This is a genomic window from Priestia sp. P5 (genome assembly GCF_029522155.1).
Taxonomy (GTDB): domain Bacteria; phylum Bacillota; class Bacilli; order Bacillales; family Bacillaceae_H; genus Priestia; species Priestia megaterium_E.
The window spans coordinates 173,014-634,386 of record NZ_JAKWFJ010000001.1 but is presented as its reverse complement, the minus strand read 5'-3'; the positions used below and the strand labels follow the sequence as shown (position 1 = coordinate 634,386).

The 461,373-nt window shown below is 38.9% G+C and carries 478 protein-coding genes, 6 tRNA genes, 1 other RNA gene, 3 pseudogenes, 3 riboswitches and 5 other annotated features (2 of these 496 cut by a window edge); of the genes and pseudogenes, 55 read left to right on the top strand and 433 right to left on the bottom strand.

All coding sequences use genetic code 11. The annotated features are described in order from the left end of the window. Window positions 1–8: the beginning of a cation-translocating P-type ATPase gene (locus MMB69_RS03285; protein WP_221784476.1), read on the bottom strand. The gene continues 2,671 nt to the left of window position 1, outside the view; the window shows 8 of its 2,679 coding nt (coding positions 1–8); it begins with the start codon at window positions 6–8; its stop codon lies off the left edge, out of view. A 141-nt stretch (window positions 9–149) separates the two neighbouring features. Here MMB69_RS03285 and MMB69_RS03280 point away from each other — a divergent pair, with 141 nt between their 5' ends. Next, on the top strand, window positions 150–1,862 hold the full coding sequence (locus MMB69_RS03280; RefSeq protein ID WP_206532530.1) for an Rqc2 family fibronectin-binding protein: 1,713 nt from the start codon (window positions 150–152) through the stop codon (window positions 1,860–1,862). A 49-nt stretch (window positions 1,863–1,911) separates the two neighbouring features. On the opposite strand, the gene pyrE is transcribed toward MMB69_RS03280, so the two are convergent. The 42 genes from pyrE to MMB69_RS03070 all read right to left on the bottom strand — a co-directional run bounded on the left by pyrE (window position 1,912) and on the right by MMB69_RS03070 (window position 48,702). Beyond that, window positions 1,912–2,550, bottom strand: coding sequence for an orotate phosphoribosyltransferase (gene pyrE, locus MMB69_RS03275; protein WP_013084835.1), 639 nt, complete (start codon window positions 2,548–2,550; stop codon window positions 1,912–1,914). Then, on the bottom strand, window positions 2,547–3,269 hold the full coding sequence (gene pyrF, locus MMB69_RS03270; RefSeq protein ID WP_221784477.1) for an orotidine-5'-phosphate decarboxylase: 723 nt from the start codon (window positions 3,267–3,269) through the stop codon (window positions 2,547–2,549). The genes pyrE and pyrF overlap by 4 nt, the downstream gene beginning before the upstream one ends. Further along, window positions 3,241–4,182 (bottom strand): dihydroorotate dehydrogenase, encoded by a 942-nt coding sequence (locus MMB69_RS03265; protein WP_013058933.1) that lies wholly within the window; start codon window positions 4,180–4,182, stop codon window positions 3,241–3,243. The genes pyrF and MMB69_RS03265 overlap by 29 nt, the downstream gene beginning before the upstream one ends. Beyond that, window positions 4,179–4,952 (bottom strand): dihydroorotate dehydrogenase electron transfer subunit, encoded by a 774-nt coding sequence (locus MMB69_RS03260; RefSeq protein WP_221784478.1) that lies wholly within the window; start codon window positions 4,950–4,952, stop codon window positions 4,179–4,181. The genes MMB69_RS03265 and MMB69_RS03260 overlap by 4 nt, the downstream gene beginning before the upstream one ends. Then, a complete protein-coding gene (gene carB / locus MMB69_RS03255; RefSeq protein ID WP_277447147.1) occupies window positions 4,949–8,161 on the bottom strand; it encodes a carbamoyl-phosphate synthase large subunit in 3,213 nt (1,070 codons plus the stop codon). The genes MMB69_RS03260 and carB overlap by 4 nt, the downstream gene beginning before the upstream one ends. After that, window positions 8,161–9,246, bottom strand: coding sequence for a carbamoyl phosphate synthase small subunit (locus MMB69_RS03250; RefSeq protein WP_277447146.1), 1,086 nt, complete (start codon window positions 9,244–9,246; stop codon window positions 8,161–8,163). The genes carB and MMB69_RS03250 overlap by 1 nt, the downstream gene beginning before the upstream one ends. Then, window positions 9,231–10,520 (bottom strand): dihydroorotase, encoded by a 1,290-nt coding sequence (locus MMB69_RS03245; RefSeq protein WP_277447145.1) that lies wholly within the window; start codon window positions 10,518–10,520, stop codon window positions 9,231–9,233. Before MMB69_RS03245 ends, MMB69_RS03250 begins: the two co-directional genes overlap by 16 nt. Then, complete coding sequence (locus MMB69_RS03240) at window positions 10,483–11,421, bottom strand: aspartate carbamoyltransferase catalytic subunit (RefSeq protein ID WP_013058938.1); 939 nt, start codon at window positions 11,419–11,421, stop codon at window positions 10,483–10,485. The genes MMB69_RS03245 and MMB69_RS03240 overlap by 38 nt, the downstream gene beginning before the upstream one ends. Window positions 11,422–11,569: 148 nt before the next feature. Further along, a complete protein-coding gene (locus tag MMB69_RS03235) occupies window positions 11,570–12,877 on the bottom strand; it encodes a uracil-xanthine permease family protein (RefSeq protein WP_014458388.1) in 1,308 nt (435 codons plus the stop codon). A gap of 156 nt (window positions 12,878–13,033) precedes the next feature. Then, window positions 13,034–13,576 (bottom strand): bifunctional pyr operon transcriptional regulator/uracil phosphoribosyltransferase PyrR, encoded by a 543-nt coding sequence (gene pyrR, locus MMB69_RS03230; RefSeq protein ID WP_013058940.1) that lies wholly within the window; start codon window positions 13,574–13,576, stop codon window positions 13,034–13,036. Window positions 13,577–13,767: 191 nt separating this feature from the next. Further along, entirely contained in the window at window positions 13,768–14,682 is a 915-nt protein-coding gene (locus MMB69_RS03225) for an RluA family pseudouridine synthase (RefSeq protein WP_014458386.1), read from the bottom strand. Next, entirely contained in the window at window positions 14,679–15,146 is a 468-nt protein-coding gene (gene lspA / locus MMB69_RS03220) for a signal peptidase II (protein WP_221784481.1), read from the bottom strand. Before lspA ends, MMB69_RS03225 begins: the two co-directional genes overlap by 4 nt. An 80-nt stretch (window positions 15,147–15,226) precedes the next feature. Continuing rightward, window positions 15,227–15,514 (bottom strand): conjugal transfer protein TraR, encoded by a 288-nt coding sequence (locus MMB69_RS03215; protein WP_013058943.1) that lies wholly within the window; start codon window positions 15,512–15,514, stop codon window positions 15,227–15,229. Window positions 15,515–15,684: 170 nt separating this feature from the next. Continuing rightward, window positions 15,685–18,450: an isoleucine--tRNA ligase gene (gene ileS / locus MMB69_RS03210; RefSeq protein WP_115654854.1), complete on the bottom strand. Its 2,766-nt coding sequence runs from the start codon at window positions 18,448–18,450 to the stop codon at window positions 15,685–15,687. Window positions 18,451–18,521: 71 nt separating this feature from the next. Beyond that, window positions 18,522–18,742: a binding site (T-box leader), on the bottom strand. Between the two features lie 69 nt (window positions 18,743–18,811). Beyond that, complete coding sequence (locus MMB69_RS03205; RefSeq protein WP_013058945.1) at window positions 18,812–19,306, bottom strand: DivIVA domain-containing protein; 495 nt, start codon at window positions 19,304–19,306, stop codon at window positions 18,812–18,814. Between the two features lie 84 nt (window positions 19,307–19,390). Then, complete coding sequence (locus MMB69_RS03200) at window positions 19,391–20,164, bottom strand: YlmH family RNA-binding protein (RefSeq protein ID WP_221784483.1); 774 nt, start codon at window positions 20,162–20,164, stop codon at window positions 19,391–19,393. Window positions 20,165–20,214: 50 nt separating this feature from the next. Next, window positions 20,215–20,484, bottom strand: a complete 270-nt coding sequence (locus MMB69_RS03195; protein WP_014458382.1) for a YggT family protein — start codon at window positions 20,482–20,484, stop codon at window positions 20,215–20,217. Window positions 20,485–20,487: 3 nt separating this feature from the next. Next, window positions 20,488–20,955 carry a cell division protein SepF gene (locus MMB69_RS03190; protein ID WP_014458381.1) on the bottom strand — a complete coding sequence of 156 codons (468 nt, stop codon included), beginning with the start codon at window positions 20,953–20,955 and terminating at the stop codon, window positions 20,488–20,490. 16 nt (window positions 20,956–20,971) lie between these two features. Then, window positions 20,972–21,655 carry a YggS family pyridoxal phosphate-dependent enzyme gene (locus MMB69_RS03185; protein WP_028411471.1) on the bottom strand — a complete coding sequence of 228 codons (684 nt, stop codon included), beginning with the start codon at window positions 21,653–21,655 and terminating at the stop codon, window positions 20,972–20,974. 7 nt (window positions 21,656–21,662) lie between these two features. Continuing rightward, window positions 21,663–22,484, bottom strand: coding sequence for a peptidoglycan editing factor PgeF (gene pgeF / locus MMB69_RS03180; protein ID WP_048019826.1), 822 nt, complete (start codon window positions 22,482–22,484; stop codon window positions 21,663–21,665). Between the two features lie 74 nt (window positions 22,485–22,558). After that, window positions 22,559–22,813, bottom strand: a complete 255-nt coding sequence (locus MMB69_RS03175) for a YlmC/YmxH family sporulation protein (RefSeq protein ID WP_013058951.1) — start codon at window positions 22,811–22,813, stop codon at window positions 22,559–22,561. Between the two features lie 345 nt (window positions 22,814–23,158). Beyond that, window positions 23,159–23,938, bottom strand: a complete 780-nt coding sequence (gene sigG, locus MMB69_RS03170) for an RNA polymerase sporulation sigma factor SigG (RefSeq protein WP_013058952.1) — start codon at window positions 23,936–23,938, stop codon at window positions 23,159–23,161. Between the two features lie 148 nt (window positions 23,939–24,086). Then, window positions 24,087–24,806, bottom strand: a complete 720-nt coding sequence (gene sigE / locus MMB69_RS03165; protein ID WP_013058953.1) for an RNA polymerase sporulation sigma factor SigE — start codon at window positions 24,804–24,806, stop codon at window positions 24,087–24,089. Between the two features lie 30 nt (window positions 24,807–24,836). After that, window positions 24,837–25,760 carry a sigma-E processing peptidase SpoIIGA gene (gene spoIIGA / locus MMB69_RS03160; RefSeq protein ID WP_221812629.1) on the bottom strand — a complete coding sequence of 308 codons (924 nt, stop codon included), beginning with the start codon at window positions 25,758–25,760 and terminating at the stop codon, window positions 24,837–24,839. Window positions 25,761–26,036: 276 nt separating this feature from the next. Continuing rightward, a complete protein-coding gene (gene ftsZ / locus MMB69_RS03155) occupies window positions 26,037–27,194 on the bottom strand; it encodes a cell division protein FtsZ (protein ID WP_013058955.1) in 1,158 nt (385 codons plus the stop codon). A gap of 41 nt (window positions 27,195–27,235) precedes the next feature. Continuing rightward, entirely contained in the window at window positions 27,236–28,531 is a 1,296-nt protein-coding gene (ftsA, locus tag MMB69_RS03150) for a cell division protein FtsA (RefSeq protein WP_013058956.1), read from the bottom strand. A 425-nt stretch (window positions 28,532–28,956) separates the two neighbouring features. Beyond that, complete coding sequence (locus tag MMB69_RS03145; protein ID WP_016765445.1) at window positions 28,957–29,715, bottom strand: cell division protein FtsQ/DivIB; 759 nt, start codon at window positions 29,713–29,715, stop codon at window positions 28,957–28,959. 153 nt (window positions 29,716–29,868) lie between these two features. After that, window positions 29,869–30,774, bottom strand: coding sequence for a UDP-N-acetylmuramate dehydrogenase (gene murB, locus MMB69_RS03140; protein WP_013058958.1), 906 nt, complete (start codon window positions 30,772–30,774; stop codon window positions 29,869–29,871). A 540-nt stretch (window positions 30,775–31,314) separates the two neighbouring features. Beyond that, window positions 31,315–32,415, bottom strand: coding sequence for a stage V sporulation protein E (gene spoVE / locus MMB69_RS03135; protein ID WP_013058959.1), 1,101 nt, complete (start codon window positions 32,413–32,415; stop codon window positions 31,315–31,317). Between the two features lie 61 nt (window positions 32,416–32,476). Further along, window positions 32,477–33,826 (bottom strand): UDP-N-acetylmuramoyl-L-alanine--D-glutamate ligase, encoded by a 1,350-nt coding sequence (gene murD / locus MMB69_RS03130; protein WP_221812630.1) that lies wholly within the window; start codon window positions 33,824–33,826, stop codon window positions 32,477–32,479. Next, complete coding sequence (gene mraY, locus MMB69_RS03125; protein ID WP_013058961.1) at window positions 33,827–34,801, bottom strand: phospho-N-acetylmuramoyl-pentapeptide-transferase; 975 nt, start codon at window positions 34,799–34,801, stop codon at window positions 33,827–33,829. Window positions 34,802–34,862: 61 nt separating this feature from the next. Beyond that, window positions 34,863–36,326: a UDP-N-acetylmuramoyl-L-alanyl-D-glutamate--2,6-diaminopimelate ligase gene (locus MMB69_RS03120; protein WP_221812631.1), complete on the bottom strand. Its 1,464-nt coding sequence runs from the start codon at window positions 36,324–36,326 to the stop codon at window positions 34,863–34,865. A 211-nt stretch (window positions 36,327–36,537) separates the two neighbouring features. Continuing rightward, the gene (locus MMB69_RS03115) at window positions 36,538–38,454 is read right to left on the bottom strand and encodes a stage V sporulation protein D (RefSeq protein WP_013084856.1); all 1,917 of its coding nucleotides are present in this window, start codon (window positions 38,452–38,454) and stop codon (window positions 36,538–36,540) included. Window positions 38,455–38,523: 69 nt separating this feature from the next. Next, entirely contained in the window at window positions 38,524–40,770 is a 2,247-nt protein-coding gene (locus MMB69_RS03110; protein WP_221784485.1) for a penicillin-binding protein, read from the bottom strand. A gap of 5 nt (window positions 40,771–40,775) precedes the next feature. Further along, window positions 40,776–41,135 (bottom strand): cell division protein FtsL, encoded by a 360-nt coding sequence (gene ftsL, locus MMB69_RS03105; RefSeq protein WP_013058965.1) that lies wholly within the window; start codon window positions 41,133–41,135, stop codon window positions 40,776–40,778. Between the two features lie 33 nt (window positions 41,136–41,168). Then, window positions 41,169–42,104 (bottom strand): 16S rRNA (cytosine(1402)-N(4))-methyltransferase RsmH, encoded by a 936-nt coding sequence (gene rsmH / locus MMB69_RS03100; RefSeq protein ID WP_013058966.1) that lies wholly within the window; start codon window positions 42,102–42,104, stop codon window positions 41,169–41,171. A 334-nt stretch (window positions 42,105–42,438) separates the two neighbouring features. After that, on the bottom strand, window positions 42,439–44,064 hold the full coding sequence (bshC, locus tag MMB69_RS03095; RefSeq protein WP_116372382.1) for a bacillithiol biosynthesis cysteine-adding enzyme BshC: 1,626 nt from the start codon (window positions 44,062–44,064) through the stop codon (window positions 42,439–42,441). A 90-nt stretch (window positions 44,065–44,154) separates the two neighbouring features. Next, on the bottom strand, window positions 44,155–44,538 hold the full coding sequence (locus MMB69_RS03090) for a DUF3397 domain-containing protein (protein ID WP_221784486.1): 384 nt from the start codon (window positions 44,536–44,538) through the stop codon (window positions 44,155–44,157). Window position 44,539: 1 nt separating this feature from the next. Next, on the bottom strand, window positions 44,540–45,421 hold the full coding sequence (locus tag MMB69_RS03085; RefSeq protein ID WP_221812632.1) for a 2-dehydropantoate 2-reductase: 882 nt from the start codon (window positions 45,419–45,421) through the stop codon (window positions 44,540–44,542). 158 nt (window positions 45,422–45,579) lie between these two features. Continuing rightward, entirely contained in the window at window positions 45,580–47,121 is a 1,542-nt protein-coding gene (locus tag MMB69_RS03080) for an acyl-CoA carboxylase subunit beta (protein ID WP_013084862.1), read from the bottom strand. 19 nt (window positions 47,122–47,140) lie between these two features. After that, window positions 47,141–47,353, bottom strand: coding sequence for a biotin/lipoyl-containing protein (locus MMB69_RS03075; protein WP_013058971.1), 213 nt, complete (start codon window positions 47,351–47,353; stop codon window positions 47,141–47,143). Next, a complete protein-coding gene (locus tag MMB69_RS03070) occupies window positions 47,350–48,702 on the bottom strand; it encodes an acetyl-CoA carboxylase biotin carboxylase subunit (RefSeq protein ID WP_221784487.1) in 1,353 nt (450 codons plus the stop codon). The genes MMB69_RS03075 and MMB69_RS03070 overlap by 4 nt, the downstream gene beginning before the upstream one ends. A 313-nt stretch (window positions 48,703–49,015) precedes the next feature. Here MMB69_RS03070 and MMB69_RS03065 point away from each other — a divergent pair, with 313 nt between their 5' ends. Beyond that, complete coding sequence (locus MMB69_RS03065; RefSeq protein ID WP_013058973.1) at window positions 49,016–49,486, top strand: N-acetyltransferase; 471 nt, start codon at window positions 49,016–49,018, stop codon at window positions 49,484–49,486. 80 nt (window positions 49,487–49,566) lie between these two features. On the opposite strand, the gene MMB69_RS03060 is transcribed toward MMB69_RS03065, so the two are convergent. The 4 genes from MMB69_RS03060 to MMB69_RS03045 form a co-directional block, all read right to left on the bottom strand. Continuing rightward, on the bottom strand, window positions 49,567–50,169 hold the full coding sequence (locus MMB69_RS03060) for an RsfA family transcriptional regulator (RefSeq protein ID WP_013058974.1): 603 nt from the start codon (window positions 50,167–50,169) through the stop codon (window positions 49,567–49,569). A 178-nt stretch (window positions 50,170–50,347) separates the two neighbouring features. Beyond that, window positions 50,348–51,115: an enoyl-CoA hydratase/isomerase family protein gene (locus MMB69_RS03055; RefSeq protein WP_221784488.1), complete on the bottom strand. Its 768-nt coding sequence runs from the start codon at window positions 51,113–51,115 to the stop codon at window positions 50,348–50,350. A gap of 169 nt (window positions 51,116–51,284) precedes the next feature. Continuing rightward, window positions 51,285–51,458, bottom strand: a complete 174-nt coding sequence (gene rpmF, locus MMB69_RS03050) for a 50S ribosomal protein L32 (protein WP_013058976.1) — start codon at window positions 51,456–51,458, stop codon at window positions 51,285–51,287. A 65-nt stretch (window positions 51,459–51,523) separates the two neighbouring features. After that, complete coding sequence (locus MMB69_RS03045; protein ID WP_014458367.1) at window positions 51,524–52,042, bottom strand: YceD family protein; 519 nt, start codon at window positions 52,040–52,042, stop codon at window positions 51,524–51,526. Window positions 52,043–52,221: 179 nt separating this feature from the next. Here MMB69_RS03045 and MMB69_RS03040 point away from each other — a divergent pair, with 179 nt between their 5' ends. Next, complete coding sequence (locus MMB69_RS03040; protein WP_221812633.1) at window positions 52,222–53,421, top strand: nucleotidyltransferase; 1,200 nt, start codon at window positions 52,222–52,224, stop codon at window positions 53,419–53,421. Window positions 53,422–53,448: 27 nt separating this feature from the next. Here the strand turns inward: MMB69_RS03040 and MMB69_RS03035 are convergent, their stop codons facing one another. Together MMB69_RS03035 and MMB69_RS03030 are read right to left on the bottom strand one after the other, a co-directional pair. Further along, window positions 53,449–54,465: a SepM family pheromone-processing serine protease gene (locus tag MMB69_RS03035; protein WP_277447140.1), complete on the bottom strand. Its 1,017-nt coding sequence runs from the start codon at window positions 54,463–54,465 to the stop codon at window positions 53,449–53,451. Further along, window positions 54,455–55,252 carry a patatin-like phospholipase family protein gene (locus MMB69_RS03030; protein ID WP_221784491.1) on the bottom strand — a complete coding sequence of 266 codons (798 nt, stop codon included), beginning with the start codon at window positions 55,250–55,252 and terminating at the stop codon, window positions 54,455–54,457. The genes MMB69_RS03035 and MMB69_RS03030 overlap by 11 nt, the downstream gene beginning before the upstream one ends. Window positions 55,253–55,718: 466 nt before the next feature. Between MMB69_RS03030 and ylbJ the strand changes: the two genes are divergently transcribed. Beyond that, window positions 55,719–56,927, top strand: coding sequence for a sporulation integral membrane protein YlbJ (ylbJ, locus tag MMB69_RS03025; protein ID WP_221784492.1), 1,209 nt, complete (start codon window positions 55,719–55,721; stop codon window positions 56,925–56,927). A 58-nt stretch (window positions 56,928–56,985) separates the two neighbouring features. Here the strand turns inward: ylbJ and coaD are convergent, their stop codons facing one another. Both coaD and rsmD read right to left on the bottom strand, forming a co-directional pair. Next, window positions 56,986–57,480: a pantetheine-phosphate adenylyltransferase gene (gene coaD, locus MMB69_RS03020; RefSeq protein WP_013058982.1), complete on the bottom strand. Its 495-nt coding sequence runs from the start codon at window positions 57,478–57,480 to the stop codon at window positions 56,986–56,988. Window positions 57,481–57,515: 35 nt separating this feature from the next. Then, entirely contained in the window at window positions 57,516–58,085 is a 570-nt protein-coding gene (gene rsmD, locus MMB69_RS03015) for a 16S rRNA (guanine(966)-N(2))-methyltransferase RsmD (RefSeq protein ID WP_013084870.1), read from the bottom strand. 612 nt (window positions 58,086–58,697) lie between these two features. Here rsmD and MMB69_RS03010 point away from each other — a divergent pair. After that, window positions 58,698–59,084: a DUF7147 family protein gene (locus MMB69_RS03010; RefSeq protein ID WP_221812634.1), complete on the top strand. Its 387-nt coding sequence runs from the start codon at window positions 58,698–58,700 to the stop codon at window positions 59,082–59,084. 74 nt (window positions 59,085–59,158) lie between these two features. Here the strand turns inward: MMB69_RS03010 and MMB69_RS03005 are convergent, their stop codons facing one another. The 37 genes from MMB69_RS03005 to MMB69_RS02825 form a co-directional block, all read right to left on the bottom strand. Beyond that, window positions 59,159–59,434 (bottom strand): YlbG family protein, encoded by a 276-nt coding sequence (locus MMB69_RS03005; RefSeq protein ID WP_013058985.1) that lies wholly within the window; start codon window positions 59,432–59,434, stop codon window positions 59,159–59,161. A gap of 397 nt (window positions 59,435–59,831) precedes the next feature. Further along, window positions 59,832–60,278 carry a YlbF/YmcA family competence regulator gene (locus MMB69_RS03000; protein WP_028410752.1) on the bottom strand — a complete coding sequence of 149 codons (447 nt, stop codon included), beginning with the start codon at window positions 60,276–60,278 and terminating at the stop codon, window positions 59,832–59,834. A 100-nt stretch (window positions 60,279–60,378) separates the two neighbouring features. Next, window positions 60,379–60,765, bottom strand: coding sequence for a carbohydrate-binding protein (locus tag MMB69_RS02995; protein WP_057243130.1), 387 nt, complete (start codon window positions 60,763–60,765; stop codon window positions 60,379–60,381). Window positions 60,766–60,864: 99 nt separating this feature from the next. Continuing rightward, a complete protein-coding gene (locus MMB69_RS02990; protein WP_013058988.1) occupies window positions 60,865–61,101 on the bottom strand; it encodes a YlbE-like family protein in 237 nt (78 codons plus the stop codon). 5 nt (window positions 61,102–61,106) lie between these two features. Further along, entirely contained in the window at window positions 61,107–61,517 is a 411-nt protein-coding gene (gene ylbD, locus MMB69_RS02985) for a YlbD family protein (RefSeq protein WP_098249251.1), read from the bottom strand. A gap of 82 nt (window positions 61,518–61,599) precedes the next feature. Then, window positions 61,600–62,187: a lipoprotein heptaprenylglyceryl N-acetyltransferase LhaT gene (lhaT, locus tag MMB69_RS02980; RefSeq protein WP_221812635.1), complete on the bottom strand. Its 588-nt coding sequence runs from the start codon at window positions 62,185–62,187 to the stop codon at window positions 61,600–61,602. A 135-nt stretch (window positions 62,188–62,322) separates the two neighbouring features. Continuing rightward, entirely contained in the window at window positions 62,323–63,090 is a 768-nt protein-coding gene (locus MMB69_RS02975) for a menaquinol-cytochrome c reductase cytochrome b/c subunit (RefSeq protein ID WP_013058991.1), read from the bottom strand. Between the two features lie 110 nt (window positions 63,091–63,200). Beyond that, entirely contained in the window at window positions 63,201–63,875 is a 675-nt protein-coding gene (qcrB, locus tag MMB69_RS02970) for a menaquinol-cytochrome c reductase cytochrome b subunit (protein ID WP_013058992.1), read from the bottom strand. Window positions 63,876–63,878: 3 nt separating this feature from the next. Beyond that, on the bottom strand, window positions 63,879–64,379 hold the full coding sequence (locus tag MMB69_RS02965; protein ID WP_013058993.1) for a QcrA and Rieske domain-containing protein: 501 nt from the start codon (window positions 64,377–64,379) through the stop codon (window positions 63,879–63,881). A 204-nt stretch (window positions 64,380–64,583) separates the two neighbouring features. After that, window positions 64,584–65,042, bottom strand: coding sequence for a YpiF family protein (locus MMB69_RS02960; protein ID WP_025750392.1), 459 nt, complete (start codon window positions 65,040–65,042; stop codon window positions 64,584–64,586). A gap of 117 nt (window positions 65,043–65,159) precedes the next feature. Further along, complete coding sequence (locus MMB69_RS02955) at window positions 65,160–65,705, bottom strand: ReoY family proteolytic degradation factor (protein WP_013058996.1); 546 nt, start codon at window positions 65,703–65,705, stop codon at window positions 65,160–65,162. A 97-nt stretch (window positions 65,706–65,802) separates the two neighbouring features. Beyond that, a complete protein-coding gene (locus MMB69_RS02950; protein ID WP_260506726.1) occupies window positions 65,803–67,065 on the bottom strand; it encodes a tetratricopeptide repeat protein in 1,263 nt (420 codons plus the stop codon). A 252-nt stretch (window positions 67,066–67,317) separates the two neighbouring features. Then, window positions 67,318–68,607, bottom strand: coding sequence for a 3-phosphoshikimate 1-carboxyvinyltransferase (gene aroA / locus MMB69_RS02945; RefSeq protein ID WP_221784496.1), 1,290 nt, complete (start codon window positions 68,605–68,607; stop codon window positions 67,318–67,320). A 21-nt stretch (window positions 68,608–68,628) separates the two neighbouring features. Beyond that, window positions 68,629–69,729 (bottom strand): prephenate dehydrogenase, encoded by a 1,101-nt coding sequence (locus MMB69_RS02940; RefSeq protein WP_221784497.1) that lies wholly within the window; start codon window positions 69,727–69,729, stop codon window positions 68,629–68,631. Between the two features lie 72 nt (window positions 69,730–69,801). Continuing rightward, window positions 69,802–70,905: a histidinol-phosphate transaminase gene (gene hisC / locus MMB69_RS02935; protein WP_221784498.1), complete on the bottom strand. Its 1,104-nt coding sequence runs from the start codon at window positions 70,903–70,905 to the stop codon at window positions 69,802–69,804. 4 nt (window positions 70,906–70,909) lie between these two features. Continuing rightward, entirely contained in the window at window positions 70,910–71,725 is an 816-nt protein-coding gene (gene trpA / locus MMB69_RS02930) for a tryptophan synthase subunit alpha (RefSeq protein ID WP_013059001.1), read from the bottom strand. After that, the gene (trpB, locus tag MMB69_RS02925) at window positions 71,712–72,926 is read right to left on the bottom strand and encodes a tryptophan synthase subunit beta (protein ID WP_221812636.1); all 1,215 of its coding nucleotides are present in this window, start codon (window positions 72,924–72,926) and stop codon (window positions 71,712–71,714) included. Before trpB ends, trpA begins: the two co-directional genes overlap by 14 nt. Next, window positions 72,923–73,549 (bottom strand): phosphoribosylanthranilate isomerase, encoded by a 627-nt coding sequence (locus tag MMB69_RS02920; RefSeq protein WP_221812637.1) that lies wholly within the window; start codon window positions 73,547–73,549, stop codon window positions 72,923–72,925. Before MMB69_RS02920 ends, trpB begins: the two co-directional genes overlap by 4 nt. Beyond that, window positions 73,539–74,306: an indole-3-glycerol phosphate synthase TrpC gene (gene trpC / locus MMB69_RS02915; protein WP_221812638.1), complete on the bottom strand. Its 768-nt coding sequence runs from the start codon at window positions 74,304–74,306 to the stop codon at window positions 73,539–73,541. Before trpC ends, MMB69_RS02920 begins: the two co-directional genes overlap by 11 nt. Beyond that, entirely contained in the window at window positions 74,296–75,321 is a 1,026-nt protein-coding gene (gene trpD, locus MMB69_RS02910; protein WP_221784501.1) for an anthranilate phosphoribosyltransferase, read from the bottom strand. Before trpD ends, trpC begins: the two co-directional genes overlap by 11 nt. Further along, window positions 75,314–76,828, bottom strand: a complete 1,515-nt coding sequence (trpE, locus tag MMB69_RS02905) for an anthranilate synthase component I (protein ID WP_221784502.1) — start codon at window positions 76,826–76,828, stop codon at window positions 75,314–75,316. Before trpE ends, trpD begins: the two co-directional genes overlap by 8 nt. 283 nt (window positions 76,829–77,111) lie before the next feature. Further along, on the bottom strand, window positions 77,112–78,194 hold the full coding sequence (gene aroB, locus MMB69_RS02900; protein ID WP_221812639.1) for a 3-dehydroquinate synthase: 1,083 nt from the start codon (window positions 78,192–78,194) through the stop codon (window positions 77,112–77,114). Continuing rightward, entirely contained in the window at window positions 78,194–79,366 is a 1,173-nt protein-coding gene (gene aroC, locus MMB69_RS02895) for a chorismate synthase (protein ID WP_221784504.1), read from the bottom strand. Before aroC ends, aroB begins: the two co-directional genes overlap by 1 nt. A gap of 134 nt (window positions 79,367–79,500) precedes the next feature. Continuing rightward, entirely contained in the window at window positions 79,501–80,283 is a 783-nt protein-coding gene (locus MMB69_RS02890; RefSeq protein WP_221784505.1) for a CheR family methyltransferase, read from the bottom strand. A gap of 211 nt (window positions 80,284–80,494) precedes the next feature. Further along, window positions 80,495–80,944 (bottom strand): nucleoside-diphosphate kinase, encoded by a 450-nt coding sequence (gene ndk / locus MMB69_RS02885; protein ID WP_013059010.1) that lies wholly within the window; start codon window positions 80,942–80,944, stop codon window positions 80,495–80,497. Window positions 80,945–81,059: 115 nt separating this feature from the next. Continuing rightward, entirely contained in the window at window positions 81,060–82,025 is a 966-nt protein-coding gene (gene hepT / locus MMB69_RS02880) for a heptaprenyl diphosphate synthase component II (protein ID WP_221812641.1), read from the bottom strand. Window positions 82,026–82,106: 81 nt separating this feature from the next. Beyond that, the gene (locus MMB69_RS02875; RefSeq protein ID WP_013059012.1) at window positions 82,107–82,811 is read right to left on the bottom strand and encodes a demethylmenaquinone methyltransferase; all 705 of its coding nucleotides are present in this window, start codon (window positions 82,809–82,811) and stop codon (window positions 82,107–82,109) included. Window positions 82,812–82,815: 4 nt separating this feature from the next. Continuing rightward, window positions 82,816–83,610, bottom strand: a complete 795-nt coding sequence (locus tag MMB69_RS02870) for a heptaprenyl diphosphate synthase component 1 (protein ID WP_221784507.1) — start codon at window positions 83,608–83,610, stop codon at window positions 82,816–82,818. Window positions 83,611–83,888: 278 nt separating this feature from the next. Beyond that, window positions 83,889–84,119 (bottom strand): trp RNA-binding attenuation protein MtrB, encoded by a 231-nt coding sequence (gene mtrB / locus MMB69_RS02865; protein ID WP_013059014.1) that lies wholly within the window; start codon window positions 84,117–84,119, stop codon window positions 83,889–83,891. 25 nt (window positions 84,120–84,144) lie between these two features. Next, on the bottom strand, window positions 84,145–84,711 hold the full coding sequence (gene folE / locus MMB69_RS02860) for a GTP cyclohydrolase I FolE (RefSeq protein WP_013059015.1): 567 nt from the start codon (window positions 84,709–84,711) through the stop codon (window positions 84,145–84,147). Window positions 84,712–84,859: 148 nt separating this feature from the next. Next, on the bottom strand, window positions 84,860–85,132 hold the full coding sequence (locus tag MMB69_RS02855; RefSeq protein ID WP_013059016.1) for an HU family DNA-binding protein: 273 nt from the start codon (window positions 85,130–85,132) through the stop codon (window positions 84,860–84,862). A 373-nt stretch (window positions 85,133–85,505) separates the two neighbouring features. After that, window positions 85,506–86,984, bottom strand: coding sequence for a stage IV sporulation protein A (spoIVA, locus tag MMB69_RS02850; RefSeq protein WP_013059017.1), 1,479 nt, complete (start codon window positions 86,982–86,984; stop codon window positions 85,506–85,508). A gap of 229 nt (window positions 86,985–87,213) precedes the next feature. Next, complete coding sequence (locus tag MMB69_RS02845) at window positions 87,214–87,936, bottom strand: hypothetical protein (protein WP_221812642.1); 723 nt, start codon at window positions 87,934–87,936, stop codon at window positions 87,214–87,216. Window positions 87,937–87,960: 24 nt separating this feature from the next. Then, window positions 87,961–88,164, bottom strand: a complete 204-nt coding sequence (locus MMB69_RS02840) for a DUF2768 domain-containing protein (protein ID WP_013059020.1) — start codon at window positions 88,162–88,164, stop codon at window positions 87,961–87,963. A gap of 314 nt (window positions 88,165–88,478) precedes the next feature. Beyond that, the gene (locus MMB69_RS02835; protein WP_050689707.1) at window positions 88,479–89,510 is read right to left on the bottom strand and encodes an NAD(P)H-dependent glycerol-3-phosphate dehydrogenase; all 1,032 of its coding nucleotides are present in this window, start codon (window positions 89,508–89,510) and stop codon (window positions 88,479–88,481) included. 17 nt (window positions 89,511–89,527) lie between these two features. Then, on the bottom strand, window positions 89,528–90,838 hold the full coding sequence (gene der, locus MMB69_RS02830) for a ribosome biogenesis GTPase Der (RefSeq protein WP_014458340.1): 1,311 nt from the start codon (window positions 90,836–90,838) through the stop codon (window positions 89,528–89,530). Between the two features lie 297 nt (window positions 90,839–91,135). Further along, window positions 91,136–91,741: a YphA family membrane protein gene (locus tag MMB69_RS02825; RefSeq protein ID WP_277447126.1), complete on the bottom strand. Its 606-nt coding sequence runs from the start codon at window positions 91,739–91,741 to the stop codon at window positions 91,136–91,138. A gap of 120 nt (window positions 91,742–91,861) precedes the next feature. Here MMB69_RS02825 and MMB69_RS02820 point away from each other — a divergent pair, with 120 nt between their 5' ends. Next, window positions 91,862–91,999, top strand: coding sequence for a YpzI family protein (locus MMB69_RS02820; RefSeq protein WP_016765475.1), 138 nt, complete (start codon window positions 91,862–91,864; stop codon window positions 91,997–91,999). A 30-nt stretch (window positions 92,000–92,029) separates the two neighbouring features. Here the strand turns inward: MMB69_RS02820 and MMB69_RS02815 are convergent, their stop codons facing one another. The 10 genes from MMB69_RS02815 to prsW form a co-directional block, all read right to left on the bottom strand. Further along, window positions 92,030–93,244: an MFS transporter gene (locus tag MMB69_RS02815; protein WP_221812643.1), complete on the bottom strand. Its 1,215-nt coding sequence runs from the start codon at window positions 93,242–93,244 to the stop codon at window positions 92,030–92,032. 176 nt (window positions 93,245–93,420) lie between these two features. Next, window positions 93,421–94,473 carry a type 2 isopentenyl-diphosphate Delta-isomerase gene (fni, locus tag MMB69_RS02810; protein WP_277447124.1) on the bottom strand — a complete coding sequence of 351 codons (1,053 nt, stop codon included), beginning with the start codon at window positions 94,471–94,473 and terminating at the stop codon, window positions 93,421–93,423. Window positions 94,474–94,489: 16 nt separating this feature from the next. Continuing rightward, window positions 94,490–95,626 carry a 30S ribosomal protein S1 gene (rpsA, locus tag MMB69_RS02805; RefSeq protein ID WP_028410732.1) on the bottom strand — a complete coding sequence of 379 codons (1,137 nt, stop codon included), beginning with the start codon at window positions 95,624–95,626 and terminating at the stop codon, window positions 94,490–94,492. Window positions 95,627–95,788: 162 nt separating this feature from the next. Further along, entirely contained in the window at window positions 95,789–96,376 is a 588-nt protein-coding gene (locus tag MMB69_RS02800; RefSeq protein WP_034276893.1) for a lysophospholipid acyltransferase family protein, read from the bottom strand. Further along, window positions 96,373–97,047, bottom strand: a complete 675-nt coding sequence (gene cmk / locus MMB69_RS02795; RefSeq protein ID WP_277447122.1) for a (d)CMP kinase — start codon at window positions 97,045–97,047, stop codon at window positions 96,373–96,375. The genes MMB69_RS02800 and cmk overlap by 4 nt, the downstream gene beginning before the upstream one ends. 162 nt (window positions 97,048–97,209) lie before the next feature. After that, the gene (locus MMB69_RS02790) at window positions 97,210–97,386 is read right to left on the bottom strand and encodes a YpfB family protein (RefSeq protein WP_013059030.1); all 177 of its coding nucleotides are present in this window, start codon (window positions 97,384–97,386) and stop codon (window positions 97,210–97,212) included. Between the two features lie 68 nt (window positions 97,387–97,454). Next, window positions 97,455–98,120 carry a flagellar brake protein gene (locus MMB69_RS02785; protein ID WP_277447121.1) on the bottom strand — a complete coding sequence of 222 codons (666 nt, stop codon included), beginning with the start codon at window positions 98,118–98,120 and terminating at the stop codon, window positions 97,455–97,457. A 154-nt stretch (window positions 98,121–98,274) separates the two neighbouring features. Then, window positions 98,275–99,624 (bottom strand): germination protein YpeB, encoded by a 1,350-nt coding sequence (ypeB, locus tag MMB69_RS02780; RefSeq protein WP_014458333.1) that lies wholly within the window; start codon window positions 99,622–99,624, stop codon window positions 98,275–98,277. A 17-nt stretch (window positions 99,625–99,641) separates the two neighbouring features. Then, complete coding sequence (sleB, locus tag MMB69_RS02775; RefSeq protein ID WP_277447120.1) at window positions 99,642–100,574, bottom strand: spore cortex-lytic enzyme; 933 nt, start codon at window positions 100,572–100,574, stop codon at window positions 99,642–99,644. 146 nt (window positions 100,575–100,720) lie between these two features. Beyond that, window positions 100,721–101,371, bottom strand: a complete 651-nt coding sequence (gene prsW, locus MMB69_RS02770) for a glutamic-type intramembrane protease PrsW (RefSeq protein WP_116073497.1) — start codon at window positions 101,369–101,371, stop codon at window positions 100,721–100,723. A gap of 197 nt (window positions 101,372–101,568) precedes the next feature. Here prsW and MMB69_RS02765 point away from each other — a divergent pair, with 197 nt between their 5' ends. Beyond that, window positions 101,569–102,540: an asparaginase gene (locus MMB69_RS02765; RefSeq protein WP_028410726.1), complete on the top strand. Its 972-nt coding sequence runs from the start codon at window positions 101,569–101,571 to the stop codon at window positions 102,538–102,540. Window positions 102,541–102,559: 19 nt separating this feature from the next. Here MMB69_RS02765 and MMB69_RS02760 read toward each other — a convergent pair whose 3' ends face one another. The 10 genes from MMB69_RS02760 to MMB69_RS02715 form a co-directional block, all read right to left on the bottom strand. Then, window positions 102,560–103,531: a YpdA family putative bacillithiol disulfide reductase gene (locus MMB69_RS02760; RefSeq protein WP_221784516.1), complete on the bottom strand. Its 972-nt coding sequence runs from the start codon at window positions 103,529–103,531 to the stop codon at window positions 102,560–102,562. A gap of 124 nt (window positions 103,532–103,655) precedes the next feature. Beyond that, on the bottom strand, window positions 103,656–104,921 hold the full coding sequence (locus MMB69_RS02755; protein WP_370506064.1) for a Glu/Leu/Phe/Val family dehydrogenase: 1,266 nt from the start codon (window positions 104,919–104,921) through the stop codon (window positions 103,656–103,658). 357 nt (window positions 104,922–105,278) lie between these two features. Next, window positions 105,279–105,881: a genetic competence negative regulator gene (locus MMB69_RS02750; RefSeq protein WP_221784517.1), complete on the bottom strand. Its 603-nt coding sequence runs from the start codon at window positions 105,879–105,881 to the stop codon at window positions 105,279–105,281. Between the two features lie 127 nt (window positions 105,882–106,008). Next, entirely contained in the window at window positions 106,009–106,920 is a 912-nt protein-coding gene (locus MMB69_RS02745; protein ID WP_277447116.1) for a MerR family transcriptional regulator, read from the bottom strand. 107 nt (window positions 106,921–107,027) lie between these two features. Beyond that, window positions 107,028–107,795, bottom strand: coding sequence for a metallophosphoesterase (locus MMB69_RS02740; RefSeq protein ID WP_277447115.1), 768 nt, complete (start codon window positions 107,793–107,795; stop codon window positions 107,028–107,030). A 20-nt stretch (window positions 107,796–107,815) separates the two neighbouring features. Beyond that, window positions 107,816–108,190, bottom strand: a complete 375-nt coding sequence (locus tag MMB69_RS02735) for a hypothetical protein (RefSeq protein WP_277447114.1) — start codon at window positions 108,188–108,190, stop codon at window positions 107,816–107,818. 54 nt (window positions 108,191–108,244) lie between these two features. After that, window positions 108,245–108,697 carry a DUF2663 family protein gene (locus tag MMB69_RS02730; protein ID WP_277447113.1) on the bottom strand — a complete coding sequence of 151 codons (453 nt, stop codon included), beginning with the start codon at window positions 108,695–108,697 and terminating at the stop codon, window positions 108,245–108,247. A gap of 91 nt (window positions 108,698–108,788) precedes the next feature. Beyond that, on the bottom strand, window positions 108,789–109,394 hold the full coding sequence (locus MMB69_RS02725; protein ID WP_277447112.1) for a CPBP family intramembrane glutamic endopeptidase: 606 nt from the start codon (window positions 109,392–109,394) through the stop codon (window positions 108,789–108,791). Next, window positions 109,394–110,911 carry a RecQ family ATP-dependent DNA helicase gene (locus MMB69_RS02720; RefSeq protein WP_277447111.1) on the bottom strand — a complete coding sequence of 506 codons (1,518 nt, stop codon included), beginning with the start codon at window positions 110,909–110,911 and terminating at the stop codon, window positions 109,394–109,396. The genes MMB69_RS02725 and MMB69_RS02720 overlap by 1 nt, the downstream gene beginning before the upstream one ends. A 23-nt stretch (window positions 110,912–110,934) precedes the next feature. Then, complete coding sequence (locus tag MMB69_RS02715; RefSeq protein WP_277447110.1) at window positions 110,935–111,984, bottom strand: YpbB family protein; 1,050 nt, start codon at window positions 111,982–111,984, stop codon at window positions 110,935–110,937. Window positions 111,985–112,241: 257 nt separating this feature from the next. On the opposite strand from MMB69_RS02715, the gene MMB69_RS02710 reads away from it, so the two are divergent. Next, a complete protein-coding gene (locus MMB69_RS02710) occupies window positions 112,242–112,490 on the top strand; it encodes a ferredoxin (RefSeq protein WP_013059046.1) in 249 nt (82 codons plus the stop codon). Between the two features lie 78 nt (window positions 112,491–112,568). On the opposite strand, the gene MMB69_RS02705 is transcribed toward MMB69_RS02710, so the two are convergent. After that, entirely contained in the window at window positions 112,569–113,144 is a 576-nt protein-coding gene (locus tag MMB69_RS02705) for an ECF transporter S component (protein WP_013059047.1), read from the bottom strand. 154 nt (window positions 113,145–113,298) lie between these two features. Beyond that, window positions 113,299–113,441: riboswitch (FMN riboswitch) on the bottom strand. Between the two features lie 298 nt (window positions 113,442–113,739). On the opposite strand from MMB69_RS02705, the gene serA reads away from it, so the two are divergent. Then, complete coding sequence (gene serA, locus MMB69_RS02700) at window positions 113,740–115,314, top strand: phosphoglycerate dehydrogenase (protein WP_277447109.1); 1,575 nt, start codon at window positions 113,740–113,742, stop codon at window positions 115,312–115,314. Window positions 115,315–115,345: 31 nt separating this feature from the next. On the opposite strand, the gene MMB69_RS02695 is transcribed toward serA, so the two are convergent. The 12 genes from MMB69_RS02695 to MMB69_RS02640 form a co-directional block, all read right to left on the bottom strand. Beyond that, entirely contained in the window at window positions 115,346–116,035 is a 690-nt protein-coding gene (locus MMB69_RS02695) for a peptidoglycan DD-metalloendopeptidase family protein (RefSeq protein ID WP_269870391.1), read from the bottom strand. Window positions 116,036–116,206: 171 nt separating this feature from the next. Then, window positions 116,207–117,979: an ATP-binding protein gene (locus tag MMB69_RS02690; RefSeq protein ID WP_028410715.1), complete on the bottom strand. Its 1,773-nt coding sequence runs from the start codon at window positions 117,977–117,979 to the stop codon at window positions 116,207–116,209. Continuing rightward, window positions 117,979–118,695, bottom strand: coding sequence for a response regulator transcription factor (locus MMB69_RS02685; protein ID WP_013059051.1), 717 nt, complete (start codon window positions 118,693–118,695; stop codon window positions 117,979–117,981). Before MMB69_RS02685 ends, MMB69_RS02690 begins: the two co-directional genes overlap by 1 nt. 324 nt (window positions 118,696–119,019) lie before the next feature. Beyond that, window positions 119,020–120,198: a c-type cytochrome biogenesis protein CcsB gene (gene ccsB, locus MMB69_RS02680; protein ID WP_269870392.1), complete on the bottom strand. Its 1,179-nt coding sequence runs from the start codon at window positions 120,196–120,198 to the stop codon at window positions 119,020–119,022. Window positions 120,199–120,209: 11 nt separating this feature from the next. Next, window positions 120,210–121,832, bottom strand: coding sequence for a cytochrome c biogenesis protein ResB (gene resB / locus MMB69_RS02675; protein ID WP_277447107.1), 1,623 nt, complete (start codon window positions 121,830–121,832; stop codon window positions 120,210–120,212). A gap of 12 nt (window positions 121,833–121,844) precedes the next feature. Next, window positions 121,845–122,366 carry a thiol-disulfide oxidoreductase ResA gene (gene resA, locus MMB69_RS02670; protein WP_014458314.1) on the bottom strand — a complete coding sequence of 174 codons (522 nt, stop codon included), beginning with the start codon at window positions 122,364–122,366 and terminating at the stop codon, window positions 121,845–121,847. 205 nt (window positions 122,367–122,571) lie between these two features. Further along, a complete protein-coding gene (locus MMB69_RS02665; protein ID WP_013059055.1) occupies window positions 122,572–123,297 on the bottom strand; it encodes a pseudouridine synthase in 726 nt (241 codons plus the stop codon). A gap of 86 nt (window positions 123,298–123,383) precedes the next feature. Beyond that, a complete protein-coding gene (locus MMB69_RS02660; protein WP_013084923.1) occupies window positions 123,384–123,917 on the bottom strand; it encodes a spore maturation protein in 534 nt (177 codons plus the stop codon). After that, on the bottom strand, window positions 123,914–124,513 hold the full coding sequence (locus MMB69_RS02655) for a nucleoside recognition domain-containing protein (protein ID WP_013059057.1): 600 nt from the start codon (window positions 124,511–124,513) through the stop codon (window positions 123,914–123,916). Before MMB69_RS02655 ends, MMB69_RS02660 begins: the two co-directional genes overlap by 4 nt. Continuing rightward, the gene (locus MMB69_RS02650; RefSeq protein ID WP_221784530.1) at window positions 124,506–125,654 is read right to left on the bottom strand and encodes a D-alanyl-D-alanine carboxypeptidase family protein; all 1,149 of its coding nucleotides are present in this window, start codon (window positions 125,652–125,654) and stop codon (window positions 124,506–124,508) included. The genes MMB69_RS02655 and MMB69_RS02650 overlap by 8 nt, the downstream gene beginning before the upstream one ends. A 118-nt stretch (window positions 125,655–125,772) precedes the next feature. After that, window positions 125,773–126,345, bottom strand: a complete 573-nt coding sequence (gene scpB, locus MMB69_RS02645; RefSeq protein ID WP_195695936.1) for an SMC-Scp complex subunit ScpB — start codon at window positions 126,343–126,345, stop codon at window positions 125,773–125,775. After that, on the bottom strand, window positions 126,342–127,097 hold the full coding sequence (locus tag MMB69_RS02640) for a segregation/condensation protein A (protein ID WP_221812652.1): 756 nt from the start codon (window positions 127,095–127,097) through the stop codon (window positions 126,342–126,344). The genes scpB and MMB69_RS02640 overlap by 4 nt, the downstream gene beginning before the upstream one ends. Window positions 127,098–127,295: 198 nt before the next feature. On the opposite strand from MMB69_RS02640, the gene MMB69_RS02635 reads away from it, so the two are divergent. Both MMB69_RS02635 and MMB69_RS02630 read left to right on the top strand, forming a co-directional pair. Next, window positions 127,296–127,394 (top strand): YjcZ family sporulation protein, encoded by a 99-nt coding sequence (locus MMB69_RS02635; RefSeq protein WP_170836726.1) that lies wholly within the window; start codon window positions 127,296–127,298, stop codon window positions 127,392–127,394. Between the two features lie 132 nt (window positions 127,395–127,526). Beyond that, complete coding sequence (locus MMB69_RS02630; protein WP_277447105.1) at window positions 127,527–128,048, top strand: DUF309 domain-containing protein; 522 nt, start codon at window positions 127,527–127,529, stop codon at window positions 128,046–128,048. Window positions 128,049–128,123: 75 nt separating this feature from the next. Here MMB69_RS02630 and MMB69_RS02625 read toward each other — a convergent pair whose 3' ends face one another. Next, the gene (locus MMB69_RS02625) at window positions 128,124–128,477 is read right to left on the bottom strand and encodes a GNAT family N-acetyltransferase (RefSeq protein ID WP_013059063.1); all 354 of its coding nucleotides are present in this window, start codon (window positions 128,475–128,477) and stop codon (window positions 128,124–128,126) included. Between the two features lie 244 nt (window positions 128,478–128,721). Then, on the bottom strand, window positions 128,722–129,156 hold the full coding sequence (locus MMB69_RS02620; protein WP_013059064.1) for a peptidylprolyl isomerase: 435 nt from the start codon (window positions 129,154–129,156) through the stop codon (window positions 128,722–128,724). A gap of 389 nt (window positions 129,157–129,545) precedes the next feature. Here MMB69_RS02620 and MMB69_RS02615 point away from each other — a divergent pair, with 389 nt between their 5' ends. Further along, the gene (locus MMB69_RS02615) at window positions 129,546–130,421 is read left to right on the top strand and encodes a DUF1002 domain-containing protein (protein WP_057273997.1); all 876 of its coding nucleotides are present in this window, start codon (window positions 129,546–129,548) and stop codon (window positions 130,419–130,421) included. Window positions 130,422–130,470: 49 nt separating this feature from the next. Here the strand turns inward: MMB69_RS02615 and lysA are convergent, their stop codons facing one another. The 19 genes from lysA to MMB69_RS02520 all read right to left on the bottom strand — a co-directional run bounded on the left by lysA (window position 130,471) and on the right by MMB69_RS02520 (window position 145,621). Next, window positions 130,471–131,790 (bottom strand): diaminopimelate decarboxylase, encoded by a 1,320-nt coding sequence (gene lysA, locus MMB69_RS02610; RefSeq protein ID WP_221812653.1) that lies wholly within the window; start codon window positions 131,788–131,790, stop codon window positions 130,471–130,473. A gap of 138 nt (window positions 131,791–131,928) precedes the next feature. After that, window positions 131,929–133,410: a spore germination protein gene (locus tag MMB69_RS02605; protein WP_221779360.1), complete on the bottom strand. Its 1,482-nt coding sequence runs from the start codon at window positions 133,408–133,410 to the stop codon at window positions 131,929–131,931. Beyond that, complete coding sequence (gene spoVAEA / locus MMB69_RS02600) at window positions 133,403–133,969, bottom strand: stage V sporulation protein SpoVABEA (RefSeq protein ID WP_071270796.1); 567 nt, start codon at window positions 133,967–133,969, stop codon at window positions 133,403–133,405. Before spoVAEA ends, MMB69_RS02605 begins: the two co-directional genes overlap by 8 nt. 6 nt (window positions 133,970–133,975) lie before the next feature. Continuing rightward, window positions 133,976–134,326: a stage V sporulation protein AE gene (gene spoVAE / locus MMB69_RS02595; RefSeq protein WP_025750441.1), complete on the bottom strand. Its 351-nt coding sequence runs from the start codon at window positions 134,324–134,326 to the stop codon at window positions 133,976–133,978. After that, a complete protein-coding gene (spoVAD, locus tag MMB69_RS02590; protein ID WP_013084932.1) occupies window positions 134,314–135,345 on the bottom strand; it encodes a stage V sporulation protein AD in 1,032 nt (343 codons plus the stop codon). The genes spoVAE and spoVAD overlap by 13 nt, the downstream gene beginning before the upstream one ends. A gap of 13 nt (window positions 135,346–135,358) precedes the next feature. Next, on the bottom strand, window positions 135,359–135,820 hold the full coding sequence (spoVAC, locus tag MMB69_RS02585) for a stage V sporulation protein AC (RefSeq protein WP_221784535.1): 462 nt from the start codon (window positions 135,818–135,820) through the stop codon (window positions 135,359–135,361). Window positions 135,821–135,838: 18 nt separating this feature from the next. Continuing rightward, window positions 135,839–136,261, bottom strand: a complete 423-nt coding sequence (locus MMB69_RS02580) for a stage V sporulation protein AB (protein WP_014458301.1) — start codon at window positions 136,259–136,261, stop codon at window positions 135,839–135,841. After that, window positions 136,251–136,871, bottom strand: a complete 621-nt coding sequence (locus MMB69_RS02575; protein ID WP_043976321.1) for a stage V sporulation protein AA — start codon at window positions 136,869–136,871, stop codon at window positions 136,251–136,253. Before MMB69_RS02575 ends, MMB69_RS02580 begins: the two co-directional genes overlap by 11 nt. A gap of 161 nt (window positions 136,872–137,032) precedes the next feature. Continuing rightward, window positions 137,033–137,794, bottom strand: coding sequence for an RNA polymerase sporulation sigma factor SigF (gene sigF, locus MMB69_RS02570; protein WP_013059074.1), 762 nt, complete (start codon window positions 137,792–137,794; stop codon window positions 137,033–137,035). A 12-nt stretch (window positions 137,795–137,806) separates the two neighbouring features. Further along, the gene (spoIIAB, locus tag MMB69_RS02565) at window positions 137,807–138,250 is read right to left on the bottom strand and encodes an anti-sigma F factor (RefSeq protein ID WP_013084935.1); all 444 of its coding nucleotides are present in this window, start codon (window positions 138,248–138,250) and stop codon (window positions 137,807–137,809) included. Then, complete coding sequence (spoIIAA, locus tag MMB69_RS02560; protein ID WP_013084936.1) at window positions 138,250–138,600, bottom strand: anti-sigma F factor antagonist; 351 nt, start codon at window positions 138,598–138,600, stop codon at window positions 138,250–138,252. Before spoIIAA ends, spoIIAB begins: the two co-directional genes overlap by 1 nt. 102 nt (window positions 138,601–138,702) lie before the next feature. After that, window positions 138,703–139,869, bottom strand: coding sequence for a D-alanyl-D-alanine carboxypeptidase family protein (locus MMB69_RS02555; RefSeq protein ID WP_025750447.1), 1,167 nt, complete (start codon window positions 139,867–139,869; stop codon window positions 138,703–138,705). A 116-nt stretch (window positions 139,870–139,985) separates the two neighbouring features. Further along, a complete protein-coding gene (locus tag MMB69_RS02550; RefSeq protein ID WP_221812654.1) occupies window positions 139,986–140,816 on the bottom strand; it encodes a purine-nucleoside phosphorylase in 831 nt (276 codons plus the stop codon). Window positions 140,817–140,832: 16 nt separating this feature from the next. Further along, on the bottom strand, window positions 140,833–142,014 hold the full coding sequence (gene deoB, locus MMB69_RS02545) for a phosphopentomutase (RefSeq protein ID WP_025750449.1): 1,182 nt from the start codon (window positions 142,012–142,014) through the stop codon (window positions 140,833–140,835). A gap of 197 nt (window positions 142,015–142,211) precedes the next feature. Then, on the bottom strand, window positions 142,212–143,105 hold the full coding sequence (gene xerD / locus MMB69_RS02540; protein WP_014458295.1) for a site-specific tyrosine recombinase XerD: 894 nt from the start codon (window positions 143,103–143,105) through the stop codon (window positions 142,212–142,214). Window positions 143,106–143,111: 6 nt separating this feature from the next. Then, a complete protein-coding gene (locus MMB69_RS02535) occupies window positions 143,112–143,339 on the bottom strand; it encodes a YqzK family protein (protein WP_013059081.1) in 228 nt (75 codons plus the stop codon). Between the two features lie 194 nt (window positions 143,340–143,533). Beyond that, a complete protein-coding gene (gene fur / locus MMB69_RS02530) occupies window positions 143,534–143,986 on the bottom strand; it encodes a ferric iron uptake transcriptional regulator (protein WP_013059082.1) in 453 nt (150 codons plus the stop codon). Between the two features lie 112 nt (window positions 143,987–144,098). Beyond that, window positions 144,099–144,743 carry a stage II sporulation protein M gene (gene spoIIM, locus MMB69_RS02525; protein ID WP_025750451.1) on the bottom strand — a complete coding sequence of 215 codons (645 nt, stop codon included), beginning with the start codon at window positions 144,741–144,743 and terminating at the stop codon, window positions 144,099–144,101. A 326-nt stretch (window positions 144,744–145,069) separates the two neighbouring features. After that, window positions 145,070–145,621, bottom strand: coding sequence for an NUDIX hydrolase (locus MMB69_RS02520; RefSeq protein ID WP_013059084.1), 552 nt, complete (start codon window positions 145,619–145,621; stop codon window positions 145,070–145,072). Between the two features lie 71 nt (window positions 145,622–145,692). Between MMB69_RS02520 and mciZ the strand changes: the two genes are divergently transcribed. Continuing rightward, window positions 145,693–145,857, top strand: coding sequence for a Z-ring formation inhibitor MciZ (gene mciZ, locus MMB69_RS02515; protein WP_013059085.1), 165 nt, complete (start codon window positions 145,693–145,695; stop codon window positions 145,855–145,857). Between the two features lie 93 nt (window positions 145,858–145,950). Then, entirely contained in the window at window positions 145,951–146,868 is a 918-nt protein-coding gene (locus MMB69_RS02510; RefSeq protein ID WP_221812655.1) for an aldo/keto reductase, read from the top strand. Between the two features lie 27 nt (window positions 146,869–146,895). Here MMB69_RS02510 and MMB69_RS02505 read toward each other — a convergent pair whose 3' ends face one another. From MMB69_RS02505 to MMB69_RS02490, 4 genes are all read right to left on the bottom strand, one after another. Then, on the bottom strand, window positions 146,896–147,144 hold the full coding sequence (locus tag MMB69_RS02505) for a YqkE family protein (protein WP_221812656.1): 249 nt from the start codon (window positions 147,142–147,144) through the stop codon (window positions 146,896–146,898). A 64-nt stretch (window positions 147,145–147,208) separates the two neighbouring features. Continuing rightward, the gene (locus MMB69_RS02500) at window positions 147,209–147,877 is read right to left on the bottom strand and encodes a 3-oxoacid CoA-transferase subunit B (protein ID WP_221812657.1); all 669 of its coding nucleotides are present in this window, start codon (window positions 147,875–147,877) and stop codon (window positions 147,209–147,211) included. 20 nt (window positions 147,878–147,897) lie between these two features. Continuing rightward, complete coding sequence (locus tag MMB69_RS02495; protein ID WP_221784540.1) at window positions 147,898–148,587, bottom strand: CoA transferase subunit A; 690 nt, start codon at window positions 148,585–148,587, stop codon at window positions 147,898–147,900. Between the two features lie 235 nt (window positions 148,588–148,822). After that, window positions 148,823–150,010, bottom strand: coding sequence for an acetyl-CoA C-acetyltransferase (locus MMB69_RS02490; RefSeq protein ID WP_013059090.1), 1,188 nt, complete (start codon window positions 150,008–150,010; stop codon window positions 148,823–148,825). A gap of 177 nt (window positions 150,011–150,187) precedes the next feature. On the opposite strand from MMB69_RS02490, the gene MMB69_RS02485 reads away from it, so the two are divergent. Then, a complete protein-coding gene (locus MMB69_RS02485) occupies window positions 150,188–151,084 on the top strand; it encodes a hydroxymethylglutaryl-CoA lyase (protein ID WP_221784541.1) in 897 nt (298 codons plus the stop codon). A gap of 68 nt (window positions 151,085–151,152) precedes the next feature. Further along, a complete protein-coding gene (locus MMB69_RS02480; RefSeq protein WP_221784542.1) occupies window positions 151,153–152,064 on the top strand; it encodes an alpha/beta hydrolase in 912 nt (303 codons plus the stop codon). Here the strand turns inward: MMB69_RS02480 and MMB69_RS02475 are convergent. Then, complete coding sequence (locus MMB69_RS02475; RefSeq protein ID WP_028410692.1) at window positions 152,061–152,399, bottom strand: iron-sulfur cluster biosynthesis family protein; 339 nt, start codon at window positions 152,397–152,399, stop codon at window positions 152,061–152,063. The two genes, MMB69_RS02480 and MMB69_RS02475, sit on opposite strands and share 4 nt — an antisense overlap. Window positions 152,400–152,529: 130 nt before the next feature. Here MMB69_RS02475 and MMB69_RS02470 point away from each other — a divergent pair, with 130 nt between their 5' ends. After that, a complete protein-coding gene (locus MMB69_RS02470; protein WP_013059094.1) occupies window positions 152,530–152,745 on the top strand; it encodes a CDGSH iron-sulfur domain-containing protein in 216 nt (71 codons plus the stop codon). 73 nt (window positions 152,746–152,818) lie between these two features. Here MMB69_RS02470 and MMB69_RS02465 read toward each other — a convergent pair whose 3' ends face one another. After that, window positions 152,819–153,613 carry an SDR family NAD(P)-dependent oxidoreductase gene (locus MMB69_RS02465; RefSeq protein WP_221784543.1) on the bottom strand — a complete coding sequence of 265 codons (795 nt, stop codon included), beginning with the start codon at window positions 153,611–153,613 and terminating at the stop codon, window positions 152,819–152,821. A 23-nt stretch (window positions 153,614–153,636) separates the two neighbouring features. Then, complete coding sequence (locus MMB69_RS02460; RefSeq protein ID WP_221784544.1) at window positions 153,637–154,593, bottom strand: MBL fold metallo-hydrolase; 957 nt, start codon at window positions 154,591–154,593, stop codon at window positions 153,637–153,639. 268 nt (window positions 154,594–154,861) lie between these two features. Between MMB69_RS02460 and proI the strand changes: the two genes are divergently transcribed. Then, window positions 154,862–155,710 (top strand): pyrroline-5-carboxylate reductase ProI, encoded by an 849-nt coding sequence (gene proI / locus MMB69_RS02455; protein WP_221784545.1) that lies wholly within the window; start codon window positions 154,862–154,864, stop codon window positions 155,708–155,710. 137 nt (window positions 155,711–155,847) lie between these two features. After that, the gene (namA, locus tag MMB69_RS02450) at window positions 155,848–156,864 is read left to right on the top strand and encodes an NADPH dehydrogenase NamA (RefSeq protein ID WP_221784546.1); all 1,017 of its coding nucleotides are present in this window, start codon (window positions 155,848–155,850) and stop codon (window positions 156,862–156,864) included. 28 nt (window positions 156,865–156,892) lie between these two features. Here namA and rnz read toward each other — a convergent pair whose 3' ends face one another. The 12 genes from rnz to mce all read right to left on the bottom strand — a co-directional run bounded on the left by rnz (window position 156,893) and on the right by mce (window position 171,063). Next, entirely contained in the window at window positions 156,893–157,822 is a 930-nt protein-coding gene (rnz, locus tag MMB69_RS02445; RefSeq protein WP_221784547.1) for a ribonuclease Z, read from the bottom strand. A gap of 68 nt (window positions 157,823–157,890) precedes the next feature. Further along, on the bottom strand, window positions 157,891–159,249 hold the full coding sequence (locus MMB69_RS02440; RefSeq protein ID WP_221784548.1) for an aspartate aminotransferase family protein: 1,359 nt from the start codon (window positions 159,247–159,249) through the stop codon (window positions 157,891–157,893). A 93-nt stretch (window positions 159,250–159,342) separates the two neighbouring features. Then, window positions 159,343–160,812: a CoA-acylating methylmalonate-semialdehyde dehydrogenase gene (locus MMB69_RS02435; protein WP_221784549.1), complete on the bottom strand. Its 1,470-nt coding sequence runs from the start codon at window positions 160,810–160,812 to the stop codon at window positions 159,343–159,345. Window positions 160,813–161,019: 207 nt separating this feature from the next. Continuing rightward, the gene (locus MMB69_RS02430) at window positions 161,020–162,651 is read right to left on the bottom strand and encodes a PucR family transcriptional regulator (RefSeq protein ID WP_013059102.1); all 1,632 of its coding nucleotides are present in this window, start codon (window positions 162,649–162,651) and stop codon (window positions 161,020–161,022) included. Between the two features lie 139 nt (window positions 162,652–162,790). Further along, window positions 162,791–162,982 (bottom strand): hypothetical protein, encoded by a 192-nt coding sequence (locus MMB69_RS02425; RefSeq protein WP_098249282.1) that lies wholly within the window; start codon window positions 162,980–162,982, stop codon window positions 162,791–162,793. Between the two features lie 395 nt (window positions 162,983–163,377). Next, entirely contained in the window at window positions 163,378–163,590 is a 213-nt protein-coding gene (locus tag MMB69_RS02420) for a hypothetical protein (protein WP_028410682.1), read from the bottom strand. A 33-nt stretch (window positions 163,591–163,623) separates the two neighbouring features. Continuing rightward, window positions 163,624–165,042 (bottom strand): dihydropyrimidinase, encoded by a 1,419-nt coding sequence (gene hydA, locus MMB69_RS02415; protein WP_221784550.1) that lies wholly within the window; start codon window positions 165,040–165,042, stop codon window positions 163,624–163,626. A gap of 19 nt (window positions 165,043–165,061) precedes the next feature. Next, window positions 165,062–166,342, bottom strand: a complete 1,281-nt coding sequence (preA, locus tag MMB69_RS02410; RefSeq protein WP_013084960.1) for an NAD-dependent dihydropyrimidine dehydrogenase subunit PreA — start codon at window positions 166,340–166,342, stop codon at window positions 165,062–165,064. 21 nt (window positions 166,343–166,363) lie between these two features. Then, the gene (locus tag MMB69_RS02405; RefSeq protein ID WP_221784551.1) at window positions 166,364–167,725 is read right to left on the bottom strand and encodes an NAD(P)-dependent oxidoreductase; all 1,362 of its coding nucleotides are present in this window, start codon (window positions 167,723–167,725) and stop codon (window positions 166,364–166,366) included. 225 nt (window positions 167,726–167,950) lie between these two features. Continuing rightward, window positions 167,951–169,069, bottom strand: a complete 1,119-nt coding sequence (locus tag MMB69_RS02400; RefSeq protein WP_013084962.1) for a tripeptidase T — start codon at window positions 169,067–169,069, stop codon at window positions 167,951–167,953. Between the two features lie 25 nt (window positions 169,070–169,094). After that, complete coding sequence (locus MMB69_RS02395) at window positions 169,095–170,645, bottom strand: acyl-CoA carboxylase subunit beta (protein WP_043976280.1); 1,551 nt, start codon at window positions 170,643–170,645, stop codon at window positions 169,095–169,097. After that, a complete protein-coding gene (gene mce, locus MMB69_RS02390; protein WP_028410677.1) occupies window positions 170,638–171,063 on the bottom strand; it encodes a methylmalonyl-CoA epimerase in 426 nt (141 codons plus the stop codon). The genes MMB69_RS02395 and mce overlap by 8 nt, the downstream gene beginning before the upstream one ends. 148 nt (window positions 171,064–171,211) lie before the next feature. On the opposite strand from mce, the gene prli42 reads away from it, so the two are divergent. Continuing rightward, window positions 171,212–171,307, top strand: coding sequence for a stressosome-associated protein Prli42 (prli42, locus tag MMB69_RS02385; protein ID WP_149917156.1), 96 nt, complete (start codon window positions 171,212–171,214; stop codon window positions 171,305–171,307). A gap of 75 nt (window positions 171,308–171,382) precedes the next feature. Here the strand turns inward: prli42 and MMB69_RS02380 are convergent, their stop codons facing one another. From MMB69_RS02380 to MMB69_RS02300, 17 genes are all read right to left on the bottom strand, one after another. Continuing rightward, window positions 171,383–171,901 (bottom strand): L,D-transpeptidase, encoded by a 519-nt coding sequence (locus MMB69_RS02380; protein WP_277448039.1) that lies wholly within the window; start codon window positions 171,899–171,901, stop codon window positions 171,383–171,385. Window positions 171,902–172,005: 104 nt separating this feature from the next. Beyond that, complete coding sequence (locus tag MMB69_RS02375; protein WP_277447097.1) at window positions 172,006–172,956, bottom strand: aromatic acid exporter family protein; 951 nt, start codon at window positions 172,954–172,956, stop codon at window positions 172,006–172,008. Between the two features lie 159 nt (window positions 172,957–173,115). Beyond that, window positions 173,116–173,838 carry an amino acid ABC transporter ATP-binding protein gene (locus MMB69_RS02370; RefSeq protein ID WP_221784552.1) on the bottom strand — a complete coding sequence of 241 codons (723 nt, stop codon included), beginning with the start codon at window positions 173,836–173,838 and terminating at the stop codon, window positions 173,116–173,118. Next, window positions 173,831–174,490, bottom strand: coding sequence for an amino acid ABC transporter permease (locus tag MMB69_RS02365; RefSeq protein WP_013059114.1), 660 nt, complete (start codon window positions 174,488–174,490; stop codon window positions 173,831–173,833). The genes MMB69_RS02370 and MMB69_RS02365 overlap by 8 nt, the downstream gene beginning before the upstream one ends. Before the next feature lie 31 nt (window positions 174,491–174,521). Then, window positions 174,522–175,325 carry a transporter substrate-binding domain-containing protein gene (locus MMB69_RS02360; RefSeq protein ID WP_026106695.1) on the bottom strand — a complete coding sequence of 268 codons (804 nt, stop codon included), beginning with the start codon at window positions 175,323–175,325 and terminating at the stop codon, window positions 174,522–174,524. Between the two features lie 281 nt (window positions 175,326–175,606). Continuing rightward, on the bottom strand, window positions 175,607–176,044 hold the full coding sequence (locus MMB69_RS02355) for a BrxA/BrxB family bacilliredoxin (RefSeq protein ID WP_013059116.1): 438 nt from the start codon (window positions 176,042–176,044) through the stop codon (window positions 175,607–175,609). Between the two features lie 193 nt (window positions 176,045–176,237). Beyond that, window positions 176,238–177,233: a methylmalonyl Co-A mutase-associated GTPase MeaB gene (gene meaB, locus MMB69_RS02350; RefSeq protein WP_277448038.1), complete on the bottom strand. Its 996-nt coding sequence runs from the start codon at window positions 177,231–177,233 to the stop codon at window positions 176,238–176,240. 16 nt (window positions 177,234–177,249) lie between these two features. Further along, a complete protein-coding gene (scpA, locus tag MMB69_RS02345) occupies window positions 177,250–179,400 on the bottom strand; it encodes a methylmalonyl-CoA mutase (protein WP_277447094.1) in 2,151 nt (716 codons plus the stop codon). Then, window positions 179,393–181,429 (bottom strand): acyl-CoA mutase large subunit family protein, encoded by a 2,037-nt coding sequence (locus MMB69_RS02340; protein WP_277447093.1) that lies wholly within the window; start codon window positions 181,427–181,429, stop codon window positions 179,393–179,395. The genes scpA and MMB69_RS02340 overlap by 8 nt, the downstream gene beginning before the upstream one ends. Window positions 181,430–181,688: 259 nt before the next feature. Further along, window positions 181,689–182,951, bottom strand: a complete 1,263-nt coding sequence (locus MMB69_RS02335; protein WP_277447092.1) for a dihydrolipoamide acetyltransferase family protein — start codon at window positions 182,949–182,951, stop codon at window positions 181,689–181,691. 15 nt (window positions 182,952–182,966) lie between these two features. Continuing rightward, on the bottom strand, window positions 182,967–183,950 hold the full coding sequence (locus MMB69_RS02330; protein WP_013084975.1) for an alpha-ketoacid dehydrogenase subunit beta: 984 nt from the start codon (window positions 183,948–183,950) through the stop codon (window positions 182,967–182,969). Between the two features lie 12 nt (window positions 183,951–183,962). Beyond that, a complete protein-coding gene (locus tag MMB69_RS02325; RefSeq protein WP_013084976.1) occupies window positions 183,963–184,955 on the bottom strand; it encodes a thiamine pyrophosphate-dependent dehydrogenase E1 component subunit alpha in 993 nt (330 codons plus the stop codon). Window positions 184,956–184,975: 20 nt separating this feature from the next. Continuing rightward, the gene (lpdA, locus tag MMB69_RS02320; protein WP_028411580.1) at window positions 184,976–186,397 is read right to left on the bottom strand and encodes a dihydrolipoyl dehydrogenase; all 1,422 of its coding nucleotides are present in this window, start codon (window positions 186,395–186,397) and stop codon (window positions 184,976–184,978) included. Window positions 186,398–186,425: 28 nt separating this feature from the next. After that, on the bottom strand, window positions 186,426–187,505 hold the full coding sequence (gene buk, locus MMB69_RS02315) for a butyrate kinase (protein WP_481861878.1): 1,080 nt from the start codon (window positions 187,503–187,505) through the stop codon (window positions 186,426–186,428). Between the two features lie 96 nt (window positions 187,506–187,601). Next, complete coding sequence (bcd, locus tag MMB69_RS02310) at window positions 187,602–188,705, bottom strand: branched-chain amino acid dehydrogenase (RefSeq protein ID WP_013059125.1); 1,104 nt, start codon at window positions 188,703–188,705, stop codon at window positions 187,602–187,604. A 12-nt stretch (window positions 188,706–188,717) separates the two neighbouring features. After that, a complete protein-coding gene (yqiS, locus tag MMB69_RS02305) occupies window positions 188,718–189,629 on the bottom strand; it encodes a phosphate butyryltransferase (RefSeq protein WP_028410667.1) in 912 nt (303 codons plus the stop codon). Window positions 189,630–189,867: 238 nt separating this feature from the next. After that, complete coding sequence (locus MMB69_RS02300) at window positions 189,868–191,937, bottom strand: sigma-54 interaction domain-containing protein (RefSeq protein ID WP_221784557.1); 2,070 nt, start codon at window positions 191,935–191,937, stop codon at window positions 189,868–189,870. Between the two features lie 175 nt (window positions 191,938–192,112). Between MMB69_RS02300 and MMB69_RS02295 the strand changes: the two genes are divergently transcribed. Further along, complete coding sequence (locus tag MMB69_RS02295) at window positions 192,113–192,364, top strand: DUF2627 domain-containing protein (RefSeq protein ID WP_013059128.1); 252 nt, start codon at window positions 192,113–192,115, stop codon at window positions 192,362–192,364. A gap of 12 nt (window positions 192,365–192,376) precedes the next feature. On the opposite strand, the gene MMB69_RS02290 is transcribed toward MMB69_RS02295, so the two are convergent. Beyond that, window positions 192,377–193,105, bottom strand: coding sequence for a glycerophosphodiester phosphodiesterase (locus tag MMB69_RS02290; RefSeq protein WP_116514846.1), 729 nt, complete (start codon window positions 193,103–193,105; stop codon window positions 192,377–192,379). A 124-nt stretch (window positions 193,106–193,229) separates the two neighbouring features. Between MMB69_RS02290 and MMB69_RS02285 the strand changes: the two genes are divergently transcribed. After that, entirely contained in the window at window positions 193,230–193,382 is a 153-nt protein-coding gene (locus MMB69_RS02285; RefSeq protein WP_064504589.1) for a YycC family protein, read from the top strand. 313 nt (window positions 193,383–193,695) lie between these two features. Next, window positions 193,696–195,027, top strand: coding sequence for a peptide MFS transporter (locus MMB69_RS02280; RefSeq protein ID WP_221784558.1), 1,332 nt, complete (start codon window positions 193,696–193,698; stop codon window positions 195,025–195,027). A 391-nt stretch (window positions 195,028–195,418) separates the two neighbouring features. Here MMB69_RS02280 and spo0A read toward each other — a convergent pair whose 3' ends face one another. The 26 genes from spo0A to MMB69_RS02150 all read right to left on the bottom strand — a co-directional run bounded on the left by spo0A (window position 195,419) and on the right by MMB69_RS02150 (window position 217,593). Further along, window positions 195,419–196,207, bottom strand: a complete 789-nt coding sequence (gene spo0A / locus MMB69_RS02275) for a sporulation transcription factor Spo0A (RefSeq protein WP_013084985.1) — start codon at window positions 196,205–196,207, stop codon at window positions 195,419–195,421. 227 nt (window positions 196,208–196,434) lie between these two features. Beyond that, window positions 196,435–197,715 (bottom strand): SpoIVB peptidase, encoded by a 1,281-nt coding sequence (spoIVB, locus tag MMB69_RS02270; RefSeq protein WP_028411587.1) that lies wholly within the window; start codon window positions 197,713–197,715, stop codon window positions 196,435–196,437. A 182-nt stretch (window positions 197,716–197,897) separates the two neighbouring features. After that, window positions 197,898–199,625: a DNA repair protein RecN gene (gene recN, locus MMB69_RS02265; RefSeq protein WP_221784559.1), complete on the bottom strand. Its 1,728-nt coding sequence runs from the start codon at window positions 199,623–199,625 to the stop codon at window positions 197,898–197,900. Window positions 199,626–199,641: 16 nt separating this feature from the next. Then, window positions 199,642–200,091 (bottom strand): transcriptional regulator AhrC/ArgR, encoded by a 450-nt coding sequence (gene ahrC / locus MMB69_RS02260; RefSeq protein WP_013059136.1) that lies wholly within the window; start codon window positions 200,089–200,091, stop codon window positions 199,642–199,644. A gap of 162 nt (window positions 200,092–200,253) precedes the next feature. Continuing rightward, the gene (locus tag MMB69_RS02255) at window positions 200,254–201,081 is read right to left on the bottom strand and encodes a TlyA family RNA methyltransferase (RefSeq protein ID WP_057233494.1); all 828 of its coding nucleotides are present in this window, start codon (window positions 201,079–201,081) and stop codon (window positions 200,254–200,256) included. Then, window positions 201,078–202,979 carry a 1-deoxy-D-xylulose-5-phosphate synthase gene (dxs, locus tag MMB69_RS02250; protein ID WP_221784560.1) on the bottom strand — a complete coding sequence of 634 codons (1,902 nt, stop codon included), beginning with the start codon at window positions 202,977–202,979 and terminating at the stop codon, window positions 201,078–201,080. Before dxs ends, MMB69_RS02255 begins: the two co-directional genes overlap by 4 nt. A gap of 320 nt (window positions 202,980–203,299) precedes the next feature. Continuing rightward, complete coding sequence (locus MMB69_RS02245; protein WP_221784561.1) at window positions 203,300–204,196, bottom strand: polyprenyl synthetase family protein; 897 nt, start codon at window positions 204,194–204,196, stop codon at window positions 203,300–203,302. Then, a complete protein-coding gene (locus MMB69_RS02240) occupies window positions 204,196–204,429 on the bottom strand; it encodes an exodeoxyribonuclease VII small subunit (protein WP_013059140.1) in 234 nt (77 codons plus the stop codon). The genes MMB69_RS02245 and MMB69_RS02240 overlap by 1 nt, the downstream gene beginning before the upstream one ends. Before the next feature lie 3 nt (window positions 204,430–204,432). Then, window positions 204,433–205,773, bottom strand: a complete 1,341-nt coding sequence (gene xseA / locus MMB69_RS02235) for an exodeoxyribonuclease VII large subunit (protein ID WP_050688160.1) — start codon at window positions 205,771–205,773, stop codon at window positions 204,433–204,435. 84 nt (window positions 205,774–205,857) lie between these two features. Then, window positions 205,858–206,250, bottom strand: a complete 393-nt coding sequence (nusB, locus tag MMB69_RS02230) for a transcription antitermination factor NusB (RefSeq protein WP_013059142.1) — start codon at window positions 206,248–206,250, stop codon at window positions 205,858–205,860. A gap of 221 nt (window positions 206,251–206,471) precedes the next feature. Next, entirely contained in the window at window positions 206,472–206,873 is a 402-nt protein-coding gene (locus MMB69_RS02225; protein WP_013059143.1) for an Asp23/Gls24 family envelope stress response protein, read from the bottom strand. A 29-nt stretch (window positions 206,874–206,902) separates the two neighbouring features. Continuing rightward, window positions 206,903–208,255 (bottom strand): acetyl-CoA carboxylase biotin carboxylase subunit, encoded by a 1,353-nt coding sequence (gene accC, locus MMB69_RS02220; protein ID WP_013084993.1) that lies wholly within the window; start codon window positions 208,253–208,255, stop codon window positions 206,903–206,905. A gap of 12 nt (window positions 208,256–208,267) precedes the next feature. After that, window positions 208,268–208,774 carry an acetyl-CoA carboxylase biotin carboxyl carrier protein gene (accB, locus tag MMB69_RS02215; protein ID WP_221784562.1) on the bottom strand — a complete coding sequence of 169 codons (507 nt, stop codon included), beginning with the start codon at window positions 208,772–208,774 and terminating at the stop codon, window positions 208,268–208,270. Window positions 208,775–209,126: 352 nt separating this feature from the next. After that, window positions 209,127–209,777 carry a SpoIIIAH-like family protein gene (locus MMB69_RS02210; RefSeq protein WP_225049505.1) on the bottom strand — a complete coding sequence of 217 codons (651 nt, stop codon included), beginning with the start codon at window positions 209,775–209,777 and terminating at the stop codon, window positions 209,127–209,129. 7 nt (window positions 209,778–209,784) lie between these two features. Continuing rightward, window positions 209,785–210,447 carry a stage III sporulation protein AG gene (spoIIIAG, locus tag MMB69_RS02205; protein WP_057243217.1) on the bottom strand — a complete coding sequence of 221 codons (663 nt, stop codon included), beginning with the start codon at window positions 210,445–210,447 and terminating at the stop codon, window positions 209,785–209,787. Beyond that, window positions 210,444–211,073 (bottom strand): stage III sporulation protein AF, encoded by a 630-nt coding sequence (gene spoIIIAF / locus MMB69_RS02200; RefSeq protein ID WP_277447088.1) that lies wholly within the window; start codon window positions 211,071–211,073, stop codon window positions 210,444–210,446. The genes spoIIIAG and spoIIIAF overlap by 4 nt, the downstream gene beginning before the upstream one ends. Then, a complete protein-coding gene (spoIIIAE, locus tag MMB69_RS02195) occupies window positions 211,070–212,254 on the bottom strand; it encodes a stage III sporulation protein AE (RefSeq protein WP_013059149.1) in 1,185 nt (394 codons plus the stop codon). Before spoIIIAE ends, spoIIIAF begins: the two co-directional genes overlap by 4 nt. Window positions 212,255–212,278: 24 nt before the next feature. After that, on the bottom strand, window positions 212,279–212,662 hold the full coding sequence (gene spoIIIAD, locus MMB69_RS02190) for a stage III sporulation protein AD (protein ID WP_013059150.1): 384 nt from the start codon (window positions 212,660–212,662) through the stop codon (window positions 212,279–212,281). 20 nt (window positions 212,663–212,682) lie between these two features. Beyond that, a complete protein-coding gene (spoIIIAC, locus tag MMB69_RS02185; protein ID WP_013059151.1) occupies window positions 212,683–212,889 on the bottom strand; it encodes a stage III sporulation protein AC in 207 nt (68 codons plus the stop codon). Window positions 212,890–212,908: 19 nt separating this feature from the next. After that, complete coding sequence (gene spoIIIAB / locus MMB69_RS02180) at window positions 212,909–213,421, bottom strand: stage III sporulation protein SpoIIIAB (protein ID WP_013059152.1); 513 nt, start codon at window positions 213,419–213,421, stop codon at window positions 212,909–212,911. Between the two features lie 6 nt (window positions 213,422–213,427). Then, entirely contained in the window at window positions 213,428–214,375 is a 948-nt protein-coding gene (gene spoIIIAA / locus MMB69_RS02175; RefSeq protein ID WP_013059153.1) for a stage III sporulation protein AA, read from the bottom strand. Between the two features lie 65 nt (window positions 214,376–214,440). After that, a complete protein-coding gene (locus MMB69_RS02170; protein WP_013059154.1) occupies window positions 214,441–214,722 on the bottom strand; it encodes a YqhV family protein in 282 nt (93 codons plus the stop codon). Between the two features lie 138 nt (window positions 214,723–214,860). Next, window positions 214,861–215,418, bottom strand: a complete 558-nt coding sequence (efp, locus tag MMB69_RS02165; protein WP_013059155.1) for an elongation factor P — start codon at window positions 215,416–215,418, stop codon at window positions 214,861–214,863. A gap of 19 nt (window positions 215,419–215,437) precedes the next feature. Then, window positions 215,438–216,496, bottom strand: a complete 1,059-nt coding sequence (locus MMB69_RS02160) for a M24 family metallopeptidase (RefSeq protein WP_028410654.1) — start codon at window positions 216,494–216,496, stop codon at window positions 215,438–215,440. A gap of 1 nt (window position 216,497) precedes the next feature. Continuing rightward, the gene (aroQ, locus tag MMB69_RS02155; RefSeq protein ID WP_013059157.1) at window positions 216,498–216,935 is read right to left on the bottom strand and encodes a type II 3-dehydroquinate dehydratase; all 438 of its coding nucleotides are present in this window, start codon (window positions 216,933–216,935) and stop codon (window positions 216,498–216,500) included. A gap of 121 nt (window positions 216,936–217,056) precedes the next feature. Continuing rightward, window positions 217,057–217,593, bottom strand: coding sequence for a YqhR family membrane protein (locus tag MMB69_RS02150; protein ID WP_028410653.1), 537 nt, complete (start codon window positions 217,591–217,593; stop codon window positions 217,057–217,059). A 298-nt stretch (window positions 217,594–217,891) separates the two neighbouring features. On the opposite strand from MMB69_RS02150, the gene MMB69_RS02145 reads away from it, so the two are divergent. Together MMB69_RS02145 and MMB69_RS02140 are read left to right on the top strand one after the other, a co-directional pair. After that, window positions 217,892–218,848 (top strand): DUF1385 domain-containing protein, encoded by a 957-nt coding sequence (locus MMB69_RS02145; RefSeq protein WP_014458240.1) that lies wholly within the window; start codon window positions 217,892–217,894, stop codon window positions 218,846–218,848. 48 nt (window positions 218,849–218,896) lie between these two features. Further along, a complete protein-coding gene (locus tag MMB69_RS02140) occupies window positions 218,897–219,295 on the top strand; it encodes an SA1362 family protein (protein WP_013059160.1) in 399 nt (132 codons plus the stop codon). 30 nt (window positions 219,296–219,325) lie between these two features. Here the strand turns inward: MMB69_RS02140 and MMB69_RS02135 are convergent, their stop codons facing one another. The 5 genes and pseudogenes from MMB69_RS02135 to MMB69_RS02115 form a co-directional block, all read right to left on the bottom strand. After that, complete coding sequence (locus MMB69_RS02135) at window positions 219,326–220,207, bottom strand: patatin-like phospholipase family protein (protein ID WP_269870412.1); 882 nt, start codon at window positions 220,205–220,207, stop codon at window positions 219,326–219,328. A 102-nt stretch (window positions 220,208–220,309) separates the two neighbouring features. After that, a complete protein-coding gene (mntR, locus tag MMB69_RS02130) occupies window positions 220,310–220,741 on the bottom strand; it encodes a transcriptional regulator MntR (RefSeq protein WP_013085004.1) in 432 nt (143 codons plus the stop codon). Window positions 220,742–221,026: 285 nt separating this feature from the next. Continuing rightward, a pseudogene (locus tag MMB69_RS02125) lies at window positions 221,027–222,148 on the bottom strand (hypothetical protein); the annotation flags it as partial. A 285-nt stretch (window positions 222,149–222,433) separates the two neighbouring features. After that, window positions 222,434–223,870: pseudogene (locus tag MMB69_RS02120) on the bottom strand (vitamin B12-dependent ribonucleotide reductase); the annotation flags it as partial. Window positions 223,871–224,182: 312 nt separating this feature from the next. Further along, window positions 224,183–225,016, bottom strand: coding sequence for a lipoate--protein ligase family protein (locus MMB69_RS02115; RefSeq protein WP_013085005.1), 834 nt, complete (start codon window positions 225,014–225,016; stop codon window positions 224,183–224,185). 230 nt (window positions 225,017–225,246) lie between these two features. On the opposite strand from MMB69_RS02115, the gene MMB69_RS02110 reads away from it, so the two are divergent. Next, complete coding sequence (locus tag MMB69_RS02110; protein ID WP_013085006.1) at window positions 225,247–225,630, top strand: rhodanese-like domain-containing protein; 384 nt, start codon at window positions 225,247–225,249, stop codon at window positions 225,628–225,630. A gap of 44 nt (window positions 225,631–225,674) precedes the next feature. Here the strand turns inward: MMB69_RS02110 and gcvPB are convergent, their stop codons facing one another. Genes gcvPB through gcvT form a run of 3 tightly spaced genes read right to left on the bottom strand, consistent with a single transcriptional unit; the run spans window position 225,675 to window position 229,613 of the window. Continuing rightward, a complete protein-coding gene (gcvPB, locus tag MMB69_RS02105; protein ID WP_269870413.1) occupies window positions 225,675–227,153 on the bottom strand; it encodes an aminomethyl-transferring glycine dehydrogenase subunit GcvPB in 1,479 nt (492 codons plus the stop codon). Next, entirely contained in the window at window positions 227,146–228,492 is a 1,347-nt protein-coding gene (gene gcvPA / locus MMB69_RS02100; RefSeq protein ID WP_277447083.1) for an aminomethyl-transferring glycine dehydrogenase subunit GcvPA, read from the bottom strand. Before gcvPA ends, gcvPB begins: the two co-directional genes overlap by 8 nt. 20 nt (window positions 228,493–228,512) lie before the next feature. Next, entirely contained in the window at window positions 228,513–229,613 is a 1,101-nt protein-coding gene (gene gcvT, locus MMB69_RS02095) for a glycine cleavage system aminomethyltransferase GcvT (RefSeq protein ID WP_277447082.1), read from the bottom strand. A gap of 212 nt (window positions 229,614–229,825) precedes the next feature. Then, a riboswitch (glycine riboswitch) is annotated at window positions 229,826–229,918 on the bottom strand. Between the two features lie 180 nt (window positions 229,919–230,098). On the opposite strand from gcvT, the gene MMB69_RS02090 reads away from it, so the two are divergent. Together MMB69_RS02090 and MMB69_RS02085 are read left to right on the top strand one after the other, a co-directional pair. Continuing rightward, entirely contained in the window at window positions 230,099–231,772 is a 1,674-nt protein-coding gene (locus MMB69_RS02090) for a DEAD/DEAH box helicase (RefSeq protein ID WP_014458233.1), read from the top strand. Beyond that, on the top strand, window positions 231,759–232,583 hold the full coding sequence (locus MMB69_RS02085) for a YqhG family protein (RefSeq protein ID WP_269870417.1): 825 nt from the start codon (window positions 231,759–231,761) through the stop codon (window positions 232,581–232,583). Before MMB69_RS02090 ends, MMB69_RS02085 begins: the two co-directional genes overlap by 14 nt. Window positions 232,584–232,606: 23 nt before the next feature. Here MMB69_RS02085 and MMB69_RS02080 read toward each other — a convergent pair whose 3' ends face one another. The 9 genes from MMB69_RS02080 to MMB69_RS02040 form a co-directional block, all read right to left on the bottom strand. Next, window positions 232,607–232,792, bottom strand: a complete 186-nt coding sequence (locus tag MMB69_RS02080; RefSeq protein ID WP_013059170.1) for a YqzE family protein — start codon at window positions 232,790–232,792, stop codon at window positions 232,607–232,609. A 43-nt stretch (window positions 232,793–232,835) separates the two neighbouring features. Beyond that, window positions 232,836–233,210: a competence type IV pilus minor pilin ComGG gene (gene comGG / locus MMB69_RS02075; RefSeq protein WP_221784568.1), complete on the bottom strand. Its 375-nt coding sequence runs from the start codon at window positions 233,208–233,210 to the stop codon at window positions 232,836–232,838. Continuing rightward, window positions 233,200–233,637 (bottom strand): competence type IV pilus minor pilin ComGF, encoded by a 438-nt coding sequence (comGF, locus tag MMB69_RS02070; RefSeq protein ID WP_269870418.1) that lies wholly within the window; start codon window positions 233,635–233,637, stop codon window positions 233,200–233,202. The genes comGG and comGF overlap by 11 nt, the downstream gene beginning before the upstream one ends. After that, window positions 233,634–233,972 carry a type II secretion system protein gene (locus MMB69_RS02065; protein ID WP_277447081.1) on the bottom strand — a complete coding sequence of 113 codons (339 nt, stop codon included), beginning with the start codon at window positions 233,970–233,972 and terminating at the stop codon, window positions 233,634–233,636. The genes comGF and MMB69_RS02065 overlap by 4 nt, the downstream gene beginning before the upstream one ends. Further along, window positions 233,956–234,438, bottom strand: a complete 483-nt coding sequence (gene comGD / locus MMB69_RS02060) for a competence type IV pilus minor pilin ComGD (protein WP_223260330.1) — start codon at window positions 234,436–234,438, stop codon at window positions 233,956–233,958. Before comGD ends, MMB69_RS02065 begins: the two co-directional genes overlap by 17 nt. Then, window positions 234,380–234,691, bottom strand: a complete 312-nt coding sequence (comGC, locus tag MMB69_RS02055; protein ID WP_013059175.1) for a competence type IV pilus major pilin ComGC — start codon at window positions 234,689–234,691, stop codon at window positions 234,380–234,382. The genes comGD and comGC overlap by 59 nt, the downstream gene beginning before the upstream one ends. Window positions 234,692–234,705: 14 nt before the next feature. Next, a complete protein-coding gene (gene comGB / locus MMB69_RS02050; RefSeq protein WP_269870419.1) occupies window positions 234,706–235,752 on the bottom strand; it encodes a competence type IV pilus assembly protein ComGB in 1,047 nt (348 codons plus the stop codon). Beyond that, window positions 235,743–236,795, bottom strand: coding sequence for a competence type IV pilus ATPase ComGA (gene comGA, locus MMB69_RS02045; protein ID WP_277447080.1), 1,053 nt, complete (start codon window positions 236,793–236,795; stop codon window positions 235,743–235,745). The genes comGB and comGA overlap by 10 nt, the downstream gene beginning before the upstream one ends. Window positions 236,796–237,064: 269 nt before the next feature. Next, window positions 237,065–237,448: a Spx/MgsR family RNA polymerase-binding regulatory protein gene (locus MMB69_RS02040; protein ID WP_013059178.1), complete on the bottom strand. Its 384-nt coding sequence runs from the start codon at window positions 237,446–237,448 to the stop codon at window positions 237,065–237,067. A gap of 261 nt (window positions 237,449–237,709) precedes the next feature. On the opposite strand from MMB69_RS02040, the gene MMB69_RS02035 reads away from it, so the two are divergent. Further along, window positions 237,710–237,946 (top strand): DUF2626 domain-containing protein, encoded by a 237-nt coding sequence (locus MMB69_RS02035; RefSeq protein ID WP_013059179.1) that lies wholly within the window; start codon window positions 237,710–237,712, stop codon window positions 237,944–237,946. Between the two features lie 37 nt (window positions 237,947–237,983). Here MMB69_RS02035 and MMB69_RS02030 read toward each other — a convergent pair whose 3' ends face one another. Beyond that, window positions 237,984–238,616, bottom strand: a complete 633-nt coding sequence (locus MMB69_RS02030) for an MBL fold metallo-hydrolase (protein ID WP_028411613.1) — start codon at window positions 238,614–238,616, stop codon at window positions 237,984–237,986. A gap of 209 nt (window positions 238,617–238,825) precedes the next feature. Here MMB69_RS02030 and MMB69_RS02025 point away from each other — a divergent pair, with 209 nt between their 5' ends. Then, window positions 238,826–239,002 (top strand): DUF2759 domain-containing protein, encoded by a 177-nt coding sequence (locus MMB69_RS02025; RefSeq protein ID WP_028411614.1) that lies wholly within the window; start codon window positions 238,826–238,828, stop codon window positions 239,000–239,002. A gap of 35 nt (window positions 239,003–239,037) precedes the next feature. Here the strand turns inward: MMB69_RS02025 and MMB69_RS02020 are convergent, their stop codons facing one another. The 23 genes from MMB69_RS02020 to MMB69_RS01910 form a co-directional block, all read right to left on the bottom strand. After that, window positions 239,038–239,940 carry a M14 family metallopeptidase gene (locus tag MMB69_RS02020; protein ID WP_277447079.1) on the bottom strand — a complete coding sequence of 301 codons (903 nt, stop codon included), beginning with the start codon at window positions 239,938–239,940 and terminating at the stop codon, window positions 239,038–239,040. A gap of 111 nt (window positions 239,941–240,051) precedes the next feature. Continuing rightward, window positions 240,052–241,020, bottom strand: coding sequence for an ROK family glucokinase (locus MMB69_RS02015; RefSeq protein ID WP_013059183.1), 969 nt, complete (start codon window positions 241,018–241,020; stop codon window positions 240,052–240,054). A gap of 2 nt (window positions 241,021–241,022) precedes the next feature. Next, a complete protein-coding gene (locus MMB69_RS02010) occupies window positions 241,023–241,229 on the bottom strand; it encodes a YqgQ family protein (RefSeq protein ID WP_013059184.1) in 207 nt (68 codons plus the stop codon). A gap of 181 nt (window positions 241,230–241,410) precedes the next feature. Next, the gene (locus tag MMB69_RS02005; RefSeq protein ID WP_221784574.1) at window positions 241,411–242,931 is read right to left on the bottom strand and encodes a rhomboid family protein; all 1,521 of its coding nucleotides are present in this window, start codon (window positions 242,929–242,931) and stop codon (window positions 241,411–241,413) included. Between the two features lie 134 nt (window positions 242,932–243,065). Next, window positions 243,066–243,242 (bottom strand): hypothetical protein, encoded by a 177-nt coding sequence (locus MMB69_RS02000; protein ID WP_013059186.1) that lies wholly within the window; start codon window positions 243,240–243,242, stop codon window positions 243,066–243,068. A 51-nt stretch (window positions 243,243–243,293) separates the two neighbouring features. Beyond that, a complete protein-coding gene (locus MMB69_RS01995; RefSeq protein ID WP_277447078.1) occupies window positions 243,294–244,091 on the bottom strand; it encodes a DUF92 domain-containing protein in 798 nt (265 codons plus the stop codon). Then, on the bottom strand, window positions 244,078–244,644 hold the full coding sequence (locus MMB69_RS01990) for a 5-formyltetrahydrofolate cyclo-ligase (protein WP_221784575.1): 567 nt from the start codon (window positions 244,642–244,644) through the stop codon (window positions 244,078–244,080). Before MMB69_RS01990 ends, MMB69_RS01995 begins: the two co-directional genes overlap by 14 nt. Before the next feature lie 47 nt (window positions 244,645–244,691). Next, window positions 244,692–244,841 carry a 50S ribosomal protein L33 gene (gene rpmG, locus MMB69_RS01985; RefSeq protein WP_013059189.1) on the bottom strand — a complete coding sequence of 50 codons (150 nt, stop codon included), beginning with the start codon at window positions 244,839–244,841 and terminating at the stop codon, window positions 244,692–244,694. Between the two features lie 242 nt (window positions 244,842–245,083). Then, window positions 245,084–247,363 carry a sugar phosphate nucleotidyltransferase gene (locus MMB69_RS01980; RefSeq protein WP_277447075.1) on the bottom strand — a complete coding sequence of 760 codons (2,280 nt, stop codon included), beginning with the start codon at window positions 247,361–247,363 and terminating at the stop codon, window positions 245,084–245,086. Then, window positions 247,360–249,678 carry a glycosyltransferase gene (locus tag MMB69_RS01975; protein WP_277447073.1) on the bottom strand — a complete coding sequence of 773 codons (2,319 nt, stop codon included), beginning with the start codon at window positions 249,676–249,678 and terminating at the stop codon, window positions 247,360–247,362. The genes MMB69_RS01980 and MMB69_RS01975 overlap by 4 nt, the downstream gene beginning before the upstream one ends. Next, window positions 249,671–250,165, bottom strand: a complete 495-nt coding sequence (locus MMB69_RS01970) for a DUF4912 domain-containing protein (RefSeq protein WP_221784578.1) — start codon at window positions 250,163–250,165, stop codon at window positions 249,671–249,673. The genes MMB69_RS01975 and MMB69_RS01970 overlap by 8 nt, the downstream gene beginning before the upstream one ends. 193 nt (window positions 250,166–250,358) lie before the next feature. Continuing rightward, entirely contained in the window at window positions 250,359–251,018 is a 660-nt protein-coding gene (gene phoU / locus MMB69_RS01965; protein WP_013059193.1) for a phosphate signaling complex protein PhoU, read from the bottom strand. Between the two features lie 22 nt (window positions 251,019–251,040). Next, window positions 251,041–251,838, bottom strand: a complete 798-nt coding sequence (gene pstB / locus MMB69_RS01960) for a phosphate ABC transporter ATP-binding protein PstB (protein WP_370506071.1) — start codon at window positions 251,836–251,838, stop codon at window positions 251,041–251,043. Window positions 251,839–252,473: 635 nt separating this feature from the next. After that, complete coding sequence (locus MMB69_RS01955; protein ID WP_264408569.1) at window positions 252,474–254,651, bottom strand: peptidoglycan D,D-transpeptidase FtsI family protein; 2,178 nt, start codon at window positions 254,649–254,651, stop codon at window positions 252,474–252,476. Window positions 254,652–254,812: 161 nt separating this feature from the next. Beyond that, window positions 254,813–256,090 (bottom strand): MFS transporter, encoded by a 1,278-nt coding sequence (locus MMB69_RS01950; protein WP_013059197.1) that lies wholly within the window; start codon window positions 256,088–256,090, stop codon window positions 254,813–254,815. A gap of 129 nt (window positions 256,091–256,219) precedes the next feature. Continuing rightward, window positions 256,220–256,828 (bottom strand): superoxide dismutase SodA, encoded by a 609-nt coding sequence (sodA, locus tag MMB69_RS01945; protein ID WP_013059198.1) that lies wholly within the window; start codon window positions 256,826–256,828, stop codon window positions 256,220–256,222. Between the two features lie 197 nt (window positions 256,829–257,025). Continuing rightward, window positions 257,026–257,118 (bottom strand) — tRNA-Ser (locus MMB69_RS01940). Between the two features lie 11 nt (window positions 257,119–257,129). After that, window positions 257,130–257,206: transfer RNA gene (locus MMB69_RS01935), tRNA-Ile, on the bottom strand. Between the two features lie 3 nt (window positions 257,207–257,209). Then, window positions 257,210–257,284: transfer RNA gene (locus tag MMB69_RS01930), tRNA-Asn, on the bottom strand. A gap of 40 nt (window positions 257,285–257,324) precedes the next feature. Next, window positions 257,325–257,398, bottom strand: a tRNA-Met gene (locus tag MMB69_RS01925). Between the two features lies 1 nt (window position 257,399). Beyond that, window positions 257,400–257,474 (bottom strand) — tRNA-Asn (locus MMB69_RS01920). 62 nt (window positions 257,475–257,536) lie between these two features. Next, window positions 257,537–258,022, bottom strand: coding sequence for a DUF456 domain-containing protein (locus tag MMB69_RS01915; protein WP_013059199.1), 486 nt, complete (start codon window positions 258,020–258,022; stop codon window positions 257,537–257,539). A gap of 50 nt (window positions 258,023–258,072) precedes the next feature. Next, window positions 258,073–258,255 carry a hypothetical protein gene (locus MMB69_RS01910; protein WP_221784579.1) on the bottom strand — a complete coding sequence of 61 codons (183 nt, stop codon included), beginning with the start codon at window positions 258,253–258,255 and terminating at the stop codon, window positions 258,073–258,075. Window positions 258,256–258,369: 114 nt separating this feature from the next. Between MMB69_RS01910 and MMB69_RS01905 the strand changes: the two genes are divergently transcribed. Further along, window positions 258,370–259,152, top strand: coding sequence for a DUF1189 domain-containing protein (locus tag MMB69_RS01905; RefSeq protein ID WP_221784580.1), 783 nt, complete (start codon window positions 258,370–258,372; stop codon window positions 259,150–259,152). Between the two features lie 151 nt (window positions 259,153–259,303). Here MMB69_RS01905 and MMB69_RS01900 read toward each other — a convergent pair whose 3' ends face one another. Then, entirely contained in the window at window positions 259,304–260,515 is a 1,212-nt protein-coding gene (locus tag MMB69_RS01900) for an MFS transporter (protein ID WP_269871074.1), read from the bottom strand. 76 nt (window positions 260,516–260,591) lie between these two features. Between MMB69_RS01900 and MMB69_RS01895 the strand changes: the two genes are divergently transcribed. Then, window positions 260,592–260,924, top strand: a complete 333-nt coding sequence (locus MMB69_RS01895) for a hypothetical protein (RefSeq protein ID WP_221784583.1) — start codon at window positions 260,592–260,594, stop codon at window positions 260,922–260,924. Between the two features lie 151 nt (window positions 260,925–261,075). Beyond that, on the top strand, window positions 261,076–262,179 hold the full coding sequence (gene ispG / locus MMB69_RS01890; RefSeq protein WP_269871131.1) for a flavodoxin-dependent (E)-4-hydroxy-3-methylbut-2-enyl-diphosphate synthase: 1,104 nt from the start codon (window positions 261,076–261,078) through the stop codon (window positions 262,177–262,179). A gap of 38 nt (window positions 262,180–262,217) precedes the next feature. On the opposite strand, the gene MMB69_RS01885 is transcribed toward ispG, so the two are convergent. Continuing rightward, complete coding sequence (locus tag MMB69_RS01885; RefSeq protein ID WP_269871075.1) at window positions 262,218–262,583, bottom strand: G protein-coupled receptor family protein; 366 nt, start codon at window positions 262,581–262,583, stop codon at window positions 262,218–262,220. Between the two features lie 259 nt (window positions 262,584–262,842). Here MMB69_RS01885 and MMB69_RS01880 point away from each other — a divergent pair, with 259 nt between their 5' ends. After that, on the top strand, window positions 262,843–263,418 hold the full coding sequence (locus MMB69_RS01880) for a 5' nucleotidase, NT5C type (protein WP_013085038.1): 576 nt from the start codon (window positions 262,843–262,845) through the stop codon (window positions 263,416–263,418). Window positions 263,419–263,448: 30 nt separating this feature from the next. Here MMB69_RS01880 and MMB69_RS01875 read toward each other — a convergent pair whose 3' ends face one another. The 3 genes from MMB69_RS01875 to MMB69_RS01865 are packed head-to-tail and all read right to left on the bottom strand — an operon-like array spanning window position 263,449 to window position 265,477. Further along, the gene (locus MMB69_RS01875) at window positions 263,449–263,862 is read right to left on the bottom strand and encodes a Fur family transcriptional regulator (RefSeq protein ID WP_013059207.1); all 414 of its coding nucleotides are present in this window, start codon (window positions 263,860–263,862) and stop codon (window positions 263,449–263,451) included. Continuing rightward, the gene (locus tag MMB69_RS01870; RefSeq protein ID WP_013059208.1) at window positions 263,859–264,701 is read right to left on the bottom strand and encodes a metal ABC transporter permease; all 843 of its coding nucleotides are present in this window, start codon (window positions 264,699–264,701) and stop codon (window positions 263,859–263,861) included. Before MMB69_RS01870 ends, MMB69_RS01875 begins: the two co-directional genes overlap by 4 nt. Further along, complete coding sequence (locus MMB69_RS01865; protein WP_013059209.1) at window positions 264,698–265,477, bottom strand: metal ABC transporter ATP-binding protein; 780 nt, start codon at window positions 265,475–265,477, stop codon at window positions 264,698–264,700. The genes MMB69_RS01870 and MMB69_RS01865 overlap by 4 nt, the downstream gene beginning before the upstream one ends. Before the next feature lie 273 nt (window positions 265,478–265,750). Between MMB69_RS01865 and MMB69_RS01860 the strand changes: the two genes are divergently transcribed. After that, entirely contained in the window at window positions 265,751–266,002 is a 252-nt protein-coding gene (locus tag MMB69_RS01860) for a DUF2624 domain-containing protein (protein ID WP_013059210.1), read from the top strand. A gap of 49 nt (window positions 266,003–266,051) precedes the next feature. Here the strand turns inward: MMB69_RS01860 and MMB69_RS01855 are convergent, their stop codons facing one another. Further along, window positions 266,052–266,939, bottom strand: a complete 888-nt coding sequence (locus tag MMB69_RS01855) for a deoxyribonuclease IV (RefSeq protein WP_264408570.1) — start codon at window positions 266,937–266,939, stop codon at window positions 266,052–266,054. A 28-nt stretch (window positions 266,940–266,967) separates the two neighbouring features. Continuing rightward, window positions 266,968–268,287, bottom strand: coding sequence for a DEAD/DEAH box helicase (locus MMB69_RS01850; RefSeq protein WP_221784585.1), 1,320 nt, complete (start codon window positions 268,285–268,287; stop codon window positions 266,968–266,970). Window positions 268,288–268,472: 185 nt separating this feature from the next. On the opposite strand from MMB69_RS01850, the gene MMB69_RS01845 reads away from it, so the two are divergent. Then, window positions 268,473–269,177, top strand: coding sequence for a YqfQ family protein (locus tag MMB69_RS01845; RefSeq protein WP_277447069.1), 705 nt, complete (start codon window positions 268,473–268,475; stop codon window positions 269,175–269,177). Between the two features lie 128 nt (window positions 269,178–269,305). Then, window positions 269,306–270,256: a 4-hydroxy-3-methylbut-2-enyl diphosphate reductase gene (locus MMB69_RS01840; protein WP_013059214.1), complete on the top strand. Its 951-nt coding sequence runs from the start codon at window positions 269,306–269,308 to the stop codon at window positions 270,254–270,256. Between the two features lie 43 nt (window positions 270,257–270,299). Here MMB69_RS01840 and MMB69_RS01835 read toward each other — a convergent pair whose 3' ends face one another. From MMB69_RS01835 to gpr, 35 genes are all read right to left on the bottom strand, one after another. Continuing rightward, on the bottom strand, window positions 270,300–271,421 hold the full coding sequence (locus MMB69_RS01835) for a Nif3-like dinuclear metal center hexameric protein (protein WP_221784586.1): 1,122 nt from the start codon (window positions 271,419–271,421) through the stop codon (window positions 270,300–270,302). Next, the gene (locus tag MMB69_RS01830) at window positions 271,418–272,122 is read right to left on the bottom strand and encodes a tRNA (adenine(22)-N(1))-methyltransferase (RefSeq protein ID WP_221784587.1); all 705 of its coding nucleotides are present in this window, start codon (window positions 272,120–272,122) and stop codon (window positions 271,418–271,420) included. Before MMB69_RS01830 ends, MMB69_RS01835 begins: the two co-directional genes overlap by 4 nt. 169 nt (window positions 272,123–272,291) lie before the next feature. Next, on the bottom strand, window positions 272,292–272,651 hold the full coding sequence (gene cccA / locus MMB69_RS01825) for a cytochrome c550 (protein WP_013085044.1): 360 nt from the start codon (window positions 272,649–272,651) through the stop codon (window positions 272,292–272,294). A 131-nt stretch (window positions 272,652–272,782) separates the two neighbouring features. Continuing rightward, on the bottom strand, window positions 272,783–273,922 hold the full coding sequence (locus tag MMB69_RS01820; RefSeq protein WP_016765585.1) for an acyl-CoA dehydrogenase family protein: 1,140 nt from the start codon (window positions 273,920–273,922) through the stop codon (window positions 272,783–272,785). Window positions 273,923–274,307: 385 nt separating this feature from the next. Then, window positions 274,308–275,441 carry an RNA polymerase sigma factor RpoD gene (rpoD, locus tag MMB69_RS01815; protein WP_014458197.1) on the bottom strand — a complete coding sequence of 378 codons (1,134 nt, stop codon included), beginning with the start codon at window positions 275,439–275,441 and terminating at the stop codon, window positions 274,308–274,310. 65 nt (window positions 275,442–275,506) lie between these two features. Then, window positions 275,507–277,315 (bottom strand): DNA primase, encoded by a 1,809-nt coding sequence (gene dnaG, locus MMB69_RS01810; protein ID WP_221784588.1) that lies wholly within the window; start codon window positions 277,313–277,315, stop codon window positions 275,507–275,509. Between the two features lie 41 nt (window positions 277,316–277,356). After that, window positions 277,357–277,827 carry a YaiI/YqxD family protein gene (locus MMB69_RS01805; protein ID WP_080564741.1) on the bottom strand — a complete coding sequence of 157 codons (471 nt, stop codon included), beginning with the start codon at window positions 277,825–277,827 and terminating at the stop codon, window positions 277,357–277,359. Window positions 277,828–278,138: 311 nt separating this feature from the next. Then, the gene (locus MMB69_RS01800; protein WP_014458195.1) at window positions 278,139–278,942 is read right to left on the bottom strand and encodes a pyruvate, water dikinase regulatory protein; all 804 of its coding nucleotides are present in this window, start codon (window positions 278,940–278,942) and stop codon (window positions 278,139–278,141) included. Window positions 278,943–278,975: 33 nt separating this feature from the next. Beyond that, window positions 278,976–279,614, bottom strand: a complete 639-nt coding sequence (gene ccpN, locus MMB69_RS01795) for a transcriptional regulator CcpN (RefSeq protein WP_025750542.1) — start codon at window positions 279,612–279,614, stop codon at window positions 278,976–278,978. 258 nt (window positions 279,615–279,872) lie between these two features. After that, the gene (gene recO, locus MMB69_RS01790; RefSeq protein WP_013059224.1) at window positions 279,873–280,637 is read right to left on the bottom strand and encodes a DNA repair protein RecO; all 765 of its coding nucleotides are present in this window, start codon (window positions 280,635–280,637) and stop codon (window positions 279,873–279,875) included. A 27-nt stretch (window positions 280,638–280,664) separates the two neighbouring features. Next, window positions 280,665–280,808, bottom strand: a complete 144-nt coding sequence (locus tag MMB69_RS01785; protein WP_014458193.1) for a YqzL family protein — start codon at window positions 280,806–280,808, stop codon at window positions 280,665–280,667. 155 nt (window positions 280,809–280,963) lie between these two features. Next, entirely contained in the window at window positions 280,964–281,869 is a 906-nt protein-coding gene (gene era, locus MMB69_RS01780; protein WP_221784589.1) for a GTPase Era, read from the bottom strand. Then, entirely contained in the window at window positions 281,862–282,260 is a 399-nt protein-coding gene (locus tag MMB69_RS01775; protein WP_013059226.1) for a cytidine deaminase, read from the bottom strand. Before MMB69_RS01775 ends, era begins: the two co-directional genes overlap by 8 nt. A gap of 91 nt (window positions 282,261–282,351) precedes the next feature. Continuing rightward, entirely contained in the window at window positions 282,352–282,723 is a 372-nt protein-coding gene (locus MMB69_RS01770; RefSeq protein WP_277447063.1) for a diacylglycerol kinase family protein, read from the bottom strand. Further along, on the bottom strand, window positions 282,707–283,177 hold the full coding sequence (gene ybeY, locus MMB69_RS01765) for an rRNA maturation RNase YbeY (RefSeq protein ID WP_014458190.1): 471 nt from the start codon (window positions 283,175–283,177) through the stop codon (window positions 282,707–282,709). Before ybeY ends, MMB69_RS01770 begins: the two co-directional genes overlap by 17 nt. Beyond that, window positions 283,174–285,282 (bottom strand): HD family phosphohydrolase, encoded by a 2,109-nt coding sequence (locus tag MMB69_RS01760; RefSeq protein ID WP_035335158.1) that lies wholly within the window; start codon window positions 285,280–285,282, stop codon window positions 283,174–283,176. The genes ybeY and MMB69_RS01760 overlap by 4 nt, the downstream gene beginning before the upstream one ends. Window positions 285,283–285,345: 63 nt before the next feature. Continuing rightward, window positions 285,346–286,320: a PhoH family protein gene (locus MMB69_RS01755; protein ID WP_014458188.1), complete on the bottom strand. Its 975-nt coding sequence runs from the start codon at window positions 286,318–286,320 to the stop codon at window positions 285,346–285,348. Window positions 286,321–286,323: 3 nt separating this feature from the next. After that, window positions 286,324–287,511, bottom strand: a complete 1,188-nt coding sequence (gene yqfD / locus MMB69_RS01750; RefSeq protein WP_028411649.1) for a sporulation protein YqfD — start codon at window positions 287,509–287,511, stop codon at window positions 286,324–286,326. Between the two features lie 16 nt (window positions 287,512–287,527). Then, on the bottom strand, window positions 287,528–287,812 hold the full coding sequence (gene yqfC / locus MMB69_RS01745) for a sporulation protein YqfC (protein WP_013059232.1): 285 nt from the start codon (window positions 287,810–287,812) through the stop codon (window positions 287,528–287,530). Window positions 287,813–287,871: 59 nt separating this feature from the next. Continuing rightward, entirely contained in the window at window positions 287,872–288,333 is a 462-nt protein-coding gene (locus tag MMB69_RS01740; protein WP_264408574.1) for a hypothetical protein, read from the bottom strand. Between the two features lie 31 nt (window positions 288,334–288,364). Beyond that, window positions 288,365–289,348, bottom strand: a complete 984-nt coding sequence (gene floA, locus MMB69_RS01735; protein ID WP_013059234.1) for a flotillin-like protein FloA — start codon at window positions 289,346–289,348, stop codon at window positions 288,365–288,367. Further along, window positions 289,348–290,679 carry an NfeD family protein gene (locus MMB69_RS01730; protein WP_264408575.1) on the bottom strand — a complete coding sequence of 444 codons (1,332 nt, stop codon included), beginning with the start codon at window positions 290,677–290,679 and terminating at the stop codon, window positions 289,348–289,350. Before MMB69_RS01730 ends, floA begins: the two co-directional genes overlap by 1 nt. A gap of 178 nt (window positions 290,680–290,857) precedes the next feature. Continuing rightward, complete coding sequence (locus MMB69_RS01725) at window positions 290,858–291,301, bottom strand: GatB/YqeY domain-containing protein (RefSeq protein ID WP_013059236.1); 444 nt, start codon at window positions 291,299–291,301, stop codon at window positions 290,858–290,860. A gap of 15 nt (window positions 291,302–291,316) precedes the next feature. Continuing rightward, window positions 291,317–291,490: a 30S ribosomal protein S21 gene (gene rpsU, locus MMB69_RS01720; RefSeq protein WP_013059237.1), complete on the bottom strand. Its 174-nt coding sequence runs from the start codon at window positions 291,488–291,490 to the stop codon at window positions 291,317–291,319. 226 nt (window positions 291,491–291,716) lie between these two features. Further along, the gene (mtaB, locus tag MMB69_RS01715; protein WP_025750549.1) at window positions 291,717–293,075 is read right to left on the bottom strand and encodes a tRNA (N(6)-L-threonylcarbamoyladenosine(37)-C(2))-methylthiotransferase MtaB; all 1,359 of its coding nucleotides are present in this window, start codon (window positions 293,073–293,075) and stop codon (window positions 291,717–291,719) included. 5 nt (window positions 293,076–293,080) lie between these two features. Beyond that, entirely contained in the window at window positions 293,081–293,833 is a 753-nt protein-coding gene (locus MMB69_RS01710) for a 16S rRNA (uracil(1498)-N(3))-methyltransferase (RefSeq protein ID WP_277447062.1), read from the bottom strand. A gap of 19 nt (window positions 293,834–293,852) precedes the next feature. Next, window positions 293,853–294,794 carry a 50S ribosomal protein L11 methyltransferase gene (prmA, locus tag MMB69_RS01705; RefSeq protein ID WP_013085059.1) on the bottom strand — a complete coding sequence of 314 codons (942 nt, stop codon included), beginning with the start codon at window positions 294,792–294,794 and terminating at the stop codon, window positions 293,853–293,855. 117 nt (window positions 294,795–294,911) lie between these two features. Next, window positions 294,912–296,042 (bottom strand): molecular chaperone DnaJ, encoded by a 1,131-nt coding sequence (dnaJ, locus tag MMB69_RS01700; protein ID WP_013059241.1) that lies wholly within the window; start codon window positions 296,040–296,042, stop codon window positions 294,912–294,914. Window positions 296,043–296,277: 235 nt separating this feature from the next. Continuing rightward, a complete protein-coding gene (dnaK, locus tag MMB69_RS01695; RefSeq protein ID WP_013059242.1) occupies window positions 296,278–298,095 on the bottom strand; it encodes a molecular chaperone DnaK in 1,818 nt (605 codons plus the stop codon). A gap of 30 nt (window positions 298,096–298,125) precedes the next feature. Further along, window positions 298,126–298,686, bottom strand: coding sequence for a nucleotide exchange factor GrpE (gene grpE, locus MMB69_RS01690; protein WP_277447060.1), 561 nt, complete (start codon window positions 298,684–298,686; stop codon window positions 298,126–298,128). Window positions 298,687–298,791: 105 nt separating this feature from the next. Then, window positions 298,792–299,820, bottom strand: a complete 1,029-nt coding sequence (gene hrcA / locus MMB69_RS01685; RefSeq protein ID WP_013059244.1) for a heat-inducible transcriptional repressor HrcA — start codon at window positions 299,818–299,820, stop codon at window positions 298,792–298,794. A gap of 91 nt (window positions 299,821–299,911) precedes the next feature. After that, window positions 299,912–301,051, bottom strand: coding sequence for a radical SAM family heme chaperone HemW (hemW, locus tag MMB69_RS01680; protein WP_221784594.1), 1,140 nt, complete (start codon window positions 301,049–301,051; stop codon window positions 299,912–299,914). A gap of 175 nt (window positions 301,052–301,226) precedes the next feature. Continuing rightward, entirely contained in the window at window positions 301,227–303,050 is a 1,824-nt protein-coding gene (gene lepA / locus MMB69_RS01675; protein WP_013059246.1) for a translation elongation factor 4, read from the bottom strand. A gap of 128 nt (window positions 303,051–303,178) precedes the next feature. Beyond that, a complete protein-coding gene (locus MMB69_RS01670; protein WP_221784595.1) occupies window positions 303,179–303,514 on the bottom strand; it encodes a DUF3679 domain-containing protein in 336 nt (111 codons plus the stop codon). 85 nt (window positions 303,515–303,599) lie between these two features. Next, complete coding sequence (gene gpr / locus MMB69_RS01665) at window positions 303,600–304,712, bottom strand: GPR endopeptidase (protein ID WP_013059248.1); 1,113 nt, start codon at window positions 304,710–304,712, stop codon at window positions 303,600–303,602. Window positions 304,713–304,968: 256 nt separating this feature from the next. On the opposite strand from gpr, the gene rpsT reads away from it, so the two are divergent. Continuing rightward, window positions 304,969–305,235 carry a 30S ribosomal protein S20 gene (rpsT, locus tag MMB69_RS01660; RefSeq protein ID WP_013059249.1) on the top strand — a complete coding sequence of 89 codons (267 nt, stop codon included), beginning with the start codon at window positions 304,969–304,971 and terminating at the stop codon, window positions 305,233–305,235. 34 nt (window positions 305,236–305,269) lie between these two features. Here rpsT and holA read toward each other — a convergent pair whose 3' ends face one another. Next, window positions 305,270–306,286, bottom strand: a complete 1,017-nt coding sequence (holA, locus tag MMB69_RS01655; protein WP_221784596.1) for a DNA polymerase III subunit delta — start codon at window positions 306,284–306,286, stop codon at window positions 305,270–305,272. A gap of 326 nt (window positions 306,287–306,612) precedes the next feature. Here holA and MMB69_RS01650 point away from each other — a divergent pair, with 326 nt between their 5' ends. Further along, the gene (locus tag MMB69_RS01650) at window positions 306,613–306,747 is read left to right on the top strand and encodes a YqzM family protein (RefSeq protein ID WP_013059251.1); all 135 of its coding nucleotides are present in this window, start codon (window positions 306,613–306,615) and stop codon (window positions 306,745–306,747) included. A gap of 57 nt (window positions 306,748–306,804) precedes the next feature. Here the strand turns inward: MMB69_RS01650 and MMB69_RS01645 are convergent, their stop codons facing one another. The 3 genes from MMB69_RS01645 to MMB69_RS01635 form a co-directional block, all read right to left on the bottom strand. Continuing rightward, window positions 306,805–309,096, bottom strand: a complete 2,292-nt coding sequence (locus MMB69_RS01645) for a DNA internalization-related competence protein ComEC/Rec2 (RefSeq protein WP_221784597.1) — start codon at window positions 309,094–309,096, stop codon at window positions 306,805–306,807. Between the two features lie 68 nt (window positions 309,097–309,164). Further along, window positions 309,165–309,731: a ComE operon protein 2 gene (locus MMB69_RS01640; RefSeq protein WP_221784598.1), complete on the bottom strand. Its 567-nt coding sequence runs from the start codon at window positions 309,729–309,731 to the stop codon at window positions 309,165–309,167. 96 nt (window positions 309,732–309,827) lie between these two features. After that, complete coding sequence (locus tag MMB69_RS01635; protein ID WP_221784599.1) at window positions 309,828–310,463, bottom strand: helix-hairpin-helix domain-containing protein; 636 nt, start codon at window positions 310,461–310,463, stop codon at window positions 309,828–309,830. Window positions 310,464–310,559: 96 nt separating this feature from the next. Between MMB69_RS01635 and comER the strand changes: the two genes are divergently transcribed. Further along, entirely contained in the window at window positions 310,560–311,390 is an 831-nt protein-coding gene (gene comER / locus MMB69_RS01630) for a late competence protein ComER (RefSeq protein WP_221784600.1), read from the top strand. Window positions 311,391–311,430: 40 nt separating this feature from the next. On the opposite strand, the gene MMB69_RS01625 is transcribed toward comER, so the two are convergent. Genes MMB69_RS01625 through MMB69_RS01590 form a run of 8 tightly spaced genes read right to left on the bottom strand, consistent with a single transcriptional unit; the run spans window position 311,431 to window position 316,523 of the window. Beyond that, window positions 311,431–312,189, bottom strand: coding sequence for a class I SAM-dependent DNA methyltransferase (locus MMB69_RS01625; RefSeq protein WP_221784601.1), 759 nt, complete (start codon window positions 312,187–312,189; stop codon window positions 311,431–311,433). Beyond that, complete coding sequence (gene rsfS, locus MMB69_RS01620; RefSeq protein WP_013085071.1) at window positions 312,186–312,539, bottom strand: ribosome silencing factor; 354 nt, start codon at window positions 312,537–312,539, stop codon at window positions 312,186–312,188. The genes MMB69_RS01625 and rsfS overlap by 4 nt, the downstream gene beginning before the upstream one ends. After that, complete coding sequence (yqeK, locus tag MMB69_RS01615) at window positions 312,532–313,104, bottom strand: bis(5'-nucleosyl)-tetraphosphatase (symmetrical) YqeK (protein WP_221784602.1); 573 nt, start codon at window positions 313,102–313,104, stop codon at window positions 312,532–312,534. Before yqeK ends, rsfS begins: the two co-directional genes overlap by 8 nt. After that, complete coding sequence (locus tag MMB69_RS01610) at window positions 313,091–313,663, bottom strand: nicotinate-nucleotide adenylyltransferase (RefSeq protein ID WP_116073727.1); 573 nt, start codon at window positions 313,661–313,663, stop codon at window positions 313,091–313,093. The genes yqeK and MMB69_RS01610 overlap by 14 nt, the downstream gene beginning before the upstream one ends. A gap of 60 nt (window positions 313,664–313,723) precedes the next feature. Further along, entirely contained in the window at window positions 313,724–314,023 is a 300-nt protein-coding gene (yhbY, locus tag MMB69_RS01605; RefSeq protein WP_013059260.1) for a ribosome assembly RNA-binding protein YhbY, read from the bottom strand. A gap of 18 nt (window positions 314,024–314,041) precedes the next feature. Continuing rightward, the gene (gene aroE, locus MMB69_RS01600; protein WP_264408579.1) at window positions 314,042–314,881 is read right to left on the bottom strand and encodes a shikimate dehydrogenase; all 840 of its coding nucleotides are present in this window, start codon (window positions 314,879–314,881) and stop codon (window positions 314,042–314,044) included. Window positions 314,882–314,900: 19 nt separating this feature from the next. Next, window positions 314,901–316,007: a ribosome biogenesis GTPase YqeH gene (gene yqeH / locus MMB69_RS01595; RefSeq protein WP_269871084.1), complete on the bottom strand. Its 1,107-nt coding sequence runs from the start codon at window positions 316,005–316,007 to the stop codon at window positions 314,901–314,903. Window positions 316,008–316,010: 3 nt separating this feature from the next. After that, the gene (locus MMB69_RS01590; protein WP_013059263.1) at window positions 316,011–316,523 is read right to left on the bottom strand and encodes a YqeG family HAD IIIA-type phosphatase; all 513 of its coding nucleotides are present in this window, start codon (window positions 316,521–316,523) and stop codon (window positions 316,011–316,013) included. 549 nt (window positions 316,524–317,072) lie between these two features. Here MMB69_RS01590 and MMB69_RS01585 point away from each other — a divergent pair. After that, window positions 317,073–317,213: a sporulation histidine kinase inhibitor Sda gene (locus MMB69_RS01585; protein ID WP_028410607.1), complete on the top strand. Its 141-nt coding sequence runs from the start codon at window positions 317,073–317,075 to the stop codon at window positions 317,211–317,213. 73 nt (window positions 317,214–317,286) lie between these two features. Here MMB69_RS01585 and MMB69_RS01580 read toward each other — a convergent pair whose 3' ends face one another. Then, window positions 317,287–318,069 (bottom strand): phosphatidylserine decarboxylase, encoded by a 783-nt coding sequence (locus MMB69_RS01580; protein WP_221784604.1) that lies wholly within the window; start codon window positions 318,067–318,069, stop codon window positions 317,287–317,289. 114 nt (window positions 318,070–318,183) lie between these two features. On the opposite strand from MMB69_RS01580, the gene pssA reads away from it, so the two are divergent. Then, window positions 318,184–318,723 (top strand): CDP-diacylglycerol--serine O-phosphatidyltransferase, encoded by a 540-nt coding sequence (gene pssA, locus MMB69_RS01575; RefSeq protein ID WP_013059266.1) that lies wholly within the window; start codon window positions 318,184–318,186, stop codon window positions 318,721–318,723. Between the two features lie 175 nt (window positions 318,724–318,898). Here the strand turns inward: pssA and MMB69_RS01570 are convergent, their stop codons facing one another. Then, window positions 318,899–319,048: a hypothetical protein gene (locus MMB69_RS01570; protein ID WP_014458166.1), complete on the bottom strand. Its 150-nt coding sequence runs from the start codon at window positions 319,046–319,048 to the stop codon at window positions 318,899–318,901. 216 nt (window positions 319,049–319,264) lie between these two features. Between MMB69_RS01570 and sigK the strand changes: the two genes are divergently transcribed. Then, window positions 319,265–319,993, top strand: coding sequence for an RNA polymerase sporulation sigma factor SigK (sigK, locus tag MMB69_RS01565; protein WP_013059268.1), 729 nt, complete (start codon window positions 319,265–319,267; stop codon window positions 319,991–319,993). 170 nt (window positions 319,994–320,163) lie between these two features. Here the strand turns inward: sigK and MMB69_RS01560 are convergent, their stop codons facing one another. The 6 genes from MMB69_RS01560 to MMB69_RS01535 form a co-directional block, all read right to left on the bottom strand. Then, window positions 320,164–320,304, bottom strand: a complete 141-nt coding sequence (locus tag MMB69_RS01560) for a YrzI family small protein (RefSeq protein ID WP_013059269.1) — start codon at window positions 320,302–320,304, stop codon at window positions 320,164–320,166. Between the two features lie 391 nt (window positions 320,305–320,695). Next, a complete protein-coding gene (locus MMB69_RS01555; protein ID WP_013059270.1) occupies window positions 320,696–320,926 on the bottom strand; it encodes a YrhC family protein in 231 nt (76 codons plus the stop codon). 81 nt (window positions 320,927–321,007) lie between these two features. Next, the gene (locus MMB69_RS01550) at window positions 321,008–322,141 is read right to left on the bottom strand and encodes a bifunctional cystathionine gamma-lyase/homocysteine desulfhydrase (RefSeq protein WP_264408580.1); all 1,134 of its coding nucleotides are present in this window, start codon (window positions 322,139–322,141) and stop codon (window positions 321,008–321,010) included. Window position 322,142: 1 nt separating this feature from the next. Then, window positions 322,143–323,066 (bottom strand): PLP-dependent cysteine synthase family protein, encoded by a 924-nt coding sequence (locus MMB69_RS01545; protein WP_277447058.1) that lies wholly within the window; start codon window positions 323,064–323,066, stop codon window positions 322,143–322,145. 143 nt (window positions 323,067–323,209) lie between these two features. Further along, the gene (mtnN, locus tag MMB69_RS01540; RefSeq protein WP_028411671.1) at window positions 323,210–323,905 is read right to left on the bottom strand and encodes a 5'-methylthioadenosine/S-adenosylhomocysteine nucleosidase; all 696 of its coding nucleotides are present in this window, start codon (window positions 323,903–323,905) and stop codon (window positions 323,210–323,212) included. Between the two features lie 17 nt (window positions 323,906–323,922). Continuing rightward, on the bottom strand, window positions 323,923–324,564 hold the full coding sequence (locus MMB69_RS01535; protein WP_115654934.1) for a class I SAM-dependent methyltransferase: 642 nt from the start codon (window positions 324,562–324,564) through the stop codon (window positions 323,923–323,925). A 137-nt stretch (window positions 324,565–324,701) separates the two neighbouring features. On the opposite strand from MMB69_RS01535, the gene MMB69_RS01530 reads away from it, so the two are divergent. Further along, the gene (locus MMB69_RS01530) at window positions 324,702–324,917 is read left to right on the top strand and encodes a DUF2536 family protein (protein ID WP_013085082.1); all 216 of its coding nucleotides are present in this window, start codon (window positions 324,702–324,704) and stop codon (window positions 324,915–324,917) included. 13 nt (window positions 324,918–324,930) lie between these two features. Here MMB69_RS01530 and MMB69_RS01525 read toward each other — a convergent pair whose 3' ends face one another. The 21 genes from MMB69_RS01525 to cymR form a co-directional block, all read right to left on the bottom strand. After that, entirely contained in the window at window positions 324,931–325,596 is a 666-nt protein-coding gene (locus MMB69_RS01525; protein ID WP_013059276.1) for a YrrS family protein, read from the bottom strand. 117 nt (window positions 325,597–325,713) lie between these two features. Further along, the gene (locus MMB69_RS01520) at window positions 325,714–327,480 is read right to left on the bottom strand and encodes a peptidoglycan D,D-transpeptidase FtsI family protein (RefSeq protein WP_277447051.1); all 1,767 of its coding nucleotides are present in this window, start codon (window positions 327,478–327,480) and stop codon (window positions 325,714–325,716) included. A 122-nt stretch (window positions 327,481–327,602) separates the two neighbouring features. Next, window positions 327,603–328,160, bottom strand: a complete 558-nt coding sequence (locus MMB69_RS01515) for an isochorismatase family protein (RefSeq protein ID WP_372452255.1) — start codon at window positions 328,158–328,160, stop codon at window positions 327,603–327,605. 119 nt (window positions 328,161–328,279) lie between these two features. Next, on the bottom strand, window positions 328,280–328,756 hold the full coding sequence (greA, locus tag MMB69_RS01510) for a transcription elongation factor GreA (RefSeq protein ID WP_013059279.1): 477 nt from the start codon (window positions 328,754–328,756) through the stop codon (window positions 328,280–328,282). A 218-nt stretch (window positions 328,757–328,974) separates the two neighbouring features. Further along, complete coding sequence (gene udk / locus MMB69_RS01505; RefSeq protein WP_013059280.1) at window positions 328,975–329,610, bottom strand: uridine kinase; 636 nt, start codon at window positions 329,608–329,610, stop codon at window positions 328,975–328,977. Between the two features lie 7 nt (window positions 329,611–329,617). Then, window positions 329,618–330,880, bottom strand: a complete 1,263-nt coding sequence (locus MMB69_RS01500) for a peptidase U32 family protein (protein WP_013059281.1) — start codon at window positions 330,878–330,880, stop codon at window positions 329,618–329,620. A 39-nt stretch (window positions 330,881–330,919) separates the two neighbouring features. After that, window positions 330,920–331,849: a peptidase U32 family protein gene (locus MMB69_RS01495; RefSeq protein WP_277447050.1), complete on the bottom strand. Its 930-nt coding sequence runs from the start codon at window positions 331,847–331,849 to the stop codon at window positions 330,920–330,922. Continuing rightward, window positions 331,846–332,502: an O-methyltransferase gene (locus MMB69_RS01490; RefSeq protein ID WP_013059283.1), complete on the bottom strand. Its 657-nt coding sequence runs from the start codon at window positions 332,500–332,502 to the stop codon at window positions 331,846–331,848. Before MMB69_RS01490 ends, MMB69_RS01495 begins: the two co-directional genes overlap by 4 nt. Window positions 332,503–332,683: 181 nt before the next feature. Continuing rightward, window positions 332,684–333,787: an endolytic transglycosylase MltG gene (gene mltG, locus MMB69_RS01485; RefSeq protein WP_277447049.1), complete on the bottom strand. Its 1,104-nt coding sequence runs from the start codon at window positions 333,785–333,787 to the stop codon at window positions 332,684–332,686. A gap of 412 nt (window positions 333,788–334,199) precedes the next feature. Next, window positions 334,200–334,484 (bottom strand): DUF1292 domain-containing protein, encoded by a 285-nt coding sequence (locus MMB69_RS01480; RefSeq protein ID WP_013059285.1) that lies wholly within the window; start codon window positions 334,482–334,484, stop codon window positions 334,200–334,202. A gap of 154 nt (window positions 334,485–334,638) precedes the next feature. Continuing rightward, window positions 334,639–335,055 (bottom strand): Holliday junction resolvase RuvX, encoded by a 417-nt coding sequence (ruvX, locus tag MMB69_RS01475; protein ID WP_013059286.1) that lies wholly within the window; start codon window positions 335,053–335,055, stop codon window positions 334,639–334,641. Next, complete coding sequence (locus MMB69_RS01470; RefSeq protein ID WP_013059287.1) at window positions 335,056–335,325, bottom strand: IreB family regulatory phosphoprotein; 270 nt, start codon at window positions 335,323–335,325, stop codon at window positions 335,056–335,058. Between the two features lie 84 nt (window positions 335,326–335,409). Then, a complete protein-coding gene (alaS, locus tag MMB69_RS01465; protein WP_264408582.1) occupies window positions 335,410–338,043 on the bottom strand; it encodes an alanine--tRNA ligase in 2,634 nt (877 codons plus the stop codon). 388 nt (window positions 338,044–338,431) lie between these two features. Next, window positions 338,432–339,493 (bottom strand): AI-2E family transporter, encoded by a 1,062-nt coding sequence (locus tag MMB69_RS01460; protein WP_013059290.1) that lies wholly within the window; start codon window positions 339,491–339,493, stop codon window positions 338,432–338,434. Window positions 339,494–339,607: 114 nt separating this feature from the next. Next, window positions 339,608–339,742, bottom strand: coding sequence for a YrzQ family protein (locus MMB69_RS01455; protein WP_013059291.1), 135 nt, complete (start codon window positions 339,740–339,742; stop codon window positions 339,608–339,610). 25 nt (window positions 339,743–339,767) lie between these two features. Beyond that, window positions 339,768–339,959 carry a hypothetical protein gene (locus MMB69_RS01450; RefSeq protein ID WP_013059292.1) on the bottom strand — a complete coding sequence of 64 codons (192 nt, stop codon included), beginning with the start codon at window positions 339,957–339,959 and terminating at the stop codon, window positions 339,768–339,770. A gap of 141 nt (window positions 339,960–340,100) precedes the next feature. After that, on the bottom strand, window positions 340,101–342,458 hold the full coding sequence (gene recD2 / locus MMB69_RS01445; protein WP_277447048.1) for an SF1B family DNA helicase RecD2: 2,358 nt from the start codon (window positions 342,456–342,458) through the stop codon (window positions 340,101–340,103). Between the two features lie 24 nt (window positions 342,459–342,482). Next, window positions 342,483–343,142, bottom strand: a complete 660-nt coding sequence (locus MMB69_RS01440; RefSeq protein ID WP_277447047.1) for a tetratricopeptide repeat protein — start codon at window positions 343,140–343,142, stop codon at window positions 342,483–342,485. A 157-nt stretch (window positions 343,143–343,299) separates the two neighbouring features. Further along, window positions 343,300–344,412, bottom strand: a complete 1,113-nt coding sequence (gene mnmA / locus MMB69_RS01435; protein ID WP_028410593.1) for a tRNA 2-thiouridine(34) synthase MnmA — start codon at window positions 344,410–344,412, stop codon at window positions 343,300–343,302. Between the two features lie 106 nt (window positions 344,413–344,518). Further along, complete coding sequence (locus MMB69_RS01430) at window positions 344,519–345,661, bottom strand: cysteine desulfurase family protein (RefSeq protein ID WP_277447046.1); 1,143 nt, start codon at window positions 345,659–345,661, stop codon at window positions 344,519–344,521. Window positions 345,662–345,684: 23 nt separating this feature from the next. Beyond that, window positions 345,685–346,101 (bottom strand): cysteine metabolism transcriptional regulator CymR, encoded by a 417-nt coding sequence (gene cymR, locus MMB69_RS01425; RefSeq protein WP_013059297.1) that lies wholly within the window; start codon window positions 346,099–346,101, stop codon window positions 345,685–345,687. Window positions 346,102–346,327: 226 nt separating this feature from the next. Between cymR and MMB69_RS01420 the strand changes: the two genes are divergently transcribed. After that, window positions 346,328–347,605, top strand: coding sequence for a replication-associated recombination protein A (locus tag MMB69_RS01420; protein WP_264408585.1), 1,278 nt, complete (start codon window positions 346,328–346,330; stop codon window positions 347,603–347,605). A gap of 46 nt (window positions 347,606–347,651) precedes the next feature. On the opposite strand, the gene pstA is transcribed toward MMB69_RS01420, so the two are convergent. The 8 genes from pstA to MMB69_RS01380 all read right to left on the bottom strand — a co-directional run bounded on the left by pstA (window position 347,652) and on the right by MMB69_RS01380 (window position 355,748). Then, the gene (pstA, locus tag MMB69_RS01415; protein WP_028410590.1) at window positions 347,652–348,581 is read right to left on the bottom strand and encodes a phosphate ABC transporter permease PstA; all 930 of its coding nucleotides are present in this window, start codon (window positions 348,579–348,581) and stop codon (window positions 347,652–347,654) included. After that, window positions 348,581–349,465: a phosphate ABC transporter permease subunit PstC gene (pstC, locus tag MMB69_RS01410; RefSeq protein WP_047933695.1), complete on the bottom strand. Its 885-nt coding sequence runs from the start codon at window positions 349,463–349,465 to the stop codon at window positions 348,581–348,583. Before pstC ends, pstA begins: the two co-directional genes overlap by 1 nt. Window positions 349,466–349,589: 124 nt before the next feature. Next, entirely contained in the window at window positions 349,590–350,474 is an 885-nt protein-coding gene (locus tag MMB69_RS01405) for a phosphate ABC transporter substrate-binding protein PstS family protein (RefSeq protein ID WP_260506747.1), read from the bottom strand. 422 nt (window positions 350,475–350,896) lie between these two features. Continuing rightward, on the bottom strand, window positions 350,897–351,661 hold the full coding sequence (locus MMB69_RS01400) for a tRNA threonylcarbamoyladenosine dehydratase (RefSeq protein WP_013059302.1): 765 nt from the start codon (window positions 351,659–351,661) through the stop codon (window positions 350,897–350,899). 162 nt (window positions 351,662–351,823) lie between these two features. Next, window positions 351,824–352,005, bottom strand: a non-coding RNA gene (gene ssrS, locus MMB69_RS01395) — 6S RNA. 118 nt (window positions 352,006–352,123) lie between these two features. Beyond that, the gene (gene aspS / locus MMB69_RS01390) at window positions 352,124–353,902 is read right to left on the bottom strand and encodes an aspartate--tRNA ligase (RefSeq protein ID WP_269871088.1); all 1,779 of its coding nucleotides are present in this window, start codon (window positions 353,900–353,902) and stop codon (window positions 352,124–352,126) included. 12 nt (window positions 353,903–353,914) lie between these two features. Continuing rightward, window positions 353,915–355,183: a histidine--tRNA ligase gene (gene hisS, locus MMB69_RS01385; protein ID WP_269871089.1), complete on the bottom strand. Its 1,269-nt coding sequence runs from the start codon at window positions 355,181–355,183 to the stop codon at window positions 353,915–353,917. Between the two features lie 68 nt (window positions 355,184–355,251). Next, window positions 355,252–355,484 (bottom strand) — a binding site (T-box leader). Between the two features lie 87 nt (window positions 355,485–355,571). Further along, window positions 355,572–355,748: a hypothetical protein gene (locus MMB69_RS01380; RefSeq protein ID WP_013059305.1), complete on the bottom strand. Its 177-nt coding sequence runs from the start codon at window positions 355,746–355,748 to the stop codon at window positions 355,572–355,574. A 166-nt stretch (window positions 355,749–355,914) separates the two neighbouring features. On the opposite strand from MMB69_RS01380, the gene MMB69_RS01375 reads away from it, so the two are divergent. Continuing rightward, window positions 355,915–356,799 carry an N-acetylmuramoyl-L-alanine amidase family protein gene (locus tag MMB69_RS01375; RefSeq protein WP_260506748.1) on the top strand — a complete coding sequence of 295 codons (885 nt, stop codon included), beginning with the start codon at window positions 355,915–355,917 and terminating at the stop codon, window positions 356,797–356,799. Here the strand turns inward: MMB69_RS01375 and dtd are convergent. The 6 genes from dtd to MMB69_RS01345 form a co-directional block, all read right to left on the bottom strand. Then, window positions 356,790–357,251 (bottom strand): D-aminoacyl-tRNA deacylase, encoded by a 462-nt coding sequence (dtd, locus tag MMB69_RS01370; protein ID WP_075419661.1) that lies wholly within the window; start codon window positions 357,249–357,251, stop codon window positions 356,790–356,792. The genes MMB69_RS01375 and dtd overlap by 10 nt on opposite strands. Before the next feature lie 15 nt (window positions 357,252–357,266). After that, window positions 357,267–359,465: a RelA/SpoT family protein gene (locus MMB69_RS01365; RefSeq protein WP_014458138.1), complete on the bottom strand. Its 2,199-nt coding sequence runs from the start codon at window positions 359,463–359,465 to the stop codon at window positions 357,267–357,269. A 185-nt stretch (window positions 359,466–359,650) separates the two neighbouring features. Further along, a complete protein-coding gene (locus MMB69_RS01360; RefSeq protein WP_013059309.1) occupies window positions 359,651–360,163 on the bottom strand; it encodes an adenine phosphoribosyltransferase in 513 nt (170 codons plus the stop codon). A gap of 15 nt (window positions 360,164–360,178) precedes the next feature. Then, window positions 360,179–362,521 carry a single-stranded-DNA-specific exonuclease RecJ gene (gene recJ / locus MMB69_RS01355; RefSeq protein WP_277447045.1) on the bottom strand — a complete coding sequence of 781 codons (2,343 nt, stop codon included), beginning with the start codon at window positions 362,519–362,521 and terminating at the stop codon, window positions 360,179–360,181. Window positions 362,522–362,662: 141 nt separating this feature from the next. Next, window positions 362,663–364,900: a protein translocase subunit SecDF gene (gene secDF, locus MMB69_RS01350; RefSeq protein ID WP_257041500.1), complete on the bottom strand. Its 2,238-nt coding sequence runs from the start codon at window positions 364,898–364,900 to the stop codon at window positions 362,663–362,665. Window positions 364,901–365,037: 137 nt separating this feature from the next. Further along, entirely contained in the window at window positions 365,038–365,331 is a 294-nt protein-coding gene (locus MMB69_RS01345; RefSeq protein ID WP_025750585.1) for a post-transcriptional regulator, read from the bottom strand. Window positions 365,332–365,395: 64 nt separating this feature from the next. Here MMB69_RS01345 and spoVB point away from each other — a divergent pair, with 64 nt between their 5' ends. Next, a complete protein-coding gene (gene spoVB, locus MMB69_RS01340) occupies window positions 365,396–367,006 on the top strand; it encodes a stage V sporulation protein B (RefSeq protein ID WP_264408587.1) in 1,611 nt (536 codons plus the stop codon). A gap of 20 nt (window positions 367,007–367,026) precedes the next feature. Here the strand turns inward: spoVB and MMB69_RS01335 are convergent, their stop codons facing one another. Continuing rightward, the gene (locus MMB69_RS01335) at window positions 367,027–367,680 is read right to left on the bottom strand and encodes a DUF421 domain-containing protein (protein ID WP_481861851.1); all 654 of its coding nucleotides are present in this window, start codon (window positions 367,678–367,680) and stop codon (window positions 367,027–367,029) included. Between the two features lie 146 nt (window positions 367,681–367,826). Between MMB69_RS01335 and MMB69_RS01330 the strand changes: the two genes are divergently transcribed. Beyond that, window positions 367,827–368,210, top strand: a complete 384-nt coding sequence (locus MMB69_RS01330) for a TIGR04086 family membrane protein (protein ID WP_013085105.1) — start codon at window positions 367,827–367,829, stop codon at window positions 368,208–368,210. 35 nt (window positions 368,211–368,245) lie between these two features. Here MMB69_RS01330 and yajC read toward each other — a convergent pair whose 3' ends face one another. From yajC to MMB69_RS01295, 7 genes are all read right to left on the bottom strand, one after another. Next, window positions 368,246–368,509: a preprotein translocase subunit YajC gene (yajC, locus tag MMB69_RS01325; RefSeq protein ID WP_013059316.1), complete on the bottom strand. Its 264-nt coding sequence runs from the start codon at window positions 368,507–368,509 to the stop codon at window positions 368,246–368,248. A gap of 72 nt (window positions 368,510–368,581) precedes the next feature. Further along, complete coding sequence (gene tgt / locus MMB69_RS01320; RefSeq protein WP_013059317.1) at window positions 368,582–369,721, bottom strand: tRNA guanosine(34) transglycosylase Tgt; 1,140 nt, start codon at window positions 369,719–369,721, stop codon at window positions 368,582–368,584. 23 nt (window positions 369,722–369,744) lie between these two features. Then, window positions 369,745–370,773, bottom strand: coding sequence for a tRNA preQ1(34) S-adenosylmethionine ribosyltransferase-isomerase QueA (gene queA / locus MMB69_RS01315; RefSeq protein ID WP_025750588.1), 1,029 nt, complete (start codon window positions 370,771–370,773; stop codon window positions 369,745–369,747). Between the two features lie 23 nt (window positions 370,774–370,796). After that, a complete protein-coding gene (locus tag MMB69_RS01310; RefSeq protein ID WP_013059319.1) occupies window positions 370,797–370,997 on the bottom strand; it encodes a DUF2905 domain-containing protein in 201 nt (66 codons plus the stop codon). Then, window positions 370,994–371,995 carry a Holliday junction branch migration DNA helicase RuvB gene (ruvB, locus tag MMB69_RS01305; RefSeq protein ID WP_221784620.1) on the bottom strand — a complete coding sequence of 334 codons (1,002 nt, stop codon included), beginning with the start codon at window positions 371,993–371,995 and terminating at the stop codon, window positions 370,994–370,996. Before ruvB ends, MMB69_RS01310 begins: the two co-directional genes overlap by 4 nt. A 16-nt stretch (window positions 371,996–372,011) precedes the next feature. Beyond that, window positions 372,012–372,623: a Holliday junction branch migration protein RuvA gene (gene ruvA / locus MMB69_RS01300; protein ID WP_013059321.1), complete on the bottom strand. Its 612-nt coding sequence runs from the start codon at window positions 372,621–372,623 to the stop codon at window positions 372,012–372,014. 296 nt (window positions 372,624–372,919) lie between these two features. After that, complete coding sequence (locus MMB69_RS01295; protein ID WP_221784621.1) at window positions 372,920–373,456, bottom strand: BofC C-terminal domain-containing protein; 537 nt, start codon at window positions 373,454–373,456, stop codon at window positions 372,920–372,922. 291 nt (window positions 373,457–373,747) lie between these two features. On the opposite strand from MMB69_RS01295, the gene MMB69_RS01290 reads away from it, so the two are divergent. Then, window positions 373,748–374,827: a YsnF/AvaK domain-containing protein gene (locus tag MMB69_RS01290; RefSeq protein ID WP_264408589.1), complete on the top strand. Its 1,080-nt coding sequence runs from the start codon at window positions 373,748–373,750 to the stop codon at window positions 374,825–374,827. A 103-nt stretch (window positions 374,828–374,930) separates the two neighbouring features. Here the strand turns inward: MMB69_RS01290 and MMB69_RS01285 are convergent, their stop codons facing one another. The 6 genes from MMB69_RS01285 to nadB all read right to left on the bottom strand — a co-directional run bounded on the left by MMB69_RS01285 (window position 374,931) and on the right by nadB (window position 381,666). Further along, a complete protein-coding gene (locus MMB69_RS01285) occupies window positions 374,931–375,590 on the bottom strand; it encodes a YhcN/YlaJ family sporulation lipoprotein (protein ID WP_013059324.1) in 660 nt (219 codons plus the stop codon). A 94-nt stretch (window positions 375,591–375,684) separates the two neighbouring features. After that, complete coding sequence (locus tag MMB69_RS01280) at window positions 375,685–376,650, bottom strand: phosphotransferase (protein ID WP_277447041.1); 966 nt, start codon at window positions 376,648–376,650, stop codon at window positions 375,685–375,687. After that, window positions 376,640–377,920, bottom strand: a complete 1,281-nt coding sequence (gene safA / locus MMB69_RS01275; protein WP_221784623.1) for a SafA/ExsA family spore coat assembly protein — start codon at window positions 377,918–377,920, stop codon at window positions 376,640–376,642. Before safA ends, MMB69_RS01280 begins: the two co-directional genes overlap by 11 nt. 214 nt (window positions 377,921–378,134) lie before the next feature. After that, window positions 378,135–379,235 (bottom strand): quinolinate synthase NadA, encoded by a 1,101-nt coding sequence (nadA, locus tag MMB69_RS01270; protein ID WP_277447040.1) that lies wholly within the window; start codon window positions 379,233–379,235, stop codon window positions 378,135–378,137. Next, complete coding sequence (gene nadC, locus MMB69_RS01265) at window positions 379,192–380,085, bottom strand: carboxylating nicotinate-nucleotide diphosphorylase (protein ID WP_277447039.1); 894 nt, start codon at window positions 380,083–380,085, stop codon at window positions 379,192–379,194. Before nadC ends, nadA begins: the two co-directional genes overlap by 44 nt. Window positions 380,086–380,121: 36 nt before the next feature. After that, complete coding sequence (gene nadB / locus MMB69_RS01260; protein ID WP_277447038.1) at window positions 380,122–381,666, bottom strand: L-aspartate oxidase; 1,545 nt, start codon at window positions 381,664–381,666, stop codon at window positions 380,122–380,124. A gap of 89 nt (window positions 381,667–381,755) precedes the next feature. Between nadB and MMB69_RS01255 the strand changes: the two genes are divergently transcribed. Continuing rightward, window positions 381,756–382,892 (top strand): IscS subfamily cysteine desulfurase, encoded by a 1,137-nt coding sequence (locus MMB69_RS01255; protein ID WP_277447037.1) that lies wholly within the window; start codon window positions 381,756–381,758, stop codon window positions 382,890–382,892. A 15-nt stretch (window positions 382,893–382,907) separates the two neighbouring features. Further along, a complete protein-coding gene (locus MMB69_RS01250) occupies window positions 382,908–383,453 on the top strand; it encodes a transcription repressor NadR (protein WP_047932161.1) in 546 nt (181 codons plus the stop codon). A gap of 28 nt (window positions 383,454–383,481) precedes the next feature. Here the strand turns inward: MMB69_RS01250 and pheA are convergent, their stop codons facing one another. The 24 genes and pseudogenes from pheA to MMB69_RS01130 all read right to left on the bottom strand — a co-directional run bounded on the left by pheA (window position 383,482) and on the right by MMB69_RS01130 (window position 404,086). Continuing rightward, window positions 383,482–384,354 carry a prephenate dehydratase gene (gene pheA, locus MMB69_RS01245; protein WP_277447036.1) on the bottom strand — a complete coding sequence of 291 codons (873 nt, stop codon included), beginning with the start codon at window positions 384,352–384,354 and terminating at the stop codon, window positions 383,482–383,484. A gap of 28 nt (window positions 384,355–384,382) precedes the next feature. Further along, window positions 384,383–384,832, bottom strand: a complete 450-nt coding sequence (locus tag MMB69_RS01240; protein ID WP_013059332.1) for an ACT domain-containing protein — start codon at window positions 384,830–384,832, stop codon at window positions 384,383–384,385. Between the two features lie 33 nt (window positions 384,833–384,865). Continuing rightward, complete coding sequence (gene obgE, locus MMB69_RS01235; RefSeq protein ID WP_045292154.1) at window positions 384,866–386,152, bottom strand: GTPase ObgE; 1,287 nt, start codon at window positions 386,150–386,152, stop codon at window positions 384,866–384,868. A gap of 51 nt (window positions 386,153–386,203) precedes the next feature. Further along, complete coding sequence (locus tag MMB69_RS01230) at window positions 386,204–386,740, bottom strand: Spo0B C-terminal domain-containing protein (protein ID WP_013085118.1); 537 nt, start codon at window positions 386,738–386,740, stop codon at window positions 386,204–386,206. A 171-nt stretch (window positions 386,741–386,911) separates the two neighbouring features. Continuing rightward, a complete protein-coding gene (gene rpmA / locus MMB69_RS01225) occupies window positions 386,912–387,205 on the bottom strand; it encodes a 50S ribosomal protein L27 (RefSeq protein WP_013059335.1) in 294 nt (97 codons plus the stop codon). A 16-nt stretch (window positions 387,206–387,221) separates the two neighbouring features. Then, window positions 387,222–387,554, bottom strand: coding sequence for a ribosomal-processing cysteine protease Prp (locus tag MMB69_RS01220; RefSeq protein WP_013059336.1), 333 nt, complete (start codon window positions 387,552–387,554; stop codon window positions 387,222–387,224). 9 nt (window positions 387,555–387,563) lie between these two features. Next, window positions 387,564–387,872, bottom strand: a complete 309-nt coding sequence (rplU, locus tag MMB69_RS01215; RefSeq protein ID WP_013059337.1) for a 50S ribosomal protein L21 — start codon at window positions 387,870–387,872, stop codon at window positions 387,564–387,566. Between the two features lie 14 nt (window positions 387,873–387,886). Further along, window positions 387,887–387,958: a sequence feature (ribosomal protein L21 leader region), on the bottom strand. A 78-nt stretch (window positions 387,959–388,036) separates the two neighbouring features. Further along, on the bottom strand, window positions 388,037–389,506 hold the full coding sequence (locus tag MMB69_RS01210; RefSeq protein WP_221784630.1) for an Rne/Rng family ribonuclease: 1,470 nt from the start codon (window positions 389,504–389,506) through the stop codon (window positions 388,037–388,039). Between the two features lie 83 nt (window positions 389,507–389,589). Beyond that, a complete protein-coding gene (locus tag MMB69_RS01205) occupies window positions 389,590–390,456 on the bottom strand; it encodes a M50 family metallopeptidase (RefSeq protein WP_153254637.1) in 867 nt (288 codons plus the stop codon). Next, on the bottom strand, window positions 390,449–391,231 hold the full coding sequence (locus tag MMB69_RS01200; RefSeq protein ID WP_277447035.1) for a M23 family metallopeptidase: 783 nt from the start codon (window positions 391,229–391,231) through the stop codon (window positions 390,449–390,451). The genes MMB69_RS01205 and MMB69_RS01200 overlap by 8 nt, the downstream gene beginning before the upstream one ends. 120 nt (window positions 391,232–391,351) lie before the next feature. Continuing rightward, entirely contained in the window at window positions 391,352–392,152 is an 801-nt protein-coding gene (minD, locus tag MMB69_RS01195) for a septum site-determining protein MinD (RefSeq protein ID WP_013059341.1), read from the bottom strand. 2 nt (window positions 392,153–392,154) lie between these two features. Beyond that, window positions 392,155–392,838 (bottom strand): septum site-determining protein MinC, encoded by a 684-nt coding sequence (minC, locus tag MMB69_RS01190; RefSeq protein WP_013059342.1) that lies wholly within the window; start codon window positions 392,836–392,838, stop codon window positions 392,155–392,157. A gap of 116 nt (window positions 392,839–392,954) precedes the next feature. Continuing rightward, entirely contained in the window at window positions 392,955–393,473 is a 519-nt protein-coding gene (gene mreD / locus MMB69_RS01185) for a rod shape-determining protein MreD (RefSeq protein WP_013059343.1), read from the bottom strand. Then, window positions 393,473–394,354, bottom strand: a complete 882-nt coding sequence (gene mreC, locus MMB69_RS01180; RefSeq protein WP_013059344.1) for a rod shape-determining protein MreC — start codon at window positions 394,352–394,354, stop codon at window positions 393,473–393,475. The genes mreD and mreC overlap by 1 nt, the downstream gene beginning before the upstream one ends. 19 nt (window positions 394,355–394,373) lie before the next feature. After that, window positions 394,374–395,399 carry a rod shape-determining protein gene (locus MMB69_RS01175; RefSeq protein WP_013059345.1) on the bottom strand — a complete coding sequence of 342 codons (1,026 nt, stop codon included), beginning with the start codon at window positions 395,397–395,399 and terminating at the stop codon, window positions 394,374–394,376. Between the two features lie 229 nt (window positions 395,400–395,628). Further along, the gene (radC, locus tag MMB69_RS01170; RefSeq protein WP_028411718.1) at window positions 395,629–396,315 is read right to left on the bottom strand and encodes a RadC family protein; all 687 of its coding nucleotides are present in this window, start codon (window positions 396,313–396,315) and stop codon (window positions 395,629–395,631) included. Window positions 396,316–396,330: 15 nt separating this feature from the next. Further along, on the bottom strand, window positions 396,331–396,900 hold the full coding sequence (locus MMB69_RS01165) for a Maf family protein (RefSeq protein ID WP_013059347.1): 570 nt from the start codon (window positions 396,898–396,900) through the stop codon (window positions 396,331–396,333). Between the two features lie 110 nt (window positions 396,901–397,010). After that, window positions 397,011–398,084: an SPOR domain-containing protein gene (locus MMB69_RS01160; RefSeq protein WP_264408593.1), complete on the bottom strand. Its 1,074-nt coding sequence runs from the start codon at window positions 398,082–398,084 to the stop codon at window positions 397,011–397,013. Window positions 398,085–398,202: 118 nt separating this feature from the next. After that, window positions 398,203–398,676 carry a prepilin peptidase gene (locus MMB69_RS01155; RefSeq protein ID WP_260506774.1) on the bottom strand — a complete coding sequence of 158 codons (474 nt, stop codon included), beginning with the start codon at window positions 398,674–398,676 and terminating at the stop codon, window positions 398,203–398,205. Window positions 398,677–398,742: 66 nt separating this feature from the next. Beyond that, window positions 398,743–398,958 (bottom strand): annotated as a pseudogene (locus MMB69_RS01150) (prepilin peptidase); the annotation flags it as partial. Beyond that, window positions 398,955–399,149, bottom strand: coding sequence for a hypothetical protein (locus MMB69_RS01145; RefSeq protein WP_221784634.1), 195 nt, complete (start codon window positions 399,147–399,149; stop codon window positions 398,955–398,957). The pseudogene MMB69_RS01150 and the gene MMB69_RS01145, both read right to left, overlap by 4 nt. A 185-nt stretch (window positions 399,150–399,334) precedes the next feature. Next, window positions 399,335–399,892, bottom strand: coding sequence for a DUF420 domain-containing protein (locus tag MMB69_RS01140; protein ID WP_013059351.1), 558 nt, complete (start codon window positions 399,890–399,892; stop codon window positions 399,335–399,337). A gap of 156 nt (window positions 399,893–400,048) precedes the next feature. Then, the gene (locus MMB69_RS01135; protein WP_221784635.1) at window positions 400,049–401,347 is read right to left on the bottom strand and encodes a bifunctional folylpolyglutamate synthase/dihydrofolate synthase; all 1,299 of its coding nucleotides are present in this window, start codon (window positions 401,345–401,347) and stop codon (window positions 400,049–400,051) included. 96 nt (window positions 401,348–401,443) lie between these two features. Further along, on the bottom strand, window positions 401,444–404,086 hold the full coding sequence (locus MMB69_RS01130) for a valine--tRNA ligase (RefSeq protein ID WP_221812659.1): 2,643 nt from the start codon (window positions 404,084–404,086) through the stop codon (window positions 401,444–401,446). A gap of 82 nt (window positions 404,087–404,168) precedes the next feature. After that, window positions 404,169–404,413, bottom strand: a binding site (T-box leader). A 230-nt stretch (window positions 404,414–404,643) separates the two neighbouring features. On the opposite strand from MMB69_RS01130, the gene MMB69_RS01125 reads away from it, so the two are divergent. Further along, the gene (locus MMB69_RS01125; protein ID WP_013059354.1) at window positions 404,644–404,841 is read left to right on the top strand and encodes a hypothetical protein; all 198 of its coding nucleotides are present in this window, start codon (window positions 404,644–404,646) and stop codon (window positions 404,839–404,841) included. Between the two features lie 11 nt (window positions 404,842–404,852). Here the strand turns inward: MMB69_RS01125 and ysxE are convergent, their stop codons facing one another. From ysxE to hemA, 8 genes are all read right to left on the bottom strand, one after another. After that, window positions 404,853–405,902: a spore coat protein YsxE gene (ysxE, locus tag MMB69_RS01120; RefSeq protein WP_013085128.1), complete on the bottom strand. Its 1,050-nt coding sequence runs from the start codon at window positions 405,900–405,902 to the stop codon at window positions 404,853–404,855. Window positions 405,903–405,979: 77 nt separating this feature from the next. Further along, window positions 405,980–407,128, bottom strand: a complete 1,149-nt coding sequence (gene spoVID, locus MMB69_RS01115) for a stage VI sporulation protein D (RefSeq protein WP_221784637.1) — start codon at window positions 407,126–407,128, stop codon at window positions 405,980–405,982. Between the two features lie 147 nt (window positions 407,129–407,275). After that, on the bottom strand, window positions 407,276–408,565 hold the full coding sequence (gene hemL, locus MMB69_RS01110; protein ID WP_013059357.1) for a glutamate-1-semialdehyde 2,1-aminomutase: 1,290 nt from the start codon (window positions 408,563–408,565) through the stop codon (window positions 407,276–407,278). Between the two features lie 16 nt (window positions 408,566–408,581). Then, window positions 408,582–409,562 (bottom strand): porphobilinogen synthase, encoded by a 981-nt coding sequence (hemB, locus tag MMB69_RS01105; RefSeq protein ID WP_014458109.1) that lies wholly within the window; start codon window positions 409,560–409,562, stop codon window positions 408,582–408,584. Window positions 409,563–409,579: 17 nt separating this feature from the next. Further along, window positions 409,580–410,353 carry a uroporphyrinogen-III synthase gene (locus MMB69_RS01100; protein ID WP_277447033.1) on the bottom strand — a complete coding sequence of 258 codons (774 nt, stop codon included), beginning with the start codon at window positions 410,351–410,353 and terminating at the stop codon, window positions 409,580–409,582. Then, entirely contained in the window at window positions 410,353–411,285 is a 933-nt protein-coding gene (gene hemC, locus MMB69_RS01095; protein WP_269871095.1) for a hydroxymethylbilane synthase, read from the bottom strand. Before hemC ends, MMB69_RS01100 begins: the two co-directional genes overlap by 1 nt. Window positions 411,286–411,298: 13 nt before the next feature. Next, complete coding sequence (locus MMB69_RS01090; RefSeq protein ID WP_025750612.1) at window positions 411,299–412,132, bottom strand: cytochrome C assembly family protein; 834 nt, start codon at window positions 412,130–412,132, stop codon at window positions 411,299–411,301. Window positions 412,133–412,146: 14 nt separating this feature from the next. After that, a complete protein-coding gene (gene hemA / locus MMB69_RS01085; protein WP_057245030.1) occupies window positions 412,147–413,487 on the bottom strand; it encodes a glutamyl-tRNA reductase in 1,341 nt (446 codons plus the stop codon). 329 nt (window positions 413,488–413,816) lie between these two features. Here hemA and MMB69_RS01080 point away from each other — a divergent pair, with 329 nt between their 5' ends. Next, window positions 413,817–414,302, top strand: coding sequence for a LiaF transmembrane domain-containing protein (locus MMB69_RS01080; protein WP_013059363.1), 486 nt, complete (start codon window positions 413,817–413,819; stop codon window positions 414,300–414,302). 93 nt (window positions 414,303–414,395) lie between these two features. On the opposite strand, the gene yihA is transcribed toward MMB69_RS01080, so the two are convergent. The 24 genes from yihA to MMB69_RS00960 all read right to left on the bottom strand — a co-directional run bounded on the left by yihA (window position 414,396) and on the right by MMB69_RS00960 (window position 442,028). Further along, window positions 414,396–414,983: a ribosome biogenesis GTP-binding protein YihA/YsxC gene (yihA, locus tag MMB69_RS01075; protein ID WP_013059364.1), complete on the bottom strand. Its 588-nt coding sequence runs from the start codon at window positions 414,981–414,983 to the stop codon at window positions 414,396–414,398. Further along, a complete protein-coding gene (gene lon / locus MMB69_RS01070; RefSeq protein ID WP_277447031.1) occupies window positions 414,980–417,304 on the bottom strand; it encodes an endopeptidase La in 2,325 nt (774 codons plus the stop codon). The genes yihA and lon overlap by 4 nt, the downstream gene beginning before the upstream one ends. A 259-nt stretch (window positions 417,305–417,563) precedes the next feature. Then, window positions 417,564–419,231 (bottom strand): ATP-dependent protease LonB, encoded by a 1,668-nt coding sequence (gene lonB / locus MMB69_RS01065; protein WP_153254651.1) that lies wholly within the window; start codon window positions 419,229–419,231, stop codon window positions 417,564–417,566. Window positions 419,232–419,383: 152 nt separating this feature from the next. Continuing rightward, window positions 419,384–420,649 (bottom strand): ATP-dependent protease ATP-binding subunit ClpX, encoded by a 1,266-nt coding sequence (gene clpX, locus MMB69_RS01060; protein WP_013059367.1) that lies wholly within the window; start codon window positions 420,647–420,649, stop codon window positions 419,384–419,386. Between the two features lie 384 nt (window positions 420,650–421,033). Then, a complete protein-coding gene (tig, locus tag MMB69_RS01055; protein ID WP_016765666.1) occupies window positions 421,034–422,320 on the bottom strand; it encodes a trigger factor in 1,287 nt (428 codons plus the stop codon). Window positions 422,321–422,541: 221 nt separating this feature from the next. After that, window positions 422,542–423,543: a tetratricopeptide repeat protein gene (locus MMB69_RS01050; protein ID WP_264408599.1), complete on the bottom strand. Its 1,002-nt coding sequence runs from the start codon at window positions 423,541–423,543 to the stop codon at window positions 422,542–422,544. 101 nt (window positions 423,544–423,644) lie between these two features. After that, window positions 423,645–424,235, bottom strand: coding sequence for a 3-isopropylmalate dehydratase small subunit (leuD, locus tag MMB69_RS01045; RefSeq protein ID WP_013059370.1), 591 nt, complete (start codon window positions 424,233–424,235; stop codon window positions 423,645–423,647). Between the two features lie 14 nt (window positions 424,236–424,249). Further along, window positions 424,250–425,665 carry a 3-isopropylmalate dehydratase large subunit gene (leuC, locus tag MMB69_RS01040; protein WP_277447030.1) on the bottom strand — a complete coding sequence of 472 codons (1,416 nt, stop codon included), beginning with the start codon at window positions 425,663–425,665 and terminating at the stop codon, window positions 424,250–424,252. Window positions 425,666–425,723: 58 nt separating this feature from the next. Then, window positions 425,724–426,833 carry a 3-isopropylmalate dehydrogenase gene (gene leuB, locus MMB69_RS01035; RefSeq protein WP_013059372.1) on the bottom strand — a complete coding sequence of 370 codons (1,110 nt, stop codon included), beginning with the start codon at window positions 426,831–426,833 and terminating at the stop codon, window positions 425,724–425,726. Window positions 426,834–426,852: 19 nt separating this feature from the next. Beyond that, on the bottom strand, window positions 426,853–428,388 hold the full coding sequence (locus tag MMB69_RS01030; protein ID WP_277447029.1) for a 2-isopropylmalate synthase: 1,536 nt from the start codon (window positions 428,386–428,388) through the stop codon (window positions 426,853–426,855). Then, a complete protein-coding gene (gene ilvC / locus MMB69_RS01025) occupies window positions 428,375–429,400 on the bottom strand; it encodes a ketol-acid reductoisomerase (protein WP_221784645.1) in 1,026 nt (341 codons plus the stop codon). Before ilvC ends, MMB69_RS01030 begins: the two co-directional genes overlap by 14 nt. A 64-nt stretch (window positions 429,401–429,464) precedes the next feature. Further along, window positions 429,465–429,977 (bottom strand): acetolactate synthase small subunit, encoded by a 513-nt coding sequence (gene ilvN, locus MMB69_RS01020; protein ID WP_013059375.1) that lies wholly within the window; start codon window positions 429,975–429,977, stop codon window positions 429,465–429,467. After that, window positions 429,974–431,701 (bottom strand): acetolactate synthase large subunit, encoded by a 1,728-nt coding sequence (gene ilvB, locus MMB69_RS01015; protein WP_155660677.1) that lies wholly within the window; start codon window positions 431,699–431,701, stop codon window positions 429,974–429,976. Before ilvB ends, ilvN begins: the two co-directional genes overlap by 4 nt. 68 nt (window positions 431,702–431,769) lie before the next feature. Then, window positions 431,770–432,023 (bottom strand) — a binding site (T-box leader). A 324-nt stretch (window positions 432,024–432,347) separates the two neighbouring features. Continuing rightward, window positions 432,348–432,421: transfer RNA gene (locus tag MMB69_RS01010), tRNA-Arg, on the bottom strand. A 125-nt stretch (window positions 432,422–432,546) separates the two neighbouring features. Beyond that, complete coding sequence (locus MMB69_RS01005; RefSeq protein ID WP_013059377.1) at window positions 432,547–433,059, bottom strand: metallophosphoesterase; 513 nt, start codon at window positions 433,057–433,059, stop codon at window positions 432,547–432,549. A gap of 15 nt (window positions 433,060–433,074) precedes the next feature. After that, complete coding sequence (locus MMB69_RS01000) at window positions 433,075–433,668, bottom strand: XTP/dITP diphosphatase (RefSeq protein WP_025601437.1); 594 nt, start codon at window positions 433,666–433,668, stop codon at window positions 433,075–433,077. A gap of 9 nt (window positions 433,669–433,677) precedes the next feature. Next, the gene (gene rph / locus MMB69_RS00995; RefSeq protein ID WP_277447028.1) at window positions 433,678–434,424 is read right to left on the bottom strand and encodes a ribonuclease PH; all 747 of its coding nucleotides are present in this window, start codon (window positions 434,422–434,424) and stop codon (window positions 433,678–433,680) included. A 134-nt stretch (window positions 434,425–434,558) separates the two neighbouring features. Continuing rightward, window positions 434,559–435,644: a GerMN domain-containing protein gene (locus MMB69_RS00990; RefSeq protein WP_025601439.1), complete on the bottom strand. Its 1,086-nt coding sequence runs from the start codon at window positions 435,642–435,644 to the stop codon at window positions 434,559–434,561. Window positions 435,645–435,757: 113 nt separating this feature from the next. Beyond that, window positions 435,758–436,552, bottom strand: coding sequence for a glutamate racemase (gene racE / locus MMB69_RS00985; protein ID WP_269871100.1), 795 nt, complete (start codon window positions 436,550–436,552; stop codon window positions 435,758–435,760). Between the two features lie 10 nt (window positions 436,553–436,562). Then, window positions 436,563–437,006 (bottom strand): MarR family winged helix-turn-helix transcriptional regulator, encoded by a 444-nt coding sequence (locus MMB69_RS00980; RefSeq protein ID WP_013059382.1) that lies wholly within the window; start codon window positions 437,004–437,006, stop codon window positions 436,563–436,565. Between the two features lie 186 nt (window positions 437,007–437,192). Further along, the gene (locus MMB69_RS00975; RefSeq protein WP_013059383.1) at window positions 437,193–437,807 is read right to left on the bottom strand and encodes a PH domain-containing protein; all 615 of its coding nucleotides are present in this window, start codon (window positions 437,805–437,807) and stop codon (window positions 437,193–437,195) included. A gap of 113 nt (window positions 437,808–437,920) precedes the next feature. Next, on the bottom strand, window positions 437,921–438,919 hold the full coding sequence (locus MMB69_RS00970) for an inorganic phosphate transporter (RefSeq protein WP_028411744.1): 999 nt from the start codon (window positions 438,917–438,919) through the stop codon (window positions 437,921–437,923). A gap of 15 nt (window positions 438,920–438,934) precedes the next feature. Then, window positions 438,935–439,567, bottom strand: a complete 633-nt coding sequence (locus tag MMB69_RS00965; RefSeq protein WP_029711160.1) for a DUF47 domain-containing protein — start codon at window positions 439,565–439,567, stop codon at window positions 438,935–438,937. A 442-nt stretch (window positions 439,568–440,009) separates the two neighbouring features. After that, window positions 440,010–442,028 carry a penicillin-binding transpeptidase domain-containing protein gene (locus MMB69_RS00960; RefSeq protein WP_277447027.1) on the bottom strand — a complete coding sequence of 673 codons (2,019 nt, stop codon included), beginning with the start codon at window positions 442,026–442,028 and terminating at the stop codon, window positions 440,010–440,012. A 240-nt stretch (window positions 442,029–442,268) separates the two neighbouring features. Between MMB69_RS00960 and MMB69_RS00955 the strand changes: the two genes are divergently transcribed. After that, window positions 442,269–442,475 carry a hypothetical protein gene (locus MMB69_RS00955; protein ID WP_013059387.1) on the top strand — a complete coding sequence of 69 codons (207 nt, stop codon included), beginning with the start codon at window positions 442,269–442,271 and terminating at the stop codon, window positions 442,473–442,475. A 66-nt stretch (window positions 442,476–442,541) separates the two neighbouring features. Here the strand turns inward: MMB69_RS00955 and ssuD are convergent, their stop codons facing one another. The 13 genes from ssuD to MMB69_RS00890 form a co-directional block, all read right to left on the bottom strand. Then, window positions 442,542–443,666 (bottom strand): FMNH2-dependent alkanesulfonate monooxygenase, encoded by a 1,125-nt coding sequence (ssuD, locus tag MMB69_RS00950; protein WP_221784647.1) that lies wholly within the window; start codon window positions 443,664–443,666, stop codon window positions 442,542–442,544. Continuing rightward, complete coding sequence (gene ssuE, locus MMB69_RS00945; RefSeq protein ID WP_221784648.1) at window positions 443,663–444,217, bottom strand: NADPH-dependent FMN reductase; 555 nt, start codon at window positions 444,215–444,217, stop codon at window positions 443,663–443,665. Before ssuE ends, ssuD begins: the two co-directional genes overlap by 4 nt. Before the next feature lie 69 nt (window positions 444,218–444,286). After that, window positions 444,287–445,141, bottom strand: a complete 855-nt coding sequence (locus MMB69_RS00940; protein WP_221784649.1) for an ABC transporter permease — start codon at window positions 445,139–445,141, stop codon at window positions 444,287–444,289. 10 nt (window positions 445,142–445,151) lie between these two features. Further along, the gene (locus MMB69_RS00935) at window positions 445,152–446,138 is read right to left on the bottom strand and encodes an aliphatic sulfonate ABC transporter substrate-binding protein (protein ID WP_221784650.1); all 987 of its coding nucleotides are present in this window, start codon (window positions 446,136–446,138) and stop codon (window positions 445,152–445,154) included. Window positions 446,139–446,171: 33 nt separating this feature from the next. Continuing rightward, complete coding sequence (locus MMB69_RS00930; RefSeq protein WP_221784749.1) at window positions 446,172–446,915, bottom strand: ABC transporter ATP-binding protein; 744 nt, start codon at window positions 446,913–446,915, stop codon at window positions 446,172–446,174. A gap of 190 nt (window positions 446,916–447,105) precedes the next feature. Further along, window positions 447,106–448,317 (bottom strand): cation:proton antiporter, encoded by a 1,212-nt coding sequence (locus tag MMB69_RS00925; RefSeq protein WP_221784651.1) that lies wholly within the window; start codon window positions 448,315–448,317, stop codon window positions 447,106–447,108. Continuing rightward, entirely contained in the window at window positions 448,318–448,818 is a 501-nt protein-coding gene (locus MMB69_RS00920) for a cation:proton antiporter regulatory subunit (protein ID WP_050688587.1), read from the bottom strand. A 149-nt stretch (window positions 448,819–448,967) separates the two neighbouring features. Next, window positions 448,968–449,294, bottom strand: coding sequence for a hypothetical protein (locus MMB69_RS00915; RefSeq protein WP_221784750.1), 327 nt, complete (start codon window positions 449,292–449,294; stop codon window positions 448,968–448,970). 203 nt (window positions 449,295–449,497) lie between these two features. Continuing rightward, a complete protein-coding gene (gene gerE / locus MMB69_RS00910) occupies window positions 449,498–449,722 on the bottom strand; it encodes a spore germination transcription factor GerE (RefSeq protein ID WP_013059396.1) in 225 nt (74 codons plus the stop codon). Window positions 449,723–449,895: 173 nt separating this feature from the next. Continuing rightward, the gene (locus tag MMB69_RS00905) at window positions 449,896–450,345 is read right to left on the bottom strand and encodes an acyl-CoA thioesterase (RefSeq protein ID WP_221784652.1); all 450 of its coding nucleotides are present in this window, start codon (window positions 450,343–450,345) and stop codon (window positions 449,896–449,898) included. A gap of 63 nt (window positions 450,346–450,408) precedes the next feature. Then, the gene (gene sdhB / locus MMB69_RS00900; RefSeq protein ID WP_013059398.1) at window positions 450,409–451,182 is read right to left on the bottom strand and encodes a succinate dehydrogenase iron-sulfur subunit; all 774 of its coding nucleotides are present in this window, start codon (window positions 451,180–451,182) and stop codon (window positions 450,409–450,411) included. Window positions 451,183–451,185: 3 nt separating this feature from the next. Continuing rightward, window positions 451,186–452,973: a succinate dehydrogenase flavoprotein subunit gene (gene sdhA / locus MMB69_RS00895; protein WP_013059399.1), complete on the bottom strand. Its 1,788-nt coding sequence runs from the start codon at window positions 452,971–452,973 to the stop codon at window positions 451,186–451,188. A 29-nt stretch (window positions 452,974–453,002) separates the two neighbouring features. Then, window positions 453,003–453,611 carry a succinate dehydrogenase cytochrome b558 subunit gene (locus MMB69_RS00890; protein ID WP_013059400.1) on the bottom strand — a complete coding sequence of 203 codons (609 nt, stop codon included), beginning with the start codon at window positions 453,609–453,611 and terminating at the stop codon, window positions 453,003–453,005. Window positions 453,612–454,100: 489 nt separating this feature from the next. On the opposite strand from MMB69_RS00890, the gene MMB69_RS00885 reads away from it, so the two are divergent. Continuing rightward, the gene (locus MMB69_RS00885) at window positions 454,101–454,628 is read left to right on the top strand and encodes a YslB family protein (protein WP_074677719.1); all 528 of its coding nucleotides are present in this window, start codon (window positions 454,101–454,103) and stop codon (window positions 454,626–454,628) included. 50 nt (window positions 454,629–454,678) lie between these two features. Here MMB69_RS00885 and MMB69_RS00880 read toward each other — a convergent pair whose 3' ends face one another. From MMB69_RS00880 to MMB69_RS00850, 7 genes are all read right to left on the bottom strand, one after another. Further along, complete coding sequence (locus MMB69_RS00880; protein ID WP_277447025.1) at window positions 454,679–455,911, bottom strand: aspartate kinase; 1,233 nt, start codon at window positions 455,909–455,911, stop codon at window positions 454,679–454,681. Window positions 455,912–456,052: 141 nt separating this feature from the next. Next, a riboswitch (Lysine riboswitch) is annotated at window positions 456,053–456,230 on the bottom strand. Between the two features lie 65 nt (window positions 456,231–456,295). Further along, window positions 456,296–458,062 carry an excinuclease ABC subunit UvrC gene (gene uvrC / locus MMB69_RS00875; protein WP_269871107.1) on the bottom strand — a complete coding sequence of 589 codons (1,767 nt, stop codon included), beginning with the start codon at window positions 458,060–458,062 and terminating at the stop codon, window positions 456,296–456,298. A 224-nt stretch (window positions 458,063–458,286) separates the two neighbouring features. Then, entirely contained in the window at window positions 458,287–458,601 is a 315-nt protein-coding gene (gene trxA, locus MMB69_RS00870; RefSeq protein WP_013059404.1) for a thioredoxin, read from the bottom strand. Window positions 458,602–458,799: 198 nt separating this feature from the next. Next, window positions 458,800–458,979, bottom strand: a complete 180-nt coding sequence (locus MMB69_RS00865; RefSeq protein ID WP_221784655.1) for a hypothetical protein — start codon at window positions 458,977–458,979, stop codon at window positions 458,800–458,802. A gap of 96 nt (window positions 458,980–459,075) precedes the next feature. Then, window positions 459,076–460,056, bottom strand: coding sequence for an electron transfer flavoprotein subunit alpha/FixB family protein (locus MMB69_RS00860; protein ID WP_028410542.1), 981 nt, complete (start codon window positions 460,054–460,056; stop codon window positions 459,076–459,078). Window positions 460,057–460,089: 33 nt separating this feature from the next. Next, on the bottom strand, window positions 460,090–460,863 hold the full coding sequence (locus MMB69_RS00855; protein WP_097824658.1) for an electron transfer flavoprotein subunit beta/FixA family protein: 774 nt from the start codon (window positions 460,861–460,863) through the stop codon (window positions 460,090–460,092). Between the two features lie 18 nt (window positions 460,864–460,881). After that, window positions 460,882–461,373, bottom strand: partial view of an enoyl-CoA hydratase gene (locus MMB69_RS00850; RefSeq protein ID WP_013059407.1) — the 3' portion only. Its footprint extends 282 nt past the window's final position; the window shows 492 of its 774 coding nt (coding positions 283–774); its start codon lies beyond the right edge, outside the window; it ends in the stop codon at window positions 460,882–460,884.

Below are 461,373 nucleotides of genomic sequence, written 5' to 3'. Positions count from 1 at the left end.
CATTTCATTGCATCTTTTCACACCCTTTTATTTGTAAATGCACCTATTAGATTGTTACAATCTTATATCGTATGCTTATTCAGACTCGTCCTAAAAAATGCTATACTTTTCTATAGGACAATTTTCAATTACTTAAGGATGTGAGCACTATGTCATTTGATGGTATTTTTACATATGGCATTTTACAAGAATTATCTGAGACCTTGGTTTCAGGACGAATTTCAAAAATATATCAGCCGTTTCCAAACGAGTTGATTTTACAAGTACGCGCTAAAGGTGAAAACCGCAAACTTTTAATCTCAGCTCACCCTAACTATTCACGCGTTCATTTTACAAATGAGCCCTATGAAAATCCATCTGAGCCTCCTATGTTTTGTATGCTTCTTCGCAAACATTTAGAAGGAAGCATTATTGAACAAGTGTATCAGCTTGGATTAGACCGCATTTTAGTCATTGAAACAAAAGGACGAAATGAAATTGGCGACGTAACGTACAAGCAGCTTATTATTGAAATCATGGGAAGACATAGTAATGTTGTGCTTGTAGATAAAGAAAAACAAACGATTATCGACAGCATTAAACACGTTCCAATGGCCTTGAACAGGCACCGTACGCTTCTACCCGGAGCACCTTACGTACTGCCTCCTAGCCAAGATAAGCTTCATCCATTTGAAGCCGACGAGGAAACCGTGGTTAAAAAAATTGATTTTAATAGCGGAAAGTTAGCGACTCAGCTAGTGCAAACCTTCTCGGGGCTTTCTCCTTTAATTGCAAATGAAGTGGTGTTTCGCTCTGGCTTAGCGAATCGTTCTACCCTTCCAAAATCATTCGTCGAAACGATGACGCTGATCAAAGAAGGTCAGTTTACACCGACTCTGACAACCGTTAATCAAAAAGACTACTTTTATTTACTGGAATTAACGCATTTAGAGGGTACGAAAAAAACGTATGCAACCATCAGTGAGCTTCTTGACCGCTATTACTACGGGAAAGCAGAGCGAGATCGTGTAAAGCAGCAAGCGCATGATTTAGTACAGTTTATCTCTACCGAAAAAAAGAAAAATGAGAAAAAAATAAAAAAACTTGAGCAAACGCTGCAAAATGCAGAAAAAGCATCTGATTATCAGCTAGCCGGTGAACTTCTTACCGCAAATTTACACCTTGTCAAAAAAGGAGATGCGAAAGTGGATGTTATTAATTATTATGATGAAAATAGCGGTACACTTACGATTTCATTAGATCCGCAAAAATCACCGTCTCAAAATGCTCAAAGCTTTTTCACAAAGTATCAAAAAGCGAAAAATTCCGTTTCGATTGTAATCGAACAAATTGAAAAAGCAAACGAAGAAGTACAGTATTTTGAATCACTTATTCAGCAAATGGATACTGCTACTCACAAAGACATTGCAGAGATTCGTGAAGAGCTTGTGGAAGAAGGATATTTGCGCAACCGTCAGCAAAAACAAGCAAAAAAACAAAAAAACACCACGCCTACACTTGAACAATACGTTTCAAGCGACGGCACGACGATTTTAGTTGGAAAAAACAATAAGCAAAATGAGTATTTAACAAATCGCCTTGCTGCTCGTGATGACATTTGGTTTCATACAAAAGATATACCGGGTTCTCACGTTGTTATCCGCAGCCAAGAGCCTTCAGAAGAAACAATTTTAGAAGCGGCTCACCTTGCTGCTTACTTTAGTAAAGCTAAAAATTCAAGTTCAGTACCTGTGGACTATACAAAAATTCGCCACGTCAAGAAACCAAGCGGTGCTAAACCTGGTTTTGTGACGTACGATAATCAGCAAACAGTGTACGTAACGCCTAGCGAAGAACTTGTACTGAAACTGCGTCAGTCATAATAAAACCCCCTTTCTATATAGAAAGGGGGTTTTATTATATAGATCTAGTTTAGTTCATCCATGAAGGGTCTGAAGGATTTTCACGCCATTTAAATAGCTTGTCCATCGCTTCTTCTTCAATGTATCCCGCTTCGTTTGCCGCTTCTACTAGCGTAGAGTAGTCTGTTAGCGAATAAACCTGAAGTTCTTTTTCTTTAAACAGCTGACGCGCTTTTTCCAGCTCATATGTAAAGATAGACACAACTCCCAGTACTTCACACCCCTGCGCTTTTAATGCATCGACTGCGGTAAACACACTTCCGCCAGTTGAAATCAAATCTTCAATCACAACAACTTTTTGGCCTTTTGTTACTTTTCCTTCGATTTGATTTCCTTGGCCATGTTCTTTTGCTTTGCTTCGCACATAACACATTGGAAGCTCTAACGCTTCACTTACCCATGCTGCATGAGGAATACCAGCTGTAGCTGTACCAGCAATCACTTCTGCATTAGCAAAATACGTTTTAATTAAATGCTGCAGACCTTTTGCAATTTCTTTTCGCACTTTTGGGTAGCTAAGCGTTAGACGGTTGTCACAATAAATAGGCGACTTAATTCCAGAGGCCCACGTAAACGGATCGTTCGGTTGAAGGCTTACTGCCTCAATATCAATTAATTGTTTTGCAATTTCTTTTCGTAGTTTTGTCATCGCGTAATACGCTCCCCTTTCCACTGCTGTAACATCTCATAATATGCGTTAAGCGGGTCTTTTGCTTTAGTAATAGAACGTCCAACGACAATGGCGCTTGAGCCATATTCTCTCGCTAGCTGAGGCGTCGCTACGCGGACTTGGTCATCTACCGAATCTGTGCCCATACGAATACCAGGCGTTACGGTCAAGAAGTCCTCTCCTGCTGCTTTTCGAATCGAAGGCACTTCATGAGTAGAACATACAACGCCGTCTAGTCCGCTTTTTTTAGCAAGCGCTGCATAATGCGTAACCACTTCTTGCATCGAGTGCGTAATAAGCTGCTGCTCTTTTAACATTTCATCAGACGTACTCGTTAGCTGAGTAACCGCAATACAATCCGGGCGCTTTTTGCCGGCAGCTGTTCCTAAGTCAAGTCCTTCAACGGCTGCTTGCATCATGTTCGTTCCGCCGGCAGCGTGAACGTTAACCAAATCTACTTCAAGAGAAGCTAAAGACTTCATCCCTTGCTTTACCGTATTGGGAATATCATGAAGCTTTAAGTCTAAAAAGATTTGATGGTTTTGTTCTTTTAATGCAGAAATAATAGATAGCCCTTCTTTATAAAACAGTTCCATGCCTACTTTCACAAATAATGACTCTTGTTGAAAAGGCATTAAAAACTGCTGTACATCGTTAATTGATGAAAAGTCAAGAGCAATGATTAACGGTTGCTTCACGCTTTTTCCAGCTCCTTCCGATACATTCTGAAACATGCTCGTATCCTAATGATGTTAATAGCCTTGGCAGTTCGTCAATGATGGTTGGACACACATACGGATCAACAAAGTTTGCTGTACCAACCGCTACTGCACTTGCACCTGCATATAGGAACTCGAGTGCATCTTCAGCAGTCGTTACTCCGCCCATACCGATAATCGGAATGTTCACTTTTTGGCTCACTTCATATACCATTCGAATCGCTACCGGTTTAATGGATGGGCCTGACAGTCCACCTGTGCCGTTCGCTAAAACCGGCTGAGCTGTTTTCAAATCCAGACGCATCCCGAGAAGCGTATTGATCATCGTTAAGCCATCCGCGCCAGCTTCTTCAACAGCCATCGCCATGTCTACAATATTGGATACGTTTGGTGATAGTTTAACATAAACTGGAACATTTGAAACATCTTTTACTGCTTTCGTTAAACGAGCAGCAATGACAGGATCTACGCCAAACGCAATTCCGCCTTCTTTTACGTTAGGGCATGAAATATTTAATTCAAGTGCTTTTACATTTGATACGGTTGAAATTTCTTTTGCCACGTGCACATATTCTTCAATTGAAGCACCGGCTACGTTCGCGATAATCGGCACATCATATTGCTGAAGCCAAACAAGCTCTTCGTTCATTACTTTTTCTAACCCTGGATTTTGCAATCCGATCGCATTTAACATTCCTGCAGATGTTTCCGCTACGCGGGGAGTTGGATTGCCAAAACGAGTTTCAGCAGTAGTCGCTTTGATCATAATGGCTCCAAGTGCATCAAGTGAATAAAATTGAGCATACTCACGCCCAAATCCAAAACAGCCGGATGCTGGCATAATTGGATTTTTCAAATCTAAGCCTGGCAATGTCGTTTTTAGCATACTCATAAAAGCACCTCCCCTGCTTGAAAGACGGGACCGTCGCTGCAGATTTTTTTATACGCCGTAGAATCTTCACTTTGCTTGCATACACATGCAAAGCAAGCTCCGATTCCACAGCCCATTCTTTCTTCTAAAGAAATATAAAGCGGCTTGTTTGTATAATTATTTTCTAGTGCTTTTAACATCGGAGTTGGACCGCATGAAAACATAACGTCATATGAAAGCTGATGCTCATCAATCACCGTTGTGACAAAACCTTTTGTTCCGTAAGAGCCATCTACCGTTGCAATATATGTTTCTCCTAAAGCTAAAAACTCTCGTTCATAAAATACGTCTGCTTTTGATTGAAAGCCTAGGACATGAATAACTTGCACGCCTTTTTCACGAAGTCTTTTTGAAAGCTCATAGAGCGGAGGCACTCCAATGCCTCCCCCTACTAATAAAGCCGTTTGACCTGACTCTATCGCCTCTAATGGAAAACCATGCCCAAGCGGACCTAACACGTCAATCGACTGTCCGGCTTGTTTTTCAGCCAGAAGCGATGTTCCCGCTCCTTCTGCACGGTAAATCATCGTAAATTGTTCGTGGGTTTGGTCAATTTCTGCAATACTGATTGGTCTGCGAAGCAGTGGCAAATAATCGTTATTAACGCGGATATGCACAAACTGCCCCGGCTCATTCATGAAACGAACAAGCTCGCCTTGAAGGGTTAATTCATATACATTGTGTGTTAACGGTCGCTGACTGACGACTTGCATCATTTCATGTTTGATCATACGGTTGTCACCTCTTTAGTTGGACGAACTTTTTTCATTGGCGTTGTATGGAAGCTGATCGTTTCAAGCACTCGTAAAATCGCTTCTGCTGTATCAAGTGATGTTAAGCAAGGTACACCATTTTCAACTGCTTCACGGCGAATTTTAAATCCGTCACGCGCAGGCTGTTTTCCTTTTGTTAGCGTGTTGATGACAAGCTGCGCTTCACCTTTTCGTATCACATCTAAAAGATTGTGATCTTCATGATGAATTTTATTTACTACTTTTACGCGAATGTCTTCTTTTGTAAACGTTGAAGCTGTTCCTTCTGTTGCAATCACCTGGTAGCCAATGTTAGCAAAACGCTTCGCTAGCGCTGTTGCCTCTTCTTTATCTTTATCCGCTACTGTCATAAGTACTGAACCGTACGGCTTAATGGACATACCTGACGCAATTAGTCCTTTATATAATGCTTTTTCGTACGTTGAATCTTGCCCCATTACTTCTCCAGTAGATTTCATTTCAGGTCCAAGCGTAATATCTACGCGGCGCAGCTTTGCAAATGAGAAGACCGGCACTTTTACGTAGACACCTTCTTCTTCAGGGTGCATGCCTGATTCATAGCCAAGCTCTCGCAAACTTGTTCCTAAAATAACTTTTGTTGCCACATTCGCCATCGGAATACGCGTAATTTTACTTAAGAACGGCACCGTACGGCTTGAACGAGGATTTACTTCAAGAACAAACACTTCTCCTTTTGATAAGACGAACTGAATGTTGAGCAGTCCAATAATGTTTAAGCCTTTTGCAATACGTGTTGTGTAATCAATGATTGTATCTTTTACATCCTGTGACAGAGTTTGCGGTGGATATACAGCAATGGAGTCACCTGAGTGTACACCCGCGCGCTCTACATGTTCCATAATCCCTGGAATAACCACTGTTTCACCGTCTGAAATGGCATCGACTTCAATTTCTTTTCCCGTTAAGTAGCGGTCGATTAATACAGGGTGATCAGCGTGTACTTTTACCGCGTGTTTCATATAGTGAAGCAGTTCTTCTTCTTTATACACAATTTCCATTGCGCGTCCGCCTAGTACATATGAAGGACGTACAAGCACCGGATAACCAATTTGTTTTGCCACAACCACTGCTTCTTCTACGGACGTAACCGTCTTTCCAAGCGGCTGAGGTACTTCTAAACGTGCTAGCGTCGCTTCGAATTTTTTACGGTCTTCCGCTGCATCTAAGCTTTCAAGCGACGTTCCTAAAATCTTGACCCCTCTTGCTTCTAGCTCATCCGCTAAGTTGATTGCTGTTTGACCACCGAACTGTACAACCACACCTTCTGGTTTTTCTAAATCGATGATATGCATCACATCTTCAATCGTCAGCGGCTCGAAGTATAATTTATCTGAAATACTGAAGTCAGTTGATACTGTTTCTGGATTGTTATTGACAATAATCGCTTCGTAGCCAGCTTCTTTAATTGCCCACACCGAGTGAACCGTTGCATAGTCAAACTCAATTCCTTGCCCGATGCGGATCGGACCTGACCCTAACACTACAACGCTTTTACGATCTGTAACAATCGATTCATTTTCATCTTCAAACGTGCCGTAGAAATATGGTGTTGTAGATTCAAATTCTGCTGCACATGTATCTACCGTTTTGTATACTGGCATCACGCCATTTTGTTTGCGGAAGTCATATACTTCACGCTCTGTTTGATTCCATAGCTTAGCAATCGTGCAGTCTGCAAATCCCATTTCTTTTGCTTCCTGTAAAACTTCTACGTTATGAATCTCTTCTTTTAACACATTTTCAAAAGCAATCACTTTTTCAAGTTTTACTAAGAAGAAAAGATCGATTTTGCTCCACTCGTGAATTTGCTGAATCGTTACGCCGCGGCGAATTGCTTCTGCGACGTAGAATAATCGCTCATCGCCAGCCTTGCGAATACGTTTTTCAATAATGGCATCATCAAATTCATGGGCATCTTTCAGCTCTAAGTGATGAACGTTTGACTCAAGTGAGCGTACGGCTTTTAAAATTGACTCTTCGAACGTGCGGCCAATTGCCATTACTTCACCTGTTGCTTTCATCTGTGTACCTAGTTTACGGTTAGCTGATTCAAATTTATCAAACGGCCAGCGTGGAATTTTAGATACGATGTAATCTAGTGCCGGTTCGAAACATGCGTATGTCTTCCCAGTTACCGGGTTCATCATTTCATCTAATGTTAAGCCTACCGCAATTTTTGCTGCTAATTTTGCAATTGGATACCCTGTTGCTTTTGATGCTAAAGCCGATGAGCGGCTTACACGAGGATTTACTTCAATTACGTAATACTGGAAGCTTTCTGGGTCTAGTGCTAGCTGAACGTTACATCCGCCTTCGATTTTAAGCGCTCGGATAATTGTTAGTGACGCATTTCTAAGCAGCTGATACTCACGGTCGCTTAGCGTTTGGCTTGGTGCTACAACAATTGAATCTCCTGTATGAATACCGACCGGATCAAAGTTTTCCATATTACATACTACGATCGCATTATCGTTTGCATCGCGCATTACTTCATATTCAATTTCTTTAAAGCCTGCAATGCTTTTCTCAAGTAAGCATTGTGTTACAGGACTGTGTTTTAATCCACTTGTTACAATTTCAATCAACTCTTGCTCGTTGTTACAAATTCCGCCGCCCGTACCGCCAAGTGTATAAGCAGGACGCACGATTACCGGATAGTTTACTTGTTCAACAAACGCATATGCTTCGTCTAGTGAATGAATGATTTCACTTGCTGGGACAGGCTGATTTAGTTCATTCATTAGTGAACGGAACTGCTCACGGTCTTCAGCTTGTTCAATCGCCGATAATTTTGTCCCGAGAATTTCTACATTAAATTCTTCTAAAATGCCCGTTTCGTGTAATTCTACCGCTAGGTTCAGTCCCGTTTGACCGCCAAGCGTTGGAAGCAGTGCATCCGGGCGTTCTTTACGAATAATTGAGCTTACAAATTCAACCGTTAGAGGTTCAATATATACTTTATCTGCCATTTCTGAGTCTGTCATGATTGTTGCAGGATTGGAGTTCACAAGAATAACTCTGTATCCTTCTTCTTTTAACGCAATACACGCTTGCGCTCCTGCATAGTCAAACTCTGCCGCCTGTCCGATGACGATTGGTCCTGATCCGATTACGAGAATTGTGTTAATATCTTGACGTTTTGGCATTAGCAATTACCTACTTTCTGATTGTTTTTCATAAGATTCATAAATTCGTTGAACAATCCGTTTGCATCTTCAGGTCCCGGTGATGCTTCAGGGTGATATTGAACCGTAAATGCCGGATATTCTTTATGCTTTACTCCTTCAACCGTTCCATCGTTAAGCGCAACGTGCGTCACTTCTAATGGCGTGTTGACAAGAGATGGCTCACATACTGTATAGCCGTGGTTTTGAGATGTAAGAGCTACTTTATTGGTTTTTAGATCCTTTACAGGATGGTTGGATCCACGATGACCAAATTTCATTTTTTCTGTATCTGCTCCGCATGCTAGCGCAAACAGCTGATGTCCTAAACAAATTCCGAAAAGAGGAACCTTTCCTAAAACCCCTTGAATCATCTCGATTGCTTCAGGTACGTCTTTTGGGTCTCCAGGTCCGTTGCTCAACATGATGCCATCTGGATTTAATTGAAGAATTTCTTGCGCAGTTACGTTATAAGGAACCACAATCACGTCGCATTGACGAGCCGTTAATTCGCGTAAAATTCCGTGTTTCATTCCAAAGTCAACGAGTACCACTTTTTTACCTCTGCCTGGGCTTGGGTAAGGCTTCACTGTTGATACTTTTTTAACGGAATCAGTGGGAAGTTCATGATTTTGAAGCTGTGATACTACTTCTTCTACATTGACTTCCATGTTGCATACGCGTCCGCGAAGCGCACCGTGCTGACGAATTTTTCGCGTTAATTTTCTCGTGTCGATTCCAGCTAATCCTGGAATATCTTTTTGTTTTAAAAATTCATCTACTGATAGTTCGCTTCTGAAGTTTGAAGGAGCATCACAAATTTCTTTTACAATCAAACCGTGTACAGCTGGTTCAATCGACTCAAAGTCATCGCGGTTAATACCGTAGTTTCCGATTAAAGGATATGTTAATGTCACAATTTGTGCACAGTATGATGGATCAGATAGAATTTCTTGATATCCTGTCATTCCCGTGTTGAAAACAACTTCTCCTGTCATTTCTTTGTCGCTGCCGAATCCTTTTCCGATAAATACTGTTCCATCTTCTAAAATTAGTTGACGTTGCATGCTTTAACATCCTCCCATACTCGTTTACCTTCTACTAATGTCATTACCGGCCAACCTTTGCATACCCAGTTAGCAAACGGCGTGTTTTTACCTTTTGATAAAAATTCTTCTGGATTAATTGCTTTTTCTGTTTCAAGATCAATGATAGTTAAATCTGCTGGTTTCCCTACTTCGATGGTGCCATAAGGAAGATTGAACGTGTCAGCAGGCTTGTTTGTTAAATATGATACTAGCTGCTCTAGCGTCATTACTTCTTTTAATACCAAGTTTGTATAAAGAAGCGGGAAAGCTGTTTCAAGTCCCACAATCCCAAACGGCGCAAGCTCCATGCCTTCTGCTTTTTCTTCCGCTGTGTGCGGTGCATGATCAGTGGCGATAAAATCAAGCGTTCCGTCTAATAAAGCTTCAATTAATGCCTGTTGATCATCTTTTCCTCGAAGCGGCGGATTCATTTTAAAATTCGAATCAAGTCCCGGGATATCTTCTTCATTTAGTAACAGATGATGTGGCGTTACTTCTGCGGTTACGCGAATGCCTGCTTTTTTCGCATCACGAATGGCGCGAATGGATTCTTTTGTACTTACGTGACACACATGGTAGTGACAGTTTGCTGCTTCAGCAAGCAGTACATCTCGTGCAATTTGAACGGCTTCGCAGATAGAAGGGATACCGTTTAGTCCATGTTCTTTTGCAAATTTTCCGTCGTGTACGCAGCCTTTGTTGATTAAATCATTATCTTCACAGTGTGCAACGATTGCTTTGTTTAATGAAGCGGCTTTTTTCATCGCTTCCAGCATCATTCCTGTTGACTGAACGCCTACTCCATCATCTGTAAAAGCAAATGCGCCCGCTTCTTTTAAGCCTTCAAAGTCCGTTAATTCTTTTCCTAATTGACGAGTGGTAATCGATGCGTATGGTAATACGCGAACATGTGCTGTTTCTTCAATACGCTTGTTTACCCACTCCATTTGTTCAACAGTATCCGGAACTGGACGCGTGTTTGGCATTGCAGCAATTGCTGTAAAACCGCCCTTTGCCGCTGCTAGAGTACCCGTTTCAATCGTTTCTTTCTTTTCTCCCCCTGGCTCGCGCAAGTGAACGTGGACATCGATTAAACCCGGTGATAAGAAGTTCCCGCCTGCATCAATGACTTCTTCATTCTGTACGTCGATGTGTGAAGCTATTTCAGCAATTACACCATTTTCAATTTTCAGTTCGACTTTTTCAATTTTCCCTTCATTTAACCATGTAGCATTTTTGATAATTGTTGTCATTATTAAGTCCCCTTTCAATTGGTTGTAGCGCTCTTGCTAATACTGCCATGCGAATGTACACGCCATTTTGCATTTGTTTAAAAATTCTTGATCGTTCACATTCAACGAGCTCATCCGCAATTTCGACTCCTCTGTTTACAGGAGCTGGATGAAGGATAATGCTATGTGATTTCATTTTCCGCTCTCGTTCAACGGTTAATCCAAAGCGGCTGTGGTAGTTCTGTGCAAGTTCTGAAGTGTTCTCTTCATGCCTTTCAAATTGAATACGCAGCAGCATCACAACATCGACCGTTTCGATTGCTTCATCGATATCAAGATATGTACCGTGTCTGTTCTCTTCATCTTTCCATTCTTCAGGTCCCGCAAAATATACGGTCGCCCCTAGTTTTGTCAGCATTTCAGCATTCGATCTCGCTACGCGGCTATGTCGCAAATCTCCGACTATTGCGACTTTTAATCCTTTAAACGAGCCGAACTCTTGGCGAATTGTCAGTAGATCAAGCAGACACTGAGTTGGATGCTGACCGCATCCGTCTCCTGCATTAATGATGGGAATCGATACTTTTTCCTGCAGTGCTTCATAATAACGATCTTGCGGGTGGCGAATAACAACTGACTGAACGCCGATTGAAGCTAATGTTTCAATCGTGTCATAAAGCGTTTCTCCTTTTTGGACGCTTGAAGTTGTTACTTCAAACGGAATTGTTGTTAATCCTAGCTGCTGTTCTGCCATTTCAAAGCTACATCGAGTACGCGTGCTCGCTTCAAAAAATAAGTTGGCAACAAACATTTTCTCTTCCGGTTTCCATCCTTGTTTATTCGTTCGATAGTTTTCAGCGCTGTCTAAAATCTCTAGAATTTCATTTGTTTCTAGTGTTGAGACTGTCACTAAATGTTTCATATCGATTCCCTCCATTTTTGCTTTCCTCGCATTTCTTTATAAAAAACACCCTTTCTAACTTAGAAAGGGTGTAAGAAAACAAGCTTCGTCTATAACGCGCTTTTCACACACCCTTAGAAACCTCTCTGGATTTCAATTAAAAGGCGTTCTATGAAATTTTTCGTGCTGACGTTTGTTGAACGTTTTCTACTTCTTTTATCTTCTCTTTCGGCAGAACTAGATTCAGCAGAACTCCCATGATAGCAGACAGTGCCATGCTATCAATCTTTACATGTTCTGAGATATCTAAGTGTGCTCCTCCGATTCCTAACACTAAGATAATCGAAGCAATCATTAAGTTTCGTTTTGATCCAAGGTCTACCTTTGCATCCACCATCATGCGCAAGCCTGATGAAGCAATGATTCCGAATAAGAGAATTGAAATCCCGCCCATGACCGGCGTTGGTATACTTGAAATAAGAGCGTTGATTTTGCCGACAAACCCGAACAAAATCGCGAAGACTGCTGCTCCTGCTATCACAAATACGCTAAGCACCTTTGTGATGGCTAACACTCCGATGTTCTCACCGTATGTTGTATTTGGCGGTCCGCCGATCAGCGCAGCAAGCATAGTTGCTACTCCGTCTCCTAAAATCGATCTGTGCAGCCCGGGCTTTTCAATATAGTTTCGATCCACAATCTTATTTAAGACAAGAATGTGTCCGATATGTTCTGAAAGTGTGACGACTGCTACAGGTACCATGATAAGCACAATCCCCAGTGAAATGGACGGCGTGTATGTGACAAACGGCACGTAGAAGTGAGGTACTTCAATCCACTCTGCTTTCACTACCTTTGAAAAGTCTACTAATCCTTGTGTATAAGCGAAGATGTATCCCCCGATAATTCCCATCAGTACCGGAATCAGGCTGATAATGTTTTTAAAGAAGATTGAGCAAGCAACTGTTATCGCTAGTGTCACAAGCGCAACCATCAGGTAAGTTAAGCTGTAATTTCCTTTTGCATCGTTCATAGCCATGCCTACTGCTGTATTAGCTAGTCCTAAGCCTATAACCATAATAACTGGTCCTACTACAACCGGAGGAAGCAGCTTCATAATCCAATTGATTCCTGTTCCTTTTATAATCAAAGCAACGATTCCATAAACAAGTCCGGCTAAGAAACAGCCAACCATCGTTTCTTCAGGTCCAAACGAAGCTTTTGCAAAAATGATTGGCGTGATGAACGCGAACGATGAACCAAGATAAGAAGGAATTTGACCTCTTGTAATGAGCAGGAAAGCAAGCGTTCCTACCCCGCTTGAAATCAAAGCAATTGCCGGGCTGAACCCGACTAGGAACGGCACTAACACCGTCGACCCAAACATTGCAAACAAATGCTGCAGACTCAATGTTAACCAATTTACTGCTTTTGGTTTATCATGTATATCAAGTACAAAATCTCGTTGTTGACTCATATGCTTTTCCTCCTATCACTATTAAAAAACCTCTTTACGCAGAGGCAAAGAGGTTTTCAGCATACAGGGAAGACGCTATACCGCAGTATAGTTTTCCTTGTATAGTGACCCCCCTTTTGCAGCCTCACGGGACTACCATTTAAAAGGGTATATAATTTATTTTTCGTAAATAGACACGTGGTCTTTTTCATCTACTTCCATTAAATGCACCGCAATTTTTTCACTTTTAGCTGTCGGTACGTTTTTGCCAACATAGTCTGCTCGAATCGGCAGCTCGCGGTGCCCTCTATCCACTAAAACAGCCAGCTGAATGAGTTCAGGTCGGCCGATATCAATTAGTGCATCAAGTGCTGCTCGAACCGTACGGCCCGTATATAACACATCATCTACTAAGATGACGTTCTTATTTGCAATATCTGTCGGAATATCTGATCCTTTTACGAGAGGCTCATCATTGCTTGTCACTTTTGATAAATCATCTCGGTAAAGCGTGATGTCGAGTTCTCCGACTGGCAGTGTATTTCCTTCAATTTGTGCAATTCGTTCTGCTAAACGTTTTGCGATATAAATACCTCGCGTTTTAATCCCCACTAGCACACAATTTTCGATTCCTTTATTCTTTTCAATAATCTCATGTGCAATTCGAGTTAAAGCGCGGCGAATAGCCTGCTCGTCAAGTACGGTAGCTTTTACGTTCACTGTTTTTCACCTCAAGTTGTTGACATAAAAAAATCCTCTTGCCTTGAGGCAAGAGGATTTGGTTTTAGACATATTTCTTCAAAAAGGCTATAAGTATGCCTTTTCTGCACCGTTTCCTTCTCAGCCTCTCTGGACTGTTCTTAAAGGTTCTTATTAAGTTAATACAAGTATGCCATCACTTATGGCAGTTGTCAACTTCTTTTTTCAATAAGCTCTAGCATCTCATTAAACTCTTTTGGAGCCGGCGCTTCAAATTCCATATATTCATTTGTACGAGGGTGAATAAAACCTAATACACCAGCATGAAGCGCTTGTCCGTCAATCGGAAGCGTTTTTTTCGGTCCGTACTTCGGATCCCCGGCAAGCGGAAAGCCAATATACTTCATATGAACGCGAATTTGGTGTGTTCGCCCCGTTTCTAGCTTACATTCGACCAGTGAAAAATCTTTAAAACGCTGCAATACAGTAAAGTGCGTCACTGCATCACGGCTGTTTTCATCAGTGACCGTCATGCTTTGACGGTCTTGCTTATCTCGGCCGATTGGCGCATCAATTGTACCGTGATCGTGCGCAATTACTCCGTGAACGATAGCTTTATAGCGACGCGTCACTGTTTTAGCTACAAGCTGACTAACTAGTGATTCATGAGCTAAATCATTTTTTGCAACCATAAGTAAACCAGATGTATCTTTATCAATTCGATGAACGATACCAGGGCGCATAACGCCGTTAATACCGGATAAATCTTTACAGTGAGCCATTAGGCCGTTTACAAGCGTGCCGCTATGATGACCAGGAGCTGGATGTACAACCATGCCGCGAGGTTTATTTACAACAAGCACATCTTGATCTTCATAATAAATATCTAAATCCATTTCTTCCGCTACCACATCTAGCTCTTCTAGTTCCGGCACTTCAATAATAACAGCGTCTCCTGTTTTACATTTATAGTTTCCTTTAACGGTTTTATCGTTCACTTTTGCGTGACCTTCTTTAATCCACTGCTGCACTTGTGAACGTGACCATTCTGCATTTACAGTCGAAAGTACTTTATCAATACGTTCTCCCGCTTGTTCTTCATTTATAACTGTTTCAATTACATTCATTCTTTGTGCTCCTTCTTCATTTTCCCTTCAAACAGCGTCATAATAAACATGATGATTACTCCGACGACAAGTGCCGAATCAGCTACGTTAAAAATCGGAAAATCATACGTAAAGATGTATGTATTTACGAAATCAACTACTTCTTTACGGACCACTCGATCAATAAAGTTTCCAATGGCGCCGCCTAACATTAATGCTAGCGCAAAACCGAACCATTTATCTTGTTTTTTGAGCTTTTGAATATAAATTATTAAACCGACTACCACAACCACCGTAATGAGATAAAAGAACCACATCTGTCCTTGTAAAATCCCCCACGCGGCTCCTCTGTTACGATGAGAGGTAATGTAAAGAAAGTTTTCAATCACGGTGATGCTTTGTCCATAATACATTTCTTTTACAATCATCCATTTTGTTACTTGATCAATAAGTATAACAGCTAAAGCGATAAGATAATAAAACACAAACGTTTTCCTCCCGCAATAAAATCAAACGAATCCATACTAAAGCATTTTAGCACATAATTCATTTTTTTTCTCGCTTCTCACCATAAAACAAATAAATCTTCGTTTGTGCGGGCCGTCGGCATTACTTTTAATTTATGAATAGACATCACTTCGCCAGTTAGTTCATCAATTCCGAACGCACCAACGTCAAGCTTTGCTAACGCGTGTTCTACATCTTTTAAATCGGCTTTAATCATTTCTATTACGTAACGTTCCTTTTCATCTATATAACCAGATTGTTCTGTAGCATATCTCACTAGGCGATCTTGTAATTCTTCTTTAATAAGAGCTAATTCCTGTCCAATGGAAAGATAATTTTCATACATGCAAACGCCTCCTGTGCTGATAAGATGAAGTATTAATGATGTTAGGTTTACCGAGTTTTCCATCGAATCTACAACACAAGTTTTTCCTAAGGCTTTAAATGCTTTATACCATTGTATTTGGGAATTTCGTACAGCAAAAAACACGCCCAAAAAGGACGTGTTTTTGTTCATTACTGCTGAACGTAGTGATTTTTCACAACATCCGCACAGCGTGTACATAAAGTCGGGTGATCTTGATCTTCGCCAACTGTTGGTGATACAACCCAGCAGCGCTCACACTTCTCACCTTCTGCTTTACTTACAACAATTGAAGCATAGCTGAATTTTTGTGCTTCAGCAGGTGCTTCACCTTCTGCTACTTCAAGATCTGAAACGATGAAGAGTTGACCTACATTTTCAGAAATAGATGCTAACAGCTCTTTTGTATCTGCTGTTGGATACAGCGTTAATTTCGCTTCTAAAGACTTACCGATTACTTTTTCATTACGAGCCTGTTCTAGCGCTTTTAATACTTCATCACGAAGCTCCATGAACGCATCCCATTTCTCTACTAATTGATCTGCTCCTTCAATTTCTTGAACCTCTGGCATATCAACTAGCTGCACGCTTTCTTCCTTTACATTTGGAATGTGAACCCATACTTCGTCTGCTGTATGAGAAAGAATTGGAGACACTAATTTCGTTAACGATAATAACGTTTCATAAAGGACCGTTTGAATGCTGCGACGCTCTACATTATTTTCTGCTTCGATGTACAATACATCTTTTGCGAAGTCTAAGTAGAATGAACTCATATCAATTGTACAGAAATTATGCACTGCGTGATAAATGCTTGAGAATTCATATGAATCATAAGATTTTTGCACTTTATCAATTAATTTGTTCAGCTTCACAAGCATGTAGCGGTCTACTTCACGAAGGTCTTCAACGGCTACAGCGTCAGTTGTTGGATTAAAGTCCGCTAAGTTTCCTAGTAAGAAACGGAACGTGTTGCGGATTTTACGATATACTTCTGCTACTTGTTTTAAAATGTTATCAGATACACGAACATCAGCTTGGTAATCTACAGAAGCTACCCATAAACGTAAAATATCTGCACCTAGTTGTTTCATTACTTTTTCTGGAATTACAACGTTTCCTAATGACTTACTCATTTTGCGACCTTCACCGTCTAAAGCAAATCCGTGGCTAAGTACCCCTTTATAAGGTGCTTCACCCGTTACAGCTACACTTGTAGAAAGACTTGAATTAAACCAGCCTCGGTATTGGTCAGAACCTTCTAAATACAAATCAGCCGGACGCTGTAAGTCTTCACGCTCTTCAAGAACAGCTTGATGTGAAGAACCAGAGTCAAACCATACGTCCATGATGTCTGTTTCTTTTGTGAAGCGGCCATTTGGGCTTCCTTCATGAGTAAAGCCTTCTGGAAGCAAGTCTTTTGCTTCACGCTCAAACCATACGTTTGATCCATGTTCTCTAAATAGATTTGATACGTGTTCAATTGTTTCGTCCGTAATGATTGGCTCATCATTTTCAGCATAAAATACCGGAATCGGCACGCCCCATGCACGTTGGCGAGAAATACACCAGTCTCCGCGGTCACGCACCATGTTATAAAGTCGCGTTTCACCCCAAGTAGGCACCCATTTTGTTTTTTCTACTGCTTTTAATAAATCTTCACGGAAATCTTTAATAGACGCAAACCACTGTGCCGTTGCACGGAAAATTGTTGGTTTCTTTGTACGCCAGTCATGTGGGTATGAGTGGGTAATGAAACTTAATTTTAACAGCGCGCCTTCTTCTTCTAGTTTGTCTGTAATCGGCTTATTCGCTTTATCATAGAATAACCCTTCAAATCCTGGTGCTTCATTCGTCATATGACCCTTACTGTCGACTGGGCAAAGAACTTCCAAACCGTATTTTTGACCAACGATAAAGTCGTCTTCCCCGTGTCCCGGTGCTGTATGAACACATCCAGTACCAGCATCCGTTGTTACGTGATCGCCAAGAACAACTAAAGAATCGCGCTTGTAGATTGGATGTTCAGCTACCACGCGTTCAAGTTCTGAACCTTTTACTGTACGAAGTGTCTTATATTCAGCCCATTCAATTTCTTTAGCAACTGTTTCAATCAGTTCAGTTGCCACTACATATTTTGCTCCGTCTGCTTCAACTACGCTGTACTGAAGCTCAGGATTGACAGCAATCCCTTGGTTAGCTGGCATTGTCCATGGTGTTGTCGTCCAAATGATGAATTTTTCATCTTGTTCAAGCACACCTTTACCATCTTTCACATTAAACGCTACGTAAATAGAAGCTGAACGCTTGTCATAGTATTCAATTTCCGCTTCTGCTAAAGCAGATTCACTTGAAGGGGACCAGTACACAGGTTTTAACCCTTTGTAGATGTAGCCTTTTTTCGCCATGTCACCAAACACTTTGATTTGCTGCGCTTCGTACTGCGGCTGAAGCGTTACATATGGATTATCCCAATCTCCGCGTACGCCTAAACGCTTGAACTGCTCACGCTGGCCGTTTACTTGTTCCCAAGCATACTGTTCGCAAAGCTTACGGAACTCAGCTACCGTCATTTCTTTGCGGTTTACTTTTTTATTTTTTGTTAAAGCTGTTTCAATTGGCAAGCCGTGTGTATCCCAGCCTGGTACATAAGGTGCGCAGAAGCCTGACATCGACTTATAGCGAACAATAAAATCTTTTAAAATTTTATTTAAGGCATGTCCCATGTGAATATCGCCATTGGCATATGGAGGTCCATCATGCAGGACGAATAGCGGACGGCCTTCCGTACGTTTTTGTACTTTTTCATAAATGTTCATTTCAGCCCACTGTTCTTGCATTTTAGGCTCGCGGTTCGGTAAATTTCCACGCATCGGAAATTCAGTTTTTGGCATCAATAATGTATCTTTATATTCCATGTTTTACCCTCCAAAAAAAAACGTAAATTTCATATCTTTTTGTACCATAACAAAAAGACCTCCTCATCCCAAAAAGGGACGAGAAGGTCTCCCGCGGTACCACCCTAGTAGATTTGCTGCACGCAAATCCTCTTTGCATTCGTAACGTGAATAAACCGCCACTGCTTACTATCATCATTTCAGCAATGGTACTCTAGGGTGATTTTCACTTTTTTGTTTGTTATCGAGCTCACACCATCCTCGATTCGCTTTGACAAACTAAAAAAGCTACTCTCCCTGTCTCCGTACTGTTTGATATGAAATTTCATCTGTTACCAAATTATATGACAACAAAACGTGAGAAGTCAAGATGATGTCTTGACTAGTCAATTTTTTCTTCTAGCGCTGGCATCTCATAATCCATCAACTGATCCCAGTCATCGCTGTTTAACATTTCAAGCTGTGCTTCGATTAACATTTTGAAACGAGTTCTAAATACTTTAGACTGCTTTTTCGTCTCCTCAATGTCCATCGCAATTTTACGAGACTTAGACAGTGCTTCATTAATAATACGGTCCGCATTTTTTTCTGCTTCTTTTATAATGAGCTTCGCTTCTTTTTCAGCGTTTCGCTTCACATCTTCCGCTGCTTCTTGAGCAATTAAAATTGATTTATTTAACGTTTCTTCGATGTTAGTAAAATGTCCAAGACGATCTGTTAATTCAGATACTCTTCCTTCTAACTCCTTTTTATCACGCATTACCAGCTCATAGTCTTTAATTACTTGGTCAAGAAACTCATTTACTTCATCTTCATCATATCCGCGAAACCCGCGATTAAACTCTTTGTTATGAATATCCAAAGGGGTTAAAGGCATCTAGGCCACCTCCGTGTTGTCTCATTACATCATTAGTAATGGTTTATTCGACATATTTTTAAAATTTCCTGCTAGTAGATTTCTTTATTTCTGCTTTCCTACAACAATTCGCCATTTTTCTTTTTTGGTTTTGCCTTCAAGTGAAACGATACGACTTCTGCCGTGGCCACGAAGCGACAAAATATCACCTTCATGACATTCAAAAGACGGCTGTTCAATGACTTTAAAATTTACTTTTACCGCTCCATTTGCAATAAACGGCTGGACTTTTTGTCTTGATAAATTGTGAATAGTCGACAGCAAAACATCAAGCCTCATTGAAGAAACTGTATAAACGTGTTCAATCAGCTCTTCTTTTACCACATGCAGCTGCTCTCTTTGAATAGAAGAAAGTGAAACTTTGGCTTTTCCAATTGATGTTAAATTCATCTCAATATAGGAAGAAATTTCCTCTGCAGCTACAAGCTGAATATCGTCTCCCGCGACCAAAATATCTCCAAATTTTGAACGGCGCAGTCCTAAAGACATCGCCGAACCAAGAACTTGAGGATGTTCAATTGTCACAAACTTTTTAGGATAATTGAGCTCGTACATACACAACTGAAAATCTTCGCTTTGAGGTACATAGTAATCCGGATATAGCAGCGCACGCTTGCGTTCAGCAAACGGTTGTCCACCATCAAATGAAACTTGAACCTCTCCTTCAGTCCCGACAATAGCCGTCACAATCTGCTGTTCTCTTGGATCTAAAAAGTCCGTTAATTTTGGGCTGTATTGATGTAGGACATCTTCTTTCCACTGAAGAACCTGGTCAATAAATCCATGTTCTTCTTGCCTAAAATGTTCATAAATAGACATATTATTACTCCTACTATTGGTATGTAAAAAAGGAATCCAGCGATTCCTTTTTAAATAAATCCAACCATACTGTGAAGTGAACGTACCCCTGCTTGCGCAAATCGTAGTAAAAAGATTGCAACAAGAGGTGAAATATCAATCATGCCAATCGGCGGAATGATTTTACGAAAAGGCTCTAAGTAAGGCTCACAAATACTGCCAAGCAGCTGACCAAACTTAGATGCCCTTACATCGGGTACCCAAGACATCAAAATGTAAATAATTAGTGCCCATGAGTAAAGACCAATCAATTGCCCAAGAATCCCAAAAACGATGTCCAAAAACTACCACCTCTTTACGTTTGTTGTATCGTGTTCTCCCATCATATCTGAAATGCTTCCGCTTACGTCTACATTATCAGGTGTACATAAAAAGATGTCGGTTCCAATTTTTTGAATGTCCCCGCCTAAAGCATAAACTGTACCACTTAAAAAGTCGACAATTCTCACTGCTTGATCTCGTTGAATGCGCTGTAAATTAACAACTACGACTTTACGATTTTTTAAATGATCCGTAATTTCTTGTGCTTCGGCATAGACGCGCGGTTCGCAAAGCATCATTTTTGATGATTTTTGAACGCTTTGCAAGCTAATCACATTTTGCTGCTGATTCGGCTGCTGACTAGCTTTCACTGCTGGTCTCGACTGCTGTACAGGCTCTTCTACCGACTCTTCTTGTTCGTAATGTTCTTCTACATATTCAGTATCGTCATCAAGAGCAAAGAAACTTCTAAAGCGATTTTTCATACTCATCTTGAATTACACCTCCTTAACGTTCATTCCCAACTAACGTGGTTCCTAGTCGAATGAATGTTGCTCCTTCTTCAATTGCAATTGCATAATCGTTTGACATTCCCATTGATAGCTCCGTACAAGGTGCATACGGGAGGTTTAGTTCTTGTATACGATCCTGCAATTTCTTTAGACCTTGAAAACAGCTGCGAAGCAAGGACTCGTCATCTGTGTGAGGAGCCATGGTCATTAATCCAACTACTTGGATATTTGTAAATGTTTCAAGAGATTGAATAAATGGAATTACCTCTTCTACAGCAAGGCCATGCTTCGATTGTTCTTCGGCAACATTAACTTGTACAAAACATTTTATACGATGTCCTGCACGTTTATCAATTTCTTTTGCTAAAGATAATCGGTCTAGTGAATGAATATAGTCAACTTTATCAATCACATTTTTTACTTTTCTTGTTTGTAAGCTTCCGATAAAATGCCAGGTCGCTTTCTCACCGATTGATTCATACTTTTCTAGAAGACCTTCATCCCTGTTTTCTCCGAGATGTAAAATGCCTGCATCCACTGCTTCTGCTGCTCGTTTTGTGGAAACGTATTTTGTTACAGCAATCAGCTCTACATCTTCTCGATTTCGATTAACTTTTTTACATGCTTCAGCAATTGTTTGTTGAACTGCTTCTAGATTTTCACTTACGCTAGCTGTCACTATGTAATTACTCCTCCTTAAAGCCTATGAAGTTAAACATGCGTCCTGTTTTCCCTTGGTCGCGGCGATGTGAGAAGAACAGGTCATCTTCACAGCTTGTACAATACGACGATGTTAAAATTCGTTCCGGCAATACGCCTGCGTTTTGAATCAGCAGCTTATTGACTTTTTTTAAATTAAGCGCGTATTGTCCAGGGCTTACTTCTTGATATCCATTTTGGCCAACTACTTCGTTTACTTGTGTAATGACGCGGTTATCGACAACATAACAGCAATCTTCAATCGAAGGGCCAATCGCCACGTAAATATCTTCAACCGGAACATTTTCTTGCTCTACCCACCGCCGAATCATATTTCCTGCAATATCTTTTACTGTTCCCTTCCACCCAGCATGAGCAAGACCAACTAAATGGTGATCAGGCGCATAGAAGTACAGCGGAACACAATCTGCATAACATAAAGCTAACAAAATATCAGATTCATTTGTATAAATGCCATCCGCTGCTTTTATGCCCTCTTCATACTTGTAGAGTCCTTTTGTACAGTCGGCTTTTGTTACTTTTTGAACAGTTGCTTCATGTACTTGTTCAGCACATACAAAGCTTTCAAAAGACATGTCTAGTTCGGCTGCTAAAATTTTTCTATTTGTAATAACATCTTCTACGTTATCGTTTACGTGAAGCCCTAGGTTAAAAGAAGCAAATGGAGGTTTACTCACGCCACCATTTTTTGTGGTGAAACCAACAACAAGCATATCATTCTTTTCTACCCAAGGGCTCAGCCACATAAACGACTCGTGATGGCTTTTTTTTAATGGCTCAGGATTCATGTATGTGACACATCCCTTGTTTCATTTGTTCTCACATATTGTACCACAGATTGCTAGGTGCTGTTGACAAAAAACTAATTCTCTTCAGGCTGAAATGCGTCTTTATAACGTACTAAAATGACATCAGAACCAATTTTCACAATATTTTTCCACGGAATCACAATTTCATCATCTTTTCCAAAGAAGCCCAATACACGAGAGCCTCCGATAATGACGGCCTGTATTTTTCCCGTTGTTAAGTCAATATCAATATCCCCTACATTTCCAAGTTTTTTGCCATCAGCTACATTCACTACGTCTTTCAGCTGAAACTCTGAAATCTTTAACATGCTCTCTCCTCCTATAGCCAACTTTATTCCTTAGCCTATATATATTTTCAAATTTTCATTTCATGAAGGAAAAGCTTATTTTTTCTCTGCCATTCTCTTTCTATAAGCATTTTGTTCACTAATTACACAGTTTTTCATCAAGAGACATTCTCAACAAGCAGCGAGAAGTCCTTATAGCAATAGGAAATCTAACATGAATATCTTTTGGTCATGTATTCATTGATACATACAAAATAAGCACCGCGTCTGTTTTTATAGACACGATGCTTATTAAGTTGAACATCAAATAAAGTGAATGGTATTAATTATATGAACGCGAGCAGCTGCCAGTTTAGATAGCTTTTGTTAACTTTGAATATTTTTATTCATCTGTTTAATAGCAGCTTTTTCTAAACGAGAAACCTGCGCTTGAGAAATACCAATTTCTTCAGCCACTTCCATCTGTGTTTTACCTTGAAAGAAGCGCTTTCGTAAAATTAGTTTTTCTCGCTCGTTCAATCTTCTCATACCTTCTTGCAAAGCAATTTCTTCAATCCAAGTTGAATCACGGTTGCGTTCATCGCTTAGCTGATCCATGACATAGATTGGGTCTCCACCATCATTGTAAATAGGTTCAAATAGAGAAACCGGATCTTGGATAGCATCTAAAGCAAACACAATTTCTTCATGCGGCACTTCTAGGACTTTTGAAATTTCCTCAGCTGTAGGTTCCTTGGATGTTTCACTCATAAGCCTTTCACGAACTTGAAGAGCTTTATAAGCAATATCACGAAGGGAACGAGAAACACGGATTGGATTATTGTCACGTAAATAGCGGCGAATTTCCCCTATAATCATTGGGACAGCATATGTAGAAAACTTCACGTTTTGACTTAAATCAAAATTGTCAATGGATTTCATTAATCCAATACACCCAACCTGAAATAAGTCATCAACAAATTCTCCACGATTGTTAAAACGTTGAATCACGCTGAGTACGAGACGTAAATTTCCGCTTACTAGCTTTTCTCTTGCTGTTCCATCTCCAGCCTGCATTTGTTTAAACAACTTTCGCATTTCTTCATTTTTTAATACGGGAAGTTTCGAAGTATCTACTCCACAAATTTCTACTTTATTTCTTGTCAACTCTTTCCCTCCTAACAGGAGATGATGTTCTGAATTCAGTATCTCCTCAGAAGGAAAAAATATGCACTTTTACAATTCTGACAATTCCACGCTAAAAAAGCTGATTGTATAAGATGCTTCTCAGCCCTTATACAATCAGCTTTTTTACTTAAACCATTTTATTAAATTCTTTTCGCAGCCGTTTAATAATTCGTTTTTCGAGCCTTGAAATATAAGACTGAGAAATGCCTAGCATATCAGCTACATCTTTTTGCGTTTTTTCTTCTCCGCCGGCTAGCCCAAAGCGCAGCTCCATAATTTGCTTTTCCCGATCATTTAATTGGTGCAGTGCTTTCAGCAAAAGTTTTCGATCTACATTCGCTTCTAGGTCTTTTGTGATGATATCTTCTTCGGTTCCCATCACGTCAGATAATAACAGTTCGTTTCCATCCCAATCAATATTTAACGGCTCATCAAATGAAACTTCAGATCGAATTTTATTGTTGCGGCGCAAATACATTAAAATTTCATTTTCAATACAGCGAGAGGCGTACGTCGCTAGCTTAATTTTCTTTTCAGGATTAAACGTGTTTACTGCTTTAATTAAACCGATGGTACCAATGCTAATTAAATCCTCAATATTGATTCCCGTATTTTCAAACTTGCGGGCAATATAAACAACAAGTCGCAAATTACGCTCAATCAACAGTGAACGTGCTGCTTCATCTCCTGATGGAAGTTTTTTCAAGAGCACTTCTTCTTCATCTTTTGTTAAAGGTGGTGGAAGAGCTTCACTTCCTCCTATATAGTACACTTCATCTGTTTTTAGCTTAAGTTTAATTAATAATTTGTACCACCATAATTGAAATCGAATTCGATATGTAGCCATTCTGTATCCTCCTTTATTTGTTCACACCTTTTACGATGCGGAACTTACTTCTCCAATAACGATAAGCTTCGGATGAACAATACATTCATATTGCTTCTCCACTGAAAGCGTTGTATGACTAATACCTACTAATACTTTAGTGACTTCAATCGTGTTGGACTGATGTACCAGCCTTACCATATCTGGCTTTAGAGCAAGCAGCAGCTGATTGGCTTGGCCTACGCTTCGATAAGGGACAAAGCGGACTTTTGAATACCACTCTTGATCAATATCTTCGCTGTGTGAAAAGGATTGAACATTTTTGCTTAATTCCATTAAGCCTTCAGGCAATATTTCTTTTAAAGAATCTGCTGTAACAATCATAACCGGGGTTTTCGTCAGCGGATCTACAAGCTGATTCCCACTATCAATAAGTCCTTTCATCAACAGCGTCTGTTCGTTTAAAATAACTTCTACATCTACCAGCTGATCAAATGTAATATTTTTCATTCGCAAATCATCAACTCGTGCTTTTGAAAAATAAGATAATAGCGGAAAACCAATAAGAACAAATATCCAGCTAATAGGATCACCAAACTGTGGAGATTTCGTATCAACCATTTGATTAAGAACAAGGAACTGATCTTGAAATAAAAAGTGAACGCCCATTAACCCTCCACCAACAACAAAGGTTGCAAAATAAAACGTTAATAAATTCTCAAAGAAAAAGCGCAGTCGTTTATAACCAAACGCCATCAATACCATAAAAAACGAGAATAAAATTTTAATAGCAGGATGAACCATAAGATGAGAAAAAGGTGTAAACATAAGAAGGACAATCAATGAACCGATAAAGCCGCCAAGCAAAAGCCGCCACCACTTGTAATTCCGTTTAAGTACAACAGCACATAACATTAGTAAGATCGTATCTAACCCAAAATTCAGCATCCATATTAAATCTAAATAGATTGGCAATGTTTATAACCTCTCCATTCTTTCTGAATTTTTCTGTTAAAAATTAGTATATAGTACATCCTATTAGAAAGTCTGTCAGTTCATGCCGAGAAACAAGCAGTATTTTTGAGGAAATCATTCGATATTTGTCACACCATTTTTAGAAAGAAAACACAAACCCTTTGAAGGCGTCATATTGACCATGTCGAATGTTTTTTATACTCTTTTTGAGTTTTCTAGATTCATTGCATAAAAAAAGACCTCTGTATAAAACAGAGGTCTTGGCTTTTTATTTTCTTAGCGTCTACGATTACGGTTTCGTAAGAATGTTGGAATATCTAGCGCATCTTCAGACTGTGGCTGAGATGGACGCGTATATTCTTGCTGTACAGGTTCTTCACGCTTTACTTCACGCTTTGGCTGTGGAGCCGGTTGCTGTGTCGATTGCTGCATGCGATTCGCCGATAACGAAGGGCGACCTGGTTTTGGCTGTGATAAATCTTGGTCACTAAAGCCAGTTGCAATAACTGTAACAACAATCTCGTCTTTTAGGTTTTCGTTAATAACAGATCCAAAGATCATGTTCACTTCTTGGTCAGAAGCCGAAGCAACGATATCTGCAGCTTCTTGTACTTCGTAAAGACTTAGGTTTGTACCGCCTGTGATATTCATTAACACACCTTGAGCTCCATCGATAGATGTTTCAAGAAGTGGACTTGAAATAGCTTTTTTAGCTGCTTCAGCAGCGCGGTTTTCACCAGTCGCAATACCGATACCCATAAGTGCAGATCCTTTATTAGACATAATTGTTTTCACGTCAGCGAAGTCTAAGTTAATTAATCCAGGAACTGCGATTAAATCTGAAATACCTTGCACACCTTGTCGTAATACGTTATCCGCTTCACGGAACGCTTCTAGCATTGGCGTGTTTTTATCAACGATTTCTAATAAGCGATCATTTGGAATAACAATCAGCGTATCCACTGCTTCTTTCATTGACGCAATACCGCCTGCTGCTTGAGTAGAACGCTTACGGCCTTCAAACGTAAACGGACGAGTAACAACACCTACCGTTAGTGCTCCTAGCTCACGAGCAATTTGGGCAATGACTGGAGCTGCACCAGTTCCAGTTCCTCCACCCATACCAGCTGTTACGAAAACCATGTCTGCACCTTTTAGTGCTTCTTGGATTTGTTCCTTACTTTCTTCAGCTGCTTTTTTACCAACTTCTGGATTAGCACCTGCACCTAATCCTCTTGTTAATTTAGCGCCGATTTGCATTTTTGTTTCAGCTTTTGATAAATTTAATGCTTGTGCATCTGTATTAACTGCAATAAATTCTACACCTTGGACGCCATGTTCAATCATTCGGTTAACCGCGTTGTTACCGCCGCCTCCGACACCGATTACTTTAATCGTCGCTAATTGGTCTACACTTGTATCAAACTCCAACATGATAGTTCCTCCTAATTCTTCGAAATTACCAATCCGTAACGTTAATCAAAGAAGTATCCAAAAAACTTCTTCATTAAATTTTGGTCATTTTTCTTTTTCGGCTGCTCAGCTGATTGTTGCGGCTGCTGTGGTTTCGGGCTAGGTTTGATCATTTCTTGCTCAATCGGCTCTTCTTCCACAACTGGCGCTCCAATTTCTCGGCCTTGTATTTTAGCATTTTTGTATGCAAATTTTATTAATCCTACGCCTGTTGTATAATGCGGCTCACGTACTCCAATATAATCAGGCACTGCTATGCGCACGTTATTCTTTAAAATCACTTGAGCTAGCTCAAGGATACCAGGCATCGCTACTACTCCGCCTGTTAAAACAAACCCTCCTGGAATATCTTTGTATCCTAGGCGATTTACCTCTTGCGTAATCATATCTAAAATCTCTTCTAGTCTAGCTTCAATAATATCAGAGATTTCAAGCTGATTAAACTGCTGATGCTGATCGCTTCCAATGATCGGTACACTAAATACTTCTTCTTCAGAAGCATGATCGTAGAAAGCATGTCCATGCTTTATCTTAATGTTTTCCGCATCTTCAGTCGATGTGCGAAGGCCAATCGATAAATCCTTGGTAATGTGCTCTCCGCCAACAGCTAGTACATTTGTTACTTTCAAATGTCCTTGGTCAAAGATCGCAACCGTTGTTGAACCTCCACCGATATCTACCAGTGCGACACCTAAGTTTTTTTCATCACGAGATAATGCAATTGAACCAGCGGCTAGAGGCTGTAAACAAATATCACTGATTTCTAAACCAGCTCTTTCTACACAGCGTAATAAGTTATGTAAAACCGTTCTAGATCCCGTTATGATTGTGCCTTCCATTTCTAAACGTACCCCAATCATACCTCTAGGATCATTAATACCTTCTAAGCCATCTACAATAAATTGCTTTGGAATAACATCAATGATTTCACGATCTGGCGGGATAGACATGACTTGAGCAGCATCAATTACTCGATGAATATCTTCGTTTGTAATTTCACGATTTTCGCTTGACACGGCTACTACTCCGTGACAATCCTGTAAAAATACATGATTTCCGCTTATGCCCACTACAACCTTTTTAATTGTAATGCCTACCATTCGTTCAGCTTGTTCTACTGCTTTTCTAATAGATTGAACTGTTGCATCTATATCAACGATAGAACCTTTTTTTAGTCCGTGTGATTTAACATTCCCTACACCAATGATATTCAATGAATCGTTACTCATCTCTCCGATGATTACTTTCACACTGGATGTACCGATGTCTAAACTAACGTATATTTCATTGCTGTTCATTCTTTGGCACCTCCTTTTTCTTTCTGCACATGTCATCTTAATAAATTAAGAAGAACAACAATATTAATTTTTTATTATATGAAAATATTCAACAAATACATCTGTTTCCCTTTTGTAAAATCAATTTTTTTCAAGTTTTTCACAGACTTTATCTCTTTCAAAGAACAAAACGTTCTGGTTTTGACTTTTTTTTAGATTTAAGCCTAAAATTCACTGAAAAAAGCTATTTAACTACAAGTCTACACTAAGATGTACACTGAGAAAAGCGAAACTTACCTAGAACAAATATTACATTTCCATTTCACAGCAACGGAGAAGAAAATCATATGTATGCAGAATACTTGCATGTGATTATACAATGTACGAGGGCTAGTTTGCCAGTCTCAACTCATCTATTTCCTTTAATTAACACTTATAAAAAATAATTACTGCTTGCTCTTTTTATAAGGTTTAAATGCATATCCTTCTTCTAAATCAATAATACCTTTTTGATCATCACTCAATTTACTTGCAATAGCTGGGTAATGAACAATTTTATCAGAGAAGTTGCTAATTTTCCCGCTTACTTCACGCGTATCATTCATAAACACCTCGATGTGAAGAGGTTCTGATTTTGTCGGCGCATAGTAAATCTCAGAAATAGCCCCTTTTATGCTCTTAGGCGTTTTAGCTAATTCTTGAACCATGCTTTGTATAGCGTCTCCGTCTTTCCAGTCAATTAGCAGCGGAGCGTCGGATGACACTTTCTTAGCACTTACTTCTTTTAAAACTTTTCCATTTTCATTCACAGGGAAATATTTATTCCCCGAGGTTACATATGCAATTCTTGCGTACTCTTTTACGTCGATTACGACCTTATTAGGAAATGTTTTGTGAATGACAGCTTCCTTTACCTCAGGGTTTTTTTCGACTTTTTCTTGAATTTGATCAGCATCAGCTTTCCAGTAGCTGGTTTTTTTGGACAGACCACTCGCTTTGACAATATCCTTATCACTTACATGTTTATTCCCTTGTACTTCAATGTTAGAAACATTACTCAGAGAAGATTGAGAATATACAATAAATAAAATAAGGATGAAAAAGAGTGATAAATACAAAATCAGCCGTCTATTTGCTTTTTGCTTTCGCTGTTCTTGCAGCTTCGGTACCCGATCTTCTAAAACAATTAACTTACCTTTTTCCATTTTTTTCACCCTTATCCATTTGAGAAAATAAACGAAGAATTACCATCTATTTATTTCCAATCTTTGCTTCATGAGAATATCCCCATTATAGCATAGAATAAACACATAAAAGCTACCTTTTCACGCATAACCATACAGCGACAGGCTGAGTAATTAGCGGCCGATAATCTCAACTTCTGTATGAATATCAATATCAAATTTCTCTTTAATTGTTTTCTTAACATGAGCAATTAAATTCAGCACGTCTGAAGCCGTTGCATCTCCTGTATTGACAATGAAGTTCGCATGCTGCTCACTAATTTGCGCACCGCCTACTGAGAAACCTTTTAAGTTGGACTTTTCGATTAAGTCTCCTGCATAATTTGGAAGCGGATTTCTAAAAATACTTCCCGCACAAGGGAAATTCCAAGGCTGTGTTTCGCGGCGATAGTCTTTATTTTTCTGCATGACCGCCACAATATCATCTTTCGTTCCCTTTTTCAAACGCAGCACGGCTTCTACACATACTCCTGGACGGTCTTTTTGTAGAATTGAATGACGATACGAAAATTGAAGCTCTTCATTTGTCAGCCACTCAAGAGTGCCATCTTCAAATAAAATCAGCGCTTTTTCGACTACATGAGACATATCAGAACCATGGGCACCTGCATTCATATAAACAGCGCCTCCCACAGATCCAGGAATTCCACTTGAAAACTCCAGTCCAGACAGACCTTGTTTTGTAATAACTGTTGCAAGCTTGATGCTAGGGTATCCCCCACCTACAGTAACCGTCTCTCCATCTACTGTTAAATCATCTAATCCGGCTCCGAGCTTAATGACCACACCTTCAATTCCCTTATCAGAGACAAGCAGATTAGATCCTCGACCAATCGCTCTCCATTTCACGCCGTGTTTTTTAATAATATCCATTGTAACTTTTAAGTGATCAACAGAATCAGGTTCTACAAGCACATCTGCTGGACCACCAATTTTCATTGTTGTATGTTTTGCTAGCGGTTCATTTTCACGAACCTTTCCAATATTCGCTTCGACTAACTCTTTTACTAACGCTTCCATAAGAACCTCCTAAAACCCTCTTTGCTGTTATAAAACTTTCATGTCAATGCGCCCTTACTTCTAATGCATAAGAATAATAAGAACAGATTCATAACTAAGCAGCAGCACCTTGTAAGATACATTTTTTCTACAAAGGCACTCTATTCTGTTGTCAATTTCATCATTTTTATTTATCGTATGACATTCACCCATAGAATGTACGTTCATCTGCTATATAAAGTAATTTTGATTGTTTTTTTATCGTTTTTCATTTAGAAGTTAAACACATGCTGACAGTCATAAAAAAACGCTACGCTCATAAGTGCACATACGTTCACCTACTCACTAAGATAAAACATTTAACCTTACACATCATACCATAGTTGGACTCAAAATTGGTTATCACAACATTACATTTTAAAAACATTTCATACAAAAATATCATCTACCTGTAAAAAATCGAAAATAAACCGCCAACAAAATCCGGCTTGCACTTGGATTTAAGATGACGGTTTACTTCAGTAGACCATTGCCTACTTGACATTATACATTTTTTTTCAATTAATAGCGAGAATATCTACTAACATTTAACAAAACTCCAACTGCTGCCAGCATGAGCGTCAGCGATGATCCGCCGTAACTTAAAAATGGAAGCGTAATTCCCGTAACAGGCATAAGACCTGTTACCACGCCTATATTAATCATGACTTGAATCGCAACCATTGAAATAATTCCTAAGGCTAAAAACGTTCCGTAAAGATCAGGTGCTCCGAGCGCTACTTTAATTCCTCTCCAAAGCAATAAGCTAAACAAAAGCAGCACGAGTGTTCCACCGATGAAACCGAGCTCTTCTGCCAGAATAGCAAAAATAAAATCAGTTTGAGGCTCCGGCAAATAAAAGAACTTTTGTCTACTTTGCCCTAACCCTAATCCAAGCAATCCCCCCGGCCCAATTGCATAAAGAGATTGAATGATTTGAAACCCGCTCCCAAGTGGATCTTCCCAAGGATTTAAAAATGAGGTGATGCGTTTAATCCGATAAGGAGCCGATAAAACAAGCCCTACAAAACCGGCAACGCCAAGCAACCCAAGACCTGCAAAGTGACTTACTTTTGCTCCTGAAACAAAAATCATGACTAAACAAGTTCCAACAAGCACCGTTCCCGTTCCTAAATCCGGCTGCATCATAATAATGCCAAACGGCAAGAAAACCAGTAATAATGCCGGTAACATTCCTTTTCTAAAGGATGTAATTTTCTTCTGGTTTTCTGATAAATATTTCGCTAAAAATATAATCATAGCAAACTTCATAAATTCTGAAGGCTGAATCGAAAACGCTCCAACTCCTATCCAACTTTGCGACCCATTCCGTACTAGCCCTACTCCCGGAATCAATACAAGTACCAGCATAACAAAGCAAATGATTACAATTGGCTTCGCCCACGTACGCCACATCCAATAATCAATATTCATGATGACAAACATCGCGCATACTCCAAGCCCTGCAAATAAGAGCTGGCGTTTAGCAAAGAAAAAAGAATCATTAAACTTGTATGTAGCCCATACCGCACTTGCGCTGTATACCATGATAAGGCCGATGGTTAGCAAGGAAAGCGTAACGATTATGAGAAAAAAATCTGGGGTAGACCTTTTTGTCGACACTGTCACACACCTCTAAAAATAGATTAGGGCTAGTGTATTTTCTAGGTGTTTAGACAAGCCCTTATTTCAGTTTATGCACAGATTCAATAAAGATGTCACCACGTTCTTCAAAAGTTTTAAATTGATCCCAGCTTGCACAAGCAGGAGATAATAAAATAACATCTTCTTCATCTGAACAAGCATATGCTTCTGAAACTGCTTGTTTAACATTATCGACACGTTTTACAATTTGTATTCCCGCCTCTTTTGCTACGCGTTCAATTTTAGGAGCTGTTTCACCAAACGTAATCACAGCTTTCACATTTTTAAACTCTTCTTTTAAATCATCAAACTCATTGCCGCGATCGAGTCCACCTGCAAGTAGAATCGTCGGCTGCGAAAAAGCGGAAAGAGCTACTTTTGTAGCAAGCATATTCGTAGCTTTAGAATCATTATAAAACTTACGTTTGTTGATTGTCGTGACATATTGAACGCGGTGTTTAACACCAGCAAACGTTGTGAGCACGCGGTAGATAGCTTCATTTGAACAGCCGTACAGCTTCACAACGGATACAGCTGCTAAAATGTTTTCTTGATTATGTTTGCCTGGCAGCACCACATCTTTTAAGGACATCACTTCTTCATCTTTAAAGAAAATGGTTTCGTTTTTAATATACGCTCCTTCTGTCGTTTGAGCTGTAACAGAAAAAGGTACTTTTGCCGCTTTAACATCTGCACTAGCTTTCATCACTAGCTCATCATCCGCATTAATAACGGCAAAGTCTTCACTTGTTTGATTGTTAAAGAGATTTGCTTTCGCTTTGATATATTCCTCTTTTGTGCCATGATAGTCTAAGTGAGCATCAAACAAATTCAATAATAAAGAGATTTTCGGACGGAATTTTTCAATTCCCATCAGCTGAAAAGAAGAAAGCTCCGTTACAATTACATTGTCCTTTGTTGCTTTTTGCGCCACTTCACAAGCTACTGTTCCAATATTTCCAGCAATCAACGGCTGCTTTTGATCTTCTTCTAACATTTTATAAATTAGCGTTGTTGTGGTTGTTTTCCCATTGCTTCCCGTAATTCCGATAAAAGGCGCTTCGCTAATTTCATAAGCCAATTCTACCTCTGTTAAAATCGGAATATTTCGCTTTAATGCTTCTTGCAATAGAACATTTGAATACGGAATCCCAGGGTTTTTTACAATAACATCCGCTTTGTCTAAAAGCTCAAGCGGATGATGTCCACACACCACTTCAATGCCCGTTTTTTCTAATTCCTGTGCTGCTACGTTCTCTTCGTACGGTTTTTGATCATTAACGACTACTTTAGCACCAAGCTGTTTAACTAGCTGAGCGGCTGCTAAACCGCTCTTGGCTAATCCTAAAATAAGTACTTGTTTACCTTGATACGTATTAACTGATTTCATTTAAATCCACACCTCGATATAAATTCCAAGCATTGCAAATAATAGTCCTACAGCCCAAAAAGTCATAACTACGCGCCATTCCGACCAGCCGCTTAGCTCGTAATGGTGATGAAGCGGGCTCATTTTAAACACACGTTTTCCTGTTGTTTTGAAAGATGCGACTTGAATAATAACAGATAGTGTTTCAATAACAAACACACCACCGATAATAACAAGCAAGAATTCCATTTTCATTAAGACAGCCACCGTAGCGATAGCTCCTCCTAGCGCTAAAGAACCCGTATCTCCCATAAATACTTTTGCAGGATGGGCATTAAAAACTAAAAATCCTAACACAGCTCCTACTACAGCAACTGAGAAAATAGATAGTTCAAACTGCTCTGCATTCCAGGCAAGAACTGCAAATGCACCAAAAGCAATCGCACTTGTACCAGATACAAGTCCGTCTAATCCATCCGTTAAGTTAACCGCATTTGAAAAACCAACAAGCCAGATGATAAGGAAAACAACATAAAACCAACCTAAATCGATTGGGTCTTTAATTCCTGGAATCGTCACTTCAGTTGAAAACTCAAACTGTCTTGCAATAAAGTAAAAAATAATTGAAATGACAACCTGACCTAAAAACTTTTGTTTAGATGTTAATCCAAGGTTACGCTTTAACACTACTTTTATAAAATCATCTAAAAATCCTAATAAACCAAATCCGATTGTGACAAATAATAATAGAAACGTCTTATATGTAAGTTCTGCATACTGATTGACCATAATAAGAGTTGCCACAATAATAGATAATAAAATCATGATACCGCCCATTGTAGGTGTACCTGATTTTTTCTGGTGAGATTTCGGGCCTTCATCACGAATACTTTGACCAAACTTTAATCTTCTTAAGAAGGGAATAAAAATCGGCGACAATACAACCGTAATCAAAAAGGCTACGCCGATTGTCAATAAAATTGATTGTTCTAGCACGATGTTCCCTCCTTAACTTCCAACTCATTCCGACTCATTTTGTTCTCTACCCATTTCATTACTACTTTCGCTCCTCAATCATTTTGCGTGCTACTTCTCGATCGTCAAAATCAAATACTTTTTTACCAATAATTTGATAGGTCTCGTGCCCTTTTCCAGCAATGACAATAACATCATCTGCATGCGCTGCTTCCACTGCATAGCGAATAGCTTCTGCACGATCAGCAATCGTCACATAGTTATCTGTATCCAAACCCTCTTCCATATCTTTTAAAATAGCCAATGGATCTTCACTTCGTGGATTATCAGATGTCAAAATAGCTTGTGTACTGTATTCAGCTGCAATTCGAGCCATGATTGGTCGTTTTGTACGATCTCGATCTCCGCCACAACCAACAATAACATATATATTGCGTTTTGCGAATTCTTTTACAGTTTTTAACACGTTCTCTAAGCTGTCCGGCGTATGGGCATAATCAACGATAACCGTAAAATCTTGCTCCGCATCAACCACTTCAAAACGCCCAGACACGCCTTCTAACACTTTTATTTCCTCGACAATAACTGACAGAGGAATACCTGACACTAAACATGAAGCCGTAGCCGCTAATACGTTGTAGACGCTGAATTTCCCAATAAGCTTCATTTCTACACGAACCGTTTCTGTCGGTGTTGTCAAGTCAAACGTTGTGCCGCTGTTTGTAATTTGAATATTTGTTGCACGAATATCACTGTCACGGTCAATGCCATAGGTAATCACTGTAGCAGCCGTGTTTTTAATATATTCCTCGGTTGCCGCATCATCAGCATTAAGAACAGCAAACTTAGGACGATTATGGTTATAAGCGTTTCCTAACTGTGCAAATAGCAACCCTTTCGCACGACGATAATCTTCCATTGTATGATGATAATCCAGATGATCTTGCGTTAAGTTACTAAATACCGCCACGTCAAAGTCGCACCCGTGTACGCGTCCTAAGTCAAGCGCGTGAGATGATACTTCCATCATCGCTACTTCTACATTCTCCTCCACCATTTGGTGAAATGTTTTTTGGAGCGTCAGCGATTCAGGCGTTGTGTTTTTCACATCATAAGACGTATCACCAATACGAATTTCGATCGTTCCAATTAGACCCGTCTTTTTATGTTGTGATTTAAAGATATGCTCAATTAAATGTGTAATCGTTGTTTTTCCATTTGTGCCTGTTACACCAATTAAATGCATTTTTTGTGTGGGCTGATTGTAGAAAGCATCCGCTAGCACCGCCATTGCTCGTTTTGTACTCTTCACGCGTACAACAGGCACTTCTACATCCACAGGCTTTTCTGCTAAGATTGCTACTGCTCCTTTTTCCACAGCCAGCTGTGCAAAGCTATGACCATCAACTGTATAGCCGTCTATACAAATGAACAATGCTCCGGGCTTAACTTCTCTTGAATCCATTTCAATTGACGTAATATCAATATTCTGTTCAGGAAGCTGAACAAAATCATGTAAATGTGTTAGTAGTTCTCGTAAATCCATTCCTACCATGTCCTCTCTATTTGTAAAGTGAAACGTTTGTTATAAGACGCTATGGCAACTATTCTTCTTTTTCTAGCACCTAACCTATTACATTTTACAGAAAAAGAAGCCCGGAGGGAACACCCCCAAGGCTTATTTGTTGATTTCATGTTCACACGCAGAGTAACCTGCTGATTATCATGCAAGGAAGAATAGTGGTTTATAGAGATTTTTATTTTCCCATATAAATTCTAACCGTTTCGCCTTCTTTAACTTTCGTTCCGGCTGCAGGAGACTGCTTGACCACTTTATCTCCTTCGCCACTCACATCTAATTTTAAATTAAGTAGCTGTTCTTGTAACTCTTTTTTTGACATTCCTACAACATTTGGTACTTTTATCATTGGTGTGTCCAGCCACGTTAACTCTTTTTCAATTTGTCCTTTACGCGGTTTAACGTCCATCACACGCAAACTGTCTTCAATCATTTTACCTACAATCGGAGCTGCTACAACTCCACCAAACTGAATGGTGCCTTTTGGGTTATCAACTGCAACATACACGACAATTTCAGGGTTATCTGCTGGTGCAACACCGATAAAAGAAACGATGTGATTATTTTTTAAATACTTTCCATTTTGAGCTTTCTGCGCAGTACCCGTCTTTCCTCCAACGCGGTACCCTTCCACAAAAGCTCCTTTTCCGCTTCCTTGTGCTACTACACTTTCAAGAGCAAAACGCACTTGCTTAGACGTTTCCTCGGAAATAACTTTTCGCTTAGCAACCGGCTTATGACTGCTTACAACTTTTCCGGTAGTTGGATCTACCCACTCTTTGGCAATATAAGGTTCATAAAGCGTTCCACCGTTTACGGCTGCTGAAACAGCAGCTACTTGTTGAATAGGCGTAACAGCAACCCCTTGCCCAAAAGCTGTTGTAGCTTGTTCAACCGGCCCTACGCGCTCAAGCGGGAACAAAATTCCTTTTGCTTCCCCTTGTAAATCAATACCTGTTTTTTGACCAAAGCCAAATTCTTTAATGTATTTGAACAATTTCTCTTTTCCTAAGCGTTCCCCAAGCTCCACAAAACCAGGGTTACATGAGTTCTGTACAACTTCTAAAAAAGACTGCTGTCCATGTCCGCCTTTTTTCCAGCAGCGAAGTCTCGCTCCGCCAACTTCCGCGGCTCCATCATCGTAAAATTGATCTTTTAGTAAATCCACTTTCTTTTCTTCAAGAGCAGCTGCCAGTGTAATAATCTTAAACGTTGATCCGGGCTCATATACGCTCCAGATTGGAAGATTGCGATTATACACCTCAGGCTTCACATTTTTAAAATCCGTAGGATCAAAGCCCGGACGACTTGACATACCTAAAATTTCACCGTTTTTAGGATTCATGGCAATGGCAATCATACCATCTGGATTATAAGCTGTCTGAGCATTATCCAACTCACGCTCCATGATCGTTTGCACACGTGAATCAATGGTCAATCTCAAATCCAGCCCGTCCACAGGTGCTGTGTAGTCATCGGCTATATTGGGCATCTTTTTACCTTTAGCATCAGAATACAATTTAACTGAACCTTTTTGTCCTTTTAGCTCTTTATCATAATATAATTCAAGGCCTGTTAACCCTTGATTATCTACTCCCGCAAAGCCTAATACATGCGACAAATAACTTCCAAACGGATAGTACCGCTTCGAATCCTCAGCTATATATACGCCTTTTAAATTTAAATTTCGCACTTCATTTGCTTTCGCATGTGAAATTTTTCTTCCTTCAGGACGCAAATATACGCTAGAAGAAGCTTTTGTTATTTGTTCATATACTTTTTCTTTTGATGCTCCCAGCACTTTTGCTAACTTTTCAGCCGTAACAGCTGGATTTTCAACTTGTCTTGGCATAACTAAAACGGTCGGTGCACTTTTATTTGTAGCAAGTGCCACATCATTGCGATCTAGTATCTTTCCTCTTTCAGGTTCAAAAGGAATATTCCGACTCCATAAGTCTTTGGCTTTTTCAGTTAGCGTATCCCCAGTCAGCAACTGTACATATCCAAGCCTTGTATCAATAATCAAAAATACAATAAAACCGACAAACAAAACAATGGCTAGCCTTTTACGAACTGTGACTCCTGATACCCGCATATATTAGAACCTCCTCTGAATCGGCTCGTTCCAATATATGCTTGTACAGGATTCACTAGAACTTAATTTCTAGTCAAGTTGCTTATCGTCTTTTTTACTATCAGATTCACTTTTTTCCGTTTCTTTTAACTTATTTAACGTGCTTGAAAATTCTTTAGGCGTTTCAAGTTCCACTTTCAGATACGTTCCTGCTTTTAGCGGATCGCCTGCTTTAATACTTTGACTTACAACATAACCATTTTCAAGTGCGCTAGGTCGAACGTTGACAAATTCACTAAAGCGAATAACATCACGATGTGAAAAACCTGTTAAATCAGGCATTGTGGCTTTTCCATTTGTCTTAATAAACACGCGTTGACCAGTGACAATGGTATCAGAAGTAGGTGACTGGCTTTCTACCGTATCTCCTTTACCTATTACAACAGGAACAAGTCCTTTTTGTTTTAAGTCTTTCACAGCACTGTCAACTGATTCGTTAACGTAAGATTTAAGCGTAATTTCTGAATCTACCTTTTTCTCTTCTGTTTTCTTTCCGTCTTCGTCTGTTTTTTCAGGCTCTACCCCTAAGTACTGCAGGCTGTTTTTCATCACCGGATTAAATACGGCTGTAAGCGGTGCAGTACCCGTCTCTTGAGGCGTGAGAGTTGGATTTTTAACAGCTACATAGACAAGCAGCTTTGGATCTTTAGCAGGTGCAAAGCCCATAAAGGAAATGAAATTTTTCCCGTGTCCATGCAAGTAGCCTCCGTTAGGACCAGGAATTTGAGCTGTTCCCGTCTTTCCAGCGACATCGTATCCTTCAATCGCGTAAGGTTTCCCTGTTCCGTCATCAGAAGAAACAACGGTTTCTAAAATATCTAGCGTTTCGTTCGCTGCTTTTTTAGAAATAGGTTGTCCTACTACGGTAGGTTTTGTTTTCTTAATCGTTTTCTTATTTGTTTCATCGACTACTTGTTTAATCACGTAAGGCTTCATCATTTTCCCGTCATTTGCAATCGCAGTAGCCGCTTGAATTTCTTGAATAGGCGTAAAAGCAGACGCCTGTCCAAACGCAGTGGTTACGCGGTCTCTCGGGTACTTCGTCACTAACTTGCTAGAAGCTTCGTTTGGCAAGTCAATTCCCGTCTTATCCATAAAGCCAAACTTGTCCAAGTATTTATACAAACGGTCGGTACCTAATTTTTCGTTGGCTAAAATGGCAACCGCTACATTTGAAGACCTTTGAATTCCTTCATTAAATGTAATAGCTCCCCAGCCGACTCCGCCGTTGTGATCGTTAATCGGAACGCTGTTTTTCGTTACTTTATAAGATCCCGACTGATAGCGGTCTTCGCCGTTATAGACGCCTGCATCAATCGCGGCTGCTAGCGTAAAGATTTTCATTGTTGAACCAAGTTCATAGCTGTTTTCAACAAACGGATTACGATAAGAAGTGATATCACGAATATTTGGGTCAAATGAAGGGCGGTTTGACATCGCCAAAATTTCACCGGTTTTCGGATTCACTACCGTTGCCATTAGCTCTTCTGGTTTATATTCTTTAGCAGCAGCTGTCATCGCATCCTCTAAAAACGTTTGAATTTTTTCATCAATCGTAAGCGTGACGCTGTCTCCATTTTTCGGAGCTACAATTGACTCTTTTGGATCCGGAAGCTTAATTCCATTTTTAGCAGCTTCGTATTTTACATATCCATCTTCTTCAGAAAGCTGCTTATCAAATACTTTTTCAATTCCCATTTTCCCTACAATTTTACCCGTATCATCTTTTTGTGCGTATCCTAAAATACTTGAGGCGAATACACCGTTTGGATAGAAGCGCTTCGAATCGCGTAAAAACGTGATGCCTGGGAGATTTAGTTTTTCAATTTTTTGTTTTAGCACGTTATCGATGTCACGTCCGCCTGGGCCAAGTTCGACTTGGAAGACGTCTTTAGACATCATTTTTTCAAGTTTAGACTCATCCATCTTCAACAATGGGGCTAATTTTTCAGCCGTCTTTTCAGGGTCTACTACGTGCTGCGGGTGATCTTTGTCTTTTGTTTGTTTTTTATCTAAAATCGCCACAACCGTATAAGCACCCGTGTCTTGGGCGATTGCTTCTCCGTTTCGATCGTAAATCGTACCGCGCTGTCCTTCAATTTTAGACGTTCGCGTATGCTGTTTTTGTGCAATTTCGGCTAAAGCTTCTCCGTCTGCTTTGCCCGTCGCTTGGATGTAAAAGAACCTGATGGCTAATACAAAAAAGAGCAATGCAAATATTAAAATTAATATTGCTGCTCCTGTACTAATATTGCTATTTTTTCTTGGCGTAGTCATCGCAATTAATCGTTAACGACTTTTACGTTATTTTCATTCAATTTTAGTCCAAGTTCTTTTGCTTTTGTCCAAATACGATCGTATGCACTTAACTCTGTTACCTGTAATTTTAACTCATTGTTTTTTGCTTCTTGCTTGTCAATCTTTCCATCGAGTGATTGCACTTCTTCACTGATGCTATAAAGCGAAGATTGATTTGAAATGATTTGCACAGACCCAAACAGCATGAGTGCGACAAATCCAGAATACACAATTTTTTCACCAACCGTGATTTTTCTTTTTGTCTTCCGAACAACTTGACGTACCGTCTTTTGCTGCTTCTGCTGCTGATCTTGCTCTCTTACTTTGTATGCTACATTGTTCATTCTCGTCCCCTCCTCTTTGATTAAACCCTTTAATTACACTAATTTCTCAACAATTCGAAGCTTTGCCGAGCGCGCGCGCTTATTTTCTTCTATCTCTTCTTCTGAAGGTAAAATAGGTTTTCTTGTAATAACTTTCATTTTAGGTTTAAATTCTTCTGGAATAATCGGCAGTCCATGCGGAAGCTGCGGAACCGTACTTGCATTTTTAAACGCAACTTTACAAATTCGGTCTTCAAGTGAGTGGAAGGTAATAACACTTACACGTCCACCTTTTTTGATTACATCCATAGCCTGTTCAATTGCATCTTCAAATACTTGAAGCTCGTCATTTACAGCAATTCGAATAGCCTGGAAAATTCGTTTTGCCGGATGTCCACCCGTTCGTCTAGCTGGCGCTGGAATACCATCTTTAATAAGATCAACCAGCTCTAGCGTTGTTTCAATTGGTTTAGACTCTCGATATGCTTCAATTTTGCGGGCAATTTGTTTCGAAAACTTTTCTTCTCCGTATTGGAAAAAGATTTTCACAAGTTTTTCATAAGGCCATTCATTTACTACGTTGTACGCAGAAAACATTGAGTTTTGATCCATGCGCATATCAAGCGGGGCATCATGATGAAAGCTGAACCCCCGCTCTGGTGTATCCAACTGAGGAGACGAGACTCCGAGGTCAAACAATACTCCATCTACTTCTTCAATTCCATGTTTCATTAGCTGCTCTTTTAAATAGCGAAAATTACTTTTGATTAGAATAACTCTGTCTAGATACGGGGCCAATTTCTCTTTTGCATTTGCCAGAGCGACATCGTCTTGATCAAACGCAATTAATTTCCCTTTTTCTGATAGCTGTTTTACGATATATTCACTATGACCTGCTCCGCCAAGCGTGCAGTCGACATATACTCCATCCGGCTTAATATTTAAGCCTTCCGCTGCTTCTTTAAGCAAAACAGTTGTGTGATTAAACATTATGACACCTACTTCTTTCTAAACTACTTAGTTATGTATACAAAAAGCAAAAAACGGTGTTTTTCTTTGATATATATACACGTTTATATTATATATCAAAGTTCAACATTATTTCAGCTATTTATATAAGAATTAAGTAGAATTTTGTCTTTTTGTCACAAATAGTGTCATTTTGTTAAAAGTAGGACATATTCGTAGAATAAAATGTAAGGAATATAAGGTTTTTTTGCACAATTAGAAATAAATACCTTATGAGGATTCAATTGGTTGCCATTCACCTTGTAGACTTTTTCTCTTTTCCAAAATAAAAATCCTGCTTTTCAGCAGGATTTTATTAGACATAACAGACTTTTAACTGGTGATTTAATTCGACTTCAGCACTTAGTAAATCTGACACAAATTGCATACCATAACCATTTAAATAATACATAATATTCCACATACGTTCTTGTGGAGCGTTGTAGGGACGAAGAGCAAGTTCAACTTGAGCATATTTTGAATGCTTCACATCGTGCTTAATTAGCTGTTTGGATTCGACAATCTTTTGAATGGTTTCAAACTGCTTTTGAATAATCCCTCGATTTTTAAGCATGACTTCATCAAATGTTTTGTCTTCTTTTTGAATATTTTCACGAAGAGTTTTATGAATTTTTTCAAAATCTTCTTTCGCTTTTTCAAAATACATTTCGTATGGGTTGTGAACTTCTGTCTTAAGCCAGTGCTCCCTCTCTGCATCTACGCCTTCGTTCACTACGTTCGAAAGGTCTAACTGAAGTTCATCCATATACTTCTCGATATGTCTTTCTACGATTGCATAGGATAACCTAGGGACCACGGGAGGCATTTTAAAGCTAAATAAAGAAAATGCTTTTTCAAGCTCTGCCCAATACGCTACTTCCCCCGGACCTGCAATAAACGCAAGGGTAGGAAGTAAGTACTCCTGCATAAGGGGTCGAGTCACAACGTTGTTACTAAGAAGCTCAGGCGTTTGTTTAGCAATTTGAACCAGCTCTTCTTTAGACAGCACGAGTTCATTTTGCTTTCCAACAAACTGCTTTTGTTCTGCATCTCTTTCTAAAAGTACTCTATTTTCGTTGTGTGAATAAAAGAGATGAGCCGTTTCTTCTCCCACTTCAATCATTCGTCCGTATTGTTTTTGAATCTCTGTTTGCTGTTCCATAACGGCTGACGATAATTTGTCATTTTGTTCAATTAACGTCACAAAGAAAGAAGATTCAATGCTGCGTACTTCTTTAGAAGCTGCATCCATTAAAATAAGACCTGACTCTGCGAACATTGTGGTAACCAAATGAGCAAAGAAATCGACATAGGTACGTGATTTATCTAACGCCTCTAAAACAAAGTGTAATACCTGGTTTGTATGCGCCGTTTCGTTAAACGTTTGAAATACATCACGAACCCAGCTTCTACAGGCTTCATGGTCTAGTTCGATTTGAGAAACCATTTGCTTTTTCTTTAAAGAATGCTTTAACGTTTTCTTTAAAAGCTGGTTTTTATGCTCTGTGTATACATGGTTGATCTCAGCAAAATCATGATCTTCTCCAGCAATCCAAAATACCGGAAGCACGGGCACGTTTAAAGCTTCCTCTTGTTGTTTAGCTAGGAGCACAATTGAAATCACTTTATGAATGGTGTACAAAGGACCCGTAAGCAGCCCCGCTTGCTGACCTCCAACGACCACTACGCTGTTAGGATCTTTTAGCTTTTCAATATTTTCAATCGTCTTAGAAGATGCTCCGTAGCGCTTATTAAAATCAAGCAGATACTCAGCAAGCTGTTCTCTTGGATAAGACTGCTTTTGAACATCCGCTAAACGTTTTTCATATACGTCTTTTTCGTGTATATTATAATGAAAAAAGGAAAGGGCTTGCTTTTCACCTTTTATGTAATCGTTCGTTAGTTTGTTTCCCGCCTTTAAAGAGACGTCTGTAATCTCCATGAAAGAACTTCCTTTCTTTTCCTAATACTTATATTCTCTACATATAGCTTCATTATCCATAATGTAACTGCTCACGTCTAGTAACATGCTTTACAGAGAGGAAATACGAAAAGCGATTCCACCTATATTTAATACAATATGTGCAATAAAAAACAAAACAAAATTCATCCGAAAGAACCCTTTCGCAACAAGCTTCATTTCTAAGTCATGTTTGACTTTCCAATGTACAAACATCATAATCATTGCTACAACTAAAAGGACTAACGCAATCAACCACAAAAAAGAGTGCCCGAAAATTTCGACAGCTGCATAATGCACGGACAAAATAAGAAAAACCGTAGTAATGTACGTTGCTATGTGGACAGATTTCCTTTTATTTTTCGTCAGTTTGCGTAAAAGCATGTATAGAATAAAAAAACCAACGAGCGGCAGAGTAACAAACGTCGCAAAAACCCCAGCAATAAAACTTCCCATGTTAATCACCCTTTTCTTCTTCGATTCCTTTTATTGACCCATATAAAAAGTCAACAATAGGCGTCGACGTTCTTTTTTCAGCAGCTTGTGTTTGAATATAGCCTAAAATAGCATCAATTTCTGTTTGCCGCCCCTCTTGTATATCTTTTAGCATAGAAGATTGATTTGTACTCGTGCGCGAACAAACCCCCAGCGCATTTTCCCAATAATTAAAAGCTGAATCCAGTTTTAACACAGCGGCAATTTCTTCAAACAATAGACGCATCGTTTTATAAAAGTAGCTGTTATGAATCAGCTGCCCATTTTTTACCCGATACAGCGCCGTAAGAGGATTAATGAGCGCATTTACAACTAATTTCTTCACCAGCATCGCATACCAATCTGCTTCAATCACCCAAGGAAAATTCACAATTGGAAAGATAGACTCTATTTCTCCCCTGTACGAAGCAATACGGGTTGTTCCTATTCCTGTATGATGGACGCTATCCATATTTGTACGCATTGCCCCGTGTTCAACTGTACCCAAATAGAGAGTGCGCTGCGGGAGATTTTTGAGAATTTCAATATGGCTCATACCGTTTTGGATAAACAAAAGGGGAGTATGTATAGTAAGGGTTTTAATAAAAGGAATAATCTCTTTTAAATGATACTGTTTTACAGTAATAATGATTAAATCTGCTTCTTTTATGTTTTTTTCCAGAGGGATAGCACTGACTTTTTTAGTGTAATGTTCCCCTTGTCTATGTAAGGTAATTCCATTTTCGTTAATACACTTTGCTTGAGTTTTTGTTTTCGTGTACAAGGTTACATCATAACAATCTGATAAATACGCGCTAAACAACAGACCTAATGATCCGCCTCCAATAATACCTATAGTTTTCATCGTATTTTTTGTTCCTCTTTCTATTATTGAGTTTCATTTTAGCAAAAAAATGCTTTGAATTAAATGCATTCTTAAAATTTTACCTATTCATATAGCCCGTGTGATTAAAAATCACCGGGCTTGTTGTAAATTATTTAGAGTGATCCCGTTTTTTTCTATTATACGGGATACACCGGATGTTTACGACGGCTAAAGGTCACATTCTTTGTTTCATATAATCGAAAGCGGTCAATTAAAGTTCGACGCAGTTCGTTGGCAGGAACGATGTCGTCAATAATAAGTTCAGAAGCCAGCGTATAGATATCGATGTGTTCTTTATACTCCTGCTGTTTCTGTTTAACAAACATAAACCGCTCTTTCGGATCTTCAATTTCATTAATTTTATTAGAATAGACGGCATTTACTGCCGCTTCAGGACCCATTACGGCAATTTGAGCAGTAGGCAATGCAAGGCAGCAATCCGGTTCAAAAGCTGGACCAGCCATAGCGTAAAGCCCTGCGCCATAAGCTTTGCGCATGACTACGGAAATTTTAGGAACTGTAGCTGAACTCATCGCTGCAATCAATTTTGCACCATGTCTAATGATGCCTGCTCTTTCTACTTTGGTTCCAATCATAAATCCAGGTACATCCGCTAAAAATAGCAAAGGGATATGGAAGGCATCGCACAGTTGAATAAATTTTGCGCCTTTATCTGCTGAATCTACAAACAGCACTCCTCCTTTGACCTTCGGCTGATTGGCAATAATCCCTACTACTTTTCCATCTATTCGTGCAAGCCCTGTTACCAATTCGGCGGCAAACAGTTTTTTCACTTCAAAGAAGCTCCCTTCGTCAATAAGGGTATCAATTGCTTCATAGATATCAAATGGAACATTTTGATTCTCCGGAATTAGTTCTACTAAATCCTTTGTCTGCTTAGGCTCTTTAGCTTTTTGTACTTTAGGCTTCTCTTGATAGTTTTGTGGAAAGTAGGTTAAATAAGATTTGGCATATGAAATAGCCTCTTCTTCAGAATAAGCTAACACATCTCCACATCCGCTAACGCTGCAGTGCATATGTGCTCCTCCCATTTCCTCTAGCGTAACCTTTTCTCCAATAACAGCTTCGGCCATACGCGGCGAACCTAAGTACATAGAAGCGTTTCCATCTACCATCACAACAATATCACAAAATGCAGGGATATAAGCCCCTCCAGCTGCTGACGGACCGAAGAGCAAACAAATTTGAGGAATGACGCCGGAAAGTTTTACTTGATTGTGAAAGATCCGTCCAGCTCCTCGGCGGTTTGGAAACATATCTAATTGATCCGTAATACGCGCTCCTGCAGAATCCACTAGGTACAGCAAAGGCACATGCAGTTTTTCTGCTACTTCTTGAATCCGAATAATTTTCTCTACTGTTCTGGCCCCCCAAGACCCTGCTTTTACAGTAGAGTCATTAGCCATTACACAAACCGTTTCACCGTTTACTTTTCCAATTGCAGTTACAACACCGTCTGCCGGCAACCCTTCGGCTTTATTATTTGCAAACATGCCGTCTTCTTCATATTTCCCATCATCAAATAAAAGGGCTAAACGATCTCTTACAAAAAGCTTCTGTTGTTTTGCAAGTTTCTCTTTGTACTTCTCCGCGTTGCCACGCTCTACTTTTTGACGATTTTCATCATATTTTTTCTGAGATTCACCTGTATGTATCATGATATCTCTCCTTTATGAGTTATGAAATAGTCACCAAAACGTCGCCTTCGTTCACAAAATCCCCCACGGCTATATGGACGGTCTCTGCAATACCAGCTTGATCGCTTTCAATAGGAATTTCCATTTTCATAGATTCTAATACAACAACAACTTCCCCTTTAGCTACACTTGCACCTTGCTGAACAAACACATTAAATACCATGCCTGCCATTGTCGCTTTAATTTCACTCATTTTGGTGCTCCTCCTTTATTTAATACTGTTGATAATAACGATGTGTTATAGGTGCCTTTTTCATATAACTCTTCATTTAGCAGCTGCTTAAATAGAGGAATATTCGTTTTGATTCCCTCTATGACAGCTTCTGTAAAATATGATTTAGCTAGTTCAATTGCATTTGAACGCGTACGACCAGTAATGATAACTTTTGCAATCATTGGATCATAAAAAGGTGTAACCGCATTCATATCACTGTAGCCGCTGTCTACGCGCGCATAGGTTCGCTCCGGCAAGTGATAACCCGTAATTTTTCCCGGAGCCGGTAAAAAAGTAAACGGATCTTCTGCATAAATTCGAAATTCAATGGCATAGTTATTTGCTGCTATTTCCTCTTGCACACGTGGAAGCTTTTCTCCGCGCGCAGCTAAGATCTGCCACTTAACTAAATCGACCCCTGCAATTTGCTCGGTGATCGGATGCTCAACTTGCAGCCGCGTGTTCATTTCAAGAAAATAAAAATTTTCGTCTTCATCCACAATAAACTCCACCGTACCTGCATTATAATATCCGATTGCTTTAGCCGCTTGAACGGCTTGGTTTTGCATGGCTTGTCGCGTACTTTCTTTTAAAGAAAGCGCAGGGGCTTCTTCAATCACTTTCTGATTTCTTCTTTGTACAGAACAATCGCGTTCAAAAAGATGAACGACATTACCATGCTGATCTCCAAACACCTGTACTTCGATATGTTTTGCGTTTGTGATAAGCTTTTCAATAAACATTCCTTCTTGACCAAAATATGCTTTGGCTCTTGCTTTTGTTGAGGCATACACTTGTTTTACTGCTTCTTCGTTATCGCAGCGCACCATCCCAATTCCTCCGCCGCCTCCGCTTGCTTTTAACATAACGGGATATCCAATTAGACTCGCTACTTTACAAGCCTCTTCAACTGACGTCACATCGCCTTCACTGCCGGGGACAACAGGTACACCCGCTTCTTTCATCGCGGCACGAGCAGCAATTTTGTCGCCCATCATTGAAATGATTTCGGGAGAAGGACCGATAAAACAAAAACCTTCATCAATCGCTCTTTTAGCAAATGCACTATTTTCCGATAAAAATCCATATCCAGGATGAATGGCATCTACTTTTTCTTCATGACTAATTCGCAGCAATTCTTCTACATTCAAATATGACTTTTGCACAGGAGGCTCTCCAATTCGACGTGCTTTTGTAGCTGCTTGAACATAAGGAAGCTCTGCATCTGCATCGGAATAGACAGCCACCGTTTCAATGCCCATTTGTTTGCATGTATGAATAATACGAAGAGCAATTTCTCCTCGATTTGCAATCAGTATTTTTTTCACCTTTCTCTCCCCTTTCCTCAAATTTCTACTTTCCCCCATATAATTCTACAATAATTTTAAAACTCCTCTACAATTTTTGAAAACGCTTTCTATTCCAATCTCACTTTCCTTTTGCTTCCTTTCTAAAAAGCGATGCTTATAGTAATGTATTCTTCGTATTTAACTGAAAGAATTCATTTTTCCTTATGCGCATTGAATATTCGTTCACCAATCATGAAAACAGAATATTTTGTATTTTTGTTATATAATATTAGATGAACGAACCAAGCCAGTTCGTTCGTCTAGCAAGGAGACATAACAAGGGGGATATGGGATGAATTACGAAGTGAAGCATTTAAAAATTAATTTTAAAACGCTAGAAGAGTTCAAGAAATTCAAAGAATATGGCATTCAAGAACTTTCAATGCTAGAAGAATTACATGCGAAGATTTCCGATAATGAAATAAATTCTCCGTTTTACGGTATTTATTTTGGAAATAGCTTAGTGGCTCGGATGAGTCTCTATAAGCGAAACAAGCAGTACGATCAATATTTCGAGCCGCCTCAAACGTATATTGAAGTGTGGAAGCTCGAAGTGCTCAGCGATTTTCAGCGCAAAGGATTGGGTCAAACGCTCGTTGAATACGCCAAATCCTTTCAATTACCTATCAAAACAAGCCCACGAGTAAAATCGAGTGATTTTTGGTCAAAAATGGGGTTCGTACCTGTAACATATGATATCGATCGTGATTTGGGAGAAAACCCTCTTATTTGGCTACCAAACGGTGTAAGCGAACAAAAATAAACAGCTGATTTCCAGCTGTTTATTTTATATCTATGTGGTATATATGATCAACATGAAGTAGGGAGCATTCAACTGTCGTTTTACTTTTGAACTTTTTCTAAATTTAGATTTTTATCCACTTGAAATTTCACTTTTCTACTTTTTTCATCCTCTTTTAAGACAACCATTTTACGAGCCCTCTCCATAATTTCAATAAGAGCTTTATAGTCATCTTCCACAATTAACAAGTTGTTTTGCAAAGCTTTTTTTTCTTTTTCCAAAATCGTTACTTTCTCTTGTAAACGTTCAATCTTTTGCTGCAGTTCTTCATTAGCTTCGAGAAGCTCTGACGAGTGTCTTTGCCCTTGATCTACATTTTCTAAATACTTAATTACCTCATTAAGCGAAATATGTTTCTCTGCTTCCATATATGATAAGCGTGCAGGCTGCTCGTCATCTTTTGAAACAGTTCTTGCTTTTAATTCTTTTCTCTGTTTTTTCGCAAGATCAATACCAGTCTTGTATTGTTTGCGCACAAAAGAATTCCAGCGGAAGCCACAAGCTGCTGATGTTCGTGTAAGTTTCTTCCCCACTTCTTCAAATGCAGCTAGCTGAGTGCCACCTTCACGTATATGACGCAGTACAATTTCTGCGAGTAATAAATCTTCATCATGAGTCCATGCATCTTGACGAGAAGAAGTCATTTTTCTATCCCTCCTTATCCGTACTTATTAAATGAATATGCACCTACTAGATAAGATAGACTATTGTTCCTCTTCTCAATCAAGAAAATCTTTCATATACTTTGAAGCAAAATGGGGAACCCGTGATTCTTTCATCTTTCGCTTATTAACTATATTGCTATGGAAATGCAGTTCATAACTATGTTTTTTTAACGATGACCTTTTGAACCGCTTCTTCATGCTCAGGTGACTCCCACAATATCGAGCAGCGATGAATTTCTTGTTCCATCCGATTCCAAACCCGGCTTTGCTCCCATTTCTCAATAGCGATTTCTTTGTAAGCTTGCAATACCTGGGTCGGTTTATGAGTGATAGGGGCTAACCACTCTTCACACCTCATAGTTAGCTCTTTAAACGATGTGACATAGGAAAGAAATCCAATTTGCTTTGCTCGTTCTACTCCATACAGCTGAGCACTGTAGATCATTTCCATCGCTTCTTGATAACGCAGCTTTTCAAGAAGAATGGTTCCTCCTCCCCAGCCTGTTGTAATCCCTAAATTCCCTTGAATAAAGCCCATTTGGCTATGGGTTGCACTTATACGGAAGTCACATGCAATCGCAAGCTCACATCCTCCTCCAACCGATGTTCCATTCAAAAGGGCAACTGTGGGTTTTGGGAGCGTTAAAATCTCATAAAGAATTTTCCCCATTTTCGTTAACATTTGAGACGCCTCTTTCGAAGTCTTTAGCTCATGAAATACGCTTAAATCTCCTCCACTGCAAAATGCATCTGAACCAGCACCTGTAATTACGAAAGCTTTTACTAACTGATCATGTTTCACATAATCTACAGCTTGCTGCAGTTCATTCATAACATCATAATCAATAGCATTACGCTTTTCAGGACGATTAATCACAAATGTAGCAATGCCTTGGCTTGTAGTAAACAACTCGCTTTTTTTCATGCTTTTTCCTCCTTATAGACAAGGTATGAATCCTTTTACAACAGTAATTGTTTATTTAAAAAGAGTTCTTGTTCTATAAGAAAAATCCTTCTCTTCCAAAGGGCAGAGAAGGAAAAAAGGCAAAAAAAATAAAAGACCCTTTAAGAGGGTCTTTTATTTAAATAAGCAATTATTTGCTTACTACGTCATTTCCTTTGTAAGTACCACAAGCTTTACATACGCGGTGTGATAGTTTCATTTCACCACAATTTGGGCACTCTACCATACCAGGAACTTGTAATTTAAAGTGCGTACGACGCGTTCTTTTCTTCATTTTAGATGTTCTTCTAAAAGGTACAGCCATTATTCCCACCTCCTTAAAAGAATTTTAAAATCATATGAAGGCCCGAAAGCCGGATCTTCGCATTTTTATTTCTTTTTGTCTTTAAAGAAATTTTCGAGTACGGCTAAGCGGGGATCTACTTTTTCCTGCTGTTCTTCTTCGGTAACAACTTCCCAGTCTTTTCCTGACTGTGGAGCTGCTCCTGCCGCTTGCTGATTTTCACTAAATACCTGCAGAGGAATTTCAACAATAATTAGCTCTTGAATCAAAGGTTGTAAATCAACCGTTTCTCCCTCTACAATGCGTACTTCAGCATCTTCTTCATAATCAGCATTCACATTCAATAAAAACGTTTCAGTTGCGTTAATTTCAAACGGATACGGAACGTCAACTAATGTACGAGCACAAGGCAACGTCATTTCTCCTGAGATTTTAAGGTGAAACGTTACTTTCGAAGAGCTAATGTCGGCTCTTCCTTTCACATTTACATCTGACATTCTACGAATTTGAGGATCAGCATTCATAAACTCTTTGCCGTCAATCACTTCGTCAAATGTTAGACCTTTATTTTGCAACTGATACAATTGATGTATTGTCCATTTCATTGTTAATCACCTCAAGGCAACAAAGGTTATTATAGCTTTCACAAGATTATTTGTCAATATTTTTTCTTTACACTATAATGTACTTAAATATGCTTTTTTGTAAAAATTTCTTACTTTCATAAAAAAATGTTTTTAAAACAAAGAGCTAGACTAAAAATAATAAATTAAAAGGAGACATTATGCAAGCAGTTGGAATAATTGTCGAATATAATCCTTTTCATAACGGACACGCTTATCATTTGCAGCAAGCGAAACAACAAACCGGAGCAGATTGTGTGATTGCTGTGATGAGCGGACACTTTTTGCAGCGCGGAGAGCCTGCTCTTGTATCGAAATGGTCCCGCACAAGAATGGCTTTAGCCGCTGGTGCAGACTTAGTCGTTGAATTACCCTATGCTTTTTCTACTCAAAAAGCTGATACATTCGCAAGCGGCGCTATTTCTATTTTAGAATCCCTTCACGCTGACTTTGTATGCTTTGGCAGCGAAAATGGCAATATTGACTCATTTACCCGCACCGCTGATTTGCTCGAAGCTCATGAATCAGAGCTATCCGCTTTAATTCAAAAAGAGATGAAAAAAGGGAACAGTTATCCAAAAGCAGCTTCCAATGCTTTCTTACAGCTTTTCACGGAGGCTCCTATTGATCTATCTCAGCCAAATAATGTGCTTGGAATGAGCTATGTAGCTGCCATTAAAAAACAGCATGCATCTATTAAACCATATACAATCACTCGAATTCAATCACATTATCACGATGATTCCCTGTCTTCCTCTTTTATTTCAAGCGCTACAAGCATACGTAAAGCTATTTTTGACAGCAGCAGCCATGGGGATCTGAGCAAGCACATGCCAGTTAGTACAGCAAATGAATTAGCAGCTTACAAGCAAGCACACGGGCAGTTTCAAAAATGGGAACATTATTTCCCATTTTTGAAATACAAATTACTAACTACTCCACTTTATGACTTACAGCGTATTTATGAAATAGAAGAAGGCATTGAACATCGGCTGCTATCTTATATTTCTTCAGCTACTTCATTTGAAGATTTTTTAACAAAGGTTAAAACGAAGCGATATACGAGAACCCGTTTACAGCGCATGTGCGTTCACCTTTTAACCAACACAACAAAAAGCGAGATGCAACAAGCTGACCCTTATATTCGCTTATTAGGGATGTCAAAAACGGGACAAGGCTATTTAAAAACAATTAAGAAAAAGCTTTCCCTTCCTATTGTATCCACTGTATCGCAATGTAAACTAAAAGAAATTGATACCGATATTAAAGCGACACATGTTTATAGTATGCCATTTGTGGAACCTCTGCGCTCTCAGTTTATGAAACAAGAATATACGCAGCCCCCTATCATTTGGCCATAAAAAAATCGTCTGCAAGAGACGATTTTTTTATGGTTTCAGCTTTTCTAAATACGTTACGGCATCTGAAAATGAATCCACGGGTACAATTTTCATATCACTGTTTATTTTTTTAGCTGTCTTCACTGCTTCTCGGTAGTTAGAGCCCGCAGCCCCTTTTTCATTTGGTGCAAAGAAAATCTCTGCTCCTTCTTTATCTGCCGCTACAATTTTTTGCGAAATACCTCCAATTGGTCCTACCTCTCCTTTATCATTGATAGTCCCTGTACCTGCAACTCGGTGGCCTTTTGTCATGTCCTCTTTAACAAGCTGATTATAAATTTCAAGCGAGAACATCAGCCCTGCTGAAGGCCCTCCTATTTTTTCAGTATCAATATGTATATCGGGCTTAACTTTTAATTCTTGGTTTGTTTCTAAGGCAATTCCTAGGCCTACTCGTTTCGGCTCGTCAGGAAATGCTTTAACTTTTAGAGTATGTTTGCTTTCTTTGCCAGCTCTTTTTACATAAATTGATACTGAATCTCCTGCTTTTTTAGTCGATACGTAGTTGATTAAGTCCTCAGCAGTTTGAATTTTTTTCTCATCTACTTTTGTCACTACATCTCCAACATGAAGTTTTCCATGTGCAGGCATATTTTCTACAACATATGTAACATATACGCCTTTATTGTGATAGGAAACGCTCTTTCCAGCTGCTTCATATGCTACTGAAATAGCGGCATTTTTTGACGTATCCATCATATGTAATTGCCTTGTCGAGTAATCTTCATCGCTTTCACCTTGCTGCAAAATTTGCTTGGTAGGGAAAATTTCATGAAAGTCCTGTATTTTCGCAAGACCATATGAAAGAGGAGTTGCTCTGCCCATTCTTACAGTTGTAAGCATAAACGTCCCTTTTTCATGGTATCCATCTTCTACCTTAATAATAGGCGCAAGTTCTTCTGCCATTCCAGGCTTTGTAATGTAGTACGGCAAAGGATAAAAACAAAGCATTGCCACCACTGCAATAACAGCCAAATATACCAAAATTCTAATTCTAGATTTCACTTTTTTTGTTCTCCTTCCAGTGATCAATTGCTTGTAGAATAGAAGGCAACTGCTCATGTGCTGCTTGTTCACCAATTGAAATCATTTCTTGAATGTTTGTAAACGCTCTGGAACTAAAAGTATCGAGATTAGGACGAATCATAACGTCTGAAGCAATAGTTCGGTGAGCTACTAGCTCATCTTGCAAAATATCTAAACTTTGCATAATGACATCAAAAATGGAGCTGATTTCTGCATTCACTTTCGCTTTTGATACATCGACTCCAATGACAATATCAGATCCCATTTCTTTTACAACCGATACAGGAATACGGTCCACTACCCCGCCGTCTACAAGCAATCGTCCATCAATTACTTCGGGAGCAAAGATTCCTGGAATTGAAATACTTGCTCTCACCGCTTCAGCGATAGGTCCTTGTTTAAACACCACTTTCTCTCCTGTTTTCAAATCTGTCGCTACAATGGCAAACGGTATAGATAGCTGTTCAATGGTTCTATTTTGCGTAAAGGTGCGAACCAGCGATTTTACTCTGTTACCTGTAATAAATCCCATTTTAGGCACGGTAAAATCCAAATAATACTTTCGTTTGAACGTTAGCGCCATTTTATAAAGAGTTTCCAGTTCAATACCTGACGCATATAGTGCACCAACTAAAGCTCCCATGCTGCTGCCAGCTAGAAAATCAATAGGAATGTTATTTTCTGTTAGCGTTTTGATTACTCCTAAATGGGCAAAACCTCTAGCTCCACCTGAGCCTAAAGCAACTCCTATTTTTGGGCTTTCCACTTTACCTGCCCCCTCGTTTTACCTTATAGACTTCTAAAAATGTAAAAACATTTGATGAGCTTCTCTATCATTGTTGCCCTGTCTTCGGTAGGACTATTCTTCATTTTCTATTTGTTCATTTAGTATGAAGCTAAAGATATGTTTTGCTCAATACACCGTGGTTATTAAGCATTATACTATACTGAAGGTTGTTTTAAGAAATTCTTACTCTTCGCTAGCTGCGTCTACGTTTTTTTACTTCTTGACCATCCTAAAAGTGCATTGATTTATGTATATGAATTGTATTTCCAAATGTGACAAGACGCCTTTTTATTCATCATGAATTTATTTTCTCCTTACTCATAGGCATAAAGTCGATGCCTAGCTTCGTATATTGATATATAGAAGAACTTGTACATTTGCCTAAAACTCCTCATTTCATTCATATCAAAATGACGTGAGCTTAGAAAAGGAGATGAATCGTTCGTTGAATAAATCGATGGTGAAAACACTTCTGCTCGGGACGAGCGTAACGCTTCTCGCTATTGCGCTTATTGTATATCCAAAAGAAGCGCTAGAAGGTTCAGTAAGAGGTCTCAACACATGGTGGAAGGTCGTCTTTCCTTCTCTGCTGCCCTTTTTTATTGTTTCAGAAATGCTTATTGGGTTTGGCGTAGTGAAGTTCATTGGGATCTTATTAGAGCCGTTTATGAGGCCTTTATTCCGAGTACCTGGAGTAGGGGGTTTTGCTTTAGCAATGGGCATGGCTTCTGGTTTTCCTTCAGGTGCAAAAATCACTTCCCGGCTGCGTCAAGAAAAGCAGCTAACAGCTATCGAAGCTGAAAGACTCGTATCATTTACTAACTCATCTAACCCTATTTTTATTTTTGGAGCTGTGGCAGTTGGCTTTTTTCACAATCCAGCTGTCGGTATCATATTGGCTCTCTCTCATTACATAGGGAATATTTGTGTAGGACTGGTGATGCGTTTTTATGGATCAGCAAAACCGAAAGGACAAGTAACTCAAAAACCTTCTTTATCGTTAGCTTTTCATGAAATGCATAAAACGCGTTTAAAAGATAAGCGTCCTATCGGGAAGCTTCTAGGAGATGCAGTTACTTCTGCTGTTCAATCTCTCTTAATGATTGGCGGTTTTATCATTTTATTTTCTGTATTAAACAAACTTTTATATGTTACTCATATCACGGCCGTTTTAAGCAGCGGTCTAGCTTATTTGTTTTCCCTGTGTCATATAGGAACTGAACTGAGCCTTCCCTTTATTTCAGGGATTTTTGAAATCACGCTAGGAAGCCGTCTAGCAAGTGAAGCACCAGACACGCTGCTGTTTCATCAAATTATCATCGTTAGCTTTGTATTAGGCTTCAGCGGTTTCTCCGTTCAAGCACAAGTAGCTAGTATACTCGCCGAAACAGATATTCGATTTTTCCCGTTTTTTATTGCACGGATTTTTCACGGCTGTTTTGCGGTAGTATTCACTATCTTTCTATGGGGTCCTCTTCGAGAATCCATTACTACTTTTCAAGCATCTGAAGGAGCACTGCCGGTTTTTTCTCACTTGGAGTCCGTTACGATTCTATCGCAGTGGCTAAACGTGTACGGACCGCTCTTAACGATTTTTACGCTGTGCTGCTATATTTATCTTTATTCAAAAAGAACATTTCTTCATCGTTCCTAGTAAAAAAAGAACGTGACGTTTTCTTATCGGCAAAGAAAACGTCACGTTCTTTTTTATCTTATTTTTGAGACAGCTGTTCAAATTTTTCTGCAAGCGCTTCTCTAACAGGGGGAGGAACTAATTCAGAAATATTCCCGCCGTATTTAGCTACCTCTTTTACAATACTAGAACTTAAAAACGAGTATTGATTATTTGTCATCATAAATAACGTTTCGATTTCTTTATCTAATACGCGATTTACAGATGTGATTTGCATTTCGTACTCAAAATCCGATACTGCACGCAAACCTCTTAAAATGGTCTTTGCCTGCTTTTCTTTTGCATACTCCATTAATAATCCGCTGTACGACTCTACTACCACATTAGGAAGTGATTTTGTTACTTCTTTCAGCAAAGCTACTCGCTCTTCCCCTGTAAATAGAGGACTTTTTGAGGAGTTATTTAAAACAACCACATAAATCGTATCAAATACATTTGCGCCTCGTTTAATAATATCAAAATGTCCATTTGTAACTGGATCAAAGCTTCCTGGACAAACAGCTATACTGCCCATACGTATCCCCTTTCTACATCTAACAGCTCATTGATTTATTCAACTGATTCTTCTTTTTTGTATGTATAAATAGAAACACCAATGATACCGTACGTTTCGCTTTTTATTTTTTCAAATAAACCAATCTCATTATCTAAATGTACATCATGAGAATGCTCCGCTACAATAATTCCTGTTTTTGCTAGAAGATTTTCTTCACTTACCGTTTCGATAAGCGCTTTCAACTTTTGTGCTTTATACGGTGGATCAAGCAAAAGTAAATCGACAGTCAGCTCCCTTTTCTTTATCGCTTTCAGTGCACGCTCTGCATCATTTCGATACACTTCAGCGCGGTCTTCTAACCGGCAGGATGCTAAGTTTGCTTTAATCGTCTGAATCGCTTTGCCATCCCGATCCACAAAAATGACTTTATCTATTCCTCGACTTAGAGCTTCAATTCCCAAGCCACCGCTTCCACCGAACAAATCAAGAGCTGTTCCACCTTCAAAAAACGGTCCAATCATATTAAAAATAGCTTCTTTCACCTTATCTGTTGTAGGGCGGGTTGAGTATCCTGGAACCGCCTTTAACGCATGGCCTTTATATAAACCTGCTACTACTCTCATCCTTATCACTACCTTACTTTTACTTCCTTATTCTTCATTATCCTAACATATTTTGAATTACAAAGACTAGCAAAAATCCTCAATTTATTCAATGCTGTATGCATTCTGTGCAATAACCGAGCAGCTTGCTTTTATGATGGACTTTTACGACTGTGTCCTTAGATACACTGATTCTTTTCTAGAAGATACACCTATGAAGATCATTCGGCATTTCGTTCATAGAAGGTTTCCTTTACTTTAATATGTCATAATAAACGTAAATTTACCCTTTTTCTCTGTCATGTTATCAATCTTTTATGTATTAAAAAGTGAATTTCACAAGACAGGTATATGAACGTTTAAAACGGACATACTGACTAGTAACAACATCATCTAACCGATGTTGTTGCCAACCGCGGAGAAGACTTACGTTTCCCCATAAGTTCTTCCTCCGGTTTCTCCTCTCCCTTTGCCTTCATCAAGGTGCTTGTAATCGCAGAGGTGATTACACCCCTTTATTGAAGGGCCCTACAATGAGTAGTTGTAGGGATTTTTTTATTTACTCTTAAAATATTCAATGATACATTAAACTACGTGAGTTTGCTTTTTTAATACATAAAGGGGGAAATACATATGATTCAGCGTTTTATTGAGCTCGGAGAAGGGTATTCAGATATTTATGAGCTGTTAGAGATTGTTAAAACCAACAAACATCGTCTTGCTCATCTTATTATGCTGCGAACAGTAAAAGAAGATCGACAAGTAGCTTCTTTTGTCGCTGTCTTGCACCCAACAGCTGAAGGGAATTTCCAACCGCTTTACGTTTGCAGAGAAGGAATTGTTTTAAAACAAAACGACAGCAAGCGCGTTGAGTTATTTAAACAAGCTGCTGAGGAAGCGGGAAAAGAAATTGTGGCACTCGATGTCAAACCATCTACTACATTTCCAGAAACAGCACTATACTATCAGCACCTTATTGGCATTTTGCGAATGAACCGCTTTATTCCGCCAATGCAATAATCTCATCCTTGCCTATTCGTTTGCTAAAGGCAAGTAAAATAAAAAAAGGAATGTACATCACATTCCTTTTTTGTTTAAATTCCTATCTTATAGTCATATTCCTTCGCCTTATCCGGCTTTGAATTTTCGAATTCTGTTTTTAAAAACGGCCGATAAGAAGGATCTACTTTCTTCACAAAAGGTAGAGACTGAAGTTTATGGATTGTTTTTTCAATGCCATCTTGGTTGCAATATAAGACAACATACTTTAATTCTTTAGATACGTAATGTACATTTCCGTACTTTCGCAATGCTTTTGCTTGCTTAACAGAATGCACATACGCCACAATTCCTTGACGTTCAACAAACATATTTAGTTCCCCTTTTGCATACGTTATATTGGTTTTCTTTATCATAAATTCTTTTATATGAAGTAGGTGCTTTATGTATGAATTTAGATGATATCTGGATGCTCTTTCTTAATCATTTTAACGAGCACAGAACTATTGAACAAGTCATTTTCAAAAAAATCACAAATATACCCTTTTTGTATATAAACACATCAATTAAGCGTAGAAAAATAGATGAGCTTCTAGAAGCTTCATCTATTTTTGCTACATCCAATACAAATGCTACGTGGCGCTCGACTTTTGTCAGAAGTCAGCATCTTACTTATGTCTATCAGCACAGGTTTTACGTTCCACAGCGTAAAATGGCCTGCTGTGGAAATTCCTGTGCTGATTGCGTTCGGTTTATACAGTAAACGGCTTATGCGCTGCACCCACAGCTTCCACCAGATCCGCAGCCACCGCCGCAGCTGCTTCCCGTATCAAAAAACGGATTTCCCGTCGGTACTTTAACGTGCTCTGAAACAGCTTGACCAAGGATAACGCTAATTTCATCAAGCAGCTTTTGTAATTCATTTTCTGCTTTTTTGAACGCAGCGATTGTCGCGTGTAAATCAACTTGACGCTTTACATCACGTACTTGTCTCGTAATGGTTTTATAATCAGGATGATATTTTCCAAATCGTTGAACATCCTCATACTGTTCCTTTATTTTCACAAATTCAGCAATTAATGCCTGTGCATGTGAATCTTTATTTAATCTATATAAACATTGACGATAGTTCTCGGCTACGTCTGATTGTAACACCATGTTCGCTACGTGATCAGACTCATCGAGTAATTCAACAGTTCTCATTGTTGTCAGCATGGCTGTGCACCTCCGTTTTTATCTTATCACGTTTTGGATCTAAAGAAAAAGAACTTGCTAAAACAGCTTACACTGATTTACTACAAGTTCTACTTTTTAACTATATAATTTCAACCGTAAAGGTATTCCTCACTTGATAACTTTCTTCTTTAGATTTCATCAGTTCAATCGTAACAGTATGAGATCCTTTTGGAAGATCACTTAAAACAAAGGCTGCTTGCTTCATTTCTTTAAATGGTTTTCCATCTACTTTGATTTGAAGGAATCCACTCTCTGTTGAAAATGAAAACCCGCTTAGAATACATTCGACGTATACGTTTTGTCCTTTCACATGCTGGTGTACCATCAGTGAAGGTTTTGTATTCATTGCACCAAACGTTTCAGCTGCCCGCGGTTGAGAGGAAATTTCAGTTTCAGGTTTTGGTTTATCATGGTTGCATCCTAGCAGAGAAACTACACATAAGGCCGTCGTTAATAGTAAGCGCATAATACCATTCCTTTATCATTCGTTTCTCCATAGTGTTTACAAACTCTTTGTTTTTACTCATGACGTGCAAAAATCTCTGCATCGCTATGTATGCAGAGATCATTGATTTTTCATGGACTGAAACATATGAAACATCATGTTTGCCATTTGAATCGAATTCGAAAACTTTTCGACTTTATGAGGAATCGTTTGTTTGTAGTAGTGCTTGGATTCTAATTCAAATTTCTCCAGTTCTTCAGGATTTCTAGATAAACGCCGGTACCACATTGGCTGTTCACGAACGAAGTCGTTGAGCTTAGGGCGAGACTGCATATACTCGTATATATCTTTTCTCATTGCGTTTAATCTTTCCTAAAGCCAAATGGATTCCCTGGCCCGGAAGCTGCTCCTCCACCGGATGGCTTAGATGGCTGAAATTGCTGCAGTACTTGTTGAATATTCGAAATAGCTGAATTTACATTTGTGATATGATTTTGCATTTGATTCAAGTCCATGTTTTTCAGCGAGGATACAATTGTACCCATAATATCTTTTTTCTCCTCTGTTGCAGCAGCTGGTTCAGTCTTTGCACTTTCTTCTGAACGATATGCCTCCCACATTGGATCTTCTGCACCGAATAAATACCAATCTTCATAAAGCTCTTTCCACGTTTTTTGCTGCTTTCGAACCTGTTCTACTAATTTGGGATGTGATTTTACAAATTGTTTAAATTCCACAACGGACGGATGAAGCTCTCGTTTGGTTTCCTTCACAGTCACTCACCTCATACTTAAATATAGCCTACTATATCTTAGAAAAAGAGAGCTCGTTTCGTGCGCCTATTTCAAAAATTTTTTATAGCTGTTTTTTTGAAGAAGCACGAACTGTGAACCAGTATGTAATGAAAATAGATAAAATGCTTAGCCAAAATGTAAAATAACCAATTTCAGACATATACGCATTGAGCATGCTGTATCTTGGCATCATAGAAAAAACGTAATCAATGATATCATTATGTACAGCCCATACAGCGGCAACAGCTATATGCCATAATTTAATCCGGTAAAACGGTACGTATAAAAGCCCTTGAAAAGCCATTGCTGCATGAGAAGCCATTAACATAAGCATCATCCAATCAATGTATCCTGTTAACACATAGACCAATACATTCATTACGACGGCCCAAATCCCGTATTTAAACAGCGTGATCATTGCTAAAGCTTCAAACAGTGAAAAATGCTTTCCAAGTAAAAAACCGATAAGTACAATAACAAAAAACAAGCTTGCCGTTGGACTATCAGGCACAAATAATAAAAACTTCTTAGGCGTTTCCGCTAATTGACTTCCATACCAAATATATCCGTAGATTGTTCCTAGTATATTCACAATCAGCAAAAGCGTTAAAAAACGCTTATCTTTTAAGGTATACCATAACCAAGCCATTTAGAAAGTCTCCTTTACATTTAATCTCTTCTTTATTATGTACAGTTTTTGAACAATAGCAAGCACCTATCTCATTGATGTAAAACACAGCATTAAATAAATTCAAAAAAAAACCAGCCCTTTGGCTGATTTTCACTATTCTTTCCCTAAGTTGCCGACAAATTCCGAGAGCGTTTTCAATTCTTTATCTGAACCTTTGAAAACACCTTTTGGCATATTGCCTTTACCATTTTTTGCGATATTGGCGATTTCTTCAGGAGATAAATCAATTCCTGTTAAAGCCGGAGCCGCAGGGCCTCCCTGTAAGTTATCACCATGACAGGTCAAGCACGTTTGTTCTTGCATAATTTTGTAGCCTTCTGAATTCTTGTCAATCGCTACTTCTTCTCTAATTTTCCCTTGCTCTTCACGCGCTTTCCAATCCACCTGCGTCGCTGACTGCCACGTTAGGAAAAAGACTGCTGCTATAGCCAAAAGCATGAATCCTGTTGCAAACGGCCTCTTAGCGGGTCTTCTTTCTGGTCCTCGATCAATGAACGGAGCAAGCATTAATGCGCCAAATGCAATCCCTGGAATAATAAATGCACCTATAATATTATATGGACCAGAAGCAAATGAATATTTAAGCAATTGATATAGGAACAAAAAATACCAGTCAGGAAGAGGCAAGTACCCCGTATCAGTTGGATCGGCAATACGTTCAAGAGGAGATGGATGAGCGATGGTTAAACATAGATAACCGATTAAAAAAACTGCCCCTACCATCCATTCTTTTAGTAAAAAGTTTGGCCAGAATGCTTCTGTTTTCCCTGGAAATTCAGAGTAATCTTTTGGAATATTGGGTTTTCGTTCTGCAGGAACACGTGAATCTCCAACAAACTTCATCCCTTTACCACGATGCATGTTCTCCCTCCTTTTTCTCACTGTTCTAGTGAAAGTACTAACAACGGAGTATGTGCTTGATGCATATGATGACTAGTGTGATTGAATACTTGAATAAAGCGTATAAAATTTTATAGTGGTCCTGAAATTCCTTGTTTACGAATCATTAAGAAGTGGGCACCCATTAAGCCAAGTAGGGCTCCGGGTAAAAAGAATACGTGAATGGCGAAAAAGCGAGTTAGTGTTTGAGCACCAACGATGTCTGGATGTCCTGAGAGTAATGTCTTCACTTGCTGGCCTATAATTGGTGTGGATTCAGCAATTTGCAAACCTACTTTCGTTGCAAAGAGCGCTTTCATATCCCACGGCAACAAATAACCTGTAAAACCTAAACCTAACATAACAAAGAAAATTAACACACCCACAATCCAGTTTAACTCGCGGGGTTTTTTGTATGCTCCTTGGAAGAAAACACGAAGTGTATGTAAAAACATCATGACGATAACCAAACTTGCTCCCCAGTGATGCATACCTCGAACAATTTGTCCGAAAGCGACTTCATTTTGCAAATAATAAACGGATTCCCATGCATTTTTTATATCTGGTACATAATACATGGTTAAAAACATACCTGATAAAATTTGAATAACGGTAACAAAAAACGTTAATCCACCAAAACAATACACAAATGCTGAAAAGTGATGTGCAGGATTTACGTGCTCTGGCACTTCATGATCGGCCACATCTCGCCATAAAGGAGTAATATCCAGCCGTTCATCCACCCAGTCATAGATTTTATTCAACATTTTCTATGCCCCTCCTTGTGGTTTGGCTTTTCCTAGATATAACGTACCGCCTTTTACCTTTTGAACGTATACATCTAACGGTCCCATCGGTGGTGTCCCCGGTACATTTTTACCGCTTTTTTCATACATTCCCCCATGACAAGGGCAGTAGAAACGATGTGGATAGTTTTTGTCACCAGCCCAGTTAACCGTACAGCCTAAATGCTTACAAATTGGTGACAGCGCGACGATTTCACCTTTATCAGTTTTGTACACCCAAGCCGATCTTGGTTCTTCTGATTTATGCCACGCATCCACTTGCTTGATTTTAAAATCGACACGTTTCGGCTCTTTTGTAATGTCTTTAACCTGCGCTACAGCTACTAAATCCTGACCCGCTTCTTTTTCCAAAATTGGGTCTACTGCAAAGCGCACCATTGGCATTAACATTCCAGCAGCCATAAATCCTCCTACACCAGTGAGCGTATAGTTTAAAAACTGTCGTCTTGATACCCGATCACCCATGCTTTTCCCCCCTTTAAAAAAGTTCAGTCCAGAGAATTTTGGACACATGATGGACCATTCTATTAAACTAGGACATAATCATGATATATTAATATTTCTGGAAGGTCAATACAATAAAAACCTAAAACATGGAAATAATCTTTATTTTTCTAAATTTTTTGTCATTATTTTGTTTGCGCTTCCATTGCTTATTCTACAGTCTTTTTAAACACTCCATTTCTCTACAAAAATCGGTAAGAGCTGTTGAACTTGTTCATGTATGAGCGTATACTTATGCGACTCATCTATATGCTCAAGCGGTAAAGCAGGTATCCAAATGCAGTACGCCCCTATTTCTTTTTCAAACTGCAGCCAGTCTCGGTCGCTAGTAAGCACAAAAAGATGTTTGACTTCATTGTCATTTATATGCTCATTCCAACGAAGTAATGTTTCATAAACAGCAGCTACTCCATCTTTTTTTAAGTATGTAAAACTAGGTGTTAAAATCACTCTTCCTTTAAATTGTCTCTCTAACTCTTCAGTAAGAGCAGTCGTATATTCACTCATAGATGCAGTAAGCTTTAAATCTTCTCCGAAATCAATTGGAATGAGTGGAACTAATACGGTATCAACATAACTTTTGGATTGTAGATACACATCCATTTCCTTGGCCTGAAGCTTCAACTTCCTTCTCCTCTCAGCAAGCTCGCTAAAGCTTGTCTTATTTATTTTTCAAAATGAATAAGAAGATAAAAAAAGAGATTGACCTTTTTCTAAGAAGCTAGCCAATCCCTCATTTATCTACTGTACATAATGGTTATTTAAATATTCGCTTAAGCGCTGAAATTCCTCTTTATCGTTTTCATCTAACGCTTTATCAATTAGTTCCATGATTTTTGATCGTTGAAACTTCTGAATAGATTCTTCCAATATTTGCTCAGCTAATACTCTGTCTTTTTCATTTGTTTGATTAGCTTTTGGCATATACGGATTGTCTTCCAGTACAGCCACATATTGAGGCGATGAATACAACGATCGGAAGTTTAATTGAATATAAATGTCTTCTTCTCGATTCAAACGAATATCATGAAATGATTTTTCTGCATCGGTTGTCATGATATTTTCTTTATAAAAACGAAATGGAGGGTCTTCCACACAGTGCGTAGACATCACCATCCCGCGAGGACAAAACTGTGCTTGCTCAACGAAGTGAACTCGTTTCATCAATTGATCATGGCTCATCAAATAATTTAAAATCCATACACATTCTCTGCGCTTCAGCTGATAATTCGTTAAAAACCAGCGAACAAATTCTTTTTTCTCGTTGACAGTAACAGGGGTCGTCATATTCTCACTTCCCTCCTCTGTGTTTAAACTCTCAGTTAAAACACCTTTTACAGTTATTTATTCCACACGGCAGCAATAAAATCCTCTGAACTATTATTTATTCTTCTAATTGAAATAATATGTCTTGAATTTCATCTACTGTTGGATCCATTGCTAATAAAGCTTGGAAAATCCCCTTCGCTTTCGAACGCTGTCCTTCTTCTAATAAGAAGTAACCATACTCTTCTAAAAACGCATACTCTTCTTTAAAAACAGTGTATGCAGATTCGTAGTATTTTAGCGCTTCTTCATAATTTTCTAATTCCTGATGAGCTTTTGCTAAATCCCATTCAAAATGAGGGTCATGCTCATTATATTCTTTGGCGTGCTCGATATTCTCTACTACATCTTCATATCTCTCTTGACTCATATAAAGTTTAGAGAGAGTTAAAATGGCTTCAATATATCCTGGATCTAGTGCAATCGCTTGTTGAAATGCCGATTCAGCCTCTTCTTCTAGACCGCTCTTTAATGCTATTTTACCTTTAAAAAAGTAAAGTTCTTTTTGAAATTCATCCTGCGCAATACCTTCGTTGACAGCCACCGCAGCCTCTTCTAGCATCTCTTCATGTTCATATGATTTTGCTAAATATAAATAAAGAGAATGGTACTCACGGTCTAACTCTTTTAGTTCTGTGAACTTTTCAATAGCGGTCTGATAATGACCTGCTTGATACGCTGAAATCGCATATTCAAATAGTGTGTTAATCTCAAGCTTATCTTTTAGCGCTTGATCAAAGTAAGGAAGCGCTTCTTCGAACTGGCCGATGCCTGCTAAACTTTCAGCTAATCGCTGACGAAGATCCGTGCCGTTAAATTCTTTTTCTGTTTTTAGCAGCGTTTGATAAAAAGGAATCGCCTTTTGATAAATTCCTTGACTGCTGTAAAATTCACCGAGCCCAAAATCGATAACGGGTTCATTTGGAAGCATTTTTTTCGCTTCCATTAACTTTTGCTCACTTACTTCACTAAGGCCTTGCATTTGATATAAATCAGCTACAAGAAGCAGAGCTGGTACGTAGTTATCATCTTCGCTGCTAATTTGATTTAAAATATGAATTGCTTCTTCTTCTTCTTCTAAATCAATAAGCATTTCAGCTTTTAATAAATACAGCTCGCCTTCTTCTGGGTATTTAGCGATGAGGTCATCTATTAAAGGCAGCGCATCATTCACTAGTCCCCACTCCTGAAGCTGTTCAGCCATTAAAAATTTTTCTTCGTCTGTAGCTTTATCTTTCAATTCATGAATAAGGGCAAGACCTTTTTCAATTTCATTGGATTCTACGTAACCTATCGCGCGGTCTAATTCTTTCACACACAATTCTCCTTTATTATTACATTCACTTTTTATATACAAATAAAACGAATTAATTTTCTATTTTTCCAAACCGAAGCAAGAACACATGCTTCTATACACCATGATAAAATAGTTTGAGCGTTTGTTCAACAAATCAATTTGAATACGCTTACATTTTTCGAATAAAAATCCGAACGAGTTTGATTCTCTATCAAGAATATCAATTCATCGTTCGGATTTTTCTTCAACCACAATGCGTTTGTTCCAGTCTTTTTCTTATTCGCTTAGTTTATCAAGATCTTCAAAGAAAGTAGGATACGAGACGTGAATAGCTTCACTTCTCATTAGCGTTACCTCTCCCGTTGCAATGGTTGCTGCGACCGCAAGCATCATTCCAATTCGATGATCTCCATAGCTGTCTACTTCACCGCTTTGCAGGGCCGTCTTGCCTTCAATAATGAGGCCATCAGCTGTTGGAGTAACAGAGGCACCGAGCTTGCTTAACTCCGTTGCAACCGTATCGATACGGTTCGTTTCTTTTACTTTTAATTCTTCGGCATCTTTAATAACTGTTTTCCCATTCGCCTGAGTCGCCAAAAGAGCGATCACTGGAATTTCATCAATTAAACGAGGAATTAAATCCTCCCCAATTTCAATCCCTTTCAACTGAGACGTTTCAATTGTCAAATCGCCAATAGGCTCTCCATTTTGAATACGTTCATTAGAAATTGTAAGGCGTGCACCCATTTGCTGAAGCACATCAATAATACCTGTTCTTGTAGGATTGAGTCCGACGTTTCTCAAAACGATTCGGCTGTTTGGAACAATGGCTCCTGCAACAAGAAAGAACGCGGCTGAAGAAATGTCACCAGGTACGTATACATCCGTTCCGCGCAGAGATTGTCCTCCTTTAATGCTTACAGTCGTTCCATCTACCTCTACGTCTACTCCAAAAGCGCGAAGCATACGCTCTGTATGGTCACGTGATGTAAAAGGCTCGGTTACTTTTGTTGTGCCTTCCGCATGAAGTCCCGCTAGTAAAATCGCTGATTTTACTTGTGCACTTGCTACAGGAGAATGGTAATGAATTGCTTTTAAAGCTCCTCCCCGAGTGGATAAAGGCGTATATTGGCCGTGCTCACGCCCATCAATCTTTGCACCCATAGAGCGCAGGGGCACCGTAACGCGGCTCATAGGACGCTTGGCAATCGACTCATCTCCAATTAGAGACGTATGAAACGGCACACCTGCAAGAATCCCAAGCATTAAACGAGTAGTCGTTCCTGAATTTCCTACATCTAGGATGGAAGTGGGTTCACTTAACCCTTCGATACCTTTACCTTCCACTTCGACATACTCGCCTTCTCTTTTAATCGATACGCCCATCTTTTCAAAACACGAAATCGTACTTAAGCAATCTTCCCCTGCTAAAAAATGATTAATCGTTGTTTTACCTTCTGCCATCGCTCCAAACATCACAGCTCTGTGAGAAATCGATTTATCTCCAGGAATAGAAATTTCTCCTTGGAGAGATGAAAGATTCGTTTTTAATTGTTTTCCACTCATTTCATTCACACCTTTCGTACATTAAGAAATAAACGTCTGATATTGATGCTGATGGAGACACGCTCTTGCCCGCTTTCTATCTTCCTCTGTTTGAAAGCTTAAACGTAATACTCCGTATATGTCTTCTCGTGTTTCTAAAATTCGAATGTTTGTAATACTGATTTCATCTTCTGCTAAATAACCCGTTACTTCTGAAATAATCCCCGGATAGTCAGGAACATCCACATAGAGATCATAAAAGGATGGAATCGCTCCTTTGGTTCGTACAGGAAGCTGATCTCTAAACTGTTTTGCTTGTGAAAAATATGTATAGATATCGTTCGCGTCTTTTCGTTCGATCATATTTCGCACGTCGTTCATTTCTTCAAGCCAGTGGTCAAACATTGAAAGAAGCGCATCCTGGTTATGAAGCAAAATATCTCTCCACATCGCTGGACTGCTTGAAGCAATACGTGTAATATCACGAAACCCTCCAGCTGCAAGCTGCGAAACTAGCTGGTTGTCTTGTTGGTAATATTCTGCTTGATGAACAAGGCTTGCAGCAATAATATGAGGAAAATGGCTGATGACACCCGCTAATTTATCATGTTCTTTTGGTGACATCACAATAATTTTAGCTTTTGTACCACTTAGCAATTCCTTTAAGCTGTTTAAAGCCTCCGAAGAAGTAGAAGATGAAGGTGTTAATACATACATTGCATTTTCAAATAAATGAGCTTTAGAAGCAGCTACTCCGCTTTTATGAGACCCCGCCATTGGATGACCGCCGATAAACTCAATGCCTTTAGAAATAAGAACCTCGGCTGTCTTCACTACCTCTTCTTTTGTACTTCCTACGTCTGTTACGATGACAGACTGTTTGAGCGTAAAATGTTCTAACTGTTTTAGCACTTCCGCTGCTTGAGTGACCGGAATGGCAATAACAATATAATCCGCTTGCTCCGCGCCTTGTTGTAAAGAAGAAGCCGCTTGGTCAATTACACCTAGGGTTTTGGCTAGCTCCAGCTGCTCTTGATTAATGTCAAATCCTATTACATCAAGATGATGATGCGTCTTTTTTATATTAAGCGCCAGCGATCCTCCAATTAACCCCAGGCCTATAACAAAAACATTTTCTGTCACTTTCCTTCACCTCATTGTACATATGAAGATGAGAGTGTGAAATCACACTCTCATCTTTTACTATATTGGGTATTAAGCTTTCGCCGCTTCTTGACTAACAAACTGCTGAAGCAATTCAATGATTTGTTCATTTTGTTCTTTTGTTCCCACCGTAATACGAACGGAAGTTGGGAAGCCTAATGCATTCCCTGAACGGACGATAAATCCGCGCTGCAATAAAAATTGAAACACTTCATCGCCTTGACGGCCAAAATCAATTAGAACAAAGTTAGTGAAAGAAGGATAATAGTTTAAGCCGTTCTTATCACAGAAAGCATAATATTGCTGCAAGCCTTCTTCATTTTTCTTTTTACACTCTTCAATGAACGCTTGGTCTTCAAGAGCAACGATTGCTGCTTTTTGAGCCATGCGGCTTGTATTAAAAGGTTCACGAGCCGGCTCAATTTTTTGTAGCAATGATTCGTTTGCAATACCGTAACCAATGCGCAAAGAAGCTAAGCCGTATGCTTTTGAAAATGTACGAAGTACAATTAAGTTTTCATATTCATTCAAAAACTCTACCGTATTCGGGTAGTCGGCTTGGTCGGCTGCATACTCAAAATAGGCTTCATCCATTACGATTAACGTATGCTTAGGAACTTGTTTCATAAAAGAAATTAACTCATCGCCCTTCACGTACGTTCCCGTTGGATTATTCGGACTGCATACCCACACAATTGTCGTATTTTCATCAATTGCACGAAGCATAGCATCTAAATCATGATCTCCCCCGCGCAGCGGTACTTCGCGAATTTCTGCACCTTCAATTACGGCATTGTGCTTATATTGAGGAAATGACGGCGTCGGCATGACAGTATTTGTATCAGCCGATAGCAAAGCTCGGCAAATAATTTGAATGACTTCATCAGACCCGTTTCCAAAAATCAGCTGATCTTGCTCTACGCCTACGTGCTTTGCTACTGCTGCACGCAGTTCAGCTGCATAGCCGTCTGGATAAAGCGCCATATTTTCGATTTCTGCAGCAATCGCTTCTTTTACTAAAGCAGAACTGCCGTAAGGATTTTCATTAGACGCTAATTTTACAACGCGGTCTAAATTAAATTCACGCTTTACTTCTTCAATTGGCTTACCTGGTTTATATGGAGATAAAGTTAGTAATTGTTCTTTTACCTTCAACGTGTTACACCTCGCATTTTTGTATAGGCGAAACGATGGATGCAACATACTCCTCAATTTGATTTAATCCGTCTCGGCGTGTATCCTTATTTAAAAGAACTTGTTCAAGCTGGCCAATTTTATTAACAATTGCACTTCCAATTACAATGCCGTCGCTATGTTCTTTTAACACCTCTACTTGTTCACTTGTTGAAATCCCAAAACCGACGGCAACCGGTATAGAAGCTGCTGCTTTCACATCTTCTAAAAAGGTTCCAATATCAGCTGGCAACGTAGAGCGAACCCCTGTAACGCCTAAAGACGACACGCAGTATAAGAAGCCCGTTGCATCTGCAGCGATTTTTTGAATACGCTCTTTAGATGTAGGAGCAACCATTGAAATGTACGCAACTTCATTTTCAGCGGCAAGCTCTCGGATACGGCCACTCTCTTCGTACGGTAAATCCGGAATTAGCACTCCATCTATTTCATTTTCTCGCATTAACGCGAAAAAGGATTCTAAACCTAATTGTAACACAGGATTAAAATAGGTAAAGAGAATTACCGGTATTTTCACACCTTTTTTTCTCATCACCGATACAAGCTTAATGGCTTTTGAAATAGACATACCGCCAGATAAAGCTCTTTTGGACGCCTCTTGAATAATTGGACCATCTGCTAAAGGGTCGGAATATGGTACGCCCAGCTCTAAAATAGAAGCACCTTGCTTTTGCAAAGACAAAGCAATATCCACCGTTGCATCTTCATGAGGATCTCCTGCTGTAATAAATGGAATAAACAATGTTTCGTGTTTAGGTAGTCTCGCTTCAAACGTATTCATGTTCTTCTTCCTTCCCTTCTAGCAAGTTTACTAATGTATGAACGTCCTTATCTCCTCGACCTGACAAGCAAATTAAAATTGTTTCTTCTTTCGTCATGCTTTTAGCCAGTTCAAATGCTTTTGCCAGCGCATGGGCGGACTCAATAGCCGGGATGATTCCCTCTGTTTTCGCCAGCAGCTGAAGAGCTTCGATTGACTCATCATCCGTTACACTTTCATATTCTACTCGTCCAATAGATGAAAGGTGAGAATGCTCTGGACCGATACCTGGATAATCCAAACCTGCTGAAATAGAATAAGGCTCTGTAATTTGACCATTTTCATCTTGAAGTAAATACGTGAGCGTTCCGTGAATAACACCTTTTGTACCTTTAGCCATTTTAGCAGCATGAAGGGCTGTATTTAGTCCTTTCCCTCCTGCTTCTACGCCGATCAAGCGTACATTTTCTTCTTTAATAAAATGATAAAACATGCCGATTGCATTACTGCCGCCTCCGACGCATGCCACCACAGCATTCGGAAGTTTGCCTTCTACCGCTGTAAACTGTTCTTTTGCTTCTTCTCCAATAATTTTTTGGAAATCTCGAACCATTTTAGGATAAGGATGCGGTCCAATGGCCGAACCAATTAAGTAAAAATGATCTTCACAATGTTGAACCCAGTAGCGAATTGCTTCATTTGTTGCATCTTTTAGCGTTTTTGTTCCAGAAGTTGCAGGAATGACTTCCGCTCCTAGAAGTTTCATGCGAAAAACGTTCAACGCCTGGCGTTCAATATCTTCTTCTCCCATGAATACTTTGCATTCCATTCCGAACTTTGCAGCTACTGTAGCTGTGGCTACCCCGTGCTGACCTGCTCCTGTTTCAGCAATAATTTTTGTTTTGCCCATACGTTTAGCAAGTAAAATCTGTCCAATGGCATTATTGATTTTGTGAGCACCCGTATGATTTAAGTCTTCACGTTTTAAATAAATTTTTGCCCCGCCGAGTGTTTCGGTAATATTATCAGCATATGTTAAAGCTGTTGGTCGCCCTGAGTAATTGACGAGTAAGGATAGATACTCATCTTTAAATGCCGGATCTTTCATTGCTTGATTCAAAGCTGCTTCTACTTCTTCAAGCGGTTTCATTAATGTTTCAGGTACGTATTTTCCGCCAAATTCACCAAAGCGGCCAAATTCATCAGGATGATTGTATGTCATAGTATGATCTTCCTTTCAATCTCTATAATTTTTGTATAGTCCTTCGTTCCATTTGTTTCAATACCGCCAGAAATATCAATCGCCCCAGGCTTGTAGGGTAACAAGTTCTCAATGTTAAAAGCATTGATTCCTCCAGCAATAAAGCATTTTTTACCTAACTTTCGTGCAGCTGATTCATACTGAGGAACGAAGCTCCAATCAAAAGCGACGCCCGTTCCTCCGAATTGTTCTTTAACCTTGCTGTCAATTACATAACCGTCAGCTTCTTCATATACATGCATTTGCTGCAGCGTATCTTTATTGTGCGGGAGCGCTTTCCATACTTCATATCCACGCTGCTTTAACTCACGTACTTCAGCAGCTGTTTCTTGCCCGTGGCACTGAATCACATCTAAATTTGTCACGGAGGCAATTTTAAGTATGTGATCCACCGGTGTATTAACAAATACCCCTACTAGCGAGACTTGTTTTTTTATTTCATCCGTTACAAACTCATTTACTCGTTCAGGCTTTACATATCGTTTACTTTTAGGGTAGAAAATAAAGCCAATGTGAGTAGCAGCCGACTTTTCGATTAAAGCTATATCTTGTTTTGATCGAATCCCGCAGTACTTAATAAGCATATTCACTTTCCCCAAACAGCTTTTCAATCGCTTTGGTTTGATTATCCTGTCTCATAAGCGATTCTCCTACTAAAATAGCTTTTGCTCCGGCTTCTTTTACGTAGGAAACATCATCGTATAAGTAAATGCCGCTTTCACTTACTAAAAGCTGATCTTTCGGCACGTGCTTAGCGATTTCTTTTGTCTGCTGCACGCTGGTTTCAAACGTGTGAAGATTTCGATTATTAATTCCGATAATCTTCGGTGTAAATACAGCTAACAGCTGTTCAAGCGTTTCTAAAGAATGCACTTCTACTAAACAATCTAACTCTTTTTCAGCAGCTTGAAGATAAAGCTCTTGCAATTTTAATGGTTCAAGTGCTTCTCCAATGAGTAAAATAGCATCGGCACCGATTCTTGCACTTTCTTCCACTTGAATGGAATCAATGATGAAATCCTTGCGAAGCACAGGAATAGAGACATGCTGTTTAATATCACTTAAAAACGTTTGATGTCCTTGAAAATAGTGCTGATCCGTTAACACAGACAAAGCATCTGCTTTTCCTTCCTCGTAGGCTTTAGCAATTTCCACAGGCTGAAAATTCTCTTTTATTAATCCTTTGGAAGGAGAGGCTTTTTTTACTTCTGCAATAAGAGCCAGCTCTCGATTCGGATTTGATAAAGCTTCTAAAAATGATCGTTTTGTAACATTTTGCTGTTCGGGTAACTGTAGGTTTTGAATTTCTTCTTTTTTTGTTTCAATAATTTTATTGAGCATGTTCAACCACCTTTTTCGATTTCAATCGTTGTAATTGCGTGTATGCAGCACCTGATTCAATTGTTTCTAAAGCTACAGCTACTCCTTCTTCAAAAGTAGAAACGTTTCCGCTAACGTAAATAGCTGCAGCAGAGTTCAACACGACTGCATTTTTAGCAGTTACATTACTTTTATTTAAAAATAGCGATTCAATGAGCTCTGCACTCGATTTCGCGTCTTCTACCACCAAGTCTCCAAGCTTCCCTCTCTGTAAGTGTACATCCTCTGGTGCAAGCGTATATTCTGTAATAACATTGTCTTGCACTTCTACAATATCCGTTACATCCGTGGCACTAATTTCATCTAAACCATCTCTGCCCGCAACAAGCAGGACGTGGTTAGCTCCCAGTACAACAAGCGCTTCTGCTAATTTCCGTGCAAGCTCAATAGAATAAACGCCAATTACTTGCTTTGTGCAGTTAGTAGGGTTTGCTAACGGACCTAATGCATTAAAAACGGTTCTAAACCCTAATTCCTTTCGAGTAGCAGCAACGTGCTTCATAGCAGGGTGATAAAGCGGCGCAAATAAAAAGGACATGTTGAGGTCAGACACCGCATTTTTCACTTCTTTTTCATTTCCTTGAATCCATATATCTAGATGTTCTAACACGTCTGCACTTCCGCTTTTAGAAGACACCGCGCGATTCCCATGTTTCGCAACCTTTACTCCAGCAGCAGATGCCACAATCGCACTAGCCGTCGAAATATTAAACGTAGAGGCGCCGTCTCCTCCCGTACCGCACGTATCTACTACGTTTAATTCTTCTAGAGAAATAGCATTCATATTGTTTTTCATACCCCGGACAAAACCAACAATTTCATCGACGGTTTCTCCTCGGTACGTTAAAATGGTTAGCACGCTAGCAATTTGAGCTGCCGGGACTTTACCGTTCATAATATCATTCATAATTTTTTCTGCTTCTTCCGCTGAAAGTGACTCGCCGCGCAAACACTTTTTTAACAATTCTTTAAACATATACATCCTCCTTTTTATCGTAGATGTCTTGAGCTAATTGAATTGTTTTAATTAAAGCGCTAGCTTTATTGCGGGTTTCTTTCCACTCAAGCTCCGGTTTTGAGTCAGCAACCACTCCTGCTCCAGCCTGTATATAAGCGGTTTGGTCTTTCAAAAGAATGGTACGAATCGCAATGCACGAATCAATGTTTCCATCAAATCCGAGATATGCTACGGTTCCTGCATATACATTTCGCGCAACTGGTTCAATTTCATTTAAGATTTGCATCGCTCGCACTTTTGGAGCGCCAGATACGGTACCCGCTGGAAATGCAGAAAGCAGCGCATCAATGGGATGTACTTGTTCATCAAGGCGTCCTGTCACTTTAGAAATCAAGTGCATGACGTGCGAAAAGTTAACCTGCTGCATTAATACTGGTGTTTGGACACTTCCATACTGTGCAACTCGGCCGATGTCATTTCTTGCTAAGTCCACGAGCATATAGTGTTCTGCCCGCTCTTTTTCATCGTTAATTAAGTCTTCGTATAAGCGCGCATCTTCTTCTGCATCCTTGCCGCGTCTTCTCGTTCCTGCAATCGGATGAATTTCTAAATGGCCGTTTTCAATTTGAATCAATCGCTCAGGGGAACTTCCGATCAACTCCACTCCCTTTACTTTCACGTAAAATAAATAAGGAGATGGATTAACTAATCGCAATACTCTGTAAATATCAAATCCAGCTACGGTCGTATCAATTTGAAATCTCTGCGACAATACAGCTTGAAAAACATCTCCGCTTTTAATATATTCCTTAATTTTTTCCACATCTTGCACAAATTTATCTTTTTGGTAGGACGATGTCACGCCTTCAAAGCTAACTTCGCGCTGCTCACTTTCAAACATCATTGGCTTTTCTTTCACCGTCTGCGCTATTCTTTCAACATATCTATTGATCTCTGCTAGAGCTTCATCATGTTTTTCTTTTTTTTGCTGTTCTTTATCTTGCTCATCAAGCTGAATGTAATGAATCACCATAAGCTCTTTTGTTTGATGATTATAAGCAAGCATCGTTTGACAATAGATAAAGTGAAAAGTAGGCATGTTCAAATCGTTTTGGGCATGTACGTTTACTTTTTCAATTTGCGATACTGCGTCGTAGCTGATAAACCCTACTGCTCCTCCTTTAAAAGGAAGTGCAAGGTCTGGTACTTTCACTTTCAGCTCTTGCTGAATTTTACAAAACACCTCTTTAAAGCTGTCTCCTTGCAGCACAGGCTGAAGCTGCTTGTTTTTTGCTAGATAGGTTCCGTTTTCTTCCTCAACATACAAAAATGGGTTTAAGCCAATAAAAGAATAATTGGACCATGGTGATGATTCATCATTACTTTCAAGCAAATATACGGCTTCATCTTTTACTTGTTGAAAAAGATCAACAGGTGTCATGCTATCGATAAATATTTTTTTTATGATTGGAATGGTTAAATACTTTGTAGAGTCTTCTAAAAAAGAAGTATACGTGTTCGTCATATCTTTCAATCCTCCATTTCATGGAGAATGAGAATAGATGAGGTTATATAAAAGAGGATATAATAAATAAACCCAAAGACACATCAAAAATGGGCCTTTGGGTATACGAATGGTAAAATTCACTCAACTAAACTCTGCTCAACTGTCTCATTCTCGTCTACCCTAATCTCAACTAAACTGTCTATTGTTTTCTCATAACTAAAATCTCTAAACTAACTTGTTACCAATTGTAGTACGTTTCAAATTCATTTGTCAACTACTATCTACTTGGCTTTAGACGAAACTAAGCTTGAAGCTCTTCATTCAGCAGTTTAAGAATCACTTCATCTTCTACTTGTTGAACAAAAGGCCTGCCTATGCCTTCAAGCAGTACCATGTGAACATTGCTTGATTTAGACTTCTTGTCCGCTTTCATTCTTACGAGCAGTTTTTCAGCTGAAAGATGGTTTGGGACAGAAGTCTTGTAGCCAAATTTTTCAAACCATTTTGCAATGTCGTCCACAGGGAACTGACTTTTCCCAAGAACATTGCTGACTTTCATAGCAAACAGCATACCAATCGCAACGCCTTCTCCGTGGCTGATTTGTCCATAGCCGCACTCTGCTTCGATCGCATGACCTAGCGTATGTCCAAAGTTCAGATGGGCGCGAACGCCAGCTTCTGTCTCATCTTCTTTTACAACAGATGCTTTGACTAAAATACCGCTTTGAATAGCATAAATTAATTTTTCATCTTGTAAATCAGTCAGCGATTGTATATTTTGCTGAAGCCATTCGTAAAAAGCTTCGTCGTGAATAAAAGCGTGTTTAATCACTTCTGCAAAACCGGAACGCCATTCTCTTTCAGGAAGCGTTTTAAGAAGATCAATATCATAAACAACCGCTTCAGGCTGATAAAAAGCGCCAATCATATTTTTTCCAAGCTCATGATTAATGGCTACTTTACCGCCTACAGCACTGTCGTGAGCAAGAAGCGTCGTTGGCACTTGAATAAAAGAAACACCTCTCATGTATGTAGCGGCTACAAATCCAGCTAAATCGCCAACTACCCCTCCGCCGAAAGCAATAACGAGCGCATTGCGGTCAAGCTGCTGCTCGAGTGCAAATGTCTGACAATCGTAGTAATGTTGAAATGACTTTGCATGTTCACCGCTTGGCACTACGTATTTAGCCACTTTAAACTGCGTCTCAATCGCTTTTACAACCGCTTCTCCATAATATGAATCTACGGCTGAATCGGTGATGATTAACACGGAAGACAGATTAGGTTTTACACTCTCGACAATAGAAGGCAGCTTTTCAATTAATCCATTTCCTAAATAAAGAGGATATGTTTTGGATAAAGTTTGAATATCAATTTGCAACATTAAAACTCCCTCGCATGCGCACGCATTTTCTCAATATTTTCAGCAATTAAATCAATTCGGTCTTGTCCAAACTGTTCGATTAGCGCATTAGCCAATTCCCAAGCTACAACGGCTTCTGCGACAACGCTTGCCGCCGGCACAGCGCAGCTGTCTGAACGTTCGATGCTTGCCTCGAAGGCTTCTTTTGTTTCAATATCAACACTTTTTAACGGCTTGTAAAGCGTTGGAATAGGTTTCATTACACCGCGTACTACAATTGGCATACCTGTTGTCATGCCGCCTTCAAAGCCGCCTAAGTTGTTTGTTTTACGGGTATATCCATTCTTTTCATCCCATAGAATTTCGTCATGAACTTCGCTTCCTGGTCTGCGAGCCGCTTCAAATCCAATCCCAAACTCAACGCCTTTAAATGCATTGATACTCATAACAGCTGCAGCAATCTTCGCATCTAATTTACGATCGTAATGAACATAGCTGCCTACTCCTGCTGGCACGCCTTCAATAATAACTTCTACTACGCCTCCGATAGAATCGCCGTTTTTCTTAGCATCATCGATTGCTTGCATCATGTCTTTCTCAACAGCTGAGTCAAAACATCTTACTGGAGAAGCTTCAGTGACTTCTTGAAGTTCCTCTAAGCTTTTGTATTGAGGCGGATTTGCCTGTACCCCGCCAATTTCTAATACATGTCCAGCTACAGAAATCCCGAACTGAGCAAGGATTTGACGAGCCACAGCACCTGCTGCTACCCTTACAGTTGTTTCACGAGCTGAAGAACGTTCTAATACATTTCTCATATCGCGATGGCCATATTTGATAGCGCCGTTTAAATCGGCATGCCCTGGTCTTGGTCTTGAGATTTTACGCTTTACTTCTTCTGATTCTTCTTCAGAAATTGGCTCGATGCCCATAATTTTTGTCCAGTGTTTCCAGTCGTTATTTTCTACCGCTAACGTAATAGGAGACCCTAACGTATAGCCGTGGCGGACACCGCTTAAAATTTCCGCTTGATCTTTTTCAATTTGCATACGTCTTCCGCGACCATGACCTTTTTGTCTTCGCGCTAAATCTGTATTGATGTCTTCGGCTGTTAAAGGAAGCCCTGCCGGCACACCCTCTAAAATAGTAGTCAACTGTGGACCATGTGATTCTCCTGCTGTTAAATATCGCATAATCGTACCTCCGCTTAATATGTATTATTCGTCAGAATTTTTCCATTTTTAAATATGACTATACCATACTATAACATAAGAATGTACAAAAAGTTTCACCCTACCTTTTAAGAAACCGCTTTAGGTTGTCTCGATTAAATGGTCTTTACTTTTCTGTAAAAAAACGTATCAGCCGTTTCAAATCCATACTTTTGCGGAGTAAAAACCTGTTCTGTGCTACCTACAAATAAGATGCCGCCAGGTGCTAAAGCTCTGCTGAATTTTTCATATAAAGCATGCTTAGCTTCATCTGTAAAATAAATAAGAACATTGCGACAAACAATCAAGTCAACGTTTTTTGGAAAAGAGTCTGACAGTAAGTTATGTTTTTGAAAAACAACTGTTTTTTTGATTTTTTCATCTAATAAGTACCCGGTTCCTCTTTGTTGAAAGTACTTATTTTTCATCAAAACAGGCATTTCCTGAAGTGAACGTTCATCATAAAAGCCTGTTTTTGCTTTTTCTATCACTTTTTCATCCAAATCGGTCGCCAATATAGAAATACGCGAAAGCGGAAAAAATGTTGATAAAACCATCGCTAGTGTATATGGCTCTTCCCCTGTTGAACAGGCAGCGCTCCACACTTTCAGGTCTGTTTTTCCTTTTACAAGAGTCGGTAGAATTTTCTTCTCCAATATATCCCACCGCTGATAGTTGCGATAAAACTCTGACACGTTAATCGTCATCCGATCTAAAAACTCCTCAAGCAGTTCGTTGTTACTGTTCATTGCTTGATAATATTCAAAAAAACTAGAAAAACCTTTTTTTTCATATAGGGAGGTAAGGCGGCGTTGCATTTGAGACTGCTTATATAGTGATAAATCAATGCCTGTTTTTGTTTTTATTTTCTCCACAAACGCGTCGTATTCATCTATCATTTTTGACTCTCCTTTCTTATTTCTATACGTTGATGCTAGACGTATAAAGAAATAAAACCTTTATATACGCTTATCTTCTTATTAATATATCGGAATACATTATGAAAATGTTTATGTAGGGAAATCTTTGCACTTAATAGCCTAGAAGCCTATTTATAAACACAATAAAAAAGACGAATGAAAATTCATTCGTCTCTTTGCGCTATCTAAATTAGTAAATCCAAGCGTCTGCGTCTTTTTTATAGAAAGTCAGCTCTTCACTTTCAAAGAATAAGCTGATTTCACGCTCCGCACTCTCTGGTGAATCTGAGCCGTGAATAATATTCTTATCGACAATCAGTCCATAATCACCTCGAATAGTTCCAGGAAGCGCTTCTTGAGGGTTAGTTTTTCCCACCATTTGACGTGATACTGAAATCACGTTTTCACCTTCCCATACCATAGCAAAAACTGGACCTGATGTGATAAATTTCACTAACTCACCGAAGAAAGGTTTCTCTTTATGTTCACCGTAGTGTGTTTCAGCTAATTCCTGCGAAATATGCATAAGCTTAGCTCCAACTAATTGAAAACCTTTTTTCTCAAAGCGAGAAATAACCTCACCAATAATGCTTCTTTGTACCCCGTCTGGTTTGACCATTAAAAACGTTTTTTGTATCATTTTACTCTCCACCCCTGAAGTTCATGATATGTAAACAAGTTTTGAAAGCGCAATCACACCTCATGAAGATATTAACATTGTTTCGAGCAGTTTACAACTTATGAAAGTAAATAAATCAAAATTTCCGTTTTCCAATGTACTTCGCAATTTGATGCAGCGTTTTTTTCGCCTTGTTTGGCGGCAGTTCTTCTAAAATGCTCATCGCTTTTTGCAGATAACGATCGCTCATCTCAAATGAACGTTCAATGGCGTTAGAAGATTTAATATCAGAAATAATTTCATTGATCAGCTCTTGCTCATATTCCCTCTCGAAAAGCTGTTCTACTTTATCTCGAAACTCAGCATTTTCAATGGCATACAAAACTGGCAGCGTAATATTTCCTTGCAGTAAGTCGCTGCCAACTGGTTTCCCAAGCTGTTCTTCTGATGAAATAAAATCTAAAATGTCATCGGTAATTTGAAATGACATTCCCACGTAATATCCAAACCAAAATAAACGTTTATGTATATCTTCAGGAGCTCCCGCTGCAATTGCACCTAACTGACAGCTTGCAGCAATTAGCAGTGCCGTTTTACGTTTAATTCTACGCAGATACACGCGTAAGTTTTGGTTTAGGTTGTATTTGTCCTTAATCTGTTCAATTTCACCCAGTGTTAATTCCACCATCGTATTAGATAAAATTTTATGTGCTTCCACATCTTTAACCTCACTCATAACTTCAAGCGCACGAGCAAAGATGTAATCCCCTGTATACATAGCAATACGATTGTCCCATTTTGCCTTAATTGTTGGTTTTCCGCGTCGCTTATCAGCGTCATCAATAACATCATCATGGACAAGAGACGCCATATGAATCAGCTCAAGCGCTACTGCCACATGTTTGATTCGGTCGATGTTGTAATGCCCAAATTTAGCTGCCAACAAAACAAATACAGGGCGAATTCGTTTCCCCCCTGCTTGTAAAAGGTGAAGAGAAGCATCTGTGATAAGTGTTTCATCGGTATGAACAGTTTGTTCAAGTTCTTTTTCAATAAGGGTAATATCCGTATTCAAAAAAGCGTACATCATTTTTAGTTTCATTGGACTCACCTTGCATTATATATTCATTCTTTACTCCTTATCCTACAGGCTGTTGCACCTGTAGGACAAGCTTTTTCTCTTTTATCGTTTGTACCCTAGATGCATCGCTGCTACTCCACCTGTGTAAGATTTCACTTCAACATCTGTCAAACCGGCTTCACGGAACATATCAGCCAATTGCTTTTGACCTGGAAAGTCCCTAGCTGACTCTTGAAGCCATGAATATTCGTCATAGCTTTTAGCGACCATCTTTCCAAGCGCAGGCATAATATACTTAAAATAAAGCAAGTACATTTGTCGGTAGCCAATCATCGTGGGCTGAGAAGTTTCAAGGCAAACCACTTTTCCGCCAGGTTTCACGACGCGCTGCATTTCCTTTAACACTTGAAGGTAATCGGGCACGTTGCGCAGTCCGAATCCAATCGTTACATAGTCAAATGAATTATCTTCAAAAGGAAGCTCCATTGCATTGCCATGTAGTAAGGTAATGTTTGAAAAAGGTGAGTTTTTTACTTTCTCTTCACCAATCTTTAGCATATTCTGACTGAAATCCAGGCCAACTGCCTCTCCTGTTTCTCCAACTGCTTCAGCCATAGCTAGCGTCCAATCCGCAGTTCCGCAACAAACATCTAAAGCTTTTGTTCCTTTTTGAACATTCATTCGCTTCATCGTATCTTTGCGCCATGCCTTATGACGCTGAAAACTAATAACAGAATTCATTTGATCATAATTTTTGTATATTTTTTCAAATACGCCATGGACACGCTGTTCTTTTGATTGCTGCATATCTCTATCCTTCTCCTACGACATTTTTCAGCACTTCTAAGCTAGATGTAAGTTCATCTAAGTGCTCTCTTAAAAACTCATTCATCACAAATTCACTTCGTAAGTATCCTCTAACAATATTTACAGACTGTTGAGTATACGAATAAAGGTATTCTTTTATTTGTTCTTGATTCATGCCAATTTGTTTGCAATAGTTTAGCAAGAGAGTAGGCTCTTTATGCTGTAATGACTTTAATTGCTTTAATATCCCGTTCAAATACGCTGCATGTTTTAAAAGTTCTTTCCACTCTTCACGTTCAAAATAGTCACATAAGCATCTTACAAACGATGATTCTGCTGTTAAAAAACTATTCATAACGTCGTGTGGATTAGTAGAGCGATTGTTATAAATGTGTATCTTAGCGATATTAATTTCTTTAATAGCAGATGCTATAACTTTCATTAAATTCAGCTGGTTGCTTTGAGCTAAATAGTAATAGTACAGGCCGCTGTAATAATCTCCGGCCAAAACTACCAGCTGCCGCTCATGCAGCTTTCCTTCGTTTCCGCTAACATTTTGAGTGGAGACTAGATCGTGGGTATCAAGTGCGGTTTGAACGAGCATCACAGATAGCACAGAGCTGTTCTTTTTTTCTTCTTCCATTGAAAGAGTATCTAAGAACGAACACATGTACAGTAATCTATTTTCATCAATACGCGGATGATGAATATATTTTTTTACATATGGATGACTTAATTCAACATGAAGCTGTTCTTTCATGTTGGCCACAATATCATAGATGGTTTTTACGCTCATCATCCTTGTCTCCCTTTCCATCACTATTTGTTTAAAGTTCTTTTAACTCCAAATCGATAGTGTCAATTATAACATAATTACATTATAAAATATCCTTTAAATTCTTTTGAAGCTTTTTCACGGTTTAAATCATTTAGCTGCTCATCCGCTTGAACACCGTTCGTCTACATGCCATCTGGATTTATTAGACAGTAATTTAAGATATTGCTTTTAGTTTCACCATGTTTTTCCTGTTCTTATTCATTTATTTTAAATATAAATAAAAGCAGGAAAATCCCTGCTTATTTTTTCGTATCGGATTCAATTTCTCCGTGAACAGTCTGAATGACGGCTTTGCCACGAATTTTAATTGCGGATGTATGCTCAGTAAACTGCGCAATCATTACTTCGCCTTTATCTAGTTTTTCTGAATGATGAAATCGCGTATCTGCTCCTCGCGTTAATCCAATTACGTTAACTCCATCTTCGACAGCTTTAATGACAATATACTCCGGCGTTCCTTTTTGTGTCATATTCTCTTCTCCTTCATCGTCCACATTATGATTTAATCAGTGATAAAACTTCAGCTCTAGAACTTGCATCGTGTTCTAACACTCCACGTACAGCAGAAGTGATTGTCATAGCTCCAGGCTTTTTAATGCCTCGCATGGTCATACACATGTGCTCTGCTTCCACTACTACCATTACCCCGTGCGGCTCTAATGTTTCTACAATAGAATCCGCCACTGTAGATGTAATTCTCTCCTGAAGCTGAGGACGTTTCGCAACAGCTTCTACCGCTCTTGCTAGCTTACTTAAACCGGTCACTCGTCCGCCTTTTGGAATATACGCAACATGAGCTTTTCCGTAAAAAGGCACTAAGTGGTGTTCACACATAGAGTAAAAAGGAATATCTTTTACAAGCACTAGCTCTTCATGATCTTCTCCAAAAACTGTTTTAAAATGCTCTTTTGGATCTTCATTTAACCCGGAAAAGACTTCCTCATACATTTTAGCTACTCGCTTTGGTGTATCTAATAATCCTTCACGGTTTGGATCTTCACCAATTGCTTCTAAAATTAGTCTCACAGCTTGTTCGATCTGTGGTTTATTTACAGATGACATGTTGTTGCCCTCCAATTCGTTGCATTACGACTTTATGAAAAAAATTCTAGCATATGTATATACCAAAGGCAAAAAAGAAAGGTCGCAAATGTGCGACCTTTCAAAGCTCTTCATCAACGGCTGTAAATAAAGCCATTTTATGTAGATATTATTTTACAGCATCTTTAAGAGCTTTACCTGGTTTGAATGCAGGAACTTTGCTAGCAGGAATTTCGATTTCTTCGCCAGTTTGTGGATTGCGTCCTTTACGAGCAGCACGTTCACGTACTTCGAAGTTACCAAAACCGATAAGTTGAACTTTGTCCTCAGCTTTTAAAGCTTCTAAAATTGTATCGAAAACAGCATCAACTGCTTTTGTAGCATCCTTTTTTGAAAGCTCACTTGCTTCTGCAACAGCATTAATTAATTCTGTCTTGTTCATGCCATTCACCTCCTCCCAAAATCGGATCATATAATAACTAAAAACCTTGTTAGAAAAGGAATCTAGTAATTCGTTATATCTCATTCTTTAACAAAACAAATGGATATTATACATAACCTATGTATCGACAAGCCTAATCATAAACGATTGAACTAAATAATTCAATGTTTTTCATTCGTCTGCCGTATGTATGTAGTGAAAACAGTATGATCGATCGATTTCTGTTAAAAGATTAACATATTGAACAAGGCATAGCAAGCAGAAAATAACGCAGGAATAGGATAACCATGCGATCCATCACAATATATGTAAAGTTTTGTATGATCTATCCAAAAAGAAGAGGCTCCTTTATGAGGAGCCTAACGTTATATTCTTATAAAATAATCGCGATTAAACCTCCAGATCCTTCGTTAATAATCCGTTCTAGCGTTTCTTTTAACTTATATCGCGCATTTTCAGGCATCAGCGACAGCTTTCCTTGAATCCCTTCTCTTACGATTGAACTTAGAGAGCGGCCAAATATATCTGAATTCCAAATTGAAAGCGGATCATCTTCAAAGTCTTGCATCAAATAACGAACTAATTCTTCGCTTTGCTTCTCCGTTCCGATAATCGGCGCAAATTCTGATTCTACATCCACTTTAATCATGTGTATAGAAGGTGCCACTGCTTTTAAACGAACTCCAAAACGCGATCCTTGGCGAATAATTTCAGGTTCATCAAGGCTCATATCTGAAAGCGAAGGTGCAGCTACACCATAACCCGTTTGCTTAACCATGCGAAGTGCATCAGAGACTTGATCATACTCGGTTTTTGCATGCACAAAGTCTTGCATTAACTGCAGCAAATGATCTCTTCCGCGAATTTCTACTCCCACGATTTCTTTCAAAATCTGATCATATAAGTCATCTGGAGCGTATAAGTCAATTTCGGCAATCCCCTGCCCCATCTCAATTCCGGCTAATCGAGCCTGATCGATAAACTCAAACTGGCTAAATTGCTCTACTACCCGTTCAACGTCTCTCAGCCTCTTAATATCTTTTACCGTTTCTTTAACGGCTTCTTGATAGCTTTCACGCAGCCAATGTTTATCTTTTAAAACCATTACCCAGCTTGGTAGATTAACGTTGACTTCTAATACAGGAAACTCGTAGAGTGCTTCTCTTAATACGTTCATCACATCAGTATCGCGCATGCTTTCCACACTCATCGCTAATACTGGAATATCATATTTTTCATTAAGCTTTGCACGAAGCTTTTCTGTATCAGGATGATATGGCTGTACGGTATTAATAACCATGATAAATGGTTTGCCTACTTCTTTTAGCTCATTAATGACGCGCTCTTCTGCTTCGACGTAATCTTGACGAGGTATATCTCCAATTGAGCCATCTGTTGTAATGACGACACCAATCGTTGAGTGTTCTTGAATTACCTTTCTCGTTCCAATTTCAGCCGCTTCGTGAAATGGAATTGGTTCTTCATACCAAGGTGTATTGATCATTCGAGGTCCGTTTTCATCTTCGTACCCTTTAGCACCAGGCACCGTATATCCTACACAATCTACTAACCGTATGTTAACTTCTAGCCCGTCATCTACCAAAACATTAACTGCTTGATTCGGTACGAATTTCGGCTCAGTTGTCATAATCGTTTTTCCAGCTGCACTTTGTGGTAGTTCATCTTGTGTGCGAGCTCTTTCTGCCTCGTTCTCGATGTGAGGCAGGACCACCAGCTCCATAAATTTTTTAATAAATGTAGATTTTCCTGTTCGAACTGCTCCCACCACACCTAAATATATATCGCCTCCTGTACGTTCAGCGATATCTTTAAATACATCCACCTTTTCCAAAAGATCCCCTCCGATCTATGAGTTCATGGAATATGACATCCATTGCGAGAGTAAATTAGGACACTATATAGTTATGACGTTGTCCTATTAAAATATGACTTTTGATAGAAAAATTTATGATTTTTTTCATGCACATGCTGACTTAGTCATTCTGATTATCATTATTGGTGTACAAGAAAGAGAAAACCCCTTCTCTCTGAATATTATTCAAGGAGAAGGGGTTCATGACTTATTTTTTAAAAAATATTGGTTCATTCTTATCGTTGACTGTATAAGGAAGAGAGTAAGCAGGTACAAAATCACTGTTTTCCACAAGGAGCTTTCGTATATCTTCACCAGGTTTATAGGAGCTTTTATGCTTTTGAATGGCGTCATACAAATCAGGACGATAATCTACAAATACATCTCCCTGTCCATTAACAATTAAAGAAAGACTATTCCCTGTATATGGGCTAGTAACGACAGGAGGCTCTTTCATATTCAATTTTTTATAATTAATAGAGAATACGCCGGGAGCGATGACGTCTTTAAACGGTACGTACCCTTTATGGTTTTGACGGTATATATTCAAATGTACGTTAACATCTTGAATCGTATCCGCCATCCGTAAGTCTAATAATTTAACCGTGGGCTTTGTTTCTGCATCCACAATTACGTACGCAAATATCCCTCCGCTTTCATACGAATTCCCAGGTGCGTCTTGCATGTATCTAGGAACAATTTTCGTAAAGTCAATCGGATATTTTTGATAAATTGGCGTGTCCATATCTTTCGTTTTTATTGGCAATAAGCCTCCGCTTTCTTGTTTAAATTGATCAACCGCCGTTTGCACGGAAGCAACTTGATCTTTATAAGGAACTTGATTTTGAGACATTCTTTCCGCCGGGTACAAACAACCGGATAATACAAAAATGGTTAACCCAACAATAGACGTTAGCATGAATTTTTTCATTTCCCTCACCCTACCATATGTACATTAAGCATCTGTCGGCCCGCTGAATACAACAATTACCATAATAAGACCTGCTACAATCATAAGCGAATAGGCAATGAAAGCGAGTACAATTTTACCAATGCGGTTCGTAATTTTATAACGACTAAAGTAAATAGAAAATACCGAAATAAACATAAATACAATGGAACCCAATGAAATCCACATCTTTAACAAACCTGGCGACAAATTGCATCCACTCCTTTTTTCACCGTTATTATAACATAAGGACTTATAGTTAAGATGGATATTGATAGAACTTTCTAAATTCACTATTTATTTACCTTCCAGTAATTCAAGCTCTATAGTAATTACTTTCCTATTAAATTGACAAATTCCTGCTTTTTCACATAAAAAAATCGAAGCGAAGGGGGCTCTTCGCTTCGATCATAACTAAATATTCCCATACTAACAGTTCTACTCATCTTTATTTACACGTTATTTTATGCAAGTAAATGATTTTGGGTATCACCAATTGCCTATTTTTTCATATTTCTTTGCACTTAATTTAGTTTTTCTCCTAAAACATTCGCTAAATCTTCCATTTCATGTGTTTTAGTACGAGACATAAGCGCGTCTACTGCATCTTTTGCCTTCACATCATTAAACAGTACATTATATAAAGCATCAGCAATCGGCATTTTTACGTCATATTTTTGAGATAGCTGGTAAGCTGCTTTCGTCGTGCGTACACCTTCTACAACCATTCCCATATTTTCTAATACTTCGTCTAAATTTTTGCCTTTTCCAAGAAGATTACCAGCGCGCCAATTTCGAGAATGAACGCTTGTACACGTTACAATCAAGTCTCCAATCCCGGTTAAACCTGAGAACGTCAGAGGATTGGCACCAAGCACAGTACCTAAACGAGCGATTTCAGCTAAGCCACGAGTCATAAGAGCGGCCTTCGCATTGTCACCATATCCAAGTCCATCCGTGATACCAGCAGCAAGAGCAATAATATTTTTTAACGCTCCCCCAATTTCCACACCAATCACATCAGGATTCGTATAAACACGGAAGTACTGTTGATTATTAAATAAATCCTGCACTTTTTCTGCTGCTTGTATATTTGTTGAAGCTGATGTCACGGTTGTCGGCTGCCTTCTACTTACTTCTTCAGCATGACTCGGACCTGATAAGACAACGATGTCTTTTGTATCAATTTCTTCTTGAATCATTTGAGATATACGTAAAAGAGAATCTGGTTCAATCCCTTTACTTACATGAACAATTGTAAACAGTTCATCGGTAAGGGATTTTAGCTGCTGCAACACTTCACGAATGGCCTTCGTTGGAACAGCTAAAATAAGGGTTTCAACACCCTCTATTGCCTTTTCTAATGACGTAAAACCTTTAATCTGATGAGGAAGCTCTACACCAGGCAAATATTTTTCATTCTGATGCGTCTCGTTAATTTGATCAATGACTTGTTGTCTATGTCCCCAAATGCGAACATCGTGTCCATTTTCCGCCAATACGAAAGCTAATGCAGTTCCCCAGCTCCCTGCTCCTAGTACAGCTATTCTTTCCACGCCGATCACATCCTCTGTTATTTTCTTGGTCTTGCAATAATTTTAATTGGAGTTCCTTCGAATCCAAAAGCTTCACGAAGCTTATTTTCTAAGAAACGCTTATATGAAAAATGCATTAGCTCAGGATCATTTACAAACACAACAAAAGTTGGCGGCTTGATCGCTACTTGAGTTGTGTAATAGATTTTTAAGCGGTTGCCGTTGTGAGTAGGCGTAGGGTTCATTGCTACTGCATCCATAATCACATCATTTAAGATGCTTGTTTCTACACGCACCGCATGGCTTTCGCTTGCAAGATCAATCATTGGCAATAGCGTGTGCGTACGTTTTTTCGTTTTAGCTGAAAGGAATACAATTGGAGCATATGTTAAGAACTGAAAATGCTCACGTATATTTTCTTCAAATTTTTTCATTGTTTTTTCATCTTTTTCTACTGTATCCCATTTGTTCACAACGATGACAACAGCTTTTCCAGCTTCTTGTGCATAACCAGCAATTTTCTTATCTTGTTCAATAATACCTTCTTCAGCATTTAATACAATTAAGACAACATCTGAGCGTTCAATTGCCTTTAATGCGCGCAGTACGCTGTATTTTTCAGTACTCTCGTACACTTTTCCACGTTTTCTCATTCCAGCTGTATCAATAACAACATATTCTTGATCTTCTTTTGTAAACTTTGTATCAATGGCATCGCGTGTCGTGCCGGCAAGATCACTGACAATAACACGGTCTTCACCTAGAAGAGCATTAACTAATGAAGATTTTCCTACGTTAGGACGACCAATCAATGAAAATTTAATGACTTCTTCTCCGTAATCTTCGTCTTTTTCTTTTGGAAAGTGCTTAGCTGCCTCGTCTAGCAGGTCACCTAAACCTAAACCATGCGTTCCTGAGATTGGGAACGGTTCTCCATATCCTAGTGCGTAGAAATCATAGATTAATTCTCTCATTTCAGGATTATCTACTTTATTAACAGCTAGGACAACGGGCTTTTTGGATTTGTATAAAATTTTCGCCACTTCTTCATCAGCTGCAGTAATTCCATCGCGTCCATTCACTAGAAAAATGATTACGTCCGCTTCATCAATTGCAATTTCTGCCTGCTGTTTGATCTGTTCTAAAAATGGCTCATCTCCAATATCAATACCGCCAGTATCAATAATGTTAAAATCCAAATTCAGCCACTCACCTGAACTATAGATACGATCACGAGTTACACCCGGAATATCTTCTACAATAGATACTCGCTCTCCTACAATTCGGTTGAAAATTGTTGATTTTCCTACGTTGGGACGACCAACAATCGCAATAATTGGTTTTGGCATACGATTCTTCCCTTTCCTTGATCTTTTTTATGTATCGGCAACCAGTCTTTAATCGACTAAAGGTATTTATCTACATGTACAAATAAATAAGATCATTCGTTTTTCAAAAATTGAGGCCATGCAGCGTGGCATGACCTCTACTAATCGATCATAAGCGATAAAGCAGGCTTTTTATCAGCTCTATTTTACACCAAGCTGATTAACTGCCTATCCGCTGAATAAGCATTACTCTTTCAATCAAACAATTTTATCAAAAATCACCGGTAACAACAATATAATTTTACGAAATCTCTTCTTCTATTTGTAAGTACTTTGCTTTTGCCTGTGAGACTTCAGCACGTACAAATCTAAATAAGCAGAGAAATAAACCAGCATCTCCCAAATAAAAATAGCTCCTACTGCTGTTGCTAAAACGTCGAGTGTCCGAAGAGACCCTACTTCATAAGATGCAATATCTCGAATGACAACTGCGTATAAAAAATCTCCTCCAACTACACCTAAAATGATCGCTGCGAATCTTTTTTCAGCATCTTTAATCACCATAAAGCAAATATATAAGATAAGTCCAGTCAAAATCCACTTACGATCAATAAAAATCCACACAGGATCATAGAGCTCAAGTAAACAAAAACCAGCATAGGCAATTATTATAATGCCGCATACAATAACATAATATAACTGCTGAAACCTGCTGTAGCCTGAAGCATAAATACACGCTACCCCCACTAAAAACAAAGCGGTGTAGCTACATGAAAACTGAGCCATATGCATGTTCATTCCGCTTAAGAGTATACTGATTAATATAATGGCTGCTACCTTCCAACGCCTAGGTGTTTTGGGCATAAGAAAAGTCGCAACAATCCATCCCATCCACGAAAGCCAATAAAAGAAAATTCCGTCCACTGAATATGGCACCTCCTCTACCTGTCATCAGTATGTATCAATTTTGGAAAACTTAATCGGAGTTTTAGAATAGAACTCCTTATTTTGGACAACCTATCAGAAAAAAGGAGGGAATATAAAATGGGAAAAGATCGTCAAGAGAAAAAATTAAAGGAATCAAAACGAGTTGAATCTGACCGTGATCAAGGACTTCACTATCCGGGAGCGACCAGCTTGCAAAGTCCTGAAGAAGCGCGCGAGTTAAATGATCATAAATAAAAAAATGCGCTGACTAAGTCAGCGCATTTTTTATTTTAAAACTGGATGTGAAACAGGATAGGAACGTTCTTTCTTTCCTGTAAACAAAAAGAGAACTCCTCCCACTAACAATAGTGCTCCTGACAAATAAAATCCAAATTCCATACTTCCAAGTTTATCTGCAAAATATCCCGTAATGTAAGGTGCAAAGATCGATGACAGCATGCCGCTGAAGTTGAAAAAACCGTACACTTTAGAGTACATGGACGATGGAGTAATATCCGCCATATACGAAATCAAAATCGGATCTAATGCTAATTTCCCTATCAGACCGTACACAATTAAGCCGATTAATAGCCAAGAATAACTCTCTGTATAGGGAATAAAAAATTGACATAAAGCGCCCGCTACTGACAAACTCACAATTAATGCTTTTTTATTTGCAATTCGATCAGATATATATCCAAAGAAGATTGCTCCTGGAATAGACGCCCACGGTACTAAAGATGCTATGATGCCTGTTTGAGACCCTTCTAAGCCGCGCGAGTGCTGCAAATAATAAGGAAGCCACGTCAGCATCCCAAAAAATCCGTAAAGAGAGCAGAAGATTAAAATGTATACGAAAATATGATTTTTTGTAAATAATACTTTTAGCGACTGCTTGGTTTCTTTATTTGGCGAATTTTTTTCTTGATCTCTTTGCTTATCTTTTACAAAGAAAGCTATTAAAATAGCTATTACTATAGTCGGAATAGCAAATAAGTAAAAAGTAAACTGCCAGTTTTTTTCTAACGTATATGTAATGTATGTAGAACCGATAAAACCAAGCGATATACCAAAAGCCATTCCACTATTGATGAGCGCAGACACTAGACCTCGGTATCGTTCGGACGTGATGCTTGAAGAAATTCCGTATTGTGAACCATAATACGTTCCTTCTCCAAGTCCTGTCAGCGCCCGCATGAGTAAGAACATACCGAAAGTAGTTGTAAGTCCTGTAAAAAATGTGGCAACTCCAAACAAGATGTATCCAGCCACTAAGATTTTAACGCGACCAAATCGATCTGCCAAAAAACCCGTTGGAATTTGCATAGCTGCATACGCTGCAAAAAATACGGTAGACATTAGCCCAAGTTCAGCTTTATTAAGGTCCCACTGCGCACCGATATCTCCCATAACTGGAGATAAAATATTACGATCTGCATACATGAAAACCCACCCTAAAAAGAAAAGAAAAATTGTAAATATAGGATGTCCTTTTTTCATTACGCCACCTCTTTTTTCTGATTTTTCTGTTTATTTAACTTATTATAAGTGGCTAACGTTTGGGATTTCATGCTTTTTGTCACTTCTTCTGCCAACATTTTTTGTTTTTTTAAATAAAAACGCGAGCATTCATCTTCTAAAGAAATAAAAAAGCATGCAGTTAACTGCATGCTTTTTTATGATCTGTTATTAAATGTTTCTATAGATACATTTCGCTGAGTCAGCCAGCTATGGGTATCCCCTGTAATAACTAGAGGCATTTGCTGAAGCTTAGCAATAGAAGTTGCTCCTAACGCAGCCATGATAAACGTTAACTCCTCATGCAGCTCGGCTATCTCTTCTACAACTGCTTCTAAACCAGACTTCATTAAAATGGATAAAAAATATCCTGCCATTCCCGTTGCAGAAGCTCCTAACGCAATAGACTTAGCAATATCCATAGAGGTTTGAATACCTCCTGAACCAATAATGGACATACCTTCTACGTGCTGAGATACTTCCGCTAAAGAAGCTGCTGTGGAAATTCCCCAATCATTAAAGAAGTGAAAATGTTTTGCTCGTCTTTCATTTTCGATTTTCGAAAAATTGGTACCGCCGTACCCACCAATATCAACGATTTTAACACCAACATCTTTAAGTTTTTGCACTGCTTGAGCGCTCATCCCAAAACCTACTTCTTTGACAATTACAGGAACGGTTACTTCCCGGACAATGCGTTCAATACGACGTAATGCATCGGTAAAATCACGGTCTCCCTCTGGCATGACCAGTTCTTGTATAACATTTAAATGAATTTGAAGTCCATTTGCTTCAAGCATATCAACCGCTTTTTTAGCTTGTTCCACTGTAGCTTCACTGCCTAAGTTGGCAAAAATAATTCCGTTAGGGTTTTCTTGACGCACTACTCTGTATGATTGTTCTTCCTCTTCATCTTTAATCGCAGCCATCTGCGATCCAACGGCCATTGCTAATTGACCATGATGAGCAATTTGCGCAAACGAACGGTTAATCCGTTCCGTTTCTTGTCCGCCTCCACCCGTCATAGCATTTATAAAAATTGGCGAACTTAACAAAAGTTCGCCAATTTTTGTATCAATATGAACATCGTGCACGCCTGTATTTGGTAAGCTATTATGAACGAAGCGAATATCATCTAGCCCGTGCAGCCGGTGCTGTCCCGTTTGAATCGCATGATGAATGTGATCAATTTTACGTTTTGCTCTGCTCACAAATCATCACCATTACTTATCTTAATTTTTTTAATTGATCCCCAATCATATCACCTAATTGGAAACCTTTTGACTCTTCTTGTAATTCATAGTCACCATAATCTTCTTGTTCTTCTTCCTCAAGATCACGAATGCTTAACGAAACGCGTCGTTCTTGTTCATTCACATCAAGTACTTTTACCGTCACTTTTTCACCTTCAGAAAGTACTTCATGCGGTGTCCCGATATGCTTATGTGAAATTTGAGAAATGTGTACAAGTCCTTCTACTCCAGGTAGAACTTCCACAAAAGCTCCAAAAGATACAAGTCTTTTAACAGTTCCATCTACTACATCACCTTGGCGAAGCTTCGTAGAAATGTTGGACCATGGACCTTCTAACGTATCTTTAATAGATAATGAAACACGACCCGTTGATTTGTCAACAGATAATACTTTGACTTTCACAGTATCTCCCTCAGCTACTACGTCTGAAGGCTTTTCTACACGCGTATGTGAAAGCTGAGAGATATGCACTAGCCCATCTACTCCGCCTACATCTACAAACGCACCAAAGTCTGTTAAGCGCTGAACGGTTCCTTCTAAAACCTGACCTTCTTTTAATGACTCAAGAACATTTTCTTTTTGTTGTACAAGCTCTTCTTCTACAACTGCACGATGCGAAAGGATCACGCGATTTTTTTCTTTATCTAATTCCACTACTTTGACTGTAAGAGTTTGATCTTGATATTCTGCGAAATCATCAACGAAATGAGTTTCAACAAGAGAAGCTGGAATGAACCCTCTTACACCAATATCTACTACTAATCCGCCTTTGACAATTTCTTTGACTACCGCTTCAAACACTTCACCTGAAGAAAGTTTTGCTTCTAAACCGTCCCATGCTTTTTCAGCATCTACAGCCCGTTTAGATAACACAAGCACATCGTCTTCCACTTTAATTACTTTCGCTTCGACTTCGGCACCTTCTTGGATTACATCGCCTGCTTTTTCAATATGTAAGCTCGCTAATTCACTAATCGGAATAATACCGTCTAGTTTGCTGTTAGGCACATCTACATACACTTGCTTTTCTTCTACTTTTGTAATAGTACCTTTTACTGTTTCCCCTACTTCTAATGACGTTACCTCTACTTGATTCATATCTTCTGTCATCGTCTTTTCCTCCTCCAATATCCATCTACAATATGTATTCCCTTGTAAGAGTTCTTCACTCTTTTAGCTCATCATTATTGTATATAGCTCTGTATAGAAAAAACTCTCTTTGTTACTAACTTCTAATAAATAGAATCTTTTGTCAAGTCATAAGGTTACAAACTATTGATATTTTTCAATTAATTCACCAATGCTTTTCATAATAACTTCGGTTACTTCCTCGGCTGATGCCTTTCGTTCACGAAGTTCATCCATCTGAATTGGCGGTCCGTACACTACTTTTAACCTTGCAAAACGCTTATATGGACCAATAACAGCGCAAGGCACAACAGCTGCTTTTGAACGCAAAGCAAAAAAGCCTACTCCAGCCATCCCTTTTCCTAATTTCCCATCTTTACTTCTTGTTCCTTCGGGAAATAATCCAAGCACTTTTCCTTCTTTTAAAATCTTTAACCCTTGGCGCAAAGCTTCACGATCTGCCATCCCGCGCTTTACAGGGAATGTTTCTAACTTTGGCAGAACCGTCTTTAGAAAAGGTGCTTTAAACAGCTCTGCTTTTGCCATAAACGAAATAGGCCTTGGACATGTCACACCTACAGTAGGCGGATCTAAGTTGTCAATATGATTTGAACAAAGCAAAACTCCGCCTTCTGAAGGGATATTTTCTGCACCGATTACCTCATAACGATAAACTGGTGTTAAAATGCCTTTTACAATGGCACGTGCAAACATATAAAAGCTCAAAATCATCCAATCCTTTCTTTTGTAATAGAAAGTATTTTTTCTACAACTCCTTCAATCGATAAGGAAGTTGTATCGATTTCAATTGCATCTTCAGCTTGTTTAAGAGGTGCTACTTCGCGCTCAGAATCCAGCTTGTCTCTGCGGGCAATTTCTTCTTTTAAACGCTCTAAATTTGATTCAAAACCTTTTTTTATGTTTTCATCATGGCGTCGCTGTGCTCTTTCATCCACAGACGCTAATAAAAAGATTTTAACTTCTGCCTGAGGAAGCACGTGTGTACCGATATCACGTCCATCCATTACAACGCCTCCATCTTTAGCAAGGCCCTGCTGTCTCGCTACCATCTCTTCGCGAACTGCACGATGTTTCGCGACGATGGATACAGAGTTAGTTACTTCTGCGGAACGAATTTCACTTGTAACATTCTGTCCATTTAAGATGACTACCTGCCCAGATTCAGACGGTTTTAAATCGATTACTGTTTCATTAAGCAAATGCAATAGCTCTTCTTCATTTTGCAAATCCACCTGGTTTTTCTGCGCTTGATACGTTAGAGCACGATACATCGCTCCTGTATCAACATAAATATATGATAAGGTTTCTGCTATAATCTTTGCCACTGTACTTTTCCCAGCAGCTGCAGGACCGTCAATCGCGATTGAAATTTGTTTTTCCATAAGTGCCTCCCTTAATTTCAAAACAGGAACAAACCACTTTCATCTTTTATACAATGAGCCATTTTATATGAAACGTTTATAAACGAAAAAAAGAGCAGGGGGTCTTCTCCTGCCTGGTGTTCACTGCATGTTTCTTTCCTAGTTATTCTACCATACGTCCGACTACTGGTCGAATGTTTCAATAATTTTATTAAAATTATTTTTGCTAACTCCCTCATACTGAATGACCTTTGAGAAATATGTACTGTGACTGCTAGATAGTAAAATACATTGGGCAATTATTAAAAACACAAATTGAATAACCACTAATTTAATTAAAATTCGTTCTATTCGATTCATCTTTTTCTCCTTTTGTAAGAAGTAATACCTTTGCTTACAGTTTAGGAAAGAGAAGTTTTTTTTATACGCTAAAGAAGACCTTTTCTCCTTAGGTCGAGCTGACGCTTTAAGGTATAACGAATCATCATTTCTTTCGTTTGTTTTTCCATGTCCATAAATTTAATAGATAGCTGACCTACTTTACAGGAAGTCGGGGCGGTAATTCGTACAACTTCCCCTTTTAATTCAAGATGCTGCAAAGTTCCCTCACGATTAGGAAGACCTAATCGTACAACAACGGAATCTTTCTCATTAAAAAGCAGCGAATGATGGAAGGAGCCGGCTACTCCACCTGCACTGATGTTTTTAGTCATGATTTCCATTACGGCCTGCTGTTCTTGTTCACTTTCTATCACCGCTTTCACTGTAAGCGGCACACGGAAAAAATTTCTTCTTTGGATGGATTTTAACTTTTTATCGCCCGGGTAAAAGAGTTTTACAACAGGCATGCCTTTTATTTCGCGTCCTGTTACTTCAGTTGGAAAGGTATATACATTTTGATTATATCCAATAAACGTAGCCAGCAATTTTGTACCTTTTAGTAAAAAAGCACTTCGCTGCGTTTCTTCATTTAGCGGATAGCTAATATAAATCACGTCTTCCGTAAACTCAACTACCTTACATCGATACGTTTGTTGTAAGGTAGACTCTCTGTGCCCGCTCTCTAACGTCAACCTCATTCCCGCTTTTATCATCTTCTCTCTCCTTCAGTTCCACTATGTACACTTTTTCCCTTTATTTAAACATAGTCAAATATATTTATTTTGTAAATAAAAATTAGTCATTTAGACTCAAAAAAACTTATACAATACAAAAAAACCGGTGTCTATAGACACCGGTTTCTCAGCTTTATACTTCATTATATAAAGGTTCTGAGTTTTGCAGTTTTTCGACTTTCTCTTCAAAACCCGTATCGGCATTGATAAAAATACGATACGTATCATTTTTAATTGTCCCTAAAAACTCATAGCATAGCACTTCTTCGTTTAAATCATTTGTAATAATTGCCAAGCGGTCTTCCATCACTTTTACATTCGAGTTTAGCTTGGTTTTTGCCTGTTCTTTCGAAATTTTAGGTTTTGGAATATCTCTTGTACGATGTTTTAATAAGAAGTCTTTAGCTGAGAAGCCAATCACAGATCCATCTTCTAAAGACATTTTCATTTTAACTGAATCCGGATAAATCCGAACTCCACTTTCCGTTTGCTCTACGAATGTAAAGACTCCCATGTTATCGTATTGAGCGCTTTCAGCCATCACTAGGCTTTCAAAACGATGATCTTTTAAAAACTTAGTCGCTTTGTTCATAGCATCGTTTAAACTAATATTTTGTTTTTTAATATCTCGATCTTCGAGCACCCAAAGCGGGTATCCACCTTTTTGGGTAATATCCATATACGTCTCTTGTTTAGTCTTTGGATCTGTAATGGTTAAGCTGTACACCTCATAATCGGCATCTTTTCCGCTCTTTACAATATGAATTTGTTCATTTCCTTTTAAATTCAAAAACGAACGCGCCACTTGTTTGGCAACATCTTCACTAACTTCTCTACCTTTTAATTGATGAAAAGCGTTTTTTTCCTGTTCATTCGTTGCATTCATAACGCCTAAATCTGTTTCGGCAAAAGAATCCATACTTTTTTCAACGGTTTTTAATCCGTCGATAATCGTATTGTCCCCTTGCTTTTCTTTTGTCGCTAAGGCTAACTCAACATCCATCCAGCGCAAGTTATTATCAATGACTAGATGCTGTACTTGGCGCATTTCATTTTGAATTTCTCCTGACTGATCATAAAGCGAATTTAACGTTTTATACTCTTTATCTGTTAAGGGGGATTTGCTTAAATCCCTTACCGCCACTTTGTACGTAAAGTCCCCAACATCTGAAAGAAACTCTTCTGTTTTATTGAACGGTAAAAGCGATAAAGGTAGCTGTCCTACATTGTTATGAGCTTCAGAAGTTAAACGCCATACTTCTGCAAGCGCGGGCGAAAGCTGATCTCTCGAGCTCATAGCGAGCGTGCCACCGATTTTATCATTTAATAAATCTAGCTGATATGACAAATCATGAAATGCTCGTTGATACGTATTCTCCGCTTGAAGCAGCACAGCATCTTTTTCTTGATGTTCGCTGTACCCCCAATATCCTACACCTACAACACCAATAGCTAATAATACAATTAAAATTGTTCGAATCATGTTTCCTTCACCTCTCTTTATCGACAGAAAATGTGTTTCCCAATTTGCTTAATTTGAGGACGTGACCAAATCCATGCGCTTGTTGCTGTATCCGGATTAAAGTAATAAATAGCATTCCCAGTAGGATCCCATCCGTTAATCGCATCCATAACCGCTTTTTTAGATGTTGGATTGGGTTCAAGCCAAATTTGCCCATCTGCTACGGCAGTAAATGCACGCGGTTCAAAAATAACTCCAGCGACTGTATTTGGAAATGACGGACTGTTGACTCGGTTCAAAATAACGGCCGCTACGGCTACTTGACCATTATATGGTTCACCCCGTGCTTCACCATGCACGGCATTTGCCATGAGCTGAATATCATTTTGTGAAAAACCGCTCGGTACATTCACCGCTGTTGGCTTTTGTGCTTTTTCTTTCTGTTGTTCAGAATTTCCTTTAGGCGTATTACGCTGCGGCTGACTGGCAGGTTTTTTTGCTTGAGAAGATCCGCTTTGTGCTTTTTGCTGGCCATTGTTCCCGCTGCTTTTTCCACTGCTGCTTCTTCCTTTAGACTGCTGATCAAGAGGCTGACCGCCATAGTGCGTAAACTTATTTCCTTTTCTAATTTGATTTTTCACATAGTTTTCGTGATATTTTGTTGCGTTGGCTAACTTAATCTTGGTTTGCCAGCCTGCTAAACCGTCAATCTTTTTAATGCCAAATTCATATTGAAAATTGCGCAGTGCCCAGTATGTGCTCCATCCAAATACACCGTCAATTTTCCCGTTATAATAACCTAAATACTGAAGTCTCGACTGCAGCTCAATAACGTCGTCTCCAACTGCTCCGTGTTGAATGACTTGATTTGAAAACGCGTGAGCGGCCTTTGGACTCACCACGGACGCTGCAATAAATGAACATATGCATATGAGACATGCATACTTTTTAAAACATCGAAATGATAACATGACAAAACCTCCTACATCGTATGTAACTGATAAGATGATAGGAGTATTTTTTGTAAAGGTTGTTTTTTTATACAAGATGCGTAAAATTTACCGAAATGAAAAAAACTCAGCTCGTAAATCTCTCAAAAAAGATTTACAAGCTGAGCCTAGACAATCGATGGCTGTTTGGCCTTTTTTACTTTTCTTAATGCCAGCCACCATAAATAAATCATAAATGGAATAATAATAAATACCCAATGATCCATTGTTTTTAAAATATAATCATATGTTCCATGTAAAATGAGCGGCGCAAATACGGAGTACAGCGTCCACTTCGTTTTTTCCTTTCCTTCAGAAAACTTTGCTTTCCCTAAATAATACCCCATAATGACGCCGAATAAAGCATGACTAGATACGGGTAAAAAGGCTCTTCCTAGCGCTGATTCTAAACCATTTGCAAATAAATATAAAATATTTTCAACGGTAGCAAAACCTAATGAAACAGCTGCTCCGTAAACAATTCCATCATAATGCTCATCAAATTCCACATGCTGATAAATCGTGAAATATAAAATGAACCATTTGAAAAATTCTTCTAAAAAGCTTGTCGTAAAAAATGCTTCAAGAAAAGGTGATTGAAAAACGTGTTCTTCACCAAATACATATTGAATAAACATAATTGGCAAAACAAGCATTGCTCCAAAAATAAATGTTTTTAATACCATTGAAATAGGCTCAGTTTCATATTCATCTTTCAAATAAAAAAAACTTAACAATGCCAATCCTGGCGCAATGCCTGCAGATACAATCGCCAACATAAATAGCGCCTCATCTCCTCTATTTTTTTAATAGTAACATGTTATCTTTAGGATGAAAATCTCCATATATAATGTCCTTATCTTTATATGTAAATGCTCACATAACTTGCTGTCGATTTACAAAGCCTAACAAAGACCTTAAACAAGTATACCAAAAAATGTATCATACTTATATGAAAAATTGAAAGGAGCTCTCTATGAAAACTGTTTATATTCTTCACACCGGCGGCACAATCTCTATGAAAGAAGACATGGCAACTGGATCAGTAACACCAGATATTCAAAACCCGCTTCACCGCTCAACATCATCTGTTTCAGGTATGGCCAATGTAATCGTAGAAGAAGCATTTCATCTGCCTTCTCCTCACATTACTCCTAAGGAAATGCTTATACTTTCAAAAAAAATACGCGATAAAATTAATGAAGGCAAAATTGATGCAGTCGTGTTAACTCACGGTACGGACACGCTGGAAGAAACCGCTTATTTTTTAGATTTAACAGTGCATACAGATATTCCAATTGTCTTAACTGGAGCCATGAGATCAAGCAATGAAATTGGTTCAGACGGTCCTTATAATTTTATATCTGCGGTTCGGGTGGCTATTAGTGACGGGGCAAAAGGAAAAGGTGTCTTAGTTGTGATGAACGATGAAATTCATACCGCTGAAAATGTGACCAAGACCCACACGAGCAACGTGGCGACATTTCAAAGTCCTCAGTACGGGCCAATAGGATTAATCACAAAACGCGGCGTATCTTTTCACCACATGCCTACAGAACATGAATTTTATCCTGTTAATCAGATAGATAAACAAATCACTTTATTAAAAGCTTATGCAGGAATGGACGACCATTTATTTCAAGCAGTGGCTTCAATGAATGTTGATGGACTTGTAATTGAAGCCCTCGGTCAAGGAAATCTACCTCCTCTCACAATTCCAGGAATTCAATTGCTTTTGAAGCGAAAGATACCCATCGTGCTCGTTTCTCGCTGTTTTAATGGAATTGCTCAAGATGTATATGGATATGAAGGTGGTGGCAAGCAGTTGAAAGAGATGGGCGTTATTTTTTCAAATGGCTTAAATGGTCCTAAAGCACGCATTAAACTGTTAGTTGCTCTCCAAGTAACAACGAATCATGATGAGCTGCAGCAGCTATTTAATCATTAGTAAAACAACGCATAGAAGCCTATGCGTTGTTTTTGTTGATAATATGAGAAGCAATAGATTTTCCATGAAAACGTCCATTTTCGATAAAAATCTCATTAGCATTGTTTCCTGCAGCAATCACACCAGCGATATAAATTCCTTCCACGTTTGTTTCCATCGTCTCTTCGTTAAAAGAAGGGCGGCCTGTTTCAGTATCTAATTCCACACCCATTTTTGTTAAGAACGAATGATCAGGATGATAGCCAGTCATCGCAAAAACGAAATCGTTACTAATCGTAGATTCTTTCCCTTCCTGCTCATACGTTACCGTTTCATCCGTTATTTTCGTTACATGAGCATTAAAATGCATCCCAATTGTTCCATTTCGAACCAGCGCCTCAAATTCAGGCAATATCCAAGGTTTTACGCTAGGGGAGTAATCTGAGCCACGATAAATAACCGTCACCCTTGCATCACACTTCACCAATTCCAGAGCTGCATCGACGCTAGAGTTTTTTCCGCCTATAACGACTACATCTTTATCAAAGTACGGATGCGCTTCTTTGAAATAATGAAATACCTTTGATAAATCTTCACCAGGAACATTCATATAATTAGGATGATCGTAATAGCCCGTAGCTATAATGACATTCTCCGCTTCATACGTCTCTTTAGATGTTGTGACAATAAATTGGTTTTCCGCTTGTTTGTCTACTTGCAAGACACGTTCAAACGGCTGAATTCGAACTTGCTTGCGCTTCACCACTTCTCGGTAGTAAGCAAGAGCTTGGTTGCGCACAGGCTTACGATTTTCCGTAATAAAAGGGACATCCCCGATTTCCAGTTTTTCACTCGAACTAAAAAACGTTTGGTGGGTCGGATAGTTATAAATTGCATTCACGATATTTCCTTTTTCAATTACAAGGGCATCAATACCTGTATGTTGAAGCTCAATAGCTGCTGAAAGGCCGCATGGTCCTCCGCCAACAATAATTACTTTTTCTTTCTTCATGCCTGTCACTCCTTCAGTTGTAAACGCACCTTTTTTTTATTTTAACGCAGTGTAAAACAAAAAAATCTCCTCATTAATGATAGGAGATTTTTTCTATTTACGCAATTGTTCTGCTGTTCTGTTTTTAAATCCAGCCTCTGAAACGAGAGCCTTCCGCCATTTTTCTTACGCCTATCATATAAGCAGCTAGACGCATGTCGACTTTTCGAGTTGTAGAGGTTTCGTAGATGTTATTAAATGATTTAACCATTACTTTTTCAAGCTTTTCTTCTACTTCTTCTTCCGTCCAATAATAACCTTGGTTATTTTGCACCCATTCAAAATAAGAGACTGTTACACCGCCGGCACTTGCCAAAACGTCTGGAACTAATAAAATTCCTCTCTCTGACAAGATGCGCGTTGCTTCAAGAGTTGTTGGTCCATTTGCTGCTTCTACTACAATACTCGCTTGAATGTTATGGGCATTTTCTTCTGTAATTTGATTTTCAATCGCAGCTGGAACTAGGATGTCGCAGTCAAGTTCAAGCAGCTCTTTATTGCTGATTGTATTATTGAATAATTTCGTTACTGTACCAAAGCTATCGCGTCGATCTAATAAATAATCAATGTCTAAACCGTTAGGATCATGCAGCGCTCCGTACGCATCGGATATCCCTACAATTTTAGCGCCAGCGTCGTGCATGAACTTAGCTAAAAAGCTTCCTGCATTTCCAAACCCTTGTACTACTACCCGTGCACCTTGTAATTCAATGCCTCGTTTTTTCGCTGCTTCACGAATACAAATAGTTACTCCTTTTGCAGTCGCTGTTTCACGGCCGTGTGAACCACCTAAGACAAGGGGCTTTCCAGTAATAAAGCCCGGTGAGTTAAATTCATCAATCCGGCTGTATTCATCCATCATCCAAGCCATAATTTGTGAATTTGTAAACACATCCGGCGCTGGAATATCCTTTGTTGGTCCAACAATTTGGCTAATCGCACGAACATATCCGCGGCTTAAACGCTCTAATTCTCCAAAAGACATATTTCGAGGATCACAAACAATTCCACCTTTTCCTCCACCGTAAGGAAGGTCAACGATTCCACATTTTAAACTCATCCATATAGATAGAGCTTTTACTTCTTTTTCAGTTACGTTTGGGTGAAAACGAATTCCGCCTTTCGTAGGACCAACTGCATCGTTATGCTGCGCTCGGTGACCTGTAAAAATCTTAACTGATCCGTCATCCATACGAACAGGAATTTTTACTGTCATCATTCGTAATGGCTCTTTTAATAGTTCATACACTTCATCAGGATAGCCTAGTTTTTCTAACGCTTTATGTATCACTGTTTGTGTAGATTTTAAAACATCATGCTTCTCTTCTTGACTATTTTTACTGTCTTGCATCTTGTCGGCTACCATCTGTAAACCTCCTAAAATGTATCGAAAATTATTCGTTTTTAATTGAATGGTGCTTCTTTCATGACATAGTATACACCCTTAGTTTTACATTGCAAAGGAAAATATCGAACTTTTAGTATTTTTTGTGTTCTTCTAAGAAAACGCTTCCAATAACTTTACAAGGTATGCTACAATGTTTTAAGTCTGCCTCTTTTCTAGTATGCTTTAATCGTCTAAAAAAAATAAAAAACACCCGGTGATAAAGAGCACTTTCAACAACTTTGTACAAGCTGAAAGTGCAGCCACTCTTATTTTAATAAAAGTGCTTTATCCTTCACGGGTGTAATTATTTCAATTAAACAGTTAAGAAAAGACAGAGTTGATATACTCCAAAGCTCTCTTTTCTACTAACATTTTTCCATATTCATTTACGCGGTGCTTTGTAATTGTAGAGGGATTTCCATACTCCGCCAAAACCGCAATCATATTCCCAACTTCAGCCGGTGACAGCATGTGATAATCCAACAGCACGTAAAAACGTTTTTCAAATGAAAAGAGCACGCTATCCGTATCGTAAAAGTTTGACATGCGTTTGGTCAGCTGAATGACATCTTCAAATGAATCAAACTCAAAAAACATGTCTTCGCTTTCATCTAGCATGACCTGCATTTCAATGAAGTCCTCGAACTCGTCTTCATCGAACTCACCGTAGCTGGTTTCTTCTTCATACTGCTTCGTCACAAATACAACCATTCCCTGTGCTTGAAGTGAAAAAACTTCTACCGAAAGAGAATTTGTAGGTTCAAAGTTCAGTTCTTGAGAAGCTTGCTCTATCATCTCACGAAAAAGCTGTTTTACTTTGAATGTATCTGTCCATAGATCGTCTTTTGTTAACCCTCTTTCTTTTAAATCATCGTAGGTCAAAAAAACTTTTAGCTTATTATAGTTTAATCGTTCAAGCCTCATTAGCGTCCCTCCCCGCTTGCACTCATAACCACATGGTTCGATAATGCAGTATATGTATTTTTTGGAAAACGGTTCGTGATGTTTACTTACGAGTTTACAGGTTTATGATAGGAAAGACAAGCTATTCTCAATCAATTTCTGCTAATTTTTTTGTTAGCCAGCTGTTCCACTCTTCTTTTGTATTTCCTAAAATAAACGGCTGAGCCTCGCCTTTTCTTTTGCTATCTAAACCATCAAACACATAACCGCCTAATCCTACTTTGAGATGCGGGAACTTCTTTATCATTTGGTTCGTCAAATTTAGTGTTTTCTCGGCATTTTCCATCATTGTGCATGACATAAATAAAAACGTTGGGTCTACTTCTTTAATAATTAACTCAACATCTTTATCTTCAATGCTGCTTCCTAAATAAATAACCTCAAACCCTTTACGGCGTAAAAATAGCGTAAAGACTAGGAGTCCCACTTCATGTGTCTCATTAGGCCCGCACACAGCAATCGCTTTAGGCAATAAGCCATTTGAAGGCAGCGAATAAAAAATCATGCTGATACGCGTTTTTAATACTTGAGTCGTATAATGCTCATGAGCACTTGTAATTTGCCCTTTTTCCCACATATCTCCAACCGTCACGAGTAGAGAACCCAAAATATCAATAACCACTTTTTCTACCGAATACAGGCTAAAAGCATGATTAATTAAATCCTGTGCTTTTCCTTCTTCAAAAGATAAAAGCATCGTTAACAGCTCATCCCTAATTTTTTGAGGGGAATCTACTTCTCCTTCTTCTTCAAACGTTCCTACTGTACTGCTTTCCGTTTCTAATAATGAAACCGCTTGACTTATAGTAAAACCTCCGCTCACTTTTTCCGTGAGCCATTTTAATTTCCGCAAGTCTTCCTCTGTATATAACCGATGCCCGGATTCATTACGGACAGGATTTAAAATTTGATAGCGTCGTTCCCATGCACGCAAAGTTCCCGGCTGGATTCCGACCATATTTGAGATGGCTTTAATATTATACTTCCCTTCGTGAGCCATACGTAACCTCCAACTACTCTTCGTGAACTGTATCTATTAATTGAATTATAGGATAAGTTATCCTGTGTGTAAAATTTGTATATGCTATGTAAAGAGTTTGTTCAAGGCTATTCTTTCCTTTTTAAAGTGATATAATGCGTTTGAGCTCTAGCTTGTAAACGGAGAGGCAAAGAGGTTGTACCATATCCGTTACTGACAAAAAGAGGAATTTTTCTTTTTTCTTTCAGCCCTCCTAATTCATACATACCAAAATTAAATAAGCGTATCTGTCCTCCGTGTGTATGTCCACTCAAAATTAAATCTACTTTTGATTCTTCATCTACATAATAGATAACATCAGGATTGTGGCTTAGAAGAATAGTAAGCTGTTCAGGTTCAATGGAAGAAACAGCTCTCTTTAGATTCATCTGACCTTCTGATAAATCATCTACCCCCGCAAAATGGCATGTAGTACCATCTTTAGAAACGGCAAAGACATGCTCGTTTTTAAGGGCAATAACTCCTTCATCTTTAAGCATCTGCTTCAATTGCATTTGACTTATTTCGTAATCATTATTTCCCCACACAAAATAGACAGGTCCTAGCGTTTTAAGTTTTTGAATATTTTGACGAGCCCGCAATAAAGGGACTCCTCCTTCTAGTAAATCACCGCCTATGATCACAAAATCTACTTCGCCCGGTATTTTTTCCAACAGCTTCGACGAAACTGTTCGCTTATGTATATCCGATATAAAAAACAGGCGCAAAGGCTGCTGATTTTCAGGAAATGCTGATAAATGAATCGTTCTTTCTTCGACATATGTACGATGGGCTTCTGAAAACATAAAAATCAGCAAGCCTATGCCTAACGCTAAAATCATTAAAAGAATAATCATATATTCTCCTTCTTTTCATTTTATACCCGATGTGTTTCCGTTAAAGAAGAAAGGGCATAAATTATCGCAATTGTTAACAAACCTACTACTTGATAAAGCGCAACTGCACTTAACGATAAAATTCCTATCACACATAGACATGAAACAAGGTATTCATGCCATTTTACCTTATAGCCTTTTAGAAACAACCGACTTTGCAGAAACACTTTACGAACTGCTGCCGACAGACAAAAAAGAGCGGTGAAAAATAAGATTATAACACTAAACACATCTAACGGATGTAAAATCATTTGAATAAGTAAATATGTTAACGAAGCTTTTGAACCTACAGCCGTTAAACTGCTGATATAATAACTGCACAACCACGCAGTGAGCAAGTTAAACCAATCCCTCACAAAAAAACCCCCTTCACTAAACTTCTATGTAAAAAGAGGCTTTTTCATGCGATTCTATTTGTTTTCATGATATAAATTAATTCCATAGGTTGACTGCATCCAACGGAACGTTTCTTTTCGGTGCTCCCATGTTTCAGGCGTCGCCCATAGCTCTTTGCTTCTTTTAATAATCTCACAGCGCAAATCTTGAAAAGTCTTTTCTGCTTTCTCACTTTTTTTCTGCAGCTGTACAGTATAAAAATAAAGCGAGACGGTAAGCAATAGAAACATCAAATGCCCCATGTTGCCTAACAAAAATGAAAAAAATTCGCTAAACGTCGTAAAAAAACCGCTTTGAAATATGAAAAAAAAGTAGCTAATAACAGCCGTTACACTGGCTAAAAACAAAAGCTTCCATTTTTTCTCTTTAGCTTTCAGCTTATTAACTGTCTCTTTTCTTTTAATAACGCTCGCTAATATATATTGAAGTGTTTCATCGCTTTCAAAGTCTGTCACCTTGTTTTCCATCATTCCACCCCCTCGTATGCTAGTACAACATATGAGGGAATATAAAAGATTATGTGGGTAGCACTGAAAATAATGGCTGTCTCCTTAACCTTTACTGCATTAGTTCTTCTCGCTGTGCAGATTTCCCTTTTGATTTTCTTATCTGCAGACCTAATAAAAAATCAATGAGAAAATGAGTAAAAATCGTGACGTACAAATTTTCAGTCCACCAAAAAAGTAACCCTATTAAAAAGCTTAAAAACACAACCGAAATAAAAAGAAACCACTTTTTTAAATATCGAATGTGAACGAGTGCAAATACGATACTCGCCCAAAACAGGCCAAACTGAACTTGTATAACCCCTCGAAATAATATTTCTTCTGAACATGCAACAATTAGGCAAATAAGGGCTAGATGAGGAACAGAACGATTAGCAAATAAACGTTCATTAATCCCTCCGTCATCGTATAAATGCTCAGGTACGCATTTCATTAGAAGTATATCTCCTCCTACTACCAAGAGAGCTGTGCCTCCCCCGTACAATACAATAGAAGACCCATCCATCTGAAAAAACTGCAAAAAGGAATTCCATGAATCGAATGTAAAAAAACCGATGCCTAAAGCAATGAAGCAGATAAGCAGCTGTGTTACATATAAATTTTTAACTAGCTCTGCATCTGTCATGGATGAAATAAGCTCTTGCTGTGATTTTGCCATTATATCTCTCCTTGACGAAGCAAACGGGCTAATTCTAATTCCCAGCCTTGAAAGGTCCATTGCTCTTGCTCACCATTTGTTTTTTTATAGTTTTCTAAATTCAAGCCGCAGCAATCGCAACAATTCTCAAGCTCTGATTTTCCCCGCTCATTGAAATAGCCAAGCAGCACGTGACGACGGCATTCTTTTGTCTCAATAAACCCCTTCATTGCACGATACTTGTCATGTTTGTTTCGAAGACGTTTATTTACAGCTGCAACAATCGTTTCATGCAGCGATTCAGGAATTCCCCTGGGTTCAACATGTTCATTTTTCACTACATTTTCTCTGTACAAATAATAACGAATAAATCGCCAATGTGTTTCTTGAATACCCACTGTATAAAGAAAGTGAGACTCTACTTGTTTTAAAGGAATGGCCTGATCATGGTTTCGTAAATACGACAAGCAGTATAAGATGATATCTGAAGAAGGAAGCTCAATTTCAAGTAAAGAATGAGCAAAATCATCGTCTCCTTCAGCATAAAGCAAGATCGCAATACTGTTTCGCTGATCGCGTCCACTTCTTCCAATTTCCTGTACATATGCTTCTAGCTGCGTAGGTGTATGAAAATGAATAACAAAGCGAACATTCGATTTGTTAACCCCCATTCCAAATGCACTCGTGCAGCAAATGATATCAAGCTGATTTTCTAAAAATTGCTGTTGAACAAGCATTCTTTCATTCGGTTCCATTCCCCCGTGGTAATACTGCACTCGCTGTATCCCATTTTCCTTTAGAAGCTGTGTTAATGCTTCTGTCCAAGATCGGCTGGAACAATAGATAATCCCTGGACTTTGCAGTTCACTAACGTACATCAGTAACTTCTCTTTTTTCTCTTCAATACTTGCAACAAAATCAACTTTCATCGCAATATTACTTCGATTCATGGAATAGATGTGCTCGTTGACAGCAGGCAGCGATAAGTAGCGCTTAATATCTTCCACTACTTCCCTAGTCGCAGTTCCCGTTAGTGCCAGACATATCGGACTGCCAAGTTCCTTCCATATATCCCCTAGCTGTAGATAATCCAAACGAAAATCATGTCCCCACTGAGAAATACAGTGCGCCTCGTCCACAACGAAAAGGCCTACCTTTGCCTGCTTTAATGCTTCTACTACAACAGCATTTTGCAAAATTTCAGGAGATGCATAAATAAAACGATAAAAAGCTAAATCTTTTAGCGCCCGTCGTTTTTCTTCTTGTTGTAGGAAACTGTTTAAAGCAATAACCCGTTTTTCTCCACTTGCCTTTAGTTGTTGAACTTGATCTTCCATCAGTGAAATTAAAGGAGATACAATCAGCACCGGTCGGTTCAACAAATAAGCTGGGAGCTGATAACACAATGATTTTCCTGTTCCTGTAGGAAGAACCGCTAACACATTATGACCTGTTAAAATATCTTGAATAATCTCTTTTTGTCCTAGGCGAAATTGGCTATAGCCAAATTGTTTCTGTAGGAGTTGTTCTATTTTCACATCAAACACCACTTTTTTTAGTATCAGGTAAAATGTTTTGCTAATACGAGACGAATCTGAAAATAGGTAACGTCGTCTTTTACTTCTTCTTTTATCACCTTTAATTTATTTGTACGCAAACCTTCAAAAGCTGAGATAATTTCTTCCTGCTGCTTAGGCGATACGTATGCATCGATTGAAAAAGATGGAACAAACAGAGCTAATTCTGCAATATGATCTTCAATTGTACTTTCTTTTAAACGCCTTATATAAGCAATCTCTTCAAGCGTCTTGCCTTTTTGAAGCCAGCTATACGTTTTTACCGTCGAGCTCGTCAAAGGCAATTCTAAATATAGATCACGTAAAAAAGAAGAAAGTACATGAAAGCTTTCATTATTTTTACTCACTTTTTCAATGATATGGTGAATAACCCCTAAAAGTTGAATATGAACATAATGCTCATCGAGTTCATATTGATATGCTAACTGATTTTTTGTAAAGCCTACTCTTTGGTATCCAGTCAGTTGCAAAACAAAAAGAGACGCGTCCCGTTCCGTACAATCTTTCAAGCACGTTCGGAGCTCTTTGAATAGCTCGGCGGCTAACTCTTGACGCGTTTGCTTTTGAGACATAATATACGTTTTGACCCATTGAATAACCTCAGGATTTTTGGAAATGGGTAAAAACCCTTTTTGAAAATACTGTAGGTTTGATAAGGTCTGAATGAACAAAGTGATTCTTGCTAAAAATAATTGAGTACTGCTTGCGAATTTCCATCCGTCTAAAGCTGGATGAAAGGGCCGAGCCGTCAGTTCATCTTCAAGGCTTGCTTGTCCCTTATCTGTCATCACATACTTTTGATTTTCAGTTTCTTCAATATACTGCTGTTCTTTTAAATATGCAACGCAGGCTTCAAAAGAACGTTTATCTAAGTAAACAAATGACTGAAAAAGAAACGAAATTCCGAAAATTTTTCCGTCTTGAATCGTTTGAGCTGACTTTTTACCTGTTAATAAATGATAAATACCATAGGCGGTTCGCTCACCTTTTAACTGTTTTATACAAAATAAAATGCTAACTTGAATATAATTCAAAGGTGTCAACTTCCTTTCTCATTCATTGTACCAAAAGTGACCAATAGCATGTGAGATAAAGGCTTTTTAGCTCTTTACTTTATGTATCAAAACGTTTGGGTAAGTGAAGAAACCTTGATTTGATAAGCATTCTCAGTGACTTTTCTATTGAAAAGTTTTATAAATCATTTTACAATGAATAAGGAGAAATTTCACTCTTGATTCGCGAAGAGATTATATAATGAGAAATTTTCGAACACTTTACAGGAGGTCTTGTTATGCCAAAATATACAATTGTTGATAAAGATACTTGCATCGCATGCGGCGCTTGCGGAGCAGCAGCACCAGACATTTATGATTATGATGATGAAGGTATTGCATTCGTAACATTAGATGATAACCAAGGTGTAGTAGAAATTCCAGAAGATCTAGAAGATGATATGATGGATGCAATGGAAGGCTGCCCTACGGATTCAATTCGCGTAGCGGATGAAAAATTCGAAGGCGATGCTAATAAATTCGAATAAGTATTGAGCAAACCTGTAGTGTACATGCTGCAGGTTTTTTTATATATAAAAATCGCTCTCCCCGGGAGAGCGATTGAATTAAACAGCAATGCGACGCGTGATCCATTGCTTCATTTTTGAAAACAATAAGACAAAGATAACTCCTGTTGCTGCTCCTTTTATTAAGTTAAACGGCAAAATACCTGCAACGATATATTGACGTGCTTGTTCACTAGACATTTCTGGCGATTGTAAGAAGATTGTATACGCTGGTAAGAAGACATAATAATTTAAGACAGCCATGAGTACCGTCATTACCACCGTACCCGTAACCAAACCTATCGTTACGCCTTTAGCTGTTTTAAATCGGTTGAACATGTATGATACAGGAAGAACGAACAGTAAACCAGCCACAAAGTTCGCCACTTGACCAACTGGAACCCCTGTAGCACTTCCTTGAATTAAATAATTCAATAAATTCTTTATTCCTTCTACTATAACAGCAGCCATCGGTCCAAATACAAGTGCTGCTACGAGTGCAGGAATTTCGCTAAAATCAATTGTTAAAAACGGAGGTAATCCAGGAATCGGAAAATTAATCATCATTAAAATATAAGCAATACTACTTAACATTCCTAGTACAACCAGCTTTTGAGTTTTCTTACTTTGTTGCATCTTGCCTCTCTCCTTCTTTGTGATCCACTCTTCAAAGAAGAAAGGTTCAACTTTATATCCCCACGCAAAAACCTCCCAACAAATGATTCGTTGAGAGGAGACATGGCAGGCATATTTAATAAACGTTCATCACATTAGGTTTTGAACGCTGAACCTCCACCTTCTCCCATCCAGACTGTACTGTCGGCTTTGGAATTTCACCAAATCTGCTCGTATGTATTACATATAAGCTCGCGGGCTCAAAACAATTTGTTTTTTACCGCCGGTCGGGAATTTCACCCTGCCCCGAAGATAGACCAATATTTAATTATGAATTTATTATATGTTATCTCGAATTAAAAGTAAATAAAGAAGTTTTTTAATTCCTATTAAATTGATGTATTTTATAAACTTCATTACTGTTTTATATGTAAAATAAGGAAATAAGTGCATAACCAACAGCATTATGACATATTTATAGTTTCAATTTTACATTTATAATTGTGTATTTGATAACTAATCGTAAAGTTTAAAAAATGTAATTGACAGAATTTTTTTAACATGGTAAATTATCAAATATTTGATGATAGTAAAATCCAAGGGAGATGTTCACGTCATGTATAATGTATTAGTAGCTGATTCAATTAGCAATGAAGGTCTTGCTCCACTACTTGAAGCTCCTCATGTGAATCTTACGCGAAAAAAAGTTGAAGAAGTTGAGAATGATTTGCATACGTACGATGCGCTTTTAGTACGGAGTGCTACGACGGTTACAGAGGATTTGCTGGCAAAAATGCCGAATTTAAAAATTGTTGCCCGCGCTGGAGTAGGTGTCGATAATATTGATATTGAAGCCTCAACCAAACGAGGGGTTGTCGTTATTAACGCGCCGAACGGAAATACCATTTCAACAGCCGAACATACATTCGCTATGATGGCTAGCTTGTTTCGGCATATCCCCCAAGGAAATGCTTCAGTTAAAGCGCGCGAATGGAACCGCTCAGCATTTGTTGGAACAGAGCTTAATCGCAAACACCTGGGCATTATCGGATTTGGACGAATTGGCTCAGAGCTTGCCAAACGCGCAAAAGCCTTCAATATGAGCGTTCACGTTTACGATCCTTTTTTAACATCTTCCCGAGCTGAAAAGCTAGGCGTAGAACTATTATCCCTGGATGAATTACTAGCAGCAGCGGATGTTATTACCGTGCACACTCCGCTTACGAAAGAAACAAAGGGGTTGCTTAATCATGACACGTTAGCCAAAACAAAGAAGGGCGTGTTTTTATTAAACTGCGCACGCGGCGGGATCATTGACGAAAAAGCCTTAGTTCATTATTTAGAAATTGGCCATGTTCAAGGTGCAGCTATTGACGTATTTGAAGTTGAGCCGCCGATTGATAACCCTTTGTTACATTTTGATCAAGTTATCACAACTCCCCATTTAGGAGCTTCTACAAAAGAAGCTCAGCTTAACGTTGCTGAAGACGTGGCACATGACGTTTTGCGTTTTCTAGAAGGTAATCCTGTAAGCTCATCCATTAATTTACCGACGCTTTCTAAAGAAGTTTTTGAAAAAATTCAGCCGTTTACTAGCCTTACTAAACAAATGGGAGCTATTTTATCTCAATGCATGCGAGAACCTGTTCAGCATATCTCTATCTCCTACGGAGGTACAGTGACGGATTTGGAAACCACTTATATTACACGGAGCTTATTATCAGGCTTTTTAACTCATCGTATCGACTCACCTGTTAACGAAGTCAATGCTTCTATGATTGCCAAAGAACGAGGAATTACATTTGGTGAAAAAACATCGGAAGATACGCAAGGATATTCCAATATGATTGACGTTACAGTAACAGGCGAACAGCGTACATTTGCCATTACGGGCACCTATATAGCAGGCTATGGACCTCGAATTGTTAATATTGATTCGTTTGATATTGATTTTTATCCGGAAGGACATCTTCTTTATATCCGTCACAGCGATCAGCCCGGAGTTATTGGAAATGTGGGGAAAGTACTTGGAGATTTACGTATTAACATTGCTACCATGCAAGTGGGCCGTAAGCAAAAAGGCGGAGAAGCCATTATGATGCTTACTTTTGATAAGCTTTTAGATGATTCTGTCATCTCCTCGTTAAAACAAACAAGCGAAATTGTGACCATACAGCGTATTGAATTGTGACATTGAAAAAAGAGCCTTAGCGGCTCTTTTTTTATGGACTTATTTTTAACATTTGTCCTGCATTTAACATCGTATTTTCTAAATGATTCCACTTTCTTAGCTGATCCATACCTACTTCATATTTGACTGCGAGCTCAGATAATGTATCTCCTTGATGGATAAGAATACAGTTATCAGAAGTCTGATGTAACTGCTGAAAAACCGTGGCAGCTAAATCGCTTTTTACGTATGCCGATAGTTTTTGCTTGTCCAATTTGGCAAGTGGGTTTACTGCATTGGTTTTATCCGGATTCCAACTTCCTTGATGAACTTCAAAATGCAAATGTGCACCTGAAGATCGCCCTGTATTGCCAACTCGTCCAATTTTTTGACCTGCGGCTACAGAATTTCCTTCTGCAACAAAACGTTCCTCTAGATGAGCATAGACCGTTTCGTATCCATTCGTTTGTTTGATAAAAACAACCTGTCCGTATGTATTTGAATAGTAAGAGCGGCTCACCACTCCTTTTGCAACAGCATACACCTGTGTACCTACAGGTGCTGCTATGTCAATTCCAAAGTGTTTGGCGTGACGAGAACCAAATATATCAGTTAAGACTCCTTGAACCGGCCACTCCCACTGCCTCTCTTCTGCTTTTACCATTTGCCCGCCAAAAAATAAAAGACCTATACACAATCCCATTACTAATACAACCAATATTCTCCTTAACACGTCAATCATGAAGAAAGAACCTCCTATGTAGATCATTGCACACAAAACATACTATATGCCAATTCCTTCTCTTTTAGACTTGTTTATAGAAAAAATAAAGAGATGTGATTCTCCAATGAATCACATCTCTTTGCCATTCTTATTATTTCAGCCGAAGAAAAACTGTTAGTTGGCATGTGTTTACTTTGGCAGTTTGATAAAGAAAGTTGTTCCTTCATTTAATTCACTTTCAACCGCAATGATCCCTTGATGTGCCTCCACGATATTTTTGGCGATTGCAAGCCCAAGACCAGTTCCTGACTTCCCTCTCGTTCTGGCTTTATCCGCTTTATAAAATCGTTCAAATACAAATGGAAGATCTTCTTTCGGAATGCCTGCTCCTGTATCTTGAACAGAAAGATGGATTTCGGATTGACTTTTATCAAGATGCAGCTTTACTTCTCCGTAGTCATCCGTATGACGGATGGCATTATCAATTAAGTTTGTCAGCACTTGTTCCATACGGTCTGAATCAATCATCGCTTCAAATTCATCTTCTATTTTTCCATTAAGAGACAGTTTAATATGTTTTTCTTTAGCTAACCCTTGAAACTTACGCAAAACACGTTCTGTAAATTCAACCATTGCTACAGATTCTAAGTGAAGCTGCACATGTCCCGCTTCCATTCGCGCCAAATCTAAAAGTTCATTTACAAGCCGGCCCATACGGAGTGATTCATCATAAATCACCTGTGCAATTTCTTTCTTTTCTTCATCCGTACTTGCAATATCGTCAATAATAGCTTCACTATAACCTTGAAGCATAGAAATAGGTGTACGTAATTCATGAGACACGTTTGCAATAAAATCTTTTCTCGATTTATCAAGTTTACGCTCTTCAGACATATCCCGTAGTACAGCTACAGCACCGCGGATTTTCGTTTGATTATAGAGCGGTGACATTAAAATGACCCACGTTTTCCCTTGAATTTTCAATTCTGCACTTCGCTCTGTTTCAGTCTCTACTACCGTTTGAAACAAATGGACGACGTTTGCTGGAAGTTCAGGTACCTGCTGATTGTTGACATCCTGTTCGTAATACCAAGTCTGAAGAAAATGCTCCGCTGGGGGGTTGGTAATTAAAATCGATCCGTCTCTACTAAACGTAATAACACCATCTGCCATACTGCTTAAAATACTTGAAAGCTGCTCTTTTTCCTGATTGAGCGCATTGAGGTTAAACTTTAACTGCCTGCCCATTTGATTAAAAGCAATCGCTAACTCTCCAATTTCATCGTGAGTTAAAATAGGTACTTTTGTATCAAAGTTGCCTTTTGTTACTTCAAATGCCGCCTGCCTCATTTTTCTAAGAGGCGCTGTAATTCGAGTGGATAAGAAAAAAGCAAAGATAGTAGTTAAAATAATAGCAATGCCTGCAGCCAATAAAATGAACTTAGTCGTATATTGAGCGGGTTCTTCAATTTCAGAAAGAGATTGATACAAATAAACGCCGCCTGTTGGTTTGTTATCTTTCATTAAAGGTACACCGACAACAAACATTAAAGGCTCATCACTCGTATCTTTCTTTGTAGTCATGTACATTTTTTCCCGTATTACTTTACCTTTTTCAACCACTTGATTTAGCTGATCATTTTGTTTAACAATGGCCGAAATAGCTTTCTTATTTTCTTTATCAGGATGTGTGGAATGCCAATAAAAATCTTTGTCTTGAACAATAACTACACTTGCTTGGTCTGCAAGTTCACGAGCAATCGATAGTCCTAGTTTTTCATCGTCCGTTTCCTGCACAATGGTAGAGATTTTAGCAGCCGTTTTAGTTAAACGGTTTTCTGCATCTACAACATGATAATTTTCAAAAAACTGAAGCAGTAAAATGGTCAAAATAAATAAAACAAGCGTGACGAGCAATAGGATAGTAAACCATAGTTTACCAACTACACTTCTCCAAAACATCAGTTATTTTCAACCTCAAATTTATACCCTACTCCCCAAACGGTTACAATCATTTTCGCCGCTTGTGACGATACACGATTTAACTTTTCACGCAAACGCTTGACGTGCGTATCTACCGTACGAAGATCTCCAAAGAAATCATAATGCCATACTTCACGTAGCAGCTGCTCTCTGTCATATACTTTATCTGGCGTTTTTGCAAGGTAGCATAATAATTCATATTCTTTTGGAGTTAAGTTAACTTCTTTTCCGTCTGCTGTAACGCGATGTGCATCATTATCAATCGTTAAGTGATCAAAGACAATAAGATTTTTCACGCTCGTTTCTGGTTGAATAAACGTTGCTTGAGAAGAACGTCGAAGCAGTGCTTTTACGCGAAGAACCACTTCTCTTGGGCTAAACGGCTTAACGATATAATCATCTGTACCTACTTCAAACCCTTGGACTCTGTTTACTTCTTCCCCTTTAGCTGTAAGCATGATAATAGGAGTTGCTTTTTTCTCCCGAATTTGTTTACAAACCTCAATACCGTCTATGCCAGGCATCATTAAATCCAATACAATCAAATCATAATCTATGTGTAACGCTTTTTCGATTGCTTCATGCCCATCGGCTGCTTCTTCAATGATGTATCCTTCTTTTTCTAAGTACATTTTTAACAATCGTCTAATGCGATCTTCATCGTCTACTAGCAGTAATCTTTGTTCGTTTTGCATGTATTTTCAACCTCCTAGTCTTAGTGTACAAAAAAAAACCGGCGAGTTCTACTTATGATACCCAAACAATGTGACAATTCGTGAACACCTTTACGAAAAACAGCTTTTTTTACCAAAAAGAGGCTGAGACGCAACGAAATCCATTCAATCTAAAGACGAACAAATAAAATACAGGAGCTAGAAGCACCTACATATATGAAGCCTCCGTTCACCATACCAATGAAAAAATCCGAACGAATGAGATTCTCCATCAAGAATCTCATTCGTTCGGATCTTCCTTCAACTAAAATATCTTTGTTTCAGCCTCTATTCTATTTTTAAAGGTTACGCATATGAATGTAAACCTGCAATAATTAGGTTCACAGCCACTAAGTTGAACATAATGATGGCAAACCCGCCAACTGCCAGCCAAGCTGATTTTTCACCGTGCCATCCTTTAGACAGCCGAAGATGAAGAAAAGCGGCGTAAAATAAAAAGGTGATCAGCGCCCACACCTCTTTAGGGTCCCACCCCCAAAAGCGCGTCCAGGCCATCTGAGCCCAAATCATAGCGAAAATAAGTGCTCCTAGTGTGAAAATAGGAAATCCAATCGCCACTGCTCTGTAGCTTACTTCATCAAGCAAGTCGCTGTTTACCTGCTTCACAAGAGGCTGCAGCGCAGCTCCAATTCGCTTCCGTAAAATAAGGCGAATCAGCCAATATAATACAAAGCCACCGCCTAACGACCAAATAACCGTATTTAATTTTTTAGCATTGATAATAGCTGGCATATCAACAAGCGGCTGTATGTCGTTCCCGTCTGTCCACTCACTTTGATGAGGCCCCACTAGCGGAACCATATGATATACGACTTGCTCTTGTTCTCCACTTTTATTAACCCAATTAAATGATGACTCGTAGTGAGCCGCATTAAAAGCCAGCGTCACCGCTACAAACCCAAGCGTACTAATAAGCGTATACAGGATGAATTCCAGCCAAAATGCTTTTTTATTTCGCTTGGATTGGTCAATCGTTTTGATTAAATAAATCAATCCTGCAACAAAGCTAATGGAAAGCACGGCTTCACCCGTAGCAGCAGTTGTAACGTGAATATGCAGCCAATTCGTTTGGAGAGCCGGTATCAGCGGCGTAATTTCAGTTGGAAACATGCTTGCATAAGCAATGATCAAAAGAGCCACCGGCAATGCAAACAGTCCAAGCATGCTAAGACGATAAATAAAGTAAATAACAATAAATGCGCCAACAAGCATCATGCCAAAAAACGTCGTAAATTCAAATAAATTACTAACAGGAGCGTGACCTGATGCAATCCACCTTGTAATGAAGTAGCCAATCTGTGCAATAAAGCCGATGATGGTAACCGCAATTCCAAACGTTGCCCACTTTGTTTTCTTTTGAGCTGCTCGCTTATCTCGAATAGCTCCTCCGAAAAAAAAGGTTGCAACTAAATAAGCAATAAACGCCACATACAGTAAATTACTACTTATACTCGCGTAATCCATGCTTTTTCCTCCTATTTTGTTTCTTTATCATTTTGGTCCTTCAGCTGTGTAAGAGATGTTGATTCTAATAAACCATTTAGTTCTTTTTTAAGCCCATACCAGTTTTTATTTGTATGTGCGGCCAACCATATCTCATTATTGACTTTTTGAACCCACATGCGGCGATGATTCCAATACATCCCTTGAATTACACCAATCATAAAGATGGCTCCGCCAACTCCTAAAAACCAAAGCGTATAGTCTCTGCGAACGGTTAATCCCGTTACATTTTTCGTTTCCACACCAGCAAAGGTCATTTTATAATCGTTATTTCCTAGCGGCTCCAAGTTCTCTCTAATTCCAACAAAAGCAACTTCACCTTTTTTATGCTGAGGCGTAATCATTTTAAATACAAAAGCCGGATTGTTAGGCACTCTGGTCTTTGTGTTTGGATTTCCTTCATCATCAAAGAAAAAGTCTGGAAAGTAACTCATGAGCTTGACTTTATATCCGTTTTTTAAATCATATGTTTCTTTTGGATTATGTAAATCTACTGTAAGTGAACCAACGTTTCTATTTGCATTTTTATCTGTTAAATGGAAAGACATAGAGCTAAATTCATTTAACTTGAAATCCACTTGGTACATGGCATATCCTTCAAACTTAAGCGGCTGATTCACACGAATCTCTGAATCTTTTATTTTCTTTAACTTTGGATCTGCTCCCGGTATAAGCTTTCCTTCGCGCTTATACAGACTAACATCCGCTTCATATTTTTTGGCTACTTTATTATTCCCTGCACGATCAATTGCTTCTTGAAACACAGCGTTTTCGCTATCTTTATCATACATTTCAACAGTAAAACGATGGTTTTTCAAAAAATACTCTCCGTTCGTCCCAGGAATAACTTTTGTTTCACCTTCGCGGATCCAAAGAACTTCATCTATATACATACCTGGTACAAATCTAAGCATAGCACCTAGTAAAAAGATAATGAGACCGATATGATTAACGTATGGACCCCATCTTGAGAAGCGTCCTTTTTCAGCCAGCAGATTTCCGTTTTCTTCACGAATAGAGTATCTTCTTTTTTTAAGCATGCTTTTTACATGTTCATATTCTTGATCGGTCCACGATGATGAAATGCTGTATAAACGCTGTCTTTTTAAGAAGTTTGGATGTTTTGTTACACTCTGCTTTTTTAGAGCTCGGTACAAAGGCACTACTCGATCTAAACTGCAAATGACTAACGACATTCCTAAAGCAGCAATTAAAAGCAAGTACCACCACGATTCGTAGAGATGATGAAAACCTAACTTATAATAAAGCTCTCCTGTCCATCCATATTCCTTTTGGTAATACTCGTCTGCTGTCACATTAGGAGGTATGTAAGCTTCTTGAGGATAAATGGTTCCGACTGCAGACGCAACAAGCGTTACAATAATGATCCAAATACCTACTTTTACAGAAGAGAAAAAATTCCATATTTTATCGATAACTGTTTTATTGTACGTTTGCGATCGCCTTGCGCTTCCTTCATAACGCATATCCACTAATTTATCAGTTGTTTCTTCTGCAATCGGCTTACCACAGGCTTCACACAAAATCGTACCATGCGGGTTAACGTGTCCACATTCACATTTTACGTGTTTCATTGTCAACACTCCCTATGGTTTAATTTCTTCCATATATTCTTTTATTTTAGACTCTTCCAATCCCCCAATAAAACTGTCTACAATCTTTCCGTTTTTATCAATTAAAAATGTAGTCGGCAGAGGATCTATTCCGTATGCACCCAAAACTTGTGAATCTTTATCCATCAAAATTGGAAAAGATAGCCCATACTGTTTAGCAAACTGCTCTACTGCTATATTCGTTTCCGCAACGTTAACAGCTAGAATTTCAACACCTTGCTTTTTATATGAGGCATACTGCTTTTCCATCGCCGGCATCTCTTGTTTACAGGGCTTGCACCACGTTCCCCAAAAATTCAAAAAAACTCCTTTGCCTTTGTAATCTGATAGCTGATGAGTTTCTCCATTAACATCTCTTAATATAAAGTCAGGTGCCTTATCTCCTACTGATACCTTTTGTTTATCAGCAAAAAATTGAGCATAAAGGGTATATCCAACCGCGCACAGCAAAACTGCCAATATAACTGTTCGAATAATCAAGCGCTTTTTTTTCATGGCACGAACTCCTTTTAACCGCTTTCAATACGCTTTTTTCTACCATTATATCATTTTTGTGGTAGTGGCTTTCCAATAATATTTCGACGTTTCTGTGAAGTCTTCCTCTCATTCTACAAGTTCGACATTTTTTCAAAAAACCTTGCTTGTTTTTCTAATTCACGACATTTTTCATAAAAAAAAAAAAAAAACAGGTAAGTGAAAATTACTTACCTGTTTGAGACATTGAATATAATTGTTTGACTTCATGCGCTGTAAGCTCACGAGCTTCTCCTGCATTTAATCCGCGTAAATCTAAAGGTCCGTAGCGCTCACGTTTTAATTTTAATACAGAATGTCCGATTGCATCGAACATACGACGTACTTGACGATTTTTCCCTTCGTGAATCGTCAATTCCACAATTGCCGTCTGCTTGCTTTTATCAATAGAAAGAACTTTTGCACGAGCTGGTGCTGTTTTTCCGTCCTCAAGCATCACACCGCGCTGCAGCTGTCTGATTTTTTCACGACTTGGAATTCCTTTAATTTTAGCCACATACACTTTGTCCACTTCAAATTTAGGGTGCATTAGCTGATTAGCAAATTCACCGTCGTTTGTTAAAAGAAGTAAACCCGACGTATCATAGTCCAGACGTCCAATGGGATAAATTCTTTCTTCTACATGTGGAAAGAAGTCAACGACTGTTTTTCTTCCCTTATCGTCGTTAGCAGCTGAAATGACGCCTCTTGGTTTGTATAACATAAAATAAACGGGCGCTTCGCTTTCTACCGGCACTTCGTCTACTTCAATTTTATCGTTAGGACCTACTTTCGTGCCCAATTCTCTTACAACTTTTCCATTTACTTTCACTCGGCCTTGGCCGATTAATTCTTCAGCTTTACGTCTTGATGCTACACCTGCGTGAGCAATTACTTTTTGTAATCGTTCCATTAACACTTCACCTCTTGTAACATCTTACTTGTTTACGAAGTAATACACAAGTGTATTTGCCACTCAGAGGTAGAATTTTCGATTTCTTACCGGCCAAACACAAGGATTACAATGACAACTGAGGCAATAATTCCTACCAAATCTGCCAGTAAACCAACCTTCAGCGCATCTCCCATTTTTTTAATGCCAACCGCTCCAAAATAAACCGTTAAAATATAAAATGTGGTATCTGTACTTCCCTGCATGGTCGATGCCAAACGACCGATAAAAGAATCAGGTCCGTATGTAGAAATTAGATCCGTCGTGATACCAAGAGCAGCCGTTCCAGATATCGGTTTGATAAGAGCTAAAGGTACAATTTCAGCCGGAACGCCGACTGCTTGCAGCATAGGTTTTAAAACAGATAAGAAAAAATCAAGGGCTCCTGAAGCTCGAAAAATAGAGATGCTCACTAACATGCCGACTAAGTAAGGAATGATGGAAAAAGCAATTTGTAACCCGTCTTTCCCTCCCTCTACAAACTTTTCATACGTAGGAATTTTTTTATAGGTCCCATAAAGTAAAATACATCCTACAATAAGAGGAATAAACATCAATGATACTTGATTAAGCATAGTCATTTTCGTTTTCCCCCTTTTCGTGTACGTCTATAATAAAAGAAGCGATCAATGATGATAGCTCCTATCGTAGCTACAACAGTTGCTAAAAGCGTAGTACCCACAATTTCAGTAGGATTAGCCGAGTTATACGTAATTCGAATTGCAATAACTGTGGTTGGTATAAGTGTTAAACTGGTTGTGTTAAGTGCTAAAAGTGTAATCATAGAACGGCTTGCTTCGTCTCTATCGCCGTTTAGCTTTTTAAGCTGCTCCATCGCTTTAATGCCGAGAGGAGTTGCCGCATTCCCGAGTCCAAACATATTCGCCATCATATTGGACAATATGTACCCCAAGGCCGGATGATCTTTTGGAACATCAGGGAAAAGTCTTGTAATAATGGGTCGAAACAATTTCGCTAACTTGTCGAGAAGCCCTGCACTTTGAGCAATATTCATCATCCCTAACCAAAAGACCAGCACGCTGATCAACCCTATGCTGATGGTCACTGCTTCGCCTGCTCCTTGAAAAATTGCTTTGTTTACATCACCAATTTTCCCATTTATAATCGCAAAAACAATTCCAATAATGGTCAGGAGCATCCAAATAATATTAACCATCTGTTTTGGCTCCAGACTGAATAAACATTAATCGCTTCACTCTATCAAAGAAACCTTTTTGCTGCTCGGCCTGCTTTTCGAAATAAATAGGAACACTGTCAATCGTTTCTCCACTTCTATAAATATCGAGCTTCCCTACAACATTGGGAACTTTCCCTGTTTCTTTCCACTGCTTTTTAGGCTGAATTAACGTTGTTTTCACTTCTACAGAGCTCTGTTCTTTCTTTGTAAGAGGATAGACGACATTTCGTTTAATATACAACTGATCTTTATAGAAAGAATCTTTTATATCTGCCAATTCGCCTTTTGCAGCTAAACTGGTCATATCATATTTATCAAATGCATTTTCATACATGGAAATGTGATCGTTCCAATCATCTGGCGCATTAATCGTTACGGCGATTAAATCCATTCCATCTTTTGTAGCAGTTGTCACAAGCGTTCGTTTTGCTAATTTCGTATATCCTGTTTTTCCGCCAGTACAATATGCATATAGTGTTGTCAGCAGTTTATTTTTGTTTTTCCACACTCGATCCCATTTCTCTTCAGGGTGCTTCATTCGATAGACTTTTGTTCCTGAAATCTCTTTGAAAATTTTATTATTCATTGCATAGCGCATAAGCAGAGCCATATCGTGCGCTGTTGAGCGATGATTTTCATGATCGTCTAATCCATGCGGATTTTGAAATGTTGTATTTGTCATGCCAATTTCTTCTGCTTTTTTATTCATCAAATAAACAAATCCATCTTCGCTTCCTCCAACGGCTTCTGCGATAGCTACAGCAGCATCATTACCTGAACGAAGCATCAAGCCATACACTAAGTCTTTTAATTTTATTTTTTCACCTTCAACTAAATACACAGAAGAACCTTCAACGCCAACTGCGTTGTGGCTAACGGTAACTTTTTTATTTATTTTGCCAGATTCAATCGCCAGTATTGCTGTCATAATTTTTGTGATGCTAGCAATTCGGCTAACTTGATCTGCATTTTTAGCATATAAAACTCTTCCTGACTTCTGTTCCATCAAAATAGCACTATGAGCACTTACACTCCCTGCTGCAGATGATACGGAAGGCCAACCGCTGAGACATAGCAATACAATAAATAGATAGATGATACTTTTTTTGCTTCTTTTCATGTCATCCCCGTCCCTCTACCTGTTTGTACAAGTTTATGCTCGTCTTTTTTGGTTATGAATGAAAAGATTTGTCCATACAAAAAAGAACATAGAAAAAACTCTATGTTCTTTTACATTTTCACTTCATTTCTTGAAACGATTGGAAAAACAAATCTGCTTCTTGATCGGTTCCTTCTTGTAATAAATCTTCTGGAAGCGGCGGCAGCTCTTCGATACTTTTAAGACCAAAATAGCCTAAAAATTCTTTTGTCGTTCCGTATAAGATGGCCCGGCCTGCGCCTTCCGCTCGTCCCACTTCTTTTAATAAAACCTTTCCAATTAAAGTTTGAAGAGGTCTTTCCGTTTTCACTCCGCGAATCTCTTCGATTTCAGCTCTTGTAATTGGCTGCTTATACGCTACAATAGCTAACGTTTCAAGCGCTGCTTGTGATAGTGATTGATTAGCGGGAGCTTCTACGAGCTTCTCAATATATGGCGCATACTCTTTTTTTGTGACAAGCTGATAGGCCCCTCCTATTTCAACAAGTGTAACTCCTCTTAACTTACACTCTTGCTCTAAGCTCTCCAAAGCACCTTGAATGTCTTCATGAGGCTTTTCTATAATCTCAGCTAACCGGCTAATGGATAGACCTTCATCACCAGAAACAAAAAGTAGGCTCTCAATAATAGCCTGTAGATTATTTGTTGTCATTCCTCTTCATTCCTTTCTCGATACGATACATAAAGCTCGTCTAGATTGTGCTGCTGTTCCACAACGATTTCATTTTCTTTCATTAATTCCAGCACAGCTAAAAACGTTACAACAATATGATCACGCTCTTGATAAGGAAACAGCTGATAAAAACTTTTTTTCCCTTTAAAGGCTTTTAATTCGTTCACAATTTCACTCATGCGCTTGTCAATTGGAATGTCTTGCCTTGCTATCTTCGTCTGCATAGGCTTTTTGTTTTGCTTCCGTTTCATCAACTTTTGAAAAGCACTTAGCATATCATACAGTGATATATCCAACCCTTCGTCCTGAGGCAGCGTACGTTCTTCTGCATTTATCTGCACATTACTTGGAGGTTTTGTATACACATGACTTTGGTCTTCTTCCAGTTTTTGAAGCTCTACCGCCGCTTCTTTAAACTTTCGATATTCAATTAAGCGCTGCATCAATTCTTCACGCGGATCTTCTTCATCGACCATTTCAATTTCATCCATATCTTCTTCATACGTAGGCAGAAGCATTTTACTTTTAATTTGAAGCAAAGTTGCTGCCATGACTAGATACTCACTGGCAACGTCTAGCTGAAGCTCATTCATTGTATGTATAAACATCATATATTGCTCAGTAATTGTCGCTACTGGGATATCGTAAATATCAATTTCAAATCGGTTAATCAAATGCAGAAGAAGATCTAGAGGTCCTTCAAACGCATCTACTTTTACACTATACTCCACTTTTATCTCACCAACACTTTTCAATTGCTTATCATTTCTGCTGCTTTATATAACGTTACTATCATTAGTATAGAGGATTATAGACACATGTCCAATACAAATTAACGTAAAAATAGGTCATTTGCCCATACAAAAAGTTTAAATATACATATGATGTCAAGGTAATAAGATTTTGAAATGGCTGAAGGAGGAACTCGCATGGGTGAAAAATCTTGTGGATACGGTAGCGGTTTCGCTTTAATTGTTGTACTGTTTATTTTATTAATTATTGTTGGTTGTTCTTGCTTACGCTTCTAACCACACATATTGAATAAAAACAAACGTGTTCGCCATACCTTGAGCACGTTTGTCTCTTTAAAGGCACCGCGCTGATGAATAGCTAATTTTTGTGATACACTACATATAGAGTCTTACCAGGAGGGAACAAGATTGTATTCACAAGCCTATATTGATTATTTAGTTCATTTTCATGGCGACCGGGATTACTTTGAATGTCATGAACTGCTAGAAGAACACTGGAAAAAAGACGAAAGAGGACACCGCAATATTATTTGGGTTGGCCTTATTCAAATTGCTGTTTCACTCTATCATCATCGACGCCAAAATTTCGCCGGAGCCAAAAGAACGATGCAAAAGGCGCTGGCAATTTTAACGAAGGAAGAAGAAAATATTGCACAGCTTGGACTTAATTATCCTTCACTGCTTAAACTTCTTCGCAAACAATTAGCTTTAATCGATACCTATCAGCCATATAAAAGTATTAACTTGCCCATTGAAGATCCAGCATTATTACGAGCTTGCAAACAAAGAAGCACTGATAAACAGCTTGTCTGGTTATCAGCTTCTAATCTGCAAAATGATGCGATTATTCATCGTCACACCACGCGAGATCGGTCAGATGTGATTGCGGAAAGACAAGCGAACTTATTGGCAAAACAAAACAACAGGTAGCTTCTAGCTACCTGTTGTTTTATGATGACTAAGATGTGAAAGAAGCTTTCGCACCTCACCTAATCATGCTTTTCTTTATTCATCCGCCTGACACTTTTCATAAAACGGAGCGATGATTTCACTCGGCTTAATTTGTGCAGTCGTATACATTTCTTTAAGAGCTTTAATCATTTTTTTGCCAATGCCCTGTTGGCGGTGTGAAGGGTTTACACTGACGTGTTGAACCTCAATCAAACTTTTATCGAGCATGGAAATGCCAACAATCCCAATAATATCTTCTTCTTGCTTCCAAAGATACAGCTGCCAATGTTCGTTTTGCTCATATTCTTTCATCGTTTGTTGAAGTTTTTTTAAATCTTTTTCCGTAGGTACAAACGATAGAAGACCCATGGCAATTTTTTCATAGTTTCGTTTATAGCGAATAAGCATACGATTCTCCCTCGTCCTCAAACTTTCCTACAAATTAATGCGCTGCGTTTTTTACTGCTTTTATCATACAAAATTTATAAGTAAATAGCAATATTACACAAAAGCCTGTCATATGTCATGCGTGTATGAGAAACCTAATCTATTACGCTTTTTGAGCTGTTGCGCGAAGAAAAAACGCCGTAACCCCCTTTTAAAGGTTGTTATGACGTTTTATTAGCTGATATCCATTTATAGCAGTATGCTCTTATTCTTCCCAGACTTTTACTTCTTTCATTACGTCGCCATTTTTCATTTTTAACACTGTATCAAGTCCTTCTGTTACTTTTCCAAATACAGTGTGAACACCGTTCAAATGAGGCTGTGGCTCATGAACAAGAAAGAACTGACTGCCGCCTGTGTCTTTACCAGCATGTGCCATTGATAGAGAACCCGCTTCGTGTTTGTGAGGGTTTCCTTCTGTTTCACATTTAATTGAATAGCCAGGGCCGCCAGCACCTGTACCAGTTGGGTCTCCTCCTTGAGAAACAAATCCAGGGATAACGCGGTGGAACGTTACGCCGTTGTAGAATCCTTCATTTGCTAACTTTTCAAAGTTTTCTACTGTTCCTGGTGCTTCGTTCGGAAATAAATCGATTAGAATTTTTTCGCCATTTTCCATTAAAATACTTGCCTTTTTCATATAAATGACCTCCAATATATGTATTAGTACCGCTATAGGCTCTATTTTCCCCGTCAAAGCGGCAACATGTAAAAGTTGTAAATGCCACCTAGAGGTAGAACCTTTACAACTATAAACTCACTCTATTCTACTACAAACAAGCCCATGAATTCAACGAATGCACTTATCCACTTTCTTTTCATGTAGCTCTAAATAAAAAATAGTGGTTGTGAGATGAAACTTTTTATAGTATTATCCGTCTAATACAGTGGTAGAGATACATAGAGTTCTTTTCATTTAGAAATCTACGTCTCTAGACTGATTTATGGGAAAATGATGAATTGACTCTGTTACTTCAGACCTGCCCGTATTATAATAGGGCAAGTATGGGATTAAAGGAGGAAAAAGGTTTGAAATTAACGATAAAAGCAATGATGGTGACATTAGGTCTTCTTCTATTCCTAACCGCACCCTTAAAAAGTTTTGCAGATGCTGCTCCGGGCGATGTTATTATTACATTAGGTGAGGACTTAACCAGCTCTCAGAAGCAACAGGTATTAAATGACCTTGATGCGCCAAGCAATGCTCAAACAGTAACCGTGACAAACCAAGAAGAGCATGAATATTTAGGTGACTTTATTCCAAAGGCTACTATTGGATCTCGTGCTATTTCATCTTCTAGTATTACCCTTGGTTCAAAAGATTCAGGTTTAAGCGTATCAACTCAAAATATTAATGGTATTACAGACGACATGTATATTAATGCTTTGATGACCGCCGGCGTTAAAGATGCAAAAATCCAGATTACCGCTCCATTTGAAGTATCTGGTACAGCTGCTTTAACAGGTATTATGAAAGCATATGAAGTTCAAACAGATCAAAAAATCCCAGAAGAAGTAAAAAAAGCAGCCAATGAAGAGATGGTCCAGACATCTGAGCTTGGTGAAAAAATCGGTAAAGAAAAAGCAGCTCAGTTTATGGCAACGATTAAAGAAGAAATCGCCAAAGAAAATCCTCAAACAAAGGACGATTTACGCACGTTAATTCAGCGAGTGGCTGATGATTTAGGTATTAAATTAACAGATTCAGAGCTTAATACACTTGTTGACTTTTTCAATCGTTTAAAAGATATGAATATCGATTGGAATCAAGTAAAAGACCAGCTTTCCGCGACAAAGGAAAAAGTAACAACATTTCTTCAGTCAGAAGAAGGCCAATCATTTCTTGATAAATTAAAGCAATTCTTTGTTGATATTATTAATGCTATTAAATCGTTATTCTCATAAAAAAAAGAGCCTCTTGAACAAGAGGTTCTTTTTTTACGTTAATCACTCGTTACTTTTTTACCGTCACTTTGTATTTCACGTCATTTTTTACAATGTCTTCATACGTTTCGCGTTTTACGACTAGCTGTGCTTCTCCATCTTCTACGAACACGACAGCTGGCTTTGGCAAACGGTTATAGTGACTTGCCATAGAATAACCGTATGCGCCTGTACAAAACATTGCTAATAAATCATCTGGGTTTGCTTTTGGAAGGTGTACATCCCACATCAGCATATCCCCCGATTCGCAGCACTTACCAGCAATAGATACAAGCTCATCACTTTCATCATTCATTCGATTGGCAATGACCGCTTCATATTTCGCTTGATACAGCGCAGGACGGATATTGTCGTTCATTCCTCCATCAATCGCTACATATTCACGTACATTAGGTACATGCTTACGAGAACCAATTGAATACAGGGTCGTTCCAGCATCTCCTACAAGAGAGCGGCCGGGCTCAATCCAAATTTCAGGGATTTCTACCTCTAACTGTTTGGACTGCTTTTTGACCTCTTCTATAATAACTTCCACATACTGCGAAACAGGAATAGGCTGATCTTCTTCCGTATAACGAATGCCAAAGCCGCCGCCTAAATTTAATACTTGCGGAACAAATTCCATACGTTGCTTCCACTCTTTCATTTTTGCAAAAAGCTTTTGAGTCGCCATAATAAATCCGGTTGTTTCAAAAATTTGAGATCCTATATGACAGTGAATACCTAAAAGTTCTAGCCCCTTGCTATTTTGTACAAGACGCACAGCTTCGTCTGCTTGACCGTTTTGAAGATCAAACCCAAACTTCGAGTCTTCCTGCCCTGTCAAGATATAATCATGTGTATGAGCTTCAATTCCGGGTGTTAATCTGAGTAGAACAGGCATCTTTTTTTGATACTGTTCCGTTATTTCCTGAAGCAATGCAATTTCATAAAAATTATCAACTACAATGCATCCTACATCTTCTTTGATGGCCATTTCTAGTTCTGCTCGACTTTTATTGTTTCCATGAAAATGAATCCGTTCTTTCGGAAAGTCAGCTGCTAAAGCCGTATACAGTTCCCCTCCCGAAACGACGTCTAACGAAAGACCTTCTTCGTGAACAACTTGAACCATTGCGATTGTAGAAAAAGCTTTGCTTGCATAAGCGACCTGTGCTTTTACCCCATGATTTTCAAATGTTTCTTTAAATTCTCTAGCACGCTGCCGAATTAAAGCCACGTCATATACGTAAAGGGGTGTCCCAAAATTTGATGCTAATTTAACCGTATCAACTCCACCAATTTCAAGATGACCCTGCTTATTTATGCGACTTGTTCCGTGTAAAAACATGTTTAGACCCCGTTCCTGTGTATAGTGTAAAAAAGACAGTTAACGGCAATTCGCTGCTAACTGTCTAAATATTTATTATTTTCCATATTTAAAACAAATCTATCACATCTTCATACAGGTTTCAACTACATATTTTGTTTAAGGTTTTGCAGGCTGGCGGTCTTTGTCCTGCGGATGTACAATACTAGGACGCGGATTTGCTCCAGGAACCGGTGTGCGAATGATAATCTGCCATAAAGCCTGGGGGTTGAATGGAAGAAACGGCCACAAATAAGGCGTATTCAACGATTTTAATCGCGCCATATAGAGAATGATACACGTTGTTGCAATAAGAAATCCTGGAGTATGAAAGGCCGCTACAAAAATTAACAGAAACAATCGCAGCATTTTATTTGCTACTGCTAACTCATAGCTTGGCGTTGCGAATGAACCAATTGCTGCAATAGCCACATACAAAATAACCTCGGGAACAAAGAGACCTACATCAATAGCAATTTGCCCAATAAGCGCGGCGGCAATCAAGCCCATCGCCGTGGCAAGCGGCGTCGGCGTATGAATCGCCGCCATCCTCAGAAACTCAATCCCAAAATCAGCTAGGAAAATTTGAACAACAGTTGGAATATTTGTTTCTTCGTTTGGTCCAATAAACTGCAATTTTGCCGGCAGCAGGTCTGGCTCAAGTACAAATAACAGCCATAGCGGTAATAAGAAAAGAGAGGCAAGAATTCCTAAAAACCGTATCCAGCGGATAAACGTACCGACAGAAGGAGACTGCCTGTATTCTTCTGCATGCTGCACGTGATGAAACAGCGTAGTTGGCGTAATAATGACGCTTGGAGACGTATCGGTAATAATGATCACATGCCCTTCTAGTACATGAGCTGCTGCTGTGTCCGGACGTTCTGTATAGCGTACCATTGGAAAAGGATTAATTCCTTGTTTGACTAAAAACTCTTCAATTGATTTGTCAGCCATCGGCAAACCATCTATATCAATTGCTTCTAGTTCATCTTTTATCAGTTTAACCAGCCCTGGATCAGCTACTCCATTTATGTACCCAATCGCTACGTCCAGTTTTGATCGTTCGCCTACCTTCATAATTTCAAAACGAAATCTTCCGTCACGAATTCTTCTTCTTGTTAACGCTGTATTGATAATGATGTTTTCAGTGTATCCATCTCTTGCTCCGCGAATCACTTTCTCTGTATCCGCTTCTTCAGGGGATCTGCCAGGATATGTACGCACATCGACTTCAAAGCCAACTTCTTCACCGTCAATTAAAACGAATAGCAGTCCTGATAAAACCGACACCATTCCATCATCCAGCGTCTTTAAAGGCTTGACTTGCTGATGAATAAGACGGTTTTCAACAATATCCTTTAGCTTTGCTCGTTCAACTTCATTATCATTAATTTGAATGAGTACTTTTGCAATTTCAATAATAAATGAACTATCACACAGCCCCGTTACATAGTAAATATGAACTTCTCGATCCAAAATAAGCAGTTTACGCACGCCCACATCAAAGCTTGTGTTCATACTAGCGTTTTCCTTGAACCACTGATCGTTTTTTTGCACTTTTGAAAAAATGGCTGTTTTCTTCTCTGCTAGCTTACCCAAACGAACCGCTCCTTTCTAAAATAAGTCTTGCTGCTTTTTCAGTAATAGGACATCCCAGTTTAACATCATCCATCCTAGCCATTTTGCCGATATCCCCTATTCCTACAACTAAGGGAATATCGAGCTGATCCAAGCAGTAAACTGTATCTCCATTAATTCGTCCGACTTCTAACTCTTGAATTCCGCTTTTATCCACGCCGTAATGCGATATTTCCCCAAAACGATCAATGGTCACATCCACTCTTGTCCATTCGCTTTGATGAGTACGTGATGCAACGGCAATCACTCCAAGAACTTCTACTTGAGGATGCTTTGCTACATGGAGCAAAGCAATTTCCCCAGGCCCTTCCTCTAAGAAACCGCTATCGTCAAACATCACAAAGACGGGATCATATGGTGCTTGAAGAATTAAATCTACCGTTTGACTACCTGTTAACGTAGTAGGGTTTCCATATGACCTCGAAATGCATCTGCCACCAACCGATTTAGCTACATGCTCAATTGCTTTGCGTGCATATTCGTCCCCATCGGTTACAATAATGACCCTTCTTTTTTTCATAATCTTTTATCCTTTCGGTTTAAAGATTAACGCGATAATAAAAGCAAATAAAATAGCTGCTGAAATTCCAGCCGAGGTAAGTTCAAAAATTCCAATACCAATCCCGATAAATCCATGGTCATCCGCTTGCTTCATCGCTCCGTGCAGCAAAGAATGACCAAAGCTTGTAATTGGAACCGTCGCTCCGGCGCCAGCAAATTCAATTAACTTATCATAAAGACCAAATCCATCTAAAATCGCTCCTGCAACTACAAACGAACTCATAACATGCGCTGGAGTAAGCTTAGCAAAATCAAGCAGCAGCTGCCCAATAACGCAAATGATTCCTCCTACAGCAAAAGCTATTACATACTCCATTGATCATCCCCCTCCCCAATATGTTCTAAGACGACGCCATGAGCAATTGTTGGAATTGACTCTTTTTGCTGAATCATCGTTGGACTTAAAAGAGCTCCTGTTGCCACCATAAACACTTTTTTTAAGTTTCCTGATTTTAATTCATTTAAAATATGCCCATACGTGACAATAGCCGAGCAGCCGCAGCCGCTTCCTCCTGCAAATACATTTTGATCAGGGCGGTATACCATTAATCCGCAATCATTATGATTGGTTGATATATCGTAGCCTTCGTCCTTGAGCAGCTGTTTTAAGATTGGACTTCCTACACCAGATAAATCTCCTGTTAAAATAAGATCATACTCGCTTGGAGCAACGTTTAAGTCTTCCAAATGCCTTTGAATGGTATCTGCAGCAGCTGGTGCCATAGCAGAACCCATGTCGTTTGCATTTTTAATCCCGTAATCCATTACCCGACCAATGGTTGCAGACGTCAGACGCACAATACCTTTTTCTTTCGAGACCAGAGCTGCCCCTGCCCCCGTAATGGTTGCCGTTGCTGTATCTGGTTTTTGTCCTCCGTACTCGGTAGGATTTCGAAATTGGCGCTCAGCCGTTGCGTTATGACTGCTCGCTGATGCAATAACACGATTAGCAAACCCTGCATCTACAAGAGCTGCTCCTGTTGCAAGTGTTTCCATCGATGTGGAGCAAGCGCCAAACATGCATAGAAATGGAATTTGGTTATGCCTGGCCACAAAATTAGCCGTTACGTTTTGATTTAATAAATCTCCAGCCAAAAACAAATCAACGTCTTCATAGGATAAATTTATTTTTTGCAAGCAGGAATCAATAGACTCCGTCATAAGCCTTCTTTCAGCCAACTCCCAGTTGTCTTCTTCACAGTGCAAATCTTTATGTGTAATATCAAATGTTTCTCCTAACGGTCCATCTGCTTCTTTTGGTCCTACAGCTGTTCCTGTGGCATTAATATAAATAGGATTTTCATAAACCCACGTTTGCTTTCCAGTTTTTCTCATAATCCCCCTCTTTTCATAGCAAATAAGTTTTAAAAAGGTAGCGAATGATTCCTACAACGTAAGCCGAAACCGTTCCAAATACAATGACGTTTCCGGCCAGTTTGAACATGTTCGTCGCAATTCCAAGAACAATCCCTTCACTTCGATGTTCAAGCGCTGCACTCGTCATGGAATTGGCAAAACCCGTAACAGGAACAGCTGAACCTGCACCTGCGAATTGACCAATACGATCGTATATCCCAAACCCCGTTAAAAGCGCAGATATTAAAATAAGGGTTGCAACGGTAGGATTACCTGCATTTTTTTCATTAAAGTCAAAAAATGCAATATAGAAATTTTGAATTGCCTGTCCTAATGTACAAATGATTCCCCCTACCAAAAAGGCTTTGATGCAATTTGCCACATATGAAGGTTTAGGCTGAAATGGTTTAATGCTTTCTTGATAGTTATCTTTTAATTTTTGATTATTTGCCATGTTACATACATCCTTTTCTTATTGATTAACAAAATAAATCCAATGAAATAATGATCCGCATACTTTGCCTAGTACAATGGCCATTAACAATAAAATAAGTTTGCCTTCCATCCCTATTCGTTTCGTTAACGTCGGCAATACATTAAGCACTTCTGTTAACGCTGCTGCCAGCATTCCAATAAAAATACCGCTCGTTAGACCTATGATCATAATAAGCACCGCAGGAAACTGCCATGTGTATTGATGAAGACTGCACCACCCGCCTGTAACAGCACCACCCACCACTCCCCATTCATACGCTTGAATATATTTCATGGTTTTGGTCAGCTGCATCAAACGCGGAATAATGCCCAGCACCGTTAAAAATGCTACAAACCCAGCACCTGCAGCCAGTCCTCCCGCAAGTCCAATTACAATGGTCATCACAATGTTAATGATCATCAATTTTTTTCATACTTTCTTTATTCTCGTGCATAATGACGTATTGATCTAAGTCTTGCTGGTAATTAAACATTTCGACTTCGAGAGGACTAGGCTCTTCATTAATTCGTTTTCTAAAGACATGATTAAAAAACAGAATCATTCCCAGGCCTAAACCGATAGAGTAAGGCACTTGAATCAGCAAAGGCTGCTTATCTCTTAGACCGGTCAGCATGTAGAACAATTTTTGATGTACTTGTCTCATACTCACATCTTCGTGAAAGTTCATAATTGCTAAAGCAGCTCCGATGAAAAGAAGAAACCAAACAGCTAGAAAAAACAAAAAGGAATATTGTTTCTTTTTATACACGACCTCTACAATCGTTTGAGCGGGTCCAATCGTCTGAATGTCCAAATGCGGATACCGAGAGGCAACTTTTTCAATTACCTTCATTAAATCAACAATGATAATATTTCGATCACTCATACTTACTTGATATACAACTAGCTTTTCAATTTGCTTTTGAACAGAATCTCCTGCTATAACCATTGCTAATTGTCCAATATTTACAGCCTCATCAGGTTTTACTTGAATACGATGTCTCATTTTAAGATAAAGAACGTTTTCCACTCATATCACACCTTACGATTCATTATCTCCCTGTACGTGTAGTATGGATTTTCTTAAATTTTCTAATTCACGTTTCTGAACAGACCATTAATTACCAAATAAAAAAAGCAATCCGTTTCACTATTCTTCTTTGAATAGCAAAACGGATTGCTTATTAAGTATTACGTATCATTCATATGCAGCTTCATTTGTTTTAAGATTTTCTTCTCAAGCCTCGATACCTGAACCTGAGAAATTCCCAGCCTTGCGGCCACTTCGGACTGAGTTTGATCTTTGTAATACCTCAAATAGACAATGAGCTTTTCACGCTCATCAAGTTCTTCAATCGCTTCTTTTAAGGCAATTTTATCAAACCACTTCGCTTCTGTATGATCAGCAATTTGGTCAAGAAGGGTAATTGGATCTCCATCATTTTCATAGACGGTCTCGTGAATAGACGAAGGAGCACGATTAGCTTCTTGAGCTAGCACTACTTCTTCAGGAGTGAGATCCAAATGTTCTGCAACCTCAGCGACTGTAGGAACGCGTCCAAGTAATTTGGAAAGCTCGTCTTTTGCTTTACGTATTTTATTGCTCATTTCTTTCAGAGAACGGCTAACCTTTACCGTTCCGTCATCACGAATAAATCGCTGAATTTCACCAATAATCATTGGAACAGCATATGTTGAAAATTTAACATCATACGATAAGTCAAATTTATCAACGGACTTTAATAGCCCTATACATCCAATTTGAAATAAATCATCTGGCTCATAACCACGGTTAATAAAACGTTGAACAACCGACCAAACGAGCCGCATATTTTTTTGGACGATTGTATCTCGTGCAATTTGATCACCTTGCTGACTGCGCTTGATGAGGTCTTTAACTTCATGATCCTTTAAATACGGTTCGTTTTTATTTTTTTTGACCTCCACATCCATTGGCAAGTCTCCTTAATTACATAGCGCTTTACTATTTGTTAAGTGCTTTTTTAAATATAAGGTCGTACCTTCTAATACAGTTGACTCCACTCGAATTTCGTCCATAAAGTTTTCCATTATGGTGAAACCCATTCCAGAACGTTCTAGATCTGGTTTCGTTGTGTATAAAGGCTGTTTGGCTTCATCCACGTTATCGATACCAATTCCTTCATCACGAATCATCAGCTCGACTACACCATCTTCATGAAGCGTCACAGAAATGTATACCACACCATCCGGATTGCTCTCGTAGCCGTGAATAATAGCATTTGTTACTGCTTCAGATACGACTGTTTTAATTTCTGTTAACTCATCCATTGTTGGATCTAACTGCGTAATAAATGATGCTACCGTGACGCGGGCAAACGATTCGTTTTGACTAAGCGCGGAAAATTGGAGGTTCATTTGATTTTTCATTATGCCACCCCCAATTTTTGAAGCGCGTTTTCTTCATTAGGTTCAAAACGAATAATTTTAAATAAACCTGACATATTAAACAAACGTTCTACGGCAGGAGAAATAGCGCATACAACCATTTCCCCGCCGTTATTATGAACCTGTTTGTATCTCCCTAAAATAACCCCTAAGCCAGAGCTGTCCATAAAGGTTAAATGCTGTAAATTTAAAATCAAATGGCTGATAGATTCCTTCTCTATCGCTTCGGTGATTTTGCTTCTTAGCTCTTCTGCCGTATGATGATCTAATTCTCCTGTTAATCGAACCAACAAGACATCTTGTTTGAATTCCAATTCAATCGAAAGACTCACTATACAAACCTCCTCGGAAATCTTATAGTCAGTCTTTCGCTGCCGACAGAATAGAATCCTTCTCACCGACAAAACTAGTTCTATTTCGTCACATTTAGCTGTTTAAGATGTTTGAGAGAAAATAGAGAATGTACGTTTGAATATCTTCCACCAAGAAGCAGCATCGATATCTTCTTTTGCAAGAAGCGGTGAAGAACTAACTACTTTGTTATCCTTCTTAATGGTCAACATTCCAATTTTGTCTCCTTTTTGAATAGGCGCATTTAGCTTCTCGTTCATTTTCACTTCTGTTTTAACGTCTTTGGCTGCATTTCCTTTTTTCAATAAAACAGAAATAGGCTCGGACGTAACAGCTGTTACTTGATCTTCGCTACCCTTGTTTACATCTATCTTGGTAATAACGTCTCCTTTTTTGTATAAAGGCTTCGTTGTATATTGACTGAATGCGTAGTCTAACATTTTGGTTACTTGATTATTGCGATCTTTTGGCGTGCTTGCACCGAATACAACGGCTAACACACGCATATTTCCCTTTTTAGCGGTAGCTGTTAGGCAATACTTAGCTTGACCTGTAAATCCCGTTTTGAGTCCATCAACACCGGGATAAAACTTCACTAAGCGATTTGTATTTACTAACCAAAACTTCTTATCTGTATCCGTGCGCAAATAAGCTTCGTATTTACTTGTATAGTTAATAATTTTTTCATACTTTAGCAGCTCTCTGCCCATCATGGCCATATCATGAGCTGTACTATAGTGATTTTCTACGGGCAGGCCTGTCGGATTTTGAAATTTTGTATGAGTCAAACCAAGCTCTTTCGCTTTTTGGTTCATCTTTGCTACAAATTTTTCTTCTGATCCAGCTAAATATTCAGCCATTGCCATAGAAGCATCGTTACCAGAACCTATCGCAATCCCTTTTAGCAAATCATTTACCGTCATTTCTTCTCCGGGCTCTAAAAAGATTTGTGAGCCTCCCATTGAAGCGGCATATTCACTTGCTCGCACTTTATCTTTTAAGGTAATTTTCCCTTTATCCAAAGCCTCCATAATTAAAATCATTGTCATAATTTTAGTCATACTGGCAGGGGGAAGTTCTTGATTACTATTTTTTTCGTATAGAATTTTTCCTGTATCCCGTTCAATTAAAATAGCTGACCTAGCACTGTCAGCAAGCTCGGAATTCTTTTTTTCTGCGGCTAAAACAGGTTGCGTCATAAGTGGAAATAAAAATATGACAACGAGTAACTTTACAATAGTTCGCTTCATCTCCACAAACCTCCATTCTTTATACAACCTATTTTTTCCAAGGTATAATCGATTTATACTAAGGGAAATAAAAAAAGCATCGAGAAATTCTCGATGCTTGAAGTCATATTTTCTTCTTATTTTTGATAAGCTGGAAGCTGCTTTACTACTTCTTTTACAAGCGATAAAAACTGCTGTTTTACTTTTTCAGTCGTTTCAATTACTTCTTCATGATTTAACGGCTGATCTAAAATACCAGCTGCCATATTAGAAATACAAGAAATACCTAGCACTTTCATACCTGCATGGCGTGCCACAATAACTTCTGGCACTGTAGACATACCGACCGCGTCTCCCCCGATAATGCGAAGCATGCGCACTTCAGCAGGCGTTTCATATGTTGGACCTGTATTTCCTACATATACACCTTCTTGTAAGGCGATATTTAAATCAGCTCCTACTTTCTTCGCTAATTGACGAAGATCCTTGCAGTAAGCAGTTGACATATCCGGGAACCTTACTCCGAAATCAGAGTCATTAGGTCCAATCAAAGGATTGGTTCCAAAATTATTAATATGATCAGAAATAATCATTAAGTCTCCTGGATTAAAGGATTCGTTTACTCCGCCCGCTGCATTCGTTACAATCAACGTTTCTACACCGATTTCTTTCATTACGCGCACTGGAAATGTTACTTTATCAAGAGCGTACCCTTCATAAAAGTGAAAACGTCCTTGCATAGCTACAACGGGTACGTCATGAATGGTACCTATTACTAATTGACCTGCGTGACCTTCAACTGTTGAAACCGGGAACTCAGGAATGTCGTTATACGGAATTTTTACCGGGCCTTCAATTTCGTCAGCTAATACCCCTAGTCCAGAACCTAAAATAAGCCCAATTGTTGGTGTAACAGCTGATTGATTTTTAATATATGCTGCTGCTTTTTCAATATACTCTTTTTTCATACTCCATTCCCCCTGCTTAATTCAACTCTTTTAAAAAACTTTTTCCATGCTTAGGCATTGCTACGCCAAAATTTTCTGCTACCGTTGCGCCAATATCTGCAAACGTTTGACGAATAGAAAGTTCTTTTCCTTCTTGCATGCCTTTATTGTACACAAGAAGCGGCACGTATTCACGCGTATGGTCTGTCCCATGATGAACAGGGTCATTTCCATGATCCGCTGTAATAATCAATAAATCATCTTCTTTTAATAAATCAAATACTTCTTCTAAGCGTGCATCATATTCTTCAAGTGCTTGCCCATATCCTTGTGGATCGCGGCGATGACCATAGAGAGCATCAAAATCAACTAAATTTAAGAAGCTTAAGCCTGTGAAGTCCATGTTTAATGTATCAACTAGCTTATCCATGCCGTCCATATTCGATTTGGTACGAAGAGATTTTGTTACCCCTTCTCCGTCGTAAATATCAGAAATTTTACCGATAGCAATAACATCGATGTCATTGTCTTTTAATTCATTCATTACTGTACGTCCAAAAGGCTTTAATGCATAGTCATGACGATTGGATGTACGTGTAAAGTTACCTGGTTCACCTAAAAACGGGCGAGCGATAACACGTCCAATCATATATGGATCATCAAGCGTTAATTCACGAGCAATCTCACAAATTTTGTACAATTCATCAATTGGAACAATTTCTTCATGAGCAGCAATTTGCAAAACAGAATCCGCTGATGTATAGACGATTAAGTCACCTGTTTCCATATGCTGTTTTCCTAGCTCATCCAAAATTTCTGTACCAGACGCTGGTTTGTTCCCAATGATTTTTCGACCTGTTTTTTCTTCTAGTTGTGAAATCAGCTCTTCTGGAAATCCATCTGGAAATACATTAAAAGGCGTATCAATATTAAGACCCATAATTTCCCAATGACCTGTCATTGTATCTTTTCCTGCCGAAGCTTCCTGCATTTTTGTATAGTAAGCCAACGGTTTTTCGGCTTTATCGATTCCTTTAATTTCACGGATATTGCTTAGGCCAAGCTTAGCCATATTGGGCATATGAAGACCGTTACAGTGTTCTGCAATATGACCAAACGTATCAGCACCTTTATCATTGTATTTTTCAGCATCCGGTGATTCACCGATACCCACTGAATCCATGACAATTAAAAATACGCGTTTATATGTATGCGCCATTTTATTCCCTCCAAATATCAATTTATTTATTCTCTATAAAATTCCCGTTTGGAAATAATTTAACCATCTTCTCTTATTGGTCAGAAGTCTGACCTCTCTATTAGTATAGACGCTTTTTATTTTTTTGTACACATGAATGAAAGTGTTTTCAATCAAAAAAACCAATGTCTATGAACTCATTGGACATTGGAATCTTCCTACGCTCGCGGATGAAACTGATTGTATACATCTTTTAAACGTGCTTTTGTGACATGTGTATAAATTTGAGTGGTCGAAATATCCGCATGCCCGAGCATTTCTTGAACGGCTCTCAAGTCCGCGCCGTTCTCTAACAAATGAGTAGCAAACGAATGTCGTAACGTATGCGGAGTTAATTCTTTTTCAATTTTTGCTTCAGAAGCTAACTTTTTTAATATTTTCCAAAACCCCTGCCTTGTTAAACGCCTTCCGTGATGATTAACAAAGAGTGCTTTATCCTGTTCCTTTTGCTTTGTTAAAACACTCCGGCTACGCTGTAGATACTCTTCAATCGCCTCCGTTGCCAACCTTCCGATAGGGACAATTCTTTCTTTATTCCCTTTTCCGATACAACGAATAAATCCCATCGTCAAATGTGCATCATCAATATTTAAGTTAACGAGTTCAGATACACGAATTCCAGTAGCATAAAGCAACTCAAGCATCGCTTTGTCCCGTATGCCAAAAGGCGTCGAAGTATCAAACACATTTAACAGCGCCTCTACTTCCTCTGCATTTAGCACTTTTGGCAGCTTGCGCTCAAGCTGCGGAGTATCAATATGAACGGATGGATCTGTATCCGCTGCTTTTTCTCTTAATAAGAATTGATGAAAAGATCTAGTTGAAGCCACATGTCTCGCAATCGTTTTAGATGACTTTTGCTGATCACTTAAATATTTCAGAAAATTAACGATGTGGAGTCTTGTTACTTCATTAAATGATTTCAGCTGCTCTACATGCTCTAAATATTGAGCATACTTTTTTAAATCTCGTTCATATGAATCAATCGTATTTTTCGCCAGTCCCCGCTCTACTACTAAATAATGAATAAAATCTTGAATTTGATCATTCAATAGCCTCTACTCCCCGTTTTGATAAAACATAAATAAACGCTCCAGCCACGTCTGGTCTTTGTTCACACTTGCTTGCATGACCTTAACTGCTGAACCCGACGGCTCATCATAACGTTTATAATTTTGATACTCTTGAGATACCCAGATCATTCCAAAATAAAACAAAAGAGTAAACCCGGTAAATAAGATAAATACTTTACATGTATTATATACCATTTCAGCCCATGATTTCATGAAACAATTCCTCCAATTTTTGATTCTATTAGAAGATATGCCAATTGGGACAGGTTTTATACATGTTTCTTGCCTTTATACGCTGAGTTCTCTCCTGGTCATTTCCTTTCTTTCTATAAAACCATGTAGCTTGTAACCTCGTTATTTTTTTATGTATGTACGACAAAAAACCTTCTCCATTAGGGAAAAGGCTTTTACTGCTTGTCTTCTTTATCCTGACAGCGATGGCAAATGCCATGAAATGTCAAGCGGTGATCTTTAATTTTAAAATTCCATTGCTTTTCCACAATTTCTTCAACGTCTTCAAGCAAATCTTCTTGAATTTCGTCCACAGATCCACATTCCATACACACAAGGTGATGATGAAAGTGTGCGGCTCCTTCTTGTCTTAAATCGTAGCGAGAAACGCCATCGCCAAAGTTTATTTTATCAACAATTTTAAGTTCAGTTAACAATTCTAACGTACGATAAACAGTTGCCAATCCAATTTCCGGAGACTTTTCCTTGACGAGGAGATATACATCTTCGGCACTTAAATGATCCTCTTCATGTTCAAGAAGTACTCTTACAGTCGCCTCACGTTGAGGTGTCAATTTATAGCTAGCTGAGTGCAACTGCTGCTTAATTCGCTCAATTCGACTTTCCATAATTATTCCCTCCCTCGCCATTCACTAATCCATTATATCAGATGTGTCGAGGGTGTCAAAATAAAGTTATTATTAATAAGAAAAAAGAATTCTTTTTACTTAATACTTATTCTTACTTATTTAATAGAGCCATTACACTTTTCATTAAAGTAGGTGATACGTAGGCTTCAACTGTAGCCGCACAGGCAACCAAACATATCATTGCAATCATCGTGCCGCTATAGCGTAAAAAGGATGCGGAAATTGGCTCCGCTGCTTTTTTAAAGAATTGCTGCCGCACAAGCTTCAAAGAAAAGGCAACTGAAGCTGCAGACAAGATTAGAAATGCCGGTATGAGAAAGATATTTTGCGGCATAACCGATACAAAAGATAGCGCAAAACCAGAGAGTCCCATTTGATTGACTAAAAAGCCTACGGTAAAACCAATCACCATTCCTTTTAAAAACAGCAGAATTAACACTACAGGCAAACCAATAATGGCAATTCCTAATATCCAAATGAGCCCTAAGTATTTAACATTATGAAAAAAACTTTGCTGAAACATTTCAACGCTGCTTGCTACTTCTCCGCTCTTTACCTGTCCAAAAAACCGGTTTAAATAGAAGTACAGGTCTTCTTTTTGATCAAGCGTCAAACTATTTACAACAATAGCCCCAAAAATGATTCCCATTAAAAACAGCACGGTCACAAACAAATAAATAGAACTGTTTTCTTGAAAATGTCTTGCATACGATAATGGCAATTGTTTTTTTCTCATCGTCTTCCTCCTATTAATCGCTTAATAGAGTGTATGATAGAGTACAAAAACTATGCCAAGAATCTTTTGAATCTATCAAATAAAAAAAGAGAATGAGACATAATGAAATCTACATTCACCATCACCTAAAAAAAATCCGAACGAATTTGATTCTCCATCAAGAATCTCTATTCATCGTTCGGATGTTCCTTCAACTAAAATATGGTTGTCACACATTTTTTAAGCTAGAGATACACGCATGCCTGTTTTTTCTCACATCAAATGACGTTTCAATGTAAACCTCTAAATTGCTAGATTGCCGTTCGTATGTAAAAGAAAAAACTCTCTTACTCTCCTAAGCCGCTTTTTAACTGTAAGTACTGCACAGCATAGGCTGTTTTTGCATCATAAATTTCCTTGTTTTGAATAAGAGTAAGCGCCTCATCTACCGTAACTTCCATCACTTCAACAAATTCATCTTCGTCTAATTCCGCTTTGGTGGTCATCACTTTTAAATCTTCCGCTAAATAAAGGTGCACCAACTCATCCGCAAAACCTGGTGATGTATAAAAAGAAATAATATGGCTAAGCGAATCTGTCGTATAGCCCGTTTCTTCTTCTAACTCACGTTTTGCCGTCACAATCGGCTCTTCTCCTTTTTCTAGCTTGCCGGCTGGAATTTCGACTAAAATACGATCCATCGGCCTGCGATACTGTTTGACCATAACCATTTTATGATCACTTGTTAATGCAATGACAGCTACGGCTCCAGGGTGCTTAACTACTTCTCTTGTACTCGTTTTTCCGTTTGGAAGCTCTACTTCTTCTAAGTACAAATCAATCACTCTGCCTCCAAACAGCTTTTCAGAAGACAGCATTTTTTCTGTTAAATGATCCATTTTCTACACCTCGTTCTATTTTTTTGACTCTTACATATATTCTATCATACGAATCTTGGGAGGTAGAAAAAATGAAAGTTTATGTTCACGAGAAGCAAATCATTTTGGTCGGTAAAGCATGGGAAATCAAGCAAAAGTTAAAAGAATACGGTGAACAATTTCAGTATGTTGATGAGTGGACGAACGCTATCTCTCAAAATTTCAATTCTTACAAACAAGCAGACTGCAGACACTAATTGTGCTGCAGTTTTTTAATCTTCTTATTTGAGTTTCCCTCTATCATAGCGCTACAATAGATAGAAACAGGGAAAAAATAAGGAGTGACATATATGGAAAAAAGACGCTTAGGTACTTCAGACTTGCTTGTCAGTACATTAGGTTTAGGGTGCATGTCTCTTGGAACGGAACAAAAACACGCTGTCAATATGATTGATGAAGCTCTCGAATATGGCATTAACTATTTCGATACAGCAGATTTATATGATTTTGGCTTAAACGAGGAGTTTGTGGGACAAGCCCTAAAAAAACGCAGAAATGATATTATTTTAGCCACAAAAGTGGGGAATCGCTGGAATGATGCAAAAGACAGCTGGACATGGGATCCGTCTAAAGCTTACATAAAAGACGAAGTAAAAGAAAGCCTGCGCCGTCTTCAAACAGATTACATCGATTTATATCAACTGCACGGAGGAACCGTTGAAGATAATATTGAGGAAACGATTGAAGCATTTGAAGAATTAAAACAAGAAGGCGTCATTCGCTACTATGGTATTTCATCTATCCGCCCAAATGTGATTCGAGAGTATGTGCAAAATTCTTCTATTGTCAGCGTCATGATGCAATACAGCTTGTTAGACAGACGTCCTGAAGAAAGTGCACTTCCTCTTTTATATGACAACGGCATTAGCGTTGTAGCGAGAGGTCCGGTAGCCAAAGGGCTTCTAACCGACAAAGGAGAGCAAAAGCTTGCTGCATTTGAGCGCAAGGGCTACTTAGATTACAGCGGTACGGAATTAGCAAAAACGATAGAAGAATTTCGTCACGTACGACCAACTCACTCTCTAAACTCAACGGCACTTCAATACTGTTTAGCTAATCCTACGGTAGCCTCGGTTGTAGCAGGAGCAAGCTCTTCTTCACAGCTTCGTGAAAACGTCAAAGCTGTCGAGACCTCCCCGCTTCAGCCCACTGAAATTAGCAAGCTGCAATCGATCTTTAAAGCAAATCAATACGAAGCTCACCGTTAAAAAATAAAAGCGCCTTTATCGGCGCTTTTATTTTTTAAATTCGGACCAGTTCATATCACTTTCATTTAACAGTTCTTCAAACGATTTATTTTTTTCTTTTTCTTTTCGAATTCGAGCAGCTTCTTTACGTTCTGTTTCTTTCTGCTCTTCTTCTATTAAAGAAAGCGCCTGTTTTTTAGCCTGAAGCTGTTTTAATAAGCTATCATTTAGCTGATCTTTGATACTGAGCTGATCATTTTGTTTTTGTGCTGATTGTTTTTGCTTTTTTTTAGCCATCACAATTCCCCCGCTACTTTAATTGAGAGATATTGTATCATATTCTTGCTTTTGTTACCAAAAATCAAAATGCATCTAGTTTTACATGTTCATCAATGATTAAAATTGGCTCTGTAGACTGTTGAATATCTTCTACCGTATAGCCTTTCGCTACTTCAACAAGCTTTAGGCCTTCTGCCGTAATGTCAATGACCGCTCGATCTGTAATAATACGATCTACTACCCCTTTTCCTGTCAGAGGGAGGGTGCACTCATTTAAGATTTTAGGTTGGTCTTTTCTCGTCACATGTTCCATAATAACAATGATGCGCTGCGCTCCATGAACTAAATCCATTGCACCGCCCATTCCTTTAATCATTTTTCCAGGAATCATCCAGTTAGCTAAGTCACCAGTTTTTGAGACTTCCATGCCTCCTAAAATCGCAATATTAATATGCCCTCCGCGAATCATGCCAAACGATTCAGCACTGTCGAAGTAAGAAGCCCCTTTTGTCGCCGTTACGGTTTCTTTGCCTGCATTAATTAAATCAGGATCTACTTCTCCTTCTTTCGGATATGGTCCAATGCCTAACAGACCGTTTTCGGACTGAAGCACCACCGTTTTATTATCTGAGATATGATTAGCCACAAGCGTTGGAATACCAATTCCAAGGTTTACATAAAATCCGTCCAAAATTTCTTTTTCAGCACGTTTTGCAATTCGCTCTCTCACGTTCACGCCGTTTTCAATCATGAAAAATCTCTCCCCTTTTGTTATTTTTGAACGGTTAAACGCTCAATACGTTTTTCTTGTTCACCAATAATTAACGATTGAACATATACACTAGGTGTGTGGATAATATTTGGATCAAGTGAACCTGTTGGATGAAGTTCCTCTACTTCTGCTATCGTCACTTTTCCTGCTGCTGCAATCATTGGGCTAAAATTGCGCGCTGTCTTGTTATACACTAAGTTCCCCATATGATCGGCTTTCCAAGCTCTAACCAAACTAAAATCAGCTTTTAACGCCTCTTCTAGTAAATATTCTTTTCCTTCAAACACGCGAACTTCTTTTCCTTCAGCAATGGGTGTTCCCACTCCCGCTGGTGTATAAAATGCAGGTATGCCCGCTCCGCCGGCGCGAATCTTTTCAGCTAGCGTGCCTTGAGGTAGCAATTCTACTTCAATTTCTCCTGACAATACTTGTCTTTCAAACTCTTTATTTTCTCCCACGTAAGAACCAACCATCTTTTTAATTTGTTTGTTTTTCAGAAGCAGTCCAAGTCCCCAGTCGTCTACGCCGCAGTTATTTGAAATTACGGTTAAATCTTTTACCCCTGTTTCAACTAACGCTAAAATCAAATTCTCCGGAATTCCACATAAACCAAAACCACCGACCATAATCGTAGCACCGTCGTGAATATCTTTCACCGCTTCTTTAAACGACGTATGTACTTGTTTCATACATAACCACCCCTTCGTTATTTTTGAAAACGCTTTCTAATCCATTATAAAAGATTTTTATTTCTTTTTAAATATATATATAACTGAAAATTATAATTTAATCATTTTTTTGTCAAAAAAGTTATATTACTAGACAAATTAAAGGAAAAACAAAAACGCCACGAGTTCCAAAGCTGTATGTTTGGAATCTGTGGCGTTGTGATATAGCTTTAATGTTTGTTAAAACTATATCAAATTAAGGACGTTCAACGATTGTTGCAACGCCTTGGCCTCCGCCAATACATAACGTTGCTAACCCAAGTTTTGCGTCGCGTTTTTGCATTTCATGAATAAGTGAAACTAGGACACGTGTACCACTTGCACCAATAGGATGTCCAAGCGCAATTGCTCCACCGTTTACATTTAAAATATCATGATTAAATTGAAGTTCACGATCCACAGCGATTGACTGTGCAGCGAATGCTTCGTTTGCTTCTACTAATTGAACATCTTCTAATGAAACAGCAGCTTTTTCCAGCGCCTTTTTCACTGCGCTTACAGGACCGATTCCCATAATGCTTGGGTCTACTCCGGCAGTTGCATTAGCTTTAATAGACACTAATGGTGTTAGGCCTAACTCGTCTGCTTTTTTACGGCTCATTACCACTACCGCCGCTGCACCGTCATTGATACCAGATGCATTACCAGCTGTTACAGAACCGTCTTTTTTGAAGGCTGGACGTAGTTTCCCTAAGCTTTCAGCCGTTGTGCCTGCACGTGGGAACTCATCTTGTTCAAAAATAGTTACTTGACCTTTTCTTCCAGGCACTTCTACTGGCACGATTTCATCTTTGAAACGACCAGATTGAATAGCTGCTTCTGCTTTTTGCTGACTTGAAGCTGCAAACGCATCTTGTTCGTCACGAGTAATTTCATATTTATCACACAGATTTTCAGCTGTAACGCCCATATGGTAGTCGTTAAATGCACACCATAATCCATCTTGAATCATGCTGTCAACTACTTTTTGGTCGCCCATTTTAAACCCGTTGCGTGCATTTTTTAATAAGTATGGTGCTTGGCTCATGTTTTCCATTCCACCAGCAACAATCACATCAGCATCCCCAGCAAGAATCGCTTGTGTAGCGAGATGTACTGCTTTTAGTCCTGATCCGCATACTTTATTGATGGTTAATGCTGAAACAGTTTCAGGTAAACCTGCTGCTAAAGTTGCTTGTCGTGCTGGATTTTGTCCTAAACCTGCTTGTAGGACATTTCCCATGATAACTTCATCTACTTCGTTTGCTGATACCCCTACTTTGTTTAAAGCTTCTTTAATTACAGTACCACCTAAAGTTGTTGCGGATACATTTTGTAAGCTTCCCCCAAAGCTGCCGATTGCTGTACGTACAGCGCTTACAATGACTACTTCTGTTTGACCCATGTCGAAAACCTCTCCTTACTGTTTGATTACTGTGATTAACTGTCACCTGTATTAATTTCGACATCGCTTGCGAAATTCCTCTTTTTTTGTAAAAATTTATAATTTTTATTGAATTTTAATTTTTTAGAATTAAAATGAATATTAGTAAGCGTTTACAATATAGGAGGAGAGCGGTTTATGGGATTTCCTGAAAAAGTAACAATTATAGAAGTTGGTCCACGAGATGGACTTCAAAATGAAAAAAATTTTGTTCCAACTGAAAAAAAAATTAATTTTATCAAAAAATTAAAAGAAGCTGGACTATCCGAAATCGAAATTACATCCTTTGTTTCTCCAAAATGGGTTCCTCAAATGAAAGATGCTTCTACTGTTGCAAATACATTTCAGTCTGATACATGCCGAAACATTGTACTTGTGCCAAACCAAAAAGGCTTGGAAAAAGCACTGCAGGCTAATTGCCGCTCCGTTGCGCTGTTTATTGGCGTAAGCGATACTTTTAATCAAAAAAATATTAACAAAAACACCAAAGAAGCTGTACAAACGCTGCTTCCTCTCATTCAGCAGCTCAAGCAGCAAGAATATTTTATTCGAACTTGCATTTCCACCGCCTTTTATTGCCCGTATGAAGGAAAAATACATGAACGCGACGTGCTGGCCCTTTGCGAAAGCTTTGTGGAGGCTGGAGTGAATGAGCTAAGCGTTGCTGATACAATTGGCATGGCAAACCCTAAAGATGTATTTTCACTTTTCTCGAAATTAAAACAAAACTTTCCCCACACGCTACTTGCTGCGCACTTTCACGATACGAGAGGATTAGCCATTGCAAATATCTATGCAGCTCTGCAAGCCGGTATTAACAGGTTCGATTCATCCGCTGGGGGGTTAGGTGGATGTCCATTCGCTAAGGGAGCAACGGGAAACGTAGCTACAGAAGATCTCGTCTTTATGCTTCATGAAATGGGTATTTCCACTTCTATTAATGAAGAAAAGCTGCTCGAAGCAGTCGCTTTTATCGCTCCTCACATTTCAAGACCGATTGAAAGCAAGCAATACTCTTTATTTGCACAGCGTTAAAAATTAGGTTTTTATGAGAGCGATGCTATAATAAATAATAGCTATATTAACAAAAGGAGCCGCTAATCATGAAAAAATGGCTATTATTAATAGGAAGTGTTTTCGGAGCATTTGCCGCTCTTGGCATCTTTTTTACAAATCAAATGATGTACATCCGTAAAAAGACCGACAAAGTTATTATTGACCGCGATACAGAAGATGGCTTTTATGATGAGAAAGTCTATAGCACTCTTCCTAAAGAAGCATTTGTGCTTCCTTCTTCTCTAGGCTATAACATAGCTGGGACCGTTATTAAACAACACGAAAACAACCGATTTATGATTCTTTCGCACGGAGTTACAGTTCATTCACTGAACTCTATGAAATATGCTCGGCTTTTTCTAAAGCTTGGATGGAACGTCGTTCTTTATGATCATCGCCGCCACGGCAAGTCTGAAGGGAAAACAACGAGCTACGGCTATTATGAAAAACTGGACCTTCAATCCGTTGTTCACTGGGTAAAAGAACAATTCGGTTCAACTATTTCCCTTGGAATTCACGGGGAGTCTATGGGAGCTGCGACCACTCTTTTGTATGCTGGAATGGAAGACGGAGCTGATTTTTATATTGTCGACTGCCCTTTTTCTGATTTGGAAGAACTTCTTGCCTATCGCTTAAAACAAGATTTCCACCTACCTAAACAGCTCGTGATGCCAGCAGCTAATATGATTTTAAAATGGCGAGAAGGCTACTCATTTAAAGACGTATCACCCATTTCAGTCGTAGATCAAATCAAACATCCTGTTCTGTTTATCCATAGTAAAGAAGATGACTATATTCTTCCTAAAATGACGGAGCAGCTGCATGCTAAAAAAATGGGAGCAAAACGGATGTATTTAGCACCTGTAGGCACTCACGCCCGCTCGTATGCTGATAATCCAGTGGAATATGAACATGTTATTGAAGAATTCTTAGAAAAAACACAAAAAGAAGCGCTTTAAAGCGCTTCTTTTGTTTTATCGATAAATGACATGCGCGGATTTAAAATTTGAGAAGGACATTTTAGCATAAACGCATATGCACTTTCATTATAGTCAATCGTCATATTATCATCTAAAAATACTTGCTTTGTTTTTTCGACAAGAACAGGAACAAAATTCGTCTCAATGGTTACATCATCGCTCTCTTTTTCATCAACAATCCATAGCGTCGTTACACCGCTCACAACACAGCCGCATCCATCCGTATCGTATTTTAATTTTAAATATAGTGAAGAATCTTTACCGTACTTTTCTTGTACTTTTGCTATCGCTTTATCAGTAAAGGTAATATTCATTTTCCTTTAACTCCTTTTAAACTAATTGTATAAACAAACGAAAATTGCTTATATAATGAGTATAATACACATCTCGCTTTCATTAAACTCTGGCGCTTCATATAGATGTGTACAAAAAGGAGGTTTTTTTATGTCAAAAGTACAAATTAAAGTAATGGATAACGGCTCTTTCCGTGTCACTGGAGACGTTGAATTAATTGATGCAGACGGCAACAAATTTGAAACAAAGCCGACATTTTCACTATGCCGATGTGGCCAGTCGCAAAAGATGCCCTTTTGCGACGGAAATCATAAAGGAAAATTCGACTCTTGTGTGCGCGCTGCAAAAATTTTAGACGAGCAGTAGATTCATAAAATTACAGCCTTACTGAACGAAACCGTTAACAAAAAACATTGGTAACCTGTGTTTAAAGCACAGGTTATTTTCTATTAAACGCATCCCCTGCCAATTTTTCTACGAGCCCGGGGGCAAGCTGATACATCTTCGAACCTATATTCATCCACTTAGGCAAGTTGACTTCTCGTTTTGGTTTACCAATTATACTAACCGTTTTTTCAGCCACGTATTGAGGGGTTAACATAAACTTTTCTACGCTTTTTTCATAGTTTCCTGATTGATCTGCTATTGAAAAGAAGTTGGTTTGAATAGGACCTGGATTCACTGCCGTTACATAGATATCTGTTTTCGCTAATTCCATTCGCAGGCTGTTGGTAAACCCTAGCACGGCATGTTTAGAAGCTGAATAGCCACTGGATTTAGGCGTTGCAAGTTTGCCTGCTTGAGAAGCAATGTTAATAATATGTCCTTTGTTTTCGTTTAGCATATAAGCTAAAATTTCTTGTGTACATGCAATCAGCCCAATAACATTGACTTGAAACATTGAAGCAATTGTCGAAATAGAGGCTTCTTTCACTTCTTCAAATACGCCAAAGCCCGCATTATTAATCAGCACATCAACACGCTTAATTTCACTCATCATTTTCTGAATAACTCTTTTGACTTCCTCCACGTTCGCTACGTCAGCTTTGTATATGTAAGAGGTAATCCCATACTTTTGACTAATTTGCTCGGCTACTCGCTGCAGCTTTTCTTCTGTACGTGCAAGTAAAACGGGCACGCCCCCTCTTTTGGCCACTTCATAAGCTAAATGTTCTCCAAGGCCTCCTGAAGCGCCTGTAATCACAACATATTGGTTCTTTAACGAGGATTTCAAATCTAACACACCTTTTTTATAAGTTAAGAGCACACAGAATAAATAAGCGTATTTCCTTTTTCATGTGTACTGATTTTATTTGCATCTTCTAGAAAATCGAGCTGACCGATTGTTTCAGAAAGTGTTAGCCCTAGTTCTTTTTCATAAATAGTAGGAAATAGCTGTTTGCAAATATCAAAAGCTGTTTGAGGACGTTCTTTGATCATGCTAAGCACTTTATCCGCTCGGTCGCTCTGCTTTTGTAACCTCTCTTGTACAAGTTCGCGAACATGTAACACTTCATCTCCATGACCTGTATAGATACAGTTTATCTCTAAGTCAAGCAGACGTCTTAATGAATGATTATATTGAAGAAGCGTTTTAGGTCGCTCGCCGCTTGGTTTCATAGGAGGTTCAATAAGCGGATTAGATGAAATATGCTTTAACAGTAAATCTCCTCCAATCATAACCGCTGTTCTTTCATTGTATAATGCAATATGGCTTTGAGCATGACCGGGTACTTCAAGTACTTTCCAACTCTCTAGGCCCGGAATGTAATCTCCTTCCTGCACAGAAGTTGTAAGAGAACGGTGACATGAATACTTCATTGATGCTTTTAAACGTTTTAAATAAGGGCGGAACCTTTCATCTACGCCGGCTTTCATAAAGTGATCTTCAAAAAACGCATCGTACCACTCAAAAAAATCTGGATTTTGGGAGATCCAAGGCTGATTTTTCGCATGACCGACTATGGCGATATCTTTATCAAAAAAATCAAGCATTCCTACGTGATCAGGATGGTGATGAGTTAGGACAACTTGCTTAATATCATCTGGTTTTAATCCTATTTCATTAAGCTTTTCTTTAAATACAGACCACGCTGCCTCCGTTTTAATACCAGCATCGATTAGCGTAACGGTCTGACCTTTTATAACAAAAACATTCACATCTCCTACCGCAAAAGGAGTAGGCAGCACAATTTTATATAATTGCTCATTCATCTGTATTTTTGCTCCTTTACCATCGCATTTTCTTTTAAGTTTACACGATTTTTCCTGTTATTTATACAATTGCATTCGTTTTCTGAAAATTACATTGACATCCTTCTCTTTTTCATTGCATAATGACAGAAATATAGTGAAGTTTTATTCATATCTTTAGATAACTATGCATTTTATAAAGAAGAGATACACAAACACAAACCTTTAACAGATACTGAAATCTCAGTATCTGTTTTCATTGGATAGCAAATGACTGGAGGAACTTTTAATGAAAACGGATCTAAACATCGCCTTTATTGGAGCTGGATCAATGGCTGAAGCCATGATCTCAGGGCTGCTGTCAGATAAAAAGCTTCGCCCCAATCAAATCACCGTAACAAACCATAGCAACGATAAAAGACTTCACGAACTTCGAAACGCCTATGAAATTAACATTACGCGTAATCATGCCTTGTTAATCGAAAAAAGCGATATCGTCGTGCTTGCTATTAAACCAAAAGACGTAGCGGAAAGCATCGATACGATTAAGTCCTATATTCGTCCGCACCACCTCGTTCTCTCTGTTTTAGCAGGTGTATCGACTGGCACAATTGTAAACTTGTTTGACCAAGACGTAGCGGTTGTAAGAGCTATGCCAAATACATCTGCTTCTATTGGATTATCGGCTACAGCCATTGCACCCGGCAAGTTTGCTACAGCAGAGCATATGAGCGTTACTACTGCTTTATTTGAAACGATTGGTACAGTTACAACTGTAGAGGAAGAGCAGCTTCACGCTGTAACAGGACTATCTGGAAGCGGCCCAGCATATGTCTACTATTTAGTAGAAGCAATGGAAAAAGCAGCTGAAAAACAAGGCTTGGATACGTCAGTGTCAAATGAACTAATTCTTCAAACTCTTATCGGTGCTGCAGAAATGCTAAAACAGTCACCTAAAACGCCAGCCGTACTTCGAAAAGAAGTGATGAGTCCCGGCGGCACAACAGAAGCAGGAATTGAACAGCTTATTTCTCATAACTTCCAAGAAGCCATGATGCAGTGTATTGAACAAGCTACAATTCGCTCCAAATATTTAGGAGATACGATTGACGAAAAAATCTCGAGTAAACGTTCGTAGAGGTTCACCTCTTTCTAAAAAAAGAAAGAGGTTTTTTTATGATTAAAAATGGATAAGCAGATTATGTGAAAGAAAATTCAAGGCGGTGATATAATAACTTTTGTTTAGAGTATCGAAATAATTGGAGGTTAAACCGAATGACAACAAAACTATTTTCACCTTATACAGTGAAAGATGTAACATTAAAAAACCGAATTGTAATGTCACCAATGTGCATGTATTCATGCGAAAAGGAAGACGGCGTAATAACCGACTTTCATATGGTTCACTACACAACTCGTGCGGTTGGACAAGTAGGTCTCATTATGGTTGAAGCCTCAGCTGTCGTGCCACAAGGTCGTATTTCAGCTCAAGACTTGGGAATTTGGAATGATGAACAAAGAGATGGATTAAAGAAACTTGTGACACAGCTAAAAGAAAACGGTGCAAAAACAGCTATTCAACTTGCACACGCAGGACGTAAAGCAACTGTTGAAGGCGATATTTATGCTCCTTCCGCTATTGCTTTTGATGATAAAAGTAAAAAACCTGTGGAAATGACCACAGAACAAATTCATGAAACGATTTCTGCTTTTAAAGAAAGCGCTCGACGTTCAAAAGAAGCTGGGTTTGATATTATTGAGCTTCATGCGGCACACGGTTATTTAGTACATCAATTTCTATCGCCGCTAAGCAATAAGCGAAGCGACGAATATGGCGGCAGCGCTGAAAACCGCTATCGTTTCTTAAAGGAAATTATTGAAGCTGTGAAAACAGAGTGGGACGGCCCTTTATTTGTCCGTGTTTCTGCTTCTGACTATACAGAAGGCGGATTAACAGTCGATAATCACGTTGTATTTGCAAAATGGATGAAAGAACAAGGCGTCGACTTAATTGATGTTAGTTCTGGTGCTCTGGTACATGCTCCAATCAACGTATACCCTGGCTATCAAGTGCCGTTTGCAGACAAAATCAAGCAGCAAGCTAATATTGATACAGGCGCTGTTGGGTTAATTACAACTGGACGACAAGCAGAAGAGATTCTGCAAAGCGAACGCGCTGATTTAATTTTTGTTGCGCGCGAACTTCTGCGCGATCCGTACTTCCCGCGCACGGCGGCAAAAGAACTAAATGAAACAATTTCAGCACCCGTTCAGTACGAACGCGGATGGTAAAAAAAGACGAGGATATCCTCGTCTTTTTTTATGAAATCGTAAACCGCTTCAAGTCTTCTGCTATGTCGGTATTCGGAAAAATTTCTTTTGCTCCTTCTGCTAGCCGGCTGACTGCGTCTCCTTGGTAACGCGAACTAATATGAGATAAAATAAGACGCTCGGCCGATGCTGTTTTAGCAATTTCAGCGGCTTCTTTTGCAGTAGAATGAAAATAGTTGTAAGCAAGCTCCTCGTCTCCCGCTGAAAAAGTAGCTTCATGGACTAACACATTCGCATGCATAGCAAGCTGAACACTTTGCATGCACTTTCTTGTATCTCCTAAAACCGTGATAACCTTCCCTTTTTTAGGCTCTCCTACAAACTCTTGTCCATTAATAAGACGCCCATCTTTTAATACTACTTCTTTCCCTTCTTTTAACTGCTGATAGTGAGGCCCTGGGGGAATATTCATCTCTTTTAAACGCTGAACGTCCAGTGATCCTGGCAAATCTTTTTCGACAACTCGGTATCCATAAGATAAAATGCCATGTTCAAGCTTGCCAAATTCCACTGAAAAAGTTTCATCTTCAAAAATCGTTCCACTTTCACTTTCCTCTTCTATTTCAACAATCTCTAGAGGATATTGCAGATGAGTTTGACTTACAGCCAGCGTGACTTTAATAAATTCTTTAATTCCTTTTGGCCCGTATACAGTAAGCAGCGATTCTCCGCCTTGAAACGAACGGCTTCCCAGGAGTCCAGGCAATCCGTAAATATGATCACCGTGAAGGTGCGTAATAAAAATTTTCTCAATTCGCCTCGGTTTAACGGTTGTATGTAAAATTTGATGCTGCGTTGCTTCTCCGCAATCAAAAAGCCACACCGCCCCTCTTTCTTGCAAAAGTTCGAGCGCAAGAGATGAAACATTCCGCTGTTTCGCCGGTACTCCTGCACCCGTTCCTAAAAATAACAATTCCATTTTCTACTTCCTCCTTCACACGCACAAAAAGCCTGTAAGTATATTATACAGGCTTTTTGTAAACTTACCTATTTGATGCTGTCAAGCGCATACGTAATAGTAGCTAATAACAGCTCAATATCACTTTCCTCAATGTTGAGCGGCGGCGAGAGCGTGAGAACATTATTATAGCCGGCCACCGTTGCTCCATTTTTCCCAATAATGACTCCTTTGGTTTTGCATTTAGCAATCACTTCATTTACAAGATTAACGTCTAACGGTTCCTTCGTTTGTTTATCAGCTACAAGTTCAATTCCAATTAAAAGCCCTTTACCTCTTACGTCTCCAACGTATGGGTGGCTATCGATAAGCGGCTTTAGCTCACTTAATACGTAAGCTCCGAGCTGTTTAGAACGGCCAAAAAGATTTTCTCTCTCCATAATTTCTAAATTCTTTAATGCTAGTGCACACGCAGCTGGACTTCCTCCAAATGTATTAACATGGCGAAAATACTCATACTGATCGCTATCTTTGAACGCTTCATAAATTTCTTTTTTAACAGCAGTTGCAGAGAGCGGAAGATATGCGCTTGTAATTCCTTTTGCCATGGTAATGATATCTGGTTTTACATCGTAATTCATAAAACCAAAGGCTTCTCCTGTACGTCCAAAGCCGCAAATAACTTCATCTGCAATTAAAAGTGCACCGTGTTTTTCACACGTTTCTTTTACGCCTTTCATATAATTTTGAGGCGGTAAAAGAATTCCTCCTCCTGTAATAATTGGCTCCATAATAACAGCGGCAATCGTTTCACTTAGCTCCCACGTCATAACATTGTCAATATCTTTTACAGATTGAAGCTTCTCTTTCGGTGCATCGTAGTCATCTTGCCCTCGGTACGAATCAGGCGGGGCAACGTGAATAAAGCCAGGGGCAAGCGGTTCATATTTATATTTACGCTGAGCTTGGCCCGTTGCTGCTAGTGCGCCCATTGAATTTCCGTGATACCCTCGATAACGCGAAATAAATTTGTAGCGAGAATGCTCTCCTTTTTGCTGATGGTACTGACGCACAATTTTAAAAGCCGTTTCATTTGCTTCAGATCCGCTATTTGAAAAGAAGATAACATAGTCATCACCTAGCATTTCATTTAGCTTCTCTGCCAGTTTGATAGCAGGTACGTGAGATTGAGTGAGTGGAAAATAAGCCAGTTCTTTTAGCTGCTCATAGGCTGCGAGCGCTAACTCATCCCGTCCATACCCGGTATTTACACACCAAAGCCCTGCCATTGCATCTAAATAGCGATTTCCTTGTTCATCTGTAATCCAAGCACCTTTTGCTTTTGTAGCTACCATCGTTGCATCCGGACTGTACGGTTTCATTCCATGCCATACATACTGCTCATCTTTTGCACGCAGATCTTTTTCATTTTGACTGACCTGTACCATCTTATCCACTCCCAAATCGCTAGCGCGGTATTTTTTTCTGTATGAAAAGACTTCGACAAAATGCCGAAGCCACTTGCTATATTCATCTATATGTTAAAAGTCAAAGCGTGATGTAACCATCTTTTTACGTGTAAAGAAGTTCAAACCGTCTTTGCCGTTAACATGCAAATCTCCGTAAAAAGAGTCTTTCCAACCGGAGAATGGGAAGAAAGCCATTGTAGCAGGTACTCCTACGTTAATACCGAGCATACCGGCATCTGCTTCTTCTCTAAATTGACGCACCGCTTTTGCATCTTTTGTATAAATCGTTGCTCCATTTCCAAAACGGGATTTTTCCATATAGCGAAGTGCTTCATCTAATGTGTCAGCACGAAGCAAGCTTAGTACAGGTGCAAAAATCTCTTCTTTAGCAATGGTCATATCAGGAGTTACGCGGTCAAAAATTGTTGCCCCTAAGAAGTTGCCTTCCGTATGCTCATCCATTTCTTTACGTCCGTCACGAATGAGTTCCGCTCCTTCTTTCATGCCAAGTTCAATATAATCCAGCACCTTATCACGGTGCTCTTTTCGAATTACAGGCGTTAGAAGCACTTCATCATCAAATCCGCTTCCCATAATTAATTCATCTGCTTTTTGCTTTAATTTCCCGACGAATTCATCGCCTTTTTCACCAACCACGACCACGGCGCTGCACGCCATGCAGCGCTGGCCGGCACTTCCATAAGCCGAGCTGATAATATGTGATACCGCTTTATCCATATCGCAGTCTGGCATCACAACATGATGATTTTTAGCTCCAGATAAAGCCTGAACTCGTTTCCCTTGAGCAGCAGCTTGTTCATAAACATATTTTGCTACCGGCTGCGATCCGACGAATGAAATCGCTTTAACTTTTTCATGCTCTATTAATCCGTTCACGACATCGTGTGCCCCGTGCACAATATTTAATAATCCATCCGGTGCTCCTGCTTCTGTAAAAAGTTCAGCAAGTCGCGTTGCTAAAAGCGGCGTTCGCTCAGACGGTTTTAATACAAACGCATTTCCACATACAATCGCAAGAGGGAACATCCAAAGCGGTACCATCATCGGAAAGTTAAAAGGTGTGATGCCGCCAACGACACCCAGTGGAAAACGGAACATCTCAGAATCAATTTCTTCCGCTATGTTATTTAATGATTCTCCCATTAATAAAGTAGGAGCACCCGCGGCAAACTCCACGCATTCAATACCGCGCTGTACTTCACCGTAAGCTTCTTTGAAAGCCTTGCCGTTTTCTTGTACAACTAATTTAGCTAACTCTTCATGATGCTTAACTAGTAAATGCTGAAACGCAAACATTAATCTTGCTCGTTTTGGAGCAGGAACGTTACGCCATGTTTCAAATGTTTTTTGAGCTGTTTCCACCGCATTGGCTACGTCTTCTTTTGTAGAAAGCGGTACTTTTGCAATTACTTCGCCCGTCGATGGATTAATTACCTCTCCAAATTTTTCCCCTGCCGTATCAACCCATTTTCCGCCCACGTAATTTTTTAAAACTTGCGTATCATTATTCACAACTGACATATCGCTTGGCCTCCTCAAAAAATAAGAAATGACAAATCTACCTTTATTATTGAATAAATAAATGGTGGTTGCATTAGACAAAATGTGAAACAACTCTAGATTCTCGTTTCACATTTTGCGCAGTGAACTAGGAGAAAGCATGAACTAAAATGAACATATAGTAAAATCATCCTCAACATAAAAAAACAGCTGTTTCCAGCTGCTTACTTATCCGTTTATAAATTCCGCGCGCGACTTTTTCATCATAAACAAATATTCATATGCCATAATCATAAACTCAATTGCCAGTCGTTTTTCCGGCTCCATAAAGTCTTCACCCAGCAGCTTTTCTAGTTTTTCAATACGGTGATACAGCGTTTGCCGAACAATGTATAAACGCTTAGCCGTCTCTTGTTTAGATCCATTGCATGCTAAATAAATTTTTAATGTTTCCATGAGTTTTGCATTATACGTTTCATCATATGTAATAACGGGCTGCAGATATTCAAACACCACTTCCTGTAAGTCTTCATGCTGATGTAAAAGCGAAATAATCCGGTACATATGCAAATCATCATAAAAATGAATAATGGTTTGTTTCTGCAGCATTTCTTGAATCGAAATTGTTTCTTTAGCCGTTTCATAGCTTTTATGCATGCAGTCAAGCTGTTCACAGTATTGGCCAATTCCGATAAAGCTAATGGCGTTCCTCTTTGAATTTTCATCCGATTCATATTGATTCATCCAGCGATGAAGGCTGTTTTCTAGTCTCTCTCTCCACGTGCTAACCATTCGTTTGTTCAAAAGAATAAATAATACTTCGCGATTTCGCTCGGAGACTAATAAGTGAAAGCCTTCTTGTTCAAAAATGCTTCGCAAGATCAGCTTAAAATACGTTCGATCAAACTTCTCCCGCCTTTGCCACTTACAGCAAACAACGACACCTCCGCGAATAGGCGAATCTGAACACACTTCGTGCATAGAGTCTTTTATTTGTTCAAGAGTTAACTCTCCGTTCATCCATTTCGTCATCCATTCGGTTTCATCTACTCTTTTTTTCTCTTCGACATACAGGTCCTTCAAAAAATGCTGAGCAAGTGCAGTCGCCGTTCGGTCAACGGTGAGCACTTCAAGTTCTGTTAAGGCTTCATTTATAGAAGCAACATACAGCTGAGCATAATCTTGTCCTAATAAATGAATAGGCTGCTCAGTAAAATGCGGACTTTCATTTTCCCTGCTTATATAATGAAGTAGAAGCTGCTGTTTGAGCAAGTCCATCTCCGGAGCAAAGGTAAGCAATTCATTTGAAACTTTAAGGCCGACAAGAAGCCCCGTAGATTCATATAAACACTGTAAGATGACGGCTGGGTCATTAACTGTTAACAGCAGCTGATTTAGCCTATGAGAATACTGTTCTAAATCGGAAATCATTTGATAGTGCTGATTAATTAAAAGCGAGTGAACATCTTGTGTAATTTCAACGAACGGAACTTCCTCGTGAAATAAAATAATCGGAAAATCACATTCGTTCGCTTTATCAATGACAATTTGCGGAATCTTAGAAGTATAAGTGCCAAGTTCAATACACAGTCCTGATGCCTTACAAGAAATTAATTGCTGAAGAAATGATAAACAAGATTGAGAATCTTCTCCCCAGCCTACCCCTGTTGATAAAATGAGCTCGTTTCCTTTTAGCAGCTCATTAATGCGCGTCACTTCCATCACGTGCACCCACTTCACAGAATTAGTAAGCCCTTTCTCTCCAGCTATTACTTCACAGTTTACAAAATGTTTCCTTGTTAAAATCTCTGTTACTGTTAAATATGATTTCAAGTCAACACCGCCCCTAGCGAATTTCACATCATGTCTCCTGGATCATTAACGCGTATTTCGCATATGTGTAGAACAAAAGCTATATCTTCTTACATTATATTAAATATTTAGAAGAAATAAAATATTTAATGAAAGAAACGAAAAAAGCTGTAACGATAATGGATCGTTACAGCTTCTGAGCTGTTTGCTGTAATTTATTAAAAAAACCGTGGCGTTTAACCGCTTGTTCTTTAATTCGGTGAATTTCTTTTTTATAAAAACGCAAATCTTGTAGTGACACTGCATTTAACATTTCCATTTTTAATTTATCAATAATTTTTGTTTCTTCCTGTGTCATACACTGCATAGCTTGATCCATCCGTGTCACACCCTTTTCGTATTTAATAGATTTAGTTTGAAAACGTTCTACTATAATATTTACTACAATTTACTAGATAACTAAACCTTTTCTCTTTCGATGTAAACGAAATGTAACAACTGTAATACAGTGAATGGATAATATCTAGTTATTTTGCTTCACATCCAAAACGAAAAAAACACAAAAACGGATCACTTTTGTCAGCCAATATAGTAAAAAACTTATAGGTATTAGTAAACAAATAAAGAGATTGAAACATAATTAAATTACTCCAATCAACAGCCAGAAGCAACTACATACATGAAACCTACGTTCACCCTACCAATAAAAAAATCCGAACGATTCATCGTTCGGATCTTCCTTCAGCTAAAATAATTTTGTCCCAGCCTCCGTTTTTATACTTGTTGAATCAGTACGGATGAAAAATATTTTCTAGCATCCGCCGTCAATATATGAAGGGTTTCTTGTTCGGTTTGGTTATTTTCGTTGCGTTCAAACGTCACAAATGCCCCGCTTAGATTCTCCGTTACGGCTGTTATTTTAAATCCTTTTTGCAGCAAAAAATCAATCTTTTCTCGCTCTGCCATATATTCATGGTAACTTGACATTTCCCTGCCCCCGATCTATTTCTTCATCTGTTTTTATAACATTAATTTTTCAGCTTCGTTAGCCGTGTTTAACTCATTAAACTTTGCTCGTTTTGTAAATTGTCCGTAGCCTTTTTGACCGACAAACTGCTTATCTTTTACGACAAATTCCCCGCGGCAAAGTACTGAAACCGGCTCACCTGTGACTTTCATTCCCTCAAATGCACTATAATCGACTGCCATATGATGCGTGTTTGCTGAAATCGCACGTTCAACAGAAGGGTCAAATATAAGCAGATCGGCGTCTGCGCCAACCGCTATTGTTCCTTTTTTCGGGTACAGTCCGAACAGCTTAGCAATTTTTGTTGATGTTATATCAACAAACTGATTTATATTAATTCGGTTCTTCACTACTCCTTCTGAAAATAAAATACTCATGCGATCCTCAATAATAGGGCCTCCGTTTGGAATCTTCGTAAAATCTCCTTTTCCCAGATCTTTTTGACCGTTAAAATCAAATGAACACTGATCTGATCCAATCGTTTGCAAGTCGCCATTACGCAAAGCATTCCACAAAACATCTTGGTTCCATTTTTCACGTAAAGGCGGCGACCATACGTATTTTGCTCCTTCAAAATTCGGTTTCTCTAAATAGGTTTGGTCAAGCGTCAAATACTGCGGACACGTTTCACCCCAGATATTTACGCCTTTTTCCCTTGCTTCAGCAATCTTTTTAACCGCTTCAGCGCACGACACGTGAACAACATAGAGCTGTGAGTCAGCCAGCTCCGTTAGCACAGCGGCTCTTCCCGTAGCTTCTCCTTCTATTTCTGGAGGGCGAGTCAGTGCATGATAGATAGGATCGGTTTGTCCTTGTTCTAGTGCTTTTGCCGTTAAATACTCAATAACATCTCCATTTTCAGCATGTACCATCACAAGCGCACCTAGTTTTTTAGCTTGCACTAGCGTTTGATAAAGGGTAGCATCGTCTGCTTGAAAAACATTTTTATAGGCCATGAACACTTTAAATGAAGTAATTCCTTCTTTTTCAATAATTGTAGGAAGCTCATTTAATACATCTTCCGTGATTTCGCCAATCATTAGATGAAAGCTATAGTCGATAGCCGCTTTTCCTTTTGATTTTTCATGCCATGTACCGATCGCTTTTTGCAGCGGTTCGCCTTTATTGGTTAAGCAAAAATCAATAACAGTTGTCGTACCTCCAAAAGCTGCTGCTCTTGTACCTGTTTCAAAGTCATCTTTTGTAACGGTGCCTCCAAACGGCATATCTAAATGAGTATGAGGATCGATGCCTCCCGGAAATACATAGTTTCCTTTTGCATCAATCACTTCACAGCCTTGCTCTTCAAATGTCGAGCCAATTGCCGAAATAACTCCATTTTCAATTAAAATATCAGCTTTATACGTATCTGTTGCTGTGACTACCACACCATTTTTAACGATTTTCTTCATTTCTTCATCCCCTTTGTCTTTATACGTCTAATCGCTGTGCAGCTGTCGCTTGTAAAGCAGCTTGGCGTTCATTCCACGTCATTGGAGGCTGTTCATTTGGTAATTCAACCATGGATATAGCCCCGTCCACCGGACATACAATCGAACATAAATTACAGCCTACACAATCTTCTTCTCTTACTTTTAAATAAGATTTCCCTGAAGGATCTTTCAGCATGTCAATACATTGGTGAGAAGTATCTTCACAAGAAATATGACACTTATTGCAGTTAATACACGTATCCGGATCGATGCGAGCCACTACTTTATAATTGAGATCTAAGTTGCCCCAGTCGGAATATTTTGAAACGGCTTTCCCTACAATATCACTTACTTTTTCGATTCCTCTTTCATCCAAATAATAATTGAGACCTTGAATCATATCCTCTACGATGCGGAATCCGTGATGCATAGCAGCTGTACATACTTGCACACCTGTAGCACCCATGAGCATAAATTCGACGGCTTCCTGCCAGTTCGAAACGCCTCCCATACCTGATATTGGAACGTTAATAAACGGACTTCTTGCACATTCAGCAACCATGTTTAATGCAATCGGCTTAACAGCCGGGCCGCAATAACCTCCGTGAGCGCCTTTTCCTGCTACGTGTGGAATCGTATTCCATGAATGAATGTCTACTCCTGCTAAACTATTAATAGTGTTAATCATACTCACAGCGTCAGCACCGCCTCGAACCGCTGCTTCTGCTGTAACGGTGATATCTGTGATATTTGGGGTTAATTTAACAATGACCGGTGTTTGGGCAACTTCTTTAGCCCAATACGTTTGTTTTTCAACCAAATCAGGGACTTGTCCAGAGGCAGCACCCATCCCTCGTTCTGCCATTCCATGCGGACAACCAAAGTTCAGCTCTAATCCATCCACTCCTACGTCTTCTACTTTTTTGACAATTTCATGCCATTTTTCTTGCTGAGGCTCTACCATAAGAGAGGCAATAATTGCGTGGTTAGGAAACTTCTTTTTCGTTTCATAGATTTCCTTCAAATTAACTTCAAGCGGACGATCGGTGATTAACTCAATATTATTAAAGCCGGCTACGCGCTGACCGTTGAAACCAACGGCAGCAAATCGTGAGGAAACATTTAAAATCGGATCACCAAGCGTTTTCCAAACTGCGCCTCCCCATCCTGCTTCAAATGCACGCTGCACTTGATAACCTGAATTGGTTGGCGGTGCGGATGCCAGCCAAAACGGATTTGGTGATTGAATACCTGCTAAATTTGTTGTTAAATCTGCCATAGATTTCTCCTCCTCCTGATTTTAAGCTGTTTCCATTGTTTCTTTTGTTAACTGCATATGAATATTTAACGCCGTTTGTTTTCCTTGCTGAGCAGCGGTCACAACCATTGCTTCTCCTTGCCCTTTACCAAAAATAACGTCTCCGCAAGCAAATACTTTTGGATTTGATGTTTGAAATGTCTCTTGATTAATTAAGACAACTCCGTCTTCATGGTTCAGCTGAAATTGTTGAATCAAAGACAGGTACCGTTCTTGACCAATTGCTTTAACAACAGCATCGACTGGAATCGTAAACGTTGAACCTTCAACAGGAACAGGCTTTCTTCGGCCGTCTGCATCTGGATCTGTTAACGTCATTTTTACACATTCAATCCCGCTTACCTTACCATTTTCATCTCCAATAATTCGTATAGGAGCCGTTAACCAGCGGAATTCAACACCATCTTGTTTCGCAAATTCAAATTCAAAATCATAGGCTGTCATTTCTTCTCGTGTACGACGGTATAAAATTTGAACATTTTCAGCCCCCAAGCGCACGGAACACGTAGCACCATCAATCGCAGTATTTCCCGCACCAATGACGGCAACACGCTTACCCACAAATTCTGTTGATAACGCTTCCGACTTCGTTTTTTTCACAAAATCAATCGCGTCATACACACCGTCTAGCTCTTCACCTTCAACATGTAGAGAAGGCACCTTGCTCATACCAATAGCTAATACGACCGCGTCATACGACTGCAGCAATTCGCTTGGAAGAACATCTTCTCCAATTCTTACGTTTGTTTTAATTTTTACATCCAAGCTTTTTACTTGTTCAACTTCCCAAAATGAAATCGCTTGAGGAAGACGAAACGACACGATTCCATATGTATTTAACCCTCCTGCTTGTTTCTCCGCTTCAAAAATGGTTACGTCATACCCAAATCGCGCCAGTTCTCTTGCTGCAGAGAGACCAGCCGGACCTCCACCAACGATTGCTACCTTTTTGCCGTTTGCTCTTCCTTTCTCAAACAGCACCTGTTCATTTTGAATAGCCCAATCCGTTGCGTAACGCTGCAAATCTCCAATCATAATTGGTTTGGTTGAGTGGTTAAGCACACACGCTCCTTCACATAGTTCATCGGTTGGACAAACTCTCGAACAGCTTGCTCCTACGGGATTAGAAGACATAATCGTTTCGGCAGACCCCTTTAAATTGCCCGATGCAATTTTTTTAATAAACGTCGGGATGTCAATTCCTGTAGGGCATGCCTGAATACAGGGTGCATCATAACAGTACAAACATCGATTAGATTCTTCGACTGCTTCTCTATTTGACAACCCTTTTTCTACTTCATTAAAGTTTTGAATGATGGACTGCAAACTTTCCTGTGACCGCATTGCATCAACCTCCCAAGGATATCTGTTGATAAAACTCAAATTGAAAGCGCTTACATATTTTTTATATACGTTATTTTCAACTTCTATTTTGGTAAAATGTATTACTAACTTTATTGTACAAAACGACCGTCTTTTCTTCATTATACATTATGTTAAAAAATTCAGACTATTTACTATTCACTATGTAAAAAGCCTTGCTTTTATATAAAAGCAAGGCTGCAACTATTATTTTGCTACTTCTTTAATAATCGACACTACTAGTTCAGATGTCTTCACCAGTTCTTCTACCGGAATTTTTTCATTTGTCGTATGAATGTCTTCATAACCAACTGCTAAATTTACTGTTGGGATATCAAAGCCTGCGATTACATTTGCATCGCTTCCGCCTCCGCTTTGAAGCAGGCGTGAAGGACGATCGATATTAGCCACGGCTTTTTTAGCAACTTCGACAACATGATCTCCATCGCCAAATTTAAAGCCTGGATACATCACTTTAATATCAACTTCTGCACGTCCGCCCATTTCTTGTGCAGCTGTTTCAAACGCTTCTTTCATTTTCGCTACTTGTGCTTCCATTTTTTCTGGAATTAATGAACGAGCTTCTGCTAAAATATCGACGCGGTCACACACGATATTCGTTTGCGTTCCACCTTCAAAACGTCCAATATTCGCTGTAGTCTCTTCATCAATACGCCCAAGCGGCATTTTAGAAATGGCTCTTGAAGCAATCGTAATAGCAGAAACGCCTCGTTCAGGAGCTACACCTGCATGAGCTGTTTTTCCATAAATTGTTGCATTTACTTTTGCTTGCGTCGGCGCAGCAACAATAATGTCTCCCACTTTGCCATCGCTATCTAAAGCGTAGCCGAATTTTGCCGTTACGAGACTAGAATCAAGAGCTTTAGCGCCCACTAAGCCAGATTCTTCTCCTACTGTAATAATAAATTCAATTTTGCCGTGCGCGATGTTTTCTTCTTTTAATACGGTGATGGCTTCTAGCATTGCTGCTAAGCCTGCTTTATCATCCGCTCCAAGAATTGTCGTGCCGTCACTTTTAATATAGCCATCTTCAATAGATGGTTTAATACCGTTTCCAGGTACGACTGTATCCATATGAGAAGTAAAGTAGATTGTGTCTACGCCTTCTTTTGTAGCTGGCAGTGTGCAGATTAAGTTGTTGGCTCCGTGGCCCGTTTTTTCTTTGGCATCATCTTCTACTACTTCGACACCTAATGCGGTAAATTTTTCTTTTAGTACAACAGCAATTTTTTCTTCATGCTTTGTTTCTGAGTCTACTTGTACTAATTCAATAAATAAATCAACGATTCGTTGTTCATTAATCATAATATGTAATCCCTCCAAAAATAACCTACAATGGTATGTTACCATGTTTCTTTGCTGGACGCTCTTCCTTTTTATTGTGCAACATTTCAAGCGCTTGTATTAATTTTATTCGCGTTTCCCTAGGATCAATAACATCATCAACCATTCCAGCGCTTGCCGCTACGTAAGGATTAGCAAATTTCTCGCGATACTGTTCAATTTTTTCGTGTCTCGTTTCATCTGGGTTTTCGCTACCTCGAATGTCGTTTGCAAAGATAATATTTGCAGCACCTTGAGGACCCATAACAGCGATTTCGGCATTCGGCCACGAATACACAAGGTCCGCTCCAATCGATTTACTATTTAAAGCTACGTATGCACCGCCGTACGCCTTTCGCAAAATCACCGTGATTTTCGGAACGGTAGCTTCGGAGTATGCATATAAAATTTTAGCACCATGACGTATAATTCCGCCATGTTCCTGCTTGATACCTGGGAAAAAACCTGTAACATCTTCAAATGTAATAAGTGGGATATTAAATGAATCGCAAAATCGAATAAACCTTGCTGCTTTATCTGAGGAGTTAATATCTAAACTGCCTGCCATTACTTTAGGCTGGTTACACACAAGTCCGACAACTTTTCCATCTATGCGAGCAAAACCAATGACAATATTTCTTGCAAAGTCTTTTTGCACTTCAAAAAATGAGTGCTCGTCCACTACTTGGTGAATGACTTGACGCACATCGTAAGGGCGCACGGCATCAAACGGGACAACGTCTAATAAATCCGGACGATAATGATCAGACTCTGCCTTTGAGGCTAAAGGAGGCTGCTCTTGGCTAGACTGAGGAAGATAGCTTAAGAGCGTTCGTACTTGTTCTAGCACCTCTTGTTCTGTTGCACCTCTAAAATGGGCATTACCGCTAATTTCGTTATGAACAGCTGCTCCTCCAAGATTTTCAGAGGAAATGCTTTCTCCCGTTACCGTTTCAATTACTTTTGGTCCTGTAATGAACATTTGACTTGTTTCTTCTACCATAAAAACAAAGTCCGTAATCGCCGGTGAGTACACGGCTCCGCCTGCACAAGGACCCATAATAACAGATATTTGAGGCATGACACCCGAATAAATGGCATTTCGATAAAAAATATGACCGTATCCATCAAGAGACATGACGCCCTCTTGAATACGAGCTCCGCCTGAATCATTTAAGCCAATAAACGGCACGCCTGTTTTAGCCGCTAAGTCCATTACGTGCGCAATTTTTTTAGCATGCATTTCACCTAACGCACCTCCGAATACTGTAAAATCTTGCGAAAACAAGTAGACTGAGCGACCGTTTACCTTGCCGTAACCTGTTACTACCCCGTCTCCTGGCCCTACTTGATTATTCATACTGAAATCTGCACACCGATGTTCAATAAACGGATTTAATTCGACAAATGTATGTTCATCCAAAAGAATTTCAATTCGTTCGCGCGCCGTTAGTTTTCCTTTATGGTGCTGTTTTTCAATTTTTTCGTCTCCACCGCCTAACTCGATCTTTCGGCGCTTATCGTACAATTCATTTAATTTATCATAAATGTCAACCATGTTTCTTCTCCTCCTCTAGTGTTTTTTCACAGAGCTCATAAAGAACACCGTTTGCTGACTTTGGATGCAAAAAAGCAATGGATGCTTCCCCTGCGCCTTTTCGCGGAACATCGTCAATCATGTGCACACCCTTTTCCTTTAACTCGTTAATCCGTTCTTCAATCGTGCGCACACCTAAAGCAACATGATGAAGACCTTCACCTCTCTTTTTGATAAACGCGCCGACCGCACTGTCTTCAAAGAGCGGCTCTAATAATTCAATTTTTACGTTGCCGCACTGAATAAAAGCAACTTTTACTCCTTGTTCTTCTACTTCTTCTACTTTTAATAGAGACAGTCCTAATACCTTTTCATAAAACGGGAGGCTGCCTTCAATTGATTTTACAGCTATTCCTATGTGATCAATTCCTTTTATCACTTTCTCACCTCTTAAAAAAGCGTTTTCATTTACACATATTCTTGAAAACAAAAGAAATCTCCTGCTCGCGTATCTACAGAAAGTTGCTTGTCTAAGCAGCGGAAGACATGTAAAATAAGAAAAAAACGTGTAGGAGGACTTTGGTTGTATGTCTAATAAGAAAATCCAAAAAACCATTGTGTTTTTAATGCTTCTTGTCATGTTAATATCTACGCTTTTAGCGGGACTTGCCATGTGGTTTTAATCGGGACTGATGACTAAAAACATAGCTGCACTGCTGTTTCTATGTGCAGTGCAAACATATAAAAAAGACTGGTGACTAGTCACCAGTCTTTTGCTGTATATTCACAATGCCTTTTTGAGCGGCTAACTCTTCAAAAGATTGATCTGTAGATACAATCCACACTTTTGTACCTAACGGAACTTGATCATATAAATGGCTTACTTCACGATTTTCTACGCGAATGCAGCCATTCGATACATATTTACCGATGGAACCCGGCTGATTTGTACCATGAATGCCATAAATACGTCCGTCAGTCTCTCTTGCATCAAACCCAATCCATCTTACACCTAGAGGATTTTGAGGAGCGCCTCCTTCAATGTTACTTCTCCGATAATAAGGATTAACAGCTTTTACTGTTACCGTGAACTCCCCTTCGGGCGTCAGATTAACTGTTTTCCCCGTTGCTACTTTAATAATTTGTTTAATTTCTTTATTTTGGATATAGGCAAGCTCATTGCTTTGTTTATTAATAATAATATAAGGATCATTTGGCAACGGATTTTCTCCTAATGGCCAAACCGGAGATAGTAGTAAAAGAATAAAAGCAAACATATGCACGTAATCCACCACCTTACGTTAGTCCTAAGTAAAAGACAAGAGAGATATCTCTTGTCTTATTTAGTGTTCGTAAGCAAGATAAACAACATACATGCTGTTTAACTTATTTTTAAGGTTTGTTTAATAACCAAATATTGTTCAATTTCTTTGACTACGTGCAGTAAATCGGCACGCGCTTCAAACTCTTCCCGCGTTTCAGGAAGCGGCATCTCTGCAAACGCTTCTCGTAAATGCTGAAGTTTGGCTAAAAATAATTTTGCTGTATTACCAGGGTGGATGGATAGACTTAATTCTTCAATGAAATCGGCAATCATGTAGCGCTGTTCTACCACCAAATCAATAGCGGTAATGAGAGGAAGCGTTCGCTCAATAATTTCAAGCTGTTTTTCACGAATTTTAAAATAGCGGTAATAATAGTTTTCCCCACGCACAAAATGATTTTCTACATCACGAAACGCAAGGCTTTTTGCTTTTTCTAAAATTTTTACCGTATCTGCAATTTCCTTACCGTCCCAACTGCTGTCATTGGTTCTAAGATATAGGGCAATTTCTTTTAACATCGACCGAAAATTCTCTTCAATTTCTTGCTGATACGTGCGAAGCTCTTGATCTAAACTTGGCATGTATAAATTCACAAGCAGGGCAACACCTATCCCAATTACAATTAAGCCAAGTTCATTAAAAACGATTCCCCATGTCATATTGCCTTTGGAGTAAATATGAAGCAAAATAACGGAGCTTGTAACAATGCCTGCATTAACTTTGAATATAACCGTAACCGGGATAAACAAAAGCAGCATCAGTCCTATAACAAGTGGATGATAAGCAATCCCTTCAAAGAATATAAACGAAAACAGAATGGATAAAGAACAAGCAATAAAACGATCGCTTGCACTTCGCAACGATTTTTTCTTTGAATTTTGAATACACAAAATGGTGATAATTCCAGCTGATACAAAAAACTCGAGGTGAAAGAACTGAGCTATAATAATAGCCAGTGATGTACCGACCGCTGTTTTAATTGTCCGGTACCCAATTTTAAATTTCATTTTCTAGACTCCTACATGTTGGTTTCTTTTTAGTGTGATAAAATACTCTATTCTTTATTAACACGAATAGAAAAATAACACAACCTTAAATCTTGCTGTACCGTATAAATTTCAATAAAAAAAGTGCAGAAAAGATTGTACTCTTTCTGCACTTTTTTATTATAAAATCTTTTCTAAGAAATCTTTAGCACGCTTGCTTTTAGGCGCTGAGAAAAATTCAGCTGGAGGCGCATCTTCAACAAGCACACCGCCGTCTAAAAACAGCACACGATCCGCTACTTCTCGTGCAAATCCCATTTCATGCGTTACAATGACCATCGTCATTCCTGTTTCTGTTAGCGACTTCATTACATCTAGCACTTCTTTTACCATCTCTGGATCCAATGCTGAGGTTGGTTCGTCAAACAGCATCACTTTCGGTTCCATTGCCAGTGCTCTGGCAATAGCTACACGCTGCTTTTGACCGCCCGATAAGCGACTTGGAAACTCGTTGGCTTTTTGAGCAAGTCCCACTTTTTGGAGTAATTCTTTACCTTTAGAAACAGCCGTTTCTCTTGACACGCCTTTTACCGTCATCGGAGCATACGTCAAATTTTCAAGCACTGTCATATGTGGAAACAAGTGAAAATGCTGAAATACCATTCCTACGTTTTCACGCACACGCATAATGTTTGTTTTTTTATCCGTAATCACTTGACCGTTAATTGAAACTACTCCGCCCGTCGGTTCTTCAAGCAGGTTCATACAGCGTAAAAAAGTAGATTTACCAGAACCAGAAGGGCCAATAACAGCCACGACTTCTTTTTCTTTAATCGTAGTTGAAATACCTTTTAAAACTTCATTTTTACCAAATGATTTGTGTAAATTTTCAACGTTAATCACCTTTTCTCATTCTCCTCTCGACTGCTTTACCAAGGAGCGTTAAGCCCATTACCATTACATAATAAATCAACCCTGCAAAAATTAACGGTTCAAGGTAGGCGAATTTTTCTCCCCCTACAATGTAAGCACGGCGCATAATGTCGAGTGCTCCAATAACTGTAACGATAGCTGATTCCTTTGTTAATGTAATGAACTCATTCATTAAAGCAGGTAAAATATTTTTAAGTGCCTGTGGCAAAATAATTTGTCCCATCATGCGGCGATAAGGAATTCCTAACGCTAATGCCGCTTCACGCTGCCCTTTATCAACAGCTAAAATACCAGCGCGAATAATTTCAGATATATATGCTGCAGAGTTTAGCCCGAACGCAGCAACGGCTGCTGGAAACGGGGCAATATCAAACCCGAGCAGCTGAGGTAATCCAAAGTATATTAATAATAATTGCAGTACAAGCGGTGTTCCGCGAAACACGGACGTATATGCATCCGCAAACCATTGAAGAGGTTTATTGCGGCTGATTTTACATAAAGATAAAATAACTCCCAGCACAAACCCTAAAATTGCTGAAGCTAGGACTATCTGTATCGTTACCCCTATCCCTTTTAAAATATAAGGCATAGAAGGCACGATTTGCGAAAAATCCAAATTCATGCCTAGTTCCATTCCTCTCTAACTATCATTCTTATTTTTGGTCGTCAAACCACTTAACGATTAATTTATCTAATTCACCGTTTTCTTTCATTTTCTTTAATTCACGGTTAAAGTCATTCGTTAGCTTGCTGTCTTTAGGAAATGCGATTGCTGATCCTTTACTTGAATCTGGACGTCCTGTATCAGACATTTGCAAGCTTTTGTCTTTGTTCACATACCCTTTAGCTACTGTATCTTCAATAATCGCTGCATCAATACGATTTGATTTCATTTCTTGAATTAGTTCTGGAATACGGTCACGCGTTGTTACATTTACCCCGTCAACTTCTTTTGCAATTTCCTTTGCTTCGTCTGCTTGGATAGAAGAAGTTTGTACACCGACTGTTTTCCCTTTTAGTTCTTCTGCATTTTTAATTGGCGCATCTTTCTTCGATACAATCATGTTTTTTGCTTCATAGTATACGTCTGAGAAGTCCACGTTCTTTTTACGCTTTTCAGTTGGCGTCATACCAGCTAAAACTAAATCGACTTTATTAGATTGTAAAGCTGGAATTAATCCGCCAAATTCCATATCCTTTACCTGTACGTCATAGCCTAACTTTTTACCGATTGTTTTTGCTAAATCTACGTCAAATCCGATTGCTTCACTATCACCTTTTGCTGTATCGATATATTCAAATGGTGGGTAATCTGCTGATGTTCCCATTACTAGTACTTTTTTATCTTTGTCGTCGCTGCTTGCTCCGCCATTAGACGTTCCTTCTCCTGCTCCGCATGCAGCTAAAACGCCTGCTGTTAAAAGACCAATTGCTGTTACCGATAACCACTTCTTCAATTTCATCTTCGTTCCCCCTAGTTTATTCCTTACATTATTTTTTAAAAATTAATAATATTATGAAATAAGTTTTTTGCTATTGCAAGTAAATGTCGAAATTTAAATATATATTCATATAAATGTATTTTAACACAACGTTATAAATATGCAATATCTTTTTTAAATATAAGTTTCACTATTTGAAAATACCTTTTCTCAACATTTTCCACTCGTTAGAAAGCCTGCATACAGATAGGTAAAAAAACGCATAAAAAAAGAAGCCGTTCAAAACGGCTTCTCTCTTACACTTCTTCACAGTGCTGTTCGAATGCTTCTTGCAGCTTCATCACAACTGACATTGGCTCGTGGCCTTCAATTTCGTGACGCTCTACCATTGTAATAATTTTTCCGTCTTTTAATAAGGCGAAAGATGGAGATGAAGGCGGATAACCTTCAAAGTATTCGCGTGCACGTGCAGTTGCTTCTTTATCTTGCCCAGCAAATACTGTAACCAAGTTTGTTGGACGTTTATCATAATGTACAGCGTGCGCTGCAGCAGGTCTTGCAATACCTCCTGCACAACCGCAGACTGAATTCACCATTACAAGCGTTGTACCAGGCTTTTTAAACGTTTCATCTACCGCTTCAGCCGTCGTTAATTCTGTATAACCAGCAGCTGTAATTTCTTTACGGGCTTGACGAACAACGTCATTCATAAACAAGTTAAAATCGATATTCATTTTCATACCTCCCTTTTGCTATCTATTCTTTATCATAGCAAACGAAAACTAAAAAGGCGATTGCTTTGACTCATTTTTTCTTGGTAATCAAGATTAAACAAGAAAAGAAATGGTGATACTATTTTTACAGCTAGAAAACCATACTCTTAACTCCCTAGTGTAGAAGGATCCGCATAAAATGCAGGATCCTTTTTTATATTTCCTTCATCGCCTGCTGGTAGATTTTAATCAAGTGTTCGAGAGCTTCAGCCATTGTGACATCTCCCGTCATCATTTGTTTTTCAACATCCCCTAACGTTTGCTTAACTAAAGGATGTTCATAAAATGATTCTTGTAAATATTCATTAACACTTGCTTGTAACCATGCCTTCATTTGCTTTTGCCTTACTGTATAAAACAGATCCTTTTTATTCATCCATTCCTTATAGTCACAAATTATCTTCCACAAGTCTTGAAATGATGCTTCTTCATAAGCAGAAGTTGTGATGACTTGTGGGTTCCACCCTCCAGAATGACCGTGAAGGAAACCGATGACGCTTTCGTATTCTTTTGCAGTCACTTCTGCTTTTAGCCGGTTATCCCCGTCTGCTTTATTTACACAAATCAAATTAACCCATTCAAGCAGCCCTTTTTTAATTCCTTGCAAATCATCTCCTGCTCCGGTTAAAGCAAGCAGAACAAAGAAGTCTACCATCTCTTTTACAATCATTTCACCTTGGCCGACACCCATCGTTTCGACAAATATGATGTTATACCCAGCCGCTTCACAAAGAAAAATGGCTTCTCTCGTTTTAAGATGAACACCTCCAAGCGTTCCTTGAGAAGGTGAAGGACGGACAAAAGCGTTCTCTTGTTTGGTAAGCAGCTCCATTCTCGTTTTATCTCCTAAAATACTTCCTCCAGACAAGGTACTGCTTGGATCGACTGCCAAAACTGCAACGGAATGGCCATTTTTGCAGAGGTACGACCCAAATTTGTCAATCAGCGTACTTTTTCCTGCTCCGGGTACACCTGTAAAACCAATGCGCACTGAATGTCCCGTATGAGGATAGATTTCTTTAATCAGCTGTTGTGCTATTACTTTATGCTTCGGCGCTTTACTTTCAATTAAAGTAATGGCTTGAGCTAACGCTGTTCTTTTCCCTTCAAGCAGCCCTTGTTTATAATCTTGTACCGTTTTTAATTTCACCAATTGTCTTCACCAACTATTCTTCTAAGCGTTTCTTTATTTCATGTAAGACGGAAACGGCCGCTTTTGGGATTACTGTTCCAGGTCCAAAGATTGCAGAAGCGCCGTGTTCTAAAAGAAATGAGTAGTCTTGCTTAGGAATAACGCCTCCGACAATAACAACGATATCGTCGCGCTCTAATTTCTTTAACTCCTCAACAAGCTGCGGCAGCAACGTTTTATGCCCGGCTGCCAAAGAGCTTATGCCAATCACATGTACGTCGTTTTCTACAGCTTGCCTTGCTGTCTCTTCAGGCGTTTGAAATAAAGGACCAATATCCACATCAAATCCAAGGTCAGCAAAGGCTGTTGAAATAACTTTCGATCCTCTGTCATGACCGTCTTGCCCCATTTTCGCGACTAAAATTCTTGGGCGTCTTCCTTCTTCCTCTAAAAATTCAGCCGTGAGCTTTCGAACTTCTTCGATTTGATCTCGATGCACAAACTCCGCACTGTATACCCCGCTGACTGACTTAGAAGTAGCCTGATGTCTTCCAGCCACTTTCTCAATAGCTTCTGAAATTTCACCTAGTGTAGCTCGAGCTCGAGCAGCTTCAACCGCAAAAGCAAGGAGATTCCCTTCACCTGTTTTGGCACAAGTAGTCAGTCGATTAAGCGCTTCGATTACCGCTTGTTCGTTACGTTCACTGCGTATTTTCTTTAACTTTTCCAGCTGTTTCATTCGAACTGCTGTGTTATCAATATCCAGAATATCAAGCGGTTCTTCTTGCTCTGGCTGGAACTGGTTAACACCTACAATAATTTCTGCCTCTGAGTCTATTCTTGCTTGTCTACGGGCAGCAGCTTCTTCTATCTTCATTTTAGGTACGCCTGCTTCTATTGCTTTTGTCATTCCGCCTAGCTTCTCTATTTCTTCAAGGTGCTTCCACGCTTTTATCATTAATTCATTCGTTAATGATTCCACATAATAAGAGCCTCCCCAAGGATCAATAACGGAACAAATCTCCGTTTCGCTTTGTAAATAAAGCTGCGTATTTCGAGCAATTCTAGCTGAAAAATCAGTCGGAAGAGCAATCGCTTCATCCAGTGCGTTTGTATGAAGCGACTGCGTATGTCCTGACACTGCAGCCAGAGCTTCGACGCATGTTCTAATAACATTATTAAATGGATCCTGCTCCGTTAAGCTCCATCCGGACGTTTGAGAATGCGTTCTAAGAGCGAGTGATTTAGGATTATCCGGCTCAAACTGCTTCATTAGTTTTGCCCACAGCAGCCTCCCTGCTCTCATTTTCGCTACTTCCATAAAGTAGTTCATTCCAATTGCCCAGAAAAAGGATAGTCTCGGAGCAAATGCGTCAATTGTAATTCCCGCTTTCAAGCCGGTGCGTACATATTCAAGTCCGTCTGCAAGCGTATAAGCAAGCTCTAAGTCTGCTGGAGCACCTGCTTCTTGCATATGATAGCCTGATATACTAATACTGTTAAATTTCGGCATGTACTCTGCCGTATATTTAAAGATATCCGCGATAATTCGCATTGACATCTCGGGCGGATAAATATACGTATTGCGCACCATATATTCTTTTAAAATATCGTTTTGAATCGTTCCAGCCAGCTTTTCTTTTTTTACGCCTTGTTCTTCAGCTGTTACGATGTAGAAAGCTAAAATAGGAAGCACCGCCCCGTTCATCGTCATCGACACGGACATTTGATCAAGCGGAATCCCTTCAAACAGCTGCCTCATATCAATCATTGAATCAATTGCCACGCCTGCTTTCCCTACATCTCCAACAACTCTTGGATGATCAGAGTCATAGCCGCGGTGGGTAGCGAGGTCAAAAGCAACGGACAGCCCTTTCTGTCCAGCAGCTAGGTTTCGGCGGTAAAAGGCATTGCTTTCCTCCGCCGTTGAGTATCCTGCATACTGTCTAATAGTCCAAGGCCGATTCACATACATCGTTGCATACGGTCCTCTCACAAACGGTGGGACACCAGGTGCAAAGTGAATAAAGTCGAGGTTATCTCTATCTTTTTTTGTATATACTGATTTTAATTCAATTTGTTCATTTGTTTGAAAAGCAGTGAAGGAACTTTGAGTCACGTCATCTTCCCTTTGCTGCTTTGAAAATGATAATGGAATATTAGAAAAAGAAGGCTTTTTATACATGAACTTCTACCTCCAAAGCACATAATAACTTCTTAACGCACTGAATAACATTCGTCTTAGGATGTATGACGCTCATTATACCTTTTTGCTGCCACTGCGTTTTGCGTGATACATGTTCTTCTCCCACTACATACACATAAACCGAATCTTCCTCAAAATAAGTCATCACTTTTGTTAAGAGCTTTTCCACGAGTTCATCACTTCCACAGATCACATATGCTTCATGCTTTTGTTCATTCATCCAATCTGCTATTTCCACATAAGAATCTATGTTTTTAATTGTTTCACACGCAAAGCCTGCGCTTTCAAATAAAGACCGGGCAATCTCAGCTTTTTTACGGCTGCTAGGATCGGTGAGCTCCATAATGCCAATGCTCATTCCCTTTGTATAAACCCGTATTTTTTCAAACTTCTCTGCTGCTCTCCACTTAGTGAGCGGCACAACACTGTCAGGCTGTGTCTGCTTCGCCATTTGTTTTAGCATCCACCCTGCTGTTACCCCTTTAGATGCTAGCTTTGTATAGTCCTCTAGCGAAAGATTTGATGAAAATTCCGAAGCGTTCTGATCACTGTATTTATCCATTTTTATTTCTTCTTTTTTAAACGGCGTGTTTTTTATCTCTTGAGATGCATCCTGTTGCTTAGGAGCATAGTGTGTGACTCCGATCAAGCGCTCAATTCGGCACTCTATATCCTCTTGTCTTTTTACTCTCATTTGTTCAACTTCATCTTGAATTCGCCCTTGTTTTAAAGCTTCTTCCATTCCGCCGAGGTCTTCAATGTTGCCAAATAACTCCCAAGCTTTTGTCATTAATTCATGTGTGTAAGCTTCAACGTACCAAGAGCCTCCGGCAGGATCCATTACTTTTGATATATGTGTTTCGTGCTGTAAAATTAAATGAGTGTTACGGGCAAGGCGATGAGCAAACTGAGAGGATGGGGATGTGACGGAATCATATGGTTCAATATGCAGACTATCCGCTCCTCCTACGATAGAAGCAAATGCTTGAACCGTGCTTCTTAATGCATTTGTATACATGTCTTCTTTAGACTGTGTAAGACGTGACGTTTCCGTATGGATAAACGGCACTGAAACGGCTGTGTCATCAAAAGCACGAACCACATTTGCCCAAAGCATGCGAAAAGCACGAAGTTTTGATATTTCCATAAATAAATGTGAGCTAACTGAAAAAGAAAAGGTCATGTGAGGTAAAACTTGATGTAAGGACAAACCGCGTTTTATGCACTCATCAATATACTGCACCCCTGTAGCAAGCATATAAGCTAGTTCTTGAACAGCGTTTGCACCGCTGTTATGGTAAGGAATACTTGATACAATGATCGTTTTGAGCTCTGGAACATTACTGTGAGCCAAACGCGTCGTGTAAGCTAAATGATCGTATAAATCTCGAGTAGAAAGTGGAACTCTTCCATATTCAGAAAGGGTGCCGAGCGGATCCATTCCAAGCGTACCTGTTAGCTGTCTCATATCAAAGTTATGATCAGCACAGTATGCTTTTAGAAACGAAAGAAGTGGAACAGATGTACATCCCGTATTTAAAAATAAAGGCACAGCTTCAAGAGCTACATGCTGAAACAAATGAGCAACATCCTCTAAAGTGGAAATTGTAGCGCCTGAGGCTACTTCAGCTTCAGTTGCTTCATCAACGTCTTTTCCTTGCCTCATTGCTTCACTGCACGTAAAAGCGGCCGTATTTTGTCCATTTCTCAAACTGTGTAAAAGAAGTTTATTGCTTTCTTTAATAGAAGGTAAGTTGATTTTTTGGGTAATTTCCCATTCCCCTAATATGTATGATTCTTTACCGGCTCCTCTTAAACAATCTATTTCCGCCGGACTCTGCTGCAAGTAGTCTAAATGTGCCGTATCACTTTCGAAATAAAGCGGTTTCAAAAAGATGTTTTCTAACGTTTCTTTTGAGTTAAGCGTGGTATTTTTGCTAACTTCCTGCTCCCAATCTTCTTTAGGTGTACGTGTAAATTCATGAAATGATAATGTATTTGTTTTCATTTCCATGCCCCTTTACAGTTAATAGCTGCCTGCTAAACCGAGATGATTACACTTTGAAGTTTGATGATTCTTCTTTTATTTTAATACATCTTTTACAAATTGTTCAATCATTGCTTCAAAATAAAAAGAGGCCGGGATATAATTACCCTACATTTACCATCACGATAAAAAATCCGAACGAGTGGGATTCTCTATCAAGAATCTCAATTCATCGTTCGGATCTTCCTTCAGCTAAAATAGTTTTGCGCCAGCCTCTTTTTTAATAGACGGACGTATTCTCTTTAGAAGTAGATTCTAAAATCTCTTTAACTCTTGCCAAGAATCTGCCGCACACCAAGCCGTCTAACACGCGGTGATCAAGTGATAAACATAAGTTAACCATATCTCGAACGGCAATCATGTTATCAATAATAACTGGACGTTTTACAATAGATTCTACTTGTAAAATAGCCGCTTGCGGGTAATTAATAATCCCCATTGATTGCACGGAACCAAATGAGCCTGTGTTGTTAACAGTAAACGTTCCGCCCTGCATGTCTTCAGACTTCAATGAACCAGTACGAACTTTTTGCGCGAGTTCGGTAATTTCACGCGCAATGCCTTTGATTGTCTTTTCATCGGCTTGTTTAATAACCGGCACAAATAAAGCATCGTCTGTTGCAACAGCAATGGATACATTAATATCTTTTTTCTGGACAATACGGTCCCCTGCCCACATTGAATTCATTTGAGGGAATTCTTTTAAAGCCTGAGCCACTGCTTTTACGAAGAACGCAAAATACGTTAAGTTAAAACCTTCTTTTTGCTTAAACTCCGCCTTTAATGAATCACGATAAGAAACTAAATTCGTTACATCAACTTCAACCATTGTCCATGCATGCGGAATTTCATGCTTGCTGCGAAGCATATTTGCTGCAATAGCTTTGCGCACGCCTGTAACAGGTATTTCTTGATCTCCTGCAGCAGACACAACCGGCGCCGCGAGCTGCTGCGTTTTTGGAGCAGCAGCTGCTACAGGTGCTGCTGGCTGAACTGTTGATGCAGGTGTTTCTTTCACTTCAGCAGCTCCGCCTTTTTCGATAACAGCTAAAATATCTTTTCTCGTAATGCGGCCGCCTGCTCCTGTTCCTGTCACGGTATCTAAATTAATATTATGCTCTTGTGACAGACGCATAACAGCTGGAGAGTATCGGCTTTTATTGGATTGACTGTCAGCTGTTTTTGGCGCTGATTCTTCTACAGTCTTATCAGACGTTTTCTGTTCTTTTTGAGGTACAGTTCCTTCTACTTCAATTAAACAAATCACTTCTCCTACAGGCAAAGTATCATCTTCACCTGCAATTAACTCTTTAATTGTTCCGCTAAAAGAAGAAGGCACTTCAGCATTTACTTTATCCGTCATGACTTCAGCTAACGGGTCGTACTTATTTACGTGATCTCCAACAGAAACGAGCCATTTGCTAATTGTACCCTCTGTTACACTTTCACCGAGCTGCGGCATCGTAATTTTTTCAATAGCCAATTGATACAACTCCTTTTAAAATTGAGCTAATTCTCTCATTGCTTTTTCTACTTTATCTGGATTCACCATAAAATATTTTTCCATTGTTGGTGCATACGGCATAGCTGGAACATCGGGGCCAGCAAGGCGCTGAATTGGCGCATCTAAATCAAATAAGCAGTGTTCAGCAATAATAGCTGCTACTTCGCTCATAATGCTGCCTTCTTTGTTGTCTTCCGTTAAAAGCAGAACCTTACCTGTTTTAGATGCTGCTTCTATAATAGCTTCTTTATCAAGTGGATAGACCGTTCTTAAATCTAAGATGTGTGCTGAAATACCGTCTGCTTCCAGCTTTTCAGCAGCTTGAAGAGCAAAGTGTACACAAAGACCATATGTAATAACCGTGATGTCGTCTCCTTCTCTCTTTACATCTGCTTTGCCAATCGGAAGTACATAATCATCTTCAGGGACTTCTCCTTTAATCAAACGGTACGCACGCTTATGCTCAAAGAAAAGAACTGGATCATCATCACGAATAGCTGCTTTTAATAATCCTTTTACGTCATAAGGCGTAGAAGGCATCACAATCTTTAACCCTGGCGTATTGGCAAACAGTGCTTCAACAGATTGAGAATGATAAAGAGCACCGTGAACTCCGCCGCCGTAAGGAGCTCGAATTGTAATTGGACAACTCCAATCATTATTAGAACGATAGCGAATTTTCGCTGCTTCTGACACGATTTGATTGACTGCAGGCATAATAAAATCAGCAAATTGCATTTCAGCAATCGGACGCATGCCGTACATTGCCGCTCCGATTCCTACGCCTGCAATAGCAGACTCTGCAAGAGGTGTGTCAATAACTCTTTCTTCCCCGAACTGTTCGTACAGTCCGTTGGTTGCTTTAAATACGCCGCCTTTTTTCCCTACGTCTTCTCCTAATACAAACACGCGGGAATCTCTTTCCATTTCTTCACGAATGGCCATTGTTACTGCATCAATATATGAAATAACCGGCATATGTTCTCCTCCTTACTCACCGTACACGTATTTTAAAGCCGATTCCGCTTCTGCATAAGGAGCGTTTTCAGCATAATCTGTTGCATCATTAACGATGTTCATAATATCATCGAGCATTTGTTTTTCTCGTTCATCGGTTAACACGTTAACCTCTTTTAAATAAGTCGCAAAGTACGCAAGGGGATCACTCTTTTTAGCTTCAGACAATTCTTCTGCTCCGCGATATGCACGATCATCGTCATCACTTGAATGGGCAGTCAAACGCTCCGAAACAGTTTCAATAAGAGTAGGCCCTTCTCCTCTGGATGCACGATCTCTTGCTTCTTTTACCACTCGGTACACTTCAAGGACATCGTTTCCATCAATTGTGTAGCCTGGCATACCATATCCAATCGCACGATCAGATACTTTTGCGCATCCTAGCTGCTTTTCAACCGGAACAGAAATCGCATACTTGTTATTTTCACACATAAAGATAACAGGAAGCTTATGAACACCTGCAAAGTTCGCGCCTTCGTGGAAATCTCCTTGGTTAGAAGATCCTTCTCCAAACGTAACAAACGTTACTAAGTCTTTTTTCTCCAATCGTCCTGCTAAAGCGATTCCTACTGCATGAGGCACCTGTGTTGTAACTGGAGAAGATCCTGTTACAATTCGCTTTTCCTTATGGCCAAAGTGACCTGGCATTTGACGGCCTCCTGAGTTTGGATCTTCTGCTTTAGCGAACCCAGAAAGCATTAAATCGCGCGCGGTCATTCCAAATGCCAGCACAACACCCAGATCGCGGTAATAAGGTAATATGTAATCATTCTCTCTGTTTAAGGCAAAAGCTGCGCCAACTTGGGCGGCTTCTTGACCTTGACATGAAATAACAAAAGGCACCTTCCCTGCACGGTTTAATAGCCACATACGCTCATCAATTTTTCGTGCAAGCAGCATAGTGCGGTACATTTCAAGTACTTGTTCATCAGTTAATCCTAATGATTCATGACGGTTTTTTGTCATGTTTAAACCTCCTTTAATCATCAAAAATGAATCGCTTTTCCATCTACAGCTAATGAAGCTTCTCCCATCGCTTCTGAAAGGCTAGGATGAGGATGAATGGTATGAGCAATTTCCCATGGTGTAGCATCCAATACCTTTGCAAGACCCGCTTCAGAAATCATATCCGTCACGTGAGGTCCAATCATATGCACACCAAGAACATCATTTGTGTCGGCATCGGCAATAATTTTAACAAATCCCTCTGCCTCTCCATATACAAGAGCTTTTCCAACGGCCTTAAACGGAAACTTTCCAACCTTCAGCTGAAATCCTTGCTGTTTTGCTTCTTGTTCTGTTAATCCTACACTTGCTGCCTCCGGGCTGCTGTATACGCATTTAGAGATTGTTGTGTAATCAATCTTCAAAGGCTTGTCACCATGTAAATGCTCAACAGCTACAATTCCTTCGTGAGAAGCTACATGTGCAAGCTGCAGTCCGCCAATCACATCTCCAATTGCGTAGATATGAGATTCTTTCGTTTGATAAAAATCATTCGTGGCAATCACACCGTTTTCTACTACAATATCGGTATTCTCGAGACCAATTCCTTCGACATTCGCTTGACGCCCTACAGATACAAGCAGCTTTTCTGCTTCATATTCTTGCATATCGTCTCCTACTTGAGCAGAAATTTTCACCTGACCACCAACAGACAGTGTATCAGCCATTACTTTAGCAGAAGTAATAATGGTAACTCCTTTTGCTTTTAAAAGCTTCGTCATTTCACGGGAGATATCTTGATCTTCTGTTGGTAAAATTCGATCGCTGTATTCAACAACCGTTACATCAACATCAAAATCTGTGAGCATTGACGCCCATTCAATTCCAATGACGCCGCCTCCCACAATAATAATAGAAGCAGGAAGTGTTTCCATCTTTAATGCTTCATCTGAAGTGATTACTTTCTCTCCGTCGATTGTTAAACCAGGTAATGTTCTAGGACGAGACCCTGTTGCGACAATTACATTCTTTGGAATAAGCATTTCGTTTTCTTCACCGCTTTTTAATTCAACGGAGATGGTTCCTGGCATAGGAGAAAAAATAGAAGGTCCTAAAATGCGTCCGATTCCTTCATATACGTCAATTTTACCTTTTTTCATTAGCTGTTTGACACCATTATGTAACTGTGAAACAATTTCTGACTTTCGTTCTTGTACACGTGCATAGTTCAATAGTACATTGGACGTTTCTACGCCAAATTCACTGCTTTTCTTAGCCGTTTGATAGACTTCTGCACTTCTTAGTAAAGCTTTGCTTGGGATACACCCTGCGTGCAGGCATGTGCCGCCTAACTTATTTTTTTCCACAACCGCTACCGATAGACCTAACTGAGAGGCACGAATAGCTGCTACGTACCCTCCGGTTCCACCGCCGAGAATGACCAAATCATATTCTTTTGCCACACTGCTTCACACCTTTCTGCAAACGCTATTAAGCGCCTTTATATTCCTTCACTTCTTCTTCACCTGTAAGCACTCGGAGAGCCCCTTCAGCTAGCGCTTGAAGCTCATTTTCTCCAGGATAAACAATGACATCTGCAATCCACTTTACATGATTGATAATCAGCTCAACAAACGCTTTTGAATAAGCAATGCCTCCCGTTAGAATAATGGCATCTACTTTTCCATGCAATACCGTACTGGCAGCTCCAATTTCCTTCGAAATTTGATAAGCCATTGCTTCGTAGATAAGCTTAGCTTTTTCGTTTCCATTTTTCACTAGCGCTTCGACTTTCTGCACGTCAGATGTGCCCAAATAACCGACAAGCCCGCCTTTTCCTACAAGCATTTTCATAATCTCCTCGCGGTAATACTGACCTGAAAAGCAAAGACGAACTAATTCACCAACCGGTACACTGCCAGCGCGCTCTGGACTAAAAGGACCATCGCCGTGCAGGCCATTGTTCACATCAATTACTTTTCCTCGTTGATGAACTCCAACTGTAATGCCTCCGCCCATATGGGTAACAATAACGTTCATTTGTTCGTATGTGCTATTCATTTCTTTGGCCACTTTTCGAGCCACCGATTTTTGATTCAGCGCGTGAAAGATGCTTTTCCTTTCCATAAAAGGAGTTCCTGAGATACGAGCGATGTCACTTAGCTCATCTACCACCACTGGATCAACAATGTATGCTGGAATATTTAATCCAGATGCAATCTCAAACGCTAAAATCCCGCCTAAATTTGAAGCATGATGGCCGGCATAACCGTCTTTTAAATCTTTGAGCATGGCTTGATTTACCTCGTATGTGCCGCCTTCAATCGGGCGTAAAAGCCCTCCTCTTCCACATACTGCACTTAATTTAGATAAATTAATCCCTTCTTCATCAAGTGCCTCTAAAATCGAGTTTTTACGGAACTCATACTGTGCATATATCGTCTCAAACTGATTCATTTGCTGTGAATCGTAGCGGATTGTTCGATCAAAAATTGGTTTATCGTTGTGAAACACGCCAATTTTTGTGGACGTTGAACCCGGATTTATTATCAGCATTCGATATTCGTGCATATCCAACAAATGTCCTCCTACCTTATCATTCTCATAAACGAAGGCTAGGTCGAAAGGATTTCATTTATTCCTTTTGCCTAGCCTTCAGCTCAAACATTAGCGCGTATGACGTCTACTTAAAATATGCTGTCCATTTTGTAAAAATTGACTGCGTGAACGACGCAGCTTTTCAATTCTTTCTTCAGCTAAGCGATCTGCTGCTAGATAGGTTGGAATGCCATCTCGCTTTGAGATTTCAACTACCTTTTCAATATTATCATAAATACCTTCAACTTTTTTCAGCGCACGCTCACGGTTATATCCAACTAGCTCATCAGCTACGTTAATAACGCCTCCTGCGTTAATAACATAGTCCGGTGCATATACAATGCCTAATTCATGGATTAAATCACCATGACGCGTTTCTTTCAATTGATTATTAGCTGCCCCTGCAATAACTTTTGCTTTTATTTGAGGGATCGTTTCATCGTTAATCGTTGCTCCGAGTGCACAAGGAGCATAGATATCACATTCTACACCATAAATATCATTCGGGTCTACTGCTTGCGCCCCAAATTCTTCTACCGCACGCTGAACAGCTTCTTTATTAATATCCGTTACAATAAGTTTCGCTCCTTCTTCGTGAAGGTGGCGGCATAAATTATATGCTACGTTTCCTACGCCTTGGACAGCTACTACTTTTCCTTCAAGCATATCTGTTCCAAATGCTTCTTTTGCTGCTGCTTTAATTCCTCGGTATACACCGTAGGCTGTGACTGGCGATGGATTGCCTGATGAACCAAAAGCAGGAGATACACCCGTTACATAATCCGTTTCCTCATATACAATATCCATATCCTCTACCGTTGTGCCCACATCTTCTGCTGTAATGTATCGACCATTTAATCCTTGAATAAAGCGACCAAATGCACGGAACATCGCTTCATTTTTGTCTTTGCGAGGATCTCCGATAATAACCGTTTTCCCTCCGCCTAAATTCAAGCCTGCTGCTGCATTTTTATAAGTCATTCCGCGTGATAGACGAAGCGCATCTTCAATTGCAGCCTCTTCTGATTCATATGTCCACATTCTCGTACCGCCTAGAGCTGGTCCAATTGTTGTATCGTGAATCGCAATAATGGCTTTTAAACCTGAATCTTTATCTTGGCAAAATAATAACTGCTCATAATCGTATGTTTCCATATAGTCAAAAATTTTCATTGTTAGTGCCTCCTAAGAATTCTGTTGAGCGACGCTGATAGCAAGCGCCAGTGAGTATAATTTGCTTTCTGATGAATCTGCTCTGGATGTTAAGACGACCGGAGCTTTTGCTCCTGCTAGAATAGCTCCAACTTTTGCTTTAGCAAAATAAATGAGGGATTTATATAAAACGTTCCCTGTTTCAATTGCAGGAACGAGTAATATATCTGCTTGACCAGCAACTTCACTTTGAATGCCTTTTTGCTTGGCTGCTTCTATGTTAATGGCATTGTCGAGTGCTAAAGGTCCATCAATAACGCAGCCTTTAATTTGTCCTCTGCGGTTCATCTGTGTAAGAAGTGCAGCCTCTACTGTTGCAGGCATCAAAGGGTTGACAACTTCAACCGCTGCAATAGGAGCTACCTTTGGCATCTCTATCCCAATCGAGTGGGCAACGTTCACCGCATTTTGAATGATTTGAACTTTCTCTTCCAGAGATGGCGTAATATTCATAGCTGCATCTGTTACAAGAATCGGACGGTCATAGTGAGGAACGTCAAACACAGCTACATGTGATAAAACATTTCCCGTACGCAAACCATGCTCTTTATTTAACACAGCTTTTAAGATAAGCGATGTGGATAAATTCCCTTTCATTACGATATGAGCTTGACCTTGCTGAACTGAACGCACAGCCAATTGAGCCGCTTCTAAAACGGACTCCGTATGTACGACCGTAACAGCCTTATGAGTGAGTAAGGATGGGCGGTACTGCCTGAATAATTCATTAATTGTCGTTTCGTTGCCAAACAAAATAAATTCAGAAACTTCCCTTGACACAGCTTCATACACTGCCTCAATTGTTTCTAAGTCTTCAGCTGCAGCAACAGCAACAGTCAAAGAAGACTGCTTAGCAACCCGAGATAAGATGGTAGCAAGAGTCATGGAATGTTCGACCTCTCCTTTTTCATTCTTTCTTTTGCTCCGTTTTAAAGAGCATACTGCGCGTTTATGCAGTCACCTAAAATACATGCAAGATTTGTGCCACCCTCTGCATATATTACATAATATAGCTGCTTATATCCGTTTCTACGCACAAAAAATTTTTTTTATTGATTCTAACAACAAATAGAAAAAAAGAATACCTCTCTATTTATATGCAATAAATTGCACACCATGCATTTTATTGCATGCTGTTATTTGCAAGATTGTATTTTTCCAACTTATAATATAGAGAACGCAGGGAAATATTGAGCTGTTTTGCTGTCTTTGTTCGGTTATACTCGTTTGCAAGCAGCACTTTTTGAATAAGTTCCGCTTCATAATTTTCCATCATGTGTGCTAAAGTCTTCCCTTCGAACACTACCTCTTCATTCACCTGATTTTTTTCTTTTTTGCCCTTGCCTTCAAGCGAAGGGAGATGAATAGAATCAATCATTGTTTCTGTATAGTGCATATAAATAATGGCTCTGCCTAATATGTTTTCAAGCTCTCTAACGTTTCCTGGCCAGTCGTATGATCTTAATGAGTGTAAAGCCCGCTCTGTTACTCCTTCAACATGCCGGCCGTAATCTTGGTTAATTTTTGTAATTAAGTGTGTAACAAGCGCACCAATATCCTCTTTTCTCTTCCGAAGAGGAGGTATGTGAATCGGAATTTTGTTTAGCCGATAATACAAGTCCTGTCTGATGCTTCCATCAGCCATTCCTTTTTCTAAATTCACATTCGTAGCTGCAATAACGCGAACATTCACCGGAATAGGAGTCGTTCCTCCAACGCGAATAAGCTCTTTTTCTTGAAGCACCCGAAGCAGCTTAGCCTGCATATGAGCTGAAAGCTCCCCGATTTCATCTAAAAAGATGCTACCGTTATTGGCTTCTTCAAAAACGCCTCGTTTTCCGCCTCGTTTCGCCCCGGAAAAAGCTCCTTCTTCATACCCAAAAAGTTCGCTTTCAAGCAAAGACTCAGAAAGCGCAGCACAGTTAATCCGGACAAATTTATTAAACTTTCGGCTGCTCGCATTATGAATCGCATGTGCAAACAACTCTTTACCCGTCCCAGATTCACCTCTAAGCAAAACAGTAGCTGGTGTTTTGGCAGCAAGTCTAGCCTGCTCAATTGCTAACTGAAACTCTTCAGATTGACCAATGATATCAGCAAATGAATATTTCGCTTCAAGCGTTCGAATAATTTGACGCGCTCTTTTGAGTTCATTTGTAAGCTCTTGAATTTCAGACATATCATGAATAACGCCAACGCTGCCTTTTAATTTCCCGTCGACAATAACGGGGGCAACATTGACAACCACGTCTCTTTTACTCGGACCGAGCCTCATTCTTACACCTCGAACAGGACGCCTTGTTTGCAGCACCTTCATGTGCATACTGTCTCCTTCAGAGATATCGGCAGTCGCGGGCTGACCAATAATATCCGTCTTTTTTAAACCCGTAATTCTCGTATAAGCAGGATTAATTAAAATCCCTCTTCCTTCTTCATCGACAACCGAAATAGCTTCTTCAGAAGATTGAATAATAGCTTGAAGCATAGTTTGTACTTCTTTTAAGTTCGTAACTTCTTCTGCCAATCCGACAACGTCCGTAATATCTTTAAAAATCGAAAAGGCCCCAAACAGCTCTCCATTCTCGTCGAGTATTGGTATTCTAGTCGTAATTACCTTGCGTCCGCTATCTAACACAAATTCACTATTTTGATCAATCGTTTTTGTATGAAGAACATCAACAAGTTTACTATTTGGAATGACTTCATGAAGATGCTTACCAATTACATCTCTGTGTGAAAAGTTCGTCAAACGCTCGGCACTTTGATTAAATAGCGTAATATATCCATTCCTATCAATCACGACCATCGCATCATGAGCTGCATTAAAAATAAGATCATATTTATACGATTCTTGTTTTAACCGCTGAATTAACTCTTCTTTTTCCTCCATCAGATTTGCCATAATTTCAGCAACCAATCCCGGCACTACCAGTGCATCAGCGGGTTTGCTTCTTTGCAATTGTTGAAAGACGCCTTGTTTACCTGTTGTTTCAACAATGACATCGAGCTGCTTTGTCATATAAGGCTCCCAATTCATTCCGGTTGAAATATCTTGTTCTTGCGCATGCAAAACAGCCGGCGCGTTAGCTCGTACGTCTACTACACCAATCACTTTCATAAATTCGGTTTCCAACAAGATTTTCAGAATAGCTAATCCGCCTTTTCCTCCTCCAACGATCAACACATTTTGCATATTTTTTCACCTTTTCTACTTAATATGTACATATCCCGTGCAAAATATTGCATATACCTATCATATAAAAAAAGAAACGCTCTTGACAATTTATTTAGTTCTTTTATGATTCAAGTATAACGGTTTTATAATGTAAACGCATTCATTTTAAAAAAGAGAAGCGAAAGGAGCAGTTATGGTTCGAATTATCGCACTGCTAATCTTACTTATTCCTGGTATACTCGCTGGCTATGGCATTAAACTTATGAGAGATATGATTTTTGGCATCCTGCAATCCCCGTTCCCTTCTTTATTTTTGCAATTTTCAGTCGGCCTTCTATTATTTTTAATCGGCCTTGGATTTGTTGCTGGCTTTATTCTGCACAGAGACCGCAAGCGAAACAAAGTTCAAAACCGATTTCAAAAAGATAAAAAAACATCGCATTAATGCGATGTTTTTTTAGGAAAAGCGCCCTCCAAATTGCTTCACCATTTTTTCTGGATAATCGGTAATAACGGATTCACATCCATATTTCCGAAGCTGCTCAGCTACTTTCACATCATTTACTGTGTAAGGTCGCACTGGAATTTGACAATCTTTTGAAGCGGCTACATTTACTTCATTAACGGTACGCTGATTAGGGTGAAGAGCTTTTGCGCCAAGATGCTGCGCATATACCCAAGGCTCATACATCGGATAAGAGTATAAAATAGCTGTTTCAATCGTAGAATCCAGAGAACCAATTCGGGCTAAGCTGTTATGATTAAAAGATGAAATCATCGTTCGATCCTTCATCTTGTATAAATAAATTAAATCCAAGACTTTCATTTCCAAGTATGGATAGTCAAATATATTGTTTTTCAACTCAATATTTACGCTAATTCCTTCACTTGAAGCCCACTCCATTACTTCATTTAACGTGGGGATTTTACATACTCCATACTTTTTTTTGAACTTATAGCTCGCATCTAATTTTTGTAAATCTTGATACGTAAAATCTTTTACATACCCTTTTCCATTCGTCGTTCGATCTACTTTTTCATCATGAATTACAGCAAGTTCTCCATCCTTTGTCATATGCACATCAAGTTCAATTCCGTGTGCTCCAACTCTCGCTGCTTCTTTGAAGGAAATCATCGTATTTTCAGGAAACGTTCCAGCTGCGCCGCGATGACCTATTACAAACATACTTGCTCAACTCCTCTATTATCACTTATTATTAACTTTAGCATTACTTAATAGTGAAAGCACGAATTTACTGTTTATACTTTTTTACTTTCATTACTTTATATGCAAAAGGAGGTCGTTGTGTATGAGACCACTGCAAATTTCACCGGATACAGCCGTAAAATTAGCGGAACAATTAAATATCCCCCTCGAGCAATTAATGCATATGCCTCAGCATATTTTGCTGCAGAAACTTGCCGAATTAAATGCGGGCGAAGATAAAAAAGGATCTGAATAACAGATCCTTTTTTCTTTCGAATTTTCATTTCCAAAAATAGTATTACTTTCTAACTCCATTCCCCATAACATATATTAGAATATTTAATAATATAAATGTATTTTTAAAAATGCTTTTAGATAAGTAATTTAATACTTTTTTATGTATATTTAATTATTTTTTGATTTTTCCATATAATTTCATTGACGAAATTAATGTTTTTCTACTAAAATAAAAATACATTATTTTTATTCCAGTACTTATATTCTGATTTTTTGATCAATTCAAATAAAAGAATTAAATAGTATGAGAAAAATTTTAGGGGGACTTCATTATGCAAGCAGCTGTACAACACGAAAATCAGCAGCCAAATGGGTCTAGGAAAAAACACCCTCCTGGACTGTACTTATTATTCGCTACTGAGGCATGGGAAAGATTTAGTTATTATGGAATGAGAGCCATTCTGGTTCTTTATTTAACTGCTACCGCTGCTCAAGGTGGACTCGGCGTAGATAAAGCAACTGCACTGAGCTTATATGGAACATTCACTAGTGCTGTTTACATTACGCCGATGATTGGCGGATATTTAACAGACCGCTTCCTCGGAAGAAGGCTAGCCATCACTATCGGTGGTGTGATTATGGCACTCGGGAATTTTTCCATCTTTATTCATCAAAGCATAGCCGCTTTGTATATCGGACTTGCTTTATTAATTATCGGAAACGGATTTTTCAAACCAAATATCTCCACATTGGTCGGAGATCTTTATGAAGAAAATGATCCTCGCCGTGACGGTGCTTTTACCATTTTTTATATGGGTATTAACTTTGGTGCATTTTTCGCACCGTTAGTTGTTGGATTAATGAGTTACAAATACGGATTCTTAACAGCAGCTATCGGAATGGTTGTTGGACAAATTTTATTTAACCTACTGGCTAATCGCTACTTAGGCGATATCGGGAAAGAGCCTACAGGAAAAGTTCACGCAGCGGCATCTCAAACATCAACTGCTCCGCTGTCAGCACGAGAAAAGAAAAGAACGGTTGCTATCGTTATTCTAGCCTTCGTTGTTATTGCTTTTTGGACAGCTTTTGAACAGGCCGGAAGTTCTTTAACGCTATATGCTCAAGATCAAATTAATCGTCAAATAGGTAGTTTCACGGTTCCAACAGAGTGGTTCCAATCATTGAATCCGCTGTTTATCATGATTTTAGCACCAATTATGTCACTAGTTTGGTACAAGCTAGGAAATTCAAAGCGCGGTGATTTCAAAACGCCAACAAAAATGGGTATGGGACTTGTAACAGTTGGATTAGGATTCTTAATTTTAATTCCAGCCGTTATGTATACTGGTAATGACCCAGCTTTAAAAGTAAATATCCTGTTCATGATTTTCACTTACTTCCTGCACACGCTAGCTGAGCTTATGATTTCGCCAGTAGGGCTGTCTATGGTAAGTAGACTAGCTCCATTAAAGCTTGCTTCTCTTTTAATGGGCGTATGGATGGCAAGCTCTGCTGTCGCTAATAAGCTAGCAGGTGTTCTTGCATCTTATACACAGTCTTTAGGTTATTTCGATATCTTCAGCTTAATCGGAGCTGTAACAATTGTACTTGGAATTATTGTTCTGTTCCTTTCAAAACCGATTGCTAAATTAATGGATTAAAAAAAGCAGCCTTCAGAAAAGGCTGCTTTTCTTATAATTTACTCATCCATATCACATTTAAAATATGGAGACAAATTTTTTAATGCATCTTCTAAATCCTCTTTCAAGTACAAAACCCTCATAACAATTAAATAAATTATTTCAATAAAATACACCACTATGGATATGAAGAAAAACAAGATGCACGTTCCATTACCCTCAATATTTTCACCTCTTAAAACAAAATAAAAAGACCAATGAATGATTAAAATTCATCGGCCCTGCAGTAAAAAGTTTATTGGTTTTCAGTTTACTATCTAGTGTAATTTCCAAAAGTTTATCGGCATGTACTCTGTATTACAAAAGGTATCAGCTCACTCAAAACCCCGTAATTCCAGCAGTCCTATCCCTTTCAACTCGCTTTATGTTCAAGGCGTAATTTATCCGCAACCATGGCGATAAATTCACTGTTTGTCGGCTTCGCTTTTGACATGCTGACAGTATATCCGAATAATGAAGAAATGGAATCAATATTTCCTCGGCTCCATGCTACTTCAATGGCATGACGAATGGCGCGCTCAACGCGGCTTGCCGTTGTATTATATTTTTTTGCAATATCAGGATACAGTACTTTTGTAATCGAACCAAGCAGCTCAATATCCTTATATACCATTGAAATGGCTTCTCTCAAATATAAATAGCCTTTGATGTGAGCAGGTACACCAATTTCGTGAATGATGCTCGTAATGCTTGCATCTAAATTTGCTGGTTTGCTGTCGCGATGTGAACGCATGGAAGAAGATGAACGTTGCATAAATGAAGATGTTTGTCCGCTAACTTGACGAATATGATTCACTAAGTTTTCCATATCAAACGGCTTTAGAATAAAATAAGCAGCTCCTAAATCGACCGCTTTTTTCGTTACGTCTTCTTGACCAAATGCCGTTAGCATAATGACATTTGGATAATTTTCTTTTTTCATTTCTTTTAACTGACCTAAAACTGCTAATCCATCTAGATGCGGCATAATAATGTCTAATACAAGAACATCCGGATCTTTATCTTTTAAAATGGATAAACACTCTTGTCCATTGTAAGCTACTCCGATTACTTCCATGTCTTCTTGCTCTGAAATATAATCTTCAAGCAAACCAATTAGTTCCCGATTATCATCAACCAAGCATACTTTAATTTTTTTCAATGCAGCTTCCTCCTCAGTCCTTTATGTTATACGTCGTTTCCTACGTGTCTCTATTCTTTATTCTAAAGGACAAATTCGACAATGCAACATTATTTCCTTTATTTTTTTAGAAAAAAGTCTTTTAAATGGAATTTATTCGATTTTCTCTTATTTTCTTTGTTTTTCGACGTTTTTCTCGTACATTTACGACAATAATTTTTATCAAAAAAAGCGAACTAATGACAACATTAGCTCGCTTTTTTTCGATTATTTTTATAAATATCAATTCCTGCTTCGTTAAGCATCCATTCAATATGGACACCATAACCCGAGGTAGGATCATTTACAAAAACATGGGTAACCGCTCCAACGACTTTACCGTTTTGAATAATTGGGCTCCCGCTCATTCCTTGAACAATTCCACCTGTTTTCTTTAACAATTTAGGATCTGTAATTTTAATAACCATTCCTTTAGTAGCCGGAAACTTTTGAGGTATAGTACTCATAATTTCAATATCAAATTCTTCCACTTGATCATCATCTACTACCGTTAGAATTTTAGCCGGTCCTTCTTTTACTTGATGAGATAGGGCAATTGGCATTGCTTTATCCATTATTCCGTTTTCCATCGTTGAAGACAATTTTCCAAAAATACCAAAAGGACTATTTCGTGTAATATTTCCAATGATTTGTCTATCTTCAGAAAACCTTGCTAGCTTTTCACCGGGAACGCCGTTAGAACCTTTCTCAATTGATGTAACGGTCGAACGGACAATTTGTCCATCTTCTACTACGATTGGCTTTTTCGTATCCATATCCGAAATAACGTGGCCTAAAGCGCCGTATTTTTTAGATTTTGGATCATAAAAAGTCATTGTGCCAATTCCTGCAGCTGAATCACGGATGTATAAACCAATTCTGTACGCATAATCTTGCTTATCTTTTAACGGATACAACTTAGTATCAAACTGCTTTTTTTCTCTTAAAATATGCAGATTTAATGGTTCACCCGTTTTTCCTGCCTGCTGAATAAACGGTGTAATATCACTCATTTTTTCAATGGTTTTACCATTAATCTTCGTAATCATATCTCCAACTTGAATACCCGCAATTTCGCCAGGAGATTTTTTACCTTTTGCTGTATCTACCTGATGATAGCCTACAACAAGAACACCTTTTGAATTTAATTTCACACCGATTGATTGTCCACCTGGAATGACTTTAAAATCAGATAATACCTGCACGTCTACACGCTTTACAGGAATACCGGCCAAATGAAGCATCAACTCTTCTTTGCCTACCTGTTTGCCTGCTACGGTCAGCTTCGCCTTGTTACTTGTTACATCGTAAACAGGTGACGAAGCTTCTACGCTAAGCGGTAATGTCGTATTAATTTTTTCTTTTTGCTGTTCAAATAAGACGATTTGTTTTGGAATGTGTATATATTGTTGCACAACTGGAATAAATCCTACAAAAATGAACGAAACAAGGAGAATCGCACCAATTATATGTCTGTATCGATTTTGCATGTTTTCACTCTCCTCGCTTCCTCGCCTAAATGGCTACACATTTAATTTAGCCTTCTTAGAGCGCATTTATAACAGAAGTTCAGAGAAAAATGAAAAGAAGTGCAAGGAAACATTTTCAGTTTCTCCATTTTGTATAAAAAAACACCTTTAACACATACTGTTACGTGTTAAAAGGTGTTTTATTAAATGGTGTGCTTCATCTTATCCGCTAAATCTAAAAGCTCTTTGGCATGTTCCTTTGTTAAGCTTGTAATTTCAGCTCCTGCAATCATTCGACCAATTTCTTTTACTTTTTCATCAAGAGTTAATGGAAGAACAGACGTCGTTGTACGATCACCTTTTACCTCTTTAGCAATAAAGAGATGAGTATCTGCCATCGCTGCTACCTGCGGCAGATGAGATATACAGAGAACTTGTGAATCAACGGAAATAGCATGTATTTTTTCACCAATCGATTGAGCTACTCTTCCACTTACACCTGTATCAACTTCATCAAAGATAATGGACGTCACACCTTGATGCTTAGAGAAGATGCTCTTTAACGCCAGCATAATTCTTGACAGTTCTCCTCCTGATGCTACTTTTGCAAGAGGTTTTAACGGTTCACCAGGATTGGTAGAAATATAAAACTCTACGTTGTCAATGCCGTCTTTGGTGAATTTTATTCTTTCTCCATTTACTTCAACGTCATTTTTACCTGCATTTACAACAGAGAATTTAATTTGAAATACGGTCTTAGCCATATACAGTTCTTGAAGCTCATGATGGATGCTGTCCGTTAACTCTTGAGCAAGTTTTTTTCGAATAGCTGAAACGTTATTAGCTTCTACTAATAAATCCTGCGCTACGCTGTTTAACTGTTCTTTAATTTTGCTCACATGCGTATCTCGATTTTCAATACGATCAATTTCATCTTCAATTTGTGCAGCATATTCTAGAATTTCGTCTACACTTTGACCGTATTTACGCTTTAAGTGATTAATTTCATTCAAGCGCGCTTCAATAAAGTCTAAGCGTTTGGGATCAAATTCTAATAAATCAAGCTGCTGACGAATTTTATAAGATGCGTCTTCTAGCTGATAGAAGCTCGATGAAATGATCTCAGAAATTTCGGCATAGTTTTTTTCCAGTGATGAAATATCCTCCGTATGATTCATGGCTACGCCTACCCAATCTAAACCTTGATGTTCACCATGCAGCGCATTGTATGCATCGTTTAATGACGTATAGATCTTTTCAAAGTTAGAAATCTTCAAACGCTCTTCATTTAGTTCCTCGTCTTCGTTCAGCTGCAAATTTGCCGCTTTGATTTCATCTAATTGAAATTGAATAAGATCGAGGCGATGTGCCATCTGCTGTTCATTTTCAGTTAATTGATCGAGCTGCTTTTTTAGCGATGTATACCTAGAAAATACCTCTCGATACTCCGTCAAAGCCTCTTCTACTTTTTCTCCTCCATATTGATCAAGAAGAGTTAAGTGACGATCTTGATTCATTAAATCTTGGTGCTCGTGCTGTCCATGTATATCAATTAACGTCTGTCCAACTTCACGTAGGATAGCTAACGTTACGAGCTTACCGTTGATGCGGCAAATACTTTTCCCATTTGTAGTGATATCTCGGCGAAGCACAATCATTCCATCTTCCACTTCCAAACCGACTTGTTTAGCTTTTTCATGACTTGGATGCTGTTCTTCATCAAATAAGAAAAGTCCTTCAATTTCGGCTCTGTCTGTTCCGTGGCGGACAAACTCCGAAGAGCCTCTCCCACCTACTAACAATGAAATGGCATCAATAATAATCGATTTCCCCGCTCCTGTTTCGCCTGTTAATACCGTTAAGCCTTTTTCAAATGAAACAGAAAGTTCATCAATAATCGCAAAGTTTTTAATGGATAATTCAGCTAACAACCTGCTTCACTCACCTTTATAACATTTCTAAGAATCGGTCTGATATAATTTGCGTATCTTCAGGAGTACGGCAAATAATCAAACATGTATCGTCTCCACAAATTGTTCCTAATATTTCATCCCAGTCCAAATGATCAATTAATGCGCCAATCGCATTTGCGTTTCCCGGTAATGTTTTCATCACCAACATATGCCCAGCTGAATCAATTTTTACAAATGCGTCCATAAGAGAGCGCTTTAACTTTTGTAAGGGATTAAAACGCTGATCTGCAGGCAAGCTGTATTTGTATCGACCGTCCATCAAAGGCACTTTGACTAAGTGCAATTCTTTAATATCACGAGAGATTGTTGCCTGTGTTACATTAAAACCTTGGTTTTTTAAAATATCTACCAATTCATCCTGTGTTTCAATATCATTATTCGTGATAATATCACGAATTTTAATATGTCTTTGCCCTTTATTCATGTTGGCACCTCACATTAATATGTAATCTTCTTTTTGTGTTGTTGTGTATAAGTCTTTCACTATTTAAGTATCATAATGTGTTCAACTTGATTATGCACCTTTTTATATAAAGAGTCATAATCAAATCGCCAATGCTAAGTCTTCGCTTAACATTGGCCATTATTACTTTTTCTCTTTTAACGTTTTATGCGCTTCTTCGACTACTTCACGCACAGTAAGCGGAGCTTGATTTTCGCCGAGTTCACGCTCGCCTTTCCAGCGCAGGTGGAGAAGAAATTCGATATTTCCATCTCCTCCTGTTATCGGTGAATACGACATGTTATATACATCGTATCCTTGACGAAGCGAGAAATCCACCATGCCTTGAAGGACTTCTTCATGCACTTTTGAATCACGCACGATTCCTTTTTTCCCAACTTGCTCTCTTCCAGCCTCAAACTGTGGCTTAACGAGCGCAACAACATCGCTGTGTGGAACAAGAAGTGTTTTTAACACAGGAAGAATGAGTCTTAAGGAAATAAATGAGACATCAATAGAAGCGAATTCAGGCAAGCCTCTTGATAAATCAGCTGGCGTCACGTAACGGAAATTTGTTCGTTCCATTACTTCTACTCGCTCATCTTGACGAAGCTTCCAAGCTAGCTGATTATAGCCTACGTCTAGCGCATAGGACATCTTCGCTCCATTTTGAAGCGCACAATCAGTAAAGCCTCCAGTAGAAGAACCAATATCAATCATGATTTTATCCGCTACATGGACATTAAATTCTTTAATCGCTTTTTCAAGCTTAAAGCCGCCTCTGCTGACGTAAGGCATTACTGCACCTTTAATTGTCAGCGGCGTATCGCGTTCAATTTTCTCTCCCGGCTTATCTAAACGGACTTCATTCGCATAGACAAGTCCTGCCATCACTGTACGCTTTGCTTTTTCTCTTGTTTCAATCAAACCTCGTTCTACTAATAATACATCTACTCGTTCTTTTTTTGTCACTTAACTTCAAGCCTCTTTTGTGTTGGTGTTACGAGTTTTTTAACTCGATTTATAATCTCTTCTTTGGTTAAGCCAATTTCTTCTAAAAGTTTTGTTACGCTGCCGTGCTCGATAAAGCGATCTGGAATTCCCATACGTTCAACGCGCGTATCATAATAGCCGTGCTCTGATGCAAACTCTAACACCGCGCTTCCAAAACCGCCTTGAAGTACCGCTTCTTCTACCGCAATCACAGGCTTACTAGTTTGGAAAATCTCATGAAGCATTTTTTCATCCAGCGGTTTAATAAAACGAGCATTTACCACTTTGACGCTGATTCCTTGCTTCTCAAGTTCTGCTGCTGCATCCATCGCCATTGAAATCGTTGTACCAAACGTTAAAATGGTTGTATCTGAACCTTCTTTTAATACGTCCCATGTACCGATCGGAATGTTTTTCAGTTCTGAATCTAGTTCAACACCTAATCCGTTTCCTCTAGCATAGCGCATAGCAATCGGACCTTCTTCATAAGTCAAAGCAGTGTGAACCATGTGCTGGCCTTCATTCTCGTCTTTTGGCATCATAATAACAAGGTTAGGCAAATGACGTAAGAATGCAATATCAAACACGCCTTGATGCGTTTCACCATCAGCACCTACTAGCCCAGCGCGATCAATCCCAATAAATACATTTAGCTTCTGACGGCAAATATCATGAACCACCTGATCGTATGCACGCTGTAAAAACGTAGAATAAATAGCTAAAAAGGGCTTCATATTTTGAGTTGCAAGACCCGCTGCCATTGTTGTTGCATGCTGCTCTGCAATCCCAACATCAAACATGCGATGTGGAAACTCTTTTTGAAACGCTTCGAGTTTTGAACCCACAGGCATTGCTGGCGTTACGGCTACAATGCGATCATCTTCTCTAGCCATCTTCAATACCGTATCACTTACTAATTTACTCCAAGCAATCGGAACATTTTTGTCTTTAATAAAGTCACCAGACTCAATTTTGTAAGGGCCTGTACCATGCCATGCTCCGCTTTTATCGCTTTCCGCCGGCAAGTACCCTTTCCCTTTTTTCGTAATAACGTGAATCAGTACCGGTCCTTTTGTTTTCTTTGCATATTGTAACGTTTCCAATAAATCATCATAGCTATGGCCGTCAACCGGGCCTAAATACGTAAAGCCAAGATCTTCAAAAAACATGCCTGACACGACCATGTACTTTAGGCCATCTTTTACACGTTCTGCCGTTGCCGCAAGCTTCCCGCCTACTGCAGGCACTTTTTTCAGCAAGACTTCAAGCTCATCTTTTACCCAGTTGTATTTGCCCGCCGTGCGCAAACGTCCTAGAATACTGTGTACAGCCCCCACGTTAGGAGCGATAGACATTTCATTGTCATTTAAAATAACGGTCATATCTGTTTGCTCGTGACCGATGTGGTTAAGCGCTTCAAGAGCCATACCACCTGTTAAAGCTCCGTCACCAATGATAGGAACAATATGAGCTTTTGTTTTTTGCAAATCTCTTGCAGCAGCCATTCCCATTGCGGCTGAAAGAGATGTAGAACTATGTCCCGTTTCCCATACGTCATGCTCACTTTCGTCACGCTTTGGAAAACCGCATAATCCTTTATATTGACGGATTGTATCAAACTCTCCCGCTCGTCCTGTTAAAATTTTATGGACATACGACTGATGCCCGACGTCCCATAAAAATTTATCTTTTGGGCTGTCGAACACTTTATGGAGTGCAAGCGTTAACTCAACAACCCCCAGATTCGGCCCTATATGACCACCAGTTGCAGAAAGCTTTGTAATTAAAAAACGACGAATCTCTTCACTTAGTTCTTCTAATTGTGTTACTGACATTTTCTTTAAAAACTCAGGATTTTTTATCGTTGTAAGATCCAAGGTGGATCACTCACTTTCGTACTTGTTATAAAGTTACCTTAATACATTGTCTATTGTTTTATACGTATAGTCAATTTTTAGTATTTCCTTATTACTTACAATACCTTTGATATTCTATCAGTAAACCAGTGATATTCAAAGGAAAACAGTGAAAAAATAGCCGCTAACACAAATGTGATAACGGCCACCAAGATATTGTATATGTCTTTCAAACCTATGCACTACGCTTTTATACAGTAGTAAAATCATTATAGCATAGCCCCTATTGGGACTCAATCTTATTTTACTGTATCACTCAAAAAACCTGACAGAAATCGTCATTAACTATCACGTTTTGCTATATATAAACAAATTTCTTCTAGTAATCCGTGCTTAATTTGAGCTTGACGTAACGAGAGAAGTGCTTGTTCAACATGATACTGTAACTTTTCTTTGGCCGCTTCCATACCTAACAAAGAAGGATATGTCGTTTTTTCATTTTCTGTATCACTGCCAATTGGCTTTCCTAATTTTTCTTCAGACCCTTCGACATCCAAGATATCATCTTGAATTTGAAACGCTAACCCTACGTGCTTACTGAATTCTTCTAATAATTCTTGCTGTAGAGGCGTAGCTTTTGCAAGAATAGCTCCTGCTTTTACACAAAACCCTAGCAGCTTCCCCGTTTTATGAAGGTGAATATATTCAAGCTCGTCTAGCGTGAGCTGCTTTTTTTCGCCTTCCATATCCGCAACCTGTCCGCTGATCATACCTTCTGTTCCGCTTGCTTTTACCAGTTCTGTAATGAGCTGAAGCTTCATATGTGACGTAATTTCAGGATGGGCTGCTTCAGAAATGAGCTGAAAGCTATTTGTTAAAAGAGCATCTCCAGCTAATATAGCCGTTGCTTCGCCGTACACCTTGTGATTCGTCGGTTTTCCTCTTCTTAAGTCGTCATCATCCATACTGGGTAAATCATCGTGAATGAGAGAATATGTATGAATCATTTCCACTGCACATGCTGTTTCTAATCCCATGCTCTCGTCTTTTCCAAACGCATGTAGCGTGGCGAATAACATCACTGGGCGAAGTCGCTTTCCTCCTGCCGTAAGAGAGTAAAGCATGGATTCCTTTAAGTTAACCGGAGCATGTAATGCGTTTACCACTTCAGGCAAGCGTGTTTCTACTCGATCTTTTGTAAAAGAAATATACTCTTTTAAATTCATTTCATTCACCATCACTCTTCCTCCTGTACCGAGAATGGCTCAAGCGTTCCGTCTTCACGTAAAATAGTTTCCATTTGCTTTTCAATATGCTGAAGACGATCGTGACAGAATTTTGAAAGAGTCATTCCTTCTTGGAATTGTTGAATTGCTTCTTCTAAAGGCACGTCGCCTTCTTCTAGCTTGTTTACGATGGTTTCTAACTGTTCCATCGCCTCTTCAAACGTATACTCTTTATTTGTCGCCATTTTTCATCGCTCCTCTATTTTCGAAACTTCACACTGCAATTGTCCATCCGCCAAACGAACGTTTACCACATCGCCTTCGGATACTTGTTTGGTTGATTTAATTAACTCTTTTTCTTCATCGTATACTAAGCTGTAGCCTCTTTCCATTGTTTTTAATGGACTAAGCGTATGTAATTTTGACGTTGCCGTGGCAAATAAAAGCTGTTTTTGCTTTAGCAGCTGCTGCATCTCTTTTGTCAGCATTTTTGTCAGCTGCTGTTGACGCTCCGCTGCTTTCGTTAACTGGTGCTCAGGATGATTGCGCGACAAAGCAGCAGTTAGCTGCTCGTAGTTCGTCCGTTTATGTTCAATGTACCTTCTACCTTCACGATAAAAACGCTCCATCAACTGATCTAACTGCTGCTCTTTTTGCTCGACCAACTTTTGAGGATAACGAAAAGCATATGATTTCTGGGATCGTTCAAGCCTGCGGCTACTAGACTGAAGCATTTCTTTCATCGAACGAAGAAGACGGATATTTCGCTGAGTCAATCTTTCCGTAATTTCACTGATATGAGGTACAGCCAATTCCGCGGCACCCGTTGGAGTAGGAGCGCGAAGATCTGCTACAAAATCTGCAATTGTAAAATCGGTTTCATGTCCAACCGCTGAAATAACAGGAATAGTAGAAGTGAAAATTGCACGAGCAACGCTTTCTTCGTTAAAAGCCCAAAGCTCTTCAATTGACCCACCACCGCGCCCAACAATTAATACGTCTGCTTCTTTACGACGGTTTGCTTCTTCAATTGCCTTAATGATAGACGGTGCCGCATTCACTCCTTGAACAAGAGCGGGCATAACAATAATGTTCGCGTTATATCTGCGCTTTAATGTCGTAATAATATCACGTACGGCTGCTCCAGTTGGAGACGTAATCACACCTATTGTTGTTGGATACTTCGGCAGCTTTCGTTTCCTAGCAGGATCAAATAAGCCTTCTTTTTCCAGCTTTTTTTTCAGCTGTTCGTAGGCCAAGTATAAGTTTCCCACGCCGTCAGGCTGCATTTCTTTTACGTACATTTGATAATTTCCGCTTGGTTCATACACCGAAATTTCAGCTCGAATGAGTACATTCATTCCTTCTTCAGGCTGAAAATTAAGCTGCCGGTTATGCCCAGCAAACATAACGGCTGCGATACGAGCATTTTGATCTTTTAAGGTGAAATACATATGTCCCCGACTATGACGTTTAAAGTTAGAAATTTCTCCTTTAATCCATACATCTTGCATGTGAGGGTCTACATCAAACTTGCGCTTAATGTATCGTGTAAGAGCCGTAACGGTTAGATAACGAACTTCACTCATCATTTTGCCTCCTTTGCAGTCACCCTCTCCCCTTTATATAAAGGAGAGAAGCATTTTGGTCACTTGATTTGGCAAGATGAACCTTTATTTAGATAAAGTTGTTAACACTTTAGACAATACGCCATTGATAAACTTGCTTGATTGATCATCGCCAAACGTTTTCGCTAATTCAATCGCTTCATTTAACGTAACGCTCGTAGGAATTTCTTCTTCATATTTCATTTCGTATACGGCAATACGTAGGATAACGCGGTCTACAGTAGCTACACGATCTAACGTCCACTTTTCTAAATGATTGCGTAAAAGTTCATCAATTTCTTGCTGATGTTCAACCACACCTAGCACGAGACTTTCTAAAAATTGATCAGACTTTTCATTTTGTACAACATTTCCGATTGCCTCCATTGGCTCGGTCTGCCCTAAATCATGCTGAAATAGTGCTTGTAATGCTTTTTGGCGTGCTGTATGTCTTTTCATTATTTTTGCTCCTTTATTTATCTTCTTCAACTAGTATACCTAGATAATAGCATAGTTTATGAAACGATACTTCATTGTTCTTATACGAAGTTTGTAGAACACGAAAAAGACCGTCTTTATGACGAGACAGTCTTTTTCACTTTACCATAGCTTGTGTTGAAAAGGAACAAGTAATCATACGTTATTCCATTTTAGCAACAGCCGTTAGGTAAACGTTTGTTTTATTCAACTTCTTCAATATCAGTTTTTTGCGTGTCAAACTGAATCCCTACGATATGAATGTTTACTTCATCGAGATCAATAGCTGTCATATTTTTAAGGGCTTGACGAATGTTATCTTGTACTTGTTGCGCTACGTTTGGAATAGACACTCCAAACTTCATCATACAAAATACGTCTACTTTTATCCCGTTTTCTGTTAAGTCCACTTTTACACCTTTACCGTGGTTTTTCTTTCCTAGTTTCTCCACAACGCCAGCTGCAAAATTTCCTCTCATTGCAGAAACGCCTTCTACTTCAGAAGCAGCAATACCCGCAATGACTTCAATAACCTCAGGAGCAATTTCTACTTTGCCAAGAGAATTTGGGTGTTCTTCCATTTCTAATACATGATTTTCATTCATGTACAGCACCTCCTATAGTTTATATTATACTAAGAATTCATTACGTCATATAGCTCAAGAAACTTCGTGTTGAATTCACCGCTAACAAATTTTTCATGATTTAATAGTTTTTGGTGAAAAGGAATAGTGGTCGCCACGCCGTCGATAACAAATTCATCTAATGCGCGCTTCATTCGTTCAATAGCTTCCTCACGAGTTGGCGCATGAACAATCAATTTAGCCACCATTGAATCATAGTAAGGCGGGATTGCATAGCCCGGGTATGCAGCAGAGTCTACGCGCACTCCGTAGCCACCTGGCGGCAAGTACATTTGAATCGTACCTGGTGATGGCATAAAGTTTTTCTCTGGGTTTTCTGCGTTGATTCGGCACTCAATTGCCCATCCGTTAAATGTCACTTCTTCTTGCGTAAACGGTAAAGTTTCACCATTTGCCACTTTGATTTGTTCTTTAATTAAGTCAACTCCTGTCACCATCTCTGTAACAGGGTGTTCTACTTGGATACGTGTATTCATTTCCATGAAGTAAAATTTGTTTTCACGGTAATCATAAATGAATTCCACTGTTCCGGCTCCTGTGTAATTAACGGCTTGAGCGGCTTTAACAGCAGCGTCGCCCATTAATTCACGGGTTTTTTCGTCTAACGCTGGAGAAGGCGTTTCTTCAATTAATTTTTGAAGACGGCGTTGAATCGAGCAATCACGCTCTCCTAAATGTACAGTATTCCCATGAGAATCAGCCAACACTTGGATCTCAACGTGACGGAAATCCTCAATGAACTTTTCAATGTACACACCAGGGTTACCGAAAGCTGTAGCAGCTTCTTGCTGTGTAATTGTAATACCTTTGATAAGCTCTTGTTCATTTTTCGCAACGCGGATTCCTTTTCCTCCGCCTCCTGCCGTTGCTTTAATAATAACAGGATAGCCAATATCATTAGCAATTGACATACCGTCTTCCACTGACTCTACAATTCCAGTTGAACCAGGAACAATTGGGACACCCGCTTCACGCATCGTTTCTCTCGCTACGTCTTTTGTTCCCATTTTGTTAATGGCTTCAGGACTTGGTCCTACAAATGTAACGTTACACTCTCTGCATAGCTCTGCAAAATCAGCGTTTTCAGCTAAAAAGCCGTATCCAGGGTGAATGGCGTCACAGCCCGTTAGCATCGCAACGCTCATAATGTTTGTAAAGTTTAAATAGCTGTCTTTAGATGACGTTGGTCCAATACAATACGCTTCGTCTGCTAATTGTACATGCAAAGAGTCACGATCAGCTTGAGAATGAACAGCTACTGATTCTACACCTAATTCTTTACACGCTCGAATAATTCGAACCGCAATTTCTCCTCGATTCGCAATTAATAGCTTTTTAATCATATTTACCGCTCCTTATTCAGGCTTTACTAAGAAAAGAGGTTGACCGTATTCTACAAGTTGTCCATTTTCAACTAATACGTCAACGATTTCACCTTTAACTTCTGCTTCGATTTCATTAAATAATTTCATTGCTTCTACGATACATACAACCGAATCTTTTTGTACTTTATCTCCAGGAGTCACGTATACATCTGATTCTGGCGATGATGACGCATAGAATGTCCCTACCATCGGAGATGTAATTTTATGTAAGCTCTCATCAACCGCTGGGGCCGCTTGTTCTTCTTTTGGTTGAGCAGACTGTGCTGCTGGGGCTGGCGCTGGAGCCGCTGCTGCCTGCGGTGCAGGTGCTGCCGCTTGTTCAGGTGCCGAAACCATTACTTGCTGCGCTTGTTTGGAAACAATTGCGTCTTTTTTCTTCATCTTGATTTTGGAGCCTTCGTGCTCATAGGTGAACTCCTCGATTGATGATTGATCAACTAGTTTAATGATCTCACGGATCTCTTGAATTTTTAACATATTGAACACTCCTACCTCATGAAAATAGAATTCTCTACAATGTTAATAATACGACAGATGGCTACAGCCATTCAATTCGTTTGGCAAACATTAAAAAGAAGTTCCACTTACTCTATAATAACTTTTTAGCGTTATCGTTTTATAAATGGAAACATAGCTTTACAGATGACAACACGTATGAAAACATTTGTCACCTAGTACTAATATAAGATTATGAAACCTATTATAACCGAAGTAAAAAAAGAAAGCCATGTTAAAATTTTTACCGTCTCGCTTAGATTTTAGTCATTTCATAAAAAAAGAAGTGTAAACAACCCCAATTTACGGCTGTTTCACACTTCTTTTATTCCCTTTATTTAGTTGGCTGAAACTCTACCGCTACTTCTTTTGGACCCATTTCTTTTTTGACTAGCTGAATGATTTGATTTGCTTTTGTTTTTGAGTGTTTTTCTGTCTTAACCGTAATTTGTACTTGCTTTCCGTCTGCTCTTACTAGCGCGTCACTGTATCCTTTTGCTTTAATTAATGTTTCCAGCGTGGCTTCTTTTTCCCCGAGCTTTGATAATTCATCAATTTTATCCATCGCCTTGCTTACTTCCGCAGGCGTCACATTTTTTGATGCCGCTACTTCTTGATACTCTTCTTTTAATTGACTTCTTTCATCATTTAATTCCAAACGAAGCGCCGTAAATAGCTCATCGCTATCTGTGCTTGATACAACCGCTGATTCTTTTGCATTTTTAGCCGTTTCCTTCTTTACATCTTCTGCTGAGCCTTCAGTTTTTGAATCTTCTTTTGTTCCTGATTTCTCATCTGTCTGTTGTTTTGTATCTTCTGCAGGAGCCTTATCATCAGCTTGCTTTTCGCTTTGTTTTTCATTGTCTACTAACGCAACATTACTCTGAGGATTTTCTGGCGTTGTCATATAATATACCGATAACACAACAACTAAACTTAGCATTGTTAATAACCAAACCGTTTGCTTTTTTAATAACATATTCATTTCCCCCTCATCCTTTTTTCGCTAATACTGCTACTCTATGACTTGGTATATCGAGCGCTCTTGTCACGGCTTCAATAATAGATTTCTTTACCTCGATATTATCAGCTCCTTTAGCGACAACTAACACGCCTCTTACTTTTGGCTTTTCGGTTTTAACTACAACAGGCTTTTCTTGTTCTCCACTTCTTACAATGACCAGCTGTTCGTCTGTTGAGGAATCTTCAACTTTACGAGTCCCTCCTTCACGGTCCGTTTCGTTGGTCGTTTGCGATTTTGTGACGCTGTTTTTTTCATATATTTTGGATTCTGTTGCATCTAGGTTCACAATTACTTTTACCTTACTTACGCCTCTAACTTGATCCAAAATATCTTTCAATTCTTCCTCATACCGCTCTTCATAACCTGTCATCGTTGTTGTCTTTTTAGAGCTAAAAGCGGGAACATCCTGTGATACCGGTGATGCGCTGGTTTCTTTGCTTGCACTCTTTAGTAATCCGCCTGAATTCATAGATGTTGTGAGTGAGTTGCTAAATACCATAAAGATAACGCCTGCAGCTAGTAAAATGCCTATATACATTAACTTTGAAGGTTTCTTCGTAGTTGATGACTGTTTAAGTGAAAAGAACCGCTGAAAAAATGATGGGTCACCTTTTTCTGGCTTTTGACTCATTTCGTGTCTCCCTCCTCCATATTCACAACAACTTGGCCTTGTTTTACATCCCATTTTGCTGCTAAATAGTTGGATAATTTCTTGGATTCTGTTGGTTTGTTTGTTTCGATCGGTGTGGAGGTATCAATAGAAATAACTTTCACAGCTGAAACAACCTCGGAATCACCCGATGCTTTTTTACTTACGGCAACTGAAATGGATTTAATATTATCAGCGGTAGGTTCGTCGTTCGGCTTTTTGGTTTCAATGTGAATTCGATCAATTGCTACACCATACTGATCCATCAACTCCTCTTTTACATCTGCCTCCATTTGGACAGCCATTTGTTCTAAAATATATGCACGTTGTGAAGCTTGTATTTCTTTTTTCTGATTTTCTATTGAATTTTCTATCTGCTGATCAGATCGAATAGATGATAAGCTAAGTGATTTCAGCATTTGATTAACATCCACTTTGAAAATTTGAAAAACGGGTGTAATAATAATCAGCATTAAAAGAAGTCCAACCACCAGCTTTGTATATTTTTGAAAACTAGAATTGGGCAACAGTAAATTAATAATGGTAGCTAATAAGATAAAAAGAACGATATTAGTAATCCACGTCGTTAAGGCCTGCAATTTTTTCACCTCACCATCATTGTGACGTTGCTCGCTGTAATGATGACCGTTAAACATAAGAAAAACATAAGCGAGACAACCGCAAGCGCCGCGAAAATATAGATGACGCTTTTGCTGATAATGCTCAAGCAGGAAATAACCGGTCCTCCTCCAATAGGTTGAAGAAGAGCTGCTGCTAGCTTATAGATAAAAGCGAGCGTTAACACTTTAATAGCCGGAAACGCGACGATTAACAGTAAGACTGCTACTCCAGCAATCCCTACTGAATTCTTTAATAGAAGCGAGGCACTGATGACTGTATCAGCCGCATCTGTGAATACACGTCCTACAACAGGTATAAAGTTCCCTGTGACAAACTTTGCCGTTCGAATTGTAATACCGTCGGCAACAGCTGAGGTGGCCCCTTGAACGGATAGCACTCCTAAAAAAACAGTTAGGAATATTCCAAGCACGCCAATACTTATATTCCTCAACAGCTGAGCAAGCTGTGTAACCTTATGCTCATCTGAAATCGTACTCACAATGCTAAGCAGTGCTGAAAGAAAGAGCAGCGGCATCACTACGTATTGAATAAGCAAGCCGCTTGTGTTCATTAAAAACAAAATCATCGGATGAAAAAAGGCTGCCGATACAACTCCCCCTGATGATGCCATTAAGGCAAGCAGCAGCGGCACCAGAGCTAAAATGAATTTAGTCATAGTCTCAATCGCTCCCGTTGCATAAGAGATAGCAATTTGAAAACTATTAAGAGCAATGATGATCAAAACCATATATACAAGCGCATACGCTACTTTACTTACGGTTTGCTGATTAAACGCACTTTGGAGCGTTTGCAAAAACACGCTAAAAACCGTTAGCATAATGAGCGTACCGAGGAGCTTTCCATTCGCTAATACTTCGTGAAATAAAAACTTTACAAGACCTCCTAGCCATTCTTTAAGAGAGAACTCTTTTTCTCCTTTTAAAAAATCGACTAAACTTCCCTTCTGACTCTCGGGTAAAAAGCCGCCGTATTGGGTAATAATATCGTCCCAAAACTGTTTGACTTCATCGATACCGAGCTTATCAATTTGTTCATTGACAAGTTCTTGCTGCTTCGGGGGTTCGGAAGCTTGTACATTTTCTGGAAAGAAAAAAAAGAGGAACAAAAGAAGAGCGAGTATATTCACTTTAAACGTCCACCGCTTCATTTCGTCACCTCATATTAAGTAAAATTAATTGGGCAGCATTGAAATAATCGTTTCAATAATGACCGTTAAAATAGGAATTGCCATGGAGAGAATCAGCACTTTTCCACCTAGTTCAATTTTAGAAGCAATGGCACCTTGCCCTGCATCTTTCGTAATTTGAGCACCAAATTCGGCGATATAGGCAATACCAATAATTTTCAAGATGGTTTCCACATAAATCATGTTAACGTGGGCATTAATCGACAGCCGCTCGACCATCTTAATAATTTCGTAGATTTGATCAATTAAAAAAAGAAAGATCACGGATCCCACGAATACAACAAGTAAAAAAGCAATAGGTGATTTATGTTCTTTTAAAATAAGAGCCAAAAACGTAGCTACTAACCCTAAGCCCACAATTTGAAGCATTTCAATGGCAACTCACCCCTCTACCCTTGAAATAAAAAAACCGATTTGATTTTTTGAAATAAGTCCTCTACAATCGAAGCAACCATAAATAAAATATAAATAAAACCGATGAGGGTAACCCAGTTCGCGTAATCTTTTTTTCCCATCTGTTCGAGTACGGTGACTAAAAAAGCTACGACGATACCAATCCCAGCAATCTGAAAAATGGTGTTCATATCAATTCCCACATTCAATCCTCCTCTATCGCTACATCAATAGAATGACCAGTAGCAACCCAGATAGAAAGCCTAAACTTTTAACCATTTTTTCATAGCGATTCTGCTTATCAACTGCATCTTGTTCTTCGCGTTCAAGATGATTCAGCGTCAGTAAGATATGCTTTTGCTGCGAATAACGATCATGCTGACCAAGCGTTTCACCAAATTGTTTTAAGATTTCTAGCTCTCCCGTTTTAAGTGCGGTTTGTTTCCAAAATTGGTCCAACGTCTTTTCCCAAGCTTCCTTGACACTTTCAGTACCTTCTTTTAATTTCATTGAAAACTCATTAAATAAAGAAGCCAAAGGATTAGGAAGCTGTAGAGATAACAAATGAGCAACTTCTTGAAGAGGCCGATTGCTGTACATAATTTCTGCTTCTAACGACCTCAGAGCCGTTTTTAATTGCCTGAGCTGCCTAGGTCTTGCACTAAGCTGCTTTGCAAACTCAAATCCTGTGTAAGTGGAAGCAAATAAGATAAAGATGGCACCAAACAGTTTCATACACCATCACCCTTTACTATTTTCAATAAGCGACTTTTCAGCGGACGTTTTCATGGAATTATAGTGCTCATCGTAGATAGCCTGAAGTGTTCCAGGACCTCGGCTGTTCGATAGCACAACATACCTTTTGAATACGTGAAGTTTCATTAAAGCTTGCAAAGTGGGACGCTTCATTAAATCGTCAATGTCATAGCCATGAACAGTCATAATGACACGAACGCCAGCATTAACCGCTTCAAGTACGGCCTTACAATCTTCTTCACTTCCCACTTCATCCACAATCAGCACATCGGGGCTCATGGAGCGAATCATCATCATCATGCCTTCAGCTTTCGGACAGCTGTCTAATAAATCCATTCTAGATCCGAATGTATGCTGAGGAACCCCTTTAACAGCCCCAGCAATTTCTGATCGTTCATCTACAATTCCCACTTTAAACGGAGGAATCTTAGAGCGCTCTATGCCAGTACTTATTACTCTGGCTAAATCGCGAATCATGGTTGTTTTTCCTGTCTGAGGAGGTCCTATAATGACCGTACTTTGCCAATAGCGATTGTATAAAAAAGGAATAAGCTGATTCGAAATACCAATCTTTTGTTTAGCAATCCGGATATTAAAGGATGATACATCTCGAATCACACGAACCTGTCCATTTTCCGTTACAACTTTTCCCGCTAGCCCAACCCGGTGCCCGCCTTCAATGGTGACATATCCTTTTTTCAATTCTTCTTCAATCATATAAATCGAAAACTGGCTTAATTTATTTAAGATAAATAAAGCATCTTCTGCACTGGGAAGATACGATTCGAAATATGGCTGATTGTTGATTGTAAATTCGACAGGTCTTCCTATGCGCACTCGAATTTCTTCTAGTACATGAGAATGGTTTGTAACATAAAATTCAACAGTCTTTTTTAAATTAGGCGGAAAGATTGCAAGTATTTCGTTTAACATATTCATCCCCTCATATTTGAACTCACTTCAATGTATTATAAGCTTGACCATTTTATGCCTACCTTTTATTTAAAAACGCCGATTAAAATGAAGAGCACTCCTACTACAATCATGATTAATTTCCCAAAAGATAATTGATCGGCTACGGACACTAAACCTATAGTAAAAGAACTCACCATTACAATCGGACCAACAAGCGCTAACATTCCATTAATCATTAACGCTTTTTTCACATCATTGTTTGTGACAATTAAAATAGCGGCAATAAACTCAATAAATGAAGAAATAAATCGAAGGCACGCCATCGTTAATACCGTACCGTTTAAATGATCCAACCACTGCTTCATAAGCCCCTCCTATATCTCTGCGTTGTTTAGTACAACCTATGCAAAATAAGGAAGAGTTAGCACAAAAAAACATACAAAAAAGGCAGAGAATGATTCTCTGCCTTTTTTGTATGTTTTCAGCTTGCTTACACGCTCCAATTACGCGCGTGATACGTAGCTGCTGTCTGTTGTGTTGATAATTAATACATCGCCTTCGTTTACGAAGAACGGAACGTTTACTGTTAAGCCAGTTTCAACAGTTGCCGGTTTTGTACCGCCAGAAGCTGTGTCACCTTTAATACCAGGTTCAGTTTCTGTTACTTTAAGCTCAACTGTGTTTGGAAGTTCAACACCTAATGTCTCACCTTGGTACATCATAATTGCTACTTCCATATTCTCTTTCAAGAATTTTAGCTCATATTCAATTGCACTTGCCGGAAGCTCTAATTGCTCATAAGACTGGTTGTCCATGAATACGTGCTGATCGCCGCTTGCATATAGATATTGCATTTTACGGTTATCAATTTGTGCTTTTCCTACTTTTTCACCTGCACGGAACGTTTTTTCTTGCACAGCTCCTGTACGAAGGTTACGTAGTTTTGAGCGAACGAATGCAGCGCCTTTACCAGGCTTTACGTGTTGGAAATCCATTACACGCCAAATACCTCCGTCTACTTCTACTGTCAAACCTGTACGAAAATCATTTACTGAAATCATGAAGAAATCCTCCTACATTTTATAAAATAATGAACTCTTTTGATGAGTGCGATAATGCCTCATTACCTTCTGCTGTGACGATCGTATCATCTTCAATACGAACGCCCCCTAAGTCTGGTATGTAAATACCTGGTTCAACGGTTACAATCATACCTGGCTGCAGTACATCTGTAGATTTCACAGAAAGTGATGGGCCTTCATGTACTTCTAACCCTACGCCGTGACCGGTCGAATGTCCAAAATACTGGCCGTATCCGTGTTCTGTAATATAATCACGCGTTAACGCATCTGCTTCTTTACCCGTCATACCTGCTTTAATGCCGCTCATTCCATTAAGCTGCGCTTGCAGTACGACATTATAAATTTCTTTTAGCTTATCACTTACTTCACCGACGGCAAATGTTCGTGTGATATCTGAACAGTAACCATTATAGTATGCGCCAAAATCAAGCGTTACAAGTTCCCCTTTTTCAATTACTTTTTCAGAAGCAACACCATGCGGTAAAGCCCCGCGATGCCCTGAAGCAACAATTGTATCAAAGGATGAAGATGTTGCGCCTTGTTTTCTCATAAAGAACTCCAGTTCATTAGATACTTGAAGCTCTGTTAAACCAGGACGAACAAAGGTTAAAATATGTTCATATGCTGCATCTGCTATTTTTGCAGCTTCCTTTAATATCTTAATCTCTGAGTCACTCTTTATCAAGCGTAAGTTTTCGATTGCGTGCGAGATTGGAACAAGTTCCGCGCCGATATGCTTATCAAATAATTGATGCTGTCCATATGTAACATAATTCTGTTCAAAACCAAGCTTTTTAATTCCAAATTGTTTCACTACATTCGCTACTTCTTCTACAATAGGACCCTTGTGCTGAACGATATCAAAACCTTCTGTTTGACTAGTTGCTTGTTCAACATAACGAAAATCTGTTACAAATGCCGCTTTGTCTTCAGAAATGATAACGACACCAGCAGACCCTGTAAAATTGGTCATATAGCGTCTGTTATATTCACTTGTAATTACAACACCGTCCACATTCAACTTTGAAAACTGTTCGCGTAGTTTTTCGATTTTCATTTTATTTCCCCCTTAATTGTAAAAGTGCCTGCAGGGCAAGCTCGTATCCGTATAAACCTAACCCGACAATTTGACCATGTGTAACAGGTGCCGTCACCGAATGGTGGCGAAACTCTTCACGCTTATGTACGTTCGAAATATGCACTTCAATAACAGGAACAGATATACTGGCAATCGCATCTCGAATGGCATAACTGTAGTGAGTAAAAGCACCAGGATTGATCATAATTCCATCAAATTTCTCATCCGCTTCATGAATCCAGTCGATAATTACACCTTCGTGATTAGACTGTACGCACTCAACTTCTACCCCATGGTCTCTGCCTGCTCGCTGAAGCTTCTCTTCAAGATTTTGAAGATTATCTGTCCCATATACCGCTGGTTCGCGTACGCCTAAACGATTTAAATTAGGACCGTTTATTACTAAAATCTTATTCATCTTAATTCAACACTCTCCCCTACTACGAACCCTCTATGCAGCTCACTTATGTGAATTTGCACTTTATTTTTCTTTTTAAATCATTATATAGAATATATTAGCATACGTTGGAACATTCACACTACTTATTCGCCGTTTGAAAATCTGTAGATTCATCTTTTGTTTGAAGCTCTGCAGCTTCAAAAGAAATGGAATATCCGATGAATACACCATATAAAATATAAATACAGAGGGATGAAATAATCGTGTTAGCTGGAAGCTCTCCAATTGTTTTTAAGTTGGGAAAGAGCGGATTCAAAACAACGAATACAATTGCCCACCATAATAAGCCGTAAGCAAAACCTATCCAAATTGTTTTAAACTTCTTTAATAGGACGTAGTATAACAACCCGACAACAATAGATAATACCCCTATAAGAAAAATACTGACGATAACACCTATTCCTTTATCTTTCCAATCACCTAATGCCCATGGATCTAAAAGCATATTTGGATTGATAACACTAAAGCTGAACAGATAATTTAAATAGCCAATAAAGCTCCAGAAAACCCCTCCAAAAAAGGAAATAAAGACGGCTTTAAATAAAAAAGACATTTCCTGTTTATGCGTAGGGTGGTTATCCTGTTTTTTTTCATGCTGTTCTTTAGGTTCTGACATATTAATCACCTCTTGATGTAGTATGAACTTTTTTCTCATTTCTAAGTTTTTACGTTTATTACTCTTCCTATACGCAAGAAGGAAGCCTGATATCGCAGAGACATTTTAAAACTACTTGGCACAGAGTTTCATAAACAAATTTTATAAGTGAAAGGAAAAAAATTCATAACAAGGGTGTGGAGATGAAAAATATTGGCTAAACTAGATAACATGCATCCGCCTAGAGGTTTATTTGATTTTGCTGTAGAATATAAAATACTAAGAAGTCTAGTCTAGTTAAGTTAGGTTGGTGCCTGAAATGTCTAAATTACAAAAACCTGCGTATGGTGGTCAAGCCGTTATAGAAGGCGTCATGTTCGGTGGCAAACGTATGATGGTGACGGCTATTCGCCGCAAAGATCAATCTATTGATTATTTTCATTCAAAAAGAAAATCAAATTCCGTACTCACTGCTTTAAAAAAAATTCCTTTTTTACGAGGAATTGCTGCTATTGTTGAAGCCAGTGCAAACGGTACGCAGCACTTGAACTTTTCCTCTGAACGCTATGACGTGAATCCAGAAGATGATGCTCAAGTAGCAGCAGAACAACAAAAAGAGAAAAAAGAATCAAAACTATCTTTAATATTTGGCGTTGCAACTATTGGTGTAATATCCTTTCTTTTCGGGAAAGTACTATTTACATTGATTCCTGTGTTTTTAGCACAATTGACACGTCCTGTTTTCACTTCAAGTGTAGCTCAGGTTTTTATTGAAGGAGTATTTAAACTATTATTGCTTCTTGGCTATATTTATGTGATTTCACAAACGCCACTTATTAAACGGGTGTTTCAATATCATGGAGCAGAACACAAGGTCATTAATGCATATGAAAACAATGCTGAACTTACGGTAGAAGCCGTGCAAGCACAATCTCGACTTCATTATCGCTGCGGAAGTAGCTTTATCCTCTTTACCGTAGTTGTAGGAATGTTTGTCTACCTACTTGTTCCAACGGATCCTCTTTGGTTACGAATTGTGGATCGCCTTGCATTAATTCCAGTTGTCCTTGGTTTATCATTTGAAGTGTTACAGTTAACCAATAAAGTTCGTCATGTCCCTCTTCTTCGCTTTTTAGGTTATCCCGGTTTATGGCTTCAGCTTTTAACAACCAAAGAACCAAAAGATGATCAAGTTGAAGTTGCGATTGCTTCATTTAAAGAACTTTTACGCGTTGAAAATGAACTTTCTTCTACCACTGACGAACAAGTTGTCTAATCCACACCGTTTTGCTTTCTTTTTTTACTATTTTAGGAGGTGAACAAAATGAGACGTCCATTCGTGAAACCACTTGTATATGGTCTAATCGGGTTAGGAGTCATTGGCTTTGCATTTACGTTGATTACAGATCCAGCTGTTTTATTACGTCAAGCAGGTTATATTTTTCTGTTTATCATTTTGTTTTACTTAGTTTATCGGTTTATTCTCCGCCCTTCTCAGACAAAAGGTCAAGATAGAGGCTATGTGCGCGCAGTAAAACAATCAAAACTGCGTCAAAAAGAAAAAGAGCGAGGAAGCAACAAAGTTGATATGCATACGTACCGAAGCTCAAATAAGCGCCCGGTATCCAAATCAACGAAACCGCTAAAGAAAAAGAAAAACAACTCACACTTGACCGTCATCGAAGGTAAAAAAGGAAAAAAGAAAAATAGAGCATTCTTTTAAAAAAACAAGGAGAAAAACCTCCTTGTTTTTTTAATAGCACCATTTTTTCAAAAATGCCCTTGTACGCTTTTTACCAAACGCAATCAGCTCTTCCTTCCGTTCTTCTGTGAGGGTAAATTCTGTCGCAAAAACTTGATTAACAGGCAAAAAGATAATATTTTTTTCGTGACGTTTTGAAATATGTCTTGCATCGTGCGCATCTTTCATCGTCTCAAAAAGCGCACTGAATAAACCAACGGCATTCTTAATTTTATTCCGTTCTCTTTCTTCGTCCTTCGGGCTCAACTTCACACCAATTACCGGTCGTTTCTTAAGACTTTTATCATCATCAAATAGAAAAATTGGAAAGTTGCTTAACACGCCCCCGTCGACTATTAAACTGCTTGGGGTAGATTTTAATTTAACTGGCTCAAAAAAATATGGAATGCTGCAGCTCATTCGAACGGCTCTTGCTACAGAAAAGCGATTCGGGTCGATTTGATATTTAGGCAAATCATCTGGAAGAACAAGCATCGTACTGTTGGTCAAATCTGAAGCAATAATACGCAGCGACTGATCAGGCAAATCAGCAAATGTACGAATTCCTCTGCTCCGCAATTTCTCAGCAATCCACTTCTCAAGCCTTTCTCCTTTATATAATCCCATTTTCCAATATAAAAACAGCCATTTTGTCAAGCTTGATGGTAAAAAAGACATTCTTTGATCTAAAAAAGACGATAACTCAATTTCATTCATCATTTCAACAATTTCTTCACTTGTATAACCGGCTGCTACAAATGCACAAATAACGGAACCCGCACTCGTTCCGGCTAACCGCCGAAAAATAAAGCCTTTTTCTTCTAAAGCTTGTAACGCCCCAATCAGTGCAAGCCCTTTAATACCGCCACCTGAAAACACTCCGTCGACGTACACAGCCTCTCCTCCAAACTACCCACTCTACATTTGTAGTCGACTCAGCAACAAGTTATGATAAAAAGAAAAAAAGCAGTGACGCTATTGGCCGCTGCTTTTTTCTTATAATTTTTGCTCTTCTTCATTTCGTTTTTGTACATTGCGAAGATCTTGAATACGGTTATGATTTTCTTCAAAGTATTGAACCAAGTCCCCAATTCGATCAATGGAATTCCAGCTTAAATGATGTTCAATTCCTTCTACGTCATCATAAATATTTTTCTCATCCACGCCAATGATTCGCAGCAGCTGCTCTAAGAGCTCGTGGCGATAAACAAGACGTTTTCCAATCTTCTGTCCCTTAGCTGTTAAAACAAGGCCTCGATATTTTTCATAAATTAAGTACTCATCTTTGTCTAGTTTTTGAACCATCTTTGTTACAGATGAGGGGTGAACCGCCAATGCATCAGCAATATCAGACACTCGAGCGTATCCTTTATCTTCAATTAGCATATATATTTGTTCAATATAATCTTCCATACTCGGTGTAGGCATGAAATCTCCCCCAATTAATATTATGTATTGCTAATAATAAGTCATAAATGTCTGTTTCTTATAGTGATATCGTGTTCATGTTTGATAATCTATGTGAAAAAAACGTGTAAATAAAGCGATGTCATAAGATAAAACTGGATAAAAGACATTCAATTAAAATCATACTACAATGCTTATTCAAATACAAGAACCGTTGGTTCCCGCTTCTTATTTATGCCCCATTTTCCTACATAATAAAAGCCGACTCACTTGAGTCAGCTTTTACTAGTCAATCATGATTAAAAATTAAAGGCCGCATTTCAGCTGTGCACCACAGTTTGTACATGTGTTGCATCCGCCCATTTCCTCTACCGTTCCTTGACGGCAAACCGGACAAGTATTGCCTACTTCAGAACCGATTGTTACATCAGTTGAACGAATTTCGTTAATTGTATCAACTAATACCACGTGCGGTTTTGTTTCTTCTTTTGGCGCTTCAATTTCTTCATCAAATGTATTTTCTTCTGCTTTTAGCGTTAAGACTTGTGCATCACGGCTTCCGTCTACGTACACTGTACCGCCTTTTGCTCCGCCTTTATACAGACGCTCGTACACTTTTTGAACTTGCTCTACCGTGTAACCACGAGGAGCGTTTACTGTTTTACTAATTGAACTGTCAATCCAGCGCTGAATCACACATTGCACGTCCGCGTGAGCTTGTGGTGCAAGTTCCATAGCTGAAATGAACCATTCAGGAAGGTTGTTTGGATCTGCTTCTGGATGCTGATCTAAATACTCTTGAACGATATCAGCTTTTACTTCAATAAATTTACCTAAACGGCCGCTTCGGAAGTATGAGAATGAGAAATAAGGTTCAAGACCCGTTGATACCCCAACCATTGTTCCAGTACTGCCTGTTGGCGCTACTGTTAATAAATGAGAGTTTCGGATACCGTGCTCTTTAATGTTTTCACGAATATCTTCAGGCATTTTTTTCATGAAGCCTGTATTTGTAAATGCTTCACGTAAAGAAGCCGTTTCAGCATCTGTTTCGCCCACTAAGAACGGGAAGCTTCCTTTTTCTTTTCCAAGCTCTACAGACGCGCGGTAAGCCGTCGTTGCAATTGTTTCAAACACTTTATCTACTAACTCATTGCCTTTGTCAGAGCCGTACTCTGTTTCACAATAAATAAGAAGATCGTGAAGACCCATTACACCAAGGCCAACGCGGCGTTCGCCAAGCGCTTGCTTTTGGTTTTCTTCTAAGAAATAAGGAGTTGCATCAATAACGTTATCTTGCATCCTAACGCCCGTTTCAACCGTTTGACGTAACTTTTCAAAGTTAACAGTTTTTGTTTCTTTATCTGCCATTTGCGCTAAGTTTACAGCAGCTAAGTTACAAACAGAGAATGGTGCAAGTGGTTGTTCCAAATTTGTTATCGTAAAGGCTTTTTATCCTCTACCTCTTACGCTTCATATTTACGTAAGTTCAGCATACGTTTTCGTTACAATTATTCAGCCATTTCTTTCAAGTACTCTTTCCGAGCTTTAAAATTGTAACGTTGCGGCCTCGTGGAAGCATTATAGTCTGTTATACAGGATCAGCTTCTATGCGTTGCCCCTGACTAAACCTTTACGTTTAGCCTTCGGTTCAGATTCCCATCTCAGGGTTCCTGCTTTATTCCGCAATGTTTTACATGAGGCAAACTATTCACCACATGGATTCGTTGCAACAACGTGCTGACCATATGCTTGAGCATTTGTCATGTCATTAGCATTGTCAAAGAAGAAAATGCCTGGTTCAGCTGAGTACGTTGCACAAATATTAATTAAGTTCCATAGCTCTTTTGCACGGATAGTACGGTACGTACGAACTTTGTTTCCTTGTTTTGCCCATTCGCGCACATCGCCTACTTCGTGCCAGTTTTCATTGTAGTTAGCCATTTCTTCTTTTGAATAGCTTTCTACGTCTGGGAAGCGAAGTTCGTATTCACCGTCGTTTTCAACAGCATCCATAAAATCTTTTGTTAAGCATACAGAAATGTTTGCTCCTGTTAAAAACTCTGAGTTATGAACGCTGTACGTTCCGCCTGTTTGCAGCTTTTCTTCTGCATCTTTGATGATTTTTTCACTGAATCCACCAAGACCCGGAATTTGTTTATAGTTAATGATTCCTTGGTACATCGCTTCTTCAGACTCTGTTAGCGGCGTGAACTTCAATTTATCTTGCGCATGTTTTTTAATCATTTCGTCATTTGTGTTTTCAATTAAGAAACGTAAAATGCGAGGGTTTTGCATTTTAGAAATAATAAATTCTACAATGTCAGGATGCCAGTCGGCAAGCATGATCATTTGGGCGCCCCTGCGCGACCCACCTTGCTCAACAAGATGCGTCAGTTTAGCAATATCATCTAACCATGAAACCGAACCAGATGATTTGCCGTTTACACCGCGAGCCAGCGTGTTGCGCGGGCGAAGAGTTGAACCATTCGTTCCAACACCGCCTCCACGGCTCATGATTTCCATTACTTGTTTGCGGTGTTCTGAAATACCTTCACGTGAATCTTTTACATAAGGCATTACATAACAGTTGAAGTACGTTACGTCCGTATCAGCACCTGCACCGTAAAGAACGCGGCCAGCTGGTACAAAGTTTAGCTGAACAAGCTCTTGATAGAACTTTTCAAACCACTCTTTGCGCTTTTCTTCTGTTTTTTCCACAGAAGCTAAGCCTGTTGCATTACGTTTTGCAATTTGCTCATAGAAGACTTCTAGAGGTTTTTCAATGACATCTAAAGAACGAGTAATTAATCCGTTTTCTGCTTCTTCAGGCGATAAAGCTCCTCTAAACTCATCTTCTACCTTGACAACAGCAGTTTTTTGCTCAAAATTAATGCTTTCCACATAGCCAAGTCCTCGTGCTGGAAATTTTGGATCTTCCTTTACGGTTAGAACAACAAAATCTCCTTCTGATAACGTTAATTTTTCCGTATCTTTAAACGCATAGCGGTCTAACATTACCAATCTTGAAACACCTTTATGAGTCAACTTCATATCCGGTGTAATCGGATGTACTTGCGGAAAGCGTTCAATATCTGAATTGAGCTTTTCAACATTCATATTCACTTTTTGATTTAACAAAACAGTCATTCTCACAACTCCTTACCTATCGAACATCTATAAATTTATTAACTCTATTTCCTTTTAAAGGAAATAGAGTTTTTCAATCAACTATCAATAACTTACCACACGGCTTGGACGAATTCAATATATAGTATTTGACACTTCTCCAAACATCTACATATAGAAGGGTGTCAAGTGAAATATTTTTTTTTTCGTAAAAAAAGTGTTTGACTTTTCTTCCCTATGTATTCTATTAGCCAAGCATTGTTTCTAAAAATCCCAATAAAAAGTGCAACTTATAAGAAGTTGCACTTTTATCTATTTCCCATGGGCATCCGTTTAGCGCTTAAAGTTCCATTCATCCGATCCGTACTTTGTGCGCGCTAGTTCTTCTACATATGCTTCCTCTTCTTCAGACAGTGTATACGGTTCTAAATCAATATCAAGAGCAGAAGCAAATCCTTTATAAAACGCTTCTTTTGCTTCTTCAATAGAGATTTTGCGGCCCGCAATTGCATTGATGGCTACCGCTTTAGAACGAAATGCGCGCTGCATTCTTTCTTTCACGCGATCATTTGGATAATTAAACACGCTGAATAATTTATCTTCATCAATCTCTAACAGAATAGAGCCGTGCTGTAGAATAACTCCTTTTTGTCTAGTTTGGGCACTTCCAGCAATCTTGCGGCCCTCTACAACTAGTTCATACCAAGAAGGAGCATCAAAGCACACGGACGAACGAGGGTTTTTTAAGCTATTTTTTTCTTCTTCTGAACGAGGAATAGCAAAATAAGCCTCGAGCCCTAACGAACGAAATCCTTCCAGTAAACCTTCAGAGATTACGCGGTATGCCTCTGTAACTGTCTTAGGCATGTTAGGATACTCTTCAGATACAATGACGCTGTAAGTAAGCTCTTCATCGTGAAGCACGCCCCTGCCGCCCGTTGGACGTCTTACAAAGCCTAGTCCTAATTCTTTTACTTTATCAAAGTTAATTTCTTTTTCAGCTTTTTGAAAATAACCGATTGACAGCGTTGGAGGGTTCCATCCGTAAAAACGAATCGTAGGTGGAATTTCTCCTTTACTATGCCATTCTAATAACGCTTCATCTAACGCCATATTGTAATAAGGCGAACGGTTGTTGGAATCAATAAATCTCCACTTTGCTTTCATCTACCTCATCCTCAGCTATATGTAATATAAAAAATAAATCCGTTTTTTAGTCTACCAAAAGATTGAGCTAAGGAAAAGCAAAGAGCAACACAAAACTGTGAATTCAAATGTGGTAGTTTTTTCATTTTCGGGAAGAAATCCGCTAGATTCAAGGCAAAATCGCTTTACTTCTAATTTCATTCACTTATATAATAAGAGTATGGATTTTGTCGAAGAAAGGAAGAATCAGCATGTCAGCAATTACAGCAGTACTCATTTTACTTGGAGTAATCATCATATACTCTGTCGTTATGTTCTTTGTCCAACGTCGCATTATGAAAACGTTAACTGAAGAAGAATTCCGCAGCGGCTACCGCAAGGCACAGCTAGTTGATATTCGTGAACCGAATGAATTCGAAAACGGACATATTTTAGGCGCACGAAATATTCCTCTTTCACAGTTCCGTATGCGCATTAAAGAATTTCGTCCAGATCAGCCTGTCTACATCTATTGTCAAAGCGGAATGCGCACAGGACGCGCAGCACAAATGCTTCGTCGCCACGGTGTTCAAGAAATCTATGATTTAAAAGGCGGCTTCAAAATGTGGAACGGTAAAGTGAAAAAGAAAAAATAATGGTATGTATATAGAAAAACCTCGCCTTTGGGCGAGGTTTTTTGTTAGACGTTTTGAACAGCCTGTTCTTTCTGATAGCGAAGGACTGGCTTTCTCGCTGCCAGCGTTTCGTCAAGGCGCTTCACAACCGTTGTATGCGGAGCTTCCTGTACGACTTCAGGCGTTTCTTCTGCTTCTTTTGCAATTTGAATCATCGCATCGATAAACGCATCTAGCGTTTCTTTCGACTCCGTTTCCGTTGGTTCGATCATCATGCACTCTTCTACGATAAGCGGGAAGTAGATAGTCGGCGGATGATAGCCAAAATCAAGCAGTCGTTTTGCAATATCCAATGTGCGCACGCCAAGCTTTTTCTGACGTTTTCCTGATAAAACAAATTCGTGCTTACAGTGACGGTCAAACGGAAGCTCATAGTGTTCTGCTAAACGACGCATCATATAGTTGGCATTTAGCACAGCGTTTTCCGTCACGGCTTTTAAGCCGTCTGGACCCATTGAACGAATATACGTATAAGCGCGAACGTTGATACCGAAGTTGCCGTAAAACGGCTTTACACGTCCAATTGACTGAGGACGGTTATAGTCAAAGTGATAGCCTTGTTCTGTTTTCACAAGCACTGGTTTAGGCAAATACGGAATTAAATCTGCTTTTACCCCTACCGGACCAGAGCCAGGACCGCCTCCTCCATGAGGGCCTGTAAACGTTTTATGAAGGTTTAAATGCACAACGTCAAACCCCATATCTCCAGGACGGGCTTTACTTAATACTGCGTTTAAATTTGCACCGTCATAATAAAGCTTTCCACCTGCTTCGTGAACAATTTCAGCCATTTCTAAAATATCTTCTTCAAATAACCCTAGCGTATTTGGGTTTGTTAACATTAAAGCGGCTGTATCTTCTCCTACTACGCGGCGTAAATCCTCTAAGTCCACTAAACCATGTTCGTTTGATTTTACCGTTACCGTTTCAAATCCCGCAACTGTTGCCGAAGCGGGGTTCGTTCCGTGAGCTGAGTCTGGAACAATGACTTTTGTTCGCTGCGTCTCACCATTTGCTTCATGATAGGCACGAATCATCATAAGCCCGGTCCACTCGCCGTGAGCACCTGCTGCTGGCTGAAGTGTTACTTCATCCATTCCTGTAATTTCTGTTAAATGCTCTTGTAAATCATATAAAAGTTCGAGAGCACCTTGAACCGTTTGCTCATCTTGAAGCGGATGAATATGCGCAAACCCAGCAATGCGTGCTGCTTGTTCATTCACTTTTGGATTGTATTTCATCGTACATGAACCAAGCGGATAAAACCCTGAGTCCACTCCGTGATTTCGTTTTGAAAGCGCGGTGTAATGACGCATAATATCGAGTTCTGATACTTCAGGAAGCTCAGGAGCTTCGGTACGCACATACGCTTTTCCAAGCAGTTCTTCAGCATTTACTTGCGGCACATCTAACTCTGGCAATGAATAGCCGATTCGCCCTTCTTTACTGCTTTCAAAAATAAGTGATTGATTTTGATTAAGCATGAAGATCCCCCAATTCATTTACAAGTTGGTCAATTTCCTCTTTTGTACGGAGCTCTGTAAAAGCAAGCAGCATGTGATTTTCAAGCGCTTGGTTATCACGGCTAAGATCATAACCGCCAATTATTTTTGAAGCTAACAACTGACTGTTTGCTTCTGTTACCGAAACAGGAAGCTTCACGACTAATTCATTAAAAAACGGTCCTTCAAATGCTACATTTACCCCTTTTGCCTTTAACGCTTCATATGCATAATGCGTTTTTGATAAATTTTGCAGCGCCATTTCTTTTACACCTTGCTTGCCTAAAGCTGTCATGGCAACTGATGCCGCTAAAGCATTTAACGCTTGATTTGAACAAATGTTAGAAGTCGCTTTATCGCGGCGTATATGCTGTTCACGTGCTTGAAGGGTTAAAACAAACCCTCGCTTACCGTTTTCATCTACCGTTTGCCCTACTAATCGTCCTGGGATTTTTCGCATAAGCTTAGACGTAGTTGCAAAGTATCCGCAGTGCGGGCCTCCAAATTGACTTGGAATACCAAATGGCTGTGCATCTCCAATGACAATATCAGCTCCAAATTCTCCAGGAGGCGTAAGTAAACCTAATGATAAAGGATTGCTTGAAACCACAAACATGCATTTTTCTTGATGGGTAATTTCTTCAATTTCTTTTAACGGCTCGATTTGTCCGTAGAAATTTGGATACTGGACAATAACAGCTGCCACGTCACTCCCCATCTCTTTTTCTAATGCAATCATGTCTGTTACTCCGTCTGCTGCAGGGATTTCTACCACTTCAATGTATTGACCCTTCGCATACGTTTTTAACACATCTTTTGACTCAGGGTGAACAGCCGCAGAGACAAGTACTTTTTTCTTTTTTGTTTGACCCGCACTGAGCATAGCGGCTTCTGCTAAAGCAGTTCCTCCGTCATACATAGAAGAATTAGCCACGTCCATCCCCGTTAACTCACAAATCATTGTTTGAAATTCAAAGATGGCCTGAAGTTCTCCTTGAGAAATTTCCGGTTGATACGGAGTATAGGCCGTATAAAATTCCGAACGAGAAATAACATGATCAACAATAACCGGCATGTAATGATCGTAAACTCCTGCTCCTAAAAAAGAAGCATAGTCTTTTAAATGAGCATTTTTAGCAGCCATACTATTTAATTCTTTTAACAGCTGATGCTCTGAAGCCGCTTTTTTAATACTGTATTCTCCTTGAAAACGAACGCGCTGCGGAATATCTGAAAATAAATCATCAACAGATGAAACACCAATTGCTGCTAACATTTGCTGCTGATCTTGTTCTGTCATTGGTAAATAGCGATGTAACATGTTAAATTCCTCCCCAAAGCTTACTTTGAACGTTTATAAAAAGGTGTTGAAACCACTTTTGCTTTTAAGCGTTTTTTGCGAACCTGCACTTCCACTTCTTGATCAAGCTCTGTATACTCTGCTGACAATAGTGCTAGACCGATGTTTTTCTTTAATGTCGGTGACTGTGTACCTGTTGTCACAAATCCAATTTGTTCTTCATCTGCCAATACTTCGTAACCGTGTCTTGGTATACCTTTATCAATCATTTCAATTCCTACCAGCTTACGAGGTGCCCCGCTTTCACGCTGTTCTTTTAACACTTCTTTTCCAATAAAGCTGTCTTTGTTCGTTTTCACTGCAAATCCAATTCGAGCTTCAATGGGCGTAATATCTTTTGAAAGCTCTTGGCCATATAAAGCCAAAGTAGCTTCAAAACGAAGCGTATCGCGAGCTCCTAATCCGCAAGGCAACACACCTTCATCACTGCCTGCTTCTAAGATAGCCGTCCACAAGTGAGCGGCGTCAGTTGAAGAACAATAAATTTCAAAGCCATCTTCCCCGGTGTACCCAGTACGTGAAACGAGAGCTTTTACATTCGCTACTTCTACATCATTAGCAAATGTAAATGGCTTTAATAAAGATAAATTTTCGTTCGTTAAAGTTTGTAAAACTTTTTCTGCTACAGGACCTTGTAAAGCTAGCTGCGCAGTTTCATCAGATTGATTAACGAGCGTTACATCTCCTTGTTTGTGAGACACCAGCCACTCATAGTCTTTTTGAATATTAGCAGCGTTTACGACTAGCAAATACTCTTGATCTGCTTTTTTATAAATCAGCAAATCATCTACCGTGCCTCCGTCTTCATAACACATAGCCGTATACTGCGCTTTTCCATCTACGAGGGTAGAAACGTCATTTGTCATCGTGTGCTGAAGAAAAGCTAAGCTATCAGCTCCTGTTACAAGAATTTCTCCCATATGAGAGACATCAAAAAGGCCTGCCTTTGTACGTACAGCTTCATGCTCTTCTTTAATAGAAGAAAATTGAACGGGAAGAGCCCATCCGCCAAAATCAATTGTTTTGGCACCATATTTTTGATAGATATCATAAAGCGGCGTTTTGTGTAATTCTGTTGTCATATTTATGTCCTCCTCTTTTTCACGTGAAACTTTTCATAACGGGGAGTTTTCAAATAGTGTGGGGATCACTATGTATCCAAACAAAAAAGGACAGAAAACCCCCTACTGTATTTAGTAGGAAGTCTCTGTCCTTTTCACCTGAAAGTTTACCTATAAACGAATAGGTTTGCCTCGTGGGTGGTCTATAAACGCATAGACACTCTCCAGAGCTGCGTCAAACAAGAGTCTTTTTGCCTGAGAGATTCACAATTTTATTGCTTGCTCCTTCGGCGCTACATTCAAGTAGTCTCTCCCCGTGTCGTCATTCGCTTCTATAAAGTTGATAAAGTTGGGCATACTACTGAAAGATGTATCTATCTTTATTCACACAATCATTTGTAAAGTGCTAATCTATTTTCTTTTTCAAATTTTCTAAATATATTTTTATCCTACCTGATTCTTATCATTTGTTCAATAAAAATTTTTTACAAAGGAGCATTTTTATCATGAAAGTGAAATTAAACATCGATGAAACATGGGAAGCAGCCTTCTCAACTAAATTGGAGCAAGACGGCCCTTGGTCTGCATGGGATTTGTATAAACTTGCCTATGAAATAGAAGACCAAACGCTTATCTCAGAATTTGAAGGACTACAAAGCCCAAAACATCTAGCCGATTTAACGCCGCTTCCTCATCAGCTCGAAGTAGCCAAACAAGTAGTTGAAACAATGAATGGGAAAGCCATTTTAGCAGATGAAGTAGGACTGGGAAAAACGATTGAAGCAGGGTTAATTTTGAAGGAATATATGATTCGCGGACTTGTTAAAAAAGTTCTCATTTTAGTTCCAGCTTCGCTTGTTTCACAGTGGGCTATGGAATTGAATCAAAAATTTTATATTCCCGCAGTCCCTCAAAGAAAATCATATGTGTGGGATCAGTGTGACATCGTTGTGTCTTCAATTGATACAGCAAAACGTTCTCCTCATCGAGAAATTGTCCTTGAACAAGACTACGACCTCATCATCATTGATGAAGCTCATAAACTTAAAAACAACAAAACAAAAAACTATGAATTTGTGCAAAGTCTAAAAAAGAAATTTTGTCTGTTGTTAACCGCAACACCGATTCAAAATCGAATTGAAGAAATTTTTAACTTAGTCTCTCTTTTAAAGCCTGGCCATCTCGGTAATAAAGACTATTTCGAAGAATTATTTTCCGCTAAAAAACGCTCTTTGCAAAACGATGAACACTTAAAAGAGCTTGTTAACAAAGTTATGATTCGAAATCGCCGCCACGATACGGGTATCGAATGGACGAAGCGAATTGTTCAAACCATTCCTGTTGAATTCTCGCCAAAAGAACGGGAGCTGTATGATGCGATTACATCTTTTAAAGGAAACGGACTCCACCCTTCAAGCGCTTTTTCAATTTTAACTCTGCAGCGAGAGGCCTGCAGCAGCCGTGAAGCGGTGTATATGACATTAAAAAACATGCTGGAACGTCAGGAAGATCAAAACAGCGCATTAACGGAACATATGATTACGCCGTTAATGGAACTACTTCAGCAAGTCCCGCAAAATGCAAAAGCAGAAAAAGTGCTAGAGCTCGTTCAGAAAATTGATGATAAAGTCATTATTTTTACTGAGTACAGAGCAACTCAACTGTATTTACAGTGGTATTTAAAACAGCATGGGATTACCTCTGTACCTTTTAGAGGCGGATTTAAGCGAGGCAAAAAAGACTGGATGAAGCAGCTTTTTGAAAGCCACGCGCAAGTATTTATTGCCACTGAAGCAGGCGGAGAAGGAATCAACCTTCAGTTTTGTCATCATATCATTAACTATGATCTACCGTGGAATCCAATGCGTCTAGAACAGCGAATTGGAAGGGTCCATCGTTTAGGTCAAAAACATGATGTTCACATTTACAATTTAGCCATTCAACATACGGTCGAAGAACATATTTTAAAATTACTGTACGAAAAAATAAACCTTTTTGAACGAGTTGTTGGAGAGTTAGATGATATTTTAACAAAGCTTGATTTAAAAAATATCGAAGAGCATATTCAGGATATTTTATTTCATTCACGGAGTGAAGGAGAAATAAAAATTAAAATGGAGAACTTGACGTCTATTATTCAATACGAAGACAGCGAGGAGGATCAGCATGCAGCAAACTGATATTCATCAATTTTTAAAGCGTTATTTTCTAGCTAATAATTGTTCTATTGTCACAGAAACATCGTCTTACCTGACGGTTCAATTAACGATTGAACTTGATAAAGAATTGATGAATCGTCCATTTTATTGGCATTATGTTGAAAAGACAGGTGGAGAAGCAAATCCTGCTTCACTCACTTTCATTACAGACCCAGCGTTTGAAGATGATTCTGTTCAAGGAGAACGAATTCATTTTGGCTCACCTAGGCTGCATCAAATTTTCGCTTCTACTCAAAAGCTAGGCGGATTTATTCACTTGTATGAACAAGTTTCATCAGCTCAGCCAACAAATCAGCCTTTACATCCTTGGCTTGCGTTAAATATTAAAGTCTCGTACAAATGTGATCGTAAAAAAGACGAGCTCTTGTCGCTTGGCATTAATTTAATCAATGGACAAATCATTGAATCATTTCATGAATTAATCATTAATCAAAATCTGTCATCTAAGATCTCAGACTATTGCTTTACTCTCTCACCTTTTATTAAACCTAAAAGTGCCATCGCACGACTCACATCATATGTGACTGACTATGTTAAAACTCAGCCAACTGAATGGGCTGAAAAAGCGCAGGAGAGATGGTATGAAGACTTAGCGCTTCTTGATCATTTTTACGAAACAGCAGAAGAGCTGCCAGAAATATATATGACCGAAAAAACAGCGCTTCAAGAACTGTACGAGCCGACTATCTTATTTAAATTTATAAACGGTGGCTTATTTTACATATCGCCTGAAACGATGTCTCGTCAATTTAATAAAACACAAGCCGGTTAAAAAAAGATGAGCATATGATATGCTCATCTTTCTTTTTTCTTTCGATACCACAGCATAAACGACAGCGGAATCATTCCAAACCATCTGTTTGCAAAAGGTGCTCGCTCTTCTTTTTTTTGAATCTTTTTCGTTTTCCTCTCTTCTTTTGGCTGATCCATATATTGTACAAATTGCTGAGTCATATATTTTACATAATCATTCGTTTTCATATAATCATCTCCTCAGCACTATTATATCCGGAGAGAAAGAGACTTAATCCGTCCACTTCACAATGTGCTGATCCTTTTTTTGAATATATGCCGTTTCCGTCAATGCTCTTCCTTGCAATGTTTGACACTTTATTTTTAGAATAATCATCTGTTCATCTTCACTTACTACTTCGTATGAAACCGTACCAGTTTCTAATACTAAAGATGCAAATGGAGATTTATTACGTTCTTTTATTTCTTTTTTTACATGTACAACCGCGTTTTCTAAAAGATGCTGCAGACGATTTTTCTGCTCTACTTCTTGATAAAATGAACTTTTCGTCACAAAATAAGTGGTTTGCTGAGCTACTAACAGAAGAAAAAGCGCACAAAATGCCAAAACAACCGGAAGAATAAATCCTTGCTCATTATGTTTCATGAGCAAACATCAAAAACGTCGTAATGGTTTCTTCTCTAACTTTGTTAACACCGTCTGTTGAACGAATCAACAGCCTTTCTTTTTGCTGTTCATACATAATATTCTTAATGTGCTGCAGCACAACTTCATGACCACTTTCATCCACTCGTCTTCTTATCTTGTCTTCGTAGCGTTCATAAGTGATGATCTGATTATTTTCCATTTTCAACGTAAGCGTAGTCGCATGAATTCCCACTTCTTTTGCTTCTCGATATTCCATCGCAAGTTGATTTACAAAGATTTCCCACTCCATTTCATTCATACTAAAGTCCGGATTATATGTTTGCTTAGCTAGCGGAATGATAATGGGGAAAAATGAAACAATGATCAAAAAAAGAGTAAAACTGACTAACATCTCTATAAGCGTAAAACCTTTTTCCCTTTTCACTTCAACATCACATCACACTTCTTTTTCATTTTCTCAGCGGAATCTGTCCATTCTACACAAAGCTTTTGAGCACTTTCTCCGTCCCACTTCAGATAAAACGCAACGTTTTCTTTTACGATTTTTTCTCGCCGTTTATATCCTGCTTCATATTTATATTTCAATAGCTCTTCGTGCAAGATAGCATCAGCTTGATACGAAACATATTGCTTCTTTTCTGCTTCCTTCATCTGAATATACAAAGGAATAATTGTACCGGTTAGGAGTAAAAGCATACTAAATGAAACAAGCATTTCTAACAAGGTGTAGCCCTGCTGACCCTTACATCTTGTCCACATAAAAACGCCCTCTGCCTATTTGAAAAGTAACTTTATATTTAAATTTTTGATTGCTGATAAAAATGGTCTTTGCTTGAGAAATATTGCCGTTTTTGTTGTATTGTATCGTGGAATTGCCGCTTCCAAATGTGATATGAATGGTGGAGTCATAGGCGCGCTTATAAAGAACGGCACGAGAATCAGAAATAATATATTCTGTTCCCTTCGGTGCGAAGTTAATTTTAATTGGAGATTCTCGGTTCATGGCTGTCTGCTGCACATAAAACGTGTCGCTTTGCAGCTGTCGCAAGAATAGTGTGATTTTGTAATATTCCACAAGCGGTCGAATAGCTACAATAATGGAAAACATCATCACTTGCACAATAAATAAAACCATCAGCATCTCAATGAGGGTAAACCCTTTTTGCTTAAGAAGAACCACTAGCTGTAACCTTTCCGGTACCGTCAATTTGAATAGCTTGGCCATTTGGACACACGGTGCCTTCTTTTAAGTAGCCTCCTGCTTCAAGCTCTTCTAGACTTGGTTTTTCGCCATTTTCAAGTTCGTATACTTGTACCTCAGCCTCTACGGTTTTGACAAGAGCTGAGCAGCCTTTGTTGTTAATAACCGTATTATGCTTTAATACATTTGGAATCATAATGAGCAAAAGCACGGTAATAACGAGCATAACAATGAGCATTTCAATAAGGGTAAATCCTTTATCACCTTTTAGAATCATACTCTTTCACCTTTCTACAAGCTCGACATCACTTCTAACATCGGAAGCATAACGGACATATACATAAGCAGAATGACAATTCCGATGAATAAAAATGTAAGCGGCTGTACATATTTTAAAATACGAAAAATAAATTGTTCCATTCTTTCCATCATAAATAGACTGTAATCATACAGTTCTTGAGAAAGCTCACCGTTCTGCTGGCCATGCACAATAACGTGAGCCAAGTCTTTTTCATAATGAGATTTACCTGAAATGATATGATCTAGTCGCATTCCTGAGGAAAGCTGATCTGTAAAAGCAAAAGCTTCCACTTGAAAAAACGGATGATGCTCTTGCTTTTGAAAAAGAGCAAAGCATTCATAAATAGATAAACCACCATTTAGTAAATTGCTCATATGAACAGAAAAAAAGTACGAGTTAAATAGCCGTGTGAACGTTCGGATAACGGGAACTCTCATAAAAAGCTGCATTTGAACTACTGGAGGCAATTTTTTAATGTAAATCACATAAAACAAATACAGGATGATTGGCATACTGATGACTGCAGGTAACACAAAAGGAAAGAACGACATCGCCTGCATAAATAAGAGGATAAACGAAGACTGCTTGTTTCCAAAGGATAAGTACAGAGCTTCAAACTGTGGAAGTAAAACCGTACTTAAAACAAATAAAATGGAAAGAATAAACAGCAGTAGCAATACGGGATATTGAACAAGCTTTTGAAATTTTTTACGATGCCTTACTTTTTCTTCAATCATTGAGCTGCTTTCTTTCAAAGCAAATTGAAGGTTTCCATGCTGTTCTGCAAAATATAAATAGCTTAGAATATCACGGTGAAACTGAAGTTTAACAAAAGCATCGTGCAAAGATTCTCCTCGTTTTAACTGTTCAAGACATTTTTCAATATCCGTTTTTTCTTTGCTAGATACTTGAAACGTCAAAAATGAAAGAGCTTGAGAAAGAGTGTAGCCTTTTTCTAAGAGCTTAGAGACCTGCTTAAGAATTTTTGCTTGCTGAGCCAGAGACCACCTTTTTTGTTTATTTGTCTTTACCCCCATCCATCTAGCGAATGCGGATATAAATAGCCTAGCGCAATTCCTTTTAGAATAACATCTCGGAGCGTCTTATAATCATAATCCGCATTTTCTCCTTTCACTTCTCTCATCACTGCGCTAAGCTCCTTGCCATAAAGCAATTCGTATATGCTGGACTGACGATGCTTCCTCATTTTCTTACAAGCAGGGTGGCATTTTCCGGAACACAGCGGACAGCGAATTTCTACAAGGCGCTGCGCAGCTACTGCTACAAGAGTCTGTTCCATTTCTTGAAAGCTAACCCCAAATTCAAGCAGCCTGTACAAAGATCCTTTTGTATCTTTAGTATGCATTGTTGTCAAAACCAAGTGTCCGGTAAGCGCTGCTCTCACAGCAATTTTGGCGGTCTCACTATCTCTTATTTCTCCCACCATGATAATGTCTGGGTCATGGCGCAATATAGCTTTTAAACCAGTCGTATACGTAATCCCTGCGCGTTCATTTACCTGCACTTGAAGCACGGTTTCACTCGGTTTTTCAATAGGATCTTCTAATGTAATAACATTCCGATTAAAAAGGTGCTTTACTTCGTGTAAAAGAGTATATAGAGTGGTGGTTTTACCTGATCCTGTAGGACCGGTAAAAATAATTAATCCATGAGAGAATTTCAAGAGAGAAATAAGCTTTTTAGTATGTTCAGGAAAAAGAGATAAATGTTTGAGAGATGTAGATTGTTGATGAGGCAAAAGTCGAATAACAAGACTTTCATCATGAGAAGTAGGAAGAGTTGATAAACGCAAATTTACTTGATAGTGATCAATGGAAGTGGTCAGTGCACCATTTTGAGGTTTTCTGCGCTGGCCAATATCCATTCCCCCTAAAAATTTAAAATGCGAAATGAGCCGTTCAGACATTTCCTTTGAAATAACCCTCTTTAAACTAAGCTCCTGGTCAATTCGCAGCTGAATCACAGCATCTTTCTTTCGGGGCACAATATGCACATCAGAACTTCGGCACTCACATGCATCTCGTATAATGTAAGTTGCAAACTGTTCAATTTCGGTCAAACGATCATCGCTCCTTTATTTGTAATAAAGATGATTGTCAAAACATCTAGAAACAGTAATTTCGACCTTTTTCGAGATTTTCCTTCTTCTTTTTTCATTTTTTATAATTTTTTTAGTATACGTTTCTTTTCTTCGCTTCAGTCCTTGTACACGATGTACAACTTCTGTACACCTCTAAACGACTACATAAAAAAAGACAACGTGATGTAAAACTCTACGCTGTCGTTTTATTCGTTATTTACTGAATTGAGCTTCTTCATCATGTACGCTTAGACAACTAGAGAAGCAAGACTTGTTTTTTTCTTAACTAGATTTTTAAGAGCAGATTCGTTATAGCCTACTACAAGCTTTTTGCCATCTGTTAAAATTGGTCGGCGAAGCAAACGAGGATGTTCAATTAATAGATTGACCACTTCTGATAGTGTCATGCTATCCACATCAACATTTAACTTTTTATATTCTTGACTTCTTTTAGCCAGAAGTTCATCCATCCCTTCTGTTGTCATAGAAAGAAGTTCAAGCATTTCCTTATGAGTAGGTGTTTCTCTAAATAGATGACGCTCTTTAAAATTTACATCTTCCTTCACTAGCCACTTTTTCGTTTTACGACAAGATGTACAGCTCGGGTACGTATAAAATTTAATTTCTTCCATATGAAACCCTCCCGTTTTTTAGTTGTAGGTTGTTTATATACATTGTACACGTTTTGTATAACTTTTGTATAGTATTTTGCACATGTTTTGTATAACTTTTTTTCTTCTGTCGTATTTCAAGGAAAAGATAGCGTTTTCAGGAAAGAAAGGATGTATTATAATGGAAAAGTATCGATATAGTTTCATAAGTGCTTTCTAGTGCTTACACAGCGATGACATTCATCATGACACTAACTAAGTTTGATAAAGGAGGAAATGGACGTGGAACGAATGTACCGTGTAATGGGGTTCTGGACAGCAATTTTCACTGTAATGTTTTACCTCGGTCACATGCATAAGACTTCTTTACTCTTTTTAGCTCAAACAGGCTTTTTTGTAATTCTTAGTTATTTAAAGCTGTCTGAAAGAATGTACATTTACGTTTTCGGAGCATATTTGACCGTCTTTTTTGTGGGGTTCACGTACTGGTCAACTTTTATGATGACACCAGGACAGTAAAGAGAAAAGCGATGGGCTTCCATCGCTTTTTGTATTCTTAAAAACCATTTAGAAAAGGATTTTGATCCATTTCGTGTCCCACAGTTGTTTCAGGTCCGTGACCGCTTAGTACAAGCGTATCTTCTGGAAGGGACAGCAATTTCGATTCGATGCTTTCTAACAGCTGAGCTTGATTACCTCCAGGTAAATCTGTGCGCCCGATGCCGCCTGCAAAAAGCGCGTCACCAGATACTACAAAGTTACCCGGTTTGAAATAATATGAAACGCTGCCAGGAGAATGACCAGGCGTTTCATACACCTCAAATTGGAATGAACCGATTGTTAAATTGCCTTCTGATGAAATAATATCGGTTGCATCTGGAGCTGTAATTTCTCCTAGGTCAAAAAATTTCGACCCGTTTAAGTCACTATTATGAAGCCATTCTTTTTCGTTTTTATGTACATAAAGCGGGATAGAGTAGTGATTCATCACCTCATCTACTCCTCCAATGTGATCGAAATGAGCGTGTGTCAGCAAAATAGCTAATGGTTTATACGTTTGTTTTTCGAGAAATTCAACGAGCTGTTTTCCCTGAGCTCCCGGATCAAAAATTAAACATTCTTTTTTTTCGTTAGCAACGACATAACAATTCGTTTGAATAGGTCCTAGCGGTATACGATGATAGTTCATAACGTGTCCTCCTTGTGTAAATTTATTTCCGTTATATGCATTATCATACACACATCATCTTATAAATGAAAGTAAGGACCTTTCTAAGCCAAAGAAGCAAAAGAAAGATTGGTTTTCATCTCGACAAACGGTTAGAAAAGTTTTACAATTGAAGGGATAAGCTAATGATAGCGCTTTAATTTTAAGTTACCTAAAGGAGGTTTCTTCGAGTGGGTCTTATGATTATTTTTGCACTAACAACATTGCTAGGCGTATTTGCAGCTATTTCATCTTTGAGAAATAAAAACATATTAGGCATTGGTTTTTCGGTACTAACATTCGGTGTATTCGGATGGTTTACCGTGATGACCATCATACATCACGGCTATCCGGCGGTACATCATTAAAAAAGCCATGCAAAGCATATGCTTTGCGTGGCTTTTTAAATAGACAGATAATCCATTGCCGCAACTAAAATAGCTTTAGTCGGATTATATACGCGCGATATTTGAGATAAAGGCAGCGGATTAATCCCTTTTCCCAATTCTAGGGTGAACCCCAGCTTTTTCTTTTCTAAAATAAACCAATCCTTAAATCCCGCGTGACTATCAATCGTTTTGACAGCTTTATAACCGCTTACCCTTTCAAAATAGCTTGCTATTTCCTCTGCTTCCTCAGGCTCTTCATTCATATACCCCCAATAAAATTCTTCTCCTTGGGTATGTAAAGCAATCACACAATCAAAATCATGACGCTCAACGAGTTTTACCATTGCCTGAGCTTCAGGTTCAGAGAGAGATTCGTAGCCTGGAAAATCTCGATAATGCGGCGCTTTAGGTTCTTTACGCTTTTTTTCGATTTCCCAATAAGCCGGAAACTGATTGTTTAAGTCCACCCCTCGGATATTTGCTTTCCAGCTTTGAAAATCCGGAAAATCTCTCCCTATTTTAGAAAGAAAAGACGCATAAGGTTCACTTACAGTAGGACCTTTTAAGACCAGGTCTACTCCGTCTGGATTAACAATTGGAACCGCAGAAAGCGTAACTTGGTTAAAAAGAGCTCTTGCTTCCTGCCCGTTCAACGCCTGGTCATAATGAAGAGCAGCTAAATAATCTTCAACAAACTGTAGAAGAACATTTGTTGTAATCCATTCATTGGCATGAAAAGACGCATTAATATGAACTTTTCTTTCTCCGTTTCCAATTAAAATATGAGGAATCGGCTTTCCAAGCACGCTGCACCCTATCCATTCAAGAGAACCATAGGGGTAGTACGTCAAAAGTGTTTGGATATCTTGTATTGTTCGCGTGTAATCGTAGGGCTTTTGGATATCTACAATTTGCATAATCTTCACTCCTTTACACTATGTATATGTAAAGATTGAAAAGATGCATGATAAAAAAGCGCTTTGACTAAATGTCAAAGCGCTTTTTTATCTCAGTTAGATTCTTGCTTATTATTCAAAATAAGATTTAACTAACCAAGCTCCTCCAATAATTCCCGCATCGTTTCCTAAAGTAGCGATTGCTAATTCAGCACCTTGCGCTACGCGAGGAAATGCAAAACGTTTGAAATAATCTCTTACCGGTGCAAGTAATACCTCGCCTGCACGAGACACACCGCCGCCTAGAACGATCTTCTCAGGGTTTAATGCATTAGCAGAGTTTGCTAGTGCTAGACCTAAATGAAAGGCAACTTTATCTACAACATGCATAGCTAACTCGTCTTTTGAACGAGCTGCATCAAATACATCTTTAGATGTAACTTGTCCATTTTGTTCTAACACTGTGCGAAGCTCACTTGGTTTGTCCGTTTCCGTTAATTCTTCCATTGTTAAACGTACAATTCCAGTTGCTGAAGCAATTGTTTCTAAACAGCCGGTTTTGCCGCAGTTACACGGTGCCCCGCCTTCAGGAATAGAAGTAATGTGCCCGATCTCACCAGCGGCTCCATTTACGCCTTGTACAATTTCACCGTTTGCAATGACGCCACCGCCAACGCCTGTGCCAAGCGTAACGCAAAGTAAATCTTTTGCTCCGTCTCCAGCACCCTTCCACATTTCTCCAATCGCTGCAATGTTTGCATCATTGTCTACTACAACAGGAAGAGAAGTTTCTACTTCCAAGATATCTTTGATAGGGAATTTTTCCCAACCTAAATTGACAGCTACTTCAATCGAACCGTTTGCAAAGTTGACAGGCCCCGGTGCACCAATACCAATTCCTACTAACCTTGATTTTACTTCTCCAAGATCGTTTAACTTTTTATCAATTGCTTTTGCAATATCTGTTGGAATTTTACGGCCTTGCTCGCTCACATCCGTATTAATTTCCCACTTGTGAATGATTTCTCCATAATGATTAATAAAGGCCATTTTTATTGTTGTACCGCCTAAATCAACTCCAACTAACCATTTGTCATCCATGTTCATTCATCCTTTTTCTCTTTTTGTTGTTTTAACTCTCGACGAAGCAAAAGAATTGCCATTTGGTAATCACGTACATCAATCAAGTTAGACTGATATAACTCTTTTACTTCCGCTTCCATCAGCTCTAAATCAGCAATACGATCGCCCACGTATATAAAAATGCCGAAGGACTTTAATAATTGTTGTACATCATATAACGTATTCATTCTGTCACCTTTATCCTATTGTCTAGGTGATATAATTCATTTATTTTGAGATAACTCAACAGTCATTCAGTCATAAACAGCGGCCGTATTTAACGCCCACTGCTAGGTCTACATATTAATATTCTAGTAAACGTTCTCACAATAGTAAAGTATAAAATATTAAATTCGTCATTCAACAGTTTTAATTTCCTAGCTCTTGCTTCAGCTTTTCGTATTTTTCATTTTGCGGTTCCAGCGCAATTGCTTTATCGATATTTTGTGTGGCCGCTGGAATATCATTGAGCTTCATATTCACCAGAGCTAAATTGTAATACGCCTCATGAAAAGTTGAATCATACTTTACAGCCTGATTCAATTGCTGTTTAGCTTCTTTATAATTTTCAAGATAAAATTCTGCGCTAGCACTGACGAAATACACGTTACTATTTCCTGTTCCTTTTTCAACAAAAAGCTTAATGGCATCTTTTGCTTCTTCATACTGCTTCTGCTGAAGATACGTAGCTGCTACGCTGAGTGCATAGGGCTCATCTTGATAAACAGAACGCTCATGATATCCATAAAAAAGCAGACTTCCTACTAATAAAAGCGTGCAAATGAAAGCCGGAATCTGAATATACAGCTTTTTTTGTTTCGGTAAACTGACGATGCTCGCAGCTAAAAACCCGCCAACCAAACCGCCAATATGCCCTGCATTATCGACGTTCGGCGCAACAAATCCAAAAATCAAGTTAATCACAATGATGACAATGAAACTCGACCCCATTGTTCGAAAAAAGAAGCGTGGATTTGTTCTTGCTATAAACAGCAAAGCTCCAAAGCAACCGAAAATAGCCCCTGAGGCTCCTGCGGAAATAGACGTATTCCATATAAAACTTCCTAGAGATCCTGCAAACCCGGCAAATATATAAATAAAGACAAAACGCCCGCTGCCATATATCCTCTCTACAAGCGTTCCTAAATAATACAGGGCTACACTATTCATAAGCAAATGCAGAAGTCCTATATGCAAAATTATAGGTGTAAAAAAACGCCACCATTCGCCTTCCATAATTAAGGGGTTGTATTTAGCTCCGTATTGAATCAGAGTGAGCGTATTTTGTGTACTGCTTTTCCACTCCAGAAATAGAAACATTAAGATTTGCAGCGCTAAAAATATATATGTAAAAATAGGCTTCCCGTATCCAGCTATTTGCTGTTCTTCGCTTTGTTTTTTCTGTACAAAAAGCACAATTTTATGTTTCCACTGTTCTATGCGCTCGGCTTCTTCTTCGGAAGAGAAATTGTCTGCACTTTCCAATGTAAGACCTAGCCGTTCGAATAGAGATTCATAAGCGCTTGCTTTATCTGCCGTTAGTTGTTCAACTGAGCTGTTCACTTTAGAGGGACTCGGCGTGCTTTCTAAGGACTGCTCTGTATAAAAAGGATCAAAATCAGCAAAGTAAATCGTGTTAAGAGTAAGCGTTGATTTACCTCTCTGCTTTCGCACATTCTCAGCTCTTTGTAATGCATATAACACATCTTTTTGCTGTTCAACGGCTGATTTAAAATTCCGGCGGACTATGCGGACAATTGACTTATCTTTGCGATGCGAAGATTGAAACCATAGCTCTGAAGCATCAGCTTTCATCGAAATCAGCTCATATGAAGAATGGCCAAGCAATTGCTGTGCCAGCTGCAAATAATAAAAATCTTGCCTAGACAAATAGTCACCTCCTCATACTCTCTATATGTAAAGATGGCAGAAAGCCAGGAAAAAAGCAACGATTTTCCCTTTTTCTTTTTCTACAAAAAAACACCTTACAGGTCTGTAAGGTGTTTTTTATGTATCTTTCGCTCCTAACGGAAGACCTGCTTCATTAAACGATCCCGAACAAACGGCAAATTAAAAAATGAACGAACAGCTAGACTGCGGATAAATGAATTTCCAAACAGCGAATTTAAAACACGGTATCTCATTTGATAGCCCAGCGTTCCAACAACTAAAAGCGTAAGTACTAATACAATATGTCTCATTTTCAAGCCTCCTTACGTTTACTTTGCTCCTATGGCGAACATTTTATGCTCTTATATAGGTAAAAGCAGGATAAGGATTCCGCCTGTAAAAGCAGCAAGCAAAATAGCGGCAAGATTTACAACATCATTGTTAAAGAAAGTTATTCCTTTCTCTTTTATCGTTGGCTTACGGCAATGATCTTTCCGTTCCGTTTCAATACCGCAGCTTTGACAGCGAAAGCGAACTTGCACACTTGCTCCAAGAAGAGTGTCTATAGCGTTTCCAATAAAACCAAAGCACCCTACTAGCAATATACTACTCAGCGATGCGGATGGAAAAGCAAAATAACAAGCGGCAGCAATAAGAAAAGCTCCGGCTGCTCCGGCTGCTGTACCTAAAAGTGAAACGGCTCCTGAGGTACCCGCTTCTACTCTCTTTAATGTCCAAAGGTAAAACGGCGGCTTCTTACTAAGAGATCCTATTTCAGATGCCCATGTGTCCGCATTAGCAGCTGAGATACCGATCATAAACATCCACATGTAAACAGGAAAAGCTGTTGCAGCATATAACAAACCGCAAGCAGCAGCTACACCTCCATTAGCAAGGACTTGAATATAATCTCGCCTGTCGTGCTTCTCTAGCTTTTCTTCTAATGCGCTTTTTTTTTCTTTTTTGTACTTACTACACAACGTAGAAGTGCTAAAAAATAAGAGTAAGAGTAAAAAACCTTGAAGCGAAAAACCAATATAAACGCTCGCTCCTACGATGAAAGACATGCAGGCTCCTGATACTGTCAGTGCTTTTGCTATGTAGCCTGCTCCTGCCATGAGTAATATTACAATTATCATGACAGCATCAAACGGATTCACAGCAAATAAGCTCCTTCTCTGTCAAAATATATTCAACGGGAATATCATGAGATTCATATGGGACCTCTGAAACGACTTGACACTCAAACGCAAGGCTTAGCTTCTGTCCGCTATAATCTGTTAGATAACGATCGTAATAGCCGCCTCCATAGCCGATACGATATCCATTTTTGCTATATACTACGCCAGGCACAAGGAGTAAATCAATTGAAGATTTTGAAACGGGAACAGTTTCTTCAACAATTGGTTCGGCTAACCCGTAGTACACTGTTTCAAGCTGTGAAAAATTCGTAATCTCGTAGAAAACCATTTGAGATGTTGTGGGGTTGCATTTTGGAACAGCTACTTTCTTTCCATCTTTCCAAGCACGTTCAATGATGGCTTTCGTATTAACTTCTTTATTTCTTGAAACTGTAGCTGCAATGACTCTAGCTTCTTTCCATAAACAAGTTTCATACAGTGCATTTGCTATGCTTGTTGAATGTGCCTCGTGCTGCTCTTCAGAAATTAAATTAAGAACGCGCTTCATCTCTTTGCGCAGATGAGATTTCATTTTAATTCCCCCCTATAAAAAAAACAGCAGGATTGTACTCCTACTGCTTACTTTGTTTCACGATGAAGTGTAACTTTTTTAAGTCTTGGGCTGTATTTTTTTAACTCAAGACGATCTGGGTTATTACGCTTGTTTTTAGTTGTAATGTAATTACGGTCACCAGTTTCAGTGCAAGCTAATGTAACGTTTACGCGCATCTATTTTCCCTCCAAACATTATAAACATAAATCAGACTTTAATATAATATCATTTTTCGAAAGGAAATGCCAGTCTGTTTTTTTGAAGAAAGTCATTTAATTTCATTTCTTCACTTTTTCTTTCCTCTTAGAGCCCTGAGCTCCTTCTCTGCTGCGCCTTATATATAGATGAAGTTTCTTGAAATAAGCGGAACTCTTTTTATGAGAGGCGCACTTCCTTTCTTTTAAATAAAAGCCATTATTTACACTCTTTGATACTCTTGTATTTTTTCTACAAAATATGCCGACAGCTTCTTGGCAGTCTGAGTGTTTAACGCCTCTGAATAAATATTTAATACAGGCAAGTGACCATCGGGCAAAATAAGCGTCCATTCATGAGGATCATGGTAAATTTTTAAGCCATCAATGACATACACTTGTTTACCGATTGCTTCTTCTAATAGTTTCTTCATCACTTGTTCTTGAATTTCTAGGGGACACGAAATATACCGCCAGTTCATATAAGCGTGCGGGACATATTGAATCATTTCAGAAATTTTCCGCTGTTGCACCATAATTAATTCGATCAGCTGACATAAAGCGTACATGGCATCTAACTGAAATTGAACGGGCCCCAAAAGACTAAGCAAATCACGTTTTTTTGCTTTTGTCCTCATAAATGATTGATTGAGAGATTGAGCAAATGTTTCTAGGGTGGATGAATAGTGTATAGGAATAGGAACGAATGCTACTTTTTTTGTCATGTATACGCTATAAATATAAAGCGACATAATTTCTGAGTCATTTACGCTGCAGCCTTTTTCATCATATAGAGCAAATGTTTCTCCATCTTCTTTAATCTGAATACAAAAAGACAGCTTATTTCGTTTAATTATTCGTTTGGTTTCTTCTGTTTTCTCCCATTTGTTTAAAAATAAAACGTGGACACGAAGACGCTTACATAATAATTCGACAACTTCCTGTATAAACGGCGAACAAATCACGCCAATCCGCATACTGTCTTCTAATAAAGCATGCTGATTAATTGATTTTACTAAAGCATCACAATATTCTCCCCTGATATTTCCTATGTTTGTTTCTTTAAATGAAACAGAAGTCGTTACGTTTGCTTTTTTAGCTTGAAGGTACATCCGCTCAATCTTTTTTTCAATAAGCTGATTAACTAATTGCCCTTTATTGTCATATATTTCTAAAAACAGACCGCTGTTTTTGCTATCCACACCAATATAAATACCAATGCTCGCTTGTGAAGTCATCATGTAATATCGAAATACCGGAAGAGCTTCTTTTTTAATATCATACACAGCTGAATGATTACTCCGTAAAAAAGAAAAGCATTCTTTGCGAAGTTGAGTGGCTTCTCCTTCATCATCGCTTGCTAGACAGAACGACCCTTGATGTTTGCATACAAGTAATAACGCATTGTATAGTCTTTCTCGATCAACAGATGAATGTACATACAGGCGACCGTTTTTGAAGATAGAAACATCTGGTTTTACAGAAAGTTGGGGTAGCACTTGGTTTTCAGCTACTGTATCTTGGACATACGTAGTCATTGCTTGAACATTTACATAGGGACCTATCGTAGCGTTGTATAAAAATGATTCTGCCCCCACCGTTACGTTTTGAAGCAAAATCGTTTTATCGATTGCAGCATGTGCTTCTATGATACTATTGGTTCCGATAATCGTGTAAGGACCAATTGAAGCACCTTTTCTAATCACCACATTTTCTCCTACGTAAACCGGATCGTAAACAGTCACCCCTTCTTCTATAAGCGCGTCATCTGAGACAATACTTTCCTGTCTCTTGCCAAACCACTTCCTCCACAAATCATAGTGTGCTTGACGATAATGGTGGATTTGCCCAATATCAATCCAATAATCTTCCGTTACAAAACTGCACACAGTATGATTATATTCCAAAAGAAGCGGAATAATGTCAAAGCTAAAATCTGTAGGACCATAAGAATTCACGTAATCAAGAACGGATTTTTTGATCACATACACTCCCGTATTAATCAATCGGCTATTGGCCTGTTCGTAAGTCGGTTTCTCTACAAATCCCGTGACTCGATGCCCTTCATCTATCGTCACCACTCCGTAACCCCGCACGTCGTTTACTTCTTTTGTAACAATGGTCATTTCGCTTTTTTGTTCATAATGAAAATGAATAACGTCTTGAAGATTAATTTCTGTTAAGGCATCTCCACTAATGATAATACAGTCTTCCTCAATAAAGGCCTCTGCTCGCTTAATTCCGCCCGCTGTTCCAAGAGGCTCTTTTTCGATAAAATAAGTAAGCGTCACTCCCCACTGAGAGCCGTCCCCAAAGTATTCAATAATTTGTTCATGCCTATACTGCAGCGTAATCCCAATCTCTGTAATTCCATGTTTCTTAAGCAGTTCAATGCTATATTCCATCACAGGTTTATCGTAAAGCGGCAGCATAGGCTTTGGAATCGTATAGGTCAAGGGCTGCAGTCTTGTTCCTTTACCGCCAGCAAGTATAATGGCTTTCAATTTTTTGCCTCCCTTCTTTTTTTATCCTGGCAAATGTGATGTTGAAACAGCTTACTTGTATCAATAGCGATTTTTTCCCAGCTAAACATAGTTGTTGCTTTTCTATACCCATTTTCGCTGATTTTTGCAGCCGTTTTTTCATTTTTTAACAAAAATTCAATACAGTTGATTAATTCGAGCGTATCTCCTCGGGCAAACGTCAGGCCCGTGTCGAAATGTGAAACAATATCACTTAGACCTCCTGTATCGGCAACGATAGTTGGTTTCTTGGCTACCATCCCCTCTAAAGCCACAATTCCAAAAGGTTCATATAGACTTGGAAAAACAACCATTTTGCAAGCTTGAAGAAGCTGATTTCGTTCGTTATCGGTAATGTATCCAATAAAATACACGTATTTGTCTAATTGCTTTTCACTTACCTGTGTTCGAAACTCATGAAGTAAAGGCCCTTTTCCCGCCACAACAAATTGAACATCTATTTGTTTTTTCTTAAATAGTTCCGCTGCTTCAATAAACAGCTGAAATCCTTTTTCATATACAATTCGTCCAATTGAAAAAATAATAGGGGCCTTTCTAAAATTATATTTCTTTTGTAAATTTTCTTTTAGCCGCTCATTTACTGCGTCGACTACCAGCTGCTTGTCAATTCCATTTGGAAATATAGCAATTTTATCTTGCTCTACGTGAAATAAAGTGATTAATTCTTTCTTCATATAGTCACTGCAGACAATGATTGAGCTTGATTGTTGAATCAGCTCCTCTTCTTGCAAGTGAATCTTCTGCTGCATGTCATTATGAATACCATTATTGCGCCCATGTTCTGTCGCATGAATGGTCGTAATTAGCGGTCTATCCGTTTTATCTGCTAAACATTTTGCAGCGGAGGCAACAAGCCAGTCATGAGCATGAATAACGTCAAAAGACAGCTTGTAGCCTAATTGCAGTCCTCTAAGAGCCATAGCCACGTTCAAACTGTTTACCCACGTCAAAAAATCCGGATGATGAGGCTGCAGGCTTTTAACTCGGTAAACGTGAACACCGTATAACCGCTCATATTCCGGCAGCCCCTCTACATACGTTGTTAATACACTAACGTGATGGCCCGCCTTTGCTAACGCTCTGGATAAATCAAATACATGTCGTGCAAGTCCTCCGATAACTAGAGGAGGGAATTCCCATGCAAGCATTAAAATGGAGAGACCGCCTTTATATTGATTTACTGATAAAGCCGCCGGCTCTATCTCTTTTGTAGGGTATAAAAAAGAACTTCCTGAAAGAAAACTATTTTCGCTATCCATCCTTGGATTCTTTTCGTGACAAAGAAAATCAAATAGTTTTACTTGCCTTTCGTATTCATCTCTGACTTTTTCAAAATTATAAAGCCAATCGCTGCTACTTAAAAGAAGCCACTGTCGGTAGATAGCATTCACCACGCTAGGATGTTTAGAATCGATAACATCTAGCATCGCCTCTGACTTCTGTACGGTTGAAATAAACAATCGATTGTTCTCACTGACAAATTCGGCGCTTTTTGTTGCACCGTAGAGTGCAAGAGTTTCGCTTTGAAGAAACTGTATATCCCTCGCGTAGTCTAAAGGATATTGAAATGTACCGCTTGCTGCTTGCATTCGCTGAAAGCCAAGCGTGTCCTTAGCTTTCAAATCCAAAACAGCACTCGCTTTATTCATGGTTCCTTCCTCAACTTGTTTTCCTTGCTTAGGATATGGAAACAAGATAATGCCAGCAGGCGACTTTTTTAGTTCATCTGTTGATGACTTCACAAAGGTATAGCGCATTTCATGAGATTTCAGGAGCATATCTACTTGATGAGTATACTCTCCTTGTTGTATAAAAAAACCAGCGGGCTTTTTTTCAAAAAACTGTTGAAAAACACGTATTGCTTCTGTGATTTGTAGATTTAATGTTTGTTCGGTTTTAAGGACGGAAACGAACGCGTTCGTTACAGTAGTAGGAATACATTCCATCATGTCATGCTGAAAGAAATATTTGCAGGCTGAGAACAAGCTCCCGTTCCACTTTTTTAAAAAGGTGAGTGCTCTCTGATGCTGCCGGCTTGAAAACTGGTGTAAATACCGAGCGTAACGAGTGTTAAACTCCTCGTCGTTTAATGCGTTCAAAAACACACAAGACATCACAGCTGTTGCACCTATCAATTTCTTAGACTCAATTTGATCTAAAAAAGGGATGAACTCGTTCGTTACTTGTTCAAACAGCGGATACTCACTCTCTGCTTGAAGTACATGTAGCAAGGGATAATGCATATAAGTTAAAAGAATACAGTCATCACTATTCATATTGCTTCTTCACCTGCTCCAAGTCATTTGAATATAAGGAATATGTGCTAAATTCATTTTGAACACCCTGGTGAACTTTTACAGGTTCGTACATCCAGCTCAACGAAGTTACATTCACTTGTTCATGTTGTTCTTTCATCAAATAAACTGGATTCGAACGAAGAAGGGAAAAAAAACTTCCTTCTTTATCTTGAATACCAATATCTATTACATACGTGCGCTCACTTTCCAGGCTGTTCATAAACATGAAGTCTTGCTTAGGAGTAAGACCCTTCATATAATAGCGGTTTGATTCATGGCCGTTAAAATGAAGACCTGTTATATCATACGTACACATAGCTAGATTCAATTCTTTCCACCGTGTCGAAAACATACTTTCTACCATCTCTCGAATATGCTCAGAAAACGACCAGTGAACATAAATACGAGATGAGTCAAGCTGAGTAGCTATACACACATTTAAGTTTTGAATAAGATTAGCAGCCACTGTTTTATCACTTCGTTTCTTAGAATGTTTTTTCTACATATAAATGCCGTATAAACTTATTAACATCTTACCATTCAGAAAAAGTTGCCACAATAAACGCAATTTGTCGATTTGTGTTAAAAATTCAGGTTAACGTAGTAATTATAATTTACTAACAAAAAAACCTCTTCGCTTATTAGAAGAGGTTTTTCTACTATTCGTTTAAGTCGTAGCGTTTGCCTTTTACAAGGTAAAATACGCTTTCTGCTACGTTAGTGGTATGATCAGCCATACGCTCTAAATAGCGGGCTACAAATAAAAGCTGCGTAATTTGGTTCATAGCCTCCTGCTTTTCTTTAGCAAGACTTAAAAGTTCTTTGATTGTTATGCCGTAAAGCTCATCCACTTGATCGTCCATTTCTGCTACCTTTTTAGCCAATACAAGATCTTCCTCGTGATAAGCTTTTAACGAAAGGCTCAACATTTCAATCGAAATATCGTGCATTTTCTTTACATGTTCTAACGGCTTAATTAATTCTTCGTTTCCAATTCGTATAGCTGATTTTGCTACGTTAACCGCAAAATCTGCCATACGCTCAACATCCGAAGCAATTTTAATTGCCACAATGATACGTCTTAAATCGATAGCCACCGGCTGCTGCTTTGCGATCAGTAAGATAGCTAGGTCATTAATTTCTTCTTCTAAGTCATCCACGTATGAATCGCCGTCGATAATTTCTAGCGCCAGCTCAACGTTGCTTGTTTGCAACGCTTCAATTGATTTTGATAGCGCCTCATGCGTTAAGCGCCCTATTTCTAATAATTTTTCACGTAATATCTTTAAATCACCATGAAACTTTTCGCGTACAACCACTCATCCCATCTCCTTGTATGTCTTAACCGAAACGACCTGTAATATAATCTTCTGTGCGTTTATCAGATGGCATTGAGAAGATTTTATCTGTTTCTGCGTACTCTACCACTTCTCCATTTAAGAAAAATGCTGTTTTATCTGAAATACGTGCCGCTTGCTGCATATTGTGGGTAACAATAATAATGCTGAAGTCTTTCTTTAATTCTTGTACTAACTCTTCTACTTTTAATGTTGAAATTGGATCGAGCGCAGAAGTAGGCTCATCCATTAAAATAACGTCAGGTTCAATTGCCAAGCAGCGCGCAATACAGATACGCTGCTGTTGTCCACCTGACAACCCATTTGCATTTTGATTCAAACGATCTTTAACTTCGTCCCAAATAGCTGCTCCTCGTAAACTTTTTTCAACAATTTCATCTAGTTTTTTCTTGTTGCGAACGCCATGAATTCTTGGACCGTACGCAATATTATCATAAATAGATTTCGGGAACGGATTTGGCTTTTGGAAAACCATTCCTACTTGCGTGCGCAGCTCTTCCACGTGGTACGATTTATCAAAAATATTTTTCCCTCTATACTCAATCTCACCTGATGTACGGACAATTGGAGTCATTTCTACCATACGATTTAACGTTTTAATATATGTTGATTTTCCGCAGCCTGATGGACCGATGATCGCGGTAACTTCGTTAGCATGAATGTCTAAATCAATATTTTTTAAGGCATGTGTGTTGCCATACCATAAATTCAAACCTTTTGTTTTATATACAATTTCTTTTGTTTGCGGAGTATTTACTTTTTCTTTGTTAGTCAATTCCATTGTTATTGCCATTGGATAATCCTCCTTCATCGTCTTTAACCGTTTTGAGCACAATAAAAGTCTCTCTATGTCTATTTAATATCTATTGTTTACTATCAGTGTAAATAAATACGAGAAGCCGAAACGCTTCCCCTTATTTTGATCATTTCTATTAACCCTTACACTTACAGAATAATAGCCGACTATTAATTGTGTTTTAACTCAATGTAAAGCTTTTGTAAACGATGGTCTATCTGCGTGTTTTTTAGGTAAAAAACTAGTTCTTACGACTCTTAAATTCAATAAAAAACCATATATGTAAAGATTTTTAATAAAAAAAAGAAGAGGTAGAAACATAACTAAATTAATTCAATCTAAAGATGGGGAAATTGGATAAATAAGCTAGTATGAACCACTTCCGACACCGCTGTTGATTTTCGTGCAAGACTTCACTTTCCACGGGCGGCCGGTGAGCCTCCTCGTCGCTTCCGCTTTTCCTGCAGGAGTATTCACCTTGCCCTCCGATCAACCGCTAAAAGCATCTACACACACGAAATCTACGTTCACCCTACCAATAAAAAAATCCGAACGAAGCTGATTCTTAATCAAATTCGTTCGGATCTTACTTTAACTAATATGCTTTTGTCCCAGCCTCTTTAATTGGCGTCGTTTGCAATGACAGCCTGTTGATTCTCTTCTTGGTCTTTTACTTCTTGTTCACCTTTTTTCTTTAAATCAAAATACGTATCGAGGGCAGAACGAGCAAGCTCTTTTGTAATGGTATTTGGTGCACTTGGCACAAATGCCGATGGTACCACGACAGCTACTGCAATTTCAGGATCATTTGCCGGAGCAAAGGCCACAAAGTTTGAATTATTAACTTTAATCGGATCCCCTCCGCTTGGGTTCTTCTCATAGGCTTGTGCCGTTCCTGATTTACCAGCAGGATTATAGTTCGCTGTATGGAAAGCTGCATACCCTGTACCGCCTTGTTCTTGCGTAACGCGTTTAAAACCACTTTGAACATCTTTAATGTACTCTTCTTTCATCGTGATACGATTTAATACATCAGGCTCAAATGAATGCTGCGTACCGCCAATTTCATCGGTTTTAATCGTTGGTTTTCGGATTTCTTTTACTAGCTGCGGCTTAATGCGATACCCTCCATTAGCTATTGCAGAAGTATATTGAACAAGCTGCAGCGGCGTGTACGTATCATACTGACCAATTCCTAAATCAAGCGCCGTACCTGGAACATCGCTTCCGCCTTGGACACCTGTTGATTCGTTATCAAGATCTATGCCTGTTGATACGCCTAAGCCGAACTGACTGTAGTAAGAACGCAGTTCGCTGAATGTATCAGGTTTAATCGGTAAAGTCATGTTTTTATGATACTGTAACCCTGCCATGGCCATTACCGTTTTAAACATAAATACGTTGGATGAATATTTTAACGCAGATGAATACGTTAAGGGTCCTAACCCTTCAGCCTCAGCTGATTTCTTAACCGGTGTTCCTTTAATTTTTAACGGTTCATCAACGAACACTGTGTTTGGCTTAATAGCTCCTGCATCTAAGCCGGCTAAAACCGTTGCTCCTTTTACAACAGAGCCCATTGTATAAGATGTTGAAATATTCCCTAATGCAAAATCTTCTATTTTAGGCGCTCCAGTCTTCTTATCAACGGTGTATTTTTTACCTGCCATTGTTAAAATTTCTCCTGTGTGAGGATCCATCATAATAACAAAAGCACGGTCTAAAAATTGCGTTCCTTTCATTTGCTTTTTGGCTAAAAGCTGGTCCGTAATTTGTTTTTCTACCGCTTTTTGAAGCTCCATATCAATAGTTAAAACCAAATCACTGCCGCGTTCACCTTTAGACACTTGAATTGTATCAAGGAGATTTCCTTTTTTATCTGTTACATATTGGACTTTTTCTTTTTGACCGCTGAGCTGAGCTTCGTATTGCTTCTCTAAATAGCTCGTCCCAACTTGGTCATTTCGGCTATAGCCTCTTGACAAGTAATACTGTACTTTATCTTTAGGCAGTCCTTCGTTGGCAGATGATACATTTCCAAGCAAAGTACGAAGAGTACTGTTTTCTGGGTATGAGCGATCCCAATACGTTGTTGTATCAACACCTGGAAGTTCATCTAAGTGCTCACTTACAACGGCATACTCTTCATTTGTCACACCGCTCTTAACAATTTGCGGGGTGTTAGAGTAACCTGCCTCCATTTGGCGCTTAATAGCGAGAACTTCTAAATCACTCTTTAGACTTTCTAAATCTTTTTTAGAGATGCGGTCTAACTGACGTTGATATAGTTCGTCATCAGTCATTTCACCATCTTGAACTTTTTTACGATCAGCTTGCGTAATTTTCTGTTCCGCTTCTTTAGGGTGAAGCATAATCCAATAATCCTTCATATCACGTTCTGTAATTTTTACCACATTTTTAGCATCTTTATTCTTTTTATTTTCCGGAATATCAATCACATTTGTGGTGTAAGGAACATCGATCATAGTGGCTAACTTTTTAGCGATGCGCAGCCTTTCTTCAGCTGTATTTCCTTGAAAACGAGTATATGTAATCGTATTTAAAGAGGTATTATCTACAATTACGCGGTTATAACGATCGTACATTTTCCCTCGAGGAACAGGCGTACTGACCGTAACGTCCTGTGTTTTTTCGACTTCTCGTTCGTAATTCTCACCGTATACAATTTGAACAAGTCCCAACCGCAAAATTAATACGGAAAATAGGGCAAATACGGTCAAAAAAAGTAAGTTTACACGAAAAGGCACGTGACTTTTTCTTCTTTTTTTCTTTTTCATACCAACACCTACACTTTATAAAACATATATACCATAACACCATAAAATCAGCCATTTAGCAAATAAATAGACACCTGGCAGGTGCCTATTTACACAACGTATTTATTCTAAAAGAAAAGCGAAGCATTTTCCATAGTACAAATGAAGGAGCTGATAACACTCTAAGCTGGAGACTCTCCGTCTCCTTCATTTAATACCGGAGGAGTAACAGTCGTTTCTTTTTTGTGCAGAGGCTGTGAGATATGTCTCACACAAAAATAAATGATCGTATGCCCTGCTCCAACAATAGCTAATAAAATGGGAATACTTTTTGCTTCATCAAAAAATAGTACAGCTATTAAAAATAAAGATATGGAAACGACGCGCCCGATATTCAGAAATACTTCTCTGACAACAATGTATTCAATTCTTTTTGAAACAACGTCTTTTGCTCGTCCAATCACATCGTACGTTAGAGAAATGAATGGAACCAATAAAATAGGATAGGCAATGGCAATACAAACAGCATATATAATTAACTTTGGATACGATAAGTTAAAGATAAGCAAAAAGACTGCTCCATAGAGAAGGAGGCCCCCTGTGAAGATAAACCGAAGGCGATTTTTTTGCTTAATAAACCTTGAGGCAACATAGTATCCTACAAATGCAACCGCTGAATTCACCAGTCCATATGTTCCTAAAGCTAATTCACTTCCCGTCGTAATAAATACCATGACGGATACAACAAAAATGAACGTACCTTCACGCAACCCTTGAAAGAAATGAGCCTGCAATATTCGATTCCAGTCTTTATTGACTTTTCGTTCAGCCCATACTTCTTTAAATTTGTATACTCCTTCCGCTGCGCGTCTTGTAATAAAAAAACTAAGCACAACGGCACCGATAAACAATAGCAGCGATACACCAAACACAATTTTATACCCAAGTGATTCATACAAAGCGGAAATAACAAAGCCCGCTCCTAAAGGACCAATCATCCCTGCAAAAGAGTTTAAGATCCCTAAAAATCCGTTAAAAAAGTCTCTTGTATCAGGTTCTGTAATTTCAAAAGTTAGCACATTAAAAGCTAGCCAATAAAAGCCGTATCCTATACCCAGCAGTCCACCAAGCAATACTAAATACTCGGCTGCGTTAGCTCCACTGACTAATACAGCGATATAAAAAACAGCTAAAAAAGATACACCTAACCTTAAAACTACAACCCGGTCAATTCGTTTGGCCCATTTACCTGCTAAAATAAACGTAAGCGGCTGAAGCACCACTACCGCTAAATTATAAATAGCGAGATCCGAAAATTCGCCTGATTGTTTCCACAGATAAATGTTAACAAACGAATTGGAAATTGAAATAGCCAAGGCATAAAGACCGCCTATAATTAAAAGCAAAAGTAAATCTTTACTAACTTCTACATCTCCAACTACTTTTTTTAATAAAGGCATATCAAAAAACTCCTTTTCTCTTCTACACCTAGTGTGTGAAAAAGAAAAGGAGATATGTAAAAGAATTGGAAAACAAAAAAGCCAGTAAAGGTAATAATTACTTTACTGGCTCTTAAATACGTCTTTAGCTTATTTTGCAGCGTCGTAACGCTTAGCAACTTCGTCCCATTTTACAACATTAAAGAATGCTGAAATGTAATCTGGACGGCGGTTTTGGTAATTTAAGTAGTAAGCGTGCTCCCAAACGTCTAGACCAAGAATTGGCGTTTTGCCTTCCATTAATGGGCTATCTTGGTTTGGTGTGCTTGTTACTTCTAATTCGCCGTTGTTTACAACTAACCAAGCCCAGCCAGAACCGAAGCGAGTTTTAGCTGCATTTGCAAATTCTTCTTTGAATTGATCAAAGCTGCCGAATTTGCTAGCGATAGCGTCCGCTAATTCACCAGTTGGAGCACCGCCGCCGTTAGGGCAAAGGATTGTCCAAAATAATGAGTGGTTCGCATGACCGCCACCGTTATTGCGTACTGCTGTACGGATATCTTCAGGAACAGCATCTAAGTTTGAAATTAACTCTTCAATACTTTTGCTTTCTAAATCCGCTTTGCCTTCAACAGCAGCGTTTAGATTTGTAACATATGTGTTGTGATGTTTGGTGTGGTGAATATTCATTGTTTCTTTGTCGATATGTGGTTCCAGTGCATCGTATGCATAAGGTAGTTCTGGTAATTTGTAAGCCATGAATAATTCCTCCTTCAAAATATGTAAGCATTTTGGCGCAAAAGCACCATATACGTTTAGATTAGCAAATTTACCCTACTGTTTCAAATAAAAAGTTCCTAATCCATGATTTATATTTACCTAATTCCCATTCGCTATTCTTTTAAACATAAAAAAAGCTTCTTTTTCTCAAAAGAAGCTTTGAATAGACAATAGTATGGCGGAGGAAGAGGGATTCGAACCCCCGCGGGCTTTAACACCCCTGTCGGTTTTCAAGACCGATCCCTTCAGCCGGACTTGGGTATTCCTCCAACCCTATAAATGGTGGACCCTGCAGGACTCGAACCTGCGACCGGACGGTTATGAGCCGTCTGCTCTAACCAGCTGAGCTAAGGGTCCACATGGCTCCACAGGTAGGACTCGAACCTACGACCGATCGGTTAACAGCCGATAGCTCTACCACTGAGCTACTGTGGAACAGTATGAATTATGTATGTCACAAATGCAAATTGGAAAATAGCGGCGGAGGGGATCGAACCCCCGACCTCACGGGTATGAACCGTACGCTCTAGCCAGCTGAGCTACACCGCCATGGCTCCACAGGTAGGACTCGAACCTACGACCGATCGGTTAACAGCCGATAGCTCTACCACTGAGCTACTGTGGAACAATATAACATTTACTAGCGACATTAAAAATTTAACATGTTTCTAGCCTAAAGTCAATATATTATTTTAAAACAGCGTATAAAAAATAGGCAATCATCAGCAGTTGAATAAATCCTTTTGAAATAGCGCCACTAAAAAAGCCAATAACCGAACCTACTCCAATTTTTACTGCGTTGCTAATTGTGGTCCGATGAACAATCAGTTCTCCTACAATCGCTCCGATAAACGGCCCTAAAATAATTCCAAATCCCGGAATGACAAACGGACCCACAAGCAGCCCAACTGTACTTCCCCAAACACCTGCTTTAGTGCCTCCGAATTTTTTCACACCAATAATATTAGCTATATAGTCTGCTAAAAAAAGTGCGACAACTAACAATCCTTGTATCACCCAAAATAACCAGCTATAGGAGCTAAAATCATAAAATAAACCGTATATAACAAATCCTAGAGCTACAAATAGCACGCTTGGGATGATGGGATAAACCAACCCAACAAACGATACAACAAAGCTAATGATAATTAATGCCCAACATAAAATAGCCATGCCCGCACCTATCCTTTTTATTATTACTATTTATCATACAATAATCACTCCTATAAAGAAAGACCTTGCACGACGAGTCCTTCCTTTATTTTACTTTCGAATACCTCTTCAAATAATGATTTTCGATTGTACATCTGCAATATTAACAGCACGGTCCTCAAGCTGCCCGTAATATCCCCAAAAACAATGACGGCAAAACCTGTACATATACGCATAAGATGTGCTTGTGACAAAACGCTCCACCGCATCATTGTAATTGGTAACGGTTTCTAAAATCTATTGTAAACCTTAAATTTTCGCTATAAAATAAGGTATAATCAGAATCTTCAATAAGAGGAGGCTTTACAATGAGCATGCTGAAAAAGATGGCATGGAGTTTTACTTCCTTCAAAAAAATAAGGTCGCTTCGCTTTGAGCATACGAATAAAACAATTGGCTTTGTGCTGTTTTTAACATTTATTTCTTTGCTGCCTACATTTTTCTTTATGACTTTGACGATTGTAAACGGCTATCATATCGCTACTACAGATCTTCCAAAATCTGTTTCTTCTTTTTCTATTTCAAACTCACAGCTTACGTCAAGTCAACCTTTCACAAAAAAAGTAAACGGTACCGCTTTTATCTTAAACCCCTCACAGTCTATTGAACGGTTTCATTCCCCTGCTCATGCAATTGGTTTTTTAAAGGATGGAATTTACATCACGACTAATTCACAAACACAAACGTATTCATATGAGTTGCTAAACTGGCACCATAAAGATAAAAATGAACTGTTAAACTTGCTGCACGAACAAAAATTTTCTCTATACATACTTGTCCCTATCGCTATGCTTTTACTGTACGTATTAACATCTGGACTAAACTTCCTTTTTATTACCTGCCTTGCTTATCTTGGAAAGCTGATTGGACTCATTACTAAAAAGCAGCTTCCTTTTAAGCAGCTGTGGGCACTGAGCGCTTATAGTACGGTAGCCTTCACGCTGCTTTATACGCTCTTTGAAGCTTTTTCTTTGTCTCTAGCAACACATAGCTCTCTTTACTGGATAGGAACGTTCTTCATTTACTTGTTGCTCGTCACAAGGGTTCCTATAAGAAAAAAGATAAAACCTAATAAAGCGATTGAAACATAACGAAATGAATCCAATCAACCGCTAGAAGCACCTACATACATAAAATCTATGTTTACCCTGCCAATAAAAAGCTCCGAACGAATTTGATTCTTGATCAAGAATCAAATTCGTTCGGAGCTTCTTCAACTAACATACTTTTGTCTCAGCCTCTTTATTTCTGTACAACTTTTCTTCTTCCCATTGCAGAAGAAAAAATTTTCAACTGATACAAAACCCACAAACCTCCTGCTGTGAGCAGAATAAAGCTATAAACAAACATCAGCCTTTCAGTATGCATCCACACTTCAAAAACGACAGGTCCCAACGCTACTCCTAAAAATCTCACCGTTCCATAAATGGATACAATAAACCCTCTTTCTTCTTCTGAAGCCGCTGAAGTAATCATCATATTAATACACGGAAGAACAAACCCTAAGCCGCCAAAGGCGACTGTCAAACAAAACATCAAAATAGGAAGCGTGTAAATCATCGTTAATACTCCAAACATTACAAATAAAAGAACCATTCCTACTATCATCAATTTTTTCATGAGCTCTACGTCTGTTTTGATTCGCTGCCCGGTCCAATAAGAAACGAGCGTCATTGCGCCAAGAGGAAATAAAAAAGCGGTTCCTTTAAAAAAACCGTCTATATGATACGTTTCCTCTATTAAAAAAGATAAGTAATATAAAATGCCAAATAATAAAAACAACCCCAATCCCCCGACAAAGAATAAAGGAAAAAGCGATTTTCTTTTATCATAGACAATCCCAAGGGCTCTCTTTAAATATTCTTGAACAGATACTGAATCCGAACCTGTTTTCCCTTCTCTCACATACATGACTATACCTACTAAAGCAGCACCTGCAGCTAAGGGATAGACAAAAAATGCGGCATACCATACGACGAGTGCTGCCGATGCTCCAATTATCGGCGCAACCACTTTTCCTGCTCCGTTATACACTTCTAAAATCCCGAGGACCTTTGCTCTTTTTTCCCCTGTAAATACATCTCCAGTTAATGCCATTGCCAACGTTGTAGTACCTGCAGCTCCAATCCCTTGAATGACTCTGCCAGCCATCAACACAGCAAAGTTTCCAGAAGAGAATGAGGCACTACTAGCAGCGATGACACTGCCTATTATCATGATGACGAGCGAATATATGATTAACTTTTTACGCCCATACCGGTCTGATAAAATCCCTACAGCAGGGATACACAATGCGGCTGGAATCGAAAATGCACTCAGTATCAAACTGGTTTGAACTCCGCTTAAATGAAGTGACTTTTGAATGCTTGGCAGCAGAGGAATGAGCATGGAATTTCCTAATACCATAATCAAAGGCAATAAGCCTAATGAAACAATCATTAATTTTTCTTTCAATTTTCGTTCTCCAATCATATTTAAGTAAGACAAGCATAGGCTTTACACATAAGCAAAAGAATGAAGGAGGAGCATAATGAAAAAGCTATGTGCATTAGCCGCTTTCGCTTTTATCGGATATATTTGTCACTATGACATTAAATACGGGACCATCCCTACTGCTACTGAAGCAGTTCAAGTCAGCAAAGCGCAGCCTGCAGAAACAAAAGCCGCCAGCTCTTCTTCCACCTATACAAAAATAAAAATTAAGCCAGGCGATACAGTTTTATCCGTCATTGAGGAGCTTACAAAAAAAGCGATACCGGTTTCTATGAACCAAATGATTACAGACTTCAAAAAGTTAAATAACGGTACAGCGCCTGAGGATATTCAAATTGGAAAAACGTATAAGTTCCCTATTTACAAGTAATGACAGCATTCTTCTTGTCAAGATGGGATAGTCATTGTTAAAATAGCTAAGGTAGTACTTTCTACTAGTTATTTTGTTCATAAAGAGTTATTCTATTAATGAATTCAAATTCTTGATTTCATTTTGAAGGAGAGATTATCACGTGAGTGAAATTATACATCGTACAAAAACACGCCCGGTTAAAGTTGGAGATTTAACAATCGGAGGCAGCAACGAGTTAGTTATTCAAAGTATGACAACCACTAAGACACATGATGTTGAAGCAACGGTTGCAGAAATTAAACGTTTAGAAGAAGCAGGATGCCAAGTTGTTCGTGTTGCTTGTCCAGACGAGCGCGCAGCAGATGCAATCCCTGAAATTAAAAAACGCATTAACATTCCATTAGTTGTGGATATTCATTTTGACTACCGCTTAGCATTAAAAGCAATTGAAGGCGGAGCGGATAAAATCCGTATCAACCCTGGTAATATCGGTCGCCGTGAAAAAGTGGAAGCTGTTGTAAATGCTGCAAAAGCTAAAAATATTCCAATTCGTATTGGAGTTAACGCCGGTTCACTTGAAAAACGTATTTTAGATAAATACGGCTATCCGACAGCAGATGGCATGGTAGAAAGTGCACTTCATCACATTAAAATTTTAGAAGACCTTGATTTCCATGACATCATCGTTTCAATGAAAGCATCGGATGTTAACTTGGCAATTGAAGCTTATGAAAAAGCTGCTCAAGCATTTGACTACCCTCTTCACTTAGGAATTACAGAATCGGGCACATTATTTGCAGGAACTGTAAAAAGTGCAGCAGGTCTTGGCGCTATTTTATCTAAAGGAATCGGAAATACATTACGTATTTCTTTAAGTGCGGATCCTGTTGAAGAAGTAAAAGTTGCGCGCGAATTGCTAAAATCATTCGGTTTAGCTTCCAATGCTGCCACTCTTATTTCTTGCCCAACTTGCGGACGTATTGAAATTGATTTAATTAGCATTGCTAATGAAGTTGAAGAGTATATTTCAACTGTAAAAGCACCGATTAAAGTTGCGGTACTTGGCTGCGCTGTAAACGGTCCTGGTGAAGCTCGTGAAGCCGATATCGGGATTGCAGGAGCACGCGGTGAAGGTCTACTATTCCGCAAAGGTGAAATCGTACGCAAAGTTCCTGAAGAAACAATGGTTGATGAACTAAAAAAAGAAATTGATAAAATTGCTGCTGAATATCACGCAAAGCAAGAAGCTGAAAAAGCTGCAGCTAAATCATAACTAAAAAAAAGCGAGGCGTATATGCGCCTCGCTTTTTTTTATGAAAAGAACGGTAATATAAACGTACCGACAATAATCGATACAACTCCGATCCCTATTGCCCATGCTCCTAGCGTAAGTGCTCCTTTTCTGCGTGCGATAAACCCTAGAATAATCCCAGCGGCACCAAGAATAATTGGTAAAAAGAATAGTGAAAGAATCGAAAGCACGAGTGCGAAACGCCCGTATCCCGTTCCTTCTCCTCGTCCAGCGACTTCATGATTGCGATTGCGATCAACATCTATAACTTCACGCTCTGCATGAGGCTCCCCTACTCGGTAAGGAACGCCCACTTCAGCTGCAGTTTCTTCCATGAAATCAGCTTCATATACATCTTTTCTACGCCTTTGTTCTTCATTCTCCATGCTTAATCCCTCGCTTTCGTAAATAAGGAGCATTTATAGTATCTGAATGCGAGGAAAAATTATAAGTGTCAATCTTATACAGATGCTCATTCTCTTATAAGAAATAGGTACAGATGCAATCACCAGGCCGTGCAGTGATCATTACGTTTTGCCAAAGGCATATAAAAAGTATTACTGTTTCTCTTTGGGCTTTATGTTACACTAGACAAGAATAATCAAGCACCTAAGTAGAATAAACGTATTAAAGGAGTGCACGTAGTTGACGAAAAAGTTTGGAATTGACATTGATGGAACTGTTACTTCTCCTGAAACTTTTGTTCCTCATTTAAATAAAGCCTTTAACTTAAATTTAACACTCGAAGACATTACAGAATATGATTTCAGCCCTTTTGTAAATGTATCACCTGCAGAACTCGGGAAATGGTTTAAAGCAAATGAACGCTCTATTTACGAAACCTCTCCACTTGCAGACGATGCAAAAGCGGTTTTGCAAAAATGGCATCAAAAGCACGAATTATTCTTTATTAGTGCAAGGCACGATAAGCTATTGGACGTCACAGAAGAATGGTTTCAAAAAAATGAACTATCGTTTCATCACATTGAGTTAGTCGGCTCTCATTTTAAAGTTGAGACAGCAAAACGATATGATGTTGATATCTTTTTTGAAGACAAACATGATAATGCTTGTGAAATCAGTGAAGAGTGCAATATCCCCGTTATCTTATTTGATACTCCTTATAATCGCTTACCTGTTCCAAAAGGAGTGGTTCGCGTATACAATTGGCTAGAAGCAGATCAGTGGGTAGCCAGCTGGTTAAAAGAACAGCAAAAATAAAAAAGAGAGGTGCATAACGCCCTCTCTTTTTTATTGATTACATTCTATACATTGACCGTAAATTTCAAATTTATGGCCTGTAATATTGTACCCTCGCAAATCCTCGTCTACATACTCCATCGGACAAGCTTCAATTTCTTTTGTTTTTCCACAATCTAAACAAATGAAGTGGTGATGATGATGGGCGGTTGCACATTTAAATCGAAAGTGCTTTTCGCTCGAAAGCTCCGTCATTTCAAGTACGCCTAACTCCACAAACAATGATAAATTACGGTAGATTGTATCAAAACTCAGACCAGGATAATCAGGCTTCATGTATTCTAATACATCTTTTGCCGTTAAGTACTTATTTGATTTTGAAAACAGGGCAAGCATTTCTTCACGTTTTCCTGTATGTTTATATCCTTGATCTTTTAATAAATGAATGGCTTCAGTTAAATTCATTTTTGTTTCCCCTTCCGTCCTTTATTAATCATAATAGATATGATTAAAATAACAACAGCAATGACAACAATTGTACCGCCTGGTGCTAAATCCAAGTAGTACGCTGAAAATAATCCGCCTAAAACAGATATTTCACCAAAAATTACCGAAAGCAGAATCGTTTGTTTAAAGCCTCTAGCTAAGCGAATGCTTGCTGCTACAGGAAGAGTCATAAGAGATGACACTAATAAGATACCAACGATACGCATCGATACAGCAATGACAAGAGCAACCATCACAATAAATAAAAAGTGCATCCACTTCGATTTAATCCCAGAAGCAGAAGCGTGCTCCTCGTCAAAAGATAGAATAAACAATTCTTTATATAAGAAAAAGACAATAGCTATGACAAATACGGCTATGACAACAACGGTCCAAAGATCCGAACGACTCACCGCACTTACGCTTCCAAACAAATAATTCATTAAATCATTATTAAAACCGTCCGCCAGCGAGATACAAATTGCACTAATACCAATTCCGCCCGATAAAATAATTGGAATGGCCAGCTCTTGGTAATGCTTGTAGACGCTTCGAAGTTTTTCAATAAAAAGAGCACCTGTAACGGAAGATACCATCCCTAAATAAACGGGGTTCACTCCTTGCATAAACCCTATTTTCTGACTAAGAAGCAAGCTCGCAGAAATCCCTGCTAGCGTCACGTGACTTAACGCGTCTGCAATTAAAGAAAGACGTCTTACTACGATGAACGTGCCCAATAAAGGGGCTAAGACGCCAATAATCATACCGGTTAAAAATGCATTTCGTAAAAACTCAAATTGAAATAAACTGCTTATCATACGTGCTGCCCTCCATGATGATGATCATGGGTTAACACATGAACATTATGACCATAGAACATAGATACGTCATGTTCACAAAGCTGTTCGAATTCTTTAGCATTCCCATGAAAGTGTAGAAATTTATTTAAACAAGCAACGTGGGTTACTTTTTCTGAGACAGTGCCAATATCGTGAGTAACAAGCACAAGCGTAATTCCTTTTTCCTTATTTAACTTTTCAAGAAGCTCATAAAAAGTGTACACATTTTGTGCATCTACTCCGACTGTTGGCTCATCTAAAATTAACAGCTCGGGTTCACTTACAAGCGCGCGCGCAATAAAAATTCGCTGCTGCTGACCACCGGATAGTTCTCCTATGTTTCGATTTAAAAATTCACTCATCCCCACTGCTTCTACCGCTTCTTTCACTTTTTGCTTATGAGAAGCATTCATAAAGCGAAACAAACCTAATTTTGAAGTAAGACCCGTGGAAACTACTTCAAAAACGGTAGCAGGAAAACCGCTGTTGAAACTATTCGCTTTTTGCGATACATATCCAATTTTACTTCGTTCTTTAAACCTTCTCTGATCTTTTCCAAATAAACGAATTGCCCCTTGAGATGGTTTTTGCAAACCAAGCAAACATTTGATTAGCGTTGATTTCCCAGAACCATTTGGACCAACGAGACCCAAAAAAGCTCCTTTTGGAATTGAAAAACTTATATCTTCTAATACATTCACTCCATCATATTGAAATGATAAATGATCAATTTCAATGATATCAGGTGTATTCATATGCGCCTCACCATTCTTTTTTTATATTTCTCCATACAAAAGAGGGCACGGTTTCTATCGTATACTCCGTTACCCATTTACTTTCTCAGAATCATTACGATTTAGTCATTAATGTAGTATACAGGATTGTCTTTTATTTGTAAACTAAGCCGGTTCACTCCTTCGTTTTCTTACCTCCGTAAGTTCATCCGACTCAAAATGTTGTTTTATTACACAATATAGTCACATCTTTCTTTTTTATTCATAAACTGTATATGACGAGGAGGTAATCATATGAAAATTGTACAGCAGATTGTCAATAAGAAAGTAAACAACATTACCCCGAAAGAGCTTTTAAAGTATAGCAAACAATACAACATCCCCATTACAGATCAGCAGGCACATACCCTTGTATCCGTCATTAGACAGCAGCCCGTAAATATTTATAACCTTGAAGAGCGCCGAAATTTAATCAAACAAATTGCTCAAGTAACAGATCGTGAAACTGCCAGACGAGTGAATGAATTATTTCAGCAGTTGATGTAAAAGAAGAGGTCATGTCTATAGACATGACCTCTTTCAACCACATATGAAATTACATAAGCTTTTGTTTTAGCTCTGAATCAAAGCTTTGTGCACGAATCATATCAATTTCCAACTGATATGGCGCTTTTTTATTTTTCTTGTCTTCTCCTACATAAGGAGTTTCTAGAATTTTAGGAACTTCTGTAAACGCTGGGTGATGAACAATATAATTCAGTGCACCAAATCCGATTTCACCAAATCCAATATTTTCATGGCGGTCTTTTCGAGCACCGCATACATTTTTACTATCATTGATGTGAAGCACTTTAATTCGCTGTATTCCTACAGTTTTGTCAAATTCATTTAATACACCGTCAAAGTCTTGAACGATATCATAACCAGCATCATGTACGTGACATGTGTCAAAACAAATAGAGAGCTTTTCATTGTGCGTCACGCCATCAATAATTTGGGCAATTTCTTCAAAACTTCTTCCACACTCTGTTCCTTTTCCAGCCATTGTCTCAAGCGCAATTTGAACTTCTTGATCAGCCGTCAACACTTCGTTTAGACCTTTGATAATTTGCTGAATACCGGCATCTGCTCCAGCGCCCACGTGAGCTCCTGGGTGAAGAACAATTTGCCTTGCGCCAAGAGCATGGGTGCGCTGAATTTCAGACGTTAAGAAATCTACTCCAAGCTCAAATGTTTCGGGCTTTGTTGTATTTCCTAGATTAATGATATAGGGAGCATGTACAACAATATCTGTCATTCCATGCTCTTTCATATGCAAAAGACCAGCTTCAATATTAAGCTCTTCAATCTTTTTGCGACGAGTATTTTGTGGAGCGCCTGTATAGATCATAAACGTATTTGCTCCGTAAGAAGCTGCCTCTTCACTTGCTCCTAAAAGCATTTTTTTGCCGCTCATTGATACGTGAGAACCAATTTTCAACATTACTTTTTACACCTCTAACCTATTGCGATTAACGATTGTTGCGTCTTTCACTACGCTTTTTCTTTTGCACATACTTTGTAATTTCACGAGCACGTTTTTTCTTGTAGCCAGGCTTTACTTTCTTCGGCTTTTGAATAAAGCGATGTGCCTCTTCTCCCACTTCATCCGCTTTCTTCACACGCTTTTTACGGCGGTTACGGTCATCGATGGAAACCCATTCTTGCTTTTGAAGATCTTTGTTTGCAAACTCGATTCCCATTTTCTCAAGCTTATTTACTGCATCTTCATCTTCCACATCGAAGATGGTAGCAGCAATTCCAGAATGACCGGCACGAGCTGTACGTCCTACGCGGTGAATGTAGAAATCTAGATCTGAAGGAAGCTCAAAGTTAATGACGTGTGAAATTCCTTCAATATCAATACCGCGAGCTGCTAAATCTGTGGCTACTACGTATTGAAATTCTAAATTATTAATTTGCTTCATCATTTTCTTACGGTCACGAGGAGATAAATCTCCGTGAATTCTTCCTACCTTTAAGCCTTTAGACAGTAAGTCATCTGCTACTTCGTCCGCCATTTTCTTTGTATTTGTAAAGACGATAGCTAAATAAGGATTATACGAAATAAGCATATCATGCAGCAGCTTAAACTTGTTACGATGACGCAGTGGAACTAATACATGCTCTAATTTAGCTGCTGCTGCTTGCTTCGGCGAAACATGCGTAAATTTTGGATTTTCCATGTATTTTTTTAAGAATGGCTTTAATTTTTCAGGAATAGTTGCTGAAAAAACAAGCATCTGTAATTTTTCAGGCATGTTGCTTGCCAAACGGTCCACATCTTCTAAAAATCCCATATCGAGCATTAAATCAGCTTCGTCTACTACTAACGCCTTTGTTGTATACACAACTAACGCTTTTTCATTTACTAAATCAAACAAACGAGCCGGTGTTCCTACAACAACTTGAGGCTGCTTCTTTAATTTGTCGATTGTACGCTGCTTATCTGTACCGCCGATAAAACATTTTGCTGAAATTTCTTCTCCTTCAGCACTGTGTTTTGTTAGCTTTAATACTTCTTGATAAATTTGAGAAGCAAGCTCACGAGTTGGAGCGGTGATCACAACTTGTACTTCTTCTTTTTTAGGGTCTACCTTTTCAAGTAAAGGCAATAAATAAGCGTGTGTTTTGCCGGTCCCTGTTTGCGACTGACCAATTACGCTTTCCCCTTTTAAAACGGAAGGAATTAAGCGCTCCTGAATCTCTGTAGGCTGATAAAAACCTAATTGTTTAATTGCTTCTATTAAAAATGGTTGAAACTCAAAACGTTCAAAGTTTGTTTTTTCCATAATAGTCTCCTTTTTTACATTCACGTTCATCTTTTAAGGCACAATATATGATTATAATCGATTTTTCCTTCTGTGACTACTTCTCATTCATATTACTAAAACTTATTACCTGTTTCAAAAACATTTTATCGCGAGTTGCATACGATAGTAAAAGAAAATCTACTTTACTAAAGGAGGTGCGTCCTTTGCTACAGCGAAGACCACCATTTCCACCCGGTATGCAAAGAAGAATGATGCCAGGAATGCCACCACAAAACGGCTTTGGGCAACAACCTGGTAACTTTGGCCAATTTAATCCATTACAACAGTTTCGTAACTTTACCCAGCAAACAAATGCTCAACAATCATTTTACCCGAATCAGCAAGGCCTGAACCGTGGAGGAGGTAACTTCTTAACTCGCCTATTTCGAAGAGGCGGAAATAGAAACATACCATTTCAACAAGCGGCTGCAGCTGCTCCTCGAGGTTCTTTGTTTTCTGGCCTTTCAGGAGCCCAAGGTGCTGCAGGAGCGACTAACTCTTCTTCCCTGCTTGGAGGTTTGCAAGGATTAACGAACCCTGCTAACTTGAGCTCCATGATGGGGAATGTTCAGCGAGTACTAAAAGCAGCGGAAACGATGGGTCCTATGATTCAACAATACGGACCTCTTGTCAAAAATGCTCCTTCTCTATGGAAAATCTATCAGGCCTTGCGCTCAAGTGATGACACAGATGAAGTACTCGAAGCAGAAGGAACAGAGGTTTCTGAAACTGATGAAAGCAAAGACAGTAAGGTCTTATCAGCAGGCGCAGAAAGCACGGATTCATCCGATGATGAGCTGGATTTCTTTGAAGAAGAAATTGAACATTCATCCAGAGATCGGGTGTCTAAACCAAAACTTTATATTTGATAAATCTGCTGATTCCTTAAGGAAATACAGTGAGTAAAAAAAGAATATCTTTGTATTCTTCCTTCCTCTTTTATATAATAGAAGCGAGTTGAATTGCTCGTCAGGATTATGATGAGGAGGAAATTGAAATGAAAGTTATTAAAATTGCACCGCGCGGCTATTGTTATGGTGTAGTAGACGCAATGGTCATTGCACGAAACGCCGCTTTAGATAAATCATTGCCTCGACCAATCTATATCTTAGGAATGATTGTTCATAATAAACACGTTACAGATGCGTTTGAAGAGGACGGCATTATCACACTGGACGGTGCTAATCGCCTAGAAATCTTAGACCAAATAAATGAAGGAACCGTTATTTTTACTGCGCACGGAGTATCTCCAGAAGTAAAAGAACGAGCAAAAGAAAAAGGCTTAACAACAATCGATGCTACATGTCCGGATGTTACAAAAACCCATGACCTTATTCGCCAAAAAGAAAAAGAAGGTTATGACGTTATTTATATCGGAAAACGAAATCACCCTGAGCCAGAAGGTGCACTTGGTATCGCACCAGATATCGTTCATTTAATTGAAAAAGCAGAAGACGTAGCCCATTTAAATATTCAACGCGAGAAAATCATTGTAACAAACCAGACAACAATGAGTCAGTGGGACGTTGCAGAAGTAATGGAAAAGGTAAAAGAAAAATATCCGCACGCTGAAGTTCACAAAGAAATTTGTTTAGCTACACAAGTTCGCCAAGAAGCTGTAGCCGAGCAAGCAGGTGAAGCAGATGTTACAATTGTAGTAGGAGATCCTAAAAGTAACAATTCAAATCGTTTAGCTCAAGTATCAATGGAGATTGCCGGCACTGAGGCATATCGTATCGGTGACATCTCAGAGCTTCAAATCGAATGGTTGATGAACGCGAAAACCGTAGCTGTTACGGCAGGCGCATCTACCCCTACTCCAATCACAAAAGAGGTCATCAATTTTCTAGATCAGTTCGATCCAGAAGATGAAACAACTTGGACACGTGAAAAAAGCGTGCCTCTTTCAAAGATTTTACCAAAAGTTCGAACAAAAAAATCGTCTTAATAGACACAAAAGAAGGTGTTGACATTCGTCAACACCTTCTTTGTTACATAAACGTAAATGGGTTTGTGTCTACTTTTGAATCAAATACTTCACACTCAAAGTTTTTCGCATCAAAAAGACTGTTTAATACACGCGTTACACCTTGTCTCATGACTTTTTCAACATGATGACCAGGATCTACAACGTTTAATCCCATTGCCATTGCATCATGCGCAACGTGGAAATACAAATCACCTGTTACATAGGCATCTGCTCCGCTAAATTTTGCGTTTGTAATATATTTGTTTCCATCTCCGCCAAGAACAGCTACTTTTTTCACTGTGGCATCCATAGACCCTACTACTCTAACACCATCCACATCCAATGCTTGTTTAACATGAGCGGCAAACTGTTTTAACGTCATCTCTTCTTTTAACTTCCCAATCCGTCCAAGTCCAAGCGTCTCGCCCGTTTGTTCCACTGGATAAATGTCATAGGCTACTTCTTCGTAAGGATGAGCACTGAGCATGGCACGAATAATTTTATTTTGTTGATCTGCTTCAAAAATAGTTTCAAGTTTTGCTTCATTTACACGTTCTAACTCTCCTTTTGAGCCAATGTATGGATTGGCTTCTGAAGAAGGTTTAAATGTGCCTTCCCCTTCAGTTGAAAACGTACAGTCGCTGTAAAGACCCACATGTCCAGCTCCCGCATCACAAATAGCTGTGCGCACTGCTTCAGCATGATTTGAAGGAACAAATACAGCAAGCTTTTTCAGCTGAATAGACGTTGTTGGAACCAGCACTTTTGTCTCTTGTAGCCCCAATGCTTCGGCTAACAGGTCATTTACTCCGCCTTTAGCTATATCTAAATTTGTATGAGCAGCATATACAGCAATATCATGTTTGATGCATTTCTCTAAAATACGCCCTTCAGGACGATCTGTAACCACTTGTTTTAGAGGTCTAAAAATAGGAGGATGATGAGCAATAATCAAATCCACTTGTTTTTCAATCGCTTCGTCTACGACCGTTTCAAGAACATCTAACGTTACCATTACTTTTTTTACAGGCTTGTTTAACGTTCCAATCTGTAAACCAATTTTATCTCCTTCAACCGCTAAATGCTTGGGAGAAAATGATTCAAATGCTTCAATTACTTGAAATCCGTTAGGGATTTTACTCATTTTAACGCCTCCTCAATTAATGAGATGTCTTGGGTAAGTTTTTGAAGTTTTGCTTTGCTTTCCTCGGACTGAGCCTGCTCCATTTGGCTGACAATTTGTTTAAGATGATTTAATTCATGCGTCCACTTTGTCATAAAAGCAGAAGAGCGCTTTTCTTTTAAAATAGGGCCCATTAACACACCGGCTTCCACTTCACCGTTATAAGGAGCTAAGGCGTTTCCAGGTTCAGCGACGATGACTTCATACATACGACCGTCTTCTTCGATGATTTTTTCATCAATGATTTCCCAGCTGTGTTGAATCAGCCAGCTGCGAATATGGTGTGAACCAATATTCGGCTGAAGTATAAGCCTTTTTACTCCTTCTAACTTCGCTTTTCCTTCTTCTAAAATCATCGTAATAAGCGTTCCGCCCATTCCGCAGATTGTAATACAGTCTACTTCATTCGGTGATATTACTTCTAGGCCGTTTCCTTTTCGAACGTCAATAACGTCCGTTAAGCCTGTTTTTTTCACCTGCTGAATAGCAGATTGTAGAGGTCCTTCTGTAATTTCTCCTGCTACGGCACCGCTAATATATCCATTTAAATAAGCAAAACACGGCAAGTATGCATGATCTGAGCCAATGTCTGCTATCTTTGCTCCCAAAGGAATCGACTTTACTACTTCTTCAAGTCTTATTGATAAGTTTAATTCATTCATTTTGTCACCTATTCTCTATGTGATTACTGTTCATTATTTTAACATAGATAGCTGCATGATTCCTATTTCTCTTCATGTTTTCCTTTTAGCCGAATGCGTATAAAAAAATCATAAAAAAAAAGCCTGCTTTATAAATGAGCGGCTTTCCAGAAAATCATGTTTCTGAACTCTATTTAATTTCTGATACCCATTTAGCCATTTCCTTCGCTTTTTCCGGAGGAACCAGCCCGGCCGGCATGTTTCCTTTACCGTTTACAACAATATCTGCAATTTCGTCTTGAGAAACTTTTTTCCCAATTCCTTTTAACGAAGGACCTACTCCACCTTGATACTGATCACCGTGACAACCAATACAAGTTTTTTGATAAATTTCTTCTGGTTTAGCTGAAGCCTGCTGTTCCGCGCCACCGCCTTCTTTTTCAGCCGCGATTTCTTTTGCATTGTTCAATCCGTTGAACGAAAGCGTTAACATTAAAGCAATCCCAATTACCGCAATTAATAAAAATGGTATTAGCGGATTTCGCTTCACTCACTATACCCCCTTTATGTATTCCCATCCCTAGAAATAACAAAATAGTATAAGCACTTTTATTTTACTTGAAAATGCTCATAAGTGAAAGGGTTTTATTTACATAATTAACTAATTTATTATTGCGTATCTTAACAGCCAATTTGTCTTGCAATAACCGAGCGCTGAATTTCCGAAGTTCCTTCTCCAATTTCTAAAAGCTTGGCATCTCGTAAATAACGCTCCACGTGATACTCCTTCATGTAGCCGTATCCTCCATGAATCTGAACAGCTTGACTGGCTACTTCCATACAAATTTCAGAAGCATACAGTTTACACATAGCAGCTTCTTTCGTAAATGGCTTTCCTTGGTCTTTTAACCACGCTGCTTTATACACCATATTTCTTGCTAACTCAATTTTCATCGCCATATCAGCTAATTTAAACTGAATCGCTTGAAACGATGAAATAGCTTTCCCAAATTGCTTTCTTTCCTGCGCATATGACAGTGCTTTTTCATAAGCCGCTTGGGCGATTCCAACGGCCATTGCGCCAATTCCAATTCTTCCCCCGTCAAGCGTCATTAGAAATTGTTTAAAGCCTTCTCCTCTTACACCGAGTAAATTCTCTTCAGGCACTTCAACATCCTCTAAAACGAGTTCAGTTGTATTTGAAGCATGTAGACCCATTTTCTCGTAATTGTCTATTACAGTAAAACCTCGAGCTTCTGTAGGCACGATAATAGCTGAAATTTCTTTTTTCCCTTCTGTACGATTTGTAACAGCTGTTAAAGCTAAAAACTTTGCATAGCTGGCATTCGTAATATAGCATTTACTTCCATTAATCCTAAATGTTCCATCCTTCAACACTGCTTCTGTCTCCGTTCCCCCCGCGTCACTTCCTGCGTTCGGTTCGGTTAAACCAAACGCTCCAAAAGATTCTCCGGAGCATAAAGCAGGTAGGTACTGTTCTTTTTGCTCCTTTGTTCCGAATAAATAAATAGGTGCGCCTCCGAGCGAAACATGAGCTGAGTATGTAATTCCTGTAGAGCCACAAGCTTTACTTAATTCCTCTACGACAATAGCAAAACTAACCGTATCTGCTCCTCCGCCTCCATATTCTTCAGGAAAAGGAAGACCCATTACCCCAAGCTCACCTAACTTTTTAAAAACATCAAGCGGAAATTGCTTACTTCGATCGCGCTCTAATGCATTCGGTGCTACTTCCGCCTCTGAAAACTCTCTGAGCGTCCTTTGAATCATCTTTTGTTCATTGGTTAATTCAAAATTCATTTTTATTCCCCCTAAAAAAAATGTATACGCTTACATTATTTAATTATAATTCATTTTTGTAAATTTTCTCAACTTTTAAAACGTTTTAATTTTTTCATGTTATAATAGAGAAGTACTAATCAAAGCATGAATAAAATGATAGCGATTCCATTTTTCGGATGTTTAAAAGGAATTTGAACAGCTTATGCTCTGTAACAAAATAATATAAAGGAGCATTTGCAAAACGAAGGACAATTCAGTAAAATATATGAAAGAAGAAAAGTTGGTAAAAAAATCAATATACTTCTTCAAAATGTGTTTTTATGAAATTTGTTCCATAAAAAAAATAGATAGCCCCTTTCCTCTAGGAAAGAAGCTATCTCATAAGCGTTATTTACGCTTTTATCTATTCTAAGAAATCTTTTAAACGTTTGCTTCGGCTAGGATGACGAAGCTTACGAAGCGCTTTAGCTTCAATTTGACGAATACGCTCACGCGTTACGCCAAATACTTTTCCTACTTCTTCAAGCGTACGCGTACGTCCATCGTCCAGACCAAAGCGGAGTCTAAGAACATTTTCTTCGCGATCTGTTAACGTATCCAGGACGTCTTCTAACTGCTCTTTTAATAATTCATATGCAGCATGTTCAGAAGGTGATGTTGCATCCTGGTCTTCAATGAAGTCACCTAAATGAGAATCATCTTCTTCACCAATTGGTGTTTCAAGAGAAACCGGCTCTTGAGCAATTTTTAAGATTTCACGAACTTTTTCTGGTGTTAAATCCATATCTTCTGCAATTTCTTCAGGAGATGGTTCGCGACCTAAATCTTGTAGAAGCTGACGTTGAACACGAATTAGCTTGTTAATCGTTTCAACCATATGAACGGGAATACGAATCGTTCTTGCTTGGTCAGCAATTGCACGAGTAATAGCTTGACGAATCCACCATGTCGCATACGTACTGAATTTATAACCTTTGCGATAATCAAATTTTTCTACCGCTTTAATAAGACCCATGTTTCCTTCTTGAATTAAATCAAGAAACAGCATACCGCGCCCGACATAGCGTTTAGCGATACTTACAACAAGACGTAAGTTTGCTTCAGCAAGACGACGTTTCGCTTCTTCATCGCCTTCTTCAATACGTTTTGCTAAATTGATTTCTTCCTCTGCTGACAATAAGTCAACGCGTCCGATTTCTTTTAAGTACATACGAACTGGATCATTAATTTTCACACCAGGAGGTACACTTAAATCATTTAAATCAAACTCTTCTTCTTTTGACAGTTCTTGAATATCGGGATCGGCATCGTCATCATTTGCTTCAGATTCACTCATTACTTCAACACCTTGTTCTCCAAGGTATTCATAATATTCATCCATTTGATCGGATTCAATTTCGAAGTTCGACATACGCTCTGCAATTTCTTCGTATGTGAGTACACCACGTTTTTTTCCGATTTCGGTCAATTGATCTTTTACTTGTTCAATTGTTAAATCTGAATCAAGTTGTTTTGATTGAGCTGATTTTTCAGCCATCAGATCCCCTCCTTCCAAAATTTTAAGGAAAACCTTCTAAAAGTGGGACTAATACGCAATATCGTTTATTTTAACGTTTTTTTCAACTGTAAAATTTCCATTGCTATTGTCGCAGCTTTTAAATAATCTTTTTGACGCTCTGCTTCTTGCTTTTCTGCTTCTTTTTTTTCTATTGCTACCCTTTGTGGGTAAATCAATATCGTTTGGATATAATCATTCAAAGCTTGCTCCGACAATTCATCATTGATTGACATCATCGCCAATTCTGAAGCTAGACTAGACAACGAAGACTCGGGCAACCGCTCGATAAATCCGCTCGGATTAGGCTCGTGTCCTTCCTCGTAATAAGCATACAAATATAGAACAAGCGCACGATGTTCCTCGACATTGAACTGACCTTGAAGTCGGTCTTGAATTCTAAATGCTACATCCTTATCTTTCAACATATGAGCGATCAAAAAACGTTCTGCATTTTGATAAGCCGGTAATAAGCTTCTCTTTACGACTGGTTGTCTATTTATATTATTTCGATTTGGAGAATCATTATCCTTTTTCTTTTTTTCAGTTCGATACACTTGATACTGCTGTTCTTTAAGCGCATCTAATGAAATGGAAAACTCTTGTGCCAATTGGCGTAAATAATGATCTCGCTCTACGGCTTTCGTAAGGAGGCTTATTTCCTTCAAAACGTCTTCAATGTATTGCATACGTTCAGATTCATTTTGTAGATTTCGTTTTCGGCGAAGATACCTCATTTGAAATGCCATAAAGGTCAAGCTGCTATTAATAACATCATTTTGAAACTTCTCTGCCCCGTATTCTTTAATATAATCATCCGGGTCATAACCATCCGGCATCACAGCAATCTTAACGGTACAACCCACATTTGTTAAGATAGCAGTTGCTTTGTGCGCTGCTTCAATTCCGGCAGAATCTGCATCGTAGCAAATGATAACGGACTCTACATTTCGGCGAATAATCTTGGCTTGTTCTTCTGTTAAGGCAGTTCCCATTGTTGCAATTGCGTTCGGGCAACCGGCTTTAACAGCCGAAATAACATCTGCAAATCCTTCAAATAAAATAACCTGCTGATTTTTGCGTATATGTTTTTTAGCGCGGTGAAAGTTGTAGAGTGTGCGACTTTTGTTAAAAATAGAAGTTTCGGGACTGTTTAAATATTTAGGCTGCCCTTTTATCTCTTTTAGCAGGCGCCCTGAAAATGCAATTGTTTTGCCTTGCAAGTCAGCAATAGGAAACATAATTCGATCACGAAAACGATCAAAGTACGTTTCATCTTGGTTGCGTTTAATGATTAAACCTGCATGTTCCATCTCTTGCGGATTAAACCCACGTTTTGTTAAGAACTTACTTACAAATTCCCACGAATCTAAAGCAAAACCTATCTCAAATTCATCGATAATTTCTCGTGAAAACCCTCGATTTATTAAATAATCATAAGCATCTTGGCCTTCTTTTGTATTTACCAATAAATGATGGTAAAATTTCTTTAAAAGCTCGTGTGCTTCAATCATTTTATTGCTAGGCTTTTGATTATCTTCTTCATGAGGATGTATCTCATGTTCGAAAGGAATATCTCCTTTTTCAGCAAGCTGCTGGGCTGCTTCCGTGAAGGACAGTCCTTCTAATTCCATTACGAATGAAAATGAATTCCCTCCTGCACCGCATCCAAAGCAATGATAAATTTGTTTATCAGGCGATACTGAAAAAGACGGTGTGCTTTCCCCATGAAACGGACAGAGTCCAAAATAATTGCGCCCTTGTTTTTTTAGTTGTACATAATCGCTTATGACGTCGACAATATCTACTGAATGCCGAATACGGTCGATTACTTCATCAGGAATTCGATTTGCCATAGTAACAGCTCCGTATTTCATATAATATTCTTCACTAAGTGCTAAATTCCTGCAAGTTTCGACAACATTTTTTCAAAAGCTTGAATGAAATGCTGGCGATCTTCTTCACTAAATGCCTTTGGGCCTTTAGTATGACGGCCTGACCGTCGCTCTTTTGCAGAAACATAGCGAAAGAAAAGCACCGTATTCATTTCGTCGTCATTATAGTACTTTCCACGAGGAGACAGTGCGTAAACCCCTCGACTTACTAACATGCTTGCTAAGCCAGTATCTTGAGTTACAACAATATCCTGCTTGACTGCGTGATTTAAAATATATAAATCTGCGGCTTCCTTTTCTGCATCCACATAGACCCATTTTCCTGGTGTAGGATTTGTTTGCATGTGAGCATAGGAAGCAACAAATACAAGCTCGATGTCATATGTATGTGTAAGTTCAACGATTTCTGCTTTAACAGGGCATGCATCAGCATCGACAAAAACTTTACTTTTTCTTTTGCTATAACTCTGTATTCTACATCCCTCCAGAGATTCCTTCTAACAATTTGTTATTTCCTGTAGATGGCATTTGTCGAATACTTTTTTCGATTTTGACTTGACTTTTATATAAATAGTTTATTCGTTCTTAACAAAGTCTAAACCTAAAACTATTCTTTTTTATCACAATTTTTTATTATAATATAAACAACCTATATTTTCTATACCAAAGTCACTTGTTTTTAAAAGTTCTGTCATATTCATCTTTGGTATATTTTCTTAGGCTTACAGCATACAAACATAAGAAAGCAATCTCCTTTCTGTCACGCACAGAGGAGATCCATCGTTTATTTCTTTTTGATGGTATTGAGAATGATACCAGCTGTTTCTTCTACGGCTCTGTTGGATACGTCCACCACTTCACAGCCAATCTTATCTACAATCCCTTGGAAAAATTCAAGTTCTTCTTTAATACGGCCAATATTAGCATAAATTGCTTTATCGTTTAGCCCAAGAGACTTTAAACGCTCTTTACGAATATCGTTTAATTTTTCAGGACTAATAGTAAGCCCTATGCACTTCTCAGGTGATACATGAAACAGCTCTTCTGGTGGATCTACCTCAGGTACAATTGGAACATTAGCTACTTTCAAACGCTTGTGTGCTAAAAATTGAGAAAGAGGTGTTTTAGATGTTCTTGATACTCCGATTAATACGATATCCGCTCTAAGAATGCCTCTCGGATCACGCCCATCATCATATTTCACTGCAAATTCAATTGCTTCTACTTTCTTAAAATAATCTTCGTCTAATTTTCTAGCCATTCCAGGCTCATAGCGAGGAGAAAGTTGATAAGAAGATTGAATTTTATCAATTAAAGGTCCAATAATATCAAATACCTCTACCCCGTTCTTGGACGCTTCTTGAATTAAAAATTCTCTCATTTCGGGCTTTACTAGCGTAAAGCCAATAATAGCGTTGTTCAACTTCGCTACTGAAACCACTTCTGAAAGTGTTGCGATGTCCTCTACGTAAGGTACTCTTTTAATTACAAAGTCCGTCATATTGAACTGACTTGATGCAGCCTTTACAACTAGTTCAGCTGTCTCACCTACAGAATCCGAAATGACATAAAGACATGGGTTGTTCATATTTTGTGCATCCCCTTTTTAATCCTTTTTCACTTATAATACTTCATCATTTGCTAATGCTACTAGTAATTTTGTAATATTTGTTTTGGTAATGCGTCCCACCACTTCAAAATTGCCGTCTCCCTCTTTAATAACGGGCATAGCATCAATCTGTTTTTCAATTAAGATCTTAGCAATATCAATTAACAAATCTTCGCGATAGCAATATGTAATGTTGGGCATTCTCGTCATGATAATATGAACAGGAATAGATGTGAGCTCTTGCTTTCCGATACTCGCGCGCAATAAATCTTTACGCGACAGTACTCCCACTAGCTGGGATTTCTCATCCACTACAAAAAGGGTCCCCACGTCTTCTAGAAACATTGTACAAATAGCATCATATACCGACACATTTTCGTTCACGACTACCGGGATAGACTGATATTCTTGCACCTGTATTTTTTTTATTTTATCTGTAAGAAGCTGTGCTCCTGTTTTACCTGTGTAAAAGTAACCTACGCGCGGTCGCGCTTCTAAATAACCAGCCATTGTTAAAATAGCCAAGTCCGGTCTTAGCGTTGCCCGCGTAAGGCTAAGCTGATCTGCAATATGCTCGCCTGTAATAGGGCCTTCGTCTTTGACAATTTGCAAAATTTGTTCTTGTCGTTTGTTCAGTTCGATTGTACTCACCACCTAATCATTAAATGTGACATACTATTTATAAAACATTATATACTTTTTAAGCAAAAGTAAAAGCTATAACTTATTAATTTTAGCATTTTATCTTTTTAGAATGCCGTTTATTTTACCACGGCTTCTCAAAAAAAGCAGGCATTACGCTTACAACAAGTGAAACTGCCCCTTCGCTCCACAGTAAAAAGGGTGTCCTCTACACACTACGAGGCACCCTAGCGACAGCAATTCCTTGCATATCACTGATTATCTTTTCTATTTCTCATCAGAGAGCGATTGTTTTAAAGACTCCATCTGATTCAAAAACCGCTTTGTTTTTAAAAACAATCCTGAATATTCTTCGTAATATTGATCAATTACAAACTTTAATTGTTTTTTTGTTTCAGGCTTAACAGAAATAGAACCTAACCGCTTTAAATCAATATAATAAAATAGCCTTAATAGTTTAACCGTCATCGGACTAATTTTCAAATGATAAGGATCTTTTTCTAAGCATCGATGACAAATAAACCCGCCTTCTCGAATGGAAAAATGAAATGTTCCTTCACCTTGGTGGCAGACTGCACATTCATTTAATGTAGGATGAAGACCTAGAACGTTTAACATTTTCATTTCATAAATAAATGTTAAGATCTCTGCATCATACTCTTCGTTCATATAATGAATGGTTTGGTGCAGCAGTTCAAAAAGAAATGGATTTGGTTTATTGTTCTCAGTAGCTTTATCCGTTAATTCAAGAATATAAGAAGCATACGCTGTTGTGAAGATATCTTCGCGTATGCTTCTCATAGATGAGATAACTTCTCCTTGATGGAGAGTACCCATTCCTGAACCTGCTTGTATAAAAAAGTATCCATACGTAAATAATTGTGTGACGGAAGCTAAGCGACTACTGGGCTTTTTTGCCCCTCTTGCCATGAGACCCACTTTTCCGAGTTCACGTGAATAAATGGTGACAATTTTATTTGATTCACCGTAATCATTCGTTCGAATGACAATTCCTTCACACTTTTTAAACAATCATCATCACCGCCATCTTACAGAAGGCTAAGACAAGGGAGAATTGAGACTTTCGCTGTTGTCCTCATATGTTTCGGGTCTTTCTTTCACTTCATTTTCAAGTTCCTTAAAAATGAGATAAGTATCAATGCTACCTGTTTGTGAAAAAATGTTCCAAGTAAAATTCAACATAGAACTCCCACCTTTCTAACCATAAAGATCAGATACATATTTCAATTCCTTATGTTTAGAATAGCCTTCCGACGTAAAATCATGTAACACAATTTTTTACAAATTACCTTCTTTTATGAAGGGATATAAATCAATGCAAACAAGAACTTAAATGATTAGTATTCGTCTTCTCTAAATCCAAAGTCACGGAGATGCGACGATCGGTTTCGCCAATCTTTTTGCACTTTTACCCATAGTTCTAAAAATACTTTTGAACCTAAAAGGGCTTCAATGTCTGCTCTTGCTTTTCTTCCTACCTCTTTTAACATCTTTCCTTGCTTTCCAATTACGATGCCTTTTTGTGAATCTCTTTCGACGATAATTGTAGCGCCGACGTAAACAGCACCATTATCTCGTCTTTGCATAGAATCCATCACAACGGCAATAGAATGAGGTATTTCTTCTCTCGTTGCATGCAGTACTTTTTCACGAATCAATTCCGTAATAATAAAGCGCTCTGGGTGATCTGTCACTTGATCTGCCGGATAATATTGCGGACCTTCCGGCAATCGCTGCTTAATTTGATCAAGCAAACGCTCCACGTTATTTCCTTGTAAAGCTGAAATTGGCACAATTTCAGCAAAAGGATATAAGTCTTTATAATTCGTGATAATTGAAAACAATTCGTCTGGATGAATTTCATCAATTTTATTAATCACAAGGAAAACAGGCGTTTTTGTATCCTTTAAACGCTCGATAATAAATTCATCGCCTCGACCTAAGCCTTCTGTTGCGTTAATCATAAATAAAATTAAATCTACTTCTTTAAGCGTATTTTGCGCTACCTTCATCATAAAGTCGCCTAATTTATGCTTGGGTTTATGAATTCCTGGTGTATCAATAAACACAATTTGCGCCTGATCTTCCGTGTACACACCCTGAATTTTATTTCTAGTTGTTTGCGGTTTGTCACTCATAATCGCAATCTTTTGACCAATTACTCGGTTCAAAAAAGTTGATTTCCCTACGTTGGGTCTTCCAATAATTGAAACAAAACCTGACTTAAATTTATTATTACTCATGTAAATCCTCCGATGAAAATGCTCCTGGAAGTAATTCTTCCACAGTTAATTCTTGTATGTCATTTTTTAAATTGGTTAATATAACTTTCATTTCTTTTGGACAAAGCTCAGAGATTACTTGTCTGCATGCTCCACACGGAGAAACAGGACGATCAGTATCAGCTACTACAGCAAGTGCTGCATACTCTTTATCACCTTCTGAATAGGCTTTAAATAAAGCCGTACGCTCAGCACAATTGCACATGCTATAAGCTGCATTTTCAATATTGCAGCCGCGATAAACCTTTCCATCTTTCGTCAATAAAGCTGCACCAACTTTAAATTTTGAATACGGTACATAAGCCATTTCACGAGCCTTTTTCGCCTCATCAATCAGTCCGGTCTTATCCATTTATCCGCTCTCCTTTTGCGCTTCTACATGTCTTTTAACTTGTCCTTTTTTATTATACCACGGGGGTGTAAAGAACCAAAAAGAATCCTTTTTAAAACAAATACTTTAAGAAAATAATTCCTCCTATAAGGACAGCAAAACACGCATAGACCAACACCGCGGCTGCGGCTGCATCTTTTGCGTGTTTTGCTAGTATGTGATATTCAGGAGAAGCTAAATCGACAACTTTTTCAACCGCTGTATTCATTAACTCCAAGCTGAACATGCCTGCAATCAGAAGTAGCACAACCGTCCATTCACCAGCTGTAATTGACAGCACGGTGCCTAAGAAAAGGACGATGAAAGAAGCTGCTACGTGAATTTGCATATTTCTCTGTGTTTTACAAACATAAAGAAACCCTTCTATTGCATAACCAAAGCTACTGACAACTTTAGCTATCCCCTTTTTATCGCGAGAGTCCATATTGTTCTAAAATATCTTTTTGACGTGTAAACATCTCTTTTTCATCTTCTGATGTTTCATGGTCATATCCAAGCAAATGCAAGAAACCGTGAACCGTTAAGAATCCTAGTTCCCTCATAAATGAGTGATTGTATTCTTCTGCTTGCTCATGAGCTTTTGGAATCGAAATGACAATGTCCCCTAGGACTCTTGGCATCTCATCTCCGATAATTTGCATTTCATCTTCGCCCATTTCTTCTAGCGCAAACGATATTACATCCGTTGGCTGATTTTTATGGCGGTATTGATGATTGATTTCTTGAATTCGATCATTATCCACAAATGTAACGGATACTTCTGCATCCTCTTGCAGATTTTCATATATAGCAGCAGCTTCAAGCAGCTGCTCAAGCTCTTTTTGCTGTTCTTCACTTACTTCGTTTGTTTCATCAATAAAATCAATAACTAAACTCATACCTTCACCTTCTCTTTTTTTATCTCTGGATATTCGATTCGGGAATGAAAAATCCCATTTAAAGTTTCACATAGTGCTTGGCGAATTAACTCTAGCTCTTTGAGCGTTACGTTACACTCGCTAAGCTGTTCATCCTGCAAGCGATCTTTAATAATATTTCGAACCAAGTTCTCAATTTTTTCCGGAGTCGGATTGGACATTGACCTTACGGCTGCTTCTACACTATCAGCTATGCAGATAACCGCTGCTTCTTTCGACTGAGGCTTTGGTCCAGGATAGCGATATTCTTTTTCATCAATTTTTTCTTCTGTCTGTTCAAGTGCCTTATGATAGAAAAACTTAAGCAAGGTCGTTCCGTGATGCTGCTCTGCAATATCTACAATCTCTTTTGGAAACTTATGATTCCGCAAAATAGTAGCTCCATCTGTAGCATGTGCGATTATAATATTTTTACTAGTCTTAGGACTTAGTTTATCATGCGGATTAGTAATATTCATTTGATTTTCAATAAAATACTGCGGTCGCTTCGTTTTACCGATATCGTGGTAATAAGCTCCGACTCTCGCTAATAAACCGTTAGCTCCTATCGTTTCGCACGCCGCTTCAGATAAGTTTGCCACCATTACACTATGATGATATGTTCCAGGTGTTTCGGTTAAGATTTTGCGTAATAGCGGATGATTAGGACTCGATAATTCAATCAGCTTCATCGTAGATAAAATGCCAAATCCACTTTCAAAAAACGGAAGCAAACCTATAGTTAAAACCGAAGCAATAACACCAGAGGCAATTGACATCATGCTGTAATAGCCAAGCTCTACAGTGCCGATTTGGCCATTTTTAATAAAAATAATCGCAAAGCTGATAATTACGTTTACCATAGCCACAAATAGACCTGCCTGCAAAATCCGTGAACGTCTGTGCTGCCTGCTTAAAAATAAAATAGCAGCAATATTGCTAATTAAAAAGTAGATCCCGATGTTCATATTAAACGAGGTTGTCAATTCACCATTAAAAATAATACTTCCACAAATAGCAAATACAATGCTTGATAAAATAGCAATGCGTTCATCCATTAAAATTCGAATCAGCAAACCTCCCACCGCAACAGGAGCTAAGAAACCAATTTCCGATAAATCAATTTGCTGAAACAAGCTTAAGATTTTCATGAGGCCAATCGTAATGGTTGCTACCAATACATACAACAGCAAGGGCTGATATGTCTTGGTGTGAAATTCACGCAAATAGTAAATGAGGCCCGCTATCATCATTACAATCAGCAAAGCTAACCCCGCAAAAGGCTGAATAGATCCTTTATTATTCAACAATCCCGCGAGCTGGAGCTGACGATATATATCGGGATTAATAAGCTGATTTTCTTCTACAATAATTTGGCCTTGTTTGATTCGGACAGGCTCCACTTTTTCCACAGCTGCTTGACGGTTTTCAGCTGTTTTTTGTGGATCATAAATCACATTTGGAATGATAGCGAATTTAGCAATTGCATTCATTGAATCCTTCAGGGAATTGCTGACATTGGTGTAAACAAGCTGACTTTCTACCTGGTCTTTTTTCTCTTCTACATCGCTAATCTTCACTTGATCTTTCATCACATGATGAACGGCCGTGACTACAGCATCTTTTGCAATCGATAAATCACTGTTAGAAGACTGAAGCAGCTGCTTAATGGTATCCTTTGGCAAGTTTTTTTGAATGTCTTCAGGAAGCTTGTCCTCTAGCATTTTTTGTTTGGTTTTTAATACGGCATCGATACTGTCATCTTCATGATCTTCTTTTTCATATTCTGTATTAACTTCCATCATCGCATCAAAAATAGATGCAACAAGATCGACTTGGTTCTGTGCGTATTCTGTTTTTTGTGTATACACATCTTCAACGGCTTGTTCTGCCTCTGCCCGTTTTTTCTCTGTACTCTCTTTATCTTCAATGGTAACGGGTGAGTAAATGGTTTGCGGGGAAATAGACAGTAATCTGAGATCTAATTCCTGCGGCTTTACATTGCTATACATAGACGCAAACATCATTACACCTAACAAGGCATATAACCCAATTTGAATTAACCGTAATCGCTCGATCTGTGCCATTGTTTGCTTGATTATCCGAAACGTTGACACAAACGTACCCCCTTTTACAAAAAATAGACCCTATTAAGAAAGGGTCTTTTGGTCAGCTTGTTCGTACGCTTGAATGATGCGTCCCACAAGTGGATGGCGCACAACATCTGACTGTTCTAGATGAACAAATGAAATACCTTTAACATTGGTCAGGATTTTCGAGACAGCTGCTAGACCAGACTGAGCTCCTTTTGGTAAATCAATTTGTGAAATATCTCCTGTAATCACCATTTTGGACCCAAATCCTAGTCGTGTTAAAAACATCTTCATTTGCGCCATCGTGGTGTTTTGCGCTTCGTCTAAGATAACAAACGCATCATCTAGTGTACGACCTCGCATATAAGCAAGGGGTGCTATTTCAATAACTCCGCGTTCGATTAGGCGTTGCGTGTGTTCTGTTCCTAATACATCATGTAATGCATCGTACAGAGGCCGCAAGTAAGGATCTACTTTTTCTTTCAAATCTCCTGGCAAGAAGCCAAGACTTTCACCTGCTTCAACAGCAGGACGTGTTAAAATAATACGCTGTACGTGACCATTTTTAAGAGCATTAACGGCCATGACAACGGCTAAATACGTTTTACCGGTACCAGCAGGCCCAATTCCAAATACCAAATCATTTTTCTTAATAGAAGAAATGTATTGACTTTGTCCTAATGTCTTAACACGAATAGTCTTACCTTTTACATTTTTACCAATCTCTTCTTCATATACATCTTCAAAAAACTCGAGAGAATTTTTCTTAGCTAATTGAATCGCATACACAACATCTCGTTCAGATATGGAAATATTTTTTCGGATAATGTTCAGTAACTTTTTAAGCATTTCTTCCACTAGCTGAACATTTTCTGTACTTCCCGAGACTACAACAGTCTCACCTCTTGAAATGATAGAGACCTGCATTTCTTCTTCAATTCGCTTTAAATTCGCATCTTGTACGCCAAATAATGAAATGGCTTCGTTTGAATCATCAAGTTGTACGTTAATTGTTACTAGCTGTTCTGACATTCATCAATCTCCTTGAATAATTGGTTGAGTGTTCGCAATATTTTCTATAACTTGGTAATGTATTGATAATCTAACTTTACCATTGTCCTGTTCTTGGTGCAAAACTTTTTCACCTTTTATTTTAGCATCCTCACCTAAAGTTGATAGTAATTTTTTTCGACCGATTTCCAAAGCTTTTTCCACCGCCTCTTGTTTAGAATAGACGCGCTGAGAGTTCTGTTCTTCTCGTACAGCAACTTTCTCATACGACAGAGGTAATTTCCATTTAAAAAAATAGAGTGGATGCTCCACTTTTTCTGTCACCTTTGAACCGTATTTTTCTTTGTTAAAAGCCCAAAGAGGCATTTTAAAAGCTTGAAAATCTAAATAGTGCTTCGTATATCCATTACCCGTTAATACCTGAAAATCAGTTTTTAAAGGCACTTCTACCTCAGACTTATACCATGTTTCACCGTAGACTTTCCCTTTAGCAGCTACTACTTTTTTATTTTTTTCGTTTCCAATAATACCGGAAACTAGGACCTCGCCTTCATTGACAAAATCATTAACCTTGACTAAAGGTTGTCCTTTTTCGACAAACAAATTCGTAATAATGGCTTTCTTTTTAGCAATTAAATGTTGGTAAGGTGTTTTTTGCTGAGGCTTGGGCTCATTTTTTTCAACCACTTGGAAGTGATAAGAAGTGCCGCGCACTTCTACTCCCACCCAGGTAATATTGTTCATATTATCCGTTAAATAGCGCTGAATTTTTTCAGGACTCTCTAACAGAAATTGAAACTCTCCTCTTTTTACACCTATTTTGGCGAGCTGCTTCGTCATTTGATGTTCTGTTTGTGGTTCTGCACCGCTAATCTCCACTTTCCACACCATGTTAGAAAGCAAACCAAGAATAATAAAAAAAGAAAGAAAACCTAAAGCAAACCCGCTATTTTTGATCACTCGTTTTGTTAAAAAAGGAAAACCTCTGCCTCTTATAAAATAAATTTTACAATCTGCGTTGCGAATTAGTATACGAATTTTCTTTACATCTTTCAATAATATCGTTGCTGTCGCTAGCTGACCGTCAACTTTATGGACATTCGAAATCATAATCTGTTGTCTCACACAATTATTTAAGAAACGTTCAATTCCTTTTCCAACAATTCGAATACGTACGGTACCAATAACAAAGTTTGTCCATCCATTCTTCATTTTTTTCCTCCTTGTGTTATTGTTCTAAATAAAGAACTTGATTGATTTTACCTTCTAAAACCAGTTCTTCTGGCAGTATTACTTTAATGACCAGTCCTTCACCTCGAATTAACATTTGTCCCTGTTTTAGTAACACGCGTATTTCAGTATCAGAAAAGGCTAATAAACCTTTATGATTTTCAATATAAATGTGTATTTGTCCAACTAACGTAATACGGGGAAGATCCATTAATACATCAGCGGGTAGTTCCATTGTTTTTGTCATCCATCTTTTCATTTGGTGTCTCCACTTTTTGCTCATAAAAAGAACCCCCTTTCATCTCATGTTTATGAGAAAGGGGGTTAATGTATCACATCTATTTATCGTTTATATTTACGTTGTTTCGATTTTGGCGGCCCCAGAATTTCGGACCATACCACTCCTTGAACAGCTTCTTTACGAGAAATGGGCTTGAGAACGTTTTTCTCACCCGTGATTTTTGGTTTGTCAACCGTGATTTTCTTTTGAATAGACGGTTCATGATGCGGACGATTTTTTAGCTCTTCCAATTTTTCTTGTAAAGGATTTGTTTCTGCTGAAGGAACAGTTTCCGGATCCATACGAGCTGTTTTTGGCTCTTCTTTGACAGGTCGATATCTAGGTCTTTCCCGCCTTGAAGGATTGTTTACAGGAGGCATAGGAGCTCTTTTAGAACGCTGCTGTTCTTCCTCTTTTGACTGAGCCATAAAACGCTGCACAACGTTAAAAATAATCCCTCCAATGATGACAAAAATGAAAGCATTATTAATAATTAGTTTAATAAGCGTTTCAACGATATTCATTAGGAGAAAACCTCCTTGTTAAGCTGATTCATTATTTCTCATCGTCTTCTTTAGACATTTTTCCAATCGAATCACGCATATCCGTATCAGCAGTCAAGTTTTGAATATTCATATAATCCATGACGCCAATATTGCCAGAGCGCAGTGCTTCTGCCATCGCTAACGGTACTTCTGCTTCTGCTTCTACTACTTTTGCACGCATTTCTTCTACTTTTGCACGCATTTCTTGTTCTTGAGCAACGGCCATAGCACGGCGTTCTTCGGCTTTTGCTTGTGCAATATTTTTATCTGCTTCCGCCTGGTCTGTTTGAAGAACTGCCCCAATATTTTTACCAATATCGATGTCAGCAATATCAATGGATAAGATTTCAAACGCTGTTCCTGAATCCAGCCCTTTTCCTAACACCGTTTGAGAAATCATATCGGGATTTTCCAATACTTTTTTGTGATCTTTTTGCGAACCGATTGTAGAAACAATCCCCTCGCCAACACGGGCAATAATCGTTTCTTCTCCAGCTCCCCCTACTAGTCGATCAATGTTTGCACGAACGGTAATTCGGGCTTTTGCTTTGACTTCGATTCCATCCATAGCCACCCCTGCAATAAAAGGTGTTTCAATAACTTTTGGATTAACGCTCATTTGTACAGCTTCTAGCACATCACGGCCCGCTAAGTCGATAGCTGCTCCGCGCTCAAATGTTAACTCAATATTTGCTCGGTGCGCTGCAATCAACGCATTTACCACGCGGTCAACGTTACCGCCTGCTAAATAGTGGCTTTCTAATTGATTAATGGTAATGCCTAAACCTGCTTTACTTGCTTTAATTAACGGGTTCACAACGCGAGATGGTATCACTCGACGAAGTCTCATTCCGACCAGTGTGAAAATACTAATACGAACGCCTGCTGCTAATGCTGAAATCCATAGCATAATTGGTACAAAAGTGAAAAAAACAGCTAAAGCAATAATTGCTAGACCAATAACTACAAAAAACAATACGCTACCTACTTCCATTAATTAAGGTCCTCCTTTTTCAAAGGCTCTGTAAGCTTCCGCACCACAACCCTTGATCCCTCTACTTTTATAATATTTACTAACACATCTTTGTCTAAATATCCGCCTTCAGTGACTACATCCACATACTCTTCATCGATGAGCACGGTACCTGAAGGACGAAGCGGTGTTGTTGTTTTACCTTGTTTTCCTATTAATTCATAACGATTTTGATTCGACACATAGCCAGATTCGGTATTAAGTGAATCATTAAGCACCATTTTTTTGAAAGGTGTAAGCTTTTTTTTAAAAAATTTCATCATCACAAACGCACCTCCCAGTGCCACCACTATTGCAATTACAAGAGAAATTCCCATTTCGACATTATTATCTGTTGACATAAAAAAACTTAAAATGATAGCTCCAAGTCCTAGCAGTCCTAAAACTCCGCCTGGTACTACAATCTCTAACAGAAGCAATATAATTCCCGCTATAAATAAAACGAGCGCTTCCATGCCAGCTAATCCTGCTACCATATGACCATAGAAAAATAAAAGAAGTGAAGCTATTCCAATAGAGCCCGCAATACCAAATGAAGGCGTAAACAATTCAATTACAATTCCTAAAGCACCAATGGATAATAAAATGGGTACAACAAGCGGATGGGTAAGAAAACGAGCAATTTGTTCACTTACACTCATTTTTGCATACGTCAGTTTAGCATCTTCATAGCCAAGTACGCTTAGGAGATCGTCTAAATTTTTTACAGTCCCTTCTGAATAACCAACTTGCTCGGCTTGCTTCGGAGTGAGCGTCAGCAATTCGTTCCCTTTTAAGTTGAGCTCAGGTATTACCATCTTGGTATTTGCCATCGCTTCTGCATATTTAGGGTTTCGGTTATTTTGTTCTGCTGCGCTCTTCATAGCCGATAACCAGTAGGACTGAGCTTTTTTTCCTGCGGCATTTCCCTGTTGGTCAATCACAGCTGCCGATCCCATTGTAGAACCGGGTGTCATATAAATTTGATCGGCGTTAAGTGCAATATACGCTCCGGCCGATAATGCTTTTTTATCGACAAAAGCAGCGGTAGGAATAGGTGTTGAGGTTAAGCTTTTAGCTATTTCAGAAGCTGCATCTACAGCTCCTCCAGGAGTATCTATGTCCAATATAATCAAATCTGCACCGTCATTTTCCGCATCTTCAATGGATCTGTTTAGAAAAGAAAGCAGTCCATTTTCTACTGTTTTATTTACAGGAATAACGTGTACACGCTTCACGTCAGCGGTGCTAATAGTGGGGAATAACCCAGTGGCTAAGATAAGAAAGCACACGAAAGAAAATAAGGTTTTCACCGAATACACTTCCCTCCTTCCATAGATAGTATGAGCATGTATCTGTATATACGAATAACTTTAACAATAGTTTCAAATTTTTTAAAATTTATCTATTTTATTCTTTGCACTAGAAAAACAAAACATACGTTCGATTGTTATCCATATAAAAAACACCTTACACAAGGTAAGGTGTTTTTTATGATAAGTGTTGAAGGACAAGCTTATTAACAAGAGAGCCATCCGCTTTGCCTTTTACTTTCGGCATAAGCGCTCCCATAACTTTCCCCATATCAGCTTTAGAGGAAGACTGCGTTTCTTCAATCGTCGTTTTAATAATTTCAGATAACTCTTCTTCAGTTAGCTGTTTAGGAGCGTAAACTTCTAAAACCGCTAATTCAGAATGAATTTTATCAACAAGATCTTGACGACCTGCTTTCTCAAATTCATGGAGGGAGTCTTTACGTTGTTTGAATTCGCGAGAAATAACCGTCAACTCGTCTGCTTCAGTTAGGTCAGTGCCTAACTTAATGGCTTCGTTTTGAAGAGATGCTTTGACCATACGAATGACCCCAAGCTTCTCTTTCTCTTTGTTTTTCATCGCTTGTTTCATATCACTATTTAAACGCTCGAGAAGACTCATAAATCCACCCTCTTATTAGAACTTGCGTTTTCTAGCAGCTTCAGATTTCTTCTTACGCTTTACGCTAGGCTTTTCATAGAATTCGCGCTTTCTTGCTTCTTGTAACGTACCAGTTTTTGAAACTGAACGTTTGAAGCGACGAAGAGCATCTTCAAGCGATTCGTTTTTACGAACAACTGTTCTTGACATTCTAATTCCCTCCCTCCGAACAAAACCACTAACATCATAATGAAATGACATGTTAGACATGTCTTTTGCAATTATAATATAATGATTCCTTAAGGTCAACCGCTTTACATAAAGTAATGCAGTTATTCCCCCTTTATTTTATGAACTTTCTCGATAAAACATTACTCGTTCAGCTTTTTTACACGTATGAAAAAAGCTGCGTAAACACGCAGCTTTCCAATAAGTGTTATGAGCTCATTTTCACCTGATCTTGAAGATGAACCTCATCTAGCACGCGAACAAACTCACCTTCATTATAAGGATATCCAGCTTTTGAAATTTTCACTTTTACAAGCTTTCCAACCATTTCTTCAGACGCTTTAAACACAACCTTTAAGTAGTTATCAGTATATCCTACATATAAACCACTTTCAGGATCTTCTTTATATTTTTCTTCCGGAATTACTTCTAGTACTTCTCCTTCAAACGTTGAAGCATATTCTTTTGCCAATTGATTTGAAAGTTCGATTAAACGATGCACACGTTGATTTTTTACTTCTTCATCAATTTGGTCGGTCATACGAGCTGCTGGCGTACCTGTACGTTTAGAATACGGGAATACGTGAAGCTCTGAAAAACCGTGCTCTTTAATAAAGTTATACGTCTCCATAAATTCTTCTTCTGTTTCACCTGGGAAGCCAACAATCACATCTGATGTAATCGCTAATCCAGGAAGAGCTTCTTTCAGACGGTTTAAGCGCTCACCAAAGAACTCCATTGTATACTTACGACGCATGCGCTTCAATACCGTATTTGAACCTGATTGAAGAGGAATATGCAAATGACGTACAACCATTTCTGATTGATCTAGTACCTCAATCACTTCGTCCGTAATTTGACTTGCTTCAATTGACGAAATACGAATGCGTTTTAATCCTTTTACTTGAGACTCTAAATCACGAAGAAGCTGGGCAAGATTGTAATCTTTCATGTCTTCTCCGTATCCGCCAGTGTGAATACCTGTTAACACGATTTCTTTATAGCCCGCATCCACTAGCTGCTGTGCTTGTGCTACTACTTCTTTAGGATCACGAGATCGCATTAAACCGCGCGCCCATGGAATAATACAAAATGTACAGAAGTTGTTACAGCCTTCTTGAATCTTTAACGAAGCACGCGTACGGTCTGTAAAAGCCGGTACATCTAGCTCTTCATACACGCGTGTTTTCATAATGTTTCCTACGCCGTTAATCGGCTGACGCTCTTTTTTAAATTGTTCAATATAATCAAGCATCTTAACGCGATCTTGTGTACCTACTACGATATCAACACCAGGAATGGCCATAATTTCAGCTGGCGAAGTTTGAGCATAACACCCAGTTACACAAATAACCGCATCTGGATTTTTTCGCACAGCTCTGCGAATAACTTGACGGCTTTTTTTATCTCCTGTATTTGTTACCGTACATGTATTAATTACATATACATCGGCAGTTTGTTCATATTCAACACGCTCATAGCCTTGGCCTTTGAACAATTGCCAAATTGCTTCTGTTTCATAGTGATTTACTTTACACCCTAGCGTGTGAAAAGCAACTGTTGACATAATCGTCACCTCATTAACTCAGTTTGATAAGATATAGCAGACAGCGCATATAAAGGAGCTGTTTCTGCTCGTAAAATTCGCGGACCAAATCCGCTTATTGTAAATTCATTTTCTTCTAATACTTCTACTTCCTGCTCGGTCAAACCACCCTCGGGGCCTACAACCACAAGCACGGAATTGCCGGGTTTTAAAGCCGAAAGAACAGCGTGCAGATGAGATGTTTCTCCTTGCTTTGCTCTTTCTTCATAGGCTACAACTTTATGAGTATAGTCACCGCTAATTTCTACTAGTTTCTTAAAAGAAATTGGGGCTTCTACTGCTGGTACAATCGTACGATGAGATTGTTCTGCAGCCTCTTTAGCAATCTTGTTCCAGCGATCTAATTTTTTTTGACTCTTTTTATCATCCCATTTAACAACTGAACGAGCCGCAATAAAAGGGATAAACTTATACGCCCCAAGTTCTGTCCCTTTTTGGATAATAAGCTCGAGCTTATCCCCTTTAGGCAGACCGTTCACAATTGTAACATGGACTGGAAGCTCTTTTTCTTCGCTTATCCATTCTATAATAGATGCTTTCACTTCGTTAGCGGAAATATTTTCAATTTCACAAAAAGCAGCTTGCCCCTGTTCATTACAGGCAATAAACTGTGATCCTTCATTCATTCTCATGACGCGTGAGATATGATGGGCATCATCTTGTATCACTATGACACTTTGCCCTTGAAATTGATCATTTGGCAGAAAATAACGTTGCATCTTGACACCTTCTCACTTGTTAAGCTTGTTTTTGAGCAATAATTGCTACCCAGTCTTCCATAAGCGTGACTTCTTGAATAACAAAGCCCGCTCCCGTTAACGCTTTTTTGACATCTTCTTTTTTCGCACTAATAATGCCTGATGTAATGAACATGCCTCCTGGCTTTAATACTTTTGCAGCATCGTCTACAAAACGAACGATTACTTCAGCTAGAATATTCGCCACAACAATGTCAACCGGTCCTTCTATACCTTGCAATAAGTTGTTTTGACCTACTGTTACGACGTTCCCAACTTGATTTAGTTCAATATTTTCGCGGGCAGAACGTACCGCTACTTCATCAAGATCTAGAGCTTGTACATTACTTGCTCCTAATAGAGCTGCGCCAATACTTAGCACTCCTGAACCTGTACCCACGTCAATAACAGTATCTCCTGCTTTCACTGTTCTTTCCAATGCTTGAAGAGACATAACCGTCGTTGGATGCGTACCTGTTCCAAAAGCCATTCCGGGATCAAGCTCAATAATCAATTCATCTGTGCTTACTTTTTCATAGTTTTCCCAAGTTGGTACAATCGTAAAACGCTCTGAAATTTTCACGGGATGGTAATATTTTTTCCAAGCAGTGGCCCACTCTTCCTCGTTCACTTCACTGATCGTAACTTTGTTAGCTCCTAAATCAAAGTCGTAAACAAGCAGTCCATTAATTTCTTTTTTGATACCATCCACAGTTTCTGCTAAAAAGCTGTTAACTGGAAGGTATGCTTTAATCACTACACCTTCTTCTGGGTAGTCTTCTACGTTTAAATCGTAGATTTCACCAAAAGTTGTATCTCTGTCCTTCACTAAATCAGCAGGATCTTCAATGACTACCCCGCTAGCTCCTGATTCATGTAAAATATGAGAGATGGGTTCAATTGCTTCTTGTGCTGTATGAATACAAATTTCAGACCATTTCATTGCTACCAACTTCATCCTTTCTGCCTTCAGTAATATAGGATTTTAAATATGAACATGACAGATGACAGGTTGGCAAAGTACCTTTACCAACCTGTCTCTGTTTACTATGAAAGACAATTATTCTCCTTTAATTGCTCGTTTTACTTTTGCAAAAAAGGAATCATGCTGCTCATCAACGGCTTCTTGACCGCTCAGTTCAGCGAACTCACGCAATAATTGTTTTTGTTTTTCTGATATTTTTGTTGGAGTTACAACTCGAACGTGAATATGCTGATCTCCTTGACCATATCCTCGTACGTTTGCCACACCTTTTCCTTTTAAACGGAATTTCGTTCCCGTTTGTGTACCAGCTGGAATCTTCAGCTTCACCTTGCCGTGTAGAGTTGGTACTTCTACTTCATCACCCAGCGCTGCCTGAGCAAACGTTAAAGGCATTTCGCAGTAGATATCGTCTCCATCACGTTCAAAGAATTCATGAGTGCGCACGTGGAACACTACGTATAAATCTCCCGGAGGACCACCATTTACCCCTGGTTCTCCTTGAGCACTTACGCGCAGCTGTTGACCATCATCTACACCAGCCGGAATTTTAACATTAATTTTACGTCGTTTTGTTACTTTACCGTCACCATGGCACGTTGCACATTTGTCTTTAATGATTTTTCCCGTACCATTACAATGATGACACGCACGTCGATTTACCACGCGGCCAAACGGCGTGTTTTGTTCAACGTTTAACTGACCTGAACCATTACAGTGCGAACATGTATCGACTTTTGTTCCAGGTTTTGCACCTGAACCGTGACATGTCTCACACGTTTCTTCACGTGGAATTTCAATTGTTGTTTCTTTTCCGAAAACAGCTTCTTCAAAAGAAAGTGTCATCGTGTATTGTAAATCGGCACCTTGTCTCGGAGCATTAGGGTCACGTCTGCGACCACCACCACCAAAGATCGAGCTGAAAATATCTTCAAAGCCGAAGCCGCCAAAGTCTGAGCCGCCTCCACCAAAGCCGCCAAAGCCTTGATTTGGATCAGTATGACCAAATTGATCGTATTGTGCTTTTTTTTGGTCATCACTCAATACTTCATATGCTTCTTTTACTTCTTTAAATTTGTCAGCAGCATCTTCCGCTTTGTTAATATCTGGATGATATTGTTTAGAAAGCTTGCGGTATGCTTTTTTTATTTCATCTTTTGTAGCGCTCTTACTGATACCGAGTACTTCATAGTAATCTCGCTTACTCATCAATACTCACTCCCGAATCGTTTCACATAAACGTAATTGTATCATTATTAATAATTCCATAGCAACATAAAAGTTACTTTCTATTGCTCCCGTGCACGCAGAGAGCCAAGTGAAAAACTTTCCTTTTCGCTTTTCCACGTTAAAAAAGTCAAAGCCAAGAAATGAGCTTGACTTTGACTTTTTAAAAAGATGTGAATCGCACCATGGCGTCATTCACGTTAGTCGTCAAGATGCATTATTTTTTGTCGTCGTTTACTTCTTCAAACTCTGCATCTACAACATCATCATTTTGAGCGCCTTGTTCACCTGCTTGCTGAGCTTGTTGAGCTTGCTCATACAATTTTACAGTTAACGCTTGAACGATTTCTTGAAGTTCATCTTTTTTCGCTTTGATTTCTTCAAGGTCATTCTTTTCAATCGCTGCTTTTAAAGCATCTTTTGCTTCGTTCGCTTTTGTTACTTCAGCTTCTTCTACTTTTCCTTCAAGATCTTTTAATGTTTTTTCAGTTGTGAACACTAATTGATCTGCTTCGTTGCGTAGTTCTACTTCTTCTTTACGCTGCTTATCAGCATCTGCGTTTTCTTCCGCTTCTTTTACCATGCGATCGATTTCATCATCTGATAAACCTGTTGAAGATTTAATTGTAATAGCTTGCTCTTTGTTTGTACCTAAATCTTTTGCACGAACGTTTACGATACCATTTTTGTCAATATCGAATGACACTTCGATTTGAGGTACTCCGCGTGGTGCAGGTGGAATATCAGTTAACTGGAAACGACCTAGCGTTTTGTTGTCTGCAGACATTGGACGCTCACCTTGAAGAACATGAATATCTACAGCCGTTTGGCTATCTGCAGCCGTTGAGAATACTTGTGATTTACTTGTTGGAATCGTCGTATTACGCTCAATTAGCTTTGTAAATACGCCACCCATTGTTTCGATACCTAGCGATAAAGGCGTTACGTCTAGTAATACAACGTCTTTTACATCACCAGTTAATACGCCACCTTGAATTGCTGCACCAAGTGCAACTACTTCATCAGGGTTTACACCTTTGTGAGGATCTTGACCAGTTTCTTTTTTGATTGCATCTTGTACCGCTGGGATACGAGTTGAACCACCAACTAAGATTACTTTATCAAGTTCGCTTGCAGAAAGGCCTGCATCTTTTAAAGCTTGACGCACAGGAGCCATTGTACGCTCTACAAGGCCTGCTGATAACTCGTCAAATTTAGCACGTGATAAAGATACCTCTAAGTGAAGAGGACCAGCTTCTCCAGCAGTGATAAATGGTAAAGAAATTTGTGTAGATGTTACGCCTGATAAATCTTTTTTCGCTTTTTCAGCCGCATCTTTTAAACGTTGAAGCGCCATTTTATCTTTGCTTAGATCAACGCCGTTTTCTTTTTTGAATTCAGCGACTAAATAGTCGATGATTACTTGGTCAAAGTCGTCACCACCAAGGCGGTTGTCACCTGCAGTTGCGCGAACTTCAAATACGCCGTCGCCAAGTTCTAGAATAGATACGTCAAACGTACCGCCACCAAGGTCATAAACTAAAACTGTTTGATCTTCATCTGTTTTTTCTAATCCGTATGCAAGTGCTGCTGCAGTAGGCTCGTTAATAATACGCTCTACTTCTAAACCAGCAATTTTACCAGCATCTTTTGTTGCTTGACGCTCAGCATCATTAAAGTAAGCAGGAACTGTGATAACAGCTTTTGTTACAGGCTCACCTAAATACTCTTCAGCGTAACCTTTTAAATGTTGAAGAATGATAGCTGACATTTCTTGAGGCGTGTATTGCTTGCCTTCAGCTTCCACCTTATGGTCTGTACCCATATGACGTTTAACTGAAATAATTGTGTTAGGGTTTGTAATAGCTTGACGTTTCGCTACTTCCCCAACTTGACGCTCACCGTTTTTGAATGCCACAACTGATGGCGTTGTACGGTTTCCTTCTGGATTTGGAATTACTTTTGGTTCGCCGCCTTCTAATACAGCGACACAAGAGTTAGTTGTACCTAAATCGATACCAATGATCTTACTCATTGACAATGACCTCCTTCATAATATGTAGTGTTATTGATTCACTTTAACCATCGCAGGGCGGATGATTTTATCTTTTAATTTGTAACCTTTTTGAAGCTCTTCTACTACCGTGTTCGGTTCGTATTCATCGTCTTCTACTTGCATCACTGCTTGATGCTCGTATGGATCGAATGTTTTCCCAACTGACTCAATTGCTTCAACACCTTCTTTTTGAAGTGCCTCTACCAATTGACGGTATACCATTTCTACACCTTGCAGCACAGATTTAGTTTGTTCGTCCGCTGTGTTAACTTGTAATGCACGTTCAAAGTTATCAAGTGCTGGTAAAATATCCGCAACTAATGATTGAGCACGGTATTTTTGAGCAGCTTCTGCATCGAGACGTGAACGACGACGGAAATTATCGAAATCAGCTTGTAGACGTAAGTAGCGATTCTCTTCTTCTTCAAGCTGTTGCTTTAATTGATCATTTTCTTGTTGAAGAGGCTTTACTTCCTCAGACGCTTCAGCTTCAGTTGCTTCAGCAGCTTCTGTTTGAACTTCTTCAACCACTTCTTCGTTTTGTTCTTCTACTTGCTTTTCGTTTGACAATTCATTCACCTCCCTTAAATGTTTACACACATTTTCACATTTTAAACAACGATTTTTATTTTATCACAGGGAAAGGATGGAAGTAATATATTCCACCCGATTCCTTTATTCTTTATACAAGTTTGTTAACACTTGAGACATATCTGATGATAGCAATGTAAGCAAACTAATTACACGTGCATATTCCATACGGGTCGGTCCCAGTATAGCAATTGTGCCGAGCTGTTCATGACCAAAGGAATAACTAGCTGTAATTAAGCTGCATCCTACCATTTCATTCAATTTATTTTCATGACCAATTTTCACATGTATGCCAGCCTCATTTGGGCTTAACAGCTTATAAAACTGCTGTTCATGTTCAATAATGTTAAACAGCCCGCGAATTTTATTAAGATCATGAAATTCCGGCTGAGCAAACATATTCGTTTTGCCGCCAACTACTAATTTGCCATTCATGTTGAGCTTTAATGCATCATTGAGTATATCCATCGTCTGCTCATACCCTTGAATGTGGCTTTTTAAAAGCGTCGCTACTTCTTTGTACATTTTATCATGTAAATCAGTAATGCGAACGCCGATGAGCTTTTCGTTCAAAATGTTAACCATCTTTTCAATATCGGAAGGTTGAATACTGCTCGGCAGCGTAATCGTCCGACTTTCAACGTGTCCTGTATCGGTCACAATAATGGCAACAGCTGACTGAGCCGTTAAAGGTAAAATCTGCAGCTGTTTTAACTTATGGCTGACCGCTTTTGGCCCTAGCACAATGGACGTTAAACTCGTTAAATCAGATAAAATTTGCGCTGACTTTTGAACGAGCTGCTCCAGTTCTACAATGCGTTCAGCAAATACCGAACGTACCGTCGAGACGTCGCTTGCTTTCAAATGCTGCGGGGACACTAGATGATCAACATAATAACGATAACCTTTCTCAGACGGAACGCGCCCTGAAGAAGTATGAGTTTTTTCAATAAATCCAAGTTCTTCTAGGTCTGACATCTCATTACGAATCGTAGCCGAACTAAAATTAAACTCTTCTTTCTTAGATAATGTTCGAGAGCCTACCGGCTGCGCAGATCGAATGAAATCATCAATAATGACTTGTAAAATTAATAACTGTCGATCAGTAAGCACGCTTCATCACCTCTGTTAGCACTCTAAAACTCTGAGTGCTAAATCTAATAATAAATTACCAAATCACTATAGCGATGTCAACGATTTGATATTAGATTATCCCAATAAAGGCTTGAAAAACTTCATTCCCCAAAAATCGACCATTGTGTGTTAAAAAGACTGAGCCATTGTCTTCACCCAAAAGTCCTTTCTCTTTGTATTCTTGAATAGGTTCTCCAAATACATCTTTTAATTCTCGATTGAATTTTTTCTTAAATTCCTCTTTTGAGACTCCTTTCGTTTTACGAAGGCCCAAAAACATTTCTTCTTCCATTTTTTCAGCCTCGGTCACGCTCACTTCATTGAGATATGCATTTCCGTTTTGCTCGACCGAATCAATGTACTTTTTTAATGGTCCAATATTTGCTCGTCTTATTCCGTCTATATAGCTATGTGCGCCTGCGCCAATTCCGTAATAATCGTCGTTGTTCCAATAGGTTAGATTATGAATACTCTCGTAGCCTGGCTTTGCGAAATTACTGATTTCGTATTGATGAAAACCTTGTTTGTCCATTTCTTTCATAAGCAGCTCATACATAGCTGCTTCTTCTTCTTGAGCAGGCAGAGGCAGCTTCCCTTTGTTCATTAAATTATAAAATACCGTTTTAGGTTCAATAATCAACGAATAGGCAGACATGTGCTCTACCTCTAATGAAAAAGCGGTTTGAAGCGTAGAAGAGAAATCAGCTACCGTTTGTTCCGGCAGGCTATAGATTAAGTCTAAGCTTATATTCGACATTCCAATCTTTCTCGCTTGCTCAACACAATCAAATACCTGTCTATTTGAATGCACACGTCCAATTTTCTCCAATAACCTTTCATTAAACGTTTGTACACCAATGCTTAAACGATTCACGCCATAATCATGAAGAAGCTGAAGCTTTTCCTTTGTCAATTCATTCGGATTCGCTTCAAATGTAAACTCACCTTTTTCGTCATAAGGAAGATACATACGAATGGATTCTAAAAAATACTCTAGCTGCTGTTCATCTAACGCTGTGGGCGTGCCGCCTCCAACGAATATCGTGTTTAAATTGGTTGTTGGATAACGTTCCACTGTTTGTTTCATTTCTTCTCGCATGCTTTTTAAATACGGCATAACAGGCTGATTTTTAAAAAACACTTTATTAAAGTCACAATAGTGACAAATATGATGACAAAACGGGATATGCAGATATGCTGCCTTCACCATGGACTTTCACCTCAATCACATTTATAAATGATAAAAATACCGCAGAGCCTCTCTGCGGTATTTTTATCTACGTTCGTTCACACTTATTTACGGCGCTCGAAACTCTTTACTATCGTATCAGATTAGCTTGATTTTCAAAACTAATTCGACATGTTAAATAATAGAATTTCAGCTATTAATCTTCGTCCATGCGAAGCACAGCCATAAATGCTTCCTGCGGTACTTCAACAGATCCGACCTGCTTCATACGTTTTTTACCTTCTTTTTGTTTTTCAAGAAGTTTACGTTTACGAGAGATATCTCCTCCGTAACATTTTGCTAAAACGTTTTTACGAATGGCTTTAATTGTTGAACGTGCCACAATTTTTTGACCGATTGCCGCTTGAATCGGCACTTCGAACTGTTGACGTGGAATAAGCTCTTTAAGCTTTTCTACAATGACTTTACCACGGTCGTAAGCTGAATCTCTGTGCACGATAAAGGACAGTGCATCGACCGTTTCGCCGTTTAAGAGAATATCCATCTTCACAAGCTTCGAAGGCTGATATCCGATAAGCTCGTAATCAAACGACGCATAGCCTTTTGTATTTGATTTTAATTGATCAAAGAAATCATATACAATTTCAGCTAGCGGAATTTCGTATACAATACTCACGCGATTAGCATCCAAGTACTGCATATCAATAAAGTTGCCTCGCTTCTTCTGACAAAGCTCCATCACAGCACCAACATAATCGTTTGGTACCATCATCGTTGCCTTCACATACGGTTCTTCCACGCGTTCAATCTTTTGTGGGTCCGGCATATTAGACGGGTTATCTACAGACAGATGAGTCTCGTCTGTTAAATACACGTCATAAATAACGCTTGGAGCTGTTGTAATTAAATCAATTTTAAATTCGCGCTCAATACGCTCTTGGATAATTTCCATGTGAAGCAACCCTAAGAATCCACATCGGAAACCAAACCCTAAGGCCTGAGACGTCTCTGGTTCAAACTGAAGTGCAGAGTCATTTAGCTCTAACTTTTCTAGTGCTTCACGAAGATCGTTATACTTCGCTGTATCAATTGGATACAGCCCGCAGTATACCATTGGATTCAGACGACGATAACCAGGAAGAGGTTCACTTGCTCCGTTTTTAGCAAGAGTAATCGTGTCCCCTACTCGCGTATCTCCAACGTTTTTAATAGCTGCTGTTAAAAACCCTACGTCGCCAACAGAAAGTTCATCTTTAGCAACGGCTTTTGGCGTTAACACACCTAGCTCCGTTACCTCAAACTCTTTTCCTGTTGCCATCATTTTAATTTTGTCGCCTACTTTTACTCGTCCCTGTACGATACGAATAGATGCAACTACACCTCGGTATGCATCATAAAATGAATCAAAGATTAGCGCTTGAAGCGGTGCATCTGGATCCCCTTCAGGAGCAGGAACTTTTTCAACAATTTGTTCTAAAATTTCTTCGATACCAATTCCTGCTTTAGCTGAAGCTAATACAGCTTCCGACGCATCTAATCCAATTACGTCTTCAACTTCTTGGCGCACTCGCTCTGGCTCTGCACTCGGCAGGTCAATCTTATTAATGACAGGTAAAATTTCAAGGTTGTTATCAAGTGCTAAATACACGTTTGCTAGTGTTTGAGCTTCAATACCTTGAGCCGCATCTACTACTAGAATAGCACCTTCACACGCCGCTAAACTTCGTGACACTTCATATGTAAAATCGACGTGTCCCGGTGTGTCAATTAGATGAAAAGTATACTCTTCTCCATCTTTTGCTTTGTATTGAAGCTGCACAGCATTTAATTTAATGGTAATTCCACGTTCACGTTCTAAATCCATCGAATCCAAAAGCTGAGCTTTCATTTCTCGCTGTGTTAACGCATTTGTTTTTTCTAAAATACGGTCTGCTAATGTTGACTTACCGTGGTCTATATGAGCAATAATCGAAAAGTTTCTGATTTTCGATTGTCGTTTCAATCTTGCTTCTCTATCCATATTTTTTTCACTCCTACTGAAAATCGGCAAAATACACTAAACTAAATTATAACAACACATTCGTCAACATTCAATAAGCATTCCATTGGGGATTTTTCCATACAAAAAAGCAGAAAGAGATTCTGCTTTTAATTAAGAAGATGATGGATAGCCTTAAAAGCTTTTCCTATTGTGCTTTTCACGCCTTCCGCTAGACTTTGACCTAGCGAGGAGAAAAAGTTAAAAGCCTTTCGTTTTTCTAGAAACTGCTGTTTTTCATCAATATTCACGACTTTTTTTGAACCTAAAACAGCAGCTTCCACCTGACCATCTGACGTTTTAGACACATTAATAACGTGTTCAATCGAAGGATCATTATATCCCTTCATTTTAATTAACCCTTGCTGAGCCGTCTGCATTCCCAAAAATACGACGCACAGTAAAAAGACAGTTAGCACCACTGATTTTAAAGTAAATTTAATCATATTATTAGACCCCTTACTTCTCGATCTTCTGTAGGTACTAACCATTATGACTATATTCTGAAAAACTCATTCATCTAAAAGCGTATTAATGAGTATACGCCCCAAAGTTCTCTTGATCTACTTCATGATGTAAAGCAGCGTTGAGTCCTCCTGCAACTACATTGGCCATATCTTCAATAAACATATCCACTTCTTTTGGCGTGACCATCAAGTTATGGCCTAGAGGCGCAAGCACTTCGTGGATAAGACGTCTTTTTTCTTCATCGGGAAGAGTGCCAATCATACCGAGATACGTTTGACGCTGCTCTTCATTGGGAAGATCATCCTCCGTGAGCTTCTTTTTTTCTCCAAACGTCATACCGGACGGAAGCAGCGACTTAGACGGCTTTCCCTGCTCTTTCATTTCTCGGCCGAAATGTTTTAAGATGAAGTCAATTGTATCGCTTGTAATGGAAACAGCATCTACCACGGTTGGAATACCTATTGCAATAACTGGAATGCCAAGTGTTTCATAACTGATTTCTTTGCGCTTGTTTCCAACGCCAGATCCCGGATGAATACCCGAATCTGAAATTTGAATGGTAGCATTTACCCGTTCAATCGAACGAGCGGCAAGCGCATCAATTGCAATGATAAAATCTGGATTCACTTTCTTTACAACGCCAAAGATAATATCACTTGTCTCAATACCCGTCATTCCCATTACTCCCGGAACAATGGCGCTAACAGGTCTAAAGCCATCTTGCACGCTTTCAGGCTGTAGCTCAAACAAATGTCTTGTAATCAGCAAATTATCTACTGCCTTTGGTCCAAGCGCATCTGGTGTAACACTTAAGTTTCCAAGACCCACTACAAGACAGCTAGCATCATCTGGAATGTTGAGGCTTTTAATAAAAAAATTCAGCTCTTTAGCAAATACTTCTTCCATGGCCTCTTGCTTTTCGGTATCCTGTTCGCGAATGCCTACCGATTCAAGGGTTACATATCGGCCTTTTTTCTTACCGATTGCTTCTGCGCCTTCTTCCGTAATTTCTACCATTGAAATTTTGACACCTTGTTCTTCTTTTTCTTTTACAATTACGCCTTTGATTTCTGACTGGTTATTCGGTTTAGGCTGGTTTTCTAACGCTATGTCTTTTGCTTCGACAGCTAAATCCGTACGCACGCTATATTGACTTAAATCAAGTTCTTTTTCCATTTCTTAACCTCCTAGACAATCTTTGTTGAAATTATTGTCACCGAGGACTGGCAGATTCATGCATTTAAGAAATGAAAAGTGGAAGGAAGGGCGTAATATCAGCTACAAGCTTTTAAAGAAAGGTCTGTCATATAAAATTCCTTGTCAAGGCTATTGCATTCTGTCCTTGTGTTTGATAAAATATCTTTTGTTCTTATTGTGAAGAATGTCGAGTTCTATATAATCTCGATTGTTATCATTTCGGGAGGTGAAACGGATGCCAAACATTAAATCAGCTATCAAACGTGTAAAAACTACTGAAGCTCGCCGTGCTCATAACATTCAAGCTAAATCAGCTATGCGTACTGCAATCAAAAACTTTGAAGCTTTAGTTGAAAACAACGATGTAGATAACGCAAAAGCAGCATTTGCTGTTGCTTCTAAAAAATTAGACAAAGCTGCACAATCTGGTATTATCCACAAAAATGCTGCAGCTCGTCAAAAATCTCGCTTAGCAGTAAAACTTAACGGTTTATCTGCATAATTGAGATAAAAACGATCCCATTAGGATCGTTTTTTTATTGCGCTCTTTTTAATAAAAACAGCTGTAAAATAAGCGCTTTATCCATTTTTCCCGTCTTCATTTCATAATCTGCCTCTGCTAAATCCTTTAAAATTTCTTTAAGCTGCTGTTCCTCAAAACTTCTGCTCTGCTGCAAAGCAATTTTCACACGAAACGGATGTACCTTAATCGTTTGAGCAATTTGCTGCTGACCGTACCCTTGACTAGACAGCTGCTTCGTATGATAAATCAAACGAAACTGTGTCGCTAACAAAGATAAAATTTTAATAGGCTCTTCGTTATTACGAAGTAAATCCTGATACATATTTAAAGCAGTAGAAACCTTTCGCTGAATAACAGCGTCAATAAGCGTAAATACATTTTGTTCAAGCGTTTTTGCCACAAGCTTAAGCACAACTTCTTTTGTAATAACTCCGCCTTGTCCAACGTATAACGCCATTTTTTCAATTTCATTCGTCACAAGCGTTACATTAAGACCCACAAGCTGAATAAGCAGCGTCACAGCATCTTCATCCATATTCACTCCATCTTTTGAAAGTAAATTATGAATCCACTGCTTCATTTCTTTTTCACCAAATTCGTTCGCTTCGATGTAAGCTGCTTGTTTTTTTAATAATTTTGTTATTTTTTTTCTTTCATCCAGCTTTTCATAAGGAGCTAGCAGAATTAACGTTGAAAAAGACGGGGGCTGCTCCACATATTGCTGAAGTTTTGCTAGATCATGCTCTACTTTATCTTTCGATTTTTCAGCCGTTAAAAATGCTGCATTTTTCGCAACTACTACACGCTTGTCTCCTAAAAAAGGAAGCGTTTCAGCATCTTCTAGAACTTGATCAATCGATGTTTCTTCTAAATCGTATAGTGACAAGTTAAATTCTTTATCTTCTTCATTCAACGTATAGTCGACGATTTTATCTCTAATCTTTTTACTCATAAATGCATTGACCCCGTGTATTAAGTAAACGGGGGCTATATTATTTTTGGTAATACTTTTTAAGCTATCAACTGCCAACGTATATACGCTCCTCTTTTTTATTCATCTATATTGATTATGTATAGTTACTGATAAACAAAATACAATTTCTATCGTAAAGGTGTTATGAGTTTTTGGCAACAATACAAAAGGAATTGCCTTAAAGCGACAATTCCTCAGTTTATGATAAACATCAACAATATAAGCCCTAGGTTACTTATTTGTTAATGATTAAACCCTTATCTCTATTTTCTCCTCATGCTCGTAAAGTATAGTTGTTAACTGTTGTCAGTTTGTGAAAACGCTTTTAAATTGTCTAGATTTTTAAAAAAAGTTAGATTATACTGTAAACAGGAGGGGTGTTAATGAACCAATTTGAAGAAAGTGTCCAAAGTAAACGCAACGACGCTGTCGATTCTGCCGTAGGATTTGGTGTTTCATTTGGCTTTTTCACTGCCTTATTTGTTATTGCAACTGTGATTCACTACTTGGGTTCGTAAAATTGCTTCAAGGCTGCTTCTTAGCAGTCTTTTTTAGTTCGTTTTTCTTACTATAGACTATGGAAGTTGCTGCGAAAACGTTCCTGACTTTTTTGTAAATTCATACATTACTCCACCATCTTCATCCGTTCGATAAATATACACCCCGTAGCTTTTCAGAAGCTCTAATGTTTCTTGATGAGGATGACCATAACGATTTTTTTGTCCCGCTGAAACAAGCGCTACTTTAGGATTTAAATGTTGAACAAACTCTTCTGAAGTTGAGGTTTTACTGCCATGATGCCCAACTTTTAATACATCTGCTTTAAGGTTTGGAAAGTCTTTCAATATTCTTTGTTCTCCTTCCTTTTCTAAATCTCCGGTGAATAGCCATCTTAAATTTCCTAACTTAGCGTCTATTACAATTGAGCCGTTGTTGCTCGTTTCTTCGAAACCTGTCGGAGAAATAATCTGAAATACGACACCTCCTTCTTGCCAGCTATCTCCTTGCTGAACAATTTGAACAGGCATGCTTTGTTTTTGAGCAGCGATCACCAAGCCAGTCTCTACGTCATTTAATTCAGCTTTTTCCCCAAGCACCAGCTCTCCGACATCCACTTGTGAAAATAAATGCTGTGCCGCCCCTGCGTGATCATAATCGCCGTGTGTGATAATCATTTTATCTACCCTTGTTATTCCTTTTGAATGCAAAAAGGGAATAAGTACGTCTTCTCCCACGTCAAAAGAAGAACGACGTTTTTGCCATGGTTCTTTTGGAAATGAAACGGTTCCTCCGGTATCGATCATATACACACCTTTTCGATAAGGAAGCTCAATGATAAAGCAGTCTCCTTGTCCTACATCGACCATTGTGACCGTTCCTTTTGGATTCAAATAAGGATACGTACATTGGGTGGCTAACAATGCCACGAGAAGAAACATATAGCGAACGAAAAATTTTCCTTCTTCGACCGCCACAAATAAAGCATAAATGCATAAGTACATGCCCAAAAACAGAACAATGTGGGGTTTCCCCGTTATAAAATCAGCGGGAATCCACTCAAAAAAGCCAAGCAATTTTTCACAAAAAAGTAAAAGAACATGAAGAATTTGCTCCAGCAGTTCACTCACTCCCGGCAAGAGGATACGAACAAAAAGAATGAGCAAACAAAGAGGTAATACAACAAGAGAAAACAACGGTACAAAAACCATATTTAATGGCAAACTGAGGAGAGATACTCCATAAAAATAGTACAGCAATAAAGGAAGTGAACTGACTTGTGCAATCGCTGAAACAGCCATGAGCTGGCTGAAAGAAGAATGAAAACGAGGTAAAATCGTCTGACTGGATAAAATCAATGCAAAACTAACGGCAAAAGAAAGCTGAAATCCTACATCGAATAAATAGTACGGCTTAAAAAGCAGCATGGCCATAAAAGCAAGGCTGATGCTATCAACTAAAAGAATTTTTCTTTGTATTTTTATCGATATAAGCATCAGCATACTCATAAAAACAGCTCGAAAAACTGAAGCGCTGCCACCAGCCAAAACCATGTATACAGGAAGAAGCACAAGTAAAAGCGTAATGGCTCGCTCGCGCGTTATTCCAATCCGAATGAGCAAATAAAAACACATTGCTGTCAGCAGTCCAACATGAAGACCTGATATGGCAAGCAAGTGTATTAAACCAAATTGCTGATAGCGCTTGATACTCTCTTCTTCGATACCAGTGCGCTCGCCGTAAATTAGTGCTTGCATAAACCCAGCGCCTGGATCCGACATAGTTTGTTGAATATAATTAATTCCTTTTTGACGAATAAAGGTAAGGTACGTAAGTGGAGTTAAAGTGGGGAGGTGGCATTTTACCAAATCAAGTCTCTTAACGTTAAGCTGCCAATGAATGGACTGATGGTACAAATATTGCTGATAATCAAATGAATGAAGGTTGCGAGCAGGTGAAGGAGAAGTTAATTGCCCCGCTAGTTGACAAACTTGATGAATCGTTAGCTTTTCGAGCTGCTGTTTCTCTTCCAACGTTTTTAGTTTATAAAAAGCCATGACTTCTTCATTTTGAACCGTAAACTTAAAAGTAAGCTTGTCGCCGTCACTATGCGGCACAGATGAAATTTCGCCTGTAAAAGAAGAAGATTCAGCTAAAAGAATCGTTTTGTTATGCTTATTTGTCTCAGCTAATAGGTAGACGCACAAAACACTCAACAGTGCAGAAGCAATAACCACTTTCCTCGGACATTGTAGCCATTGAAAAATGAAAAGCACGATTAGCAAAAACAGGCTTACAGCGGAATGATTATCATATACATATAAAGCTATCATCATGCTAAAAGCACAGTAAATATAATATCCTTTCACTTTTAGCTCCTTTCTTCTTAAAAGAAAGAGGCTTCTTACTGTTACCAAGTAAAAAACCTCTTTTACCTTTAATTTACCGTAAATAAAGCGAGAGCTTCACGCTGTAAATTCATCACTTCTGCTTCGTCCGCTCCGCTTTTTTCTAAACGAGCGAGAACATCCGTCACAAATTGAAGCTTCTCTTTACTTTTTAAGTCAATGACTGCTTCATCAAGTTCAACTTTTGCTGTTTTCACCCCCGCCTGTTGAAATAACTCAACAGCATAAGGATGATTTTTGTAATCATTAGCGTAATATACTGTTTTAATTCCCGCTTGAATAAGGGCTTTACAGCAGTTTAAACACGGAAAATGCGTGACGTATACTTCCGCATCTTCTGTTTTCACACCAAACTTAGCACACTGTAGCAGTGCATTCACTTCTGCATGGACAGTTCTTACACAGTGTCCATCAATCACATAACAGCCTTCGTCAGCACAATGCACGCCTCCGCTGATCGAGCCGTTGTATCCTCCAGCTATAATACGTTTATCACGCACCACTGTAGCCCCAACAGCCAGACGTTCACAAGTGCTTCTTAAAGCTAGCAAATGGCTTTGTGCCATAAAATATTGATCCCATGAAATCCGGTTCATCTCATTCCCTACCTTTTTATTTAAAACTGAATAATTATAATTATACTTGTCTCTTTCATAGTGTAGCGTTTCTTTTCCTTTTTCGTCAATAAGTCTCTACTGTACCGTAATTTGAGCTTTGATTTTTTCTAGCGACTTCTCGCCAATACCTGATACTTGCCCCAAATCCTCTACTGTTTGAAACAAGCCATTTTCCTCTCGATATGAAATGATGGCACTCGCTTTTGAAGGTCCAATGCCATTTAACGTTTGCAGTTCATCAGTGTTCGCTGTATTGATATTAACAAGGGGCTGATCGTTTGAAGTTCCTGAGGAAGAGATTGAAGAAACAGGAGATGAAGGGGGGATTTCTTCTCCAGCAGCTGGAATGTAAACTGCCATTTCATCCTGTAGCTTGCTAGCTAAATTGAGCTGTCTTAAGTCCGCTTCTTTCGTAGCGCCTCCGGCTTGTGCTAGAGCATCTTTTACCCTTGCATCTTTCGGAAGCTGGTATACACCAGGCTTCTGAACAGCTCCTTTAATATCCACCATAACAAACGGAGAATCTTGGCTCGAAATTACTTGATCAGACGACCCTCCTTCTTTTTTTGCAGCAGATGATTCTGCCCTTATAATATCTGAGGTTTGAAGAGGACTTTCCGGTTTCTCTCCGCCTGTGCGATAGATATAAAAAGCCAATCCAGCTGCTAAACAAATGCACCCAATTAGCCATTGTTTTTTTAAAAAAGTCAAATTGTACACTCCTTTGAATTTTGAAGTAACGTCATAAATTCCATTATGTCTTCATAGTGTTTAGAAGAAAAGGCTTTTGAAGGAGGGAATGAATCAGTGAACATAGGGTTTATCGGAACAGGAAACATGGGGAAAATATTAATTGATGCGTTTATTGAATCAAAAGCCGTACGTCCTTCTAAAATTACTATTATGAATCGCACAAAAAAAAGAGCGAAAGAGATTCAACAGCAGCATAAAAAAATTCATGTTGCTGATACAGCTGAAGAAGTTGTTCACGCATCCAAAGTCATTTTTATTTGTGTTAAGCCATTGGATATTCACCCCCTTTTAATAAAATTAGAACCACTGCTGACGAAAGATCACTGCATTGTATCCATTACCAGTCCAATTAGCGTAGAACAAATCGAACGCCTCATTCCGAGTCAAGCAGCTAGAATTATCCCTAGCATTACGAATCGGGCATTAGCAGGTGTTTCTCTTTTCACGTTTGGAGAAAGATGTACGCCTTTTTACCAAAGTTATTTACATGAATTATTTTCATCTATGTCAAAGCCTGTGGCTATTGATCAAACGATTACGCGCGTATCATCCGATATCGTAAGCTGCGGTCCTGCATTTTTCAGCTTTTTGCTTCAACGCTTTATTGATGCAGCAGTTCAAGAAACAAATATTTCTGAAGAAGAAGCTACCGTCATGGCCAGTGATATGATTATTGGAATGGGAAAACTGTTGGAAAAAGAAATATTTACGCTTCCTACCTTACAGGATAAAGTATGCGTAAAAGGCGGTGTAACCGGAGAAGGTATTAAAGTTTTAGAAGCTGAACTCGGAGAGATGTTTGTGCACGTATTTCAAAAAACACATGAAAAATTTGACGAAGACATTGAGCTTGTTCACAATCAGTTTGATAATCTTATTCCATAATTTCTGTGAAAATCCTGCTTCAAAACAAAAAAAGAAGCCTCTACTCGGCTTCTTTTTTTTGCGCAGAGAAAAAGATGCGCTCACTGTTTGAAGTAGGCTCACTCATTTTGAAATCTGCACTTACTTCTATATTTATAAAACCAGCTTCGCTCAGCCATGATTGATAATGGTCAATCGACCAAGTGCGTTGAGCATGCATCTCATCAAAGCGATGATATGCATCCATTTCTTCATCATAAGCAAAAAACGTAATATCATGCTCTACGCGCATGTCTGTATCGTCATAGGTGCAGTTCCAAATATATGACACGTCTTCATCTACGTAAGAAAAAGATTGATTTCCAAATACGTCCTTCATCTTGTGCACTGAATGAACATCAAATATAAAGAGCCCACCTGGTTTTAAGTGCTTATATACACGTTGAATGGTTTCTTGAACTTCTTTATCACTTTGCAAATAGTTCAAAGAATCACAAAAGATTACTACACAGTCGAACTCTTTCAATAACTCAAGTTCCGCCATGTTTTGCTGAAAAAGAGATAGCGTTACCCCTGCTTCTGCCGCCTTTTCCTGGGCTACCATAAGCATATCGTCAGACAAATCAACGCCTACTACGGAGAAACCTTCTTTTGCAAATCGAACGGAGAGTTCTCCCGTGCCGCAGGCAAGGTCTAATATACTGTCAGGCTTTGTTTTCGCTTTTGCCACCTGCTGATTAAAAAATTCAGCCCAATCGTCATACGGAACGTCTGCCATTAGCTGATCATATACGTAGGCAAATTCTCCGTACCTGCTCATAGCTGTAGCTCTTCTGAACTTACAAATGGTGCATCTCCCCATAAGCGTTCTAAGTTATAATATCCGCGCTCATCTTTATGGAAAATGTGAACCACAACATCTCCAAGATCAACAAGAACCCACTTAGCCTGCTCAAATCCTTCTAAACGCTTCACAGAAATGCCTTGTTCGTGTGCTTTTTCTTTAATTTCACGAGCAATTGCCTGCACTTGTTTATCTGAGTTACCGTGACAAATAACAAAATAATCTGCCACAAGTGAGATTCCTTCCATATTTAACGCTACGATATCGATTGCTTTTTTATCGTCTGCTGCTTCTACAACAAGAGATAGCAATTCACGTTCAGTCATGTGTTTGACCTCCTAAGATTAAATCATTATATGTCATCATCGTATCGGGATAAACGGCCTGATGTTTAGTCATTAAAAAAGAAATGGTGTTTTTCAGTGATTGAATAAGTGCTGCATTTAAGTCGGTTTTAGCTAACTCCCGCACTTCATCAACACCTGGAAATCTCCTTCCGGGTTCAATGTAATCAGCAACGTACACAATTTTTTCAAGTAACGTCATGCCAGGTCTTCCGGATGTATGGTAAGCAATTGCATCCAATACTTCCTTATCCATAATCCCTACTTCATTTCTCACTAAAAACGCGCCTACTGGAGCATGCCATAATTCGGTATTGTATTCCAATAAAAAAGGGTTCATGTTTTGATCAATAATAATTTGCTTCATCTCTTCCTTTGGACGAAACTTGGCATAGTCATGAAAAATAGCAGCCAGTTCTGCTTTTTTTTCGTCTGCTTCAAAACGCTTAGCTAATTCAATTGCTGTTTCCATTACCCCGACAGTATGAATATAACGACGTTCTGTTAACTGTTTCTTTACAATTTCTAATGCCTCAGTTCGATTCATATAATTGATTCTCCTCGATATATTGTTTAACACCAGCAGGTATAAAATAACGAATGGTTTCTTTCTTTACTACTCGTTTGCGAATAAAGGAAGAGGAGACATCAAACTGCGGAACTTCTACTTCTTTTATCGGGTAAGGGGACGTAATGGTATACCCCGGGCGTTTTACACCTACAAATGTAACCAAATTGACTAATTCATCAATTTCATACCACTTCGGCAAATATTCTACCATATCAGCACCAATGATGAAATGAAACTGATACGTTGGATATTTTTCTGTTAGTATTCTCATCGTATCATATGTATATGAAGGCTCTTTGCGCTCAAATTCAATCGGCTGCAAGGTAAATTGATCATGTTCTTCAATAGCTAGCTTTAGCATTTGTAAACGATGATATGGCTCAATAGGCTCTTTGATTGTTTTATGAGGTGGAATATACGACGGCATGAACCATATCTCATCTAATTTCAAGGCATGCAAAACCTCATTTGCCATCATTAAATGCCCCAAATGAGGCGGATTGAATGTTCCACCTAAAATTCCAATACTCTTCAACAATCCCCGACTCCTTTAATTTACTTCATTTTTAAATAGAGCGGGTTTCCCCGCTCTATTTCATTTCACTTTTGGAAGCATTAACTGCTTATTTTCGCGTGATTCTTTATATAATACAATTGTATTTCCAATCACTTGTACAAGCTCTGCTTTTGTTCCTTTTGTTAATCGAGCAGCAACCGTGTCACGATCTTCGTCACAGTTTTGCAGAATGCTTACTTTTAATAATTCTCTTGCTTCTAATGCATCAGCAATTTGACCAATCATATTTTCATTGACTCCACCTTTTCCTACTTGGAAAATTGGATTTAAATGATGTGCTTTTGAACGTAAAAAACGTTTTTGTTTACCTGTTAACATAAAAACCTCCGTTGTATCTTATCTCTTAGTTAGTGTTGAAAGAACAATGTGTTCCATTGCCTCTTCGTCAGGACGGACGTTCGTCCACTTTTCAAATGCAAGTGCACCTTGCAGTACAAACATACCGACACCGTTATGAATGCCTGCCCCTTTTGCTTCAGCCTCTTTTAAAAGCTTTGTTTTTAAAGGGTTGTAAATAATATCGCTGACTACGGCTTCTTTTTGCAATAAAGTAAGTGCTAAAGGCAGCTCATCAACGTTAGGATACATCCCCACTGAAGTGGTATTAATAATAATATCAAATGTATCTAATTGTTTTTCTGCATCAGAAATAGACATCGCCGCCGTTTTCGTCGAAAAAGGCAGCTCGTTAGCTAATACAGCTGCTTTTTCGACGGTACGATTGCATATCGCAATTACCTCGGGAGCATGCTGAGCTGCAATTGTATAAAAAATAGCTTTTGCAGCCCCTCCAGCTCCAATAATTAAAATTCTTTTTTGGGATAAGCTTCCTTCTACTGCTTTGAGTAAAGACGTCACATACCCCTCTCCGTCGGTATTGTATCCAATATAACGGCCATCTTGATTAACAACTGTATTTACAGCGCCAATTGCCTTTGCTAATGGATCGACTTCATCCAAATGCTTCATAATATCAACTTTATAAGGAATCGTGACATTAAATCCTTGAATGTTTTTATCTTTTAGCTCTCCAATGGCTGACTCAAAATGAACAGGTTCAATTGGAAAAGCTTCATAATGAGCATCCATATTCAGACGTTTAAAGGCATCATTTTGCATCAATGGCGATAGTGAATGCCCAAGCGGATAACCAACTAGCCCATATAATGTACTCAAGATTTTTTCCCCTTTTTGTTTAAATTAAAGAATCGCGCACAAATACGCCGACTCCTTTTGGTGCATGCGCCACAACTTTTGAACCTGACTCATTAACCGTCACCCAGCCAAGCCCTGAAAAAACAATATCCGTTTTTTCATTTTTTATTGTAAATTCATGTGCAACCAGTTCAGGAAATTCATCCATTTGCTCTGGGCGCGGCGGCTGAAGCAGTTCACCTGCTTGCTTTTCATACAACTCATCTGCTTTTTCAAGCTTCGTACGATGAATATGCAAATCGTTCGATACATAACATGTTAATGACTTGCGGCCTCCCTGTACATAATCTAAGCGCGCCAGTCCTCCAAAGTATAACGTTTGCCCTTCATTTAGCTGATAAACCTTCGGCTTTATTTCTTTTTTAGGAGAAATTAACTTTAAGTCTCGTTTATCTACATAGTGAGCCATTTGATGGTGATTAATAATACCAGGCGTATCATATAAAGACGCGCCGTTATCAAGCGGGATATCAATCATATCCAGCGTTGTACCCGGATATTGAGATGTAGTAATAATATCTTCTTCTCCCGTTACTTCTTTAATAATGGCATTAATAAATGTTGATTTACCAACGTTTGTACATCCCACAACATATACATCTTTACCTTCGCGGTAATGTTCAATGGCTTCGGCAATTTCGCGAATTCCTTGTCCTTTTTGCGCGCTCATGAGGAACACATCCACTGATTTTAGCCCAAGCTCTTTCGCTTCTCGCTTCATCCAATGAATTAGTTTATTTTTCTTTATAGACTTTGGCAGTAAGTCTGCTTTATTTCCCACTAAAAGAACCTTGTTATTTCCAACAAATCGATGCAAACCAGGTAACCAGCTGCCGTTAAAGTCAAAGATATCTACAACTTTTACAACCAAACCGTCCGTTTGACCAATTCCATTTAAGATTTTTAAAAAATCATCGTCTGTTAAGGAAACATCTTGTACTTCATTATAATGCTTCAAGCGAAAGCATCGCTGGCAAATAATAGCTTCTTTTTCTAGTGCTGATTTTGGAGCATAGCCAAGTTCATCCGGTCGTTCTGTTTGAATCTCCACTCCGCATCCTACGCACTGTAATTTTTCTTCACTCACGTTTTAATCCTCCCAGTTAATCATACCTTTTCGTTTCATCCAACCTAGAATTCTTCGTTCCATTTTACGGTTAAATTTCGTTACAAATCCATCTGTTTGCGCAACTGGTACAACCAAAACCGTATATACGCCTAGGCGATTTCCTCCTAATACATCCGTTAAAAGCTGGTCGCCAATAACTACAACCTCATCTTTTTGCAGTTCCATATCACGAAGAGCTCTTCTAAATGCTTTACGCATCGGTTTGCGTGCTTTATATACAAATGGAAGTCCAACTGGATCTGAAAACAGCTTGACTCGTTTCTCCACATTATTCGATACAATCGTAATTTTAATTCCACTATCTTTCATTAACTGAAACCACTCAATTAATTCCGGAGTGGCATCAGGGCGATCCCATTCCACCAACGTGTTATCTAAGTCGGTAATAATTCCTTTTATTCCGCGCTCTTTCAAATCGTCTGGCTTAATTTGAAACACGTTTTTCACATGTTCATTTGGTAAAAAAAGTTTCAACACGTATCATGCACCTCGAATATATAGTTACATACTAAAATTAACGCCGTCTATCATTATAACGACTTCTTGTTATTTTCCAACCTAAAATTTTATTCTCTTCAAAAACAGGTCTTTTCTTAGTATAAAGGATATGCCTTGTGAATGCTTTAACTTTATACAGAAAGTTATTGACAAAAGGTAGCAAACCTCTATTTGTTCGTGGGCTTACGATATATTCACTCTCTGCAAACTTAAAATAAAAAATAGTGCAGAAAACGTTTATTACTTATCAAATAGGGTAAGTGGTAAACAAATTCTGTTAAAAGTTTTCGACAAAAAATGATAAGCCTAATTATGTGGATAAGTTTATACACATTATCCTCTGTTATAGTTCAGCAATTAATGGTAATTATAAACAACATACCCACATTTTATCCACCGAAAGCTGTGGATAACAGAACGATTGTTCCTTTATTTGATTCATGTTAGATTATAAATAAGGAATTTATTAGCATTTAAATATAACTTTTTAGGATATTTATTTTAGTAGGAGGTGGCGGCAATCTTATGAGAAAATTATCAGATGAGCTGCTTATTGAATCATACAGCAAAGCAACCGAACTGCAATTAAGCCCTGATTTTATAAAATTAATTGAAGAGGAAATTGAAAGAAGATCATTAAAGATTAACATACAAATTCCTTCTTAACGAATAAAAGAGCCTTCTTAATAAAAGAAAGCTGCATCTTCATTTATCTATCTACTCTTTTATTATATAGGCTCTATTTTTTCAAATGAGCAATTGGTTCTCCATACTTTACATAAGAACCTGAGTGAACGTTAGAATCAAAAGTGATTGAGTTCTTCTCAAATAATAAAATGACAGTCGAACCAAACGTGAAGTAAGCCATTTCTTCCCCTTTTTCGACTACTTCTTTTTTAGAAACCGCTTCAATGCTGTTGATAAACATGGCTCCTACTTTTACCATCAGCATGTGACCATTTTCAAATGTTAACTCCGTGAGCTTCCGGAAATTTTTCACCAGCGGTTCTTTCCCGTACTTGATTCCTAATGAATTTACTGGATAAGACTTTTGTCCAACGGTCCACGTATTCCCTACTCGGGCTTTAAGAGGACTGTGAATGCGATGATAGTCTTTCGGACTAAGATAGAGGATAATAAACTGTCCCTCTATATATTTTTCAAGAATGAGATCATTTGAAACCATTTCCTGTATAGAATAAGGTTTGTTTTTTACAATCATTTCTTTTTGAGGCGTAATGACTCCATATGCTTCTATCTTTGCATCTACAGGACTGACAACGCTGTCTTTCTGCTGATCGACCGGACGGGCAGAAGGATTCAAACGGCGAATAAATAGCTCGTGTAAGTTTTGATAATGATGCAGAGGCTTGTCCATTTCTTCTTTATTTACTTTAAAAACTTTTGTATAGGAGGGTATAACAAACCGACTCCATTTAGAGAAAGTGAATTTTCGAATGAGCTTCGATGATCCTTGGTGATTCGTAAGCTCAATAAACGTTCGATACAGGTGCTGCAACAATAATTTTACCTCCACATACTGAATAGTTCTTTACTAGAATAAGGTTTGCGTCTACAATGAAATTACCATTATTTTTACCTTTAGTTCATTCCATCCTTTAAAGGAGTGAGGAAATTGTTTTTATTAGACTATCTAGATCATACAATTAAAAAGCTGAGATCCCAAGCGGCAAACTCCTTAACCATTGTTAATTTAAGTTTAGGAAGCTTTGCTATTTTATTTGTCATGAAAAATGAATTGAACTTAAGTTTATTACTAATTTTTTTAGCAGCGTTAGCAGACCGATTCGACGGCATGGTAGCCAGAAAGCTGCAAATTGAATCTGAACTTGGAAAACAACTGGACTCCATGTGCGATATTATATCATTTGGCATCGCTCCAGCTCTACTACTTTATCAAAGTATTTTGTCTCACTTTGGTGCTGCAGGTTCAATTGTTACCATCTGTTACATTGCTTGCGGAGCACTTCGTCTTGCCCGCTTTAACATCACAGAAAATACTGGGTATTTTACAGGGCTCCCTATTACTGCAGCAGGTTGTTTATTAACTCTTAGCTACTTGGGCGTCCCTTATTTACCTTCACACTTTTATATGTTTTTAATTATCGTACTCGCTTGCTTGATGATTAGTACTTTCAAGCTAAAAAAAGTATAGAGCTCCATTTACTTTTACAGAGGAATATTATCATCTTGCTTCTTTTCTTAATTATAGAATAAATCATCTTCTTTAAGAAACAAAGCGAAAATTCCTTAAGAATTCTTAAAAATGAATGTTTCTATTCGGTAGGATATGTCACCTAAAAAAACTCATGCACATGCATGAGTTTTTTTTAACACCAGCAGCTAAAAAACCAATAGAAGCTTCCGAAAATTAATAACAGAACAAATAGAACAATCAACAATCCAAGTCCCCAGCCGAAGCCTCCTCCGCATGGGTAAGCTGGATAATTAGGATAACAGCAGCCTCCGTAACCGTACATACTCTCCCTCCTTACACTATGAACTACTACTAGCGTATGTACACACTTTTTCTCTGTATAGGCTGGTAACTATCTCTAAAGAGAAATCTGTGGACTTTTTCAAACTCTCTTGTCCCCGAGGGGAATTTTAAACGTACAGGCAAAGACATCCTTCTTTTTACATATAGTGTAATGTTAGTCTCTCACAGGTTGATATCCCCTTATGGAGGTGAAGAGATGTCTGCATTATTTACCGCACTAGGCTATTTCTTTAAAGAATTGGTTTTCCTTGTTTCCTACGTAAAAAACAATGCGTTTCCTCAACCCTTGTCTGCTGCTGAAGAAAAGAGATATTTATCTTTAATGGAACAAGGAGATCAAGAAGCACGAAATCTTCTTATTGAACACAATCTCCGACTCGTTGCGCATATTGTTAAAAAGTTTGAAAACACGGGAGAGGATGCGGAAGATTTAATTTCAATTGGGACAATCGGTTTAATTAAAGCAATCGAAAGTTATTCGCAAGGAAAAGGAACAAAATTAGCTACTTATGCCGCACGCTGTATTGAAAATGAAATATTGATGCACTTGCGAGCGCTCAAAAAAACAAAAAAAGATGTGTCGCTGCATGATCCAATTGGCCAGGATAAAGAAGGAAATGAAATCAGTTTGATTGATGTATTAAAATCAGAATCAGACGATGTAATTGATATGATTCAACTAAATATGGAATTAGAAAAAATAAAAGAATACATCGATATCCTCGATGATCGAGAAAAGGAAGTAATTGTTGGCCGCTTCGGTTTGGATCTGCAGGATGAAAAAACCCAGCGAGAAATTGCAAAGGAATTAAATATTTCAAGAAGTTACGTTTCGCGAATTGAAAAGCGAGCGCTGATGAAAATGTTTCACGAATTTTACAGAGCCGAAAAAGAGAAAAAAAAGAGCGGAAAGAAGGAGAATTAATCCTTCTTTCCGCTCTTTTTTTAAAATAATTTCCAAATAATAATCCGTAGCAAACACATCATTACTCCCCCTACTAATCATTTAGGTGGAATCTTTCTCCACAAGCAGCCATACAACGATATATCCTTTTTGATTAATCATCATTCATCCACTCCTTTCCACTGTTCAAATTAGAAATGACGATAAAACTCATACTTGCGGTCTTTTATTTCTTCTTCTAATTGTCTTACATACTGTTCATGCTTAATTTCTGCCTCTGAGTATTGACGGGACTTTATGGTAATAGTTAAAAAGAAAATGTTCAGTGTCATTACAATCACCTCCTTATACACAAAAAAGCCACAGTAATGCATAAGCATCCTGTGGCTGAAAAATAATAAAAACCACAGGGATACTATTCGCACCTGTGGTGAATTAACGTGTTTTAATGATCAAGGTAAGAAAGTTACTTGATACAGGAACACGGCCGAATAGTATACGTATATAGACGATTTTTGAACATAGCTGAAACTGGATGATCCATAACTGATAAACGTCTTAACATATGACTCGACCTCCTTTTAATAAAGTATTTTCCTTACAATGGTAATTATATCCACGAACTCATAAAAAGTAAACTGTTTTTTTGAAAAATAGGGAATTTTTTTATTTTTTTCAACCCTCATAAAAAAAAGACGATGTATGATCGTCTTTTTATATCTATTATTCTTTTTCTTTCATTAGTTCTTTTTTCAGTTTTTTAGTTTGATAACTAAAATAAAAGGCAAGGGCGGCAAAAAGAATAACGATTGCTTCCATTATTCCAAGCTGCATATCACTTTTTTCACCTTGGCCAATCATAACACCAATGTACAAGAATGTACTTACGGCTAGAAGGACGTAAATAAAGCGGCTGTAATCTTCAATTTTTGCTTTGATGTGTTGAGCTTTCATACAATCACCTTCTCAGTAGAATGTTATAACTCTACTCTATCATAGATCTATAGGTCTATGAAAATCCTATTTTTACCACCTTTATTCCAATGCTCTTTCTAAGTCTTCAATTAAATCTTCTACATCTTCAAGGCCTACAGAAATACGAATTAATCCATCTGTAATTCCTAGCTCTTTACGTCGGTCGCTCGGTATAGAAGCATGAGTCATTTTAGAAGGAATGGAAATGAGGCTTTCGATGGCTCCTAAACTTTCTGCTAATGTAAAATACTTCACTTTGCTCAGTACTTCTTCCGCTTTCTCTTCGCTTCCCACATCAAACGAAACCATTCCCCCAAAACCTCTTGCCTGCTTTTTAGCAATGAGGTGGTTTGGGTGGGTTTTTAATCCTGGATAATATACTTTTGTAACAGCAGGATGAGCAAGTAAAAATTCTACTATTTTCCCCGTATTGAATTCATGTTCTTCCATTCGTATTCCTAATGTTTTAATCCCTCTCATTAAAAGCCAAGAATCTTGAGGTCCTAAAATGCCTCCAGTCGCATTTTGAATAAAATGAAGGTCTTCAGCTAATTTAGGCGAATTCACCACTGCTAGCCCTGCTACAACGTCACTGTGTCCCCCTAAATACTTAGTTGCACTGTGCAGAACAATATCTGCGCCTTTTTCGATAGGATTTTGCCAATACGGCGTACTAAATGTGTTGTCAACGATGGTAAGTAAATGGTGTTGTTTAGCTACTGAAGAAGCATGCTGCAAGTCAGTAATTTTTAGAAGAGGATTCGTTGGAGTTTCAATAAAAATGCCTTTTGTGTTAGGGCGAATTTCTTTCTCGATATTTTCGATATCGCTTGTATCAATAAAAGTAGCCTCAATGCCGATACGGCTTAGTACCTTTGTGATCACTCGATACGTTCCTCCGTATACGTCATCTGTAATTAACACATGATCTCCGCTGTTAAACAGCATGAACACGGCAGTAGTAGCGGCCATACCAGATCCAAACGCAAACCCAGCATACCCTCCTTCAATTTCTTTGATAAGTTCTTCTAAGGCATGCCGTGTAGGGTTACCGGTTCTCGAATACTCATATCCCGTATGTTTTCCTGCTCCCTCTTGTTTATAAGTACTCACTTGATAAATAGGAACAGAGACAGCACCCGTCTGTTCATCGCCAACGATTCCACCATGAATCAACTGTGTTTTGCGTTTCATCTTATCTTCCTCCACTGTAAATATTTTTACTTAAGTACCGTTCGCTGCTATCCGGAAAAATCGTGACGATATGAGCCCCTTTTTCTGCATTTTTTGCTTCGATCAGGGCTGCTTCGAAGGCTGCTCCTGAAGAGCTCCCTACTAGTAACCCCTCTTTTAAAGCCAGCTCTTTCACTCTTTGAAAAGCATAAACATCTTCAACAGTATGAATAGCATTAAAATAAGACTGCTCCATATAATCAGGGATGAACTCCATTCCAATTCCTTCAGTTAAGTGAGGGCCGGATTTCCCTCCGTTTAAAATTGAACCTTCTGGCTCCACAATGACTGTTTTTAGAGAAGGATTTTTTTCTTTCAAAAATTTCGCTGTACCCATAAATGTTCCCCCTGTACCTGCCCCAGCTACAAACACGTCAACTTTTCCATCAAGCTGTTCATATATTTCTGGCCCTAAGGTTTTGTAATAAGTCCTAGGGTTGGCCGGATTAGCAAACTGCTGAGGGCAATAAGAACCAGGTATTTCACGCAGCAGCTCTTGAGCCTTGTTTATAGCACCTTTCATACCAGCTTCAGTAGGCGTTTGAACCACCGTTGCCCCCAAAGCCTTCATAAGCTGCTGTTTTTCAATACTGAATTTTTCTGGAACACAAAGTATGACGTTTATGTCGTGCTGAAGAGCAGCTAAAGCGAGCCCGATCCCCGTATTCCCAGCAGTAGGCTCAACCACCGTTCCCCCTCGCTTCAGTCTTCCAGAGCCAAGAGCTTCTTGCAGCAGTTCTTTTCCTAAACGATCTTTTACACTTCCTCCTGGATTAACATATTCCAGTTTGGCAAATATCCTGATTTCCCTAGGTAAATCAAATTGTGTAATCTCAATCATAGGTGTGTTTCCAATCAATTCATGAACGTTTTTGACTACCTTCATAATCTTGAACACCTCGCTATCGAAATAATATAACTTAACCTATAAATAAAGTAGGAATTAAGATAAAAATATAGTCTACACCCCATGTTATGACAAACGATGCAGAGTGTAGACGAAAACAAACTCTATATTTTACGAACAGCTTATTTTAATTTTGTAATAAAATTCAATACTAATTTCGTTGAATTAACAGCCGCTTTTTCTAAAAATTGCTCAAAAGAAACATTTGATTCTTTGCCGGCGATGTCAGAAAGAGCACGAAGAATAACAAACGGCACGCCAAATTGATAGCATACTTGAGCAACAGCCGCCGCTTCCATTTCAGCTGCATACAGGTCTGGAAACTTAGAGCGAACAAACTCTACGCGCACAGGATCGTTCATGAACGAATCTCCTGTAGCAATTAGTCCTTTTACAATTTTCATATCCGTTACTTCAAGAGCGCTTTCTTCAGCAAGACGAACTAGTTTTTCATCTGCTTTAAAAGCTGCAGGCAAGTTTGGCACTTGACCGTATTCATAGTTGAATACCGTTACATCTACATCATGATGACGAACTTCTGTTGAAATGACCGCATCCCCTACGTTTAACTCTGGATGAAAGCCGCCTGCTGATCCTGTGTTAATAACGTAATCAGGTTTGAACTTCTCTAGTAAGATGGCTGTAGATAGCGCAGCATTTACTTTTCCAATACCTGATTTTAATAATACAACCTCCACGCCGCTGATTGTTCCTGTCGAGTATTCACATCCTGCGATTACTGTTTCTTGACGATTCTCAATTTTATCTCGTAAAATCGTCACTTCTTCTTCCATTGCTCCAATGATTGCTACTTTCATTTTAAAACCTCTTTCTACTATTGTTTCGTTGCCTCCAATACCCACACAAAGTGATTAAATTGTGTAAAGGTTATGTGAAAACCATTGCTTTCAAAGATTTGCTTTAAGACGGGAATCGTTGTATAGTATTCCCTCTCGAGATCTTCTGCTAGTTGCGTATATCCTTTTTGTTTTGCCTGAACAATGGTATCAGCAAATGAATCTGCTGTTTCAAACATTGTATCAGCAAACACTATTTTACCACCGGTTTGAAGTAACTTTCCATAGTTTATCACAGCTTCTTCTTTTTCTTTATCTGTTAAATGATGAAAAGCATACGTACTAACTAAGCTCTCTGCTGGAAACAATGATGTATCAAATTGTAAAAAGTCTCCTGGTGTAACTAAAACATCTGCCCCTAATTTCTGGTGTGCCAATTGTCTCATTGGTACTGAAGGTTCAATTCCTACTACAGTCAGTTTTTTTTCTAACAGTTTTTTTGTTAAGTTTCCAGTCCCTGTTCCAAATTCTATCACATGCCCTATTGAACGGTCTGCTACATATTCTAAGATTTCATTATAATTGCGAAACACTTCTCTATACTGTTCATCTTTCCCGCTTACCGATGCATCATACTCATTCGCCCACTTTTCAAAGATATCTAAAAACTCTAGACCCATAAAAACGCCTCCTTATAACTAATAATTCTTATGGATATAGTATGTTTTTAGCTATCTTTTGTTCTTCATTTACAAATATTTTAAGCTTTTAACTTTCTATTTGCTATACTATAGTAATGAGGTAAGGAGGTCGTAAGATGAATTTTGAATTTGAAATGATTGAAGATAAAATAGAATTTTTTGAAGCGCCTGACGTTAAAATGCTTGAAAAACAAATTGCGGAAAAAATAGACCAAAATAAAGCGATTTTGCTTGAGGTGCATAGCGTATCTCACCAAATGTCTGTGGATTATGAACAAGGTAAAAAGCTTTACTCTGCAGTTGTTCATTTCAAATTAAAAAAGCAGCGCTAGCGCGCTGCTTTTCTTATTGAAGCTTATCCACTACTGCGGGCTTCCAGCCTTCTCCATCTACCCATTCAATCTGAACGCGGTACTTTGTTGATGAGTTGCCTTTAGGACTAACCGTAGCTACGGCTTTACCTACGCCACCGTTATTTCCTAAACGCCATACCGTCATATTGCTTGGGCTAATGCCTGACCCTTCGCCTACAGCTTTTAGCATTTCGTTCCAATCCGTTGATCCTTTTTTATATGTTGCTGCAGGTGCATCTTGTGACGTACCTACTGAATCCCATGAAGGATCTACCTTGCGTTCTGCCACACCAGGCTCTGGATTTTTCTCTACTTCAGCCTGTGAATCTGAGTCGTTTGATTCTTCATCTGTTGCTTGATCATCTTCAGAGCTTTGGTCATCTTCAGAACTTTGATCGTCCGTTGCTTGATCATCTGTCGCTTGATCATCTTTCGAAGAATCATCGTCTTTTTTAGCCGTCTTGTCCGTTTTTTGGTCATTTGTTTGCGGATTGTTTTGAGTTGTTTCCGCTTGGTTATCCGATTTATCCTTGTTTCCAAGAATCATCGTACCACCGACAAATACAATTAAAACTGCTACGACAGCAATTAACAGATTATATAATCGGTTTACTTTTTTTTCTTTGTTTTCGTGTCTTGAAGAACGATTGTTATTCATTGCTACAATTTCCTCCAACTTTTATAATGCTTTATTCTAACATGTGTTTTCTTATACATGAAGCATCAAAATTTATTTGAAGTATATTTGTAATATTTTTTACAAATTCTTCTTGTTTTAACGTGTATTTAAGTCATACATCCCTTTAACAATATCATAAAATACGCTGTTTGTGGGAGATATCGCACTTTTTGTATTTAAATCCACTACTACCATTGCATATTTTGGATCATCTGCAGGAAAGTAACCCGCAAACCATTTATTGACGATATCGTCTTTCACATTGATTTCAGCAGTTCCTGACTTTCCTGTCACTTCATAAGGAAGCGTTTGAAATCTTCTTCCTGTTCCTTTTTCGCTCTGTACGACACCTTTTAAAAGCTGCTGCATAGAAGCAGCTGTGGCTTTATTAATGGTATCTCCTTTTAGCTCATGCTCTTTAAACGTATACAATGACGTGTTGTTTTTGTACTCTAGCGCATCTACAGCTTTTACCTGTTTCTTTTCTCCTCCGCGTGCAATTGTCGCCATCATATTTGCTACTGCAAGCGGAGTCACTTTTACATCAAGCTGTCCAATTGCCGTTTGAGCTACAGCATTTGGTACTTTTTTTTCTCTTGCATTTGTCCAAACTCTTCCCGACTTCTCTCCTAAAAACTGCTTAAAATGTTCAAAGTGAAACACATCACCCGTCCATCCTACAGGCTGAATAAGTCCTAACTTATCAGCATATTGTTCAAGGATATTCGGATTAGATATTATCATTTCTTTTGCTAGCTGGGCAAACGTTGCATTACAACTTTGCGCGAAGCTTTCTTCAAACGTCAGCTGCCCTTTTTGATGATCTTCTTCTACATTATTGCCATAAATACTTTTATCGCAGTTATAGGTCAAAGAAGGCTGAATTTTATTTTGCTCAAGCGCTGCAGCTGCTGTTACGGTTTTAAATATAGATCCAGGAGTTTGTGGCGTCAGCAAACGATTTTCTACGCTGTCTGAACCGTTTTGCTTTTTAAATGGATCTTTCTTATTAATCGAAGGCCTGCTGGCCATCGCAATTACTTTATTGCTTTTTATATCAATTAAGACGGCTCCTCCGTCTTTTAACTTATAATGATTTAATGTATTCTCCACTAGCTCCTGAGCAGACAAATCAAGCGTCGTACGCACACTGACTGGATAATAAGGGTTAGCTGTGCCCGTGTATTTTACATCGATGCCAAACATAGGCCCACCTAGGCGATCAACATGATAAAGGAGCTTAGACTCCTGTTCAGGCAGCAAAAACTCGTCAAAAGCCCTCTGCATCCCTGAGATACCTACAGGCGTAGTTGATTTAATGGCTCCATTTTTCAATTTGTCACTGTACTTCTCTTCAATTATTTGTTTGCTTTGTGCCTCTAGTCCGATTAAATGTTCAGCAAGAGGAACTGGACGCTCATCTTTTAGAGGAATTCCAAATACGCCAGGCACCTTTAATGCATTTATTTGTTCGACTTGTGCATGGGATAATTCTTTTGTAATAATAACCGGTGTTTTAGCATTCGCTAGTCTGTTCGTTAGTTCCTTTGGTTGTATTCCCACGATTTCGCTTACTTGCTGAACAGGCCACTTCATTTTTTCTAAAAATGGAAACAGGACTAAGCGATTATGCGTGATAGATGTTAAAGACTGTCCATTTTTATCTTCAAATTTCCCTCGCCCGTCGTCTACCACCATTTCCTGCGTACGCTGTTTTACGCTTTCTTCGATTAAGTTAATCTTTTTGTCAGTAAAAGATTCTGTGCTGACAAGCTGGAGTTGAACAAGACGTGCTCCCAGTCCGCTAATTAATAATAAAATAAAAATAAGAGTAATATAAATTCGCTTGTGAATTATTTTCATGACTACACCTCACTCTTTACAAGTGTCGACGTCGCCATTACTTTTAAAACCATTATCTTAAGAAATATTCATTCTTTTTTTCATTTCACAAAAAAACTTGCTGATTCAGCAAGTTTTTATTATTAATTTTCCGTTAAAAATTGTTGAGTCGTTCTTAGCTTTCCTATTTTCGGAAAGATGTAAGAAAGAGTTGCTTCATGCTCTTCTTTTGTAAATGTCGCCATGGCATCCGTGATAAAAATTTGATTATACCCATACTGAAATGCTTCACGAGCTGTGCTTTCCACACCAATATTTGTTGCAATTCCGCAAAGGACAATTGTATCAATTCCTCTTCGGCGAAGCTGAAGGTCTAAATCTGTCCCAAAAAAGGCTCCCCACTGACGTTTTGTCACAACGTAATCATTCTCTTGAACATTAAGTCTTGGATCGAATTCCGCCCAGTCTGCAGGTCTTTCTTGAGGAACAGATGGGTTTTGATCCGTTTCTGGCGTCAATGCATCTTTTCCATCTTGAAAATCTACTCGTACAAAGCTAATAAATCCATTTTGTTCCCTGAAACGATTCACAAGCTGAACAGATTTCTCCACAATTTCGTCTCCTCCAATTGGAACAATCCCTTTTTGTAAATCAATTAAAACAAGCGCTGTTTTAGTAAAATCGATATCTTTCATCTTCATCTTTCCTTTCTTGCATATCTTTTCTATTCTCTCCGTTTTTTAAAATCATATAAAAAAAGCTGACGCGTGTCAGCTTTTTTACTTACGAGCATTCAGTAGAACGCTTCCAACCATATGTTTTACTTAACAGATACAATTTTCACTGACATATCTCCACCAGGAGTTTGAACAGTTACTTGATCTCCAATTTGTTTGCCCATTAGACTTTTAGCAATTGGCGAATCATTTGAAATTTTCCCTTCAAACGGATCTGCTTCTGCACTCCCTACAATTGTATACGTTTCTTCGTCACCATCTGGCAACTCTACAAATGTTACAGATTTACCTAATGATACAATAGAAGAATTTTCTACATCTTCTTCAATAATTTTCGCATTGCGAATCATATTTTCAAGCGTTGTAATACGGCCTTCTACGAAAGCCTGCTCGTCTTTTGCAGAATCGTACTCAGAGTTCTCCGATAAATCTCCAAAACTGCGGGCAATTTTGATACGCTCTACAACTTCTTTACGTTTTACTGTTTTTAAATATTCTAGCTCTTGCTCTAGCTTTAGCTTTCCTTCTTCTGTCATTGGAAATACTTTTTCTTGTGCCATAATCCCTTCACTCCTTCTTGAACTCAAAATCTCTAGTGTATACAGTCCATTTCTGTATGTACAAAAAATTTTCCACTCTGTGGAAAAATCAGTTAATAGAGAAATGACAGCTTCAAAATAGAAGCTGCTCGTTTCTCTATTCTTTATAATGTTTGTGTTTAGTTAGCAGAATATGTCTGCATTGTCTTCAAAAAAATTCCTGCATCTATGCTATGTTATTATAAAATGGCATTTTGTTCAAGAATTGTTTGAATTTTAGTGACCATCAAGTCAATCGCTACGTGGTTTTGACCGCCTTCAGGAATGATAATATCTGCATAACGTTTTGTTGGTTCAACAAACTGATTATGCATCGGGCGAACGACAGATACGTACTGATCAACAACTGACTCAAGCGTACGCTCTCGTTCTTTAATATCACGAAGCATACGACGAATGATACGAAGATCCGCATCTGTATCTACGTATAGCTTGATATCCATTAAATTACGCAAGCGCTGATCTTCTAGTACAAGAATACCTTCTAAGATAATAACATCTTTTGGTTCTTCTCTAATTACCTTCTCAGAACGCGTATGAATTGCGTAATCATATACCGGTTTGTCAATGCTCTCATAATTTAATAAGTTTTGCAAGTGTTCAATCAGCAAATCATTATCAAATGCTAAAGGATGATCGTAGTTTGTTTGCAAACGCTGTTCAAACGGTACATCGCTTTGATCTTTATAATAATAGTCTTGCTCAAGAAGCATAATAGAATGCCCTTTAAAATACTCATAAATAGCTTTGGTTACAGTTGTTTTACCAGAACCGGATCCACCAGCGATACCGATTACAACGGGCTTTTTCCCCATTTTATATTTAAATCCCCTTTCGCATCATGTTATATGAAAATAGAGGTTGGTCCACTTTAAATTTCACAATTTGCAGCGGATGACGCGCAGCATCTAGTTCATTGCCATCTTCGTCCCAAATTTTATCTATTTTTTGCGTAAAGTTTTTAATTTCCGGACCGAAAAATTCCACTTCTTCTCCCGGTTTAAAATAGTTACGCTGTTGCAATGTCACGATGCTTGTTTCTTCATCATAATTCAATACTAAACCAGCAAAATCAAATTTTGTTTTCTTGCCGTGTACGCCAAACATTTGCTCATCCACTCCAGGAACTCCTTCAAAAAAGGCAGGAGCCGTATCGCGGTTTGCACATTTGTCTAGCTCATCAAGCCATTCTTTTTGAATCACAAAATTCTCAGGATCTGCACAGTATGCGTCAATCACCTTGCGATATACGCTCACCACTGTTGCAATATAGTGAATCGACTTCATACGTCCTTCAATTTTTAAGCTATCAATACCCAGCTCAATCATTTGAGGGATAGATTGAATTAAATTTAAGTCTTTTGGACTCATTGCAAACGGATCGTCTTGCTCATCAAATAAAGCCGTTTCCGTTTTACCGTCTTCTACTTTAAATAAATCATAGTCCCAACGGCATGATTGACAGCAGCCTCCGCGGTTTGAATCACGTGCTGTCATATGGTTACTTAGCACGCAGCGGCCTGAATAAGCAATACACATCGCTCCGTGAATAAAAGCTTCAATTTCAATATCCACTTTTTCTTTCATTTCGCGCATTTCTTCAGCACCCGTTTCACGAGCAAGCACAACACGTTCTAATCCTTCTTCTTTCCAGAACTGAACGGCTTTCCAGTTTGAAAGTGATTGCTGCGTACTTAAATGTACTTCAAGCTTAGGTGCAACGCGTCGACAGGTTTCGATAATTAACGGATCAGCTACGATGATTCCAGAAACACCAGCGCGCTCTAATCCCATTAAATAATCTTCAAGTCCGTCCATATTTTCATTATGAGCAAAAATGTTTGTTGTAACATAAATACGTGCGCCGTATTTGTTTGCAAACTGAACACCTTCTGCCATTTCTTCAAATGTAAAGTTATCTGCATTTGAACGAAGGCCAAACTCTTTTCCTCCGATAAACACAGCATCTGCTCCATAGTGTACGGCAACTTTTAATTTTTCAAGGTTACCGGCTGGAGCTAACAACTCAGGCTTCTTAGTAATAACTCGTTTACCTTCTACTACAGTATCGATTTGAACAGCCATCGTTTGTACCTCCTTTGTTTATCTTTCTTTGCAAGCTTTTTAATATACCGTTTCTTTAAAGAAAAACCCTGTGTCTAACGGGCGGTTAATTGGCTGCAAGCTTTCAATTTCTTCTAACAAATCGTCTTTAACGTTTTCGTATTCTTCACGGTCATCTACACATAAATCAATCGCTTGACGATATTTTTTTGTTACTTCTAAAATATATTGCGGTGACTTTAATACGCCGTCAATTTTGAATACATCTACTTCAGCGTCAATCATTTCCGACAGCTCATCGATAATGCACATATCATTTGGACTCATAATGTGCGTTCCATTTTCATCTTCGAAAATTGGATACTTATTGTTTCGCTCATTATCAAGTAAAAACATATCTTTTTCTACTTTACGATTTTCAATTTCCATGACTTTTCCTTGATACTCAAAGTAGTTGCCAAGAAGTGAACGTTTTGATTGGAACATACACGTCATGCCATGCACCTGAACTTCAATTTCTACCTCGGCTTTTTCTTTGATATCAATGACGCTATCCATGCTTAACTCACGAGCAAGAACTGCACGCTTAGCTCCTTTACGCCCCCAGTAGTTACATGAATACCAGTTTGTTCCCGTTGTTTCAGTACTCCAGTGCATCTTCATTTCTGGAGCTGTTTCACGCACTGCCATCAATACAGCAGGATCTCCAAAGACAATCGCATCCACGCTTGCTTCTTTTAAGAATAAAATATATTCATTTAGTCCGGCGATTTTATCATTGTGAAATAATCCGTTCATCGCTACGTAGACTTTTGCATTATGCTGATGAGAAATATTTACAGCTTCTACGATATCTTCACGTTTGAATTCACCTGCTAAACGCAAACCGTAGCGCTGTTCACCAACCATAATAGCTGTTGCTCCAGCTTGTAGTAATGATTCGATTTCTGAAACTGCAGTTGGTGTCACTAATAGTTCTGGTTTTTTCATTCTTGGTCACCTCTTTTAATACTAATCGCGATTCCGTCTCCAATAGGGAGAATAGTTGTATAATAATCGGGATGATTCATCAGCCACGTATTGTATGCCTGAATTTTTTTAATTAAGCTGCGGCGTCGACGTGTTTCTACTTCGGCCAAATCGGTCGCTACGTGACCTTTAAATAGTACGTTATCCGAAATAATCATTCCTTTAGAAGATAGCATCGGCTCATAATGTTCAAAAAAACGCTGATACTGACCTTTAGCTGCATCAATAAAAACTGCATCATAAGGACCATGACGTTCAATCTCATCTCTAAGCTCTAGTGCATCTCCAAACAACGACACAATTTTATCTTGTTTTCCCGCCCGTTCAATAAATTCTTGCGCTTTTTGGTAACGCTCTTCATTTCGTTCTACCGTAACCACTCGTGCCTCTGGAAGCGCATGGGTCATTCGGATAGACGAATATGCAATCGCTGTTCCAATTTCTAATATATGTTTTGGCTGATGAAGACGAAGAATTTGCAATAGCGTTTCAACACCAATCAATTCCATAATCGGAACGTGATGTTCTTTTGCATAAGCTTCCATTTCTTCAATAAGCTCTTGGCGCTTAGGAATAAGCTTTTCCACATACTGCTCTACGTTTTGTAAAAGCAAAACACTTCCTCCGTTCTCAGAAGTACATTTTACATTATGTTTTCATAACGTTTCATTACTGCAAAATAGTAAGACAACTAGTCTATTATAAGTTTTTTTCGTTTTTACGTAAACCCGATATATTTTAACATAAAAGATGGGGAATGCGAAGTATCGCGATTCCCCAATTTTAAAATTCCAATTATTTTTCGGTATTTTGCTTTTCTTTACCTGTAATATGCTTGGCTTTTTCTTTGTTATGTTCTTCTAACGTTTTGGTAAAAATAACTTTTCCTTCAGGTGTGGCCAAGAAGTATAAATAATCTGTATTGGCTGGATGTAACGCAGCTTTGATTGACATCAAACCAGAGCTGGCAATTGGTCCTGGAGGCAACCCTTTTACTTTATACGTATTGTAAGGAGAGTCCACTTCTAAATGCTTATAGAACACGCGGTCTTTATGCTCTCCTAAGGCATATAAGACGGTTGGATCCGTTTGAAGAGGCATATTTTTTTCAAGGCGATTATAAAAGACGCTGGCAATTTTTTCTCGGTCGACTTTTGCAGTTGCTTCCTCTTCAATCAGAGAAGACATTGTTAACAATTTATGTGCACTGAATTTTTTCTTCTCCATTTGCCCACTGTACTGACCTAATACATTATTTGTTTTCCCTACCATTTTATCCAATATTTCATCTAACGACACATTTTTATCATAAAAATCATACGTAACGGGATATAAATAACCTTCTAGCGGATGTTTAATATCTTTTTGCATCACTTCATCCGTTACTAAATCTGGATATTTTTCTTTCATTTTATTGACGAATGCCTTATCGTCTAGCTTTTTCATGACTTCGTCTTTTGTAAACTTTGTATTTTTAGCAATGATATCAGCAATTTCGACAAGCTGGCGTCCTTCTGGAATGGTGACACGAATATCAGGTTGTTTTGAAACCTCGCCTTTTTCCATTTTTTCAACCATTTCCCCTAAGCTCATGGAAGGAGAAAATAAATACGTTCCAGCTTGAAATCCAGACACATGGGTTAATTTTACGTAATAGCGAAATGCACTTTTACTTTTAATTAAATCTTCTTTTTTCAATACCGTACCAATCGATTGGACGGAAGAACCTTGTGGAATGGTCACATTTACTTTTTTATTGCTATTTCGATCCACGGGCGTTAAGCGGGATTGAGCATAGAAAAATGCACCGCCAACTAGTAAAAGAAGTACGATAATTGTAATAAAAATAACTCGTTTTTTTCTTGAACGATTAGGTAGTAAAAATGTTTGTTGCGACAAGCAGCTTCCTGGTTAAATCTACTTCTGTAAAAGAAGATACAACCAGTTTCACCTCTTTTCTTCTTGATTTTTTATAAGTATGAACAGAGAGGAGACATGAGATTGCGATTCATTCGTATCGCCTATAGGTGTGAGATGGTATCGCTTCCTTAAACTCTCGCCTCTTCTAAATTTTTTCCATGATTTATGTTATTGTCTGCCCAAAGTCTAGTTTCATCCGTTCAAACAATGAATTCTTTTATTAAAATGCACTCTCACACGCAGGAATTATTATACTACAATTTATCCTATTTTTCGTCATTATCATACAATCTGCCCTAAGAATGCAAGGAAAAACCTTTTTATATCTAAAAAGAACAGCCGCTATGTAAAAAAAAGCTGATAACGATTGTCATCAGCTTTTTCACTATAATTATTCGCCTTCTTCGTCAAGGAATGTATTAACCATTTCCTCAACCATGTCCCACTCTTCTTCTGTTTCAATCGGTTGAAGCTCACCGTCTTGACCATCTTCACTTGGTGTGAAAGCAGATGCATGAATTTCAATTTCCTCTTCATCATCTTGGTCTGCTCCGATTGGATAGTAAATTACATATGATTTGTTATATTGATCAGAATCAAATGTGAATAAAATTTCGCATAGTTGCTCATTTCCATTCTCATCGACGATTGTAATTTTATTTTCTTCTACGCTCATGTTTGCACCTCATTTTATATTGTAAGCTCTTAGCTTAACTTTTTCTTCAGCGAAAAGCAAGCCGTTCAGTTATTTCACTTCCCTTTTACGTACAAAAGAATATGCAAAAGGGAAATTCATAACTTTTCAGCTGAGGCAAAGCCTGCTGCTTTTCTTACTGCTTGCTGTCTAAGTATCCTTGAAGAATCATAACAGCTGCCATTTTATCGATTACTTTTTTGCGTTTCTTGCGGCTTACATCGGCAGACAGCAGTACTCGCTCTGCTGCCATCGTCGACAAGCGCTCGTCCCACATCATCGTTTCAATGTTAAGTTTTTCTTTGACGTTGTCAGCAAACTCAATGCACGCTTCGCCTCGAGGGCCAATCGTACCATTCATATTTTTAGGAAGACCCACTACGATTTTCTCTACGGAATATTCGTCAATTAGCTGCTGTAAACGAGGATATGATTGCTCCATCTGCTCATCTGCAATTTTAATTGTTTCAATTCCTTGCGCTGTCCATCCCATTTCATCACTAACTGCCACACCAATTGTTTTGGTTCCTACATCTAATCCTAATACGCGCATTTATGAATCCTTTCGATGCTGTTGTAAATAAGATTTAACAAGTTCTTCAATGAGCTCGTCTCGCTCTAACTGGCGAATTGTGTTTCTCGCATCGTTATGACGAGGAATGTAAGCAGGGTCTCCTGATAACAAATACCCAACGATTTGGTTGATTGGGTTGTAGCCTTTTTCTTGCAGTGCGTCATAAACCGTAAACAATACTTCATGTACGTTTGTTTCAGCTGGCTCATCTTGAAAATTAAATTGCATGGTTTTATCAAATGAACTCACGGTCCCACCTCACTCTCTTAATTTGTGAACACATTGTGCACTATGCTAAGTCTTATTTATATTGTACACCAAGAAAGAGGAGAATTAAACGGATTTAACCCATTCTTCTACAGTGCCAAGTGCTTTTTCAATTTGGCTAGCGTCTTTTCCTCCAGCTTGCGCCATGTCAGGGCGTCCGCCTCCGCCTCCGCCGCAAATCGTCGCTACTTCTTTAACAAGTTTGCCAGCATGATGGCCTTTAGCAATTAAATCTTTTGTTACACCTGCAATGATATTTACCTTTTCACCTTGTGGAGAAGCTAATACGATCACAGCGGATTCTAATTTTTGTTTTAAATCGTCAACCATTGCACGAAGGTTATTCATATCCGTTGCATTCACTTTTGCTGCTAGGACATTCACACCATTAATGTTTTGCACGCGGTCAACAAGATTGCCAGCTTCAATATTGCCAAGCTTTGTAGATAATGAATCATTTTCACGCTGAAGATTACGAATTTCTTCTAGTAACCCTTCAACGCGCCCTACTAAATCACGCGGGTTGGATTTTACTTTTGCCGCAGCTTCTTTTAGTAAGCCTACTTGATCGTTCATTAACTGGTAGGCAGCTTTTCCAGTTACAGCTTCAATGCGTCGAGTACCTGCACCGATTCCCGATTCTGATACAATTTTAAATAAACCGATAACGGATGTATTTGGCACGTGACATCCACCACATAATTCTAAGCTGTAGTCGCCTACTTGTACTACGCGCACGATATCTCCGTATTTCTCACCAAATAGCGCCATTGCACCCATCGCTTTTGCTTCGTCAATTGCTTTGTTTTCAATTTGTACAGAGATGCTGTCCCAAATCTTTTCATTAACGATTTGTTCAATTTTCTCAAGCTCTTCCTGTGTCACTTGACCAAAGTGAGAGAAGTCAAAGCGCAAGCGATCCGCTGTTACTAAAGAACCCGCTTGATTAACATGCGTTCCTAACGTATCTTTTAATGCTTGATGCAATAAATGCGTTGCCGTATGATTTTTCACAATCGCACTGCGGTTTTCTTCATCAAGCGTTGCCGTGTATGTTTCGCCTTTTACAAGCTCACCGTTTGTTACAGCTACCGTTTGGACATTTTGGCCGTTTGGCGCTTTTTGAACGTCTTTTACTTCCGCTGTTCCTGAAGCACTTTGAATCGTACCTTGGTCCGCAATTTGACCGCCACTTTCTGCGTAGAATGGCGTGTGGCTTAAGATGACTTGCGCTTCTGTTCCAGCTTCAGCGCGGTCAACAAGCTCACCGTCTACAATAATTGCTTCAACAACTGTTTTTACTTCATTTTTATCATAACCAACAAACTCACTTGCAACGGTTACTTCACCAAGTACCCCGCCTTGAACTTGCATAGAACTAGAATCTTGACGAGCAGCACGCGCACGCTCACGCTGTGCTTCCATTTCACGTTCAAAACCTGCATGATCAATTTTCATGTTCTCATCTTCTGCATATTCTTCCGTTAATTCAACAGGGAATCCATACGTGTCATATAAACGGAAAACATCTTCGCCTTGTACCGTATCACTGTTTTGCGCTTTTTCTTTTTTAATAACAGTTGCCAAAATAGCTAGTCCGTCATTTAACGTTTCGTGAAAACGTTCTTCTTCATTTTTTACTACGCGCTGGATAAAATCCGTTTTTTCCTTTACTTCCGGATAGAAATCAACCATGATTTCACCTACTACCGGCACTAGCTCGTACATGAACGGACGATTAATGTTTAACTTTTTAGCATAACGAACTGCTCGGCGTAACAAACGGCGCAGCACATATCCACGGCCTTCATTTGAAGGAAGCGCACCATCACCTACAGCAAATGTTACCGTACGAATATGGTCAGCAATGACTTTAAATGCCGTATCTTGCTCATCATTTGTACGATATTTAGCGCCTGAAATGTTTTCTGTTGCTTCAATAATTGGCATAAACAAATCTGTATCAAAGTTTGTTTGCACGTCTTGAATAACAGAAACCATACGCTCTAAGCCCATTCCCGTATCGATGTTTTTCTTTGGAAGCGGCGTGTACGTGCCATCAGGATTGTGATTAAATTGAGAAAATACAAGGTTCCAAATTTCTAAATAACGCTCATTTTCCCCGCCTGGATATAATTCCGGATCAGTTAGGTCATTTCCATATGCTTCTCCGCGATCATAAAAGATCTCTGTATTTGGACCACTCGGACCTTCTCCTATATCCCAGAAATTACCTTCTAAACGAATGATGCGCTCTTTAGGCACGCCCATTTTTTCATTCCAAATCTTAAATGCTTCTTCATCTTCAGGGTGAACTGTTACAGATAGCTTATCTGCGTCGAATCCAATCCATTTATCGCTCGTTAAGAATTCCCATGCCCATTGGATGGCTTCTTCTTTGAAATAATCACCGATAGAGAAATTACCAAGCATTTCAAAAAACGTATGATGGCGAGCCGTTTTACCTACGTTTTCGATATCGTTTGTACGAATGGATTTTTGTGCGTTACAAATACGCGGATTTTGAGGAATAACACGACCATCAAAATATTTTTTTAATGTAGCTACTCCACTGTTAATCCATAATAAAGATGGATCTTCATGCGGAACTAAAGATGCGCTTGGTTCTACATCATGGCCTTTTTCTTTAAAGAAATCTAAATACATTTGACGAACTTGTGCTGACGTCAGTTTTTTCATGATTGGTCCTCCTTTAATACTCTTCTTATTTATAGACAAAAAAATGATGACATAAAAGCATCTATTTTCTCTGTGTACAAAAGCAATTGCTAGTTATTTGCACACAAAAAAACTCTCATCCCTGTAGCAGGGACGAGAGTTGAACTCGCGGTACCACCCTGATTATAAATGCCAAAAGCATTTATCACCTTCATAGCGTTAACGTTGCTGACACGGCAGGTTTTAGCCTGCACTCTGGACTAGCGTTCAGCTGCTCTTTGTTTAGCGCTTCTTTCAGCCAAGGAAGCCCTTCTCTAAAAACCAGTGTGCAACGTACTCGATCCATCATTGTGTTTAAAATATGTAGCGTTTTCTTATGGCGATATTATGACAAATTAACCGCTCTTTGTCAATGTTTGAGCGTATAAGAGCGGATATGCAAAATAGATATTTTAATGACTGCTAAAATTGGCACAGCCAAAATGAGACCCAATACTCCTCCAAATTCTCCTCCTAAAAGGAGCGCAAGCATGATAAACAAAGGATGAATATGAAGGCTCTTTCCTACGATAAGCGGAGACAGCACATTTCCCTCTAGAAACTGCAGCACAAAGATTATAATGACAATGGTAATAACCAACTTTATCGAGATTGTGGCTGCAATAATAGCTGCTGGAACCGCACCAATAATCGGGCCAAAATAAGGAATGATATTCGTTACGCCAATAATGAAGCCTAAAAGAAGTGCATAAGGTACATGAAAGAACCACAGTGCCGCCGTGGCAATCACACCAATAATGAGACAAACAAAAAACTGCCCTCTAATGTAATTGCCGAGCGATTCATTCACATCCGATAAAAAACGTTCGCCTGGTTTGTGCCACTTTTTAGGCGTAACATAAGCTGTTGCTTTCTTAATAGAGGAAAAATCCTTCAGCATATAAAAAACAATAAATGGAATAATGATTAAAATCAAAAAAGAGGTAATCAATGACTTTAATCCTTCGGCCACTTTTGTAAGCCACACGTTGAGCGTAGCCTCTACATCATCAATGCTGCCTTCAATTTTCTCATGTACACCGTTTGGAAGTGAAGTTGTACGATCATGAATCGATTCTACCCAATGTCTATATGTATTCGTAAAATGAGGCAGCTGTTCGTTTAAATCTTTTACTTGTTCCACAAAAATAGGGTACGACTTATAGGCTCCAAACCCAATTCCTCCAAAAAAGATGATGTAGATCAGTAAAATAGCTAGAGGACGAGGCACGCCTTTATCATGCGTTTTTTCAATAAGCGGATGAAGTAAATATGTAATGAATGCTGCAATAAAAAAAGGCAGCAGTGCTTTTAAAAACATGTAAATAACAGGAAGCCATAAAAACTGGACTTTAAAAAAGACTAATATGCACAGCAGCGCTAATAACAGCAGTCCGAATCTATAGAACCATTTGAATGAACTATCTTTCAACGTAAACTCCTCCTCTCCTCTATTTTTTGATAAAGAAAGGAGTTTATACATGCAGTTGTCTCTTCTGCCTGCAAAAAAGCACTATTGCAGCTAAGTGCAATAGTGCTTTTTTTATTAGTGAATAGCTTTCATCATACGTTTACGCATTTTTTTCATATTTCTTTTTGTAAACATCTCTCGATCATCTGCCATTTTAAATGCATAAGCTCCAAGACCGAAAGCGACTACTGACGGAATGATTCTGCCCATTGCTCTTCCTCCCGGTAAAAAAGAATTAGAAATTGATTGTGCGCTCGTCGTCTGAGAACAAATCATCAAGCGAGCTCAATGTTCCATCTTCTTCTACTTGGTGAGTATTAATTTGTCCTTTTGAAATAGTCATTTCAATAAAACAATTCCAGCAGTAATACTGATTTACACCAATTTTGCCAACGTCAATACTTTTACAGTTTGGACATTTAAACAAAGTCGACACCTCTTTATACGTTCTACTTATATAAACGCATTATGTCCACTTCTTTCCATGCTCATACTTTATTTTCTGACAATTAGCAAAGAAGGATGGCAACAAAGGAGTTTATTTAACTCTTTGTTAGCATGCGAAAGGTTACATGAAATCATACGGCGTAACGTTTTCCATCCCAATATTTGCATCTTTCATAAATGGAATTTCGGGATCTTCTATGTCGTTATCCAAGCTTTCTCGAAGCAAGGGCTGTAAATTCGTTTGTCGGACGCTGTCTTCATTTCGGCTGACTCCAAGCTGAAACGCTTCGTCTTCGCCGCATAAAATTAAAAACTGTTTGCTTCGCGTAACGGCGGTATAAAGTAAATTGCGTCGCAGCATCCGGTAATAGCTTTTAACAATTGGAAGCACAACAATGGGAAATTCACTTCCCTGTGATTTATGAATGGAACAGCAGTATGCATGAGTTATTTGATTAAAATCTTGCTTTGTGTAAGTTACTTCATTTCCTTCATATGAAATAACCAGCATATCCTGTTTTTCCGTATTTTCTTTGGCAAAGAAAACCGAGACGATTTCTCCCATATCTCCGTTAAATACGTTGCTATCCGGCTGATTTACAAGCTGCAGCACTTTATCTCCGACTCGGTACGTAATATCTCCGTGCTTAAGCTCTCTTCTTTGCTCAGAAGCCGGGTTGAATAATTCCTGAAGAACTTCATTCAGCTTATCAATCCCTGCAGGACCTTTATACATAGGAGCTAGAACTTGAATATCTTTAGCCGTATAGCCTTTTTTTAACGCATTCCCGCAAACTTGTTGCACGACGTTCGTAATGTGCGGTCCTTGACAACGAATAAAAGAACGATCTCCTTGCTGCCTTGATAAGTCTTCCGGAAGCTTTCCTTTTTTTATTTCATGAGCCAAATCAATAATTGAAGATCCTTCGGCTTGCCGGTATACATCCGTCAGACGGACGGTAGGAACTACTTCTGAGCTCAGTAAATCTTTTAACACCTGTCCCGGACCTACTGAAGGAAGCTGGTCTTCGTCTCCAACTAAAATAACCTGTAAATTAGCAGGAAGAGATTTAAACAGCTGATGAGCAAGCCACAAATCTACCATTGATACTTCATCCACAATCAGTAATTTTCCGTCAATTGGATTCTCCTCATTATGATCAAATCCTTCTTGTCCGTTCCATTTTAATAATCGGTGGATTGTAACTGCCGGAAGTCCCGTCGCTTCGCTCATTCGTTTAGCAGCTCGTCCCGTAGGTGCCACAAGTAAAACAGGAAAAGCTTCATCTTTTTTATAATCCCCTGGATTTAACGAACATCCGTGAAGTTCTGCATAGAGTTCGACTATTCCTTTAATAACCGTTGTTTTCCCTGTACCTGGTCCACCTGTTAAAAGAAGCATCGGAGACATTAAAGCGGTTTGTATGCCCTTGCGCTGAGAAGGTGCATATTGCACGTCTAACCGCTCTTCTAGTTCACCCAGTGCCAATAAGAATTCTGATTCCGGAAACTGCTCTTCGTACTGCGTTTGAGCCATAATTTTTTGAATAGCTTTAACCAGCCCTTTTTCAGCATAGAAAAGGGGAGGAAAATAAATTTTTTCGTCTTGAATGATAAGCTTTTTGTCTGCTTTTAATGCGTCCACTTCTCTTGTAAGATCCATTTCAGACAGATTCTCATGCCTGCTTTTTCGAAGAAGCTCTGCTGTTTTTCCATACAGCTGATCTGCCGTGACGTATACATGTCCCATTTGATTGCATTCTTGCTCAATGACATATAAAATACCTGCACGCAAACGATCAGGATGATTGGTTGCCATACCAAGCCTCTTTCCAAGTTCATCGGCCCTGCTAAAGCCAATACCTTGAATATCTTCTACGAGCTGATAAGGATTATTTTGAACAATTTCAAGCGCTTCTTGTTTGTACGCTTGGAAAATCTTCATCGAAAGCTGCGGTCCAAACCCGAGGTCTGTCAGCTTTACCATTACTTCTTCTAACCCTTGATGTTCACGAAGCTGCGTGACTAAAGCTTCTGCCTTGTCGGCTGAAAGCCTCGGAACCTCTTTTAGCACAGACTCATTTTGCAAAATACGAAAAATAGCGCGTTCTCCTAGGGCGTCCACAATGTTTTCAGCGGTTTTTTTACCGATTCCGTGAAATAAATCGCTAGACAGGTACTGAACAACCCCTTGCCTTGATTGCGGAAGTTCTTTTTTAAACTGTTCAACATGAAACTGCAGACCAAACTTTGGATGCTCTTTGAAGTCACCGTAAAACGTGTATACTTCATCTTCATTCAGCTTAGGAAAATAGCCTGTAACGACCGTTTCTTTATCTTCAATCTCTAAATTTGTTTTTTTGATCCGTATCCGCGTAACGTTATATAAGTTTTCTTCGTTATGAAAGACCGTTACAATCGACGTGCCGCTTATATAATGACGTTCTGGCTGTGAAGGGTTCACTTGTTCTTCGTTCATGTTATCCTTCCTTTACCCGCTTTCTTAATGTTCTAATGTAGACAGAACTTGTTTGGCATTTGCTGCCATTACGTGATCTGGCTGCACGTTTAAAGCTTCATCTAACATCTCAATCGCCTTGCCTTTGTCATCTTTCATGGCATACGCTACGCCTAAATTATAAAAAGCATCGGCGTGTTCTGGCTCTTGATTGACTACCTTAAGAAATTCAGCAATCGCTTCATCTACCATTTCGAGCTGTGCTAAACAAAGACCGTACTGAAATTTTGCTTCTACATCATGTTCGTTTAGTTCTACCGCTCGCTGAAGATAAGGCATCGCAAAACGAATTTCTTCCATATGAAACAGCGTTAAACCAAGCATAAAGTACGCATCGGATGAATCTAAGCCTTTTTTGATTGCTAAATCAAAGTAGTGCTTTGCCTGCTCAAGCTGCTCTGCGTTAAAATAAATATTTCCTGCTCCGTAATACGCTGTTGCCGTTTCTTCATCTAATTCAATCGCACGTTCATAAAATTTCAAAGCACGATCCATCTCACTAACAGCCGCTAACAAATTGCCAAAATTCACATACACAATTGGATCTTTTGGATTATCTTCAATTGCTTCTGAAAATGTTTTAGCAGCCTCTTCAAATTTCCCTTCCTGCATATACTGAATTCCTAGCTGATTTTTATCTGTCATTTTTTCGTTCACTCCACTGTTTTAGTTATGATTTAAGAGATTTTCACATCATGAAAATCTAGAATATGTAAGTTATTAGTTTACCCAATAAGTAAAGTATATCATAGAAAAACCTCAGCTATATACGGCCGAGGTTTTTCGTTCTTGCTTATATGAATTATACGTACCAGATTTGCTCTTCTTCTTGAAATACTTTGTCAATTGTTGCTCCGCCAAGACATTCATCGTCTTTGTAAAACACAACTGCTTGACCTGGCGTAATTGCGCGAACAGGTTCAGCAAAAATAACTTTAATTGTATCATCATCGACTTTTTCAACAGTTACTGCTGAATCAGTTTGACGATAGCGGAATTTTGCTGTACACGTCATTGGTGACGACCAGTCAAGGTCGCTTACCCAGCTGACATTGGTTGCTGTAAGAGATGTAGAATAGAGCAACTCATTGTGAAAGCCTTGATCGACGTACAAAACATTTTTTTCTAAATCTTTTCCGACTACAAACCAAGGTTCACCGCTGCCTCCGATGCCTAAACCATGGCGTTGGCCAATTGTATAGTACATGAGACCGTCATGCTTGCCTTTCACTTCGCCATCAAGCGTTTGCATTACACCTGGCTGAGCAGGAAGATACTGACTTAAAAATTCTTTGAAGTTGCGTTCACCAATAAAGCAAATACCTGTGCTGTCTTTTTTCGTTGCTGTAGCAAGGCCTGCTTCTTTCGCAATTTCACGCACTTTTGATTTCTCAATTTCACCAATTGGGAACATTACTTTGGAAAGCTGATCTTGTCCTAATTGATTTAAGAAATACGTTTGATCTTTATTTCCATCTACGCCTCGAAGCATTTTATACTCCCCGTCGCGGTACGCAACGCGTGCATAATGTCCTGTCGCTAGATAATCTGCTCCTAGCGTCATTGCATGCTCTAAAAAGGCTTTGAATTTAATTTCTTTATTACACATTACATCAGGATTCGGTGTACGACCTGCTTTATATTCATCTAAAAAGTAGGTAAATACTTTATCCCAATATTGTTTTTCAAAGTTGACTGCATAGTAGGGAATACCAATTTGATTACATACGCGAATAACATCGTTATAATCTTCAGTCGCAGTACAAACGCCGTTTTCATCCGTATCGTCCCAGTTTTTCATAAAGATTCCGATCACATCGTATCCTTGTTGTTTTAATAAAAGAGCTGCTACAGATGAATCGACGCCTCCGCTCATTCCGACTACTACACGTGTATCTTTAGGTGATTTTGTCAACTTCGCCACCTCCGTTTTCTTCATTTTAATTAAATTGTTCGCTAAAAAGCGAAAGAAACGACACAAACCATCAGTGAGGGATGAAGACCCTACTGATGGCTGCTATTTACATCGTTAGTCGCTTAACGATGTTTGCTGTTTGACGTGCGGTTTTTTCAATTTGCTCAGCAGAGTTTCCTAAGCCAAAGCTAAATCGAATAGAAGTTGTTAAACGTTCAGACCCTTTTCCAAACATAGCTACAAGCACATGAGAAGGATCGATTGCTCCCGCTGTGCAAGCTGAACCGCTCGATGCCGCAATTCCTGCTAAGTCTAAATTTACGAGCATCGATTCAACATTTGTTTTTGGAAATGATAAATTTAACACATGTGGCAGAGCATTTTCAAGATGTCCGTTAATTTCAAATGAAATACCTTCTTCTTTCAACACAGCTACCATTATTTCTTTGTATCTTCTATATTCATCTGCACGTGTTTGCAGCGTTTGTTGCGAAATTTTCACAGCTTCTTCAAATCCGACAATACTTGTCATGTTCTCGGTTCCAGCTCGTCGTTTGCGCTCTTGTTCTCCTCCAAATAGCAAAGGAGACAGTGAAACGTGAGCAGCTGCATATAAAAAGCCCATCCCTTTTGGTCCGTTAATTTTATGAGCCGAAACGGATAAAAGATCGACACCTAATTGTTGCACATTTAACGGAATTAATCCATAAGCTTGCACTGCATCCGTGTGGAAATATGCTCCATGCTCTTTTAATAGAGCCCCAATTTCTCCAATTGGCTGAATAGCGCCTACTTCATTATTTCCAAACATCACCGACACAAGAATTGTTTGATCCGTTAGGGCTGATTTTATTTCATCCACAGATACTTGTCCGTACTCATTAACTGGTAAGTAAGTCACTTCAAAGCCCTGTGTTTCTAAATATTCACACGTATGAAGCACAGCGTGGTGTTCAATTTGCGTGGTAATAATATGATTTCCTTTATGGCGGTTTGCAAGAGCGACTCCGATCAGTGCCATATTATCTGCTTCTGTCCCACCACTTGTAAAAATCAGTTCATTTTCGTGTGCTCCAATACTTGCTGCAATCGTTTGGCGAGCTTCGTCTAAATAGCGTCGACTTTCCCGCCCGTAGTGATGAATACTAGACGGATTTCCAAAGTACTCATGCATAAAAGTCGTCATTTTCTCAACGACTGCTGGATGTATTGGAGACGTTGCTGCATGATCAACATAAATACGTTCCAAAATAAACGCCTCCTAGCTCATTATTAAATATAAAACATATAAGACGCTTGATCATCATCAGAATGATTGGCTAAATCTTCAAGCGTTGTACTATCTAGCACTTCTTTAACTGCATCTCGAATACGAATCCACAGCTCGCGTTTTGCAGGCTCTTCATCTTCGATTCCTTCTACAGGACTAATAGGACCTTCTAAAACAGAAATAATATCGCCAGAAGTAATGTTAGCAGGTTCATGTGCCAAGATGTAACCTCCATAAGCTCCGCGCACGCTTTTTACAAGCCCAGCGTTACGCAGCGGTGAAATAAGCTGCTCTAAATAATGTTCAGATAAGTCATGCGTTTGAGCAATAGTTTTAAGCGAGATAGGACCTTCGCCAAAGCGCTTCGCAAGCTCAATCATAATCGTTAAACCGTAGCGTCCTTTTGTTGAAATTTTCATACGATACACTCCTTCAATACACTTTTTTTATTTATGAAAAAAATAAGACCCTCACGTTGTCACTGAATGCTGTGATGAGTCGTTTTTTACTAAGCTATATGAACTTCTCTATACGCATTTCTTGCAAATGCAACTGTTGATATTATAACATACTATGCCTATAAGATAAATTTCCACCACCTATTCACCTCTTGTGATACAGTGAAAGAAAAGAAAGGAGAAAAACATGGCTACAAAACCTCTCGCATTTCGAATGCGTCCGACTGATTTAGATGACGTTATCGGACAGCAGCATTTAGTTGGCAAAGATAAAATGATTTATCGAATGGTAAAAGCAAATCACTTAAGCTCGATGATTTTATATGGACCTCCAGGCGTTGGAAAAACAACAATTGCCACAGCTATTGCAAAAACAACCAACACGGCGTTTCGTCAGTTAAATGCCGTTGTAAACAATAAAAAAGATATGGAAATTGTCGCCGAAGAAGCCAAAATGTCAGGCAAAGTAATTCTGCTGTTAGATGAAGTTCATCGCCTTGACAAAGCCAAGCAAGACTTTTTGCTTCCTTATTTAGAAAATGGCATGATCATTCTAATCGGAGCGACAACAAGCAATCCTTATCACGCGATTAATCCTGCTATTCGAAGCAGGTGTCAAATCTTCGAATTAAAATCTCTTAGGCCAGATGATATCAAAATGGCGCTGACAAGAGCACTCAACGACTCATCCAACGGATTTGGGGATAGAAAAATCATCGTAGAAGATGACGCCATGAACCACTTTGCCAACAGCTGTAACGGTGACGTGCGTTCGGCTTTGAATGCTCTGGAACTGGCTGTTTTATCAACAGGTGAAAGCGATGGTAAAATCGTTATTACCTTACAGACGGCAGAAGAATGTCTGCAGCAAAAATATTTTTCACATGATAAAAATGGTGACGCTCACTATGATGTATTATCGGCTTTTCAAAAATCGATTCGCGGCAGCGACGTAAATGCCGCTCTTCATTATTTAGGACGGCTAATTGAAGCAGGAGACTTAATCAGCATCAATCGTCGCCTTTTAGTCGTTGCCTATGAAGACATTGGACTAGCTGACCCGGATGCCGGCATGAGAACTCTCGCAGCTATTCAAGCAACTGAGCGATTAGGACTCCCAGAAGCACGTATCCCGCTTGCAAACGCCGTTATTGAGCTTTGCCTATCGCCGAAGTCCAACGCTGCTTACAAAGCATTAGATGAAGCGATAAGTGATATTAAAAAAGGGCTGTCCGGCGACGTTCCCCCTCATTTGAAGGATGCTCATTACAAAGGAGCAGAGAACCTTGGCCGAGGCGTTGAATATCAATACCCGCATGATTTTGATAACGGATGGGTCCTTCAACAGTATTTACCGGATCGCATCAAAAACAAACAATATTTTCATCCTAAACAAAATGGACAAGAAAAATACTTTTCAAAAGTTTTCAATCGTTTAGAGACATTAAAAAAAGAAAATGGCTGAAACTGTTGCACAGTTTCAAAGCCATTTTCTTTTTTGTTTTTATCTATTAAGCTGCACTTTTAACGTCTTTTCGTTTTTTCGTTTTTGTTGAACCTTTAAAGTAGCTGTCTAAAAGTTTAGCGACTAAACGAGCGACTATGTTAAACAACAGAACCATAATGATTAGAATAGCAGCTGACTTTGTTGCAATCAATCTTGCATCAGGTACGATTCCTTCAGAGTTTAATTTCCAAATGTGGACGGCAAGCGTCTCTGCTGGTCGAAAAATATTAAACGGATTTACAGGACTCGTTAAGTCGGCATTTGAATTTAACATCGGCGTCGTTAGGCCAGCCGTATAAATCAATGCAGCTGCCTCTCCAAAGATTCGTCCCGCTGTTAAAATAACGCCTGTGATAATTTGTTGAATCGCTGATGGAATGACGACTTTGACAATTGTCTGCCATTTAGTTGCACCTAAACCTAAACTTGCTTCTTTCACACTCGCAGGAACAGATGCAATCGCACTTTCACATACGCGCGTTAAACCCGGTAAATTCAAAATTGTAATCACAAGTGCTCCGCCGATAAGCGTATAGCCCCAGCCGGAAAATGTGACGAAAATTAATAATCCAAATAAACCAACTACAATGGACGGTAATGACGCCATTGTTTCAATACATAAGCGGACGAAATTTAAGAAACGACCTTGCTTCGCGTACTCCGCTAAGTAAATTCCGGCTCCTAAACCAAGAGGAATAGAAATGATGAGCGTTAAAACAAGCATGTAGAACGAGTTAAACAGCTGGGGTCCGATACCGCCTCCTGCCATCGTATTGCTTGGCTTTCCAAATAAAAAGTTCGGATCCCAAAATCCCCAGCCTTTAGCGATAATTTCAACAACTAAATACACTAATAGCAACACAACTAGAGCGGCAATGCCATAAAAAATACCTGTCCATATATTATTTACTGTGCGTGCATTTTTGTTTCTCATTAATGAGCACCTCGTTTCCCAATTGCTCGGATAATTAAAATGAACACGAAAGAAATAAGCAGTAAAATCATAGCTAACGTCCACAATGCGTTATTCCATGCCGTTCCGTTTAACGTATTAGACATATCCATTGTTAAAATACCTGTTAATGTTGCCGTTGGGCTATATAAGCTTTCAGGAAGCTTAACCGTATTTCCGATAACCATTTGAACAGCTAGCGCTTCTCCGAATGCACGGGCAAGCCCTAACACGATACCTGTTAAAATACCTGTTTTAGCAGATGGAATAATAACTCGGCTAATTGCCTGCCATCTTGTTGAACCTAGTCCATAAGAAGCTTCTAAATATTCAGGTGCTACGCTTCGAATTGCATCGTCAGCAATACTTGCAATTGTCGGAAGAATCATGACGCTTAAGACAATAATTCCGGCAATCAAACTAAAGCCCACTCCGCCGAAGTTATCGCGAAGAAGCGGCACTAAAATGGTAACCCCTAAAAGGCCGTATACCACTGAAGGAACTCCGACTAAAAGTTCTAAAACCGGTCGTAAAACCGTTGACCCAAATTTAGGCGAAATATAGTTGTTAAAAATGGCGATAGCAATTCCAATTGGAGCACTTATAATAACGGCTCCGATTGATACAAGCATGGAACCCAGAATAAACACAAGTGCCCCGTATTCTTTATTGTTTGGGCTCCATTTTGTTGAAGTCAACATTTCACCGATTGATATATTACTTTGTAAAAATGACTGTATGCCTTTTTCACAAATAAATACGATAATAGCTAACGTAACAAGTACAATTAAAATACCGCAAAATGTAGAAAGCGTACGGCCAATGTATTCGCTTTTTACATAATTAATGGATTTTTTCCCCTTCATCGCTCTGTCTCCTTACATATTCAGTATATATTCGCTTTTCTTTTTATTTGCTATATACTTTATTAACATTCAAATAGAATAAGACTGACTGTGTTAGTCAGCCCTATTCTTTTTAAAAACACTCTTATTTTTTGAACTCAGTCATTGGGATATATCCCATATCTTCTACTTGCTTAGCAAAGTCTTTACCAGCTACATAGTCAATGTACTCTTTTGCACCATCTTTTGGCTCACCGTTTGTAATCATGTACTCATAAGACCAAAACGGATATTTTTTAGAAACAATGTTTTCTGTTGTTGGCTCCACACCATCAATATTAAGCATTTTTAAACTTTCTTTTTTATCGCCAATTAAATACGACATAGCAAGGTAACTTACTGCTCCCGGAGTTGAGTTTACTGATTGCTCAACCGCTCCGTTTGAATCTTGAGCTGTACCGACGCTATCATTTACTTTTGCGTCACCCATTAATGTTTTCTCGAATGTAGCACGTGTACCAGATGATGCTGGACGGTTGATTACGTTAATTTTTTCATCGTTTCCGCCAACTTCTTTCCAGTTTTTAATTTCGCCAGAGAAAATCTTTTGAATTTGCTCTTTTGTTAACGATTCTACTTTTACATCTTTATTTACAACAAGTGCGAACCCAATGCCCGCTACTTTCGTATCTACAAGTTTATCTGCTTTTGATTTATCTTCGATTTTATCGGCTGCTGGAACGTCAGAGTTTCCAATGTCAACTGCTCCTGATGCTACTTGGTTAACACCAGTTCCACTACCTCCACCTTGTACCGTTACTGAAAGGTTTGGATATTTTTCAGTAATTCCATTCGCTGCTTCTTCTGCAAGTGGTTGTAAAGCTGTAGATCCCGCCGCTGTTAACGTACCTGACACTTCTTTTTTGCTGCCCGAACCACTGTCGTTGCTTGCTCCGTCTTTACCACATGCTGCTAGTGCTCCTACCATTAAAAAAGCTGCTAATGTTACTTTAAAACCCTTTGTTTTCATTACATTACCCTCCAATAAATATATGTGTAATTAGTACTAGTCCTTTGTACTCGAACAACAGGTACAAGACACATTATACGAGTAGATTGTTGTCTTTATATGAAGTGAATTTTAAGTTACTGTAAACTTACTTATTTGGGGTTTATTTTTTCTTATTTCTATCGAAACCCTTGATATATAAGACTTTTTGAATATTACTGTAGAAGATACAAAAGAAAGAAAGCCAAAACGTAAATTTTATGTAAATAAAGCGTTAAATAAATTTACATAAATCTCTTTTTTTAATACAGTGTAAATTCACCTTCAAGCCATATTTTTCAATTTATTAGTACTTTTTATACATATCAAACAGAAGATTCCATCCAAAGCATAAATAGAACAGATATTTCCATAAAAAAAAGAAGGCTGCGATAGCCTTCTTTTTATTCATCACCTACGCGGCGAATCTTAATATCACTTAATAATTCATTGATAACATGACCGCCCATAATTAACCCTGCTACAGATGGAACAAAAGCATTAGAAGATGGGGGCATTTTCGCTTTGCGAATTTGCGCTTGATCGTTTCCTACTTCTTTGCGAACTTCTTCGCGAATAACGATTGGACGCTCATCAGAAAAAACGACGTTAATTCCTTTGCGAATTCCTTCTTTACGCAGACGAGTACGAACCACTTTTGCAATCGGATCTGTATGTGTCTTTGAAATGTCTGCAATTTTAAAACGTGTTGGATCCATTTTATTCGCAGCACCCATACTTGAAATAATCGGAATATCACGTTTTAAACATTCTTTCATTAAATGAATCTTATACGAAATCGTATCGGATGCATCCACTACGAAGTCCGGTTTGTAACTAAAGAACTCTTCATATGTTTCTTCCGTATAAAACATTTGAAGAGAAACAACGTCACAGTCTGGATTAATATCTAAAATACGCTTTTTCATTAATTCTGTCTTGGGCTGACCTACCGTAGAAAGCAGCGCATGAATTTGACGATTTACGTTTGTAATATCAACATCGTCTTTATCTACAAGAATTAAACGACCTACTCCTGACCGAGCCAAAGCCTCAGCAGAAAATGACCCTACTCCTCCTATCCCTAAAATAGCAACTGTGCTGCCTTTTAAAGTAGCTAGCCCTTCTTTTCCTATCGCCAGTTCATTACGCGAAAACTGATGCAACATGTTAAAACACTCCTCTATTAAATACACCAACGTGTACGATTAATTCAAATAAACAACGAAATTGACTATACCATATTTTTAGCAAACCGAACATGAGCATTCGTTATTTATCCATAAAAAAACTCTATGCAAATAATTACATAGAGGATTTCTTATATGTATGCTAGTCCCGATCGTGCCGTCTCGAGTGCCTTCGTTTTGAACCCGCTCTCGGCAGGTGGGTGCTCTGCTTTAACCATTGTAAGTCCTCGAGATGAGGCATGTACGCTCGTTAAAAACTCCGAGCTCCCAAGCAAAAAATTGTTCGGTCAAAACTGGATTAAGGACGAACACATCAGGACTATTTAGTTCTTGAAAGTATCTTATCACAGAAAAAATCACTTTGCAATTAATAAGTAAAACAAAAAAATCGAGCCTGTCATGTTCCAGTGACAGGCTCGATTTAACAGACGGTTCAATCGATTACGCTTCTGTTTTTTGCTTTTTTACCTGCAAATGAAGCTCGTCTAATTGCGCTTCACTTACTTCACCAGGTGCGTTTGTTAATAGACAGCTTGCACTTGCTGTTTTAGGGAAGGCAATTGTATCACGCAAGTTTGTGCGTCCTGCTAGAAGCATAACCAAACGGTCAAGACCTAACGCAATTCCACCGTGAGGAGGAGTACCGTATTCAAATGCTTCAAGTAAGAAACCGAACTGCTCATATGCTTCTTCTAATGTAAATCCAAGCGTTTTAAACATTTTTTCTTGAATATCACGCTCGTAAATACGTAAAGATCCTCCGCCAAGTTCGTAACCATTCAATACTAAGTCATATGCTTGTGCACGGACTTGTCCAGGATCGCTTTCTAACATTGGTAAATCTTCACGAACTGGCATTGTGAATGGATGATGAGCCGCGTAGTAACGGTTGTCTTCTTCGTCATGCTCAAGAAGAGGCCAATCTGTTACCCATAGGAAGTTAAATTTCGTTTCATCAATAATTCCTTGTTCTTTTGCAAGCTTTAGACGAAGAGCGCCAAGTGCATCTGCTACAACTGACTTTTTATCAGCTACAAATAAAAGTAAATCTCCTTCTTCCGTTTGAAGAGCTTCAGCAAATTGCTTTTGCTCATCTTCATTGAAGAATTTTGCAATCGGTCCTTTTAAGCCGTCAGCTTCAACTTTCAGCCATGCTAACCCTTTAGCACCGTAAATTTTCACAAACTCTGTTAGAGCATCGATATCTTTACGTGAATAGCTAGAAGCGGCACCTTTTACGTTAATTGCTTTTACTTCTCCACCGTTTTCAACTGCTGCGCTAAATACTTTGAACCCGCAGTCTTTCACAAGCTCTGATAAGTTGACTAGCTCCATTTCAAAACGTGTATCCGGCTTATCTGAACCGTAGCGACTCATCGCTTCATCATATGACATGCGCGGGAAAGGCGTCGTTATATCTAAATCTTTTACGCGCTTCATTACTTTAGACATCATTTCTTCCGTCATTGTCATGATGTCCTCTTGAGATAAAAATGATGTTTCAATATCGATTTGAGTAAATTCAGGCTGACGATCTGCACGCAAGTCTTCATCGCGGAAGCAGCGAGCGATTTGATAATAACGCTCAACTCCGCTTACCATTAGCAGCTGCTTAAAGATTTGCGGTGATTGAGGAAGAGCATAAAACTCCCCTTCGTGCACGCGGCTTGGCACAAGATAATCACGTGCGCCTTCTGGCGTACTTTTCGTTAAAATAGGTGTTTCAACATCTAAAAAGTCATTTTGATCTAAGAAGTCACGAATTGTTTTTGTAATGTCATTGCGCATTTTAAGCGTGTTAAACATCTCAGAACGTCGAAGGTCTAAATAACGATATTTTAATCGAACATCTTCTGATACTTCCGTTTGATCTGCAATGGCAAAAGGAGGTGTTTTGGCTTTGTTTAACACCGTAATCTGCTCAGCGTGAACTTCAATTTTACCTGTTTTTAAGTTCGAGTTAACGGTTCCCTCTTCACGAGCTACAACAGTTCCTTGCACTTCTAATACGAATTCATTACGTACATCTTCAGCAATTTTTAGCGCTTCAGCAGATTTTTCAGGATTAAATACAACCTGTACAACTCCGCCGCGGTCGCGTAAATCAATAAAGATTAATCCCCCTAAATCACGGCGTTTTTGAACCCATCCTTTTAATAGAACTGTTTCGCCAGTTGCTTGTTCTGTTACATCTCCACAGTAGTATGAACGTTTTGTCATCATGGTTCCCCCTTATACTTGTTCCTGCAAATAGCTGACCAATTCATCAATTGATACTTCTTGCTGTTCGCCAGATTCCATATTTTTTACGTTTACAACTTGTTTTGCTAGCTCATCTTCACCTAGAACAACAACAAATTTTGCTTGTACACGATCAGCTGCTTTAAACTGAGCTTTCATTTTTTTATCTTGATAATCTTTATCCGCTACAAAGCCTGAACGTCGAAGCGTATTTACAATTGAAACGGATTTTTCTTTTGCTTCATCGCCCATGGTTACTACATAGCAATCTACGCCTGTTTCTACCGGAAGCTCAATTCCTTCTGCTTCCAATGCAGATAATAAGCGTTCGATACTTAAAGCGAATCCGATACCCGGTGTTTCAGGTCCGCCGATTTCTTGAATCAGCCCATTATAACGGCCTCCGCCACAAAGAGTTGTAATGGCGCCAAATCCTTCTGCTTCACTCATTAGTTCAAATGCTGTGTGATTATAATAATCTAACCCGCGTACTAGCGTCGGATCTACAACATAGTCAATGTCTAAATCGGTTAAGTACTGCTGTACTTTTTCAAAATATTCTTTTGAATAGTCGTTTAAATAATCAAGAATAGACGGCGCTGTAGCCATCAGTTCATGGTCCCGATCTTTTTTACAGTCTAAAATACGAAGAGGATTTTTCTCCAATCTGCTTTGGCAGTCGCTGCAAAACTCTCCAATGCGAGGTGCAAAGTGGTCAATAAGCGCTTGACGGTGAGCTTGACGACTTTCTGTATCTCCTAAACTGTTAACAACCAACTTTAATTTTTTCAATCCAAGCGATTGGTAAAAGCTCATTAACAGGGCAAGAACTTCAGCATCAATAGCTGGATCATTTACCCCTAATGCTTCTACACCAAACTGAACGAATTGACGGAAACGTCCCGCTTGAGGTCGTTCATAGCGAAACATAGGGCCAATATAAAACAGCTTGGTTGGCTGCGTTGGATTTCCAAACATCTTATTTGAAACAAATGATCGTCCAACTGCAGCTGTTCCTTCTGGGCGAAGCGTTAAGCTGCGGTCACCTCGATCTTTAAATGTGTACATTTCTTTTTGCACGATATCTGTTGTTTCTCCCACTCCGCGCAAAAATAATTCAGTGTGTTCAAACATTGGTGTACGAATTTCTTGGTAGTTGAACGCACGGCAGATTTCTCTTGCTCGCTGTTCAACAAACTGCCAATATTCTACTTTGCCCGGTAAAATATCTTGTGTTCCTCTAGGTATTTGAACTGACATAACGTGATATGCCTCCTATATTTAAAATTTACAATACAAAAAAACTCTCGCCTCTACTATTTTTCCATAGTAGGGACGAGAGTTGATCTCACGTGGTACCACCCTAATTGAAACATATGACATGTTTCCACTCATTTCGTTAACGCACGAACACGTTCATCTCCTACTAAGTTTCCCTTTTCAGAGTGAAGCCTCCTGAGTGTTCTTTCATAAAGTCATCATGTAGAAATGCTTTCAGCCTAAGACATTTCCTCTCTAGCCATGTGTCATCTTTACTACTTTTCTCGATCTTTGGCTTATCAATATAAAAATTTTATACATTCATTTTAATTTAGCAATTGCTTTCTATATTACGAATGAAATGAGCAGTTGTCAAGCACCTTTCATGTTAAGAGCGGTCTAATTGTTTTCTTAGTTTCTGAATATCTCGAAGCGTTAAACCAAATTCAGAAGCCAATTCAAGGGATGAAGCTTCACTTTCTCTATCAATAAAATCATGAAAATGAATGCCAAATACCGGATTTACCTGCTGAAATGATTGTTCACCTTTTTCACTAAACTTCATCGTTTCTTCCTCCCTGCCTACACTTACTTATCCTTTTATTAGCATTGCCCAAAAAAGATGTTTTTACATAAGAGAAAGGATTTTTTTTATTTTCATCGAATACTCTATTTTGTTATAAAAAGGAGGTCTATCTATTCGCCATCTTAACATGAAGTCGGTATCTGTTTTGGCTGCAAGTATCCTTTTGTTATTGTGCTCTTCCTCATTTGAGCGCCCAAATGTACCGGTGCATCAACCCATTATTGTAACAGCTGACTCTCTTCATGTACGCAGCGGTCCAGGACGTTCATTTTCAATTACAAATAAATTGACGAAGAATACAAGACTATCCGTTTCAGACCGTCAAGGAGATTGGTACTATGTAGAAAACTCGGGTATTCAAGGCTGGGTGTTTAAAAAATTCACGAAAACCGTAGCGCTCCGCAGCGTTCAGCCTAGCATGCAAGTAGCGCAACGCCAGCCTGTTTATACGCTGAGTAAAAGCTTGCAGCACCTAAAGGGCAAAACAATTATTATTGATGCAGGCCATGGAGGAAAAGACAAAGGAGCCATCGGCACACAAGGCACGTATGAAAAAGACCTCACTCTCCGAACAGCACTTATTTTACAAGACAAACTTCAAAAAGAAGGCGCACACGTCATTTTAACCCGCACCCATGATGAGTACGTTCTACTTTCACAGCGCACGCTGCAATCGACTAAAGCAGATGCTTTTATAAGCATTCACTACAACAGTACGAACAGCTCACAGCTAACTGGCCTTATGACGTATTATTACCATCAGCATCAGGACAGTCCACTCACACATTCTATTCATCAGTCCCTTATTAATCATGCAAAATTGAAAGACAAAGGAGAGCGTTTTGGAAACTATTATGTTCTTCGCGAAAATACACGTCCGAGTACATTAATTGAGCTGGGCTTTTTAAGCAACGAACGGGAAGAAACGTATATTAATTCCATCAGTTATCAGCAAATGATTACGTCCGCTATCGCTGAAGGGTTAAATCATTACTTTCAAAGCAAAGAAAAAACGCAGGCTCATCTGTGAGCCTGCGTTTTTTCTTTGCTTTCTACAATAAGTGTGACCGGTCCGTCATTTGTAAATGATACGTCCATCATTTCACCAAATGCGCCGGTCTCTACTCGAACATTTTTTTCTGATAATACTTTATTAAAATAGTTGTAAAGCGTTACAGCATGATCTGGCCTAGCAGCTCCCATAAAGTTTGGTCTTCTGCCTTTTCGGCAATCTCCGTAAAGCGTAAATTGAGATACCGATAAAATTTCTCCTTCTATATCTAGAAGCGACAAATTCATTTTGCCAGACTCATCATCAAACACTCGCAAATTCACAATTTTATCCGCTACATACTCTGCATCAGCTTCAGTATCGTCATGGGTAATGCCCACTAAAAGCATATATCCGTGCTTAATCTCACCGACCGTCTCACCTGCAACAGTTACTTTTGCATTCTTTGCTCTTTGTACGACTACTCTCATGTATAACGACCTTTCTTAATGCATAATTCGGCGAACTGAATAAATGTCTCGGAGCTGCTTAATGCGCTCAACCACTTTATGAAGGTGACTGATGTTATGAATAGAAATTGACATATGAATCGTAGCCATTTTGTTTCGGTCCGATTTTCCTGAAACGGCTGAAATATTCGTTTTAGTCTCGTTTACAACCTGCAGAACTTCATTTAGTAAGCCTCTGCGGTCGTATCCTGAAATTTCAATTTCCACGTTAAACTCTTTGCCTTCTTTAATATGTGTTTCCCACTCTACAGGAATAAGACGACTTTCAGCATCATCTGTGTGAACGTTTAAACAATCTGCTCTATGAACAGATACTCCCCGCCCCTTTGTAATAAAACCAACAATCTCATCTCCAGGAACTGGATTACAGCATTTAGACAAGCGAATCAACATGTTCTCTACACCCGGTACGATAACCCCGGAATCTTTTCGTTTATGCTGGCGAACACGCTTGGCCGCAGTGTCGCGTGCAATATCATCAATTTGGATCTCTTGTTCTTGATCGCGCTGCTTTCTCCACTTCTCGGTTAAACGATTAGCTACTTGAGCCGCAGTTAATCCGTTATATCCAATAGCTGCATACATATCATCTTCGTTTGAGAAATTAAACTTCTCCGCTACTCGTTTGATATTATCAGCTGTTAATACTTCTTTTAAGTCAAACTCCATTTGACGAATTTCTTTTTCAACCAGCTCTTTGCCTTTTTCAATATTTTCATCGCGGCTTTGCTTTTTAAAGAATTGGCGAATTTTATTTTTGGCTTGAGACGTTTGAGCAAGCTTTAACCAGTCCTTGCTTGGACCATACGAATGCTTAGACGTCAAAATTTCGATAATGTCCCCCGTTTTCAAACGGTAATCAAGCGTAACCATCTTGCCGTTGACTTTTGCTCCAATGGTTTTATTTCCGATTTCAGAATGAATACGATAGGAAAAATCAATTGGAACAGAACCCGAAGGAAGCTCAATGACGTCGCCTTTTGGCGTAAAAATGTAAACCATGTCAGAAAACAAATCAACTTTTAGAGATTCCATAAACTCTTCTGCATCGTTTGCATCATTTTGAAATTCTAAAATTTCTCTAAACCACGTCAACTTTTCTTCAAATGAAGCATGCTCAGCTGTTTTTCCCTCTTTGTAAGCCCAGTGAGCAGCAATTCCATACTCAGCAATTTGGTGCATGTCAAACGTTCGAATTTGAACTTCTAACGGATCACCTTTTGGTCCGATAACCGTCGTATGAAGAGACTGGTACATATTTTGTTTTGGCATTGCAATATAATCTTTGAAACGTCCTGGCATTGGCTTCCAGCACGTGTGAATAATTCCTAACACCGCATAGCAGTCTTTAATGCTATTTACAATAATGCGCACAGCTAGTAAATCGTAAATTTCATTAAACTGCTTGTTTTGCAGTGCCATTTTACGATAGATGGAATAAATATGTTTTGGACGCCCTGAAATTTCAACTTTAATCGACACTTCATCTACTTGCTCTCGAACTTCATCGATAACTTCAGCCAAATACTGCTCGCGTTCCGCACGCTTTTTCTTCATCAAATTTACAATGCGATAATATTGCTGAGGATTTAAGTAACGTAAAGCTGTATCTTCAAGCTCCCACTTAATTTTTGAAATACCAAGACGATGAGCAAGAGGAGCAAAAATTTCAAGCGTTTCATTTGAAATGCGTCGCTGTTTTTCCTGCGGTAAATGCTTTAGCGTACGCATGTTATGAAGACGATCCGCAAGTTTGATCAGTATGACTCGAATATCTTGAGCCATTGCCACAAACATCTTGCGGTGATTTTCAGCCTGCTGCTCTTCTTTAGACTTATATTTAATTTTCCCCAGTTTCGTTACGCCGTCCACTAGCATTGCTACTTCTTCATTAAAAGCTTTTTCTAAATCTTTTAGTGTTATCTCTGTATCTTCAACCACATCATGTAGAAATCCAGCTGCAATTGTTGCTGGATCCATATCTAGATCAACTAAAATTCCTGCAACTTGAATCGGGTGGATAATATATGGTTCCCCCGACTTGCGATATTGTTCTTTGTGAGCTTCTTTTGCAAAATCATATGCTTTTTGTACAAAAGCCACGTCTTCTTCACTTAAATATCGCTTCGTATTGTCAATGACCTGTTCCGCTGTTAGGACTTGCTCATTTGCCATGAAATCACCTTTTATCAACTAGCATTTTTAATTCATATTGTAACTATTATCTTGAAAAAATCCAAGGATGTAAAGCCTTTGCGTTTAATTTATCAAATTTACATCATTTCCATTTTACGTATTAACGTTTTTTAACGAAAAAAGAGCACCTGTATCAGGTACTCTTTTTTATGTGATCGTTCTTCTTAATACGTCATTAATGTGAATACATCGTAACCGTCTAGTTTGTCACGGCCGTCAAGGTAAGAAAGTTCAATTAAGAACGCAGCTCCAACAACAATTCCGCCTAATTCTTCGACAAGCTTAATTGTCGCTTCAATTGTACCGCCTGTTGCTAATAAATCATCTGTAATCAACACGCGCTGACCTGGCTTAATTGCATCTTTGTGAATCGTTAATACGTCTTTACCGTATTCTAAACCGTAATCTACTTTGATTACTTCACGCGGTAATTTTCCTTCTTTACGAACAGGTGCAAAACCAATACCTAACGCATATGCTACTGGACAACCAACGATAAATCCGCGAGCTTCCGGTCCTACGATAATATCAACTTGTTTATCATTAGCATACTTTACAATCTCATCCGTTGCGGCACGGTATGCATCACCGTTATCCATTAATGTTGAGATATCTTTAAATGTAATACCTGGTTTTGGCCAGTCAGGTACAATTGTAATATAATCTTTAAAATTCATTCTAATGTTGCCTCCTCATTCAATCGAACGCTTAAAAATATCTTGAAATTGATTTTTAAGCTGTACATATGACGTATAAATAAAGTTTTTTTCTATTTCAATCTGCTGCTGCTTTTGGCGATAAGTCGCAGATTCTATTAAATCACGTTTCGCAGAATTTTTCACTAACGAAATTAAGTCATTGTTTATTGTAACAAATTCTAACTCAAAAAACACCTTTGCCATAAAATCAATTGTTTCTTTTGACCAGCCCTTATGAATCGCTAGATCTTCTTTGTAGCGTTTTAAATCAAATGGACCCTTTTTCGCTAAAAAGCCGTAAAACCATTTAAAATGATCGCGAGTTGGGATTGTATCAAAATAATGGTCTTCTTCCGTTAAGAAAATAGCGTATATTCTAGAAGGGATACCTTGAACAAATAAACATTCAAGCCACTTTTGTGAAGGAGGCAAATCTAATAAAACGATCTGTTCCTCTGCAAACACACATGCTTTTGCCTGTTCTTCATTTTGAATAAGAACAACATGCTCCATCGGCAGCAGCGACTTGTATTTATCAATTGTTGAAGCGTGAAAAGCAACAACTTTCATTTGATCCGTAAACACCTGCTGAAAGAAACGTTTGACATCAACTGCACTGCGATAATCAAACATCTGCCATTCATCTACAGAAATATCTTCCACCATCAGCTGCGGCTTGCGCATATTGTTCCACTCATTAATAGATAGTTCACCTACTAATGATACTTTAGCTATAGGAGATACTTCATCTAATATATAGCCTAACCCAAATCCTACTGCATCAACCGATACACCGCTGTCTTCAAATACAAGTTTTAAATGATTTTTATTAGCACCAATTTTCCGCATAGATGTTGTATGAACATCTTTAATGAGAACTTTTGGCTTCGGGTTATGCATACCAAATGGAGCAAGCGCACTCATTTGTTCAATGTTTTCCAGCGTGATCTCCTCTGTGGTACATACTGTATCAACTGATGTAATTGGAATAAAATCCTGTTGAGTTAACACGTTGCTTGCTTGTTCATTAAGGCGTCTGCGCAGTTCTTCTACATCATCGCTGTTTAATGTCATGCCGGCTGCCATTGGGTGCCCTCCAAAATGCGGCAGAATGTCACGGCATTTAGATAAGTTCGCGAATAAGTCAAAGCCTTCGATACTTCTTGCTGAACCTTTGGCAATACGATTTTCAGAGTCAATACTTAATACAATTGTTGGTCTGTAGAACTTTTCTACGAGCCTAGAAGCGACAATTCCAACAACGCCTGCATTCCATCCTTCTCCCTCTACGATAAGAACGCTGTTTTCATCTGGAGGATACATACCTTCCACAAATTCAACGGCTTCTTCTGTAATATCGTTTACGATTTGCTGCCTTTCCTTGTTTAACGCATCAATTTCTTTAGCTAAACCTTTTGCCTCTTCAGCATTTGTCGTCATAAGCAAATGAACAGCTGGATCGGCATCTTGGAGACGTCCTACTGCATTAATGCGAGGAGCCATCGCAAATCCGATTGTATCCTCATTAATTTCTTCACGTTTTACTCCACATACGCTCAGCAGCGCTTCAATTCCGGTGCGCTTCGTAAGCTTGAGATAGTCAAGACCTTTGCGAGCAATTAAGCGGTTTTCGTCGACTAAAGGAACCAAGTCAGCAATCGTCCCAATTACTGCTAGTTCTAACAAATGTTCCGGAAGCTCCCCTAACAGCGCATGAGCGAGTTTAAAAGCGACTCCTACACCTGCCAGTTCTTTAAATGGATATGTACTTCCCGGCAGCTTTGGATGAATAATTGCATAAGCATCCGGTAAAACCGGCCCCGGCTCGTGGTGATCAGTAATAATTAAATCAAAGTTTAGTTCACGTGCATACGCAGTTTCTTCGACTGCCGAAATACCTGTGTCTACCGTAATCACCAGCTGATAGCCGCCTGCGCTTATTTTATCAAATGCCGCCTTATTCGGCCCATAACCTTCTGTAAAGCGATTAGGAATATAAAAATCAACATCAGCGCCAAGCTGCTGTAAAGCAGATAACATAACAGAAGTGCTGCTGACGCCGTCAGCATCGTAATCTCCATAGATCATAATTTTTTCATTATGATCAATTGCTTGCTGAATACGAGCTACTGCTTTGTCCATATCGTGCAATAAAAACGGATCGTGGAACGTTTGTGCATCAACGTGTAAAAACTCACGCGCCGCTTCTACTGTTGTCATGCCTCTATTAAGTAATAACGAAGCTACTAGAGGTGTAATATTGAGGTTTTCTACAAATTCATTAACAAGTTGTTCATCACATTCTTGAACATTCCAACGTTTTTTTGACTGTAACATGTCTCTTCACCCCTTAACCCACATTATTATACTAGAGTGGATGAAATGGAGCAACGAAAGAAAATAAGCATATTTTTCTGACAGTACGTCTTGAATTTTTATGCACAAAAAAAACGTGCGAATACTTCGCACGTTTTTGAATTACTTGCTTTCTACTTCTTTTTGTTCCTCACGCTTCAACTGTTTTCCTTTCCACACAAGCCATAGCTGAGCAGCAATAAACACAGATGAATATGCACCAAGGACTAAGCCTACTAACAGGGCAATTGAGAAGTTTTGAATCGATTCACTTCCGAATAGAAGAAGTGCTACAACTGCAATTACAACTGTTAACACGGTGTTCATTGAGCGAGTAAACGTTTCACGCAAACTTAGATTTACGATAAACGCCAAATCGTCAAACGTTTTGGATTTAAATTTCTGCATATTTTCACGAATGCGGTCAAACGTAACAATCGTATCGTTAATTGAGTAACCAACAATCGTCAAGACTGCAGCGATAAACGTTAAATCAACTTCTAACTTCGTTAAGCTGAAGACCGTAACGATAAAGAACGCATCATGCAACAGGGCAAGCACGGCTGCAAGCGCCATGTAAAATTCAAATCGAATCGTTACATAAATGATAATTCCGATTGAAGCAATTACAATTGCAAGCATCGCATTTTTCGCCAGTTCTTTTCCAACTGTCGGTGAAACGGTGCTTACATTTGGTTCAGAACCGTATTTATCTTTAAAGTGATCTTTTAAATTCGCAATTTCTTTTTTATTCAAGACCCCAACTACACGTACGACACCCGTATCATTACTTTTTCCTGTAATAACTACGTCATCCGTTTCGATATCAAGAGACTTCATTTCGCGCTGTATCTCAGCCTGCGTAACGGTATGATTTGCCGGAATCTCTATGCGAGTTCCGCTCGTAAAGTCAATACCGAGGTTCAGCCTGAACACAGCAACCGAGATAATACCGATAATGACGAGCACGCTTGAGAACGTAAAAAATGCTTTACGGTATTTAACAAAGTCAATTTTATCCCACGCTGTAGGTAACACGGTTGTGCCATCATCTTTGCTCAAATCGTGAATTTGCTCTTTCTTCACGCCAAAGTAACCTGGTTTTTTATCAAACCAGCGGCTGTTTACTAAGAGACTCATTAGTAAACGAGTACCATAAACAGCAGTTACAAAGCTTAGCACAATCCCGATCATTAACGTTGTGGCAAATCCTTTTACTGAACTTTGACCATAAAAGAATAATACAAGAGCCGCTAACATCGTTGTAATATTAGCATCAAAAATGGTCGCAAGTGAACGACGATTTCCTGCCCGGTAAGCCGATATAACGGATCTCCCTGTTTTCAGTTCATCTTTAATCCGCTCGTAGGTAATGATATTCGCATCTACTGCCATACCTACGCCTAGAATAAGAGCCGCAATACCTGGAAGCGTCATGACCACGTGCATCCAGTCAAATACCACTAAGTTTAAGTAGATATAAAAACTGAGTGTAATAACGGCAATAAGCCCCGGTAAACGATAGAAAAACAGCATGTAAAGGAAGATAATTCCGATGCCGATAATACCCGCTAATATAGTCGTGTGAAGGGCTTCTTCTCCAAACTGTGCTCCAACGGATGTAGAGTATAGCTCATCTAATTTAACCGGCAGCGATCCGGCATTTAGCAATTCCGCCAGCTGCGTTGCGCTTTTCACTGTGAAGTTGCCACCTGAAATCTCAACATCTGGCTGTGTTAACACGCTGCTAACAGAGGCTGCAGATAGATACTTCGGATTTTGTTTTGTCGCTTCTTTTTGATACGAGTCTTTTCCTTCTTCATAATCCAGCCAAATGACAATTAAATTGTTAGGTGCTGGTTTTTGAGAAAGCTCTCGCGTGATCTTTTCAAATTTTTTCGCATTTTTTAACTTTAGTGAGACGCTAGGCTGATTGCTTTGGTCAAACGATTGCTTTGCTCCGCCTTGCGCTAAGTCTGTACCATCCATCAGCACCTTATCGTTCACGTCGCGGAACGTTAAGTTTGCTTGAGTTGATAACAGATCCCTGGCTTGCTTTTGATTCGTGACACCAGCTAGCTGAACGCGGATGCGGTCGTTTCCTTCAATTTGAATGCTGGGCTCACTAACTCCCAGTACATCGACACGTTGACGCAGAGCTTCAACCGTGCTGTTAAGTGCTTTTTTGTCAATGACATCGCCTTTTTTAGCTGGACTGACTTTATATAAAATTTCAAATCCACCTTGAAGGTCGAGGCCAAGTTTAATGTCTTTTGTAATTCCAGTCATCGTTGTTCCGATTGTACTAAACACAAGCAGTACTAAGAGGAAAAAGGCAACGATACGTCCTCTTTTAACCATCGACAGAAAATCCTCCTTCTTATGTAAAAAACATGAAATGATAACAATAGATAAATGACCAATCTAATTATCATTCATAACCTAATGTCTGTCAAATAAAGACCTTATTAAATTTTAATACATGTAGTTTACAAACTTTACTTTAATAATTCTTTCCAGTCTTCTCCATTATTAACACTTGAGAACATATCAGATTTATAAGATTCAATTGTTACATAGCTCATTACCTGCGTGATCTTAACAGATAAAATATCATTTACCACTTGATGGAGAGATAGCTCCTTTTCTTTTTTCCATTTTTTCATTTCCAAATAACTCAATAAATCGTTCTCCGTTACTTCTTCATATCCAAGCATATGAAATTCTTCCATTTTGCTGGATAAGACAGGCTGTATAAGTTCTTTCGAAGCTGAAATAAATGGATGTGTCATATCGATCCTCCTTTCCGTTTGACATTTTGCGTAAAATTTCTTTCTCGTATGAGGAATACTTGTCATGCTTGGACACCGGGGGCGCATATATTCACTGTATAAACCTCAAGAAAGCAGTGAGTATATGTCTAAATTTTTACAGGGAACTATTATTTTAATAATTGCTGGCTTAATTACACGTGTACTCGGGTTTGTCAATCGAATTGTGGTGGCTCGAATGATTGGAGACGAAGGTGTGGGACTTTATATGATGGCGGTCCCCACGCTGGTATTAGTAATCACCTTAACACAGCTTGGGCTACCGGTTGCCATATCCAAGTTAGTGGCAGAAGCAGAAGCTTTAGGTGACAGGCATAGAATAAAAAAAATACTTGTCGTCTCTTTAAGTATTACGTGTACGCTGAGCGTTTTATTTACGCTCGGACTAATATTATTCGCTCCCGTTGTAGCAAAAACCTTCTTTACAGATTCACGTACGATCTATCCGCTGCTTGCGATTATTCCAGTTATTCCAATCATCGCCGTCTCGTCTGTCATCCGCGGATATTTTCAAGGAAAGCAGCAAATGAAGCCTGCCGCTTATTCTCAAATTATCGAACAAGTGGTGCGCATTACGTTAATTGCCGTATGTACAAAAGCATTTTTGCCTTATGGAATTGAGTACGCTGCGGCTGGCGCTATGCTCTCTTCCGTATTTGGAGAACTAGCTTCACTGTTTTATATGGTGTTTATGTTCAAGCGAAAGAAGAAAATAACGGTAAGACGAAAATTTTTTGCTTCTTTACATGCAGGCAAAGATACGTTCCTTGACTTAATGCGAATCGCTCTTCCCACGACAGGAAGCCGCATGATTGGGTCAATTTCTTGGTTTTTAGAACCGATTGTAGTAGCTCAAAGTTTAGCAATCGCAGGAGTAGCGACAGCGGTAGCAACGAAGCAGTACGGAGAATTAACAGGCTTTGCACTCCCTCTCCTGATGTTGCCTTCTTTTGTAACGGTGTCTCTATCCACGTCTTTGGTTCCCGCAATCAGTGAATCTCTTGCACAGAATCAAATGAAGCAAATCGAATATCGGCTTCATCAAGCTCTCCGCTTGTCGTTTGTAACAGGCGGGCTGGCTGTTGTTGTTCTTTATGTATTTGCTAATCCGGTAATGGAATTGATGTATGGTTCTGACAAAGCTGCTATTTTTGTCAAAGTCATGGCGCCTTTTTTTATCTTTTATTACTTTCAAGGGCCGCTTCAAGCTGTTCTGCAGGCGCTAGACCTTGCAAAAGCCGCCATGATTAACAGTTTTATAGGAGCAGCGGTCAAAACATCTCTTATCTTCTTACTCGCAACTCAGCCAAATCTAGGTATTATGGGAGCTGGCCTTGCAATTGTTGTGGGAATGATGCTTGTCACTCTTTTACACCTGTCTACCGTCATGAAAAAAATTACGTATAAGCTTCATGTGTTTGAGTATCTCCGCAGTTTTGCTGTAATGGGAATATCAGGTTTTATCGGACACTTTGCTTATATGAACCTTTTCACTTCCATCCCTTTGAGCTTACGAACCGTTTTATCAATTGCACTGACAAGCGTTGTATACGTACTGTTTTTGCTGCTTTTTAGACTGATAACAAAGGAAGAATTAAACCGTTTTTCTGTTTTACGCTATTTTAAACGAAAATAAAACGCGGAGCAATCCGCGTTTTATTGTTTTACATCTACTAAATCTATAAAAAACTTTCCGTTGTCATAGCTGCAATATGAAATTTTATCTAAGTTTGAATACCCACGTTTTGTCAGTTCTGTCCTTAACCACTCCGTTGTTTTATGTTCATGCAGCAGATGCTCTTCTTGAATAATGCCGTCAATGATAAAAGGCAAATTCAAATTGCCTTTTTCGCCTGATTGCTGATCTTTTTGAAACACGGATAGCCTTCCTGAAGATTCTAAAATGGCAAATTCAACATCAGCTACATTTTTTATATTTTTATCTCGCAGCTGCACGAGCAAATCATTGAAGTTATATCGCTGCCTTTTCATTTCATGTTCGTTTATTTTTCCATTTTCAATGATAATGCTAGGTTTGCCATCAATAAAATTTCGCATTCGATTGCTTTTAAGAGACCATATAGCTAAGCCGATTTGAATAATAAGAAGCGTTAACATCGGAAGAATTGAATGCAGCAAAGGATCTTTTGGATTTTCAATAGCCATTACTGCCATTTCAGCAATCATAATAAAGACCACTAAATCCAATATGCTCAGCTCCCCTATTTCCCTTTTGCCCATAACGCGAAAAATAATTAAAACTACTACATATAAAAGAACGGTTCGCGCAACCATGATCAATAGTTCCACTGCAAAGACCTCCTTTATGTATTCCCTTGTAGTTTGTACCATTTATTTTAAAATAGCCTTACTTTTATGCGTCTATTTTGAAGTCATCCCGAATATGCTCGTACTAAGGGTTCACCTATCTTTTTATTTCATGAGGGGGAAACAAGTTGGGTGCAAAACGAATGAGCAACGCTGTATTTGCAGGAGTAGCAACAATCTTAGTGATGGCTTTAGCGATTAGCATTATCTTTTCGCTTATTTTAAAATTTACATCGCTTGAAGAACAATCCGTACGTTTATTTTTACTTATTCTCTCATTTATTACACTGTTTATCGGAGGATTTATCGCGGGAGGCCGAAATGGTTCAAAGGGACTTCTCGTTGGAGGAGCCACTGGTGTTTCTTATTCTTTTTTAATGTTTTTACTACAATTCCTCGGCTATAGTCACCTGTTTTCTGCACAGCAGCTCTTATTTCACGCTGGATTTATTGGAGTCGCTATTCTAGGGGGAATTGTTGGCGTAAACATTGCCGGTTCACGAGAAGCATAAAAAAACGTCACGTACATGTACGTGACGTTTTTTTATTAATCTACGCTTCTTACTTCACGAATAGCATTGCGGTCAAACGTTAATTTTGAACCGTCAGTGCTGCGAACCACAACTTGTGACTCATCAATTGCATCTACCAAACCGTGCATACCGCCAATTGTAACAACCTTATCACCTTTTTTAAGTGCTGATTGCATTTGCTGTACGTTTTTTTGACGTTTTTGCTGTGGACGGATTAACAAGAAATAGAAAATGACAAACATTAAAAGCAATGGCCAAATATTTTGTAAAACACCCATGAAAACTCCTCCTTTTATTTATATTATCAACAGGTACTCATTCATAAATTTGATGAAAATTCCTGTAGTGACCTAGAAATTCTTTGCGTCCGGGCCGTTAAACCCATATTTTTCAAAGAACTCATCGCGGAAATCGCCAAGTCGGTCTTCGCGAATGGCTTCACGGACTTGCTCCATTAAGTTTAGCAGAAAATATAAGTTATGGTAAGATGTTAAACGAATTCCAAACGTTTCATTACAACGAATTAAGTGGCGAATATACGCTCTTGAATAATTTTGACACGTGTAGCAGTCACAGTTTGGATCAATCGGACCGAAGTCTTCTGCATATTTTGCATTTTTAACAACAAGGCGACCTTCGCTTGTCATAAGCGTTCCGTTACGTGCAATACGCGTTGGTAATACGCAATCGAACATATCAATCCCGCGAATCGCTCCATCAATTAACGAGTCAGGTGATCCCACTCCCATTAAATAACGTGGTTTGTCGGTTGGTAAATATGGCGTCGTAAACTCAAGCACACGATTCATTACATCTTTTGGTTCTCCAACTGACAGCCCTCCCACAGCATAACCTGGGAAGTCCATTGAAACTAAATCAGCTGCACTTTGACGGCGTAAATCTTCAAACTCTCCGCCTTGAACAATCCCAAAAAGACCTTGGTCTTGAGGGCGGCTGTGAGCCTCAAGGCATCGCTCTGCCCAGCGGCTTGTGCGTTCAACTGAACGTTTTAAGTAGTCATATTCTGCTGGATAAGGTGGGCATTCATCAAATGCCATCATAATATCAGACCCAAGCGCATTTTGGATGTCCATCGCTTTTTCTGGAGATAAGAAAAGCTTGTCTCCATTCAAATGGTTGCGGAAATGAACGCCTTCTTCTTCAATACGGCGCAAATCACTTAAGCTAAAAACTTGGAAGCCGCCTGAATCCGTTAAGATGGGACGATCCCAGTTCATAAATTTATGAAGGCCTCCCGCTTTTTTAACAATTTCATGACCTGGACGAAGCCATAAATGATACGTATTACTTAAAATAATGCCTGCCCCCATTGCTTTTAAATCTTCCGGAGACATTGTTTTTACTGTAGCTAATGTGCCTACTGGCATGAAAATAGGCGTTTCAAATGAGCCGTGAGGCGTATGGACAATCCCTAAACGCGCTCCTGTTTGTTTACAAGTTTTTATATGTTCGTAACGAATTGCTGTCATTGATGTATTCCTTTCATGTTAAATTACAAAATTAGCATCGCGTCGCCGAAGCTGAAAAAACGATACTTCTCTGCTACAGCTTGTTCATAGGCAGAAATAACGTTTTCTCTTCCTGCTAAGGCACTTACAAGCATAATGAGCGTAGATTTTGGAAGATGGAAATTTGTAATCATTCCATCAATTGCTTTAAATTCATACCCTGGGAAGATAAAAATATTGGTCCATCCTGAAGAAGCAACAAATTTGCCGTTATGCTCAGTTGCAATCGTTTCAAGGGTACGGGTAGAAGTTGTGCCTACTGAAATAATACGACCGCCTTTTTCGCGTACGCTGTTTAGTAAAGCAGCGGTTCCTTCACTCACTTGATAAAACTCTGAGTGCATATCGTGCTCTTCTAAGTCGTCAACACTGACTGGACGGAATGTACCCAATCCAACATGAAGCGTTAAAAATGCAATATGCACACCTTTTTCTTTTAACTGTTCAAGCATCTCTTCTGTAAAGTGAAGACCTGCTGTTGGCGCTGCTGCAGAACCTTGTTCGCGAGCAAAAACCGTTTGGTAGCGCTCTTGATCATCCAAGCGCTCTTTAATATAAGGCGGCAGCGGCATTTCTCCCAGTTGTTCTAGAACCTCATAAAAGATGCCTTCATAGTTGAATTCTAACAAACGTCCGCCTTGGTCGCTCGTTTCTTTACATACAGCTGTCAGACGTCCGTCACCAAACGAAATAACCGTGCCTTCTTTTACTCGTTTAGCCGGTTTTACAAGCGTCTCCCACGTATCGCCCTGTGTTTGTTTTAAAAGCAATACTTCAATATTAGCACCTGTATCTTCTTTTGTCCCAAATAATCGTGCAGGAAGAACACGCGTGTCGTTTAACACTAAACAATCTCCTTCTTGCACATAATCAAGAAGGTCATGAAACATATGATGCTTCACATTTCCTGTTTCTTTGTTTAATACCATGAGTCTTGACGCATCTCGCTGCTCAAGCGGCGTTTGGGCAATCAATTCTTCTGGTAAATGAAAATCAAATAAATCTACTTTCAAAATGTTCACCTGTTTCTACTTAATTATTTAAATTTGCCAATTACATAAAAAATAAGTGATAATACAACGCTTACTAGAATACATGTCACAATCGGGAAATAAAAGGTTGTATTTCCTTTTTTGATAAAAATATCGCCAGGAAGCTTGCCAACGAACTGCCATAACAGTCCAATGACGACTAAAATGCCCCCTAATGTGATAAGCATCTTAGGCATATCATTCACTGCTCAGGCACCTCCAGCTGAAAATGATCATAGACCAAAGGCGTCACAATTCGTCCTCGGGGCGTTCGCTGCAAAAAGCCGATTTGCAATAGATACGGCTCGTATACGTCTTCAATTGTGTGAGACTCTTCACCAATAGTAGCCGATATTGTGTCTAACCCTACAGGTCCGCCCCTAAATTTTTCGATAATCCCTCTTAATAATTTATGGTCAATATGATCAAGACCTAAACGGTCCACCTGCAACATTTCTAATGCTTCGTTGGCAAGCCTTTCGGTTATGGCTCCGTCTCCTTTGACCTGAGCAAAATCTCTGACTCTTCGAAGCAAGCGATTCGCAATACGCGGAGTTCCCCTAGCACGCCTAGCCATCTCAAACGTAGCTTTCTCATCAATCTCTACATCTAAAATAGCGGCTGTCCTTTCTACTATCGAAGCAAGATCTTCTTCTTGGTAATATTCTAAACGGCTTAAAACGCCGAAGCGATCACGCAAAGGAGAAGATAAAAGCCCGGCTCTTGTCGTTGCACCTACTAGCGTAAACGGAGGCAAATCCAGACGGACGGAGCGTGCACTCGGTCCTTTTCCAATAACAATATCCAAACAGAAATCTTCCATTGCTGGGTATAGTACTTCTTCAACCGAACGATTTAACCGATGAATTTCATCAATAAAAAGCACATCTCCAGGCTCTAAGCTGGTTAAAACTGCGGCTAAGTCGCCTGGACGCTCAATGGCTGGCCCTGAGGTCGTTCGGATTTGCACGCCCATTTCATTAGCGATAATAGTAGCAAGGGTTGTTTTCCCCAATCCTGGAGGACCATATAAGAGCACGTGATCTAACGTTTCGCTTCGCATTTTGGCAGCTTTAATAAAAATGTCCAGATGGGATTTTACTTTATGCTGACCAATATACTGCTGTAAGGTTTGCGGCCGCAAACTTTGCTCGATGATTTCTTCTTCACCAAGAACATCTCCCGTTACAATACGATCGTCCATTTTACTCCTCCCTTACTTATTGTTTCAATAATCGTTTTAGCGCTTCTTTAATATACTGATCCGTTGTCATCGTTTCCTTCATTAAAGCCGGAACAATTTTTTTGATTTCTCTTTCTGCATAACCTAATACTTTAAGTGCTTCAATCGCTTCATCGAGTGCTTCTGAACTTTGAGATTTGACTTCTTGTGCGTCCAAATCTGCAAATAGAGAAGGAACAGCATCTGGTACAATATCATGCAGCTTTCCTTTTAAATCTAAAATCATCTGCCGAGCTGTTTTTTTACCTACTCCTGGAAACTTAACTAAAAACTTCTCGTCTTCCTCTTCCACAGCTTGGACAACCTGCGCTGGATTACCTGACGCTAAAATAGCTAAACCGCCTTTTGGACCGATTCCTGACACGCTAATTAACTTCATAAATAAATCCTTTTGTTCTCGAGAAGCAAACCCGTAAAGTGCAATTACATCTTCTCTTACATATTGATAGGTGTAAACCGTCTTTGGCTGTTCATCAATTGAAAATACATAGGGATTCGGCGTAAAGACTTGATAGCCTATCCCGTTGTTTTCGATTACTACATACTCAGGATTTATATATGTAACAGTGCCTTTGATATAATCAAACAATAAGCTCTCTCCTTAATCACGTACGCGCGGGCAGTGACCTTCAACTTTCTCTCCGAAGAATCCTGCCCGCATCGTTCTCTATTTTCCTTTAAAGTTGCTTTTTAAAAAGACGTTCAAGAGAACGTTTGCCTCTTTTCATCTTTGACAACCCATTTTACAATATCTATAAAAAATAGAACCGCCCACTTGTGCTGATGAATGACCTTTTAAAATATATACAATACTAGACTGCTGAATACCATTTTAACATATCGCCAAAAGCAAATAGAAGCAATTTAGAATGTTGAATTCAATAATTATTTTACCATACTAAAAAACGGCTGCTTGATCGAAAGCGGCCGCTGCTGGAGCTGATAGATTTTATAGAAATTAATGAGGGAAAGATATTCATCTTTTGATTGAACGCGAATACCTTTCTTTAATTGTTCATGCTGATAGCTCTCAAGCCTTTTGATGTCAATTTGAAAAAATGATTGTATAATGTGCTGCGACGAAGCTGGTTTGCCTTCAAATGCTGAGAGAATACCGTTAACAGAAAGCCCTACATAACCGTTCTCTTTTAAAATAGGTGAAATATCGTCTATGCTTGTTCTAAAAACTAGCTCTTGATCCGTTTCTTTAAGCAGTCGCCAATTTTTATATTTTTTCATTAATTGTTTTTTTGTCATAGAAGGGCTTTTGATCATTTCTTGACTTACGACTCCATCCACATACACGCGCTCAAGAAATAATGTCATCGGCTCCTTTTCATTCGCATCTGCACGGTATGGCATTATACAAAGCACAACACTTACTAACATTAAAAAAGCTGCTTGATGAATGACTCTCTTCACTCACCTTCACCTCACACGTTAATCATACTCTTTTTAGTATTATCTAAAAAGGTTTTGTGAAAATCTACACTAATAGTTTGACCTACTTATTTTCTTTTATCCTCTTATTTTATGAAGTAAATCCCTTTTACGATATTATGTTAAGAAAACATGGAGTATTTGTTACATTTGCACACTATTTGTAAAATTTTCTCTTGAACGTTTTAATTAAATTTTCGCAGGGTATGTACATAGTGGAAGTAATTGTAAGGACTTCTATTATCTATTTTCATAAAAAAGGGAGCTGAAGTAATGAGAATGAATAAACGTGTAGTCGGAACTTTTTTTTCAGAGAAAGAAGCTTTAGATGTTATCCACAATTTAAAGCGTCAAGGTTATCGAGAAACAGACATTATGGTTATTTCTAACAGTAAAAGCAATACATTTCAAATAGGTCACGATACAAATGTAATTATTGAAGCTGGTTCACCTGCCGTAAGTTCATTAGCTGGCGTCATGATGGATAACTTTTTTACCATGATGACAGGCGGCATGGGGCTCAAACAAGGAAACGGCTTGAAATCAAAATTAATCCGCATGGGCATACCCGACTTCTCAGCCGTGCAGTGCGAGACAGATGTAGCTGCTGGTAAAATTCTAATCTTGATAGATGCCGTAAGCTCTGAACAAACTCCAGCGTACGGAACCTATACGGAACACAACGAGCATAGAGCCGTCCAACTACGTGAAGAAAAATTAGATGTCTTAAAAGAACGCGTCCAAGTCGGTGAAGTAAAACTCCACAAAAAAGTAATAGAGGAAGAAAGAACTGTACACGTTCCTGTTACGAGAGAAGAGTTTTATATTGAACGTCGCCCTGTAGTTGACGGAGACTATAACGCTGGGCCACTTACAGAAGATGAAATTATTCGTGTTCCAATCATGGAAGAACGAGTAGAAATAACCAAAAGACCAGTTATTGTTGAAGAAGTAATTATAGGAAAAAAACTTATTCAAGAAACAAAAGAATGGACTGAAACGATTAAGAAAGAAGAAGCAAGCGTAGAACCTGATGGACTCGCGAGCCCTGAAGTATACGAAAATATGATGAACTATACAGACCATACTTACGCTCAAGTTTCTGCAGCTCTAGCAAGCGACGTGGAAGCTGAATACGATAATAGTCAGACAACTAACAACGAGAAGCCAAACACACAAGCTAATGAGACAAGCTCTTCTGCAAAAAATGTAAAAAATACAAAGAGTGTCGCTACGGCACCAGCAGATACGAAAAAAAGAGAAGGTCGCCTCAAACAAAATGAAACTAATGCTCAAAAGGAAGAAGCGGAATCAAAAACAACAAGCAAATCTGCTTCTAACAAGAAAAATTAATAGTTACATGTTCGAGGAATAGCTGCCTGGCTTCAATGGCAGCTTTTTTATATGTCTTCTCATCAAAAAAACAGCCGTCCTTCACAGACAGCTGCTTCTTCATTTAACGATGTTTATGATTGACATTCTCATCAACTGATTCAAATAGACCGTTGAAATTAGTTTGAATCGTATTTCGGTCTTTTCCATTTCGAATATCGTCATCAAGAGAACGAGCGTTCATAAATACATCATGATCTACTTTTACTTGAACATTGTAGTCCTTTGCAATAGGCTTTACTTTATCCAGCACGTTTTGTTTTAAACGGCCGTTATTTATGTCTTTGGCCGGATCTACAGCAACTAATAGCTGATCTCCACGGACAACGGCGCGGCTATTTTCTACACCTTTAACGCTTGCAGCTCGATCAGCCACTTTTTCCGTAAAGTCTCTTGGATAATCTTCACCGTAATACATATTAGCAACGCCATTTGTACGATCATTTGTATTATTGATGTTTCCATAAGGGTTTGTCGGATTGTCAAAACGTCCATCACTTACGTTTAACGGATAATTAGGTGTTCCATTCCCATCTAAAACTTCAGTCATTGGACCTTTCGGATTATCTACGCGATGTTCATTCGCTTTTTCATTTGTATGATAGCCAACAGGCTGTGTCGTATCTGTATAGCGCTGTTCCATACCTTGGTCTTTGTTATTGCAAGCGCCAAGTCCCATCATACATGCAAAAGCTAAAGAAGTTGCTACATACCTATTCAACATAATCGCCCCCTAATTTAAGCTCTATTTACTCTGAGCTTACTATTAGGATTAAAAGACGAGCCGTTTCTTATTCGATGAAGTGTTTATAAACTCTTTACATGTCATGTAGGTTTTGTAAGTGCTGGTAAATCACTCGATAAAACCGAGTACGCTGGGACCATTCTTCAACCGATTGCTGCATTAATCTTTGACGGTTTGCCCATGATAAAGCAGAGGCATTTATATTCCAGTTTCTCATCAGCATCGATGGAAATAGCAAAGAAGCAAGAAAAAAACGCTGCTTGCTTAATTCTTTTATTTTCGAATGTTGAAGTAGTTCTTTCATCGACCACTGGATGTAAGGCAAAAAGCGCTGGGCAAGCTGAACATAGTCATAGAGAGCAGGAGCTTTAGCCGATAAGTCAAAATCAATCATAACAATACCCAAGTGGTTTGTTTTCAAGAAATTATGTGAAGCAACGTCACCGTGAATAATGGAACAGTTTAGCCCACTATCTTTGAAGCGCTCCATTAAGACTAAAGCTTTTTCTCCCCAAGTCACAATGTCTTTATATACATGAAATTGATTAAATTCCCTAAATACATGTGATGTTTCCCGAAAAGAGGAAAGCCGCTTTTTCCATTTTAAAATAAGGTCATACTCAGAAAGCTTTGTATACGCGGCTAGTTTCTTTTTATGAACTTCTCCATGATAGCGGATCAATGTTTGTAATACTTCTTCCCGATCCTGAAAACTTTCATACGTTACCTCTTTTACTTGCTTAACAAAAGGCATCATCGCCCAGTACAAATGACGGTCCTTTATATAAAGTTCACCTTCTGGGTAAGCTTCGAAATTAACAGCATACCCTTGTTGAATCTGAGACAAAAAATGATAAACATGTTCAATTTTACCTTTGTCTCTGTATGCTTTTATTACTTTTTTTCCTTTATTCGTATCCGCTATGATGACATGAGGCTTTTTCATACGATAGGTCTCAACGTGAATATCTCTTTTTTTCAAATAGAGAAAGAGACGATTTAAATTAAAATCGTCTCGTGTATAATAATCAATCTTCATCTTCGTCGTACTCATCGTATTCTGGAATACTAAATGCATTTGGATCAAACGCAGGATACGGAGGTACACCAATCATGCCATATGGGGCTGGATAGGGTGCCCTTGGGTCCTGAAAGCCATAAGGTACCTGCTGTTGGTACTGTGGATAAGGCTGCTGTGGTGCATAGTCTTCAGGTCTTGGTTCACCGCAGCCGCAGTCTCCTTGCTGCTGTGGCGCATAGTACTGCCCATAATGGTAAGGCGCGTTTCCAAAACCATCGGAAGAACTTTCATAATGGCCACCTGTCATAGCTCCTTGCACTTGTGGATACATCGGTGCTTGATGATAGGCCGGATAAACAGGCTGCTGATATCCCCATGGAGGCGGACAAGGAGAACATTGTACCGGTCCATAGCAGCTGTGTGGCATCATTGGATACATTGGCATCGGTGCCATGTGAGCACCCATTGCATGTTCTTCAAACGACTCGTTTTCATAACCGTGATGATACATTGGAGCCTGTTGATACATTGGCATTGGATATGGCTGCGGTGCATACATTGGCGGATGACACGGCATGTAATTAAATCCGCAGCCTGGCATTACAGGCGATATCGGCATGATTGGGTAACATGGCATTTGAGGAGGCATTTCTATACTCTCCATCTCAGGACTTTCTGGCGATTCATGCTTAGGTAGTTCTTTTGGCGCTTCTTTTTTTGGAGCCTGCATCGCCATATTAACGGTGTAATAATTGTTAATATCAATCTCAGGTGCAATTGGCTTTAATTTAGGAAGCTTTGGCGCAACTGGCATTTCTTTTTTAGGCTGCGCAATTGGTGCTTCTTTTTTAGGCTGGGCGACCGGCGCTTCTTTCTTTGGCTGCGCAATCGGCGCTTCCTTTTTCGGTTGAGCAATCGGTGCTTCTTTCTTTGGCTGTGCAATTGGTGCTTCTTTTATCGGTTGCATAAACGGTGTTTGAGCAGGCTGATTAGCTGACTTTTTCTCATCTGGACTTTCATCAATTTCCGTTACTGGATAAGCTTTTGTGGATTGGTCACTATAAGGGTGTTGAACTTTAGGCATTTCTTTTATCCCAGGTGAAGGAGCTCCTTCTTTTTGAACAGGCACTCCGCTTGTCGGCACTTTAATTTTCATTCCAGGCATGATCATGTCTGGATTGCTTAATTGAGAATTCGCTTTTTTTAACTCTTCAAAATTAACCCCATACTTTTCAGCGATTTTCCAAAGGGTATCCCCTTTTTGAACGATATGGATTTTCAACGTCATTCCCCTCCCGAGTAGAGTCTCTGCCATCTATATGTGCAAAATCAAAGTAAGTTCTGTTTGTTCATCACAAGATATGCCTTGAACCATTTTTTTATTCATTTTGCCCACAGTTTGGTTCAAGTTTTTATGATAAAGAAAAAAAGACTTATCAACACAAACAATATGTCAATAAGTCTTCTTTTAGACCTTCTTTGTTTAATTGTCTTAAAAATCTTTATGCCCGTTCTAACATATTCGTTAGGGCTTTGATAGCGCCTTCTGCTGTATGTTTATCCACCTTGATTTGATTTACTTCTTTTCCTTCTTCGATGCTTTCTAAAGCCCACAGCAAGTGAGGCAAATCAATTCGGTTCATCGTCAAACAAGGACACATATAGGGATTAAGCGAAACAATTTCTTTATCTGGATGACTGTTGATAATCCGTTTTACTAAGTTCATTTCTGTGCCAATGGCCCATTTAGAGCCTGAAGGAGCTTTTTCAATTGTATCAATAATATATTTTGTAGAACCTGCATAATCTGATTTTTGCACCACTTCATAAGAACACTCCGGATGAACAATAATATTCATCTCAGGCTGCTTCTCGCGTAAATAATCAATATTTTTAACCGTGAAATTTTCGTGCACAGAACAGTGACCTTTCCATAGAATCACCTTGATGTTGTTTATATCGCCTTCATATTCAAGCATTTCTTCAATAGGATTCCAAATGGCCATTTCATCTAGTCCAACACCTAAATCATAAGCTGTGTTTCTGCCCAAATGCTGATCTGGTAAAAAGAGAATACGCTCTTTTTTAGAAAATGCCCACTCCACCATATTTTTTGCATTTGAAGATGTTACTGTTGCACCATCATGTTCGCCTACAAAAGATTTAATTGCAGCTGTAGAATTCACATACGTAAGCGGAATAATTGTATCTCCGAAAAGATCCTGTAAGACAGGCCATGCCTTTTCTGTTTGCTGAATAGTAGCCATATCAGCCATTGAACAGCCAGCTCGCATATCGGGTAAAATGACTTTTTGATTTTCAGCAGTTAAAATATCAGCTGTTTCTGCCATGAAATGAACGCCGCAAAACACAATATGCTCAGCTTCTCTATTTTCAGCTGCTATTTGAGCCAGCTGTAAGGAGTCTCCTACCGCATCTGCAAACTCGTACACTTCGTCTTTTTGATAATGGTGGCCGAGCAGAAACAATTTGCTTCCGAGCTTTTTCTTGATTTCTAGTACTCTTCTTTTCATTTCATTTTCTGTGAGCTCCGTATATTTAGCGGGCAGCGTTTGCTGCTGAAGCGTTTGTAATAAACTCATGATTTCCTGTTCCCCTTTCTGTTAATAAGTCCAAGCTGATATCGATAGCCCCTGCTGAATGCGTTAAAGCTCCAAGTGAAATATAGTCCACTCCGCTGTCTCTAAAAGAATGGAGCGTGCCAAGCGTAATTCCACCGGATGCTTCTGTGACAATATGAGCGGGAACCAGTGGTATCCAATCTTTAATGACTTCTGGAGAACAGTTATCGAACATAATGACATCTGCTCCTGCCTCTATTGCTTCTAGCAATTGACTTTTGTTTTCAATTTCTACTTCCACCTTAACCATATGTCCAACCTGCTCTCTTACTTTCACAACAGCGTCTAGAATAGATCCTGCATGTGCAATATGGTTATCTTTTAACATGACGCCATCGTACAATCCAAAACGATGATTATAACCTCCTCCAGCACGAACAGCATACTTTTCTAACATTCGCATACCAGGCGTTGTTTTTCGCGTGTCACATATGCGCGTATGTGAGCTGCCAAGCAGCGCTACGGCTTTGTGCGTCATCGTGGCAATGCCACTCATTCTTTGAAGTAAGTTTAAGATTACCCGTTCACCGGTCAAAATAGATCGCACGGGTCCTGAAACGGTAGCTATTTTATCTCCAGGATTAAGAACATCTCCATCTTTTTTCTCGAAATTCACTTTCACGTCAGGGTCTATTAAATGAAATCCTTCTTTAATCAATTCCACTCCTGCGATAATACCTGATTGCTTTGCCGTGAACGCAGCTTTCCCTTGGTCAGACGGAGAAAAAATAGTTTCACAGGTTATATCTCCATCTCCAATGTCTTCTATAAAAAAAGACTGCAATAGTTTTTGTAATTTCAACGTGTTCATTGTGCTACCTTCACCTTTCTTTTTAGATTTCCTTGCTTATAAAATCAATGATTGTTTTGTTGAAGCAGCAGACTGCTTAATAATTCGCTTATGCTCCCATTCTTGGTTTTCATACGGAAAGTCACTTCGGTAATGACCTCCTCTACTTTCTTTTCTTGCAAGAGAGGACTCTGCAATAAGCAGACCTGCAGTTAGCATATTGCAGATGGTCGCAGCTTCCCTCGAATATATAACTTCTTGATCAAGGGGTATTCCATCCAGATAATTTGTGAATTCATGCACAATAGTAGCCAATTCGTTTTCATGACGAATGATTCCTACACAATCCATCATTTTATGCTGAATTTGTCTTGTGGCAGGCAGTATTTTAGGCATGCCTTTATAGACGTAACGGACGGGGACATAACGAGATACCGTTCTCGCTTTATGTAAAATATGACGCCCTGTCCGTTTTCCAAATACAAGACACTCTAACAATGAATTGCTTGCTAGACGATTTGCTCCATGAACGCCTGTAGAAGAAACTTCCCCAACGGCATACAATCCTTCAACGCTTGTTTGTCCGTAACCATCTACTTCAATTCCACCCATTAAAAAATGTGCGCCGGGAGTAACAGGTATTCGTTTTTTGTCCAGTTGAATTTTATACTTCCGACACAGTGCCGTAATCGTAGGAAATTTTTGTTGGAAATGAGCCACTTTTTCAATGTCTAAAAATACGGATCTTCCTTTTTTCATTTCATTAAAAATTGTCCTTGCTACAACATCTCGCGGTGCTAAATCCTTAAAGGGGTGAACGCCTTCCATTATGCGTTCATTCCATTCATTTACCAGTACGCCACCTTCACCTCGAACCGCTTCGGATACTAGACCTTTCGCTTCCTTTTGATACAAAAGCGTCGGATGAAACTGAACAAATTCTAAGTCCGCTAATTTTGCTCCAGCCCTGTACGCAAGCGCTAGCCCATCTCCTGTCGCAAGCGGCTGGTTAGAGGTATGCTTGTACAAGGCGCCGATTCCTCCGGTAGCAATAACCGTTTGACGAGCATGATATATAGTAATTTTGTTGTTTTTACCTTGTCCGATAGCGCCTCTGCACGTTCCATCTACAGTTACTAAATGCTGAATCATTTCGTTTTCAATCACTGTAATATATGGCAGTACTTCTTTTTTCAAAAAAGCGAACAGCGCTTGTCCTGTTGCATCCCCACCTGCATGCAGAATACGATTGACACGATGGGCTCCTTCTTTTCCAAAATGCAGCGTACCATCTGGATTTTTATCAAACTTCATTCCTTTATGAATCAATTCATTTACTACAGCCGCACCTTCTTCCACTAAAGTGCGTACCGCTTGTTCATTGCAATGCTTATTGCCCGCAACCAACGTATCATAGAGATGTTCACTCCAGTGATCGCTGCTTCCAATAGCAGCTGCTACTCCGCCTTGAGCAAGAACTGAGTTATTGCGGTCGATTTTCCCTTTCGTTACCATTACAACTCTGTTATGACGACACAGTTCATAAGCTGCAGAAAACGCTGCTAATCCGCTTCCAATAATTAAAACATCCGCCTCTAACATTTTACACCTCTTTATTTACATGTGTCTTGACACCTATATTTACATATTATTAAATGAAAGACAAGAAGTTTTTTTATCGGAGGGAGAAAATGATTTATCTGGACTATGCAGCAACAACGCCAATGAGACAAGAAGCAATTGAGGTATATACTGAAGCGGCAACAAGCTATTATGGAAACTCCAGCAGTCTTCACACACTTGGAACACAAGCGGAAAATTTACTTATGCTATGCAGAAAAAAATTAAGCCTGTTAGTAAATTGTCGAGAGGATGATCTTTTTTTTACAAGCGGAGGAACAGAAGCTAATTACTTAGCTATTCATTCTCTTTTAAAAGGAAAAAATGACGAAAGAAAACATATAGTGACAACGAAGCTTGAACATTCTTCGGTCCTTCATACATTGCAGCAGCTCGAAAAAGAAGGCTTTACCCTATCTTACGTACCTGTAGATCAAAACGGCGCTGTGTCTGTAGACGACTTAAAGAAGACGATTCGACCTGACACTGCGCTAGTAGCTATTCAGCACATCAATCATGAGCTCGGTACAATTCAACCAGTTGAGGATATTGGCCGTTTTTTATCTGAAAAAGAAATTCTCTTTCACTGTGATTGTGTTCAATCTTTCGGTAAGCTTCCTATTGATGTTAAAAAGCTGAAAGCTGATAGCATCTCAGTCTCTAGTCATAAAATTTACGGACCAAAAGGTGTAGGAATGGTATACATGAATTCAAGTTCTTCTTGGAAGCCTATTTACCATAAAGCAACTCATGAAAAAGGCTTTCGCCCTGGGACTGTAAATACAGCGGGCATTGCTGCCTTTACTGCAGCAGCTGAATACGCATATGCAGAAATGAAGACCGCTCAAAGCCATTATGAGCGCTTAAAATCGTACTTACTGGAAAACCTAGAGCCTCTTGCTCCTTTTATAGAAGTAGAAGGCCTTGGCAACTCTCATTTTCCTGGAATTATGGGACTAACGTTTTCAAACATACAGGGTCAATATGTTATGTTACAATGTAATCGTCACGGAATTGCTATTTCTACGGGAAGTGCCTGTCATGTAAATCAGCAGGAACCATTAGCTTCTCTACTTGCGATTGGCAAATCGACTGCGAATGCTAAGAATTTTGTCCGTATTTCATTCAGTCAACATTCAACGTTTAAGCATATTGATCGACTCATATCCGTTTTTCATTTATTACAGCAAGAATTTATGACAGTGTAAAAGGAGGGATTAAAGGTGCCAGGAACTCAAAAGAAAATTCTTGGAGAAGAAAGAAGAGAACTTATTCTACAATGGTTAAAAACAGAGAATAAACCAATGACAGGCAGTGAACTTTCGAAACGAACGAACGTTAGCCGCCAAGTCATTGTACAAGATATTTCGCTGCTTAAAGCTAAAAATGAGCCCATTATCGCAACAAGCCAAGGATATATTTATATTCAAAATCCATCTCAAACTACCGTGCATCAGCGAATTATTGCCTGTCAGCATACGCCAGAAGATGCTGAAAAGGAGCTTCTTCTGCTTGTTGACCACGGCGTTCTCGTAAAAGATGTAACCGTTGAACACCCTGTGTATGGTGAATTAACGGCTTCCGTTATGATTCAAACCCGAAAAGAAGTAGAAACGTTCATAGAAAAAATTCAAGAAACAAATGCAACTTATTTATCTCAGCTAACAGATGGGATTCACCTTCATACGATTGAAGCAGATACAATTGAAAAACTGAATGCTGCCTGCTTAGCTCTTGAAGCGGAAGGCTATTTAGTTTCGAATGAGTAAAAAGGTGTTATAACAAAAAAATCCCGCTTTAAAGCGGGATTTCTGTTTCAAGTAGTGTATGAGGATAGCTTCCTAACAGCTCTACGCTACAGCCTAATGCCTCAAGTTCAGCCATAGCGCCAGGGATTAATACTTCGTCCATTTTTTGTTCAATATCAACGATAAAGAAATAGTTTCCAAGCCCTGTTTTCATAGGACGGGATTCAATTTTAGACAGATTTAGCTTACGCCAGGAGAAGGCTGAAAGCACTTGATGAAGGGCTCCTGCCTGATCAGATGGAAGTGTAATCATTAACGTTGTCTTGCACCCGTTTCCAGCTAAAAATGGCACCTCTTGCCCTCCATCTTTATGCAAAATAACAAATCTTGTTGTATTATGATCATAATCATGAATGTTTGGGCAGGCAATATGTAATCCATATTCATGGGCTGCTAACCCATTCGCAATAGCTCCAATATTAAGCTCAGGGTGTTCGCTTACATACTTCGCAGCAAACGCCGTTGACGTCATCTCTTCTACTGCAGTTGACGTACATTCTCCGTGTAAAAATTTATGACACTGCGCAATTGCATGAGGATGAGAATAAATCGTTTCAATGTTTTTCCACTGTTCTGCACGAGATGGATGAACCATTAAATGCTGACGAATTGGCAGCACAATTTCCCCAACAATCGGCAGACGACGTTCATGAATAAGATAATCAAGTGTTAAATTTACAGATCCTTCAAGTGCATTTTCTAACGGTACAATTCCATACTCAATTTCTCCGTTATCCACTGCATCAATGCATGCTGGAATTGTTTTGTATGGAATATGGTCGTGCTGTTTAAATACGCCTTGGACGGCTACATGTGTAAATGTTGCCTTTGGTCCTAAATATCCTACTTTCCCCACAATCATGCCTCTCCTTATCTATATCTGTTTGCCATTATGCCCCTGAACCAAGCACGTCCACTTTATCTACAAACTCTAAGCTTTTCAGTCTTCGCAGCATTTCATTTAATTCAACATTCATGCTTGCTGTATCTAATGAAAGAGTTACGTTGGCACGCCCTTGTAAAGGGATGGTTTGGTGAATCGTTAACACATTGCATCCCGATGATGCAACGGTGCTCAATAAATGTGATAAAGTTCCTGATCGATCTTCAATATGAAAAAATAGTGAAATAATTCGCTGTTTGACAACCGTCTGAAACGGAAAGACCGTGTCGCGGTACTTATAAAAAGCACTGCGACTCAAGTCTACGGCTTGTACGGCATCTGCTACCGATTCAGCTTTTCCCCGTTCAATTAACAGCTTCGCATCCAATGTTTTTTTCATCGCTTCTGGTAATACATCTTCGCGAACTAAATAAAACTGCTTATCGCTCTTATGCAAGTAAAGCCCCTCCCCTTATCCTATGAACAACAATTAGTCAATAAATTCAAATTCATATTCAAACAGCTTTACAATATCGCCATCTTTTGCTCCTCGTTCACGAAGGGCTTCATCGACGCCCATGCCTCGAAGCTGGCGCGCAAATCGACGAACTGATTCTTCACGTGAGAAGTCAGTCATCTTGAATAATTTTTCGATTTTTTCACCGCTTAATACGTATGAGCCATCACTATCACGCGTAATAACAAATTCCACTTCTTTCTTTTCATGCTTGTACAGTACGCGGTGCATAGATAGATCTTCCTCTTCTTGCATTGGGAATTCCGGCGTAGTTTCTACAAGATCAGCTACTGTAAATAACAGTTCGCGGATTCCATCACGTGTTGCTGCAGAAATTGGAAAGACTTTCACTTCGTCTCCTACTTTTTCTTTGAATGCAGCTAGATTCTCTTCGGCTTGCGGGATATCCATTTTATTTGCTACCACTACTTGCGGACGTTCTGTTAAACGCATATTATATTGACGCAGCTCTTCATTAATGGTTAAGTAATCTTCATATGGATCACGGCCTTCTAAACCTGACATATCGATTACATGGACAATAACGCGGGTACGTTCAATGTGACGTAAAAACTGATGACCTAATCCTACCCCTTCATGTGCACCTTCGATTAGCCCTGGTAAATCCGCCATCACAAAACTGCGATTATCTTCTGTTTCAACTACTCCTAAATTCGGATTAATTGTTGTAAAATGATATTCAGCAATTTTTGGCTTTGCAGCAGACGTTACGGATAATAACGTTGACTTTCCAACACTTGGGAAACCAACTAATCCTACATCCGCTAATACTTTTAATTCAAGAATTACATTTCTCTCTTTACCTGGCTCTCCATTTTCTGAAAGCTCCGGTGCTGGATTTGCAGGTGTAGCAAAACGCGTATTCCCACGCCCTCCGCGTCCACCTTTAGCAATCACTGCGCGCTGGCCGTGCTCAACTAAATCAGCAATCGTTTCGTTCGTATCTTCATCTAACACAACCGTACCTGGTGGAACTTTTACAATCATCGGCTCAGCGTTACGTCCGTGCTGTCCTTTTGACATTCCATGTTCACCGCGGCTTGCTTTAAAGTGACGCTTATAGCGGAAATCCATCAGCGTACGTAATCCTTCTTCTACTTCAAAAATGACATCTGCACCGTGACCACCATCACCACCTGCAGGGCCTCCTTTTGGTACGTACTTTTCGCGACGGAAGGCAACCATTCCATTTCCACCGTCGCCACCTTTTACATATACCTTGACCTGATCTACAAACATTTCTTTTTCACTCCGTTCTATATCTTAGCTCCTGCAATAGCAAAAGCGCTGTTAACTTATTGTGAGCATAAGGCTAAATTCATCTTCAGACATATGCTGTTCAACCAATGCAACTCCTTGAGCGCACTCATAACATTGTAGCTTGTTTTGTAGCTTCTGTATATCTGTTAGTATTCCACTAAAGTCAAAAAAGAAACGAATTCCCTGTTCTTCAATGCATACTGAAATACTCAAATAGTTTTCTGCATGATAATCAACATACTTTTCGAGTGCTTCTGTCAAATAGCAACACCAGTTGTATACGAACTCATCGTATTGTGATAAATCCTTCAATTCTCCGAGCACTTCCACATCTAAGCGAACAGCATGGTTATTCCAGTGATAGGTCATAACAAAGCCCGCAAACAGTCGCATATTGATGTTTGTTAACTTGGATTCATGTTTGGATTCATTTACAATTTCTTCAATGATTTCATTCGCTCGATCAAGCCGATTCAACGCTAGATTGCCTTTGATTAATTGCAGCTTATTTAACCAATCATGCCGCGCGTATCTTAATACCTCTACGACATCCCATTCTTTTTCCATCTTAGCACTCCTAACTTTGACTCGAGCATAAGTATTTCACAACGCTGACAAACATCTCGTATCAATCTTCTTAGATATGTTCGATTATAACAAATTCCAATGGGTAATAGGTGAAATATTCTACAAAAAGAAAACTCTAACCTACTTGGGTTAGAGTTTTCTTTTTGTATCTTATGCTTCTTGAGCAACAGGGTATACAGATACTTTTTTACGGTCACGACCGAAACGTTCAAATTTAACGATACCGTCGATTTGAGCGAATAAAGTATCATCTCCACCACGACCTACGTTTGCACCTGGGTAAATTTTAGTACCGCGTTGACGGTATAAAATTGAACCACCAGATACGAATTGGCCATCAGCACGTTTAGCACCAAGACGTTTCGAGATTGAATCACGACCGTTTTTAGTACTACCTACTCCTTTTTTAGAAGCGAAGAATTGAAGGTCTAATCTTACTAACATGACATCCACCTCCTGTTTAGTTGTCGTTAATTTTTATATAATTACTGTAATCTAATTCGATCGTTTTCAGTGAAACAACCATACCTTCTAATAGCAATTGAATCTGTTCCAACGTGAACGAATCCACATCTTTTGGAATCTCACAACGGAGATACCCACCATCTCCACCTTGCTCTAAGTGCGGTTCAACCCCACTTATTGAAAAGATAGCATTAATTGTCCCAAATGAAACTGCAGATGCTCCCGCACAAACAAGATCTTTTCCGTGTTCGGAAAAGTCAGCATGTCCACTCATCGTGAACCCGTCAACTTTCTTATTTGCATCACGAGAAATCGTCACCTTAATCATTTGTTATAATTACGCGTTGATAGCGTCGATTACAACTTTTGTGTAAGGTTGACGGTGACCTTGCTTACGACGATAGTTTTTCTTTGCTTTGTATTTAAATACAGTGATCTTTTTAGCGCGACCTTGTTTTTCAACTTTAGCCGTAACTGTTGCACCTTCTACGAAAGGAACACCAACTTTCACGCTGTCGCCACCTACAAATAATACTTTGTCAAAAGTAACTGTTTCGCCTTGTTCACCAGCAAGTTTTTCAACGTAGATTGCTTGACCAGCCTCTACTTTAATTTGCTTACCACCAGTTTCAATAATTGCGTACATTCTCTGCACCTCCTCTAAAAACTAAGACTCGCCATCACAGGTGTTCAAGTGAACTTAAAACCTGTTCTGAGCGGTTGTAGCACGGGTGCTACAAACCAACATATTAAATCTTACTACAAATCAAAGGTTAGTGTCAATTGGAATTCATGTTTTCTTCTAAAATTTTATATAGAAGCAGAGACCCTTTTTTGGATCTGCTCATTCGACCCCAATTGACGCAAAACAAATGCGTTTGTATAATCATCGCTTGGTGTAAGATATATGATTTTTTTTACCATTTTCTCTAAAGCGTTGAGAAATCCTTGAGCCTTCATTTCATTTATAATATCACTTCGCGTCTCAATCCAAATAGCCTCTTCTTCCGCGCCGCGATGTTCCCAAATTACACGTTCAATTTGAAAAGCAGCCGTTTTGGAATCAATCATTTTACCGGTTCCTTCACATACTTCACAAGGCATAGTTAATGTTGATCCAATACTATTGCGCACTTTCTTCCGCGTTAATTGCAATATGCCAAGCTCTGTAAAGCCAACTATATTCGTCCGCACTTCATCTTGTTCACATAGCTTTTTCATGTACCTTTCTACTTCTATCCGATCTTCTTTATGAGGCATATTTATAAAATCAATTAAGATCATGCCGCCTAAGTGACGTAATTGCATCTGTTTGGACAGTTCATACGCAGCTTCCATATTTGTTTGAAGCATTGTCTTTCGAATATTATCTTTTCCTGAAAACTTCCCCGTGTTCACGTCCACGACCGTCATCGCTTCCGTTTCGTCAATCACGATATATCCTCCGCTTTTGAGCCACACAATTCTCTTTAAAAGCCTCTCTATCTGCCGTTCCACATCATAAAAAGAGAAAATATTTTCATTTCCTTTATAGTACTCTATTGACGAGTTAGGGTAGGTAGTTTGAAGATGCTGATATAGGTCGAAGTCATCTACTACTATCCCATCAATTCCTTGTTGAAGTGCAGCTTGCACTCTTGTTTCGAGAAAATCTTGTCCTTTGCTGACTATGGCAGGAGCTTTCATTCCCTGTGTCTGTCGTTCAAGGCGCTCATATTTTTTCTGTAGCTCTTTTATTTTATGTTGGACCGCGGCTTCTGATTTTTCTGCAATCGCTGTTCGAAATAAAAAGCCTTCCATCCCTTGTTTTAACCGCTCACCAAGCTGTTTCCACTGTTGTCGTTTTGGCTCAGCTATTTTTTTGGATACAGCGACATAGTTTCCGTGCGGTAAATATACAAGCTCATCAGAAGAAAATTCAATGATACCCGTCAGCTTCGGCCCTTTTGTCCCAATGCCTTCTTTTACAACTTGAACCAATACTTTTTCTCCTTCACGAATAAAAGCGGACATCGGCTGCTGATCTTTGTGAGGATTCTCTGACTGCTGATAGGATACAAGTTCATTTCGATGAATAAATCCGTTCATTGATAAACCGATATCGATAAAAGCTGCTTGCATATGCGGCAGTACTTTTACTACTTTACCCCAATATATATCACCAATAATTTGATTCTCGCTTTGTTCTTCTAAATAGATTTTTTCTAATGCTTTATCGTTTATCACGGCTATACGTTTTGAAGAAGTAGCCGCGTTAATAATACATGCCTTCACATACATTGCCTCACTTTAATCTAAATTCATAGGAAAAAGTTCGGTCAATGCAACCGAACTTTTTTCATTCTATTCTATGTTACTAGAAATCAGTAAACTGTTACAAGTTCGTCTAGTTGGCTATTTGTTCTTTTTTCTACAAAGTAAGCGTGTAAAAGTTCATTTTCATCAATTTGCACATGCTCGCCTGTTTGAGATGTAGCAATAATCATATGCTTGCAACCTCTTTGGAATTTTTGCAGAACTTGATGGAGCGTCTCACTGGTTGATACACTTAACGTTTTTAAAGCTCCAATTGGATGCTCTTTGCCATGATATCTCTCCAACAAAAAGCGCATGTAGACAAATTGCCTGCTCTTCCATTCCAAATATCCGGATATAATTAAAAATGAAATAACAATCCATAAGTGCAGCTGAAAAGGATGCATAATGACAGCGTAGATAATACCGATAGCTAAAAAAAACGTTGATAACCGGAGCGCAAGCTTATGCGCTTCTAAAAATGGTAAAGACCGACTGCAAATTAAAAAAAGCAGCTTCCCTCCGTCCAATGGCCAAATAGGCAAAAGGTTAAACAGTAAAATCACCGTGCATTGAAACATAAATTGCTCATACGTTTCCAAAGACAACACATTTATTTTCATTAATAAAAAAGCAGCTCCAAACATCCAGAGATGCTGAAGAGGTCCACTTATTGTCACAATAAACTCTTCTCGAAATGGACGATTACCATGTTCATCTACTTCTGCTACTCCCCCAAAAGGTAAGAGCATAATTCTGCGAATCCGCCAAGAAAAACACTGAGCCGCTACGGCGTGGCCCAGTTCATGAATAATTACAATAATAAATAACAAAAAAAGCTGCTTTACCGTAGCCGTTAAGATACCAATTACGAAAATCCCCCAAAACAATGGATGAATGTGAATTTTCATCAATAACGAAAAAGCACTATTCAAATTGAATCACCTGACTAGGATCCACAAACTTATCGCCTTTTTTAATAGCAAAATAGAATGTTCCAACATCGCCTTTTTTACTGTTTTCCACAATTCCTACTTCTTTGCCTTTATTCACAAAATCATACATACTAACATTGATTTTTTTGAGCTGTCCATACCAAGTTTCGGTTCCATCGGCATGTTGAATAATAACGGTATTCCCAGTATCATCACGTTTTCCTACATACCTTACAATACCTTCACTCATTGCTTCTACAACAGAATCCACTCCTGTTTGAACCGTCACACCTTGCTTACTTTGAGCAAATGTTTCCGTTACTTTCCCTGAAGCTGGAGTAGCATATTCTCCGCTTACACTTTGCTCCGTTTTGCTAGACTCTTTATTCGGCAGTAGCGTTAACGGCTTCCCAAACTTATCTTCGTACCAGGAGGAAACAGCTGCAAACTGGAATTCTTTATCCATTGTTTGTTGAACCACCACTCTGGCCTGGTCAAAAGTAGGAGAAGCGTTCTTGAACATAATCCCTACAATTAACACTAAGCAGGCTGAAGCTAAAATTTTAAATAAAAAGCGTTCTTTTCGAAATAACGGGTGATATTCCTTTGCTGATGGCGTGTATTCAACCGTAGAATAATCCATCGATCCATACTTTTCTTCTTCACTCATTAAGGACGTATGAAGAGGCTCTTGAGGAAGACGCTTCGTTGTATTTAATTGTTTTCGCTTACGCTCAGCAATTCGTTTACGGATTTCATCAGCACGTCGATTCATGATTCATCATTCTCCTTGTTCTTATCGTATAATCAACTATATGACTTGTCCGTGGAGCTTATGACAGCTTGACTCTACAAAATCACACAAATAAAAAAAGCTTCCTCTATCGGAAGCTTTTTAAGAACGAACACCAAAGAATCGTTTAATACGTGCAAACATTCCCTTATCTTCTTCATCTAACGATTGAAGAGGAACCGTTTCACCTAGAATACGTCTTGCAATATTACGATATGCAATTGATGCTTTGCTTGATGGGTCCATGACAATTGGTTCACCGTTGTTAGAAGCACGAATAACATTTTCATCGTCAGCAACGATTCCAATTAAATCAACAGCCAGAAGCTGAGAAATTTCTTCCACGTCCAGCATGTCTCCATTTTTCATCATATGACTACGGATTCGGTTAATAACCAGTTTTGGAGACTCGATATCCTCTTGCTCCAATAATCCAATAATACGGTCAGCATCACGAACAGCTGAAACTTCCGGTGTTGTCACAACGAGTGCCTTATCAGCGCCAGCTACGGCATTCTTATAGCCTTGTTCAATACCAGCTGGGCAATCAATAACCACATAGTCATAGTCTTGCTTTAACTGAAGAACTAACTCTCTCATTTGTTCTGGTTGAACAGCTGTTTTGTCACTCGTTTGAGCAGCAGGAAGTAAGTACAAACATTCAAAACGCTTGTCCTTAATCAAGGCTTTTTGCGGTTGGCATCGACCTTCTACCACGTCTACAAGATCATAAATAATACGATTTTCAAGCCCCATTACAACATCCAAGTTGCGTAAGCCGATATCAGTGTCTACTAGACACACGCGCTTTCCAGCTAATGCTAGAGCAGTACCTAAATTGGCTGATGTCGTTGTTTTTCCAACTCCACCTTTACCAGACGTAACAACAATAGCCTCTCCCACTGTCAAATTCTCCTTTCTACCCTGGTCAAATTCGGTCTTAGATGCGGTAAAGTTTGCACGCGATCTATCACCATTTGATCATTATCATCTAAGTATGCACATTCCATTATATTCTCTTCCTTCTCACTGCGCTCTTCTTCTGATCGGGTAATGATATCAGCAATGCGCAGCTGTGAAGGTTTCATTAACGATGCAGCAATAACGGCGTTTTTATTGCCGCGATATCCTGCATGAGCAATCCCTTTTAAAGCACCTAATACAAATAAATTTCCTCCAGCTACAACGGTTCCTCCGGGATTTACGTCTCCGACTAGAAGCAAATCGCCTTCTACATGGAGAACCTGTCCTGAACGAACTACCTTTGTAACAGATACTAATTCACTTTCTTCTCTTACTCGGACTGCATCTTGCTTTAAAATAACGTTACTATCAATTTGTTTAACTACTAAATACTGATTTTCTTCTATGAGCGCCTTCAATTCGGTTTCCTGCTCTGTAGTTAAATAACGATTTCCGATTTTGACATACACTGTGACGATCTGATCGGCATCGCCATGCTTATTTGTCAAAAGCTTCGTCTTAAGTTCCGTCAAAAGCTCTGCAAATGAACATGTATCATTGAGATGCAACGTTAATCCATCTTTTGTTCCTTTAATTGTCACATTTTGTTGCTTTTGTTTATTCAAGACGCTCACCTCAACGAATATATAATTTCGACAGAGACTTACTCAATTCCTTTTTTTCGTTTCTTCAATCAGCATTTTTATCCTATCATGAACGAGAAGCGTAATATATGTTCCGATCAGCGTTCATCGATAAATTTAGCGAAATATTGAAAACATCTTTGAAGCGGAAATGCAAAAATAAGTGCAAATATGGCATTTAAAATGATGGTTGCGTAAAATCGCTCTTGCAAGAAGCGACCAATGGTCATATCAGATATATTAATAATGCTATTAATTCCATATACATAAAACTCAATAATGGCTACAGCTAATAGCGACATGCAGATTACGATAAGCGTATTTTGCTGAAAAATCTTCATTAGTTTTGATACGATATAGCATACGGCCGGCAATCCAAGCGCGTATACTCCTAAGACATCCGTAAAGGCAATATCGTACATGAATCCAAGGATTACCCCATATAGCATCGCTTGCTTTGGGTGATAATACACTGACATAAAAGCCAGTACCACTACAACAAAATGAGGCGATAGAATCCAGTCTCGCCATGGTGATGCCATGGCGACAAAATTAACAAAGATACTTTCAAACATAAAAACGACAAGCACGAGAATAGGAAGGACAAACCGCTTCATCAGTTAGCCTCCTCCGCCCCTAAATCGTCTTCAGCAGCGGGCGCACTTCTTTTAGCTACAACTACGTTATCTAAGTCATACAAGTCAGCAGCAGGTTTGATATAAGCTTTTTTCGTTAATCCATATTCATCAGGCTCAATTTTTGTGATAACGCCAATTGGAAGATTGCTAGGGAAAATGCCGTCTTCTTGTCCTAGACCAGACGTTACTACTTTTTGCTTTTCTTTAATATCCGCATCAAATGGAATACGACGCATAACAAGCGCCTGTTCTTTATCATCATAGCCTTCAATTAAACCAAACACTTCTTTTTTAGCCTGAATTTTAGCAGATACACGGTTTGTACGATCTGATGAACTAATTAACTGCACAGTAGATGTGAACTTAGATGCATGCTTCACTTTACCAATCAGCCCTTCAGGAGTCATAACAGCCATATTTTCCTGCACATTATGAACCGTCCCTTTATCAATGGCAATTACCTCATGCCAACGGTCTGGATTACGAGCAATAACTGTTGCTTCGATTGGGTTGTATTGACTTAAATCCGTTTTTTTGTCGAGCTGTGCTCTTAATTTTTTATTTTCTTGCTGCAAAGCGTTGGCTTTCGTTTCTAATTGCATGCGTTCGTCTAAACGAGCTTTTAATACCTCGTTTTCTTCGTATGTACGCTTTAAGTCACCTACATTCTGAAAGAAACCCGCTACAAATTGTGCGGGTTCATTAAAGGTAGCCTGAACAAGACCAACCGTATCTTTGACAAACTGTTCAGGCCACGTTACATTTTTACGACCATTTAACGAAAAACCAATCAATGCCACTAATACAATAATACTGACCAATAAAATAACTAAACGTTTATTTAAGAAAAATTGTGGCACGATCTACACCTCTTAATATTTAGCGATATGAATCGCTTGTACGATTTTTAAATAAATCAATGTGTTCTAACGCTTTACCAGTTCCAATTGCAACACAGTCAAGCGGATCTTCTGCGATGACAACCGGCATATTTGTTTCTTCACTAATAACTTTATCTAAATTACGTAGCAATGCGCCACCGCCTGTTAATACAATACCGCGATCCATAATATCTGCCGCAAGTTCAGGTGGTGTTTTTTCTAATGTACTTTTTACTGAATCGACAATAGAAGCCACTGTATCTTTTAGCGCTTCTGCAATTTCTTCTGCTGAAATTTCGATTGTTTTCGGTAGACCTGTTAGTAAGTCACGTCCGCGAATTTCCATGTTTTCAATACCTTCTGGAATTCCGGCAGAACCGACTTCTACTTTTAATGCTTCTGACGTACGCTCACCGATCATTAAATTGTAATTCTTGCGAATATATTGAATAATCGCTTCATCCATCTCGTCCCCAGCGATACGGATTGACTGACATGTTACGATTCCTCCTAAAGAAATAATCGCAACTTCTGTTGTTCCTCCGCCAATATCTACTACCATACTTCCCGTTGGCTCCCAAACCGGTAGATTGGCGCCGATTGCTGCAGCAAACGGTTCTTCAATTGTATACGCATCACGCGCGCCAGCCTGACGAGTCGCATCAATAACGGCACGTTTCTCAACAGCTGTAATGCCAGAAGGCACACAAACCATTACATACGGCTTACCCGCAAACAAACTTTTTGTTTTTTGAGCTTGATTGATGTAATATTTCATCATCGTCGCAGTTGTTTCGTAATCTGCAATAACTCCATCTTTCATTGGACGAAGGGCTACTACGTTCCCAGGTGTACGACCAATCATATTTTTTGCATCGTTACCTACCGCAACGATTTGTTTTGTATCAGTTTGCAAAGCCACAACAGACGGCTCACGCACAACAATTCCTTTTCCTTTTACATAAACGAGCGTATTTGCAGTACCCAAATCTATTCCAAGGTCTCTAGTACCGATTCCAAACATGTGTCTCTTCCTTTCTCTTACCAAAATGCAAAGGTAAAAATTCCATAATTCAATTTCTTCATTTCATAAGTAACATTTTTTATTTTCTATACTTTTTTCATAGATGTCAACGCCAAATATTGTATGATAAAAAGTCATACTTTGTCTATTAATAACGAATGATTGTAAAGAACTTGTCATTTAAAATCATGACTACTATTATAACCCAAGGATTTTAAAAAGCATAGCCTTACATGTATCCTTTTTCTTTTAAACTAATATATTTTCGATCTCCGATAATTAAATGATCTAACAATTCAATTCCTATGATAAATCCGCACTCTTTTAAGCGCTTCGTTACCTCTATATCTTCTCTGCTGGGAGTAGGGTCGCCAGAGGGATGATTGTGAATACAAATAAGAGATGCAGCTGAACGGCGAAAGGCTTCTTTAAATACTTCTCTTGGATGGACAATAGATGAATTGAGGCTTCCGATAAAAATGGTTTGCTTGTGGAGAACTTGATTTTTCGTGTTGAGGTATAAACAGACGAAATGCTCTTGAGACAGCACGCGCATTTCTTCCATCACATAATTAGCTCCGTCTTCAGGGCCATGAATGGTATATCGCTCACTAGATTTCCGCTGTACAATCCTCTTACCTATTTCAATTGCCGCTATAATTTGAATCGCTTTTGCAGGTCCGATACCTTTAATATTCATCATTTCATCAAGCGATGCATGCTGTAAAAGTTGAAGACCTTCAAAATGCGTTAATATGCGATTGGACAGCTGAAGAACAGATTCATCTTTGGTTCCAGTGCGCAGCAAAATAGCAATAAGCTCGTGGTTAGAAAGACTAGAAGCACCCATTGCCACAAGGCGCTCTCGAGGTCTTTCATCTTGAGGAAAATCTTTAATTAGCAATGATTGATCCAATTTCGTCACTCCTTTTTAGTAGACGAAACCGTATTGTTTTAGCTCACGTATTGTTCGGGAGAGCGGCAAGCCCACCACGGAGAAATAGTCTCCTTCAATTTTTTTAACTAGCGCAGCACCGAGACCTTGAATTCCATAAGAACCAGCCTTATCCATAGGCTCTCCTGACTCTACGTACTGTACGATTTCATCTTGTTCAATCGGCCAAAACTCTACATCAGTTTGTTCATAGAACGTATGAACTTTTGCATTTGATACGAACGCTACTCCAGTTAATACCTGATGTTTTTGACCTGACAGCATCGTAAGTGTTTCAATCGCTTCTTGTTTCGTTTTTGGCTTTCCTAAAATACGATTGCCATATACGACAACTGTATCGGCACCTAGGACAATATCCTCTTTATGATGCGAAGCAACGTCCACTGCTTTTTGCCTAGCTAAATCCATTACTACCTCGGACGGAGTGTATGATGGATTGACGATTTCTTCAATTGTACTAACGTGAACGGTAAAGGGAATGTGAAGCTGCTGAAGTAATTCTTTTCGACGAGGAGAGCCTGAGGCTAAAATTAATGTTTGTTTCATACATCTCACCTTTGCATTTTGATTTAAAAAAGAAGGACACACCGTTATTTTAGCAATTTCATCTCCAAATGACAATAAACAAGTGAGGCAGCATTACACTACCTCACTTGTTAAGACGTTACAAGGCTTTCATACTGCTGAAGAGCTTTTAACACGTATCGCTGAGCAAGCCAAGCATCTTTACCGCTTTTATTGTCTTCATATGAAGAAAGAGAAGCAGCAGCTTTTTGAAGGGTGCTCACCATGGTTTTAATGTCTTCATTTGACGCTTCTTTCTGAACTTTTGTCAGCTCTTTTTTCAGAGATTTGATATCGGCTACCCGCTCTCCTTCAATCGCTTTAACAGATTGATCTAAAAGATTAGCCATAAACGGCTGCGCTGTTGTTATAACCGTTTGATCTTTTTTCCCTAATTGGCTAGTGGGCTTAATTTCATAAGACTTTACATATACATCTTTACCTTGTTGTTTATACGTTTTACTAAGCGCCTTCGCTTTTTCTTCTCCAGTGGCAGCACCAACGACAAGAGAATAGGTTTTAGGTGAAAAGATCTCGCCTGCTTGGTTCTCTTCTTTCCATTTATCCATTGCTTTGTTCGCAGCAGTTTTTGATGAAAAGGCACCTGCTTGTACAATGTAAAAGGAAAAGGGTTCTAAAGTAGAAGCAGCAGCTGACGTCCCCTTCGATTCCTGTTCGCTTTTCTTTTCAGCTTTTCCAGCACTTTCAGTGGTAGACGCTGTTTGAGCAGCTTTTTCTTCTTTCGTTTGCTCACTTGTTTGTGCTTTGCTTACAGGCTGTTCGCTTCCTGTCATCATTTTCACACCGACCATACCGATGCCGCTGCCTATTCCGACTGCTAGCAGTACAATCACAGCTGTTCGTTTGATCACACCACCGTTTACCGTTTTAATCGAAACATTTTTAGGATGTAATCGCGGCTTTTTCTTTTTTTCATTTCTTACATCTTCAATAAACACCACTTTATTTTCTTCCACATGAGAATCTTTGGATGACGGTTCCGGAAGAACCCACGTAAATTCGTCTTTTTCTGGCGCTTGTTCTTCCTTAGATTGACCGTTGATTTTAATCGAAATCTTTCGTTCCTGCTTGTCCACTGCTCCACCGCCTTTAGTTAACGTAGTCTTAGTACCGGTTGCAAGCTGAGGTAAACCGACATAAAACATACACTTTTTTCCATGCTATCATAGAAGAAAAAAAAAATAACAAGACATTTGTCGTCTTGTTACAAAAGGTTTTCGCTATTTAGTTACAGAAATTTTAAATTTGTCGAAGACTTGAAGCTCAATAAAAATAGTTGCTAACATACCAATCTATCAATTCGTTTCCATGAAAATAAGCAGCGATTGTCCCTATAAAAATAAAAGGAACGAAAGGAATTGGTACACCTACCTTTGCCTTTTTCATTAATAATGCTCCTATACTAACCGTTCCGCCTATTAATATAGCTAAAAAAAGCGATAGCAAAACAAGCTTTACTCCAAGCACAATACCAATCAGACCATACAATTTAATGTCTCCTTCTCCAAGCCCTCCTCTGCTGAGAAATGCGATTAGAAAAAGGAGAAAAAATGCGATTCCTCCTCCCATTAAGGAATCACTCCACGAAGTTAATGGAATGAAAAGACGCTCAAAAAGAAAGATAGGCAAAAAGAAAAGCAGCACCTTATTTGGGACAATCATATAGGCTATATCTGAGACAACTATAATTGTTAAAAAAGAAACAAAGGTTAATATGACAATCAGTTCTAACGTCATATTCAATCTAAAAACAGCATATACAAATAAACTTCCTGTCGAAAATTCTATGAATGGGTAGATGAAGGAGATTTTTTTGTGACACATGCTACATTTTCCTGCATTTTTAATGTAGGAGACTATGGGAATTAATTGTTGTGGAGAAAGAACGTATAAACAGTGTGGACAATGAGATCTTGGAGATAAAATAGATTTTTTCTGAGGAATTCTAAGGCCTGCTACGTTATAAAATGAACCTAACGTGATACCTGAAACAAATGCATAGAGATAAATTAAACTCATACTATTTCTTCCATATCAGGCATCTTGTTTACTAATTGTAGATGTTCTTTTGAGTGAAGGAATGTATCTTTTTCCTTTAAATAGTTGCCAATAAATGGAATGAGAAAAGCTGCTAGAAGACCTATTATGATAACCAGTATGATCACGTTCATTAGAGAAATTCCTTTATTCCTCGTTGGCAGTTTATTCATTTCAATATCTCTCCTTTATTGATTAGTATCAAACAGCTCCTTTATTAATAAACTGAATCATAATACCCATAAAAGTCATATTTTGTATGCCTCCTTCCTTAAAACACACTTTTTATAGGTAATAAGGATTATACCATTAAAAAACAAAAACAGCATAAAAAAACGTCTGCAAAAGCAGACGTTTTTTAATAGTAAGGAGCCATAAATAAGTAGACAATTACACCTGTAAGACTTACATAAAGCCAGATTGGCATTGTCCATCGCACAATTTTTTTATGTTTTTCAACTTGCATTGTCCAGCCCCACACAAGTGCAAACAGTGCCAGCGGAACAATAATCGCTGCTAGGAAACTGTGTGTGATCAAAATGAAGAAGTAAATGGGACGAACAATTCCTTCTCCACCGAACGTAGCTGTTTCTGTGGAAATGTAGTGGAACGTTAAATATGAAACTAAAAAGAGCAGTGTGGAAGTGAATGCTGCTAAAATAAAACCTTTATGAGCATTGATATTTTTCCTAAAAATTGAAATCAACGCTGCAACTAAAAAAATAAATGTAAAACTATTCAAAATAGCATTTAACCGTGGAAAGATAGTCAAATCAAAACTTACTTTTCCTTGATAGCCAATATTCGAAAAGAATAGCAGTAAAATAATAACATTCGCTATCACTGAAAAGGTAAGAATAATACCGGTAAAGTTTTTATTACTTTTCGGTACAATTTTTTCATTATTCTTACTCATGTTAACAATCTCCTTATTTAGTGATGTACATGTTTATTATATATCACTTACCTAGGGGGTGAAAGTGACAATACTTTGAACTTAGTGCTTCCTTATTATCCGTATCCTTTCCTCACATTATGTTAAAAGCAGCAAGATTTCACTTGCTACTTTTGCTCATTTTAGAAGAAAAGCCCTTACTTCTGATATAAAATACAGAGACCCTGTAATTACGACTATGTCTTGTTCACCTGTCGCCTTTTCCTTTACGTAAGCAATTGCTTTTTTCCACTCCTCGTCCATATGCTTATTACGATGAGTACTCATCTCATAAAGCTCCCCAGCTGCGCGAGCACGAGGAAAGTCAAACGACGTAAATGTAATACTTGCAGCGATTGTTTCAAGTTCTTGAACCATTCGATCAGCGCTTTTATCATTTAAGCAGCTGAAAACTAAATGAATGTTTCGATCTTCATAATGAAGGCGTAAAGTAGATAACAAGCTATCAATGCCTTCTGCATTATGAGCCCCATCAATAATTGTTAAAGGATGCTCATTTACTACCTCAAAGCGGCCGTTCCACTTTGTATGCTGAATCCCTTTTATCATTTGCTCATTGGAGATAGAAAGCTTTTTCTTTTCTTTTAGATAAAAAACGGCCATGACAGCCAAAGCTGCATTTTTCACTTGATGATAGCCAAGCATATTTAATTTCAAGTCTTCAAATACGCCATACGGCGTGTTTAACGCAAAGCCTTCCCCGTTTGCTAAGGGCTCATAGTTTTTAATGTCAAAATCTTTTCCTAATACAAATAACGAAGCCTGCTTTGACTTTGCTTCTTCAGTAATGACATCGAGCGCCTTTACTTGCTCTGCACCAGTAATAATAGGGACTTCTTTTTTAATAATCCCCGCTTTTTCTGCTGCAATTTCTTCTACCGTATCACCTAGTATTGCCATGTGATCAAATCCAATGTTTGTAATAATACTCACCATAGGATTCACAACGTTTGTTGAGTCATATCGTCCTCCAAGACCTGTTTCAAACACAGCATAGTCAACTGACTCATGATAGCCGAAATAAAGAAAAGCCATGACTGTAATCACTTCAAATTCCGTTGCTGATCCTAAGCTTGTATGTTCTAGTCGCTCCACAACAGGCTTTATTTCCTGAACAAGAGCGGTCATTGCTTCATTTGAAATAGGCTGTCCATTCACGCTGATCCGCTCATTAAATGTTTCGATATAAGGAGAAGTAAACGTTCCAACTTTATACCCTGCTTCTTCTAACATGTTTCGCAAATAAGAAACGGTAGAACCTTTACCATTCGTCCCAGCAACATGAATAGCATTTAGATTTTGCTGTGGAAAATCAAGCTGCTCTAGCATCCATTCCATTCGTTCTAACCCCGGCTTGATTCCAAAGCGAAGTCTGTTATGAATCCAATCAAGCGCTTCTTCATATGTCGTTATCATCTTTTATTCACCTTTCTTTTCCATCGCTATTATTATGTAGAGAAAAAGCGTCGCTATACAAGCCACGCTTTTTCTGTTGGTTCATTAACCCGTTGATTATCCGCGTAATTCAGCAATACGAGACTGAACAGCTTCGCGTTTTTCAACATAATCCTGCTCTTTTGCACGCTCTTCTTCTACTACTTTAGCAGGCGCTTTTGCAATAAAGCCTTGGTTGTTTAATTTCTTTTGTACACGTTCTACTTCTTTGTTTAACTTGTCGTATTCTTTTTCTAAACGGGCGATTTCTTCTTCGATATTAATTAAACCTTCAAGAGGTAAAATTAATTCTGCGCCTGTTACAACAGCAGTCATTGCTTTTTCATCTAATGAAACATCTGTTGAAATCACAAGCTCACTTGGATTACAGAAACGTTCTACATACGCACGGTTCTTTTCAAGCTGGTTTTGAATATTTTCATCTTTAGCTTTGATAAATAATTTTACTTGTTTGCTCATCGGCGTGTTCACTTCAGCACGAATGTTACGAACAGCACGGATAATATCTACAAGTAAACGCATATCGTTAGCAGCTTCTTTATCAGAAAGCTCAGGGCGTACTTCCGGCCATTTAGCTACTGTAATCGATTCGCCTTCATGCGGCAAGCTTTGCCAAATTTCTTCGGTAATAAACGGCATGAATGGATGTAAAAGTCGCATTGTATTATCAAGTACATAAGCTAAAATTGAGCGAGTTGTCTTTTTAGCTGCTTCATCTTCTCCGTAAAGAGGAAGTTTAGCCATTTCAATGTACCAATCGCAGAAATCATCCCAAATAAAGTTATAGAGAATGCGTCCAACTTCACCAAATTCATATTTGTCAGCTAATTTTGTTACGTGCTCAATCGTTTCATTTAAGCGCGTTAAAATCCATTTATCAGCAACAGACTTTTCGCCTGATAAATCAAGCTCTTCAAATGTGATGCCGTCCATGTTCATTAATGCAAAACGAGAAGCATTCCAAATTTTATTTGCAAAGTTCCACGTCGCTTCGACTTTTTCAAAGCTGAAGCGTAAATCTTGTCCTGGTGAGCTTCCTGTAGATAAGAAATAGCGAAGAGAATCCGCACCGTATTTCTCGATTACTTCCATTGGATCTACACCGTTACCAAGTGATTTACTCATTTTACGACCTTCAGCATCTCGTACAAGACCGTGAATGAGTACATCGTCAAACGGACGTTTACCCGTAAATTCAAGACCTTGGAAAATCATACGAGATACCCAGAAGAAAATAATATCGTAGCCCGTTACAAGCACGTTTGTTGGGTAGTAGCGTTTGAAATCAGCTGCATCCACATCAGGCCAGCCCATTGTTGAGAATGGCCATAGCGCTGAACTGAACCATGTGTCTAATACATCTGAATCTTGTTCCCAGTTTTCGATATCTGCTGGAGCCTCATGATCTACGTATACTTCTCCAGTTTCTTTATGATACCAAGCTGGAATACGGTGTCCCCACCAAAGCTGACGCGAAATACACCAGTCGCGAATATTTTCCATCCAGTGTAAGTATGTCTTTTCAAAACGATCAGGCACAAAGTTTACTTTTTCTTCTTGTTTTTGAAGATCTACTGCTTTATCTGCTAACGGCTGCATTTTTACAAACCACTGAGTTGATAAATAAGGTTCAACAACGGCGCCGCTTCGTTCACTGTGACCTACTGAATGCATATGGTCTTCAATGTTGAACAATACACTGTCTTCTTGAAGGTCTTTAACAATTTGCTTACGGCAAGCAAAACGATCCATTCCTTCATATTTACCTGCTTTGTCATTCATCGTACCATCTTGATTCATCACTAAAATACGCTCTAAATTATGACGGTTTCCAATTTCAAAATCGTTCGGGTCATGAGCAGGCGTAATTTTTACCGCACCAGAACCGAATTCCATATCTACATAATCATCGCCTACGATTGGAATTTCACGACCTACAATCGGAAGGACAACCTTTTTGCCAATTAAGTGCTTATAGCGATCATCTTCAGGGTGAACAGCTACAGCCGTATCTCCTAGCATTGTTTCAGGACGAGTTGTTGCGATTTCGATATGTCCAGAACCATCTGCCAACGGATAGCGCATATGATAAAACGCACCTTGTACATCTTTGTAAATAACCTCGATGTCTGAAAGAGCTGTTTTCGTAGCTGGATCCCAGTTAATGATATATTCTCCGCGATAGATTAACCCTTTTTTGTAAAGCGTTACGAATACTTCGCGCACTGCTTTAGAAAGGCCTTCATCAAGCGTGAAGCGCTCGCGTGAATAGTCTAAGCCAAGTCCTAGCTTCGACCACTGCTGGCGAATAAAGCTTGCATATTCTTCTTTCCATTTCCACGTTTCGGCTACAAAATTTTCGCGGCCTAGATCGTAGCGGCTTTTCCCTTCGCTGCGAAGCTTTTCTTCTACTTTTGCCTGCGTTGCAATCCCCGCATGGTCCATGCCAGGAAGCCACAAAACGTCATAGCCTTGCATGCGCTTCATACGCGTTAGGATGTCTTGTAACGTTGTATCCCAAGCGTGGCCTAAATGCAGCTTGCCCGTTACGTTTGGGGGTGGAATTACAATTGTATATGGCTCTTTTTCAGGGTCATTTGTTGCTTCAAAAAACTTCCCGTCTAACCAATACTGATAACGATTTTCTTCAACGGCTTTTGGATCATACTTCGTTGGAAGAGTCACTTCTTTTTCAGACATAATGTATACCTCCATAATATAAAGTTTCAGTCTTTAGAAACTGTGTAAAGCTTTTATAAACATAAAAAAACTCCTTTCCTAATAAAAGGACGAAAGGAGTTGATTTCGCGGTACCACCTTTTTTTATAGACGTATCCCGTTTGATAAGCCTATACACTTCATTTCATAACGGTTGATTAACCGGCTTTTTCTACTGAGCTATGCAGCTGTTCAAAAAAGCTACTCATAGGCGACATTCCGAGTGCACATTCTTAAGAAATCTCACAGCAACTGATTTCTCTCTCTGAAAGACGAACATCCCGTACTCTTCCTATTCACTGTATTTATGTATGAATTTCTCTTAATTATACTATATGAAAAAATGTTGAATCGTCAATAATCTTCTCCATTTTTTTATGATTATATTCATAATTTTTTTGTTCTGCTCTTTATTTTTTCATTCGCTCGCTAATTTTGGAAATAAAATGAAGAACCCACTCAAAAAAATGGCACCATTTCTTTCTTTTTTCATATACTGACTTTAACCTGGGCACGTGGATTGAAAGGGGCATGTACAAATGAAGAAACGAATAAATGTAAATTCGTATCAGCTGCAGCGGTGGCTCAAAACAGCAGGAGCGGCTTGTGGACAGTTTATTGTTCCTTTAACAATTTTTCAAGGTATACGTACACTATTTTTCCCTACAACCTTTGATGTACTGTTGCTGGCATTGCTTGCCATACTAGCAGTTGCTTTATATTCGGACTGGATTTAAAAACCCAAGCGCTATTCGTTCGCTTGGGCTTGTGCAGCTGCTTCCGCTGCCATTTTTTTTTGCTGATCTACTTCAAATATTTTAATATTGAGCTGTTCAATGTTTTTCGTCAGCCAGTATGCTCGAATAAATGACTGCATATGTTCAAGCTCTGTTTTACTTTCTTTATGCTGCCTATATTGAACAATACACTGATACAAAGGTTCTGGAAACGCCAAATAACTGTGTAAAAGCAGCCGTTCCTCTTCTCTGAGAGCAAAATGTTTTTCATACGTACTAAACCACTCATAGCTATCATAGGTCGTTACTGGGTATGTGCGAAGAGTACGGAAATAAAATGAGACCAAATCATAAATCGGTGAAGCATCTTTTGCATGTTCAAAATTAATAAAAAAACCATTCCCCCGTTCGTCATAGATAAAATGTTTAGCCGATAGCTTTCCATGAGACGTAACCAGCCGGATCTTTTCCTTTTCTTCCATTTCATCATTCCACTGATCGAGCTTTCCAAAACCAAACTCAAGCGCTCTTGTCATTTCATAATAAAATGTACAGTAATGCAATTCAAACGGGGACATATAAACTTTCTTCTCGCATTCTACTACATACTGCTTCAGCTCTTCCTGACGTTTTTCCCACGTTTCTTTCATCGATGTATAATGATTTTCTATATCTTCTTTTTTCACTTCTACTTCCTGCGCCGAAGCGCCGTGAAGCTTAGCAAGCTCTTGAAATAATTTATGATATCGAATATCACGCTCTTCGGTCGGATTATTCGGGAGCCACGGCATTAAGTAATACGAGCCGCTTTCATCTGAAACAATGGGCTGAGAACGCTTCGTTTGATAAATAGGGACAAATCCCATCCATCCTTTTTGATACACATTCTGCAGCTTTTGAATGAAGTTTTGATTTCGTTCTTGATGATTCGCCATTTCTTTAAGCGCAAACACGCCGGTTTTCGTATAGACTTTTTTTACTTTTCCGTAGTCTTCGATAAAGTCAACATCTAAGTCATATTCTTTTAACAATACTTTGTAGTCTGCTACTGTCCGCTGCATCTATATTCTCCTTCCTCGTAAAAAATAAAGAAAACAGTTAAGACATTATATGCGTCAAAACTGTTTTCTTTCCGACTTTAACGAACGGGAATATTTAAGATGCTTCCTTCTTCCAGCTCATATTCATCTTCTAAATTATTTACTCGTAAAATGTTTTGTACATTCGTATTATAGCGGTTTGCTATTGTATCAAGCGAATCTCCGTCTTGAACAATACAAAGCTTCCACGTTGAAAAAGCTTCTTCTTCCCGGGAAAAGAGCTTTGTTAAATAAAGGGCGTTTTCATTTCGGCCGCTTTCATTTTCTTCTTTCCGAAATTCAACAATAATCTTTTCCTCTTCTTGTTCAGCTTCTTCTTGCTCAGCCTCTTGTTGAACGTCAGCATACGTATTCAATTCACTAGCTTGCGATTCTTCGAAGCTTTCTTGCTCTTGACGAAGCTGAAACAGTTCAATCACATTGTCTTCTCTTTCTTCCTCGATTTGGGCCTCTTTTTTCACTTCGACTTCAAATGGTTCATATGCTTCCTCTTCATATTCCACGACCGGCTCAGCACGAGATTCTTTTTTAAATACAGATGAAAAATAACTAGGGGGCTCTTCTGAATGCTCTTCTTCAATAGCCTCTGCTTCTAAAAGTGCGGGAGCTTCACGATAGCTTACGTCAAACTCTTGTTCCTCTTGTTCTTCTTCTTCTTGAGCAACGTTTTCAGTATATACCTCTTCATCATCGTCCACTTCTTCATAGGAGACGATGTGCTGTTCCTCCGAAAACTCTTCCTCTTCTTCTCGTTCTTCATGCTGTTCTCCGTACAATCCTGTGATGGACAAGTCAGCCATTAGCTGCAGCTGATTTGTACCTGGCAATTCATAATCAAATAAATCAATAGATACATATACGTCTTCAATACTTTGAATACGATTTTTAGGAATGGTAATATCAACAGGAAATTGATGTGATAATTCAGCCGTTCCGTCTTCACGGACAGAGATAGATTGCACTTGATTCTCATCTGTATATTCGCGTAACGAGTGCTCTCCCTCGTACGTTTCGTATTCACCTGTTAATTGTAATGCTCCTCGAATAGACACGTATTGGTCATATTCTTGAATAGATACTTGAGGCTCTAAGGAGATAGACAAAAGTTGTGAGACTTCCTGTCCTTTTTGAAACCATACTGATTCTTCTACGGAAAAACGCAGACATGATAAATTATCCTGCGACAAATTGTTCTCCCCCTTCCAACACCCGCCAGGTAATAGCGCGGTCATTAAAGATGTATGAACAAATAAATTAAAATATGTCTTTAAAACTAAAAAAGCTTACGGAATACTCCGTAAGCTTTGATATAAAAGTCAATCTTATTTATCTGTTTATCCACGTAACTTCGAAAAAGCTTTTTCAGCTGCTGCAATTGTATGTTCAATGTCTGCATCTGTATGAGAAGTTGATAAAAACATTCCTTCGAATTGAGAAGGAGGTAAAAACACGCCTTCATTAGCCATTTCACGATAGTAAGCTGCAAAATAATCTAAATTCGATGTTTTCGCTGTTTCGTAATTTATTACCTGCTCGTTTGTAAAGAAGAAACCGATCATTGAACCAGCTCGGTTTACCGTAAACGGCACATCATATTTTTCAGCTGCTGCCATCAATCCTTCTTCTAAGCGATCTGCTTTACGAATGAACTCATCGTAGGATTGAGGTGTCAGCTGCGTTAACGTCTCGTATCCAGCTGTCATCGCAAGCGGATTACCTGATAATGTACCTGCTTGATAAATCGGGCCGCTTGGTGCAACTCGCTCCATAATTTCAGCTTTACCACCGTAAGCACCTACTGGTAAACCACCACCGATTACTTTTCCTAAGCAAGTTAAGTCAGGCGTAATGTTATAGTAGCCCTGTGCACAGTTGTATGCTACGCGGAACCCTGTCATCACTTCATCAAAGATGAGCAGTGAGCCATATTCTGATGTGATATCACGAAGCCCTTGTAAGAAACCTGGCTGAGGCGGTACCACACCCATATTTCCTGCTACCGGTTCAACGATTACTCCAGCAATGTCATCTCCGAATTCTTTAAAAGCATATTGTACGCTTTCTAGATCATTGTACGGCACTGTAATCGTGTTTTTAGCGATTCCTTCAGGCACTCCCGGGCTATCTGGTAGGCCTAACGTTGCAACGCCTGAGCCAGCTTTAATGAGAAGAGAGTCACCGTGTCCATGGTAACAGCCTTCAAATTTTAAAATTTTGTTGCGGCCCGTATAGCCACGAGCTAAACGCAGTGCGCTCATCGTTGCTTCCGTACCTGAACTCACCATACGGACGATTTCGATTGAAGGAACGCGCTCAATCACAACCTTAGCAAGCTCATTTTCAATTAATGTTGGTGCACCAAAGCTTGTACCAGATTCCGTTACTTTTTTTACTGCTTCAACTACTTGATCGTTGGAATGTCCGTGAATTAAAGGTCCCCATGATAAGACGTAGTCAATATATTTGTTGCCGTCAATATCGTAAATCGTAGCGCCTTTTCCTCGTTCCATAAAAATAGGATCCATATCTACTGATTTAAATGCACGAACAGGACTGTTTACTCCACCCGGCATTAATTGCTGCGCTTCTAAAAAAGCGGCTTTTGACTTTTCATAACTTCTCATGTGTAAGCCTCCTTAATTACTTGTCAGATAACCAGCGTGCTGCGTCTTTAGCATGATACGTTACAATTAAATCCGCTCCTGCACGCTTCATGCTAATTAATTTTTCAAGAACAATCTCTTTTTCATTTACCCAGCCATTTTGAGCTGCCGCTTTAATCATTGAATATTCACCGCTCACATTATAAGCCACTACCGGTAAATTAAACGTATTTTTCACATCGCGCATAATATCTAAATAAGATAGAGCTGGTTTTACAATTAAGAAATCTGCTCCTTCTTCGACATCAGATTCCGCTTCTCGAAGTGCTTCTAAGCGATTGGCTGGGTCCATTTGATACGTTTTACGGTCTCCAAATTGAGGAGAAGAATGCGCTGCATCGCGGAATGGTCCGTAAAAAGCAGATGCATATTTAACAGCATAAGACATCACAGGCACATCTTCAAATCCAGCTTCGTCTAGACCGTGGCGAATAGCTGCCACAAAACCGTCCATCATGTTTGAAGGCGCAATAATATCCGCTCCTGCTTTAGCTTGACTAACCGCTGTACGCGCTAATAAGTCAAGGCTAGGATCGTTTAAGATTTTTCCGTCTTCAATTACACCACAGTGGCCATGATCTGTGTATTGACACAAGCATGTATCTGCGATAACAACAAAGTCTGGAAAATTTTCTTTAATTTGACGAATACCTTTTTGAACAATTCCGTGGTCATGGTATGCCTGTGAGCCGACCGCATCTTTTTCAGCTGGAACACCAAATACCATAGCTGACTTGATTCCTAAATCGACTAACTCTTGGATTTCATCATTCAAGTAGTCTAAAGAAATTTGATCCACACCTGGCATTGATTTTACAGCATTTCTTTTTTGTTCACCTTCTACAATAAAAATAGGATATATAAAGTCTTCAGGATGTAAATGTGTTTCACGTACAAGCGCACGCATATTTACAGAATTACGAAGACGACGATGACGTGTAAATTGTAAATCTTTCATGTTAAAATCCTCCTTTATTATTCAAAACAACTAACCAACATATCTATCATACCATTTATTGTGTATGTGTTAGGAACAAGATGCTTAATTCCATATTCGCTCGCTGTCTGACTCGTAATAGGACCGATGCAAACAACTTTGGTTCTATTCATAAGCTCAAGCCAATTCGGAATATCTTTAACTGACTCGACAAAAAATCTAACTGTAGAAGAACTTGTAAAAGTAATAGCATCAATTCCTGTTTCTACATGTTGCTTAACCAAGCGTTCAGAGTCTTGATTTCGAATGGTCTGATATACAACTAAATCCGTTACCTCACACTCTTTTAACCCATCTTTTAAAACAGAGCGGGCTAATTGTCCTCGTACAAGGAGAACTCGCTCGTGATGTGACACATTTGCTTTTAACGACTCAAGAAGTGATTCCGCAACGTATTCTTTTGGAACAAGTTGCACATTAACATCATGTTTTTCTAGCAATTTTGCGGTTTTTTCTCCAACCGCAGCCACTTTTAATCTTTTTAAAGCACTCCAACTGATATTTAACTCTTTTAGCCATTCAAAGAAAAAAGAAATGCCGTTTTGACTTGTAAAAACAATCCAATCAAAACAGTCAATCGACAGCAGGACATCTTCCACTTCTTTTTCATTGTTAGAACGTGCGAACGTGAGGACTGGTAAGCTCAAAGGTATGCCTCCAAGCTTTTTAATCTGTGCTGCAAATGAATGAGCCTGCTTCGCTTCTCTTGTAATCAAAACTTTTTTTAAAAAAAGAGGAGCCTCATGACTCATTATTTGTCCAGCTCCTCTTTTACACGGTCAATTAAAAGCTTAGCTCCTTGAGATGTTAAGCGCTCAGCAGCTTCTGAACCGATAGCAACGGGGTCTTTTCCCGTAATTTGCTCTTTGTAAATCGTTTTGCCATCAGGAGACGCGACTAGCGACGTTAGCTCAATGTTTCCGCCGTCCAATATACGCCCATAACCCGCAATTGGCACTTGGCATCCGCCTTCCATCTCTTTTAAAAATACGCGTTCAGCTCTAACAGCACGAGCCGTTTCATCATGATTTAGAGTTTGAAGAAGCGATAATAATTCATGGTCATTTTCTCGACATTCGATAGCTAAAGCTCCTTGTCCTACGGCGGGAACGCTTATTTCCGGCTCTAGGTACTGAGTGACCGTATCTTTCGACCAGCCCATACGAGATAACCCTGCAGCGGCCAAGATAATCGCATCGTAATCCTCATTTTTTAATTTCTCTAGGCGTGTGTCGATATTTCCTCGAATCCATTTAATTTCGATATCTGAACGCATAGATAGAAGCTGTGCCCCTCGACGCAAGCTGCTTGTCCCAATCACAGCACCGCTTGGTAGCTCCTCAAATCGCTCACCATTTTTTGAGATAAGCGCATCACGATGATCTTCTCGTAAAGGAATACATCCAATCGTTAATCCTTCTGGCAAAACAGCCGGCATATCTTTCATACTATGAACGGCCATATCAATTTCTTTATCTAACATGGCTTGTTCAATTTCTTTTACAAAAAGACCTTTACCGCCTACTTTGGACAGCGTTACATTTAAAATTTGATCCCCTTTTGTCACCATTTCTTTAATTTCAAATTCAAAAGGAAGACCTTGTTTTTTTAACTGTTCAATGACCCACTTGGTCTGTGTTAACGCAAGTTTGCTTCGACGAGAGCCGACAATAATTTTTCGCATGTTGTCCTCCTAATTACGAACCCCAAAAGTGAAAATTCGATAAACTGCCAAATAAAAAGAAATTAATAAGTAAGACTAAGAACAATCCAATATTCCACATCGCGATTGCCTTTCCTTGAATACCTCTACGCAGTCTAGCATACAAGTAAGCGCTGTATGCAACAAACATTAAAAATGAACCTAACACTTTTGTATCGTACCAATGAAAATCTACGTATTTAATATAAGCCCATATGATTCCTAAGATTAACGAAAGCAATAACAGCGGTACACCAATTAAAATCAATACATAGGACATGTAATCTAGCTTTGTTAAATCTTCAATTCTTAGCAAGCGCTTGCCCCATTTCTTCTTTTTCAATAAATTATACTGAACAAGATACAGAGCGGAAAAAACAAAAGAGACTGAAAAAGCGCCGTAAGATAAAATAGCCATGGTAATATGGATGATTAATAATTCTGACACAAGGCGCTCCGACTGGACAGCAGTGTATGTTTCAAGTGGAGCAAACGTATGAATAGCCATAATTAAGAAACCAATCACATTTGTAAAAAATACCATAAAATCAACGCGGAACAGACGATTAATCACAAGTGAAAGAGTAATTAACACCCACGCGTAAAAATACAGCCCTTCAGAAACGGTAAGAATAGGAAACCTTCCCGTCTCAAACATTCGTAAAATTAAAAAGGCTGTTTGCAAAACCCACACAATAGAAAGTAACCAGAAGGCTATCGAGTTTGCCTTCCGGTTATTTTGTACAAAATCAATAAAATATAATAAAACGCTCGCGGCGTATAAAATCACAATCAATTCATAGATTCTGGTTAATTCCATATCAACCATTATTCAATCCTCACTTAAGACTGATAAGCTACTGAATGAGACGTAATCGATGTACGAAGCTGCTCTTCTTTTTCTTTTTGCAAAGCAACTTCCTGTTCAATATTAAAAATCTTCATGAACAGCTCTAAAGACTCTTCAGCATGTTTCTCTCCAGCCAATTCTTTCGCGTGTAAAATTGGATCGCGAAGAAGTTGATTAATTATACTTTTTGTATGTTTATTTAAAACTTTGCGCTCACGATCAGATAAATCTGGGAGCTTACGATCAATGCTTTTCATCGTTTCAGCTTGAATGGTAAGTGCTTTTTGACGAAGTGCAGAAATAACAGGCACAACGCCTAATGTACCAAGCCAAGACTTGAAAGCAACAATTTCAGCTTCAAGCATAATTTCAATTTCATCCGCAGCTTTTTGACGCTCTTGCAAATTGGATTCTACAATCCCGTTTAAATCGTCGATATCGTATAAAAAGACCGTCTCTAGCTCATCTAGTTCCGGATCTAAGTCACGCGGAACGGCGATGTCTACCATAAACAATGGACGACCTTTACGCGTACGCTCAGCTTCACTCATCATTTGTTTCGTTACTACATAGTCATTAGCTCCTGTTGAACTAATTAAGATATCTGCTTCGCTTAAAGCATGTTGAAGATCAGCAAATGGTTTGGCTTCTCCAGAAAAACGGTTTGCTAGCTCTTGTGCCTTTTCAAATGTCCGATTCACTACCGTTACTTTTTTAGCTCCGCTGCCATATAAATTTTGTACGGCAAGCTGACCCATTTTTCCCGCACCAAGAATCAACACATGTTTGGATGATAAGTCTCCAAAAATCTTTTTAGCAAGCTCTACGGCTGCATAGCTGACAGAAACTGCATTTGCACCAATTTCTGTTTCATGATGAGCTTTTTTGGCTAATGTCACAGCTTGTTTAAACAGCTGATTAAAAACCGTTCCAATTGTTTCTTCTTCTTGAGCAAGCAAAAAGCTTGAACGCACTTGTCCAAGAATTTGTGTTTCACCAATCACCATTGAATCTAATCCACATGCTACTCGGTATAAATGTTCGATGGCTCCATCATTTTCATAGATGGTTAAATAAGGTGAAAACTCTTCTTTATCTATTCCGAACCATTCAGCTAAAAATGCTTTTACATAATAACGGCCCGTGTGTAATTGATCAACAACAGCATAAATTTCCGTACGATTGCATGTTGAAACAATGATGTTTTCCAAAATACTTTTTTGGCCGCTTAACGTTTTCATGGCAGATGCTAGTTCTTGCTCATTGAAACTAAGCTTTTCTCTTATTTCAACAGGGGCTGTTCGAAAGTTTAAGCCGACTGCTATAATATGCATTTGTACATACCCCCTATAATTGAAATGTGCTTATTTATCCGAATTTGATGGGCAGTAACCCCTAAATTTCCAAAGAGCTACAGTGAGATAACTGCCCGTGAAATCCGGCGTTCTTCATTCTACTATTCGTAAAAAACGGCGAACATCACACAGATGTAAGCTTCGCCTTATCTCTAACTATTATAACATGTTCTATAAGTCATTCGAAAAAAAAATGTGAACAGTCTTTGAAAACATGTGTTAAGATATTAACTGTTATTCCGTAATAAATTGTATCAAAAAAGCAGCGTTTTATCACGTTTTCTGTTTTGAAACACCTGGAGGTTACTATGAAAAAGCAATCAATGTTTTTTGGTGTCTTACTAGTTGGATTTGGAATCTTTTTCTTACTGAATGAACTACATATGAGCATTGCAGCAAAGGTATACACGTGGCCTGTACTGTTAATTTTAATAGGAGCAGCCCTATTAACTGAGTCTGCTTTATCTCAAGATCATTCAAACTTGCTTGCAAGCTACATATTAATCACTTTAGGTATTCATTTCTATGTAAGTGAACAAATTCCCTTTTGGCCTACGAATATTAGCATGGTCGTTTTTATGGTGGCCATTAGCTTTTTACTTAGTGCTAGAAAAGCCAAATCAGGCTTTTTCCAAGGCGGCACCCTTTTAATTATTGCCATTTTAATGATGTTTTCAGACCGTCTTAAACTATTTTTGCCAAAAGTTGAAGACGGCGTAAATTATTTAACAACCTTCTGGCCTATTTTATTGTTACTAGTTGGGCTATATTTATTATTTTTCAAACGAAAGTAATCTATGTAAACAAGTTAAAAAAATGGAACGTTTGACTCACTTCCTGTTAGAGTGATGATAAACGTTCCATTTTTTTAGCTTCTATTCCTTTGTTTAGTGAGTCATGCGGTACTGCAAAGATTTCCACGCTTTATCTTTTCCTTCACCTGTTTCAGATGAGAAATGAATTAATTCATCATTTGGATCCAAGTCCAGCGTTTCTCTCACTACTTTTAAGTGCTTTTGCCATTTTCCTTTAGGAATTTTATCAGCCTTCGTCGCAATAACCATAACGGGAAGGTCATGGTGCTTCAAAAACTCATACATCATAACGTCATCCTTTGAAGGTGCATGGCGTAGATCAACAATCATTAACACAGCTTTAAGCTGCTCACGATTTGTTAAATACGTTTCAATCATTTTCCCCCATGCTTCACGCTCTTTTTTAGACACTTTTGCAAATCCGTAGCCAGGTACGTCTACAAAGTGAAGGATTTCATTAATTAAAAAGAAGTTAAGCGTTTGAGTTTTTCCAGGCTTAGACGACGTACGCGCTAAGCTTTTGCGATTGAGCATCTTATTAATAAAAGATGATTTTCCTACATTTGAACGGCCTGCTAACGCAAACTCTGGCAGGTTTTCTTTAGGATATTGTTCAGGGCGTACAGCACTGATGACAATATCGGCTTGAGTTACTTTCATTTTACCTCTCCTACTAGCGCATGTTCCAATACTTGGTCCACATGTGACACAAGAACGATGTCTAATTCCTCTTGTACACTGTCAGGGATATCTTCAATATCACGTTCATTATCATGAGGGATTAATATTTTAGTTAATCCGGCACGATGTGCACTAAGTGACTTTTCTTTTAAACCGCCGATTGGTAATACGCGACCTCTTAGTGTAATTTCTCCTGTCATTCCTACTTCTCTACGCACTGGTTTACCCGTTAGTGCTGATACTAGAGCAGTGGCAATGGTAATTCCTGCAGAAGGTCCATCCTTTGGTACAGCTCCTTCTGGAACATGGATATGAATATCATGTTTTTCATAAAACTTTTCATCAATTCCTAGTTTCTCTGCATTTGAACGCACGTAGCTAAATGCTGCCTGAGCTGATTCTTTCATCACATCTCCAAGCTTTCCGGTTAGCACTAGTCTTCCTTTACCAGGGGACAAGCTTACTTCAATGGCTAGCGTGTCTCCTCCTACAGTTGTGTAAGCAAGACCTGTAGCAACGCCAACTTGATCTTCCGTCTCAGCCTGTCCGTAACGGAACCTAGGCTTACCAAGGAATTCTTCAAGCGTTTTGGCCGTCACCACCACGCGTTTTTTCTCGCCAGAGACTACGATACGAGCTGCTTTTCGACAAATGGAAGCAATTTCGCGTTCAAGGTTACGAACACCAGCTTCTCTCGTATATAAACGGATGATTGCTGTTAACGCGTCATCGCGAATCTGCAAATTGCCCTTTTGCAGTCCATGATTTTCTAGCTGACGCAGCAATAGGTGACGCTTCGCGATTTCAAGCTTTTCCAGCTCCGTGTAACCAGCAATTTGAATAATTTCCATTCGATCGCGCAGCGGCCCCGGAATTGTAGCTAAGTTATTAGCTGTAGCCACGAACATCACTTTTGATAAATCATACGTTTCTTCTATATAGTGATCGCTGAAATTATGGTTTTGTTCAGGATCCAATACTTCTAACAAAGCAGAAGACGGGTCTCCACGGAAATCATTTGACATTTTATCGATTTCATCAAGCAGAAATACCGGATTAATCGTTCCTGCTTTTTTCATTCCTTGAATAATGCGTCCAGGCATAGCTCCCACGTACGTGCGACGATGACCGCGGATTTCTGACTCATCTCTCACGCCGCCTAGAGACACTCGTACAAAATGACGATCTAGAGACGTAGCAATTGAACGGGCTAGGGATGTTTTCCCTACGCCAGGAGGCCCTGCTAAACATAAAATAGGACCTTTAAGAGATTTTGTCAACTGCTGCACGGCTAGATATTCTAATACGCGTTCCTTCACTTTTTCAAGGCCATAGTGCTCATCGTTCAGTACTTGTTCAGCATTATGAATATTGAGCGTATCTTCCGTTTCATTTGTCCAAGGTAGCGCAATCAACCACTCGATATAATTTCGAATGACTGAGCTTTCAGCGGAGGTAGCAGGAATTTTTTCATAGCGATCCAATTCTTTAAACGCCACTTGTTTGACATGGTCCGTCATCCCACTTGCTTCAATTTTTTCGCGAAGTGTTGCTACTTCTCCCGTCTTTCCTTCTTTGTCTCCAAGCTCTTTTTGAATCGCCTTCATTTGCTCACGAAGATAATACTCTTTCTGAGTGCGTTCCATTGATTTCTTTACACGCTGTCCAATTTTTTTCTCCAGCTGCAAAACTTCTTGCTCGTCTTGAATATGCGAAATGATCGTATTTAATCTTTCTTTCACATCAGTTATTTCTAAAATTTCTTGTTTAAGCTGAATTTTTATTGGTAAATGAGAAGCTACAATATCCGCTAATCTTCCTGGTTCTTCAATGTCACTTACGGTTGAAAGAGTTTCAACGGACACCTTTTTGGAAAGTTTTATGTATTGTTCGAAATAATCTAAAAGCGTGCGCATCAGCGCTTTATCTTCTACATCAACCTGATGTTCTTCGTTTTGCTTTTCCACGTGCACAACAAAATATTCTTCGCTGTCTTCAAATTCTGTAACGGTTACGCGATTTAGTCCTTCTACTAAGACGCGCATCGTTCCATTCGGCAGCTTTAGCATTTGTTTAATTTTTGCTAACGTACCAGTTCTATATAAATCCTCTTTTGTTGGTTCATCGATACCCATATCTCTTTGTGATACTAAACAAACTAAGTGATCATCCATCATTGCTTTTTCTAATGCTTGCACAGATTTATCTCGCCCAACATCTAAATGAAGCACCATTGTCGGATAGACGATCAAACCTCGTAAAGGCAATAGCGGCATTGTCAATTTTTCTTTTTCTGCCATGCAATGAACACCTCCAATGCTCGTCAATTAAAGTATGTAAAGTGTGAATTCTTTTAACAATTTTATCTCATTTGTATACACATGTCTAACAATAGTAATTACTAATTGTACCATGAGAAAGAATTAAAAGGCAAAATATATCTTTTTAAGCTCTTTTCATAAAAAAACGCCTTTTTCGTTGGCTGTGTATAAAGGTTTTATACGCGAAAAAGGCGATGAATATTCATCCGACCATTAATTTTTAATTATCATGATAGAATTAGCTAGATTCTCTAGTTGAAATAGCTGGATCTACCGACAAATGTGCAACATGCTCATGTACAGACAATAGTGCTTGTTCGAACACCTCTGTTAAATGATGGACAGGAATAATATCGATACCTTTTACCTTTTCTACCATTGCATTCATATTTTCTTTTGGCACAATCACCGTCTGAACGCCTGCTTGTTTAGCTGCCTTGATTTTTGGAATTACGCCGCCAATTGGCTTTACGTTGCCGTGCAGACCAATTTCTCCTGTCATTGCTACCGTATGTTTGATTGGAACTTCATAAATCGCTGAGTAGATACCTGTTGCCATAGCAATACCCGCAGAAGGTCCATCAATCGGAACGCCTCCCGGAAAGTTTACATGAATATCATACTCATCGGCAGGAACATCCATTGAGCGAAGAACAGTTATGACATTTTCAATTGAGCTTTTAGCCATACTTTTACGGCGAATAGACTTCCCTTGAGTCCCTATACTTTCCTCTTCAACGATACCCGTAATAATAATGTTCCCTTTCTCTTTTGCAGGAATCGCTTTGACTTCAATTTCTAAAAGTGCTCCAGAGTTGGGCCCGTACACCGCTAATCCATTAATGAGCCCTACTTTTTCCTCATCTGCAATTTTCGGATCATGTCTTGGAGATAGTTGACTAGAATGAACAATCCACTCAATATCTTCATTTTTAATGTCCGTTCGTTCCTCTGATATCGCTAATCCAGCCGCAATTTGCATCATATTAACCGTTTCACGTCCATTGCGTGCATATGTAGAAAACAGAGATAAACCCTCTTCTGATATATCCATTCTTACTTTATTTGCTGCTTTTTTTGCAACTGTAATAATTTCGTCGCGATCAAGTTCACGGAAAAATACCTCTACGCATCTGGAACGAATGGCAGGCGGAATTTCATTAGGTGTTCTAGTCGTCGCACCAATCAAACGAAAGTCTGCTGGCAAACCATTTTGAAAAATATCGTGAATATGTGTCGGGATTTGTGTGTTTTCTTCGCTGTAATAGGCGCTTTCCATAAATACTTTTCGATCTTCTAGAACCTTTAACAGCTTATTCATCTGAATAGGATGGAGTTCTCCAATTTCATCAATAAATAAAATTCCCCCGTGTGCATCTGTAACTGCTCCTTGTTTTGGCTGCGGAATTCCAGCCTGGCCCATAGCTCCTGCTCCTTGGTAAATGGGATCATGAACTGACCCAATTAAAGGATCAGCAATGCCTCGCTCATCAAAACGCGCCGTAGTTGCATCTAACTCTACAAATACAGCTGCTTGTTTAAAAGGTGATTTTTTATTTTTTTTCGCTTCTTCTAACACTAAACGTGCTGCTGCTGTTTTTCCTACTCCAGGCGGCCCGTATACAATCACGTGCTGTGGATTAGGACCGCAAAGGGCAGCCTTTAGTGACCGAATTCCATCCTCTTGTCCGACAATATCGGAGAAGCTAGACGGCCTCACACGTTCGGCAAGCGGCTCGGTTAAAGAGATGGCTCTCATTTTCTGCAATTGCTCCATTTCTTTTTTTGAATCCCGGTCAATTGAGACTTTTTGCGTACGCTGATTGCGTAATAAATTCCAAAAATATAAGCCAATGATGATACCAAAAAAGAGTTGGACCATTAAGGCAATATTCGTCCAGTTCATAGATAAACCTCCTGCGCAGTTTAGTAAGATAATTATCAGTTATTATCTCCCTGCAACAGTAGGAATAAACAAGATTCTAGTAAAAAGTAAAATTTAGTTGTCCTTCATCAACAGAAAAAAGCCGGGTACTCAATTTGAGTACCCGGCTTTTTTTATGCTGATGTTTTGCTGCCTTCTTGAATAGTAGATCCGTCTTCTAATACGAACTTAGGAGCCGCTTGATCACGAACAGTTTCACCTGTGATAATACATTTTGTAATATCATCACGTGAAGGAAGATCAAACATTACATCTAACATAATACCTTCAATGATTGAACGTAGACCACGAGCACCTGTTTTACGCTCGATCGCTTTTTTGGAAATTTCTACTAAAGCTTCGTCTTCGAACTCAAGTTCAACGTCATCAAGTTCAAGCATTTTTTGATATTGTTTCACTAGTGCATTTTTCGGTTTTGTTAAAATCTCAACTAGCGCTTCTTCATCAAGAGGCACTAAGCTAGCAGTAACCGGTAAACGACCAATAAACTCTGGAATTAAACCAAATTTTAATAAATCTTCCGGTAATACTTTTGCTAGTAACTCTTTTTCTGTAAAATCTTGTTGTTTTGTTTCTGAACCGAAACCAATTACTTTTTTACCTAGACGGCGCTTAATAATAGGTTCGATTCCGTCAAATGCACCACCGCAAATAAATAAGATATTTGTTGTATCAATTTGAATAAATTCTTGATGAGGATGTTTGCGTCCACCTTGAGGAGGAACACTTGCTACAGTACCTTCTAAGATTTTAAGAAGAGCCTGCTGCACACCTTCACCTGATACATCACGTGTAATAGATGGGTTTTCAGACTTACGCGCTACTTTATCAATTTCATCGATGTAGATGATACCTTTTTCAGCTTTCTCCACATCGTAATCAGCTGATTGAATTAATTTTAATAAGATGTTTTCAACATCTTCTCCTACATAACCCGCTTCTGTTAGAGATGTTGCATCTGCAATCGCAAACGGTACGTTTAAAATACGAGCCAATGTTTGAGCTAGTAAAGTTTTACCGCTTCCTGTAGGTCCAATTAATGCAATATTACTTTTTGATAACTCAACGTCATCAATTTTACTGTTTGAATTGATTCGTTTGTAATGGTTGTATACCGCAACGGATAACGATTTTTTCGCATCCTCTTGACCAATTACATACTCATCTAAAATGTCACGAATTTCTTTTGGTTTTGGTACATCTTTAAATTCTACTTCTTCTTCTGTACCTAACTCTTCTTCTACGATTTCCGTGCAAAGTTCAATACATTCATCGCATATGTAAACACCTGGACCCGCAACTAACTTGCGTACTTGTTCTTGTGTTTTACCACAAAATGAGCATTTTAACTGCCCTTTTTCATCGTTAAATTTAAACATAATTTTCACCCCTTGTAGTATTTACTAAAGTGCTCGAAGCTGATTTCTATCCGCGCTATAGCCCAACAACATGAACAACTCATCTATTTGTAGGTAAATGCCCCTCTTTATTACATAGTAAAAGCGCTATGAAAAGATTTGTATTGCATTTTACCATACATTTTCTTGAATAGATACTAAAACGTTTTATGTATATGTTGTTGATGAGCATAACAGAATGGAGATCTGCTATTATATAGTGTCCTCTTATTGGGCCTATTTCATAACCACGGATTTCAAACAATGGGTTAAAGCTGCTTCTACGGTGTTGGTTATGATATAAAAAAACTATTGAAGTTTATAAAACAAGGCACGATCAAGTCGCGCCTTGTTTCTTACTTACTATTATGCAACAGCTTTGCTGTTTTCTACAAGAAATTCAACTGCTTTACGTACTTTCATGTCTTCTTTAATGCTATCAAGACTGCCAAGCACTTTCTTAATTTCTTCGACAGGCATGTTGTACATTCCTGCCATGTTTTCTAATTCTTTTTCTACTTCTTCTTCGCTTACTTCAAGATTTTCAGCTTTTGAAATAGCTTCTAGCGTTAAGTTGATTTTCACACGCTTTTCAGCATCCGGACGCATTTGGTCGCGAAGAGCTTTTTCATCTTGACCTGAGAATTGGAAGTAAAGTTCAAGGTTAAGACCTTGCATTTGTAAACGTTGTTCAAACTCTTGCATCATACGATCCATTTCAGTATTGAACATTGCTTCTGGAATTTCTACTTCAGCGTTTTCAGCAGCTTTTTCTACTAAAGTGTCGCGAAGAGCTGATTCCGCTTGATTCTCTTTATCGCTTTGTAATTTTTCTTTTGTTTTTGCTTTTAACGCTTCTAAAGTTTCTACTTCTTCATCTACGTCTTTTGCAAACTCATCGTCTAAAGCTGGAAGCTCTTTAGATTTGATTTCGTGTAATTTCACTTTGAATTTAGCAGCTTTACCAGCTAGCTCTTCAGCGTGATACTCTTCAGGGAATGTTACTTCCACTTCTTTTTCAGCGCCTACTTCAAGACCAACTAGTTGCTCTTCAAAGCCAGGGATGAATGTGTTAGAACCGATTTCTAAAGAATAGTTTTCGCCTTTTCCGCCTTCGAATGCTTCGCCATCAACGAAACCTTCAAAGTCGATTACAGCTGTATCACCTTCAGCTACAGTTCCTTCTTCTTTAACAACTAGTTCAGCGTGACGCTCTTGAAGTGTTTTTAATTCAGCTTCAACGTCTTCATCTGTTACAGTTGTATCTACTTTTTCTACTTCTAAGTTTTTGTATTCGCCTAATTTAACTTCAGGCTTAACAGTTACTTTAGCAGTGAAAACTAGAGGTTGTCCTTTTTCGATTGTTTCAACATCGATTTCTGGACGATCAACCGGCTCGATACCAGCTTCAACAATTGCATTGCTGTAAGCTTCAGGTAATAAGATGTCTAGTGCATCTTGGTATAAAGATTCTACGCCAAAACGTTTTTCGAAAAGTGGACGAGGCATTTTACCTTTACGGAACCCTGGTACGTTTACTTGTTTTACAACTTTTGTGAATGCTTTATCTAAGGCTTTATCAAACTCAGCAGCTTCAACTTCTACTGTTAAAACGCCTTGATTTCCTTCTTGTTTTTCCCATTTTGCAGACATGAATGTTTCCCTCCAAAATCATTTTAAGTAGTGATTTCTAAACTAGATAATGCAGATAGCCTATCAGTTCAACCCTCAATCATTATCTATTTAACTCCCTATTACTTTAAAGTAAGTAGGAATGTAATGTAAAGATGAAATTCTACTATACGTATTTAAGTGCATTTTACAACCATTATATTATAACATACAACAATGACGTTTCAACTAAACACCACATTTTATATAAAAGAAATTTCTTCAATTTCTTTTAGCTCTTTAATTGCCTTTCTTAATTCAGCTGCGGAGAAACTCCCGTCTTCCTCTGCTACAGCTGCATCTGACTCTTCTCCTTGCATCATCAGACTAACAGCATACACCGCTGCTGTCCAAAGTTTTACATTATCACCCGGTAAAAACGGAAATGTAATAAATAAATGACGCTGCCATATTTCAACGGCAACCTGCAGCAATGTAGGATTTTCATGCTCCAGCTTTTCCGTCAGCTGCCCTTCTACTTGCTCGGCAAACAAATACGGTGTTGTTCGTTGAAGCTGAAGCGCATTTACTTTTTTCGTTTCTCCAAACTTAGTAATCATAAAATCAATATCTACTTCTTCTTCCATGACTGTTTTTAAAGCGACTGTTTTTACGATAGGGTGAATAGCTTCAGATGAAAATAGCTGTTCCAGAAAGAAGCGCTGCTTTTCAATTCTCTTTGTTTTTAATGAATGAACCCATTCAAGCTGATCCTGAATATTGTCTAGAGCTGTGAATGATTTAAACTGCTCTAGCTGTTCTTCTTCTGTTTGTTCTTCTATGACTTGTTCTTGATTCATTCTATTTTTGCAGAACTCCAATAGCTGATAAAGCTGTTCAGCATGTTCAGATGGGAGTTTGTGTTCTTGAATAACTGCTTGTAGAGTGACATATCCTTCATGATAGTGACCAAGCTGAATTAACACCATGAGGTACATTTGCAAATTATGATAATAATCGCCAATATCTTCTTTCAGCATTTGCTCACACAATTCCTTGGCTATGCCTGCATCACCGAGCTCCACGTGACAAATAACAAGGCCAAGCAAAATTTCATGATGCTTATTATCAAGTTCGTAGGCCTGCTCAAATAAAGGAAGTGCTTCTTGAAATTGCTTGTGCTGCATATGATCTGTAGCTTTTTCAACCAACCGTTCTTTTAATAGAGGAAAAGCTACAATTTTGTTTTGTTGTTCATTCGACATGTTTTCTCCCCACTTCGCGGTCCATTTGCTTTACAGTTTAGCAATTCGATTAACGGAACGCAAAAAAATCGAGCAAAATCATAATTTTGCTCGATTTTTGGTTAATATCTTACCGTTTTTGCTTCATAAGCAGAAATGTCGTCTTCAAAAGAAAGCGTATAGCCAATTTCATCATATCCGTTAACAAGCATATATTTCCAATGGCCATTGATATCAAACGTACGTTCAAAGCCTGCTTCATCGGTAATTTTTTGCTGATGAAGATCGATTGTACAGGCGTAAGAAGCACTTTGAGACTCTTTCATTAAATAGGAAACATCTTCTTTTGGTAAAACAATAGGTAAAATACCATTTTTCAGACAGTTTTGTTTGAAAATATCCGCAAATGAAGGTGCGATAATGGCCCGAAACCCATAGTCTAAAAGCGCCCATGGCGCGTGTTCACGTGACGAACCACATCCGAAGTTCTCGTCAGCTACAAGAATTGTTGCTCCTTGATTTTGAGGCTGATTTAATTCAAACGTTTCATTTAACGTTTCATCTTCATTATATCGCCAATCAAAAAATAGAAATTGGCCAAACCCAGTACGCTCAATTCTTTTCAAAAATTGCTTTGGGATAATTTGATCAGTATCTACGTTTGCTCGGTCGAGACCTGCTACTTTCCCTGTGTGGATTGTAAAAGCATTCATCTGTGTTCTCCTCCTTATCGCACCGCTTGTTCTTGTAGTTTGCGTACATCAACAAAATGTCCATATACCGCTGCCGCTGCTGCCATTACCGGGCTTACTAAATGCGTTCTAGCGCCTTTTCCTTGACGTCCTTCAAAATTGCGGTTAGAAGTGGACGCACAGTGTTCGCCTTGTGGAACTAAGTCAGAGTTCATGCCTAGACACATGCTGCAGCCTGAGTCTCTCCAATCAAAACCTGCTTCAATGAAAATAGCAGATAACCCTTCTTCTTCAGCCACTCGCTTTACTTTTTGAGAACCTGGTACAATGATCGCTCGCACATCTGGTGACACTTTCTTTCCTTTAATAAAGGCTGCCACGTCACGAAGATCAGACAAACGAGCATTTGTACATGAACCGATAAATACATGCTGAACTGGAATCTCTTCTATTGCCATGCCAGGCTGTAAGCCCATATACTCAAGTGCTCGTGACAAAGACTTTCTCTCAGCTTCTGTTTTACACTCTTCTAATGTAGGAACTTGCTTGCTAACATAAGAACTCATCGCCGGATTTGTTCCCCATGTTACAACAGGTTCAATTGTATCTGCATCAATTTCCAGCGTTTCATCGTACGCTGCACCTTCATCTGTTGCTAAAGCTGACCAAGCTTCCACTGCTTTTTCAAACTGTTCTCCTTTAGGAGCATACTGACGTCCTTTAATATAAGAGAAAGTGACATCGTCTGGACTGATTAAACCAGCTTTTGCACCGGCTTCAATAGACATATTACAAATGGTCATCCGCTCTTCCATTGAAAGATCGCGAATACATTCGCCCGTAAATTCCACGATTGAACCCGTTCCAAAATTCACGCCGAACTTTTGAATAATCGCTAACACAATGTCCTTAGCATAAACGCCAGGCTGCTTTTTGCCATTCACTTTTACTTGAAGCGTTTTTGGTTTCGCTTGCCATAGCGTCTGTGTTGCTAAAACATGCTCTACCTCACTAGTTCCTATCCCAAAAGCAAGCGCTCCAAACGCACCGTGAGTAGATGTATGGCTATCTCCGCACACAATGGTTTTTCCAGGCTGAGTTAATCCTAACTCCGGTCCAATGATATGCACAATCCCTTGCTCTTCACTTGTTAAATCTAAAAGCTTCACACCAAACTCTTGACAGTTTTCGGATAGTTTGTCTACTTGTTTCTTGGCAATCGGATCTTTAATATTAAAACGGTCAACCGTTGGAATGTTGTGATCCATTGTAGCAAACGTTAAGTCTGGACGCTTCACTTGGCGATTTGCCACGCGAAGACCTTCAAATGCCTGAGGGGACGTTACTTCATGAATAAGATGAAGATCGATATATAATAAGTCCGGCTTCCCCTCTTCTCGACGTACAACATGTTGTTCCCAAAGCTTATCAATAATTGTTTTTGGTTTCATACTGCTCCTCCTTTCTGATTATGAAAAACGTTTCTCACAAAACGTGAGAAACGCATGATTAACTGTAAGCTGTCATAATGCTTGAAATGGCAGAATCATTGGCAATTACCGCAGTTATCGCCTCGACCATTTTATCGGTACCTAAATAATGATTACCGTCTGCTAAGTCAGCTGTTCGATGACCTGCATGTAATACACTTTCAACCGCTTGTTCAATCACTGCTGCTTCTTTTTCTAATCCAAATGAATGTCTAAGCAACATTGCTGCAGATAAAATAGCAGCAATCGGATTAGCTTTGTTTTGACCAGCAATATCTGGTGCAGAACCGTGAACCGGTTCATATAAAGATGGACCATCAGCCGTTAAGCTCGCAGATGGCAACATGCCTAACGATCCTGTCAGCATAGAAGCCTCATCACTCAAAATATCACCAAACATATTTTCAGTTACCACTACATCAAAATACTTCGGATTACGAATTAACTGCATAGCAGCTGAATCTACAAGCATATGCTCAAGCTCTACATCCGGGTAGTCTTTTGCTACTTCTTCAGCTACTTCACGCCACACTCTACTAGACTCAAGCACATTCGCTTTATCAACAGACGTTACTTTTTTACGTCGATTTACAGCCGTGTCAAATGCTTGGCGAATAATTCTTTCTATTTCTGTACGCTTATAAAATAATGTGTCGACAACTGTTTCTTCATTTCCTTCTGTTCGGCGCTCGCTAGGCTTACCAAAATATAAGCCCCCTGTTAGCTCACGGACGATAATGAAGTCAACACCTTCAATGTATTCTTTTTTCAGAGGAGAGGCATCCGCTAAACTATCATAAAACGTCACCGGACGAAGATTAGCATATAAATCCAGTTCTTTTCGAATAGCTAGCAAACCTTTTTCCGGTCGCAAATGTGAAGGGTTACGATCCCATTTTGGCCCTCCAACCGAACCAAGTAATACAGCATCGGCCTGCTTACAAGTCTCAATTGTACTTTCTGGAAGAGGTGTGCCCGCCTCATCAATTGCAGCTCCGCCAATTAGTCCATACGTAAACTCAAATTGATGATCAAAGCGCTCTCCAATTGCTTTTAAAACGGCAACAGCGCCTTTGGTTACTTCTGTTCCTACGCCGTCACCCGGTAATACAGCGACTTTTTTTGTCATGGTGGTCTCTCCCTTCAGTTCACATTACTTCTTGCTTTGTACGATGCTGCTGAATAGCGATTAAACGATTAATGGCGTTCAGATATGCCTTCGCTGACGATTCTAATACGTCAAATGCTACTCCGCGTCCGCTTGCTTCAGTTCCTTCGCTTTCAACCTTCACAAATACTTCAGCCAGCGCATCCGGCCCACCGTTAATAGACTGAATACGATAGTCTAATAGTTTTACATCTTGTTCAACACAGCGCTGCAGCGTATTATAGATAGCTTCCACGCTTCCAGATCCCGTAGCTGCTTCTTGAATCGCTTCGCCGTTTTCTTTGCGAAGCGTAATCGTAGCCGTAGGAATATTGTTCGTACCATACTGAACTTGCAGACTTTCAAGCTTATATTCACTGTCTTTGCTAACTTGCTTTTGAATGACTAATGCCAATAAATCATCATCGGTAATGTCTTTTTTCTTATCTGCTAAGTCTTTAAACTTATCAAAAAGCACGTTCGCTTCTGTATCTTCCAATGTGAATCCAAGCTCTACTAAGCGTGTACGGAACGCATGACGGCCTGAGTGTTTACCAAGCACAATTGGATTTTGTTTAACACCCACAAGTTCTGGGGAAATAATCTCATATGTTAACGGATTTTTTAAGACGCCATCTTGGTGAATACCTGATTCATGAGCAAAAGCATTTTTTCCTACAATTGCTTTATTTGGTGCAATATTCATTCCGGTAAGCTTACTGATAATGTCACTCGTACGCTTAATTTCAGGCAAGATAAGACCTGTGCTCGCTTGATAGAAATCTTGACGGACATGAAGCGCAAGTGCTACTTCTTCAAGAGCTGCGTTACCCGCACGTTCTCCGATTCCGTTAATCGTTCCTTCAATTTGAGTAGCTCCTGCTTCAATAGCAGCCATTGAATTGGCCACAGCTAGCCCTAAGTCATCGTGACAGTGAGCTGACAAATCAACTTTATGAATATTTGACACATGTTCTTTTAAGTAATTAAATACTGATTGATAGTCACCAGGAGTGATAAATCCTACTGTATCTGGAATATTAACGACTTTTGCACCAGCATCAATAACTGCTTCTACAATTCTAGCTAAAAACGGTAAATCTGTTCGACATGCATCTTCAGCAGACCATTGAACAACCGGGAATTTTTTACTTGCGTACTTTACCATTTCCACTGCTGTTTCAAGTACTTCATCAGGTGTTTTTTTCAATTTATGCTGCATATGAATTTCGGAAGTAGCGATAAAAACATGCAGTCTTGGTTCTGCACTTTCTTTTAACGCTTCCCATGCAATGTCAATATCTTTTGTAACAGACCTTGCAAGGCCTGTTACAGAAGAATTTTTGACAATAGACGCAATTTCTTTTACGGATTGAAAATCACCTTTTGAAGAAGCGGGAAATCCGGCTTCAATAATGTCGATACCTAATCGCTCTAACTGCTTAGCAATTTCAAGCTTTTCTTGTAGGTTCAAATTGACTCCAGGTGACTGTTCACCATCGCGTAGCGTCGTGTCAAATAGTTTAATTTTTTGCACTAGCGATCACCGCTTCTTTCTTTTGTTTTTTAACAAATGGCATCATTTCACGTAATTGAGCGCCAACTTTTTCAATTAAATGTTCGTTTTCACGGTTATTGATAGCTGTAAATTCCGGACGATTTGCTTGGTTTTCTAGGATCCAGCCTTTTGCAAATTTACCTGTTTGGATATCTTCAAGCACTTTTTTCATTTGTTCTTTTGAACGCTCATCTACAACGCGTGGTCCTGAAACGAAGTCACCCCATTGAGCTGTATCAGAGATTGAATAACGCATGCCTTCCATTCCGCCTTCATACATAAGGTCAACAATTAATTTTAATTCGTGTAAACACTCAAAATATGCAACTTCCGGTTGGTAGCCAGCTTCTACAAGCGTTTCAAAACCAGCTTTAACTAATGAAGTTAACCCACCGCAAAGTACTGCTTGCTCACCGAAAAGATCTGTTTCTGTTTCTTCTTTAAATGTTGTTTCTAACACACCCGCACGAGCTGAACCGATTGCTTTAGCATAAGCTAACGCTACGTCTTTTGCTTCGCCAGTTACATCTTGGAATACTGCGAACAACGCCGGTACGCCAGCTCCTTCTTCATACGTTCTTCTTACAAGGTGACCAGGGCCTTTTGGAGCTACTAAGAATACGTCAACGAATTCAGGTGCTACGATTTGGTTAAAATGAATGTTGAAACCGTGAGCAAATACTAAAGATTTTCCTGGTTTTAGTCCTGGAAGAATTTCTTCGTTATAAACTTTTGGCTGATACTCATCTGGAAGTAATACCATCACTACTTCTGCTTGTTGAACTGCATCTTTTACAGATAATACAGTGAAACCGTCTTGCTCTGCTTGGTCCCATGATTTACCTTTACGTAATCCTACTAGCACGTTTACTCCGCTGTCGCGTAAGTTTTGTGCATGGGCGTGACCTTGTGAACCATAACCTACGATTGCTACTGTTTTACCTTGTAATAATTGATCCTTTGCATCTCCGTTATAATATACCTTTGTCATAATAAATCTCTCCTCTTAGTTTATATAGTTTTATATAGTTTACTTGGTTAGTAACTAGCTAGAATTAAATAATTGATGAAAGTTTGGCTGCCGCTTTTTGCGTACCGCGCGGAACAGCTACTGTTCCCGTGCGCGTTACTTCTTTTAATCCATAAGGCTGAAGTAGATCAATCATCGCTTCAATCTTGCTGGATTCACCTGTTACTTGAATAATTAAGCTGTCGCGGCTTACATCAATGATGGTTGCACGGAAAGGTTCAATTACTGCATAAAGTTCGTTACGGCTCGCTGGCGTAGAGGCTACTTTCATTAAAGCAAGCTCTCTTGATACCACCGCTTGATCCGTAATATCTTGAACCTTCAACACGTCAATCTGCTTATTTAACTGCTTGATCACTTGTTCAGCAGCGTTATCATGCTCTACGTTCACAACAAACGTCATGCGTGATACATCTTCAGATTCAGTGTGACCTACCGAAATACTCTCAATATTGAAATTTCTTTTTGTAAATAACCCCGTCACGCGATTTAATACGCCCGCACGGTTTAATACAGTTGCTGTAATAATTCGCTTCATGGTTTCACCCCTACCATTTCATGTAATCCTTTTCCAGGTGCAACCATTGGATATACGTTTTCTTTAGGTGCGACAAAGAAGTTTAGTAAAACAGGTCCATCTGTTTCCATTGCTTCTTTCAAAGCCGCATGCGCTTCTTCTTCAGTAGAAGCTTGTAAACCTTTGATATCATAAGCTTCTGCAAGCTTCATTAAATTAGGCTGATTCGGAATTAAAGAGTGTGAGTAGCGTTCTTCATAGAAGATTTCTTGCCACTGACGAACCATACCAAGCGACTGATTGTTAAGTACAACCACTTTTACAGGTAAATTTAATTCTCTAATAACTCCTAATTCTTGAAGCGTCATTTGAAATCCACCGTCGCCAACGACTGCTACAACTGTTTTATCTTTGTTTGCCAGCTGAGCGCCGATTGCAGAAGGTAATCCAAAGCCCATGGTGCCAAGACCACCTGAAGTTACCCATCGATCTGGATTATTAAATGTATAGTATTGAGCTACCCACATTTGATGTTGCCCAACGTCCGTTGTAACAACGGCATCTCCATTTGTATACTTGTGAAGCAACTCAACTACTTTTTGTGGTTTTAACACATCTGCCGAGTTCTGATACCATAATGGATATTCTTGCTTCCACGCCGCTAATTTCTCATGCCATTTCGTATAATCTCCAACTTCTCCTTCTTGCAGAAGCAATTGCTTCAATACTTCTTTTGCATCTCCAACAATTGGAATCTTGGTTGGAACATTTTTTCCAATTTCCGCTGGGTCGATGTCAATGTGAGCAATTTTTGCATTTGGTGCAAAATGCTTTAAGTTACCTGTTACCCGGTCATCAAAGCGTGCACCGATACTAATGAGAAGATCACTCTCATAAATTGCCATGTTTGCTGTGTAGGTTCCGTGCATGCCAGCCATTCCTAAATGAAGCGGATGATCTGCAGGAAAACAGCCCAACCCTAAAAGCGTATTAATAACCGGAATATTTTGACGTTCAGCATAATTTTTTAATTCTTCTGAACCTTTACTCAATAACACTCCCGCACCTGCTAGAATAACAGGTTGTTTTGCAGCTGCTACTGCGTCTGTTAATTTTTTAACCTGCAGCTGATTTGGAAAATAAGTTGGCTGATAGCCAGGTAAATCAATTTCTCCTTCGTAATTAAATGTTCCATCACCCTGTGCCATATCTTTTGGAATGTCGATTAAGACTGGACCGGGTCTTCCTGTTGTCGCAATATGAAATGCCTCTTTGATGATTCTCGGCATATCGCTGATATTGCGTACTTGATAGCTATGTTTTGTAATTGGCATTGTGATCCCTAATACATCTGCTTCTTGGAACGCGTCAGAACCAATTACACTTGAAGCTACTTGACCAGTAAAAACAACTAAAGGAAGTGAGTCAATCATCGCATCTGCCAAACCTGTTACGATATTTGTTGCACCAGGACCACTTGTTGCGATAACTACACCGGGTTTGCCTGAAATTCTTGCGTACCCTTCTGCTGCGTGAATTCCACCTTGTTCGTGACGAGCAAGTACGTGAAACATTCCTGAACCATATAGCTTATCGTAAATCGGTAAAACGGCTCCCCCTGGGTAACCGAAGATGACGTCAACATTTTCTCTTCTTAGAGATTCAATCAACATGTCAGCTCCATTCATTTGTGCCCCAGTGCTTACAGGTTCTTTCGTTTGCATATTGGCTCCCACTTTTCTCATCCTTTCGTTTTCTAGATAAAAGAAAAAAGACTTCTCACCCCTAAATAGACCCTATCAAATGATATAGGTCAAGGGGCGAAAAGTCTTTTGTACTTTACGCGGTACCACCCTCGTTTGTAATCGTAATGATTACCTTATGAATGTATAATGTACATTCTTTTTGATAACGAGTGCTTTGGAAGTACACTCGGTCGCCCTTACTGAATTTCAGGGTGACACTCTGAGGTGAGTTCATTTTGAGTTGGTAACGCCGGCTTCCAGCAACCCGACTCTCTGTTGATACCTAAACATCAAAACTACTTATCCTCTTCAACGTTTTAAAACGCTATATGCTTTTTGAACAATGCTTTACACATCATATTTTAAATTAATTACAATTAATTAAAATTTTTAGAAAACTTATATTTGAGGACTATCTTACGCCCATTTCTATGCATAGTCAACCACTTTTCAATATTTTTTTAGACAATTTAGACTAAACAGAATATTTGAATGCGTTTTCATTATTGATGTAATAAGGGTTTACAGCAGTTCAAAAAGTTTTTCTGAAACGTTCATTTGTACACACTGAATGAACAAACATTCACTTTGAAGATAAATAAAAAAACCGGCTTTTACTAAAAAGTAAAAGCCGGTTTTTTCCGGACGTCCCAGGAGAGATTCGAACTCCCGACCGACGGCTTAGAAGGCCGTTGCTCTATCCTGCTGAGCTACTGGGACATAATGTTAAAGTGTATCAAAGACAATACTTATTATATTCAAATATAATTTAAAAGTCAACGTTTTTTTGAAATTTTATGAGAAGAGAGGTAAAAAACCTTCTCTTCTCCCTATATTTGGCTATATTATGCTGAAAGTGTACAGGTTAACTGCATGCTAGGAATATGTTTACCGCTTATATCGTAAAACTGCACGGTAGCTTCTGTACCATCCATTACTAGTATAGCATACGTACGTTCTTTTCTCATACGAGGAAGTAACATACTTCCTGGATTAATAAATAAAACTCCGTCCATGAGCTCAGCTCCCGCTATGTGAGAATGCCCAAAACAAACAACGTTTGCCCCGACTTCTCTCGCTTTGTAATGCAAATTCATCATAGACATTTTAACATTATATAAGTGACCGTGTGTAACCAGACACGTAGCTTCTCCAAGCGACTCTACTCGATCATTAACGTAAGATGCATCGTAGTCACAATTTCCTCGAACGCCTAAAAACGCAGACATTTCTTTGCTGTCTTGCGGCAACTCAGAGTCCCCACAATGGATCATCTTATCTACATCAGCATGTCTCTCTCTGATAGTGAGCAGTTCTTCTTGTAACCCGTGGCTATCGCTTACAATTAATAGTTTCACACGTCATCACTCCTTCTAAAATTGCGCATCAATTAGCGGTGCTAGTTTTTTTAACGCATTTGCTCGGTGACTAATTTGATTTTTTTGCTCTTTGGTCAATTCTGCCATGGAGCATCTCCATTTTTCTACAAAGAAAATGGGATCGTACCCAAAACCGTTTTCCCCTCTTTTTTCCTCCAAGATGTGCCCTTCACACGTGCCTTCTACAATTTCGGTTCTCTTTCCGGGCACTGCAATAGCAAGAGCACAATGAAAGCGTGCCGTGCGCTTTTCAAACGGCACGTCATTTAACTTTTGAAGTACCTTCTCTATATTAGCATTATCATCTTTATTTTCACCAGCATAACGCGCGGAATAAACGCCTGGCTCCCCGTTTAAGGCGTCAATAGCAAGCCCGGAGTCATCGGCAATGACCGGCTTATTTAATGCGGATGAAATGGCCTCTGCTTTTAGCGTCGCATTCTCTGCAAATGTAACGCCCGTTTCTTCCACGTCTTCAATCTCAGGAAAATCAAGAAGCGATTTTACTTTAAATCCCTTTGGTGAGAAAAGTGTTTCAAAATCTTTTACTTTGCCTGCATTTTTAGTTGCAATAATGATTTCACGCACGTTAATCCCTTACCTTTCTTTAACCGGAATGTAGGCAGCCAGGTGATCAAGAACTTCCTTTTGCTGTTCAATCAATTGATAAACACCCTTTTCTCCTAAATCTAGAAGATGATTTAACTGTTCTCTCGAAAACGTCGATTCCTCTCCCGTTCCCTGTAATTCTACAAACTGTCCGCTTCCTGTCATCACAATATTCATGTCAACTTCCGCTGTCGAATCTTCTTCATAATTTAAATCTAAAATCGAATTTTCTCCATGAATACCTACTGAAGTCGCAGCTAAGTAGTCACGAATAGGAATTTCTGTTAGCTTGTTCTCTTTAACCAGCTTTCCAAACGCTAAAACCATAGCCACAAAAGCACCTGTAATCGATGCTGTTCTTGTTCCGCCATCTGCTTGAATAACATCACAATCAATCCAAATTGTCTTTTCTCCGACCTTTTCCAGATCGACTACAGAACGAAGAGCTCGTCCGATTAGACGCTGAATTTCCATTGTTCGTCCTGTGACTTTACCTTTTGATGATTCACGTATATTTCTTTGTGCCGTAGCTCGAGGCAGCATAGAATATTCAGCTGTAATCCATCCTTTTCCTTGTCCACGCATAAAAGGAGGCACTCTGTCGTCTATGCTTGCTGTACAAATAACCTTTGTGTCTCCCACCGAGATTAATACAGATCCTTCTGGATGCTTTAAGTATGAAGTATGAAGAGATACAGGTCTCAATTCATTAAATTCCCTACCGTCCAAACGCATTAAGCATGTCCTCCTATAAATTCATTTATATGTAATAGTCTCTTCCATTTTAACTATAAAACAGCGGAAAGAGGTCGCTATTTCAGCAGACCTCTTTCTACTTAGTCCTTTACTAGTATAACAAAAATTTGTTTTTAAAAACTACCTGTGTTCACATTTTTAGGTCTTGAAACTGGTTCCGTTAATTTTTTCCCTTTTTCATCTTTTAGCGTTTTTTTGCCATTCACCTTAATGGCAACGCTGTCTACGGCTTTTTGTTCTGTCAGCGATAACACCAAGGAGTCGAGAACATGCTGAGAAATTTCCGTGCCTTTTAAATTTCCAAAGATGTTTTTATTAAAGTTAAGCGTTAACTCACCGTCCGCATACTTTGGAGCTGCTACGAGCTTTGCATCGGGATTAAAATCTGTCACTAAACCTGATGCAGGCGCAGGTCCTTCTACAAGTTCGTTCACAATTGCAGTGTACATATCTTTGTCATCAGAAGCAATTCGTTTTGTGACAGGAACATAGTAAGTTTGTTTGCCCTCTTGAGCTAAGTAATAAATCGTAACTGGCTTCGTTTGAGTTACGTCAACTACTCCAGTATTATCAAAGTTAATGCCATCTGCTCTGCTCAACCCTTTACTGATTGGCGTATGATTTACAGGCATCTCATCTTTATCATAGCCGTTAATGCGAATTTTAACTTTATTTACGCCTTCAAACTGCGTCAGCGTCCAAGTGACGGCCTGCAGGATACGGAGTTCATCTTCTTTCTTATATTCAGCAAATTCAGGTGAAAAATCTGCTACCATCGTCCCGTCACTTTCCAGCTTTGTCCCTAAAACTCTTGTATCAGCAGGAAGAACCGCTCGGAAATTATTTGGCAATAAGTTTGTGACTGGTCCACCCTCTACTAAATATTCAAGAGACTGTTTAGCGACACCTTTTGATTTAGGAATTTCAAGCGTCTGGGGAACAACGTACCCGTTTTTATCAATTAAGTAGAGTTCTCTTTTGGTAGGCGCAGATGTTTCTGCAGCTTTACTTTGTTTTTTATTAGCTTCCGTTACTTTCGCTTCAGTCGCTAATGATTTTTCATCTTTCACATAGGTGACATCCTTTGGCGGATCAATTTCCTTTGCTGCGTTATCCCCTCCGAAAAGTCCACAGCCGGATAACAATACAGATGTGGTCACCACGGCGGATATGAGAACAAGTTGGGTCTTTTTGGACATTCCTTTCCCTCCTCAGACTGTTTGTACTACTATGTATACGAGCTTTTTTGCATTTTAGACCAGCTCAAAAAAGTTTTTGTCCACAAAAAAAACCGAGCATAATATGCACGGTTTTAAAGCTTGATATGTTCAACATTATATACAGGGTGCTCAAACCATTTAGATGCAATAGATTGAAACAGCTCTGTTGATCCTGTTGTAAAGAAGTAGTGTTCAGGCTCCATGTTTCTAGGAGCTAGTAAATTGCTATAAGAAAGAATGGCACTTACCTCTATTGCCGTTTCTTCGCCAGAACTGATTAACTGAACTCGAGGACCAATTGCTTCTTGAATAACTGGCTTTAATAACGGATAATGCGTACATCCTAAAATAAGGGTATCCATATCTGTATGATAAAAAGGTTTTAATGTTTCTTTTACAATTCGCTGCGCTTCCGGTCCTTCATAATTACCGCTCTCTACAAGAGGTACAAACAAAGGGCATGCCAAATTTTCCACTTCCACTCTCGTATGAAGAGCGCGGAGTGCATGTGTATAGGCTTGACTTTTCACGGTTCCGTTTGTGCCGATTACGCCTATTTTATGATTTTTAGTTACTTTAAGCGCAGCGCGTGATCCTGGTTCAATGACGCCTATAACCGGAATATCGAGCTGTTCTTGAATTTCATCCAGTACAACTGCCGTAGCCGTATTGCACGCAATAACAAGCATTTTAATATCTTTAGCTAGTAAATAATTAGTCATCTCCCATGTGAAAGCTCGTACTTCTTCACTAGGACGAGGACCGTATGGGCAGCGGGCTGTATCTCCAATGTACATAATTTGTTCTTTCGGAAGCTGTCTCATAATTTCCTTTGCTACCGTTAATCCACCCACACCCGAATCTATAACACCAATTGGTCTACTCAAAACAATCGCCTCATTTTTCTTTCATTTCATCATGCAATTTTCGTAACGTTACTCGTAAGACTTCCGTTTCACTCGGAGAGAAGTTTGCCAGTACGCCATTTAAATACGTTTGTCTCTTTTCAATTACTTCTTCGATAACACGTGCTCCTTCAGGAAGCAAATGAATACGTACTACGCGGCGGTCTTTTGGATCTTTCACCCGAACCACCAACTTGTTTTTTTCCATACGATCTACTAAATCTGTCGTTGTACTACAAGCGAGAAAAATACGATTTGATAAATCGCCAATCGTCATATCTCCACGTTCAAACAGCCACTGCAAAGCAATAAACTGAGGTGGCGTAATCGTATAGTCTTCTAAAATTTCTCTTCCTTTTTGCTTCACAATCGCTGCAATATGTCGAAGTGACTTTTCTAATTCTGCCACTGTATCCTCATTATTTTTTGCTGTCATACCGTAATCCTTTCCACCTATAAGTCTTATTTTCTATTATTTCTTTCAGTTAAACCCGTCTCTACTGTTTCTCTTTTCTATTTTATATTGTGCTCTTTTTTCGGTGATTTTTCAAGGTTAACATGAGGATTCTACAACGTTCAGCATCAAAAAACAGCTGCTCCATAAAAGGAGCAGCTGTTTCTATTAATTATTGATATACAGCTCGAAAACTGAGCTGAAATCTTTTGTTGTGTAGGCTGTTTTTTTATCTAATAACCAAGAAAACGCGGCTTCGTTAATTTCTTTAAATTCACCAGCAACACTTCCACTTGTATTTCTTGTACTGCTTAGCGTAGAAGAAGCTAGCTGAATGCTTTGTTTAGCAAAATCGAGCGCAATTTCATTTTCACGCGTTATTTCAGACATTTTAAACAGCGCTTTATATAAATCTTTTACCTCTTCTATATGCTTTTTGTGTACATCGATAGAAAAAGTCTCCGAGCCAATTTTAAATTTAATTTCCACATCTAAATCGACAGTTCCGGCCGTTTCTAGCATCACGTTTGAAATGTGATTTGTGCTGTAGTTATAGCGGCGAAGCATTCGCTTTTTGCTTGTAGCACTTGTTCCATCAAGGTGAATGAGTGCTTTATTGGTAAAGCAATATTCATCTGACTTTGATTTGATTAGAAAATAAATTTTTTCTTGTTCTTCATGCATAACGTAATCGTCTGCATCTACCTTGTCATAATCAACTGGCTTAATAACAGAACCAATATCACTTAGCCCCAATACATCAGCAGCTACTTTTCCAAACATTTCCCCATCTCCCTTTTAAAAACGATTGTGTTATTTTCATGTTTTAAGTGTACTGTGCAAATGAGGGGATGTAAATAGAAAAAGGAGCTTCTTTAAAAGAAGCTCCACATTTATTAAAAGAACAAATTTAAAATCATATAGATAAGTGCAGCTAATGAAGCTGAAATTGGCAATGTGATAACCCATGTAATCACCATGCGCTGTGCAGTTCCCCATTTTACACCTTTCACTCGGTGAGCAGAACCTACACCTAAGATAGAAGATGAAATAACATGAGTAGTACTGACAGGTAGATGAATAAACGTTGCTCCAAAGATAATGGCAGCCCCTGTTAAGTCCGCAGCTACTCCATTAACAGGACGAATTTTCATAATTTTACCGCCCACGGTTTTAATGATTTTCCATCCACCAATTGACGTCCCAAGCCCCATTGCGACCGCACAAGCCAGCTGTACCCACCACTGAATCTCAGTACCGCTTTGCATATTGTTAGCAATAAGCGCTAGCGTAATAATACCCATTGCTTTTTGCGCATCATTCGTACCGTGTGTGTAAGATTGTAGGGCTGCAGTCAGGATTTGAACGCGTCGAAAACGCTTATTCGTTTTGGTCAAGTTATGGTTTTTAAACGTTAGTTTGATAATCGTATAGACAATATAACCTACTACAAAGGCTAGAACTGGTGAAATTAGAAGAGCTTCAATGATTTTGATGAAACCTTTGTAATTTAAAGCACCAAATCCAGCAGCTGCAATAGCTGCTCCTGCAATCGATCCAATAATTGCATGAGAAGAACTACTTGGGATACCAAAATACCATGTGATTAGGTTCCACGCAATAGCAGAAATTAATGCTGCTAAAATAACGACAGAACCATTTTGAAGCGTATAAGGATCAACGATATCCTTTGTAATCGTTTTGGCTACGCCTGTAAACGTCATAGCACCGACAAAGTTCATGGTTGCGGCTAAAAGAATTGCATGTCGCGGTTTTAAAGCTTTGGTTGAAACAGAAGTCGCAATGGCGTTAGCTGTATCATGAAACCCGTTGATAAAGTCAAAACCAAGTGCACCAACTACAATTAGAATGGTTAATATTAGCATTGAATCCATTATATTATAGCCCCGTTACGCATTCTTCATAATAACTGATTCTAAGTTGTTCGCAACCGTTTGACAATAATCCGCGATTTCTTCTAGCGTTTCATAAATTTCTTTATATTGAATAACTTTAATTGGATCTTTACATGTTGCAAATAATTGTTTTAGTGCACGACGATATAATGTATCACAATGTGACTCATACTCTTTAATTTTAATTGCATGCTCACTAATTTGAAGAAGCTTTTTCTCAGACAACAAATTAATAGTAATTAAAATCTCTTCAGCACAGCCTTGAATATTTTTAACAAATTCAGCTACATATTCATCAAATGTCGTAATTGAATGAATTTCCATTAAAGCAGCAAAGCTGTCGATGCCATCAAGTACATCATCCATGCTCATCGCTAGCTGTAAAATATCTTCACGCTCAATTGGAGTGATAAATGCTTTGTTCAACTCAGTAATCACTGTATGCACGTATTTATCACCTTTTGATTCATACGCTTTTAAAACGTTGGCAAATTCCTTTAGGTCAGATACGTTTTGAAGTTCAAAGCTGCCTAAAAACTCCGCTGAGTCCTTAATATTTTGGGCAATGTCCATTAACATTTCAGAAAACTTGTCTTTTTTTCTTTTGATCACGTTGCAATCCTCCATCCAATTTATCGAAACTTTACCACTCGTTTTTTCTCTCTATCTTTTTATATGTGTTCTAGTTTCTTTTTTCATTTAAAGTAATGGATAAAACTTAGCTGTTCATTACTATAACGAGAGAAACCACCTCTCTTGTGTATCAAAAAATTCTAAAAAAACAAACGTTTACCAGAGCAAAAGTCCCAAAAGATGGTTCTTTTACTTATAGGTTATGCGATTCATTTTTTTACGCCAAGTCAAAAATTACTCCTATTATTGTTAATTGTCAATAACTTTTCAAACACATTTTTTTAGGTCTCTTTACAATACATTAACAATAATACGTTCATTCCTTTTAAAATAAGGGTTTTCAGAGTTTGTATAAAACTGGGATTTACAAAAACTTAACATTACTCCCCTTGTGTAAATAATAAAAGCCAGCTCCTTTAGAACTGGCTTTTATTATTTACTTATTATATTGCTGAAATACATTTTTTACTTTCGGCACGACGTAATGACTTCCACCTTTATTTTCTACTCCTTCAACCATCATCGAAACGAGTAGGTTTTTCTGTTTTGTATCCACAGCTACAAACCAGCCGTTTTCCTGCCCTTTTTCACCTTGAGTTTTCTTTAATTCTGCTGTTCCAGTTTTTCCAGCCAGGGTTAACCCATCTATCTTTGCAGCATGACCCGTACCGTTTTTATCTTCAATGACATCAACTAAATCCTTTTGAATTAATTGCGCCGTTTCTTTAGATATTACTTGTTTTTTCCATATTTCACTCTTATCACCGTTCATAAGAATAGGCTTTACTATGTTTCCATCGTTTACAATCGATGTATACATCAATGCCAAGTGGAGAGGATTCACTTGCAGTTTCCCCTGGCCATAACCAGAGTTTGCTAATACTCCCTCATCTTTAATATCTTGATCACCTGCAATTTTAGACGTTTCAAAAGGATAATTAACAGGCATTTTTTGATTGAACCCAAACTGTTTTAAACCACTGTTAAATTTGTCCAAACCTAACTTCAAAGCAGTCTGCGCAAAATAAATATTATCAGATGTAACATAAGCATCACGTAAATTAACATTCGGCTTGCTTCCTACTCGTGTTACGTAGAAATTTCCCCAGCTTTTATCTTTTTGCCACTTCTTCCCGCTGATTGATACACTTTCGTTTGGATTTACCACACCTTCATCAACCGCTAAAGCTCCCGTGACTAACTTAAATGTAGATCCCGGAGAATACGTTTTGGTAAAGCGATTCATTAACGGCTTATCCGGATTCGTTGAAAGGGATTGATACGTATTAGCATCGATTCCAAAAGAAAAAGAATTCGGATCAAAAGCTGGCGTGCTTACAAGACCTAATATTTCTCCCGTTTTAGGTTGAAGAGCAGTAGCTACTCCTTTTTCATCTTTTAACTGTTCATAAAGGGATTTTTGAACATTCGTGTCTACCGTAACTTGAATGCTTTCCCCGTCTTTTGGATTCACTTTTGCAATTTCATTCTTTTTATTACCATCTTTATCTACAGTATAAATCGTGACGCCGTCTCGAGCACGAAGCTTATCTTCATATAAAGACTCCAAGCCAATCATTCCAGCTTTAGACTGAGCATTATAGCCTTCACCTTTATGCTCTTTTAAATATTCCGCTGTGACAGGCGCAACGTATCCAACTAAATGGGCACACGCTTCTTCACAAGGATATACGCGCGCATTTACCTTTTTTTGTTGAATGCCTTCTACTTTTTTCAAAGAATTCTCTAAATTAGAGGCGTCTTTTTGACTAACTGTTTTAATAGGAACAAATTGATTCTTTTTCACCCAAGAAGCGCTCAGTGCTTGATTAATACTTTTTTCTGAAAGAGCAAGAGTCTTGCTTAATTGTTGTATAGCTTGCTCGCCGCCTTTAGAAAACTGCTGGGGAACAACTCCAACTTGAATCGCTTCTCCGTTTTGAGCTAAATATTTCCCTGAACGATCCATAATTTCTCCACGTACAGCTGACTGAGTAGCTACTCTTACTTGCTCTCCTTGCTTAAGTCCTTTAAAAATCATATTAGGCTTCCAATTAATATACCAGTTCTCTGTATCCCCTTGTTTTTCTTGAACCACAGCAGCATTTTCTTTAAATGAGATTTCACCGGCTACAGAGTTCATTTTTACTTCAAAAGGTAAAACAGCTTTATGGTCTTTTATTTCTAAGTCTTCTATTTTACTTGCCTTCACTTTAAGCTTGTCCGCTTCAATTGCAGCATAGATATTTTTATATCGATTTATAAAGTCTTTTTCTGAAATCGTCTTTTTAGCATCTTTAGACAAGTATCCATACATGCCTTTAAAATCTTCTTTATTCCACATGGCTACATATTTATCAAATCGATCCTGTGCTTTCTGTTGATCATTTGAGCAACCGGCAGTTATTAATAAAAGAATTGCCATAGTAAAAAATAGCCACCCAATTCGTCTCATGATGATTTTCCCCCTTTTTTCAATACCATTTCTCTATCATATAAAATTTTACATAAACTTTCCATCGGAAAGTTACAATCAGGAATTAATTGGTATTACAACCCACTAAATTTACATATCGACAAAAAAATCAATAGGTAAACAAGAAAAAAATTGAACATTTTGTGAATATTTTGTGTCTTTTTTGGAAAGTATTTGATATAATAATTGTAAGAAGAAAAAGAATAGGAGGCGACTAAAATGAGAAGATTCTTACAGTTTTACTTTATGTTTAGTTCTCTGTTCTGTTTTGGAAGCGTTTTCGTCCTACTTATGTCTCAAGAATATTATTTTGCACCGTTATTCCTCACACTGGGCTGTTTAAATATTTTTCTCTTTAAAGTATATATTCAAGAAAGTCGAAAAGATAAACAAGCTGCACCTGAAAAACCTAAACCAACAATTTAACGAACTCGTCTCTCGGCTGAGATGAATGTAAAAGAAGAACCGGTGAATTTTTCACCGGTTCTTCTTTTATGACGTTGAAGCTTTTGGAAACCTATCGTTTGCAATAATCTCACCGATGCTTTCACTCTTTCCTTCACCCTCATCAATATTTAAAAGCGGAAACAATAACTCGCCTACGTGATAAGCTTCTTCTAAATGCGGATAGCCTGATAAAATAAAAGATTCAATTCCTAAAGCTTCATATTCTTTTATTCGTTTCGCTACATTTTCAGCACTGCCTACTAGTGCAGTTCCTGCACCTCCCCGGACGAGCCCTACACCTGCCCATAAGTTAGGGCTAATCGTAAGTTCCTCTCTGGTTCCTCTATGAAGGCTCGCCATTCGCTGCTGCCCGACTGAGTCATATCTAGCAAAAGTACGCTGTGCTGCTTGAATCGTGTCGTCGTCCAAATGCTGAATTAATCGATCGGCTGCTTGCCAAGCTTCTTCTTCCGTTTCCCGTACAATAATATGCAAACGAATCCCAAACTTAACGGTTCTGCCTTCTGCTTCTGCTTGCTTTCTCACAGCCGTTATTTTTTCTCTTACTTGTTCAGGAGGTTCGCCCCACGTTAAATACACGTCAGAATGTTTTGCTGCAACTTTTTGTCCTGCGGGTGAAGATCCGCCAAAATAAATAGGTGGAGAAGGTTTTTGAACAGGTGGATACAACAGCTCACTGTTCTCTACATGAATATGTTTTCCTTCATAATTAACCGTATCTCCAGCCAATAACCCTTTCCACACATCTAAAAATTCATCCGCAGCTTCATAACGTTCATCATGTGATAAGAAAAGGCCATCTCCCGCTAATTCTGCCGGATCTCCTCCTGCTACTACATTAACTAGTAAACGACCGTTTGAAATTCGATCAAGAGTCGAGGTCATGCGCGCTGCCACGGAAGGCGCCATAATGCCGGGACGTACAGCTACTAAAAATTTCAAGCGCTCTGTTTCAGGTATAAGTGAAGCAGCCAATAGCCACGGGTCTTCGCATGATTTCCCCGTTGGAATCAAAACTCCTTCAAACCCTAACCGGTCAGCTGCTTGAGCAACTTGCCGAAAATATGAATAGTCTGCTGAACGACCTCCTCGATTTGTCCCTAAATATCTTCCATCTCCATGGGAAGGAATAAACCATAACATTTTCATGATTCAACACTCCTTTTCGTTTGTTCTAGATGATATCCCAGCTCTTTTAATGAACGTTTAATTCTCGCTTCTGTTTCTTCCCCAATAAACTCAATTTCATTTTCTTTCGTATAAGCCATCTCAGAATCAACAATATAAACTCCATGAATAAGAGCAGTAGCTCCTAAAACGGATAAAGTCGGCTTAAATACATAATCAAGAGCCAGTAGGTGAGCAATGGTTCCCCCTGTAGCTATCGGCAGCACGGTTTTATTGTGCAAACCTTTTTCAGGTATTAAATCTAAAAATGTTTTTAAAATTCCTGTGTAGCTAGCTTTATAGATTGGGCTGACAATAATAACGGCATCAGCATCTGCGACTTTCTTTTGAGCTTCTTGAATCGCAGGGCTAGAAAAGTTAGCATATACTAAGTCTTCAGCGGGCAAGTCACGGACATGCACGGTTTTCACTTCATATTTTTCATCTTGTAGATATAATGCAATATACTCGCTTAAAGCAGCTGACCTTGATTGCTTTGAAGGGCTTCCTGTAATAATTGTAACCTGGCTCATTATCATCTCTCCTTTTCACTTATAAAACTGATAGATTTACAAGGATTAATACATGTATAAATCCTTATTTTATTTTTCACCTGCGTAGCTGTCTCTCCATTTAAGAAGACGCTTTTCTAATACTCGGACAAATGAATCGGTTAATTTGCCTACAACAGCAAAAATGATAATTCCGACAAAAACTACGTCCGTTTGAGAAAACTGTCTAGCATCCATAATCATGTATCCTACACCTTCACTTGCTCCCATTAATTCAGCAACTACCAGTCCGAGCCATGCAATACCTAAAGATAATCGGACACCAAGTAAAATATTAGGAAGAGCGGCTGGTAAAATGAGTTTTGTGATTTGTTTCCACTTACTAAATTGAAGAACGCGAGCAACATCAAATAATTTCGAATCAACCCCGCGAATGCCTAGATACGTATTCACATAGATTGGGAAAAATGCACCATTTGCAATTAGCAATATCTTTGAAATTTCACCAAAGCCAAACCATAAGATAAATAAAGGCGCCAATGCAAGGTGTGGAACAGTTCTAAGCATTTGAATAGATGGATCCATATAGTGCTCCGTTTTCTTTGAGAAACCGACAATTACACCAAATAGCAACCCTAGTCCAGCTCCAACGGCAAAACCTATGGCAGCACGCAAAATACTGATTTGAAGATTAGCTCCGAGTTCCCCAGATACGATGAGCTGTTTAAAAGAAAGTACAATATCAACAGGTGTAGGAAGAACAGTTTTGGATACATAGCCCGCGGAACCAATGATTTGCCATACCACAATAAGCAGAAGTGGTACGACAAGAGAACGAAGGAAAATTCCCTGTTTATTTTTCCCTTCTTCCTTTCTTTTTTTCACTTTTTGCAAGTGAGCTGCTGAAGACTGGACATGTCCTGAAACCACAGATGTTTTACTCATTTTCATCACCTCATTTTTCTTTTAATGCTTTTTCAATAAATGAATTATCAACAACATCTCCAGTATCAATTTTCTTTTTAATAACGCCTAAAGATTGTTGAAAATCAGCTGTTCGCTGTTGTTCTGCAATAATTTCTTTAGAGGTTGGACGATTATAGGCAGGATTATTTTTTAACACTTGTCTTACTACGTCTTTATCTAGATTTTTTTGCTTTGCTAAAATATCCACAGATTCTTCAAAATGTTCGTTTTGCCATTCAAGCGCTTTTTGATAAACTTGTAAAAACTTAACGACTAACTCTGGATGATCTTTTGCAAAGCCTTCTCTTACAATAGTAAAACCTGGTGAAGCAACCTTTAATGAATCGCCGTCTGCTAAAATACGAGCTTCATTTTTTAAGTTTTGCAGTGAGATAAACGGTTCCCAGATTGACCATGCATCCACTGACCCATTTTCAAATGCTGGCTGAGCTTCGTCTGGCTGAAGCTGAATAATCTTTACATCACTTGGCTTCAACCCATTTTGGTCAAGAGCTCTGTACAATAAATTAAAACCGCTGCTTCCTTTCGCAACCGCAATCTTTTTACCTTTTAAATCTTTTACGCTTTTAATCTTGCTGTTTTTCCCTACTAAAATGGCATTTCCTTTCAACCCGTCGCTGGAATTAGCAATTTCTAAAAACGGAATGTCTGCGCCTTGACCAGAAATAACCGGTGAATTTCCAACTTGGCCGAAATCCAAATGTCCAGATGCTAAACCTTCAAATTGCGGAGGCCCGCTTTGAAACTCTGTCCATTTAACATTTACACCTATTTTTTTAAATTCTTTTTCAAACCATTTTTGGTTTTGTGCCAGCATTAAAGGGCCTAAGCTTTGTTGGATACCAATGTTAATCGTAACGTCTTTTGAATCTTCTCCGCTCGCTTTTTCTTTCGTCCCGCATCCAGCCAATGCGAGAACAAGTACAATAGCTGCAGTTAAAAGTAGCTTTTTCATCTGTTCTGTCTCCTTCTCTGTCTTATTGAATCTTTAATGTTCTCCCGCTTCTTCAAATTCTTTCAGTACTTGCTGCCTTAGCTGCTGAAATGGTAACTCTGTCTTTTTTCGCGGATGACTAATTTCTACTGGAACGACCCGGCTAATTTCTCCTGGTCTGGCACTCATAATCACAATTTTAGTCCCCAAGTAAATGGATTCATCTAAATCATGCGTAACAAAAATCATGGTTGTTTTTTCTTTTTTCCATATGTCTAGCAGCACATCTTGCAAATGATTGCGAGTGAAAGCATCTAACGCACCGAACGGTTCATCTAATAATAAAACTTCTGGATTTCTTAAAAGAGCACGCGCAATCGCAACTCGTTGAGACATCCCCCCAGATAGTTCTCGAGGATAAGCTTTTTCAAATCCTTTCAGCCTGACAATATCAATTAACTCATCTACGCGGCGCCGAACGTTCGAATCTTTCAGCGATAAGTCAGCCGCTATATTTTGTTCCACATTAAGCCACGGGAACAAGCGGTGTTCTTGAAAGATCATCCCTTGTTTAATGCTAGGTCCGGCTATGTGCTTCCCGTTGATTTCAATACGCCCTTCATAATCCATATCAAGTCCTGCAACCATTTTAAGCAGCGTACTTTTTCCGCATCCGCTCGGACCAATAACGGTAATAAATTCACCTTTATTAATCGTAAGATTTACATTTCGCAATGCTTGAGTTACTTGTTCTCCTTTTTGAAATGAGCGGTTAACCGATTGAATCATGACACTCACAGCAATTCCTCCTCCTTGAATTTTCAAATCAAAAGCTCGTTCATCTAAAAACACAAAAGCTCCTACCTGAAAAAGGTAGGAGCTTTCGGTTGACCGATCAGCCCGTTGCTATATTTAACTGATTTGTTATTGGATTATTTTGAATTTTATCATATTAATCCGATTTGTCAACTGTGTTTTATATATATTATCACTTTGATTCTTGAGGTTTTGGTTTTTTCCATTTAAATACCGAGTTTAAAAACCCATATATATGCTTAGACTCCTTCGTTAACAAAGGGCCAATAATAGCTAGGATTAATACATAAAGCGCAGCGAATGGCTGAAGAATTGCGGATAATCCTCCTTCAATTCCAATGTTAGCCATAATTATTGAAAACTCGCCTCGTGACATAATCGTTAATCCAATATTGGTAGAAGCCTTGTGTGACAGCCCGCTTTTTCTTCCTGAGATCATACCGGCTGTAAAGTTACCAATAATCGTAAGCGCAACTGCGCCAAGCGCAAGCCAGCCCGCATCCCATAGCGTGAGAGGATCAATACTTAACCCGAAGCTGAAGAAAAAGATGGCTCCAAAGAAATCACGAAACGGTACGACAAGATGTTCAATACGATCGCGATGTTCCGTTTCAGAAAAGACAAGTCCAAGCAATAACGCACCAATTGCTTCTGCCACGTGAATTGTTTCTGAGAAGCCTGCCACAAAAAACAATACCGCAAAAACGACGATTATAAAGATTTCGTTTGATGAAATATTTAAAAGTTTATTTAGTAGCGGCGTGGCTTTTCGAGCAATGATAAAGAACAGCATCATATAGCCAAACGCAATTAAAATAGATGTTAAAGATCCAGCAAGCGATCCGTGGTCTCCAAGCACCAACCCTGAAACGACAGAAAGATAAACCGCTAAGAAAATATCTTCAAACATGATAATCCCTAATATCAGTTCCGTTTCTGGATTCGCTGTTCGTTTTAAATCAACCAATACTTTTGCGACAATTGCGCTGGACGAAATCGTAATAATTCCAGCGATAATCAGCACTTCAAGAAGAGGGTTTCCTGTCAGGTATCCATACAATAATCCTAAAGTAAAGTTAATTAAAATATAAATAGATCCTCCCACCGCGATGGACCTACCTGATTTAATTAGCTTTCCAACTGAAAATTCTAATCCTAAATAAAACAGTAAAAAGAGAACTCCAATTCTCCCCATAAATTCAATAATCTCTTGGCTTTCAATAAACTTTAAACTGAATGAGCCAAACTCAGGAGCATGGGGACCAACGGCCATGCCCAGAAGAATGAGGAATGGAATAATCGTAAATTTAAATTTATGTGCGAGTATAGCCGCTAAAGCAACTAGTAACAAAGCTGTCCCAACTTCAAATACTAAATGATCCAATTATGAACTACCTCCTTGTGAAAGCAATTCTTTAATGAGCGTTTTTAAATTTCCTCTTTCACCAGAGATGACAAGCGTATCTCCTTCTTCAATTAACGTATCTGGTCCTGGAGTGGATAATTTTTTTTGCGTGTTTTTAATGACGGCGATGATAGTTACATCATAGTTGCTGCGAACGTCAATTTCACCAATTGTTTTACTGTGAGCTTTCGCTTGTTTTTCAACTTTGTACCATTCAATAACTAAGTCATTGAATGCCACTTCAATGGTTTCCATTGCTTTTGGCTTATAAATCATGCCCCCTAAAATTGCAGCTAGCTGTCTTGATTCCGTATCTGTTAAAGTAATGTCAAAAATGCTTTCTTCTAAATCTTTTTGATCGAAGTGGTAGATTTCACGTCGTCCATCATCATGAATGATAACGACTACGCGGCTTCCTCCGCTTGTCTCAATTTCAAATTTACGCCCGATTCCTGGTAACTCCGTTTCTTTAATCATCATTGAATGATCACTCCTATAAAGTTTTTAAAAAGAATTTTTTTATTTTGTCGCGTTATTTGCATCGAAAATCCGCATAGCAAATAAGCCTAAGAATAGTTGGTAATTTTAGGTTCGAAGAAAAGGCTGTGGAAATTTCAACCTTTTTTTATTTAATTGAGGTAACTTGATTGAAAGATTTTTGGATAAAAAAGTGTTTTCTTGAGGATAAAATACGCAATTTGATGCGTTGGAATGATGAGTTTGGCACTCACCCATACTAAAGCAAAAGTTACTATCACGCTTTGTATGAGGGATCCTATTTGTTTAACGCTGTGCTTAGCTCCTGGAGACATGTGCACAATATCGGTGTAATGCTGAACAGAACTTTTTGTGACCTTCACTTTTTCAAAGTCGTTATCAATAAATTTATCTGGCAAACTCGCAAAAGGCAAACAGAATATCATGCATAACAATAAGTTCATCCATACATTTTTCATCATCTCACCTCTCTTTCTTCTGAACTAGTATCTCCTTACTTAAAAGTATACGTACTCTGAAATTCAATTTCAAGCAATAAGTTTTTTTTATAAAGATTTACCTTTTTTATAATATTTTCTTAATGTCATTCTTTTTAGATATGTATGCGACACTTAAAAAAATATACAAAAAGCTGGCTTTCTAAGAAGAAAGCCAGCTCATGTTATAGTTCAAGTTCTCCCATTCGAAGGAGTTCTACGACTGCTTGAGAACGCCCCTTGACTCCAAGCTTTTGCATCGCATTAGAAATATGATTTCGAACTGTTTTTTCGCTAATGAATAGTTCACTCGCGATTTCTTTTGTTGTTTTGTCCTGTACTAAAAGCTCGAATACTTCTCGTTCACGCTTTGTAAGTAGCGGTTTAGGTTGAAACTCTTTTTCTTTCAATGTAACCCTCCTTGCCTGATCCTGAGTTGAACTATCGGATGGGTGTAAATTTAGTCAACATATCTTATGTGCGGTATGCCTACGCGGTTACTAGTTTTAGAAAAAATATGTAAAAAACTCTTTTTTACCTTTAAAAAAGAAAAAAGCCTGAAGAAAGAGCCTTCAAGCCATTTTCATATAGTTGATAAACACCTTTTCATCTCTTCATCCCAAGGCACGCTTTTTCCTGTTTCTTTAGAAATTTGCACCATTGTTCCTCTCCCCGTGAGTACAACCTCTCTTTGCTCATTTTGAATCATATAGTGTAAATCAACCGACGAACGTCCAATTCTATGAGCTTTTACAAAAACAGATAGCACGTTGCCAAAATACACTTGTTTGACATAATCGCACTGCAAATCAGCCACCACCGGTATCGTTCCCTCATGCTCACTCGTCCACTTTTGCATAAAGCCAATATGGTGAAAGAATTCCGTACGTATTTGTTCAAAATAAACAAAAGGGACCGTATTATTTAAATGTCCAAACATATCTGTTTCAGAAAATCTTACCTTGATCTCCTGCTTAAATGAAAATGACTCTTTCCAATGATCCATGTCTTCAATATACGAAATATTATTCATCTGTATTTCCTCCGTTCGTCATAGACAAAATAAAACCTCTCCGCTTGGAGAGGTTTTGAGTGATTATACTTGATCGCTACCAAAGAAACTTCTGAATGCTTGAATTGTTGTATCGCGGTTCAAAGCTGCGATTGAAGTAGTCAATGGAATTCCTTTTGGGCATGATTGAACGCAGTTTTGAGAGTTCCCGCAGTTCGCTAGTCCTCCATCACCCATAATCGTCTCTAAACGTTCTCCTTTATTTAACGCACCGGTTGGATGGGCATTAAACAAGCGAACTTGAGAAAGCGGTGCTGGACCGATGAAGTTTGACTTATCGTTTACATTTGGACAAGCTTCCAAGCAAACGCCACATGTCATACATTTGGATAACTCATACGCCCACTGACGTTTCTTTTCAGGCATACGCGGTCCTGGACCTAAATCGTATGTGCCATCGATTGGAACCCAGGCTTTTACTTTTTTTAGTGAATCAAACATACGGCTGCGGTCCACTTGCAAATCACGAACCACAGGAAATGTTTTCATTGGCTGTAAGCGAATTGGCTGTTCTAATTTATCAACAAGAGCTGTACATGACTGACGAGGTTTACCGTTGATGACCATTGAACAGGCTCCACATACTTCCTCTAAACAGTTCATTTCCCAGTTTATCGGAGCAACCTCTTTACCTGAAGCATCAACAGGGTTACGTCTGATTTCCATCAGTGCTGAAATAACGTTCATATTCGGACGATACGGAATTTCAAACTCCTGATTGTAAGGAGCAGATTCAGCTGAATCTTGACGTGTAATAATGAAGCGCACTGTCTTTTGGACTGTTTGTTGTTCACTCATTGATTAACGAACCCCCTCTTGTTGTTTTTTTGGTTTTTCATCTTTTTTCTTTGTGTAGTCGCGCTTACGCGGTTTGATTAACGATACGTCAACCTCTTCATAATGGAAAGAAGGAGCCGTTTTCTTATCGACAAAAGATGCCATTGTTGTTTTTAAGAATTCTTCATCGTTACGATCTGGGAAATCCGGCTTATAATGAGCACCGCGACTTTCGTTACGATTGTAAGCTCCTAGCGTTACAACACGTGAAAGCTGAAGCATGTTTTGAAGCTGACGAGTAAATGTTGCCGCTTGATTACTCCATTTAGCCGTGTCATTAATGTTAATACGATCATAGCGTTCAATTAATTCTTGAATCTTTTCATCTGTTTTTAACAGTTTGTCATTGTATCGTACGACTGTCACGTTGTCAGTCATCCATTCCCCTAGCTCTTTATGAAGAACGTATGCATTTTCTGTACCTTGAAGATTCATGATATTGTTCCATTTTTCTTCTTCTTCTTTCACATGACGATCATATACGCTTGAAGAAATAGCATCTGCGCTTTTTTCCAAACCATTGATGTATTCAACCGCTTTAGGACCGGCAACCATACCACCATAAATAGCTGATAATAATGAGTTTGCTCCTAAACGGTTCGCTCCGTGCTGTGAATAATCACACTCACCAGCTGCGAATAAGCCAGGAATATTTGTCATTTGATCGTAATCCACCCATAAACCGCCCATTGAATAGTGTACGGCTGGGAAAATTTTCATTGGTACCTTGCGCGGATCATCGCCCATGAATTTTTCGTAGATTTCGATGATACCTCCAAGTTTAATGTCTAACTCTTTTGGATCTTTATGTGAAAGGTCCAGATAAACCATGTTCTCTCCGTTAATTCCTAACTTCTGCGCTACGCAGACGTCAAAAATTTCACGAGTTGCAATATCACGAGGTACTAAGTTACCGTATGCAGGATATTTTTCCTCTAAGAAATACCAAGGTTTACCGTCTTTATATGTCCAAACGCGTCCGCCTTCTCCACGAGCAGATTCACTCATAAGACGAAGCTTATCATCTCCTGGGATAGCAGTTGGATGAATTTGAATAAACTCTCCGTTTGAATAGTATGCACCTTGCTGATACACGATAGATGCTGCTGAACCTGTATTAATAACTGAGTTCGTCGATTTTCCAAAAACAATTCCAGGTCCACCTGTAGCCATAATGACCGCGTCAGCTGGGAACGTTTTAATTTCCATTGATTTTAAATTCTGTGCAGAAATTCCGCGACAGCTGCGCTCATCGTCAAGAACAGCACCTAAGAATTCCCATCCTTCGTACTTTGTCACAAGTCCGGCAACTTCATAGCGACGAACCTGCTCATCTAATGCGTACAATAATTGTTGACCCGTTGTTGCTCCAGCAAAAGCCGTACGGTGATGCTGCGTCCCGCCAAATCGTCTGAAGTCTAACAAACCCTCAGGAGTACGGTTAAACATAACACCCATGCGGTCAAGTAAGTGAATAATACCAGGAGCTGCTTCACACATTGCTTTTACAGGTGGCTGGTTGGCTAAAAAGTCTCCGCCGTACACTGTGTCATCAAAGTGTTCCCATGGTGAATCCCCTTCACCTTTCGTATTTACGGCTCCGTTGATTCCACCTTGCGCGCAAACTGAGTGAGATCTTTTTACCGGAACTAGTGAAAATAAATCTACTTGCTTGCCAGACTCAGCAATTTTTATTGTTGCCATCAAGCCAGCTAAACCGCCACCGACTACGATGATTTTTCCGTTACTCATCGGAACCCCACTCCTTCAAAACCTTAATTTTATGCAAATGCGAATAATGTACGAACACCTACAAATGTAAGTGCTAAGAAGATTGCTAATGTCACATAAGTTGAAATTCTTTGAGAACGTGGTGTTACAGTTAACCCCCAGCTAACTCCAAATGACCATAGACCGTTTGCAAAGTGGAAGATCGTAGATACAACACCAACTATGTAGAATGCAAGCATTGCCGGGTTGCTTAAAATTCGTTCCATCATTTGAAAATCTACTTCTTTTCCAAGCGCAGCTTGTATTCTGGTTTCCCATACGTGCCATGTGATGAAGATAAGTGTGATTACACCTGAAACACGCTGAAGGATAAACATCCAGTTACGGAAAAACCCATAGTTGTTAACGTTTGTTTTAGCAGTGAATGCGATGTAAAGACCGTATATTGCGTGAAAAACGATTGGTAAGAAAATAATGAAAATTTCTAGAGCATAGCGGAAAGGTAAGCTCTCCATGAAGTGAGCTGCTTGATTAAATGATTCTTCTCCCTTTGTCGCGAAATGATTCACAACTAAATGCTGTGTTAAGAAAATCCCGATTGGTATTACCCCAAGTAATGAATGGATTCTCCGATATTGAAACTCTCTGTTTGCCGCCATCTGCGTAGACCCCCCTTAGTTAAATGAACATAGTTTGTGAAGAACTTTCTTACTCCCACTAGACAAATAGATTAATCGTGAATACAGGAAATGAAAACCTTTGCATTTCCTAATAAAGTATGTGACAGGTTAATTTTACTCCCATCGATTAAGAGCGTCAAGGCAAGATGTTTAAATCTTCTATAAAATATAAATTTATAAAATTTTATATTTGTTAACGCTTACTATATTGATGTTACAGATTTTTTCTTTCTATTATAATATTGCTTGCCACAAATAAGTAAGCGTTTACTTTATACTTTTATTGTAAACAAGTTCACAAAACATTTACACAGGTAAAAGTACCCTTTTAAAAGGTATATTATGGATTTTTCATCTTTACATCTAACTCTTTTTACCATAATAAAGATCCTCTTACATTTTATTAAAAAAATGCGTGAGAGGTTTTTTAGATTTGTATATAATAGTAGTAAAGAAAGAGGGGAAAGCATGAGCAATTTACAAACAGAATCACAGCAAGAACTTGAAGAGACGATGGAAACATCAGAACCTAATGTCACAGCTGAAACAGAGAGAGCTCTTGATCACGTTTCATATTTCGGATACAGCCTTTTGCGTGACGTGTTAATTCCAGAGCTTCTTGGAGACGAAACGAATACCATTTCATACTGGGCAGGAAAACACCTTGCGCGGAAATACCCGTTAAATACAATGGATGAAATCGTCGCTTTTTTTAAAGCAGCTTCCTGGGGAACACTGACGCTTGCAAAAAAAGATAAATATTCACTAGAGCTTGAGTTATCAGGTGATGTGGTCAGCAAAAGATTTCAGCAGGAAACTTGTTCGTTTCATCTTGAGTCAGGATTTGTGGCTGAACAGATTCAGCGTCAAAACAACTGCCTAACAGAAGCCTACTTAACACATAAAGAAAAGAACGGAAAAGTGCTGATTTCCGTGCAGTGGGACCGAAAAGATATCTTACCTACCGAAACGCGTGCGGAGCGTTATAAAAAATAGGAAATATGTATATATAAAAGACGTGGAGATACCACGTCTTTTTCTTTTCTTTATACTTGCACTGCCTGCTGCTCTTCTAATTCAAATGCTACGTGAAGCGTCTCAACAGCTTTTACCATATCAGCGTGCGGTACAACTGTAGATACTTTGATTTCAGACGTGCTGACCATCTTCACTTCAATTTTCTCTCCTGCCAGCACTTCAAACATTTCCGCTGCAACGCCTGGATTAGAAATCATGCCGGAGCCGACAATCGATACTTTAGCCAGACCGCTTTCATGTTCAATACGCGTATATCCTAAAGTAGATTTATACTCTTTTAAGACGGCAAGAGCGGCATCTACGTCTACGGTTTTAATAGAAAATGAGATAGAGAGACGATTATTAGCCGTTACGTTTTGAATAATAATATCTACATTTAACTGTTCTTTTGCTAATGCTGTAAAAATAGTAGAAAGAGTTTGCAACTCGTTGTTTAACCCTTCAATTGTCACTCGTGAAATATTATCTTCAAACGCAATTCCTCTTACGACTAAGTTTTGTTCCATTGAAACTTCCTCCTCAACAATCGTTCCATTCTCGTTTTCTAAGCTTGAACGCACTTCTAGCGGTACCTGATAATTTTTTGCAAACTCAACAGCGCGCGGATGCAGCACCCCTGCTCCCAAATTAGCTAATTCTAACATTTCGTCATATGAAATAGATTGAAGCTTACGAGCATCTTCTACATAGCGCGGATCTGTCGTAAATACTCCTGTTACGTCTGTATAAATATCACATTTTGCAGCTTTTAATGCTGCGGCAAGAGCTACTGCCGTCGTGTCAGAGCCGCCTCGACCTAATGTTGTAATGCTTCCATCTTCTGAACAGCCTTGGAATCCAGCTACTACTACGATTCGACCTCTATCTAATTGGCTTTGGATACGAGTCGTGTCAATGTGCTGGATTCGTGCATTGCTGTGAACTGCTTCCGTCCGGATACCAGCTTGCCAACCTGTTAGCGAAGTTGCTTCATGCCCTTTGCATTGAAGAGCCATTGTTAACAGGGAAATCGTTACTTGTTCTCCAGTTGTAAGAAGCATATCCATTTCGCGTTTGCTTGGACTGTCCGTAATATCACTTGCTAATTTCACCAGTGCATCTGTAGTTTTGCCCATTGCCGATACAACAACAACTACTTGGTTACCGCGCTCTGCTTCTTGAATAACACGGTTTGCTACATGTTGAATACGTTCAACAGAACCAACAGATGTTCCACCAAATTTTTGAACGATTAATGCCATAATTTTGTTCATTCCTTTTCAATAAATTTGCATATGCAGGATGATGAGAAGCTAAATTTTTTTACTCAGACAATAAAAAAAGCAATGAGATGAGCTCTCATTGCTTAACGAACGAAAATTATAAAACATAACCGTCCACTGCCGTGAGATAGCTCTCCAAGAATCTACATCTTGACAATCCTACGTTTATTCAACGCAGAACCAGCAATCATTACTATGAGGTAATGTTCACTTCGGCAAATTTCCCTTTCCGCATCATTCATAAGGGCTCATACCCTTCCTGATACGTACTGATTAAATTTGCACCTCTATCTTCACTTCATTTGATGAAGTGTCGTATGAAATTAGTTAATAGCTTATCAAATATTTTCTATTATTTCAAGACTATTTTTGCAATGTTTCATAAATTTTTTCAGCAATGTTTTGAGGAACCCCAGAATTCCGAATATCTTCAACCGTTGCTTCTTTCAATTTTTTCACCGAACCAAAATGCTTCAATAAAGCTTTTTTACGCTTTTCTCCCACTCCCGAAATGTCGTCCAGAACTGACTGAAAAGCGGACTTAGAGCGCACTTGACGGTGGAAGGTAATCGCAAAGCGGTGAACTTCATCTTGAATTCGCTGAAGCAAATAAAATTCTTGACTATTGCGTTCGAGCGGTATGATTTGAGGAGGCTCACCAATCATCAGGTTGGAGGTTCTGTGCTTATCATCTTTGACAAGACCTGCTGTAGGCACTAAAAGTCCCAATTCATTTTCAAGAACGTCCTGTACTGCAGCTAAATGCCCTTTGCCTCCATCTACAACAATTAAATCCGGAAGCGGAAGACCTTCTTTTAACGCTCTGGAATACCGTCTGCGAACGACTTCTCTCATGGAACTGTAGTCATCTGGTCCCTGTACGGTCTTAATTTTATATTTGCGATACTCTTTCTTTTCTGGTTTCCCATCAACAAAAACAATCATCGCAGAAACGGGATCTGTCCCTTGAATATTTGAGTTATCAAATGCTTCAATGCGGTAAGGAGCTGCAATTCCAAGCTCTTCTCCTAACCGTTCAACTGCGCCAACCGTGCGCTCTTCATCTCGTTCAATTAAATAGAATTTTTCACCGAGCGCAATTTTTGCATTTTTACACGCAAGTTCTACTAATTCTTTCTTTTTGCCTCGCTTTGGATGCTGAACCTCTACTTCTACTAATTTTTCAGCCAACTCTGCATCAATCGTTGCTGGAACCAGCACTTCTTTTGGCTTAATATTTTTAGCATAAAACTGACCGATAAAAGTTAAGAAATCTTCTTCTGGCTCTTTATAAAAAGGAAACATAGAAACTTCTCGCTCAATTAATTTCCCTTGACGAATAAAGAAAACTTGAACACACATCCAGCCTTTGTCATAAGAATAGCCAAATACATCTCGATTAACAAAATCATTAAACGTTACTTTTTGCTTTTCCATTGTCGCTTCAATATGGGCAATTTGATCTCGATATTCTTTAGCTCGTTCAAAGTCAAGTTCTTCTGAAGCTTTTAACATTTTTTCAGTTAACTCTGTTTTGACATGCTCATATCCACCATTTAAAAACCGCGTGATATTTTCAATAATTTGTTTGTTTTGCTCTTCTTTTACTTCTTTTACGCAAGGAGCTAGACATTGCCCGATATGGTAATACAAACAAGGTCTGTCTGGCATGGTAGAGCACTTTCTTAATGGATAAATGCGATCAAGAAGCCGCTTTGTTTCATTTGCAGCTTGAACGTTAGGATAAGGACCGAAGTATTTCCCTTTATCTTTTTTTATTTTTCTTGTAATGACAAGTCGGGGCTGTTTTTCAGCTGTAATCTTAATAAAGGGATAACCCTTATCATCTTTAAGCATGATATTGTATTTTGGATCATGCTTTTTAATTAAATTCATTTCTAAAATAAGCGCTTCTAAATTAGAAGATGTGACGATATACTCAAAATCGACAATGTCGTTTACAAGTCGAAGCGTCTTTCCGTCATGAGATCCGGTAAAGTAGGAGCGCACTCGATTTTTTAATACTTTTGCTTTTCCTACGTAAATGACCGTTCCATATTTATCTTTCATCAAGTAGCAGCCGGGCTGATCCGGTAAAATAGCCAGCTTTTCTTTTAAATAATCGTTCATATTTTTCTCCTTCCTCTTCTCTTACTCTGTCCATCTATACATTCGCTTATGAAGCGTAACCTACATTCTTTCCTGCTTTACAATACATGCACATAAGCCGGATTTATGACGGTGTTCCCTACATCTAGTATAAAACAAACGAACGCATATTCGCTAAATAAAAGTATTCCCAAAAGAGAAAAAGTGGAGAAAAAGAAAAAACCTAGCCTGAGCTAGGTTTTGACTTACGCGTGTTTATTAATTAATTCTGTTAATGCTTCTTTTGGTTGGAAACCAACTACTTGGTCAACTTTCTCTCCATCTTTAAATAATACTAAAGTTGGGATACTCATAACACCAAATTTTCCAGCCGTTTCTTGGTTTTCATCAACGTCTACTTTCACGATTTTAACTTTATCGTTAAGTTCGCCATCGATTTCTTCAAGAACTGGAGCAATCATTTTACAAGGGCCACACCATGGTGCCCAAAAGTCAACAAGCACTAGGCCTGATTTAATTTCATCTGTAAAGTTTTTATCTGTAGCATGTGCAATAGCCATTTTAATTCCTCCTAAATATATGCAATATCCAAATTCTACTCACAGTATATCACCTTCAAATAAGGTTTGCTAACTTTTTGCTTACATTTATACTGTTTATTCTCCGCTCTAGTTTGTACAATTTACATAAAAACATACGTAGAAAATTTCGTTTTCTACGTAATAAAAGAGATTGAGACCTAACTAAATCAACCGAATCTAAAAGCGAACAGATTGGATAAATAAGCTCGTACAAATCACTTGTTCCACCGCTGTTGATTTCCGTGCAAGACTTCGCTTTCCGCGGGCGGCCGATGAGCCTCCTCGTCGCTTACGCTCCTGCGGGGTCTCATCTATTCCGCTTTTCCCGCAGGAGTCTTCGCCTTGCCCTCCAATCACCAGCTAAAAGCAACTACGTCCATGAAAAAATCCGAACGATTAATCGTTCGGATCTTCCTTCAACAAAAATACGTTTGTCCTAGCCTCTTTTACTATTTACGCAGACTGTACTTTCAGCTTTTTAAATTCCTCCGTTAGCAGAGGCACCACTTCAAATAAATCTCCCACGATTCCGTAATCAGCTACTTTAAAAATATTCGCCTCAGGATCTTTGTTAATGGCAACAATAATTTTTGAGTTTGACATGCCGGCCAAATGCTGAATAGCTCCCGAGATTCCGCAGGCAATGTATAAATCTGGTGTGACTACTTTGCCCGTCTGACCGATCTGAAGGGAATAGTCGCAGTAATCTGCATCGCATGCTCCGCGAGATGCCCCAACAGCTCCATTTAATACGTCCGCTAGTTCCTGGAGAGGTCCAAAACCTTCCGTGCTTTTTACACCTCGCCCCCCTGCAATCACGACTTTTGCCTCGGATAAATCAACCCCTTGCGTTGCTTTACGTACAACTTCTTTTACAACTGTACGCAGGTTTTTGATTTCAACATTTAAATCCTCTACATCACCTGTACGTCCATCGTCTTTTGCAAGCGGTGAAATATTATTTGGACGAATCGTGACAAACGTAAAAGCATCGGTCATGATTTTCTTTTCAAATGCTTTACCAGAATAAATTGGGCGGGTGAAGACTACTTGATCCCCTCCAACTTCTACATCCGTCACATCGGAGATAAGTCCTTTGTCTAAGCGAGCTGCCAGTTTTGGCGCTAGGTCTTTGCCAAGAGCCGTATGGCCAAATACGATAGCTTCAGGCTGTTCACTTTCAATGATGGCTAATAACGCCTGAGCGTAACCATCCGATGTATAAGCAGCTAAATCTTCATGCTCCGTCACAACAACTTTATTCGCTCCGTACGCAATAAGCTCTTCACTTAAAGCTTTTACGTTCTTTCCTACTAACGCTGCAACAATTTCTCCACCGTCTGCTACAGTAGATGCTGCAGAAATCGCTTCAAACGATACGTTTCGTAATCCCCCATCACGTGCTTCTCCTAGAACTAACACTTTGCGTCCCATTGCAATACCCCCATTGTTTTGACTTTTGACTTATTAAATGACTTTTGCTTCCTTATGCAGTAAATTGACCAGTTCTATCACTTGATCTTTTATATCTCCTTGTAATACGCGTCCTGCGTCTTTTTTCGGAGGCAAATAAATTTCAATAGTCTTTGTTTTTGCTTCTACATCATCTTCATCTAAATCTAAATCATCCAATTCCACTTCAACCAACGGTTTCTTCTTCGCTTTCATAATCCCTGGAAGAGATGGATAGCGAGGTTCGTTAAGTCCCTGCTGAGCTGTTACTAAAAGAGGAAGCGACGTTTCAATAACCTCGGAATCACCTTCCACATCGCGTACAACAGTCACTTTTTCGCCTTCGATATCCAATTTTGTAATGGTCGTAATATAAGGGATCTCTAACTGTTCTGCTACGCGCGGTCCTACTTGGCCCGAACCTCCGTCAATCGCTACGTTTCCTGCCAAAATCAAGTCAGGAGATTGTTCTTTTAAGTACTGTGCCAGCAGCCTAGAAGTCGTATACTGATCGCCATCTTCTATGTCATCTTCCGTATTGATTAAAACCGCTTTATCTGCTCCCATAGCCAAAGCTGTTCGGAGTTCTTTTTCTGATTCTTCCCCTCCTACACTCACGACCGTAATCTCCCCGCCATGCTTTTCCTTTAGCTGAATAGCTTCTTCAACTGCATACTCATCGTAAGGATTAATAATAAATTCAGCCCCATCTTCAACAATTTGACCATTTTTTAATGAAAGTTTCTCCTCTGTATCGAATGTTCTTTTCACTAACACATAAATATTCATTCAATTCCCCTCCTAGGCTTATTTTCCTAAAAATTTAGGCTGGCGTTTTTCAATAAAAGCGGCTACGCCTTCTTGAGCATCCCGGCTTTTGAATACGCTTCCAAAAAACTGCGCTTCTTTTTTAATGCCGCTGTAGTAAGCATCTGTTTTTACATGCTGAAGCAGCTGCAAGGTAGCTTTAACAGAGATCGGGCTTTTTTTGGCAATTTTTCTAGCAAGTAAAAATGTTTCATTGATAAGCTGACTTTCTTCAAAAGCTGCATTTGCCAATCCTAACTCCACTGCCTCGCTTCCGGATATTGGATCACTTGTCAGCATCATCTCACAAGCCTTATGAACTCCTACATAACGAGGCAATCGCTGAGTTCCTCCAAACCCTGGTATAATTCCTAACTGAAGCTCAGGCAAGCCCAACTTAGCATTTTCCGTTACCAAACGGATATGGCAGCTCATAGCAAGCTCCAATCCTCCGCCTAAAGCAGCTCCATGAATAGCTGCAATCACTGGTTT

Coding starts and splice junctions, on each gene's coding strand:
- MMB69_RS03280 (WP_206532530.1), top strand. CDS start 150: ATGTCATTTGATGGTATTTTTACATATGGCATTTTACAAGAATTATCT.
- pyrE (WP_013084835.1), bottom strand. CDS start 2,550: ATGACAAAACTACGAAAAGAAATTGCAAAACAATTAATTGATATTGAG.
- MMB69_RS03265 (WP_013058933.1), bottom strand. CDS start 4,182: ATGAGTATGCTAAAAACGACATTGCCAGGCTTAGATTTGAAAAATCCA.
- MMB69_RS03260 (WP_221784478.1), bottom strand. CDS start 4,952: ATGATCAAACATGAAATGATGCAAGTCGTCAGTCAGCGACCGTTAACA.
- carB (WP_277447147.1), bottom strand. CDS start 8,161: ATGCCAAAACGTCAAGATATTAACACAATTCTCGTAATCGGATCAGGA.
- MMB69_RS03250 (WP_277447146.1), bottom strand. CDS start 9,246: ATGCAACGTCAACTAATTTTAGAAGATGGAACAGTATTTATCGGAAAA.
- MMB69_RS03245 (WP_277447145.1), bottom strand. CDS start 10,520: ATGACAACAATTATCAAAAATGCTACATGGTTAAATGAAGGGAAAATT.
- MMB69_RS03240 (WP_013058938.1), bottom strand. CDS start 11,421: ATGAAACATTTAGTGACAGTCTCAACACTAGAAACAAATGAAATTCTA.
- MMB69_RS03235 (WP_014458388.1), bottom strand. CDS start 12,877: ATGAGTCAACAACGAGATTTTGTACTTGATATACATGATAAACCAAAA.
- MMB69_RS03225 (WP_014458386.1), bottom strand. CDS start 14,682: ATGAATGTAATTGAAACAGTTATAAATGAAGAACAAGCGGGAGAACGT.
- MMB69_RS03215 (WP_013058943.1), bottom strand. CDS start 15,514: ATGTATGAAAATTATCTTTCCATTGGACAGGAATTAGCTCTTATTAAA.
- ileS (WP_115654854.1), bottom strand. CDS start 18,450: ATGGAATATAAAGATACATTATTGATGCCAAAAACTGAATTTCCGATG.
- MMB69_RS03205 (WP_013058945.1), bottom strand. CDS start 19,306: ATGCCTTTAACCCCTTTGGATATTCATAACAAAGAGTTTAATCGCGGG.
- MMB69_RS03200 (WP_221784483.1), bottom strand. CDS start 20,164: ATGTCTATTTATGAACATTTTAGGCAAGAAGAACATGGATTTATTGAC.
- MMB69_RS03190 (WP_014458381.1), bottom strand. CDS start 20,955: ATGAGTATGAAAAATCGCTTTAGAAGTTTCTTTGCTCTTGATGACGAT.
- pgeF (WP_048019826.1), bottom strand. CDS start 22,484: ATGAATCCTGAGCCATTAAAAAAAAGCCATCACGAGTCGTTTATGTGG.
- MMB69_RS03175 (WP_013058951.1), bottom strand. CDS start 22,813: ATGTTAAAGATTTCAGAGTTTCAGCTGAAAGACGTAGTGAATGTAGCT.
- sigE (WP_013058953.1), bottom strand. CDS start 24,806: ATGGCTACATATCGAATTCGATTTCAATTATGGTGGTACAAATTATTA.
- ftsZ (WP_013058955.1), bottom strand. CDS start 27,194: ATGTTGGAGTTTGATACAAGTGTAGACCAATTAGCGACGATTAAAGTA.
- ftsA (WP_013058956.1), bottom strand. CDS start 28,531: ATGAACAGCAATGAAATATACGTTAGTTTAGACATCGGTACATCCAGT.
- MMB69_RS03145 (WP_016765445.1), bottom strand. CDS start 29,715: ATGGAAAAAGGTAAGTTAATTGTTTTAGAAGATCGGGTACCGAAGCTG.
- murB (WP_013058958.1), bottom strand. CDS start 30,774: ATGGAAGCGTTAGTAAAAGAGTTAGTCGAAGCGAATATTGGAAAGGTT.
- murD (WP_221812630.1), bottom strand. CDS start 33,826: ATGAAATCAGTTAATACGTATCAAGGTAAACAAGTACTTATTTTAGGA.
- MMB69_RS03120 (WP_221812631.1), bottom strand. CDS start 36,326: ATGGATTTACGAGAACTACTAACACATTTACATGATTTTGTTCAGCTT.
- MMB69_RS03115 (WP_013084856.1), bottom strand. CDS start 38,454: ATGCGGGTATCAGGAGTCACAGTTCGTAAAAGGCTAGCCATTGTTTTG.
- MMB69_RS03110 (WP_221784485.1), bottom strand. CDS start 40,770: ATGACTACGCCAAGAAAAAATAGCAATATTAGTACAGGAGCAGCAATA.
- ftsL (WP_013058965.1), bottom strand. CDS start 41,135: ATGAACAATGTAGCATACAAAGTAAGAGAGCAAGATCAGCAGCAGAAG.
- rsmH (WP_013058966.1), bottom strand. CDS start 42,104: ATGTTTAATCACACAACTGTTTTGCTTAAAGAAGCAGCGGAAGGCTTA.
- bshC (WP_116372382.1), bottom strand. CDS start 44,064: ATGGAGATTACAGACGTCTCTTTAAAGGCGGGAAACAAACTAACGAAC.
- MMB69_RS03090 (WP_221784486.1), bottom strand. CDS start 44,538: ATGGGAAGTTTTATTGCTGGGGTTTTTGCGACGTTTGTTACTCTGCCG.
- MMB69_RS03085 (WP_221812632.1), bottom strand. CDS start 45,421: ATGAAAACTATAGGTATTATTGGAGGCGGATCATTAGGTCTGTTGTTT.
- MMB69_RS03080 (WP_013084862.1), bottom strand. CDS start 47,121: ATGATACATACAGGTGAATCTCAGAAAAAATATGATGAAAATCGTCAA.
- MMB69_RS03075 (WP_013058971.1), bottom strand. CDS start 47,353: ATGAGTGAAATTAAAGCGACAATGGCAGGCATGGTATTTAATGTGTTT.
- MMB69_RS03065 (WP_013058973.1), top strand. CDS start 49,016: ATGAATTACGAAGTGAAGCATTTAAAAATTAATTTTAAAACGCTAGAA.
- MMB69_RS03060 (WP_013058974.1), bottom strand. CDS start 50,169: ATGACTTCTTCTCGTCAAGATGCATGGACTCATGATGAAGATTTATTA.
- MMB69_RS03055 (WP_221784488.1), bottom strand. CDS start 51,115: ATGAAAAAAAGCGAGTTGTTTACTACAAGCCAAGGCATTGCTACATTT.
- rpmF (WP_013058976.1), bottom strand. CDS start 51,458: ATGGCTGTACCTTTTAGAAGAACATCTAAAATGAAGAAAAGAACGCGT.
- MMB69_RS03045 (WP_014458367.1), bottom strand. CDS start 52,042: ATGAAATGGACAATACATCAATTGTATCAGTTGCAAAATAAAGGTCTA.
- MMB69_RS03040 (WP_221812633.1), top strand. CDS start 52,222: ATGCAAGCAGTTGGAATAATTGTCGAATATAATCCTTTTCATAACGGA.
- coaD (WP_013058982.1), bottom strand. CDS start 57,480: ATGGGCAGTATAGCTGTTTGTCCAGGAAGCTTTGATCCAGTTACAAAT.
- rsmD (WP_013084870.1), bottom strand. CDS start 58,085: ATGAGAGTAGTAGCAGGTTTATATAAAGGCCATGCGTTAAAGGCGGTT.
- MMB69_RS03010 (WP_221812634.1), top strand. CDS start 58,698: ATGATTCAGCGTTTTATTGAGCTCGGAGAAGGGTATTCAGATATTTAT.
- MMB69_RS03005 (WP_013058985.1), bottom strand. CDS start 59,434: ATGTTTGTTGAACGTCAAGGAATTGTGGCGTATGTGCATTCTGTTAAG.
- MMB69_RS03000 (WP_028410752.1), bottom strand. CDS start 60,278: ATGCTGACAACAATGAGAACTGTTGAATTACTCGATGAGTCTGATCAC.
- MMB69_RS02995 (WP_057243130.1), bottom strand. CDS start 60,765: ATGCGCTTACTATTAACGACGGCCTTATGTGTAGTTTCTCTGCTAGGA.
- MMB69_RS02990 (WP_013058988.1), bottom strand. CDS start 61,101: ATGAGAAAAGATATATACGAGTATATGCAGTCTCGCCCTAAGCTCAAC.
- lhaT (WP_221812635.1), bottom strand. CDS start 62,187: ATGGCTTGGTTATGGTATACCTTAAAAGATAAGCGTTTTTTAACGCTT.
- MMB69_RS02975 (WP_013058991.1), bottom strand. CDS start 63,090: ATGCATCGTGGTAAAGGGATGAAGTTTGTTGGAGATTCACGTGTTCCT.
- qcrB (WP_013058992.1), bottom strand. CDS start 63,875: ATGTTGAATAAAATCTATGACTGGGTGGATGAACGGCTGGATATTACT.
- MMB69_RS02965 (WP_013058993.1), bottom strand. CDS start 64,379: ATGGGTGATCGGGTATCAAGACGACAGTTTTTAAACTATACGCTCACT.
- MMB69_RS02955 (WP_013058996.1), bottom strand. CDS start 65,705: ATGACGACCCCTGTTACTGTCAACGAGAAAAAAGAATTTGTTCGCTGG.
- aroA (WP_221784496.1), bottom strand. CDS start 68,607: ATGAGTGGAAAACAATTAAAAACGAATCTTTCATCTCTCCAAGGAGAA.
- trpA (WP_013059001.1), bottom strand. CDS start 71,725: ATGAATACGTTTGAAGCGAGACTACCTAAACACGAAACATTGTTTATT.
- trpB (WP_221812636.1), bottom strand. CDS start 72,926: ATGACATACAATCATCCTGATGAATTTGGCCGCTTTGGTGAATTTGGC.
- MMB69_RS02920 (WP_221812637.1), bottom strand. CDS start 73,549: ATGCTTATTAAGTACTGCGGGATTCGATCAAAACAAGATATAGCTTTA.
- trpC (WP_221812638.1), bottom strand. CDS start 74,306: ATGCTCAATAAAATTATTGAAACAAAAAAAGAAGAAATTCAAAACCTA.
- trpD (WP_221784501.1), bottom strand. CDS start 75,321: ATGTTTAAAGAATTGTTAAAAAAGTGTTTGCGCGGCGAGTCACTTTCA.
- trpE (WP_221784502.1), bottom strand. CDS start 76,828: ATGACGAACACGTATACTTCTTTTTTAGAAGACTCTACAAAGTATTTA.
- aroB (WP_221812639.1), bottom strand. CDS start 78,194: ATGTTGCAAATTGATATTCAAACTTTATCCAAAACATATCCTCTTTAT.
- aroC (WP_221784504.1), bottom strand. CDS start 79,366: ATGCGATATTTAACAGCAGGAGAATCACATGGTCCACAGTTGACTACT.
- MMB69_RS02890 (WP_221784505.1), bottom strand. CDS start 80,283: ATGATAGATGAATACGACGCGTTTGTGGAGAAAATAAAAACAAAAACA.
- ndk (WP_013059010.1), bottom strand. CDS start 80,944: ATGATACAAAAAACGTTTTTAATGGTCAAACCAGACGGGGTACAAAGA.
- hepT (WP_221812641.1), bottom strand. CDS start 82,025: ATGAAACTAAAAATGATGTACGCTTTTTTGAATACGGATATTACCCTT.
- MMB69_RS02875 (WP_013059012.1), bottom strand. CDS start 82,811: ATGCAGCAATCAAAAGAACAGCGTGTCCATGGCGTATTTGAAAAAATA.
- MMB69_RS02870 (WP_221784507.1), bottom strand. CDS start 83,610: ATGATGAGCGTAAAAACCATCTATGATATTGTGGCCAACATGAAAGAA.
- mtrB (WP_013059014.1), bottom strand. CDS start 84,119: ATGACACAAAAAGGAACGCCGGAGTATATTGTCATTAAAGCTGTCGAA.
- folE (WP_013059015.1), bottom strand. CDS start 84,711: ATGTCATCTGTAAATAAACCACAGATCGAACAAGCTGTGAGACTAATT.
- MMB69_RS02855 (WP_013059016.1), bottom strand. CDS start 85,132: ATGAACAAGACAGAATTAATTAATGCTGTTGCAGAAGCAAGTGAGCTT.
- MMB69_RS02845 (WP_221812642.1), bottom strand. CDS start 87,936: ATGAAAAAATTCATGCTAACGTCTATTGTTGGGTTAACCATTTTTGTA.
- der (WP_014458340.1), bottom strand. CDS start 90,838: ATGCCAAAACCAATTATTGCGATTGTTGGTCGTCCCAACGTAGGAAAA.
- MMB69_RS02820 (WP_016765475.1), top strand. CDS start 91,862: ATGGGAAAAGATCGTCAAGAGAAAAAATTAAAGGAATCAAAACGAGTT.
- MMB69_RS02815 (WP_221812643.1), bottom strand. CDS start 93,244: ATGAAAAAAGGACATCCTATATTTACAATTTTTCTTTTCTTTTTAGGG.
- rpsA (WP_028410732.1), bottom strand. CDS start 95,626: ATGACAGAAGATATGAATCAAGTAGAGGTAACGTCATTAGAAGTAGGG.
- MMB69_RS02800 (WP_034276893.1), bottom strand. CDS start 96,376: ATGATTTTGAGCTTTTATATGTTTGCACGTGCCATTGTAAAAGGCATT.
- cmk (WP_277447122.1), bottom strand. CDS start 97,047: ATGGAAAAACAAATTTCAATCGCGATTGACGGTCCTGCAGCTGCTGGG.
- MMB69_RS02790 (WP_013059030.1), bottom strand. CDS start 97,386: ATGAATCGAATAGAACGAATTTTAATTAAATTAGTGGTTATTCAATTT.
- MMB69_RS02785 (WP_277447121.1), bottom strand. CDS start 98,120: ATGATAAAAGCGGGAATGAGGTTGACGTTAGAGAGCGGGCACAGAGAG.
- ypeB (WP_014458333.1), bottom strand. CDS start 99,624: ATGATTCGAACAATTTTAATTGTATTATTAGCTATTGGTGTTGTAGGT.
- sleB (WP_277447120.1), bottom strand. CDS start 100,574: ATGTTATCATTTCGATGTTTTAAAAAGTATGCATGTCTCATATGCATA.
- prsW (WP_116073497.1), bottom strand. CDS start 101,371: ATGTTGGCGATTGTATCTGCAGGCATTGCGCCAGGATTGGCATTGTTA.
- MMB69_RS02765 (WP_028410726.1), top strand. CDS start 101,569: ATGAAAACTGTTTATATTCTTCACACCGGCGGCACAATCTCTATGAAA.
- MMB69_RS02760 (WP_221784516.1), bottom strand. CDS start 103,531: ATGAAGAAAGAAAAAGTAATTATTGTTGGCGGAGGACCATGCGGCCTT.
- MMB69_RS02755 (WP_370506064.1), bottom strand. CDS start 104,921: ATGCAAGACAGTAAAAATAGTCAAGAAGAGAAGCATGATGTTTTAAAA.
- MMB69_RS02750 (WP_221784517.1), bottom strand. CDS start 105,881: ATGAGGCTTGAACGATTAAACTATAATAAGCTAAAAGTTTTTTTGACC.
- MMB69_RS02745 (WP_277447116.1), bottom strand. CDS start 106,920: ATGGCTCACGAAGGGAAGTATAATATTAAAGCCATCTCAAATATGGTC.
- MMB69_RS02740 (WP_277447115.1), bottom strand. CDS start 107,795: ATGATTATTCTTTTAATGATTTTAGCGTTAGGCATAGGCTTGCTGATT.
- MMB69_RS02730 (WP_277447113.1), bottom strand. CDS start 108,697: ATGGAAAACAAGGTGACAGACTTTGAAAGCGATGAAACACTTCAATAT.
- MMB69_RS02725 (WP_277447112.1), bottom strand. CDS start 109,394: ATGGCAAAATCACAGCAAGAGCTTATTTCATCCATGACAGATGCAGAG.
- MMB69_RS02710 (WP_013059046.1), top strand. CDS start 112,242: ATGCCAAAATATACAATTGTTGATAAAGATACTTGCATCGCATGCGGC.
- MMB69_RS02705 (WP_013059047.1), bottom strand. CDS start 113,144: ATGCAACAAAGTAAGAAAACTCAAAAGCTGGTTGTACTAGGAATGTTA.
- serA (WP_277447109.1), top strand. CDS start 113,740: ATGTATAATGTATTAGTAGCTGATTCAATTAGCAATGAAGGTCTTGCT.
- MMB69_RS02695 (WP_269870391.1), bottom strand. CDS start 116,035: ATGATTGACGTGTTAAGGAGAATATTGGTTGTATTAGTAATGGGATTG.
- MMB69_RS02690 (WP_028410715.1), bottom strand. CDS start 117,979: ATGTTTTGGAGAAGTGTAGTTGGTAAACTATGGTTTACTATCCTATTG.
- MMB69_RS02685 (WP_013059051.1), bottom strand. CDS start 118,695: ATGCAAAACGAACAAAGATTACTGCTAGTAGACGATGAAGATCGCATT.
- ccsB (WP_269870392.1), bottom strand. CDS start 120,198: ATGGATTACGCGAGTATAAGTAGTAATTTACTGTATGTGGCGTTTATT.
- resB (WP_277447107.1), bottom strand. CDS start 121,832: ATGAAACACGTAAAATGTGAATGTGGACACGTTAACCCGCATGGTACG.
- resA (WP_014458314.1), bottom strand. CDS start 122,366: ATGAAAAAAAAGCGCTTGATTATTCGAACAGTTATATTGGCAGTTTTG.
- MMB69_RS02665 (WP_013059055.1), bottom strand. CDS start 123,297: ATGGAACGATTACAAAAAGTAATTGCTCACGCAGGTGTAGCATCAAGA.
- MMB69_RS02660 (WP_013084923.1), bottom strand. CDS start 123,917: ATGACTATGCTTAATCAAGTATCATTGATGTTTATTCCTCTTATTGTA.
- MMB69_RS02655 (WP_013059057.1), bottom strand. CDS start 124,513: ATGGTTAATATTATTTGGATGCTCCTGACCATTATTGGAATTGTTTTT.
- MMB69_RS02650 (WP_221784530.1), bottom strand. CDS start 125,654: ATGAAAAGAAGCAAAAAAAGTATCATCTATCTATTTATTGTATTGCTA.
- scpB (WP_195695936.1), bottom strand. CDS start 126,345: ATGACAACAAATAATCTACAGGCTATTATTGAGAGCCTACTTTTTGTT.
- MMB69_RS02635 (WP_170836726.1), top strand. CDS start 127,296: ATGGGTGAAAAATCTTGTGGATACGGTAGCGGTTTCGCTTTAATTGTT.
- MMB69_RS02625 (WP_013059063.1), bottom strand. CDS start 128,477: ATGCTTATTCGCTATAAACGAAACTATGAAAAAATTGCCATGGGTCTT.
- MMB69_RS02620 (WP_013059064.1), bottom strand. CDS start 129,156: ATGAAAAAGGCAAGTATTTTAATGGAAAATGGCGAAAAAATTCTAATC.
- lysA (WP_221812653.1), bottom strand. CDS start 131,790: ATGTTTTTACACGGAACAAGTCGCATAAATAAGCAGGGTCATCTTGAA.
- spoVAEA (WP_071270796.1), bottom strand. CDS start 133,969: ATGAAAAAAAGAAGGGTCATTATTGTAACCGATGGGGACGAATATGCA.
- spoVAE (WP_025750441.1), bottom strand. CDS start 134,326: ATGGAGTATGTAATAGCTTTTGCTGTAGGAGGAATCATTTGCGTTATT.
- spoVAD (WP_013084932.1), bottom strand. CDS start 135,345: ATGAGAAAAACTGGAAAGCAAACGTGGGTTTATGAAAATCCTATTTAT.
- spoVAC (WP_221784535.1), bottom strand. CDS start 135,820: ATGGCAAATAATCAAAAATTAAAAGATAACTATCAAGAAAGCATTAAA.
- MMB69_RS02580 (WP_014458301.1), bottom strand. CDS start 136,261: ATGATCATTAACATTGTGATGACCATTGTAATTGGACTTGCGGGAGGA.
- sigF (WP_013059074.1), bottom strand. CDS start 137,794: ATGGATGTGGAGGTCAAAAAAAATAAAAACGAACCGTATTTAAAGGAT.
- spoIIAB (WP_013084935.1), bottom strand. CDS start 138,250: ATGAAAAATCAAATGAACCTCCAATTTTCCGCGCTTAGTCAAAACGAA.
- MMB69_RS02555 (WP_025750447.1), bottom strand. CDS start 139,869: ATGAAGCGAACTATTGTAAAGTTACTCGTTGTCATATTTTTATTTCCA.
- MMB69_RS02550 (WP_221812654.1), bottom strand. CDS start 140,816: ATGAAAAAAGAGTATATTGAAAAAGCAGCAGCATATATTAAAAATCAA.
- deoB (WP_025750449.1), bottom strand. CDS start 142,014: ATGGCGCATACATATAAACGCGTATTTTTAATTGTCATGGATTCAGTG.
- MMB69_RS02535 (WP_013059081.1), bottom strand. CDS start 143,339: ATGAAATCATGGGCTGAAATGGTATATAATACATGTAAAGTATTTATC.
- fur (WP_013059082.1), bottom strand. CDS start 143,986: ATGGAAAGTCGAATTGAGCGAATTAAGCAGCAGTTGCACTCAGCTAGC.
- spoIIM (WP_025750451.1), bottom strand. CDS start 144,743: ATGAGAAAAAAACAATTGCCATTATCGTATGCAAGACATTTTCAAGAA.
- MMB69_RS02520 (WP_013059084.1), bottom strand. CDS start 145,621: ATGGATCATTTAACAGAAAAAATGCTGTCTTCTGAAAAGCTGTTTGGA.
- mciZ (WP_013059085.1), top strand. CDS start 145,693: ATGAAAGTTTATGTTCACGAGAAGCAAATCATTTTGGTCGGTAAAGCA.
- MMB69_RS02510 (WP_221812655.1), top strand. CDS start 145,951: ATGGAAAAAAGACGCTTAGGTACTTCAGACTTGCTTGTCAGTACATTA.
- MMB69_RS02505 (WP_221812656.1), bottom strand. CDS start 147,144: ATGGCTAAAAAAAAGCAAAAACAATCAGCACAAAAACAAAATGATCAG.
- MMB69_RS02500 (WP_221812657.1), bottom strand. CDS start 147,877: ATGATTGAAAACGGCGTGAACGTGAGAGAGCGAATTGCAAAACGTGCT.
- MMB69_RS02495 (WP_221784540.1), bottom strand. CDS start 148,587: ATGAAACAAGTACATACGTCGTTTAAAGAAGCGGTGAAAGATATTCAC.
- MMB69_RS02490 (WP_013059090.1), bottom strand. CDS start 150,010: ATGGGTCAAACAGAAGTAGTCATTGTAAGCGCTGTACGTACAGCAATC.
- MMB69_RS02485 (WP_221784541.1), top strand. CDS start 150,188: ATGGGATTTCCTGAAAAAGTAACAATTATAGAAGTTGGTCCACGAGAT.
- MMB69_RS02480 (WP_221784542.1), top strand. CDS start 151,153: ATGAAAAAATGGCTATTATTAATAGGAAGTGTTTTCGGAGCATTTGCC.
- MMB69_RS02475 (WP_028410692.1), bottom strand. CDS start 152,399: ATGAATATTACCTTTACTGATAAAGCGATAGCAAAAGTACAAGAAAAG.
- MMB69_RS02470 (WP_013059094.1), top strand. CDS start 152,530: ATGTCAAAAGTACAAATTAAAGTAATGGATAACGGCTCTTTCCGTGTC.
- MMB69_RS02460 (WP_221784544.1), bottom strand. CDS start 154,593: ATGAATGAGCAATTATATAAAATTGTGCTGCCTACTCCTTTTGCGGTA.
- proI (WP_221784545.1), top strand. CDS start 154,862: ATGAAAACGGATCTAAACATCGCCTTTATTGGAGCTGGATCAATGGCT.
- namA (WP_221784546.1), top strand. CDS start 155,848: ATGACAACAAAACTATTTTCACCTTATACAGTGAAAGATGTAACATTA.
- rnz (WP_221784547.1), bottom strand. CDS start 157,822: ATGGAATTGTTATTTTTAGGAACGGGTGCAGGAGTACCGGCGAAACAG.
- MMB69_RS02440 (WP_221784548.1), bottom strand. CDS start 159,249: ATGGTACAGGTCAGTCAAAATGAAAAAGATCTGCGTGCAAAAGATGAG.
- MMB69_RS02435 (WP_221784549.1), bottom strand. CDS start 160,812: ATGTCAGTTGTGAATAATGATACGCAAGTTTTAAAAAATTACGTGGGC.
- MMB69_RS02425 (WP_098249282.1), bottom strand. CDS start 162,982: ATGGATCAAGCTATGCAGTGTATGACACAGGAAGAAACAAAAATTATT.
- MMB69_RS02420 (WP_028410682.1), bottom strand. CDS start 163,590: ATGTCAAGTTACCATGAATATATGGCAGAGCGAGAAAAGATTGATTTT.
- hydA (WP_221784550.1), bottom strand. CDS start 165,042: ATGAAGAAAATCGTTAAAAATGGTGTGGTAGTCACAGCAACAGATACG.
- preA (WP_013084960.1), bottom strand. CDS start 166,342: ATGGCAGATTTAACAACAAATTTAGCAGGTATTCAATCACCAAATCCG.
- MMB69_RS02405 (WP_221784551.1), bottom strand. CDS start 167,725: ATGCGGTCACAGGAAAGTTTGCAGTCCATCATTCAAAACTTTAATGAA.
- MMB69_RS02400 (WP_013084962.1), bottom strand. CDS start 169,069: ATGATTAATGAACAACGAATCGTTGATTTATTTATTGAATTAGTACAA.
- MMB69_RS02395 (WP_043976280.1), bottom strand. CDS start 170,645: ATGGTTGACATTTATGATAAATTAAATGAATTGTACGATAAGCGCCGA.
- prli42 (WP_149917156.1), top strand. CDS start 171,212: ATGTCTAATAAGAAAATCCAAAAAACCATTGTGTTTTTAATGCTTCTT.
- MMB69_RS02380 (WP_277448039.1), bottom strand. CDS start 171,901: ATGTTTGCTTTTATTCTTTTACTACTATCTCCGGTTTGGCCATTAGGA.
- MMB69_RS02375 (WP_277447097.1), bottom strand. CDS start 172,956: ATGAAATTTAAAATTGGGTACCGGACAATTAAAACAGCGGTCGGTACA.
- MMB69_RS02365 (WP_013059114.1), bottom strand. CDS start 174,490: ATGAATTTGGATTTTTCGCAAATCGTGCCTTCTATGCCTTATATTTTA.
- MMB69_RS02355 (WP_013059116.1), bottom strand. CDS start 176,044: ATGAATATCGATTTTAACTTGTTTATGAATGACGTTGTTCGTCAAGCC.
- scpA (WP_277447094.1), bottom strand. CDS start 179,400: ATGTATAAAAAGCCTTCTTTTTCTAATATTCCATTATCATTTTCAAAG.
- MMB69_RS02340 (WP_277447093.1), bottom strand. CDS start 181,429: ATGAAAACAAATACATTATCATTTCATGAATTTACACGTACACCTAAA.
- MMB69_RS02330 (WP_013084975.1), bottom strand. CDS start 183,950: ATGCCGGTTATTTCATATATTGATGCAGTAACAATGGCCATTCGTGAA.
- MMB69_RS02325 (WP_013084976.1), bottom strand. CDS start 184,955: ATGACAAAAAACCGTCATGAATCATTAGGATTAACTGATGAACAAGTA.
- buk (WP_481861878.1), bottom strand. CDS start 187,505: ATGCACGAATATCGAATGCTGATAATAAATCCGGGTTCAACGTCCACA.
- bcd (WP_013059125.1), bottom strand. CDS start 188,705: ATGAAAATTTTTGACTATATGGAAACATACGATTATGAGCAGTTATTA.
- yqiS (WP_028410667.1), bottom strand. CDS start 189,629: ATGACTCTTGCTACCATCTTATCTCGGGTTGCTAAGCAGTCTTCTTTG.
- MMB69_RS02300 (WP_221784557.1), bottom strand. CDS start 191,937: ATGCAAAATGTGTTGATCGTTGGAGGAGGAAAAGGCGGATTAGCTATT.
- MMB69_RS02295 (WP_013059128.1), top strand. CDS start 192,113: ATGGTTCGAATTATCGCACTGCTAATCTTACTTATTCCTGGTATACTC.
- MMB69_RS02290 (WP_116514846.1), bottom strand. CDS start 193,105: ATGTTTGTAATAGGTCATCGCGGCGCAGCTGGAACGTTTCCTGAAAAT.
- MMB69_RS02285 (WP_064504589.1), top strand. CDS start 193,230: ATGAGACCACTGCAAATTTCACCGGATACAGCCGTAAAATTAGCGGAA.
- MMB69_RS02280 (WP_221784558.1), top strand. CDS start 193,696: ATGCAAGCAGCTGTACAACACGAAAATCAGCAGCCAAATGGGTCTAGG.
- spoIVB (WP_028411587.1), bottom strand. CDS start 197,715: ATGCAAAATCGATACAGACATATAATTGGTGCGATTCTCCTTGTTTCG.
- ahrC (WP_013059136.1), bottom strand. CDS start 200,091: ATGAATAAAGGGCAAAGACATATTAAAATTCGTGATATTATCACGAAT.
- MMB69_RS02245 (WP_221784561.1), bottom strand. CDS start 204,196: ATGGTGAATGAAATGAATTTAAAAGAGTATATTTCTTTTACAAAAGAT.
- MMB69_RS02240 (WP_013059140.1), bottom strand. CDS start 204,429: ATGGCGACAAATAAAGAGTATACGTTTGAAGAGGCGATGGAACAGTTA.
- xseA (WP_050688160.1), bottom strand. CDS start 205,773: ATGAGTGAAGTTCGTTATCTAACCGTTACGGCTCTTACACGATACATT.
- nusB (WP_013059142.1), bottom strand. CDS start 206,250: ATGAAAAGACATACAGCACGCCAAAAAGCATTACAAGCACTATTTCAG.
- MMB69_RS02225 (WP_013059143.1), bottom strand. CDS start 206,873: ATGAATGAAAATCATGTATTAGAAATGGAAGAACACCCAAATTCTCTT.
- accC (WP_013084993.1), bottom strand. CDS start 208,255: ATGATTAAAAAGCTATTAATTGCGAATCGAGGAGAAATTGCGGTTCGA.
- accB (WP_221784562.1), bottom strand. CDS start 208,774: ATGTTAAAAATTCAAGAGATCCGTGAGATCATTAAACTAGTTGATCAA.
- MMB69_RS02210 (WP_225049505.1), bottom strand. CDS start 209,777: ATGAATATGTTATTAAAAAAGCAAACGGTTTGGTTATTAACAATGCTA.
- spoIIIAG (WP_057243217.1), bottom strand. CDS start 210,447: ATGAGTCAAAAGCCAGAAAAAGGTGACCCATCATTTTTTCAGCGGTTC.
- spoIIIAE (WP_013059149.1), bottom strand. CDS start 212,254: ATGAAGCGGTGGACGTTTAAAGTGAATATACTCGCTCTTCTTTTGTTC.
- spoIIIAD (WP_013059150.1), bottom strand. CDS start 212,662: ATGCTTCAAATTGTGGGCTTAGGGTTAGTAGCTACGTTTTTGGCTCTT.
- spoIIIAB (WP_013059152.1), bottom strand. CDS start 213,421: ATGAAACTGTTTGGTGCCATCTTTATCTTATTTGCTTCCACTTACACA.
- spoIIIAA (WP_013059153.1), bottom strand. CDS start 214,375: ATGTTAAACGAAATACTTGCAATCTTTCCGCCTAATTTAAAAAAGACT.
- MMB69_RS02170 (WP_013059154.1), bottom strand. CDS start 214,722: ATGAAGCAGTGGTTGGATCATTTAAACGGTACGGTATTAACGATGGCG.
- efp (WP_013059155.1), bottom strand. CDS start 215,418: ATGATTTCAGTAAATGATTTTCGTACAGGTTTGACAGTAGAAGTAGAC.
- MMB69_RS02160 (WP_028410654.1), bottom strand. CDS start 216,496: ATGAAAATCGAAAAACTACGCGAACAGTTTTCAAAGTTGAATGTGGAC.
- aroQ (WP_013059157.1), bottom strand. CDS start 216,935: ATGAATAAGATTTTAGTAATAAACGGTCCTAATTTAAATCGTTTAGGC.
- MMB69_RS02150 (WP_028410653.1), bottom strand. CDS start 217,593: ATGTCAGAACCTAAAGAACAGCATGAAAAAAAACAGGATAACCACCCT.
- MMB69_RS02145 (WP_014458240.1), top strand. CDS start 217,892: ATGTCTAAATTACAAAAACCTGCGTATGGTGGTCAAGCCGTTATAGAA.
- MMB69_RS02140 (WP_013059160.1), top strand. CDS start 218,897: ATGAGACGTCCATTCGTGAAACCACTTGTATATGGTCTAATCGGGTTA.
- mntR (WP_013085004.1), bottom strand. CDS start 220,741: ATGCCTACACCGAGTATGGAAGATTATATTGAACAAATATATATGCTA.
- MMB69_RS02115 (WP_013085005.1), bottom strand. CDS start 225,016: ATGAAAGCAAAGTGGAGATTTATTGATTCCAACAACCGTTCGCCTTAT.
- MMB69_RS02110 (WP_013085006.1), top strand. CDS start 225,247: ATGTCAGCAATTACAGCAGTACTCATTTTACTTGGAGTAATCATCATA.
- gcvPB (WP_269870413.1), bottom strand. CDS start 227,153: ATGCTTAATCAAAATCAATCACTTATTTTTGAAAGCAGTAAAGAAGGG.
- gcvPA (WP_277447083.1), bottom strand. CDS start 228,492: ATGTTACATCGCTATTTACCAATGACAGAACAAGATCAGCAGCAAATG.
- gcvT (WP_277447082.1), bottom strand. CDS start 229,613: ATGACAACAGAATTACACAAAACGCCGCTTTATGATATCTATCAAAAA.
- MMB69_RS02090 (WP_014458233.1), top strand. CDS start 230,099: ATGAAAGTGAAATTAAACATCGATGAAACATGGGAAGCAGCCTTCTCA.
- MMB69_RS02085 (WP_269870417.1), top strand. CDS start 231,759: ATGCAGCAAACTGATATTCATCAATTTTTAAAGCGTTATTTTCTAGCT.
- MMB69_RS02080 (WP_013059170.1), bottom strand. CDS start 232,792: ATGAAAACGAATGATTATGTAAAATATATGACTCAGCAATTTGTACAA.
- comGG (WP_221784568.1), bottom strand. CDS start 233,210: ATGAAACATAATGAGCAAGGATTTATTCTTCCGGTTGTTTTGGCATTT.
- MMB69_RS02065 (WP_277447081.1), bottom strand. CDS start 233,972: ATGTGGACAAGATGTAAGGGTCAGCAGGGCTACACCTTGTTAGAAATG.
- comGD (WP_223260330.1), bottom strand. CDS start 234,438: ATGGCCAAGCTATTCAAATTGACGGTACCGGAAAGGTTACAGCTAGTG.
- comGC (WP_013059175.1), bottom strand. CDS start 234,691: ATGATTCTAAAAGGTGATAAAGGATTTACCCTTATTGAAATGCTCATT.
- comGB (WP_269870419.1), bottom strand. CDS start 235,752: ATGGGGGTAAAGACAAATAAACAAAAAAGGTGGTCTCTGGCTCAGCAA.
- MMB69_RS02040 (WP_013059178.1), bottom strand. CDS start 237,448: ATGGAAGAAATTAAATTTTATACGTACCCGAGCTGTACATCTTGTCGT.
- MMB69_RS02030 (WP_028411613.1), bottom strand. CDS start 238,616: ATGAACTATCATCGTATACCGCTAGGACCTATTCAAACGAATTGTTAT.
- MMB69_RS02020 (WP_277447079.1), bottom strand. CDS start 239,940: ATGCAAATTGTAGATATCCAAAAGCCCTACGATTACACGCGAACAATA.
- MMB69_RS02015 (WP_013059183.1), bottom strand. CDS start 241,020: ATGGATGACAAATGGTTAGTTGGAGTTGATTTAGGCGGTACAACAATA.
- MMB69_RS02010 (WP_013059184.1), bottom strand. CDS start 241,229: ATGAATACGTTATATGATGTACAACAATTATTAAAGTCCTTCGGCATT.
- MMB69_RS02000 (WP_013059186.1), bottom strand. CDS start 243,242: ATGAGACATATTGTATTAGTACTTACGCTTTTAGTTGTTGGAACGCTG.
- MMB69_RS01990 (WP_221784575.1), bottom strand. CDS start 244,644: ATGAAATCTCATCTGCGCAAAGAGATGAAGCGCGTTCTTAATTTAATT.
- rpmG (WP_013059189.1), bottom strand. CDS start 244,841: ATGCGCGTAAACGTTACATTAGCTTGCACTGAAACTGGTGACCGTAAT.
- MMB69_RS01975 (WP_277447073.1), bottom strand. CDS start 249,678: ATGAATAGTGATGACTGTATTCTTTTAACTTATATGCATTATCCCTTG.
- pstB (WP_370506071.1), bottom strand. CDS start 251,838: ATGGAATTGACTAACAAAGAAAAAGTAAATACTCCGCAAACAAAAGAA.
- MMB69_RS01955 (WP_264408569.1), bottom strand. CDS start 254,651: ATGAAAAAGAAAAAAAGAAGAAAAAGTCACGTGCCTTTTCGTGTAAAC.
- MMB69_RS01950 (WP_013059197.1), bottom strand. CDS start 256,090: ATGCCTTTATTAAAAAAAGTAGTTGGAGATGTAGAAGTTAGTAAAGAT.
- sodA (WP_013059198.1), bottom strand. CDS start 256,828: ATGGCTTACAAATTACCAGAACTACCTTATGCATACGATGCACTGGAA.
- MMB69_RS01915 (WP_013059199.1), bottom strand. CDS start 258,022: ATGGCTATTTTATGTTGGGCATTAATTATCATTAGCTTTGTTGTATCG.
- MMB69_RS01905 (WP_221784580.1), top strand. CDS start 258,370: ATGAGCATGCTGAAAAAGATGGCATGGAGTTTTACTTCCTTCAAAAAA.
- MMB69_RS01895 (WP_221784583.1), top strand. CDS start 260,592: ATGAAAAAGCTATGTGCATTAGCCGCTTTCGCTTTTATCGGATATATT.
- MMB69_RS01885 (WP_269871075.1), bottom strand. CDS start 262,583: ATGGAGAATGAAGAACAAAGGCGTAGAAAAGATGTATATGAAGCTGAT.
- MMB69_RS01875 (WP_013059207.1), bottom strand. CDS start 263,862: ATGAATTTAACTGAAGCCATTCATTTATTAAAAGATCAAGGATATAAA.
- MMB69_RS01870 (WP_013059208.1), bottom strand. CDS start 264,701: ATGATAAGCAGTTTATTTCAATTTGAGTTTTTACGAAATGCATTTTTA.
- MMB69_RS01865 (WP_013059209.1), bottom strand. CDS start 265,477: ATGAATACACCTGATATCATTGAAATTGATCATTTATCATTTCAATAT.
- MMB69_RS01860 (WP_013059210.1), top strand. CDS start 265,751: ATGAAAATTGTACAGCAGATTGTCAATAAGAAAGTAAACAACATTACC.
- MMB69_RS01855 (WP_264408570.1), bottom strand. CDS start 266,939: ATGTTGAAAATTGGTTCTCACGTATCAATGAGCGGCAAAAAAATGCTT.
- MMB69_RS01850 (WP_221784585.1), bottom strand. CDS start 268,287: ATGGAAAAAACAAACTTTGAACGTTTTGAGTTTCAACCATTTTTAATA.
- MMB69_RS01840 (WP_013059214.1), top strand. CDS start 269,306: ATGAAAGTTATTAAAATTGCACCGCGCGGCTATTGTTATGGTGTAGTA.
- MMB69_RS01835 (WP_221784586.1), bottom strand. CDS start 271,421: ATGAGTAAAATCCCTAACGGATTTCAAGTAATTGAAGCATTTGAATCA.
- MMB69_RS01830 (WP_221784587.1), bottom strand. CDS start 272,122: ATGAATGAATTAAACTTATCAATAAGACTTGAAGAAGTAGTAAAGTCG.
- MMB69_RS01820 (WP_016765585.1), bottom strand. CDS start 273,922: ATGAATTTTGAATTAACCAATGAACAAAAGATGATTCAAAGGACGCTC.
- rpoD (WP_014458197.1), bottom strand. CDS start 275,441: ATGGCTGAAAAATCAGCTCAATCAAAACAACTTGATTCAGATTTAACA.
- dnaG (WP_221784588.1), bottom strand. CDS start 277,315: ATGGCAAATCGAATTCCTGATGAAGTAATCGACCGTATTCGGCATTCA.
- MMB69_RS01800 (WP_014458195.1), bottom strand. CDS start 278,942: ATGAACAACCCATGTCTTTATGTCATTTCGGATTCTGTAGGTGAGACA.
- MMB69_RS01785 (WP_014458193.1), bottom strand. CDS start 280,808: ATGTTGAATTTTACTTGGAACATTTTTTCACAAACAGGTAGCATTGAT.
- era (WP_221784589.1), bottom strand. CDS start 281,869: ATGAGTAATAATAAATTTAAGTCAGGTTTTGTTTCAATTATTGGAAGA.
- MMB69_RS01775 (WP_013059226.1), bottom strand. CDS start 282,260: ATGGATAAGACCGGACTGATTGATGAGGCGAAAAAGGCTCGTGAAATG.
- MMB69_RS01770 (WP_277447063.1), bottom strand. CDS start 282,723: ATGGACTCTCGCGATAAAAAGGGGATAGCTAAAGTTGTCAGTAGCTTT.
- ybeY (WP_014458190.1), bottom strand. CDS start 283,177: ATGAGTTTAGTTATTGATTTTATTGATGAAACAAACGAAGTAAGTGAA.
- MMB69_RS01760 (WP_035335158.1), bottom strand. CDS start 285,282: ATGGCACAGATCGAGCGATTACGGTTAATTCAAATTGGGTTATATGCC.
- MMB69_RS01755 (WP_014458188.1), bottom strand. CDS start 286,320: ATGTCAGAACAGCTAGTAACAATTAACGTACAACTTGATGATTCAAAC.
- yqfD (WP_028411649.1), bottom strand. CDS start 287,511: ATGAAGAATGGATGGACAAACTTTGTTATTGGTACCGTACGTATTCGA.
- yqfC (WP_013059232.1), bottom strand. CDS start 287,812: ATGAGCAAAAAGTGGAGACACCAAATGAAAAGATGGATGACAAAAACA.
- MMB69_RS01740 (WP_264408574.1), bottom strand. CDS start 288,333: ATGAATATCGTTGAAACGCTTATTAAACTAATTATTAATAATGCTTTC.
- floA (WP_013059234.1), bottom strand. CDS start 289,348: ATGGAAGTAGGTAGCGTATTGTTTTTTGTAGTTATTGGTCTAGCAATT.
- MMB69_RS01725 (WP_013059236.1), bottom strand. CDS start 291,301: ATGAGTCTTCTCGAGCGTTTAAATAGTGATATGAAACAAGCGATGAAA.
- rpsU (WP_013059237.1), bottom strand. CDS start 291,490: ATGTCAAGAACAGTTGTTCGTAAAAACGAATCGCTTGAAGATGCTCTT.
- mtaB (WP_025750549.1), bottom strand. CDS start 293,075: ATGTCAACAGTTGCTTTTCACACGCTAGGGTGTAAAGTAAATCACTAT.
- MMB69_RS01710 (WP_277447062.1), bottom strand. CDS start 293,833: ATGCAACGTTATTTTCTGCCAAATGATCAATTTCAAGGGCAAAGTGTC.
- prmA (WP_013085059.1), bottom strand. CDS start 294,794: ATGAAATGGTCTGAAATTTGTATTCATACAGCACAAGAAGCAATTGAA.
- dnaJ (WP_013059241.1), bottom strand. CDS start 296,042: ATGAGTAAGCGAGATTACTATGAAGTACTCGGTATCAGTAAGAGCGCT.
- dnaK (WP_013059242.1), bottom strand. CDS start 298,095: ATGAGTAAGATCATTGGTATCGATTTAGGTACAACTAACTCTTGTGTC.
- hemW (WP_221784594.1), bottom strand. CDS start 301,051: ATGGTGAAGGCAGCATATCTGCATATCCCGTTTTGTCATCATATTTGT.
- lepA (WP_013059246.1), bottom strand. CDS start 303,050: ATGGATAGAGAAGCAAGATTGAAACGACAATCGAAAATCAGAAACTTT.
- MMB69_RS01670 (WP_221784595.1), bottom strand. CDS start 303,514: ATGATTAAATTTACTTTAAAATCAGTGGTGCTAACTGTCTTTTTACTG.
- gpr (WP_013059248.1), bottom strand. CDS start 304,712: ATGGAAAAAGAACTTGATTTAAGTCAATATAGCGTGCGTACGGATTTA.
- rpsT (WP_013059249.1), top strand. CDS start 304,969: ATGCCAAACATTAAATCAGCTATCAAACGTGTAAAAACTACTGAAGCT.
- MMB69_RS01650 (WP_013059251.1), top strand. CDS start 306,613: ATGAACCAATTTGAAGAAAGTGTCCAAAGTAAACGCAACGACGCTGTC.
- MMB69_RS01640 (WP_221784598.1), bottom strand. CDS start 309,731: ATGAACCGGATTTCATGGGATCAATATTTTATGGCACAAAGCCATTTG.
- MMB69_RS01625 (WP_221784601.1), bottom strand. CDS start 312,189: ATGAGCAGGTACGGAGAATTTGCCTACGTATATGATCAGCTAATGGCA.
- rsfS (WP_013085071.1), bottom strand. CDS start 312,539: ATGACTGAACGTGAATTGCTATCTCTTGTTGTAGAAGCAGCAGACGAT.
- yqeK (WP_221784602.1), bottom strand. CDS start 313,104: ATGAATCGAACTGAGGCATTAGAAATTGTAAAGAAACAGTTAACAGAA.
- yhbY (WP_013059260.1), bottom strand. CDS start 314,023: ATGTTAACAGGTAAACAAAAACGTTTTTTACGTTCAAAAGCACATCAT.
- MMB69_RS01585 (WP_028410607.1), top strand. CDS start 317,073: ATGAGAAAATTATCAGATGAGCTGCTTATTGAATCATACAGCAAAGCA.
- MMB69_RS01570 (WP_014458166.1), bottom strand. CDS start 319,048: ATGTACGGTTACGGAGGCTGCTGTTATCCTAATTATCCAGCTTACCCA.
- sigK (WP_013059268.1), top strand. CDS start 319,265: ATGTCTGCATTATTTACCGCACTAGGCTATTTCTTTAAAGAATTGGTT.
- MMB69_RS01560 (WP_013059269.1), bottom strand. CDS start 320,304: ATGACACTGAACATTTTCTTTTTAACTATTACCATAAAGTCCCGTCAA.
- MMB69_RS01555 (WP_013059270.1), bottom strand. CDS start 320,926: ATGAAAGCTCAACACATCAAAGCAAAAATTGAAGATTACAGCCGCTTT.
- MMB69_RS01550 (WP_264408580.1), bottom strand. CDS start 322,141: ATGAAACGCAAAACACAGTTGATTCATGGTGGAATCGTTGGCGATGAA.
- MMB69_RS01545 (WP_277447058.1), bottom strand. CDS start 323,066: ATGAAGGTAGTCAAAAACGTTCATGAATTGATTGGAAACACACCTATG.
- mtnN (WP_028411671.1), bottom strand. CDS start 323,905: ATGAAAGTAGCAATCATTGGAGCAATGGAAGAAGAAGTGACGATTTTA.
- MMB69_RS01535 (WP_115654934.1), bottom strand. CDS start 324,564: ATGGGTCTAGAGTTTTTAGATATCTTTGAAAAGTGGGCGAATGAGTAT.
- MMB69_RS01530 (WP_013085082.1), top strand. CDS start 324,702: ATGAATTTTGAATTTGAAATGATTGAAGATAAAATAGAATTTTTTGAA.
- MMB69_RS01525 (WP_013059276.1), bottom strand. CDS start 325,596: ATGAATAACAATCGTTCTTCAAGACACGAAAACAAAGAAAAAAAAGTA.
- MMB69_RS01520 (WP_277447051.1), bottom strand. CDS start 327,480: ATGAAAATAATTCACAAGCGAATTTATATTACTCTTATTTTTATTTTA.
- MMB69_RS01515 (WP_372452255.1), bottom strand. CDS start 328,160: ATGAAGATGAAAGATATCGATTTTACTAAAACAGCGCTTGTTTTAATT.
- greA (WP_013059279.1), bottom strand. CDS start 328,756: ATGGCACAAGAAAAAGTATTTCCAATGACAGAAGAAGGAAAGCTAAAG.
- udk (WP_013059280.1), bottom strand. CDS start 329,610: ATGGGGAAAAAGCCCGTTGTAATCGGTATCGCTGGTGGATCCGGTTCT.
- MMB69_RS01500 (WP_013059281.1), bottom strand. CDS start 330,880: ATGGCTGTTCAAATCGATACTGTAGTAGAAGGTAAACGAGTTATTACT.
- MMB69_RS01495 (WP_277447050.1), bottom strand. CDS start 331,849: ATGAAAAAACCAGAACTATTAGTGACACCAACTGCAGTTTCAGAAATC.
- MMB69_RS01480 (WP_013059285.1), bottom strand. CDS start 334,484: ATGAGCGTAGAAGAAAATAAAATTACAATCGTCGATGAGAATGGAAAT.
- ruvX (WP_013059286.1), bottom strand. CDS start 335,055: ATGCGCGTATTAGGATTAGATGTAGGAACCAAAACAATTGGTGTGGCA.
- alaS (WP_264408582.1), bottom strand. CDS start 338,043: ATGAAAAAACTGACGTCAGCACAAGTTCGTCAAATGTATTTAGATTTC.
- MMB69_RS01455 (WP_013059291.1), bottom strand. CDS start 339,742: ATGGGCAGAATCATTCCGTCAGTAGTCGCTTTCGGTCTTGGAGCTTAT.
- recD2 (WP_277447048.1), bottom strand. CDS start 342,458: ATGAACGAAGAACAAGTGAACCCTTCACAGCCAGAACGTCATTATATA.
- MMB69_RS01440 (WP_277447047.1), bottom strand. CDS start 343,142: ATGACAGATAAAAATCAGCTAGGAATTCAGTATATGCAGGAAGGGAAA.
- cymR (WP_013059297.1), bottom strand. CDS start 346,101: ATGAAAATTTCAACAAAAGGACGCTACGGTTTAACGATTATGATTGAG.
- MMB69_RS01420 (WP_264408585.1), top strand. CDS start 346,328: ATGGCTACAAAACCTCTCGCATTTCGAATGCGTCCGACTGATTTAGAT.
- pstA (WP_028410590.1), bottom strand. CDS start 348,581: ATGAGAAACAAAAATGCACGCACAGTAAATAATATATGGACAGGTATT.
- pstC (WP_047933695.1), bottom strand. CDS start 349,465: ATGAAGGGGAAAAAATCCATTAATTATGTAAAAAGCGAATACATTGGC.
- MMB69_RS01405 (WP_260506747.1), bottom strand. CDS start 350,474: ATGAAAACAAAGGGTTTTAAAGTAACATTAGCAGCTTTTTTAATGGTA.
- MMB69_RS01400 (WP_013059302.1), bottom strand. CDS start 351,661: ATGTTGCATCAGTTTTCGCGTAATGAACTGGCGATAGGAAAAGAAGGG.
- aspS (WP_269871088.1), bottom strand. CDS start 353,902: ATGACAAAACGTTCATACTACTGTGGAGATGTAACAGAACAAGCAACT.
- hisS (WP_269871089.1), bottom strand. CDS start 355,183: ATGTCAGTTCAAATACCTAGAGGAACACAAGATATTTTACCGGGCAAA.
- MMB69_RS01380 (WP_013059305.1), bottom strand. CDS start 355,748: ATGAAGTTTAGTGAAAAAGGTGAACAATCATTTCAGCAGGTAAATCCG.
- dtd (WP_075419661.1), bottom strand. CDS start 357,251: ATGAGAGTAGTCGTACAAAGAGCAAAGAATGCAAAAGTAACTGTTGCA.
- MMB69_RS01365 (WP_014458138.1), bottom strand. CDS start 359,465: ATGGCAAATGAGCAAGTCCTAACAGCGGAACAGGTCATTGACAATACG.
- MMB69_RS01360 (WP_013059309.1), bottom strand. CDS start 360,163: ATGAATTTTAAAGATTATATTACAATTGTACCTGACTGGCCAAAACCA.
- recJ (WP_277447045.1), bottom strand. CDS start 362,521: ATGTTACAGTCAAAAAAACGTTGGAATGTTCAAGAATGTGATGAACAA.
- secDF (WP_257041500.1), bottom strand. CDS start 364,900: ATGGTTAAAAGAGGACGTATCGTTGCCTTTTTCCTCTTAGTACTGCTT.
- MMB69_RS01345 (WP_025750585.1), bottom strand. CDS start 365,331: ATGACACATCCATTTATTTCAGCTTCGAAAGAACTTATACAGCCTGTC.
- spoVB (WP_264408587.1), top strand. CDS start 365,396: ATGCTTGGACACCGGGGGCGCATATATTCACTGTATAAACCTCAAGAA.
- yajC (WP_013059316.1), bottom strand. CDS start 368,509: ATGGGTGTTTTACAAAATATTTGGCCATTGCTTTTAATGTTTGTCATT.
- tgt (WP_013059317.1), bottom strand. CDS start 369,721: ATGACAGCAATTCGTTACGAACATATAAAAACTTGTAAACAAACAGGA.
- ruvB (WP_221784620.1), bottom strand. CDS start 371,995: ATGGACGATCGTATTGTAACGGGAGATGTTCTTGGTGAAGAAGAAATC.
- MMB69_RS01290 (WP_264408589.1), top strand. CDS start 373,748: ATGAGAATGAATAAACGTGTAGTCGGAACTTTTTTTTCAGAGAAAGAA.
- MMB69_RS01285 (WP_013059324.1), bottom strand. CDS start 375,590: ATGTTGAATAGGTATGTAGCAACTTCTTTAGCTTTTGCATGTATGATG.
- MMB69_RS01280 (WP_277447041.1), bottom strand. CDS start 376,650: ATGAAGATTGATTATTATACACGAGACGATTTTAATTTAAATCGTCTC.
- safA (WP_221784623.1), bottom strand. CDS start 377,920: ATGACGTTGAAAATCCATATCGTTCAAAAAGGGGATACCCTTTGGAAA.
- nadA (WP_277447040.1), bottom strand. CDS start 379,235: ATGAGTTTATTACAAACGCTTCAGCAGCAAACGCTGCCCGCTAAATAT.
- nadC (WP_277447039.1), bottom strand. CDS start 380,085: ATGAACACGTTGAAATTACAAAAACTATTGCAGTCTTTTTTTATAGAA.
- nadB (WP_277447038.1), bottom strand. CDS start 381,666: ATGTTAGAGGCGGATGTTTTAATTATTGGAAGCGGATTAGCAGCGTTT.
- MMB69_RS01255 (WP_277447037.1), top strand. CDS start 381,756: ATGATTTATCTGGACTATGCAGCAACAACGCCAATGAGACAAGAAGCA.
- pheA (WP_277447036.1), bottom strand. CDS start 384,354: ATGATTGTGGGGAAAGTAGGATATTTAGGACCAAAGGCAACATTTACA.
- obgE (WP_045292154.1), bottom strand. CDS start 386,152: ATGTTTGTAGATCAGGTCAAGGTATATGTAAAAGGTGGCGACGGTGGA.
- MMB69_RS01230 (WP_013085118.1), bottom strand. CDS start 386,740: ATGGAAAAAGAATGGGATGTCGTAGAGGTATTAAGATACGCGCGGCAT.
- rpmA (WP_013059335.1), bottom strand. CDS start 387,205: ATGTTAGTAAGATTAGACCTTCAATTCTTCGCTTCTAAAAAAGGAGTA.
- MMB69_RS01220 (WP_013059336.1), bottom strand. CDS start 387,554: ATGATTAAGGTGACGATTTCTCGTGATGCAAATAAGAAAGTTGACGGG.
- rplU (WP_013059337.1), bottom strand. CDS start 387,872: ATGTACGCAATTATTGAAACTGGTGGTAAGCAAATTAAAGTAGAGGCT.
- MMB69_RS01210 (WP_221784630.1), bottom strand. CDS start 389,506: ATGTATGTGAAGGCATGTATTATTAACGCGGCTACTTCTTCAAAACGT.
- MMB69_RS01200 (WP_277447035.1), bottom strand. CDS start 391,231: ATGAATCGACGTGCTGATGAAATCCGTAAACGAATTGCTGAGCGTAAG.
- mreD (WP_013059343.1), bottom strand. CDS start 393,473: ATGAAGCGGTTTGTCCTTCCTATTCTCGTGCTTGTCGTTTTTATGTTT.
- MMB69_RS01175 (WP_013059345.1), bottom strand. CDS start 395,399: ATGTTTGGAATCGGTACTAGAGACCTTGGAATAGATTTGGGTACTGCA.
- MMB69_RS01165 (WP_013059347.1), bottom strand. CDS start 396,900: ATGAAACAAACATTAATTTTAGCCTCAGGCTCTCCTCGTCGAAAAGAA.
- MMB69_RS01160 (WP_264408593.1), bottom strand. CDS start 398,084: ATGTTTTATGTCGGTTTACCTCAGCTTGCAACCGGTACTAAGACTACG.
- MMB69_RS01155 (WP_260506774.1), bottom strand. CDS start 398,676: ATGACGTTAGAACTGATTGTCATATTAACCTTTGTTTCTTTTTTAACA.
- MMB69_RS01145 (WP_221784634.1), bottom strand. CDS start 399,149: ATGAATAAACTGCCAACGAGGAATAAAGGAATTTCTCTAATGAACGTG.
- MMB69_RS01140 (WP_013059351.1), bottom strand. CDS start 399,892: ATGAGTAAGAATAATGAAAAAATTGTACCGAAAAGTAATAAAAACTTT.
- MMB69_RS01135 (WP_221784635.1), bottom strand. CDS start 401,347: ATGATAACGACATATGAAGAAGCGCTTGATTGGATTCATAACAGACTT.
- MMB69_RS01130 (WP_221812659.1), bottom strand. CDS start 404,086: ATGTCTGAAAAAGAAGTGACTCTTCCAACGAAGTATGATCCAAAAGCC.
- MMB69_RS01125 (WP_013059354.1), top strand. CDS start 404,644: ATGAAGAAACGAATAAATGTAAATTCGTATCAGCTGCAGCGGTGGCTC.
- ysxE (WP_013085128.1), bottom strand. CDS start 405,902: ATGCAGCGGACAGTAGCAGACTACAAAGTATTGTTAAAAGAATATGAC.
- hemL (WP_013059357.1), bottom strand. CDS start 408,565: ATGAGAAGTTATGAAAAGTCAAAAGCCGCTTTTTTAGAAGCGCAGCAA.
- hemB (WP_014458109.1), bottom strand. CDS start 409,562: ATGAAAGATTTACAATTTACACGTCATCGTCGTCTTCGTAATTCTGTA.
- MMB69_RS01100 (WP_277447033.1), bottom strand. CDS start 410,353: ATGAGTCATGAGGCTCCTCTTTTTTTAAAAAAAGTTTTGATTACAAGA.
- hemC (WP_269871095.1), bottom strand. CDS start 411,285: ATGCGAAAAATTATTGTCGGCTCTCGTCGAAGCAAACTTGCGTTAACA.
- MMB69_RS01090 (WP_025750612.1), bottom strand. CDS start 412,132: ATGGTTGATATGGAATTAACCAGAATCTATGAATTGATTGTGATTTTA.
- hemA (WP_057245030.1), bottom strand. CDS start 413,487: ATGCATATTATAGCAGTCGGCTTAAACTTTCGAACAGCCCCTGTTGAA.
- MMB69_RS01080 (WP_013059363.1), top strand. CDS start 413,817: ATGAAAAAGCAATCAATGTTTTTTGGTGTCTTACTAGTTGGATTTGGA.
- yihA (WP_013059364.1), bottom strand. CDS start 414,983: ATGAAAGTAACTCAAGCCGATATTGTCATCAGTGCTGTACGCCCTGAA.
- lon (WP_277447031.1), bottom strand. CDS start 417,304: ATGGCAGAAAAAGAAAAATTGACAATGCCGCTATTGCCTTTACGAGGT.
- lonB (WP_153254651.1), bottom strand. CDS start 419,231: ATGAACTGGACGAATATTGCCTTAATGGTCCAACTCTTTTTTGGTATC.
- clpX (WP_013059367.1), bottom strand. CDS start 420,649: ATGTTTAAATTTAACGATGAAAAAGGGCAGTTAAAATGCTCATTTTGT.
- tig (WP_016765666.1), bottom strand. CDS start 422,320: ATGTCTGCAAAATGGGAAAAACAAGAAGGAAATCAAGGCGTTTTAACA.
- MMB69_RS01050 (WP_264408599.1), bottom strand. CDS start 423,543: ATGTCGAATGAACAACAAAACAAAATTGTAGCTTTTCCTCTATTAAAA.
- leuD (WP_013059370.1), bottom strand. CDS start 424,235: ATGAATGCTTTTACAATCCACACAGGGAAAGTAGCAGGTCTCGACCGA.
- leuC (WP_277447030.1), bottom strand. CDS start 425,665: ATGAAACCAAAAACAATTATTGATAAGCTTTGGGAACAACATGTTGTA.
- leuB (WP_013059372.1), bottom strand. CDS start 426,833: ATGACAAAAAAAGTCGCTGTATTACCGGGTGACGGCGTAGGAACAGAA.
- ilvC (WP_221784645.1), bottom strand. CDS start 429,400: ATGACAAAGGTATATTATAACGGAGATGCAAAGGATCAATTATTACAA.
- ilvN (WP_013059375.1), bottom strand. CDS start 429,977: ATGAAGCGAATTATTACAGCAACTGTATTAAACCGTGCGGGCGTATTA.
- ilvB (WP_155660677.1), bottom strand. CDS start 431,701: ATGAGAAAAGTGGGAGCCAATATGCAAACGAAAGAACCTGTAAGCACT.
- rph (WP_277447028.1), bottom strand. CDS start 434,424: ATGCGTTTGGACGGTAGGGAATTTAATGAATTGAGACCTGTATCTCTT.
- MMB69_RS00990 (WP_025601439.1), bottom strand. CDS start 435,644: ATGTCCAAAAAGACCCAACTTGTTCTCATATCCGCCGTGGTGACCACA.
- MMB69_RS00980 (WP_013059382.1), bottom strand. CDS start 437,006: ATGACAGCAAAAAATAATGAGGATACAGTGGCAGAATTAGAAAAGTCA.
- MMB69_RS00975 (WP_013059383.1), bottom strand. CDS start 437,807: ATGTTTGGAAAAGTAGCTGCTGATGTATTGGGGCTAAGTGATATTGGT.
- MMB69_RS00970 (WP_028411744.1), bottom strand. CDS start 438,919: ATGGATTCAATGCTAATATTAACCATTCTAATTGTAGTTGGTGCACTT.
- MMB69_RS00965 (WP_029711160.1), bottom strand. CDS start 439,567: ATGGAGGATTGCAACGTGATCAAAAGAAAAAAAGACAAGTTTTCTGAA.
- MMB69_RS00960 (WP_277447027.1), bottom strand. CDS start 442,028: ATGAGACGAATTGGGTGGCTATTTTTTACTATGGCAATTCTTTTATTA.
- MMB69_RS00955 (WP_013059387.1), top strand. CDS start 442,269: ATGAGAAGATTCTTACAGTTTTACTTTATGTTTAGTTCTCTGTTCTGT.
- ssuD (WP_221784647.1), bottom strand. CDS start 443,666: ATGAAAATGTTATGGTTTATTCCTTCCCATGGAGATGGAAGATATTTA.
- ssuE (WP_221784648.1), bottom strand. CDS start 444,217: ATGAGCCAGGTTACAATTATTACAGGAAGCCCTTCAAAGCAATCAAGG.
- MMB69_RS00940 (WP_221784649.1), bottom strand. CDS start 445,141: ATGAGTAAAACATCTGTGGTTTCAGGACATGTCCAGTCTTCAGCAGCT.
- MMB69_RS00935 (WP_221784650.1), bottom strand. CDS start 446,138: ATGAAAAAGCTACTTTTAACTGCAGCTATTGTACTTGTTCTCGCATTG.
- MMB69_RS00920 (WP_050688587.1), bottom strand. CDS start 448,818: ATGATGATTAAAGAAACGGAGTTACCAGGAATCGGGCGTAAATTTGAA.
- MMB69_RS00915 (WP_221784750.1), bottom strand. CDS start 449,294: ATGAAAAATGTATGGATGAACTTATTGTTATGCATGATATTCTGTTTG.
- MMB69_RS00905 (WP_221784652.1), bottom strand. CDS start 450,345: ATGAATAATATTTCGTATATTGAAGACATGGATCATTGGAAAGAGTCA.
- sdhB (WP_013059398.1), bottom strand. CDS start 451,182: ATGAGTGAACAACAAACAGTCCAAAAGACAGTGCGCTTCATTATTACA.
- sdhA (WP_013059399.1), bottom strand. CDS start 452,973: ATGAGTAACGGAAAAATCATCGTAGTCGGTGGCGGTTTAGCTGGCTTG.
- MMB69_RS00890 (WP_013059400.1), bottom strand. CDS start 453,611: ATGGCGGCAAACAGAGAGTTTCAATATCGGAGAATCCATTCATTACTT.
- MMB69_RS00885 (WP_074677719.1), top strand. CDS start 454,101: ATGAGCAATTTACAAACAGAATCACAGCAAGAACTTGAAGAGACGATG.
- MMB69_RS00880 (WP_277447025.1), bottom strand. CDS start 455,911: ATGGCATTAATCGTTCAAAAATTTGGTGGAACATCTGTTGGTTCTGTT.
- uvrC (WP_269871107.1), bottom strand. CDS start 458,062: ATGAACGATTATTTAAAAGAAAAGCTGGCTATTTTACCGGATCAGCCC.
- trxA (WP_013059404.1), bottom strand. CDS start 458,601: ATGGCTATTGCACATGCTACAGATAAAAACTTTACAGATGAAATTAAA.
- MMB69_RS00860 (WP_028410542.1), bottom strand. CDS start 460,056: ATGGGACGCAAAGTGTTAGTTCTAGGAGAAGCACGTGATGGGGGATTA.
- MMB69_RS00855 (WP_097824658.1), bottom strand. CDS start 460,863: ATGAATATTTATGTGTTAGTGAAAAGAACATTCGATACAGAGGAGAAA.